Origin of the sequence: Halosolutus gelatinilyticus (genome assembly GCF_023028105.1) — an archaeon.
GTDB classification, from domain to species: Archaea; Halobacteriota; Halobacteria; order Halobacteriales; family Natrialbaceae; genus Halosolutus; species Halosolutus gelatinilyticus.
The window spans coordinates 1,002,271-1,448,547 of sequence record NZ_CP095491.1 but is presented as its reverse complement, the minus strand read 5'-3'; the positions used below and the strand labels follow the sequence as shown (position 1 = coordinate 1,448,547).

Genomic DNA, 446,277 nt, shown 5'->3' with positions numbered 1-446,277 from the left:
TCCTCCCCGGGATCTTACACGTCCGGGAGGAACTGACGCCGCTGGCCGCTGCGGGGCTGGTAAGTATCATGGTCGGCGCCACGGTGCTCACGCTCATCGATAGCGGTATCGTGCTGGCGCTGATTCCGTTGGCGGTGGGGCTTCTCGCAGCATTCGTCGCGTACGGCCGCTGGCACTACCTGTCGCCGTAAGCGACGGACACGATCGTCGCGCGAGCGACGATCGACCTGCCGCGTTCGCGGACACCCGATCGTATCGCCACCCGGAGCGTGCGCCGCGGAACGGCTCCTCCGGCTTCGAACGCTGCGAACGCCCGCTTGGTTCGGCCGGCCGCTCTCACCCGCGGCCGACCGGTCGAGGAGAACGCACGGTGAGCGCGGCCTCGGTTGCCGACGACGACTCAATCGGCCCATGAGGGCGTCGAGGTCGGTCCACGAATGCCGTATCCGACGCCGATCTGGAGGAGACACGCGATCGTCAGCAACGCGATAAACCCGATCGGCGGAATCCACCAGCCCCCGATCCCGACGACGAGGACGAGAGCAGCCGTTCCGAAGCGGTAGATCGACTGCACACCGGCGATCGGCCGCCGGCCGGCACACGAGAGCGTCGTCCGGTGAAGGAGGCCGAGGGAGAGGAGACACAGCGCGAGCGATCCGGCGAGGAGCCACCGTTCGGTCGGTGGTAACGGATCGGCGAGGCCGCCGGTGAACACGCCGAGTACGCCGACGCCGATCGCCGTGATTCCGATCGCGAACGGGAAGTGGACGTAGATCCACGCGAAGTACGTCCCCATTCGACCCTCCTCCCGGGCGGTCCGAAGCGCCGACTCGTCGTAGTTGTCGAAGTAGAGCCACCAGAGGCTGAACGCGATCACCGTGCTGCAAATTGCCATCAGAATCGTCGTCGGCGCCCACTCCTGGATCGAGATTCCGGCGACGACGCTGACGATGGTCTCGCCGAGGACGATGATCGTGAACAGGCCGAACCGTTCGGGGATGTGCGTCGGATGAACCGGGATATCGATGTGCTGACGACGGACGAGAATCGGCGTCGCGATGTCGATCGCGATTGCGACCCCCCACAGCCCGAAACGGTAGGGCGTCGGGACGAACACCGAGACGAGCCAGATGAGCGCGGCGATCGTGTAGCCGATACCCATCGGCGCCGTGAGCGAACGGACGTCAGGGAGGTGGCGGTGCGCCCGGAAGTATTTGAAAACGAGCACGCTTCGGACGAGCACGTACGCGAGCGCGAACCCTCGAGACGTCTCGCCGAGACCCCCGTGGACGTTGACGGCGAGGGCGATGACGCCGAACATTTCGACCGCCGTCAGGAGCCGGTATTCGACGTCGTCCGTGTCGAATCGCGTCGCGTAGAACGTCGAGCCGATCCACGCCCACCAGACGGGGACGAACAGCGCGACGAATCCGAGGACGCCGATCAACGTGTGATCGTCATGCAGCCGGTGAGCGAGTTGGGCGATGGCGACGACGAAGACCAGGTCGAAGAACAGTTCTAACCAGGTCGCGTGCCGATTGTCGTCCGTCGTACCGTCCGTTCGCAATTGTGGGGGGCGAAGCCGCGTCTCGGACATATCCTACGACTACGACGGCAGCCGTGATAGCGTAGTCTCTATCGTCTCCCGAACCGTCCGTTTAGACTGAATTCCGGACGGCTGATCGACGAGGAGTTCGATCGGTGACCCGGTGACGCGTTCCGAGTCGGCGCCGGCCGGTAGCGATTAGCGGGCGAAGAGCTCGGCTACCACGGGCGCGAGCGCGTCCGGCGCGATGTTGTGGGTCTGACCCGCCAGCGAACGGTATCGCGCATCGGGCAGGGCGTCCGCGACCGCCCGCGTCGCGTGACGCGCCCACGCCGGACTCTCCGTGCCGTCTATCGCGAGCGTCGGGACCGCGACGGACTCCAGCCGATCGGTCGGCAACGCCCCGTCCCCGACGACGGTGAGGTCGTAGACGAGCGTCGGCGCGGTCTCTTCGATCGCCGGCCACGTCGGTTCGTTTCGCATCTCGGCGACCGCGTCGGCGGGCATCCCGACGGCTTTCGTCAGAAATAGCTCGACCGCGTCGCCCCGGCGATCGTCCGAGAGGCGGTCCTCGACTCGCGCCGCGAGGTCCGCCGGCGGTCGGGGTCCGCCCTCGTCGACGCGGAAGGGCGGTTCGTACAGCGCCAGTTTCGAGATGTCGAGCCCGCGAGCCGCCGCCTCCAGTGCGAGGACCGCACCAGAGGACTTTCCGAAGACGAACGCCGATCCGCCCGCCTCCTCGACGAGCGCCTCGAGGTCTTCGACCTCCCGCTCGACCACGTACGATTCCGCGTCGCCGCTATCGCCTCGGCCGCGACGGTCGTAGGCGTAGACGGAGAACTGCGGTGCCAGGTGTGCGGCCAACGGTGCGCTCGCCGAGCGATCGGTGAGCGCGCCGCCGACCAGCAGTATCGGATCGCCCGCTCCCGTTCGTTCGAACGCGATGGTGGTTCCGTCTTCCGAACGCACGGTTCCCGCGCGAGTGCTGTGAGTGTCGCGTTTCGCCATGGTGTGTTCACTCCCGATCTCGGACGTCCCCGCGTGACACCGGCGCCGTCCGGTCCGTTACGTGGGCGTCTCACCGTCTAGAGACGGCTGGAGCCGGCATAAAGACGCGCCTGGCCGCCCGATCGCGAACGGATCGCTCGCGGATGCCGACCGCCGGCGTCCGTTCCCGATCGCGGGGACTCGGTATCCGAACGGATTCCAGCGGGTATCGCGATCGCGACCGGTTGCGAGGGCGACCAGTTGGGGGCGAGTGAAAGTGGTTCGACGAACTCGGTACCGGTCGATTTCGGCCATCTCTGGGCCCGTGGGGACCACTTTCGCGCCGCTCTTGGCGCGAGTATATACGCTCGAGAAGCGTACGAAATAGGGAGGAGAACGCTATGACTACTCGAACCCTGACCGAACACATGACCGCAGGGTTCGTCGATCGCGATCGACGGACCGAATCCGACGAGGCGAGCCGATGACCGAACACGATTCGCGGAAGCGCACCGTCGACCTCGCAGGATCCTCGACCCTCGAGGGTCCGGCGTCGACGAACCGGGGCGACGCGGATTCCGCGGCGATGGTCGGCGATCGCACCCCGTCCGAGGGCTCGGCGATCGCCGCGCGCAGCGACCGAGATGGGGCGCTCGCGATCGAAACCGAGGGGCTCGTCAAGCACTTCGGGGACACGAAAGCCGTCGACGGAGTCGATCTGACCGTTCCCGCGGGCGGCATCTACGGCCTGCTAGGGCCGAACGGCGCCGGCAAGACGACGATGATTCGCATGCTCGCGACGCTGCTGCGGCCCGATGCGGGGACGGCCCGCGTGTTCGGTCGCGACGTGGTGGCCGACGCCGACGCGGTGCGCGGTCGAGTGAGCATGACCGGTCAGTTCGCGTCGGTGGACGAGGACCTCACCGGTCGCGAGAACCTCGTCCTACTCGCACGACTGCTCGGCTACTCGCGACGGGACGCCAAAGCGCGGACGGCGGAGCTCCTCGACGCCTTCGGGTTGACCGAGGCGGCGACGCGGCAGGTGAAGACGTACTCGGGCGGGATGCGCCGTCGCCTCGACATCGCCGCGAGCATCGTCGTCACCCCGGAGCTGCTGTTCCTCGATGAGCCGACTACCGGCCTCGACCCGCGGAATCGATCCCAGGTCTGGGAGATCATTCGAGCGCTCGTCGCCAACGGGACGACGGTGTTGCTGACCACGCAGTACCTGGAAGAGGCCGATCAGCTGGCCGATCGGATCGCCGTCATCGACGACGGGCGGATCGTCGCCGAGGGGACGCCGGGCGAGCTCAAGGCCTCGATCGGCTCGGGCGTGTTGAACGTCCGCGTGCGCGATCCGGACCAGCGCGAGGAGGCCGGACGAGCGTTGACTCGGATCCTCGATGCGCCGGTCGATTTCGAGTCGGACCCGGCGGCGCTGTCGGCCCGCGTGGCCGACACCGATCGCATCGCCCACGCGTTCGTGGAGCTGTCCCGAGCCGACATCGCGGTCACCGACTTCTCGCTCGGCCAGCCCAGCCTCGATGAGGTGTTCCTCTCGCTGACCGAGCGCGACGATCGCACTGAGGGGATCGAGCGCGACGAAGCGATCGCCGAGGAGGGATCCCGATGACGTCCGAAAACGGCGCCGCCGAGCCCGACGCGGAGACTATTCGATCGGCGGTGTCGAACCAGCCGCGGCCGCCGCGACCGAGCGCCGTCTCCGCGTCGCTCACGTTCGGCTGGCGGGCGCTGCTGAAGATCAAGCACGTCCCCGAGCAGCTGTTCGACGTCACCGTCTTCCCGATCATGTTCCTGCTGCTGTTCACCTACCTGTTCGGCGGCGCGCTGGCCGGCTCGACGAGCGCGTACCTGCAGGACCTCCTTCCCGGAATCCTGGCCATGACGGTCGTCTTCATCACCATCTACACCGGGATCACCCTGAACGACGACGTGGACGAGGGGGTCTTCGACCGGTTCCGGACGCTCCCGGTCTGGCAACCCGCGGTCATCGTCGGTGCCCTGCTCGGCGACGCCGTGCGGTACACGATGGCCTCGACGATCGTCATCGTCCTCGGGTTGGTGCTCGGCTTCCGGCCGGACGGCGGGGCCGTCGGCGTGCTGTCGGCGGTGGCGCTCCTGCTGGTGTTCTCCTTTAGCCTCTCGTGGATCTGGACCGCCCTCGGGTTCGTGATGCGGAGTCCCGAATCGCTCATGGCCTCGAGCATGATGATCCTGTTCCCGCTAACGTTCGTCAGCAACGTCTTCGTCGATCCGCGGACGATGCCGTGGTGGCTCGAGGCGTTCGTCGACGTCAACCCCGTTAGTCACCTCGTTACGGCGATGCGCGGATTGATGCACGGGACCGCGACGACCGGCGAAGTTGGGATCGTGCTGCTCATGTCCGCGGTGCTCGTCGCGGTGTTCGCTCCCGTCACGATGTACCTCTTCCGCAATCAGACGTAGGGATCGATCCCACCCGTCGAATCGAAACGCGATCGCCGGGCTCCGTCTTCGGTACCGTTTTCGACGGGTGTCCTCCATCCGCGGCGAGGCGCACCTTCACGCCGCCCGAACGTCCTTCCGCAAGAACTCGGCGGTGAACGACCCCTCTTCGTCGAGCAGCTGTCGCGGCGTCCCTTCGAAGACGACGGTGCCGCCGCGCCTGCCGCCATCCGGCCCGACGTCGATGACCCAATCGGCGTTCTTTACGATCTCGAGGTTGTGTTCGATCACGACCACCGTGTTCCCCTCGTCCACCAGTCGGTTCAGAATCGAGAGCATTCGCTCCAGGTCGGCCATGTGGAGGCCGGTGGTCGGCTCGTCCAGCACGTAGACGCTTCCGGACTTGTGCAACTCGCTCGAGAGTTTGATCCGCTGGCACTCGCCGCCCGAGAGCGTCGGGAGCGACTGGCCCAACGTGAGGTAGCCGACGCCGACGTCCTCGAGCGCCTCGAGGGTCCGTCGGAGCGACGACCGCTCGAAAAAGTCCAGGGCTTCGCTTACCGTCATGTCCAGTACGTCACTGATCGATTTTCCGCGGACGGTGTACCGGAGGACGTCGTCTCTGTACCGCCTCCCGTCGCAGACTTCGCACGGCGATTTCACCGGGTCCATGAACGCCAGGTCGGTGTAGTTGAATCCGTGCCCTTCGCACTCCGGACACGCCCCGTCCGAATTGAAACTGAACAGCGACGTACTGACGCCGTTGGCCTGCGCGAACTGATCGCGAATGTCGTCCATCAAGCCGGTGTACGTGGCGAGAACCGATCGGATCGACGTGCTCACCGCCGACTGATCGATGCTGATCGCGTCGGGGTGCGCCTCGAGGAACACGTCGGTGAGCGTGCTCTTTCCGGCTCCCGCGACGCCCGTCACGACGGTGAGAACGCCCGTTGGGATGTCGACGGTGACGTTTCGGAGGTTGTGTCGCGACGCGTCGGCGACGATCAGCCGGCCGGTTGGCCGACGGAACTCGGATTTCACCGGCCGATCTCGACTCAGGTGTCGTCCCGTCAGCGTGTCGGCTTCGTACAACCCGTCCACCCCCCCTTGGTAGACGATCTCCCCGCCGTTCTCTCCCGCTTCGGGGCCGATGTCTATGACGTGATCCGCGATCTCGATCACGTCGGGATCGTGTTCGACGACGAGCACCGTGTTCCCGGCGTCCCGTAACTCCCGGAGCAGTTCGTTCAGCCCGTGAACGTCGCGCGGGTGCAACCCGATGGTCGGTTCGTCGAAAATGTACGTCATGTCCGTGAGGCTACTGTTGAGGTGTTTCACCATCTTGATCCGCTGCGCTTCGCCGCCGGAGAGCGTGGGCGTTTCCCGATCGAGGCTGAGATAGCCGAGGCCGACCGTGACGAGGTTCTCCAGTCGGTCGACCAGTTCCGAGACGATCGGTTCGGCGGCCGGCTCGTCGATACCGGGTACCACTTCCAGGAGATCCGTGACGTTCATCGCGGCGAGTTCCGCGATGTTGTAGCCGTCGATCTCGCTCCGCAGGGCGTCTCGATTGAGCCTCGCTCCCTCACACGCCGGGCAGGTGCCTCGAGACGTGACGCGGTCTACGGACTCGCGGGTGCGCTCGCCCAACGAACTGATGTCCCGCTCGATGTAGAGCCGCGTGAACTTGTCGACGAGCCCCTCGTAATTGAGCTCGATCGAGTCGTTCGGGTGATCGACGGACGTGTCGCCGTGAAGGAGCAGTTCCCACTCCGACTCCGTGTACTCGGCGAGCGTCTTGTCGCCGTCGAAGAGACCGGCTTCGACGTACGTCTTCCACTGGTGCTTGAACGGCGGGAACCGGATCGCGCCGTCGTCGAGCGACGCGGACGTGTCGAGGAGTTGCTCCACGTCGAGGGTCATCGTTTCTCCCAACCCGTCGCAAGTAGGGCACATCCCTTCGGGGACGTTGAACGAAAAGGCGTCCGAGTAGCCGACCTGGGGCTCGCCGACGCGCGAGTACAGGAGCCTGAGCAGCGAGTAGATGTCGGTGAAGGTGCCGACCGTCGATCGCGCGTTGCCGCTGATCGGTTTCTGATTGACGATAACCGCGGCCGAGAGGTTCTCGATGGAGTCTGCGTCCGGCTGGCCGTACCTCGGCAGAAAATTTTGCACGAACGTCGAGAACATCTCGTTCAGCTGTCGCTGCGACTCCGCGGCGATCGTATCGAAGACGAGCGACGACTTTCCCGCCCCCGAGACGCCCGTAAAGACGGTGATCTGGCGCTTCGGAATTTCGAGCGAAATATCTTTGAGATTGTTCTCTCGGACCCGCGTCAGTTCGATGCGATCGGATTGTAGTGTATCTATCATAATTGTCGATAGCGGCCGCTCGACGACGGCGATATTCCAGTCGGTTGGCGAACCGTGCAAACCCTCTTCGGCGGCGATCCAAATAATGTTTTCTATCGATCATGTTACGGCGCTACCATGGTAACGCGATGGCACAAAAATGGGGTTTTCACTGGTGTAATAAGGGGATATTCGGATCAAACAAATAATAGTAATATATCTGGTAATATTGGCGCCAAACGTCCGTCGATACCGATACCGGTCGACCGATATATAATATCTATTATGTATTAGGACGGGCCGTCTTCCGACGCTCGAGTCTGCGGACCGATCTCCGATCGTCCTCACCGCGCGGCGTCTCGTCACGTCACCGGCGCCTGACGTCGCGGAGCGGAGGGCAGCTGTCTCTCGGTGTTCACTCGACCGCGCCCTCGGACTCGTAGCGAGCCGCCCACGCGTAGAGAAATTGGAACGCGGGATCGAGCGCGTCGGCCTTCGGTGTGGGCGCGTACTCGACGCGCGGCGGGATCTCGTCGTACGATCGTCGGGAGACGAGGTCGGCGTCGACGAGTTCCGCCAGGCGCCGAGAGAGCACTTTCGGGGTGACGCCGATCGCCGCCTCGAGTTCCGAGAATCGCAGCGGTCGCCGCTCGCAGAAGAGCTGGTAGAGGATCGCCAGCGCGTGCGCGTTGCTCAACAGCTCGAGGAGTTCGCCGACCGTCTCGTTCAGTTCCTTCGGGGTGTCGTCGATGTGGGGCGCGTCGTCGAGCAGAGACAGGTGCTCCTCGACGACGGCGTGCGGATCGACGTCTCGGGAGGGCCCCGCCGCTCCCTCGGCCTTCGACGGGGTCGATTCATCGGACTCGGGTGGTTCCATAGGTCCGATAACGGCGGGACGGGGCAAATAGCTGCCTCGAGTTGCGCGTCGCTCGAGGGGACGACGTACGCGGTTGTGGCGCCGCGTGTGCCCGCGTCGGCACGGACCTCGGGCCGCTTTCCATGGGGATAGTCCCTTTCCTCTAAGAAACTCGACATCTTATCGTCGCGGGCGACCTACGACGTCGTGAACAACGATGACTCACGACTCGACTTCCACCGTCCTCGTCGCCGGGGCGACGGGTCGGACCGGCCGCGAAATCCTCCGCGAACTGACCGATGAGACCGCCGCGACCGCCGCAACCGACGCGTCGGTTCGCGTCCGGGCGATGACTCGATCGGCGGCGAACCGCGACTCGCTGCTCGCGGCCGGCGCCGACGAGGTCGTCGTCGGCGATCTGCTCGATCAAGCGGCCGCGCGAGCGGCTGTGGAGAACTGCGACGCCGCCCTGTTCGCCGCGGGGTTGACCCTGACGACCGGATTGCTCCGCCCCGGCCGCGTCGTCGACGGAACCGGCGTGCGCAACCTCGTCGAGGCCGCGGTCGACGCGGGCGTTCGGCGGTTCGTCCTCCAGAGCACGATCGGCGCCGGCGACTCCCGGCGGGGGATGCCGCTGTGGGCGCGCGCGGTCGTGCTCCGGTGGACGGTTCGCGAGAAAAACCGCGCCGAACGGGCGCTGGTCGAGTCGGGCCTCGAGTACGCGATCGTTCGGCCGGGGTGGTTAACCGACGAGCCGGCGACGAACGACGTCCTCGTCACTGAAAGCGGCGGGACCACAACGGGGTCGATCCCGCGAGCGGACGTCGCTCGCCTCCTGGTGGCGGCGCTCGACGCGCCGGCGACGACGAACCGAACGTTCGAGGTCGTCGCGGGGGCCGACGCCGAGAACGTGGACCCGCGTCGTCTCGTCGCGGCCGAGTGGGCCGGCGACACCACGACGCCCGTCGAGCGAGACGCCGGCCGAGCCGGAGGCGTCTGAGGCCGTGATCTCGACCGTTCTCTCGGAGGGTTTCGCCGTCCATCTGGTCGCGGCGTCGGCGGTCTTCGGCGGCGTCATGGCCGGATTCTTCTTCGCCTATTCGGCGAGCGTGGTCCCGGCGCTCGCGGTGCTTCCGGCGGACGCGTACGCCGCGGTGATGCAGCCGATCAACGAGCGGATTCGGAACTCGGCGTTCGGCGTCGCGTTCTTCGGCGCGATCGCGGTCCCGGCGGCCTGCGCGGCGGTCGTGGTCCTCCGCGGCGACTGGGCGGCGCAGTACGGCCGCCTGTTTCTCGCGGGCGTCGTCGTCTACGCGATCGGGACGATCGCCGTGACGGTGCTGGTCCACTTTCCGATGAACGACGCCATCGCCGCCTGGGATCCCGCGTCGCCGCCGAGCGATTGGGCCGCGACTCGGACGCGCTGGGCGCGGTGGAACCACGTTCGGACCGCGGCGGCGATCGTCTCGTTCGTCCTGTACGTCGGGGCGCTCGCATCGCTCGGTGGGTGACTTTCCGGTTCGAACGCGGCGCGCCGCTACACCGAGCCGGGATTCCCGTTGCGAACCGCGCTTCGGAATCTCGCGCTCCGGCGGCTGCGGCTCATCGACCGCGAGGTCTCCACCACGGCCTCAGGCAAGAAGTCGAAGCGATCGCGGTACCACGTCGCTCGTCCGCGACGTTCGAGGCGGTCCGTCGGGAGTCGATCTGTCGTGGCGACCTCGAACCCACTCCGAGGTCGGCGTTCCGGCGATGATCTCGAAACCGACGGTCATCGCTTACTGCGATCGCCAGGCCGCGTCTCTCGAGTCGACCCCGACCTCGGCCGGCGGGGCGTCGTCCGTTACGCCTCCACCAGTCGCGCGAGGTTTCCGAGCGAGTCGGTCCACCCCTCGTTCGCGTCGTCTCCGGAGATCGCCTCGGGGATGTCTTCCTGGACGACGGTCACCTCGGTCCCGCCGGGAACCGCCTCGAAAGTGACCGTGACCGTCATCTCGCCGGCCATCTCCGGATCGTCCGTTTCGAACTCGTCGGTGTAGACGATCCGCTCGCCCGGCGACAGCTCCAAGTAGGTGCCGTGAAACGACTGGGAGTAGGACTCGAACTCCTCGGTTTCGCCCGTGAACGTCATGCGGAACGTTCCGCCTTCCTCGGGCTCGAGTTCGTGAACCTCGGCTCGGAAGCCGGTCGGGGGCAACCATGCTGCGAGATCGTCGGGGTCGAGGAAGGCATCGTAGACCCTGTCGGGTGGCGCCTCGATCACGCGATTCACGGTCACGCTTCGGTCGGAATTCGCCGCGGCGGTCATCGCCGCTCCTCCTCCTCGGACGCGGTCAGCAGTTCGGCGAGTTGCTCGATCGTCTCGATCGCTCCGTCTTCGCCGCCGGTCTCGAGCATCCCGTCGCGGTCTTCGGTCGACTGATAGACCGCCTCCAGGGTCAGCTTCGTTCCACCGTCGACCGACTCGAACGCCGCCGTTTCGAGGGCGATGTGTCCGGGCATTCCCTCGTACTCGAAGGTCTGTACGAGTCGCTCGGGCGGAGTGATCTCGTGGTAGACGCCGTGAAACGCGTGCTCGCCGCCGTCCGGCTCGCGGTTGCTGAACCGCCATCTGCCGCCGCGGCGAACCTCCATCTCGTCGACTGTTGTCGTGTACCTCCGCGGGGCCCACCACTCCGGGATGAGGTCCGGATCCGTGTACGCTTCGAACACGCGTTCGCGCGGCGCGTCGAATACGCGGGTGATGACGATCGATTGGTCGTCCGGGTCGGCGGTTACGGTCGTTTCGTTCGGTCCGCGGTCCATTCCGCTCTGTGGGTCTGCTGTCATCGGTCTTCGGTCTCCAGATGGTCTGCGAGCGCGTCGAATCGATCGTCCCAGAAGACGCGGTACCGGGTCAACCAGCCAAACGCCTCGCTCAGCGGCGCGGCGTCCAGGTAGCAACGGCGGATACGGCCGTCCTTCTCGACTTCGATGAGCCCCGCATCCTCGAGCACTTGCAGGTGTTTCGACACCGCGGCCAGGGACACGTCGTGGGGTTCGGCCAGCTCGCCGACGCTCGCGGGGCCGGCGGCCAGCTGCTCGACGAGCGCCCGTCGCGTCGGATGGGCCAGCGCTCCGAAGATCGCGTCGAGGTCCGGTTCGTTCGACTGTCGTTCGACCATCCGATCGAACAGACGCGCCGCAATTATTTAACCATGTAGTTGAATTCCCGTGAATGACCGCGAAACGGGACGATACGGTGTTTTCGAGCGATCGATGCGGACGACTCCGGCCGCTCTCGATCGACGGCAGGTGCTCGTTCTCGAGTGACGGCCACGTCGACGGCGTGGATCGGTCGAGATGGTCCCTGATCCGTTCAGCCGAGAACGTCGGCGAAGACACGCTTCTTCTCGCGGAACATCGGATGAGTAGTGAGTGCTCAGCCGGTCACGTCGGCGGTTCGGCCGTCAACCCCCGAGCGAGCGTCGTGATGAGCAGCTCCTGTACCCGCTCGTAGTAGCCGTCCTCGTACTCGTCGTAATCCTCCCGGTGGAGGGCGAGCAGTTCGACCGTTCCGAGCACGCCGAGAACCGTCACCGGATCGCTCTCCGCGAGTAACCCGTTGCTTCGCTCTTGCAGGGAGACGACGTGCGGAACGACTTCGGCGACGCTCTGCTGTTCGATCTCCGCGAGTCGCTCCGGCGACACGTCGTCGCGAAACATCCGGTAGTCGTCCTCGCGGAACAGTTGCTGAACGAGCGGGTTGTTCTCGACGAACTCCTTGTAGCACCAGCACAGCCGTTCGAATCCCTCTCGCGGATCCTCGATACCGTCCAGTTCGCTCTCGAGGGTCCCGATGAACTCGTTGGCCTCTTGCTGCATGATCTCCAGATAGAGCTCCGCTTTCGAGTCGAAGAAGAGGTAGAACGAACTCTTTGCGATGCCGACTGGCTCGGTGATGTCCGCGACGTTCGTCTTCTTTATTCCGTAGGTGAGGACTTTTTCGCGCCCAACTTCGAGGAGTTCTTCTCGAATCCGATCCCGCTCTTCGTCGCTGAATCCGTGCATGAGCCTCCTTGGCGGTGAAACTTCATAAATAAGATGGTCACCGGTCACAACCTCGTGAACGGAAAAGATATATGGTCACGAGGTCAAGATACGAGTATGGCCGTCATCGAAGTGGCCGACCTGACGAAGGACTACGGGAGCGTCCTCGGCGTCGATTCGCTGTCGTTCGAGGTCGAGGAGGGCGAGGTATTCGGTTTCCTGGGACCGAACGGGGCCGGCAAGACGACGACGATCCGCACGCTGCTCGGCTTGCTCGCGCCGACGTCCGGCACCGCAACTGTCCTCGGTGCCGACGTTCGCGACGAGGCCGCCCTGCTCGAGGCGAAACGTCGGGTCGGGTACCTGCCCGCGCACCTCGGATTCGACGAGGACGTCACCGGCGATCGCGTCCTCGACTACCACGCGTCGATCAAGGGTGACAGCCGCCGGGACGAACTCCTCGAGATCTTCACGCCGCCCGTCGATCGGCCGATCCGGGAGTATTCGACCGGGAACGAGCGGATGCTCGGGATCGTCCAGGCCTTCATGCACGACCCCGATCTCGTCATCATGGACGAGCCGACGTCGGGGCTCGACCCGCTCAAGCAGGAGGCGTTCAACGAGTTCATCAGGGCCGAGCGCGAGCGCGGGACGACGATCTTCTTCTCCTCGCACGTGCTGAGCGAGGTCCGGCGCATCTGCGATCGCGTCGGCATCCTCCGCGAGGGGCGACTCGTCGGCCTCGAGGACGTCGAGACGCTGCTCGATCAGGGCGGCAAACGCGTCCGCGTCCAGACGACCGACGAGGTCGGCGCGGCGCTCACCGACCTCGAAGGCGTCTTCGACGTCTCCACGTTCGCCGAGGGCGTCCAGTTCACCTACGCCGGCGACTACAACACGCTCCTCCGAGCGCTCGCGAGCCACGACGTCGTCGACGTCGAGATCAGCGAACCGGCGCTCGAGGACGTGTTCATGCACTACTACGGCGCGGACGGTCTCGAGGCGGCCGGCCAGGAGGTGACGACCGATGCTTGAGACCGCCCGGTACGAGGCAAGCCGCCGCGTTCGAGGAACGGTCGTCCTGACGGTCGCGCTGAGTCTCTACGTGGCCTTCATCGTCTGGTACTACACCGTCCTGGAGGGCGTCGATTACGACCAGATGCTCGAATCGATGCCGCCCGCGCTGATGGACGCGTTCGGCATCGAGACGATGGCGACGATCGAGGGCTTCCTCGGGTCGCAGATCTACAACTTCGTGTGGCTGCTCGCCCTGGGGCTGTACTTCGCGTACGTGGGCGGCGGGCTCATCGCGGACGACATCGAGAAGGATCGAATGGACCTGCTGCTCTCGTTCCCGGTCTCCCGGGCGCGGCTGCTCGCCGAGAAGGTCGCCTCGCTGCTGCTCCCGCTCGTCACGCTCAACGTCGTCATCGCCGTCGTCACCTACGCGCTGGTGCTCGCGATCGGCGAGACGATCGACCCGGTGGATCTCGCGTTGGTGCACCTGCTGTCGATCCCGTACCTGCTCGTCTGCGTGGCGATCGGCGTGGTGTGCTCGGTCCTCGTCGATCGGGCCGCCATCGCGGAGCGAGCCGCGCTCGGCGTCGTCTTCGCGCTCTTCCTCGTCGAGTCGGTGGTCGGCGGCGCGAGCGATTTCGAGTGGCTGCAGTACGTCAGCCCGACGTACTACTACGAGCCGACGCCGATGCTCATCAACGGCACGTACGACCTCGCCGACACCGGCGTCCTGCTCGCGCTCTTCGCGATCCTGCTGCTCGGCAGCCAGCTGCTCTTCCGGCGGCGGGACATCTGAGCGCCGCTCCAGCCGAAACAATAACGCCACCGCGCTCGAGACGGGGAGACGTGACACTCGCTGGCGCGTCGGCGACGGCTCCGGATCTCCTGCGACTCGTCGCCGTCCCCGTCTTCGCGTGGACCGCCGTTCGAGACGTCAAAACCAGACGGATTTCGAGCGCCGTCTGGATTCCGCTCGCCCTGCTCGGCGCCGTGGCGCTCGTCTGGGAGGGGTGGTTGGCCCGCCAGGCCGGGAGCCTCGCGTGGACCTACGACTTTCTGCTTCCGGCGGCGATCGGGCTGGGGTTCGTCGTCCCGATCGCGTACCTCTTCTGGTGGTTCGGCGGCTTCGGCGGCGCCGACGCGAAGGCGCTGCTCGTCGTCGCGCTCCTGTTCCCGACGTTTCCGCGGTACACCGTCGGTTCGTGGACGGTTCCCCTGACGAGCACCCCGATCGAGACGTTCTCGTTTACGATTCTGACCAACGCCGTGCTCGTCGGCCTCGCGATTCCGATCGCCCTCGCGATCCGCAACGCCGCCGCCGGCCGCATCGCCCCCGTCATGTTCGTCGGCTGGCCCGTCCGGTGGGACCGGACTGCCGAGACCCACGGGGCGCTCCTCTCGACGCCGACGGGGCTCTCTCGCGGCGGGCTCGATCTCGACGCGCTGCGGATGTACCTCCGCTGGCGCGGGCTGACGCTCGCCGCCCTCCGCGCGGACCCCGATCGGTACCGGGACCCGGCGACGCTGCCCGCGGAGCCGAACCCGCCGACCGACGGGGCCGTCGCCGTCGGTCCGAACGTGCGGGGCGTCGACGAGCCGGACGCCCGAAGCGACGGCGGCGCGGACCTCGACTCGACGGCGGCCGCCGCGGTCGGTCGCGATACCGACGCGGACGTGGCGACGAGCGAAGCCGACCGGACGATTGACGACCCCTGGGGCGCCGACGCGTTTCTGGACGATATCGACGGGACGGCGTACGGAACCACGCCCGACGAACTGCGCGAGGGGCTCGAGGTGCTCGCCGCACAGGAGATGGTCTGGATCTCGCCCGGAACGCCGTTTCTCGTTCCGGTGTTCGTCGGCCTGGTGATCGCGCTCGTCTACGGCGATCTGCTCGTCAGTGCGCTGCTGTAGTCCGACGGCTCCGGTTTCTCGCGATCTCGATGCCGGCCGCTTCCGGTACGGCTCGGTTAGAGCACCAGTCGTTCGTACAGCGGGACGATCGCCGTCCAGAACACGACGAACGCGGCTCCGACGCAGACGATCGCCAGCCACGGCGTCGGATCGGCGGGCGGAACGGTCGCGAGGGCAACGAACGTCCCGATAAACAGCAGGAAACAGAGCAGCGCGCTCCCGAGTTCGAGGACCGCGGCGATCGGCTGGGCGCGAAACCGCGCGACGAGTCCGGCGAGAGCCATACGCACCGCTCGCAGGCGATCGGCAAAAGGGTCACGGCACTTCGCTGACGTTACGTACAGTGGGTTATCTACGACGTTTGGAAACACTACGAAAGCCCTTGCCCCTTTCATCCCCGCCCGTACCGGCTGGTCGAGAAGCCACCGCGGGCGGGACTGAAAGGGGCTGGCGCCCTCGATGTGCAAGACGACGTAAGGACCGCAACGGAGTGAGGACCGCAGCGAGTCGCAGCCGCCGAGAGCGCCAGGGGCTTTCGTAGTGTCCGTACTCGCTACGCTTCTATCAGTACTCACCGAAGCGATCGACTCAGGCGCGCGATTCGATGTCGGCGGCGATCTCGTCGAGTTCGTCGTCCGCGAGGTCGGGTCGATCGCCGGCGATGGCGTGGATGGGGCCGCCGCCGTCGCCCTCGAATCGGGGGACGATGTGACAGTGGACGTGCGGGACCTCCTGGCCGGCCGCCTCGCCGTTGTTGAACGCGACGGTGGTCGCGTCGGCGTCGACGCTCTCCTCGACGGCGGGGACCAGCCGGTGAATCGTCGCGTACAGGTCCGCAGCGACACCCTCCGGAACGTCGTTCAGTCGCTCGTACTCGTCTTTCGGGACGACCAGCGTGTGTCCGGGCGCGAGCGGGTTCGCGTCCAGGAAGGCGACCGTCGTCTCGTCTTCGTACACGATTCGCGCGGGAATCTCTCCCTCGACGATCTGACTGAAGATCGTACTCATACGCGAGTGTCTATCGGCCCGCTGTAAGAAGCTTACTCGCGCCCGCTCCCGATGCCCCGACGGCGCCGGCCGTCGACTCGATCGGATTGAACTCGAGGAAAGTCACGAAAACTCTGATAAACTATCGAGAATTGGCGTGTACTGCCGGTGCGTTCAAGGGTATCCCGCCGTTCGAATCGAGTGCCCACTGACGGGCGACATCGCGCTGCACCTTCGACCGGACACCCCACCACCACCCACCCACCACGTCCGATCCTGCAGCACGATTACCGCGCACCCACCGTTCACCCATCGGTTTTTTTGCCGATCGATCGCCGGGTCGATAGCTCGCTCGCGCCGGACGCCGTCGATCGCGAGCGGCGCGCCGGGGACGATCGGAACGAGACGCGGCACTCGCGCCTACACCCGATCGGCCGCAGGCGTCGAACGGGTACGGAGGTCGTCGAGCGCGGTTCCGATCGCCGCGAGGTACTCGTCGGGCTCGTACCCCAGTCGGCCGATCCAGACGTCTTGGTACGACGGGTGGAGGATCGGCAGCAGCCACACCCCGAGTCCGTCGCAGGCGATCGGCTCGAGCACGCTGTCGATGAACCCCTCCAGATCGCGGTTTTCGGCCGCGAGCACGGTCTTCGTCGCGTGCTTTCCGGTCGCGAGGACGACGTCGGGATCGACGAGGTCGAGTTCCGCCAGCAGGTGGGTCCGGCAGTTCACGCGCTCCTCGCCCGTCGGTTCGCGGTTACTCGTCGGGTCGGCCGGATCCGGCGGGAAGCACTTCACGGCGTTCGTGTAGAACGCGTCGTCGCCGTAACCGACCCGCGCGAGCATGCGGCGGATCCGCCGGCCGGAGTGGCGCGAGGTGTAGGCTTTCCCAGTCCAGTTGCCGCCTCGCCACCGATCGGCCTCGGGGACTCCGTAACCGGGCGCTTCGCCCACGACGAGGACGCTCGCGTCGCGATCGCCAGTTCCCCACGAGATGCGCTCCCGGTGCTCCGCGAGGGCCGGACACCGCCGACAGTTGGGTTCGAGAACGGTGCGATCGGTCGGAAACGGGGGTTCTCCGTCGGAGGCGGGCACACCCGAACCCAGGGGGTCGGACGAATAAATGGGTGCGGTTCACGCGATCCGTCACCTATCCCGTGGATGCGGCGACGAGCGCGTTCGCGGGCACCTCGGTCCGAGAAGACGTCTCCGCCGGAACGAGGGCCGGAGCCGCGATCGCCGGCGCGTCAACACCAATGGATCGCGATCGAGGGGACAGATTTACCTTCTTTCGATGATTCGTGACTGGTAATGACATCGGAACTCCTGGCCGAATCACTCTCGCTGCTGGTCTACACTATCGTCGCCGGCCTTCTCACGGCCGGCGGCATCGTCGCGGAGTATTCGAGCCTCCAGCACCTCGGGGCGGGCGAGTCGATGGTCGCCCTCTGGCTCGCCGCGATCGGCTGCGTGATGCTCTATGCCGGCGCCTACAACCTCGGTTACAAGAAGCTCCTCGCGCAGTTCGTCTGAGCGGTTTCGACCCCACAGTTCCGCCGCGGTTCATCGGCCCCGGCGATCCGGTGAGAGCCCCCTCGATCCGATCGCCGGACCTGCAATATCGATTCCTCTTTACTGCCCCAGCCAGATACGCTACGTATGAGCAGGTTCGGCGAGGTCGACGACCAGTACGACCCCCACGCGCTCGAGCAACGGGTGTTCGACTACTGGGACGAGGTCGACGCCTACGAACAGACGGTCGAGCATCGATCGGACGGTGAATCGTTCTTCTTCGTCGACGGCCCGCCGTACACCTCCGGGGCCGCCCACATGGGGACCACCTGGAACAAGACCCTGAAGGACGCCTACATCCGCTTTCACCGAATGTGCGGCTACGACGTGACCGATCGACCGGGCTACGACATGCACGGCCTGCCGATCGAGACCCGGGTCGAGGAGCGCCTCGGCTTCGAGAACAAGAAGGACATCGAGGAGTTCGGCGAGGAGAACTTCATCCAAGAGTGCAAGGACTACGCCAACGAGCAACTCGAGGGCCTCCAGTCTGACTTCCGGGACTTCGGCGTCTGGATGGACTGGGAGAATCCGTACAAGACGCTCAGTCCCGAGTACATGGAGGCCGCCTGGTGGGGCTTCGCGAAGGCCGCCGAGCGCGGCCTCGTCGAGAAGGGGCACCGATCGATCTCGCAGTGTCCGCGCTGCGAAACGGCCATCGCGAACAACGAGGTCGAGTACGAGGACGTCGAGGACCCCTCGATCTACGTCACGTTCGATCTCGAAGACCGCGATGGCGCGATCGTCATCTGGACGACCACGCCGTGGACGATCCCCGCAAACACGTTCGTCGCCGTCGACGGGGAGGGCGACTACGTCGGCGTTCGCGCCGAGAAAGACGGCGAGGAGGAACTGCTGTACGTCGCCGAGGCCAAGCACGAGGAGGTCCTGCGGGAGGGCCGGTACGAGGACTACGAGGTGGTCGAGGAGCTGACCGGCGAGGATCTGATCGGCTGGTCGTACGAGCACCCGCTCGCCGAAGAGGTTCCCGACCGCGTCGACGCCGAGGGCGCCTTCGAGGTTTACGCGGCTGACTACGTCGAGACCGACGGCGACGGGACGGGCCTCGTCCACTCCGCGCCGGGTCACGGCGAGGAGGACTTCCTCCGCGGCCGCGAACTTGGCTTCCCGATCTTCTGTCCCGTCGGCAGCGACGGCGTCTACACCGAGGAGGCCGGCAAGTACGCTGGGCAGTTCGTCAAGGACGCCGACCCAGAGATCACCGCGGATCTCGAGGAGAACGGCGCGCTGCTCGCGTCGGGGACGGTCCACCACAGCTACGGCCACTGCTGGCGCTGCGATACGGGCATCATCCAGATCGTCACCGAGCAGTGGTTCATCACGATCACCGACGTCAAGGACGAGTTGTTGGAAAACATCGAGGATAGCGAGTGGCACCCCGAGTGGGCCCGCGACAACCGCTTCCACGACTTCGTCCAGGAGGCGCCCGACTGGAACGTCTCGCGACAGCGCTACTGGGGCATCCCGCTGCCGGTCTGGACCCCCGAGGACCGCGACGACGACGAGGACATGATCGTCGTCGGCACGCGCGAGGAACTGGCCGAGCGGGTCGACCAGGACGTCGACCCCGAGGAGGTCGATCTCCACAAGGACACGGTCGACGACCTCACGATCACCGAGGACGGCACCACATACACGCGCGTTCCCGACGTGTTCGACGTCTGGCTCGACTCCTCCGTGGCGTCGTGGGGAACCCTCGACTACCCCGAAGACGACAGCCGGTTCGACGAACTCTGGCCCGCGGACCTCATCATCGAGGCCCACGACCAGACCCGCGGCTGGTTCTGGTCACAACTCGGCATGGGAACCGCCGCGGTCGGCGAGATCCCCTACGAGACCGTCCTCATGCACGGCTTCGCACAGATGCCCGACGGCCGCGCGATGTCCAAGTCCAAGGACATCCTGGTCGACCCCCACGAGGCGATCGATCGCCACGGTCGGGACGTGATGCGCATGTTCTTGCTGTCGAACAACCCGCAGGGCGACGACATGCGCTTCTCCTGGGAGGGGATGCAGACGATGGAGAATCACCTGCGGACGCTGTGGAACGTCTTCCGATTCCCGCTGCCGTACATGCGGCTGGACGGCTTCGAGCCGGGCATTGCGACTCCGTCGCAACGGGACGGAGGTAGCGCGGAACGCCGTTCCGCGGACAGTCGAGCGGCAAAGCCGCGAGACGACGGTGAAACCGCCGGGGTGACGCTGGAGGACGTTGATGACGACCTCGAACTCGTCGACGAGTGGGTGCTGGCCCGACTGCAGTCCACGAAGGCCGAGATGACCGAGCACTTCGAGGACTACCGCCAGGACCGCGCGCTCGACGCCCTGCTCGAGTTCGTCGTCGAGGACGTCTCCCGGTTCTACGTGCAGGCCGTCCGCGAACGGATGTGGGAGGAGGAAGACAGCGCGTCCAAACGGGCCGCGTACGCCACGATCTACCACGTGCTCCGCGAGAGCGTCGTCCTGCTCGCGCCGTACGCGCCGTTCGTCAGCGACGAGATCTACGGGACGCTGACCGGCGACGCCGGGTTCGACACCGTCCACATGTGCGACTGGCCCGCGATCGACGAGTACTGGGCGGACGAACAACTCGAGGAGGACGTCGCCTTCCTGCGCGCGATCGAGGAGGCCGGCGCGAACGCCCGCCAGCAGGCCGGCCGGAAGCTTCGTTGGCCCGTCCCGCGGGTCGTCGTCGCGGCCGACGACGATCGGGTCGTCGAAGCGGTCGAGCGCCACGGCGACCTGCTCGCCGATCGACTCAACGCGCGCGAGGTCGAACTCGTCAGACCCGACGAGCGCTGGGGCGAACTCCGGTACAGCGCCGAGGCCGACATGAGCGAACTCGGGCCGGCGTTCGGCGATCGCGCCGGACGGGTCATGAACGCGCTCAACGAGGCCCGCATCGAGGAACCCGCGGTGGAGGCGATCGAGGACGCCGTCGCCGACGTCCTGGAGGACGACGAGGAGATCACCGAGGAGATGATCTCCTTTGTCAGCCAGACGCCCGAGGACGTCGCCGGCACCGCGTTCGGACTCAACGGCGACGATCGCGGCGTCGTCTACGTCGACGCCTCGCTGACCGAGGACATCGAGAGCGAGGGCTACGCCCGCGAGGTCATCCGCCGCGTCCAGGAGATGCGCAAGGACCTCGATCTCGACGTCGAGGAACGGATCGCACTCGAACTCGAGATCGACGACGATCGCGTCGCCGACCTGGTCGCCGATCGCGAATCCCTTATCCGCGAGGAAGTTCGCGCCGACGAACTTCGAAGCGTCGAGGACGGCCACCGCAAGGAGTGGGAGGTCGAGGGCGTCGAGATGGTGATCGCGATCGAGCCGCTGGCGGCCGCCGAAGCGTCCGACTAGCGATCGCCGATCGAGCTCAGTTCTCGCCGTTGCTGGCGTCGCTATCGCCACCGACCTCGTCTGCCGCTTCGCCGTTCTTTTCGCTGTCCGTGCCGTCTTTGTCGCCTTCCGCGCCATCTATGGTGTCCTCGTCGCCGTCGGATTCGTCGTCCTCGTCTTTCGAGCCCTTCGTTTCGTCTTCAGCACCGTCTTCGCCATCTTCCGCCACTTCGTCAACGTCGACGTCCGCGCCGTTGATGCCGCTTTTCGAGATCACGGGTTTCAGGTTGTACCCGTTGTTCTTTCCCCGTTTGACCACGTTGATGTCGAACACGAACTCGATGGGTTCGCCGGCGCGAATCTCGAAGGGGTTGGTGAGTTGGAGCTTCTCGCTGGGGACGTTCACGTCCACTGCGTCGCCGTCGACGATCCCTTCGACGTCCGCGACGTGGAGTTCGATCTTCCGGTACCGACCGTCCGACAGTTCGCCCTCGAAGACGCCGCTCGCCTTGTCGCCGACGACCTGCGTGAGGTCGACCGTCGCGCCGTCGAGATCGAGGATGTAGAACCCCCGCTTTCGTTCGACACCGTCGGCAGGGTCGTCGGTTTCGTCCGCGTCCTCGGTTTCGTCCGTCGTCTCTTCGGTTCCGCCCCCCTCGCTCTCGTTCTCGTTTCCGTCGGCGTTCGCCCCGTCTTCGGCACTGTCCCCATCGGTCGACTGCTCCTCGGCGTCCGCCCGTTCTTCCCCGTCCGCTCGCTCGTCGTCCGTCTGTTCGCTCTCGTCGGTCTCGTCCTCGCCCTCGTTTCCGCCGTCGAAGATACGGGCCTTGTCGAAGGTGACGTCCAGCCTGTCGAAATCCCCGATATCGGCCGGCATGTCGCTGATGAGCAGCCGGAAATTCGAACCAGCGGCATTCGCATCGCCCGCATCGTCCGCGCTGTCCGCCCCGTCCGTGCCGTCATCGCTTTCCGCCGCCGGCGAGCGATCCGACGTACACCCGGCGAGCATCGTCGCGCCGACGCCGCTGCCGGCGGCGATGAACGTCCGCCGATCGACGGCTGGCCCGAACCGATCGCCGTTTCGGCTACGATCGCGAGTCGACTGCTGGTTCGTCATGGTCGTCACGTCGGCCGGAGGGACAGTAAGGATCGCCGATCGTTCTTCCGCTCAGAACTGTTCAAAACGATTTTGAACGGGGGTCGCGCCTCGAGACGATCGCTACGACGGTCGTTCGTTGGACGGGAATGCCACAAAAGACTTGAGAGTCACTTTCCAGTGTACGTCCGTGAACTCCCGAGTCGGCGTCGTGCTCGCGATCGCGTTGCTCGTCGGATCGCTCCCCGGCAGCGTCGGTGCGATCGGCGGCGGCCCCGGCCTCGATCGATCCGCCGCGGAACCGACGATCGGATCGATCGATGCGGGCGCCGCGAGCGCGGCGGCCGCCAGCGGAACGACGGACCACGATGCGGACGTCCTCCACCGGACGACCGTCTTACGACACCTCCCCGATCGGCGGGGCGAGTTCGAGGCCGAGATGACCTTCGCGGTCCCGGATCGGCTCACCGAACTCGAGATCGAACTCGAACCCGAGGCGACCGTCGCGGCGACGGGCGGCTTCGAGGCGACCGGCGACGGAACCTACCGGTGGACGGAGGAGACCGACGACCCGACGATCCGGTTTACGATGCCGGCCGATCGGACCGACGACGTCGGCCACCAGCACGCCGCGAGCGAGTACGGGTCCCCGACGATCGCACGCGAACCGGCGTCTGCGGAGACGCGCGATTCCCGGGCCGGACACCGCTCCGGCCACGGCTACACGTTCGTCGGCACGGGCGAGTGGGCGGTCGTCCAGGTTCCCGGCGTGGGGATCTCCATGCGTTACACCGGATCGTCGCCGATCGGGATCGACGAGACGGTCGCGGTCGACGGCCCCGGGGCGACCGGCGGCGACATCGCGTACTTCGGGCCTGTTACGGAGTACGAGCGCGCGAGCGAGCGAGAGCGGTTCCGACTCGTCGTACCGGAAGCGGCGGCGCTCGCGGCGGCGCCCGACGAGATCCTCGACGCGCTCGTCGACGCGAGCGATCGGTTCGACGTCGGCGCGAGCCGCGAGGAGGTGTTCGTCGTCGCGGTGCCGGCCGACGACGTGGAGTGGGCGGCGCGGGGAATCCAGTACGGCGAGTCGGACGCGTGGGTGGTCGCCGACGCGCCCCTCTCTGAGGCGAGTCCGGTCTGGTTCCACGAGTACGTCCACGCGCGCCAGGCGTTCGCCAATCCCGACATCGGGACCGAACGCGAGACGGCGTGGCTCGTCGAGGCCCAGGCGGAGTACTACGCCGCGCTGCTGGCGTTCGAAGGGGGGCTGACCGACTTCCACGAGTTCGAGGATGCCCTGGAGGCGGGCGAGCGATCGCCCCACGCCGACGCCGCGCTCGCCGACCCCGCGACGTGGGAGAGCGACCGGACGGCGTACGTCAAGGGCCCGCTCGTCTATGGTGAACTCGATCGCCGGGTTCGCTTCGCGACCGACGGCGATCGGACGATGGCGGACGTGCTCCGCACGTTGAACGGAAACGACGGCGCGGTGACCGAGGAGGACTTCCTCGCGGCCGTCGAGGCCGAGGGCGGCACCGAGGTGCGGGCGGTCGCCGAGGAGTACACCCGAACCGATCGAACCCCCGAGATGTGGTCCCGGTCGGCCCACGAGGACGCGTTCGATCGGGCGGTCGCGCGGTTCGCCTACGGTCTCGATCCGGCGTCGATCGAGATCGGCGGCGAGCCCCGAGGATCGAGCGGAACGACCGCCGACGGCCGGCCCGTCATCGCCGTTCCGGCCGGCGAATCCGTGACGGTGCCGGTTACCGTCGAGAACGCGGGCGATCGCGACGGGACCGCCGACGCGACGGTCACCGTCGACGGGTCCGTCGTCGATCACCGTCGACTCGAACTCGGGGTCGGCGAGCGGACGACCGAACGCCTCTCGTGGACGCCTCGGAGGCCCGGCACTTACGACGTCCGCGTCGGATCGGATCGGGTGACCGCGTACGTCCGTTCGGCCGCCAGCGTGACCGTGACCGACCTGCGGGTCGATCCCGAACGCGCGGCGCCCGGCGAGACGGTGACGGTCACGGCCACGGTCGCCGCCGTCGACGATCGACCGGGCGCGGCCGTCCTCGCGTTCCGGACCGCCGACGGCGTCGTCGCCGAGGAATCCGTCGTCGTACGGCCGGGCGAGACCGAGACGGTCGCGGCGACGCTCGCGTTCGACGAAGTCGGTCGGTACGAGATCGCGGTCGCGGACCGATCGACCGCGGTCGCGATCGAGAACGGCCCGGCCGAGGCGCTCGAGCGGATCGACGACGTCCCCGGGTTCGGGCCGGCGGCGGCGCTGGCCGCACTCGCGATCGCGGTCGGGCTGGCGCGGTTCGCCCGCCGACGGTAACGAACCCGACCCGCTCCGATCGCGCCGATCGAAGCGTCACCGATCGAGGCGCCGGTGATCAGAGCGTGGACGAGTGCGGCGATCGATCACCGTGCGATCGCCGTCGCTCCGCTCGTCCCGTTTCGTCCCGTTACAACTCGTTACGACCCGCGTCGGACGGCTACCCGAACTCGACCCTGAATCGACAGCGGTCGCCGTCAGGATCCTCGAGACACGCCTGCTTCGCGACGGTCGCGTCGGCGCCGAACTCGGCCACCAGCCCTTCTAGAATCCCGTGGGCCAGTCCGCAGTAGACGTGCTCGCGGTGCGTTCGGTACGCGATCGCGACGGCGTCGCCGTCCGGATCGACCGACGACGAGACGTCCGGTAGCGTCCCGTCTCCGGTCGTCCCCTCGACGCTGTCGGCGATCGTCCCGATCGACGCGAGGACGTCCTCGGGTCCCCACTCGGCCCGGACGTGCGCTTTGAACGTCGACAGCAGTTCCGGGGCGAGTGCCCGCCCGAAATCGCGTTCGATCGTCCGCCGATCCGCCGTCGTCATCGCTGCGAGGGTCTCGAGAATCGCGTCGATCTCGTCGTCCTCGTAGCGCGAGACGGGGAGGTAGAGCTTCGGTTCGAGGCCGGCGCGATCGACGACCGTCTCCCACGTCTCTTCGTCCGTCTTCTCGACGACGTACTCCTTGAGCGTTTTGTGGACGATTCCGTGCATCTGGACCTGCTACGTGCGATCGGCTCCGCGGCCGTCTATCGACCGGATCGGCCGATCCGTTCGACTCGCGAACAACTAGAGGTGAGACGAAGGGGGTACTTAACGATTGAGAAACGTGTCAGTCTCGATCAGTTACAGGTGCGCGGCGATCGCCGGAGCGACCGAGACGGTGCTCGCGCTTCGTTCGATCGTGTCGGTGCCGTAGATGGCTTCGACGCCCGCCCGCGAGAGTTTCGTCACCGCGTTGCGGGCGAGCAGCGGGTGGACGCAGGTGACGAAGACCCGACCGACCCCCCGATCCCGGAGGACGCCGACCGCCTCGCTCATCGTCGATCCCGTCGCGATGATGTCGTCGGTGACGACGACGTCCCGATCGGCGACGTCGACGTCGCTCGGGGTGATCTCGACCTCGGTGCCGGAGCGGCGAACCTTCTGGAAGTAATCCGTCTCGCCGCTCCCGTAGGCGTCCCGGACCGTCTCGGCGAGATCGATCGCCCCCTCGTCGGGCGAGAGGAAGACGGGATCCGCGAGCTCCGCGGGCAGGGGATCGGCCAGCCGACCCGCGGCGTCGATCGGCGTCGCCGTCGGCTCGAAGAACTCGCAGACGGACGTCTCGTGGGGATTGACGGTGAGCACCCGGTCGGCGCCGGTCGAGACGGCGCGCGCGATCGCCCGCGCGGAGACGGGGTGTCCCTCCTCGAACGCCTCGTCCTGCCGGGCGTAGCCCATGTACGGCAGCACCGTGACGACCTCGCCGACGCCGGCTTCGCGGACGGCGTCTTGGAGTTGCAGCAACTCGAGGTGAGCGTCGCTCGAGACCGTCGAAGCGACGATCACGGCCCGATCGGCGTCGGTCGCGCCGGCGTCGACGGTTGCAGCGTCGGGAACGGCGGCGAGCAGTTCGCCGTCGGGGAATCGGTCGTACTCGGCGGCAGCGAGCGGCTCTTCGAGTTCGCGCGCGAGCGCCGCGGCGAGCGCCTGCGACGCGGATCCGGCAACGATCATATGCGTGGCCACAGCCCGCGGGGTAAACCAGTTTTCGTTCTCGCGGTCCCGGCTCGCACCGCCTCGTCAACTGTCGCCGTCGGCGCCGGTCGATTCGTCGTCCGAGCCGCACGGACCGTCGTCCGTGCCCACCGCCATCGACAGCCCGCTTTCTCGAATCATCGTGACAAGGTTGATACAGCTCGGGTTGTTCCACTTCGCCGGCGTAACCACGACGGGATCGCCCTGATCGAGTCGCGCGATAACGCGGAACGAACCCGGTTCGGAGGGCCAGTTTCGATCGAGCTGCGCGCCCGTTCGGCCGTCGAGTTCGATCGTTTCCCACGCGAACTCGCCGTCGAACTCGACGAGAACGTCGACCGTGTGGGGCTCGCCGTGGAGGTTCTCGATGGTGATGTCGCCGAGGACGGTTCCGGCGACGTCGGTCTCGCTCTTCTCGTCGGGTTCCGCATCGGACTGGTCGACGCCCTCGGTCTGGTTGTCTTCGGACTCCGGGTCCTCGTCTTCGGGCTCGTCGCTCGAACAGCCGGCGATCGCCGCCGTGGTCGCGGCGCCCGTCAGCGCGAGCAGCCGGCGTCGTGAAAGGTCGCTCATGTGAGCGATCCATGTATTCGGGGTAGTTAATAACTCCTGAATTCCGACAGTCACGTCCGCTGTTCCGGCGGGAGTCACCCCGACGGCGGCACGGCGAACCCGGTGACGTCGCCGATGCCGAGCGCTCGCGATCGCCACGTTTCCGGGTCGTCGGCCGCGGTTTCCACGAGGAACGCTCCGCGTTCGGTGACCGCGTAGACCGCCTCCCCGTAGCCGATTCCGACGATCGTCTCGGTCGACTCGTCGATCGCGCGCCACTCCCCGTCGTCGGGATCGCGTTCGTACAGCGTCCCGCCAGCGACCGCGTGGGCCCGATCGAGTCGCCCCGGTTCGGCTCTCGGGTCCGCCGCGACGACGTCGAAATCCCCGTCTCGAACCCGCATCCAGCCGTTGCCGAGTTTGTAGAGGCCGTCGTCGGCGGCGGCGAGCGGAACGCCGGCCGCGGAGACGTCACGGACGTCCTTGAGGCCGGCGTAATCGAGGTCGCCGTCGCGGACGCGGTACGCGCCCGCATCGGTGGCGACGAGGTTGCCGTCGATCGCCCGGACAGTCCCGATCGACCCGCGTTCGGATGTCTCGCTTCCGGTCGACTCGCCGTCGATCCATTCCCAGTTGCCGTCCGCGCGCCGACCGATCCGTCCGTCGGCATCCGCCGCGAGCAGCGTTCCCCCGTCGTAGCCGACGGCCACCGCGGGGCCGAACCCGGTCCCGACGAACGCCGTCTCGGCCGCGGCCCCGGAATCGGGCTCCGAAGTCGGATCGAGCACCCGGACGTCTTCGCTGGTCGCGATCGCGACGGCGTCCGTCCCGGCCGCCGCCGCGTCCCGCGCGTCGCAGCGATCGCAGAGGCCGAACTCGCCGACCGCATCGCCGGCGATCCGAACGCGAACGACGCCCACCGAACTCGCGACGTAGGCATCGATCGCGCCCCTCCGATCGCCGTAGACGCGCTTTTCCTCGATGGAGTCCATACGGAAGCGATCGGGACCGCGCGCCGAAAACGTTCTGTCTGCGTTTCCGGCGGCGTTCGGATCGCGCGTTTTCCGTGCTAGCTCGATTGCGAACTCCACGAAAGTCCCACCCGCAGTGGCTGACCGGCTAAGCCATCGTGGGCGGGACTGAAAGGGGCTACCGGCAGGGCTTTCGTGGTGTTCTCACTCGTCTCAGTGCCGCGGTGCCACACTCAACCGAATCCATCCACTATCGATCGCCGTTCTAGCGGGCCGAATGTCGGAATCCCTTTGGGGAGTCCGACCCGACTAGTACGCGAATGCAAGTCTTCGGATCGAGTGGGACGCGGGGCGTCGCCAACGAGGAGTTGACGCCCGCGTTCGTCCTGCGGGTCGCGAAAGCGGCGGGGACGGCCTGGCGGGTCGACCGGGTGGCCGTCGCTCGCGACACGCGCTACACGGGGCGAATGCTGGCGGACGCGGCCGCGAGCGGGTTGGCGAGTACGGGTGCGAGCGTCGATCGACTCGGGATCGTACCGACGCCGGGGGCGCAGGCCTACGCCGAACGCGAGGGGGTGCCGGTGATGGTCATCACGGCGTCGCACAACCCGCCGCAGTACAACGGGGTGAAACTGATCGGGAGCGACGGCGTCGAACTCGCCGTCTCGAGTCTGGAGTCGATCGAGGAGACGCTGCTCGCGGAGTCGTTCGCGGTCGCCCCGTGGGACGAGACCGGGCAGGTGCGCGAGATCGACGGGGTCGCCGACGAGTACGTCGACGACCTGCTCGCGGCCGTCGATCGGGAGCCGATCGCGGCGGCCGATCTCACCGTCGCGCTCGATCCCGGTCACGGTGCAGGAGCGCTAACCAGTCCCCGGTTCTTCCGGAAGCTGGGGTGTCGCGTCGTCACGGTCAACGGCCAGGCCGACGGGCACTTCCCGGGGCGAGACCCCGAACCGGTCCCGCAGAATCTCGAGGATCTCGGCCGCCTCGTTCGGGCGTCCGACGCCGACGTCGGCATCGCCCACGACGGCGACGCCGATCGGGCCATCTTCTTCGACGAGAACGGCGAGTACGTCGAGGGCGACGCCACCCTCGCGGCGCTCGCGGCCGCCGAACTCGACGCCGGCGACACCACCGTCTCGGCGGTCAACGTTTCCCAGCGGCTCGTCGACGTCGTCACCGACGTCGGTGCCTCCCTCGAACTCACGCCGATCGGCTCGACGAACATCATCACTCGAATCGAGGAGCTCGAGGCGAACGGCCAGCGGGTGCCGATCGCCGGCGAGGGCAACGGCGGGATCTTCTTCCCCGGATACCGCCTTGCACGCGACGGCGCGTACACAGCCGCGCGATTCCTCCGCCTGGTCGCTCGGCGGCCGGTTAGCGAGATCGTCTCACCCTACGGCGGCTACGCGAATGTCCGGCGCAACGTCGAGTACGAGTCGACGGCCGAACGGGACGCGATGCTCGACGCGGCGGCCAACCACGCCCATGCGGCCGACGCCGAACTCAATACGCGCGACGGCTACCGACTCGACTACGGCGACGCGTGGGTGCTCGCCCGGCCCTCGGGCACCGAACCGCTCGTCAGAATCTACGCCGAGGCTCGCGACGAGGATCGGGCGACGGACCTCGCGATCGATATGCACGAGACGCTCGTGGACGCGAAAGAAGACGCCTGATCGTCGGAGAGCGAGTTTGGATCGGCCGCTTCCTCGCCCGCCTTTCACGATCGCAACGATTCCCCGTACCGCGCGCCCAGTCGTTCGGTCGCGAGCAGGAGCCGATGCGCGACCACGAGGATCGCGACGGCGAGGACGATCAGCGCGCCCTCGAGGGCCGTCGACAGCAGGCCGAGCGAGACGATCAGCGTCGTCGCGCAGGCGGGCGGGTGTCGGGTGTCCGTCGCGAGCATCCCGCCCGCGGTGACCGTCGTCGCGAGCACGCCGCTCGCGCCGAGTCGCAGCCCTTCGATCGAGCCCGGATCGGCGGCCGCGGTCATCGAGATTCCGACGCCGAGCAGGTGGTAGGCGAGTAGCCCGGCGGCGACGCCGATCGCGTGGCCGCCGATCACGCGCCGCGGCGCCGTCGCCTCGCTGTCCTGAAAGAGCGCGAGGACGAACGCCGACGGCCCGAGACTGGGAAAGAGCATCGGCAGCCCCGACAGCCACGCGAGACCGGCCGTCGTCGAGATGAGGAGGCCGGTGTGGAGCGTCGTCCCCGTCCGATCGTCCATGCCCATCGTTCGTCGCTTCGGGGTGAAAACGTGCGTGATTTCCGTCCCTCAGGGAACGATCGTCACCGGGATCGACGCCCGGCGCGTGACCTGTTCCGCGACGCTGCCGAGCAGCATCCGCGAGACGCCCGATCGGCCCTCGCTCCCCATCACGATTTCGTCGATCCCCTCTTCGTCGGCGAATTCGAGGATCGCATCGGCCGCCTGTCCCTCGATCACCCGCGTCTCGACGGGCCGATCGTACTCGGCCGCGATCCGCTCGGCCTCGTCGAAGAAGTCGAGGTCGGGGCCGTCGCCGTCGACCGCCGGCGGTCGACCGCCGTAGCCCGCTTCGAGGTCGTCGATCGCGTGGACGACCGTGAACTCGTCGTCGGGGTACCGTTCGAGGGCGTATTCGAGGGCTGCTCGCGCAGTCGCGGAGTCGTCCATCGGAACGAGCACCTGTCTGGCCATACCGACGCTACGACGATTAGCGCCTTCAGTCATGGGCTCTCAGCGTCCCGTTGCAAGTTCGATCGCGTCGGATCCCCCGCAACCGGTCGATCGCGTACGGGCCCCAACATTGAAGTAGGTGTAAAGCCCGCTTTACTGTAAAGGATGCTTTACACAGTATCCGGACCGATCACCCATGACTGAACTCGCAATCACGTTCGGGGACGACCGCCCGAAAACGTACCGGAGAGCATCGAACGCAAGTTACATCGTCGGCATCGCCGCGTTCCTAGCGGGGTTCGCCGTCAGCCGACCGCTGCTCGGAATCGCCGTCTACGTCGCCGGCATCGTCGTCGGAATGGCGATCCCGTTCCTGACCGACGCGCCGGTGTACGACGAACGCGACGAGGAACTGACCGCGCGAGCGAACGATCTGGTGCTGGGGGCGCTCGCCTACGGCGGGCTCGCGGTCTTCGTGACCCTGATACTCCTGCAGGAACTCGGCCGGTTCACCTGGAGTTCGGAGCTGTGGACCGTCTTCTTCACCTGGAGCGCGTTCTGGCTCGTCTGGGGGAGCACGTACGTCTTCGTCCGACTGCGGGCCTGACCCATGGAGAACGACTTGCGAGACCGGCGGGAAGCGGCCGACCTCAGCCAGTCCGATCTGGCCGCGGCCGTCGGCGTCACCCGCCAGACGATCAACGCGATCGAGCGCGAGCGGTACGATCCGTCGCTCGAACTCGCGTTCGAACTGGCCGCCCACTTCGACTGCGCGATCGAGGACATCTTCGATCCGGAATTGGAATCGGAGAACGGAACCGGAGACGGCGGCTGATCGCCTCGTCCGCGCCCGGTATCACGGGATTGTCGCTGGACGCTTAAATCGGATCGTCTTCTTCGAGCGCCTTCTCCAGGCGTTCGCGCTCAGCGCGCAGGGATTCGAGCTCCGCCTCGACGCGACCGTCGGCCAGCCGATCGCACTCGTCGGGTGATAGCTGTTCGATCGCCTGCGCCGCGGTCTGGAGCCGATCGTAGTCGGGATCGCGACTCCACCGCCTGACCTCCCGCAAGGTCGCCATCGCCGCTCCGGCTTCGTCTCCGTCGGCGACGCGGACGACGCGACCGACGAACGGCTGTAACTCTCGCGCGCGCCGCCGGAGCACTTCGGCCGGGCCTGGCGGCCACTCGATCGACAGGGGATCGGCGTCGATCCCCTCGAGGAACGTCTGCTGGGTCGCCACCTGGCGCTTGAGTCGATCGCCGTCGTCGACGTAGTGGGAGAGCTTCGATCGGGAGTAGTCCGCGTACTCGAGCAGTTCCGGGATCGCGTACTCCCCGGCCGGAGCGGTCTCGACGTATTCGCGTAGGTCTTCCGGGGGCTGTTCGAACTCGACGAACGGGTACCACCGGCTTCGATCGAGCAGCGAGAACACCTCGCGAGCGGACGCCGATCCCCGATACTCGGCGAACGCCTCCCGGATCGCCGCGTTGTAGGTCTCGATCGGCTCGCGGAGGCGATCGACCGGCGCGTCGAGGTCGGCGCTCGCGAGTTCGAGCAACCGCTCCCGGCGGGCGATCTCGTCGCCGAGCTCCCGCACTCGCACGCTCGCGGCTTTGCGCGCCTCCGTCAGCGCCTCGCAGGCGTCCTGGCGCTCGTCGACCAGGTCGGCGTACCGCTCGGCGGGCGCGAGCGCGTCGCGGGCCCGTTCGAAGTCGGCCTCGCTCAACCGCCGTTTGTCGATCGCGTCGAGGGAGTTCTCGAACGCGTCCCGGCGGGGAAGGTCGTCGGCCAGTCCGTCGACGAGCGACGCGAACCGCCCCTCGAGTTCGATGTACGCCTTGAAGTTCTCTCGACCGGTGCCGGTCGCCCGATCGACGTACGAGTCGAGCAGCTCCGCGGCGTTCCGGTAGGCCGTCGCGACGGTCGCGACAGTTTCGTCGCCGCGGTCGTCGATCTCCCGTTCGATCTCGGCGACTCGATCGCGGGCCGCCCCGAGTCGCTCGAGCGCCGTCGCGTCGGCGCCGCCGTCGCCGTCGCGGTGGACGCGTTCGCTCATGCTACTCTGAGTCGTAAACGGCGTCGGGATCGTACACTTTTTCGCCGACGTGCTCCCCCTCGATCGTCCGGTAGAAACACGATCGATGGCCGGTGTGACACGCGCCGCCCTCCTGGTCGACCAGGTACAGCAGGGTGTCGGCGTCGCAGTCGATGCGGACCTCTTCGACGCGCTGGACGTGGCCGCTGGTCCCGCCCTTCTGCCACAACTCGTCCCGACTCCGGGAGTAGTAGTGTGCCAGTCCGGTTTCGCGGGTTCGCTCGAGGGCTTCGGGGGAGACGTAGGCGAGCATCAGCACGTCGCCCGTCTCCGCGTCCTGGGCGATCGCGGGGACCAGTCCGTCGTCGAACGCGACCGCGATGTCGTCGTCCATGTACGAACGCATGACCGTCCGGGCGATAGGTCTTTTGCCGCCGGGTGTCGGTCGCCGCGGTGACGACCGATCGATCCGCTCGGCGACCGCCAACGTTTATGGCTCGCTGCGTGGGCAGGAAGCCGTGATGTCCGACTACACGACGACGAACTACCGCGACGTCGACGATCGGAACGGGATGCACTTCCTCCGGGACGAACTGAACTGCGAGAACATGGGCGTGACCGTCGTGGAATGCGACCCCGGCTGGGAAGGCATGGAGCACGACCACGAGGAGGAGGGCCACGAGGAAGTGTACCTGCTGATCGAGGGCGAAGCGACCGTCACCGTGGAAGGCGACGAAATCGAACTGCAGCCGGGCGACGCGATCCGGATCGCTCCGGGCGCGAGCCGCGAGATCCACAACGGCGACGCGGAGAGTCGATTCGTGCTGATGGGCGCGCCGTAGGGTCGAACGATCCACGGCGCGCCGGCCGATAACCGCTCTGCGAGGGCGATCGGCCCGGGCGTCTCGTCCGCGCTCGCCGGAGGACGATCGGCGTCGGCGCTCAGTTCGATGGCGGCTCGTCGGTCGATCGGTCGTCGGACGCGGTCGCGAGCAACGCGATCGCGGCAGCGATCGCGAGCCCGACGAGGAGCAGCGCGACGACGCCGACTGCGATCGGAGCGGCGGTCACGGTCAGTCCGGTGAGCGCGTCGAGCCCCACCATCAGAAGGACCAGCGCGACGGTCGTGAGGAGGCCGAGGGCGAGTCCTGTCCGGAGCATCCAGCGCGCTTCTGCTGCGTCCGCCATGGAACTCGGTGTGGCCGGTTCGTCCGGGTGATCGGAGATCGACATGGGTTCACCTCTAGCACAGATAGGCTGACGGCGGAGATAACCGCTTGCGCTGCGAGACTGACCTGTCTAATCGACGGGTATCGATCGAGAACCGAGGGACGTACCGGTCGACGTATCAGCCACCGCCATTACCGCGTCCCCCTTCATCCCTTCGAAGATCGCCTCTATAGGGCGTTACGCGCCGTCACGAGTCCACGAGGTCCTATCGAACGTCGCGAACGGAGCCGGCGATCAAAACGGTCGTACCGCCGTTCCGGGCCTCACACCTGACCGTTCAGCGTGATGTAGTCGACGCCGATGATCCGCTCGTCGGTCTCGAGTTCCTCCCTGGCCTCGTCGGGGACCTCGCTGTCGACGTTGTAGACGGTCAGCGCCTCGCCGCCGATCGTCTCGCGGGCGTTGAACATGCCGGCGATGTTGACGCCGTGGGCGCCCATCACGGAGCCGATGAGACCGATGACGCCGGGTTCGTCGGTGTTGCGCGTGACGACCATCTTGCCGTGGGGGATGGCGTCGACGCGGTAGCCGTCGACGCGGACGATCCGCGGGTCGTCACCCGCGAACAGGGTTCCTTCGACGGTGACCTCGTCGTTGCCGTTGCTGACGGTGACGGAGACGAGGCTCTGGAAGTCCTCGGCCTGCCGAGTCTTCGACTCGGTGACGTCGACGCCGCGGTCTTCGGCGATCTGCGGCGCGTTGACGGCGTTGACCTGCCACTCGAGCGGTTCGAAGACGCCCTTGAGCGCCGAGGCGGTGACGAACTCGACGTCCTCGTCGGCGATGTCGCCCTCGTAGACGACCTCGACGCCCTCGATGCGGCCGTCGAGCAGCTGGGCGGCCACCTTGCCGGCGGTCTCGGATATCTCGATATACGGCTCGAGCCGGGGGAACGCGCTTTCGTCGATCGACGGAGCGTTGAGCGCGTTCGCGACGGGTTCCCCGGCGAGCGCGGCGGTGATCTGTTCGGCGGTGGAGGTGGCGACGTTCTCCTGGGCGGCCTCGGTCGAGGCGCCGAGGTGGGGCGTAACGATGACGTCGCCGTGTTCGAGCAGCGGCGAGTCGGCGGGGAGCGGCTCCTCGGCGAAGACGTCGAGCGCCGCGCCGGCGACGGTGCCGTCCTCGACCTTCGCCGCGAGGGCGCCCTCCTGGATGATGCCGCCGCGGCCGACGTTGACGATGTAGCCGCCCGCGAGCAGGTCGAGTTCTTCGGGGCCGATCATCCCTTCCGTCTCCGGGGTCAGCGGCGTGTGGATCGTCAGAAAGTCCGCGCGCTCCAGGCACGGTTCGAACTCGACGAGTTCGGCGCCGAGGCGATCGGCGCGCTCCTCGGAGATGTAGGGGTCGAACGCGACGACGTCCATCCCCAGCGAGTCGAGTTTCTTCGCGACCTCCTGGCCGACCCGGCCGAGGCCGACGACGCCGAGCGTCTTGCCGTCGAGTTCGGTGCCGAGGTAGTCGCTTTTCGCCCACTCGCCGTGTTTCAGGCGGATGTGGGCCTGCGGGATCGATCTGGCCGCAGCGAACGTCATGGCGACGGTGTGTTCGGCGGCGGCGCGAACGTTACCCTCGGGGGCGTTAGCGACGATGACGCCCTCGTCGGTGGCGGCTTCGATGTCGATGTTGTCGACGCCGATCCCCGCTCGGCCGACGATGACGAGTTCTTCGGCGGCCTCGAGCACCTCGGCCGTGACCTCTGTTCCGGACCGGACGATCAGCCCGCTCGCGTCCGATACAGCCTCGAGGAGTTCCTTACCCTCGAGTTCGTAGCCTGTCTCGACCTCGTGGCCGGCGTCTCGCAAAACGTCCAGACCCGCGTCCGCGATCGGGTCCGTGACGAGTACCTTCATGCGCGAGACAACCGTGCGGAGGACGTAAACCCTTCCGTTGTCGCCAGGGGTGGCAAAATCTACCGCTGTCGGGCCGATCCGCTACGTCCGTCGGGTCGATTCGGGGTTTCGATCGGCGGGACTGCGCTACCCGACTACTCCGAGATGCCGTAGACGTCGCCGGTCCACTCGCGGGCCGGCACGTCGTAGACGGGCTGGCGCCGATCGCGGCCGTCGAGGCGGCGGCGATCGTCCGCGTCGAGTTCCCAGTCGAACAGGTCGAGGTTCTCGCGGACGTGCTCCGGCGAGGACGACTTGGGGAGGACGACGACGTCCCGCTCGACGGCCCACCGAAGGACGATCTGGGCGGGCGTCTTCTCGTACGCGTCGGCCAGTTCCCGGACCGTTTCGTCGGCGAAGATCTCGGTCCGGGCCAGCGGCGCGGCGGCCTCGATCGCCGTGTCGGTCTCTCGGCAGTACTCGACCAGTTCGGGGCGCTGGAACCACGGGTGGAACTCGATCTGGTTGACCGCGATCGGCACGTCCGAAACGTGGTGGGCCGCGCTCAGCTGGTACGCGCTGAAGTTCGAGACGCCGACGTTGCGGACCTGCCCCTCCTCGTGGAGCGTCGCCATGGCGTCGAGGGTCTCCCGCAGCGAGATCGCGGGATTCGGCCAGTGGATCAGGTACAGATCGAGGTAGTCGGTTCCCAGCCGATCGAGGGACGCTTCACAGGCCTGCAGGACCGACTCGTAGGCGAGGTTCTTCGGGAGCACCTTCGAGGTCAGAAAGAGGTCGTCGCGATCGTACTCCGCGATGACGTCGCCGATCTCGTCCTCGTTCATGTACCCTTCGGCGGTATCGATGTGAGTGCACCCGGCGTCGAGCGCGGCGCACAGGGCGTCCCGAAGGGTCTCGCCCTCGATGTTCCACGTGCCGACGCCGACCGTCGGCAGTTCGTCACCGGTCGATAGCTGGACTGCTGGAACGCTCATGTCTCACGTATCTACGCGCGGAACACGGTGTTAACAGTGCTGATCGGCGCCGATCGCGCCGTCGATCGACCGCCGACCTGCCGATCCGTCGGTCGGTTCACATCGTGATCAACGCCGCGCCGACGACGACCAGCGCCGCCCCGGCGACGACCCCCCTCGTCACCCGTTCGAGGTCGCGCAACAGCACGGCGGCGAACAGCAGCGTGAACAGCGGCGCAGTCGCGACCAGCGGATCGACGATCGCGATGCGACCCGCCTCGAGCCCAAGCGCGGCCATCAGCGAGAGCATCGCGGCGGTCGTCAGCAGGCCGCTGCCGACGAAGTAGTAGTAGCTCTCCCGGGGTCGGTCCCGGAGGGCGGATCCGCTCCCGACCAGCACGAAGGCCAACAGGGCAACCAGCCCGGCCGTCTCGTTGATCGCGACCGCCTCGAGCGCCGGGATCGCCGTCTCGGTCATCCCGTACCGCCGGCTGACGTTCGCCACGGCGAACGTCGCGGCGGCGGCGATCGGCCACAGCAGGTCCCGCGGCTGCCAGCCCTCGACGTCGCCGCCTCTCGAGACGGTGAGGACGGCGAGGCCCGCCACGAGAACGACGATCCCGAGGCCCGTCACCGGCCCGAGCGGTTCGCCGAGAAAGGCGAGCGCGATGGCCGTCGCGAACAGCGGGCGGCTGCTGAGGATCGTGCTGTTGAGGCTCGCGCCGACCTTGTCGACGCCGACGAAGATGGTGATCCGTCCGAGCGCGGTGCCGACGACGCCCGCGAAGGCGAAGACGAGCAGCGCCTCTGTCGTGAGCCCCGAGAAGGCCGATCGGCCGCGGAGCGCGCCGATGACGAGCCAGTAGATCGACGAGTCGACGACGACCACGACGAGCGAGGCCTGGACGGAGCCGCCGCCCGCGGCCATCCCGCGCTTGTCGAAGATCGGCGCGAACCCCCAGAGAACCGCCGGAAGGAGGGCGAGCGCGAGAACCTCGGCTGTGGCGTCGGTCATCGCTTCGCTTCACCCGGCCGCGCGCGATCGCTCATCGACGAACGTGGGGGCGGAGGCCGGGTCAACGTTGCGGTGTCGGTACAATTTCTCGAGTCGGCGATCAGGCGGCGTCGGCGGCCGGTTCGTCGGCGGAGCCCTCGTCGGAGTCGGTCGATTCGAGTTTGAGAATCCGCGGAAGGGCGGCGAGTGCGGCGCCGATCGCGACGAAGACGATCGCCGTTCTAGCGACCGCCATCACCGTGGCGGCGTCGACCGCGACGGCGATCGTCTCCGCCTCGGGCCTGTCCTCCGGCGTCCACTCTGCGGTCGTCGCGAGTCCGACCGTCAGAACGACGTAACTCGTGACGGTCGCCCCGAGTGCGAGGCCGACGTCCCGCCGCGTCTCGAGCGGGACGTGCCGGACGAGAAGGTAGGCGGCGGCCAGCAGAGCGACGATCGGAATCAGCGGCGTCAGGTGCGACGTCAGCCCCCCGGAGATCCTGCCCGAGAACGCCATCCTGACGGGTTCGCCGTTCGCTTCGATCACCGCGCCGTGTCCCGCGAGGTTGACGAATCCCGTCAGTACCATCCGGCTGGGACCCTCTTCAGGACCGCTGAGCGCCCCCGTCGCGTCCATCGCCGACACGATCTGGTAGGTGACGGCGAAGACGATCGCGAACGCGCTCGTTCCCGAGACCAACCCGGCAGCCCACGGCGGGACGGCCGTCAGGTATCGACCGTCGTCGCTCGATTCGTCTCGCTCGTCCGGAGCGCTGCCGTCGTCGCCGCGATCCTCGGTTTCCGAGTCGAGCCGCGGCCCCTTATCGTATTCGAGTCGTCGGTTCGATGACATACGTTCGGCAATGAGGGCGGGGTCGTAATACGTTACGGTCCCCCAGATTCGGAATCAACCTCGCCGGCGCGAGGGGAAACCTGAACTGGTTTATCCCGGGCGACACAATCGGCGATCGATGACGATCGTCGCTTTCGACTTCGACGGAACGCTTTCGGACTCCGAGATGACCGTACTGCTCGGAGATCGCTGCGGCGTCGCCGAGGAGATGGCCGAGATCACGGAGCGAGCGATGAACGACGAGCTCGGCTACGCCGAGAGCCTCCGCGAGCGGGCGGCCCTCCTCGACGGCCTGCCCGAAGCGGACGTCGCGGCGGCCTTCGACGAGGTCGTCCTTCGCGAGGGCGCCGCCGACCTGATCGCGGAACTGAACGACGCCGGCGTCACGACGGCCGTCCTCACGGGCGGGTTCGAGCGCGGCGTCGCCGCCGCGCTCGATCGAGAGGGGGTCTCCGTCGATCACATCGTCGCGAACCGGCTGCCGACGAACGGCGACGAGAGCGCGCTGACCGGCGAGGTCGAGGGACCGCTCGTCGAGGGCACCAAGGACGACGCCCTCGCGGACCTGGCCGACGACGTCGGCGCCGTGATGGCCGAGACCGTCGCGATCGGCGACGGCGCGAACGACCTCCCGATGCTGCGGGTGGCCGGCCTCTCGATCGGGTTCGAGCCGAAACCCGCCGTCGAACCCCACTGCGAGGTCGTCGCGACGTCGATGGCCGAGGTTCGCGAGGTCCTCCTCGACCGGGACGTGCTCTGAACGCGGCGATCCCGGCAGCCGATCGCCCCTCTTGTCGGATCGATCACTCCTCTCGCCGCGTCCAATCGCCAATCGGCCGTTGACAGTGCCAAGACTGGCCATTGACAGCACTGAGACTGGCCGTCGAGACCGGCCGCCGATTCCGCGGGGATCGGCCGCCGATCGCCGTTCTCGCCGAACACTCTCTCGTCGCTGTTTTTCAGTTCTAATTGCCGATTTCTGGACCGAGAGAGTTTTAACTCACACTCGAGTAAGCGGTTTTGATGATGTGGCAGGATTTCGTCTTTATGATCGGAAGCGGTCTCTCGATCGTCTTCCTCGCACCGACGCTCCGCGACGCGAGCGCGAACGTTCCACTCGGCACCAGTCTGCCGTCGATGGCGATCGGGTTCGTCTACGGCACGACGTTTTTCACCCTGGGCATGACGTTCTCCGCGCTCGGGGCGTTCGCCGCCGGCAGCATGTGGTCGCTGATCGCACTCCTCCGATCGCCCCGGAGTTTCGCGGGGCACCTCGCCCGCGTCGAGAGCCCCGTGCTGTTCGCACGGGACTGCCGGCGTTGGCTAACCCAGTGGGGATCCAGCGGCTTGCCCGTCGATCAGTACGTCGTTACCGATCGTCCGCGCTACGAACAGACCGCCGACTGAACCGCCTCGACGAACCGCCGACCGCTCAACCCGTTGTTACGGGCTAATTTTTGGGGAGATGCAGACCGCCTCGACCGACGGGTTTCGAGGCGAACTCACCGGGAAAAGAGGCTCGTGTGAACCGGCGCGAACGAGGACGGTTCGTCGGTTCCCGCGTCCGTATCGGAGATCGTCCGTCCGCCCAACCCGGTCGAGAGCAGTTCCGACAGCGGCGGCCCCACCTTCTCCGGTTCGACGAGGAAGGCGTCGTGGCCGTGGTCCGACTCGACGACGTGGTGGGCGACGTCGACGTCCGCCGATCGGGCGGCTTCGGCCAGCGCCTCGGACTGCTCGACCGTGAAGTGCCAGTCGCCGGTGAACGAAAGGAGCAGGAGCTCTCCCTCGAAGGCCGCCAGCGCGTCGGCGTCCGACTCGTAGCCCGCCGAGAGGTCGAAGTCGTCCATCGCCCGAGTCATGTAGAGGTAGCTGTTCGCGTCGAACCGATCGACGAACTTCTCGGCCTGGTAATCGAGGTATGACTCGACCTCCCGGTAGGGGAAGAAGGCGGCCGCGGGGTCCGGGGGCTCCTCTCGAACCGCCTCGCGGCCGGCCGATCGGCGGCCGAATTTCTGGGCCATCGAGGCCTTAGAGAGGTACATGATGTGGCCGATCTGGCGGGCCCGCGCGAGCCCGGCTTCGGGTTCGGGGCCGCCGTAGTAGTGGCCGCCGTTCCAGTCGGGATCGCTCGTGATCGCCCGGCGCGCGACCGTGTCGAGCGCGAGACACTGGGCGTCGAGGCGGGCGGCGCTGGCGACGACGGCCGCGCGATCGACGTCGTCCGGATAGCGGCGCAGCCAGTCCAAGACGTTCATCCCGCCGACGCTGCCGCCGACGACGGCGTGGAGCCGACCGACGCCGAGTTCGTCGAGCAGCCGTCGCTGCGCGCGGGTCCAGTCGCCGACCGTCACCGGGGGGAAATCGGTGCCGTAGGGCTCGCCCGTCTCGGGGTTCTCGCTCGGCGGCCCGCTCGTCCCGTAACAGGAGCCGGGTGCGTTCGCGCAGACGACGTAGTACTCGCTCGTGTCGATCGCCTTCCCGGGGCCAACGACGTCGCCCCACCACGCGCGAGCCTGCCCCGCGGTGTCGCCGCCGGCGTCGGGTCGGCGGGCGACGTGGGAACTTCCCGTGAGCGCGTGGCAGACGAGGACCGCGTTACTTGCGGGTTTCTCCGGCTCGCTCGCGCAGCCACTCTCCGCGCTGCCCGTGAACTCCCCGTACGTCTCGTAGGCGACCTCGAGCGAGGGGATCGACTCGCCGGACTCGAACCGGAACTCGCCGAGGTCGATCGCGTCCTTGGTCGTCATCGTCACCCACCGGTTCCGCCGTTCGCTTTCGCTGCGGTCTCGATCGCCTGCTCCAGATCCCCGAGGACGTCCTCGGGGTCCTCGATCCCCACCGACATCCGAATGAGATCGTCGGTGACGCCCGCTTCGGCCCGTTCTTCGGACGTGAGCTGTCCGTGGGTCGTGCTCGCAGGGTGGATCACCAGCGTCTTCGCGTCGCCGATGTTCGCGAGGAACTGGGCGACTTCGACGCTCTCGCAGAAGACCTTGCCGGCCTCGTACCCGCCCTCCAGACCGAACGCAATCATGCCGCCGTAGTCAGCGAGGTAGCGCGAGGCGTTGTCGTGGGTCTCGTGGCTCTCCAGTCCGGGATACGTGACCCAGGCGACGTCCTCGTGTTCGGCGAGGTAGTCGGCGACGATCGCCGCGTTCTCGCAGTGCCTGTCGACCCGCAGGGGCATGGTCTCGAGCCCCTGGAGGGTCTGCCAGGCGTCGAACGGCGACTGCTGGTTGCCGAGGCTGCGAAGCGAACGGAACCGGGCTGTCTCGGCGAAGGGCGCGTCGGCGAAGTCCCTGGAGAAGTCGACGTCGTGGTAGGCCGGATTCGGGCCGGCGATCTCGTCGTAGCCGTGCTCGCCCCAGGGGAACGAGCCGCCGTCGACCAGCACGCCGCCGACGGTCGTCCCGGAGCCGTGGAGCCACTTCGTCGTCGACTCCCAGACGACGTCGGCGCCGTGCTCGAGGGGGCGACAGAGCGCGGGCGTCGCGAACGTGTTGTCGACGACCAGCGGGACGCCGTTGTCGTGGGCGACCTCGGCGACCCGCTCGAAGTCGGGCGTGACGAGCGACGGGTTGCCGATCGTCTCGACGTGGACGAACGCGGTGTCCTCGTCGATCGCGTCCGCGTAGGCGTCGTACTCGAGCGTGGGGACGAACTTCGGTTCGATGTCTCGCCGCGTCGCGGTCTTCGAGAAATAGGCCGTCGTCCCGCCGTAGGTGTCCGTCGAACAGACCACGTTGTCGCCGGCCTCGGCGAGGACCAGGACGGCGGAATCGAGCGCGGCCATGCCGCTGGCGGTCGCGACCGCGCCCGTCCCGCCTTCGAGGTCGGCGAGTCGCTCCTCGAGCACCGAGACGGTCGGATTGCTGATCCGCGAGTAGATGTACCCGTCCCGTTCGAGGGCGTAGAGGTCCGCGGCGGCGTCCGCGTCGTCGAAGACGTAGGAGGTCGTCTGGTAGATCGGCGGTGCCATCGCCCCGGTCTCCGGATCGGGCGCCTGTCCGGCGTGGACGCTCCGCGTCCCGATTCCCCGCCCGGAGTCGGCCCCGTCGCTCTCGTCGTCGCTCATGTTTAGTGTGCATACTCCTGCACGGTCTTATGCGTCTCAGTAACGGCAAAAACCGCTGGTCGTGAGTGCTACTATCTCGCACAATCTCGATCGGGAGGATCGACGGAGAAACGGTCGATTCCGGGCTCGCTCCGTCCGTTCGAACGGGCTCTCGCTTGCCGCCCTCCTAACGCACTCCCGACGCACTCCCGACGTGTTCTCGACCGGACGAGAACGCTTATTTGCCCGCCGACCTTCCGCGGAGACAAGATGATAGAGCGCGCGGAACGGCGTGCGACGGGCGGCGAGCCCGTGATCCGCGTCGACGGCCTGCGGAAAACGTACGCCGGCGGCGCGGACGCGATCACCGCCGTCGACGACGCCTCGTTTTCCGTGGACGCCGGCGAGGTGGTCGGCCTCCTTGGTCCGAACGGCGCCGGGAAGACGACGCTCATCAAATCGATCCTCGGGCTCGTGCTTCCCGATCGAGGGACCGTCCGGGTCGCCGGAAGCGACGTTCGAAACGATCCGCGCGCCGTCTCGCGGTCGGTCGGGGCGATGCTCGAGGGGGCTCGAAACGTTTACTGGCGGCTGACGGTCCGGGAGAACCTTCGATTCTTCGCGGCCGTGGGCGGGTACGTACCCGCGGATCGTCGTCGACGTCACGACGAATTACTCGACCGACTCGACCTCGCCGATCGGGCGGACACGGTGGTCAACGAACTCTCCCGCGGGATGAAACAGAAGGTGTCGCTGGCCTGTACGCTCGCGCGGGACACGCCGATCGTCGTCCTCGACGAACCCACTCTGGGCCTCGACGTCGAGAGCTCGCGGGACCTCCGAACCGAACTCCGTCGGCTGGCCGAGGCGGAGTCCCGGACCGTACTGGTCAGCAGCCACGATATGGACGTCGTCGAGGCGCTGTGCGATCGGGTCATCGTCGTGCGAGCGGGCCGGATCGTCGCCGACGACTCGGTCGCCGCGCTCAGGGAGCTGTTCCGGACGCAGGTCTACCGCGTCACGGTGAGCGATCCGCCGCCGGAGCTGCGCGATCGCATCGAGCGCCACTACCGAATTCAGCGGTGGTCCCGCGACGGCGATCAGACCGCGATCGAACTCGTCATCGCCGACAGCGAGGCCTTCTACGACCTCGTCGCCCTGCTCCGGCGGACGGGCTGCGTCCTCCACGACGTGACCTCGCTCGAACCGGACCTCGAGGACGTGTTCCTCCGGCTGATCGGCCGCGACGAGGGGCAGTCGAGCGATCTCGGGAGGGACGCGACCGACCGCCCGCGCGGCGCCGAGCGTTCCGGCGCGGACGGCGATTCGGCGACGGCGGACGGAGGGGATCGCGATGCGTGACTCGTCCCCGACTGGCGAACCCGGAACGTCCGTCCCCGATCGGGGATCGCTCCGGCTCCTGCTCGCGCTCGCCCGGCAAATCGCGTACAAGCGGGTCGTGTTGCTGGTCCGCTACCCGGTGAACACGCTCGGCCGCTTCCTGACGACGCTGCTGTTCTTCCTGATGCTGTTCTACGGCGGACGGGAGCTCGGCGGCGCGGCGTTCGACGACTCGCTCGGCGGCCTCATCGTCGGCTTCTTCCTGTTTACGATCACCGTCACGGCCTACAGCGCCCTCGCGTGGAACGTGACACGCGAAGCCCAGTGGGGGACCCTAGAGCAGCTGTTTCTGTCGCCCCACGGCTTCGGGACGGTGTTCGTCGTCAAGACGATCGTCAACCTGATCGAGAGCTTCTGCTGGGGGTTTGCGATGCTCGCGGCGATGATGCTGATCTCCGGCCGGTTCCTGACTGTCGACGTCGCGACGGTCGTTCCGATCGCGACGCTGGCCGTCCTCTCGGTGGTCGGCGTCGGGTTCCTGTTCGCGGGCCTCGCGCTGGTGTACAAGCGCCTCGACAGCGTGTTTCCGCTCGTCCAGTTCAGCTTCGTCGGGCTGATCGCCGCCCCGACGATCGACGAACCCGCGCTGGCGGCGTTGCCCCTGGTCGCGGGCAGCAACCTGCTCGTGCGCGCGATGACCGAGGGAACCCGCCTCTGGGAGTTCCCGCTCGCGGATCTCGCCCTCCTGGTCGCGGTGGGCGTCGGCTACGCGGCGCTCGGCTACGCCGCGTTCTACGTCGCCCAGCGCCGCGCGCGAAAACTCGGCGTGCTGGGCCACTACTGACCGGGGTCCGGTCATCGCTCGTGTTCGATTCCGTAGAGGAGCGTCCGGATCGCGGTCGATTCGACGTCGAGGCCGAGCAGCTGGGGAGAGACCGCGACGCCGAGCACGAAATCGTCGCCGTTCGGGACGGTCTCGCTGAGCTGGAGGATCACGTCGATCGCGGCTCCCGTTTCGAGGAGGCGGGCGCGATAGCGGGCGAGCGTCGTGGTCGTCCCCAGAACCGCAATCGCCGCGTCGTCGACGCGACGAACGCCGCGGATCTCGTCGTACCGGTTCTGGACCAGCGCCACGAGGTCGTCCGTCGTGTACTCGCCGACGGGGTTCATCGTCCGGCCGAGCATCGAGAGCTGGGGCGTACTCAGGACCGAGACGATCGCCGATCGAAGGCGCAGGAGTCCCGGACCCAGCGGCGCCGATCGGTCGTACTCGGCGTACCAGTTGATGACCTCGATCGAGCGATCGATCGGTTCGGGATCGATCGCTCGACGACGAATTCCTCGCCGGTCCGGTCGTCGTACCCGGTCTCCATGAGGGCGCCGTCACCGACTCTCGCCGGGGTCGACGCGAGCCCGTCCGCGGGCCACTCGAGGCAGCCGGCGAGGCTGCCGAGCCCGACGACCGCTCCCGTCGCGAGAACGCTCCGGCGCGCGACTGTCATCGGTTCCGAGAGGCGATCGGTCGGCGAAAACGTATCGGTTGGCGGTTCGGCGACGGCCGATCCGCCCCGCCACTTGATCCGGCGGCCGATCGTGCCGAGACGACGGCCTTGATAGGCTCGCGACACCTATCGTCGGTCGTGCACGAACACGATCGCGACCGAGCGGTGCTCGCCGCCGTCGTCTTCGCGGTGTTGTTCTCCCAGGTGCTGCTCTACCCGGGCGTGGCGACGCTGGTCGAGACGCTGGGGGCGGACGCGACGACCTCGGCGTTCACCGCGACGGCGCTCGACGCCAGCATGTGGTTTCTGGTCGCCGAGTTCGCCGCTTACATCGCCTTCGTCGGCGTCTGGGGACTCGCGAGCGACGCGACGGGGCGACGGACGCCGTTCATCGTCGCCGGGTCGCTGGCGGGAGCGGTCGGGTACGCGGCGCTCGCGCTCGTCGCCTCGATCGGGTCGATCCCGTTCGAGGGGGTCCTGCTCGTCCGCGTCTTCCAGGGCGCGATGACCATCGGCGCGTTCTCGCTCACGATGACCATGCTGATGGATCTCGAGGGCGGTCACGGTCGAAACATGGGCGCCGCGGGGATCGCGATCGGTCTCGGCGCGGCGCTCGGCGCGCCCGTCGGCGGGCAGCTGACGGAACTCGCTCCGCTCGCGCCGCTGCTCGCCGCCGCGGGACTTCTCGTCTGCGTCGGCGGGCTCGTCTCGTTCGTCGAGGACCGCGCGCCCGACAATCGCCGGACCCTTGGCGCGCTCGTCGGCGGCCTCCGGCGGCGGCCGACGCTGTCGATCCCGTACGCGTTCGGCTTCGTCGATCGGCTGACGGCGGGTTTTTTCGCGCTCGTCGGCACCCTCTACTTCCAGACGCGGTTCGGGCTCGACCCCGGGACGACCGGTCTGTTGCTCGCGTGCTTTTTCGCCCCGTTCGCGCTGTTGCAGTACCCGATGGGCGCGCTCTCCGATCGGATCGGTCGCACGATTCCGATCGTCGTCGGCTCGATCTGTTACGGCGTCGGCATCCTCGCGGTCGGCGCTGCGTCGTCGGTACCGATCGCCGCACTCGCCATGGTCCTCGTCGGCGTCCTCGGCGCGCTCGTCGCGCCGGCGACGATGGCGCTGGTCACCGACATCGCGGTCGAGAGCGAGCGCGGCGTCGCGATGGCGGGGTTCAACCTCGCCGGAAGCCTCGGCTTTCTCGGCGGCTTTCTCGTCGGCGGCACCGTCGCCGGCGCCTACTCGTACGGGCTCGCCTTCCTGATCGTCGGCGGGCTCGAGATCGCTATTGCGATCGTCGCGGTGCCGGCGTTCCTCCGGGTCTCCGCGAACCGGGCCGGCCGATTCGGACCCGGCGATCGAAATGACGCCTAGGTGAGGGGTGCCGCGATCGATCGATCGCAGAACGCGATACGCGGCCGTTCCGCGGCCCGATTCGCGTTTTTGTGGTATGGCAACCCATGACAGCGCGGCGATAGAGTATACCAATTTTTATGTCCTCGAATCTAACTCGCGATCGATGACACAAGACGACAACCTCTCACGGCGCAAAGCCATGAAGCTCGCGGGCGCGGCGGCCGCGACCGCAGTCGTTGCGGGATGTAGCAGCGGCGGCGACGGCGGCGACGGCGGCGACGGTGGCGACGGTGGCGACGGTGGCGACGGTGGCGACGGTGGCGATGGCGGCGACGGCGGCGACACCTACGATATCGATCCGGGTACGATCGAACTCGAAGCCAACATGAGCGGCTGGAAGGGTGTCTCCCCGTCCGCCATCGAGGGCGTCGAGAACCCGACGCTCGTCCTTCAGGACGGCGAAGACTACGAGATCGGCTGGAACAAGGGCGATGGTCAGAAACACAACCTCCAGCTCCGCAATGAGAACGATGAAGTCGTCCAGGACTACGAGACGGAGCTTAGCTCCGAAGGCGGCGACGACCAGTTCATCTCGTTCACCGCCGCCAGCGAAATCGTCAAGTATCGTTGCAAGCCCCACTCCCCGATGGAAGGGGAGATTCAGGTCAAATAACGCGACGACCGCGACACCGACCTGATTCGGTTTTGACGCCGCAGTCCGTATAGCGCCCACCGCTGGACCCACCCCTTCGGCCTCCCTCGGGGCGCCGATCTCGCGGTGGACCGTTCGATGCCGTACAGCGGTGTCGATTGCGATCCGGTCCGTCGCGATCGTTTTTCCGATTCCCGATCGCCCACTCCCACAACCGACCGTTTATTACTGGACCACGAACAGTGTAGCTATGGTCCCTGATGTCGAATTTTCGCGCCGACGGACGATTCGACTGGCCGCGCTCTCGGGAACGTCGGCGCTAGTCGCCGGGTGTATCGATACATTCGACGAGGGAACCTCGTCCGAGGTGGACGGATCCGGCGAGAACGAGGGTGACGATGGAAGCGGCGCCGCCGACGATCCGGCGGACGCAGCCGGTGGGGACGACGGCGACGACAGTGACGACGAAGCGACGGCCGCGGACGTCGACCGTCGATTCGTCCTCGAAGCCAACGTCGGGGGCTGGATCGGAGTCGAACCGGCGCCGATCGAGGGCGTCGAGAATCCGACGCTCGGCCTCGTCGCGGGACGGGAGTACGAACTCGTGTGGGAGAACGGCGACGGGATTATCCACGATTTCGTAATCCGGAACGACGACGACGAGACGCTCCACGCGACGGATTTCGTCGAGGAGGAGGGCGACACCCGAACGATCGCGTTCGAGGCGACCGAGGAGATGTCGCACTACGTTTGCCGACCGCACAAGTCGGTTATGAACGGCGATACCGTCGTATTCTCTGAGTGACCCGTCGCAGTCCGTGACCGTTCTCGCGGCAGTAACTCGCGTCGGCGGCCAGTTCGAACCGCGTCGTCGACGGTTCGACTCGGCTATCTCCGAGTTCCAAGACGACTTGCGAATCGATCACAGTACTGTTTGATCAATTACTATCATAGGTCCGTATTACCGTGATTGGTGGTAGCATATATCGGCGAAATCGTTACCATGAGGGGCTGTACCTCTCGGGTAGCAACATACAAGTGTCCGGCTCCCGTTTCAAATTCAAATGACTGGAAAGCGAGATCTCTCCCTCTTCGTCGCGCTCGCGATCGTCTGGGGGACCGCCTTCGGCGCGATCGAGGTCGGCCTGGCGACGCTGCCGCCGATCCTCTTCGCCGCGCTCCGCCTCGACGTCGCGACGCTGCTGTTTACGGCCGGAATCGCCGTCTACGGGCTCGAGTGGCGCCCGCGGACGCGGGACGACTGGATCGCGATCGGCGTCGGCGGCGTGCTGCTGGTCGGCGGCCACTACGGCCTGCTGTTCCTCGGCCAGTCGCACGTCTCGAGCGCGGTCGCCGCGATCGTCCTGAGTCTGACGCCGGTCGTGACGCCGCCGCTCGCGATCGCCGTGCTCCCGCAGGAGCGACTCCGGGCGCCCGCCGCCGTCGGACTGCTCCTCGGACTCGCCGGGGTGATCGTCGTGGCGCTGTCGGGCGGATCGCTCGGCGGGCAGGCCGTCGGCGTCGTCCTGCTGTTCGCCGCCGCGTTCGTGTTCGCGCTCGGCTCGGTCTTGATCGAACGCGCCGAGGAGACGCTTCCGGTCGTCCCGCTGCAGACGTGGGCGATGGGCGTCGGCGCCCTCGCGCTACACGGCCTGAGCTACGTGCACCCCGGCGAATCCGTTCCCGCCGCGTCAGCGTGGACATCCACGACGATCGCCGCGCTCGCCTACCTGGGGGTCGTCGCCACCGCCGGCGGCTTCCTCGCGTACTTCGTCCTGCTCGATCGCATCGGCGCGAGCCAGCTCAGCCTCGTCAGTTACGCCTCGCCCGTCGTCGCGGCTCTCGTCGGCTGGGCGCTGCTGGGCGAGACGATCACGCTTGCGACGATCGGCGGGTTCGGACTGATCGTCCTCGGGTTCGCCCTGTGTAAGATCGGCGCCCTCTGGAAGACCGCGGGGCCGGTCGTCGGGTACGGCCCGCACCGGCCGACGGGCGCGATCGCCGACGACGATCCGGACCGCTGGGTCGTCGACCGGAACGGGAACGCCTACGTCGCGGCGTCGGGTCGCGGCGCCGAGGGGCGGACGAGCGCGCCGGGTGCCGACTGAGCCGTTTCGATCCCCACGGGAGCCGCCTTCGTTCGCTGAGCGCCATCAAAAGTACCATACCCTCTCGCGACCCAGTGGGCCGTACTCAGGTGGATTCCGTGACCGAGAAACGCGAATACAGAGACGACTATCCCGAGAAGACGCTGTACATTCCGGGGCCGACCGAGGTGCGCGAGGACGTCATCGCGGAGATGAGCCAGCCGATGTTCGGCCACCGCATGGACCGGATGACCGACCTCTACACGACGATCGTCGAGGATACGAAGGAGTTCCTCGGCACCGACAACGACGTCGTCGTCCTGACGGGGTCTGGGACCGGGTTCATGGAGAGCTCAATCCTCAACCTCGTCGACGAAAACGTCCTCGTGACGACCTGCGGCAGCTTCAGCGAACGCCAGGCGAACATCGCCGAGCGGCTCGGCAAGAACGTCGACACGCTCGAGTACGAGTGGGGGCAGGCGGTCAAACCCGAGGATGTCCGCGAGGCGCTCGAGGAGCGCGACGCCGATTACGACGTCGTCACCTGCGTCATGAACGAGAGTTCGACCGGCGTCCGCAACCCCGTCGAGGAGATCGGCGACGTCGTCGCCGAGTACCCGGACACCTACTTCGTCGTCGACGCCGTCTCCGCGCTGGGCGGCGACTACGTCGACATCGACGCCCACGGGATTGACGTCATCTTTACCTCCGTCCAGAAGGCCTTCGCCATGCCGCCAGGGCTGGCAGTCTGCGTCGTCAGCGAGGACGCCTACGAGCGCGAACTCGAGAAGGAGTCCGCCTCGTGGTACGGCGGCTTCCAGCGGACGATCGACTACTACGATCGGAAGGGCCAGACCCACTCCACGCCGGCGATCCCGGTCATGCTGGCCTACCGCACGCAGATGAAACACATGCTCGAGGAGGGCCACGACGCGCGGGACGAGCGCCACCGCGAGATGGCCGAGTACACCCGGGAATGGGCTCGCGATCACTTCGAGATGTTCCCCGAGAAGGGCTACGAATCCCAGACGGTGAGCTGCATCGAGAATACGCAGGGGATCAACGTCGCCGAGACGATCGACGCCGTCAGCGAGGAGTACGACTTCGTCTTCTCGAACGGCTACGGCTCCGCGCTGGGCGAGAAGACGTTCCGCATCGGCCACATGGGCGAACACGACGTCGAGAGCATCAAAGAACTGACCGATGCGATCGAAGACGTCGCCGGTCTATAGGCGGGTGTCGAATCGCGTGTCAGTCCACACGCGAATCTAATCCTGTTACTTCTATCAGCTATCGGTGATGATAGCAAGACCATGCTGAAGACAGAGCGCATATTTTGTAGGCAAGTTACGCTGATTACACCGCTTCCTATATCCGCGTTGTTACCGCGCACCTTGTATTCAATCAATCTAATAACGGCATTCTCAGGTCTGCTGCATACCGGAGTAATCTTCTCCATTCCGACCAATGCTAACTGGTAACAAGAAGCAGGTAGTAGCTGAGATAATACACTCTGTAATCCGAGCTAAGCGGGGAGGGTTAGAGGGGGTTAACATGACACGATCATCACAACCTGAAGACACAGAAGTCGATGCCGTTCAAGAGAATATACGAGGGAAATTGATCGAGCCAGCCGACCCCGAGTACGACGACGCCCGGACGATCTGGAACGCGATGATCGACCGCTATCCCGCGTTCGTCGCCCAGTGTACTGGCGCGGCAGACGTCATCGCGGCAGTAAACTTCGCCCGTGAACACGACCTCCTTGTCGCCGTCAGGGGCGGCGGGCACAACGTCGCCGGAAACGCAGTCTGTGACGACGGTCTGGTGATCGACCTCTCGGCCATGAACGGGGTGCGAGTCGATCCCGAGACAAAGACGGTTCGTGTCGGCGGTGGAGCGACAATGGGCGACCTCGACCACGAAACGCAGGCGTTCGGTCTCGCCACCACAGGAGGAGTCGTCTCGACCACTGGCGTGGCCGGCCTCACACTCGGAGGCGGTCTCGGCCGACTCGATCGGGAATTCGGCCTTACCATCGACAATCTCCTGTCGGCGGACGTCGTCACCGCGGATGGTGAGTTAGTCTACACCAGCGAGGACGACCACGCGGACCTCTTCTGGGGTCTCCAGGGCGGGGGCGGAAATTTCGGTATCGTCACCTCGTTGGAGTTCCAGCTCCACGACGTCGGACCGGACGTGCTGGTCGGCCAGGTGATCCACCCCATTGAGGCCGCTGCGGACGTCCTACACTATTACCGCAAGTTTATGGCCGATGCGCCGGACCACGTCCAGTGTTCGGCCATCTTCAGCCAAGTTCCGGCACTTCCCGAGTTTCCCCAGGAACTCCACGGACAGACGGTCTTGGTCCTGGTTCCGTTCTGCTCTAACGCCAATAACGAGGCAGAGGAGTTGCTCGAGCCCGTCCGAACCTTCGGGGATCCAATAGAAGATACCGTGCAACCGCAACAGTATACGACGTACCAACAGAGTTCCGACAAGCTGTTTCAAGCGGGTCACCGGAACTACTGGAAATCGCATTTCATGAACGGCCTGTCCGAAGGGGCGATCGACACGATAATTGAGCACGTTACGCCGATCCCGTCGCCGTTCACCACGGTGTTCTTCGAATGGATGGGCGGCGCGATACGCCAGGTGGACCCCTCTGCGACCGCCTTCCCGCATAGAGATGCGGCGTTCTCGTTTACGGTAGCACCCAAATGGACGGATCCCGGACGGGATGACGAACTCATCTCGTGGGCCCGAGAGTTCCACGAGGCCATGAGTCCCTATGCGGCTGACGGCGTCTATGTGAACTACCTCGACGACGACGAGGAAGACAGAGTCCGGACAGCTTACGGCGAGCGGTACGAACGGTTGGTCGATCTCAAGAACGAGTGGGATCCCACGAACCTCTTCCGCATGAACCAGAACATCAAGCCGACCGTTTGAACTGCGTCCCGCTCATTCTCATTTGTGTCCCAACGGTACGTTTCCGCAGTCGAACACCGTTCATGACTCGACTCGATCCCCGCCGGAGGAGGACCGCTCGTCCACCAGTCGGCTGCTGAATACTTCTCACCGAACTCAGTCTGTCGTGACGTGGTCGAATCCCTCGTGGAAGTCGTGTATCGAAACACGTCCGGTTCCCAAGGTCGTCGCCTTCTCACGTAACCGCTGGGCAATGTCCTCACCAGGGTCACCATACACGTCAATCGATTCGAGCTCGATGAACTCACCGATCGGGGGAAATTTGGGGCCAGCAACGTCCATGTGATATTCCAGCGTCGCTGGATCTTCGTGCATGTGGACGACCGTCATTTGTTCCCTATCGCTGCTGAAGTAGACGTCGTACGACAGGATGTCTGGCTCGTTGGCTTCGACGAAGTTGGCCAGCTTCGCCATGGCCGGCTTGAGTTCGTCCAGTTTCCCGTCGTGCACCGATGATCGGTCAACGTAGAGGATGAGATCAGTCATTCTGGTACCACCGGCAGGGTTTGCTCCGTGGATCGATGCGTGTCATGTGTGACCGCCGGTCATACTTCGACGGGCTAACTAATAATTCCACCTGCACGCAGTGACCGCTATGTGTGCGGTAGATGGTCAGCAGGGTGAGTTTAGCAAGGGACCGGAGGGGCGTACGATGATGCGACAGGGAAAAGTACTGCTGGACAATCAGCACTGGAACACGTACCACTGCTAGCTACATCATCTGTAGATCCCGCTCTGCTGTATACAGAGTATGTATGCAGCACGTCGCTTCTGACAGCTATCAGAAATACAGATGCCCGCTCCGGTAACGCCTTCGCCAATACCTATCGAACCGGGCCGATCGGATCGGACGCTGCGAGTTCCACAGCGCCGATCGGCGGTCGGCACTCGGTCAACGGAACTACCCGACGTGACGGGGTGCGAAAACGAGTTCGAGCGGGGGATCAGCCGGTGTAGGAACTCTCGCCGACCGTCTCGAGATACTCGCCGCGGCCCGTCGACTTCAATTCGTCGAACTCGGTTACGCGGACGCGGACGCGCTTTTCGACCTGTTCGGGGCCGGCACCCTCGACGTAGAGGCGGGTGTCGCCGATTCGGGCGACGCCGACGCCGTCGCCGTTGATCTCCGAGACGAAGACGTTTACCTCGGTATCGGGCGTGAGCGCCGGTTTCGTCGTGCGGAAGTGCCAGCCGCTCAGGAACTTCTCGAGGACGCTCATACGCGAGCCACCTCCTCGGACTCGCGATCGATGAGGTACTCCCGTCCGAAGCCGGTGATCGCCGCGAGGACGAACACCGCCACCAGCAGCCAGCCGTGGAAGACGAACGGCACGACCTCGATCGGGTTGACGACCATCGACTGCTCGAACCAGTCGTACGTCCCCGGAAGTTCCTGCATCGTCGAATAGCCGACCAGCACGCCGCCGGACCACGGGAAGATGTAGCCGAGCGCGGCCGTCTGGGCGTCCAAGATGTTCGCCCGCCGGTAGCCGTTGATGTTGAACCGCTCGCCGATCTTCGAGATGTAGGGGCCGATCGCCACCTCGGCGGCGGTGTTGATCGTGATCGTCGCGTTGATCAACGCCGCCGATCCGACCATCGTCAGTTCGGCGTTGCGGACGTTGGTCGCCAAGGTGTCGATCGACCAGTCGAGGATCGCCTGGAACGCGCCGCCCCGGATCATGATCTGGGCAGCGGCGATGATGAACAGCACGAGGATTGACAGCGGGAAGAAGCCCGCCGCGCCCTCGACGATGCTGCCGCCGACGAACGGATCCGTCCCGTCGCCGACGATCTCGACGATCGGCAACGCCGCGAGCGCGTCGGCGGCCGGCGCGTCGCTCGGCGCTCCGAAGACGACGATGTCGCTCGCGGACGCAAGCCCGAACAGGAGGTTCGCCGCCACGGCGACGACGATCCCCCAGGAGATCGCCTCCACGATGTGTCGGCCGGCGACGGCCATCACGATCACCGCGCCCATCGAGAGCAGGTGCACGAGTCCGAGCGGCTCGCTCTGGGCGAGCAGGATTTCGCGCGCGTTGCCGCCGATGTCGAGTCCGGGCAGGGCGCCGCCGACGAGGACGTAGCCGACGAACGCCAGGGCCGCGGCCACGATCGCGTACTTGAACCGGGAGGCGACGACGCCCCCGATGTCCGCGTCCTGCGTGACGGCGCTGACGATCGTCGTGTCGCTGACCGGTGCGAGATTGTCGCCGAAGACTGCGCCGGAGAGGATCGCCCCGAACAGCAAGACCGGGTTGGCGCCGAGCAACACGCCCGCTGGGAAGAACAGCGCGACGAACGCGATCGTCGTCCCGTAGCCCGTGCCGATGCCGGTCGCCAGCAGTGCGGCCAGAACGAACGTGATCGCCGGGAACAGCGCCGCGCCGACCCCCGCCAGGTCGGCCAGCCAGACGAGCCCCTCGACGAAGCCGCCGGCCTGCAGCGTCTCGGCGAACATGCCGGCCCAGATCCAGGCGACGATCGCCGTCACGGCGACCGGCTGGGTCATGCCCTCGAAGATCGTATTCGCGTAGTCCTTCCACGATCCCTTCACGAAGAACATCCCGACGATCAACCCGAGCAGAATGCCCGCGACCAGGCCTTCCTCGGAGGAGATCCGCAGGAATGCCGTCTGGACGATGGCCCAGAGGATGAAAAAGAGGATCGGGATCGCGCTCATCCCTCGTCCGCCGTAGAACGACACGTCCGGGTTCGTACTCGTCGGCTCTACGAACGCCTCGCCCGGATCCGCGTCCGGTTCCGTCGGGTCGCTACCGTCTGTCATTCATCTCACCGCCGTAGTGATTATTAACAGACGGTGATATAGTTCACGATCGATCCTTCGAGTTTCGACGATCGAACACGTTACAAACGCCGTCGACTGGCCCGGATAGCAACACAGAATATTCGATTCGGCAAGTGTTAAGTTCGTCTTCTTAAAATAAATAGGTGAACATATGTGTGATCACCATCGCCGCCCTCACCGGCGTCTCTCTCCTTCTCAGCGGCTGTCTCGGGGGGAGCATTGGTTACACTGTCTCCCCTGGGCAGCCTACGATCGGTGGCGGGTACGATTAGCGGCATCGAGCAGTGATCGAACTACTCGAGAAAAATCACCTCAGCACCAAATTACACATGGTTGACGTCCGTACGAGATACGAAATCGGGAACGAGCGATTGCTCGACGGACTCATCGGCGTCCTCCTCGTCGCCGGGCTCGTCTTGCTCGCACTGAACGGTCCGTTCTCGTCGGTCCGAGACCTCAGGCTCGCGAACTTCGTCGTAAACGTTCTTCCGATCGCCCTCGCGATCGCTTGCTACCTCCGCGTCGCGTCGACGGTCTCCGTACTCGAGATCGGGGCGCTGGTGATCTGGGCCTACTACACGATCCGCGTTTCGGGCGTGATCGCCTTCTTCCTGTTCGGGGTTCGATCCGCGTCCTACCCCGGAGAGTTAGCTGAACTGCGCAGGAACGTCGCGTTGTTTCTCGCGACGACTGCGGTCCTCGGCGGCCTGTATTCGGCCGGAGCCGCGCAAGAGGATCGACCGTTGCTGAAGTGGGGGCTCGTCGCTGTCGTCCCGCTCGGACAATTGGCCGCGTACGCCGTCGTCCTGTACGTCGTCGCCTGAGTTATCGTCCCGAACGCCGGACGGACGACCCCGTCCGTCTCCGCCGGATATCGGGGAGCCGATATGCATCGTATACAGCGGTAAACACGCCCCTCACGCGTGTCGAGAACAGTCGATCGCGCTACTGGATGTGGCCTTCGCGGCGCAGCTGGTCGGCCTCGCTCTTCTCGTAGCGCCAGGTGATGTCGGCCTTCTCGTCCTGCCAGTCCCACGGCTCGACGAGGACGACGTCGTCTTCCCGGATCCAGATGCGCTTTTGCATCTTGCCGGGAATGCGGGCGGTGCGCTCCTTGCCGTCGGCACACCGTACTTTGACGCGATTCGCCCCGAGCATGTTCGTGACGGTCGCGAAGACCTCGTCGTCCTCCGGCATTCGGAGGTTCTTCCGACCGCCCTCCTCGTCACTCATGGCTAGGACTTGTCGTCCGATCGGTTTAACCCTTTATCGATTCGAGCTGCACGGATCGCTACACACAGCGGCGATCGCCCCGAACCGGGAAACCACGTCGTTTATTTCTATCGGGTATCCAGAACTGGGTATGATCCAAAAGCTCGGTCCGCTCGGCATCGTCGGTCTTCTGATCGTCGTCGCCGGCGTCGGCCTCATCGCGCACGCGAACCTCCTTGTCGCCGTCGGGTTGGCGCTCGTGCTCGTCGGGCTCGGCTTGGTCGTGAAGGCGATCATCTCGAGCATGCTCGGCGCCTGGGGGATGATGTGACGCGATCGGCGAGGCTGCGGTGCGATCGGTGGCGGTCGCGGAAGTCGCGGCTAAACGCGCCGAACCGCGCTGCGTGAGCACACCCAACCGTTTTCACGGCTCAAACCGTCGTTTTCGCATGGGGTATTCGCTCCACTACTACGATCTCGTGCTGGCCTGCATCGCCGTCAGTCTCGGCCTCGGCGCGCTGATCGGGTACGCGACGCCGGTCGCGATCGAACTCTCGATCGTCGTCCTCGGGATCGTGGCGATCGGCTTCATCGGCCACGCGCTGTTCGTCAACGGGCCGGTCGACGCCCCGGAGGAACTCACCGAGGAGATCGAAGTCGAGGAGGTCCCGAAGGTGCTGTCGCCGATGGAGTCGCCCGAGTGAGCGGGCTTTTATAGCCGACAACGACAGGCCGCGTCACGCCTCGTTGTCGCCCGCGCGGTGTTCGCTGATGAGTCGATCGACCATCTCCAGTTTCCGATCGCGCCGGCGGGCGTTCGCCCGCTCGCGCCAGTCGTCGATCACGGCCTCGACGTCGTCCTCGCGGGCGACGGCGAGTTCGTCGACCTCCTGCATGGCGACGTCGTCGGCCGGGCCGACGGGGATCTCCTCGTCGAAGAGGATCTCGTCGGCGATCTCGGAGAGGCCGCCGTCCTTGAGCACGACCCGCGGCTCGAACCCCGCGAGGAGGTCGGCCGTCGACTTGCCGGCGCCGCTGGCGTCCCGGAGGTAGACGACGTCGCCGGGCGCGAGGCCGTACTGCTCGTCGGCCTCGCGGATCGCTCCCTTCGTGAACTTCTCGACGACTTTCACGGGGACGAGCCCCTCCTTCTTCGCCGAGACGTCGCTGAAGTTCGAGTGGTCCAGCTTCCAGAGGGCCTTCATCCGCTCGACCTTCTTCTCGAGGGTCTCGACCTCCTCGCGCGCCTCGTCGCGTTCGCGCTCCAGGCGGTTCGCCTTGCGTTCGAGTCGGCTCACCTCGCGATCGCGCCGGACTTCCCTGCGTTCCTCCCGACGGGCGGCGCTCAGCTCCGCTTCGAGGTCGTCGATGCGGTCATCCTTCCCGTCGAGCCGATCCTCGAGGGTCTTTACGTGCGACTGGAGGCGATCGACCTGCCGTTTCAGGTCCTTGATCCGCTTTTCCTCCTCCGTAAGCTCCCGCGGCTCGTGTTTCGCGGGTTCCTCGTCGGCATCGTCGTCCTCTTCCAGATCGGTGAGGACGGCTTCGACGCTCTCCTTGCCGGCGACGACGCGGGCCGTGACCTCGCCGCGATCGACGCCGGGCGGGAGTTTGCGAGCGATGCGCTCGAACTGGTCCGCGTGGGCGTCGACCGCGTACAGCGCGGCGGCCATCGCATCCCGCTGGTGGTCGTCGTCGTAGGACTGATCGCGAGTGCGGTGTTGCTTCTCGTCGATCGGCAGGTCCGTCGCGGGGGTCCAGCCGGCGGCGTCGAAGCTCCGGCGGAACTTCTCGACCGTCTCGGGCATCGGCGTCACGTCGGCTGCGACGATGATCGGCCGGCCGCGCTCGACGATCCACTCGATCACGTCCGCGGTGTCGCTCGTGCGCGAACTCCAGACGTCCAGCACTTCGCCTTCGAGCGAAACGATCGCGACGGCCGTTGTCGTCCCCGGATCGATCCCGACGACGACGTGATCGCGGCGCTTCGCAAGCGGCCGGAACTCGATGCCGTCGCGCCGTTCGCGCTCGATCTCGACGCGGACGTCGCCCGATCGGTTTCGGGAGACTGGGATGTCGGCCGGCGGGGCCTCCACGGTGAAGACGGCGTTGGCGTAGCCGCCGTAGGATTCCCGAACGTCCTTCTCGTAGTCGAGGGTGGCGTCTTCCAGTTCGGATTCGACTTCGCGAGCGCGTTTCTTGACCGAGCCGTGGATGCGCCGCGTGTAGCGATCCTCGCTCCAGCCGCCCTTTCCGGTGGAGCGGCCCCGCGAGACCTTGACCGTCGTGGTGTCGGTGAAAGCCGACACCTCGTGGCCGACGTTGTGCGCCGCGAGCCGGGCCGCGGCTTCGGCCTCCTTCATCGGCTCCTTCCCGTAGGGGATGCCGTGGCGTTTCGCGACGCGAGAGAGCGGCTCGGGCTGTTCGGCGCCCGTCACCTGCACGAGCTTCGTTCCGGTCGGAAGCGACCCCAGAAAGTGGATCAGCTGATCCTTGTCGGCCGCAAGCTCGTACATGTTGTCCGTCGCGACGATCGCCGGCTCCTCGTCGTCGATCAGTCGCCGGAGTTTGCGGTGGGTGACGACGTCGCGGCTGACCTCGTCGCCGTCGTAGACCGCGAGCGCGTACGACGGCGCGTCGCCGCGCACGTCGCCGCTCTGGATATCGACTCCGAAAACGACTGCGTCGAGCGCACTCGTTCGCGTACTCACGGGCGGCCATAGGGGCGAAGGCGGTATAAATCCGGCGCGGAATCTCACCGCGACTCGACGCTTCGGTCCTGATCCAGTGTGCATCGGTGCTACTGGGCGACCCCCTCGAGAACGTCCGTCACTCGCCTGAGGAACAACACGCTGTTCGTCGGCCGATCGCCATCGCGACGAGTGCGAACGCGGCGACGGTTGAAAGGAGAACGTAGATCCGCCGGAAACGACGATCAGCGATCCAAGACCGACCGTCACGAAGGCGAGGGCCGTCGTATGCGACCGGACTGTGAGATTCGCGCGCGTCGAGGTGCTCTCCGAGGTTGCGCTCACGCGGGGGATTTCAGCAGAGGATCGCATCGATGCTCGGCTGTCTGAATCGTTCTGCCGGTGCCTGTGCTTATTTGCCGCCCCTTGCGGGATGCTTCTTTATGGAGTACACCACCCTCGGTTCGACCGGGATGGCGGTCAGCAAGATCTGTCTGGGCTGCATGAGCTTCGGCAGCGATCGCGAGTGGATGCTCGACGCGGACGAGAGCCGCGAGTTGATCGAGCGCGCGATCGATCTCGGGATCACCTTCTTCGATACGGCGAACGTCTACTCCGCGGGCGAGAGCGAGGAGATTCTGGGAGACATCCTCGCGGACTACGATCGCGATCGGCTGGTCGTCGCCTCGAAGGTCCGCTTTACGGGGGCGAACGACCACCGGAACGCCCGCGGCCTGTCGCGAAAGACGATCGAGCAGGAACTCGACCACTCCCTCGACCGGCTCGGGATGGACGCCCTCGATCTCTACCAGATCCACCGCTGGGATTACGATACGCCGATCGAGACGACGATGCGCGCGTTAGACGCCGCAGTTCGCCGCGGAGCGGTGCGCCACGTCGGCGCGTCCTCGATGTGGGCCCACCAGTTCCTCGAAGCGCGCCGGGTGAGCGAGCGCGAGGGGTTGGCGCCGTTCGAGACGATGCAGAACCTCTACCACCTGGCCTACCGCGAGGAGGAACGGGAGATGTACCCCGTCTGTAACGAGTACGACGTCGGCACGATTCCGTGGAGCCCGCTCGGTGCGGGCTACCTCGCGCGGCCCCACGAGGAGTTCCGGACGACGACCCGGGCCGACCACGAGATCGAGAACGCCGGCGTTCCGTACCACGAATTCCCCGTCAGCCGGGAGATCAACGAGCGCGTCCAGGAACTGGCCGACGAGTACGATGCCACCATGGCCCAGATCTCGCTGGCGTGGCACTTCCAGAACGACAACGTGACGGCGCCGATCGTCGGCACGTCCAGCATCGAGCACCTGGAGGAGGCCGTCGAGGCGCTCGGCATCTCCCTCTCGAGTTCGGACGTCGAGTACCTCGAAGCGCCCTACGAGCCGGTGGCCGTGTACGGCCACGAGTAGCGACGCGGAAGGACGCTTTTTCTGCCGAAACTCAAAATCGACGCGATCGTCGCTCCGAGGGCTCGAACGCGATCGTCGGGACGAACCACCCCAGACGCTTTTTCTCGGCGCGTCGTTGGTCCCGTATGAATCGACGCCTCTTGGCTGGCGTCGTGGGGACGTGTCTCGGACTGGTCGGGTACGCGCTCGGGACCGCCGTCGCGTACCCCGGCCGATCGTTCTCGATCACCCTCGTCATGGTCGGCGTGACGCTGCTCGCGATTGGGGTGAACGCCGAATGATCGACGTGGTGATCGGCCGACGGGGCGGACCGACTGGAACGACGGCCGCGGAGGACTCCGCGGACCTGGCGGCGCTCGGAAGTCGAGCGATCTCGCCTGAATCGACGCGACCGGCGGCGACGCGACCGACCTTCGCCGGCTCGCCGACGTCTTCGACATCCACTCGCTGTCGGTCGACGACGTCACCGGCGGCGGGCGGACGAAAGTCGAGGAGTTCGACGCGTACACCCTCGTTCGAGCAGCGGCGACTCGAACGCATCGAGGAGGCCGTGATCGACGACCCCTCGGGTGCTCCGCGTTCCTCCGTTCACTCCTCGTCGAAGGGTTCGAGTTCCCGCCTGTATCGACGGACCCAGTACATCTGCAGCGGGATGATCAGCAGGACGATGTAGAACGCCAGGGTGAGCGAGACCGCCGCGACGCCGATCGAAAGCAGGAAGACGAGCGGAGAGATCAGCCCGCGGCCCGTAACCAGCCACGCCGTCCGATCGCTGATCTCGTCGCTGAGGTATTCCTCGCGAGCCGCGTACGCCCAGACGACGGTCAGCGAGAGGCCGACGAGGATGATGTTCAGCGCGTAGAGGGTCCAGGCGAACTGCGTCCCGTAGGTGCCGATCAGTTCGGTCGGAAACGGGAGAAAGGAGACCGTGAGCAGGAAGATGAGGTTGAGCCACAGCAGCACTCGATCGTGGCGGACGATGTGCTGAAAGATGTTGTGGTGGACGATCCAGTAGAGACCGACGACGAAGAAACTCAGCAGGTAGCTGAACAGCAGCGTCCCCTGGTCGGTCACCGCCGCCGGCAATTCGTCGGGCGGGACGTTCGGCACTTCGAACTGCAGGATGAGCAGCGTGAGGACGATCGCGAACAGGCCGTCGCTCAGCGCCTCCATCCGATCGGTGTCCTGCCCGCCGATCGTCCTGACCATACGGAAGCGACGACGCGGAGGCCCGAATAGTTCGTCCCGATTCGCCGCGCGTGAGACGCCCGGTTCGCTCCGCGGCTCCCTCTCTTCCCGTCGTCCGCTACTCGTCGGCGTCCGGATACGGAATGTCGAGCGTGTCGCCGTCATCCGGGACGAAGACGTTCTCGGCGTCGCCGTCGAAGACCTCGCGGGCCTGCTCCTCGTGATCGTCGGTATAGCCGGCGTAGCGCGAGGAGAGGTGCATCAGGGCCAGCCGATCGGCGCCGGTCCGAGAGGCGATCTCGGCGGCCTGGCGCGCGGTCGAGTGGGCGGTCTCCGCGGCCCGCTCGGCGCGGTCGTCGGCGAACGTCGCGTCGTGGATCAGTAAGCCGGGGTCATCGGCTGCGTCGATCGTCGCCGTCGTAGGCCGGGTGTCGCCGGTGTACACGATCGTCCGACCGGGGCGGGGCTCGCCGACGACCTGGTCGGGTTCGACGACGGTGCCGTCCTCCAGTTCGACGGGTTCGCCTTCGTGGAGTTTCGAGAACTTGGGGCCGACCGGCACCCCCAACTCTTCGGCGCGCTCGCGGTCGAACCGGCCCTTGCGATCGTCCTCGACGAGGGCGTAGCCGACCGACCGGGCGTCGTGGTCGGTGCCGAACGCCCGAACCTCGTACTCGTTGGCGCGGTGGGCGACGTCGCCGTCGCCGACCTCGTCGATCCGGACGGGAAACGAGGGGCGGTTTCCGAGGGCGTTCACGAGCGATTTCAGCTGGCGGCGCGTACCGTGAGGGGCGTGAATCGCCAGCGGCTCCTCGCGATCGTTGAAGGCCATCGTCTGGAGCAGGCCGGGAATTCCGAGGACGTGATCGCCGTGGAGGTGCGTGACGAACAGGTGCGAGATTGAAAAGCCGGTTCCGAATCGCATCATCTGCCGCTGGGTCCCCTCGCCGGCGTCGAACAACAGCTGGTCCCCTTCGCGGGCGACGAAGATCGCACTCGGGTTCCGCTCGGTGGTCGGAATCGCCCCGCTGGTTCCCAGAAACGTCACGCGCAGTGGCATCGGTTCACAGTCGGCGGGCTGCGGCTAAACCGGCTTCGGATTGGGTCCCCTGGAGTCCGAGCGCGATCGCCGGCCGGCTGTCGGATCGCGCGTCGCCGGGGATCGTGGGTCGATCCGTTGCCCGTTTCTCATCCACCAGAATCAAAAGCGTCCTTTAAGCCGGTGGCTGCCGAACGATGGTCCAACGCACGCGGGTCCCTCACAATGAGTTCGAGACTGCAGTTCGGCACGATCAAGCGCATCGTCGCGATCCTGATTGCGATCGCGATCGTCCTCATCGCTGGGATCGTCGTCGGACAGGCACCGGCGATCTTCGGCGTCGACGAGAACCCGGAAGCCGAGATCACGTTCGAGAATCAGGAGGGTGACGGGACGAGCGTGGAGATCGACGCGGTATCCCTCTCGGACGGCGGATTCATCGTCATCACGGACGGGGGCGACGAGCCGCTGGCCGTCTCCGACTATCTCGAGTCCGGCAGCCACGAGAACGTCACGATCGAGCAGGAGGAGGGCGGCCCGGAACTCTCCGGACAGCTGACCGCGACGGTCCACCGAGACACGAACGGCGACGAGACCTACTCGTACGGCGAGAGCGAAGGCGAGGAGGATCAACCCTACCTCGCGGACGGGTTCCCGGTCAGCGATACCGCGACGGTGACGGTCGACGATGGGGAGAGTCCGCTGCAGGATTCATTCCTCGTCGAATCGATGGACGCGCCCCCGACAGCGACGACGAACGAGACGATCGAGGTCGTCGCCGAGATCCGTAACCCGACGGAGGCGAACGCCCAGCAGAACGTCCAGCTCCGCCTCGACGGACAGGTCATGGAGTGGCAGGTGCTCGAACTCGGCCCCGGGGAGTCGCGGGAGGTGTCCTTCTCGCTCGACACCACCGGGACCGCAGCCGGAAACCGGACGATCGGCGTCTACACCGACGGCGACGGCGCGCTCTCGGAGATCGAACTCGAGTTCCACACCGAGCCGAACGTCACGATCGTCGACGCGAACGAGCGGACGGTGACCGCCAACGCGGCGATTCCGGCGGAGGGCTTCGTCGCGATCGAGAACAACCAGACCGGGAACGTGATCGGCACGAGCGACCAGCTCACACCCGGCGAACACGAGAACGTCACCGTCGACGTCAACGAGAACGCGACCGTCGACGAGGAGGACGATCTGGTCGCCGTCCTCTACGAGGGCGACCCGGAAGACGTCGATGCGGCCTCCCCCATCGAACGCGACGGCGAGCGCGTCGAAACGACGTTTACGATCGCGGACGTGCAGGCCGGGGGCGGCGGTGACAACGAGACCGGCGGGTGACGGCGGGGCGGCGACGAGCGACGGCTGACGGCACGATCGATGACCGTCGGATGACCGGACGCTGCGATTCGCGGCGATCGATCGACCGATTCTTACCCGTCCCGCCCCTAGCCGGTGGCGATGGACGCGCCGCTGTGGACCGACACCCACGCCCCGGAGCTGGCCGAGTTGCCACAGGACGACGCTCGCGAGTACCTGGAGCGAGCGGTCGAGGAGCCGATCAACCTCATCCTGCAGGGGCCGCCCGGGAGCGGGAAAACGGCGGCGGCGCGTTCGCTGGCCCGGGAGGCGCACACCGACCCCGACAGCGACCTGATCGAGATCAACGTCGCCGACTTCTTCGGGCGCACCAAGACCGAGATCAAGAACGACCCCCGGTTCGCCTCGTTTCTGGTCGGCCGATCGTCGCTGTCCAAGCGGGACATGATCAACCACGTCCTGAAGGAGTCGGCGAGCTACGCGCCCGTCTCGGGCGAGTACAAGACGATCCTGCTGGACAACGCCGAGGACGTCCGCGAGGACTTCCAGCAGGCGCTCCGTCGCATCATGGAACGGCACCACCGGACGACGCAGTTTATCGTCGCGACCCGCCAGCCGACGAAACTCATCCCGCCGATCCGATCGCGGTGTTTCCCCGTTTCCGTCCGCGCGCCGACGAGCGAGGAGATCGTGACGGTTCTCGAACGGATCGCCGACGCCGAGGGCGTCGACTACGACCCGGACGGCCTGGAGTTCGTCGCCGGATACGCGAACGGGAACCTCCGGCAGGCCATTCTCGCGGCGCAGACGACCGTCGAGCAAGAGGGCGAGTTGACGATGTCCGCAGCCTACGAGACGATCGGCGAGGTCGGCCTCGACGACGAGGTCGAATCGATGCTCGACGACGCCGAGGCGGGCGAGTTCACCGACGCCAGAGGGACCCTCGACGATCTGCTCGTCGACGAGGGCCTCGACGGCGAGGAGGTGCTCGCGGAGATCCTTGCCCTCTCCCGGAAGCGGTACCAGGGCGAAAAACTGGCCCGCGTCCACCGACTGGCCGCGGACGTCGAGTTCGAGATGCAGGCGGGGACGAGCGATCGGATTCACCTCTCGCACCTGCTGGCGGAACTCGGTCGGGACGCCTAACTACGCGGAACCCGGCTTTTTCGGACTGCGCGTCGAGTAGCCGTTATGCCAACCGTCCTCGAGACGCACATTCGGAACCGCTTTCGCGTCCAGCCGAATCACGCGAACAACAACGACACGCTCCACGGCGGCAATTTGATGAAGTGGCTCGACGAGGTCGGCGCCATGTCGGCGATGCGCTTCGCCGGCGAGACCTGCGTCACCGCCCGCGTGAACGAACTCGACTTCGATCGCCCGATCGGGATCGGCGACATCGCGCTCGTCGAGGCGTACGTCTATGACGCGGGGCGGACGAGCGTCGACGTCGACCTCCGCGCGTGGCGGGAGAACCCCCGGACCGGCGAATCCGAGCAGACGACCGAATCCTCGTTCACCTTCGTCGCGATCGACGGCGACGGACGACCGGTTTCGGTCCCCGAACTCACCGCCGAGACGGAGGAGGAGAGGAGGCTCCGAGAGCGCGCGCTCGCGAACGAGTCGTAACGCCGCAACCCCGCACCGACCCGCCGCCCTTACGCCGACAGCACCAGCACATACCGCGTCAGTGATCGGTGCACCCGCCGTTCGAACGCTGATTCGAGTTCCCAGCCCGCGGCCCGCGCCTCCGCGGCCCACGATCGATCGGCGACGACGACCGCGCGATCGGCGACGCGGCGGGCCTCCGACAGCGCGCCCGACACGAGGTCCTCGAGACGGTGGGTTTCGATCTTCGACTGGCGACCGTACGGGGCGTCGAAGACGACGCCGTCGATCGCGTCGTCCGCGATCGGGAGTCGGGTCGCGTCGCCGCGGGCGACGCGCCAGAACCCCCGATCGACGCCGATCGGGGACGCATCGTCGCGATCGAGGTAGTGCCGCAGGTTCTCGCTGGCGCCCCGGACCATCTTCGTCTGCGCGTCGGTGCCGAGCACGTCCGCGCCGACGAGTCCGGCCTCGACGAGCACTCCGCCGGTGCCGCACATGGGATCGAGGATCGCAGCACCGGGACGGGCGCCGGCGACGTTGGCGATCGCGCGAGCGAGCAGCGGGTCCATGCTGCCGGGTTGGAAGAAGGGCTTGTCCGTCGGCGCGCGGGCGCCGAAGTCCCGGACGCTCTCGGCGGCGAGCCAGCCGAGCGCGCAGACCGAGACGCGCTCTCCGATCGGGTCGTCGCCGTCGATGGGGGCTAGCAGATCACCAGTCTCCGCATCTGTGCTCGCGGTCGCCTTCGTCCCGGACTCGTCGAGGCGGCCCTCGGAAAACGCCGCACGCAGCACGTGATCCGGGTCGTCGAGGTCGACCGCGAACCCGCGATCGACCAGCACCTGTCCGAGTTCGCGCTCGGCGCGCGACGCGCTCACGCCGGTCGCCCCGTGGACGTCGGTCGCCCGCACCGCGACCGTTCCCTCGCGATCGATCGGAGCCGCCTCCAGCAGCGCGCGGGCGCCGTCGATATCGGCGTCGGTCCGTCCGACGAGTTCGCTCGCGCGGTGTGCGTAGGCGAGTCCCCGAATCCGCGCGGGATCGATCGCGTTCGCCGCGGCGAGCCCGGGCGCGATCCGCCGAACGCCGGTCGCGGCGTGCTCCGCTTCCGCGGCCGCGAACGCGTCGTCCTCGCCGCCCAGTTCGAGGAAGTACACGTTCGTCCTTCGCCGCGGGTCGCGTATGAGCCTACCGTTTTCCCGAACCGCGGCCGTCGCTCGGGCTCGAGCCCGTCTCGCCGGACGACCGCGCGATCGGACTCGAACTGTCACCGGAAGTACCGGTATCTGTATAAACCGGATATATCAGGTGGCGGCACCAACCTTTATAAACCTTAAATACGTCTTTTTAAGCGACTTATGACGGACCCGAAGGACACCATAAACATCGAAAACGTGGTGGCGTCGACCGGCATCGGACAGGAACTCGACCTGCAGAGCGTTGCGATGGACCTCGAAGGGGCGGACTACGATCCCGAGCAGTTCCCCGGACTGGTCTATCGGACGCAGAACCCGAAATCGGCAGCGTTGATCTTCCGGTCGGGGAAGATCGTCTGCACCGGCGCCAAGAGCACCGAAGACGTCCACGAGAGCCTCCGCATCGTCTTCGACAAACTCCGCGAGCTCCAGATCCAGGTCAACGAGGACCCCGAGATCGTCGTCCAGAACATCGTCACCTCCGCCGATCTCGGGCGGAACCTCAACCTGAACGCGATCGCGATCGGCCTCGGCCTCGAGAACATCGAGTACGAGCCCGAACAGTTCCCGGGACTGGTCTACCGACTCGACGAGCCCGAGGTCGTGGCGCTGCTGTTTGGGTCCGGAAAACTCGTCATCACCGGCGGGAAGAAACCCGAAGACGCCGAACACGCCGTCGACAAGATCGTCTCGCGTCTCGAGGACCTCGGCCTCCTCGAGTAACGCCGATCGCGTTCCGAACGCTGCCGCGGCGCCACCGGCGTGACCGTTCGTGGCGACTCGTTTTTCGGTCACCGAGCGTCGTTCCATCGGCTTGCTGACGGCGGATCCCGTTCGAGCCGTCCGGACCCCCGCCATTTCGTCGTGGGGCATCCACGTTCGGTTCTCGAACGCTCTCTCCCCGCTCCGAGACGGTTGGTTCGCCGAGTTTTCGACGGTTTCCGCCGAACTATCGATCGTTTCACGTCCGTTCACGACCGTTCAAGCGGATGTAAACCGTCGATACTCGTCTAAACTGTTGCCGATCGACCAGAACGACCGACCGCGTTTATCCACCGATCGTTGTGAGTCTCCGCCGACGATGACGATCCACGCAACGCGGAAGCGGCCCGATTCCGATCCGTCGACCGACGCTCGGCACAGCTCCGTGCTGCTTCGTCCGCTCTCGCGCGAGGACATCCGCCGGCTGCTCGACAGCGACCGCCGTCGCGAGGTCCTTCGGTGTCTGCTCGTCGCGGAGGAACCGATCGCGGTTCGAACGCTGGTTGGGCGACTGGCGGACGCCGAACACGACGCGACGGCCGTGACCACGCTCCACGAGTTGCGCCAGCGGATCCACGTCTCGCTCATTCGAACGCACCTCCCGCTGCTGGAAACCCACGGTATCGCGTCGTACGATCGGGACTGCGGTCTCGTCTCCCCCGGCGCGAACCTCCCGGCCATCGGCGCCGTCCTCGACGGCGGTCCGATCGAGACGCCGATCGCCACGCGACGGGAGTAACGGCGCGCCGTCGCTCCGTTCGCGTTCCGCTTCGTTCGACCCGCGCTCACGCCGCGACGCCGTCGATCACTCCACGAGGCGTTCGATCTCGGTGACGAGGATCCCGCTCGCGCCCGCCTTCTTGACCTCGGTGATCGTCTCGAAGACGTCGCGTTCGTTGACGACGGCGTGGACCGCCATTTTCTCCCCGCCGTTCGCGATGTCCATGATCGTCGGGCCGCCGAGGCCGGGGAGGACCTCGCGCACGTCGTCGAGTTGCGACTCGGGGACGTTCATCATCAGGTACCGCTTCCCGTCGGCGTGTTTGACCGAGGAGAGCGCGGTCCGCACCTCCCCGACCTTCGGTTGATCGAGGACGTCCTCGCGGGCGAACAGTCGAACGGAACTCGCGAGCACCTCCTCGACGACGGCCAGCCGGTTCATCTTCAGCGTCGTCCCCGTGCTGGTGATGTCGACGATCGCGTCGGCCATCTCGACGTGCGGGGTGAGTTCCGTCGCGCCCGAAACCTCGACGACGTCCGGTTCGACGCCTGTTTCGGCGAAGAAATCGCGGGTGATGTTCGGGAACTCGGTGGCGACGGTCTTGCTCGCCAGCTCCTCGACGCCGTCGATGTCGCCGTCCTCGGGCGCCGCGAGGACGAGCCGGCAGCGGCCGAACTCGAGGTCGAGCAGTTCCTCGACGTCGTCGACGCGGGCTTCCCGGACCTGATCGTAGCCCGTGATCCCCATGTCGGCGGCGCCGTCGGCGACGTACTCGGGGATGTCCGCCGCGCGGGCGAACAGCACCGTGACGTCGGGGTCGACGGTGTCGGCGTAGAGTTTCCGATCGGCACCGTTCTCGAGGTGGAGCCCCGCCCGCTCTAACAGATCGATCGTCGGCTCGTGCAGGCGGCCCTTGTTGGGAACGGCGATTCGCATTTGTCGGCCCTTCGGGGTCGGCGGAGAACTGTCTTTTCATTCGAGCACGCGTTTCGCCCGGTTTCGCGCGCCGGTCGAGGGTGGACGCCGCTCGTGGTTGCGAATTCCGGGATAGCGGTTATCCCGGCGACCCGTAGAACCCTACTATGACCGACGAGGTCTCGACGGAAGACGGCGGCAAGCGCGTGATCGACAGCAACGGCACCGAGATCGGCGTCGTCCTCGACGTGGACGACGAGGAGGGGACGGCGTACGTCGAGCCGAACCAGGAGGTCGGCGGCGAACTGAAGAGCAGGCTCGGGTGGGGGTCGGACGCCCAGAGCGAGTACCCCCTTCGGAACGACGCGATCGGCGAGATCACCGACGAGGAGATCCGACTGCGCGAAGAGTACTGAGCGGTCGTTTATCACGCGTCCCGACCGTCCGTCGCAGCGATCGTCGGAGTCGCGACGAAACCGATCGACGCCGGGCGATCGTCGACGGGTTATCGGATTCCCCCGCCCGCGCGTAAAGGGTGGCTTTTTATGGCAACCGTCCGTAGGCCGACGCATATGTTCAAGGCCATCGTGAGCGCGGAAACGCTCACCAGCGCGCTCGATTCGGTGAGTGTGCTGGTCGACGAGTGCAAGATACACTTAGAGGAGGACGGCCTGTCGATCCGGGCCGTCGACCCCGCGAACGTCGGGATGGTCGATCTCTCGCTCGATGCGGCGGCCTTCGAATCCTACGAAGCCGACGGCGGGTTGATCGGCGTGGACCTCTCCCGACTCGAAGACATCGCGGGGATGGCCGAATCCGGCCAGCTCGTCCAGCTCGAACTCGACGAGGAGACGCGAAAGCTCCACATCCAAATCGACGGACTCGAGTATACGCTCGCGCTGATCGACCCCGACTCGATCCGCCAGGAACCGGACATCCCCGACCTCGACCTGCCCGCGGAGGTCGTCCTCGAGGGGAAAGACGTCAACCGATCGGTGAAGGCGGCGGACATGGTCTCCGACCACATCGCGCTGGGCGTCGACGAACCGGAGGAGTACTTCTACGTCGACGCGGAGGGGGACACCGACGATGTCCACCTCGAACTCACGCAGGCGGACCTGATCGACCTGCAGGTCGGTCCCGCTCACTCGCTGTTCTCGCTGGACTACCTCAAGGACATGAACAAGGCGATCCCCGGCGACACGGAGGTCACGCTCCACCTCGGCGAGGAGTTCCCCGTCAAGATCTACTTCGGCTTCGCGGACGGCCAGGGCCAGGTCACGTACATGCTGGCGCCGCGGATTCAGAGCGACTGATCGCCGCTTCCGATCGAATAAAAAGACGCCACATAGGAAGGTCCGATTCTACCCATCTCGATGCGATACTGCGGGTATGTCCTCCTCCGACGACGCGGACGACAGCGCTTCTCGCGACGCGAGCTACGTCACGACGTTCGATCCCGAGGCCGGCGATCGGGCCAGCCGGGCCGTCGTGTCGGCGATCGCCGCGCTGACCGGCGCCGATCCGACCGACGTGGCGTCCCTGTACGACGTCCTCGAACCCGAGGCGCTCGACGCCCTCTGCGCCCACGCCCAGCGGACGGGAACCGCGACGGTCCACCGGTTGTGGTTCGAGTACGAAGGGTTCGACGTCTGCGTCCGCAGCGACGGTCAGATCCGAATCCTCGGACCGACGGACGACGCCGCCTCGACGCGCGGGAAGGAGTGAGCCGCCGGGTGCGGGCGCCGTCGGTACGGGAGCTACCGGCGGGTCGTGCGGAATCACAGCCCGCGCCGACGGCCGTCACTCGTGCTCGTCGAGAAACGATCGCAGTTCGTCGGTGACGCGATCGGCGTGCTCGATGAAGAAGCAGTGCGAGCCGCCCTCGACGAGTTCGAGTCGGGCGTCCGGAATCTTCTCCGCGAGCAGTTCGCCGTTCTCGACCGGCACCACTCGATCGTTCGTCCCGTGGCAGACCAGCGTGGGGACGCGAATCCGATCGAGGCGATTGCCGACGTCGAAGTTTAGAACGGCCGCGGCCTGGGCTTCGCGGGCGGGATCGCTCGCGTCCCGTTCGAGTCGCCACTCGATGATCCGGTCCATCAGGTGCGGATTTCGGTTCGTAAAGCGTTCGGAGAACGCGGGGCGCATCCGGTGTCGCAGCGTCTCGCGCTCGCTCGCCCCCTTCGGGACGTCGAAGATGTGCTCCCGCGTCTCTTCCGGTACCGGGAGCGCGTCCGGGCCGCCGTGACTCGTACACAAAAGTGTCAGCGTCTTCGCCCGGGAGTACTCCAGCGCGTAGCGCTGGGCGATCATCCCGCCCAGACTCGCACCGACGAGGTGGGCGTCGAAGACGCCCGCGTCGTCGAGGACGGCCTCGAGATCCGCCGCCAACCCCTCGATCGAATACCCTGCGAGTTTACCACTCAGCGGCGCCCGGAGCTTCCGCGGAAGCCGCGGAACCAGCGGCGGCAGACCGGCGTCCGATCGGCCGGTCCCCCGGTTGTCGGGCGCGATCACGCCGTACTCCCCGGCGAGGGCCTCCCGCTGCCAGCGCCACATCCACCGCCCGTACCCGAGTCCCTGGACGAGCACGACCGGCGTTCCGTCGCCCTCGTCGCGCTCGTAGTAGATCGACACGCCGTCTCGACTCACCCGTGGCATACTCGCCGTGACGCGTCGGGCGCCCTTGAAATCGACCCTCCGACTGCGCCAAGTGCGGATTACTCGATCGCCTTCTCGCGAACGCCCCGCCGCGACGGGGTGATAACCTGACGTTACCGACGAACGCGATCGATCGGCCCGCGACCCGCGAATCGGCGCGCCGAAACGGTCACGAAATCCTGACGATCCGCCAACCAGCACGTTTACCCTGCCGCAGTAATATTGCATTACCGATGCAGCGACTGCACGCCCGGTACCCGTTCCTCGAAGCCGCTCGCGACGCCGTGGCGACGGAGACCGTCGATCTCGCCACCGTCGTCGAGCAGGATCGGGCGGTCGTCGAGCGCGCCTGCGATCGGGTCGTCGCGACGCTCGAGGAGGGGGACACGGGGACGCCCCGACGCGACGCGCGCGTCGAACTGCTCTCCTACCCCGTCGCCCGCGTCCTGGTTTCGCTGGTCGGCGAGCGCGTCCTCGTCCGCAAGTACGCCCGCGCCGAAGCGGCGACGGCTTTCGAGCGCTTCACCGACGACCTCGCCGACACGACGGAACTGAAGAGCGTCGAGTCGACCGGGCTCGAACTCAGCGACCTGCTGGCCGAGTTCGACCTCGAGGACGACGTCCGGGAGACGGGAGACGGCTACCGGATCGACGTGGGGACCTACCTCCCGCTCGCGGCCGACCTGTGGGACGACGAGTGGCGACTCGTCAACCGCGCGCTGACCGGCGGGGGCGTCCCGATCGACGAGTCGGAACTGCTCGCGCTCCTCCGGGAAGCGATCCGGACCCGGGTCGAGGACGGCCTCCCGTTCGACGTCCCCGAGATGATCGCGACGGCGCTTGAGGCGGAGGCGGAGGAGATCCGCGCGATCCTCGCCGAACTCGATCTCACCCGCGAGATCGACACGGTCGTCCCCGAGATGTTCCCGCCGTGCATGAAGGCCCTGCTCGACGCGATCCAGAAGGGCGAACACCTGCCCCACCACTCCCGGTTCGCGGTCACCGCTTTCCTGACGAGCATCGGGATGAGCACGGACGAGATCGTCGACCTCTATCGCGTGAACTCCTCGTTCGGCGAGGAGATGACCCGCTACCAGACCGACCACATCCGGGGGGACACCTCGCCGACGGAGTACTCGCCGCCCTCCTGTGCGACGATGCAGTCCTACGGCGACTGCGTGAACAAGGACGACCTCTGCGAGCGGATACCCCACCCGATGGCCTACTACGAACAACGGATCGACGACGCCGACGACGATCTCGACGACTGGCGCGAACGAAACGGCGAGGAGGAGGCGGCAAGCGGCGATTGAGCGTTCGATCCGGCCGGCCGTCGCGATCGGCGAGGGTCAGACGGCGTTTCGCGCGTCGGCGTCCTCGTCCGTCTCGACGTCCTTTTCGGGATCGTTCAGCACGAACGCGAGTCCGATCCCGACGGCCGTCATCACGAAGATAAAGCCGATGATCGCGCCGACGAGCATCTTGCCGCCGTCGGAAGAGAGGGCCCCGTTGTCGCCGCCGTACATCGACCCGATGCTGATCATGGTTCCGAGCATCAGGACGACCGCGGTGACGGCCACGACGATTTCGATTATCTGCTGGCGATCGACCATTGTCGAATCGATTTCTCCGGCCCGGTGAAAAGCGCTTCGAAGGCCGCGGCGGAGCGTCCCGGATCGAATTCGATCGTCCGCCAGCGACCGGAGCTGCCCGGAGAATCGGGCGGCGGACGACCGTCCTGGCGCGTCTCTGGATATAAACTCGCACCCGGAGTATGCAGGCGCGACCGTTATCTCCTCGAAGCCCCTATCGACATCGAATAGCCAGCCGATCGAATCCTCGCCGGCGTTCCGCCGGCTGCACATCGACGCACCCATGAAAACAACAGCGTCACCGAAAGCACCACTGCCAGTTTCGCCAGTCGACCACCTCGAAGAGCGATCGCGTCGGGCGCGCGCCGAACCGATGTCCGTGCTCCCGCTCGGCGACGGCCTCTACGAGATCGAGTCCGCCAGCGACCACACCTACCTCGTCGACCTCGAAGCGGGGCGGTGTACGTGTCCGGATCACGTCTTCCGGAGCGCCCGCTGCAAGCACGTCCGCCGCGTCGCAATCGAGATCAACGAGGGACGGACGCCGCCGCCAGGCGAGATCGCCGTCCCCTGCCACGACTGCGGGAGCGCCGTCTTCGTCGACGAGGACGCGTCCGGGCCGATCTATTGCGAGGAGCACGCGATCCGGCCGGGCGACCTCGTCGTCGATCGAGAGACCGGCGATCGGCTCACCGTCGTCGACGTCTCCGATCTGCGGGCCGACGCCGTCCAAATTCGGCCGGAGGGAACCACCGTCGCCGAGTACGGCACGAACGAGACCTACGATCCCGACGTCCCCGTCGTTGGCGCGGTGTACCCGCACGCGACCGTCGCGCCCAACGGCGTCGTCCCCGAGTCGCTGAAGGTCTACACCTTCCCGCGGACCCGGCTGGAGAAGGCGACGTAGCGTCGAACTGCCGCATTCGGCCGACCGATCGGCCGCGGCGCTCGTCTCTGGCGTTCGTGTCGCCGTCCTTCCGCGGCGAAAACGCTCGCAAACTCCCGACGCGTTGACTCGCTGCCGTTTTATTGTCGTTCGTCAACAATCGGCACATATGAGCGACGGGATCGATTACGGCCGATTCGAGGAGGGACGGGACGTGAACTACTGGGAGCTCGATCGGGCGCTGCAGCGAGAACTGCGCCGGATCTACGCCGACGACGAGTTCGACTGGGCCGAGCCCCGCCTGTCCGAGTTCGGCGCGATCGTCGGTCGCACGATCGCGGACAACGCGGACTACGTCGACGACCACGGGCCAGAACTCGAGACGTACGACAAGTACGGTGAAGTTCAGAATTTCGTCCGGTACCCCGCCGAACAGATCGAGAACGAGCGTCTCACGTACGAGAGTGGCATCGTCGCGGACGCCTTCGAGGCGCCGCCGAGTCGCGACGAGCCGATGCCGCTCTCGCACAATCTCGCGATGCAGTACCTGCTGTGTTACGCGGACCCCGGCTTCGACTGCCCGGTTGCGATGACCGCGGGCGCGGCGCTCGTCCTGGAGAAGTTCGACGACGGCCCCCTGGCGGAGTACTACGAGGCCCTAACGAGTCGCGAGTACGACGACCTGATCGAGGGCGCGATGTTCCTCACCGAGAAGCAGGGCGGCAGCGACGTCGGCGCGAACGAGACGCGCGCGGCGTACGACGACGAAGAGGGGTGCTGGCGCCTCTCCGGCGAGAAGTGGTTCTGCTCGAACGTCGACGCCGAGGGAACGCTGGCGCTCGCCCGGACCGACGGCGCTCCGGCGGGAACGGACGGCCTCTCGATGTTCCTCGTCCCGCACAGCGATCCAACGGGTTCAGCGGCGAGTCCCGTCACGAAGGGCGATCGACTGGAGAACGGACCGCTCTCGCCCGACGAGGTGAACGACCAGCTGTACCGCCGCCTCAAGGACAAACTCGGGACCGTCTCGGTTCCGACGGGCGAAGTCGAGTTCCGCGGTGCGAAGGCGTACCTCGTCGGCGAGGCGGAGAACGGCTTCCGACAGATGGTCGAGATGCTCAACCTGGAGCGGCTCTCGAACGCCGCCGCGTCGTGCGGAATCATCGGTCGAGTCCTGCTGGAGAGCAAGATTCGCGCCGCGAACCGCGAAGCCTTCGGCGAGACGATCGATCAGTATCCGCTGATGCGGGAGGATCTGGTCGACATGACCGTCGCCCACGAGGCCGCGACGGCGTACGTCTTCGAGGCCGCGCGGCTCTTCTCCGAGCGCGAACGCGCCGAGCGGAGCGCGGAACTCCGTTCCGCGGGGGCTGCGAGCGGTGAAACCGCGAGCGCCGGGGGTGAGGCCGACGACGAGTACCGACTGATGCGGCTCCTGATCCCGATCGCCAAACTCCGCACGGCTCGGATGGCGGTCGACGCCGCCTCGTACGGGATGGAGATTCAGGGCGGCAACGGCTACGTCGACGATTTCGTCACCAACCGCCTGCTCCGGGACGCGCAGGTGCTGCCGATCTGGGAGGGGACCGAGAACATCCTCTCGCTCGACGTGCTCCGGGCGCTGGAGCGCGAGGACGCCCACGAACCGCTGCGCGAGGCGATCGAGGACCGACTCGAGCGGATCTCTCATCCGGCGCTCGCGGACGCCGCGGCAACGGTCGAATCCGAGTACCAGAACCTCGCGAGAGCGCTCGCGACGCTCGCCGGCGACGACCCCGAGTACGCGCAGCTCTCCGCGAAACGGCTCGCCCGCTACGTCTTCGACGTCTTCACCGCGGCGCTGCTACTCGACGAAGCCCAGGCGGAACTCGAGGCCGGCAACGGTCGGCTGGCGCTCATCGCTCGCCGGTTCATTCAGACCGAACTCGCGGACCGCGAGGCGCGGGGGATCACGAGCGGCGATCGGTTCGTCCTCGAAGCGTTCGACTCGATCGTCCGGCACGCGCCGGTGGAGCCGGAGACCGTCTCGGAGACGGCGACGGCGAGCGAGTAGCTCGCTCCAGCGGGCGGAACTCGTCCGATCCGCACGGACAGTTCGCCGGCGTTCCGATCGGGCCACGTTCGTGCGGCGAAGACCGCGTTACAGCGCTCGCGAGGGGCGCGCGATCACGACCGGCGGACGAGTTCCATCGGCATCCCGCCTTCGGGATGGGCGGTCAGCGACCCGCGGAGGTCGATCGGGTCGGATTGGGTGCGGTGCAGGCGGAACTCGCGGGCGACGATCGCCGCGATGATAGGCGCTTCGAGCATCGTGAACCCTTTCCCGATGCAACTGCGCGGGCCGGCCCCGAACGGGAAGTAGGCGTAGGTCGGGTGGCGCGGGTCGGTCCACCGATCGGGATCGAACGTCTCCGGGTCGTCGAAGTAGCGCGGGTCGCGGTGGGTCGCCCACTGGGACAGGAGGACGAACGCGGCCTCGGGGAGGCGATACCCCGAAACCTCGACCGGGCGATCGACCTGCCGGAAGAGCGCGTACACCGGCGGGTAGAGCCGCATCGTCTCCCGGAGGACGTTTCGGAGCGTCGCGAGCTGCCGCACGTCGATCGCCGTCAGCTCCCGGGGGTCGTCCCGATCGTCGAACAGCGCGTCGACCTCCGCGTGAATCCGCCGTTCGACGTCGGGGTGCTCGGACAGCAGCGCCCAGGCGTACGTGAGCACCAGCGCGGTCGTGTCGTGACCCGCCAGCAGCATCGTCAACAGTTCGTCGCGGATTCCCTCCTCGTCGATCGCTCCCGCCTCGCGAGCCCGCAGGAGCAACGCGAGCAGGTCGCGGTCGTCCGGGTCGATCCCTCGCCGCCGACGCCGATCGACGAACACGTCGACGATCCGCTCGAGTTCGGCGATCGAGCGGTCGAACTCGCGTTGGGTCGGCGTCGGCACCCACTCCGGCACCACAAGCCGCCGCGGGTCGGGCTCGAACCGCCGGCCGATCGGCTCCAGGAGTCGGCGGATCTGGCGGGATCGGCCGGGATCGAGATCGATTCCGAACATCGACTCGACGATGATCTCGAGCGTCGTCCGGGTCATCTCCCACTCGACGTCGCGCTCGTCGCCGTCGTTCCACCGATCGACCATCTCGACCGATCGCCGAGCCATCATCGGAGCGAGGTTCGAAATTCGATCGGGGGCGAACGCCGGTCCCGCGATATCCCGGCGTTCGCGCCAGGTCTCGCCCTCGCTCAACAGCAGGCCCTCGCCGAGGAGGTCGCCGAGCGCGTCGGTCTGGAACCGCGGCTTGGAGAAGGCCGACTCCTCGGTCACGAGCACGCGTTCGACGGCCGTCGGCGCCGTGAACAGGTACGTTCGGTTCGGCCCGAGGTCAAAGGCGGCGACGTCGCCGTAGGCGTCGCGCAGCTCCGTCACGAATCGGAACGGGTCCGCCGCGTACCGCGGGAGAGAGCCGGCGATCGGAACGCCGCGCGGACCGGGCGGACGGCTGTGCGAACTCATCGCATTCCTCTCGGGCCGGACGGCAAAGAGGGTTTGGTCGCCCTCGGAAGACCTATCACCGCCGCCGGTTCGAGCGAACCGACCGATCGAAAACTCTATTGGAGTTTTTTCACTGGAAGATTGGGAAAATACAGATGATTGAAAAGACACTCATTCTACCGCTACACCAAACGTACCGATGAGCCGATCGTCACGATCCCTGTCTTCGGGCTTGGATCGTCTCGATAACGACATTGTTCGGCGCGGCGTCACAGGCCCCGAGAGAGACGGCATCCGCGACACCGTGGTTTTCGCGAAGCGTCGGGCGAACGATCCTCGAAATACCGATTCCGTCCGAGTTGAGTGGGTGGCAGAGAAGATCGACCGATTCAGGATCACGGCAGCGGACGGCCAGTACCGCTCGACAGCGAGCCGTCATCGCGGTTCGTCACCTGCACCGTGATCCGGACTGCGATCGGCACCGGGCCGTCGGCTGGCTCCGCATCTCCGGTTCCACCGGCGCGTGCCGGACGATCGAGTCGCACGAAATCCGCAGCGATAACTATGCCTTCTGATAACCACAGAGAATTGATGTAAATGGCGCAAAAACGGATTCTCGGTCATAATAAATTCCTATATAGTTTATTATGTCCACGAAGTTCGGAACAACCCGAGGACGCACAGCGTAATTACGAACGTATGCCTGTAAATTGATCGGGGCGCCGTTTCCGGTCGTCGGGTCTGCCGACCGTGGAACATCGGTGACCGGCGGCCGGCGGACGGCCGATGCGTTCCCGCGCGGCCCTGTCACCGTAGGATTAGTCGGTCGAACTGCCGGCGGTCGACGGATACCGAAACTCTTCCCGCAAGATCCGGATATACACAAAATCTGTCTATTTGGTGAATACATGATATAATTATGTCATATATCGGTCGACTGAGTCGGCTGTTTCTCCAAGTATTAGCAGGTAAAAATGAGCAATCAACCATCGAATGTGTTGGTAAATCGTTAGCGTTCGATCGGGTGGATCGACGGAGCGAATCTGACGGCCGAAGAGCGGAACGGCGGGAACGAGCGGGTACCGGTGTCTTGAATCGACTTCGAACGAGGGATCGGCGCCGAGGAACTGCGCGATTCCGGGGTGATCGCGGGACGATCGGAAGGCCAGAAGAGGTTGAAATAGCGAATAATTTATATATTGTAACGACAATTAAGAACTGCTTCGAAGATCGCCGCAGTACGGCAGCCAGGCCGGTAGCATCGGCTGACGGTTCGTAAACTGGGGGCGAGAGGCGATACGGGAGCGTACGGCGGAGAGACACAGATGACGAACGAACGAGACCACTACGGGGCGGACGGATGACTCGCACGGACGACGAACACGAGAACCGGGACTCGACCGGCGGGATGCCGGCGTCGCGACGGCGACTGGCGTCGACCCTCGTTCCGGATCCGATCAGACGGCGGTACGCGGCGAAGTTCGCCGTTTCGATCCTCGCCGTCGTCCTGGTGATCGCCGCGATCGGCGTCGTCGGCTACGTCCAGGCCGGCGACACGGTCGAGCGCGACACCCGGAACACGCTGAATTCGTCGGCGACGATGCAGGCCGACGCGCTCGGCGAGTGGGCCGAAGGGATGCGGGTGCAGACCCTGTCGGTCGCCCGATCGGAATCGATAGCGAACGCCGACGGTTCCGAGCTGAACAGTCGTCTCGTGACGACGCGACAGCGGTTATCGGCGGACGTGCGGGCGGTACACTACGTCGACCTCGAGTCCGAGACGGTCGTCGCGAGCACGCACAATCCGATCGTCGGTAGCAAACTTGACGCCGTGGCCGAGCCCTGGGCGGAGGCGTCGACCGTCCGGAACGGCGGGAGCGGCGACGTCCGGACGTCGTCGGCGTACCGGACCCCCAACCTCGACGACAAGGTGATGGCGTTCGTCGCGCCGGTTCCCGGCAAGGACGCGGTCGTCGTCCTCGTCGGCACGATCGAGTACCGAGTGAGCACGCTCCACCATCCGACGGTCGGGCACTCGACGATTATCCTCGACGCGAACGGCGACGTGGTGCTGGGTGACGAGCGAGGTGCCGTCAAGGCCTTCGGCGACCAGCGGGAGCGGGAGGTGCTCGCCGCGGTCGACGAGGCGGGCGACGTCAGGCAGGAACGACGGGACGGCCGAGTGCTGGCGTACGCTCCTGTCGAGGGGACGGACTGGATCGCGGTGACGGCCGTCTCGACGGAGCAGGCGTTCGCGGTGCGCGATGAGGTCGGTCGCTACGTCGCCACGATCGTGCTCGTCAGTCTCGTCGCGCTCGGCGCCGTCGCGCTGGTGCTCGGGCGGCAGACGGTGTCGCCGCTCGCCCGGCTTCGCGAGCGGGCCGAACGGATGGAAGCCGGGGACCTGGACGTGACGCTCGCGTCGCGCCGGGAGGACGAGATCGGCCAGCTCTTCGCCGCGTTCGCGAACATGCGCGACGCGTTGCGGGCGCAGATTCGCGAGGCCGGACGAGCTCGCGAGGAGGCCGAGCGGGCTCGCGCGGAGACCCAGCGGATGAACGAACACCTCGAACTGAAAGCCGACGAGTACCGATCGGTGATGGACCACGCCGCGAACGGGGACCTGACTGCGCGGATGGATTCCGAGAGCGATAGCGAGGCGATGACCGAGATCGCCGTCGCGTTCAACAAGATGCTCGCCGAGATCGAGGCGACCACGGAGCGAGTGAAGCGCTTTGCCGAGGAGGTCGCCACCGCCTCCGAGCAGGTGACCGCCTCCAGCGAAGAGGTCCAGAGCGCCAGCGAACAGGTCACCGAGTCGATACAGGAGATCTCCGACGGCGCCGATCGGCAGAACGACTCGCTGCAGACCGTCGTCGGAGAGATGGACGCCCTGTCAACGACAACCGAGGAGATCGCCGCCTCGTCGAACGAGGTCGCCGACTTCGCCGAACGCACCGCCGAGACGGGCCGGGACGGGCGGCGGGCCGCGAAACTGGCGATCGAAGGGATGAACTCGATCGAGACCGAGAACGAAGAAACCGTCGCCCAGATCGAACGATTGCAGGAGGACGTCGCCCAGATCGACGACCTCCTCGAGTTCATCACCGACGTCGCCGACCAGACGAACATGCTGGCGCTCAACGCCAACATCGAGGCCTCACGGTCGATCGAGGCCGACGACAGCGGGTTCGGCGCGGTCGCGACGGAGGTCAAGGAACTGGCCGCCGAGACGAAAGACGCCGCCGCGGACATCGAAACCCGTCTCGAACGGATCAAGACTCAGACGGACACCGCCGTCGACGAAGTTCGCGGAACCGCCGCCGAAATCTCGGATCACACCGACTCCGTTCGCGACGCGGCGGACGCGCTCGAGGAGATCGCCGGCTACGCCGCCGAGACCAACACCGGCGTCCAAGAGATCAGCGCGGCGACCCAGCAGCAGGCCGCCTCGACCCAGCAGGTCGTCGCCATGGTCGACGGAGCCGCCGCCATCAGCGAGGAAACGTCGGAGGAAGCCGAAACCGTCGCCGCCGCCGCCGAAGAACAGACCACCGCGCTCACCGAGGTCTCACACTCCGCGTCCGACCTCGCGACCCAGGCGTCGCACCTCTCGACGGCGCTCGACCGCTTCGACACTGCCGCGGACGTCGACGGGTCGATCGAACGCGACGGCGAACCGGCGCTCGGAGAGACCGTTCCGGCGACGGATTCGAGTCGCGAGGGCGCGGCCGAGACGGCTCGAGTCGGCGACCGGAGCGACGACCGCCCGGGGTCCGGCGACGCCCCGTCAGCCGACGATTCCGACGCCGGGTCCGCGTCGTCCGACGACGACAACCGGAGGGGTGACGTGTTCACGTTCGGCCGGCCCGCGGACGGTCGAGACGGAGCCGACGGCGAATCGCCGTCGGAGTAGTCGAGGTCGCGATCGTACCGCCGCGATCGGATTTCGCTCGCTATTTTCCGATCGTGTGATCGGGCCAATATATTTATTACAGACAAAACTTATAATAATTGCCTCGTGGAACGTCCCGATGATAGCGAACGGCGGCGCGGGATTCGACCGGCCAGTACTGGAGCCACGGAGGCCCCGAACGTCACGAGCGGTACCGGACGAAGAGACCCGCCGACGGTGATCGCCGTCTCGGCGGACGCGCCGAGCGCTATCGGTAGATACGCATGAACGACGGACGACTTTCGGACGACGAGGGAATCGACAGCGAATCGCGCGCGAACGACGTCTCCCGCAGGGACTACTGTAAGCTGGTCAGCGCCGCCTCGGCGGTCGGGACGATCGGTGCGGTCGGCACCGCTAGTGCGAGCGACCACGTCCCGGTCGGCAACGGCAGTTACGCGACGGCGTTACCGTCGGGAGCGGAGGCGCCCCAGGACGCGATCTGGACCGGCGCGGAGTTCGGCGACGAACCGGTTCCGACCAACGACTGGTGGTCGAGCCTGGTCTGGAACGCGTTCTCGGAGAACATGTTCTCCCAGCCCCTGATGCTGCGGGCGGAGGCGGATGGCCTCCTCGTCAAGAACCCGACCGAGTGGATCGACGGTTCGACGACGGTGATGGACAACCGGGGCAGGGACCTGACGATCGGGCATACGAGCGCCGACGGCTTCGCCGACGCGCGTCTCGCCGACCACGGCGACTGGTCGGTCGACGCGATCTGGGGCGAGGGGACCGCGACGACGCTGCGCGCGACGTTCGCGCAGGGCTCGCCGTTCGTGTTCTGCGAGTACGAGGGCGGCGGCGCAGCGATCGCGTTCGACGACGCGCCGGAGGTCTGGGCCGACGAGGGGAACGTCCTCGGCGTCACGATCGACGCTCACCACTACGGACTGTTCGCTCCGTCAGGGACGAGTTGGTCGGGCGTCGGCACCGATACGCTCGTCAACGACCTCGGCGGCGCGGGGTACTGCTCGATCGCCGCCCTGCCCGAGACCGCCGCCCTCGACACGTTCGAGGAGTACGCGTACAACTTCGTCGTCGACACGACGGTCGACTGGGAGTACGACGAGGCGAACGCCGAGGTGCGCACCGCGTTCAGCTTCGAGACCGACGACAAACCCGAGAGCGCGGTCGCGGGAACGATCACCGCGTTGCACCCGCACCAGTGGAAACACAGCGACGACGAGACGCTGGAGGCGACGTACACGTCCCCGCGCGGGGAGATGCGCGCCGTCGCCGGGCCGTCGTTCTCGACGACCTACGACTACGGCGGCATGCTCCCGTTCCTGCCCGACGAGGGGAGCTACGACGCCGCCGAACTGCGGGGGTACATCCAGGAGATCGACACCGCGATCGAGGGACCCGACACGTACAACGTCGGCAAGGACTACGGCCGGTTGGTCGAGAGCAAGGCGCTGGCCGAGCAGTTCGACCTGCCCGACAAGCGCGACGCGATCGTCGGCTCGCTGCGGGACCACCTCGAGCGGTGGCTCCAGGCCGAGAGCGGCGCCGAGGAGCTGTTCTACTACGACGACAATTGGGGAACGCTGCTCGGCTATCCCGAGAGCCACGGCTCGGCGTCGTCGCTGTCCGATCACCACTTTCACTACGGCTACTACGTGCGCGCCGCCGCCGAGATCGCGCGCACGAACCCCGGGTGGGCCGCCGAGTCCGAGTGGGGCGGCATGGTCGAACACTTGATCCGCGACTACGCCAATCCGAGCCGCGGGGACGACATGTTCCCGTTCGCGCGGAACTTCAGCCCCTACTGCGGGCACTCCTGGGCGGAGGGCGGCGGCGCGAAGTTCGCCGACGGCAACAACCAGGAGTCCTCCTCGGAGGCGCTCAACGCGTACGCGGCGATCGTCGAGTGGAGCGAGTACACCGGAAACGAGGAGCTGCGCGATTTCGGCGTCTACCTGTACACGACCGAACTCCACGCCGTCCACGAGTACTGGTTCGACGCCGACGGCACGAACCACCCCGACTCGTGGGACTACGACACCGCCGGCATGGTGTGGGGCAACGGCTACGCCTACGCCACCTGGTGGACCGCGGACGAGGAGGCCATCCACGGGATCAACTGGCTGCCGTTCGCCGGCTACTCCCTGCACCTCGGCTGGGACGACGCGGCCCCCGCGGCGAACTATGACGAACTCGTCGCGAACAAGGGGACCGACGAGTTCGACTACTGGCCGGACCTCATGTGGATGTACCGCGCGTTCTCGGACGGACAGGACGCCGTCGACAAGTTCGAGGCCCGAAAGGGCAGTTACGAGGTCGAACCCGGCCACACGCGCGCCCAGACCTACCACTGGATCTACAACCTCCACGAGATGGGCGCGCCGGACGGTACCGTCACCGCGGACACGCCGTTTTACCAGGTATTCAGCGACGGGACGCAGCGGACCTACGTCGCCTACAACGCCGGCGACTCGGGGACGACCGTGACGTTCTCCGACGGCGCGGAGCTGTACGTCCCCGCGAACTCGATGGCGACGTCCACCGGCGAGGACGACGGAGACGATGGCGACGACGGAGATGACGGCAACAACGGCGACGGGAACACCTACTCCGGCGACGCCGGCGACGGCTGGACCGCGACCGTCGTCGATGACGGAGACACCAGCCACTGGGAGTTCGATCCGAACAACGCCGCCGACTGGGCCGACGTGCAGTTCGACGACGGCGGCGGTTGGATCGGCTACCGCATGGAGCCCGACGGAGGCACCCACCTTCACACTCGCGACGCCGCCGGCGACGGCTCCTCGATCGACGTCCGGTTCGTCTGGGACGACGGCGGCGGCACCCAGTACGTCTCCGACGCGTTCACCCACCAGTACTGACCCCGGCGGAACGATCGGACTCGGGTCCGCGTCGTCCCCCGTCGATTCCGGCGGCGATCGGGACGACGCGATCGGCTCCGCCGGTTCCGCGTCGATGCCTCTCTCGGGGTGAGACGCGACGGATCGAGTCCGCTCGCAACACGCCGCGCGCTCGATCATCCCCGGGCACGAACGGTGTCGCCCGCGAAGCCGCCGGTTCGCCGTCCGAATTTGCAAAAGACTGATTAGTAGGTGCTCCAGTGGTGAGGGCATGGACAGGGACCGTCTCCAAGACGCGCTCCAGGACGCGGGGTTGACCGCGTACCAGGCCGACGCCTACATCACGCTACTCGAGCAGGGAATGACGCCGGCCGTGGAAGTCGCAAACCAGTGTTCCGTCCCGGTGTCCCAGATCTACGACACCCTCCGCGCGCTCGAGCGGATGGATTACGTCGAGACGTTCGACCAGGACACGCTCCACGCCCGCCCCAAGGAGCCGATCAAAGTGCTCAGCCAGCTGCGATCGCGGGGGACGCTGATGAACAGGGCCGCGGACGCGGTCGAGGACCGATGGGAGCAGCCGGCGGTCAACGACCACACGGTCAGCGTCGTCAAGCACGAGGAGACGGTCGTCGATCGGGCGCGCGACTTGATCCGGGACGCGGAGAGCTTCATCGAGCTGTCCGCGACCGTCGACCAATTCCGCGCCCTGACGAACGCCCTGCAGGAGGCCTGCGATCGCGGCGTCGTCACGAACGTGGCCGTCTACGGCGACGATCTGACGGACGAGCTCGCGGACATCGATCTCGACGAAACGGTGACGGAGCTTCGCGCCTGCCGAATCCCTGGCCCGTTCCTGCTCATCGCGGACCGAACACAGACGTGTTTCACGCCGAACGACTGGGCCAACAGGCCGTTCGGCGTCCTGATCGACGACTACATCCTCTCGTTTATCTTCCACTGGTACTTTCAGACGGGCGTGTGGGCCCTCTGGGAGACCGTCTACGAGGACACCGATCCGCCGTGCGTCTACATGACTCTCGAGGAGTTCGTCCGCGACGTGGCGCCGCTGTGGGCGGACGGCGCGAACGTCGCGGTGACGATCGAGGGCACGTGGGTCGACACGAACGACCCCTGCGAGATCACCGGGATCGTCACCGACATCGCGTACCCGGGCGTCTACCGCGTCGACGGCCGTCCGTCGTTCGAGGAGCTGGCCGGGTTCCTGCAACTCGAGGTCGTCGCCGAGGACGATCGATACAGCGTCGGCGGCTGGGGCGCCGTCTACGAGGACGTCGAGGCGGTTCGGATCTCCCTCGAGGCCATCGAGTTCGACGAGCCGACGAGTGCGAGCGGCGTCGACGCCGACGACGCGCCGATCGCCGAGCGCGCATCGGAGGACGACTGATCGAAGGCGTTCTCACTCTAGGCGCAATTCGTCGAAGTTCCAAGAGTTGGATTCCGAAACCACCCGGATGGTGCTGCCGGCGTCGACCGTCACGTCGGTCGCCGCGGTCACGGTGGTCCAGTCGTGCCAGCCGCCCGTGTTAGGTACATCGACGGTGCCCGAGACGTTCTGACCGTCGACCTCGACGCGGAACGCCGTCCCGTCGTACGGCGAGGACACCCGCGCGGTCAGGTCGACGGAGCCGCCGGTGTCGATGGGGGCGTCGTACTCCCACCAGTCGCCGGCGTCGATCCAACCGATCGACTGGCCGCCCTCGCCGTTGTCCTCGGTGTCGAAGTCGCCCTCGGCGTCGTCGTAGTCGACCGACGAGACCGATTGGGGTAGCTCCGGCTCGCCGTCACCGTCGTTGCTGTCGTCCCCGCTCCCGTCGGGGTCGACGACCTCGATGGCCGCGACGTGCGCCTGGTCCTGCACCGCCTCGAAGAACAGGTTCAGTTCGCCGCCGGTGACGTCGACGGAGAACGTCTCCCGGACCGCCGTGAGACCGTCGCCGGCCTCGGCGACGATGTCATACTCTGTGATTCGCTCGGTCCCCTCGGCGTGGACGCTCTGTAGCCGATCGCCCGCCTCGGAGAACCACAGCTCGGCGAAGTGGATCGTCACCTCGTAGCTGCCGTCCTCGACGGGGATGGCGTACTCGAACTCGCCCTCGCGGACGCTTTGATAGATCGGATCGTCGTCCGTGCCGGCGATCTCGTCGCCGACGGTGAGTTCGCCGCCGCTGCTGTTGTACTGGTCGGCGAGGAACTCCGTGCCGTCGCTCGTCGCGTAGGCGTCGCCGGCGCAGTTGATCGCCGTCACGACGTCGCCGCCGGAGCCGCCGTCGTCCCGATCGGTGCTCGGCCTGACCGCGTTGGAGGCGGCTGACTCGTTGCCCGCGCCGTCCTGTGCGGTCACGTAGATTTCGTACTCCGTGTCCGCGTCCAGGCCGGTCAGGGTGGCGCTCGTCGTGCCGGCGCCGGTCGTCTGCTCGATCGAGCCGTCGACGTAGACGGCGTAGTTCAGCAGGCCGGAACCGCCGGCGTCCGAGGCGGCATTCCACTCGATCGAAATCGACGTTTCGGTCGTCCCGGTCGTCGTCAGGTTCGACGGGGCGGTGGGCGGGGTCGTGTCTCCGCTACCGCCGTCGCCGTCGGACGTTGCCATCGCGTTCGCCGGCACGCTTATCGAGGCGCCGTCGCTGAACGACACCGTGACGGGCGAGTCGCTCGCGTTGTAGGCGACGTAGGTCCGCTCGCCGCCGTCCTCGAACACCTGGTAGAACGGCGCGTCCGCGACGACCGTGTGGTCGGGCGTCCCCACGCCGTTCATGGCGTGGGCGAATTGGTAGACGAACGCCGAGGAGTTCCCCTCGGGCGCCATGGGCAGTTCGCTGTCGAGCAGGTCGATCGCGCCGGCCGGGTCGAACATGGACCGGTAGACGACGGCGGCCTGCTGCCAGCCGTCCATGAAGTCCCGCTCGGGGTCCGGGATGTCGATGTGGTCGTACCCGTCAGCCAGGTGCGCCCGCGCATCGACCAGGTTGTCCCAGTTCGTCTGCGCGTACTCCTGGTTCATCCCGAGGAAGAACGAGTGACCCCCCGTCGGGATCCAGTTGATGCCGTACAGTTCGATGGCGTCGGCGATGTCCCAGTAGACGTGGCGCCAGTAGCCGACGTCCCAGGCCATCGGACTGTAGTCGAGTTGGCCGCCGGGCAGCGCCATCCGCCACCCGGGCGGCTCGACGTCGATCGCCAGGTCGTCCGGGACGGAGTCGTCGTCCTCGTCGAACCAGTACTCCCACATGGCGTGAATCTCGTGGGTATAGAGGTAAATTCCGGCGTCGCGCAGCTCCTCGTTGCCGGTGATCTCACCCCAGCGGATCATCGCCGCGTAGGACGCGACCGCTTCGGAGGCCGATTCCTGGTTGGCGCCCCAGTCGTTACCCTGGATGCCGCCCGCGTAGGAGTGGCCGATGTACGGACTGAACGTCCGCAGGAACGGGAACGCGTCCTTGGGGTTCGTGGCGGGATCCTGCGGCGCGGACTTGTCCGGGCGCTCCCAGTTGGCGTACTCGCGGATCATCAGCTCGACGATCCCGCCGTACTGGTCCTCCTGGGCCCACTGAGGGTTCTGTCGAGCGATTTCGCTAGCGACGTAGATGAAGTAGCCGAACTGTAGGTGGTGGTCGTTGATAGCCTCGACGGCGCCGAACTCGCCGCCGGGATAGGTCTGGAAGATACCCAGATCGTCGTGGTAGTACGTGACCTCCTGACCGTCTTCGGTCGCGTACGTCTCGCCGCCGACCTCCCACTCGTTCGTCTCCACGTCGAAGAAACACTCCAGTCGCTTCTGAACGGCGTCCCGGAAGAACTGCGTGGCGTCGTCGCGGCCGAGCTGCTCGGCGATCGGAATCGCCGCGGCGTTGCGCATCAGGTCCTTTCCGGCCCAGTAGGCTTCGTTCGGCACGCCCTGTGCCTCGTAGGGGTCGTAGTCGTTGACCAGGTTCTCGACGTACTGTTCGAGCTGGGCGTCGTCGCCCGTGCCCGCGTCGGGCATGAACGGGAGGATGCCGGGATACCGCAGCGTCGTCCGGAACGAGTCACCGGCGAACACCTTCATCGTCCCTTTCGGCGACCAGAACTCGATGTCGGTCAGCGGAGCGTCGGAGTGCTTCCACTGGTGGGGAAACAGGCCGGCCAGCGTCCCGCTGGCAGCGCTCTCGGGACGTTCCTCGATGTCGAACGCGAACGTCGTCTCGACTTCGGAGACCGGCTCGCCGCTGGCGTCGGTCTCGCGGTACTCCCAGTCGACCGTCGTGTCCCGAACGACGTTGTAGGCGTAGTCGCCGAACTCGTCCAGCGTCGCCGGGTCGTCGTCGGGGAGGACGGCCACGGTCAGGTAGTCCTGTCCACCGAGCTGCGAGGAGACGGTCGCCGTCCCGACGCCGTCCCAGGTCGCGCCCTCAGGCGCGTACAGCCCGAAGTGCTGGATCGACTTCGGCTGGTCGACGAGTTCGTCGTTGTCCTCGTCGGGGTACAGGGTCACGCCGAGAACGTTCCCCCGATCGGCGAAGACGTCGATCCGACCCTCCTCCAGCGGATCGGCGTCGTCGCCGCCCTCGCCGTCGTCCTGATAGTACTCGTACAGCTCGATTTCGGCGCCGCCGCCCTCGTACTCGACGAAGATGAACGGCGAGCCCCGCACCATCGTCACGTCCATGCTGGTCGCGGTTCCGTCGCCCCAGCGGGCGCGGACGTTCCAGTCGCCGTAGCCGTCGACGCGGACGTCCTCGTAGGTGGAGACGGCCGTGTGGCCGACGAACAGCCGCGGGATCACGTCGTCGTCCATCTTGGCGAGCTTCGAGGTCTCCAGGCGCTGGTCCAGGTACTCGCCCTTCCACGTGTCCGGAATCTGGACCGAAAGCCCGATGTCCGACGGAAATCCGTAGTACGGCAGTGCGACGGTCGCGCCGTTGGAGTGGCTGTACGTGTACTCGTCGTAGGGGTTGTACCCGAGGTGGAGGCCGCTCCACCAGTCGTTCGACGGCAGCGGGGGGCCCTCGGCGTCCGTCGTGAAGACGTCCGCCGCGGTCATCGGCTCCGCGTAGTCGTAGCCGCTCGGGATCTCGGTCGTGTAACTCCCCTCGCCGACCGACACGATCGTCGAGTCGTCGACGGCCGCCGACGCGGCGTCGACGCTCGCACCGATCGCGGTCGCCGCAGCGATGCCCTGTAAGTACGTCCGCCGTGGAAGGCCGAACGCGTCGTCGTCAGTGTCGTTGTCGCGTGTCATTGGTAGTGCGGATACCGGTATCCGGAGGGGTCGTCACGCTCCGTTCTCCGCGCCGTCGAGGTTCCCACGGAACGATGGACGCCGATCGTCGGCCGCCCGACGCGGTCAGCTCACTTCCCCTTCGGATTCCGGCATCTAGTATTAAGCTCGAATCCGAAGTAATAATTATTGTGGTATGGCATCACGGGGCAAAGTCGTCCGTTCGGTTCGAGGCGACGGCGTCGAGATCGGCGGCGATTCGGGAGCCGGAATCCGACGGCGGCTGGCGAGCGCAACCGGTATCGCGGGCGGAAGCTACCGCAACTCGAGGCGGTTGACGTTCCAGGAGCCGGTCTCGGCGACGACGCGGATCGTGCTGTCGGGACCGATCGCGACGTCAGCGGCGGCGGTGACGTCGGTCCAGTCGTGCCAGCCGCCGGTGTTAGGCACGTCGACGGTGCCCGAGACGTCCTGGCCGTCGACCGTCACGTGAAACGCCGTGTCGTCGTACGGCGACGACACGTTCACCACGACGTCGGCGGCGACGTCGCCGTCGATCGCCGGCTCGTACTCCCACCAGTTACCGCCGTCGATCCAGCCGATCGATTCGCCGCCTTCGCCGTTCCCCTCGATCTCGTAGTCGCCCGTCGAATCGGCGTAGTCCACCGCGTCGATCGTCACCGGAAGGCCGGGCTGGTTCTCGTCATCGTCCGACCCGTCGTCGACGAGCAACCCGCCGTCGACTCGCGGATCCGCCACGGCCTCGGGCGGTGCGGTCTCCTCGTAGTACAGGGCGGCGCCGTCGAGCGAGAGGTCCTGATCCATGCCGTCTCCCGGATCGAGTCGGACCGTCTCGTCGGCGTCGATGTCCCACAGATCGACGGTCACGTCGCCACCGAAGATGTCGTCGCCGCTTACGTACACGTCGGTGTTCGCGTTGTCGAAGTCGCACCCACTGACGTCGGTTCGCCCCGGATTCAGCGCTCCGATCCCGTCCTCGAACCCTTCGATCGAGGTGTCTTCGACGACGAGGTGGTTCATGCGCATGTTGTGGCTGATGCCGACGCCCCGCCCGTCGCCGATCAGCCGCGAGTTCGTCACCGTCGCGTACCCGGAGTAGCGGAGGGCGATGCCGAGATCGACCCCGCGGACGCCGCCGAATCCCTCGACGCTCGCGTGCGGGAGTTCGTCCTCGCCGTCCCGTCCTCGGAGGTTCCAGCCGGTGAAATTCTCGATGCGGGCGTAGTACTCGGTTTCGCCTTCGATTTCCCCGTCGTACGCGCCTCGCATGACGTTCATGACGTCGATGCCGGCGCCCGAGGCGAAGGCGACGTTGTCGACGTTCCGGAACGGGATCGACCCCTCGTCGACGTAGACGGTGCCGTCGTCGGCCTCGTAGGTGGCATGGGCGAACTCGGCGACGCTGGGGCCGCCGGTGCCGGGCGCGACGTTGTGCTCCTCGGAGGGCTTGTCGTCGGCGTACGACGCGGGGACGTTCGGAACGTTGCCGCGGTGGCGGCCGAGATCCGCCTCGGTCATCTCGTCGAACGGCGCGTTCTGCTCGCGAGGGTCGTCGAAGGGGAGCGCGTCGGGGACGTAGTCCCCGAGCGCCCGCGTCCAGTAGGCGAACGCGAAATTCCGGTGGCCCGCGGCGACGTTGTTCTCGACGGAGACGAGCGGCCCGTGCAGCCAGAAGCCGTGGCCGCCGTGACCGTAATCGTCGATGTTGCGCTCGTGGTTGAAGTTCTCGATGAACTCCCGCCAGTCGGGATCGTCGCCGCTGCCCGCCGAACGGAGCGCGAAGTTGTTCCGGAAGTGTCCGATCTCGATGCCGGTCTCGGTCATAAAGCCCGTCCCGACGACCTTGTAGCTGATGCAGTCCTCGATCGCGGCGTAGCTCTGGTGGTTCGTGAACCCCCACCCCGGGCTGCCCGTCCACCCGTTGCCGTCGGTCCGGGGCGCGACCACGCAGCCGGTGACGTCGTGGGGATCGAGGTCGTAGTCGGCCCCCGTTCTGTGGAAGTGCAGCGAGTACCGGGATTTGACGTTCTCGGTGGGGTCCAGTTCGAGCTCGGAGCCGCCGTACAGGGGATCGGAGAACCGCCGCGTCTTGTCGGTTCGGCCGAGGTCGTAGAATCCGGCGTGGCGGATCGTGGACCCCGGCGACATCACCATCACGTGTCCGCGACGCTTGATTTCGGTGGTTTCCGATCGGAGCCGGACGGACCGATCCAGGTTCAGGACGTACGAGTCCAGGTCGTACCCGGACGGCGGGGCGTGATCGTGTACCAGGGTCTCCTCGATGGCGACCGTCGAGCCGCTGACGCTCGCGACGGTCACTTCCTCGTCCTGGTTCTCCCGCGCCGAGACGCCGGGGACGACCAGCGCGTCGCCGGGCCGCCAGTTCGTCGGCGACGTCTCGAGTTCGAGGTGGCCGTCTCCCGCACGGGGGTGCGTGGCGAGAGTCGTGTGGGCCGTCTTCGCCGCGCCGACGATCTCGAGGTCGCCGCCCGCCAGCAGTCCCCGGCTCACGCGATCGGGGTCCCAGCCCTCGTCGATCGCCCCGCGATCCGCGAACGTCACCGTCGCGGTGGCGTTCGGGCCCACCGGGTCGGCCGCCGTGCCGATCTCGACGGTACTTTCCGCTGTCGAGACGATCGTGCCCGCGCGGAGGTGGGAGTCCGCGGCCGGGTCGACGCGGTACGTGCCGTCCACCCGGAGCCAGTGGAGCCGCGCAGTTTCGCCGCCCAGCGTCACCGTGACGCCCGACGGAATCGCCACCCTGGCGTCGTCGTCAGGGACGCCGTCGTTCCAGGTCGTCGGATCGTTCCACCGCCCGTCGCCGACGGCCGTGTGCGTCGGCTGTTCGATCGCCGAATCGCCGTCGACGAGGTCGAGTGCCGGCGACTCGCCGTCCGGAGCCGCGGCCGCCGTCCCCGTCGCCCCGCCGGCAACGAGGCCGGCAGTCCCGACGCCGACCATCTCGAGGAACCACCGTCGGTCGTAGCTATCGCTGCCCGTTTCGTCGGGGGATGATCGATACCGCTCGTCCGTCCTGCAGGAGTCGTCCGTCATTGTGTTCACCTAGAGTACCGGTCCGGCGACGGTCGTATGCGAAGACTCGTCTGCACTCACCGCTCCTGACCGGCTTCCACAATACTGTGTGTCGAACGAATATAATTCATTTTATCATAAATACTATCTGTAGTGGGGTGGTGAAGAAACCGTCCTCGCTTCGTGTCGAATGGTATCATCCGCGAGCGGCCGCTCGGAATCCGCGCCGACCGTAACGATCGGTAGACTCAAGTACCAACGCTCGATCAGTTCCGCCGATGGCCGACGACTTCGCGGATCGGTTCTGGAAGACGATGTGTGAGTACCGCGCCGCCGTCGCGCTGTTGCTTGGCCTCGAAGCCGTCCTGCTCGTCCTCTTGTTCCTGGCGCTGTGGCTGCAACCCGACGGGGTCGGAACGAGGGTCGTACTCGTCGCCGATTTCGCGTTCATCGGGACGGGATTCCTCGCTGCGAGTTACGTGCTGTACCGCTGTCGGCAGTACCGTCGGCTCGATTGAGTACTCGTCGATCACCGGTCGTCGGCCGGTCTCGATCGGTCGGTCGCGGGCCACGGGCGACCGATCGTCGACGCAGCGGTCGAGGCGTTCGAGCGACACGCGTTCGACGCGGATCGTGAGACGTGAGTCTCGGTTTACATAACATTCGTTTCAGATGCTGAGACTTAATATCATGGATGATGATGTGTTGATCGTGCCATTCGGTAGCAGAAGCCGGTGACGCGTAGCCCGGACCGACGGTTCGTCCGGAGACGCGACGACGTGGCACGCGAAGAGCCACCAGCGGATCCAACGATCGAGAGACGATGACAGACAAGCAGCAATCGGAACGGACAACAGACGAATCGAGCGGAGAGAACGTACTGCGAAGGCGATTTATGGGGGCGGCAGCGGTCGCCGCGTCCGGCGTTGGCCTCGCGAGTTCGGCCACGAGCGCGGCGGCGTGCGGCGGCTCGTCCGGTCAACAGCCCTACGGCGGATCGGCCTGGACCGTCCCCGGCCGCGTCGAGGCCGAGGACTACGACGTCGGCGGTGAAGGCATCGCCTATCACGACGCCACCGCGGGGAACGCCGGCGGCGCGTACCGCGACGACGACGTCGACATCGAATCCGCGACCGAAGGCGGGTACAACGTCGGCTGGATCGAGGCCGGCGAGTGGCTGGAGTACACTGTCGACGTCCAGCGCGATGACACCTATGACCTGGAGCTCCGGGTCGCCTCCGCCGCGAGCGGGGGTCAGTTCCGGGTCGAAATCGACGGCACCGACGTCACCGGCCCGATCGGCTTCGGCGGAACCGGCGACTGGCAGAACTGGACGACCGTCTCCGCCGGCACGGTCGACCTAACCGCCGGCCAGCACGCCGTCTGCGTCCACGCGGAGACCGGCGATTGGAACCTCAACTACTTCGAGTTGCGCGCCTCGGACGACGACGGCGGCGAAACGTATCCCGACGACCCGGGGAACCTCGACGGCCGATCGTGGAACCAGTTCTTCGCCGACCACTTCGACGGCGACTCGCTCGACACGACCGTCTGGGAGGACCAGGAGGGCAACGGCCACGACTACGGCATCCCCGGCTGGGGGAACGGCGAGGAGCAGTACTACAGCGCCGACAACCGGTGGGTCGAGAACAGCAACCTGGTCGTCGAGATCCGCGAGGAGCAGGTCTCCGACGAACACGGTACGTACGACTACACCTCCGGGAAGCTGGTGACCGAGGGCAACCTGGAGTTCCAGTACGGCCGCGTCGACTTCCGATCGAAACTCGTCCAGGATCAGGGGATGTGGCCGGCCCACTGGATGCTGCCGGCCGGCGACACGGCCTGGCCCGACGACGGCGAGATCGACATCATGGAGCTGGTCGGGAACGAGCCTGACGCGGTCCACGGCACCGTCCACGGCCCCGGCTACTCCGGCGGCGGCTCCATCGGCGGCGGCTACCACCTCGATACCGGCGTCTTCGCCGACGACTACCACGTGTTCTCCGTGGTGTGGGACCCCGGGGTGATCAAGTGGTACGTCGACGGCGAGCACTTCTTCACGGTCACTCGCGAGGACGTCGAGAGCCAGGGCCACCAGTGGGTGTTCGATGACGGCCCGTTCTGGCTGCTCCTCAACTGCGCCGTCGGCGGCGAGTGGCCCGGCCCGCCCGACGCGACGACGACCTTCCCCCAGCGGATGGAGATCGACTACGTCCGACTGTTCCAGGAAGCCTGAGGGCGACTCGAGACGATCGCCGGCGCCGCGATCGCCGGTGGGAGTACCCTCTTATTCAGCGTCGTCGTCCGGCGTCTCACCGCTTCTCGGCGTCTCGCTCTCGTCATCCCGAGTACCGACCTCGGTTGCTGACGCCGGCTGCTCGAGATCGCGATCGCTCGCGCCGACTCTCGGCCGGAACACGCATCGCAAAAACCGTCGAAGGCGATCGACGCGCTACTCGTCCGCATCCAGGCTGGCGCCCTCGAGCGGCTCGCTGCGCCAGTAGTCGCTGCTCTCGTCCAGGCGGAAGCAGGACGCCCGGTGCGTGCCCGCGCCGATCGAGCGCCGATCGGGCGTCGCCTCGCGGCAGTGCTCGGTCGCGTAGGGACACCGCGTGTGGAACCGACAGCCCGACGGCGGGTCGACCGGGTCGGGGATGTCGATCTCCCGGACCGGCGGTTCCGCCGCGCCCTCGTCCGGGCTGAGCGATGGCGTGGCCCACTTCAACACCTTCGTATAGGGGTGTTGCGGGTTCCGAAGAACCTCCTCCGCGGTGCCGAGTTCGACGAGTTCGCCGAGGTACATCACGCCGAGTCGACCGCCGGCGTGCTCGGCCAGGTAGCGCGCGTTCGAGAGGTCGTGCGAGATGAAGAGGAAGGACGTGTCGAACTGCTCTTGTAAGTCGAGCATGAGGTCCATCACCTCGACGCGCAGCGAGACGTCGAGCGCGCTGACGGCCTCGTCGGCCAGGATGAGATCGGGGTTCATCAGTAGCGCTCGGACCAGCGCGACCCGCTGTTTCTCGCCGCCGGACAGCTGGTGGGGGTACCGCCGGGCGTAGTCGTGCGGCGGCGTCATGCCGACGCGCTCGAGCATCGCGAGGATCCGCGCCTCGCGGTCCTCGGGTCCGAGATCGGTCTGGTACTTCTTCAGCGGTTCGGCGAGCGACGCCTCCACGGTCCGGTGCGGGTTCAGCGACGAGCCGGGGTCCTGGTGGATGATCTGGAGCGATCGCCGGATGTCGTCGTACGGAATCGACGGCTTCGAGAACCGCTTTTTCGCCTTCCAGACGTCCTGTTCCCGGTATTTGACGGTGCCGCCGGTCGGCCGCTGCAGGCCGACGGCCGCCTTGCCCAGCGTGGTCTTTCCGCTGCCGGACTCGCCGACGATCGCGACGACGTCGTTCTCGGGGATCTCGAGGTCGACGCCGTCGACCGCCTGCACCGTCTGCGGGTCCGCGAAGGGGTTGAGGCCGCCCTCTTTCTCGAAGTGGACGTCGACGCCCTCCATCGAGACGACGGGCTCGTCGGCGCTCATCGCCCCACCTCCGTGGTCAGTTCGATTTCGTCGTCGACGCGATCCCAGTGGTGGCAGGCGACGTCGTGGGTCTCGCTGACCGGTTCCATCGCGGGCTTAACCGTCGCACAGTCGCCGGTCGCCAGGGGGCACCGCTCGTGGTACGGACAGCCCGACGGAACGTTGACGGGGTCGGGCGCCGAGCCTTCGATCGGCCGCATCTCCTCGAGGGGCGACTCGATGTCGGGCGTCGAGTTCAGCAGCGCTCGCGTGTAGGGATGTTTCGGGGACCGGAGGATCTCCTTGGTCCGGCCGACCTCCGCGAGTTCGAACGCGTAGAGGACGCCGATGCGGTCCGCGAGTTTCGTCACCAGCGGCAGGTCGTGCGTGATGAACACCATCGTCAGGTCGTACTTGTCCCGGAGGTCCGACAGCAGGCTGACGATCGAGCGCTGCATCAGCAGGTCGAGCGCGGCGGTCGGCTCGTCCATGACGAGCACCTCCGGTTCGAGGACGAGCGAGAGCGCGATGAGCGCGCGCTGTTTCATCCCGCCGGAGAGTTCGTGCGGGTACGAACCGAGCACCCGATCGGGATCGAGGTACAGGTCCGAGAGGAGTTCGCGGGTGCGTTCCATCCCCGTCGTAACGTCGTAGCCGTGCGCTTCGAGCGTCTCCACGAAGTGTCCGCGGATCTTCAGCGTCGGGTTGAACGACGAGAGGGCACCCTGGAATACCATCGAGATCTCCTCCCAGCGAAGCTGTCGGAGTCGATCGTCCGTGAGATCGAGGACGTCGATCGGCTCGCCGTCCGACGGCCGGTAGGTGACCGTCCCCGACGTGATGCCGGGTTCGACGACGGCGTCCAGCAGCGCGGACGCGAACATCGACTTTCCGGAGCCGGATTCGCCGACGACGCCGATGATCTCGTTGCGCTCGATGTCGATGTCCATCCCGTTGAGAACCGTCGACGTCCCGCGATCCATGTGGAACTCGACGGAGAGGTCCCGACAGCTGAGGACGTGATCGGACCGCGGATCGGTCGCCGCGGCGGCCGCGGCGCCGGAGTGGCCGCTCATCGGATCCCACCCCCGGTCGTCGCGACGTCTCCGTCGGTCGGTTCGTCGCCCGAATCGGTCGTCGAAGAGTGTCGGGCACGGACGCGCGGATTGAACATTCGATCGGTGCCCTGCGAGAACAGGATCAGCCCGAACGACAGGAGCGTGATCGTCGCCAGCGGCGCGATCAGCCAGTGGGCCAGCGAGACGACGTGCATCGCGCCGCCGCTGACCGACTGATCGATCATGACGCCCCAGTTGACGACGCTGTCGTAGGGCAACACGCCCAGGAAGTACAGTCCGACCGATGCGAAGATGACCTGTCTCGCGGCGTTAACGAACGTGATCAGTACGTACGGCATGATGTTTGGAAGGATGTCTTTGACGATGATCCCCGGCGTCGAGAGTCCCATCGCCTGGGACGCCTCGACGTAGGAGTGGCGGCTGATCGAGAGGACCTGCGATCGGATCTCCCTGGCGAGGCCGGCCCAGACGTTGACCGTCAGGATGAGGCCCGTCACGATCGGGTTCTGGGGCGCGAGCAGCGCGGCCAGGATGACGATCAGCGGGAGTCCCGGGATGGTCATCACGATGTCCGTGAGCAGCGAGAGGATCCGGTCGGTCCGGCCGCCGGCGTACCCCGAGACCGTGCCGACGGTGACGCCCATGACCGTCACGAACAGGCCGCCGGCCATGATCATCTGCAGCATCGACGGCGTCGCGTGGATCAGCTGAGCGAGGATGTCGCGGCCGAGGTTGTCGGTGCCGAGGGGGTAGGCCAGCCCCTCCGCGAGCGGCGCGAGCGATCGCGGCCCCTGGTTGGTCCGCGGTTCCGTGTAGAGTCGCGGACCGAGCAGACCGACGGCCACGTACAGCAGGATGATCGCCGCGCCGACGCGAGCGCGGCGCTCGCTCCAGACGATCCGGCCGGGGGCGAGGACCCACCGATCGAACAGTCGCCGGTATCGCTCCTTTCGGGTCAGCGTCCTGTCGGAGACGGCTTCGAACGCGTCGCTCCCGTCGATCGCGTGCAGCGGTTCCGTTCGCTCGCTCATCAGTGCTCACCCCCTCGCGTCTGCGCCCGCGGATCGATCAGCCCGTACGTGAGGTCGGCGACGTAGACGCCGATCACGACCGCGACGGTCATCACGAGGAAGACGCCCATCATGAGCGGGTAGTCGCGGGCCTCCAGCCCCTCGATCATGTAGTAGCCGACGCCGGGGTACGTGAACACCTGCTCGAGGATGACGCTGCCGCCGAGCGCGAAGCCGATCGCGATCAGCAGCGCCGTGTACAGCGGCAGCACCGCGTTTCGACCCACGTACCGCGTCGCGATCCGCCGCTCCGAGAGCCCGCGGAGGCGCGCGACCCGCAGGTAGTCCTCGCCGAGCACCTGGATGCTGTTGCCCCGCATTCGCAGGGCCCACCCGCCGGCCGCGACGATCGCGTACGACAGGATCAACAGCGCCGCGTGCCAGAGCGCGTCACCGAGGAACGCGAGGGTCTCGACCGGCGCCAGTAGCTCCACCGTTCGGTCCATCTCGGTCGAGTGCCGTCCGCCGGTGGGGAACAGTTCGAACCGGTGGCCGAGAAACCAGATCAGCAGGATGCCGACGACGTAGTTCGGGATCGAGTTGCACAGGATCGAGAGCACGGAGAATCCGTTGTCGAAGGAACTCCCCTCCTTGTACGCCATCAGGGCGCCGAGCGAGATGCCGATCGCGAAGGAGAGCAACAGCGCGATCGACATCGTGAAGATCGTCCAGGGGAGCGCCTCCGCGATGATCTCGGACACCGGAACGCCCTCGTTGATCGACTCGCCGAGGTCGCCCCGAAGCAGCCCCGTCACGTAGTTCACGTACTGTTCGTGTAGCGGCGCGTCCGGGATCACGTTGAGTTTGCGTTCGACGCGGTGGTCGATCTCGGCCTGGGACAGCTGAGGATTGTTCTGAATGAGCTCCGCGCGATAGGCGTCAGCGGGGTTGCCGGGCATCAACCGAATGAGAAAAAAGGCGAGGCTCATCACCGAAACCACCGTGACGATCGCCTGTAGCGTGCGTTCGATGTAGTATCGTTGCATGTGTGAGACTCGTCCCCGCTACTCCGCTTTCGCCACGAGCTTCCCGATCCGCGGGAGGAACGTCGTCGGGTACTGGACCGACGCGTCCGGGTCCGAGTCGCCGACGACTTTGAAGTTCTCGGTCGAGACGAAACACTGGTCTACCTTCTCCTGGATCGGCAGCTGCGGAAGGTCGTAGTTGAAGGCCCACGCCAGTTCGTTGATCCTCTGTCGCGTCTCGTCTCCCTCGGGGTCCATGCCGACGAGCTCCTCGAACTCTGTGGCGAACTCGATCGTCTCGGGCTCGCCGTCGGGCTCGCCGATCGGCGGGATCTCGACCGACCCGGGGTAGTTGTAGACGTTCTGTGCGTCCCAGCTGTTCAAGTTCCACTCGAGGGTGTGGTACGGGTACGTCCAGCCGTCGGACCACCAGAATCCGGCCGCGTCGAAGCCCTGATCGCCGTAGAGGTCCTGTCCGAAGTAGACGCCGTCGTCCCGGGTGATGAGGTTGGTCTCGATGCCGAAATCCTGGAGGTGTTGGTTGATCGTGATCGCGGCCTCGACCCACTCGTTCCAGGCGGCGGGCACCTTGAACTCGAAGGCGAGCGTCTGACCGTCCTCGTCGACCCAGGTGCCGTCCTCGCGAGAGAACCCGGCCGATTCGAGCAGTTCGGCGGCTCGATCGGTGTTCTTCCCGGCGTAGTCCTCGAAGGCGTCCGGATCGTCGAGCCAGTCGTCGGCCGAGCCGTCGAAGTTCCCGACGATGCCGGTCGGCTTGTTCACGGGCGCCTTCGCGTCGCCGCCGCTCGCCGAGTTCTCCGCGATGATCTCGCGATCGATCGCGTGGGCGATCGCCTTCCGAACCTCGCGCTGTCCGAAGTGCTCGTGATCGTGGTCGAACGCGATCGACAGCCCCCAGTTGGCGGGCTGTTGGACCTCGACGACGGACCCCGGGAACGACGTGATGATGTCCGGCGACGTGAAGATGTTGTGCAGGGCGTCCACCGATCCGCCGCGGAGCGCCTGCCAGGCCTGATCGTTCCCGTCGATGAACAGGAACCGGTACTCGGCGAAGTTGACGTTGTCGGCCCAGTGGGAGTCCTCGAACCTCGTGGTGATCAGCTCCTGCTCGCCGGCCTTCTCGTACGCGAACGGGCCCGTGCCGATCGGTTCCTCGGGCGCGAAATCGGTGAGCGGCGTCGCCTCGGGATCGTCCTCGAACTCCTCGAGGATGTCCTGGTACTGTTCGGCCGGCATATCCAGTTCCATGCTCTGGATCGAGTTGAGAAAGACCGGCTCGGAGACGTCGGCCTCGAGTCCGACCTCGACGGTCGTATCGTCGACGGCCGCGACGTCTTCGACCGACGTGAAGTTCCCGATCGGGTGATTGTCGTACAGTGCGATGTGCAGCTTTCGCTCGAGGTCCGCCGCCGTGGCGTCTTCGCCGTTGTGCCACGACAGGTCGTCCTGGAGGGTCAGCGTCGCCGCGTCCTCGCCGACCTCCCAGTCGGCGAGCGCCCCCTCGACGAACTCGCCGGTCGTCGCCCGGAAGTACACCAGCCGGTCGAAGATCACGAAGCCAGGGCGGTCCGGATAGTTGCTCTGGTTCGCTGCATTCCACTGCATGTCGCCGGGGAGGACCGTTGTCGGCGCGGTGAACGTCCGATCGGTCATCGGTTCGTCGCCGGTGATCTCCTCGTTGGTCGACTCGGAGTCGTCGCCGCCGCCGGAACAACCCGCGAGCGCCGCCGCGCCGGCCGCGCCGGTGAGCTGCAGGAGTCGACGCCGTGATGTCTCTGCGCTGCTAGGTAACACGTGCTCTCGTCTCATGGTGCTACTCCACGTTACGTACCCTCTATTATATAATTTTCGAAAATCATAACTTTTCAGTACGCTGTTATCGTTACCGCGCGTGCGTTCGCTCTCCGATCGGGGACGATTCGCTCGACGGCGTCCGGTGCCGTCGCCGGAATCGACCCGTTGGATCGGCGGGGATACACTTATTAACTGCCGTTTCAGATACCTACATCCATGACAAGCCTAGAGGACAGCGAGCCGTACCTAGATCCGTCGCTGTCGATCGAAGCGCGCGTCGCCGATCTGCTCGATCGGATGACGCTCGCGGAGAAGATCGGCCAACTGGCCGGCTCCTACGTCGGGACGCTCGCCGAGGGTCCCCACGGAGTCGACGACGTCATCGAGGAGATCGACGAGTACCACATCGGCGCCGTCGCCCCCTTCGGCTGGGGCGGGTCGCCCAACGAGTCGCTCGCGGACGCGGTCGACGCGGCGCGCCGGTTGCAGAACTACGCCGTCGAGGAGACGCGACTGGGCGTCCCGCTCTTGTTCGCCGCCGACGCGATCCACGGTCACGCGTACGTCAAGGAGTCGACCGTCTTTCCGAACAACCTCGGCGCGGCGGCGACGTGGTGTCCCGATCTCGTCGAACGCACGGCCGGGATCACGGCGGCGGAGATGCGCGCGACCGGGGCCGCGCAGAACTACAGTCCGACCTGCGACGTCGTGCGCGATCCGCGGTGGGGCCGGACCGGAGAGACGTACGGCGAGAGCCCGTTCCTCGTCGGTACGCTGGTCGCGGGTGAGATCCGCGGCTACCAGGGCGACGAACTCGACGAGACCTCGGTGCTCGCGACGGCGAAGCACTTCCCGGCCTACGGCGTCCCCACGCGCGGCGAGGACGCCGCGCCGGTCGACGTCTCCTCGCACACGCTTCGCAACGCGCTCCTCCCGCCGTTCGAAACGGCGCTCGACGCGGGCGCCGGCGCGGTGATGCCGTGTTACAACTCGATCGACGGCGAACCGGCGCACGGATCGCGGCGGTTCCTGACCGAGCTTCTCCGCGAGGAACTGGGCTTCGACGGGGTCGTCGTCTCCGACTGGAACGGGATCACCCAGTTACACGAGGAACACCGCACGGCGGGAACGCCGATCGAGGCGGCGCGCCAGACCCGGGAGGCAGGTCTCGACATCGGGTCGGTCGCCGGCGGCGAACACGCCCGGCACGTCCGTGAACTGGTCGACCGCGGCGAGCTGTCCGAACGGGCGATCGACGATAGTGTCGAGCGAGTGTTGCGGGCGAAGTTCGCGCTCGGGCTCTTCGAGGATCCGTACCCGGACCCCGACGCTGCGGACGTCCTGGGTGCCCCCGCACACCTCGACATCGCGCGCGAGGCCGTCCGGAAGTCGCTCACCCTGTTGCAAAACGACGGGGACGTGCTCCCGCTCGACGACGGCGTCGACGAGGTGTTCGTGACCGGACCGAACGCCGACGAGATGGTCCACCAGAACGGCGGATGGAGCTGCAACGCGGACGCCGGCGTCCCGGGGACGACGATCCTCGAGGGGATCGCCGACGTCGTCGACGACGAGACGACCGTCACCCACGAACCCGGAAGCGGGATCAACGCGCCCGTCGATATCGACGCCGCCGCGGAGCGCGCGGCCGAGGCGGACGTCGCCGTGGTCGCCCTCGGCGAGGACTGGTACCTCCACGAGTTCGGCCCGTCCGCGGAGACCGACGGCGAGACCGGCGAGTTCCCGACGCGGAACGAACTCTCGCTTCCAGACGCGCAGCGCGATCTCGTCACGGCGGTGTCGGAGACGGGGACGCCAGTCGTCGCGGTTCTGGTCACCGGCCGCCCGCTGGCCGTCGAGTGGCTGGCGGAGACGGTGCCGGCGATCCTCATGGCGTACTACCCCGGCCGGGTCGGCGGCGAGGTGATCGCGGAGACGCTGTTCGGCGAGTCCGAACCCGGCGGGCGGCTCCCCATCTCGATCCCGCGATCGGCGGAGTCGCTCCCGACGTACTTCAACCACCTGCCGCACCCGCGCCCGATCGGGTCCGACGAGCATCCGTCGTCGTACGACCCGCTGTTCGAATTCGGCCACGGCCTCAGCTACACCACCGTCGAGTACGAGTCGATCGACCTCTCTGCGGACGCGATCTGTCCGGGCGAGGATCTCGCGGTCCGCGTCACGGTAGCTAACGCGGGTGATCGACGCGGAAGCGAGGTCGTCCAGGCGTTCGGCCGGGACGAGTTCAGCTCGGTCGTGACCCCCGTCCGCGAACTGTGGGCGTTCGAGCGCGTCGATCTCGAACCCGGCGAGCGAGCGACCGTCGACCTCCGGATCAGCCCGGACGAGCTCGGCCTCTTCGATCGATCGCGCGACGGCCGACTCGACGACGGAAGCCTCCGCCTTTTCGTCGCGGACCGAACGTTCGAACTCGCCGCCCCGCCGCGCGATAACTGAACCCGCCGCGTCGCGGGACCCGTCTCGACTGATTCCTTTTCGTCTCGATCGGTTCGTCGCCGAGATCGTCCCAATCTCACTCGGCGATCGCCGCGACCGAAACTTGCCGGGTAGACGCCGTCTACGGCGGATATCGCGCTCGAGAATACAGTAGAATGATTTTCACTTTTCCCACAACCTATTCTATCTGCCACCTATTTATTTCACGATTTCTCAAAAGAACCACCACACAATGACGGGGGTGAAATGTAACCACACTATCTTATGGGCTGCTGATAAACAAACTCGAACGTATCTCAGGTACGTGTCAATTCGTGGGTCAAAAACGCGCGACTGGGAACCCAACGCGGTCTCCGCGTGTACCGATGCGAGCGGTCGACTTCGCGTCCACCCCGAGCGCTACGCCGGCCGTAGCAAGCCGCTGGTCGGCCCGTCCGAAACAGTTCCACATCCGGCGAGATTCGATCTCCAACACTGATTTTTACACACGTACTGTTGTAATAGGGGGCGGTGATCCGGCGGTTGCGCCGCGATCGCGTTTGGCCGGCGCTCCCGACGGATCGATGCGGGTCGCTCCGAGCACCGCCGGTTGAGTCCGAACGCGATCGACGAAGAAACTTCTATTAAGTTTTCACTTGCGGATACAAAACACCCAGAAAATATAATAGTTCTAGCTATCTATGTGATATTTGATAGATATACAATCGGTCCTGATTTACGGCGATCGTCTCCGGAATCGAGAGCGGATCGTGACGGACATCGTGTCGCGCGACGTCGCCGCGTTCGGAGGTGCAACGCCGCCGGTCCCGTCTCTCGCCGCTCCGAACGATCTCGCGATTTCCTGGTTTCGACCGATTCGAGCGACAACCGGCGGTTCGTCCGAATCGGAGTCCGGTGTTCGTCGGACGGCCGGTCCTGATTCGCCCCGAATCCGATCGCGGGCTCGCCGATCGCAACGCGATCCGGGCAGTGTCGATCCCGGGGAGTCGACCGGATTCGTGGCCCGCCGCTGACCGGTCGATCGGACGCGTTCGACGCAATATATATACGAACGTTGACTATTATAAAAATCAGAGCTCTAATCGAGATAGGTCAATACCTTGGGGAATATAAACTGTTCTTGAGTTTCCGGCCGCGGTACGGACTCCGAATCACCCTGTTCCCTCGCCGCGACACCCTGCAACGGACGTCCCGATCGGAAAATTCGGACTACTCGAGCAGTTCGGTGGCCTCGTCGATGTCCATTACGCCCTGCTTGACGGCGTTCAGGACGCGGAGAATGTCCTCGTCGGGGCCGGAGTCGGCCTCGTCGATCGCGTCGAGCGTGACCTTCTCGCTCTCGCCGACGAATTCGGTAAAGTCGGTCCCGTCGGCGATCGCGGTTTCCTTCTTGACGCGGTAGTTGCCGCCGTCGGTCACGTAGAGGTCGGCGGGGTGAAAGAAGTACCAGTCCTCCCGATCGAACCGGACGCCGATTCGGGGTTTCGCCCCGAAGTTCCGGGCGAAGTAGGTCAGCGCCTCGACCTCCTCGCCGGAGAGGTAGATCGGATCGCCGGCGCTCGATTTAGCTTCGATCGCGTAGAAGACGTCGCCGTCGCCGGCGAGTACGTCGGGGAGTTCGCGTTCGGTCGCGGAGCCGCTCGCGGGGGCGCGCATCACCGCGAAGCCGGCGTCGTCGAGTGCGTTGACGAGTTCCCGCTCGCGGCGGTCGCCCTTCGCCTGAGACATACGGGTTCCTCACCGCCGCCAGATAATAAATGAACGGACGTCGAGGTCGCGAGTGCGGTCGAATCGGTGCGAACGCGAACCAAACGTGGCAGTAGTGCGATACTACAGCGGCATCGACGCGACGAGATCGACGAGCAGCGAGGTGGTGGGCTCGGCGCCGTCGAGGTTGTACTCGATTGCGATATAGAGCAGGCCGAACTGGAAGGCGTTGAAGGCGGCGTGAGCGGCGATCGGGACGACGAGGTTGTCCGTCTCCGCGTAGAGGTAACCGAAGATGATCGCGCCGCCGAAGACGATCGCGAGCGAGACGCCGGTCGCGACGATCGACTCGGCGTAGAGGACGTAGGTCGGAAAGTGGATCAGCGCGAAGATCAGACTCGCGATGGCGACCGATTGGAGCCGCGTAAAGGCTGCATAAAGGCGCTTCTGGACGACGTTCCGGAAGAGGAACTCCTCGGCGGGGGCGTTGAAGAAAAAGACGATGACGATCATGACCAGGATCATCGTCTGATCGGTCCCGACGTAATCGAGGACCTGGCTGTCCGCAGTGGGGAGCCTGAGCATCTGGATGAGCACGCTGGCGAGGAAGTAGAACGCGATGCTGCCCGCGATCCCCGCGAGGACGTAGAGCCAGCCCCGTTTCGTCGGCCACCGAAGGTCGACGTACGACCAGCCCCGACCGGTCCAAGCCAGGTAGGCGCCGCCGGCGAGGACGAACCCGAGGAAGTTGAGGATCAACAGGAGTGTTCGCCCCCCGATCGATGCGTTCGTCGGCGACTCGAAGAGCGCGGGGTCGACCAGAAACGCCGGCAGCGTCGTGAACTGGGTCGCGAGGATGCCGAGTACCGCCAGGCCGACCGCGACGATCGTCGACCAGATCGGGCCGTCGCGCTGTGTCGTCTCCATGCGACCGACTACGGGCACCGGCTCCTTGTGCGTTCCTCTCCGCGATCGCCGACGTCCGGGACTAGGTCTCGGCGCCGACGAGCGTGTGGCCCTCGCTGCCGAACAGTTGCGTCAGGAGGCGTTGCTGACCGACCCGGAGGTGTCGGTTGACCGTGGGCTGGGAGACGCCGAGCATCGCGGCGACCTCCTCGCCGGTCGACGTGCGCGGCCACTCGAAAAAGCCGGCGAAGTAGGCCGTCCGGAGCACCTCGAGTTGGCGATCGGTCAACGACTCGAACAGCGACGAAACCAGTTCTTCCCGCGTGTGCATCGTCCGCTCGACGTTCTGTCGGCCGGCGAGGGTGACGCTCGAGTACCACTCGGCGAGCATCTCGACGAACTCTCGGACGTTCGTCGTCGGCGGCACGTCGACGACCGCTTCGATCGTCGTCCCGGTGGCGCGGACCGATCGCAGGCCCGCGCCGTGGCGCAGGAGCCGGGAGACGAGCGACGGTCCGGTGACCGTTGCCTCGAAGAGACAGCGATCGTCCCCCTCGGAGACGAGTCGGAAATCGACCACGGAGACGAGGTCGTCGAAGACCGATTCGACGACCTCGGGCGCGGCGCCGGCAGTCGTTACAAATAGGCGCGTCTTGTCGGCCGAGCGGGTCGCGACGCCCTCGTACTCGACGGTCGCTCCCGTCTCCCGGGCGAGTCGCGCGAGGAACGTCTCCGACTCGTCGAACTCGAGCGTGAGTTCGAGGAGCGCGTCCGCGTGCAGCGCCTGTCGCGTCTGGACGGCGTTGATGGAGTTCGCGATGTTCTCGCCGAGTTCCTCGAACACCGCCCGTTCGAGCTCGCCGAAGGTGTCCGGTTCGACGGCGTACACCGAGAGGACGCCGTAGGAGTACTCGTCGAACGAGAGGGGAACGCTGAGACAGGACGCGAAGTCGTTGGCGAGCGCGGTCTTTCGCCACGGCTCGGTCTGCAGGCCGGTGACGACGTTCGAGACGACCGTCGAGGTCTCGGTGAGCGCGGTCGTCACCGCGGGCTCCGGCGCCCGTTCGTCGCTCAGCAGCGAGGCGGTATCGAGGTACGAGCCGGCCGCTCCGGCCCACTCGCGGGGTTCGACGCCGGCTTCGGTGGTATCCATCCTGCCGATCCACGCGAACGCGATGTCGTCGGTGTCGGCCAGCCGCTCGCAGACCGTCCGTTCGATCTCCTCCCGGCTCGTCGCCCGGACCAGCGATTGATCGATCGATCGGATGATCTCGGTGATCCCGATCTGGCGTTTGAGCCGCCGGTTCTGCGCCTCGAGCTCCGCATCGCGTTCGCGCAGGCTCGCCTCGCTCTCGAGGCGATCGAACGCGGCCTCGGTCGTCGCGACGAGCGTCTCGATCAGCCGCCGCGTCTCCTCGTCGATCGTCGGCGGCGGCGCGAGGAAGACGAAGACGCCGTGGTCGCCGATCGGGACCAACAGCCCGCCGTCGACGCCGGTGTCGAACAACAGGGAGTGTTCGATGGCGGCGCCGTCGCCGAAGACCATCTGCGTTCCCGTCACGAACGTGTGCCAGAGGACGGAGTCGTCGGCGCCGATCGGGATCGCCGGCGTCCCGTTACAGCGGTCGACGAACCCCTCGGTGACGGCGGCCGGCTCGAGCGCGTTCGAGTCGTCGTCGAGGAGGTAGACGCCGACGCCGTCCACGTCGAGCACCTCCGCGGCCGTCTCGACGACGAGGTCGGCGACCCCGGTCGCGGAGTCGGCCTGCAACAGGCCGCGAGCGGTGTCGTGGAGGGACTCGAGGGCGAGTTCCCGCCGTTTTCGGTGTGAGATGTCCTGTACCGATCCCCGGTAGGTGACGAGGTCGCCGTCCGCGTCGTAGATGGGTTCACCGATCGCTCGCACCCACCTGCTTTCGCCCGCATCGGTTTGCAGGCGAGCTTCCAAATCGTACCCCGTCTCGGCCTCGACCGCGGCCTCGATCCGTTCGCGGACCGCCTCTCGATCGTCCGGGTGGTAGCCGCCGATCGCCAGCTCGAGGTCGGGGCTCACGTGCGTGGGCACGTCGTGCAGCCGGTAGAGCTCCTCGGTCCAGGTTTCCGTTCGCGGTTCGGCGCGGACGTCCATCTCCCAGCCGCCGACCGACGCGATCCGTTCGATGCGCTCGAGCAGATCCGTCGTCCGCTCGAGTTCGCGCTCGCGCTTGTTTCGGTCGGTGATGTCGCGGACGACGCCGGCGGTACCCGCGAACGAGCCGTCGTCCGTCGGCAACAGCGCGATGTGGTTTTCGGCCTCGATCACGTCGCCGTCATCCGTCGGAAGCGCCATCTCGAGCGTCGCGTAGGCGGAGTCGGTCCGGAGCAGGTCTCGAACCAGCTCCCGGGCGTCCTCGAGATCGCGCTCGGTCATGAACGTCGAGACGTGTTCGCCGGCGAGTTCCGACGGCTCGTACCCCGTCAACGGTTCGATCGCGTCGCTGACGAACCGAAAGTAGCCCTCCTCGTCCAGGGTGTAGACCGGATCGCCGAGAGCCTGGATGATCGTTTCGTACCGCTCGAGTTCGCGTTCGCGCTCCTTGTGGTCGGTGATGTCCTGGATCGAGCCGCGGACCGCGACGATCTCGCCGGCTTTCGCGACCGGATCGCCGATCGTCCGCACCCACCGCCGTTCGCCGTCGCTCCGTTCGATTTGTAGTTCGAGATCGTAGCTCTCGCCGGTTTCGATGGCGTGATCGAGGGCGTCCTCGACCCGATCGCGGTCCTGGCGCGGGTAGAACGCGATCGCGTCCGCCGGATCGATCTCGACGTCGGTCGCCACGCCGTGGATCCGGGCGACGCCGTCGGACCACTCCAGTTCGGGGGGCTCGGCGGTGAGGTCGAGTTCCCAGGCGCCGACGTTCGTCAGGCGCTGGGCCTGGGTGAGCAGCTGTCGCGTCCGCTCGAGTTCGCGCTCGCTCTCGATCCGATCGGTAATGTCGATCATGACGCCCTCCAGACAGTCGAGGGTGCCGTCCTCGGCGAACACGCCGCGACCGTGTTCGCTCACCCACCGCCGCTCGCCGTCGGCGGTCTCGATCGGATACGTCGCCCGGAACGGCTCCCGCTCCGCGACGGCCCGCTGGACAGTCTCCCAGAGATCCTCGCCACGCTCGTCCAGGACGTCCGTCGCCCAGTTCACGTCGCCGTCGACCAGCGCCTCCGGCTCGTATCCGACGAGTTCCGTACAGCCCTTGCTGACGAACTCGAACGGCCAGTCGGGCTCGTTCTGGCAGCGGTAGACCATGCCGGGGATGTTGCTCATGAGCGTCGAGAGCTGGCGCTCGCGCTTCCGGAGCTTCCGTTCTTTCTCCACGCGGTCCGAGACGTCGCGGCCGATCCCGGCGATCACCGGATTCCCGTCCGGATCCTCGATCCGGGACGCGGTGAACTCGTACGGGATCGCCTTCCCGTCGGCGGTCAGGTACGACACCACCACGCGATCGTTCCCTCCCGCTACCACCGTCTCGATGGCCTCGGCGACCGCCTCGCGATCCTCGGAGGCGAAGAACTCGGTCGCGTGCATCGACTCGATCTCGGCGTCGGCGTAACCGGTCACCTCGCGGAGGCGCTCGTTCCAGCGTCTGGGATACCCGTCGTCGTCGAGAACGTAGAAGATGTCGTCGACCGCGTCGAGAATGTCGTCCGTGTACGCCGCGTGCCGCTCGCGATCGTGGGGCCGTCGGTCGGTATCCGCGCGCTCGGCGACGTCTCGACCGGTGATCACCGCGGTCGGCCGCCCGTCGAGATCGGCGGTCGGCCGAACGACGAACTCGCGGGAACCGGCCGTCCCCGTCGTTGTCTCGAGGGCCGCGTCGACGCGGGTCGGTCCCGTCTCGAATCCGTCGTCGATCGCAGTCTCGATCTGCTTCCGGTCGGCCTCGGCGACGAGATCGATCGCCCGCATCGACTCGAGTTCGGCGTCGGCGTGGCCGGTCACCTCGCAGAGGCATTCGTTCCAGCGACGAAGCGCGCCGTCCTCGCCGACGACGAGAACGACGTCGTCGACCGCGTCGAGAACGGCGTCGGCGCGGTGGCGCTCGGCCTCGAGTCGCCGTTCGCTGTCGGCCAGCGTTTCCGCCAGTTCGTCGACCGCCTGCGAGAGGTGCCCGATCTCGTCGCGGCGGTCCCTCGGCAGGTCGACGTCGTCTTCGCCCGCGGCGAGCCGTTCGACCGACGTCGCCAGCCGACTAATCGCGTCTTTCTGACCGTCCCACGCGACGAGACCGAGGACGCCGATCGGCGCGAGTCCGCTCGGTGGGCGGGCCAGGTGGGTGCCGTCGACGCCGATCGCCCGGACGGCGAGGACGAGGACGACGACCGCGATCACGCCGAACCCGAGGGCCGGCCACCGCGGTTTCCGATCAACACCTGCCGTCGTGTTTCGCGCTCTACCGGTGGATTCTCCCCGAACGCTCATTAGGATCACCGCCACCTACGTGATGAGACACTATACATATATCCCCCAAACAGCGGGCGTCACTATACAGATAATGGATACGCCGATACCCGATCGAACCGTGATGGCTGACAATGAATCGCAGCACTCTCGCAACGGGAACCGACCAGGTAAGCGTGCGAGTGATCGAAGCCGTCGCCGACGCCAGCGGAACCGACGCGCTCGATCTACACCCGCCGCTGTACAGCGCGATCGATCCGACCGCCCTCGATCGGCTGTGCACGGGCAAGGAGTCGGTTTCGGTGCGCTTCGAGTATCTGGGTCACACGGTCACCGTCAGCGGTGAGGGAACGGTCGCGGTCGACGGCAGGGTCTACGACTGACGATGCGCGAGGGGGATCACCGATCGACGTCGATCTACGGGGGGTCGCGCGGCGGGCTCATCAGGGAAGTCTACGAGGAGTACGACGTCGGATCGACGCGCGTCGGCATGATCGTCGATCCCAAGAACGAACACGCCTGGATCCAGTCCGACGTGACGATCGAGGTTCGGCCGTAGCGAGGAATCCGCGTCCGATTCGCCGCCGATCCAGACGTCGCGATTCTGCCGCGTGCTTCTCGATCGCTTGATCTCGATCGAGTCGCGATTACGTTCCGTGGTCCCAGGAGTCCATGTAGTCGCGCTGGGTGTCGGTCAGCGCATCGAATTCGACGCCCTCGGCCGCCAGTTTGATCTCGGCGATCTCCCTGTCCAGTTCGTCCGGCACGTCGTGGACGCCCGCGTCGTACTCGTCGCTGTTTTCGAGCATCTCGCGGACGCAGACGGCCTGGACGCCGAAGCTCTGGTCCATGACTTCGACCGGGTGGCCGAGCGAGATCGGCGCGGCGAGATTGACGAGCCGGCCCTCGGCGATCACGTTCAGCCGGCGACCGTCGTCGAGTTCGTAGGCCCGTACGCCCTCCCGTGCCTCGTAAGTGTCGACGGCGAGATCGGAGAGCGCGTCGAGGTCGACCTCGATGTCGAAGTGGCCGGCGTTCGCCAGCAGGACGCCGTCTTTCATCTTCTCGAAGTGCTCCTCGACGACGACGTCGCGGTTGCCCGTCGTCGTGAGGAAGACGTCGCCGACTTCGGCGGCCTCGGCCATCGGCATCACGTCGTAACCCTCCATGTGGGCCTCGAGCGCGCGACGGGGCTCGACCTCGGTGACGATGACGTTCGCGTTTTGGCCCGCAGCCTTCTTCGCGACGCCCTTGCCGCAGTAGCCGTAGCCCGCGACGACGACGTTCTTGCCGGCCCACGAGAGGTTCGTGGTCATCGCGATCGACGCCAGCGAGGACTCGCCGGTGCCGTGAACGTTGTCGAACAGGCGCTTCATCGGCGTGTCGTTGACCGCGAAGACGGGGTACTCGAGGGCGCCGTCGTCGTCCATCGCGCGCAGGCGGTGGACGCCCGTGGTGGTCTCCTCGCAGCCGCCGACGATGTCGTCGATCAGCTCGGGGTGATCCTCGTGAATCGCCGCGACGAGGTCCATCCCGTCGTCGACGGTGATCGTCGGCTCGTGGGCGATGACGGCCTCGATCGCGGCGTAGTACTCCTCGTCGTCGACGCCGCGTTTGGCGTAGCTGGTGATGTTCTCGTGGACGTCGAGCGCGGCCGAGACGTCGTCGTGAGTCGATAACGGATTGCAGCCGGTCACCGCGACCTCGGCGCCGCCCTCCGCGAGCGTCTCGACGAGCATGGCGGTCTTGGCTTCGACGTGCATCGCCATCGCGATGCGTTCGCCCTCGAAGGGGCGATCCGCGACGAACTCCTCGCGGACGCGCTCGAGGATGGGCATGTGTTGGGCTGCCCAGTCCATCTTTCGGCGGCCCTCTTCCCGAGCGGACTCGACTGCGTCGAGTTGCTCGCTGATCGGGGGGTACTCGCTCATGTGTCGACAGAGTGCGACCGGAGGCAAAACGCTACCGAACCAGCGTCAGCTGACGACGTCGGCGTGGAGAATCGATCGGGTGCGACGCACCCCTCTGGGGGCGCGCATTCGAACAGATCCATACGACCCTCCCTCAGGCGGGTCAATCCGGTGGTTTCGAGCGCTTCATATTCGATCGGCTGCGCCCGCGCGCCGCGAGCGGCCGATCGATCACGGGCTCCGGCGACGAGAACGTGCCTCTGACATCGCGACTCGCGTGCGAGTCGTCGGTCGGGGCCCGTCGATCGCCTCGGCAGGTATCGGCGTTCGGCGGTCAGTTACCGTTTGCCGTGACCGTTCTTCTTACCGTTTCCGTTACCCTTGCTGTCGTCTTCGCCGTCTTCATCGTCTTCGCTCTCGGCGTCGACTTCTTCGCCCTCGTCGGCCTCGTCGCTCTCATCGTCGGACGGACCCTTGGCGTGTTCCGGCGGGCCCTGGTTGTCCTTCTCGTTATCTTCACCTGGTGGACCGGCGTGGGCCGGCGGGCCGGCGTGATCGGGCGCGTTGCCCGGGTTGTACTGTACGACGAATGATGCGATCTGGAGTCCCTGCGGCTCGCCGTCGGTCAACTCGTTCTCCTTGAACTCGTTGAGGAGGTCCCCGAAGTTCTCCGGTCCGTCCTCCTCGACGGGGTCGAGCGTCACCGTCGTCTCCGCCGACGCGCCGTCGGCCGACGCCTCGATCGAAACCTCGACGCTCTCGTTGCCCGTCGGGGCGTCGAGGGTGACGGTGCCGTTCTCGTCGGTCGTGTACGTTCCCGTCCCCGCGTACGTGTCGTTCTCGTCGGCCACCGACACGCCGACCGTCGCGTTCGCGACGGCGGTCCCGTTCGATTCGACCGTAACGACGATACCGTCGTCCTGTGCGACGGAGATCGTCAGATCGTCTTCACTGCCATCCTCCTGTGTTGCCACCGCTCCCGCGGGGGCGAGCACGGACAGGGTCATGAGGGCGGCCAACGCCGCCACGAGCAGTCTGTTTCTATTCATCCCGATCGAGACATTCAAGGATCACTGAATAACCCCCCGCGGTAGTTCGGGACGTTCCGAAAACGCCTGAAAATAGTTTATAACGTTTATCGGCCCGAGAGAGCGTTCATTTTTCGACCTCGATATCCGGGGATTATCGGATCTCGATCAGTTCTCGGCCCGTTCGAGCAGCGCCGCCGCTTCCGCTTCCGCGCGCGCTCGGACCGCCGCCTCGTCCAGCGTCAGCACCTTCCGATCGCGCATGAGCACGCGTCCGTCGCAGATCGTGTGGCGGACGTCGGCCGCGGCGGCGGCGTACGCGAGGTGACTCACGAGGTCGTGAGTTGGGGTGAGATGCGGTTTCTCGAGGTCGATCACCGCGAGGTCGGCCGGCGCGCCCGGTTCGAGGCGTCCCGTCTCGAGGCCGATCGCGTCGGCGGTCGCGCCGGTGAGCATGTCGACGACGGCTTCGGCGGGGACCGCGCTGGCGTCGTCAGCGGCGAGCTTCCCGAGCATGGCCGCGTCGCGGGCCTCGTCGAGCATCGAGAGGTCGTTGTTCGAGGCCGCGCCGTCGGTTCCGAGGCCGACGGTGACGCCCGCATCGAGCATGCGCTGGACGGGCGCCATTCCGCTGGCCAGCTTCATGTTCGACGCCGGGCAGTGGATCACGCTCGTGCCGGCTTCCGCGAGCAGCTGGATCTCGCTCCCGTCGAGGTGGACGCCGTGCGCGATGAAGTCCTCGGGTTCGAGCATCCCCTTCTCCGCGGCGTAGGCGAGCGGGCGCACGCCGCGCTCCTCGACGATCGGCGCCACCTCATCGCGGGTCTCGTTCGCGTGGTAGTGAAGCGGCACGCCGAGATCCCGGGCTGCCGGCACGAACTCGTCTAAGTACTGCTCGTCGACGGTCGTCAGCGAGTGGGGCATGAACGCCGACGAGATCCGACCATCACCCATGCCGTCGATCTCCTCGGCGACGTCGAGACCCTCCCAGGCGTCCTCGCGGGCCGCGTCCTCGTCCTTGGCGACGGAGATCACGCCGTGGCCGAGCCGGGCGCGCAGGCCTGCCTCCGCGACGACGTCGGCGATCGTCGGGACGAAGAAGTACATGTCCGCGAAGGCCGTGACCCCCCCTTTGATCATCTCGAGGACGCCGAGTTCGGTACCGGCGCGGACGGAGTCGGCCGTCAGTTCGGCCTCGACCGGCCAGATGTCCTCCTGCAGCCACGCGTCGAGGGGCTTGTCGTCGGCGTTGCCCCGCAGGAGCGTCATCGCGACGTGACAGTGTCCGTTGACGAATCCCGGCGTAACGAGCGCGTCCGTCGCGTCGATCGTCTCGTCGGCGTCCGCCGCGAGGTCGTCGCCGATCTCACGGATCGTCCCGTCGTCCTGGTCGATCAGCACGTCGGCGCGCGTCACCGTCGCGTCGGGACGCAGTACCCGTCCCCCGGTGAGTGCAAGGGTCGTCATCGCCCGGGGATTCTCGCCGGAGCGACTTATACTGTCGATTCCTCGATCGCCGCGTCCGATCTCGAATCGGCGCCCGTTTTCGAACCGCCGATCGAACCGGTTGACCGCCGGCGGCCACGGCTCCAGTCGGCGGGTTTATGCGACACGTCGAGAAAGGAACACCTATGAGCGAGGCCGGAAACGGCGGCGAGGACGGGCCCGACACCAGCCGCGAAACGGCCGCGAGGGCGGCCGAACGACGCGATCGATCGCCGACGGATCCGAACGGTTCCGGCGGCGGGACGGGAGCGGAACGGACGGGTCCCGACCCGGATTCGATCGGCAGGTGGACCAGCCTCGCACTCGCGCTCGCGGCCGTTTCGGCGCTCACGGGGGTCGCCACGTACGCCGTCCACGACGCGGCCGTCGCCGCCGCGGGTGCGGTCGTCCTCGCGGCCGGGTTCGGCGCGATCGTCGCCGTCTCCCGGGCGAGTTCGATCGACCTCGTCGCCGCCCTGGCCGCGGCGTGGGCCGAACACCGGCGGTACGTCGGCTTCGCTGCCGGTCTGTTCGGACTCGGCGCGATCGTCGGCGCCCTCCTCGTCGCCGTGGGCGTCGACCTCACCGAACTGTTCCTCGACCTCCTGAGCGAGGAGTTCAGCGAGGAGGAACTCGCCGGCGAGATCGATCTGTCGGCGTCGTTTTTCATCACCAATAACACGCCGCCGTTTCTGGCCGTGATCCTCGGCGCCCTGACGTTCGGACTCGTGACGGCGCTCATCATGCTGTTCAACGGCGTCATCATCGGGAACTTGCTGTTCGCCCTCGGATCGGAGGCGGGACTCGGGTTGATCGTCGTGCTGATCGTTCCCCACGGGATCTTCGAACTGCCCGCGCTGTTCATCGCTGCCGGCGTCGGATTCCGTCTGCTCCACCGCGCTGCCCAGCGGTTCACCGGGAGCCGGGACGACCTGTTCACGAAATCGTACCTGGGACGGACCGCCGTCCTCGTCGCCTTCGGCTGGCTGTTGCTCGTCCTCGCTGCGTTTATCGAAGCCTACCTGACCATCGCGATCGCCGAACTGCTCTTTCCCGATCAGGCACTGTAGGAACCGCTCGTTAGTCAGTGATCCCTAGCAACGATCGGCGAGGCAGCTGAGAACACCACGAAAGCCCCTTTCATTCCCACCCGCGGTGGCCTCCCGGTCAGCCGACACGGGTGGGGATGAAAGGGGCTGACGCGCTCGATCCGGTGAGACGACGTAAGGACTGCAGTGAAGCGGCGACCGCAACGAGTCGCAACCGGTCGAGAAGGTCAGGGCTTTCGTGGTGTTTTCAGAACTGTCGTTTCCGTTGCAGTAGTAGTCAGTTACGGATTATTTTCGAAGCCATTCGATCGGCCGCATAATCCACAGCCGATAGTCCTCGTGGGGGTCGTACGCGGCGAACGCGAGGCTGTTGGTCATCACGCTCACGCTGGAGGTGGCCATCGCCAGGCCCGCGAGCGCGGGGTTCAGGAGGCCGAGCGAGGCGATCGGGAGCAGCGTCGCGTTGTAGACGAAGGCCCAGAAGAGGTTCTGGCGCACTTTGGAGATCGTCGCCTCCGAGATGCGGACGGCCTTGAGCACGTCAGCGGGGTCGTCGCGCATCAGGGTCACGTCCGCCGACTCGATCGCGACGTCGGTGCCGGAGCCGATCGCGACGCCGATCTGGGCGGCCGTCAGCGCGGGGGCATCGTTGACGCCGTCGCCGACCATCATGACGCTGGCTCCGTCCGCTTGCAGCACGTCGACGTGGTCGGCCTTGTCCTCCGGCAGGACCTCCGCGCGGACGTTCTCGGGGTCGATCCCGACCTCTTCGGCGACCGCGCGGGCCGTCCGTTCGTTGTCGCCGGTGAGCATCACGACCTCGGTACCGCGCGCTCGGAGCGCCGCGACGGTCTCCGTCGCGCTCTCGCGGACCTCGTCGGCCACGGCGAGCGCGCCGACGAGCGCGCCGTCGACCGCGACCGGCATCGCCGTCTTCCCCTCGCGTTCGAGGCGCGACAGGACCTCCGCCGCGGGTCCGGTGTCGATCCCCTCGTCCTCCAGGAGTTTCTGGCGCCCGATCAGAACGGTGCCGCGATCGGTCTCCGCGCGGATTCCGCGGCCGGGGACGTTCTCGAACTCCCCGTGGTCGCCGACGGAAACGCCGCGGTCTTCGGCGCCGTCGACGATCGCACGGGCGATCGGGTGCTCGGAGCCGGATTCGGCGGTCGCCGCGGCACCGAGCAGGAACGACTCCAGCGATTCCTCCCGGCCGGCCATCAGCCCGCCGTCGGAACGGAGCTCCGACGAGGATCGCCTCGCTTCACTCGCCTCTCCGCCGTCGGGCGCCGCTTCACCACCGTCGGGAACCGCGGCCGACTCGATCGGCACGACGTTGGTCAGCGTCATCTCGCCGCGGGTGAGCGTTCCCGTCTTGTCGAAAACGACGGTGTCGACGCCGCGGACCTGTTCGAGCACGTCGCCGCCCTTGAACAGGACGCCGTTGGTCGCCGCGAGCGTCGACCCGACCATCGTCGCGGCCGGCGTCGCCAATCCGAGCGCGCAGGGACAGGCGATCAACACCGCGGAGGCGAGTACGATCACGGAGAACTCCAGGACCGGCACGCCGCCGGCGACGGGACCGCCGCCGACGGGATCGAGCAGCGGAATCCAGGCGCCGAGCGCCGACGAGACGCCGTACAGCGCGTCGGGGGCGAGGAACCATAGGATCGCCCAGAAGACGGCGTTGGCGATCACCGCCGGGACGAAGTAGGCGCTGACCCGATCGACCAGCCGCTGGATGTCGGGTTGGCGCGACTGGGCCTCCTTGACCCGATCGACGATCTGCTGAATCGCCGTCTCGGAGCCGACCCGCGTCGCCTCGACGAGGAGCACGCCGTTCTCATTGATCGTCGAGCCGACGACGTCGTCGCCCTCGCTCTTCTCGACGGGGACGGACTCGCCGGTGAGCATGGACTCGTCGACCGCGCTCTGACCTTCCACTACGACGCCGTCGGTCGGGATCTTCTCGCCCGGGCGAACCTTCATCACGTCGCCCGGATCGACGTCTTCGAGGGGGACCTGCTTCGCCTCACCGTCCACGACCACGGTGGCCTCGTCGGCCTCCATCTCCAGCAACTCGCGCAGCGCGTCGCCCGCACGAGCCTTCGATCGGACCTCGAGCCAGTTGCCGAGGGTGATAAACCACAGGATGAACGCGACGGCCTCGAAGTACGTCCCCGATCCGCCGATGAGGCCGAACAGCACCGCCGCGCTGTAGACGTAGCCCGTCGAGGAGCCCATCGCGACGAGCGTGTCCATGTTCGCCCGGCGGTTGTGCGAGAACGCTCGCCAGGCGCCGACGAGGAACTCCCTGCCGAGCGTCCCCATCAGAATCGTCGCGACGACGAACCCGAGCCAGTCGAGATCGATCCCCGCGATCGTCGTCGGCAGCGAAACGAGGCCGACCATCGCGAGCATGATCGGCACGAACGGCAGCGTCAGCAGGCCGCCGCCGATCACCAGTCGGCGCTGGCGTCGCAGTTCCCGCTCGACGGCGCGCTCGCGCTGGCTCTCGCCCTGGGTCTCCTCGACCTCGTCGCGGACGGGATCGTAGCCGGCCGACTCGATCGCGTCTCGGATCTCGGCGAGCGAGACGTCGTTCGGATTGTACTCGACTCGGGCCTCATCCGAGGCGAAGTTCACGTCCGCCCGGAGCACCCCGGGCAAGTCCTCGACCGCCTCGCTCACGGTCTTGGAACAAGTCGCACACGACATGCCCATTACGGCGATCGTCTTCGTCTCCGAAACCGCCTCGTAGCCGGCCGACTCGATCGCCTCGTAGATCTCGGAAAGCGAGACCATGTCGGGATCGTACGCGACGGTCCCCTCGTCCGTCGCGTAGTTCGCGCTCGCCGACTCGACGCCGTCGAAATCGGTCGCGGCGTCCTCGACGGTTCCCGAACACGTCGCACAGGACATCCCCGTGATCTCGAGGTGCGCCCGTCTGGTCCTCATATGTGATGGTAGGGGCTACACCTTCAAGCGGGTTGTGCCTTCGAAAGCGAAGTGTTATCGCCTTTTGATTTTCGAAAGTAAAGCGGAATGCGGAGAGACACGCGGTCTCGTGTCGACGCGTGCGCGGCCGATCGGCACCGTCGGCGATTCGCCGATCGAAACACTGCCGATGAAACGGACGATTGCGAGCCCCAGCGGGCGATCGGATCGGTCCTGGCAGCGATCCGTCGCACGGTCCCGGGAACCGGAGCGGAGGGCGGACCAACGACTGATTACCGTCTCACCTCGACGAACTGATCTGATCGAACGGGCCCTCTCGCCGTCTTCGCGACCGTTCCCCTGGTCGCAAGTTGGTGACGGTTTTCCGCACTCGGGCGGGGACTCCCGTTGCGCTCCCTCGGGAGACTCGAGCCGGAAAGCATCAGCGAGTGGACGGTCACGACGCGGCGCGTCGTCGCGGGGATGATGGCGACGATGGCGCTGCTATCGATCTATCTCGCCCTGTTCGAACTGTGAGACTTGGATTCGCTCGGATAGCGGCTTACCGGCGGATCCGCACCCACACCGGCCCGTCGGGACGGGCCGTGAGCGCAGCGGTCGGCGTCAACTCCGTCGCGGGCGTCGCCTCCAGTCGCACCGATCGGAGGATCGTCGCGATCGCCAGCCGGAGCTCGAGGAGAGCGAACCGCCGGCCGACGCACTGGCGCTTCCCGCCGCCGAACGGGAAGTAGGCGTACTCGGGGAGGGCCTCGCGCATCTCGGGGGACCAGCGAACGGGCCGGAACGCACCGGGATCGTCGTAGTACCGATCGCTCCGGTGGATCGCCCACGCGGGGAGGACGACCCGCGTCTCCGCGGGGACCTCGTATCCCGCGACGGTATCTTTCGCCGTCGTCTGGCGGTGGAGCATGTACGCCGGCGGGTAGAGACGGAGGGTTTCGCGAACCACGCGATCGGTGTGCGGGAGGGCCGTTCTCGCCGAGAGTTCGTCCGGGCCGCGAACCTCCTCGAGCACGCGCTCCTGCTCGTCGGGGTGGGTCGCGAGCAACCCGAGCGCGTACGTCAGCGCGATCGCGGTGGTCTCGTGGCCTGCGAAGAGCATCGTGACGAGGTGATCGCGGATCTCGTCGTCCGACAGGGCGCCGGCTTCTCCCGCCGACACCAGCACCGAACAGAGATCGGTTCCGTCACCGGCGTCCGCAGCGCCGTCGGCGTTCGCAGCGTCCTCGGCGCCCTCGTTCAGCGCCTCTCGCCGTCGCCGAACGAGGTCTTCGACGACGTCGTCGAGTTTGTCCGTCGCGCGCCGATACCGCCGGCGCCGGCGTCGGCACCCACAGCGGGATCTCGACGGGCACCCGCGAGGGTTCGAACCGCGTCGTGATCGCCTCGGCGGCGTCGGCGATCACGTCCGTCTCGGCGATTCGATCGGCGCCGAACATCGTCGTCGCCGCGATCGAGAGCGTGAGGTCGGTCGCGCGCTCGTAGACGTCGATCCGCTGGCCGTCTTCCCAGTCGGCGACCGTCGCTTCCGAGCGATCGAGCATGTCCCGGGCGTACTCCTCGAGCCGACCCGGATAGAACGCGGGTTGGACGTGTTCGCGGCCGCGCTCCCAGCTCTCTCCGCGGGCGGTGAGCAACCCCTCGCCGAGCAACTCGCCGAGCAGGTCGCGTTCTCGAGATCCTTGCGATACCGATCCGGATCCCCGGCGAGCACCCGCTCGACCAGGTCGGCGCCGGCGTAGCACACGAACGAGGGGCCGGGGATCGAGACGCGAAACACCGGCCCGTGGGTCGCCGCCGCTTCTTCCAGGAATCCGAAGGGATCCCGTCCAACGTCGAGCGCGCTTCCGAGCACCGGGAGTCGATCGGCCGTAGGTATCGCCTCGCTCATGGGCGGTCGTTCGCGCGGACGATGACTGGATTCACTGCCGGTCTGAACCGGTAGTTTATACGTTACAGCGGAGAACCGAACCGGTGATGGAATACGTTCGTGCTCGGATCGGAATGCCCGGAGCCGAGACGCCGATCACGACCCTCGCCGAAGCCGACGGCGTCGATTCGGTGCACCTGCTCGCCGGCGGCGTCGAGGATACCGACACGCCGACGTACGCGCTCTCGATCGAGGCCCCCGAGGAGACGGTCCGGTCCGTCCTCGAAGCGGACGCCGACGTCCTGGCGTGGGACGTTTCGGGCGCGGAGGATGGCGTCGTCTACGCCTACGTCCGGTTTCGCGCCCCGCCGGAGATCGGCCTCCTCCGCAATCGACTCACCCGAGACAGCCTCGTCGTCCTGCTCCCGGCGACGTTTCACCTCGAGAGCGTCGTGATGACGGTCGTCGGGGCGCCGTCGGACCTCTCGGACGCCTTCGAGGCGCTGCCGCCGACGCTCGAAGTTACCGTCCTCGAGGTCGGCACCTACCGGAACGGCGTCCACCGCGGCCGGTCGCTGACCGATCGCCAGCGCGAGGTGCTTCGCACCGCGTACGAGTTGGGCTACTACGAGCATCCGAGCGAAACGAGCCACGAAGAGATCGCCGACGTCCTCGGCTGTGCGCCCAGCACGGTCGGCGAACACCTTCGAAAGGCGGAGCGACGGCTCGTCAGCGACGCGTTCGACTGAGTCGATCGGTCCGCGGTGCTCGCCGATCGGAGCGGTCCGTTCTAAACGGCAGTCCCGTGCGGGGTGCGGAGCCATCGTCCCGACCGTCGTCCGTACTGCGCGTGTGAGAACTATGGCGATTCGCGGACAAGGGAAGCGCGATGGCTGATCCGGGCCGCGACCGCGTCGGCGCCGCCGCGACGGCCGAGTCGACTCGAGGACGAACGCCGACGGACGACTACTGCCCGTGCTGTCGCGTCTGCGACTGCTACCGCGGCGCGCCGGGACCCGGGGACGAGCCGGCCGAGCGACGCGCCGATCGGGCGGAGCGCGACCTCGGCGAGCGTGACTCGGAGACCGCCGGTGCGGACGGCGAACGCGAGGCGAACGCAGACGACGGGCACGACGAAGCACACGACGACGACGGACGCGGCGACGGACACGACGGCGGCGAGGACCACGGCGCGCACGTCGACCACTCGGATCACGAGGCGATGTTCAGGAAGCGCTTTTTCGTCTGTCTCGCGCTCTCGCTGCCGGTGTTGTACTACAGCGAGATGCTTCAGGAGTGGTTCGGATTTACCGCCGTGACCGTCCCGGGAAGCGAGTTCGTCGCGCCCGTGCTCGGCGTCGCCGTCTTCGCCTACGGCGGCGTCCCGTTCCTCCGGATGGGCGCGGTCGAAGCCAGGAACCGCGAACCCGGGATGATGCTCCTCATCTCGCTGGCGATCACCGTCGCGTTCGCCTACAGCCTCGCGGCCGTGCTGTTCGCGATCGGCGAGCCGTTCTTCTGGGAACTCGTAACGCTGATCGTCATCTTCCTGTTGGGCCACTGGATCGAGATGCGGTCCGTCAGGCGGGCCTCGGGTGCGCTCGACGAACTCGCCGAACTGCTGCCGGACACGGCCGAGCGAATCGCGGAAGGCAGGGACGGAGACGAGGGCAGAGAGCGCAACGAACGCGACGACGGCGAAATCGAGGAGGTGTCCGTCGACGACCTCCGGGCGGGCGACCTCGTCCTCGTCCGGCCCGGATCGAACGTCCCCGCCGACGGGATCGTCGAGGCGGGCGAGTCGAACGTCAACGAGTCGATGATCACCGGGGAGTCGAAGCCCGTCAAGAAGGAACCCGGCGACGAGGTGATCGGCGGCACGACCAACCGGGACGGTAGCCTCCGCGTCAGAATTTCGGCGACCGGCGACGAGACGACCCTCTCGGGGATCATGCGACTCGTCGAGGAGGCCCAGGAGAGCCGATCGCGGACGCAGGTACTCGCCGATCGGGCCGCGGGGTGGCTGTTCTACGCGGCGCTCTCCGTCGCGGCGATCACGGCCGTCGCCTGGACCGCCGCCGCCGGTTTCGGCCTGCCGGTAGTCGAACGCGTCGTCACCGTCCTCGTCATCGCCTGCCCGCACGCGCTGGGCCTGGCCGTCCCACTCGTCGTGGCGATCAACACCTCGATGGCCGCCCGGAACGGGATCCTCGTCCGCGATCGGATCGCGATGGAGGAGGCGCGCGATCTCGATACCGTCGTCTTCGACAAGACCGGGACACTCACGGCGGGCGAGCAGGGCGTCGTCGCGGTCGAACCGATCGATGGCTGGACCGAGGACGACGTCCTGACGCTCGCGGCTGCCGCCGAGGGCGACTCCGAACACATGATCGCGGAGGCGATCCGCGACGAAGCGCGGGGCCGCGACCTGTCCGTCCCCGACGTGCAAGGGTTCGAGGCGCTCGAAGGGCGAGGAGTTCGGGCGACGATCGAACGGGACGCGGTTCCGGTCGCGACCTCCGGCGGCGCCGGCGGATCGACCGGCGAAAGTGAACCCCGCGATCGGGACGGACGGACGGTCTTCGTCGGTGGTCCCAACCTGCTTCGATACCTCGACGTCGAACCCGGGCCCGAACTCGGGCACTTCGCCCGCGAGGCCGGTGATCGAGGCGAGGGCGTCGTCTACGCGCTCCGCGGCGAGCGGGTCGTCGGCGCGATCGCGCTGGCGGACGTGATCCGCGACCCGAGTTTCGAGGCGATCGACGCCTTGCAGGGGATGGGCATCGAGGTCGCGATGCTGACCGGCGACAGCGAGGACGTCGCCCGCGCCGTCGCCGACGAACTCGGCATCGACACCGTGTTCGCTGAGGTGTTGCCCGGGGACAAAGACGAGAAGATCGTCTCGCTCCAGGAGCAGGGGAACCTCGTCGCGATGGTCGGCGACGGCGTCAACGACGCCCCCGCGCTCACCCGCGCCGACGTTGGGATCGCGATCGGGTCCGGCACCGACGTCGCCGTCGAATCGGCCGACGTGGTGCTCGTCGAGAACGACCCGCGCGACGTCGCAAAACTCGTGCGTCTCAGCCGGAAGAGCTACCGAAAGATGCAGGAGAACGTCGTCTGGGCGGCCGGCTACAACGTGTTCGCGCTCCCCCTGGCGGCGGGGATCCTCGCCCCGATCGGCATCCTGCTCTCGCCCGCGATCGGCGCAATCCTCATGTCTGCGAGTACGGTAATCGTCGCGGTCAACGCGCAACTGTTGCGGCGGGCCGATCTCTCGGGGTAGTGTCGGACGACGGTCGCGGCGCCGCGGCGCGCGGCCCGAGTACGTCAACCCTTTCAGCACCGATCCCCTCCATCGGACCATGACCGAGCCGGGGTCGCCCGCGACGGCGATCGATCGAGCCGCCGATCGGGGCGAGCCGGCGGCGTCTTCGTAACCATGGCACGAAAGGACCACTACTACAACAAGGCCAAGCAAGAAGGGTACCGCTCCCGCGCCGCGTACAAACTCAAACAGCTCGACGAGTTAGAGAACGTCATCGATCGCGGGGACACGGTCGTCGACCTCGGGGCCGCGCCCGGCGGCTGGCTCCAGGTCGCCGCCGAAAAGGTCGGCCCGAGGGGAACCGTGATCGGCGTCGACCTCCAGCGGATCAAGGACTTCGACGACCCCGACGTGAACGATCGGATCGAGACGATCCGCGGCGACATGACCCAGGAGCGAACGCGCGATCGGGTCATCGACGCCGCGGACGGCACGGTCGACGGGGCGGCTACCGCCGCCAGTCCAGAGCGGGCCGGCGGGCCCGCGGACGCGGTGATCTCGGACATGGCGCCCAACATGTCCGGCGAGTACTCGCTCGACCAGGCCCGATCGCTGCACCTCGCGCGCCAGGCGTTCGAGACGGCGCTTTCCCTCCTCGACACGGGCGGGGACTTCGTCGTAAAGGTGTTCGAGGGGCCGGACGTCGACGAGTACCGGGCCGACGTCGAGGCGGAGTTCCAGTACGTCCGCGCGACCTCCCCCAACGCCTCCCGCGACGAATCCTCGGAGCTCTACTTGATCGGCAAGGGGCGGCTCACGGCGCCGGTACGGGCGGGCGACGAACCCGAGGTCGAAATCATCGACGTCGGCACCGAAGGCGACGGGATCGCGTCGGTCGACGGCTACCGGCTGTTCGTCCCGGACGCCGAGGAAGGCGAGACCGTCCGCGTTCGCGTCGAGGACGTCAAACCGAACTTCGGGTTCGCGCGTCGACTCGATCGGGACTAGTCGATGCGTTCGTAGCTGATCTCGACGCGCGAGACCGATTCTTCGGCCGTCGCCACGTAGAGCGATTCGATCGCCTCGAAGACGGCGTCGGGAAGCTGTTCTCGCTCGGACGCCGTTTCCTCGGCTGCCACCGCGAGTTCGTCGTAGAGGTGGCCGGTCGCCTCGTGGAGCGCGCGCTGGGTCGCCTCCGTCGCGGGAAGCTCGATCGTCTCGGGCCGCGCTCCGTCACGTTGATCACCGGTTGCTGTCATTGTCGACGACACTCTCCGCAACGCATATAATTGTTTTTGGAAATTACTCTCACTACTCCTTCGCTTCGAGTCGATCGTGTCGATCGTCGATCTCGTCCAAGATGTCCAGCGTTTTCCGGATCGAGGCGCGAATCGCGTCGCTGCGGTTGACGAACTTCCCGTCGTCGCCGACGTGCTCGTCGAGGTCGTCGAGGAGTTCCTGCGGGATTTCGACGCTGATTTTCGGCATAATTAGAACACCGGTATAATCCCATCAGATTTGAATCGGTGTAATCGGACGGTGTGAATCCTGTCTATGCTGCCAACCCCTCTCATAGTATTCTCTTATTCATATCCACGGTAATCCAATAAAAGCCCAACGGACGTCGGACTTTGCCAATAAGAGCGGTGTTCACGAGCCAGTCGCAGGCGAGAATGCAACGGACCGAAGCAGGAGTGTTCCGAGACGGCCGGTCGCATCACCGATCAGTGGCGCCGATGTTGAGCGACGAGAACACGGTCGCCTCGATCTTCCGGAGGTGCTCGCCGACGGTCGTCTCGGAGAGCCCGATCGCCGCCGCAATCTCGTCGTGGGTCGCCTCGCGGGGTTCGCGGTAGTAGCCGAGGTCGACCGCCGCTTCGAGCACCTCGCGCTGGCGCCCGGTCAACTGGGAAATGACGTGGCGGGGGCCAGGCGTGTACGGGCCGGTCCGCTCGACCTCGACCCTAACGCCGTCCGGCTGCTCGGAGAGCGCGTCGGCGAAGGCCGCCTCCGTACCGATGTAGGTCACGCGGAGGCCGCCGTCGTCGGTGTGCTCGACTGGCATGTCGATCAGGTAGGACGACTCGCGCCGGCCCTCCATGAGCATCCGGGTCAGGTCGTCCGCCGCGTAGCGCGTGTAAGCGAAGAACCCGGCATCGTCGCCGGTGATCGAGAACTCGAAGACCTCCGGCGACTCCGACAGGATCCGACGGAGCTCCTCGATGTCGCCGCGACACTCGGCGAACATCGCGACGGTGTCGTCGGCGAGGAGTTCCATGCGGTGGATGGCCCGGTACGCCAGGCCGAGCTCGTTGACCCGCCGGTCGAGCCGGTTGATTCCCCTTTCGTCGGGGTAGGCCACGACGGTAACGTAGCGCATGTACCAGCGATGGGGCGCTGCAGCAAAAGTAGTGACTATAAGCGTCCATGGATCACCGGCAGCGCACTCATCGCCCCCTGTCGAGGAGGGATAACTGTCATGTCTGACCGGCCGCCGACGAGTATTATCTTGCCGACGACGAGGTGGACCGACGCCTGCGCGGAACTGGCCGCCCAACTTGGCGACGGTGACGAACTTCTGGTCATCCACGACGGCGAGGACGACCCCGTCGCCGGCTGGGAAGACCACCCTGAGGGCATCCGGCTCGTCGCCGCCGGCGAGCCGGAGGGCTGTTCAGGGAAGGCCAACGCCATCGCTACCGGGATGGAGGCCGCGCGCCACGACCGTCTTATCTGGACGGACGACGACTTCCACCACCCCCCGGACTGGCTGGCGACCCTCAGCACGGACTATGAGAAACACGGACCGGTTTCGGAGGTGCCGTACTTCGTCGGGCAGGACCCACTGTCGGTGCTGCTCGAACCGCTGTACGCCGCGGCTGGCTCGCTGCCCCTCTACCTCGGCAACCAGATCTGGGGTGGTGTGGTCATGTTCGACCGAGGCGACATCAACGAGGCCGCATTTCTCGACGAACTTCGGCGAACCGTCAGCGACGACGGCCTCCTCATGGAGTACCTCCAGGTAACGAATGTTGGTCGGACGCGCATCGTCCCGATCGGGGGGTCCATCCACGAGGCGGTCGAGCGCCCGGTCCGGTGGACGCAGATTCTCCGGTGGCATTTTCCCGGTGCCATCACCGGAACATGGCTCGTCTCGCTGCTCGTCCTTGCAGGGACGGCCCTGGCCCCGCTCCCTGCGGCGGTAGCCCTGACGGTGCTGCACCTCGCCGTCAACGAGGTCCTGGGCGTCCGCCGGTGGACGGCAGTGCTGGCCTACCCGGCGCTGTTCGTGTTCGTCCCCCTCGTTTTGTACGGGCTCGTCCGCCGGACGTTCGTCTGGGGCGGCCGGCGCTACCGCTGGCGCGGGAAGTTCGACGTGACAGTTGTCGAGTAGCGACCCAGCAGCACCCTGGTGACGAGCTACCAGTCCGGCAGCCGGCGGGGGCTCGGCGTCAGTCGCCGGGCTCGAGGAGCACGCGGGCGGTCGGTCTGCCCGCTCGATCGCGCTCGACCTCGAGTCGACCGCCGTACCGATCGACGAACAGGTGGACGAGGTACAGTTCGGCATCGTCGTCGAACTCCGTCGCCGTGAAATCCCGGTCGGCAGCGGAGCGTCGCGGACGCGACGAACTCGGCGATCCGTTGTCCGATACCGCGATCCCGAGCAGCGGATCGCCGCCGGTCGTTCGGTCCTCGCGCTCGTCGGTGACGAACGCGATCTCCACTTCGGGCGACTCGTCGTCGGCGTGGCCGACCGCGTTCGACAGGAGCGTTCGAACGACCGCGGTGAGGAAGCGATCGGCTCGAACCGTCACCGCGTCGTCGGCGCCCTCCAGCGCCACGGCGACGTCCGGATGCCGCTGCTCGAGCCGATCGACCTCTTCGCGGAGGACGGACGCGAGATCGACCGACGTCAGGTCGCCGTCGGGCTTTTCGAGGGCCTGGACGAACGCGCCGACCGACTCGGTCAGCCCGACGATGTGGTCGCTCGCCTCGACGATTCGCGAGACGATCCGTTCTTCGCCGGGATCCGACGGCGACAGGCCGGCGGCCCACCCCAGGACGACCGCCGCGTCGTCCCTGATCTCGTGGCGGATCAACCAGTTCAACACCGCCAACTCGCGGCGCTGTCGTTTGAGTTCGGCGAGCTGTCTCGTCCGCTCGATGGCGTAGATGACCGTCTGCGTGAGCAGCCGCGGCGTCACGTGGTCTTTGACGAGAAAGTCCTGCGCTCCCCGCTCGACCGCCGTCCGTCCGATCGTGTCGTTGTCCATGGCGGTCAGGACGACTACCGGGACGTCGGTTTCGTCGAGCACCGCCTCCAGCGTCTCGAGTCCCGAGGAGTCGGGCAGGTTCAGGTCGAGGAGAACCAGATCGACGGCCGGATCCGCATCCCCGAGCGCGGCCGTGACCTCTTCGAGCGTTCCGGCCGTCTCGGTCGCGAACGACGGAACCGCCCCTTCGATCGCCGTCGTTTGGTTCATCATCGCTCGGTACAGCCACGTCTGATCCTCGTCGTCCTCGGCGAGTAACACCGCGTACTGATCGGACGATACGGTTTTCATACCGTCGAAAGGCGCCGCAGTTACAAAACCCTCTCCTCGAGTCGCGGACGGGGCGTCCGCGACCGCCGCTCACTCCTCGCGTTCGTCGGCGCCCGATTCGTTCGCGCTCGACCCGAGCGCTTTGCGCCACGGTTCGCGCGCTTCGAGCGCGGCCGCGCGCTCGGCTTCGATCCGCTCCAGTTCGGCCTCCGCCGTTCGGTACGGCGGTGTGGTCGTCACTACCGATCCGAGGTGCGTCTCGACGAAGTCGAGCCGTCGCTTCCGGGCCAGGACGTCGCGAGCGATCGGCGACTCGTCGTCGAGTCGGCGGAGTTCCTCGATCGCGTCGTGGAGTTCGGTCTTCGTGATCGGTTTTTGCAACAGGAGATCCGCCGGCAACGAGACGTCAGCCGGGGATACCTGCTTCGACGTGAGGATGGCGGTCGGCGGCCGACGCTCGATCTCGATGGCGGCGGCCACCTCTTCGCCGCGCAACTCCGGCATGTTACGATCGAAGATCGCGACGTCGATCGAGTCATCCAGCAGGTGGAGCGCGTCGCGTCCGTTCGACGTGGTTATCACGTCGTACTCCGCCGCCAGCCAGACCGAGAACAACTCGAGCAGGCGCCGATCGTCGTCGGCCAGCAACACCGTCGGCAAGCCCTCACCCTCGATGTGGGCGCTATCCCAGGCGGTCATCGATCCGAGGATCGCGTACAGTTCGAAGCCGGCGGTGGTGAGTTCGTACTCGACTCGCCGCGGGTGCTCCTGGATGACGTCTCTGTTCACGACGCCGTACTCGACGAGTTCCTCGAGGTTCGTCGAGAGGACCTTGTTCGAAATGCCGTCGAGATCGCGCTTGAGCGCTCCGAACCCGGTCTTTCCGTCGGTCGCGAGCGCGACGATTAACCGAGGTTTCCACTTGCTCCCAAGTAGCGTCCTCGCGATCGATTCCGTTTGGTCCGTCGACGTCATCTGAGATTTCCGATCCGTAGTGAGAAAATGGCGCCGAACCCGGATAAGGTGGTCGTTTCGAGCGGGGTCCCGACCGGGCCGGCGTCACTCGGTAGCGACGCTGGCTTCGGCCTCGCCGCCCCCGCCGCCGCCGAGGAGCCGTCCGCCGCCGGTGAGCACGTACAGCACGGCGAGTCCGAGCATGTAGGTCAGCGCGATCGGGATCGCGAACAGCAGCATCGTCAGGATGCCCTTCGGGCTGAGGAAGGCCGCCACCGTGAAGATGCCGACGACGACCGGGCGCCACCGGCGCAGCATCGTGCGGTAGTTGACGATGCCACCGACGTGAAACAGCGCCATCGTCACGACGATGTTGAACAGAAAGCCGATGCCGACGGTCGTGAAGATCACCAACCAGAAGAAGCTGCTGATGCGGTAGGAGACGACCATCCCGTTGCTGATCGCATCCGCGACGAGGTAGGAGATGACCGCCGGCGCGACCCAGAAGAACCCGAGGTAGGTTCCGAACGCGAAGCCGGCGAACAGCGAGCCGCCCCAGACGACGAACACACGCCGATCGCCGTAAACCAGCCCGCGCTCCTTGGCGGCGGGCCAGGCGTAGTACAGCACCATGGGGAGGACGGTGACGATCGCGGCGAGCGTGCTCACCTTCACCTCGAAGATCAGCACCTCGACCGGGTGGAGCGCGATGACGATATCCATCTCCATGATGAGTTCGTTGAGGGAGTGGATCTCGGACAGGTCGACGTTGTTTCGCGTCGCGACCTCCTCCAAGACGTGGTCGGGGAGCCGGTTGAGGAAGATCATGAGGACGTTACCCAGGCCGCCCTGGTAGAGCCAGAAGAAGGTCCCGCCCATGACGAGCATGAACACCCCGACGATGCGGAACACCTTCGAGGTCAGACTGTTGAGGATGAAGGCGATGTCGTAGGCGTAGCCGCCGATGTCGTCTTCGGTGGTCTCGTCCTCGGTGAACGGATCGAGCATTCCGGCGGCGGTGCTCGCGACGACGTTGCCTTCCTCCTCGTCCGCCGCTGTCGCCCCGCTTCCGCCCGCGCTTGCCGCGCTGCCGGAGCCGTCGCCCGATCCGTCGTCGGCCGCCTGCTCCTGCAGCCGATCGAAGCGGTTGAGGATCGCCTGCGCCTTGTCCCGATCGTCGTCGTACATCGCCTGCCGGGAGTACTCGAGAGCCTCCTCTTCCCCCATGTTGAGGAACACGGCCGTGGGCACGTCTTCGACGTCGTCGGCTTCCAGCGTCTCGAAGTCGACGTCGTCCGGGTCGTCCGCCGTCCGGATGTCGCCCTCGCGCGGGTAGACCGGCCGCTGGAGCACTCGAAGCGTATAGCCCAGCAGGACGACCAGTCCGACCAGGAGCGCGACGATCAGGCCGACGGCGATCTCGCCGAGCAGGCCGTGCTCGACGGCGATCGCCTCGAGGCCGCCCGTTCCACTCGGCCGGATTGCGCTCGGAAACGCCGGATAGACCGACTCCCGGAGGTAGTCGAACCCGCCCCGATTGACGGCCGCGGTCGCGGCTGCGGTCAGGATCGCGATCACACCGCCGAACTGGAGGACGCGCTTCTTGATGAGGGCCGTTCCGTCGCCGGGACCGTCAGCCGCGCCGCGACGACGGGTGTTGGTGACGACCTTCGCGAGGCCGAGGCTGAAGACGTAGAGGGCGGCCATCGGCAGCGCCCACATGATCTGCGTGAACGGATCGGGCGGCGAGAAGAGCGCGCCGAAGACGGCGATGCCGACCATCGCGTGGCGCCACTTGTCGCGGAAGGTCTCGTAGGGGACGATCTCGGTGTACGCGAGCACGCCCATCAACAGCGGAAGCTGGGCCGCGAGGCCGAACGAGATCGTCAGGAGCGCGATGAACTCGGTGAACTCGGTGATGCCGAAGCTGGGTTTGACGGCGGCTTTGACGGCGTTCCCGGCGAGGAAGTCGAACACGTAGGGGAAGAAGACGCCGTAGGCGTAGACGATGCCGCCCGTGAAGAGGGTGACCGACACGAGCACGAAGGCGGCCGCGTAGGACTTCGAGATCGGGACGGCGCTCGTGAATCCGCGCTGGCGTAGCGTATCCCGGGAGAGGTACAACAGGGCCGGAATGGCGACGATGACTCCCACAAACATCCCGATCTTCGCCTGCAGGAGGATCACCTCGAACGGCGTGCGGGTGATGATCTCCGTAGAGTCCCGGACGAGGGGACCCATCTCCGCCTTCGCGGTCGCTTCGAGGAAGCCCCAGATGAACATGCGAAGCGCGTAGAAGGAACCGAGGAAGCCGATGACGAAGACGATGAACACCTTCTGGAGGTGCGTTTGAACGCTCGAAAGCAGCGCACCGAGAGTTTCGCGACCAGTGTTGATAGCTCGGGCCGTGTCCTCGTCGACGGCAGAACTCATTGACTGTTCATTGGTAACTGATATCCGGTTATCAACCTTTCGAGTACCGCAACCCGAGGAACCGCGGCCGCCGGGAAATCGGCCCTTGTCAGCACTACACAGTGTCCGTAAGAAAAAGGCCTATAACCGCCGGGGTATTTATATCGCGCTAGATGTCGGACGAGCCGGGAGCAGATGAGAACGCCGCCGACGCCGACGAGCCACGGGAGGCGCCGCGGGACGACGATTCTCACGCATCTACCGCCGATTCCGATGCGGCCGACGACGCGCCCGAAACGCGGACCGACGGCGAGGGCGTCGTCGATCACGGCGAGCCCGAACGGCGAGAACCGAGTTACCCCGACCCCGACGACGATGTCGGCGGGATCTCGACGCCGCCGGACGACGAGGAGATGCCGCTGGCCGATCACATCGAGGAGATGATCCTCCGGCTGGCGGTCGTGTTGCTCATCGGCTCCGCCGGGACCGCGATCGGGTTGCTTGGCGCGTCGCAAGCGATCGACCACGTCTGGCACAACGTCTTTCCCTACGCGGAAGCGGAGGTGCCGCCGCCGCACGTCTACCACCCGCTCGAACTGTGGCTAACCCGGATCAAGGTCTCCGCGCTGTTGGGGATCATGGTGGCGCTGCCGGCGTTCGTCTACGAGTGTTACCTGTTCATGCGGCCGGGGCTGTACCCCCACGAGCGCAAGTACTACCTCGCGGCGGTGCCGACGAGCGTCGTGCTCGGCGCGATCGGCATGCTGTTTTCGTACTTCCTGGTGTTGCCCATCCTCTTTCGGTACTTCACCTACTACGCGGAGGGAAGCGCCAACATCGCCTACGCGCTCGGCGAGACGTTCGACATGATCATCACGCTGACGGGCCTGCTCGCGATCGTCTTCCAGATTCCGCTGTTCATCATGCTCGCGATCATGATGGGCGTGACGACCCGCCGCTGGCTCGCACAGAAGCGGCTGTACTTCTGGGCGGCGTTCGGCGGCCTCGCGTTCATGTTCGCGTTCGACCCGACCGGTATGGCGCCGATCCTCGTCGCAGTGACGATGATCGCGCTGTTCGAGGGAACGCTGCTGATTCTGAAGTGGGTCGGCAGGGAGTAACCTCCGCCGCGTCCGTGCGTTCCGGCGCTCGCTCGTCGCGCTGCCTGCGCAATGTCCGCCGCTTCCAGTTCGCCGATCAGGGATCCGAATCTCCGCGTGTCGCGCTGGCGATCCGTTCACCGCCGTAGACGTTCGTTCGATCGGACGCTCCTGCTGCCGATTTCCCGACCTTATATTCTCCCTATCCGACCGTATATCACCGGGAGCTAGTAGATCGAATCTAGAAAAGCGTAGTTTGTAAACGATTACGGTTTAGTTCCCTCGTACGTTTCGTGATGCCGTGAAAAAGTGGATGCTATCGTCCAAATTTGACACCGTGCGGTACGGTTGTAAACCGCGGTCCGTGTCCGTCCTATCCGTCCGTCCCTCGCGGAGGTGTCGTCCGTGACCGATCTCGTTCCGACCACGTGCGTGCGGTGTGCGGTCGGCTGCGGCCACGTCCAACGCGGCGTCGACCGGGGGTACGGCCTCGACGTCGTCCGGGGCGACGCCGCCCATCCCGTCAACCGGGGACTGGCCTGCCAGCGCGGCGTCAGCGAGACCGCCGATCCCGGAGGCGAGTGGCTGACCCGGCCGCTCGTCCGCCGCGACGGGGAACTCGTCCCGACGACGCCGGAGACCGCCCTCGAACGGGCCGCCGCCGGACTCGGCGCCGCGCTCGAGGGCGGGCGCGATCGGGTCGCCGTCCTCGGCAGCGGCCAGCAGACCAACGAGGCGGCCTACGCGCTCGGCAAACTCGCCCGCGGCGGTATCGGCACCCGGCACTACGACGCCAACACGACGCTGTGTATGGCCTCGGCCGTCACCGCCTACTACGACGCCTTCGGGAGCGACGCGCCGCCGCCGACCTACGACGATATCCCCGACGCGAAGACCCACCTCGTCTGGGGGGCGAATCCGGCCGCCGCCCACCCGGTCATGTTCCGGTGGATCCGCCAGTCGGCCACCGAAGCGGACTCCGAACTGCTCGTCGTAGATCCGATCGCGACCGAGACGGCCGACGAGGCCGATCGCCACGTCGCGCCCGATCCGGGACAGGATCTCGCGCTCGCGCGGGCCGTCCTCGCGCGCGTCGTCGACACCGATCGGGTCGACGAGACGTTCGTGGCCGAGGCGACCGACGGGTTCGACTCCCTCCGGCAGAAACTCCCCGACGCGGCCGCGGCAGCGAAAACTGCGGGCGTCTTTCCGGACGACGTCGATCGACTCGCCGCGGCGCTCGAGGATCCCGCGCTCGTCTACTGGGGGATGGGCGTCAACCAGAGCGTCAACGGCACGGCGATGGCGGGCGCGTTGATCGACCTCTGCCTCGCGACGGGCAACCTGCGCCCCGGTTCGGGGCCGTTCTCGCTGACCGGGCAGGCGAACTCGATGGGAACGCGGGTCTGTTCGTCGAAGGGGACCTGGCCCGGCCACCGCCCCTTTACGGATCCGGACCACCGCGAGCGAGTGGCCGACGCGTGGGACGTCCCTCGCTCGCGACTTCCCGACGACCCGGGTCCCGGCCCGGTCGGGATCGTCGACGCGATCGGCGACGACGTCGAGGCCGTGTACGCGGTCGCGACGAACCCCGCCGCGGGGCTCCCCGACGCGACCCGCGCCCGCGAGAAACTCGCCGACGCGTTCCTCGTCGTGCAGGACGCCTTCCGCAGCGAGACGGTCGAACTGGCCGACGTCGTGTTGCCGGCCGCGACGTGGGGTGAGTCCGAGGGCACGGTCACGAACATGGAGCGGACCGTCTCCCGCGTTCGCGCCGCAACGGAGACGCCCGCCGGGATTCGGACGGATCTCGAGTGGATCCGCGCGATCGGCGATCGGCTCGCGCCCGGACCGTTCGACGGCCCGTGCACGCCGGCGGCCGTCTTCGACGAGCTCGCGGCGCTGACCGCGGGGACGCCCGCCGATCTCTCGGGGATCAGTCACGATCGGCTCGATTCCGAAATCGCGGTCCGCTGGCCGGCGCCGGCGCCCGACGTCTCTGGGGGGTATCGATACTATGAGGGGAGCGATGCGGAAGGCTCCGAGCCGACGTGGACGTTCCCGACACCCTCCGGTCGCGCTCGGTTCTCCGGCGCCGACGCGCGTCCGCTCCCGGAGCCGACCGACGAGGAGTACCCCCTCGCGCTGACGACGGCGCGGCGGCCGGACGCCTACAACACGGGCGTTCGCACCCGCGAGGCGGAGCCGCCGATCGCCCGCGTCGGTCCCGCGACGGTCGCCGCGTTCGCGCCGGTCTTCGAGGCCGAGGGACGATCGGCGGGGAGCGATTCCGCGTCCGAGCACGAATCCGACGCCGATCGCCGGTACGGCCGCGTGGTTTCCCGCCGCGGATCGGTCACCGTTCGGATCGAGTCGGACCCGTCGATCCCCGACGGCGTGGTCTGGCTGCCGATCCACCACTCCGCGGTCAACGACCTCACGCTCCCCGCGGTCGATCCGCGATCGAAGGAGCCGAACGTCAAGCAGTGTGCGGTCCGGTTCGAGCCGCCCCGTCGGTCCGGCGACCGGCCGATCGCGGCGTCGGCCGGCGACTGACTCCGGACTTCGCCGCCGTCACCGTCGTTCATTGCGCTCTCGGGAACCGGTCGTCAAGCGCGAACGATCGACGTTTCTGGGTTCGCGATCGTCTCCCTCGATCGTCCACGTTCTTCGGATCGACTGCTCGTCACCGTCCTAATACAGACTAGAGCCGATTGAACATCTCACGCACGGCGCCAGAATCGACTAATAATTGGGTATTTGTAAACGATTAGGATTATATTGCGTGGAAATGTGGGTGTGTAACGTGAATTACGAGATATTCGGCAGCAAAAAACCAGGGTTTAGTCACGATCGGTCGAACGGGGACCGGGTGGTGCTCGATGGCGCATAAGAAGGAGACGTACAAGGAGGGCTGTTACGGCGACGAGGTTCGCGAGCACATACTCGACTTCGCGGAGACGGGGTTCGAGTCGATCTCCGAGGAAGAGTACGACGAGTGGTTCACCCGGTTCAAGTTCTGGGGGCTGTTCCACCAGCGCGACGGCCAGGAGTCGTATTTCATGATGCGCCTGACGAACGCGAGCGGCATCCTGGAGCCGGGACAGCTCCGGGCGATCGCCGAGGTCGCCCGCGACTACGCGACCGGACCGGTCGAAAACCCCGAGTTCGGCAACGGCTGGATCGATCTGACGACTCGGCAGTCGATCCAACTGCACTGGGTCGAACTCGAAGACGTCCCCGAAATCTGGGAGAAGCTGGAGTCCGTCGGCGTCAGTTCTCGATCGGCCGGCGGCGACACGATGCGCAACATCTCGGGCTGTCCGCTCCACGGGAAGGCCGAGGAGTTCGTCGAGTCCGGGCCGCTGCTCGAACGCTTTCAGGAGGAGCTGCGGGGTGACGACGCGCTCGCGAACATGCCCCGGAAGTTCAACATCAGCGTGACCGGCTGTGCGGTCGGCTGCGCCCAGGACTCGATCAACGACATCGGGTTCGAGCCGGCGACGAAGGAGATCGGCGGCGAGGCGGTGCGAGGATTCAACGTCCGCGTCGGCGGCGGTCTCGGTGGCCGCCAGCCGCGCGCTGCGACGCCGCTCGACGTCTTCGTTCGGCCCGAAAACGCCTACGAGGTCGGCCGCGGCTTCGTCGAACTCTACCACGACCACGGCGATCGGCAGACCCGATCGAAGAACCGCACTCGATTCTTCGCGGACGACTGGGGGATGGCGAAGATCCGCGAGACGCTTCAGGCGGAGTACGTCGACTTTGAACTCCGGACCGCGGGAACGGATCTCCGCGAGACGTACACGTACAACGCCGGGAAACCGGCCGCGGCCGGCCGCCACGACCACGTCGGCGTCGGCGACCAGGCCGACGGCCGGAATTACGTCGGTCTGAGCGTCCCGATCGGTCGGCTTTCGGCCGCGGATGCGATCGAACTCGCCGACCTCGCCGACGAGTACGGTTCCGGCGAGGTTCGGCTCACCCGCCGGCAGAATCCGATCCTCGTCGACGTCGCGGACGCCGATCTGGCGGCGCTGTTCGACGAACCGCTGCTCGAGACGTATCCGCCGAAACCGAGCGTCTTCGAGCGCGGCGCGATGGCCTGTACCGGCACCGAGTTCTGCTCGCTCGCGCTCACGGAGACGAAGGTTCGGATGGCCCGGATGCTGCGCTGGTTCAACGAGAACGTCGACCTCCCGGACGACGTGGCGCAACTCAAGATGCACTACTCCGGCTGTACGGCGGACTGCGGTCAGGCGATGACGGCCGACATCGGGCTGCAGGGGATGCGCGCCAGGAAGGACGGCGAGATGGTCGAGGCGTTCGACATCGGCGTCGGCGGCGGCGTCGGCGAGAATCCCTCGTTCGTCGAGTGGATCCGCCAGCGGGTGCCAGCCGACGAGGCGCCGGGCGCGATCCGGAACCTGCTCGAGGCGTTCGCCGCACACCGTGACGAGGGGCAGACGTTCCGCCAGTGGGTCGATGCGACCGGAACGGAAGCGCTCGTCGAATTCTGCGACCCCGAGGAGACGGACTTCGAGGCGCCGTACATGACCGACGGGAAGCAGGCGTGGTACCCGTTTGCCGGCGACGAATCGGCGGACGCTGCGACGGCGAGCGAGTCGACGGCGCCGTCGGACGACTGACGCGAGCGGCGGTTTCCCTCGGACGACGGATTCGCACTCCGTCGTGAAACGGCGCACCAGCAGGCGGTAACATTTTTTGCACACGGCCGCGTTATTTACGATCACGAATTCGGCCATTCCGATACGGATTCGACCGATCGACACCCCTACTCGATGCTCTCCCAGCTACTGCTCATCCAGGCGATCATCGTCGGCACCCTCGTCCTACTCACGGGCATCGTCTGCGGCGTCAACCCGTTCCGTCTCGACCGGACGGAGGTCCGGACGAGAATCATCCGCATCGCTCCGATCGCCGGCTTCCTCGGACTCGTCTACCTGTTCAACCGGAGTTCGCACACGACCGGCCAGAACCTCTCCCGGCTGATCGGAGTGAACGTCACCGACGAACTCCGGGCCGTCGAAGGCGACTTCGTGGCCCACCTCCAGGCGGCCATCCCGCACGACCTCGCCGGCTACTTTACCTTTATCTACCTGTTCGGTTTCATGTTCGTCCTGGTCTTTCCCGTGGTGGCGTACTTTCTCCTCCCGACGCGCCGGTATCTCACGACGCTGTTCGTCGCCTACGCCGTCAACTACGGCATCGGGGCGATCTGTTACGTGGTCTTTATCGCGTACGGGCCGCGGAAAACGTTCGCCCACGTCGGCCAGCCGATGTACGAACTGTACCCGGAGGTCTCGACGCTCACAGGCGCGGTGAACTCGAGCGCGAACGTCTTTCCCTCCCTGCACGCGTCGCTGGCGGTCACCGTCGCCCTGCTGGCTTGGCTGACCCGCGACGAGTACCCCCGCTGGACGTGGATCGCGACGGCCGTCACGATCAACATCGTCATCGCGACCATGTTCCTCGGGATCCACTGGCTGATCGACGTGGTCGCCGGGGCCGTCCTGGCCGTCCTGAGCATCCTGATCGCGCTGCGCGTCGTCCCCCCGATGGAGGACGTCGATCGCGACCCGAGAGCCGCGCTGGGGAACCGGAAGCCGTGACCGCGTCGTCGCCTACCGGTGCTCGCGGGTTCGCTCGTACGCGTACTCCAGGGCGTTTTCGAGCGATCCCGGGCCGTCGTAGCTGGTCGAAAAGAGGGCCATGAACTGGCGGGCGATCCGATCGCAGCGTTCGAATAAGAGGACGGTTCTGACGCGAATCGTCTCGGAGAACTCGAGTCCGGGATAACTCGTCGCCGTGAGCGCGTAGCCGGGGTGGTCGTCGCCGTCGAGGGAGGCCGGGGCGACCCTGAGCCGCAGATCGCCCGACTCGTGACGGTAGATCCAATATTCCAATTCTCGATCGCTGTGGGCGGGGGTGTAGGTCCGACTCGTTTCCGTCGTCCAGTCGGGCGGCACGTCGTCCATCGAATACCGGTACCAGTCGAAAGGCTACGTTCGTATCGTCCGAAGCAATATTCCCGCACGATGTCTACATTACTGGTCGAACGGCGGTCCGGATGGCTGGAAATAGATTATATTCTGGACGATCGACCGCCAGTAGTGCTGGAAATCGACGATCGGCATTATCGAGCGTTCCGCGGCAACTCGCCTCCACGGGAGTCACCGAACGTCGTCTCTCGCGTCCCCGTCGACCGCTAGCCGTCGGTTTCGGTGCGGTCGTCCGTTCGATCGCCGACGTCCTCCTCGGGAGCGATCTCCGCTTCCGGGTCGTCGTCCGTCACCTCGTTCGGATCGACGTCGACGTCGTCGCGGGTTCCCGATCCGATCGTCTCCCGGTCCTCGGGGGCTTCGCCGCTGACCTCTTCGATCGGATCCGCCGTGGGGTCCCTGCGTCGTTCCCGATCGCCGTCGATCTCCCCGGCGGCGTCTGACAGGGACGGATCGTCAGTATCTCCCTCGACGCCGGGATCCGATTCGTCGAAATCGTCCATCCCGGGGTCCGTGTCGTCGATATCGTCCGGTTCGGTATCGGTCTCATCCTGTCGATTCGCGTCGGGACCGGCGCCGCCGGACCGCTCCGGTTCGGCGTCGGTCTCGTCCTGTCGGCCGACCTCGGGATCCGACCAGTCGGGTTCGTCCGCGTCCGAATCGGTTCCGGATCCGCCGACGTCCGTTTCGACCTCGTCGATCGAGTCGACGGGCTCTCTGGGAGACGTGCCGGCCCCCCGTTGCTCGTGCGCTCTGGAGTGGCCGCTCTCCCCTTCGTCCTCCATCGTCCCCATCTCGTCGTACTCGTTCGAGACCTCGGCGTCGAGTTGGATCCTTTCGTCGGTGATTTCGGCGACCGCGTCGCTCGCGACCGGCAGCGGATCGTCCGATCCGTCGCCCCAGTCGAGGGCGGCCTTGATCGAGTCCGCGACGCCGGGGTCCGGATCGACGTACGCCGTGTTCTCGTCGGCGGCGATCACGACGCCGATCGGCTCGCCCGCCGCAGTTTCGACGGTCTTGTCGATGTCGTCGTCCGAAAACTGTGGGCTCATACGTCGGGGTAACGGCGATGGCCGGAAACCTTCCGTGCCTGCGGAGTCAGGGCATCTCGTCGAACTGATCGCCGCCGACGCCGTCGGCCCGCTTCGCGATCGTCTACTCGGTTCGCGTTCGTCGAGCGGGGACGTCGTCATGGTACGCGCAGGCGCCGAATCGATCGATATGTTATTTAGTTCGAATGATAATATACTCGTGTATGGTTAGTACGGAGACAAAAATAGTGGCTATCTTCGTGGTACTCGGAATCGTTCTCTGGTACGGCACGATGGCCGCTACCGACAGCGCAGTCGCCCAGGGAGTCGTCCTCCTCGGCGTCGGTATCATCGTTCCGACGATAATAAACGAGTGGAGAGAACAAACTGAAAGTTGAGCGATTCGCTCGGGAAGCACGCTTGCTCACCGATCGCCCTAACTCGACGCGATCGAACACGCCGGTTCGTGAAGGGTCTCCGTCCGCTGTCGAAGCCGCTCGGATTACTGACCTTCGTGAGGCCGGCAGCAGAATACGTTTGAGCGAGCATTGTCACCCGCTTGACGAAGTGGAAGAGCGTCTTTCCCATACCACCACTCTCCCGGTTTGCTAGCCTAGTCTTATCGGCTTCCCTAGACACGTGCTACGAGTTCAATAGCGCCGAACGATTACGGAACGATATGGGAACGCTGCGTTTCGATCATGTGGGTGTTGTCGTCGATGACCTCGACGCCGTGGCCGCGTTCTTCCTCGACCTGGGATTCGAGCGCGAGGGCGGGACGCTGGTCGAGGGCGAGTCTGTGGACGAGATCAACGGGCTCGACGGCGTCCGAGCGGAGGTGATGATGGTGCGAGCGCCGGACGGCAGCGGCACGCTCGAACTCGTCAAGTACCATGCGCCGGCCGACAACGAGAGCGCACACCCCTCGCCGGCGAACCGGCTGGGCTTCCGGCACATCGCCATCGAGGTCACCGGATCGATCACGCGCACACTGCTAGACTGGACGTCGATCACTGCGATCAACGCCCCTTCGTGGAGGCGGTCGACTCAGCGATCGATCGCTCGGCCCGCGCAAAAACGGCAGTCGGGTGCTGTCGCACCCCCAATCCGTTCCCCCTACTCGTTCGCGCTCCGATTCCGATCGCGGGTGTGGCCGAGCGTTTCGGGCGAGACCCGACAGCCACACGGCGCGGCGACGAATTCGTGCGGGCCGGTCCCCACGATCACCGCGATCGGCGCGTCGCAACCGGGACATCGCGTCCCCGAGTCCCCGATCGAGGACGCGTCAGCGGATGCGTCGGTCATCGATCCACCCGGTATCGATCCCCGCGATCGCTCCGGACCCGCGGCCGCAAGCGACCGGCCGCTCGATCGCTCGCCGCGATCGCCGCTGGCCGGACGATTCGATCGCCGTAGCTGTTTGCGAGCGATACTGTCGTCGTGCGAGACGTTTATGTCTCGTGAGTAACAAGCGTAGCATGGCTTTCGAAGCCTGTCGGCTTGGAAGCCAGTCTCGGGTGTTCCTGCACCCGGGCATTTGGGCGCATGCCCCTGCGACTCGTTGGAGACGACTTCCGGGAAAATATTCACGTTAGATTAACTTATAGCTATTGGAACGTGTTCTACATCGAGTCTGTGCACGGGAGAAATACTCGACGCTACTCGACGCTCGAAGCCGATTCCCGCTCCGATCAATCGGACTCCGCCGCGTCCTCGCCACCGGGGCTGACGCTCCCCGTCCGGTAGCCGTGCAGGTCGAGCGTGACGTGCTCGAACCCGAGGTCCGAGAGCGCGTCGCGGACGGTTTCGACGAACCCCTGATCGAGCGCCCGATCGAGTTCGTCCGGCGCGATCTCGATGCGGGCGAGGCCGTCGTGATCGCGGACGCGGAACTGGTCGAATCCCCACTGACGCAGGAGGGCCTCGGCCCGTTCGACCCGGGTGAGTCGCTCCTCGGTGACTTCGAGGCCGGTCGGGATGCGCGAGGAGAGACAGGCCATCGACGGCTTGTCCGCGACCGAGAGCCCGTAGTGGGTGGCGATCGCGCGAACCTCCTCCTTCGAGACGTCGTGGGCTAACAGCGGCGAGTAGACGTCCAGTTCCTCGACCGCCTGGAGGCCGGGGCGGTGGCCCGCGCCCGGATCGTCCGCGTTGGTGCCGTCGCAGACCGTCTCGATGCCGAACTCGCGGGCGGCCTGGAACATCTCGCCCAGCCGCATCGTCCGGCAGTGATAGCAGCGATCGTCGTCGTTCTCGACGAACCGATCGCTCTCGAGCTCGGAGAACTCGACGATCTCGTGGCGGATGCCGATCTCCTCGGCGACCCGCGTCGCGTCCTCGAGTTCGGCCTCGGGGAGCGTCTCGCTCTTCGCGGTGCAGGCGATCGCGTCCTCGCCGAGGGCGTCGTGGGCGAGCGCGGCCACCACGCTCGAGTCGACCCCGCCGGAGAACGCGATCAGCACGCCGTCGTGGGTCTCGAGGTCGGCGCGGGCGGCCTCGAGTTTCGCCTCGACCCGTGTCATGGCCCCCCGTTTGCACCGGACGGGCAAAAGCGCGTTGTCGTCGCGGCGCCCGCCCCGATCGATCGCTCAGGCGCCGATCGACGCCGCGAGCGCTTCGCGGGCCGCCGGCGGCACGTCCGCTTTGGTCATCCGCTCGTCGATCCACCACCGACGCTCGAGGACGATCGCGTCGTCGGTCTCGCGGCGGCCGTCGAACCGATCCCAGGGGGTGAACTGGTAGCCGACCGCGCCCGTTTCGGTGAACCGGAGGCCGTGCTCGCAGGCGTCGTACGTGCGCTGTCGATCGCCGGTTATCCAGGTGGCGACCGTGAAGGCGACGATGCCCGACAGGAAAAACGAGGGAGCGCCGTACCAGACGACGACGAAAAACGCGCCGACGCAGCCGACGGCGCCGAGGGTGACGACGACGGTTTTCCGTCGTCGTCTCGTCGCGTCGGCGCTCGCGGTCCACGACGCGCGTCGATCGCCCGCGGCGCGTTCGGCGTAGGCGGTGGTCCCGGTCTGCCAGACCCCGATTCCGACGAGCGCGAGCGCGAACGACCACGGGAGCGGCGTACGGTATGCCTCCGAGACGAGCCCGTACTCGAGGCCGACCACCAGTACCAGACACGACGCCAGCGGGACGGCCATCGGCAGCGTCAGGAGCCGCCGCCGCCCCATCGCGACCCACAGGGAGGGCCGTCCGCCGGCGGCGAGCGCGACGATCGCGGCGGCGAGCAGGCAGCCGACGAACAGCGGCGTCCGCCCGAGACCGACGCGGGTTCCGACGGCGGCGGCGATCACGCCGACGTAGCCGCCGGTGATGATCGACGGCGCGTCGAGGGGGATCTCACGCGACATTCGTTACATTCGGTTGATGGGAATTCGGGTTAAGCCTGCCGGTGTTCGCAACTGGCCGACCCGCTCAGACCTCGACGGGGTGGCCGCGTTCGGCGCTCTCGGACAGCGCGTCGATCGCGCGCATGTTGGCGATCGTCTCCTCGCCGCCGGTCCGCGGTTCGCGCCCCTCCTCGACGCTCGCGGCGAACGCTTCGATCTCGAGGCCGTACTGGTCGACGACGTCGAAGGTCTCGACGGCGCGGCGGCCGTCGATCTCGTACTCGAGTTCGAGTCGCTCGTCCGACGGCCCGTTGAACGCGTCGTCGACCTCGATCCAGCCGTTGTCTGCCTCGACGCGGTAGCGCTGGACCTCCTGCGTGTCGAACCCGCAGGCGATCCGGGCCGACGCCCCGTCGTACTCCAGAACGCCCGCCAGTTCCGTGTCGACGCCCGCCCCGCGGGAGTCGTTCGCGTACGCGTAGGCTCGCTCGGGTTCGCCGAGGAACTGTCGCGCGATCGAAACGGCGTAGCAGCCGACGTCCATCAGGCTGCCGCCGGCCAGTTCCGGCGAGAGGCGAACGTCGTCCGGCCGATCGAACAGCGGGAACTTGAACGCCGCCGTCACGGATCGCACCGCGTCGAGTTCCTCGCGCGCCAGCGCGATCGCGCGCTCGGTTCGCGGGTGGTACCGGTACATGAACGCCTCCATCAGCGTCACGCCGCGCTCGGCGCAGCGGTCGACGACGTCGCGTGCTTCGTCCGCGTCGACGGCCAACGGTTTCTCGCAGAGGACGTCGAGGCCGGCGTCCGCCGCCCGTTTCGTCCAGCGGGCGTGCAACGCGTTCGGCACCGGAACGTACACCGCGTCGACGTCCGCGTCCGCGAGCAGGTCGTCGTATCCATCGTACCACTCCGGAATACCGTACGCGTCGGCGACGGACCGCGCCCGGTCCGGATCGCGGGACGCGATCGCCGTTACCTCGTGTTCCGTCGGCTCGATAGCCGGAAGGAAGGCTTTCCGAGCGATTCCCGCCGTGCTGAGAACGCCGAATCTCATGCTGTGCCGTTCCGGGAGTCGCCGTAAATACGCACCGTTCGGCCTCGACCGCCGAAGGCTGCCGAAATCGGCCTGCCGGGCGCGGATCCATCGCTCTCTCTCCGTCCAGCCGCGGGGGCGAACCTGTCGCCGATCGGTCGCCGCCAGCCGCCGGGCATTAGACAGCGCGCCGGACCGTTAAGCGGCTGTCCGTGGTAGCGACATCGTCTCCATCATGGCTCTCCAAGACCGGATCCCGCGGTTTCGATCGACGAGCGAACCCCGCGAGGGGCCGCGTGCGACGGCCGAACAGTCGCAGACCGAACACGCCGTCTACGCGGCGATTCGCGGGCTCCAGGCTGGGTTCGTCGCGACCATCATCATGACGGCGTTCCGGCTGCCGATCATGCGATCGCTGCCGCCGTCGGCGAACTTCTGGTCGCAGTACGTCGCCGGCGGCGATCCCGACGAGCACCCGATAGCCGGCCTCCTCTTGCACTTTGCGTACGGAATCCAGGCGGGCGCGATCTTTGGCGGCCTGTTCGCGCTGCAAGACGCCGAGCGATCGATCGAGCCCGAGCAGCGGGGCATCATTTGGGGAATGATCTACGGCATGGCCCTCTCGGCGTTCGGCTCGCAAGTGATGTTGAAGGAACTACTCGGTATTCGACTCGGCGGCGACGAACTCGCGCTGTTTCACGCCGGCCACCTCGTCTACGGGCTCTCGCTCGGCGCCTGGGTGGGCTCGCGAACGGAGGGTGTCGAGGATCCGGAGGAAGAGTACGAGTACGACGACGGGAACTAAATTCACAATATTGTGGTCGAGGATAGCGGTTTTTAGCAATACTACTCGAAAGTTATCAATTTCTAACAGGCGTATTACGGTCGCCCGAGACCGGTCATAACAACCTGTTTACCCCCTCGTACGCCCCGTTCGCGTATGGAGATCGGAGTCGTCGCCGGCGTCGTCCTGATCGGGTTCGTTCACGGCGTCCTGCCGGACCACGGCTGGCCGATCGCGGCGACGTACGCGCTGAACCGACGACGGCGCTGGTTGTACGGCGTCGTCGCGGCGCTGGTGCTCGGGATCGGACACCTCCTCAGCAGCGTCGCGCTCGTGGTGGCGTACGTCTGGTTCGGCGCCTTCGCCGAATTCGCGGAGGGGCCGTGGATGCGCTACGTCGCGGGCGTCCTCCTGATCCTGCTCGGCGTCCACGAGTATCGACGCGGCGGGCACGGCGATCACAGCCACCATCGCCACGAACCGGAGCGCGCGCATCGCGACGAACGCGGTCACGATCGTCACAGCCATCACGACCACCACGGGCACGATTGTCACGAACACGGTCCCCAGAATCACCACGTCCACGCTGACGGCGCTGATACCGGTGTACTCGCCCGCGTTCGTTCGGCACTTCCCGGCGGCGGCCACCACCACCTCAGCGAGGAGCACGCCGAACGGGGGCTGGCTGCCCTCGGGACGACGGCGCTTCTCCTCGGATTCGCCCACGAGGAACCCGTCCAGATCCTCGCGATCTGCGGCGGCGCCGGTACCGATCGCTGTCTCGAACTGATGCTCGTTTACTCGTTCGCGGTGATCGTCGCGATCGTTCTGCCGACGCTGCTGTTGCTCGCCGGCTACGAACGTCACCGCGATCGGATCGAGCGCTACACGCCGTATCTGCCGACGGTGACGGCGATCATCCTCGTCGGGATGGGTGCGGCGTTCATCGTCGGCCTCATCTGAGACGGCGGCACGGCGGCGGGCACCCGTCCGACCGCGGTCAGGACTCGACGGTTCTCAGTAACGTCTCGACGTCGGCTTCGAGCGCGTTCGCGTACTCGAGCCGGAGATCGCGCGCGTCGCTCCGGGTGACGTACTGCCGGCCGTCGATTCGGGTCGAGATCGGGTGGTAGTCGGCGACCGAGAACCCCATTCGATCGAGGTAGGCGGCGACCCGGTCGTTCTCGATCCCGGTGCGCATCGCGACGTCCGCGAGGTCGCACGCGGTCTCGAAATCGGGGAGCGTGATCCCATCGGTCGAGACGCGACCCGGTTCGCGGCCGCCGTGGTCGCCGATCCGGACGTTGGTGTGGTGGAGTCGCTCCATCACCGCCCGCACCTCCGCGGTCAGCCGCAGGAGCTGGCTCGGGAGCGCCGCGTCCGGCGATCGCCACTCGACGGTCGGCATCGACTCTCGCAACCGAATCGGCGTCCAGACCACGTCGTCGGGACAGAAGTGGTCCTCGACCGCGGCTTCGTCGACGCCCGCCTCGATCGCCGCCGCTTTGAACTCCTCGAACCGGCATTCGAGGCGGCGGCGCCACTCGCCGACGGTGTCGACGTAGGCCCACAGCTGACCGTGTTTCGGGAACTCTTCGTACGCCTTCTTCCGGTACCAGTAGGCCCGGGCGCCGTTCGCGACGGGCGTTCCCCGAACGTACGGCGACGAGTTGACGAGCGCGAGCGCCGGATCCAGCGCGATGAGCGCGTTGAGCTGGTCGGTGACGTTCCGTTTCTCGACGTGGATGTGCGTCCCCGCACAGTACTTGGCGCGGGCGAAGTCGGATCCGACGACGGCCTCCTGAATGCGTCCGCGCTCGCCGGAGCGGCGCGAAACCCCGTCGCAGTTGATCGGGGTTCCGAGCGGGACGAGTCGCTTGTCCAGTTCGTCGGCGCGCGAGAGAACCTCGTCGAGCTGCCGGAGAAACCGACGCCGGAGCGCGTCGATCGACTCGCACGGTTGCGTTTTCAGTTCGACCAGCGGTTCGACGAACTCCTCGACGGTCCGATCGGAGCCGTCGGTGAGTTCGCCCGGCGGCGCGAGCTCGCCGTTCCGATCGGTCACCCAGTACTCGACTTCGATGCCCGTGTTCATTCCTGATTGTCTCGGCCGTTCGGGTACTCGTTCCGACGATTCGATCGGCGCGATCGGTGAAAATCGGGCGTTCGTACGATGTCGTCTCGTTTGTTCGGTCGTGGTCGTCGAATCGAACCGCCCTGCAGCCGCATGCGGTATTTCCGAGTCGCCGGGCCGCCGAACGCAGGAGCCGTCGCGGTCCTCAGTCGCGTTCGCTCCCGGTCGCGACCGGAAGCGATAGGTCGGACTCGACGTTCTCGAACGCGTCGAGCGCTTCGCGCTCCTCCTCGAGGGTTGCTTCGAGCGGCGCGGTGACGTCGTCCGCGTAGGCCAGCCGACCGGCGAGCCTGAGTAGCATCTCGTACGACCTGATCTCGAGGCGTTCGGCCGCGAGTCCGATCTCGAAGTCGACGACGGCGGGCGGCTCGCCCGCGTCGAGGCGCACGCGACGCGACTCGGCCAGGCCGTCGACCGCCCGCGATCGACTCGCTGTCGGCCGTCGACCGAGGGCTGCGAACGCGTCCTCGAGTCGTTCCACGTGAGTTTCGGTCCGATCGCGGTGGGCCGCGAACCGATCGGCCAGATCGTGCTCGGCGTCCGCCGCCATCTCCGAAAGCAATTCCACGTGCGTTCGTTCGGCGTAATAGACGTGCTGGAGTCGGTGGCCGAACAGGTCTTCGAGCGTTTCGAGGTTCATGGATGGAGAGGTATGTGTGGCTGGATGCGTTCGACGCGGTCACCACGATCGGTCGAGCGAACTCCGGTCGGCGTTCTCGTCGACCGTCGTCGCGGCGAGCAGCGTCTCGATCGCGTCGCCGTCGGCCAGCGATTCGAGATCCGTTCGCATCGCGCGTTCCTCGTCGTAGCTATCCTGCAGCGCGTCGATGACGGCGTCGCCCTCGTCGCCGAGCGCGCCGGCGATCGCCATCGCCGTCTCGTAGGCGGTACACTCGATCGCTTCGAGTTTCAGGGCGACTTCGAGGTAGTACAGCGGCCGCAGCTCGTCGTTCAAGACGACGTTGTTGAACGCCTCCTTGTCCGCGAGCAGCCCGTCGAGTTCGGGCGCGCGCCGCGTCGACGGCTCTTCGCCGAGCACGTCGAAGGCCTCCTCGACTCGCTCGCGGTGACGATCGGTCTCCTCGCGGTGCTCGTCGATCCTCGCCCGCAGTTCGTCTCGACACTCCGTGACGCGCGCGTCGTCCAGGGTGTCGATCGCGACGTCGTTCGCGAGCGTCTCGAGCTCGGTACGCAGCTCTCGCTCGACGTAGTAGAGGCGCTCGAGTTGGGCTGCGAGGGCGTCCGCTGGCGCGTGATCGCTCGTGCTCATCTGTCGATCCTCAGAACGATTGCTGGCTTCGCATGTGTTCGTCCGTCTCGTGGGGGCTGTCTCCGCGATCGCTGTACCGGGGCCGGCCCACGGCGTCCCGACGCACGCCGTTTAAGATCGCGAGTTCGAGCTCGTCTTTGGTCTCGTAGGTCTCGTGCCCGGACGTCTCGAGGATCGCCCGCAGCGGATCCGACTCCCGCGGATAGACGATCTCGACGTCGGCGAACTCCGCGAGCACCTCCTCGGTCGTCGTGGGGAACGTCGCATCCTCGAAGAGCTGGCCGACGTCGCCGATCGCCAGCGATCTGATCTCGTCCGCGTCGTCGATGTGGCTCATCGAGGAGGGCTACCGGCATCGGTGGCAAAGCCGTACACCCTGCCCTCGACGACCGTTCAAAACGGGGGCGAACCTCTCGAATCGCCAACGCGCCGCCTCGACCGCCCTCAACGCCGATACGCGGCGACTCGGACGATCGGGACCGTCGCTCGAGCGACGCCACGCCAAGAGGTTTGACGCCGTCCGTGGAAGCCGCGCGTATGACCACCACGGAAACGCTCGCGGAATTCGTCCAGCGGACCGGCTACGGCGACCTCTCCGACGACGTTCGCGACGCGCTCAAGCGGCGGTTGCTCGACTCGATCGGAATCGCGATCGCCGCGCAGGAGGCCGAACCACCCCGGATCGTCCACCGGACGGTGACGGACCTCGAGGATAACGGCCCTTGCACCCTCTGGCTGCGCGACGGGAGCGCGTCGCCGGTCCAGGCCGCGATGCACAACACCGCGCTCGTCAGGTACCTCGACTACATGGATTCGTTTCTCGCTCCCGACGAGACGCCCCACCCGAGCGACAACGTCGGCGCGGTCGTCGCCGCCGGAGAGTACGCCGATGCCACGGGCGAGGACCTGCTCGCGGGGCTGGCGATCGCCTACGAGATTCAGGCCGAACTCGCCTGGAACGCGCCGGTTCGCGAGAAGGGGTTCGACCACGTCACGCACACCGTCATCTCGACCGCCGCCGGCGCGTCGAAACTCCTCGGCCTCGACCGCGACGAGACTCGGAACGCTATCGCGATCGCCGGGACCGCGCACAACGCGCTTCGAGTGACCCGCACCGGGAGGATCAACGAGTGGAAGGGCATCGCGTCGGCCAACGCAGCGCGTAACGCGGTCTACGCGGCGATGCTCGCGAAAAACGGGATGGCCGGGCCGCGGAACCTCTTCGAGGGCCGGAAGGGGTGGCAGGCCGTGATCTCGGGGCCGTTCGAGGTCGACCTGACGCCCGGCGAGCGCGTGCACGACGTGATGACGAAGCGCTACGTCGCGGAGACCTACGCGCAGTCCGCGGTGGAGGGCATCATCGAAGTCGCCGAACGCGAGGGGATCGACCCCGAGAACGTCGCGGGGATCAAGCTCGAGACGTTCGGCGGCGCGAAACTCATCATCGGCGGCGGCGAGGGCAACCGGTACGAGGTCGAAAACCGGGCCCAGGCGGACCACTCGCTGCCGTACATGCTCGCCGCGGCGCTGATCGATCGCGACCTCTCGCTCGCGCAGTACGAACCGGAGCGCATCCGGCGCGACGACGTACAGGATCTGCTTCGAATCGTCGACGTCAGCGAGGATTCCGACCTCACCGAGCGCTTCGAGGCCGGCGAGATGCCCGCCGTCATCGACGTGACGATGGACGACGGCACCACCTATCGGGTCGAGAAGGACGCGTTCCGCGGCCATCCGACGGATCCGATCGGGTGGGAGGGTCTCGAGGAGAAGGTCGAGACGATCACCGGAGAGCACCTCGCCGATACCGAGCGCGACGAGCTCATCGAGACGATCCGGACGATCGAAGACCGAGACGTCGCCGACCTCGCGAGCCTGCTGTCGTGACCGGGGCAGGTCTGGATCTGCCAGGACGCCGAGACCGCGAGCGACCGCCGCTCGAGCGTCCCCGTCGGAGAGTCAACCGGATGACAGAAGACTGATACGGACCGGCGGACACCGAACGGACGATGAACGACTCCTCCCGCCGGCGCGTGCTGACCGCCGTCGGCGCGTGCGCGATCGGTCTCGCGGCCGGGTGTCTCGATTCGGACGCCGACGAATCCGGGAACGCCGACTACGAGATCACCGCGGACCCAGACCAGGGAACGATCCCCGACGGCGTCGTCCAGTTTCGGGGATCGCTCGAGAACTGGGGATACTACCCCGAGGAGACGGTGCCTGACGCCGTCGAGGAGGACTGGCGAGTCCCGGATATCAACACGGGCGAACACACGGCCGCGAAGGCGAGCGCGGTTCCGCGCCCGGGCGGCGGCGTGGTGCTGCCCGGGGACACCGGCTACGTGACGGCGCTGTCGGCGGACGGCGAGGTCGACTGGCGGGGCGAAACCGACATGGACGGTCGCGGCGTCCACGGGACCCCCGTCGTCGCCGACGATCGGGTCTACGTCGGCGCCTACGACGGCGTCTTCTACGCCTTCGACGAGGAAAGCGGCGACGAGGTCTGGTCGACGAAGCTCGGCGGCTCGATCGGCTCCAGTCCCAAGTACGACGGCCGGCGGCTCTTTATGGCCGTCGAGTACCCCGACCCCGACGGGAGCACGTTCGCGGTCGACCCCGACGACGGCGAGATCCTGTGGGAGGACGATCGCAGTCGCCCGACCGACCACCCTCACTCGACGCCGGCGATCGATCCGGCGACGGGAACGATGGTGCTCGGGTCGAACGACGGCTCGCTCTACGCCTGGGACTACCCCGACCTCGAGTTCGCCTGGGAGTTCGAGACGAACCCCGAAAACGACACGGACGGCGAGATCAAGGGCCCGATCGCGACGTACGACGGCGCGGCCTTCTTCGGCTCCTGGGATCGGCGCATCTACCGGGTCGATCTCGAGGACGGGACCGAAGACTGGTCGATCGAGACCGGCGGGTTGTCGATGGTGGGGCCGGGGATCGACCCGCACGACCACGTCGTTTACGCGGGGAGCCACGACGGCACCCTGTACGCCCTCGATCCGGACACCGGCGACGAGTACTGGAAGTTCGGAACGGGTCGCCCGCTGACCGGCTGTCCGACGGTCTGTGCCGATCGAATCGTTTTCGGGTCGAAGGATCGGACGCTGTACGCCGTCGAGAAGGCCTCCGGGGACGAAGTCTGGCGAGTCGACCACGAGGGCGTCGTCACGAGCACGCCCCTGGTCCGCGACGGCGCGATCTACTACGCCGAGCGCGCCCCCGATCCGGCGCACGGCGAGACCGATGGCGGCGGGTACAAACTCGTCGCCATGGGGTGACAATTCGGCGAGCGTCGCCCCGCGAACGCCGTCGGCGACCTGTCATCGCGTCCAGATCGATCGGTGCGTCGGCGCGAACTCGGAATCCGGGACCTGTGCGGGAGCACCCGGCGTTTCGGATTCGAACGGGCGTCTGTCGGCTACTCGTCGGTCGTCCGTGAGCGCACCGGTCGAGAGACGCTACGAATCGAACCGACCCTTGGTGAGAAGTAACACGATGGGGTACGCCATGAGCAGCGCTCCGCCGACCACCGAGAGACTAACGGACGAGACGGTGGCAACGCCGTCGCGGTACGCGCCGTAATACACCCATCCGGATATCGGCAGGAACAGGAGGACGGCCGTGACGAGACCGGGCGAAAACACTCGCGTTCTGATCGTCGGGAGTATGTGAAAGAACACGGCGTTGATGAGAGCCAGCGCCGGAAACGTCAGGCTGAGCCACGGGGCTCGCCACCCGATCATGGCTGCGCTGATTCCGAGGACGATCACGCACCCGTTCGTCAGATAGAAGTCGCGCCAATCGACGTCCAAATGCAGCGTGCTCGTCGCCCACGCCCTCCAGTTGTACTGGTACTCCTCTACGATGTGCAGCGCGTAGGCGGTCACCATGACCCACAACAGGTAGTCGTATTCGACGCTCGACACGAAATCCTCTCCGAGTCTCCCTCGGGTACCGAACGTCACTGAGCCAGTTATACGTTTGCCGGCGCGCCTCTCGCGGACGTCCATACTCGTCCACTCGCCGGTGGTCGTCGGTACCGCCGGAACCGGAATATTACGTATCTCGCCGGCGTTCGACAACCCGATGCCAGCCCGACCGCATCCCGGACAGCTTCTCGCGCGCCTCGAGCGACCCACGGCGACCGACCCGACCCGACTCGCCGTCTGCTCGGACATTCACCTCGCGACGGACGCCACGGGAACGTGGAAGGTGTTTCACCGCACGGAGCGCCACCTCCGCGGGGCGGTCCGCGCGGTGAACGAACGGGATCTCGACGGGGTGATCGTCGCGGGCGATCTGACCCGCAACGGCGTGCCGGCGGAGTTCGATCTGTTCGACGAACTCGCCGACTTCGAGCCGCCGACGGTCGCCGTGCCGGGCAACCACGACTTTCCGACGACGTTCGACGAGCACGAATCGCTCCCGATCCCGGAGTTCGAGGAGCGGTACACCCCCGGAGGGTTGCCGTTCCGGATCCGGCTCGGCGACATCGCGGTGTTCGGGCTCGACAGCCACGCCGCGACCCCCGGCTCGCCCGCGGAGACGTGGGACGGTCGCATCAGTTCTGAACAGCTGATGTGGCTCGACGAGGAACTGACCGAGACCGACGCCGACGCGTCGATCGTGGTGATCCACCACAATCTGCCGGCGACGGGCGACCTCTACGCGCGGTACGGCGACGAGTTACCCGTCCAGGGCGAGGTGCCCGGTTTTTCCAACCCGGAACCGTTGGTCGACCTCCTCGCGCTGCACGACGTCGCGCTGGTCGTCACCGGCCACCTCCACTTCCCCGCGATCGAACGCGCCGACGGCGTGACGGAACTCACCGTCCCTGCCGTCTCGTCGTTTCCCCACGGCCTCCTCGTCCTCGATATCGACGAGCGGGGGACGGTCGTCCAACTCGTCCCGCTGACGGACGGCGAGGGAATGGTCGAGTCGATCGCCCACGGCTACGAGAAGGATCGGGTGTTGCTCTCGGCGGCGCAGTTAGCGACGTTCCCGCTCGTCGACGACTTCGAGTGACGCTTCGTCTCCGTCCTCGTCCGCCGCGACGATCGCCGCGAAGTTCTCGAACACCGGAGTCGCGTCGGTCGCGTCAAACCCGTTCTCGCCGTCCGTCCAGTCGAAATCCGCTTCGAGCCGATCGCGCAGCGCGACGGTGAACTCGGGGTGGAACTGGACGGTCCACAGCGGCGCCTCGCGATGTCGGGTTCCGAAGGTACGGTAGTAGTCGGTCGAGGCGATCACGTCGAGTTCGTCACCGGGTTCGGTCACGACGTCGCCGTGGACGGCCGGCACGATCGACGAGACGCCGTCGAAGAGCGGATCGTCGGCGAGATCGGCCGCCACCGGACGGGCGGTCGCGCCGACGCGTTCGACGGTACCGCCGAGCGCCGCGTTCGCGATTTGGTGGCCGAAGCAGACGCCGAGCGTGGGGATCTCGCGATCGATCAGCTCCCGCACGAGCCGTTGCTGGTCGGCGATCCACGGTCGATCGTCGACCTCGTAGACGCCCGCGGTGCTGCCCGTGAGGACGACTCCGTCGACGCGATCGAGATCGGCGCGCTCGCCGGCCGGATAGTCGATCTCGCGGGCGTCGGGAAAGTGGCCCGCGAGGGCGTCGCAGTGGTACTCCGCGGCCGGATCGACCTCGTTGCGGACGACGACCAGCGTCGGCGAACTCATCGTTCGCTATTCGATCGGGACGCGAAAAAACGCTATCGGCGATCGTCCGAACGCCGCGATCGATCGGCCCCGAGGACGATCGCGCCCGAGACGATCGCGTATCCGAAACGTGATCACCCGCTTGTTCTCGGCCCGAAATCGGTCACGGGACCATTGATAACGCAAGGATCACGCCGATTTTCGCGTCGGCTGTACGATCGCGTATGACCGACTACGAGATGCACGAACCGGAGTTCTCGGGGACGACGACCGAGGAGCGGGACGAGCCGCAACTCGAGGATTTCGGCATCTCCGAGCGCTGCTCGGATGGTCAGGGAGACTCGAACGAGTCTCGCCAGACCGACGACCTGAGCGAGGTGGCAGATCACTTCATCCTCTCCGCGTCGGGATTCCCGCCGGAGAACTTCACCGATCTCACGTTGCCCGTCGTCGATCCCGACGGCGACCTGAACAAGAACGCGCTTCAGACGACCAAAAGCGGCGGCCACGGGATCGGCGCGGTCGAGGATCTGAACGACGAAAAGGCCGAGGAGGTCGAAAACATGACCGACGACCTGGCCAACGAACACTTCGAGGACGCCGACTTCGGCGACTGAGCGCCGTTCGATCGCGGGACGTCGCTCCTTACGCCGGATTCGACCCGGAGGAGCCGCCACGGCCGAGTCGGAGTACTCTGATCACACCCTCGGCCACGAGCCCGATGATCGTCCACTTCCAGGCGAGGGCGGCGACTCCCACGAGCAGGAGGCCGCGAGTTCGGTTCCCCTGACTGAACGCCGTTTTCGCCTCCGAAAGCACCGAGATGACCGTCAGCGATCGGGTCGCCCGCGAGCCGAGGAGTTTCTTGAGCACCATACCTGTCCTACGCGTGTCGACTGGATAACGGCCCCGCCGGAGCGCGCAAGCGATCGAGTACGCGTGCTAACCGTCAGTGGGTCGGTGGACTCCGAGTCGGTCGCTGGGGTCATCGCTCGGACGGTCCGTCTCCGAATCGGCGTGTCAGGAGGTATCCGACACCGGTCGCGCTCACGAGCGTGCCGATCGCGCCGAATCCCGGAACGCTATCCCACGATTCATCCACCATCTCCTCGCCGCCCGCCGAATCTTCGCTGGCGGCCGAATCGTCGTCGACCGAATTCTCTCCCTCAGTCGGGTCCGCCGCTTCGGTGCCGTCGGAGTCGTTCGCGGCCGCCACCGTTACCGGTTTGGTCCTCGTCTCTTCGGTCCCGTCGTCGAGGACGATCGTCAATTTGACGGCGTACTCGCCCGGTTCCGCGAAGCTATGGCTCATCGTCTCGCCGGTCGCGGTGGTTCCGTCGCCGAAGTCCCACGCGTAGACAACGACCTCCCGTCGCACCGAACCCGAGTCTCTCGCGTCGAATGTCACCTCCTCCCCGGCGGTCGGCACCTCGGTGGTCGTGGCGAACGTCACCTCCGGGACCAGATTCTGGCCGAACTCGCTGACGTCCTCGCCGTCGATGCTCCGTCGGTGAAACGCCGCGATATCGCCGATCGCGGGAATGGGGGTGTGTCCCGCGTCCTCGTAGACGCGGAACTGCGCGTCCACGCCCGCTTCCCGGTAGATCTCCTGCGATCGAGGGAACCGCTCGGCGATCATGTCCTCGCCGTAGACGTCGAGAGCGAGGTCGCGAAGGTCGTCGTCCGACCACGCGTCGTCGTACGGGATGGTATCGTTGTCGTCTTCCGCGCCCATGTAGAGAAACTGGTTCACCTCGTCCACTGCATCGGCGTCGTACGGCTCGCCGGTCAGCTCCTCGAGGTCCGCGACGCCGACGTGGAACGGGAGCGGGGTACCGTCGACCTCATCGACCGGCAACAGGGGCATCCCGTTGAGTCCGCCGGCCGTCACGGACAGAACGCGATCGGGATGGAGGTGTGCGAACCGATCGACGAAGTTCCCCGACGCGGAGAAGCCGTTCAGAATGACGTCGTCTCGGCCCTCCCTGATGGGAATCCCTCGCTCGTGGAGACGATCCTGTGCGTCTTCGACCATCCGGAGCAACTGGAGATCGATTCGCTCCAGCGGTCCACCCTCGATCGCCAGCGTGCTGTCGTCGAGTGCGTGCGTGTAGTGCGTCCAGTCGACGGGATCGCTCTCCGAGCGGGGAAACACCGGAACGACGAACGGGACGCCGATCCGGTAGGCGAGCGTCTTGCCGGAATCGAGCGTTTGCTCTGCAGCCTCCCTGTGGACGGCGAAATCGTCGTCCGGCGTTCCGGTATTGACCGGTTCGACGAGGATCGGCTTCTCGGTGGGCGTCTCGTCCTCGCTCGCCGAACTATCGGGGGCGTAGAGGAAGTACGGGTAGTTGAAACCGCGTTCCGGATCGGCATCGACTCGCAACTCGTCGATGCCGCCGGTTCGTCCCGACGAGTCGACCCGAACGATCGCCGTATCCTCGTCGAGTACCGAGCCGTTCGACTCCCAGAGATACGCCGTAAGACTCAGTTCGTCGGAGTCTGACGGCAGCTCCACCGGAAATAGGTCGACGTCTTCGACGACGTCACCGGCGGCCAGATTGAGCCGTTTCCGCGAACCCCAGATGATGTCGGTAGGGTCGTTTCGACCGATCGAGACGAACCCGTCCACGTCGGTGGCGGCCCGCGCGATCGTGAGCGACGACCCGTCGGTGCGCTGATCCCGAAAGACGACTTCCGGCTCCGGATCGCTCCGTGATGCGCCCGTTATCCCGGCGATCCCCGACCCGCCGAGCGCGACGCCCGCCGTCCGTAGCATCGTCCGGCGATCGATTCGGGCTGGTCCCGTCCCGTTACCGCGGGAGTTATTCACGCAATTCATAATGCCACTTCCATAATGTTGGTTATTTATAGTTATTACGATAACAATTTCCGCCGACCACGGCTCGGTTCGTTGCGATAGCGCCGTTCGACGCTCGCGCTCACGCCGCCCGCCCGATCGTATACAGAAATGTCGGCGTCTGTCCGGCCGCCCGCGGCGCGAAGAAGTCCGCCACCACGTCGTCGTAGAACGTCAGTCCGGTCCCGCCGAGGTCGCGGTGGGCGTAGGTCGCCAGGTACAGCCGCCCCGCGGTCAGCGATGCCTCGAGTTGCGCGACTCGATAGCCTCGATCGCCGAGCGCGTCGACGATCGCGTCCAGGTCGGTCAGGAGGTACAGACAGACCGCGGCGTCCGAGCCGAGACGCTGGTCGAGCGCGAGGTGTCCCGCCTCGCTTCGGAACTCGCCGGATCGGAGGCGTTCGAGTTCGCCCTCGCCGGGGTGATAGTGGTAGCTCCCGGCGTCGAGGCCGTCGACGCCGTTGACGATCAGGTAGGGATCGACGAACGCGAGCGGATCGTCGTCCGCTCGCCTCGCGTCCATCGGAACGCCGCGAACCGCCCGATCGAGCACGGTCGACAGCTTTCGGAAGCTGATCGGCTCGCGATCGTACTCGCGACAGGAGCCGCGGCGCCGGATCGTCTCGTGCAGCGGCCGACTCGACGCGGTCTCGCGACCGACTGGATCGAGCGGCACGCGCTCGCCGTCGCCGGGATCGCGGGTTCCGATCGGACCCGCGGGCCGATCGGCGCGCCACGACTCGGTTTCGCCCCCGTCGGCGAGCGCGCCGGCGGCCCACGCTTCGTAGATCAGCGGGAACGCTTTCTCGTTCGGCGAGAGGGGTTCGGTGACGGGATCTATCGAGTCCGGATCGTCCGCGCCGGCCGGCGGCGCGTTCGATCCCGTCCCCTCGCCCTCTCCCTCGCCGATCGGGACGATCTCCAGCGGCGCCTCGCGCTCGGGATCGACGCCGATCAGGGCGGCGACCGGCCGATCGGCGAATGCGGTGACGACCTCGGCCCGGTAGTCCAGCGCGTGGGCGACGGCCAGCAGGTTCGCGAGCGTCGTCCCGGAGTCCCAGAAGGCGTGCCGGAACGTTCGCTCCTCGTACTTCCAAGCGTTTCGCCACCACGTCGAGGTCGCGACGATCGACAGCGGGGCGGTCGCAACGCCGTCGCGTTCCGTCGCGGCGGCGAGCGCGCCGCGGAAATCACCCTCGCGGAGCACGTCGAGCGACAGCGATCGGGGATCGAAGTGGTAGACGCCGGCGTCGAGCGATGCGTCGTCGTTCGAGGGCGGCGAATCACCGAGGTCTCCGCAGACGACGTACAGATCGACGTGGTACAGCGCACCGGTGGTCGCCGCGGCCCGGAACAGGAGCGTGCGGCCCCGGCGATCGATCGATTTCGTGATCCCCGCCGCGTAATAGCAGAGGGACGTGACCGTCTCCAGATCGAGGTCGTGGCTCCGGTTCGGGTCGCCGTCGGGCGTCGATTCGGCGATCGCCGCGAGCGCCGGTTGCTGTGGCGGGCGGACGCGATCGGAAAGCGACCGCGACGGCAGGTCCTCGTAGACCTTGTACGGTCGGGGCTTGTTGTCGAAATCCAGCCCGCGGCCGCCCTCGCGAACGCTTCTGGGCGAGTGTTTCGTCCGCTCGTGATAGGTTCGGGCGCCTGTCGGCATGTCGGATGCTACCACGACGAATGCGAAAAAAGCGATCGTGTTCGGATCGCGTGTGTTCAGTACGACGACGATTGAGAACACCACGAAAGCCCCTGGCGGCATCCGGTTGAGGGCCTCGTTGCGCGCTTTCTTCACTTTGTCCGGTCAGTGCTCACTTCGGCCGTCTTCCCGGCTGCCGACAGCCCGTTGCATCCCCTCCCGTGTCGGCTGGTCGGGGTTGCTATCGCGGGTGGGAATGAAAGGGGCTGCCGCCCGCGATGTGCGAGATGACGCGAGCACCGAACGAAGTGAGGCGCACAGCGAGTCGCAGCCGTCGCGGGTGGCAGGGGCTTTCGTGGTGTTCTCGAGTAGCCGTATCACTCGAAGAAATATCAAACATCTTACAAAAGAAGCGGGCGGGAACTTTTTCTCCGTTCGATGGGATAGGCCTGTCAGAAGAATGGATCTCGAGTCGATTCCGGGCGTCGGCGAGAAGACCGCCCGGGCACTGTCGGAACTCGACGATCCCGAGCGAGCGTTGCGATCGGGCGACGTCGCGCGGGTCGCCGAGGCACCCGGGATCACGCAGGGGCGCGCGGCGCGCATCGTCCGCGGGGCGATCCGCCGCGAGCACGACGATCCCGGTGGCTTCCTCGCGACCGATCGCGCCCGCGAGGTCTACCGCGAGGTGCTCGACCTGCTCAAGGAGCGGACCGTCACCGACTACGCGGCCCAGCGCCTCGAGACGTTCTACCCCAGTCCGCGCCGATCGCGCATCGAGGAGGCCCAGTCCTTCGCGGCCGACGCGGTCGATCGCGACTACGACGCGGCCGTGCTCGACGCGCTCGAGGGGGTCGAACCGCTCGCGACCCCGGGCGACGTCCGCGTGCGCGAGCGGTGTCTGGCGACCGCGAACGCCGAGCGCTACGCCGAGGCGCGCGAGGCGATCCCGGAACTCTCCGTCGAAGTGATCGAGGACGCGCAGGGACTGGCGGAGCTCGCGCGCGGCTACTCGACGGTGATCGCGCTCGACGAATCCTTCACCGGCGTCACCGTCGAGGGCGACGTGCAGGTGCGGCCGAACGCGTTCGAAAACCCCGCCGAGGTCGTCCCCGAGCGCCCGCTTGCGTTCTTCGCGCGCAACCGCGATCGGCTGCGGGCGGCGATCGCGGTCCACCGCAGCGCCGGCCTCGACCCGGATTGCGATCTCGACGCGTTAGAGGAGGGCCTGTCGCGGCTCGACGACGACGGGACGGTCGCGGGCGACGACGAACTCGATCGGCTCACCGACGCCGTCGACGACCTGGATGCGGCGGCGAGCGCGGCCGAGAGCGCCGCCAACGATCGGCTCCGGGAGGCGATCCGCGAGCAGGACGTGACGATCGAGGGCTCGGATCTCCTGTCGCTGGTCGAGCGCGGGGCGGGCGTCGACTCGCTGCTGTCGCGCGAATTGGCCGACGAGTACGCGGACGCGGTCGAGGCCGCCCGCGGGCACCTGGTCGACGCGATCGATCTCGACCCCGGCGAGGCCGAACTCGCCCGGCGCGCGTTCAGCGACGAACCGACGTTCCCGGTCGAGCGCGACGAGGACGTGATCGGCCGGCTCCGCGAGGAACTGACGGCCGCGAAGGAACGCCGCGCGGGGCGGCTCAAGCGCGACCTCGCGGCCGACCTCGCCGATCGGCGCGAGGGGGCCCGCCAGCTCGTCCGGAACGCGCTCGAACTCGACGTCGAACTCGCGATCGCCCGCTTCGCGGACGAGTTCGACTGCGCGATGCCCGAGTTCGTGTGGGAACCGACCGGGGCCGACGGCGATCCGACCGGATTCGCGATCGAGGGCGGGCGCTCGCCCCTGTTGACCGAACCGCTCGAGGCGATCGATCCGGTCGAGTACGAGGTCTCGGGGGTCGCGCTCCTCTCGGGGGTCAACAGCGGCGGGAAGACGTCGACGCTCGATCTGGTCGCGAGCGTCGTCGTCCTCGCGCACATGGGGTTGCCCGTTCCCGCCGAGCGCGTTCGGCTGCGTCGGTTCGACGATCTGCACTACCACGCGAAGACCCAGGGGACGCTTGACGCGGGGGCGTTCGAGTCCACCGTCCGCGAGTTCGCCGATCTCGCCACGGGCGGCGAGGGATCGCTCGTCCTCGTCGACGAACTCGAGAGCATCACCGAACCCGGCGCGAGCGCGAAGATCATCGCGGGCATCCTGGAGGCGCTCTCGGAGAACGGCGCGACGGCCGTCTTCGTCTCCCACCTGGCCGGCGAGATCAGCGAGATGGCCGACTACGAGGTCACGATCGACGGCATCGAGGCGGTCGGTCTAGTCGACGGCGAACTCGAGGTAAACCGCTCGCCGGTCAAACACCACCTCGCCCGCTCGACGCCGGAACTGATCGTCGAGAAACTCGCCGGCGAGGGCGAGGCGACCTTTTACGATCGGCTGCTCGAAAAGTTCGACTGACCGTCGTCGCGCGTTCGAATCGATCTCGAACGCCCCGAATCTCCTTTGAGCGTCTGGATTGTGCAAGTACAACGCCTACCGCGATCCCGGGACTTTGCCACGGCATGGCATACCAGTTCCAGTGTCCGCAGAGGGAGTGTCAGTTTCTGATCCGATCGAGCAGCAGCGAAGAACTCGAACGGCTGGTGCGAGCGCACGCGCGGGTGAGCCACCGCGGAAGGTTCGATCGAGCGGACATCGATCGGCGTACGACGCGGATCGAGGTCGTGTGAGGGCGTCGCGAACGCGCGAGCGATCTCGTCGGCCGATCGGTTTCGGACCCGATCGGCGAGCGGGCGATATCGGGGCCGAAACCCGTATTCCTGCGAACAACTAAGTAGCTTCGAGAGCGTGGTGAAAGTAATGGTGGACGACCCCGACGAGGGGATGTTGTCGTGGGACGAGTCCGTGTTCAAAAACGAGCACGTCTTCGAAATCGACTACGTTCCCGAGACGTTCAAACACCGCGAGGAACAGACCCGGAGTCTGACGTACGCGCTCCGGCCGGCGGTGCGCGGGTCGCGCCCGCTGAACGTCATGGTCCGGGGACCGCCCGGAACGGGGAAGACGACGGCGATCCAGAAGCTGTTCGACGAGGTCGGCGCCCAGACCAGCGACGTCCGGACGATCCGCGTCAACTGTCAGGTCAACGCGACCCGGTACTCGGTGTTCTCGCGGCTGTTCGAGGGAACCTTCGATTACGAGCCCCCCTCGTCGGGCATCTCGTTCAAGAAGCTGTTCGGCCAGATCGCCGAGAAACTCGTCGAGGAGGATCGGGTCATGGTCGTCGCCCTCGACGACGTCAACTACCTCTTCTACGAGAACGAGGCCTCGGACACGCTGTACTCGCTATTGCGGGCCCACGAAGAGTACCCCGGCGCGAAGATCGGCGTCATCGTCGTCTCGTCGGATCCCGCGCTCGACGTCATCGAGGAACTCGACTCCCGAGTCCAGAGCGTTTTCCGGCCCGAGGACGTCTACTTCCCGGTCTACGACCAGCCGGAGATCGTGGACATCCTCGAGGAACGCGTCAAACGGGGCTTCCACGACGGCGTCATCTCCCGATCGACGCTCGAACGCGTGGCCGAACTGACCGCCGAGAGCGGCGACCTCCGCGTCGGCATCGACCTCCTTCGCCGGGCGGGGCTCAACGCCGAGATGCGCGCCAGCCGCACCGTGGAGATGGAGGACGTCGAGCAGGCCTACGAGAAGTCCAAGTACGTTTCCCTCTCCCGAAGCCTCTCGAACCTGACCGACACCGAGCGAGCGCTGCTCGAGGTGATCGCCCACAACGACGGCGACCAGGCGGGCGACGTCTACGAGGCCTTCCACGATCGGACCGCCCTCGGCTACACGCGCTACTCCGAGATCGTCAACAAACTCGACCAACTGGGCCTGATCGACGCCGACTACGCCGACGTCGACGGCCGCGGCCGCTCGCGGTCGCTCTCGCTCTCCTACGAGAAGGGCGCGATCCTCGATCGGCTCGAGTGATCGCCGGCCGCGGTCGAGTTTCGCCGCTCGAATCTCCGCGAGTCCGATCGTCGAGCGGAGCCTGACGATCGCCGGCCCGCCGTTTAACCGCCGACGCCCCGTCGCCTCCGACATGGACTCGCTTCTGATCTACGGCTCGTACGGATACGTCGGGCGTCTGATCGCCGAAGAAGCGATCGACCGCGGGCTGGATCCGATTCTGGCCGGGCGCGATCGAGACGACCTTCGCGAGCAGGTGGACGAGCTCGGACGACCGGGACGGCGGTTCGCCCTCGACGATCCCGAGACCGTCGCCGAGGCGGTCGCGGACGTCGACTGCGTGCTGAACTGCGCCGGCCCGTTCTCGAACACCGCGGATTCGATCGTCGAGGGCTGCCTCCGGAGCGGGACGGACTACGTCGACGTCACCGGCGAGATCCCGGTCATCGAACGGATCGCCGATCGGGACGCAGAGGCCGCGGACGCCGGCGTGACGCTGCTTCCGGCCGCCGGCTTTTCGACGATTCCGATGGACTGTCTCGCCGCCCACTTGGTCGATCGACTCCCCGACGCGGAGCACCTCTCGCTGGGCGTCGACTCGTTTCGAATCCCGTCGATCGGAACGCTGCGGACGGTGATCGAGGGGATCGAAGACGGCGGCGCGATCCGTCGGGACGGCCGTCTCGAGTACGTGCCGGCGGCGTGGCGAACGCGTCGGATCGACTTCGGTCGCGGAACTCGCCCGGGCGTGACGATGCCCATGGGCGACGTTTCGACGGCGTACTACACGACCGACGTCCCGAACGTCGAGGTCTACGCGTTGATGCCCCAGCCGGCGCGACTCGCGCTGAAAGCGCATCGATTAGGCGCGCCGCTCCTGGCCCCTGCGCCGGTCCGAACGGCGCTGAAGACGCTCGCCGGGATCCGCGACGGGCCCTCGGAACGAGCGCGCCGGCGGGGATCGGCGTTCGTCTGGGGCGAGGCGCGCGCCGACGGCGACCGTGCCGTCTCTCGACTCCGGACGCCGGACCCGTACGTCGTGACGATCGACGGTGCCCTGACGACCGCTCGACGGGTGCTCGACGGCGACGTCGAGCCGGGGTATCGGACGCCGGCCGGCGCGTTCGGTTCCGAGTTCGTCTTCGAACTCGACGACGCGGACGGCTTCTTCGACGAGGAGACGCCCGACGAGACGTCGCCGGTCAGTGCGGTGCTCAGCTAGCCACCGCAGAACGGGTTGACCGCTTCGACGCGCGTTCGATCGGCGTTTGCGACCGATTTCGCGCCGGAATTTCAGTCCGATAACTATATTTCAGTGTTATATCTAATTATATGATATTCATTGAACCCTATATTCCAGAGACATTCGTTAAATCGGCCAGAGTCTTAATTAAGGATGCCTGACGATAGGGGGGTATGACAGACTTCGAACTTTTGCGGCGGCGGTTCCTGCAAACGGGGGTTGCACTCGGGGCCGCCGGAGCGCTTCCCTGGAAGACCGTGGCGGCGTCGGAATCGTCGCCGGACCTAGAGAAGTTCGTCCAGCCGCTGCCGATTCCGGCGGTCAGGAAGCCGGATGGGCGAAAGCGCGGGGCCGACTACTACGAGATCTCGATTCGGGAGTTCGAACGGAAGGTCCACCCGGATCTCCCGCCGACGACGTTCTGGGGCTTCGACGGCCAGGTTCCGGGGCCGGTCATCAAGGCGCGTCGCAACAAACGGATCAAAGTCAACTTCGACAACAGCGAGTTGCCCGAGGAGCACCTCTTCGAAGTTGACGACCTGATCCACGGGACGAAGCTCGAAGACTACGGCGGGTACGACGGGCCGGTCCCGGAGGTCCGGACGGCCATCCACCAGCACGGGCTCAAGGTGGAGGAGGCGAGCGACGGCCAGGGCGCCATGTGGAAGGCGCCCGACGGGACGACCGGGCCGCGGTTCGTCAAGCACGTCCACGACCTGCCGAACCGGCAGGACCGGACGACCACGACGTACCACGACCACGCGAAGGGCATCAGCCGGCTCAACAACTACGCCGGCCTGAACGGCTTCTACATCATCGAGAGCCCCTGGGAGAAGTGGCTGAATCTCCCGCGCGGCGAGTACGACGTGCCGATCATGCTCCAGGACAAGACGTTCAACGAGGACGGATCGCTTCACTACCCGGACTCGTTCGTGGCGGATTTCGCGGGCGACACCGCCTTTGTCAACGGCGCCGTCTGGCCGTACATGGAGGTCGAGCCCCGCCGGTACCGGTTCCGGCTGGTCAACCAGTCGAACGCCCGGACGTTCGGCCTCTCCCTGGAGAACGACCACGGGCACGACGCGCCGCCGATGTACCAGATCGCGCCCGATCACGGGTTCCTGGAGGAGGTCGTCTCGATCGGCCATCACGGCGACCTCGACTCGCTGTTGCTCGCGCCGTTCGAGCGCGCCGAGGTCGTCGTCGACTTCTCCGAGTACGCCGGCGCGACGCTCACCCTGACCAATGGCGCCGAGTTCCCGTTCTCGGGAACGGGCGATCACGGCGGTCACGACGACCATGACGGTGGCATGGATCACGGTGACGACGGCATGGACGGGATGAGCACGGGCGACCACGGCGACGACGAGATGAGCCATGACGACGGTGACATGGATCACGGCGATGGCGACATGGGCCACGGCGACGACGGTATGGACCACGGCGGCGGCGATTTCCCGGGGCTACCGGAACTCATGCAGTTCCGCGTCGGTCACTCGGCCAACGGGGCCGATCGCAGCACCCACCCGGCAGATCTGTACCTGCCTCACTGGCCCAAATACCACGAGTACGCGGCCGCGGAGACCCGTCAGATGACGATGGGCATGCGGATGGGAGAAGACCCCGCGCTCCACGTGTTAAACGGCAAGACATCCTACGAGGGCGGCGACTACGCGAAGCCCCAGTACGGAACGACCGAAATCTGGGAACTCAAGAACGAGGGTCACCACTCCCACCCGATTCACCTGCACCTCGTCGACTTCGAGGTCATCGGACGCGGTCCGGACGGGACCGACGACCCCGCGCCGAACGAGCGCGGTCCGAAGGACACCGTTCGCGTCGATCCGGGCGAGACGGTCCGGATCATCACCCGGTTCGACGGCTTCGCCGGGAAGTACATGTGGCACTGCCACGTCTTAGAACACGAGGATCACGCGATGATGCGCCCGTTCGAGGTCGTCACGGGCGACTTCGGAAGACACCCCGGATGGGGGAAGGGCTGGGGAGGCCGCAGGGGCCGCAAGGGTCGCAAAGGCCGCAAAGGCCGTGGAAGTCGACGGGGCCGAAAGAGCCGCAAGGATCGAAACGGCTGGTGGGACTGAACGGACCGGACGAACCGGGAACCGCTACAACGGCATCGATCGCGCTCTCGCGCTCGGCGAACGGCTGGACGAGACGCGATCGTCCCCGGATCGGGTCCCGGAAGCGAGACCTGAGCGAGTCGGCGGGCCGCGGCCGCGTCCCGATCCCGGCAGCTGCCGCCCGAACGATGAGGGGCGGCGTTCCCGTGGCCACGGACATGGAACGCGCAGAACTCGTTCGGACGGTCAGCGATCGCACCGAAAGCGACGAATCGGCCGCCGAGAACGCGACGCGAGCGGTTCTTGCTACGCTCGGCGAACGGCTGAGCGCCGACCAGGCCGCAGACCTCGCCGCGCAACTCCCGGGCGATCTGAGCGAGCACCTCACGGAGGGCGAGTCCGGCCAGCGCTTCTCCGAGGAGGAGTTCGTCTCCCGGATCGATCAGCGCATGGAGACGGTCGATCTCACCGGGCAGGAGGCCGCGACGACCGTGATCGGGACCGTTCTCGAAGCCGTCGACGAGCGCGATCGCGCCGCGGTCGTCGACCAGTTCCAGCACTACGGCTTCGAGGAACTGCTCGCAGAGACGAACGCCGACGTCGACGTCCAGGACCGATCGCCGCGGGAATACTAGGACTCGACGGGAGAACGATCGCTCGGTGCGGAAAGAACGAGTGGCGTAAACTGAACCGCTACGAGAGGTAGAGAATCGCTCCGAGCCCGAGCAACACGATCGGAGTCAGTATATCGGTGAGGAGAATCCCACCCGCGTTCGCGGGATTGAGGTTGCCCCGCGTGCGGATCTCGCGGATGTGAACGGACGCGGCCCCGAGCAGGAAGATCGAGATGCCGATCGCGGTTGCGATCCAGAACCCGCCGCGGAACGGGATGCAGAGCAACCCGAGGGCGCCGAACGCGAGATTCGCGAACGCGATCTCCGTCTGAAAGGGATTGCCGGTCGGCCAGCCGATGAGGGTAGCGATTTCGTCGGCCTTGAAGTAGTGGCCGAGAAACGCCCATATCCCCTGGAGGCCGACCGTCACGACCAGAAACGAGAGCAGGAACGCCTCGACGGGCGCTGTGTTCCAGATGGCAATCTGGGCGACCGCGAGTACGATCGCGCCAGCGGGAAACGCGAGCGGCTGGGCGTAGTCCCGGGGTCGATAGTCGTCCTTCGCTGCGGGTTGTTGCTCATCACGTTCTGGGGACGATTCGGCGGGCGGCGATCGTGTCGAATGCGTAGTCATGTCGTATTTCACACGTGTGTGAAGCAGTTCTACTACGTCTCGCAACAGCATAAAGCGGTCAGCAACCGATACTGACTATCTCGCGGACGGGCACGATCGCCCTCGCCTCGGAGGGCGCGTACCGATCAGGCTTGGTCGATCCCCCGCCGGTACTCTTCGATCGTCTCGATCGCCGACTCGACCTTGGCTTCGGTGTTGCCGTCGGCTCGCTCGCGGACCTGGCGGAGGGTGTTGAGCCGTTCGTCGAGCAGGGCGTGATCCGGTTGGGTGTCGCCCATCACGTAGTCGGCGAACGCGTCCGTCGTCTCGCGGATATCGTCGCGGACGTCGTCGTCGGCCGACTTCGCCGCCTCTTCGAGGTCGTCGCGCGCCTGCTGGAGGTGGTCGGTCATAGGCGTGGCAACCACGACCCGGCCCATAACGGTTGGCCGGGCAGGAGCCACGTCCGCTCGGGCCGGTGGCGTTCGCCGGACCGTACTCGTCGGCGCGATCGGGCGACGGTCCGCGATCGCCACCGTACGATCCCGTTTCGATCGGTAGGGGCCGCATACGGCGATCGAGCCCGGCCGGGATCCGCTCAGTCGGCGGCCGCCTCCCGGACGAGCGAGACGAAGTTCTCGAAGACGCGATCGGCGGTTACGTCCGCGTAGGTGTGCTCGGTCTCGGTCCACCCGAAGTCGGCCTCGATCCGCCGGTGGAAGTCGCTCGTGAGTTCGGGGTGGAACTGGACCGTCCACAGCGGCGCGCTCCGGTGGCGGGTTCCGAAGTGCGGCGAGTGGTCGGTCGCGGCGATCACCGCCATGTCGTCGCCGGGTTCGAGGACGACGTCGCCGTGGATCGCCGGCACGATCGGTTCGACCCCCTCGAAGAGCGGGTCGTCCGCCAGGTCGACGGCGACGAGCCTGTGGATCGTCCCGACGTGTTCGACTCGACCGCCGAGCGCCGCGTTCGCGATCTGATGGCCGAAGCAGACGCCGAGCGTCGGAATCCGGCAATCGACGAGTTCGCGAACCAGCGCCTGTTCGTCCGCGATCCAGGGTTCGTCGTCGACCTCGTAGACGCCGGCCGTACTCCCCGTCAGGACGACGGCGTCGACCCCGTCGAGATCGGGCCGATCGCCGCCCGGAAAGTCGCACTCCAGACAGCCGGGAAAACACTCCGCAAGCGCGATCCGGTGGTAGTCGTACGCCTCGTCGATTTCGTTGTGGACGACGAGGATCGTCGGCGAAGCCATGGACACACGGTACGAGGCGTAGCGAGATAGTCCTGCAGGGTCACTCGCCGCTCGTGAACCGGTCCGCGCGTCGGCGCGGCTCGATACCGCGCGGATAAGCGTGCCCGTAAAGTGGCTTCGATCCCTACCCGAACCATCGTGAGCGACACTCGAGGCCCCCTCCAGCCGGACCGTCCCGACGCCGATCACCCGTTCGAGGTCGACGCCCCCTTCGAGCCCGCGGGCGATCAGCCCGAAGCGATCGAGCAGCTAGCCGAGGGCTTTCGGTCGGGGATGGAAAAGCAGACCCTGCTGGGCGTGACGGGGTCGGGCAAGACGAACACCGTCTCGTGGGTGATCGAGGAGGTCCAGAAGCCGACGCTGGTGATCGCCCACAACAAGACGCTGGCGGCGCAGCTGTACGAGGAGTTTCGAACCCTCTTTCCCGACAACGCCGTCGAGTACTTCGTCTCCTACTACGACTACTACCAGCCCGAAGCCTACGTCGAGCAGACCGACACGTACATCGACAAGGACGCTTCGATCAACGACGAGATCGATCGGCTTCGCCACTCCGCGACGCGCTCCCTCCTGACGCGCGAGGACGTGATCGTCGTCGCGAGCGTCTCGGCGATCTACGGGCTGGGCGACCCGCGCAACTACGTCGACATGTCCCTGCGCCTCGAAGTCGGCGAGGAGGTCGGCCGCGACGACCTCCTTGCGCGCCTGGTCGACCTGAACTACGAGCGCAACGACGTCGACTTCACGCAGGGCACCTTTCGGGTTCGCGGCGACACGATCGAGATCTTCCCGATGTACGGCCGCTACGCCGTCCGCGTCGAACTCTGGGGCGACGAGATCGATCGAATGGTCAAGGTCGATCCCCTGGAGGGCGAAACGAAGGGCGAGCAGCAGGCCGTCCTCGTCCACCCCGCAGAGCACTACTCCATTCCGGAGACGAAACTGGAGCGGGCGATGGAAGAGATCCGAGAGGACCTCGATAAGCGCATCAGCTACTTCGAGCGCACGGGCGACCTGCTCGCCGCCCAACGCATCGAGGAGCGGACGACGTTCGACCTCGAGATGATGCAGGAGACGGGCTACTGCTCGGGCATCGAGAACTACTCGGTGTACCTCTCCGATCGCGAGTCCGGCGACGCGCCGTACACCCTGCTCGACTACTTCCCGGACGACTTCCTCACCGTCGTCGACGAATCGCACGTCACCCTTCCGCAGATCCGCGGCCAGTACGCCGGCGATAAGTCCCGCAAGGACTCGCTGGTCGACAACGGCTTCCGGCTGCCGACGGCGTACGACAACCGGCCCCTCACGTTCGAGGAGTTCCAGGAGAAGACCGACCAGACCCTCTACGTGAGCGCGACGCCCGCCGACTACGAGCACGAACACAGCGAGGCGATCGTCGAGCAGATCGTTCGACCCACCCACCTCGTCGACCCGAAGGTCGAGGTCTCGCCCGCCACCGGCCAGGTGGACGACCTCATGGACCGCATCGACGAGCGGATCGAGCGCGACGAACGCACCCTCGTCACGACGCTCACCAAGCGGATGGCAGAGGACCTGACCGAGTACCTCGAGGAGGCGGGCGTCGACGTCGAGTACATGCACGACGAGACCGATACCCTGGAGCGCCACGAGATCATCCGATCGCTCCGCCTGGGCGAGATCGACGTCCTCGTGGGGATCAACCTCCTGCGGGAGGGGTTGGACATCCCCGAGGTGTCGCTCGTCGCGATCTTGGACGCCGATCAGGAGGGCTTCCTCCGCAGCGAGACCACGCTCGTCCAGACGATGGGGCGGGCGGCCCGCAACGTCAACGGCGAGGTCATCCTCTACGCCGACGAGCCCTCGAACGCGATGGAGGCCGCGATCGAGGAGACCCAGCGACGGCGCGAGATCCAGCGGGAGTTCAACGAGGAGCACGGCCACGAACCGACGACGATCGACAAGGAAGTCGGCGAGACGAACCTGCCCGGCAGCAAGACGGACACGTCGGGCGTCTCGGGGAAGGACATTGAGGACGACGACGAGGCCGCCCGCTACGTCGCCGACCTCGAAGAACGGATGCAGGAGGCCGCGAGCAACCTCGAGTTCGAACTCGCCGCGGACATCCGCGATCGCATTCGGGAAGTGCGCGAGGAGTTCGACTTAGCCGGCGACGAGGACGAGGGGATCGCGCCGCCAGCCGAGGAGTTCTGAGCGTCCGATTCTCTGATCTGCACCGATCCGCCGGCTTCGGTTCCGGTCCGATCCGAAGCGGTTTCTCGGATCGTCCACCGCTTTTCGACTCGACGAGCCGTCGTTGTTTTCACGAGGGGGTGGCCGGCCTCATCGGTGGGTCACCCCAGGACTCCGAACCCGAACTCCGGCATCCCGAACACGGGTCCCCACAGCAGGTGGAGCGCGACGCCGACGACGATCGCGGGGAGGACGTTGTAGATCGAGGCGACGATCGCGGCGCGGGCGTCGACGGCCAAAAGCGGGAACAGGGCGTCGCCGTCCTGGCTGATCGCGTTGGCGGTGAGCGCGGAGAAGGGCAGGCTCCCCTCGGCGTAGACGCTCGCCAGCAGGATCTGGGGACCACAGCCCGGAATCAGCCCGACGATCGCGCCGCCGATCGGGGCGAAGATCCCCGCCGCGGCCGCGATCGCGGCGACGTTGAGTCCGGTGAGGACGACCGCGTACTCGTAGATCAGGAGGGCCACCACGACCCAGACGGTGACGAAGCTGGTCTCCATCGCCGCGTGGGTGAGCGTGTCGTAGGCCGACGAGAACGACTCGCGGGCGCGGGCGATCTCGCCCTCGCCAACGTAGTGGCGGCCGACGCCGTAGAGGTACAGCGACAGCACCGTTCCCGTGACGCCGACGGCCGTGAACGCGCCGTCGAAGCCGACCCCGAGCGCGAGCGGGACTTCGGGGCCGCCGCGGAGGAGGTAGACCGTGCCCAAGACGAGTCCGGCGACGGCAGCGATCCACCAGACGACGTGTGCGAGGTGGGACAGCGGCGTCAGGATCCGCGACCGCCGATCGGGGCCGTGTTCGTGGGCGTGGGTCGGTGCCCCGCCGGGATAGTCGTGGGCGGGATTGGGGCTGACGCCACCGCGGACCGCGGTACCGCCGTCGGCCATCGCCGGCGAGAGCTTCGCGACCGCCGCGTCGACTCGGGAGACCCCGAGGCCGACGGAATCGACGAGGTATCCCGTCGCGACGGAGGCGGCGAACGCGATCGCGTAGGCGTAGAGCGCGGCCTCGGGGGCGAGCGCGAGGATGACGAACGCCGAGTCGCCCGCCGTCGCGCCGAGGGTCGCGACCACCGTCCCGAAGCTCACGGTGCCGCGGACGTACAGCGGCATCACGACGATCGCGCCGCCACAGCCGGGCGTCAATCCGAGGAGGCCGCCGAACAATACCTGGAGGCGCTCGTTGCCCTCGATCGCGGCCAACAGTGCGCCGTCGGTTCGGTACTGGATCAGGCTGAACGCCAAGACCGTCACCGCGACGAACGCGCTAACCTGGACGTAGCTGTCGCGAAGTGATTCGAGGAGCACGACGAGAAGCTCGTTCACGAGTTCTCACCCGCGGTTTGGTTTCCATACATCCGAAGATTAGACATCTCTAAAGCTGGATTTAGCGTCCTAGAATAAATAAGTTGCTGTGAGAGCACGCGAGCTAGGTCCACTGGAACGATCCGGTCGGTCGCGATCGGGTCGGGCGGCAACCGCTCCCGATCGGTCGAACCGAGACCGCTCCCGATCGAACTGAGCGTAGAATCGGCGTTCGCGCCGGGTTAGGACGATTCGAGGGGAGAGTCCCCGCTTCGGTCGTGGGACGTCTCGGAGTCGTGGCCGTCCCGCAGGTGTTCGATCGCGTGCAGTTCGACCACGGGGATGACCTTCGCGACGAGCGCGAAGAACAGCGTTACCATGGCGACCGTTCCGACGAGCGACATGATCTCGATGAGGCTCGGGAAGTAGACGCCCGGGGTGGCCGCGTAAATGTCGAACGTCGGGTGCAGGAAGCCCTCGACGACGAAGAGGATTTTTTCCAGGACCGTCGCTGTGAGGACCATCACGCCGGCCACGACGGCCCGCTTCTTGGTGAAGAGGCTCGGCCGGATCGCCTGCGCGAAGATGTAGACGAGGACGGTGAAGACGAGCAGCATCGCGAACCGGTAGATCGGACTGTGGAGCCGCGCCTCCGCCGCGTGGCCGACGTCGACCGGCGGCTTGAACAGACCGGTGACGTTCTGCTGGAGCTGCAGCCAGAGGAACAGCAGGCAGAAGAATCCGAGCCAGAGGAGGAGTCCGCGGAAGATGTCGTCGGTGATGATGTGATCCCAGTCGTAGGCCCAGCGGAAGCCGTACGCGAGAAGGATCACGCCGCTGATCGCGGACGTGAGTGCGATCGTGAGGAACTGCGGTCCCTGGACGCCGCCGTACCACGTCGGGTACGTCGGGAGGACGGCGAACAGCCACGGGATGACGCCGCCGTGGAGCAACAGCGGAGCCATGATGATGATCGCCAGCGCGAGCCACCAGACCATCCGCTGGACGACCGCGTCCTCGCGCTCGGTGTAGCCGATCGTGAGGAATTTGTAGATCGGCCCGAGCCGGTCGGGCAAGTCGCCGCGCAGTCGCGTGACGTCGTAGCGGACCGTCAGCCCGAGATACGTCGCGGTCAACACGAAGTAGGCCGTGATGACGGTGACGTCCCACACCAGCGGCGAGCTGTGGACGGTGATGTGGTAGTGGCCGAGGACGCTCGTGACCATCCGATCGGGACGGCCCAGGTGGATGATGATGTAAAAACCCGCCGCGGAAAGGCCGGCGATCGTCAGCAGTTCGGCGAGGCGGGCGACCGGCATGTACCGATCCATTCCGAGCAGCCTGACGGCTGCGGAGAGGATGATGCCGCCGTGGGCGATGCCGACCCACCAGATGAACGCCCCGATGTACAGTCCCCACGTGACGCCGCCGCCGGTTCCCCAATCCGAGAGTCCGGTGACGACCAGTCCTTCCGCGAGCTGGATCCCCCAGCCGATCAAGAAGAGGACGAACGCGAGCCCGGCGAGGGCGACCAGCGCGTAGTACTTCGTCGACGTCTGTTTGATCGGACGGAGAATATCCGCCTCACTCGGCTCCTTCGTTGCCATACTGTATGCTTCTTTAACAGATGGGTGCTGCGCACTTGCTTCCCCCCGATGAATGTGCAAGCCCCTTCTTGTGGGGGGCTCGAACCGACGCCGGTCCGATCGGCCGTCCTCGCCTCGAGGCCGGCGGCTGCCGCCGCTCGGACCCGATCGGTTGCCCCGCACCGGATCGAAGCGAGCTACTCGTACCGCGTCGGAACGCCGGCGAGGCGTCGGTCCCGTCGCGATCGGTTCGTCCCCACTCCGTCAGAGGTCGAGCGTGTAGACCACTTCACGACGCTGCTCGCCGCCGATTTCGACCTCGCCCTCGCCGGTCCGCTCGAACCCCTGTTCCTCGTAGAACCGCCGACCCTGTCCGTTCGACGCGAGATCGATCGCGCGCATCCGATTCATATTGAAATCCCGCAGGTCCTCCTGAAGCCGTTCGTGCAGGGCGGTGCCGATGCCCTCCCGCTGGTGATCCGGATGGACGGCCATGCGGAGGACGTCGCCCTCGTCGTCCTGGACGACGCCGTGCGTGAAGCCGACGATTTCCCCGTCCTGCTCGGCGACGAGGAACGCGGTTCCGGCCTCCGAGAGCGCTCGTTCGAGCGCCTCGTCGCCGTACCAGTCGTCGATCGTCTCGTCGATCGTCGCCGCGTCGAGTTCGTCGTACGTGTCGTGCCAGGTCGCGCGGGCCACGCGCCTGATCTCCTCGCGATCGTCCGTCGCGGCTGGTCGGATCTCCATGGTCGACGCTACGCGATCGAGGGGCAAAGTGGTTCCACCGCGCTACACAGCAGACGCCGACTCCGCTCGGACGGGCGCGGGACGCCCTGCGGTCGTCGGCTGCGACCCGACTCACTCGCGAACGTCGAATCCGCGCTCGCGAAGCAGGTTCGGGACGCGATCCAGGTGGTCGCCCTGGAGTTCGATCCGCCCCTCGTCGACCGTGCCGCCGGTCCCCATCGACGACTTCAGATCCGAGGCGATCGATTGAATCTCGGGCTTCGGAAGGTCGAACCCCTCCACGATGGTGACCGGTTTCCCGTATCGGCGGCTCTCCTTTCGGATCGACAGCACCTGTTCGGCCGTCTCGAGGTCGCCCTGGCTATCGAGTTCGTCGAGCAAGTCCTCGAGTTCGTCGTCGTCCATGGTGCGATAGTCGACACCGAAGCGCATAGGGCTATCCCTGTCTTCGCAACCGGTCGCCGTTGCGGGCGATCGTTCGGCCCGATCGCCCTACGAGTACCGATCCGCGATCGCGGTGTCTGGTCTACCATTCGCGCGTACGAGCGCGATCGCTCGATTTGTTACCGACGCCGATTTCCGATAGTTTGGCGATTCCCACTCGTTGGGAGCGAGTTCGACGGTTAATGCTACGTGCACCCAAATGACGAACTGTCGCGTGCACGCCGGCACGTGACCATGCTACCGTAGGCACCCTGGTCAAAATCAATCATTCATCCTGTGACCGATTGCGACCGGGGTCCCACCCCCCCACGTACCATCGTTTTCGGCGGTACTGCGTTCGAACCGAATTCGAGCGAGTACCGCCACGGCCCGCCGCTCGGCGCCGGTGAGCGGCGATTCCGGGCGCGCTCGATCGGTAACTGGTGTACGTCCGCTGAGAGTCGGTGCCCGAAAACGAGCAGATCCCCAAAACCGACCCGGGCGACCTGCTTGATCTATACGTGTTGGATTTTCTACGGCATATAATTGGATATATATGCGCTCAAATTGGCGTATTGGCATACTTTTCGCCAACAAAAACGCTTATAATTGACCACACGGTATACGATGGTGCGGTGGTGATGCTACCGATCCACACGAGAACCAATCACGCTAACACCGAAACCGTCAGTGGCCTGTGGCACTATGCTACCTCATGGGAGTTCGGTTACGTGCTACCCTTTCATTGATCGCCAACCCGGCGATACAACCCCGATCCGTGGCTCGATCGGCATGCTCTTGAGGGCCTGTTGTCCAGGTCCTCAGCGGTATTCTTCAACTAGGTTACCTCCTCACGACCTTCTCGTACGGTACTAGTCTCGAACCCGATCGAGAACGGCCTCAGCGCGCCGTTCACCGACCGCGGTGCCGATCTAGGTTTCGTTCCGGCGGACGATCCCTACGCGCTACAGTCGGGACTTGATCGTCTCGGCCGTCTTCTCGCCGACGCCCGACACGCTCCGCAAGTCCTCGATCGTCGCCTCCCGAACGTTCTCGACGCTGCCGAACCGCCCCAACAACCGCTTGCGGGTTTCGGGACCGACGCCGGGCACATCGTCGAGAACCGTCTTGACCTCGTCGCGGACCGTCTGGTGGTACTGGACCGCGAAGCGGTGTGCCTCGTCGCGCACGCGCTGGAGGAGGTGTAGGTGCGGGGCGTCCGACGGCCACGAGAATTCCCGATCGGGGGTGACGACCCGCTCTTCGGCCTTCGCGAGCGCGATCGCGGGAACGTCCCAACCCGCCTCAGTCAGCGCGTCGCGAGCGGCCGCGAGTTGGCCTTCGCCGCCGTCGATCAGCAGCAGGTCGGGATCGGGCCGATCGTCGCGGCCCTCGACGGCGCGGCGGGCGCGCCACTCGACGAGCGCCCGCATGTTGTCGTAGTCGTCGTTCTGGTCCGTGAGCTTCTTCCGGCGGTAGTGGGCTTTCTCGGCGCTCCCGTCGACGAACGCGACGTTGCTTCCGACCGCCGACCGCCCCTGGGCGTGGCTCACGTCGAACCCCTCGATGCGCCGGGCGGCGTCGAGGCCGAGCGCGTCGGCGAGCATACCGCACTCGTCGCGACCGCCGACGTTGCGCCGGGCGTTCTTGAGCGCGAGTTCGACCAGTTTCGCCTCGCGGCCAGCGCCCGGCACCCGGACGGCGACTCCCTCGGCGTCGAGCCACGCCGCAACCTCCTCGTCGCCGTGGCGCTCTGGCAGGAGCAGCGCGTCCGGAAGGTCGCGCTCGGCGTAGTACTGGACGATGAAGGCCGCGAGGACGGCGGGGACGCCCCCGTCCCGGTCGCTCGTCTCGCGCCCGGTTTCGGCGTTCTCGACGTCCGCCTCACCTCCGGGCCCGGGCCCGGTTTCCGGCCCCTGGAGCGCGTGCCGATCGCGATCGACCAGCTTTCCGTTCTCGGCGCGCAGGCGGGCGACCGTGGCGGTCTCGCCCTCGATCGCGACCCCGAGCACGTCGACGGCGCGCTCGTCGCCGACCGACTGAACCGCCTCGCCGCCCCCGCCGTGGAACGCCTCGACGGTCTCGAGCCGATCGCGGAGGTTCGCCGCGCGCTCGAAGTTCCGGTCCTCCGCGGCGGCTTCCATCTCCCGGCGTAGCGGATCGGCGAGGACGCCTGTTTCACCCTCGAAGAACCGTTCGACGGCGGTCACGTCCTCCCGGTAGCTCTCGAGGTCGATTTCGCGGGTGCACGGGGCCGTACAGAGCCCCATCTCGTAGTCGAGGCAGGGCCGATCGCGACCGGCGTACTTGTGGTCCGAACAGCCGCGAACGCCGTACGTCTCTCGGAGCGCCTTCACGACGGTGTCGACCTGCCCCTTGTTCGTGAACGGCCCGAAGACGGTGGCGGACTCGCTGGGATCCCGGGTCGCTTCGATCCGGGGCGCCTCGTGGTTCGTCAGCTGAACCATCGGGTAGGACTTGTCGTCCTTGAGCCGGACGTTGTAGCGGGGCTGGTGGCGCTTGATGAGGTTCGCTTCGAGCAACAGCGCCTGCGTCTCCGTGTCCGTGACCGCGATCTCGATCCCGTCGGCCCGATCGACCATCCGGCGGATGCGCGCGCTGCGCGGGTCGGCGTAGGAGCCGACGCGCCCGCGCAGGTCGACTGCCTTCCCGACGTACAGCGTCGTCTCGCCCTCCCGGAACTGGTAGACGCCGGGCTCGCGGGGCAACGATCGAGCGCGCTCGCGAACCTCGTCCGCGTTCATCGGCGGCCGTAGGGCGCCCGCGAATTTGAGGCTGACGTCAGCGATCGGCGTCCGCCGAGTCTGCCGTCACCGCTCGGGGTCGGGATCGACGTCGGGTTCGAACTCCCGCTTCGAGCCGACGTCGGCGTCACCCGGCGGGAGCGCGGCCGCGGCGTCGTCCGCGTCGGACGCCGGCGTCGAGGGGTCGATCGCGTTCGCCAACTCCGTCACGCGACCGGCCTCGACGTCGACGTCGGTGACGGGGAGATCGAGGTTCTCCTCGCCGGCGATCCGGACGATGAGCCGGCGCGATCGCGATTTGACGTAGCGAACGCCGAAGGCGACGGCGATCGCGAGGAAGCAGACGCCGACGAGGGTGATCCCGACGTCGAACGCGACGAGCAGCGTTCGGACGATCTCAAGTGCGCTTTCCGCCGCGCTCGCGACCGGACCGCCACTGTCGAGATCCGTCCCGCCGAACAGCCCCGACGCGTCGACGACCGACGCCGTCGCGAACAACCCCGCACCGAGCAGTCCGGCCACGATCGCGCGGACCGCCTGGCGGAGATTTCCGTCGGTCTCGACGGCTATCCTCCGGACGTTGGGTCGGTCGACGTCCCGGAAATCTTTCCCGCGGCCGCCGGGCGTGAACGCGAGCAGGCGGTGGGTCGTGACGACGATCGTCGCCGCGTCGAGATCGACCCGGTGGCGTTCGCGCTCGCCGTCGTACAGCAACTGGTCGACCCGATCGGTCCACTCCATCGACGGATGCTCTTCCGCCGGTCGTAAAGTAGGGCGGGGCTTACTCGCGGCCGTCGATTCGACGCGGTACTTTCTCGGTAGTCGGCCCGAAACCTCCCCGTATGAGTAACTCGACCGTACAGTGTTGGCTCGTCGAACGATCGTTCGACCAGCGCAACCTCGTCACGCTCGTCTACGCGACCCCCGACGGCTCGCGCTACCAGCAGCGAGAGCGATCGTCGACGGCCCTGCGGTCGGGTCCGACGGTGACCGCCGGCGCCGAGATCCCCGAGTCGGAACTCCAGCCCGTGACCGACGAGGAGACCCGCGAGCGCTACGCCGACGAGGCCGAACGGATCGCCGAGCAGCACGCCCCCGACGACCCGATCTGAGGCCCTGGCGTTAATTCCCGCTCCACGAAACTGTAGATTAGTGAGTGCAAGTAACAAACCTTATCGGGAAACGCCGTGTCCACACAGACGACTATGCCCGCTATCACAGTCGACGGCCTGACCAAATCCTACGGTCAGACCCTCGCGCTCGACGACCTCAGCTTCGAGGTCGAAGAGGGCGAGGTGTTCGGCTTTCTGGGTCCCAACGGCGCCGGGAAGTCGACGACGATCAATATCTTGCTCGATTTCGTCCGGCCCACGGCCGGGCAGGTCGCGGTCCTCGGCCTCGACGCGCAGGCGCACAGCCGCGAGATCCGCTCGCGGACGGGCGTCCTCCCCGAGGGCTATGAAACCTACGACCGGCTCACCGCCCGCCAACACCTCGAGTTCGCCATCAAATCGAAGGGCGTCGACGACGACCCCCGGGCCCTCCTCGAACGGGTCGACTTGGCCGACGCGATCGACAAGAAGGCCGGCGGCTACTCGAAGGGGATGGCCCAACGGCTCATGCTCGCGATGGCGCTGGTCGGCGAACCCGACCTGCTGATCCTGGACGAGCCCTCCACCGGACTCGACCCCAACGGCGCCCGCGAGATGCGGGAGATCGTCCGCGAGGAGAACGCCCGCGGCGCGACCGTCTTCTTCTCGAGTCACATCATGGAGCAGGTCGAAGCGGTCTGCGATCGCGTCGGCATCCTCCGAAACGGCGAGATGGTCGCCGTCGATTCCGTCAAGGGGCTGCGCGATTCGGTCAGCGACGGAACGGTGCTGCGCGTCACCGTCGATCGGATCGACGACGGCGCCCTCCAGGCCGTTCGATCGCTCCCCGACGTTCGCGACGCCGTGGTCGAAGGGGAGACGCCGCCGACGGTAGTCGTCCAGGTCGACGGCTCGAAGACGGCCGTCCTCTCGATGCTCGAAGACCGCGGCATCGAGGTCCAGGACTTCTCGACGAGCGAGGCGTCGCTCGACGACGTCTTCCAGTCGTACACCACGGGGGTACAGGCATGAGCACCGAAACCGGAACGGGAACCGGATCGGGCACCACGGCTCCCTCGAGTTCGGTCAACTTCGAGAGCGTCCGCGCGGTCGCGAAGAAGGACTTCCAGGACGCCGTCCGCTCCTGGACGTTCTGGGGGCTGAGCATCTTCTTCTTCACGCTGCTCGTCACCGTGACGGGCGCCATCGCGTACTTCAACGAGGACATCGCGCAGGCGGGCGCCACCACGGAGGCGCTCGTCCTCTTCGTCAGCCAGATCACCCGGTTGATCATCCCGCTGATCGCGCTGGTGCTCGGCTGGAAGGCCATCGCCGGCGAGCGCGAAACCGGCAGCATCAAGATCCTGCTCTCGCTGCCCCACTCCCGGAAGGACGTCCTCCTCGGGAAACTGGTCGGCCGATCGGCCGTGCTCTCGATCTCCCTGGTGCTCGGCTTCGCCTTCGCCGCGGTCGTCGTGGCGGCGCTGCTCGGGAGCTTCGATATCGTCGACTACGCGGGCCTGCTCGTGATGGCGATCATCTACGGCGTCGCCTACACGAGCATCGCCGTCTCGCTCTCGTCGGTGACGCGATCGACGACGATCGCCGGCGCCGCGATGTTCGGCGTGTTCATCATGTTCTACGTCGTCTGGAACGCGATCCGGACCGTCTTCGATCTGTTGGTACAACGGGAGATTATTCAGGGCGTCAGCTACACGTACCAGGCGCCCACCTTGGACGGATCCGTTCAGGAACAGTCGGCGGAGCGAATTCCGGACTGGGCGCTGTTCATCGAGACGATCGATCCCGGCAACGCGTTCCAGAACGCGATCACGGTCATCAGTTCGGCCGGCGGGAGCCAACTCGGGACGGTCTATCCGGACGCCTACTTCCCGGACGGCGTTCCGTTCTACCTTCAGGACTGGTTCTCCTTTATCATCCTGCTGGCCTGGATCGTCGTCCCGATCGCCATCGCTCTCTACCGGTTCGATCGGGTCGACCTCTAAGTCGGTACTCCGTTTTCGTAGCCGCGATAGGACGATCGATCGTAACGTGATCTCCTGGCCTGTACAGTATCTGGATACTACGTTTGCACGGCCGGACTGATTGCGACACCACGAAGGCCCAGAGACGCGAAACCGTCGCGAGGATCGCCAGGCGACTGCCTGCCGAGTGACGGAGCGGTCAGACCGGTACCGATCGCCGATCGGGTGGTAGCGATCTCCCGGTGCGGCCATGTACAGGTGTGCGAACTGCGGGTGTACCGTCGAGGCGAACGACTTCGGCTGTCCGGAGTGTTGGTGCGAACGACTCGTCCGAGTCAGGTAGGTCGTCTCGGTTCGTCTCGGTTTCGTCGTCCGGTTCGTCGTTTTCGGTTGGGTACCTCGCTCTCTGCGCAACCGACCTCCGTCCGACGGCGACCCCAAGAGTTATCAGTTGACGAATTGTCATCTCTACAATGTCGTTCTCGTTCGGACGAAACTCGTCATCGATCGTCACCGCGATCGGCGTCGCCGTCGCGCTCGTCGCGGTCGTGGGAACCCAGGTCTTCGGCTGGGAGTGGGGGAGCGGACAACTCGTTCCCACGATCATCGGCGCCGTCGTCGCGGCGATCGCCGTCATCGTGGCCGCCAGCCGACTCGCCTGATCCGCCGGGTTCGATCGCCGCTCACGCGAGTTCGATACCGCGTTCCGCGAGCAGGCTCCGGAACTCGTCCTCGTCGACGACCGGGACGTCGTTCGCCTCGGCGTCGGTCCGCTTCCCGGCGCCCGGGTTCTCGCCGACGACGAGGTAGTCCGTGTTGCCGGAGACGCTTCCCGTCGCGTTCGCGCCGTGGGCTTCGACGAGCTCTTGGGCTTCGCTCCGGGTTACGCCCTCCAGCGACCCGGTGAAGACGAACGTCAGCCCTTCGAGTTCGTCGCCGCCCGCCTCGGCGTCGGCCCTCTGCGGTGAGACGTGTTCGAGGATGTCGTCGACCGCTTCGGCGTTGGCCTCGCTCGCGAAGAACTCGTGGATCTGCTCGGCGACGGTTTCGCCGACGTCGTCGACGCCCTCGAGTCGCTCTGGATCGGCTTCGGCGGCCTCGCGGAAGGCCTCGAACGCGCCGAACTCGCGGGCCAGTTCGCGGGCCGTCGTCGGGCCGACGTGGGGGACGCCCAGCGCCGAGAGGAAGTCGGCCAGCGGGGGCTCGCGGCTCGCGTCGATCTCCGACAGCACGTTCTCGGCGCTCGTCTCTCCCCATCCGTCGAGGTCCGTCAGCTCCTCCCGATCGAGTTCGTAGAGGTCCGCGATCGATCCGACGAGTCCAGAGTCGACCAGCTGGCGGACGCTCTTCTCGCCGAAACCTTCGATGTCGAGGCCGGTATCGCCCGCGTAGTACTCGATCGATCGGCGCAGCTGGGCGTCGCAGGCGAGGCCGCCAGTGCAGAAGGCCATCGGGCCGTCGCGTTCGATCGCGCTGTCGCAGACGGGACAGGTGTCGGGCAGTTCGTAGTGGCCGTCGCCGCTCTTCTCGACGACCGCCTCGACGTAGGGGATCACGTCGCCCGCCCGCTGGACGCGGACCGTGTCGCCGACGTCGACGTTCTTCGCCGCGATCTCCTCGGGGTTGTGGAGGCTCGCTCGCGAGACCGTCACGCCGCCGACGTCCACCGGTTCGAGCAGGGCGACCGGCGTGACGCGTCCCGTTCGCCCGATCTGGACCGCGACGTCGACGATCGGCGTCACCTCCGAGCGGGCCGGAAACTTATACGCGTACGCCCACCGATCGTGGCGGGCGGTCCGGCCGAGTTCCTCGCGGGCCTCTCGATCGTCGACTTTGATCACGACGCCGTCGATCTCGTAGTTCAGGTCGTCGCGGCGGTCCATCATGCGCTCGCGGTAGTCGATCGCCTCCTCGATCGAGTCGGCGGTTTCGACCCGACCGTTCGTTCGCAATCCCCAGTCGGGGAACCGTTCGAGCTCCTCGCGGTGGCTGTCCTCGAGATCGCTCGCTTCGAGGACGTCGAAGAAGAACACGTCGAGGGGCCGCTCGGCGACGATCGAGGGATCGAGCTGTCGGATCGTTCCCGCGGCCGCGTTGCGCGGGTTGGCGAACGGTTCCTCGCCGCGCTCGATCCGCTCGCGGTTGTGCTCCTGGAAGGCGTCTTTGGGCATGTAGACCTCGCCCCGCACCGCGAGGAAGTCGGGGCGATCGTCGCGGAGCCGCTGCGGAACGGAGCCGATCGTCCGCGCGTTCCGGGTCACGTCGTCCCCCTCGCGGCCGTCCCCACGGGTGACCGCGCGTTCGAGGCTGCCCTCCTCGTAGACGAACTCCATCGAGACGCCATCGAACTTGGGTTCGCAGACGTAGTCGACGGCCCCGACTTCGCGTCGGACGCGGTCGTCGAACTCCCGCACGTCCGCCGCCTCGCCGCTCTGGTCGATCGACAGCATCGGCGCGACGTGTTCGACCGTCTCGAACTCTTCGATCGGTTCGCCGCCGACGGCCCGCGTTGGACTGTCCGGATGGGTGAGCCCGAAGGCGTCCTCGAGCTCCCGTAAGCGGGCGAACAGCGCGTCGTAGGTACGATCGGCGATGATCGGATCGTTCTCGACGTAGTAGCGCCGATCGTGCTCGCGGATGGCTTCGCGGAGCTGTTCGACCTGCTCGTGGGCCGCCGCCTCGGAGAGCTCGTCGATCGGCTCGAAGTCGGTCGGCGGATCGCGGAGGTAGGGATTGCCGTCGGTGGCGTCCTCGTCGGCGACAGACATTGATCAACGATAACCGCTCGGTTCGGTTAACGTTACTGACTGGCCGACGGGACACGCTTCGAACGCGCCGTATCGGCGGTCGCGACCGCTCGAGATCAGGAGTTCTCCTCCCGATTGTGCCTGGTTCCACACAGCACGGTATGATTTTCGCAAACTTGATGATGGAATTAATTGGTAAAGTGAGAGAACGATGCTAATTTAGCAGATTACATCCCGACAATTGTTCTTTTAACACTATACCCATAGATTATTGCGAAAAACTCATTGGGTGATGGTGCGTGAGGACTGCCATGGAACTGGACGATGTCGACAAAGGGATTTTATACCTGCTTCAGCGTGACGCTCGAAGCGTTACCACGGAAGAGATCGGAGACCGAGTCGGCGTCTCGGCCAGTACGGTCCGTAACCGCATCGAGAAATTGGAGGACGCCAGCATCATCCGCGGCTATTATCCGGACATCGACTACGACAAGGCCGGTCTCCAGCTCTACGTCGAGATCATCTGTAGCGCACCCAATCCGCAACGAGAACACCTCGTGGACGAGGCCCGCGACGTAAACGGCATCATCGCCGTCCGAGAGGTCCTCAACGGAAAGGAAAACGTTCAGATCGACGCCGTCGGTACGGAATCCGACGACGTCGCCCGCATCACCGACGAACTGAGCGAGATCGGGATGGAAGTGGTCAACACGAAGATCATCAAGGAGACGTACACGCAGCCGTTTAGCCACTTCGGACGGCATATCGTGCGGGGAGGGGAATTTTGACCGGTGAATCGTCTACGCGGGGCGTGTCGGTCGTGTACGACCCCGTAACCGACGTGTTCGAAGCGCAGTTCGATCGCGCAGCCATCGATCCGAGCGAAGCCGTGATCGAGGCGATCGCCGACGTTCGAGACGTCGAACCGATACGGCTCGACCCGTTGTACGAATTCGTCGATCCGGAAGCGCTCGATCGAATCTGCGCCGATCGCTCCGACGCCGATTGCACGGTTACGTTCGCGTACCTCGAGTACAGAGTCGCGATCACGGATTCCGGGGTCATTACGATTCGCCCGCGCCGCGACGAGTGACCGCTCGCGTCCCCGATCGATCGCCGTCCGGACCACCGACGAACGACCGTACCGCTCGACGAACCGGCCAGGCCTATCGCTGGTCTCTCCGCCGGCGTTCGTCGCTACTTCCAGGGGTTGTCGACCAGTTCGGACTGCACCCGCGAGCCGACGGCGACCCGGCTGTTCGCCCGCGGTCTGGCGATACACAGGAGCACGTAACCGTCGTCCCGGTGGCGGGGTTTTAGCGCCCGCGGCTCGCGCCGGTACGCGAACGCGTCCGCGACGTCGATCGATTCCGCAGTGCGTCCGTCGTCACCCGCCGCCTCGCTCCCCTCGATAGAGAGTAGCCGCCCCACACACGTCCCGCACGCGCCCGTGCGACAGCCGTAGGGTAAGGGTAACGGCGCGCCGGCTCGCTGGGCCGCCGCGAGCACCGTCTCGTCCTCGTCGACGTCGATCATCCGCGTCTGCCCGCCGACCCAGTCGAGCGTGACCTCGTGGCGAGCCATCGATCGGCTTACTGCCAGACGTCGCTCGTGCAGTCGCCGTCGGGCCAGCGGATCTCGTGGGCGCGGGCGGGTCCCTCGGGTAACTCGCCCCAGTCGACGAGGAACTCCTCGTCGAGTTCGAGCGTCCCGTTTCGCGGGTCGACGTCGGCCTTCAGCATCACCGATCCCCGTTCGGCCTCCTCGGGGTAGAACTGGTCGTCCCACGAGGAGAACAAGGAAGTGGTCCAGTAGAGGCGCTCGCCGTCGAGGCTCAGCTGGATCATCTGCGGGCCGGCGGCGAGTTCCCGGCCCTGCACCTCCTGGATCTCGCCGAAGGTGCCGCCGATCGAGAGCGAGTCGGCCCGCCGCGGGTTCGACGGGTCGGAGACGTCGTACATCCAGATATCGCCGTGGAGCCAGTTCGAGCCGAACAGGTATCGATCGTCCATCGAGATCAGGATGTCCGTCGGCAGGGCGGGAACGGGCATGTCCCAGTCGGGGTGCTCGCGACTCTCGAAGTCGATCACCTTCTCCGCGCGGTACTCGCCGTCGTCCTCCCAGAAGTGGAATACGTTCGACGAGAGCGCGGCGCCGACGAACCCGTGAGTCGATTCGGGCGTGTGGAGGAACCGTACTTCGAGCGGAATGAGTCCCTCCTCGCCGAGGTCGATCGTCTGCTCGACGGTGCCCGCCTCCCAGTCCCAGAAGTGGAGCTTCCGGCCGTAGTTGCCCGCCTCGACGTCGTCGAGGTCGAATCCGGGATAGTACGTTTTGGGGGCGGCCCACTCGCTCGAGACCATCACGTTCTGGCGGGGCTGGTACCAGTAGTCGTAGTTCATCTCGATCTCGCCCGGCGGATCCCACCGACCCTCGATCTCGAAGTCGTCGTTGAGTTGGAGGAAGCCGCCCGGCAGCTCGCCGTCGGCGTCCCCGAGCATGCTGATCATGATCTCGCCGTCCGGCACGCAGTGAACCGTGTGCGGCGCCGAGAGGTCGTGCTCGAAGACCTCCTCGGGCTCGATCACCTCGACCAGCTCCGGATTTCGCCGGTCTTTCGTGTCGATCACGTGAATCCGCGAGGAGCGCTGGCCGGGGACGATCAGGTGTCTGCGCTCGAGTCCCTCCATGTGGCACGACGAGGAACAGGCGTTCCACCCGAAGTGGTGGAGTTCGTCGCCCTTCTCGGGCATTTCGATCCGATCGACGATCTCGCAGTAGGTCTCGGAGTCCGGATCGAGGTCGACGACCGCCACGAAGTCCGACGCGTCGACGTCCGTCCCGACGTACAGGCTCATCACGTACGCGAGGTTCTCCCGATCGCCCTCCTCGATCGCGGCCTGCGGCGTCGCGTAGCCCGGCCCCTCGTGCTCGTGGTGCTCGTGTTCGTGGTCCGGTCCCGCTTCGGAACTACCGCTGCTAGCATCGCTCATACGTCGGCCTACCACGAACCCGCAGATAAGTCTAACACGGGGTATCGGGGCGATCGAAACGCGAATTTTCCGGCGAATGAATGCGGTTCAAACTCTGTGTTTTCATCACAGAAACGGCTGAGAACACTACGAAAGCCCCACCTGTCTCAGCAGTCCGGGCTTTCACCGAGGGGGGGACTAAAAGGGGCTGGCGCGCTCGACGAGCGAGACGTTGCAAGCACTGTCGTTCGAGAGAGCTTCGCTCTCTCGTGATCACGAAAGGCGCAAAGCGCCTTTCGAACGAGAGCGACCAGCGGGAGCGAAGCGCGCAGCAAGTCGCAGCCAGCGAGGGATCGGAGGTCCCTCGAGCAGTCGGCGCGTAGTGCCGACGACGTCGAGCGCGCCAGGGGCTTTCGTAGTGTTCTTAGATACGAACGATAACTCACGCTCTCCTCCAAATCCGATCGGTGAACGATACCCAGTACTTTACCCGTGTGCGGCCCTACCATCGTGTAGATGGGACAGGGAACGGAGTACGGGCTGGTCGACCTCGACGAGGCCGAGACGCCGGGCGACGAGTGGGAGGAGATCGACGTCTCGGACACCGAGGCCGATCGGATCGCCCGCAAACGCGATCGGGAGTTCAACGAGTTTCAGGAGCGGATCAAGGACGCCGACCAGTTCAAGGTCGAACAGTCGGTATTCGACGACGCGACTTTCGCGGCGCTGTACAAACTGGTCCAGGACGGCTACGTCGAAGCGTTCGGCGGGCCGCTCTCGACGGGCAAGGAAGCCAACGTCTACCACGCGCTGGGCGACGATCGCGAGGTCGCGGTGAAGGTCTACCGGATCAACGCCTCGAACTTCCGGCAGATGCGCGACTACCTCGAAGGCGATCCCCGCTTCGAGGGCCTGGGCGGCAAGAAGAAGGACGTCGTCCTCGCGTGGGTCAAAAAGGAGTTCGCCAACCTGTCGCGGGCGAAAACCGCCGGCGTCCGCGTTCCCGAACCGATCGCCGCCGAGCGTAACGTGCTGGTCATGGAGTACATCGGAAACGAGGACGGCCGCGCGAAGCGCCTCGGCGAGGTCCACATCGAGAACCCCCAGACCGCCTACGACGTCATGCGCGAGTACATGCGCCGGCTGTACTCGGCCGGGCTGATCCACGGCGATCTGAGCGAGTACAACGTCGTCTTCGACGATGGCCAGCTCGTGGTCATCGATCTCGGACAGGCCGTCACCGTCCACCACCCGAACAGCCGGGGGTTCCTCGAACGCGACTGTCGCAACGTCGCGAACTTCTTCGCGCGACAGGGGCTCGACGCCGACGCGGACGAACTGCTCGAGTTCGTCACGAGCCCGGACCCCGATCCGTCGCGGGACTGACGGTCCCGCTCTCGCGCCGACTCTCGCCGACTCCCGCCGTTCCGCCCGGAAGGCTTTTCGTCGCTCCCCGGGTACGTCGAATCGATGACGTCCGCTCTCGCGTGGCGGTGGCACGCCCGATCGAGAGCGGACAGTGTCGTCGCGACGGACGGTGCGGCCTAACCCGGCGCCCGTGGCGGCGCGCGCTCCCTTCGTTCTCTCGTGTTCCGACCTGCCAGTCAACCGCATCCGACCAGTTACAACGTACACAATCGATATGGACGACACGAACGACGCACGGACCCGCTCCGAACGCCGGCCGATCGATCGCGCCGACGACTCCGAACAGCCGACGGACGACGGTGACGCAGACGACTTCGTCGTCACGCCCTACGCCGTCGCCGGCGAGATCGACTACGAGAAACTGCTCGATCGGTTCGGAGCCGATCCGCTGACCGACGACCAGATCGCGCGCTTTCCGGACCACCCGCTGCTCCGGCGGCGGACCTTTTATGCGGGCCGAGACGTCGACGGCTACCTCGACGCCGCCGAGGCGGGCGAGCCACACGCGATCGTGACCGGCAGGGGACCCTCGGGGCCCATGCACCTCGGTCACATCCTCCCGCTGTACCTCGCGAAGCGCTTTCAGGAGGCGACGGGAGCCACGGTCTACGTCCCGCTCTCGGACGACGAGAAGTTCCTCGCGAAGGATCGGTCGTTCGCCGAGATCGGCGAGTACGCGCGCGATAACCTGCGAGACGTGCTCGCGGTCGGCTTCGATCCAGGTAAAACGAGAATCGTCGTCGACACGGCCGACGCGGACGTGATCTACCCGATCGCCGTCCGCCTCGCGGCACACCTCACGCCGGCGACCGTCGAGGCCGTCTACGGTGAGCAGGACTCCGTCGGGTTGCAGTTCTACCCGGCCGTGCAGGCGACCCACCTGCTGCTCCCCCAGTTCGTCGAGGGGCGCCAGCCGACGCTCGTCCCGATCGCGGTGGATCAGGATCCGCACGTCCGGGTCTGTCGCGACGTCGCCGCGAAGGAGGCGCTTCCGGTCGAGAAGCCGGGCGCGCTGCTCGGCCGATTCCTCCCGAGTCTCGCCGGACCGGGCAAGATGAGTTCCTCCGACGACGCGCCGTCGATCGAACTCGCGGCCGATCCCGCGACCGTCGCGGAGACGATACGCACGCACGCGTACACGGGCGGGCAGGCGACGGTCGCGGAACACCGCGAGCGCGGCGGCGATCCGACCGTCGACGTCCCCTTCCAGTACCTGCGGTACTTCTTCGAGGCAGACGACGACGAACTCGATCGCATCGCGGCCGACTACCGCGCGGGCGACCTGCTCAGCGGCGAGCTGAAGGAGATCGCGATCGAACGGATCGCGGACTTCCTCGCCGGTCACCGGCGCCGTCGCGCGGAACTGGGGCCGCTCGAGGACGCTATCGAGCCGTACCGATTGACCGGCGCGGAGCGCCGATCGGCGCTCGATCGGGCCGGCGTACCGGCGGTGGTCGAGCCGTAGCGACGGCGACCACCCGGTCCGCCGGATGCGGGTCGAACGTCCCGTCGGAAAAATCGTCGTCCGTGGTCGATTACGCGCGGGTTCGGGCGACGGCGTCCTCGGGCGCGTCGGCCTTGCTGTTGGCGTACGCGTTGTACGCCGACAGCGCGGCGATGAGCAGCCCGGAGATCGCCGTTCCGGTCGCGAGTTCGTTGCTCCCCATCTCGATCACCGCGGGCGAGATGAGAAGCCAGAGGCCGAGCAGGACGCTCAGCGAGGCGACGCCCACGCTCGCCAGTCGATCGCGCGACAGGCGGACGAAGTTGTAGCCGGCGAGCAGGAAGATCGCCGTTCCGACGAGCGAGTCGTTCCAGATCGCCGCCTCCGTCGATTCGAGGATGAACGGCGACGCGACGACGTACAGTCCGATCAGCGCGGCGAGGGCGCTGACCCACTGCATGACGTCCGTGTTCAGCGTGTTCCGATCGGTTCTGGTGTCGGTTCCGCGTTCGGTGCTCGGATCTGTCGTATCGGTCGGTGTATCGCTCATGTCTCCCTCCAGGAGAGGTAGCCGGAGTTCGGCGAAAACGGCAGTGCTTGCTGTCGTCGGGAACGCGAGACCGATCGGCCTCCGTCCCGCGGTTCGTCGTCGCGCGGCCGGTGCGCCCGAGGAGCGGCCCCTATTCAGTCAGTCGTCGGCGGGGCTCGGCTGGGTCGCGTCGGACCGTCGATCCGCGACCTCGTGGAGCGCGTTCGTCACCGTCCCGTGTTCGGACGCGTGCGGACGGCCGGGAGCGTCGTCGTACCCGTATTCGAAGATGCGATTGCGGTTGAGGCTGAGCTTCGTGAACTCCGGCTGGAGCAGATCGAACAGTTCGAACCGATCCTCGAGTTCGGGGAACTGCGCCTGGTAGTCGAGGATCGTCGTCCTCGCGTGCGTCCAGAACCGTTCTTCGGGGTAGTCTTCGCGCTCTTCGAGGATATCCGCGACGTACCGGAGAACGCAGACGAACAACCCGCAGAAGATGAACTGGCAGAGGCCCTCCGGGGGTTCTTTCCGGAGCACGCGGTGCATCTCGTCCGGGAGGGCCTCCAGTTCGGGGAGCGACCGGTCGCTCACGTTCACGTCGTCCACGAAGTCCTTGACGGCCAGTCGGACGGGGACGCCGTCCTCGACGATGAGAACGGTGTTCTGACCGTGCGGGGAGAACACCGTCCCGTACCGGTAGAGAAAGTGCAACAGCGGCGGGAGCACGGTGTCGAAGAACGCCTCGAGCCACTCGTCGAGCGAGAGTCCGGACCGATCGACGAGACGCGAGACGTAGGGCTCCCCCTCGCCGTCGACGTGCATCAGGGACGAGAGCGTGATCGCGCGCTCGCCGTCGTCGAGGAACGTGTAGATGGACTCGCGCCAGATCGCGCCGAGAAGTTCGTGGTACTGGTACGGCGAGCCGTCGATGGCTGCGAAATCCGAATGGTCGTAATTCACGCCGGCGATCTCGCCGGGCAGCACGAGCCCCTGCTCCTGGAGGAACTCGTCCCGATCGTAGATCCCCTTGATGTACTCGGTCACCGTCGGCGCGAGTTCGGTCCGCTCTCCGGGCAGCCCTCGCCAGACGAGCGTATTGAGTATCCGCATCGGGACCTTCACGTGGTGTCTCTCGTCGTCGTCGACGTTGACGAAGGTGCGAACGGATTGCTGGGGGAGGTACTCGTCGGGGCCCTCGCCGAGCGCCACGATGTCGTTGTCGGCGATGTCGTCGGGAAACAGCGGGACGACGCTGTGCTCCCACTGCCAGTCGTGCACCGGGAGGAAGTAGTACGCGTCCGGGTCGAGTCCACGATCGGCGAGCCGATCGCGGAACTCGTCGTAGCGGTCGCCGAGTTCGCTCGCGACGAGCGAGTCGTGCTCGACGGTCTCGACGGCGACGAACGTCGCCTTTTCCTTTCGGACGGCGGCCCACGAGAGCGTTACGGGTTCTGTTCGTTCCGGGGCGTACCGCCGGTAGTCGTCGTACCCCCACCCGAGGCGACCCTTGTTGTAGGTGATCCACGGATGACCGTCCATCTCGCCTTCCAGGTGCGCGTAGTCGAGGTCCAGGGGATCGAACCCGTCTCGTCCCCGCCGACGAGCCTCGATGTGAGCATCGGCCAGCAGCGTTCGCTTGTACTCGCGGACGAGGTTGCCCTCGGTGAGTCCGTCGAGGGACGTCGTCTCGCCGAGGTCGCGCAGGAGGCAGAGTGGGTCCCCGATGGGTTCCCAGCCGTCCCCCGAGCGCTCGCCGTCGCCGTCGGCCCGGCGTTCGACAGCCCCGTCGCGGCGTTCGACGGTGTCGCCGTAGACGTGGAGGCTGTCCAGCATCCGCTCGGCCGCCTCGAAGCGGTAGGCGATCTCGCCGAGCTCGAACCGGTAGGTGGCGCGATCGTCGTCGATCGCGGTCTTCCGGGGGGTGACGATCTCCTCGTAGGTGAACTCTTCTAACATCTTCGTCAGGAGGCGGCGTTCGACCGTCTCCCAGATCTCTGCGTCCAGTGCGTTCCGTAGCGTCGTGTCGTTGGGGTCCATCGTTAGTCGTCCTGTGTCGGTGTCGAAAGCGGTTCGCTCCCGGAGCGTCGGGAGGCGCCTGGCACGCGGTCGACGAACTGTTCGACGGCGAAGTCCTGGTAGACGGTATCGTCGTCCTCGGGGTACGCCTCGCGATCGACGAGTCGGTTGACGAACAGCGTGTTTCGGTACGCGCCGAGTCCGAGGTCCGGGACGCCGACCCCGTGGGTGTGGAGTTCGGCGTTCTGGAGGAAGACGTCCCCCGGGAGGTCGACGTCGAGTCGGTGGTCCCGGGTCACCGCAAATCGTCCCTGCTCGTCCCACTCGATCGCGTCCGCGATCGGGTCGAAAAAGTCCGGCATCGGACGCTCGTAGCCCGTCCCGAGGATCACGACCTCGCTCTCGTGGACGAACGACTCGTCGGCCTGCCACTGGTGGCAGTCGAGCGCGTATGCGTCTCTTACGGATTCGATGTCCCGAACGTCGGTCATGGCGAACAGTCCCACATCGGGCTCGCGGTCGCCGATCGACCGTCGGTAGAGCAGGTCGTAGATCTCGGCGCTCGTTCCCGGATCGACGCCCTTGTAGAGCAGCTCCTGGTTCGGGATGAGCTCGTCCTTGACAGCCTGCGGGAGGTCGTAGACGTACCGATCGTACTCGGGCGTGAAGTGTTGGAGGCCGAGCTTCGAGTACTCCATCGGGAAGAAGCCGTCCGATCGCGTCAGCCAGTCGAGCCGGTAGCCGGCCTCGGGCTGGCGCTCCAGCAGATCCTGGAAGACCTCCGCCGCGCTCTGGCCCGATCCGACGACCGTGACCGAGTCCGCCTCCAGCACTCGATCCCGGTTGTAGCGGTACCGCGCGGTGTGGAAGACGTCGTCTTCGGGGTGTCCGCGGAGGTGATCAGGGATCCGCGGTCGGGAGCCGATCCCGAGCGCGAGGTGTTCCCCGCGGTACTCGAACCGCTCGCCGGTGTCGGGGTGGCGAGCGGTGACGACGTAGTGTGCGCGATCGGCGTCCCAGCGGACGTCGATCACCTCGCGGCTGAACCGGCACTCATCGAGGCGCTCGGCGACCCAGCGGAGGTAGTCGTCGTACTCCCGCCGCGGGACCTGAAACGTCTCGTAGAAGTAGAACTCGTAGATGCGGTCCGTCTCCCGCAGGTAGGCGAGGTAGCTGTGGGGGTTCGTCGGGTCGGCCAGCGTCACGAGGTCCGCGAGGAAGGGCACCTCCAGCGTGACGCCCTCGAGCAGCATGCCCTCGTGCCAGGCGAACTCGGCGTCGCGTTCGAGGAAGACGGCGTCGACGTCCTCCTCGACGCCGTCCAGCAGGGCCGCGAGCCCGAGGTTGAACGGGCCGAGTCCGACGCCGACGACGTCGCGAACCCGATCGTCGTCGGTCGTCCCGCCGCGATCCCCGCCGGTCATCGCTCCACCCCCGCGCCCGTCGTCGCGCTCTGAACCGCAGCGTCGGCGAACACCTCCGACTCGAATCGATCGCGCTCGCAGACGAGCAGGCGGGCGTCCTTCTCCGCCTCATCGAAGCGGAACTCCCCGCGGGACTCGAACCCGCACCGTTCGAAAACGCGGAGAACGCGGTCGTTTCGCGCGTCCGGTTCCGCGATCACCCGATCGGTTTCGGGGTGGCGAAACTGCATGGCGACGACCGCTCGCAGCAGCGGGACCGCGTACCCGCGTCCGAGGTACTCCTCGGGCCCGATGAGCAGGTGGACGCCCTGGTCGGTCGGCTCGGCGTCGTAGTGGTTCGCGACGTCGTCTTCGGCCGCCCAGTAGCACTCCCAGTAGCTCATCGGAACGTGGTCGAGACATCCCACGTACGGTGTCAGGTGGTCGTCCGCGAGCTTCGCCGCGAGGCGATCGCGAAACGCCGGCAACGGCAGGTCGAGCTGCCAGTACGGTTTCACGTGCTCGCTCCCGAGCCACGCGTGGAGCCGACCGAGGTCGCGTTCCAGCGTCGCCTGACGGAGTGAGATCGTCCGTTCGACGCGTCGATCGTAGGTCTGGTAGTCGTAGTCGATCGCGATAGTCGCGTCTGGTCCTGTCATGGGTCGAGTTCGGTGACGAGCGGATTCTTCACGTCCGCGTAGACGGACTGGTTTTCGAGGTCGTTCTCCAGTTCGTCGAGCCCGCGAAAGCGGGTGAGCAGGTTCGCCTTGCAGGGAACGGTCGACGATTCGAGCAGCGGCTCGAGGAAGTTCGACGAGGGGCGATCGTAGCGATCGCGGGCGCGTTCGAGTTCGTCGCGGAGCAGCCCCAGGAGGCGACGCTCCGAGACGAGTTCGGCGCAGCCGAACGCGTTGATCGCGTCGAGGGCGTTGTTCAGGACGACGTAGTACCGGAGCCGCTCGTCGGCGATCGCGTCCGAACAGATCGTGCCGGCGCGCTCGCCGACGCCGGGCAGGTACTCGTCGACGGCCGCGTACCGGGACTTGGGGAAGTAAAAGCCCTGATTGTCGCGGTACCGGAACTCGGCGGGGTAGCCCTCGTCGTCGAGCGTGAGCACCGAATTCTGCTGGTGGGCTTCGACGCCGACCCCCTGAACGAGGTAGAGCCAGAGGATCGGCCGAACCGAGAGCCGGAGGTAGCGCCGGAACCAGTCCGCGCCCACCGCCGCGGTCGAGCGCCCCTCCCGATCGGCGATCGACTCGACGAGTCGGCCGAGTCGGGACGGGCCGGCGATCGCGTCCTGACAGAGCGAGACGAGCGGCGTGGCGTTCGTCGCGGCGTCGCCGCGGAACGGGTTCTCCCGGAGGGAGGTCTCTAGCCCCGACTCGCGTTCGTCGCCGACGTCGAGCGCGAGGTACGCCGGATCGCGGACGATCTCGAAGGTCGGGAACGCGTCGGCGAGTTCGTCGCCGAAAGCCGTATCGAGGAGTTCGGCGACGGCGACGCCGCGCTCGAGTTCCGGCCGCTTGTTCGCCCGGACGGAGTTGGTGATCGTCACGTTGAGCGAGGATTTCACCATGAACGGCGACTCCTCGGCGTAGAGGGTCCGGACGGACGTGGTGGGATAAAACTCCCGGCCGGTCGGGCCGAGATGTTCGAGCTCGTCGCCCAAGTGACGGGTGACGTGGGGTTGGTCGAGGAGGTACGCCGCCTGCCACGGGTGAACCGGCAGCAGGACGCCGTCGCTTTCGACGTGTTCCTCGACGAACGAGTCGGAAACCACGGGATCCTCGCGGAGCGCATCTTTCACCCAGTCCGCCGCGCCCCGATCGAGCGCGGAGCCCGACGCGACGAGCTCTGGATCGGCGCGGAAGTAGTGCAGCGGAAACGAGCCGCGGAGCTCCGGCGCGTACCGCTCCCGGTTCCGATCGGCGATCCCCTGCCGGCTCTTCGGCGTCGGGTGACGGTGGTGGCCGAAGACGAGGGCCTGTTCGGCGTCGCGAAACGACAGCCGGTCGGCGTAGAGGCGATCGTCGTCGCCGGCGCGGGCGGCGACGAACGACGCGACGTTCCGCTTGCTGCGGAGCACGCGCTCCACCAGGTCGTCCGGGACGGCGACGCCGTCCCGCGAGAGGGCGAGGTCTTTCACCACGAGCGCCGCGAGCGTGGTCGCGTCGGCGGGGTGTCCCGTCCCGTCGGAGAGCCGGTACCGGACCGGCGGCTCGAACAGGTGGCGCTCCGTCGGCGACCGATGCGAAAGCGGCGCCAGCAGGTCGACGCCCTGGGCGGGTAACCGCGCGAGAATCAGCCCGTCGGGCCCGGGATCGACGCCAGCGATCGCCTCGTCGCGGACCTCGTAGTCGCCGGTCTCGCGGAGGTAGCAGTTGAGGAACGCGCGAACGGTGGCGACGTCGGCCCGCGCCTCCGGATCGACGCCGTCGCGCTCGCGCCGCTCGGCGCCGAGGCTCACGCGGCCACCTCCCGGTCGGCGGCGACCGTCGCTCCGCAGTCGCGGATCGCGTCCAGCATCGCGGCGACGTCGTCGATCGTCGCCGTCGGATTCAACAGGGTGAACTTCAGGCTGGTCACGCCCTCGACCTCGGTGCGGGCGACGACGGCGCGACCGTCGCGGAGGAGCTCGCTTCGGACGGCGGCGTTCAACCGGCTCACCGTGCGATCGTCCATGGCGTCGTCGGGGCGGTAGCGGAAGACGACGGCGTTCAGCGCGGGTTCGCGGACCAGTTCGAAGTCGTCGGCCGCGTCCACGAGCGCGGCGGCGTCGTCGGCCAGGTCGATCGTCCGATCGACGAGCGACGCCAGTCCGGCTCGGCCGAGCGTGCGGCACGCGACGTACGGTTTCAGGGCGTCGAACCGGCGCGTCGTCTGCACCGACTTCGCCACGAGGTTGGGCACGCCGGCCTCGTCGTGGGCTTCGGGATTGAGGTAGGCGGCGTTGCGCGCCATCCACTCGAAGTCGCGGCCGTCGCGCAACAGCAACGCGCCGCAGCTGATGGGCTGGTAGAACAGCTTGTGGAAGTCGACGGCGATCGAGTCGGCCCGCTCGATGCCGTCGAGCAAGTGCCCGTGGTCGTCGCTCACCGCGAGCGCGCCGCCGTAGGCGGCGTCGACGTGGAACCAGAGGTCGCGGGCGTCGGCCGCGTCGGCGAGGTCGGCGAGCGGATCGATCGCGCCGAAGTCGGTCGTTCCCGCCGTGGCGACGAGCGCGAACGGCTCCGCGCCGTCCCGGTCGAGGCGGTCGAGCGTCGCGTCGAGCGCGTCCGGATCGAGCCGTCGGTCGTCGTCGGTCGGAACCGTAACGACCGCGTCCTCGCCCAGCCCGAGGTGGTGGGCGGCCTGCTTCGCGGTGAAGTGCGCGTCCGCCGAGCAGCAAATCCGAAGCGAGTCGGCCGCCGCAGGGAGCCCGTCGGCCTGCGTATCCCGATCGAACCGCCGGGCGCAGTGGCGATCGCGAGCGAGCAGTAGCGCCTGAAAGTTCGACTGCGTGCCGCCGCTGGTGAAGACGCCGTCCGCGCCCGACGACAGCCCGAACAGCTCGCACAGCGCCGCGACGACGCGTTGTTCGAGCACCGTCGCGGCCGGCGCCTGATCGAACGAGTCGAGCGACTGGTTCGTCGCCGTGAGCAGCGTCTCGGCGGCGAGTCCGGGGATCATCGGCGGACACTGGAGGTGGGCCGCACAGCGAGGGTTCGAGGTGCCGACGGAGTGAGCGAGGACGCGCTCGGCGACGTCGTCGATGACGGTCTCGAGCGGTTCGCCCGCGGCGGGGACGACGGGATCGGAGAACTGCCCGGCGAGGCGTTCGGGCGACGCGCCCGAGTACGGATCCTCACGCTCGGCGAAGGCGGCGACCACGGCCTCGCTCGCCCGAGCGATCGCCTCGCGGTAGGCGTCGTTGCCCGACTCGGTGCCGAGGAAGAGGTCGTCGGCGTTCACGCGGCCACCTCCGACGCGTCCGGGCGCCCGTTCAGGGCGGCCGTAACGGCCTCGTCGAAGATGGTCGCGATCTCGTCCACCTGCGTCGCCGAGACGATCAGCGGCGGGAGGAAGCGGGCGGTCGCACCCTCCCGTCCCCCGAGTTCGATCACGAGTCCGCGGTCGAAGCAGGCGGCTCGGACGGCCGCCGCGAAGTCGCCGTCCGGCGCGTGCGGCCCGGCTCCCCGCCAGTCGGCGTCGGGATCGACGAACTCGACGCCGAGCATCAGTCCGCGGCCTCGAACGTCGCCGATGCGATCGGTTCTCTCGGCGGTGGATTCGAGCCGATCGCGCAGGCGATTGCCCATCGCTGCGGCGTGATCGGCGAGATCGTGTTCGAGCACGTAGTCGATGGTCGCCTCGCCGGCGGCCATCGCGAGCTGGTTCCCGCGGAAGGTTCCCGCGTGGGCGCCCGGCTCCCAGACGTCGAGCGACTCGTCGTAGACCACGACGGCGAGGGGAAGTCCGCCCCCGATGGCCTTCGAGAGGGTGAGGACGTCGGGCGAGACGTCGGCGTGCTCGAAGGCGTACGTCTCTCCGGTTCGCCCGAGGCCGGTCTGAATCTCGTCCAGAATCAGCGGGATCTCTCGCTCGCGCGTGATCCGGCGAACCTCCCGAAGCCACGCGTCGGGGGCCGGCACGGCGCCACCCTCTCCCTGGACGGGTTCGAGGATCACGCCGGCGGGGTCGGTGATCCCGCTCTCGCCGTCGTCGAGGAGGTTCTCGAGGTATCGACTGGCGATGCGGTGTCCCTCCTGGCCGCCGACGCCGAACGGACAGCGGTACTCGTAGGGGTACGGGAGGTGGTGGACGTCCGCCATCAGCCCGGCGATCGGCTCCTTGGCGTCGGTATTACCCATCAGGCTGAGCGTACCGTTCGTCATCCCGTGGTACGCGCCCCGGAATCCGAGCACGCTCCGGTTGCCCGTGGCCGTCTTGACGAGTTTCAACGCCGCTTCGACGGCGTCCGTTCCGGCGGGACTACAGAACTGGACCTTCGCGGAGCGAGCGAACTCCGACGGGAGGCTGTCGAACAGCGAATCGACGAAGCGCTCCTTCGCGGGTGTGGTGATGTCGAGCGTGTGCAGCGGTCGGTCCGCCGCGAGTACGCGTTCCATCGCCTCCGCGACGCGAGGGTGATTGTGACCGAGCGCGAGCGTTCCCGCGCCCGCGAGACAGTCGTAATACTCGTTTCCGTCCATATCGGTCACGGTAACGCCGCGCGCTTCGCGGATCGCGAACGGAAGGTGGCGGGGGTACGTTCGCGCGCTGGACTCGCGTTCCGTTTGACGCGCGAGGATCCGTTCGTTCCCGTACTCGAGGTAGCTCACGGGGTATCACCGCCGTACGACGGGACGCCCGACATCCCGTATCGGTCATCTGAACGCTCTTGCATACGTAATTTCGGCCAACCTAAAACTATGTAAATCCACTGATTTTAGGTGGCCCTAAAACACGTCGGCCGCGCTTCCGGAATAGAAGCCGATCGGCGCCAAATGAGGCGTCACCTGCCTATCGAAGCGCGTCGTCACCTGGGCCTGGCAAGCCGATCTGACGGCGTTCCACCGCTCTACGCCGATCGACGAGGCAAGCCGATTCTCTTCGACGACGGCTTCTCGGCCGTACTACCGGTACGTCCTCGCGTAGTTTTAATATTTCGGGTTTTAGGCTAGCCTAATATGTTGGCTCGCTCACGAAACAGGCGCTATTACGAATGAAAATAGTTTCCAGTAATTAATCCGGCAACGAGCGGCGAAATATCGACGCGTCCGTCGGACGTTTTTTCAGAAGTCATTGATGTCAAGATCGTGTCATTCGTACGGACGCTCTCTAATTCGGCCGTTCGGGCGACGAGATCCGCAGGTACACCCGCGTCGTTACCGCGACGCCCTGTCCTCCATCCGATTATCGAGGGACTAAGCGCGCAGTCAGTGCGGCGATCGGAATCCACATTCCGGTCCGAAACCGCTGCACCAACGGTCGTTGCCCCGTCTATTATTATGGCTCGCGGCGAACCGACGGCACGATGCGGATCGGGATCATCTCGGACACGCACGATAACGTAGCAGCTATCGAGCAAGCCACGACTCTCTTCGCGACGGAGGGCGTCGAGGTCCTCATCCACTGCGGCGACTTCGTAGCGCCCCTCATGATTTCGTATTTTGACGGGTTCGAGCTCCACGGCGTCGTGGGGAATAACGACGGTGACGTCGCGAACCTCCAGTCGGCGTTCGACGCGCTGGGCGGCGAAAGCGAGCTGTACGGCCGGTTCGCCAGCCTTGAGTTCGACGGGCTCTCCTTTGCGGTCCTCCACGGCGAGAGCAAAGCGGAAGTCGACGCGATCGCCGCCGGCGAAACCTACGACTTCGTGTGCTACGGCCACCACCACGAGCGCGAACTCTCCGAAGGAGGTCGGACGACAGTGCTCAACCCCGGCGCGCACGTCCTGCCGTCGTCCGAGACCGACCGATCGGTCGCGATCGTCGACACGGAAACCGAGTCCGCTCGGTTCTACGAACTCGAATAGCTCGGTCGCACCTCCCGACCCTCCGTTTCGTTCCCGAGCGTCGCGGATCTCGAACGCGGCGAAGTAGTCGGCCGCGCGTCGTCGCCGTCCGCCGCTCGCGGACCAAGCCCTTAACCTCGCCGAGCCAGTACAGTGGCGTATGCAGCACGTGAAGATTCCGCAGGACCGCATCGGCGTTCTCATCGGGGAGGGCGGCGAGACGATGCGCGAGATCGAGGCGGAAGCCGAAGTGCGACTCGACATCGACTCGGAGAACGGGTCGGTCGCCGTCGAGACCGTCGGCGATCCCGTCCGCGGCCTCAAGGGTCCCGAGATCGTTCGCGCGATCGGCCGCGGATTCCCGCCCGAGGACGCCCTTCGATTGCTCGAAGACGACATGATGTTGTTCGACGTCGTCGACATCGACGCCGCCTCGCGCAACAAAAACGACATGAAACGGAAGAAAGGCCGACTGATCGGTGAGGGCGGCCGCACCCGCGAACTGATGGAGGAGTTATCGGGCGCGTCGGTCGTCATCTACGGCTCGACGCTCGGGATCATCGGCACGCCGCCGCAGGTCGACGCCGCTCGCAGCGCCGCCGAGATGCTCCTCGACGGGGCACCCCACGGGGCGGTCTACTCGTTCTTAGAGGAGAAGCACAACGAGATGAAACACCAGGGGCTGCAGTACCACCGCTTCCCCGGGTCCGGATCGGAAGAGGTCTGAGCCGCCGATCGCGTCCGTCTCTCACTCGCTTTTACCCGTCTCGTCCGCTTTGTTTCCGTCTCCGTCTCGACTCTCACTCCCGATCCGTCGGAACCCGGCTCCCGCCGAAACGGCGATCGCCGGCGCCGCGCTGGCGTTCCCCGCCCTCCCGTCTCTCGTAATATAAATACTGTTCTCTCGATAGACGAGAAACCGACCGACGGTACACGCTATTGGGTAGCGGATTTGCCGTTTCTCGAAACTTTTATATAGAATAGCAATCAATCCTTCGGCTGACCATGGCACAACAGATGGGCAACCAGCCCCTCATCGTTCTCTCGGAGGACAGCCAGCGGACCTCCGGCAAGGACGCGCAGTCGATGAACATTCAGGCCGGGAAGGCCGTCGCCGAGTCCGTACGGACGACGCTCGGCCCCAAGGGGATGGACAAGATGCTCGTCGATTCGACGGGCAACGTCGTCGTCACGAACGACGGCGTCACGCTCCTCTCGGAGATGGACATCGACCACCCGGCGGCCGACATGATCGTCGAAGTCGCCGAGACCCAGGAGGACGAGGTCGGTGACGGCACGACGAGCGCCGTCGTCGTCTCCGGCGAACTGCTGAGCCAGGCCGAGGACCTCCTCGAGCAGGACATCCACGCGACCACCCTCGCCCAGGGGTACCGCCAGGCCGCCGAGGAGGCCATCGACTCCCTGGACGAGATCGCGATCGACGTCGACGAGGACGACACCGAGGTCCTCGAGCAGATCGCCGCCACCGCGATGACCGGCAAGGGCGCGGAGAGCTCCAAGGACCTGCTCGCCGAACTCGTCGTCGAGGCCGTTCGCGCCGTCGCGGACGACGACGGCGTCGACACGGACAACATCAAAGTCGAGAAGGTCGTCGGCGGCTCGATCGAGAACTCCGAGCTCGTCGAGGGCGTCATCGTCGACAAGGAGCGCGTCTCCGAGAACATGCCCTACTTCGCCGAGGACGCCTCCGTCGCGATCGTCGACGGCGACCTCGAGATCAAGGAGACCGAGATCGACGCCGAGGTCAACGTCACCGACCCCGACCAGCTCGAGCAGTTCTTAGAACAGGAGGAGCGCCAGCTCCGCGAGATGGTCGACCAGATCGTCGACGCCGGCACCGACGTCGTCTTCGTCGACGGCGGCATCGACGACATGGCTCAGCACTACCTCGCCCAGGAGGGCGTCATCGCCGTCCGCCGCGTCAAGTCCAGCGACCAGACCCAGTTGGCCCGCGCGACCGGCGCCCGCCCCGTCTCGAACGTCGACGACCTGAGCGAGGACGACCTTGGCTTCGCCGGCAGCGTCGCCCAGAAGGAGATCGCCGGCGACCAGCGCATCTTCGTCGAGGAGGTCGAGGACGCCAAGGCCGTCACCCTCATCCTCCGCGGCGGCACCGAGCACGTCATCGACGAGGTCGACCGCGCGATCGAGGACTCGCTCGGCGTCGTCCGCACAACCCTTGAGGACGGGAAGGTGCTCGCCGGTGGCGGCGCGCCCGAAGTCGACCTCTCGCTGGCCCTGCGCGACTACGCCGACTCCGTCGGCGGCCGCGAGCAGCTCGCCGTCGAGGCCTTCGCCGACGCCCTCGAGGTCATCCCGCGCACCCTCGCCGAGAACGCCGGGCTGGACCCCATCGACTCGCTCGTCGAACTCCGCGCCGACCACGACGGCGGCAACGCCGCCGCGGGACTCGACGCCTACACCGGCGACACGATCGACATGGCCGAGGAAGGCGTCTACGAGCCGCTGCGCATCAAGACCCAGGCGATCGAGTCCGCCACCGAAGCCGCGGTCATGCTGCTGCGCATCGACGACGTCATCGCCGCCGGCGACCTCGCAGTCTCCGACGACGACGACGAGGAAGACATGCCCGCCGGCGGCGGTATGGGCGGCGGCATGGGCGGCATGGGCGGCGGTATGGGCGGCATGATGTAGGCGAGGTTCGGAACGAGCAACGCGAGTGAGAACCTCGTAAAAGCGAGCGGGGAACGCAGTAACCCGCGAGCTAAACCTAAATTTTGCCGAGGGCCGGCTTCGCTGGCCCGCAAAGCAAAATTTAGTATAACAGCCTCCTCCCTCCCCTTTGGGTCGGTCATCGGCCCGAGCGCGAAGCGCTCGGAGAATAGCGTCACTCGGGTTCTTCGAAGCGCTCGCTCGCTGGCAGTGGACTCGGTGATCCTCACCCGTCTACTATCGATCGGCGACGCGCTCGGGCTCATGACCCCGCGGAGAAAGCTAGTGCCGCTCGAACCACCGTACAGCCGCTTTCAGTCGGCCCATTTCCATTTCTGCCGTTTCGTCGTCGCTCCCGAATCCCGTTCTCCTTTCGCGATCGGACCGCGTTGCGTTTCAACACCTGCCTGAGACGGACTCTCACGCTGAGTCGATCCACTTCACATGAACTAAGTGGGATCCCGCAATATTCGCCGCTATGGAGACGCTACTGCTGGACAGCGGCGATGTCGACGAGAACGCCCGCATGGCGGACGTCGTCCGCGCGGTCGAAGACGCGTTCGAGGCCTACGAACGCGGCAACGCCCAGATGCCGCCCAAGTCGTACATCGATCTGCCCCAGTACAACGGGGACTTCCGCTCGATGCCCTCCTATCTGGATGCCGGGGACTGGGACGCCGCGGGCGTCAAGTGGGTCAACGTCCACCCGGACAACCCCGCCGACCACGGTCTGCCGACGGTGCTGGGAACCATGATTTACTCCGATCCCGAGACGGCGTTTCCGCTCGCGATCATGGACGGGACGACGCTGACCATGAAACGCACCGGCGCGGCGGCCGCAGTCGCGACCGACTACCTCGCCGTCGAGGACGCCACCAGCCTCGGGATCGTCGGCGCCGGCGTTCAGTCGTACACGCAGCTGGAGGCGATCAGCGAGGTCCGTCCGATCGAGGAAGTCGTCGTCTCGGACCTCGACGAGGAGCGCATCGAGCGGTTCGTCGACGCCTTCGGCGATCGGTTCGACGTCCGCAGCGGGTCCATCTCGGAGGCCGGCCACTGCGACGTCCTCTCGACGGTGACCCCGGTCGAGGAGCCGATCGTCGGACCCGACGACGTCGGTGAACGCACGCACGTCAACGCGATCGGCGCCGACGCCGCGGGGAAACACGAACTCGCGGACGACCTCCTGGTGGCGGCGACGATCGTCATCGACGACCACGCGCAGTGTACCCACTCCGGGGAGGTCAACGTCCCCTACGCCGAGGGCGTGTTGACCGACGGTGACATCTACGGCGAGATCGGCCAGTTGGTCGTCGGCGATCTGGCGGGCCGGACCGACGAGACGGGCGTCACGGTGTTCGATTCGACCGGTCTGGCGATCCAGGACGTCGCCGCCGCGCACGTCGTCTACGAACAGGCTCGAAAGAACGATGCTGGGTACGAGTTCGGGATGATCGATCCCGGCCGGCAGTAGCCCGAAGGCGGTTCAGTCGTCCGCTTCCGATTCTGTTCCTTCGCGTCGCCCCGCACCGCTCGCGAGCGCGGTTTCGCGGAGGTCGGCTTCGATCTCTTCGAGCGAACGCCCCTTCGTTTCCGGAACGAGCTGGTAACAGAAGACGAGCGCGGCGAGCGAGAGCAACCCGTAGAGCCAGAACGTTCCGCTCTCGCCGATGCGGTTGACCAGACGGAGGAACGTCAGCGAGACCAGTAAGTTGCCGGCCCAGTTGACGACGGTCGCGACCCCCATCGCCGTCCCCCGGACTTCCATCGGATAGATCTCCGAGATCAGCAGCCAGAACGCCGGACCGAGGCCGATCGCGAAGAACGCGACGTACAGCATCAGGCTCGCGGTCGCGGCCCAGCCGACGACCCCCGAGAGGCCGGGCAGGACGAACGCGATCCCGAGGACGCCGAGCATCACGGTCATACCGGCCAGTCCCGAGAGCAACAGCGGGCGGCGCCCGGTCCGATCGATCAGCACCACCGCGACGACGGTCATCACGACGTTGACCGCGCCGATGCCGACGGTCGCGAGGATCGAAGCGGTGTCCTCGAAGCCCGTCGACTCGAGGATCGTCGGCGCGTAGTAGATGACGGTATTGATGCCCGTCACCTGCTGGAAGGCGGCCAGCCCGACGCCGACGATCAACATCGGGCGGACCCAGGGCCGGAGCAGGTCGCGGAGCGTACCGGATTCGGTCCGGATGGTCTCCCTGATCTCGCGCAGTTCCGCGTCGACCTTCGCCTCGGCCCGGGTCCGGGAGAGCACGTCGCGAGCCGCCGACTCTCGACCCTGTTCGTAGAGCCATCGGGGACTCTCCGGCATGAACACCATGCCGAGGAACAGGACCGCCGCCGGAACCATCCCGAGCCCGAGCATCCACCGCCACTCCCCGCCGTCGGAGAACGCGAAGTTCACGAGGTACGCGATCAGGATCCCGCTCGTAATCGTCAGCTGGTTCAGCGAGACCAGCGAGCCGCGGATCTTCGGCGGTGAGATCTCGGAGATGTACAGCGGACCGACGACCGAGGCGAACCCGATCCCGATCCCGTCGATGATCCGCCCGAGGATCAGCACCTCGACCGTCGGTGCGATCGCCATGATGAGCGACCCAACGAAGAACACGACGGCACCGATCAGGATGAGGCGCCGCCGGCCGAGCCGATCGGCGAGGCGGCCGCCGAGGGCCGCGCCGAGTATCGCGCCCACCATGGCGCCGCTGACGACGATCCCCTCGACCAGATCGGGTTCGATCGCGTACCCGAAGAGCGCCGTCAGCTCGAAGGTATTTCGAATGTAGAGCATCGCACCGGAGATGACGCCCGTGTCGAACCCGAACAGGAGGCCGTTGAGCGCCGCCAGCGCCGCAACGACGTAGACGAACGAGTTCTGGCTGTCGGAATTCCATCCAACCGGTAGCATAGATTCTGTGGAACGACCGTTTCCGACCGCGGTTAACAAACCATCGATGTAATTCTGAAATTCACCACTATAAGAGGACCCTTCGAGTATCATTTGGAGCTTATTGTCGAAAATTGAATAGTTATTGTGGGTTCTACACGAATATATTCGGACGCACGCCACACGGATCGATCGGCGGATCGCAATCGTACCCTCCTGCCGTCGCTGCACTACGATCGCCGTTCGCGGAGGCGGCGGGGGATCGACCCGGTCATCGAGAGATCGCCGCAGAAGTACGCGATCGGGTCGCCGGCCGGCTGCGGAAGTCCGTTGGCCTCGAACATCGTGTTCTCGCGAATCGTCACCTCGGCCGATCGGATCGGCCACCGATCGTGTGCGATCTCGGCCGACAACACGCGGCCGCCACTCGACGCGTAGAAGCGACGGCGCTCGGTGAGCCAGTACTCAAGCGTCCCCTCGTCGGCGGTGAAGGCGGGGCCGGCCGGCCGGTAGGTCGCTGCGAATCGCGCCGGCGGGTCGTCACCCGTCGGCGCGCCGACGGCGGGCGTCGCCCCGTCCCGGGTGCTCGCGAACGAAACGCGATCCTCGCCGCCGCTCACGTGCATCTGGGCGTAGTGGACGGGGAGGCGCGTTCCTCGTCCGGTCAGCGCGGCAACAGCGGGGTTTCCGATGTCGATGCTGAAGAAGAACAGCCCCGGGTCCCCCCGGCACCGAACGTACGTTCGGACGTTGAGTTCCGCGAACGCGATCCGGGCGATCGGCGGGGCTCCGCGGAGCCCCGCCTTCGTGAGGACGAACGGGAGGACGCTGAGCCACGCCCGGCCGTCGTACGTTTCGAGCGTTAACTCCTCGGGGACGTGCGGTCGAACGTCATCTGGATCGACGGGCCAGTGGAGGAACAGACCGTCGCGCCACGTCATCGAGAAGACGTGGGGTGCTGTCGGCGACGCGTCTCGATCGGCGAACGTCCATCGGAACGGATCCGTTCGGGGTTGAGTGGAGGTCATCTCGCAGGCGACTGAGTTCCGTCGTACCACGGGCAGCGGAATAAAGAACGGTGACGACCGTCGGTCGCGGTGACGGTCTTCGCTCCGTGACGACTCCGTGGGTCGACGCGGACCGATCGATTTCCCCGGCGGAAGCGAGTGTCAGTTCCGGAGAACTTTGGCGGGGTTTCAGTCTTCGATCTCGATCGCCGGTCGGCCGGGTTCGGCGTTTTTCAGCACGGACTCGTCGACCGCGTCGGCGCGGACGACCCGGACCGGCGCGTCGAACTCGCGTTCGAGCAGCCACGCCGCCGACTCCAGGGCCGCGTGCTCGTCATCGGGTCCGAGCGTCATCGAGAGTGCCTCGCGCTCGGCCTGGAGATCCTGGCCATAACTGGCCGCGGCGTCGCCGTGCTCGCGGATGTGCGACTCTCCCATGAGTTCGCCGATCAGGTTGTCGGCGTCGCTCTCGATCGCGATCTCCAGGGCGTCGTATTTCCACTCCGGAGCGACGACGACGTCGATTCGCTTCGGATCCTCGATGCCCGCGACGTCGACGATCTGGCGGACGTCCTCGCGGGTGTTCTCGACCAGCTTGCGGCGCTTCTCGACGGAGTCGCGATCGATCCGGGCGGTCGGCCATGGGGCCTCGACGACGAACTCGTCGTTGCCGAGCGTCTCGTACAGTTCCTCGGCGAGGTGGGGCGCGACGGGCGCCAGCAGGCGGACGACCGCCGACAGCCCGCGCTCGAAGGTTTCGGCGTGGGGTTCGGTGTGACTCGCGTAGTTCCGCAGCGTCCGAGCAAGCTCCAGCGTTTCGCGCAGCGCCTTGTTGAACGTCAGATCGTCGTACTCGTTGCCGGCGATCGCGATCGTCGCGTCGATCTCCGCTTCGACGTAGCTGGCGATGGCGTCGTCCGCGCCGTCCGGTCGCTCGGCTCGCGGCTCGTCGCCGTCGTCTCGCGGCTCCGCCGCTCGACTGTTTGCGGAACGAAGTTCCGCACTACTCGCACTTTCCGCGGCGCCACGCGCCGCGCCCACGAAGTCGTCGACCATCCCCTTCAGCCGCCCGAGGAAGGCGTTCGTCGATCGGACGCCCTCCTCGCTCCAGTCGAAGTCGCGCTCGGGCTGGGCCGCCTGCATCATGAACAGCCGGGCGGTGTCCGCGCCGTACTCCTCGACGATCCGCTGGGGCGAAACGACGTTCCCCTTCGACTTGGACATCTTCTCGCCCTCGAGCTGGACCATTCCCTGGGCCAGCAGGTTCGTGAAGGGCTCGCGGTGCTCGAGCCCCTCGTGGTCGGCCAGCACCTTCGTGAAGAATCTCGCATAGAGGAGGTGCATCACGGCGTGCTCGATCCCGCCGACGTACTGGTCGACCGGCATCCAGTCGTTGGCCCGCTCCAGGTCGAACGGCGCGTCGTCGAGATCGGGCGAGACGTACCGCAGGAAGTACCACGAGGAGTCGACGAAGGTGTCCATCGTGTCCGTCTCGCGGGCGGCTGTGCCGCCGCAGTCGGGACACGTCGTCCGCTTCCACTCCTCGGCGGCGTCCAGCGGGTTGCCCGTCGTGTTGATGAACTCGGGGAGTTCGACGGGCAGGTCCTCCTCGGGTACCACCACGGGGCCGCAGTCGTCGCAGTGGACGACGGGGATCGGCGTTCCCCAGTAGCGCTGGCGCGAGATCCCCCAGTCGCGAAGCTGGTACTGGGTGGCTTTCTCGGCGCTCTCGATATCTTCGGTCAACCGATCGCGGGCCGTCTCGCTGTCCAGTCCCGAATACTCGCCGGAGTTGACCAACACCCCGTCCTCCGTGAAGGCCTCCTCGCTCACGTCCGGCGCGTCGGGAACCGTCTCGCCGTCCCAGCCCTCGGGTTCGGGGGCGACGACCGGTTCGATCGGCAGGTCGTGCTTCGTCGCGAACGCGTGGTCGCGATCGTCGTGGCCGGGGACGGCCATCAGCGCGCCGGTCCCGACGTCCGAGAGGACGAAGTCGGCGACGTAGACCGGGATCTCCTCGCCGGTGGCGGGGTTGGTGGCGGTGAGGCCGGTCGCGACGCCGTTCGGTTCGTCGCCTTCGGGGTCGGCCTCGTGCTCGATAAAGTGCCGGATGTCGTCGTTCTCCTCGGCCAGCTCCTCGCTGATCGGGTGATCGGGCGCGATCGCGAAGAAGGTCGCCCCGAAGATGGTGTCGACGCGGGTGGTGAACGCCTCGACGCCGCCGTAACCTTCGACATCAAATTCGAGCTCGGTCCCGTACTGCCGGCCGATCCAGTTGCGCTGCATCTGTCGGACCGAGTTTGGCCACCCCTCGAGCTCGTCGATCGCCTCTAACAACTCGTCGGCGTACTCGGTGATCTGCAGGAACCACTGCTCCAGTTCGCGCTGCTCGACGGGCGTGTCGCAGCGCCAGCAGAGTTCGGCCTCGCCCTCGACCTGCTCGTCGGCGAGGACGGTCTCGCAGTGGGGACACCAGTTGACCTCGGCGTCGCGGCGCTCGACCAGCCCCTCGTCGTAGAACCGGGAGAAGAGCCACTGGTTCCACCGGTAGTACTCGGGCGTGCAGGTGGCGATCTCTCGCTCCCAGTCGTAGCCAAAGCCCATCGCCTCCATCTGGCCGCGCATCGTGTCGATGCAGTCGAACGTCCAGTCCCGCGGGTTAGTATCGCGCTCCTTGGCCGCGTTCTCGGCGGGGAGTCCGAACGCGTCCCACCCCATCGGGTGGAGGACCTCGTCGCCGCGCATCCGCCGGTAGCGGGCGTACGCGTCCGTGATCGTGTAGTTGCGAACGTGGCCCATGTGGAGCTTGCCCGACGGGTACGGATACATCCCGAGGACGTACGTCGGGTCCTCGACGTCGTCGGGCGTCCGGTAGACGTTCGACTCGTCCCACGCCTCCTGCCAGCGCCGTTCGATCGTTGCGTGGTCGTATCCCTCGTCGCTCATTCCTACCTATCGGTGTGCCCGTCGGCATCCTATACCTTCGCATTCGCGACGAAAACTCCGTCCGATCGGCGAGCGAACCGGGCCGCAGGGACGCGGCTACTCGAGGTGGATCGCCGGCCGAAACGGCTGAGCCTGGTCCGCCTTCCCCTCGGGATCGACGGGGTCGCCGTCTTCGGCGTAGACCTCGACGTCGGCGTCGAACTCGCAAGCGAGGAAGTCGGACGCCTCCTCGTAGACGGTTCGTTCGTCGATCGCGGTCAGCGTCTCTACGGTCCCCTCGTCGCGCTCGCGGACGAACGAGACGAGGTCGCCGACGAGGCGATTGACGGCGTCGCCCCGCTTGCGAAGGTCGTCGTCCCGCATCACTTCGCCCATGACCCGTCCCTGGTTCGGGCCGACGTGCTCGCGGCTATCGCCGCTCGCCTCGTCCGCGGTGCGTTGCACCGCGCTTTCGACCACGGTATCGAGGACGTCTCGCTTCCAGTCGGCGGCGACGTAGAGCCGGATCGTCTCGGGATCGGTGTCGGTCACGCCGACGATGTCACGAACGTCCTCGAAGACGCCTTCGATCAGGTCCTCCTCGGCGACGACGGTCGGGTCGTCGAACTCCGGTACCGGTTCCGGCCACGGGACGTCCTCGGCGGATTCGCCGGTCAGCCGTTCGTGGAGTTCGTTCGCCATGAACGGAACGAACGGCGCCAGCAGTCGGAGTCGCGTCTCGAGGACGGTCCGTAGCGTCCATCGCGCTCCCGGCCGCTGAGCCCTCACGGAGCGAGCGCGATGCTCGGGGGACGAACTCGCCCCCCGTTGATCGAGGCCGGTCCGGCGACGGTACCACTTGAGGTGTTCCTCGAACCGGTAGAAGGCGTGCTGGCTCGCCGATCTGATCTCGAAGCGCTCCATCGAGTCGGTGACCTCGCGGACGACCTCCTGGAGCTTCGCCAGCAGCCAGCGGTCCGGCTGCTCGAGGTCGCGCTCGCCGTCCGGCAGCTCGACGATCTCGATCGCCCGGTTCCAGAACCGCTCGAGCTGGTTCCGCGTCGAGCCGACCTCGTCGGCCCGCCAGTCGAAGTCCTGCCACGGCTCGGAACTGTTCAGCAGGAAGAACCGGACGGTGTCGGCGCCGTACTCCTCGATGGCCTCGTCGGGAAGAACGACGTGGCCCTTCGAGGAGCTCATCTTCTGGCCCTCGAGCAGACCTATCCCCATGCTGGTGATTCCTCGGGGCCACTTCTCCTCCTCGAACAGCTCGGCGTGGTGGTAGAGGAAGAAGGTGAGGTGGTTCGAGATCAGGTCGTTGGCCGAACAGCGGTAGTCGACGGGGTACCAGTAGTCCCACTCCTCGCGCAGTTCCAGCGCCCGCTCGTCAGGGTCGTCCACGGCGTCTTCGCCGTAGAACAGCGCGTCGAAGAACTCGCGGTCCATCTCCTCGGGCGGAACGTCCTCGAGCCGGTGGGCGAACGTATAGTACGCCATGTATATCGTCGAGTCCGACAGCGGCTCGATGACGAAGTCGTCGTCCCACGGGAGTCGCGTGCCGAGCCCGTAGTTCCGGATGCAGGGCCACTCCTCGAGCCAGTCGATCGTGTGATCGTACTGCTCGCGGGTGTTCTCCGGGATCGCGTCCAGGTTCGCCACGGCTCGGCGAGCCTTCTCCCGCCAATCATCGTCGTTGTACCGAAGGAACCACGTCTCCTGTTCGGAGACCTCGACGTCCCCGCCGCAGCGACAGACCACTTCCTCCGCGAAGTCGTACATCGCGTCGAAGTCGCCCACCTGTCGGAAGTGGGATTCGAGTTCGTCGCGGACGTCCTCGATGACTTCGCCGGCGAACTCGCCGTACTCCTCGGCGAGTTCGCCTCGGTGGAACTCGCGGTTGTACAGCTCCTGCGTGGCTACCTCGAGCGCCGGATCGCTCGAGGACTCGACGCCGTGTTCCTCGACGGCGTCTCTTGCGGGGAATTCGCCGTACCCCTCGATCGTCAGGATCGCTCGGGGCTCGATCGCCCGCACGTCGTCGGGGTCGACGCCGTACTCGGCCAGCTCGTCGGCCCGCGCCTTCGCCGCTTCGAGGGCGACCCAGTCGTCGGGCGAGTGGGCCGGGACGGACATCACGACGCCGGTCGCGTTGTCCGTGTCGATGAAGCCCGCGGGGATGACGAGTACCTCTTCGCCGGTGACGGGATTCGTGACGCGCTCGCCGACGAGTTCGGCCCCCTCGACGGTCTCCTCGACGGTGACCTCGCGGGCCTGCAGGTCGAGCTTCTCGGTCGCCTCCGCCGAGACGATCCACTCCTCGTCGCCGGAAGACGCGGACGGCTCGGCGGACCCGTCCGAGCCCCGTTCGGAGCGGCCGACGATCGCGCGGGCATAGGTCGCGTCGGGGTCGATGTAGGCGTTGGTGACCCCTCGAACCGTCTCGGGGCGCAGGGTGGCCATCGGATAGATCGTCCCCTCGTCGTCCGCGAACTTGATGAGTGTGTACTCCTGGTACTCGGCGTCTTCCCCCTCGAGCAGGTCGTGCGTCGTGACCGGTTGACCCTCGTTCGTACAGTAGTTGACCGGGTGCAGCCCCTTCTCGAGGAGTCCGCGCTCCCTGAGCGTCTCGTACTGCCAGGCGATGAACTTCGAGTAGCGCTCGTCGTTCGTGGTGAACTCGCGGCGCCAGTCGATCGACAGCCCGAGTTGCTTCATCCCCCGCTTGTAGTGCTCGTCGATGAAGTACCGGGCGAATCCCATCGGCGTCTCGAGATCCGCGAGGGTGTCTTCGGGGACGTTGTAGGCGTCTCGCAGAACCGACAGCTGTTCCTCCTCGCCCTTCTTCAGCCGTTCGACGGCGCCGATAATCGGCGTTCCCGTGACGTGCCACCCGATCGGGAAGAGGACGTTGTCCCTCTGCTGGCGGCGGTACCGCGCGTACACGTCGGGGACGGTGTACGTGCGGGCGTGTCCGATGTGCATGCCGCCGCTCGGATACGGGTACGGCACCGTCACGAACGTCGCGTCGTCTCGCCGGTCGGGATCAGCTTCGTACTGACCCGACTCGGCCCAGCGATCGCGCCACTCGGCCTCCAGTTCCTGCGGGTCGTAGCTCATAGCCGCTCATTGTTCGGGACGGGGTAAAAGCACTACACCTCGGGGATCGAACGGATGAGCGGGCTCGACGCGCCGATCCGGAACCGGCCGCCGATCGACCTCCGACGATCGCGGCGACTCGCGAGTGTCACCCACCGTCGATATCGCCGGTCGCCTTCGCTCGGATTGTACCCGAAACGCGGGCCGCCGCGGCCCGGTCGCCTCACTCGATGTCGATCGACTTCGACTCCTCGCCGCCACCGACCTTCGGGAGGTGGACCGTCAGCACGCCGTCCTCGTAGCCGGCCGAGATCGCGTCCTCGTCGACCGGTTCCGGCAGGCGGATCCGCCGGCTCGCCGACGCCCGGGTCCGCTCGCGTCGGAGGTAGCGGCCCTCGGCGTACTCCTCCTCGTCCGTCCGCGTGGCTTCGAGCCGCAGCGTCCCGTCGGAGAGCGTCAGGTCGATGTCGTCGGTGTCGTAGCCGGGAAGGTCGGCCGTGACGACGTACTCCTCGCCGGTGTCCGCCACGTCGACCGGCACCGAGCCGGGGACCTGGAGCCCGCCGGCGCCCATTCCCTCTTCGACCTGCCGGCTGACGCGCTCGAGCACATCCTCGATTTCTTCGAACGGATTTCGTCGCATGGCTCGCGGTACGCGCTCGAACCGGATAAATTCTGCCCGTGATCGAACGACAGAAGGAGGACTCGGTCGCCGCTCGCGATCGGCCCGGGCGATCCGTCGCGACCGGGGCGCTCGACGGGTTACTCCGGCAGCGAAACTCGGCCTTCGTCGATCGCGTCCAGCAGGACGTCGCGCGCGTGACCGTCGGGATCGACGTTCTCGTAGACCGCCTTCACCTCGCCGTCGGCGAGAAAGAACGTCGTCCGCGCGGTCGCCCCGTTCCGGAGTTCGACGTCGAACGCGTCGGCGATTTCGGCATCGGGATCGGCCAGTAGGTCGAACTCGAGCCCTTCGGAGTCGCAGAACGATTCGTGGGAGTCGACGTCGTCCGTCGAGACGCCGTACACCTCGACGCCAGCGTCCGCGTAGGTCTCGCGTTCCCGCTGGAACTGGTTGGCCTCGATCGTACAGCCCGGCGTGTCGTCTTCCGGGTAGAAGTACAGCACCGTGGGCTCGTCGAAGTCGAGTTCGACCTCCTCGCCGTCCTGGTTCGGTGCGGTAACGATCGGGGCGTCTGCTCCCTCTTCGAGTGGCATACTCGTACTCTCAGGCAGGAGCGCTGAAAACCGTTTGTGGTTCCGTTATTCGACGACGTGTTCGGTGTCGTACGAGCCGAGTTTGCGGACCCAGCCCTTCTCGGCCAGGTCCTCGAGATCTGCGATCGCCTCGTTCGTCCGGGCCTCGTAGAGACCGGCCTCGATGTCGACGTGGAACACGTAGTCCCCGAGCCGGCGGCCGCTGGGACGCGACTCGACGCGGGTCAGGTTGATGTCCCGATCGGCGAACGGTTCGAGGAGTTCGAGCAGCAGGCCCGGATAGTTGGCGTTCGGGTAGACGACCAGCGAGGTCTTGCCGCCGCCTTTCGATCGCTCCTCGGCGGGCGCGAGCGCGAAGAAGCGGGTCGCGTTCGAGTCTTGGTCCTGGATGTCCTCGGCCAGCACGTCGAGGGTGGTTCCGTTCTCGGCGTTCGCCGGATGGCCGATTCCCGCCACGGAGGGATCGTCGCGGGCGTATTCGACGCCCTGGGCCGTGCTCGCGACTGCCTCGAGCGTGGCGTTCGGGTACTCCCGCTCGAGGTAGGTGCGACACTGCGCTAGCGCCTGGGAGTGGCTGGCGATCGTGTCGAACTTCGGCCCCTGGGCGAGGAGGGCGTGCCTGATCGGGGTGACGATCTCGCGGACGACCGCGACGTCGTACCCCGCGAGGGCGTCTAAGCTCTCCGTGACGCTTCCCTCGATGCTATTTTCGATCGGGATGACGCCGCGATCGTGGTCCTCGCTGGCGACGGCGTCGACGATCGACGTCACCGACTGGCGGAACTCGATCGCGTCGCCGTCGGCGATCGCGGTCGCCGCCCGGTGGGAGTACGTGCCCTTCGGCCCAAGCGTGACTGCAGACATTGCTAACCTCTAGTCGGGTCGCCATCAAAAGAACGTCGGGATGTCGATCAGTTTCGACGACCGATCGAGATCCGGTGTTGTAGCCGGTCGCGGATCGCCGTTCCCGTCGGAAATCAACGGACAGTTGCCGAACTCCTTTCGTTTACTATCACGGTGATTTCATAGGTGGACTAGAAAGTTACTTGTCCGGAGTCGCATACTGTTAGCCTGCGAAGGTGAGAGCTCCACATGGATTCCACGATCACCCGTCGACGAGTCTTCCTTGCGGGTACGGTTGTCTCGATCGGCGGACTCGCGCTCGGCGGTATCGCGACGGGTCGGGTACTAGACGAAGGAAGTGATACGCGCACGACGGAAACGTTCAGTGAAACCTACGACGTCGCCGAGATCTCGGTCGCCACCGACGTCGGCCCCGTTTCGGTTATCGGAACCGATCGCGAGACGGTCGAACTCGTAGTCGAACAGCGCGGCACGGAGGGTTCTTTGGACCGGACCACGCTATCGATCGACGAGGGCAACGACGCCCTCGACGTAACGGTCGAATACGATCACACCACCGCGGAGTGGCTCGGGCTGACGGCCGAATCGCGACCCGACATCAAAACCGTGCTTACCGTCCCGCACGAGCTCGAGCACGCCGCCCTCGAGACGGTAAACGGAGCCATCGACGCGAGCGCTCTCGAGTCCACCCTCGCCGCGAGCACCACGAAGGGCGAGATCGACGTCGGCGTCGAGACGCTCGGCGACGGCACGACGATCGAGACGACCAATGGCGACGTCGCGGTCGCTGCGGACGCGATCGAGGGCGACGCCACGTTCGAGTCGACGAACGGGGCGATCACCTACGCGCTCGGCGATACTACCGACGCGACCGTGACGGTCGCGACCAGCAGCGGCGACATCGCGCTCACCACGGATCGTGCGGATCCCGTCAGGCGGACCGACACCGAACTCGAGGCGACCGTCGGCGACGGAACCCATCAACTGCAGTTCGAAACGACGAGCGGCGACGTGACGATCACCGACTAACCGTCCGAGCGGAGCACTCCACCCGCTACGCATCGTGCGGGCGTTCTGCAACCAGCGATCGCGAACCCTGCATTACTCGTCCGTTCTGCTGTGAAAAATCCCGAGACTCGGTCGTCGCCTGCGTCACTCCTCGAGGTGCTCGATCCCCTTCTTGGAGACGTTCGCCTCCGTGATCTCGTTTGGCATCCAGTCCGGCTTGTCGTCGGGAGCGGTCTCCTCCCATGCCCAGCCGTCGTAGATGTGGACTTTGTCGGTTCCTTTCTCTCGTAGCCGAAGCTCGACGCGCTCGGCCTGGTTTTCGCTCGATCCGGGTTCGAGCCGGCGGGCCGCCTTGAGTGCGGCCTGCCGTGGCGTGTTCCCCGAAAAGACGCTCGACTCTTCGCCGTCCGATCCGCGCAGTGCAAAGTTCCGTTTCCCGTCTTCACGTACCATGGTTTCGCCTCCATGCCAATTCAGCACACGATCCGACATAAAGATATCCCCCAAAACCGACCGACAGCGCCGGTATCTTTAAGTGTGTCCGTATCCCCACATGTCCGCAGTGGCTCCGCGTCGAGCGCGAGGTCCACTGTCACGAGACTGTTCCACCGCCGGGAGACACGAACCTGTGACACGCATACGCACGCGGCAGTCGTCAGGCCGTCGAAAACACTTAAGTATATCCTACGGCGAAGTTCGTCATAGAATCCCGCGATGGTACGGAAAAAGAAGTTGAGTCCAAGCGGTGCGAAAGACGAAGACGGCAACTATCACAACGTGCACCTGAACCTCCACGAGGATGAACTCGCAGTCGCGGGCATGGATATCGGCGACGAAGTCTTCGTCCGCGTCCGAGACGGCAAGATCATCATCCAGAAGGCCGACGAGGACGAGGTAGAACACGAATTCTGAGACTCCGTCATCGGAATCTCCGTTAGCACGGCCAACACGCCCGTAGTTGCACTCGAACCCGATCGCAGTACTCCGCGGGTCCGGAAGCGCCCGGATCCGGCGGTATTCGGCGCACGATGTGGACTGAAGAACCCTCGAGCGGCTGCACCGGTATTCGAAACCGGACGCGGGGGGACATGAATCGATCTGGTGAGCCGGGCCCCGGAGACCGCCGAATCGAGTTTCCACCACGTACGGTCACGTAAAGATACGTTTTCCAGTGACATTCACTCGTTCCTCACGATATATGGCCGAAATCATCGTGGCATTCTCGGTGTGGGCTCGTCCCACGATCGCACATGGCACAGGAACCACGCCGTCCCCGATCGACCGATCGTACCGCCCCCACCGACGACCCCGCCGTCCGAGACGCGGACTTCGAGGACAGTCCCGTCGACCGACGGACGTTCCTCCGGCTCTCGGCCGCGACGGGCGCCGCGCTCGCGCTCCCCGGTACCGCGACCGCCGACGTCTCCGGGGATCCGCTGACCGACGAGTATCAGTTCGTCGTCAACCACACGCCCGACGAGTACGAAGCACCGACCGTCATCGAGTTCGCGACGCAGGATGCGCTCGAGGCCTTCGCGGACGAGTACGAGGAGGAACCCGATCCCGAGCTGTCACGGGCGCCGAAGGCGATCACCCGCGAGTCGCCGACGCCGGCCGCGCACGCCCACCTCACCGCCGACGAGGTCGCCGACGTGCTCGAGATGGAAGGCGTCGAGACGATGGACTTCTCGCCCGGCGCGAACCCGTGGTGGACACTCGAGGAGGAACCCTATGCCGACGGCGTCTTCCCGCCGGTCGAAGAGGCGCGAGAGTTCGTCTCGTACCGGGAGACCGCGCAGGGACTCGCACACCTCGAGGAAACGCACCCCGATCGCGTGCGCGTACACTCCCTCGAGTCGTCGCCGGGGTGGCCCAACCTGTACACCGGGGAGGATCCCGATCCGCAGGACATCTACGTCGTCGACGTCGCGAACGACGTCCGGGGCGCCGACTCGTTCGCCGAGAAGGAGAAAGTGGTCTACTCCCTCTCGATCCACGGCGACGAGCGCGCGGGCGTCGAAGCCGGCAGTCGACTCGTCGAGGACCTCGCCCGCGGCGAGGCGGACGACCTCGAGGGGCTGCTCGACGAGATCGCGTTCGTCTTCGTGTTCACGAACCCCGACGGTTGGGTTTCGCGCAAGCCGCAGTTCGAGATCCCGTGGGGCGACACGCAGACGAACTTCCGGCGCGGGAACGCGAGTTTCGTCGACGGAAGCCCGATCGACACCAACCGACAGTATCCGACGATGGGGTGGGTCGATCCGGCGTTCTGGCCCGCCGAACCCGAGGACGCACCCGAGGTCCGTCCCGGGTACGAAGAGGAAGGACTGGGATACGAGGACGTCGTCCCGGACGCACTCGCGATCGTCGACCACTTCCGCGGGTACGAGAACGTCGAGTACCTCTGTGACTACCACGGGATGTACACCGCGGATCACATGGTGTTCAACCTCGAGACGAACGCGCCGTTCGATCACGCCGGCACCCACGACTTGGACGAGGTCAACATCCGCATCGGTGAGGGAATGCAGGACGAGTGGGGAGGCATCGACGCGATCGCAGACGACGTCGCTGCTGCGGGCGAGGAGCAGTACGGGTTCCCGGTCGTTCCGGACGGCGACAGCTTCGGCGGTCTCTTCGACTGGGGGACGATCTACGACTCGCTTGCCTACCAGGTGACCGGCGCGTTCCTCGGCTGGGCGGGCCAGCCCGAGGAGTTCGGCGGCCTCGGCGCCATCACCGTCGCGCCCGAGATCGTCCTCGCGAACCACTTCCCCGACGCCCGGATCGAGTGGAAGCCGTACGCCGAGCGCCACCTGGTCACGGCCTACCGCATCTCGATGCGCGAGTACGCCGAGATGACCGCCGCCGACACCAGCGCGACCGTCGCGACCGGCGGCCAGGACACTGCCTACGTCACGTCCAGCGACCTCACCAGATCGTCGGCCGACCTCCCGTACTCCGACGAGCACCCCGGAAAGGGCCGCGGTTCCGGCCGGGACCGCGCCGCCGAGGTTCGCCGCCGTCACGACGTCGTCAAACCCGGCCCCGGCGATCGATCGAGCGTCGGGACGCAGACCACCGCCGCGTCCCGTTCGCTGTCGATCCACCTCTCCGGCGTCGCCGGTGCGACCGACGGCGCCGTCCGCGTCAGGGATCCCGCCGGCACCGTCGTCCACGAGCTCGATCTCGCCGAACGGTCGGTACCCGACGCTCCGGGACGGCCGCACGATTTCGAGGGGTGGTACGTCCACCGTCCGGAAGCGGGGGAGTGGGAGATCGAGGTCGAGAGCGACGCCGAAATCGAGGTCGACGTGACGATCCTGGACAGCGACGCCGGCTATCCGAACCCCGAGGAGGTACTCGGCTACGAACAGCGCGAGTACACCGTCAACCCGATGCAGTTCTTCGCCGACCTCGAACCCTTCCTCGAAGACGGGCGGATGGACGGCCTGCGGGTTCACGACGCGCGCATCGGCCGGCTGCTCCGCGGAAACTCCGGGAAACGCCGGTACGACACGCTCGTCGTCTCGCACGACGGCGGGATCGACAATCCGTGGTACGTCGCGGCGATCGAGTTGTTCGTCAAGGCCGGCGGCGGCCTCGTGCTAACTGATGCGGGCGTGCGCCTGCTGGGTGAACTCGACGTCGGCGACGCCGCCGCGATCGATCCCGAGGACGTCGAGACGATCGAGGTTCAGTTCGCGAACCTCGATAACCGGGACTTCGACCATCCGCTGCTCGACGGCATCCGACCGAGACAACAGGAGATGTGGAAGGGATCGCAACTCGGCTACACCACGGGCGTGGACCAGCCGGCGACCGTCGTCGATCGCGACGCGTTCGTCGAGGCCGGCGGCGACATCGCCGGAACCACCGGCGGCGACGATCGCGTCAGCGCCGGGACGCTGACGGCGGGGGACGCCGAGATCAACGTCCTCGGCTCGATCTTGCCGCCGGCCCAGCAGACGGTCCTCCACCCGTTCGGGATGGCCGATTACGCCGTTTCGTTCATGGGTCACACGCTGCTCTGTAACGCGCTCGGCTTCGAGCAGCGGCGGTACGTCGACGGCGAACTGGTGCGCACCTACGGCGAGATCCGGTAGGGTCCCGCCGGTGTTCCGTCTACCGTAGCGCGTCGAGATCGAACTCGAACGCCGACACCGGTACTTCGAGGTCGTGTTCGACGAGCACCTTCGGGTGCACCTCGCCGATCACGCCGACCGCCTCGCCGTCGACGACGACGCCCGCCGTCCGACCCGGGATGAACGTCGGGTGGTCCGTCGGCGGCGTCTCGAGGTCGACGTCGAACGCGCGGGCGAGCGCCTGGAGTCGCGCTTTGGCGTCCTCGTAGCCGGCGTCGTGGCTCACGAGGACGGCCGCCACGGACCGCCCCTCGTCGACGCCCGTGTTTTCGCGCTCGTCGACCTCGGCCGTGAAGCCGATCTCGGCGAGGTCCTGCGGGTACGCGCGGTGGGTGTTGTTTTCGAGCACCATCAGCAGCGACGGGAGTACCCACGTCCGCAGCATCGTGTAGTCCTCGCTATAGGGTTCCTTGATCGTCGCGGGCTCGCCGGCGCCGTAGACGTCCTCGCCGGGCGAAATCTCGAGCCGATCGTAGTTCTCCGCCTCGCTGATCATGTGGAAGTTCAGCAGGTCCTCGAAGCCGAGGCCGACGAGTTGCGTGCGCGCGGCGTTCTCGAGGCGCGATCGCTCGTGGCGGCCGCCGACGGTGCCGACGTCGGGGTAGCGCGGCTCGAGGTCGTTGAAGCCGTAGGCGCGCCCCAGGTCGTCGATGACGTCCAGCGGGTGGAGTACGTCGACGCGGTACGGCGGGATCGTCACCTCGTAGACGAGGTCGCCGTCCTGGTTTTCCGCCCGCTCGGCTTCGAGTCCCGATCGCTCCGCCAGGTCGACGACCTCGTCGGGATCGAGGTCGATCCCGAGAACGGTCTCGATGCGATCGTGCGCGACAGTTTTGGTCTTCGTGGAGAAGTCGGGCCGGACGAGCTCGTGGTCCGGATACTCCACGACGACGTCCTCGATCGTCGCGCCGCGGGCGGCGAGCGCGTAGCAGACGATGGAAAGCATCTTGTCGATCGTCCACTGGTCGGTGCCCGTCATCTCGACGAACAGGTCCCGCGAGTCCGTCGAGACCTCGGTCCGGCGGCCGTTGATCACCGGCGGGAACGAGAACAGCCCGATATCGTCGTAGATCGCTGGGTAACGCTCGTAGCCGCTGACGAGATCGGCGTACGTCCGGCCCGTCTGGTGCTCCTCGAGCACGTCCGCCGGGGTCATCTCTCGATCGGCGTCGAGCGGAACGAACGTGTCTCCTTCGGGTTCGACGCCGACGTATTCGATCGTCGGATTCCCCTCGGTGGCCGGGGACCCTTTCAGCATCGTCAGGTCGTGGATCCCGATCGCGCCCTTCGCGCGCTTGCGGCCCATCGTCGCGTGGAGTTTTTCCTGCAGTTGAATCAGCGAATCCAGGCCGTCCTCGTCGAGGTCGACGTCGCGGATCACCGCGCCGGTGACGTACGGTCGCTCGTCCGGCACGGAGTCGTCGACGACGATCGTCCACTCCGCCCGATTCGTCGAGGGCACGTGAACGCCGCGCGAATCGCCGTAGTGGTAGCGCATCGATCGCGCCACGCCCTCGACGGAGAGCCGATCGAGCCGATCGGGGGCGAACTCGAGTTCGAACGCCCCGCCCTCGGTGCGCCCCTCGAACTCGAGGCCGAGGCCGAACAGGTCCGTCTTGAGTTGTTCGTCGCTTTTCTCCTCGCGGCCGGTCAGCTCGCGCAGTTCGTCGGGGTCGATGTCGACGGTGGGCATCAGTAGGTCACCTCCGTGTTCCGCAGTAGGTCCAGGTCGCAGAGCGTGCCGTGGATGTCGCGGATGTCCTCGAAGCCGTACATCAACATTAGGAGGCGCTCTAAGGCGAGCCCCCACGCCATCACGTCGCAGTCGACGCCGAGCGGTTCGAGCATCTCCTCGCGGAAGATGCCAGAGTTCCCGATCTCGACGAGTTCGCCCGTCGTCGGGTGCGTGCCGAACAGCTCGAACGACGGCTCGGTGTAGGGGTTGTAGTGGGGCTTGAACTCGATGTCCGTGATGCCGAACTGAGCGTAGAACTCCTCGAAGGTACCCATCAGATCGCGTACGGAGAGGTCCTCGGCCATCACCCAGCCCTCGATCTGGAAGAACTCGAGCAGGTGCGTCGGATCGAGCGTGTCGTTACGGTAGACCTTTTCGACGCTGAAGAAGCGCGCGGGCGGTTCGATCTCGCCGATCTGCTCGCCGGAGAGGTAGCGCGTCGACAGCGAGGTCGTGTGCCCGCGAAGCGCGAGCGCACGCGCGAAGTCCTCGTCCCACGGCGAGTGGTAGCCCTCGCCGTCCTCGCCGACGCCCTCTTTGTGGGCTCGCTCGACGCGATCGACGAGGTCCTCGGGCAGATCGTCGATGTGCGTCGGCTGCTCCAGGGCGAACCGGTCCCAGTGCGTGCGAGCGGGGTGGTCCTGGGGCATGAACAGGCAGTCGTTGATCCAGAAGTCCGCGTCGACGTGTGGCCCCTCCATCTCTCGGAAGCCCATGCCGACGAGAACGTCCTTCACGCGCTCGGCGGTCTGGCGCAGGATGTGGACCCGGCCGCCCTCGACGCGCTCGGCGTCGGCCTCGACGTTGTACTCGGCGAACTCGACGTCGCGCCAGTCGCCGCTCGTGAGCAGTCCGGGTGTGACCTGGCCGACGGTTTCGGTGGTCTCGATGCCCGCCATCAATTCGGTGACGGCGCGCTCGGTCAGGGTCACCTCGCGGACCGTCGTCTCCGATCGCTCGAGCAGGCCGCGTCGCTCCAACTGGTCGAGCGTCTCGTCGTCGATCTCGATCGCGTCGATCGGCGCCTCCTCCTTCTCGGCGAGCACGCCGAGCGCGTTGGCCTCCGCGTCCGCCGCGGGATCGGCGTCGGGATCGGCCGTGATCTCGCCGCTGTCGATCGCGCCGTAGCCCTTCCGGGCGTAGTTCGACAACGCGATGTCGACCTGCGGCCCGTCGAGTCCGGACGCGCCGATGACCCGCCCCATGGAGACGGGGTCGGCGTCGGCGCCGGCGTCGAGGGCGGCCTCGTGGAGTCGCACCTCTGGAAGCCCGTCCGCCGCGTAGTCGCGCCCCTCGTCGGTCAGGGCGATCGTTTCGTCGACCCGCTCGTCGACCGCGACCAGCCCCTCCGCCTCGAGTTCGAAGGCGGCCCCGGTGACGGTCTCCGGGGGAAGGTCGGTCGCCTCGGCGAGGGCGTCGACGGACGTTGCCTCGTCCGCGCTCGCGGCCTCTAAGACCGCGACCTGTTGTGCTGGAAGTTGCATTCGCTTGTTCGTATGGCTGCGTGTCGGTCAGTTAGCGGTTCCGATACCGTCCGAACGACCCGGACGGCTCGCGCGAACGGTCGGTTTCGCCGCGCGCACCCGGTGTGAGCGCCCGCGGATCCACCGGCCCGGCGTTACCGGGCGAAGAAGAAGCCGAACCCTGGGCGCGGACGCTGCGGTGGGCGGGCGACGCCGGCACGAACGTCGGGTTCGGATGCCATACGCGAGTCCTGTTCGGGCCGAAGCAAAAGCGTTGCGGTGGTCCACGGCCGATCGCGTCGTCGCGCCGTCACGTACTCTCGAACCGGAAGGTTTCTCCTGCTGACGTGAGAGGAGACGCGTATGGTCAACACCGATCCGGACGACGAATCCGACGTCAGTGACGATCACACCGATGACCGCACTACCGATCGGTCCGTCGACCGGACCGACTCCGATCGGCGGCCGACGGCCGTCAACGGGCTGCTCGGTGGCCTCCTCGCGCTGTTTCTGTTCTCGCTCGTCTCCTTCGCGCCGCTGTTCGGCGGGCTCGTTTCGGGCTATCTCGAAGGGGACGATCTCACGGAGGGCGCAGTTGTCGGCGCGTTCGCCGGTGCGATCGCGGCCGCTGTGGTAGCGGTCGGCCTGTTCCTCACTAACGGACTCGTTCCCGAATTCTTCCCCGAATCCGTGCTGTTCGGCCCGCTCTACGTCGTCGTGTTCGCGACTGGCGGCGGCGCGATCGGGTCGTACCTCAACGACGAACTCGGCGACGAGATCGGTCGGTACTGACTCGCTCCGTCCGCACTGTTCCCCGTTCCCGCCTGCTACCTCGCGCGCGGCGATTCGAGTTCGATGTCGGCTTCTTCCAGCAGATCGGCGACCTCCTCGCGTTTCTCCTGGTGCTCCGCGAGGAACTCTTTCATGAGCTGGGCGGCCTGTTCCTTGCAGTCGCCACAGAGGCGTTCGCCGCCGACGCATTCGTCGTAGACCCGCTTTGCGAACTCGTCGTCGTCGCCGGCCAAGAGGTAGGCGTACAGTTCGTAGACGGGACACTCGTCGGCGCGGCCGCCGAGTTCGCGTTGCTCCTCGGCGGTCTCGCGGCCGCCGGTCGTCGCCGCCTTCACCTTGTCGTAGCCGTCCTCGGGATCGTCGAGCAAGGAGATGTGGCTGGCGGGGATCGACGAGGACATCTTGCCGCCTGTCAGGCCGGTCATGAAGCGGTGGTAAATCGATGACGGCGGCAGGAAGCCGTAGCCGCCGTTTTCGACCTCGATCTCCCGGGCGAGCTCCGCGGCCTCGTCGAGGTCGAGGTCGAAGGCGTCGACGTGACTCTCGTAGACGCGCTTCTCGCCGTCGATCGCCGCTATAAGCGCGTCGAACGCCTCGTCGGTCGCTCGGCGATCGAAAAAGCGGGTTCGGGGTCGAACCGGCTCCATGCCGGCCTCCTCGAGTTTCGTCAGGAGCGATCCGAGCGCGTCCGCGCCGACGCCGAGGTCTTCGAGGGGCGTCCCCTCGATCGCCTCCGCGACGTGGACGCAGCGCAGATCGTCGTCGTCGAAATCGGCGGGATCGAGCCGATCGTGGAAGTCCGCGACGAGCGCGCGCTCCTCGTCGTCGAGTTCGAAGCTGGCGTAGGCCTCGCTCACTTTGAAAAAGCGCATCCGTTCGGCGAGGTCCCGCGCCAGCCGAACGTGGGGGTCCTGGTCCGGGCCGACGGGGATGACGGTCGGCTTCGGCTCGTCGAGTTGGGGGTAGAGGATGTCGGCCATCTGGGTGACGACCGACTGCATGTGCGAGACGTCGGTCTCGCCGTCGAAGCCGTAGATCGCCCCTAGCTCGGAGAAGTTCGCTTCGATCCCCAGTTCGAACGCCAGATCCTGTACCTCGCGGTTGGTTGACTGTCGGTAGAGTTCCCCGTCTTCGGGATCGAAGCCGAGCGCGAGCAGCGAGAGCAGATAGTTGCGCGCGTGCTCGTCGATCTCCGCCCAGGACAGCCCGCGGGCGGAGTGCGCTTCGAGGTCGGCGATCAGCGCGTAGGCGTCGGCACCCCGCCGCTGGTGCCAAATGATCTCGTCGAAGACGAGTTTGTGCCCGATGTGCGGGTCGCCGGTGGGCATAAATCCGGAGAGGACGGCCGCGGGGTCGCCGTTCTGCAAGGCCCGGGCGATCGGGTCGTAGTCGCGGTGGCCGAAGATGACCCCGCGGCGCATCAGGTAGTGAGGGGTCGGCACCTCGGGGAGGATGTCTTCGAACTCCTCGATGCCGAACTCCTCGAACAGTTTGCGGTAGTCGGAGACGCTAGAGGAACCCCACGGATCGAGCGCGACGTCGTCGACGGCTCCGCCGTCTGCTCGAGGAATCTCCGATCCCTCGCCGTCGGCGCCTGCAGCCCCGCCGCCGGATCTTCGATCCGACGAGGATCGCTCACCGCCATCAGTCACCGGTTCCCTGAATCGCGGTTCCGCTGACTCGGACTCCTCGAGCCGATCGTCTCCGGTCATTACGTCCGTTTTGGCGCGCCGGTGCGCAAAAGCCTTCGCCTTCGCGTTCGCTCTCGTCGCCGGGCTCACTCGGCCATACGGCAGCATCAAGAGGGAGCGGCGCGAACGTCTCGTCGATGCACGTTCGGCTATTCGACCGCGAACTGGAGATCGACGAGTCGCGGATCGACGAGGACGAGGCGACGATCCGCGAGCAACTGCGGGAGTACGAGGCCGGGCAGCGATCGACGTTCGACCTCGCCGTCGACTATCCCGACGACTTCACGGGAACCGTGATGCGCGCGATGGACCGGATTCCCTGCGGCGAAACCCGTACCTACGGCGACCTCGCGACCGACCTCGAGACGGCGCCGATCGCGATCGGTCAGGCCTGCGGTCGGAATCCGATCCCCGTCGTCGTCCCCTGCCACCGCGTGGTCGGCGCGGATTCGCTCACCGGGTACGGCGGCGGCCTGGGCCTGAAACGAGCCCTGCTCGCCCACGAGGGAGCCGCGATTCCGGAGCCGGGTCGCACGCGGTGACCGCGTCTGGGAACGCTGCTCGCTATTCGCGTCGCCCGCATTCGCCGTTGATCCACTCGTCGATCGGCTGCGCTCGCCGCTGATCGTCGGCCACCCCACGTCTCGGATTTTCGTTCGCGCCGGCGGCCGATCGATTCGGCCCGGCCTTCATGTTCAGCCCTGGCATCTAATAGGCGATTTCACCCGAGTATGCACCGACTCCATGCCTGAACACTCGGTAGACGCGACGGCCGGCGGGCTGTCGGAAGCGACGTCCCCCGCGGATTTTTCGGGGACTGGTACCGATCGAGATCGGCGACGACGCCTGGGCGCCGCGGCGCTCGGCGGCGCGCTCGTGATCGCCGGCCTCAGACGTCGGTCGCTCGGCGGCGCGGCGATCGCGGCCGCCGGCGGCTGGCTGTCGTATCGGGCCATCGCCGGAGGCGCCAGCGGATCAGGGACGTCGACGGATCGGTCGGCGTCCGCGCGCCCCGAATCGGCGACGATCGAACAGTCCATCACGATCGGGACCCCCGCCGACGAACTCTCGGAGCTCGCACGCGACGCGGGGACCCTCGACCGCATCGCGGGGAGCGCCGCGGACGTCACCTCGCTGGGAGCGGGTCGCCACCGCTGGACCGTCCGCGGACCGCTCGATCGACGACTGTCGTGGGAGACGCGCCTCGTCGACGACGAGTCCGATGAACGGCTGCGCTGGGAACCGATCGGCCGGTCGGCGCTGCTCGACGACCTGGAGCTTCGGTTCGATCCGGCCTCCGGCGATCGGGGGACGAAAGTAACGCTGCGGACCCGGTTCACCCCGCCGGGCGGCGAGCTCGGCACGAAGGTGCTGGACCGACTCGACGTCGTCCCCGAGACGATCGTTAGCCAGGCACTCGACCGCTTCAAGAGCCTCGCCGAGACGGGGGAGATCCCGACGACGACCGCGGGCAATCCGTCGGCTCGGGGGACGGGTGATCTGGTATGAGGGCACTCTGCTGGCACGGCGAGCGGGACGTCCGCGTCGACGAGGTCCCCGAGCCGGAGATCGTCAATCCGACCGACGCGATCATCGAGGTGACGGCCACGGCGATCTGCGGCTCCGATCTGCACCTCTACAACGACCGCGTGCCGTCGATGCGGGAGGGTGACGTGATCGGTCACGAACCGATGGGCGAAGTGGTCGAGGTTGGCGACGAGGTCGACACCCTCGAGGTCGGCGATCGCGTCGTCGTGCCCTTCACGATCAGCTGCGGTTCGTGCTGGTTCTGCGAGCAGGGACTGTATTCGCTCTGCGATAACTCGAACCCGAACGCCGAACTGGCCCGGAAGCTCATGGGCCACTCGCCGGCCGGCCTGTACGGCTACTCCCACATGATGGGCGGCTACGCCGGCGCGCAGGCGGAGTACCTGCGGGTTCCGTACGCCGACGTCGGGCCGATCACGATCGAATCGAACCTACCCGACGAACAGGTGCTCTTCCTCTCCGACATCTTCCCGACGGGGTACATGGCGGCCGAAAACGCCGACATCGAGGAGAACGATACGGTCGCCGTCTGGGGCTGCGGTCCGGTCGGCCAGTTCGCGATCCAGAGCGCCCAGATGCTCGGCGCCGAGCGCGTGATCGCGATCGACCGCATCCCGGAACGGCTGGACATGGCCCGGAGCCACGGCGACGCGGAGGTCATCGACTACGAGGAGGAAGACGTCTACGATCGGCTGATGGAACTCACCGGCAGCCGCGGCCCCGATCGGTGTATCGACGCCGTCGGCACGGACGCCCACGGCACCGGGTTCGCCGGCACCTCCGATCGGGTGAAACAGGAGGTGCGACTGCAGGACGATCGGCCGTACGTGCTCCGCGAGGCGATCAAGTGCTGCCGAAAGGGCGGCACGATCTCGGTCCCCGGCGTCTACGTCGGCCGCGCGAACCTCCCGATCGGGCCACTGATGAACAAGGGCCTGACGGTGAAGACGGGCCAGACGCACGTCCAGCGCTACCTCGATTCGCTCCTCGGGATGATCGAGGAAGGACAGATCGACCCCTCGTTCGTCGTCACGCACCAGGCCGGACTGGAGGAGGGGCCGGAACTGTACGAGAAATTCAACGACAAGGAAGACGGCTGTATCAAGGCGATACTGACGCCCTGACGGCATTCAAAGAGGCGGTCGATATCGCGTTCGTCAGGGCGTCAGCCGTTCGATCGACCACCACTCGATCGATTCGCGGTCCGTCTCGACGAGCGCGAACACCATCGTCTTCCGGACCCCGTGAGCCAGCCGAACGTCGAGCGCCAGATCGCGAGGTTCGAACACGTAGTCCGCCGGGTGCACGCGAACTAGCAGTTCCGAGTGACCGAGTTCCTCGACCGACGCCACGTCCGCGTAGGTCCGGAAGTCCGCGCCGAACTTGTAGCCCGTCTTAGGGACGACGCCGCGATCCCGCAACGCGGTGTAGACGCGCAGTCGGCGCTCGAATCGGTCCCCCTCGACGTCGCGGCCGCGGTCGCAAACCCGGTCCGGATCGAGATCGATCGCCCCCCGTTCGGCGAGGTAAGCGGCCTCGAGCAGCGAACACTGTAACGTGGGCCGATCGTACTCCCGTCCCTCCAGGGGCTGGCCGTAGAATGTCTCCTCGTACAGCGAGAGCGGCGGTTCCCAGACGACGACCCGATCGGCCAACAGGTCGGCCGCGCAATTCTCGGGCAGCGACGACGCGGAGGTGCCGTCAGGGTCGCGACCGGTCACCTCGAAATAGGTGATCTCGCTCTCCTCGTCGACGACGGCGAGTACGCTCTCCGTCAGGGTGCTCGCGGGCACGTCGGTCCGCTCGCCGATGACCCGCAGGGGGTACTCGACCTCCCCGTCACCCGGCCCCTTCCCGCGGGGAAAGACCGCGAAGTCCGTCGTCGGCGGATCCGCGACCCACGGCTCCGCCGCCGGTGAGAGGTAGAATCCCCGTGATCGCAGATCGGCGTAGACCAGAAACTGCACCCCGAAGCCCGCGCCGGGTTCGCGGGCGACGAACGATCGGAAGTCGAGTCGATCGCCGTCGGCGACGACGGCCTCCAGATCCCCGCGAAACAGCAGATGGGCCGCCTCGACGGGTGCGAGGGCGATCTCGTTGCCCTCGAGTGGATAGCCGTAGCCCCGCGAGTCGTGATAGCGCTGGCGCGCGTCGCCGCCGACGCGGACGACGCCCTCCTCCTCGTCGAATCGCCCCTCGAGTCCCATGGACGGGCGTTGGTTGTCGTGCGTAAAGTGGCTGCGGATCGATTTTTATCAGAGTCCGGTGCGAGTGTGCCGATATTGGACACCACCGCCTCGAAAGCCCCTGACGCGATCGGGTCCCGCGGCTCGCTGTGGTCCTCGTCGCTTCGCTCCTGCGGCCCTTACTCTGCGAGACGCTTCACGTCTCGCTGACCCCTCGCTCACTTCGTTCGCGAGGACTTCGCCGGGGTTCATCGATGGCGACGGGAGAGCGAAGCTCTCCCGAGCATCGCGGAAGCAAAGCTTCCGCTCAACGCCAGCCCCTTTCATTCCCGCCCGAAGCGGATGATCGGGCTGCTTTAGCCCCGGTGGTCTCTCGGGCTGCTGTCAGTCGTCACCCGCGGCCCCGATCGTCTCCTCGATCTGCCGTTCGCAAGTGGCGTCGAGACAGCGCGTTCCGGTCGCGGTCTCGAACGTCGGGAGGCTGCAGGCGCACGCGCCGTCGACGACCCCGGCGGGGATCGCGAAGCCGGTCTCGCAGTCAGGATAGCGCTCGCAGCCCGCGATGAGGCCGCCGCGACGGAGGATCCGGAGGTCGCCGTCGCACCCCGATTCGGGGCAGTCCCACTCGCGATCGAAGGCCTCGCGGACGGCGTCGTCCAGCGACTCGCAGGCCCGATCGAGGCAGACGTTGAACGCGAGGCCACGTTCGACGCGCATCCGAGGCAGTCCGCAGTCGCACTGCTCGTCTCGGATCGTCGCGTCCGTCGGGACGCCGTAGCGATCGCCGCAGCCGACGCAGTGGACGCCGGACGATCGGACGAGCGCGCCGCCACAGTCCAGACAGGTGCCGACGGGTGTGCCGGCGGCCGAACTCGGGTAGTGGGCGAACCCGTCCTGGTCGTGGGTGGCGATCCGGAGCGTCTGCGTGCCCTTCGTCGCGACGAGCGAGAAGCCGTCGATCCGGTCGCTCGAGACGGCGTCGGCGCGCGTGAGCCACGCGACGGGCTGGTAGCCGTCGATATCGTGGACCAGAACGGTGTTGTCGGGCTTGACGATCGTCGTCACTCGTCCGCGATACTCCTCGCGATCCTTGCCGTCCGTGATGACGGTGCAGTCGCCCGCGAGCACGCGAATCGCGTCGTCGATCATGCCGTCGTTGGCCGCGGATTAGTATATAAACCCGCGGAGGGCGGTCGCCCCCCTCGTATCGGTAGATGCCGTCCCGATCGGCGGTAGGGCGAAGATCGGTTAGCGGTGAACGGCGGGTCGATCGGGAAATATCGCCGAGCCGTCCCGCTGTCGGCAAATCCACATCCTTTTCATCACTTCGCGGGAATCTCAGGGCGAACCGATGGAGAAGGCGTTGTGGTATCTCATCGCCGGCACGCGCGGCGGTGAGAACAGGGCGCGGATCATCCGGGTGCTCGAGGACCAACCCCGCAACGCCAACCAGCTCGCCGAGGAACTCGACGTCGGCTACAACACCGTTCGCCACCACCTCGAGATGCTCGAGGACCACGACGTCGTCGAGCGTGGCGGGCGGACCTACGGCGAGCTGTACTTCCTCACCGACCAGTTCATGCATCACTGGGACGAGTTCGAGACGATCACGGAGAAACTGGAGTGATACCATGTCAATGTCCACGGAAATCACGGCGGCGGCGGTCCTTTCGGGCGGGAACCTCGTACTGCTCGCGGCGCTCGGCTACGTCTGGGTGCAGAACTACCGACGGTTCGGGACGCCGCTGGTCGCCGGCCTGCTGGCGTTCAGCGCCGTTCTCGCCCTCGAGAACGCGGTGGCGATCTACTTCTTTTTCAGCACCGGGATGTTCTACGCCTCGGATCCGACCGTCCAGCAGGTCGTCGCGCTCCTCCGCGCGCTCCAGTTCGTCGCCCTGGCGTTTCTCGCCTACGTCACGCTCAAGTGACCGACCGTCGGCCGTCAGTCGTCTGGTTTTCCGACCCTCGTCCCCCTACACCGCGTTCCAGAGCCGCTCGTAGCCGTAGTACGTCGCCGTCTTGATGATCGTCGTCGCGAGGCCGATGTCGATCGCGACGCTCGGATCGCCGGTCACGCCGAGCGCGATTCCGACCGTCGTCAGCAGCATCAGCACGCGGTAACACAGCGCCTTGCAGAGCGCGCGGGTCCGGCTCCCTCGCGCCAGCAGGGTGATCGATCGATCGGCGTCGGTCGCCGATTCGCTGGCCGTCGCGTCGATCCTTGGGTGGGGTGTATTCGGGTCACTTGTCGGTCGCGGCGCGTCGGGGTCGATCGTCGATTCGGGTATCGTTCCGGTCGAATTGTCGTCCATCGTTTCGTTCTCGTCGTGGTCGTTGTCGGTCGCTCGCCCCTTGGTTCCCCGTCACCCGGTCACTCACCGAACGGTCGCCCAGACGAGAAAGCACAGCGCGACGAACTGGAGCACCCGGAGCGCCGCCGCGACGAGCACCGCGCCGCCCGACTCGGCGTACAGCATCCCCATCCGGAGGTGGAACGCGATCGCGGCGACGTTCTCACCCGCCAGCAGGGCGGCGAAACAGCACAGGGCGAACACCTGCCTGTTTCGGAACGTCCAGTAGTTCCTGATCCAGACCGCCGAGAGCACGCCGAGTAACAACAGGTTGCCTCCCGCCGCGGCGACCGCGAGTAGCGTTGGATCTGTCATCGGTCGTGTTCTGCTGCACTCGGCTCCCGGGCGCGACGGGATCGAGCAGCCGAAGCGCCCACTCGGCGCTCAGGCTTCGATCGTGCGGGACACCCAGCCAGTCGCGCCGTCGGGTTTCGGGCCGCTCGGCTCGTCGGTCTGTACGGTTCCGTCGCCGTCGATCGCCCGGACGACGACCTCGTGGCTGTCGGCCGTCGGCTCGAACGCGTGTCGCCACTGGCGCCACGCGTCGTCCGCCTCGAGCTCGGGCGAGAGCTCCGCGTCGGTCCAGCTGTCGCCGCCGTCGATCGACACCTCGACGCGATCGACGCCGGCCAGGCCGGCGTAGGCGTGGCCGCCGACGGTGACCCGACCGTCGTCGCCGCGGTCGACCGACCAGAGTTTGGCCACGGTTTCGACCTCGCCGGTGCCGTCCCAGTCTCGTTCCTCCCAGTAGCCGTCGACGTCCTCGTCGGTGAGTTCGATCTCGGTGAGCCACTTGACGTTCACCTCGCCCCAGTTGCCGGGGACGAGCAGTCGTACGGGGTGACCGTGCTCCCTGGGGAGCACGCGGCCGTTCATCCCGTAGACGAGATACGATCGCTCGAGTTCCTCGCGCCTGATGGTGTTCCAGAACCCATCGTCAGCGCGCGCGACGGCGTACTCGGCGTTCGATCCGGCTTCTTCGAGGAGGTCGGCGACCGGAACTCCGGTCCAGACGGCAGTGTCCATCTCGCGGTCGTTGAGGTCTTCGCCGACGCAGCGCAGCGTGCTGTAAAACTGCTCCGCCTCGCGCTCCCGGAGGTCGTCGTAGCCGATCGTCAACTCCGCGTCGACGTCGCCGGTGATCGAGAGCTGCCACCCGTCGCGCTCGACGATCGGGTCGATCGTGTTGATGTCGACGGTGTAGAACGCGCCGATCTCGCTTACCAGGCCCGGGGCGTCGGGCAGGCCGAAAGCGGCCCGTCGGGCCCGTTCGAGCAACGCGCGCTCGCCGATCGGCGGCTGGCTGCCGCCGCCGAGGAAGGGGACGCTCGAATCGGGCGTCCGCCGTCGCCCCAGGACCGCGGCGAGGCCGGCGAACGAGAGCACGCCGAAGCCGGCCTGGAGGGTCGCCCGCTTCGTTCGATCGACGTTCCGGTCCCGACGAACGCTCAGCGGATCGTGAGCCGCGGCGTACTCGACGACGCCGACCACGACCCCGGCGGGCGCCGCGGCGGCGAGGGCAGCCGCGGTCGCATCCGTCAGCGCCGCGGTGACGAGCCAGACGATTCCGATCGACAGCGCAGCCCCGAGATACCGCAGGTCCGCGAGGACCTCGATCTCGAGGCAGGTCAGGATCGCCGCGGCCAGCAGCCCCGTCGCGAGTCCGAGTGCGAGCACCAAACTCGCCGGCTGGGCCAGCGGTCCGAGCAGTTCCAGGGTCGTATTGACGATCACGGCGGGCATGGTCTCGACGACGAACGCCGACGCCGGAGCGCCGACGAACGCCGGCGTACGGCCGGCGTACGCGTACGACCCGGCGACGGCGGCGACGGCGGCGATCGTCGCCGTGACGGCTCGCCACGTCCCGTGTGCGGTCGCGAGTCGAGACAGTCTTGGTGTCATCGGTGGCGTGGTGTTAGTTGAACCGTCTCACGGCGAGTACGCCGGCCAATCCGGCGACGACGACCAGTCCAACGATGGCGAACCCGATGCTTCCGAACAGCCCGTCGTCTTCGTTCATCTCGTCGTTGCTCATCTCTTCGCCGTCCATTCCATCGCTGTCGTTCATCCGGTCGTCATTCATCTCATCGTTTCCGTCCATCTCGTCGCCGCCCATCCCGTCACCGTCGCTCATCTCGCCGTCATCACTGCCGTTCATCTCGCCATCACCGTTCATCCCGTCGCCGTCGCCCATCTCGTCGTCGCTCGCGTTGTCTTGTTGTACGGCGCCGACGGTCGAGACGCCGGTCTCGGCCGGCCCGCTCGTCGCGACTGCCGCCGCCGTTCCGGCGCCGGCGGACAGGACGAGCAGTGCCAGTGCGAACGCGATACCAGCGTGAATCTGTGGTCGAATCATACCTCACCCGGCTCGACACTCGCCCGCCTAAAGGAGATTTTTCGAGATCTGGGGCAACTGTCCCCAAGATCCGTTGTAACTCTCCGGAGATTCGTTCGGATTCGATCGCAAATCAGTTGCAAATTCGCGGCACAGTCGTGCGGTTTCGCTCGTCACCGTGCCGGCCGTCGATCGGAAATCCGCTCGGCGCGCTCGGTCCGGCACCACCGGTGTGTTCGGCCCGAAATCGGCCGGTTCCAGCAGGCACAATATCCTTGTCCCGCTCGATACAGACGGATACCTATGCCGGACATCACCGCGGAAATCGTCCTGTTCGACGGCTTCGACGAACTCGACGCGATCGGCCCCTACGAGGTCCTGGAGAACGGCGCGCAGGCAGGCGCGTCGATCGAGACGCGGCTGGTCACGCTCGAGGCAGTTGACCTCGTGACGGCGAGCCACGGGCTTCGGGTGGAACCGGACGGCACCCTCGGCGAGCCGGACCTGCTGCTCGTGCCGGGCGGTGGCTGGACGACCGCCAACGCCGGGGTTCGGGCCGCCGTCGAGGACGGCGTCCTCCCGGAGGCCGTCGACGATCGGTACGCCGACGGCGCGACGGTCGCCTCAGTCTGTACGGGGGCGATGGTCCTCGCGGAGGCCGGTCTGCTGCAGGGGCGCCCGGCGACGACGCACCGGGTCGCGATCGACGACCTCGAGGCCCACGCGGCGAACGTGGTCGAGGAACGCGTCGTCGACGGGGCGGCTACCGCCGCCAGTCCAGAGCGTGCCAGCGGGCACGCGGACGACGGCGACGTGCTCACCGCGGGCGGCGTCACCGCCGGGCTCGATCTGGCGCTGTGGCTGCTCGAACGCGAGTTCGGCGACGAGATTTCGAGCGCCGTCGAGGAAGAGATGGAATACGAACGCCGTGGTGGTGTGTTCGGGTAGATGGTTCGATCAGCTTTGACCCGATATTGGCATCCATAGCCATTGAGAATACCACGAAAGCCCCTGACACTATCCGGTCGAGGGACTTGCTGCGCGCTCCCCTCACTTCGTTCGGTCAGTGCTTGCTACGCCCGTCTTCCCGGATAGCGTCAGCCCCTTTCAGTCCCACCCTTCGGTGGCGTTCCGGCCAGCCGATACGGGCGGGGCCTTCGTGGTGGTATTATTCTACTTTGAACGATCGTGCGTCGATCCGACCGCTACTTCTGCTAGCCAAATGGCTATCCGATCGGGGCGAATAGCCTCCGTCATATGACTGCCGTGTTGTTCGATATGGACGGCGTGATCGTCAACAGCGAGGACTACTGGGTCGAACTCGAGCGCGAAGAGTTGCTGCCGGCGGCGGTACCGGACGCGGACGTCGACGTCGCGGAGGTGACCGGGATGAACTTCCGCGAGATCTACGACTACCTCGATTCGGAGTACGAGACGGCGATCGATCGGGAGGAGTGGATCGATCGGTTCGAAGTCGCAGCGGCGGAGATCTATACCGAGCGGGTCGACCTCCTCGACGAGTTCCACCAGTTGCTCGCCGACCTCCGGGAGCGAGACGTCCGGGTGGCGATCGTCTCCTCGTCGCCGCACAGTTGGATCGACATGGTTCGCGATCGATTCGACCTGGAAGGCGAGTTCGACGAGGTGATCAGCGCCGACGAGATCGACGCCGCGAGCAAGCCGGCGCCGGACGTCTACGAGTACGCCGCCGATCGCGTCGGGCTTCCCGCCGAGGAGTGCATCGCGGTCGAGGATTCGGAGAACGGGATCGAGGCGGCCGCGCGAGCGGGAACGATCGTCGTCGCCTACCGGATCGACGCCCACGGCGACATCGATCTCTCGCCGGCCGACGAGGTGGTCGACTCCGCCGACGAACTGCGACGGACGGTGCTCGAACTGACGGCGTAACAGCGGACGACTAGCGGCCGGTCACCCGGACCGTCCGGGTCTCCTCGATCGGCACCAGCGGCTCCTCGGGGAAGGCGACGCTCACCGCGAACTCGAGTTCGTCCGCGTCGGCGCCGAAGACGCCGACCGGAACGGTGTCCGCGTCCCGCAGGTAGGTGTTCGTCCCGGTCATCTCGACCCCGTTCACGGTGACGCGGATGCCGGCCCGCGAGGGTTCGCCGACGTTCCGGACCGTCACCTCGCGAACTTCGTTCTCTCCGTGGCCGATCGAGTCGGGAAACGCGCCCCAGTCGATCTCGACCGACGGGAGCGATTGGGCGCTCTCGTAGACGCGTTCGGCGACCCCCTCGGAGAGCCCGGCCGCGACCAGTCCGTCGATCCCGGCGTCGACGACATCGCCGGGCGCCGAGAGTCCCTCTTTCGAGAGTTTGCTCGCCCGACCCGCCGCGACCCCGTCGATCGCCGTGAGTCCGACCGCGTCCGCGGCCACGCCGTTTTCGATCCGGGCTTCGACCCGACGAGCGAGGTTCGCCGCGTGCGGGCCCGCGAATCGATCGAGGAACGCGCCCAGCGCCGAGACGAGTCGCGTCGCGTTCTGCTGGATCACCCAGGCGTCGCTGCGCAGATCCGGCGGGATCGAGCCGTTCGAGCCGCTCCTGAGGATCGCGAGCACCTTCCGCTCGCCCGCGTCGAGGTCGCCCGTCTCCTGGCCGACGAGCACCGCGCTGATCGCGTCGCGCTCGGACTGTCGCGCCGAGACGGAGTCGAACTCCTGGGCGGTCGCGACGGCTTCGAGGATGTCGGCCGTTCGGAGCGGCATTCCCTCCTTGCGGCTTCGTCGCTCGGTCTTCGAAGCGCGTGGCGTCTCGCTCGCAACCCGATCGCACAGTTCCGCAAAGCGGGCCGCCGTCGCGAGTCGCAGGTAGTACTTCGAGGCTAGCATCCCCCGCGGCGTCGCCTCGATCGACAGGTCCTCGCCCATCTCGACGAAGCCCCGATCGACCAGTTCTTCGAGACAGTCTCGCACGCGGCTCCGGAGGTTCGGGAAGTCGTACTCCTCCGGCCTCGACTGGCCTCGAACGTAGTAGAAGGTCGTCTCGAGCCAGTCCATCACGTCGTCCAGATCGGTGATCGTTCCCATCGCGATCTCGGCGTTGAGGTGGGTTTCGAGGCTCTCGGCCAGCCGCGACTCGATCTCCTTGCCGTCCCGGAGCAGGCGGCGGTACTTGTCGGCCTCCGCGGCGTCGCAGACGACCCAGCCGTAGCCGACGTCGTCGTAGCCGGGTCGGCCCGCCCGCCCGAGCATCTGCAGCACGTCGAGCGGGCTCATATCGACCTCGCCCTCGAGCGGGTCGTGGAGCTTCGTATCGCGGATGATCACGCAGCGGGCCGGGAGGTTGACCCCCCAGGCGAGCGTCGACGTCGAGAACAGGAGTTCGATCCGTCCCTCCTTGAACCACTCCTCGACGAGGTCGCGATCGTTCTTCGAGAGCCCCGCGTGGTGGAAGGCGACCCCGTCAAGCACCGACTTGCGGAGCGTGTCGTTCTCCAGCGCCTCCTTCGACTCGGCGTGGAAGTCGTAGTCGCCCCGCGGACCGATCTGCAGGTCGCGCTCGGCGATCTCGTCTCTGGCCTTCTTGGCCGCCTGCACGGTGTCCTGTCGCGAGGAGACGAACACGAGCGCCTGGCCGTCGTCCCGGAGGTGCGGCTCGGCGAGGTCGAGCGCCCGGTACAGCCGCCGGTACTTGTCCGCAAAGGAGTTCTCGCCGTGGGTGTAGGTCTTGACCCCGGCGTTCAGGTCGACCGGGCGGTACTCCTCGCCGAACTCGAAGGTTGTCTCCGCGGGAGCGTCGAGCCACGCGGCCACGTCGTCGACGTTCGGCATCGTCGCCGAGAGGGCGACGATCCGGGGATCGCAGAGCCGCCGCAGCCGCGAGATCGTCACTTCGAGCACGGAGCCGCGCCGATCGGCGTCCAGCAGGTGGACCTCGTCGATGACGCAGACGTCGACGTCGGTGACGAAGTCGTACCGGCGCGAGTCGTGCTTGCGCGTCGCCGAGTCGAGTTTCTCGGGGGTCATCACCAGGATGTCCGCGTGCCGCGCGCGCCGCGGGTTCAGGTCCCGCTCGCCGGTGACGACGTACACCGAGTAGTCCAGGTCCTCGAAGCGGTCCCAGTCGTCTTCTTTCTCGTTTGTCAGGGCTCGCAGCGGCGCGATAAACAGCGCGGTGCCGCCGTCGGCGAGCGCCTTGCAGATCGCCAGTTCCGCGAGCGCCGTCTTGCCCGACGCCGTCGGCGCGCTCGCGACCACGTTCTCCTCGCGCTCGAGCAGCGCCGGCAGCGCCTCTCGTTGCATCCGGTTGAACTCCTCGAAGGCGAAGGCGTCAGCGAATTCGGGGAGAACCTCGGCGACCTCCATCATGCTGACACGGGCAGCGCCGGGTCAAAGGCGTTTCCCTCGCGACCCGCCGCGCGATTCGGTTCGGCGTTCGCTCCTCGTCGGAGTCGGCCTCGATCGGCCCGTCGGGCGGTTCCGATCACCGCAACCCGACGACGGCGACGACGATCGCCCCCGCGGTCGCGAACACGAGCGGGTAGAGGACGCCGGCGAGAACGATCGCGGGGAGGAGTTCGGGAGCGATCGAGCCGCGCGCTTCGATTCCGAAGATCGTCCACGAGGCGCTCGTCTCGGCGACGACCGCTCCGAGACCGGCTACCAGGCCGTAACCGATCGTCACCGGCGCCCCGGTGAGAACGGCCTCGCCGATGGTCCGGACGTCCCACCGGTAGGCGAGCGCGGCACCGGCGATCGCGAGCACGAGCGGCGGGACGACGTACAGCGCCGTCGCGCTCGAACTGCCGTATTGGGCGATGAAGTTGACGGACTCCGTCCCGCCGAGCACGCCGCTGACCTCGACGTCGACCAGGTGAGCGCTGTAGGAGTACCAGGCCACTCCCTTCCACTCGGCGACGTTGCCGCCGAACTCCGCGCGAACGTCGCTCGCAACCAGCGCGTACGTGACGAGATAGCCGACCGCGGCGGCGAGGATTCCGGCGCCCGCGCTCGCCGCGGCGTCCGTGGCGCTTAGCGCGCTCGATCGCGATCGACTAGCCGTCCGAACTGACTGTCGTGTCATCGTGTCGGTTCCGGAGGCCGTTCGACCTACTATGCCTTGTGGTCGATCGGGACGGATCGCGGACTCAGACCGGTGGATTTCCGGTCGTCGCGCCGAGTTGGTCGTCGAGCACGTTCGCGGCCCGGCCGGGGTTCGGAACGAGTTCGAACGTCAACTCCGGTTCGCCGGAGCCGGCGGTGTAGACGGTCAGGTCGCCGTAGCCCAGCAGGCGGCCGAGCGCGGACTGCTGAAGGCTGGTGTTCTGGACGCGATCGAGGCGAAACTGCGTGACGTCGCGCGAGACGACGCCGCGTTTCTTGTACAGTTCGTCGGAGGTGATCACGTACCGCGTGTTCGTCCAGACGAGCCAGCGCGCGCCGACGATCGCCAGTCCGCCGAGTGCGATGACGGTGCCGACCGCGGGAAGGTAGTCGACGCCGTTCGCGAGGCTCCAGCCGGCGAGCACGAGGCCGACGAACAGCAGTCCGACGCCGATCGGCAGGCCGGCGCCCATCGCGATCGGGTGGGGACGCCGGTCCCAGACGATCGCCTCGTCGTCGGAGAGGTGCAGCCAGTCGGCCGTCGCCGGGGGCATAGACCCATCCTATTCCGCTTCGGGCCGTAAAACTATCGCGGTCCTTCAGCCGCCGACGGGGCCGACCGGGCGCGTCGATCGGCGATCGACGATGATCGGCCGGAGGCGAGCGAGTCCAGTTTGGGAGTCCCGATCGGGCGCGGGCATCAGTCCGCGGCCTCCGCGGCGGCGGTCTTCGCGGCGCGTTCGTTCATTCCGCCGCTCGTCTCGAGCCGGTAGTAGCACCCGAGGCCGATCGCGGCGGCGACGTTCGAAAGGGTGACGCCCCAGAAGACGCCGGTGACGCCCATGTTCAGGACGAACGCGCCGGCCGCCGCGATCGGGATGCGGACGATCCAGTACTGCAACAGCGTGGCGATCAGGCTCGTCCGGGTTCGCCGCGCGCCGTTGAACCCGGCCTGCAGGAGGTACATCGCGCCGATCGCCCAGTAGCCGTACGCGAGAATCCGCAGGTACTCCGTCGCGGCCGCGAGTTCCGCCGTCGTCGCGTCGGGAACGAACAGCGCCGACAGGATGCCGGGGATCGCCCACTGGACCGCGCCGATGACCGTCAGCCCGACGCTGGCCATGACGACGCCGATCCACGTCGTTCGCCGCGCTCGGTCGGGCAGTTCCGCCCCGAGGTTCTGGCCGATCATGCTCTGGGCGGCCTGCTGGAGCCCGATCGCCGGGACGAACGAGATGGTCGCCACGCGGGCGCCGATCGTGTACGCCGCCAGCCCCGTCGCACCCCCGACGAGGGCGACGAGCCAGACCATCCCGACGCGCGCGGACTGGCTCGTAACGTACTGTCCGGCTGTCGGCCAGCCGATGTCGACGATCTCCCGACAGTCGTCGAGCGCGAGTTCGCAGTCCGCTCGCGTGATGACGAACCCGTCGCGGCCGCGCACCGCCATGCCGATTCCGAGCGCGAGACCGAAGCCGTAGCCGATCGCCGTCGCCAGCGCGGCCCCCGCGACCCCGAGTCCGGGAAACACCCACCAGCCGAAGATCAGGAACGGATCGAGCACGAGGTTCACCGCGACCGACAGGGCGTTGATGTACAGGGCCGCCCGGGTGTCGCCCCAGCCGATAAAACTCGACTCGATAGCTTCGCTCGCGCTCGTCAGCGGAACCGCGAGCGCGAACGTCGCGAGGTACGCGGCGGCGTATCGGGTGACGACCTCGCTCGCGCCGAAGATGCCGACGATCCGGCCCGCGAGCGCCCAGACGACGAGGCCGACGATCGATCCGGCGATCAGGCCGACGCCGATGCCGTTGACAGCGGCGCGGCGGCCGCTCGCGGATTCGTCGGCGCCGACGCGCTGGGAGACGAGCACCTGGGTGCCGACGCCGGCGCCGACCGCGACGGCGGCCAGCAGTCCGATGATCGGAAACGTCACCCCGACCGCGGCGACTCCCTCCAGGCTGTGGCGACCGAGCCAGAGCGTATCGATTACCTGCTGCAGAACCTGGACGAGGTTCTGCACGAGCAACGGGCCGGCCAGGATCACGAGCGTCTTCGCGATAGGGCCGCTCGTGATCTCGTCGCGATCCAGATCGAACATTCTCTTGGACCTGATGAGTGGTCAATAAAATAAATATTTATTCAATGCGAACTGATCGTGCGGGCCCGCCGATCACAATGGTTTTTCACCCTCGGCGGCCACGTTCCGGTATGAGCACCGCTCGCAAGCCCGACTGGCTGAAGATGCGACCGCCGTCGGGCCGGGAGTTCACCGACATCCGGGAGACGCTCCGGGAACGGAACCTCCACACCGTCTGCGAGGAGGCTAACTGTCCCAACCTGGGCGAATGCTGGTCGGGAGGGGCGAACACCGGCGGCGAGGGCGGGACGGCCACGTTCATGCTGATGGGTGATCGCTGCTCGCGCGCCTGTAACTTCTGCGACGTCGAGACCGGCGGCATGGAGCCGCTCGATCCCGACGAACCCGAAAACGTCGCCGCGGCCGTCGCCGAAATCGGCCTCGACTACGTGGTCCTGACGAGCGTCGATCGGGATGACCTGCCCGACCAGGGCGCGGGTCACTTCGCCGAGACGATCCGGGAGATCAAGGACCGTCACCCGGGCATCCTCGTCGAAGTGCTCATCCCCGACTTTCGGGGCGAAGAACGGCTCGTTCGGAAGATCGTCGACGCCGATCCCGACGTGATCGCACACAACGTCGAAACCGTCGAGCGTCTGCAGTTTCCCGTCCGCGATCGGCGCGCGGGCTACGAGCAGTCGCTGTCGGTGCTCGAGCAGGTCGATCGGGAATCGGACATCTACACGAAAACCTCGATCATGCTCGGTCACGGCGAGTACGACCACGAGGTCTACCAGACCCTGGCCGACTGCCGCGAACGCGGCGTCGACGTCGTGACGCTGGGACAGTACCTGCGCCCGTCGCGGAGCCACCTCGAGGTGAAGCGGTACGACCACCCGGATAAGTACGAGACGTGGCGCCGGGTCGCCGAGGAGGAACTCGGCTTCCTCTACTGCGCCAGCGGGCCGATGGTCCGATCGTCGTACAAGGCGGGCGAGCTGTTCGTCGATGCCGTCCTCCGGGAGGGGAAGAGCGTCGAGGAGGCGCGGCGCGAAGCGCGGCCGCAGACGACGGAGTCGTAGGGCCTCGGACTGTGGACCCACGTCACGCCGCCTCGAAGACGACGAGCCCGTCCGCGCTCCTGCCCGTTGCCAACGCACCGCACTCGTCTGAACTCGGGTTTCGTCCAGTCTTCCGCTTCCTTCGGGGTCAGAATCCGATGAACGGCTAAAAATATCCTGTTCTGAGCAACACTGTCCAGACGTGTCGCCTTGAGTGCAGTATTCTTGAGCCTGCGGGGCAAGAATATCACCGATAGTAAACTATTTACGAAAATCCTTTAACGAGAGCGATAATTCATTAGGGTATGTGCAGGTGGGTTTACCCGTGAGCACGATACAGCGCGACCCCCGAGAACGAGTACAGGTCCTCGACGACACCGGTCGGGTCCTCGAGGGGGCCTCCGTGCCGGAGCTTTCCGACGACGAACTCGTCGAAATGTACGAGCAGATGCGGCTGGCACGGCACTTCGACGAGCGAGCGGTGAGCCTCCAGCGCCAAGGGCGGATGGGGACGTACCCGCCGCTGTCTGGCCAGGAAGGGTCCCAGATCGGCAGCGCGCACGCGCTCGATCAGGAGGATTGGGTCTTCCCTAGTTACCGCGAACACGGCGTCTCGCTGGTCCGCGGGATGTCGCTCAAGCGCACCCTGCTGTACTGGATGGGCCACGAGCAGGGCAACCGGATCCCCGACGACGCCAACATCTTCACCGTCGCCGTCCCGATCGCGACTCAGATTCCGCACGCGACGGGCGCCGCGTGGGCCTCGAAGCTCCGCGGCGAGGAGAAGGCCTTCATCTGCTACTTCGGCGACGGTGCCACCTCGGAGGGCGATTTCCACGAGGGACTGAACTTCGCCGGCGTCTTCGACACGCCGAACGTTTTCTTCTGTAACAACAACCAGTGGGCGATCTCGGTGCCCCGCGATCGCCAGACGGCGAGCGCCACGTTAGCCCAGAAGGCCGAGGCCTACGGATTCGAAGGCGTCCAGGTCGACGGCATGGATCCGCTCGCGGTGTACAAGGTCACCCGCGACGCCGTCGAGAAGGCGAAGAACCCGGCCGCGTTCGACGACGGGGCGGCCGGGAGCGCGACCCGGCCCACGCTCATCGAGGCGGTCCAGTACCGCTTCGGGGCGCACACGACCGCCGACGATCCGTCCGTCTACCGCGAGGAGGCAGAAGTCGAGCGCTGGCGCCAGAAGGACCCGATCCCGCGGATGGAGACGTTCCTGCGGAACCACGGCCTGCTGGACGACGAAGAAGCCGACGCGATCGAGTCGCGGATCAAAGACGAGATCGCCGAGGCGATCGACGCGGCGGAGTCGGTCGAGCGTCCCGATCCCGAGGAGATCTTCGCCCACGTCTACGAGGGCATGCCCAAACGATTACAGCGCCAGCTCGAGTGGTTCGAATCGGTACGCGAACGCCACGGCGACGACGCGCTATTGGAGGGATAACATGGCTGCAGAATCGGAAAATCTCACGCTGGTACAGGCGGTACGGGACGGATTGCACACGGAAATGGAACGCGACGAGGACGTCGTCGTCATGGGCGAGGACGTCGGCGAGAACGGCGGCGTCTTCCGCGCCACCGAAGGCTTGTACGACGAGTTCGGCGGCGATCGGGTGATCGACACGCCGCTGGCGGAGTCGGGGATCGTCGGGACGGCGATCGGGATGGCGGCCTACGGGATGCGGCCCGTGCCCGAGATGCAGTTCATGGGATTCATCTACCCCGCGTTCGACCAGATCGTCTCCCACGCCGCGCGCCTGCGGACGCGATCGCGCGGCCGCTATACGTGTCCGCTGGTCGTCCGGGCGCCCTACGGCGGCGGCATCCGCGCGCCCGAACACCACTCCGAGTCGACGGAGGCGATGTTCGTCCACCAGCCCGGACTCAAGGTCGTCATGCCGTCGACCCCCTACGACACGAAGGGGCTTTTGGCGAGTGCGATCCGCTCGCCGGATCCGGTGGTCTTCCTCGAACCCAAACTCATCTACCGGGCGTTCCGCGAGGAAGTTCCGAACGAGTCGTACGAGGTGCCGATCGGCGAGGCCGCAGTCCGCCGGGAAGGCTCCGACATCTCGGTTTTCACCTGGGGCGCGATGACCCGGCCGACGATGGAGGCCGCGGAGAACCTCGAGGGCGAGATCGACGTCGAGGTCGTCGACCTGCGCACCCTCTCGCCGCTGGACGAGGACGCGATCGTCGAGTCGTTCAAGAAGACCGGCCGCGCCGCGGTCGTCCACGAGGCGCCCAAAACCGGCGGACTGGCCGGCGAGATCACGGCGACGATCCAGGAGCAGGCCCTCGTGTACCAGGAGGCGCCGATCGAGCGCATCACCGGCTTCGACACGCCGTTCCCGCTGTACGCGCTCGAAGACTACTACCTGCCGGAGGCCGCCCGCATCGAGGACGGTATCCGGAACGCCGCGGAGTTCTAACATGGTTCGCGAGTTCAAACTCCCCGACGTCGGCGAGGGGGTCGCCGAGGGCGAACTGGTCTCGTGGCTGGTCGCGGAAGGCGACGAGGTCAGCGAGGATCAACCGGTCGCGGAGGTCGAGACCGACAAGGCGCTGGTCGAGGTACCCGCGCCGGTCAACGGGACCGTTCGCGAACTGCGCTACGAAGAGGGGGACGTGATCCCCGTCGGCGAGGTGTTCGTGACGTTCGACGTGGAGGGCGAAGAGACGCCGAGCGAAGCCGAATCGGAAACGGAATCCGAGGCCGACGTCACCAGTCACTCGGCGGACGTCGATTCGCCGGAGGAAGCACGGTCCCCCGAAGGGGGCGAGGGCGAACTCGCCGGCGATCCCGGCGCCGAGACCGCCGAAATCGAGACGCCGGACGATCGGATCTTCGCGCCTCCGCGCGTGCGACGAATGGCCCGCGAGGAGGGGATCGACCTCTCGCGGATCGAGGGCAGCGGTCCCGGCGGTCGGATCACGGCTGCAGACGTACAGGCCGCCGCTGGCGGCGGCGAAATCGAGGCGGCCAGCGCCGACGAGACGGCCGGCGCCCCGGAACCGGGCGCCGAATCGGCGGCGGATGCGATCGAGCCCGACGCCGACGCGACGCCGTCCGATACGGGATCCGACGCCGCAGCGGGCGCCGCGACGGGAGCCGGCGGACAGCGGGCCCGGCAGGCGCGGCCCGCGCAGGTCGAATCGGCCGATCGCGATCGGACGCTGGCCGCGCCCGCGACCCGCCGGATCGCCCAGGAGGAGGGCGTCGACATCGACGCCGTCCCGACGGACGAGGAGCGCGACGGCGAGGCGTTCGTCACGCCCGAGGCCGTCCGGGAGTACGCCGAGGCGCAGCGCCAGGCCCAGGAGGCCGACCGCGAGGCGATCGAGGCCGGCGAACCGGTCAGTCAGAAAGGCGCCGAGTTCGCGCCCGGCGAGCGCGAGCGGCGCGAACCGTTTCGCGGCGTCCGCAAGCGGATCGCCGAGGCGATGGTCGAGTCGAAGTACACCGCACCCCACGTCACCCACCACGACGAGGTCGACGTCACCGACCTGGTCGAGGCCCGCCAGCGGCTCAAACCCCGCGCCGAGGAGCAGGGCATCCGGCTGACCTACATGCCCTTCATCATGAAGGCGGTCACGGCCGCGTTGAAGGAGTTCCCCGAGATGAACGCGGTCATCGACGACGCGAACGAGGAGATCGTCTACCGCGACTACTACAACGTCGGGGTCGCCACCGCGACCGACGTCGGGCTGATGGTGCCGGTCGTCGAGAACGTCGACGGCAAGGGACTCCTCCAGCTGTCCTCGGAGATGAACGAGTTAGTGCAGAAGGCCCGCGAGCGATCGATCAGCCCCGGCGAACTCCAGGGCTCGACGTTCACGATCACGAACGTCGGCGGCATCGGCGGCGAGTACGCCACGCCGATTTTGAACTATCCCGAGTCGGGGATCCTCGCGATTGGCGAGATCAAGCGCAAACCGCGCGTGGTCGAGCGAGACGGCGAGGAGTCGATCGAGCCGCGATCCGTGCTCACGCTCTCGCTGTCGTTCGACCACCGACTGATCGACGGTGCGGTCGGGGCGGAGTTCACGAACACAATCATGGAGTACCTCGAGAACCCCGAACTGCTATTGCTCGAGTGAGCGAATACCCACCCTAGGACTACAACCATCTCACGACTATACGATTACCAACTATGAACGCAAATACGACTCCGAGAAGGACGAGAACGGGGGCGAACTGATGGTCGTCGGAGACGTCACCACCGGCACGGACATCGTGGTCATCGGCGCCGGCCCCGCCGGCTACGTGGCCGCGATTCGCGCTGGCCAGCTCGACCTGGACGTAACGCTCGTCGAGAAGGACGCCTACGGCGGCACCTGCCTGAACTACGGCTGTATCCCATCGAAGGCGCTGATCACCGCCAGCGATGTCGCCTACGAGGCGGGCCACGCCGAGGAGATGGGCATCCACGCCGACCCGGCGGTCGACCTCGCCCAGATGGTCAACTGGAAGGACGACGTCGTCGACCAGCTAACCGGCGGCGTCGAGAAGCTCTGCAAGGCCAACGGCGTCAACCTGCTCGAAGGGACGGCCACCTTCGCGAGCGAGAACACCGTTCGGGTCTCCCACAGCGGCGAGGGGCAGGGCTCGGAGACCCTCGAGTTCGAGCACGCGATCGTCGCGACGGGCTCGCGGCCGATCGAGATCCCGAACTTCGACTACGGCGACGAGCCCGTCCTCGACTCGAAGCAAGCGCTCGCGCTCGACTCGGTTCCCGACTCGCTGGTCGTCGTCGGCGCCGGCTACATCGGAATGGAACTGGCCAGCGTCTTCGCCAAACTCGGGACCGACGTGACGGTCGTCGAGATGCTCGACTCGATCCTGCCCGGGTACGACGACGACCTGAAACGGCCCGTGAAGGGGCGGGCGGACGACCTCGGGATCGACTTCCACTTCGGCTACACCGCCTCGGAGTGGCACGAACAGGGCGACGGCATCCAGGTCGTCGCGGAACCCGTCGAGGAGGCTGCTGCCGATGGAGGACAGGCCGAAGCCGTCTCGGACACGCTCGACCTCGACGCCGAGAAGGTGCTCGTTGCGGTCGGCCGACAACCGGTCTCGGACACGCTCGATCTCGACGCTGTCGGCGTCGAGACCGACGATCGCGGCTTCATCCACACTGATTCGCGCGCGCGAACGAACGTCGACCACGTCTTCGCCGTCGGCGATGTCGCGGGCGAACCGATGCTCGCCCACAAGGGCAGCATGGAGGGTCAGGTCGCTACCGAGGTGATCGCTGGCGACCCATCGGCGATCGACTACCAGGCGATGCCGGCAGCGGTCTTCACCGATCCCGAGATCGGCACCGTCGGCATGACCGAGTCCGAGGCCGAGGAGGCCGGCTTCGACACCGTCGTCGGGAAGTTCCCCTTCCGCGCCAGCGGTCGCGCGCTGACCACCGGCGAGACGGACGGCTTCGTCAAGATCATCGCCGACGAAACCGAGGGGTACGTCCTCGGCGCCAGCGTCGTCGGTCCCGAAGCCTCCGAACTGATCGCCGAACTCGGCCTGGCGATCGAACTCGGCGCGACACTCGAGGACGTCGCGTCGACGGTCCACACCCACCCGACGCTGTCGGAGGCGGTGATGGAGGCCGCCGAGAACGCGCTGGGGCACGCGATCCACACGTTGAATCGGTAAGTCGCCCGAATCGGCACTCGGAGCGCCGACGCGAAGCGGGTCGAAACGCGGCGAGCCGCCCTCTCGAACGACCCCGATACCGACGACGAGACCGAAGCCGCGACGGAGACCGACGATGGCGACTACGACGTCGGCGATCGGTTATGAGAAAATCGTGGTGACCGACGAGTTCGCCATCGTGATGGACGATGCTGGCTACGAGGCCCGATCTCACCACATCCTTACTGGACGTACAGCGAGTACGCGATCACGAGAAAGCCGATCAACACGAGGAGACTCTCCAGCAGGATTCCGAGCGCGAGCGGCACTCTGAGCACCTCGTAGAGCATTCCCGCCAACACCAGTCCGAGGGTGACGATTCCGAACCCGGTCGCGAGATAGCCGAGCGCCCGCTGGCGGGTCCGACGGTACGCTTTGAACGCGAAGAACGTGATGACGCCCCCGACTACGAGCACGAGCGTCTTGACGACGGCCAGCGCGAGGGCCGTTTCCGTCGTTCCGATCAGTTCGGTACTCATGTTTCCTTGCGCACCTCCGACCACAGTTCGGCGAGGCGTTCGTCGGCCGTCCTGGCCGGCCGTTCGATCTGGACCGACAGCGACCGATCCTCCTCCAGAACGAGCGTGATCTCGTCGAACGCGACCGAGTACTTGCTCGCGTGGTGGCCGTCGCGTCTGATCGCGGTCGACTCCTCGAGCAACGTCGCGTCGGTCAGTAACTCGAGCTTTCGGTACAACGTTGATTGCGGGATCTCACACCGGGAAGTGAGTTCAGAAGCCGTCATTGGTTCGTCGAGACTCCGGATGATCTCTCGGCAGTCGGGATCGTCGAGCGCAGCGCAGATCTCTTCCGCAGACGGCGTCGACTCCGAACCGATCGGGTCCCGGACCATTCACCCATCTCTTGTGACGCAGGTGGTTTATCGGCATCGATGCGCCGGTGTGACAATCCGTCGACGATCCGCTCACGAACCCGTTCGAGGAGTCGCGCGATCGTCGACTGTCGGCCGGTTTCAGCGCCGGTTTCCTCGAGAACGACAGTTCGCATCGACACGAAGCTTTCTTGCGCGTCCGCGCTCGAGTGCGAAGCACGCGGGTCTCATTCGGCCCGACCGTATCTGCGAGGACGGAATGATCGGCCGACCTCCGCCCGCGCGATATCCGTTATCGAAGAGCGGCCGCGTCGATCGTCGCACGACGTACTCGCTCGGACACCGTCGGCAGTCGCTGTAGACGTCACAATTCTGTCTAACCAGTGAAAAACCGTCGCATGGTAGCGGGTTCCGATGTACTTCTCGTTCGACGGTCTTATATATACACCCACCATTCGACACTAACGCGAACGACGTGGCGCAGGCCGCGTCCCCTCCGGCTGTGTCCCAGCGCGGAGGTAGGCACTGTATCCACCCTCGTCTCGAGGCGGCGACTGCCGCCTCTCCGAGGGCGATCGGATCGTGACGTATCCGTCGCCGGCGCAGCCGGCGCGACACGATGCCCTTATATTACACGGGGCGCGTGCGAAGTGGTACGCACAAACCCGCGCCGGATTCGGTTTTCGGTGCGGGATCGATCCGTTGCCCTTAAGTGTACGAGGCCGCTCGGATACGATGTGACCGATGAGGCGTTCACCGTCTCATCGGCTCGGATCGCTCAGCGCCCGAAGGGGTTAAGTACTCCTCGCGGCTTACGAGTAGGTCCGAAGGAAATGAGGATTCCACCCCTGCGGTCCGCCGTACAGATGGGATCTGATGTTAGCCTCGACAGTTCGGTGACGCCCGATCGGTCACCCGATCCGCGTTATCGAACGATTGGACCATTAGTGTGAGTGTGTACCAACATTCACCGCCAACCCCCCAGCTTCGCTGGGGAATAGCATTCCGGTTGATCCTGCCGGAGGTCATTGCTAGTGGAGTCCGATTTAGCCATGCTAGTCGCACGAGTTCAGACTCGTGGCAGATAGCTCAGTAACACGTGGCCAAACTACCCTGTCGAGCGGGATAACCTCGGGAAACTGAGGCTAATACCGCATACGGCTCTCCTGCTGGAACTGCAGAGAGCTCGAAACGCTCCGGCGCGACAGGATGTGGCTGCGGCCGATTAGGTAGACGGTGGGGTAACGGCCCACCGTGCCGATAATCGGTACGGGTTGTGAGAGCAAGAGCCCGGAGACGGTATCTGAGACAAGATACCGGGCCCTACGGGGCGCAGCAGGCGCGAAACCTTTACACTGCACGACAGTGCGATAAGGGGACTCCAGGTGCCAGGGCATATCGTCCTGGCTTTTGTGTACCGTAAGGTGGTACACGAATAAGTGCTGGGCAAGACCGGTGCCAGCCGCCGCGGTAATACCGGCAGCACAAGTGATGACCGCTATTATTGGGCCTAAAGCGTCCGTAGCTGGCCAGTCAAGTCCATCGGGAAATCTCTCCGCCCAACGGAGAGGCGTCCGGTGGAAACTGTCTGGCTTGGGACCGGAAGACCTGAGGGGTACGTCCGGGGTAGGAGTGAAATCCTGTAATCCTGGACGGACCACCGGTGGCGAAAGCGCCTCAGGAGGACGGATCCGACGGTGAGGGACGAAAGCTAGGGTCACGAACCGGATTAGATACCCGGGTAGTCCTAGCTGTAAACGATGTCTGCTAGGTGTGACACAGGCTACGAGCCTGTGTTGTGCCGTAGGGAAGCCGAGAAGCAGACCGCCTGGGAAGTACGTCCGCAAGGATGAAACTTAAAGGAATTGGCGGGGGAGCACTACAACCGGAGGAGCCTGCGGTTTAATTGGACTCAACGCCGGACATCTCACCAGCACCGACAGTATGCTGTGAAGCTCAGTGTGATGAGCTTAGTGGAGCTACTGAGAGGAGGTGCATGGCCGCCGTCAGCTCGTACCGTGAGGCGTCCTGTTAAGTCAGGCAACGAGCGAGACCCACGTCCCTAATTGCCAGCATGACCCTTGAGGTCGATGGGTACATTAGGGAGACTGCCAGTGCCAAACTGGAGGAAGGAATGGGCAACGGTAGGTCAGTATGCCCCGAATGTGCTGGGCTACACGCGGGCTACAATGGCCGAGACAGTGGGACGCCACCCCGAGAGGGGGCGCTAATCTCCGAAACTCGGTCGTAGTTCGGATTGTGGGCTGAAACTCGCCCACATGAAGCTGGATTCGGTAGTAATCGCGCCTCAGAAGGGCGCGGTGAATACGTCCCTGCTCCTTGCACACACCGCCCGTCAAAGCACCCGAGTGAGGTCCGGATGAGGCCCCGATAGGGGTCGAATCTGGGCTTCGCAAGGGGGCTTAAGTCGTAACAAGGTAGCCGTAGGGGAATCTGCGGCTGGATCACCTCCACAGACCGAGACCAGGCCGACGCGCCTGGCTCAACCCGTCCAACCGTTCGATCGACCGTCGCATGGCCGATCGGGCACCTTTGAACTGTCGAGGCTAACGTTTGTACCTCTCACCGCCGAGGTCGGCGGTGAGAGGGTGGGCCCATAGCTCAGTGGTAGAGTGCCTCCTTTGCAAGGAGGATGCCCAGGGTTCGAATCCCTGTGGGTCCATGTCTCGGAGCGGATCGAGATCGTGTCCCTTAAGTGGGAGACGGCGCTACGATCCAATCCGACAATAACCGATGCACCACTCCGCGCAAGCGTGAGTGGGAAGGGTTAATGCACGCTTGGCAGTCTCCAAGCGTGCAGATGAGACCGTGTGTACGTGTAGTCCAGGCGTCCACTGGACCCGTTCCCGGGTCACTCGGTTACATCTCTGATGTAACCCATACCAGATCCGACGAACGTGGCTACTGTGCCAGCTGGTGGATCGCTCGGCTCGAGAGCTGAAGAAGGACGTGCCAAGCTGCGATAAGCCTGAGGGAGCCGCACGGAGGCGAAGAACTCAGGATCTCCGAATGGGAATCCCCACCGCAATTGCCTTGCGCAATGGGGAACGCCGGGAATTGAAACATCTTAGTACCGGCAGGAAAAGAAAGCAATCGCGATGTCGTTAGTAACGGCGAGTGAACGCGACACAGTCCAAACCGAAGCCCTCACGGGCAATGTGGTGTTCGGACTGACGATCACTCCGCGAAAATCTGCACGAAGTCTCTTGGAACAGAGTGCGAAACAGGGTGACAGCCCCGTACTGCAGATGAGTACCGGACGAGTCAGCTCCAGAGTAGCGGGGATTGGATATTCCTCGTGAATTCCGCGGGCATCAACCGCGAAGACTAAACACTCCTCGAGACCGATAGCGAACAAGTAGTGTGAACGAACGCTGAAAAGCACCCCGAGAAGGGAGGTGCAATAGGGCGTGAAATCAGTTGGCGATGGAGCGACGGGGCATACAAGGTCCTGCGAAAAATGACCTACCCGCGAGGGTACAGTAAGAATCGCAGGAAGCCGATGTTCCGTCGTGCGTTTTGAAAAACGAACCAGGGAGTGTGCCTGATTGACGAGTCTAACCCGATCATCGGGGAAGGCATAGGGAAACCGACATGGCCGCAGCACCTAGTGTGAGGGCCGCCGTGTTCAAGCGCGGGGAGTCAATCGGGCACGACCCGAAACCGGATGATCTAGACTCAGGCAGGGTGAAGCGTGGCGAAAGCCACGTGGAGGCCCGTTAGCGTTGGTGTCCTACAATACCCTCGCGTGACCTGCGTCTAGGGGTGAAAGGCCCATCGAATCCGGAAACAGCTGGTTCCAACCGAAACATGTCGAAGCATGACCTCTGCTGAGATAGTCCGTGGGGTAGAGCGACGGATTGGGGGACCGCACTCCGAGAGGAGTGTGCCCCCCTGTCCAACTCCGAACCTACGGACGTCGCTGACGCAGGGAGTCCGGTGCGCGGGGTAAGCCTGTGTACCGTGAGGGAGACAACCCAGAGCTGGGTTAAGGTCCCCAAGTGTGGATTAAGTGCGATCGAAGGTGGTCGCAAGCCCTAGACAGCCGGGAGGTGAGCTTAGAAGCAGCTACCCTCTAAGAAAAGCGTAACAGCTTACCGGCCGAGGTTTGCGGCGCCGAAAATGATCGGGGCTCAAATCCACCACCGAGACCTAGCGGCGTGTGTCACAACACGATCCCGTAGGTTGGCGTTCCGTTCGGGCGGAAGCATGGTCGAGAGATCATGTGGACCGTGCGGTAACGAAAATCCTGGTCATAGTAGCAGCGTGAGTCGGGTGAGAACCCCGACGGCCGAACGAGTAAGGGTTCCTCAGCAATGCTAATCAGCTGAGGGTTAGCCGGTCCTAAGTCAGCCCGTAAGTCGAAGCTGACAAATTGGGAAATAGGTTAATAGTCCTATGCCAGTGTGCACTCAAAGCCGACGCTTTGGGGCCGCCTCTGCCGGGCTATCGCCCGGTCGAACAGTCGAACTTCGTGGAAGCCGTAATGGCACGAAGCGAACGAATGACTGGATAGCGAAAGAGAGGTCAACCTAGAGCCCGTGAAAAGGCGAGCACACTGTCCGTACCGAGATCCGACACAGGTACTCGTGGCAGCGAAAGCCAAGGTCTGTCGGGAATAACCGACGTTAGGGAATTCGGCAAGTTAGTCCCGTACGTTCGCAATAAGGGATGCCTGCCTCGGAAAGAGGCAGGTCGCAGTGACTCGGGCGCTCCGACTGTCTAGTAACAACATAGGTGACCGCAAATCCGCAAGGACTCGTACGGTCACTGAATCCTGCCCAGTGCAGGTATCTGAACACCCCGTACAAGGGGACGAAGGACCTGTTAACGGCGGGGGTAACTATGACCCTCTTAAGGTAGCGTAGTACCTTGCCGCTTCAGTAGCGGCTTGCATGAATGGATCAACGAGAGCGCCACTGTCCCAACGTTGGGCCCGGTGAACTGTACGTTCCAGTGCGGAGTCTGGAGACCCCCAAGGGGAAGCGAAGACCCTATAGAGCTTTACTGCAGGCTGTCGCTGAGACATGGTCGCCATTGTGCAGCATAGGTAGGAGGCGTTACACAGGTACCCGCGCCAGCGGGCCACCGAGCCATCACTGAAATACTACCCGATGGTGACTGTGACTCTCACTCCGGGAGGAGGACACCGGTAGCCGGGCAGTTTGACTGGGGCGGTACGCGCTTGAAAAGATATCGAGCGCGCCCCAAGGTTTCCTCATCCGGGTCGGAGACCCGGAACAGAGCGCAAGAGCAAACGGAAGCCTGACAGTGTCCTGCACAACAAGGGACGCTGACGCGAAAGCGTGGTCTAGCGAACCAATTAGCCCGATAGATGCGGGCAATTGCTGACAGAAAAGCTACCTTAGGGATAACAGAGTCGTCACCCGCAAGAGCACATATCGACCGGGTGGCTTGCTACCTCGATGTCGGTTCCCTCCATCCTGGCCGTGCAGCATCGGCCAAGGGTGAGGTTGTTCGCCTATTAAAGGAGGTCGTGAGCTGGGTTTAGACCGTCGTGAGACAGGTCGGCTGCTATCTATTGGGGGTGTGAGGTTCCTGACGGGAACGTTCGTATAGTACGAGAGGAACTACGAATGGGTGCCACTAGTCTACCGGCTGTTCGAAAGAGCACGTGCCGGGCAGCTACGCACCACGGGGTAAGAGCTGAACGCATCTAAGCTCGAAACCCACCTGGAAAAGAGGAACCACCGAGATCACTCGTAGAAGACGAGTTCGATAGACTCGGGGTGTACGCACCAAGGCAACGAGGTGTTGAGCCCGCGAGCACTAACCGATCAAGCCACACAATCATACATTACGTTACATTGGATCTGCACTGGCCCGGAAACGGGTCCAGACGCACACTGGACTACACGCACATTACGGTCACAACACAACCAACCGATATTGGCATGATCGCGGTTCGATTCCGCGAATCGGCGTTACGGCGGCCACAGCGGCGGGGACCCTCCCGTACCCATCCCGAACACGGAAGATAAGCCCGCCAGCGTGTCGGTCAGTACTGGAGTGGGAGACCCTCTGGAAACCCCGATTCGCCGCCGACCACTCATACTCTATTCAATCACGCCCCGCACAGCCGCTGCTTCGGCTGTGCGGGGCTTTTTGCATGTGTGGACGTCACAGTCCCCGTGGCGTACCGCTATGCTTAAACGAACGCAGTGACAACTACGTACTGCGCCAAGGTGGCAGAGTCCGGCCGAACGCAGCGGCCTGCAGAGCCGCCTACCGCCGGTTCAAATCCGGCCCTTGGCTTACCTACATTCCTCATAATACATCTGGATAGGGGATCGGACGCACGATCGCGTTTGGAACGGACGGTTTTGATATTTTTGAACTCTCCAGTGGAAACGCCGGGGTAGGCAGCGCGACGGGTCCAGCTTCGACCATGGTGGCGGTTATGGGTACTGCCTGAAATCGGGGTTCAAGTACACGGGACGCTGCGCCCGGACGTTCGATCCCGATGAGGGTCGTGCTCATTCCGGTTTCTGAAAACCGTCGGAGCGTTGTTCACTGGCGATGAGCTCTCAGTAAAAACCGGTTGCGAGTTCTCTACTTTCGGCCCCAGAGCTGCAAACGCGCGTTACCCGATGCTGATCCGGTCTGGAGCGGTTGACCGAGCGGAAATTTGCTGAGTCTGTGTCGGCCTTCGGGATGCGAGTGGCCGGTTCCGAACTGCCGTCGCAGCGATCGGACTCTGGTCGATGCGGGGAGGGCATAATCGACGGGACAGCGAACACCGTAAACGACGAACGCTGACAGGCACCGCCGAACGCAGCGACTACGCTGGCCCCGTCGCCAGGATTGCGATCGACGCCGGCGAGAATCGTCCGTCGACATCCTGGATCTTGTGAGGGCGCGGACGTCGCCGATCGAATCGGCCGTTCGGCTGATCAATTTGCTCGCCGGGCGGCCGTGCTCGACACCGTCAGTCTCCGTCGACCTCGCGACGGAGCTGTTTCTGGAATCCGGATTTGCCGGTCTCGAACCTTGTAGCTCGCAGGTTCGTTCACACCGAGATCGCGAGCGGGATGCACATTCGAACGCGCGGTCGTTCCCGTCTCGCTTCACCTTCGGCGTCGCTCACTTCCCGTTTCCTGCGTTCAAATTCCGCCGGTTCCGTCACCTGTTGCTCACGTATTTGTTCGCAACGGGAAAGCGGGCCGGGCGCGATTTGAACACGCGACCGTCTGGTTAAAAGCCAGACGCTCTGCCGGACTGAGCTACCGGCCCTCTGGTTCCTACTATCGGTGAGCGGTGGTTAAACGTTTCTTTCTTCGACGGGGGCCGAGGTCGAGTAGCAGGGCTGGTGTGGTCCGCCGATCACTGAAAGTACTCGTCGAGCGCTTCCGTGACGAGGTCGCCGGGGTCGACGCCGTCGATCGAGGCGCGGCGACGGAGATCGCGGTAGGTTTCCGGCGAGAGCGTGAGTTCGATCGTGCCGAGTCCGACGCCGTGATCGGCGAGGGCGCGCTCGATCGGGATCCCGTCGTTGATGGCGCTGGCGACGCTGCGGACCTCGCGGACGGTGAGGTCGCCGTCGAGGGTCGCCCACGCCAGGAGGAGTCGCGCCTCGCCACCGACGCGAGCGATGTGTTTGGCGGCGGTGGGTGCGATCTGGCCGAGGGCGACTTGTTTGCGGACCGATCGCGGCAGGTCGTGGACGCGGGCCCACTTTCGGATGAACGAGACGGTCGCTTCGCCGCCTGTGCGTTCGGCGGCGGCCTTGTAAGAGCCTTCCCCGCGGACGAGTGCGGCGCAGGCGGCGGCGCCCCGGAGCATGTAGAGGTGATCGTCTTCGGTCTTTCCGGCGGCGAACCGCCGGACGGTTTCCGCGGCCGCGGCGAGGCTCTCGGGGTCATCGGGGTCGAACTGAACGGCTTCGCGGGCTCGGGTCCCGGTGACCGACTCGTCGCCTCGAATGACGGGCGCGCCGACCGGTGATTCGCGGTCCGTCGGGATCGGGCGACCGTGGTCGTCGCGGCCGGTGTGCCGATCGCCGGACCGGTTGTCAGTCATGCGGGATCATAGGTGGCTCGCCATTAAAAAGGTCGTTACCACAGAGACTGTCACAACTCGTACTCGTCGGTATCCCGAACCGGTGCGCTTCGACCTCGGTTCTCGGCGAGAATACGAAGCATCGATACGAGTTCGAAAGCGGGCTCAGTGGGTTCCGAATCGGCGGCTGCCCCGAATGCGTTATTCGTCGCGTTTTTCCGCGAGGTGTTCCCAGATCTCCGTGCAGCCGGCGCCCTCTTCGATATCGTCGAGGTGAGCGTCGTCGCGCTCGTCGTCCGTGTCCTGCTCGCCCGGCTCTGGTTTGCATTCGACTCCGTCAGTCATTGGTCGCCCTTCGAACGGAATGCCCTTAAGTGACGCTCCGTCAGCAAGCGATACCCGTGCTCTGTCTTAGGGGTGATTGATGCCGCTATCTCAGACGGCGTTTGCCACGATCGACGACGGCGATGCCCGCTGTCGGGCTCGGCGTTCGTAGCGAATCGCCCGCTTGAGTCGAACGAGATCGAGCCGAATACGCGATCGGCGGATCGAACCCGCCGTCGAGGCGGAATCCGGGCGTCCGACCGATGCGGGACGTTCCCGATCGCGTCGTAACGCCCGGGGCGGCCCGTTACCGGGGGCTCGATTCGTTGCCATCGCGCTCGCTGACGGTACCCCGAGCCGGAGCACGAGTCAGCGCGGAACGGGGCGACGGCCGCGCTCAGCGCCGCGACGGCGGATCGATGATACGCAGATCGGCCGTCGCGGTGATGTCGCGAATTCGGCGCGCCGGCGTGGCAAAAATAGCCGGTACGTGTGGCGCCCCTTCGAACGATGCATCAGTATCTGATCCGATCGGCGGGTCACTCGGCGAAGAGCGCGACCGCTCCTCGCCGTTCGCGTCCAACCTGCCGTCGCAGGCTGGCGACTTTTTCTCGCGGCCGCTGAACCGGACGTGTGGTTGTCCCATGAGTCTCAAAACCATCCAAGACCTGTTCGAACACGGCCTCGAAGACCTCTACCACGCCGAACACGAACTGCTCGACGCGCTCTCCGAACTCGAATCGAACACGGAGCGCGACGAGATCGCGAGCGCCTTCGCTGAGCACCGCGAGGAGACGCAGACGCACATCGATCGGCTCGAGGAGGTGTTCGAGATGTTCGGCGAGCCGCCCGAAAAGGAGGAGTGTGAGGGGATTCAGGGCCTCATCGAGGAGTACGAGGAGTTCACCCAGCAGGATCCCTCACAGGAGGTGCTCGATTACCACAACATGGCGGCCGCAGAGAAGACCGAACACTACGAAATCGCGGCCTACGGCAACCTGATCCCGCTTGCGGACCAACTGGGAATGGACGACGCGGCGGATCTCCTCGAGGAGAACCTCCGGGAGGAACAGGGCGCCTTGGACGAACTGAAGGAGCTGACCGAACGGTTCGAGATAGACGCGATCCCCGCCGAGTGATCCGAATGGCCGGAGAATCCGAAGAGACCGACGACCCCGAGGAATCCGAGGAGCAAGGACAGTACGGAGGGACGGAAGACGAGCAGCCGACGACATCGATCGACGAGGACGACGAGGACGACGAAAACGGCGAAAACGGCGAAAGCGGCGAAAGCGGGCGCGGCGACTGATCGGCGCCGTGACTGACCGGTTCGGCGGCCGATCGTTGTCTTGGATCGTCGACCGATCGCGGTCGTTCTCGGGGTGACTCGGGACGAGCTAGCGGCTGTTCGGCCGCCGCAGGCCGAACGGACCGGTAATCGGATCTTACGCTAGTGTTTCGTGCTGGCATATACCATACATATAGGTTCCTGCACGTGGTGTGGCCGGTGTGAGTCGCAATGGCTGACGTCCCAACGAAAACGGCCCGCGCGGAGTGGGGGTCCCGATTCGGATTCCTGATGGCAATGATCGGTGCGATGGTCGGCGCCGGGAACATTTGGCGCTTCCCGTACGTCGCGGGGAAAAACGGGGGCGGTGCGTTCATCCTCGCGTTCCTTACGATCCTGTTCGTGCTCTGTGTCCCTGGATTGATGGCGGAGGTCGCCCTCGGGCGGTACACGAATAAGGGCGTCATCGGCGCGTTCCGCGACGTCGTCGGTTCCGGTGGGCTGGTCGGCTTCGGCGTCGTCGTGCTTCTGGTGAACATCGCGCTGATGTCGTACTACTCGCCGGTGATCGGGTGGACGCTGTACTACGCGATCCACTCGCTGTTGTTCACGTTCACCGGGAGCGGATTCGAGCCACAGGCGTTCTGGGAGGGACTGCTCGCGAACCCCGCTCTGATGATCGGCCTGCACACGGCAGTGATGGCGTCGATCGCGGCGGTCCTCTACCTCGGCATTCGGCGCGGCGTCGAGCGGGTCGTCGTCTACGCGGTCCCCGCGTTGATCGTCGCGCTCGTCGTCATGACGATTCGCGGGCTCACGCTCCCCGGTGCGAGCGAGGGGATCGCCTTCACGTTCGGCGTCCAGTGGGAGTACCTCACGTACAGCGACACGTGGATCACCGCGCTCGGGCAGGCGCTGTTCTCGACGGGGCTCGGCTGGGGGATCGCACTCACCATCGGCAGCTACCTGCGCGAGTACGACGACGTGCCGCTGGGCGGTGGCGTCTTCACGGCGATCGGCGAGTCGAGCGTCGGCATCCTCGCGGCGTTGGCGATCTTCCCGATCGTCTTCGCGGCCGGGCTCGAGCCGGACGTAGGTCCGAGCCTCACGTTTATCTCGCTCGTGCAGGTGTTCCCCGAGATCCCCCTCGGCGGACTCGTCGCGATACTCTTCTTCGTCGGTTTCTTCCTCGCGGCGTTTACGTCCGGGCTGTTGATTACGGAGGTGAGCGTCACGACGCTCTCCGAGGAGACGCGGCTGAGTCGCGAACAAACGGTCCTCGGCGTCTGTGCCGGAATCTGGCTGCTCGGCATCCCGAGCGCCTACAACGTCGAGACTCTCGACTTCCTTGACTTCGTCTTCGGGAACTGGGGGTTGCCGCTCGCGACGCTCGCGATCATCGGCGTTATCGGCTGGGTTCTGGGTCCCGAACGGCTGCGTCTGCTGGCGGTCGACCGCAATGCCGGCATCCATATCGGTCGCTGGTGGGATCCCGTGATCAAGTACGTCATCCCCGCGGTGATGCTCTTCATCATCGGCTACTTCGCTTACGAGAACTTCGGCGACCGCGAGATGATCGGCGGGATGTTGGTGCTCGTGTTGTTCCCGATCATCGGGTACGCGATCATGTCGATCGTCGAGGGCCGCCGCGGCCACCCGGACGCTGCCGAGGTTCCGGGAGGTGACGACTGATGATCCTGCCCGCCCAGGCGTTGACCGCCGAGGTGCTCGGGATGCTCGCGTTCACCCTGCTGGCGTTCTACGGCGTCGCCGGCTGGGCGCTCGTCCGAACCTTGCGCCAGGAGAGCGAGAAGGTCGAGATCCTCGAACACCAGGATCGAATGGACACCTACTCGCCGACGGCGCTGGCCGAGCTCCGCGAGTGGATCGAGGAGAACCCGAACGATCCCCTCGTCGACGAAGCCCGCGGCCAGTACAACGAGTGCGTCGAGGTCCTCCGGGAGACCGATCGCCACTTCTACGACTGGTCGGACGCGGAGATCGAGCGCCTCGAACCGGTCTGACCGCCTGCGAGGGACGCGTACTTCTTTTACTGCTCGCGATAGAGTGACGACTGTGACAGTCCCCGTGCCGGGTTCGGACGACGCTGGCGAGGTATCGATTCGGCCTGCGGAGCGGGTGGACCTGCTCGCAGTCGTCCGCATCGAGACGGCCTCGTTCCCGCAGCCCTGGCCGTACGAGGCGTTCGAAGGGTTTCTCGGCGATCCCGGCTTTCTGGTCGCGATCGAGGACGGCGCGGTCGCCGGCTACGTCGTCGCCGACGTGACGACGACCTACGGCCGGCACCTGGGCCACATCAAGGACATCGCCGTCCATCCCGATCGACGCGGGGCGGGCATCGGATCGACGCTGCTCTCCCGATCGCTCTCCGTGCTCGCGGCCCGCGGCGCCGACACCGTCAAACTCGAGGTTCGAGAGTCGAACGACGGGGCGAAACGCCTCTACCGCGAGTTCGGCTTCGAACCGCTTCGACGGGTGCCCGGCTACTACGACGGCAAGGAGGACGCGATCGTGATGATCCGAAAACTGGGCTCGTAGTCGCTGTTCTGAATGTGCTCGAGACGCTGGTTACCACGCACGTTCGGTACTGAACCCCCGAGCCATGACGGGCAGGTTTTACGACGCGCGTCCGTACCTTTCAGTATGGGATACGCCTGCCCGGTCTGTGACGCCGAACAGGCCGACGCGGAACACCTCGCGAACCACCTCGCCGTCACCGCCTCGCTCGGCCGCGAGGATCACGAGGCGTGGCTCGAGGAACACGCTCCGGACTGGCCCGATCGCACCCCCGAGGAACTCGGCGAGATCGTCAGTCAGTACGCACCGGAGGTCGACACCCCCGAGTTCGACTCGAGCCACGGCCACTCGCCGACGCTGGAGGACGAACTCGCCCGACAGTCTCGCCGGCCCGGACGCGGCGAGATGACGAGCGAAACGGAGCGCGTCCTCGAGGAGGCCCGCGAGTTGACCCGCCGGATGCAGGGGACGGCCGAAGAGGACGCCGACGACGCGCAGGCGGGACGCGAGACCGAAAACGAAAACGCGTAACTATCCGACGCACGACCGTTCGCCTATGCACACGGCGGGGACGTTCACCTTCGAGTCGACCGAGGACGCGCGCGAACAGTACGAGACGGTCGGCCCTGCGGCCCAGACGGTCGTCCGCGAGGTCGCGAAGGCGATGGCGTTCGATCGCGAGGAGTACGGCGAGCGCGTCACCGGCGACGTCGTCGAGACGGCCCGCGACGCCCTGTTCGCGAGCCTTCTCGAAGTGCGGGTCGGCAGCCGCGAGGAGTACGAGGAGTGGCGTGACGCGTACGACGGCGACGTGACCGAGGTCGGCCACGAGAGCGTCGATCGCGTCGTCTGGCACGCGGGCCCCGAGGGCGACGCCGTTGCGGCGACGTTCCAGCGCGAGGAGGACGCCGCGATCGCGACGCTCCGCCGACAGGCGTTCGGACGGATCTACCGGGATCTCGTCGCGCAGTCCTGACGACTATCTGCCCCGACCCCAAGGCGCTTCACTACTGGACCCTGTAGGACACGACATGGTCGAAGCCGGCGGCATTGATCTGCTCAATCTCCTGCTGGTATTAACGCTCGCGTGGATCTTCGGCCTCATCGTCGAGCGGCTCGGCTACCCGGCGCTGATGGGGGAACTCTTCGCGGGGATCGTCTTCGGACCGGCGGTGTTCGGGCTGTTACACGGTTCCGAGGCGATCGACGTCTTCGCGGAACTCGGCGTCTTCCTGTTGATGATCTACGTCGGGATGGAGGTCGACCTCCACGACCTGTTCGAACTCGGTCCGCAGGCGCTGATGGTCGCGTTCGGCGGCTTCGTCGTCCCCTTCGGCCTCGGCTACCTGGCCGGGGGGTTCATCGGTGCGACGATGGAGCAGTCGCTATTCATCGGCATCGCGATGGCCGCGACGTCGCTGGCGACGAAGTCGCGCATCCTGGTCGATCTGGGGATCCTCGATACGCGCATCGCGGGGGTTCTCCTCGGGGGTGCGCTGCTGTCTGACGTGGGCGTGATGGTCGTCTTCGCCGGCATCATGGGATTCATCGAAACGGGCGACGTGACGATCGTCGATCTCGGACTGGTCGCGGGGAAGGCGCTGTTGTTCTTCGCGGCCGCGCTGGTGGTCGGCGATCGGTTCCTTCCCTACATCTGGGAGGGGCTCCAGACGTGGATGGAGCGCCACGAGTTCGTCGACAAGACCTCGGCGTTTACGGTCGCGCTCGTGGTCGCGCTGGTCTTCGCCTTCTTCGCGGCGCTGGTCGACCTCCACATGATCATCGGCGGGTTCATCGCCGGGTTGTTCCTCCGACAGGCGCAGCTCGACCCGGACATCTACAACCACATGTACGACGTCATGTACGACCTGGCGATGGGCTTTTTCGCCCCGATCTTCTTCGTCTCGGTCGCGTTCGAACTCACCCTCAGCGTGTTCACGCAGCGACTCGACCTGCTCGTGCTCATCTTGATCATCGCCTTCGTCGGCAAGATCGTCGGCAGTTGGCTATTCGCCCTCCCGACGAAGCTCTCCTCGAAGGAGGGACTCGTCATCGGGCTCGGAATGAACGGCCGAGGAACCGTCGAGATCGTCATCGTCTCGATCGCTCTCTCGGCCGGCGTCATCGGTCAGGAGCTGTTCTCGGTGCTCGTCTTCACGGCGATCTTCACGACGGTGCTCGTCCCGCCGACCGTCAAGTGGGGCATCGACTGGCTGGCGCGGGCGGACGAACTGGTCTTCACCGAGGGGCCCACCTTCGAGGCGGAGTCGGAGGCCGGCGACGCGTGATCCGAAACGCCACCTATTACGGTCGGCGCCCGTAGCAGTTACCCGATGACCGAACCCGACGACTGGGACCTCCTCGAGGAGGTGACCGAGTACGAGACGCCCTGGTACGACGGGGGGTACGATCTGCTCGAACAGCCCGACGGCGCCGAGAAGCGCTACTACTGGGCCGAACTGCCGCCGGCGGTGGTCGTCGTCGCCCGGATCGACGCTGGCGTCCTCGTCGACGCGATCGGCGCGGACACGGACGGGAGCGGCGACGATACGAACCCGATCGACGGCGAGAACGACGAGCCGATCGACGACGGTCGGGACCGGCTCCTGTTCGTCGAGCAGTACCGGCCGCCGATCCGGGAGACGCACCTCGAGTTGCCCGCCGGCATCGTCGAGGACGGCGAGTCCTACACGACGGCCGCCGCGCGCGAACTCGAGGAGGAGACCGGATTTCGGCCGTCGAGCACCGCGCTCCTCCAGGAGTACGCCGTCGCCACCGGGGTGCTCCGACACGATCGGGGCGTCGTCTACGCCGAGGGGCTCGAACCCGGCAGGCGGGAACTCGACTCCAACGAGTTCCTCTCCGTGACGACCGTGCCGGTCGACGAGGCGCTCGGTCGGGCCCGCGAACAGCCGGCCAACGACTCGACGCTGACGTCGCTGTTGCTCGCGAAGGAGGACGGATTGCTTTAGGGCGATCCGCGGTAGTGAGCTTCTGTTCAGCGTAGAACTATCCGTTTACGCGCCGGTAGTCAACCGATTGTGGCCACCTTGTAGTGGTCTCAGTATCGAGGCGTCTCTTCCGACTATGGATCCGAGAACCGACCCGTGGGCTTATTCGCCCGGCGTCCTAACACCGGGATAATGGACGGCGAAATCACCCCGGACGAGGTGAAGGAACTCCTCGAGAACGGCGACGACGTCCGAGTCGTCGACATTCGGGATGCACAGAGCTTCAAACGCAGCCACATCCCCGACAGCGAAAACCTCCCGTTCCAGGAGCTCACGAGCCGGATCGACGAACTCGAAGGCGAAGACCGCATCGTGACCGTCTGTCCGCACGGCAAGGCGAGCGTCCAGGCGGCCCAGCTCATCGGCTCCTACGAGGGCACCGCCGACGCCCGCGTCGAGAGCATGGAAGGCGGCCTCGAGAAGTACGGCATGAAGTTCGGCCTCGTCGCGGACGAGGCCGGCGAGGGCGAGTCGACCGCCGACGCCGAATCCCCCTTCTAGCTCCTCGGGAAGTCCCCGGACGCACCGATCGATCGCCCGCCACCGTCTCGGTCGGCGCGTTCGACACAGCGGTGTCGTAGGGATCTCGCCGACGGCGGCGCTGCTGGGGAACTGAACAACGCGAAGTCGGTAGGAGAAACGATGCGCGCGCGGCCGTGGATCGGAAGTCGTCTCAGAGCATCGCGGGCATCAGGCGACGTTGAAGCCGCGGTCCCGAAGGAAATCTTCGACGCGGCCGGAGTGGTTGCCTTGCAGTTCGATGTGGCTGTCCTCGACGGTGCCGCCACAGGCGAACTTGGACTTGAGATCCGACGAGAGACTGTCTAAGTCGACGTCTTTCGGATCGAAGCCTTCGATGATCGTTACCTCTTTTCCGTATCTACGCTCGTCAATGCGGATGTTGAGTTCTTGCTGCCCCTTGGCCACGTCTTCGCAGACGCAAAGTTCCTGGGGGAGCCCGCACGTCGAGCAGACTTCCGACATTACGTTCGGTCGTACGAAATGAGCATATTAAACACTATCGGGACCCACGTCCCGTCGTGTGGTTCTTTTTGTGCGCGACGTGTCGAAACGTGGATTCGGTGCCATCACTCGCCTAACGGAAGGTGCGTCCGGACCAGTCCGTCGACGATTTCGATCGCCGTCTCGGCCGCGTCGCGATCGACGCCGGTGCCGTAGGTCGCGTGCTCGTAGGTCGCGACGACCGTCTCGACTCGCGGATCGATCGCGTGGTCGTCGCGGAGCGCCGCCAGGTATCGCCGCGGCGACTCGGCGTCCCGCCGCGGCCGATACTGCCTGGCGAGGTGTCGCTCGAGCCGGCGGTACGCGCGCCGAGCGTCCGCGTCGGGGTCCTCCCGCGGCCCGTGCCAGTACACCCGGAATTCGCGCCGTGCGCGCGTCACGGCGTCGGTCCGGCGGGCGCCCGCGACCAGCCCGACCAGAACCACGAGCGCGATACCGGCCGTCTCGCGCGTGATCGGCGCCGTCAGTCGATCGATGCCTGCCGCCCCGTCGTCGGTTCCCCCGTCGGCCGCCTCCGATCCGACGCCGGAATCACCGCTCGGCGGGTCGACGGCCCCGCCGTCGGACGAATTCGACCCGTTTCGACCGTCGTCCGGTGGCGACTCGTTCGGTCGGTTCGGATCGTCGCTGCCGGACGGTGGGTCAGACGACCCGTTGTCGTCGGAGTCCTCGTCCCCGATCGGGACGTCCGAACTGGCGTCGGTGTCGACGTTGTCGGCGCCGTTCTGGCGCGCCTCCCGGATGCGCTCGTCGTGAACCGCGTCGCGTTCGCCGCCGGGCGTCGGCTCGAATGCGACCCAGCCGTGACCGGGGAAGTAGACCTCGACCCACGCGTGGGCGTCCAGTCCCCGGACGACGTACGTGTCGTCGTCGACCTGTTGCCCGGTCGTGTAGCCGGTGACGTAGCGCGCGGGCACCCCCTCGGTCCGAAGCATCTGGACCATCGTCGTCGCGAAGTAGACGCAGTAGCCCTCGTCCATCTCGAGCAGGAACGTCTCGGCGACGTCGTCGGCCGGCCGGTCGACCTCGAGGGAGTAGTCCTTGGAGGTGCGCAGGTGCGACTCGATCGCGGCCGCTTTGTCGTAGGCCGTGTCGGCGTCGGCGGTCACCTCGGCGGTTCGTTCCTCGAACGCTTCGGACGTTCCTTCGGGCGTCTGGAGGTAGAACTGGGTCACGTCGTCGGGGTAGTTCGTCCCCGCCGTTCGCAGGTCCTCGGGATTCGGGTCGACGATCGCGCTCTCGACGATGTACTTGTCGCCCTCGAGCAGCGGCGTCGTTGGCCGGGGTTGCCCGTGGCTCGACACCGTCGTGTGTTCCGTGAGATCCCCCTCGACGGCCAGCGGCTGCGGTGCTACGGGCATCACGCCGAGTTTCGTTTCCGCCGTGACGACGTGTCTGGTAGTCTCATACTTGCCCGGCGGCGGGTCGATCGCGCCGTCGTACTGGCGCTCCTGCCCGGTCCGGATCCACTCGTTGCCGGTGTACCGATCGTAGACACCCGTTCGCCAGTAGGACGGTTGCTCGGACTGGACCGTGAATCGCACTTCCGGCGAGAGGTCGACCGTGCCGGCGATTCCGGACCGATCGCTCGCGGAGTCGATCGCCCCTTCGAGCGACCCGGGTTCGCCCTGGTTGAGAAACTCCGGGCTGGCCGGCCCGCCCGGGACGACCGTAACCGACATCGAGAGCACGACGATCACCGAGACGAGGACGGCGAGCAGGTCGACCAGCGCGACCGACCCGCCTCGGCGGTCGAGTTCGCCGAAACCGATCGCGCCGACCGCCCCGAGCGTACCGAGCAGCGTAACGCCGGGTGTGGCGTCGCCGGTCAGCACCAGAAAGAGCAGCGCGAAGCCGCCGGGGACGACGGCCAGATCGTAGCGATCGCGAACCGCGAGGTACCACGACAGGAATACCGGTCCCGGAGCGAATCCGAGCGCCCAGACGTCGGCTCGCACCATCCGGAGCAGGGGTAATCCGGTGATCAGCGTGACGGTGTCGGCGATCACCTCGTCCATCGCACCGAGCGCGACGCCGACGCCGACACCGGCCGCCGAGAAGTAGTACCCGAAGCCGGCGAGAAAGAGGACGATCGTTCCGATCGCCGCGGTTCGCGGCCGGATCGTCCCCGCGAGTACCGTGGCGGCGACGAGCATCACGCCGACGGTGGCAAGCAACGGTTCCGTGCCGCCGACGACGCTGGTAACCTCGCCCAGGACGCTCACGTAGGAGGCCGTCAGAATCAGGACGCAGCCGAGCGCGAGCAGGCGGAATACGCTAGGCAAGACTGTCCCGTCCGCCGTCAACCCGGACGATCGATCGCGGGCGTTACGCGTGCTCATGCGTTCACCCCCCGCGATCGATCCCCGGTTCCGTCGGCCGTTCGGGGCCGGTTCGATCTCGAATCGTGTGCCCCGACGCCGTCGGTCGCACCGGCGCGACCGCGGAGCCGATCGAACGCGACCGTCCGGCCGTCGACGACGACCCGCGTCCCGTCGACGTCGGCCTGGACGAGCACCGCCGCTCCGTCTCGACGTTCGTCCTCCAGTTCGCCGGCGTCGACGACGGCGAGGGATCTGAGGAGGTCGTAGTGGTGGTCCTGGCCCGACCCGGGCGGCCGCGATTCGGCGGGGAGGTCGAGGCCGACGTCGACGCCTAACTCCAGCAGCGCGGTCGCGACGCTGGCGACGGCGGCGGCCAGTTCGTCGGTCCGATCGGGGGTACACTCGGCAGCCACCACTGCGGAGCCGGCGCTCTCGTCGCTCGCGTACTCCGTGACGACCAGGTCGTCGTCCGGTCGCTTGGCGGCCGACTTCCAGTGGACGTCCCGGAGGGCGTCGCCGCGGCGGTACTCGCGGAGGTGGTCGAACTCCTCGCGGTCGATCCGGTCTGCGATCTCGGCGAGGACGGCGAAATCCCCGTCGGATCCACGGAGGTCGTACACCGGCGGGTAGACGAGGACGTCGGTGCACTCCTCGTAGGTGAACCGGCGTTCGAACAGCCCGAAGAGGTCCGTCACGGTGATCGACAGCGGTCCGACGCGGTGGTCGCCGCGCTCCTCGAGTTCGATCCCGTAGCTGAACTCGCGGGTCCCACCGAGGGTCGTCGCCTCGCTCGGATCGATCGCCGACAGCCCGTCGCCGACGGCGTCCTGGACGGTCGCGGGCACGGCCCGGTTCGTCTCGATCGTCGCGGTGACGGTGAGTCGTTCGCCGACGAATCCCTCCAGCGACGGCGTGCGCGTGACCGTCGGCCGCCTGGCCCGGACGGCCGTCACGACGCCGGCGAGGACGACGACGAGCAGCGGGGTGACGACGGCGTTCAACGATCGCGGGCCGTACCTAAAGCTCATCGCGAGCGCGAATCCGACCACAGCGACGACGCCCCAGCCGCGGCGCGTGGGTCTCATGGCACGCGAACGTGTTCGAGCGCGTCCGCGACGACGTTCTCGCCCGTTCGATCGCGGCTGTTCGTTTTGATCCGGTGGCTCAGCACGAACGGCGCCTCCTGCCGGATGTCGTCGGGGTGGACGAACTCCCGGCCGTCGGTGACGGCGCGGGCCTGGGCCGCGCACAGCAACGAGATCGTCCCGCGGGGGCTGACGCCGATGTGGGCGTGGTCGCGGGTGTAGCCGACGAGGTGCGTCGCGTACTCGCGAACCGCTTCGCTGACCGTGACCCGGGAGACCGTCTCGCGGGCGCGAACGAGCGTTCTGGTGTCCGTCACGGGTTCGAGCGATTCGATCGGGTGATCGCCGACCGTCCGGCCGAGCAGTTCGGCCTCGGCCTCGGGGTCGGGATAGCCGAGCGTGAGCTTCTTCATGAACCGATCGACCTCGGCGAAGGGGAGTTCGTAGGTCCGGTTGGGCTCGACGGCGTTCTGGGTCGCGATCACGACGAACGGCTCCGGTAGGGCGCGGGTCTCGCCGTCGACGGTGACCTGTTGTTCCTCCATTGCCTCGAGCAGCGCCGCCTGGGTTTTCGGCGGCGCGCGGTTGATCTCGTCGCCGAGGACGATGTTGGCGAACACCGGGCCCTCGTTGAACTCGAACTCGCGAGTCTTCTGGTTGAACACGTTGACGCCCGTGACGTCCGTCGGCAGGAGGTCGGGGGTGAACTGGACCCGGCGGAACGTGCAGTCGACCGACGTCGAGATCGATCGGGCGAGCATCGTCTTGCCGACGCCGGGCACGTCGTCGAGCAGGACGTGTCCGCGGCCGAGGATCGCGGTGACGACGTGCTCGACGGCCTCCTCGTGCCCGACGATCACGCGGGAGACGTTGGCCTCGATGTCGGCACAGAGCGATTCGACGGTCGACACCGGGAGAGCGTCGTCGTCGGGCGTTGCCAGTCCAGGGGTATCCGCTGACGAGTCGGGATCTGTCATAGATGAGATCGAGCGGGGACGAAGCGCCGCTATTAGTACGGACTCATCGATACCGGAACATATGCTTTGTGTCGGAGCGGGTGATAGTTCGACCGGAGTATCGATTCGGCCGGGCCGACCGCATGCCTCGTGACGGTCAGTGCCGCCGCTGGTCGGTGCGGACGATCGGAAAACGATACCTCCTGTGAACTCGCCTAGAGCCGCTCGACGTTGGTCGCTCGTGGCCCCTTCTCGGCTTCGACGATTTCGAACTCGAGTTCCTGCCCCTCTTCGAGGTCCGGACCGCCGACGTCCTCCATGTGGAAGAACACGTCCTCGTCCGCGTCGTCAGTCTCGATGAAACCGTAGCCGCCAGTGTCGTTGAAGAATGCGACCGTACCTTTCGCCATTGCAGGTCAATAGAACCACGTCGAAGATATAAATGTTCGGGAGCGCCGCGCCGGGATACCCCGTATTACCGATCGTACGCGTCGGCAGGCGGTGGTTACCACGTTTTACAATCCGGACAGACCAGCGCCCCCTCGTCGCGCCACGCGCGATCGGTTTCGTCCTCGCATCGGGCGCACGAGTACTCGCCCCACGCGTACGTCGACAGGGACGTCGGTCGGTCGACCGTCGCGTTCTCGTCGCCGATCGCGGTATCCTCGTCGGCCGCCGCGTCCTCGTCGTTCGCGCCGGGCCGATCCCGCGGGTCGGAGCCGTCCGATTCGTCGGTCTCGATGGCCTCCGCGCGCTCGTCGCCGTCGTCCGACGCGGAAGCGAAATCCGAGAGCGTCGCGTCCTCCGTCACGGCAGGCCGTACGATCGCCGACGGCTTAGAGGCACCGACGGCGGCGAGAGAACGCACGCGGTGGCACGGACCGGCACGGCCAAGTATCATCGGTGACAAACGCCGCATATGGACACCGTCACACCCCTGAACGTCATCGTGGACAACCTCAACGAGATGAACAGACTCTTCTCGGACGTCGCGATGGGCGAGGGGGCGGCGCCGCTGCTCGTGCTGATGGGAACGCTGCTGATCGTCTTCTCCCTCGGCGTCTTCGGCGTGTTGACCCTCGGCGCGATCGGCAGCCTCTTCACGACGAACTAGCTCGATCCGATCGCGATCGAATTCGACTCCGGTTTTAGTCCCGCGCTGTGCGCGCGAGCGCCGCGCTCGCCCGTTCGATCGCGTCGTCGAGATCGGGTCCGAGCGGCGAACCGACGACGATCCCGTCGACGTGTTCGAGGGCGGCTTCGAACCGGTCGGCGATCTGGTCGGTCGTTCCCGCAATACAGAAGGCGTCGATCATGGCCGGCGTCACGCGGCCGAACGCCTCTCCCAGCGCCCCGCGTTCGAGGGCGTCGCTGACCGCACTCGCCGCGTCCCGATCGATGTCGTGGCGATCGAGCACGGGGTCGGCGGCGCCGCCGACGATGAACGCCACCGGCGGCCGGGCCGCCTCGCGGGCTGCGTCCTCCTCGCCGGCGACGCTGACGCTCGCGAATGCGAGCGACTCGAACGCGCCGCGTTCGGTCGGCCGATCCGCCAATCCCTTCTCGACCTGCCCCGCGGCCCACTCCAGGTCTCGCGGGTGGCTGGCGTTAATCAGGACCCCGTCGGCGTGTTTCGCGCTCATCCGGAGCATGTGCGGCCCCTGCGCGCCGACGTAGACCGGAATCTCCGTCGCGTCGAGGTTGAGCGACGCGTCCCGCGCCGTGAACGTTCCTTCGTGGGTGACGGTTTTGCCCGCCCACAGGTCCCGCGCGAGATCGAACGTCTCCAGCACGCGCCGAAGCGGCCGCTCGCGATCGATCCCGAGAGTCGCGAGCGAGGAGCGATCGCCGGCGCCGACGCCGAAGACGGCTCGACCGCCGCTGACCTCGTCGATCGTCGCCGTCTGCGCGGCGAGTTTCACGGGGTGGGATTCGTATGGATTGACGACACCCGGCCCCAGCCGAATCTCGTCGGTCGCGTCGGCCATTCGCGACAGGGCGACGAACGGGTCGCGGTTGAAGTAGTGGCTGCTCGCGAACGCGACGTCGAACCCCTTGCCCTCGGCCAGCGCCGCGAGATCGGCGATCCGATCGGGCGGATGCTCGGGGGTGAGTTCGATCGCCCAGGTGGGCGTCGATGTTCCATCCCGACTCATTCGTCGCCCCTCCATTCCCACCCGCGAAGCGCCTGTCGGACGAGGTCGTCCTCGACGTCGCGGAAGAGTTCGTCGCTCCCCTCGTGATCGCCGAAGTCCCACTCGCGGACGGCGACTGCGGGCGTCCCGCCGTCGCCCTCTCCCGTAACGAGGTTCGCCGCCGCGGCGAGTTCGTCGACGACCGACTGGACGGTGACCCCGAGTTCGCGTCCGTCCCGATCGAGTTCGCCCCGCCAGTCGCGGCTGGCGGGCATCCCCGCCCAGCCGAGTGCGACCCCGCGCTGACCGTGGCGGAACGGCCGCCCGCAGGTGTCCGTCACGATCACCGCGACGTCTTCGTGACCGCGCTCTGCCAGGCCCGATCGGATCCGCTCGGCGCTCGCCGCGGGGTTCTTCGGCAGCAGGAGGATGTCGTGGTCCGGCACGTTCGAGCGATCGATCCCCGCGTTGACGCAGATGTGGCCGAACCGCGTCTCGGTGAGCATGAACGGGCAGTCGATCAGCAGCTCCGTGCTCTCGTCCAGGACCGCCTGGGCGAACCGCGGGTCCTTCTCCTCGCCCGCGACGTCGCCGATCCGGTCGGCTATCTCCTTCGCGCGGCCGCTGACGGGATAGTCCTCGAGATCCGTCGTCCGCCCTTCGGCCTTCGAGACGATCGTGCTCGCGACGGTGCACACGTCGCCTGGTTCGAGGGCGGCCCGATCGGCGATGAGCGCGGCGAGGTCGTCGCCCGGACGGATCTCGGGCAGGTCCGTCACTGGCTCCAGTTCCATACCGGAGGGTGGACCAGCGGCGTGAAAAACGCTCCGTCACCGGAGAATCGGGCCGACCTTTTGCGCTGTCGTTCGAGAGAGCGAAGCTCTCGTGATGACGAGACGCCAAAGGCGTCTCGAACCACACTCGGTCGGTTTGCGACCGCACTCGGCAAAATCCTCAAAAGAGCACGTGCGCTCTTTTGCACGGCGAGGGATCGCAGATCCCTCAAGCTCGGCGCGTAGCGCCGACGACCTCGCGGGAGCAAAGCTCCCGCTTAGCGTTGATGAAAAGCACTCCTTCCTCCGTTCCGGTCCCTCCGGGACCCCCACATCGGTCGTCGGCCCGCTCGTTCCCTGCGGTCACTCGCGGTTGCACCGATTGCAGGTGGTGGAGTGCGGGTAGGTACGATCGAGCACGGCCTTCCTCCTTTCGTCAACACCGATGACGAAAGGGGGACATCGACGTTGGCGCGCCCGTCACGAGGTGTGACGTTATCGCGCTCCGTTGGTGCCGTCGTGCGCCTTGTCGGCATTCCGATCGGCCTCGATCGCCGCCTCGTCCCGATCGGCCGGATCACCGTGCCCGCCCCCGCCGGGCGTCCGAACCGTCACCGTCGTCCCGGCCTCGACGTCGACGGTCGTCTTCGCCGGAACCGGGGCGCCGTCGATCAGATTTTCGCCGGTCGCGCCGTCCTCGCCGCCCGCGACGCCCTTCGGGGCGTGCCGTCGGCGCTCCGTGAGCAGCGACACGGTCGCGTCGGTCTCGACGGTGACCGATCGCTCCAGTCCCAGACCCCCGCGGTACTCCCCGCGACCGCCGCTATCGGGCCGCAGGGCGTAGCCTTCGACGCGTAGCGGATACTCGGATTCGATCGACTCGACGGGCGTGTTGAGCGTGTTCGTCATGCCGACCTGGACGCCGTCCATCCCGTCGCGATCGGGCCGGGCGCCGAAGCCGCCGCCGATCGTCTCGTAGTAGGTGAACGAGCCGTCCCGCGCGCCGATCGTCAGGTTGTTCATCGTCCCCTGACCCTGTGCCGGGACGCGATCGGGCGCCGCCGCGGCGAGGGCCGCGAAGACGACGTCCGTGACGCGCTGGCTGGTCTCGACGTTGCCGCCGACGACCGCCGCGGGGGGCTCCGGGTTCAGCAGCGTTCTCTCGGGAGCGCGGACGGTAACCGGGTCGTAGCAGCCCTGGTTCGGCGGGATCTCCGGATCCGTGATACAGCGCACGACGAAGTAGACGGCGCTCTCGGCGACCGCGAGCGGCGCGTTGAGGTTGCCCGCGACCTGACTGGCGGTCCCGTCGAAGTCGACCTCGATCCCCCCGCCGTCGATCGTCACCGCCGCGGTGATCTCGACGTCTTCGTCGGTGACGCCGTCGCCTTCGAGGACGTCGGTCGCCTCGTAGGTGCCGTCGGGCAGTTCCTCGATCTCGCTCTCGATCCGATCGCGCGAGTAGTCGATGACGGCGTCGAATCCTCGGCGGACCGTCTCGCGGCCGTGCTCGTCGAACAGCGCCGCGAGTCGCGACTCGGCACGCTCGTTCGCCGCCTGCTGTGCCCGCAGATCGGCCCGACGCTCTCGCGGGTTGCGGACGTTCGCGAGCAGCAGCGATCGGACGTCCTCGCGGTCGTCGCCGCCCTCGACGAGTCGGATCGGCGGCAGCCGCAGCCCTTCCTGGTAGATCTCCTGCGCCCCGGCCGGCATGCTCCCGGGAGTCATCCCCCCGACGTCGGCGTGGTGGGCGCGGGAGACGGCGTAGCCGACGATCTCTCTCGCGTCCGGGTCGGCGCCGGGTCCGTCGCCGTCGCTTTCGACGGCTGCGGGCGCGATCGGCGAGACCATCGTCACGTCCGGGAGATGCGTCCCGCCCGTGAACGGGTCGTTGAGCACGAACACGTCGCCGGGTTTCGGATCGCGCTCGCGCACGGCGTCGACGGCTGCGGGCATCGCGCCGAGGTGGACCGGGATGTGCTCGGCCTGGGCGATCATTCGCCCGTCGGCGTCGAACAGCGCCGTCGAGCAGTCGCGTCGCTCCTTGATGTTCGGCGAGTACGCGCCGCGGATCAGGGTCTGGCCCATCTCCTCGGCGACGCTCTCCAACTGGTTGCGCAGCACTTCGAGCGTCACCGGGTCGATGCCCGAGTCGCCCGCCCGATTCTCGGTATCCGGTTCCGTCCCGTCGGTAGTCTCGTCGGTCATCGCTGGTCACCCCCTCGCGTCATCGCGAGCGTGCCGTCCGCGAGAACCTCGCCCGTCCAGGTCGGCGGCACGACGGTCGTGCTCTCCGCCTGTTCGAGGATCGCCGGCCCGTCGATCGTCGCGCCGGATTCGAGCCGATCGCGCTCGTAGACGGTCGCCTCCCGCGGCCCGGCGCCGGGGAAGTGCGCCTCTCGGGTGTCGACGAGCGCGTCGCCTCCGCCGTCGTGGCGGACGATCGGTTCGGTTCCGGGGACGGTCGCCGTCGCGCGCAGGTTGACGACCTCGATCGATTCGTCCATCTTGTAGCCGTAGGCCCGCTCGTGGGCGGCGTGGAACCGCTCCGCGATCGCCGCGGCGTCGATCGCTTCGTCCGCGGGGACTGTGAGTTCGAAGCTCTGGCCGGCGTACCGACAGTCGGCCGCGCGCTCGACCCGCGCTCGATCGGGATCGGAGGCGTCGGCGAGCACGTCAGCGACGAGGTCGTCGTAGACGACTTCGAGATCGGCCGGATCCGCTGCGTCCAGGTCGACTCCGACGGTCCGGACCGCGTCGTAGCTCTCGTCGGCCGCGAGCAGCCCGTACGCGGAAAGGACCCCGCTCGGCCGCGGGACGACGACGCGATCGACCTCGAGCGCCTCGGCGAGCGCGGCGGCGTGCATCGGGCCCGCGCCGCCGAACGCGACGAGCGCGAACTCCCGCGGGTCGTGGCCGCGTTCGACCGTCACCGATCGGATCGTTCGCGTCATCGTCGCGTTCGCGACGCGGTAGATTCCTCGGGCCGCTTCGAGCGCGCCGCCGAGGTCGGCCTCGGCGGCCAGCCGATCGAGCGCCTCGCGGGCCGCCTCGACGTCGAGCGTCATCTCGCCGCCCAGCGCGGTCTCGGGACCGATGTACCCGAGTACGACGTTCGCGTCGGTGACGGTGGGTTCGGTCCCGCCGCGACCGTAGCAGACCGGGCCGGGGTCGGCGCCCGACGATCGCGGACCGACCCGGAGCGCGCCGCCAGCGTCGACCCAGGCGACCGAGCCGCCGCCCGCGCCGACGGTGTTCACGTCGACCATCGGCGTTCGGATCGGCAGGCCGTCGATCTCCGCGTCCGTCGTCCGCTCGGCCCGACCGTCCCGGACGAGGCTCACGTCGCTCGAGGTGCCGCCCATGTCGAACGTGACGAGCCCCTCGACGTCGTCGTCGGCGACGGTCGCCGCGGCGCCGACGACTCCCGCGGCGGGGCCGGACAGCGTCGTCGTGACGGCTCGCTCGCGAACCGTCTCCGGATCGGCGATGCCGCCGTTGGCCCGCATGATCCGCGGTGCCGGGATCTCCGCGTCCGCCGCCTCGTCGACGAGCCGCCCGACGTAGCGATCGATCGCCGGCCGAACGTAGGCGTCGACGGTCGTCGTCGAGGTGCGCTCGAACTCCCGGAACTCGGCGAGCACCTCGTGGGAGGCCGAGACGGGGACGTCGAGTTCCTCGCGCAGAACGGCGGCGACCGCGCGCTCGTTTTCGGGGTCGGCGTAGGCGTGGAGCAGGCAGACCGCGACGGCTTCGACGTCCCGATCGCGCAGGGTCGCCGCGAGATCGCGGACCTCGTCGCGGTCGACCGGGCGTTCGACGCCGTCGGTCGTCGTCCGCTCGTCCACTTCGAACCGTCGATCGCGGGGGACCAGCGGATCGGGTTTTTCGGCGTCGAGGTCGTAGAGCGCCGGCCGGTTCTGGCGACCGATTTCGAGGACGTCCCGGAACCCCTCGGTGGTGACGAGCGCCGTCCGCGCGCCGTTTCGCTCGAGCAGGGCGTTGACCGAGACGGTCATCGCGTGGGCGAAGTCGTCGATCTCGCCCGGGTCGACGTCGGCCGTCTCGCAGGCCTTGCGGATGCCTTCGAGGACGCCGACGTGCTGGGGATCGGTGGTCGGCACCTTCGCGGTGACGAGCCGATCGTCGACCGAGAGGGCGACGTCGGTGAACGTGCCGCCGACGTCGACGCCGATTCGGGTGCTGCCGTCGGCCGAGTCGTCGTGCGTCGATGCGTTCGAGGTCGTGTCGGTTGGGTTCGTGTCGTCCATTCGATCAGAGGAGCAAGACGTCGTAGAGCGTTCGGAGGCCGATACCGATCACGACGAGCGTGACGGCGCCGCCGAGGACGTTCTGCAGGGCGGTGTTGGTGTATTCACCCAGCAGCTCGTCGTTGTTCATCGCGTAGATGAGGAAGACGGCGAGGATCGGCAACAGGAGACCGTTGGCCACCTGCGCGAAGACGATCACCTCGACGGGGTTGTAGTCGAGCGCGGAGAAGACGATACCGACGCCGAGGATCGATCCCCAGATCGCCCGAAAGCGCGTCGAGGTCAGGTCGCGTTCCCAGCCGAGCGCGCCGGCGGTCGCGTAGGCGCCGGCGAGCGGCGCGCTCATCGCGCTCGTGAAGCCGGCCGCAAAGAGGCCGATCCCGAAGAATGTGAGCGCGTAGCCGCCGAAAACGGGCTCTAACTGGTCGGCCATCTCGCCGACGTTTGCGATCCGGGTTCCCTCGGGGAACACCGCCGCTGCGGTGACGACGATCGAGGTCGTGATGACCCCGCCGACGACGATCATGACGATCGTGTCTGTGCGACACTCCGCGAGGTCGCTCGCCCCGTCCCAGCGCTCCTGGACGGTGCTCGCGTGTAGGAACAGGTTGTAACCGACGACGGTGGTCCCGACGAGGCCGGCGATCAGGTACGCCGACCCCTCGGGAACCGTCGGCACGAGACCGCCGCCGATCGCAGCCAGATCCGGACGGACGACGGCGGCGTTGACGAGGAACGCCAACCCCATGACCACTACGAGGCCGATGAAGACCCGTTCGATCAGTTTGTAGTTGCCAGTCCACAGCAGGCCGGCGGCGACCACGCCGATGATCGGCCCCCACACGTTCTCGCTGACGCCGGTGATCGTCGACAGCCCGGCGGCGCCGCCGACGATGTTGCCGGTCTGGAACGCCGCCGTCCCGATCCCGATCGCGCTCACGACGAGGGCGATCGTCGCCCCCTTCGCGATCGGGTTCGAGAATTCGTTTCGAAACGCTTCGCCCAGTCCCTCCTTCGTGATCAGGCCGAGTCGTGCGCTCATCTCCTGGAGCACGATCGTCGCCAGGATCGAGAACGCGATCGTCCACACGAGCAGGTACGCGTACTCCGCCCCGATGACGCTCGCCGTCGTGACGGTTCCCGGTCCGATGAACGCCGCCGCGACGAGCGCGCCCGGTCCGATCGCTTTCAGTCGGTCAGCAAACCCCATGATTGGTATCCACTCACAGAGCCCGTCGAAGACGTAAAAAAGGTTGTTGAGAGTCGAACATACGATCGGTTCCGACGGCTCCCGTGGCGTGGTCGTCGTGTGAACGAATGTGAAGTCGTATGAACGGCCGTCCGATCGGGCCGATCGCGGACGCTCGTCAGTCGGTTCGTCGCTCGGTGACGATGACCTTCGAGACGCCCCGATCGATCTCGATGTCGGTGGGCATGTCGACGGTGCTCCGCTCGATGAATCGCGTCATGAACCACTGGATCGGCTCCGAGGGGAAGACGATGTGGTGGACGTCAGTTTCCTCGCAACGGACCTCGAGGAAGCCACAGAACGAGAGCCACTCGAGCAGTTCGCCCACCTCCTCGAACCGCGTCGCGTACTCGCGGGCGTGGTAATCCGAGACGCGATCGGCGGCCGCGACGAATTCCGGATCGGGATCGCCGCCCTCGTAGGCGTGCTCCAAAAAGGCGTGCAGGAAGTCCACGTCGAGGAGGACGTGCTCGCCGGAGGTGAGCATCTGGTAGTACTGTTCTAAGTTGTCGCTCGGCCGGCCGTCCGCGGCCTCGAAGTTCGCCGCGTAGAAGGTGAGTGCACGGCGAACGACCTCGCTTTGGCTCTTGTCCGTCTCGACCAGTAACCGTTCGAGTGCAGCCGTGGAATCGCCGTCGAGCGAAACCGTGACGCGTTGAGTCATGCTACCACGTAGGACGCGGGACGGGTATAGTTCACGGCACGATGTCGCCGCCGTCGACGGCCGCGATCCCCGAACGGCCGGTCCCGAAAGCCATTCCATCGCCGCGCTCGTTGCTCCGGATATGAGCGACGAACCGGGACCGAACGCGGACGAAGACGACGCGGACGGCGATCACGACGAGGGCGGTGCGGCCCACGTCGTCACCGCCTTCCTCCGCAACCGCGGCGAGGTGCTCCTGTTGCGCCGCAGCGACGCCGTCGGCACCTACCGGGGCCTGTGGGGCGGCGTCTCCGGCTTCGCGGAGGGCGCCCCCGACGAACAGGTTTGGATCGAAATTCGAGAGGAGACGGGCCTCGAGGCCGACGACGTCTCGCTCGTTCGATCGGGCCGGCCGGTCGAGTTCGCGGACCCGGATCTCGATCGGGAGTGGGCCGTCCACCCGTACCTGTTCGACTGCGAGCGTCGGGAGGTCGATCTCAGCGACGAGCACGATACGTTCGAGTGGGTCCCGCCGAGCGCGATGCTCGACCCCGACGACGATCGGGAGGCGATCCCCGAACTGTGGACGGCCTACGAGCGGGTGGCGCCGACGGTTCGGTCGATCGCGGCCGACGACGAACACGGCGCCGCCTACCTCTCGATCCGGGCGCTCGAAGTCCTCCGCGATCGGGCCGGTCTGCTGGTCGACGAGCGATCGGAGTTCGGCACCGATCCCCAGGGCGAACGGGACGAGCTCGCGGAACTCGCCCGCCGGCTGCTCGAAGCCCGGCCGTCTATGGCCGTGCTCCGCAACCGGATGAACCGCGCGATGTCGGAGGCGGACCGAAGCGCCGGCGACGATACCGCCGGCGCGCCCGCCGTCCTCGACTCGGCGCTTGCGGGCATCGATCGCGCGCTCACGGCCGACAAGGACGCGGCGAGCGCCGCGGCCGATCGGATCGAGGGGAGCGTCGCGACGCTCTCGCGATCGGGAACGGTCCTCGACGCGCTCCGGGAGGGCGAGCCATCGCGGGTGTACGTCGCCGAATCCCGGCCCGCCGGCGAGGGGGTCGACGTGGCCGAGGAACTCTCGCGCGACTGTTCCGTCACGCTCCACACCGACGCGGCCGCGGCGCACGTCCTCGCGCGCGAGGAGATCGAACGGGTCGTCGTCGGCGCCGACACCGTCCTCCCGGACGGCTCCGTGGTGAACAAGACGGGCACCCGAGGGCTGGCGATCGCGGCCAATCGGGAGGGGATTCCGGTCTCCATCGTCGCCACCGCGGACAAGGTCTCGAGCCGCGAGGAGGTGAACCTGGAATCGGGCGATCGATCGGCGGTCTACGACGGCGACGCGTCGATCGACGTGTTGAACCCGACGTTCGACGTGACGCCCGCGGACTGCGTGACCGAGTTCGCGACCGAACGCGGCGCGCTCGACGCCGCGGAGATCGGGGCGGTCGCCGAGGAGTTGCGGGAACTCGAGACGTGGCGGTCGAACGGTGAAGCGACAGACGCAAACCCGTCGACCCGCTAAGGACGGGCGGCGGCAGTGACGACGAGTTACCCCCACCGAGCCCCTTGTGACGAGGGTTTTCCCCGAGCCGCCACTCTCGACGCGTCTCGTCCTGCCCAACGTAAAGTTTGAACCTCGACTCGTGCGTACCGCCGAGCATGACACTCGACCTCGATCGAGTCGGCGTCCACGACTCCGTCGCACAAGTGTTTCCGCCCGAAGAACTCGTCGATTACCTGTCCGATCTTCCCGTTGAGGTCGCGGCCGTCGGCGACGACGCGATCGACACCTGCGACGGTATCGTCACCTTCGAGCACCGGGACGCCTTCCTGGATCTCGACTGGGTGCACTCGGTTCAGGCGGGCGTCGATCGGTTCCCGTTCGACGAGTTCGAGGCCGAGGGCGTGGTGCTGACGAACAGCACGGGGATCCACGATCGGACGGTCGGCGAGACGGTCGCGGGCTACCTGCTCATGTTCGCCCGGCGACTCCACGAGCACGTCGCGAACCAGCGGGATCGCCGGTGGGAGCCGCCGGCGTGGAACGACGCGTTCACGCTCCCGGGAACGTCCGCGTGCGTCGTGGGGACCGGGACGCTCGGAAGCGGCGTCGCGGAGACGCTCGGCGGTCTCGGCGTTCGCATCATGGGGGTTCGCCGCACTCCGGATCCCGTGCCCGGTTTCGATGAGATCTACGCGAGCGGCGACCTGCACGAGGTGATCGCCGACGCCGACTTCGTGATCGTGACGCTGCCGCTGACCGACGAGACCCACCATCGCTTCGGTGCCGAAGAGTTCGACGCGATGCGCGAGGACGCGTACTTCGTCAACGTCGGCCGCGGTCCGATCGTCGACGAATCGGCGCTGATCGACGCCCTCGAGTCGGACTCGATCGCCGGCGCTGCGCTGGACGTCTTCGAGGAGGAACCGCTTCCAGAGAAGTCGCCGCTGTGGGACGCGGACGAGGTGATCGTCACGCCCCACTGCGCGGCCTTCACGCGGGACTACTTCCGCGACGTCGGGGACCTCGTCCGCGACAACGTCGCTCGACTCGCCGACGACGAGGGGTTCCGAAACCGGGTGGTCTGAGGTGAGCGCGGTCCGCGTCCGATCGGCGACCCTCGACGACGTCGCGTCCATCGCGGACGTTCACCAGGCCGCGATTCTCGAACTCGGCAGCGAGGTCTACGACGAGGAGCAGGTTCGGGCGTGGATCGCGAACGTCCATCCAGAACGATATCCGATCGACGATCGAGAGAACGGCATCCACATCGTCGTCGCCGAACGCGAGGCGGACGACCGAGTCGTCGGCTTCGGCTGGCTCGATCGCGATTCGAGCGATCGCCCCGAATCCACCGGCGAGGTCGTGGCCGTTTACGTCCATCCCGAGCACACCCGTGAAGGCGTCGGCAGCACCGTTCTCGATCGCCTCGAAGCCGTCGCCCGCGACGAGGGCCTCGAAGAACTCGTCCTCGCTGCGTCGAAGAACGCGATCGACTTCTACCGGAGACGGGGATACGAAGCGGACGAGACGGTGGCCCTCGACATGACCGACGAGGTCTCGCTCGAAGCGCTCCGGATGCGAAAACGGTTGGCGTCGGAGTGATTGTGGAGTCAAGCGATCGAACCGATCGACCAACGTACCCGCAGACGGCCGGGAGCGCGACCCGAACGATGTGAGGGCCGCGCGACTCGGGGAAGGGCAGGCTACGCAGCAATTCAATCACCGCGAGCGAAGCCACAGGCTGAGCGATCGGGCCGACGACCGATGTGAGCGAACGACCGACGAGAGTGAGAGAACGGAGGGAGGAGCGCTTTTGATCAACCTTTTGCCGAGCGTCGTGGCAACTGCGTCAGTTCCCTGACGCAGTTGCCACAGAGCGCAGCGTAAAAGGTTGGTTAGAAGAACTTGAACAGATCGTCCCGGTTCTGCTCGTGGAGGTGTTCGCGGACGGCCTCGTTCAGGGGTTCGATCCGCCCCTGCTTGGCGGTGATCGGGGCGATCGTCTCCCGCCACTGCTGCCAGGGCGGGTAGAGGCCGAGGCGATCGCAGAGCTCGTTCAGGCGCTCGTCGGTGTCGTCGACCTTGTCCATCTTGTTGACGGCGACGACGGTCGGAGCGCCGAGATCCTGGAGGAAGTGGAACATCTCGACGTCGTAGGGGATCGAATCGGGGCCGGAGTGGCGATCGATGATGTCGATCACGCTCTTGCCGTCGACGACGAGGATGCCGACGAGGATGTGCTCGGCGTACTCTTCGAGGTAGTGGACGATGTTCGTCTTGATCTCCTCGCGGTAGTCCTCGTCGACGCCGCTCATGAAGCCGAAGCCGGGGAGATCGGTGATGACGAAGTCCTCGGGCGCCCAGTCGTAGTGGTTCGGTTTGCGGGTGACGCCGGGTTTGCCGCCGGTGTCGAACGTGTGGCCGGTGAGCCGGCGCATGAGCGTGGACTTGCCCACGTTCGAGCGGCCGACGAGGGCGACTTCGGCGTCCCGATCGGGGCGCGTGTCGAACATACGTCACGGTAGGGTCGGGGGTGGTTATAAACTCGGTGACCGGCCGGAGGCGGTCGTCCGCGCGATCGAGCCGGCCGTCCGCGCGAGTGGGATCGATCGGACTGCGGCCCTCGATCGAGGTTCGCGATCGCCGGGCGATCGACGATCGGTGCTCACTCGGTCAGATGATCGTCGCGACGACGAGTCCGGCGCCGATCGACGCGACGACGAGCAGGCCGATTCCGAGGCGGCGCCGCAGCGAGGGCGTTCGATCGGGGACGCGGCGATCGTCGCGGGCGGTTCGGACGCCCAGCCGCGCCAGCGGTGCGCTGCCGACGATCGTGCCAATCGCGACGAGTCGGGTGGTCGTCGCGGCGGCCGTGACGGCGATCCAGGCGCCGAGAGCGGCGACGGCGATCGCGATCGCGACGTGGGACGAACCGAGGAGCACGGTCCGCGGGACCGTCACCGATCCGATCGCGAATCCGCCGGTGAGGTCGCTGGCGATCGCCAGCGCAGCGCCGACGAGCAGCCCGGAACAGAGCAGGAACACGCCCGGTTCGGAAAGCGCGGACGGGCCGAACGTGGCGAGAAACGTGGTGTCCAGCGCGAGCACGAACGCGCCGAACGCTGGGGCGGCACGGCTCATCGTGATGCGCGATACCACAATTCTCTCAAAGAAGCTACCGTCGTCTCGCAACTCGAGCGATTCCCGATCGAACCCGATCGGGTCACGTACGGCGCTCCGCGTCGATCGCAGCGGAGTTCGATCGGGCCGCGTGCGACGGTCACGCAAATTATAATCCCGGACTGCGTCGGGGTACACGTGCGGCTCGTTCAGTTGACGGTTCCGACGGGGAAGCGACAGACGGTCCTCGATGCGCTCGACGATCGAGGGATCGACTACGTCGTCACCGACGAGGACGGAAGGCGCGACTACACGGCGGTCGTCTACTTTCCGTTGCCGTCGGCGGCGGTCGAACCAGTCCTCGACGAACTCCACGCCGCCGGGATCGACGAGGACGCGTACACGGTCGTCGTGGACGCGGAGACGGTCGTCTCGCGGCGGTTCCAGGAGCTCCAGGAGGAGTACGAGGAGGGGGACGTCGAATCCGAGCGGATCTCGCGACAGGAACTCCAGGCCGAGGCCGAGTCGCTGACGCCGACGTTCGGCATCTTCGCGACGATGACGGTCATCAGCGCGGTCGTCGCGACCGCCGGGCTGTTGCTCGACTCGCCGGCGGTCGTCGTCGGCTCGATGGTGATCGCGCCGCTGATCGGCCCGGCGCTGGGCGCGAGCGTGGGCTCGGTGATCGACGACGAGGAGTTGTTCCGCGAGAGCCTCACCTACCAGGCCGTCGGCGTGGTGCTCGCAATCGCCGCGGCGGCGATCTTCGCGTGGATCGTCAAGACGACCAACATCGTCCCGCCTGGGCTCAACATCACGTCCGTCGACGAGATCTCCGAGCGTCTCACGCCGGATCTGCTGTCGCTCGCTATCGCGCTCGGGGCCGGCGTCGCCGGCATCGTGAGCATCGCGACGGGGATCTCGGTCGCGCTCGTCGGCGTGATGATCGCGGCGGCGTTGATCCCGCCCGCGGCCGCGGCGGGCGTCGCCATCGCGTGGGGACAGCCGACGTTCGCGATCGGGTCGACGGTGCTCGTGCTGGTCAACGTCCTCTCGGTCAACCTCGCGGGGCTGTTGACCCTGTGGTACGTCGGCTACCGCCCGGAGAGCCTGTTCGAACTCGACCACACGGAGCGCCGGGTTCGCAGGCGCGTCGCCGGTCTCGTCGTCATCGTGCTGGTGTTCTCGGTGTTCCTCGCGGGGATCACCTACTCCTCGTGGGCGGTCGGAAACTTCGAGCAGGACGCCCGCGAAGAGGTCGAACGCGTCCTGGCGCAGGAGGAGTACGACGAGTTCCAGTTGTTGCAGATCAACGTCGTCATGGGCGACGACTACCCGTTCCGCGAACCGCAACGGGTCGTCGTCACGATCGGTGGACCGCCGGGCGAGCGAACGCCGGAACTCGCCGAGACTCTCCACAATCGCATCAACCAGCACGCCGACGAGCCCGTCAGTCTCCAGGTCCGGTACGTCGAAGTGGTCGAGCGCTGATCGATCGTCGAGAAACGGTGCCCGATCCGGTTCGATTCGGGCGGTCCGTCAGCGCTCCCGGCCGCGAATGCGATCGAGAATCGACACGCGATCGAGCGCCGTCCCGCTTGATTCCTCGTCGCGATCGCCGTCGGTGCCGTCGGCGGTCTCGGTGCCCTCACCGCCGGCAGCGTCGGCGGTCGCTTCCTCGTCTCCGTCGCCCCGATCCAGTCGTCGTCGGATCCACGTCCGGGGGCCGCCGATCCGGTCGACCAGGTACGTCGGGAAGTAGAGCGCGACCGCGCCGAGCGCGAAGAAGCCGGCTCCCGCGACGCGCTGGCCCGATCGAAACAGGTCGAAGCCGACGACGAACATCGGGCCGGCCATCGAGAGACCCGCCGCGGTCTGGAGCATCCAGAGGATTCCCGGTCCCTTCATCCTCGCGCCGCTCCGGGCAAGTCTCCGCGGCTCATCGTCACCCCTCGAACGGCAACTCGGGTTCGTAGTCGATCGCCTCGACGGCCGCGTCGAGCACCGCCTCGACGTTTTCGCCGGTTTCGACGCTCATCTCGTAGTCGGCGTCGGGATCGGCCGTCCAGCGCTCTCGCCGATCGGTCTTGTTCGCCACGGTCATGACGGGCACGCCCTCGAACCGGGTGGCGATCGAGTCGCGAAGTTCGAGTTGGGAGTCGAGCGGGTAACCGCACTCGCCGCTTGGGTCGAGCATCACCAGCATGCAGTCGCCGAGGTGCTCGATCGCGCTGACCGCCTGGGCTTCGATCTCGTTGCGCTCCTCCGGCGGTCGATCGAGCAGGCCGGGCGTGTCGACGATCTGGTACCGGATGTGATCGCGCTCGAAGTGGCCGACGCCGATCCCCTTCGTCGTGAAGGGGTAGGAGGCGGTCTCCCCGCGGGCCCGCGTGACGTCGTTGACGAACGAGGACTTGCCGACGTTCGGGTAGCCCGCGACGACGATCGTCGGCTCGTCGGGATTGATCTCCGGCAGGTCGCGCAGGTCGTTGCGCGATTTATTGATGTAGAGCAGTTCGTCGTCGATCTGCTCGACGATGTCCGCGAGGCGCGCGAACGCCTGCTTGCGGAACTTCCGTGCCGTGTCGACGTCCGTCTTCCGCAGCTTCGGCTGGTACTCCCCGTTGATCTCGCGGGCCTTGCGACTGGCCCACATCACCTCCGAGAGGCTCTGACGCAGCCTGTCGACGTCGACGATCGCGTCGGCGAGTTCGTAGTAGAACGGGTGGACGTCGTCCTCGTACGCGAAGTCCGGCCACGCCGTCACTACGTTCTCTAAGTTGTCCGAGATGATGTTCGACGCCGTCTGGAGCATCGACTGCTGGGCCTCGAGGCCCTGCTTGGCCCTGCCGGCCCGCGCCGCCCGCGAGAACGCCTTGTCGATCAGCTCTTCCGACGTGGGCGTCGTCGGAAGGTCTTCGAAAATCATGCCCGTAGCTAAACGACGCGTTCGTAAAAGGTCGTTCGTTACGCGCCGGTCACTTTTCGTCGTGTGCGGATACCGCTGAAGGGTATCTAACCGCGTCGAGAACGCCACGAAAGCCCCCTGACGCTGTCGGCTCTCGGGTTCGTGGACAGTGCCAGCCCCTTTCGTGGTTGTCGTAGCCGTTTCAGTACCGAGACCAACAATCGATCGCCCGATCGTCTTCGTGTCCACCACTCCACCCGGCCGACCGTACTTCTTCGATCGCCGAATCCGGAGTATGTCCGCCGGCAGTTTATCTCCGCTGAACACCTACATACAGGTATGACCAACTGGCGTGCCGTCATCATCGGCTTTCTCGTCGCGACAGTGCTCGGACTATTCGGCCTCGCCCTGCCCGGCATCGGCCACCTCGCCGCGGGGCTGATCGGCGGCTTCGTCGCCGGTTACCTCGCGGGCGGCGGTCTCGGCAGCGGCTTCTGGCACGGGCTGTTAGCGGGCGCGCTCGGCGGCATCCTCGGCGGCGCCCTCGTCGCGATCGTCGTGGCGATCGCGGGCTGGGGATTCGGCCCTGGCGGCGGCGTCCTCGGGGGATTCGCCGGCTTCGGCATCTTCGCCGTGGCCGTGGTGATCTCGGTGATCATGGCCCTCGAGAGCGCGATCGCCGGCGCCGTCGGCGGCGTGCTCAACCCCGATCGGCCCGATCGGGCCGATCGGTCCGCGCCGCGGTACTAGCCTCGAGTCGACCGATTGCGACGGGCCGAATTCCGAGGTCGCGACTACGCGGTCGCCGCGATCTCGACCTCGATACTCCCGACCGTCGTCCGGACGTCCTCGTCCTCGATGACCGCGATCGCGGTCACAGTCCCGTCGACGTCCCCGCCGGTGAGGTCGGTCCCGTCGACGGTCACGGAATCGCCGACCCCGAGTTCGACGCCGGAGAGGTCGTCGGCGCCGTTGGGGCCGTACCCGTCGGCGGCGCCGAACTCGGCCGCGTCACCGCCGAGCGTCACGTAATCGGCGTTGCCGATCGCGACGACCGTCACGGTGAGTTCCTCGTCGCGCTCGTCGAAGTCGAACTCGATGCCCGCCTGCGCCTCGGCGCGGACGGTACGGCTGACAGCGACCCACCCGTACCAGTCGCCGTCGAGTTCGGCCGCGAATACGGTGACCGTCGTTTCGCGCCTGCGTTCGTCGGACCCGATTTCGATTTCGAGTTTGTTCGCGTCGCCGATCGCGACGTCGCCATCGAGACCCATCGCGATCGACTCCGCAACCGCGTCGTCGGACCCGATCTCGTCACAGGAGCGGTCGAACGTGCCGTCCGGGACGTCTAGCTCCTCGTACTGCCGTCGAACGTCTTCTCTCTCGGCTTCTTCGACGTATTCCGTCGGTGCGAACGACGCGGCGACGTCGTACTCTCCGGCGACGATCGACTCGAGAATCGCGTCGACGGTTTCGCAGACGGTCTCCGGTTCGACCGTCGCCTGTTCACCACCCTCGTCGGCGGTCGATTCCTCGTCGTTCTCGCCAGACGACGATCCCTCGTCGTCAGTCGTGGCGCGATCGACCTGCAGGCCGTCCACACACCCCGCCGCGAGACCGCTCAGTATCGCTGCGCTTCCGCAGACGAACGCCCGTCTGTTCATTGAATTTGTACGTTATGATGTACGAAAAATAATCGTTTCGGTGACCGATCGAGCGGCCGTCGCCAGAGCGGGGGTGCGCCGCAGTCGAAACCGATCGAATCGCCGATCAGGCCGACGCCATCTCGCGACAGCTCTCGGCGCACTCGGGCAGGATCTCCGCGCAGGCCTGACAGTGGTCGTGGTCGTGCTGCTTACACTCCTCGGCGCACTCCTCGCAGAGGTCGGCACAGAGTTCCGCCAGTTCGCGGTGATACCCGGAGTTTCGGGCCATCCAGCGGGCGTGCAGCGTCGTCGCGTCCGCGACGTCCCGGCAGAGTCGAATGCAACGGGCCATCCCCTCGCCCTCGTCGAGGCAGGCGTCCGCACACCACTCGCAGACCTGCGCCGCTTCGAGACAGTTGTCGATACACCGCTGCATCTGATCGTCCGCGTGGTCGATCTGTTGTAGTGCCATCGCTACAGTCGACACCGCCTACGACAATCAAGCCCATACGGTCGCCTGCAAGCAGCTTTCTATTGCGTGGTCCGGCCGTCGCCGCCGCTCAGCGACTCGACTCGCCGTCCGGTTCGCCCGACGCGGGCGGCTCCGACCGATCGGCCGCGTCCCCGCTCGGTCGATCGGTCGCATCCCACTTCGATCGATCGCCTGACCGCTGGCCCGTCCGGTCGTCCGATCGCCGGTCCGTTCGATCGGGCGAGTCTCGGTCCGATCGATCGCCGTCGGCCTCCGGGTTCGATCCGGGCGCGGGTTCCGACTCGGTGCCGGTTTCGGATTGCGGCCCGCTCGTCTCGGCGGCCGATCGCGCTTGCGCAGCTGGCTCGCCGTTCGTCTCGTCAGCCGCGTCGTCCGCGCCCGGCGACACCGCCGGAACGTCGACGACGTTCCGCGCGCGCCGAATGATATCGCCGCCGCCAACGCCCTCCACGGTGGCTTCGGTCGTGAGGACGACCCGGTGAGCCATCGTCGGCTGGGCGAGGCGCTTGACGTCGTCCGGGACCGCGTACGATCGGCCGCTGATGATCGCAGCCGCCCGCGCCGCCTCGAAGACGCGCTGGACGCCCCGCGGGGAGACGCCGGTTTCGGTGCGCGGATCCTCCCGGGTCGCACGCGCGAGGTCGACGATGTACCGGCGGAGTTTCCGATCGACCGTCACGTCCTCGGTCAGTTCCTGCAGGGTGCGAACGGTGTCGGGGGTGACGATCGGGTCGACGCTCGGCGCCAGCGAGCGGCGGTTCGCGCGCCGTTCGAGCAGCCCCAGCTCGCCCTCGACGTCGGGGTAGCCAAGCGACGTCTTGACGCTGAATCGATCGCGTTGGGCTTCGGGGAGCCGGAAGGTTCCCTCCTGTTCGATCGGGTTCTGGGTCGCGATGACGACGAACGGCGTCGGCAGCTCGTAGGTCGTCCCGTCGGCGCTGACCTGCCGTTCCTCCATGGCTTCGAGCAGCGCGGCCTGCGTCTTGGGCGGCGCGCGGTTGATCTCGTCGGCCAGCACGACGTTCGCGAACACCGGGCCCTTCGCGAACTCGAACTCGCCGGCGTGCTCGTCGTAGATCGTCGAGCCGGTCACGTCCGCCGGGAGCAGATCGGGGGTGAATTGGATGCGGGTAAACTCCAGACCCATCGACTCGGCGATGACCCGCGCGGTGACCGTCTTCCCCGTCCCCGGCACGTCCTCGAGTAAGACGTGGCCGCGGGCGAGGACGGCCGACAGCATCGCGTGGAGGACCCGCCGCTCGACGACGGCGGCCTCCTCGATTCGTTCGACGACGGCCCGGACCGTTTCGGCGGCCCGGTCGGGCGTGGCGTTCGACGCCGTCTCGTCCATACTCGACAGTCGCCCTACCCGTTTATGAAACTCCTGTTAGCCGCGCAACGGAAGCAACAAGAGGAGGGTGCCGATCGCGACCGCGACGACGGCGCCCGTCCCACCGACGTCCGCGAAGACGCCGGTTCTGATCAGATTGAGGCCGATCGCGACGAGGACGGCGACGGCGGCGACGCCGGTCGCGAGGACGCCGTGGAACAGTTCGAGCCGCCGCGTGTCCGGAATGTGGCCGAGCTCACCGGTTACGCCCAGTCCGAACGAGGAGACGTCCCAGACGAGGGCCGCGCCGGCGACGCAGGCGAACACGAGCACGGGGTCCCCGCGAGCGAAGCCGATGGCCGCGATTACCAGGCCGGCGGCGGCGATTGCCGGCCCGGCGGCGCGATCGGGTAACAGGCCGAGCCAGGCCGCGAGGACGCCGACGGCGGCCACGACGACGAATACGATCGGCCCGACGGCCAGGACCAGGACGGCGAACGGCCCCACTGCCGGCGGGAGCGCGAACAAGAGCGTGAGCAGCGCCGGCGGCACCAGAACGACGAGGGCGACGCCGACGGCGACCGCGGCGCTGTGGCGCGTCGCGGCGGCGCCGAACTGGCGGGTGAGCGCTCGCAGCCCGAACGCAGTACAGCCGGCGAGGAGGCTCGCGACGGCGACGCCGACGATCGGTCCGAGCACGACCCACGACGAGAGGGCCGCGAGCGCCGATCGGACGGCCGGTTCGCGAAGCGGGATCGCCGAGAGCCAGCCGCCGAGCGCGAGGACGGTCAGCGCCGCGAGCAGGCCGAGGGCGCCGAAAATCGTCCCGCGAAGGACGCGCCGCAGCGTCGCCAGCCGCCGCTCCATCGCCGGCCGTCGATCGCGCCGGGTGAGCTGGCGAACCGGAAGCCAGCGAAACGAGAGCAGCACCGTCCACGCGGCGCCGGCCGCGACGAGCAACAGCCCGCCGATCGAGAGCAGCGGCGACGTCCCGGCGACGAGTCCCAGCAGTCCGCGCCGAACGACTACGCCGATCCCGATGAGCAACAGCCCGACGACGGTCGCGGCCAGCAGCGACGCGTACGCCAGCGCCGTCCCCTCGGCGCTTCGTTTCAGCCCCTCGGTACCGACGTCCGCCCACGCGAACCCGATTCCGAGCAGGGCGAGCGCGAATCCGGTGACCGCCAGCCACTCCCGCTCGATCAGCGGGGCGGCGACCAGCAACAGCGCGGTCACCGAGCCGAACGTCATCACGAACCCGTGCCCGACGAACAGCTCGACGAATCCGCGATCGTCCCGTTCGAGCAGGCCGATACCGGCGACCGTCATCCCGACGACGGTCGCGAGCGTCGTCAGGTCCGCCACCCCGACGCGTCTCACGCCGGCGAGGACGGTAAGTCCCACGACGACGAGCGTGGCGATCCAGAGGCTCGCCGCCCGCGGGCGTCCCTCGTCGCCGATCGCGGACGGTCGATCGAGCCGGGGACCGGAGAGGGCCATCTACCGATCACCTCCCGATCCGCTCGCCGTCAGCCGCCCCGACAGCTTCGCGTCGGCGGCGAAGGCCCGCTCGATGATCAGCGGCAGCGGCGTGCCGCGCCGCCAGTCGAACGTGCGGGCGCCGGCCGCCTGACACCGGGCGAGCCGGGTCCGGCGCCGGACCGCCGCGTGCTGTCCGCTGACGGTATTCTCGGGAACGATGTCGGGCGAGAGCACGACGACCGGCAATCCGGCGCCGCGCCACGTTTCGACGCCCGCCGTCGGAACGTCGTCGAGCAGCGGGCTGAACAGCGCGACCTGCGCGTCCGGCGGCGCGAGTTCGATCAGCTTGCGGTGCTGTTCGCCGGCCCGGTCCGCCTCGCGTTGCTCCGCACGCGTCAGTCGCTCGCCGGGATTGCGCTCGCGGACCGTCGACGGCGTCACTACGTCGGTCGCCAGCCGGAACAGGTTCAGCGCGCGGGTTCGCCGCTCGCGGCCGCCGCCGGGCGCCAACCAGTACAGGCCGGCCGGCCCGTCGCCCTCGAGGCCGACGATCGCGACGCCGACGTCGTGACCGTGGGCGAGCAGGTCGGTCAGGGCGTGCGTCGCCGCGTAGGCCGCGAGTTCGACCCCGGTCGGTCGACCCCGGCCGGCGACGGCGTGGTTCGGACGTCGAGCGTCGACGACCAACAGCACCGTCGCGGCGACCTGGCGCTCGTAGTTGACCGTCGCGAGTTCGCCGCGTTTCGCGTACTGGCGCCAGTTGATCCGACTCGCCGGATCGTCCGCGTGGTACTCGCGCGAGGAGTGAAACGCGATGCCGTCGCCGGGCCGATCGGTCGTCAACTGACCGACGTGCCCGCGGCCCGCGCGTTCGATCGGCGGCGCGTCCGCGTCGAGTCGGCAGGCGAGCGACTCGTCCCCCGCGGCCGGAATCCGCGCCGTCTCGACGGCGCTCGCGCCGAGGCCGCGGACTCGAACCTGCGGCGAAGTAAAGGCGTAGTCGCCGCGCCGGGCCACGACCGCGTACTCGACGGCGATCGAGTCACCCGGTTCGAGCGTCGTCCCCGCTCGGGGCGACCCCCGGAGGACGGCGAGATCCTGCGGGACGCCGTCGACGACCCGAACGTCCGGGAACGTCCGATCGCCCTCGTTCCGCACGGTGAGCGTGACGGCGACCGATCGGCCGGGTGGTGCGGGCGTCGGCGACACCGTCCGGGTGGCGACGAGTTCGTCAGCCTCGGGCGGTCGCACGCGCGAGAGCGAGCCGGAGGCCACGTACGCGAGCGGGATCGCGGCGCCGAGCAGCAAAACGCCGTCCCCCTCGACGAGCCCGACGACGACGAGCGCGACCGTCGCCGCGATCGCCCCGCGCCACCGTCGCTGCCTACTCACGCGGGGTCACCCCCGGATCGCGGTCCGATCGATCCGGACGGTCGATGGCCTCGTCCGATTCGGGTTCCGTTCCGTCCGTCCCGTCCGTGGATCGACCGGACGTCCCGCCGCCGTCGATCGCCTCGTCGATGTCGGTTTCGGCCCCGTCGTCGCGGCCGACCGGCGGGCCGCCGGCGACCGCGTTCGGATCGACGGCGCGCTGTAACTCGCCGCCGGCGCCGCGTCGCAACTCCTCGAGCCGAGGCTGAAGCACCGGCACCGTTCGGGGAGCCGTCCGCCCCGGCACCGTCGGCAGGGCCCCCTCGGCCGCCTCGGCGACGGCGGCCATCGTCCGTCGGGTTCGGCCGCGAACCGTCCGCTCCGGGAACAGCCACGTCCGAAGCCGATCGCGAAGCGGCCGCGGCGGCGGGTCGACGGTCGGCGAGAGGACGCTCGCGGCGACCGGGTCGTCCGTCCAGCTCCCGTCGTCGATCGCCGCCTCGACCGCGGTCCGCGACCGACCGCCCTGGACGAGCGCGTCGCGCAGCGTCTCCCGGAGGACGGGCCGCACGACGGCGACCCCTTCGTCGACCGTTTCCGCCCGCCGGGCGGCCGCGCCGGCCTCGTCGACCACCCTCGCCAGGCCGTCGCTCGAGAGCGGCGGTTCCCGATCGGTCCGTTCGGGCGCCGGCGTCGCGAACTCCTCGTCGGCCCAGGGGGCGGCTGCCTCGCCCGCGTTCGGATCGGGCGTGCCCCGCAGCTTCCGGATTCCGACGGCGATCGCCGCGAGCGCGAGCAGGACGAGGGCGACCGTGGGGCCGTCCGACCCCGACTCCGGCCGACTCCCGAGGCCGAGCGTCAGCCCGAGCGCGACGAACGCCAGCCCGAGGAGCGCGATGATCGCGTGCCGGTACCGGCTCACGGTCGATCACCGCCGTCGGTTGCGCCGGTCGCGCCGGTCGAGACGGGCTCCTCGCTGGCCGGCCCCGCCGAATCCGATCCCTCCCGCTGGAGCTCCCGGTAGGCCTCGTCGGCACGCGCCCGAACCGCCTCGGAGAGGGGTCGATCGCCGTACTCGACCTCGCGAAAGAGCGTCGTCAGTTCCCGGACCGACTCGCGAGGGTAGCCGGCGTCGAGCGCCGCGCGTTCGATCTCGCCGGGCGTTCGCGTCCGCCACCGCCCCGGCGCGACCTCCCGCGCGAACGATCGCCACAACTCCCGGAACGAGGGACGATCGCCTTCGTTGGCGGGTCCGTCGCCGCTCGCCATCGGCGACGCGACCGTCCCGGAGTCGACGTCCGTCACCGCCTCGTCCGTCCTGCCCGATCGGACGACGTAGACGGCGCCGATCGCCAGCGCAGCGGCGACGAGGGCGACGCCGACCGGGCCGCGGACGAGGAAGCCGGCGGCGAGGAGCGCGACGGCTCCGGCGACGGCGACGAGGGACTGAATCGGGACGGCGCGAAGCCTCGCGAAACCGCGCCGTCCGAGGTCGATCGCCCGCTCCGGGAGCGATCGAAGCCGGCCGAACAGCGCGAGGCGGAGCTCCCGAACCGACCGCGGGACCGACGAGAGCCGCGTTCGAACCGCGCCGGCGAGCCGCTGACATCGATCGACCAGCGTCTCGAGCAGTCCGACCGCCGCGAGCACTCGATCCACGAGCCACGCGACGACGCCGCCGGCGGCGTCGCCCACTGCGGGTTTGCGAGGCTGGGGTCCACGTCCGCCGACCAGCACGGCCGCCGCGCCGACGGCGACCGCGGCGCCGAGCGCGACGAGGCCGCCGATCGGACCGTAGAACGCCTCGGCGACGAGGACGACGAGCAGTCCAGCCGCGATCCCGAGGACGACGACCGGTCCGCGCCGTCCGTGGGTTCGATAGGTGACGGCGGCCGCGGCCCCGGTGACGATCGAGGTGACGAGCGCGAGCGCGCCGTACTGTCCGACGAGCGTCACGGTGGCGGTCTGCGAGTCCGTGCTGACGGTCACCGTCGCCGTCGGATCGCGGGGGAGTTCGATCGCGAACAGGCCATCGGCGTCGGTCCGCCCCCGCTCTTCGCCCCCGACGGCGACCGTGGCGTTCCCGACGGGATCGCCGTCGATCACGGCGGCGACGTGGCCGTCGCTGCCGGGAACGGGCGCGAGACCGTCCGGCACGATCCGCGCTTCGAGCACCAGGACGTCGACGGTCACCTTGCCCGCGAAGTCCCCGCGGGCGACGGTGACGTCGAGTCGATCGGTGCCGTCGTCCGGGACGGTGATCGTCGCCGTTCCGGTTTCGTCGGTTTCGGCGACCGGGTCGCCGTCGACCGAGACGGTCGCCTGCGGCATCGGTACCCCCTCGATGGCGGCGTCGATCGCTACCGTCTCGCCGGGGTAGGGCTCGCCGCGAACGTCGATCGAGACGTCGCCCTCGACCTCGTACTCGACGGTGCTGTTCGACTCGTCAGCCTCGGTCGCGGTCTGGATCGCGGCCGCGGCCGACGGTCGTCGCGCCGCCGCGTCCGCGAACGGAACGATGCTCGTCGATGGCGAGGGGGTCCTCGTTGCCGGTTGCGACAGGAGCGCCGCCGCAGCGCCGATCGCGGACGTCGTCGCCGCGGGCGCCGTCAGTTCCGCCGGAGCCGTCGGCGCGCGATCGCGGACGTTCAGCGTCGAGTCGTCGCTCGCCCACGACGTGGCTTCGGTCGCCGTGCAGCCGTCGGTGCCGACCCGGATCTCGAGCGTCTCGACGTACGGTACCTCGCCGGTCACCCGACCCAGCTCGTCGGTTCGGCCGATCGATCGGTCGTTGAACCAGACCTGGACGTCCGTGATCGGCTCGCCGCGGCCGTAGACGTTCGCCGTGACCTCGCTCCCGGGGATCCGATCGCCCTCCAGCGTAACGACGCACTCGTCCGATTCGCCGCCCACGTCGACGGGTTCTCCGCTGCCGCCGCCGTCGAACCAGTCGAAGAACTTGAACCAGTCGAACGAGGGGATCGAATCGCCGCCCTCGCCGCCCTCGCCGCCGCTACTGCCGCCGCCACCCCCGTCGCTGCCGGGGTCCGGCTCGCCCGGTTCGATCTCAGACGGCGATCGCTCGTCGGTCACTCCCGGCGCGAAGAAGGCCGCGACGATCAGCGCGAGCGCCGCGAGGGCCACGAACGAGACCTGCCGGTAGTCGACGCTGCTCCCGGCCGACCCCTCGCGTGCGGACTCGTCGGACACGTACACTCACCTCGCCGATCTGGCCCGGGCGGCGACCCGTCGCGCGCGTACCGGGCTGATATGGGCTCCCCCGAACCAAGAAGCTACTCCCGGCCGTCGATTCATCGTCGATCCTACGGCGCATCTGCCTAAGTGTTTTGTGAACGACCAGAACTGCCGACACCTCTCGCGGTCGGGCCGTCGGCGATCGACCGATCTCCGATCGCGCCCGTTCGTCGGCGCCCCGCTCCGCTCACCGTCGCGCTTCGAGTTCGCGTTCGAGGTCTTCGAGCTCCAGTCCCTTCATCGAGAGGAGCACGAGCAGGTGGTAGACGATGTCGGCGGCCTCGTAGGCAATCTCGTCGCGATCGTCGTCTTTCGCCGCGAGGACGAGTTCGGTCGTCTCCTCGCCGAGTTTCTCGAGAACTGCGTTCTCGCCCTTGGCGTGGGTGAAAAGCGACGCGGTGTAGGAGTCCTCCGGCAGCGTTTCCTTGCGATCTTCGATGACGGCGAATAGCTCGTCTAGGGTGTCCTCCATTTACAGTTCACCGGATACGTTGCGGATGTCTTGCAACTCGTCGAACTTCTCGCTGTCGTCTCGGCCGTTCTCGAAGACGTCCTCGGTCATCTCGATCGACGCGTTCGTCCGGGCGGCCAGCGCGAGCGAGTCGCTGGGTCGGGCGTCGATCACCTCCTCGCCGCGGGGCGTCGCCACGTGAAGATCGGCGATGTAGGTGCCGCCCCGACCATCGGTGCGGCGTTCGATCTCGCTGACGACGACCCGATCGATCCGGCCGCCGAGTTCCTCCATCACGTCGAGTAGGAGGTCGTGGGTCAGCGGACGGCCGATGTCGTCGGCCTCGAGCCCTCGAGCGATGCTGGTCGCCTCGTTGAAGCCGATGAAGATCGGGACGACGTCGTCTTCGCCCTCGACCGCGAGCACGACGACCGGCACCGGACCCTGCGGCGTCCCCGCGACGCGCACCGCGTCGATGGTTGCGTTCATACCTCGACGGACGTGGGGAGGGATGAAAAACGTGCCCGCCGGCGAGTGCGAGTGTCTGGACGCCGATCGACGGTCGGCGCCGGTCGATCGATCGGTTCGGAGGCGGGTCCGACTCGCGGTTCAGTCCGTCTCTTCGATCGCCGGCACCGTCGCCTCGTCGTTCTCGAAGAACGCGAGGCCGTGAATTCGGCTGTCGGGCGTGAGTTCCGGGTGGAAAGCGGTGCCGACGACCGGGCCGTCGCGGACCGCGACCGGCCGATCGTCCCACGTGGCAAGCACCTCCGCCTCGCCGACCGCGTCGATCGCCGGGGCCCGGATGAACACCGCCGGGTACGGCTCGTCGTCGGCGAGGCCGGCGACCGACAGCGGCGCCTCGAAGCTGTCCGCCTGGCGTCCGAAGGCGTTGCGCTCGACGCGCACGTCCACGAGACCGAGTTCGTCCACTCGATCGTCGTTCGCGTCGCGCGAGGCGACGATCAGCCCGGCGCACGTCGCGAGGAGGGGCTTGTCGGCGGCGACGTGGTCCCGAATCTCGGGGGCGATCCCCTCGCTGCGGAGTAGGCGCGAGATGGTGGTCGACTCGCCGCCGGGCATCGCGAGCAGATCGCAGTCGGGGACGGTTCCGGCGTCTCGAATCTCGTGGACGGTGACCTCGCGACCGCGGGCCGCGACAGCCCGGTCGATCGCGGCCGCGTGTTCCGCGACGTCGCCCTGGACGGCGACGACGCCAGCTACGAGTGACATGCGCCCCGGTAGGGATGGCGCGCTCAAAAAGGACGCGTCATCGGCGACCGTTGGCTTCGGGCTGCTCCTTCGGGCGTTTTCGCGACTGAAACGCGCGATCCGACCGCCGTTCGCCCGAGCCATCCTTTCGCATCGATCGCTACTGCCGGCTCCCGAGGCGGCGCTTCGGTGTGAACGTGCGAGAAAACGGCGGTCGTCGTTAGGAGACGATCGTCAGCAACTGGACCAGCACGCCCAGCATCACACCGAACGCGATGACCGTCTTCGGATCGATGCGGATCGCGTTCGAGTCTTCGGAGTCGAAGTACCGGACGAGTCCGGCACTCGACATCAGCCCACCGGTGTTCTGTCCTCTGTCCATACTCAGAGATATGTACCCGTCGAACTAAATCTTTCGTCGTTCGATCGGCCCACGTTCGCGCCGCCGTGAAAATCGTCCGACGGCCAGTCTGCTGCCGGCAACTCAGTCCCCGTTATCGAAACGAAATCGAACGATAGCCCCTTCGCAACGCTATCAACGCGACACTACACGAAGCGACGCGAGTCAAACAGTGGCAGTAACAAAGGGCCGACGGACGAGACGAAGCATCCATGGGGATAACCGAACCGGCGAGAGTCGGGTTTCTCACTGACTCACACCTCTACTCTTGGCAAGCGCGTGCGATCGAACGATTGCAGCGCGATCTGGACATCGAAATTCCGCTGGTCGTGAGTAAGTCCCGCGATACCGATCGCGACGACGAACCCCGGACGACGAAGAAACTCGTGGGCTTGGACGACGTGAAACGGATTTGCAACTCCGCGTGGCGCGAGAAAGCGTGGGCGCTCGTTCTCGCGGAGCGAACGGTCGCCGAGTTACTCGGCGATGATCGGCAACTCTGGCGCCGAGTCGACGTCGAGAGTATCGAGTGTTTCGACGGTGCCGAACACGTTCGCTGCGACCCCCAAACCGAGAACGGCTGGACCGAGTTCCCCGAGGACGTCGTTACGAAGGTGTCCGAGCGCTGCGACGTCGCGGTTCGGTTCGGCTTCGGCCTCATCCGGGGCGACATCCTGACCGCGCCGGAGTACGGCGTGTTGAGTTTCCACCCGAGCGACATCCGATCGTACCGCGGGATGGGGCCACCTCCTATCTTCTACGACGAACGGACTACCGCCGGCGCGACGCTGCAGCGATTGAACGAGACGATCGACGGCGGGCAAATCGTCGCGTACGACGAGGTGTACGTCGGCGATTGTTACACGTTATGGGACGTCTTTGATCGGATCGCCAGGCTGCAGATTAGTCTCTTGGCCGACGGGATCGACAACCTGCACGATCCGTCGTTCGAGCCGAAGACCGTTCCCGACGAGGAGTTAGGTGACTATCACGCGTTGAGCCGGCGACGGGAACTGGAATTCTCGGGGCGGATCGTGATGAAGAATCTCTCCGGTCGGATCCGGCGGCGAGTTAGAAAAACCGTTGAAGACGGGGCCGACGGTGCGTTCGGCGGACGATACGCCGAGTAACGAGACGAGATCCCCGAAGGCGGCGCTCACCGAATCGCCGCAGTGACGCACGTCGACGCGATCGATCGCAACGGGAACTGACGTGTACGCGGACGCTTATCGCAACGACGACTGATGCGAACGGAATCCTGCCGATTGGCTCGATCGGCGTGAACGGCGGGGTGACGCGGACGGCCCACCGTATACGTAGACCGGCCCGTCTGCGCGATGGTACCACCCGGATACGAGTGGGAAACCCTTATGCGCAGCGCGTGGCAACTACGCGTGAACGGCATGACTGTCACACTCAAGGACTTCTACGCTGACTGGTGTGGCCCCTGTAAGACCCAGGACCCGATCCTCGAGGAACTCGAGGACGACTGGGAGGGCCGATTTGAAGTCGAGAAGATCAACGTTGACGAACAGCAGGACGTCGCGAACGAGTATCAGGTGCGCTCGCTGCCGACGCTCATCATCGAGAACGACGACGGAATCATCGAGCGCTTCGTCGGCGTCACGCAGCGCGAAGACATCGAAGACGCGCTCGAATCGGCCGGCGCATAAGGGAGACTGATTCGCTCGTTTTGCCGGCGGGTACCGGACGCTTCGAGGGATGCCAACGGCTGGTCGTCCACCTCCGGTACGGCCGTCGGGACGCCGCCCCCGTCGAATCGATTCCGCAGACTGACACGACCCCGCAAACTGACACGATCGGCCGCGGCCGGACGGGAAAATCGCGCGTTCCCTCCTCGCGATCGGCAGTGGTAACACACGCCACAATTGCCAGAATCTGACACGCGCCGGTTCTGTCCACTTAACGTGCGCAAATCTGACCTATTTACGTCGATTTGAACTATTGCCTTGCAGGTTCAACCACAAATTGCGGACATTCCAGAACATTCATAACGCATCCCATAGTCCGTTGGAGTATGAAGCCCGACCTGGAGTCGATCGGGGACGGACTGGAGGGCGCGGCCGAAGTCGTTGGAGCGATCGACGAGATCGAGGGCCGACAGCACTTCGTACTTGCGGACATCACGTGCGACGACGTCTGGATGACGGTTCCGGAGGACGACGCCATGTCCATCGACGAATGGCGGTAACCGTCGCCGATCACGCTGTTTTTTCGCGGTCGATCGCGGTCTCGCTGCCCGCGCAACCGAGCGAATCGGTCGTTGGTCGTCTCGTCGCGAGTGCGGCACTCGGTTACCGAGGATACGATCGAGCCCGTAAAAAACGTTCGCCCGGCAACGGCCCGTCCTAGAGCCACTTCACGCCGACGTCGTGCATGTCGTCGTTGTACTTCGCGATGTTGATGACCAGCGAGGTGACGCTCTCGACCTCGGCGGCGTTGGCCAGCGGGCCGGCGTCGAGTACACGCAGACCCTCGATCTCGTTCGCGAGGTTGCGAACGGTCGCTTTCGCGTCCGCGTCGTCGGCGACGACGAGCGTGTCGAGGTCGAACTCGGCGTCGAGATTCGCCAGGACGTCGGCCGCGAGGTTGTGGAACGCGCCGACGACGGGCACCGCGTCGGGCGCGCGCTGGGCGACCAGTTCGGTGACGCTGCCCGCCGACGGCGGGTGGTAGTGGAGGCCGTCCTCGTCGCCTTTCATCCCGACCGCGGGCGTGACGAGGACCGTCTCCTCGTCGAGGACGTCTTCGATCGCCTCGACCGTGTCGCCGACGTAGTACGGCGGGACAGAGAGCACGACCACGTCGGCCCGATCGGCCGCCATCTCGTTCGCGAAACCCTTGACGTTCGCGTCGACGCCCCGCGCCTCGAGGTCCGCCTCGTAGTCCGCGACCGCGGCGCGGGCCTTCTCCGGATCGCGCGAGCCGATGAGTACCTCGTGGTCCGTATCGCGCGCGAAGCGCAGCGCGAGTCCTTCGCCGATGTCGCCGGTTCCGCCGAGTAACGCGATTCGCATACGCGATCCTCGGGACGGGGAGTGAATAAAGGGTTGGAAGTTCGCCGGAATTGCCGTCCGAGGTCGCGTTCGGCGTCGCATCGTTGGCCGCCGCTGAACGCGAGCCGGGTCGTCCGTGGACGCAGACGTCAATCGCGGCGACCGTTCCACGGCGGATCCCGTCGGCCGCTCGAGGGAACGTGTTCCATCTCCGATCGACGTTGCGATTCTCATTGACGCACCAAAAATACCAAGAGTACTACCTCGAGAATTATGGGACAACGCTTTACGAATCAGATTCGGTCCCGGCGGTCGATCCTTCGAACCGGCGGTGCGGCGCTTGTCGGCGCCCTCTCGGGTCGTTCACGGTTTCGATCGGATAGGTCCTCGCAGCTCACGCTCGGGTTCCGAAATTTCGATGACGACTCGCACGAACTCGACATCGAACTGCTCCGGCCGGCCGGCGACTCGTCGAGCGACGCACGTGCATTGGCTAGAGTGTTCGAGGTTCCTGCCAGGAACGAGGACGGCGCGGCGACAATACGGGAGCGCGATGCGGTTGAAACCAACCGATAGATGCGGTTGAAACCAACCGATACCTCGTCCGCGTCGACCTCTTCGCCACGGGCGGCGTCGAACACTACCACTTCTTCCCCGACTGCGAGGGAGACGGCAAAACCGACGACCAGTTACTTACAGAAATCCGGCGACATGACTCCGACGGGCTCTCCCTCCGGTTCCGCCAGCAACGCTGCTGACGCGGCCTTCGCCGGGACCGATCGATCCGCGCCCATCTAGTTCGGTCGAGTTAGGCGGCGTCTCCCTCTCCGGGGTTGATCGAGGCGACTACGACGGGACGATGGGCGCCGCGACCGAATCGGCCGCTCCCGTTAGCTCTCCGGCGCGCACCGATCGGCTTCTAGACGCGCTCGACCTGCCACGTCTCCTGTGGCTCGGCGAGGGTGCCGTCGGCGGTGATCACCCACGGGACGATCTCGCAGGTGTGACAGAGCCGATCGGCGTCGACGGTGAGCCGCGCGGTGTCCGACGACCCCGACACCTCGGACACGCCGAGGATCGTATCCGACTGCGTCAGCCACCAGACGACCCGATCGAGTCCGCCGTCGGGATCAGTTACGTCGAGTTCGATCGTCGTCTTCCCGCCGTCGCCGAGCGAGAGTTTCGCCGACCCGGGTTCGGGTCGGCGCCCGTCGATCGACGGCGGCGTGCTGCCGTCCTCGTCGACGACGACCTCCCAATGGGCCCCGTACGTATCGTCGCTGCCGTCGGGGACGACGGCCGCGGCCACGTCGTGCGTCCCCGGCGACTCGAAGGCCGTCCGCCAGTAGTGTGCGCCCGTCTCGGCGTAGTAGATCGCCTGCCACGGAACGGCGAACGACCCGCCGGCGTACTGACCGTCGATCCACCAGTGTGTGGTTTGCGAGCCGTTCGGATCGACGGCGCCGGCTTCGAACAACAGTTCCGTCCCCGGCTGCACGGTGAGGCGTTCGTCGGGACTCGCGTCGGGCAGCGGCGACGCGCCCGACACGGAGACGGTTCGCTCGTCGGCGCTGCCCGCCGCCTCCATCCGCACCGGGCACTCGGCGTCTCGGCTGACCGGGTACGTGTCGTACCCGTGGGTGATTCGCTTCGTCTCTCCCGCCTCGATCGTCGTCGTCATTCGCGCGACGAGTTCGCGATCGTCCCCGACGAGCAGTTCGACGTCGGTCCGGACGTCGCTCGTCCCGGTGTTCTCGACGGTGGCCGTCACCTCGAGGTACTCCCCCGCGCTGACGGGAGCGGTGGTCTCGACGATCGTCACATCGAGTTCGGACTCGTCTTCGCGCGACTTCATCTGCGCCGCCTCGTCCCCGCCTCGATCGGGGTCCGCTCCTCCGAAGCCGGCTCCCGCCGGCAGGAGGACGGATGCGATCGGAACGCTTGTCAGCAGTCGACGTCGCGTTGGTCCGTACATCGGGATGCTCCTCCCCCGTGGATACCAAAAAGGAAATCCACTGTTACGCGTGAAATTCGCCGTTTCGAACGGCTCGACTCGCCCTCGTTCGGCCCCGAAATCGGTAGGATCTCCCTGCGAACAGTTCTACGAAATCAAACTGTTGGCGATCGTGAAACTGAGCGGCGACCGCCGATATCGGGAACCCGGGCTACGGTGCGTCGTCCTCGTCCGGGTTCATCGCCGCGCCGAGCCCGCTGTCGTAGGCGTCACGATTCTCGACCTCGCGGATGCGCTGTCGGAGGCGCTCTTCGAGTTCCTCGCGGCGCTTTTCGTCGACGTCGGGATCGTTCCCGAGCGCCCGCAGGTCCTCGCGGGCCGTCCGCAGCACGGACACCGCCTCCTCGGCGTCGAGATCGGCCGCGCGATCGAGACTCCGTTCGACGTCTTCGAGCGTGGTTCTGGTCACGTCCGTCCCTTGGACGGGGAGGGTGTTGAAACGGGACCCGGGAGTCGCCACGCGGGCGACCGGCGGTCGCTTCCGTGATCCGATCAGCGACTCCAGACTCACTCGCCTCGCCTGACTCGTCCCGTCGATCGCCGGCTCAAACCGCCGACGCCGCAGGCTCCTTTACGATCGCTCGCGTCGTCCCGGTATGACCCGTCCCTCCGTCATCGCCCACCGGGGCTACGCCGGCGCCGCTCCCGAAAACACCGTCGCCGCGGCCGTTCGCGCCGCGGAACGCGACGAGACCGCGATGATCGAGATCGACGTCCAGCCAGCGGCTTGCGGGACGCCGGTGGTGATCCACGACGAGCGCCTCGACGGGGCTCGCGACGGGCGCCCGCTCACCGACGCCTCAGGACTGGTTCGCGAGACGGCCATCGAAACGGTACAGGACGCGCGGGTGCTCGGCACCGACGAGACCGTCCCGACGCTCGCCGAACTGCTCGAGGCGGTCCCCGACGCGGTCGGCGTCAACGTCGAACTGAAGAACCCCGGCGCGGACGATCTGCGATTCGCGACGTCGCTCTCCCCCGACGAGCGCGACGATCGGCGCGAGGTCTGGACGCCGTTCGTCGATCGCGTCGTCGCCGAGTGCGACGCGTTCGACGGCGAGATCCTCTTCTCGTCGTTCTACGAGGGGGCGCTGTCGGCCGTCCGCGACGTCGCGCCCGAGTACGTCGCCGCGGCGCTCGTCTGGGACGACCTCGAGACCGGCTTCGAGATCGCCCGCCGCTACGACTGCGAGGCGATCCACCCGCCGCGAAACGCGATCGCCGGGACGCCGCTCGCGCGGACCGACTACGCGGGGATGCCCGCCGACGAGCCCGCGATAGATGTCGTCGAACACGCCCGCGACGAGGGCCGGACCGTGAACGTCTGGACGATCGAGACGTGGCTGCAGTTCGACCAGCTCGCGGCGCGGGGCGTCGACGGGATCATCGTCGACCATCCCGGGCTGGGGGCGATCCTGAGCGAGTCGTAGCCGGTCCGCGTGCAGTCGGGGGACGATCCGGGACGAGTCGTCCGGCCCCGACGCCGGTCAGGGAACGGTCCTCGTGAAGCCGAGCCAGCAGGCGGCGACCTGGACGCCCGTCGCGACGGCCGCCGCGACGCGATCGTCGGTCAGCCAGGCGACGTCGAGCAAGACCGCGGCCGCGACGGGGAGCGCCCCCATCGCGACGGCGTAGACGAACACGCGAAGGAAGTCGTCCGCCGCGAGTCCGAGTCGATCGAGGCCGCCGTAGAACGCCAGCCAGCCCGCGAGGAGCGTCGTCGGGACGAGAAAGAGGCCGTTGAGTCCGGATCCGCCGCCGACGAGGAACCCGACCGCGATCCGCAGCGGCAGGAACGCGAGCGGCACGAAGAGAACGGCCAGCCACACGAACGTCCAGCCCCCGGCGGGATCCGCGCCGAGTCGCTCGTAGCCGCCGTGGACGAGCCACTCGGCGCCGATGGCGGCGACCAGCAGGAGCGCGACGGCGAACAGCCCGCCGAGGAGCGGCCCCTCCGCCGCCGGGAGCGGCGCGACTCGACCGAGAATCCCGACGACCACGAAACACGTCCACGCGAGCCCGACGAGCGCGCCGATCGATCGGGAGAGGTCGGCGACGGCCGTTCCGACGACCGACTGGAGGGATTCCGGCATCGACGCACCGTTCGGTCCGCTGTCAGATAGTCGTTCTGTTGTCCGCTCGGCGATCGAATTCTCGTCGGTCGCCGGCTCGGGCCACCGTGAATTTCCGGCTCGGGTCGCACGTCAGTCGCCGGCTCGGATCATCCGTTGATCACCGGGTCGAACCGTCCGTCAGTCCGAATCCCGGTTCGACTCTCGGTTCGATGCTCGGCTTCGATTCGGCAGCTCCTCGTTCGCCGGTCCCTCCAGCACCGTTCCGTCGGGATCGAACCGCGAGCCGTGGCAGGGACAATCCCAACTGCCCTCAGCGTCGTTCCACTCCACGAGACAGTACATGTGGGTGCAGACGGCCGAGACGGCGTGGAGGTCGCCGTCCTCGTCGCGGGCGCAGGCGATCGGTTTGCCGCCGCTGCGAACGATTCGCCCCTCGCCGTGGTCGAGCGTCGATCGATCGGCCGAGAGCAGCGTGCGCGCCCAGTCGGTAACGAACTCGCTCGCGGCGTCGGCGTTCTCGACGGCGGCCTCGCGGAACGACGCCTTCGGCGTCAGCCGGAGCGGATCGAACAGGTCGAGCGCCGGGTGCTCCTCGCCGGCGATCCTGGCGGCGAGCAGTCGGCCGGCGGCGACGCCGTTGGTCATCCCCCAGCCGCGGAAGCCGGTCGCGACGAGGACGTTCTCGGCGCCCGCGCCGGCGCGACCGACGAAGGGGACCTTGTCGGCCGGTCGGTAGTCCTGGGTCGACCATCGGTAGGCGATCTCGTCGACGGGGAACCGATCGCGCGCCCAGCGGGCGAGGCGCCGATAGCGATCGGCGGTCGATCCACCCTGGCCGGTCTTGTGATTCTCGCCGCCGACCAGCAGGAGCGTCTCCTCGCCGCGGTGGGTCCGGACCGATCGGTAGGGGTCGCCGGGCCGGTAGTACATCCCCTCGGGCGGCTTCCCGTCGAGGCGGATTCCCAGCACGTAGGAGCGCTTCGGGTACATCCGGGCGAAGTAGCCCGCCCGATCGAGGATCGGGAAGCCGGTCGCGACGACGACGCGGCGTGCCGTCACCGTCGCCGCCTCGGTCTTGACGCGGGGTGGCGTTCCGGGCTCGACGTCCGTGACGCGGGTCTCCTCGAACAGTCCGGCGTCGTCGTCCGCTCGGAGTTCGTCGGCAATTCCAAGCAGGTACGATCGCGGGTCGAACCACGCCTGCTCGTCGAACCGGACGGCCGCGGCCGCCCGCTCGAACGGCGGCACCGAAGTGACGTACCTGGCGTCGATTCCGGCGCCACGCGCGGCGTCGGCCTCGCGTTCGATCGCGCCGGGGCTGTCGCCGTAGAGGTACGAGGGCTGGCGCTCGAAGCCGCAGTCGATTTCGGCCGCCGCGATCCGCCGCTCGACCTCATCGATCGACTCCTCCTGTACCGCCGCGTACTGTCGGGCCTGTCGACGACCGAACTCCCGACGCAAGTGATCGTAGATGAGCCCGTGTTGGCTGGTCAGCTTCGCAGTCGATTTACCCGTCACGCCCGTCGCGACCCGGTCGCGCTCGAGCACCGCGACCGATCGGCCGCGATCGCGCAGGTTGATCGCCGTCGAGAGGCCGGCGATCCCGGCGCCGATCACGCAGACGTCGACCGTGCGATCGGCTTCGAGTCGGTTCGCGGGCGGGTCGTCGTCGCGGGTGGTCGCGAGCCACGGCGAGGTCGGCTCGCCGGGGAGGTCGTCGCGGGAGAAGCCCTCGCGCATCGGTTCGCCACGCTACACCGGCGACGGCGAAAAAACGAGGGGGCCGATACTGACGGATGTCCGTTGCGACCTCCCGCGGACCGGTCACTCGGCGGTCACGGGCGAGCACGGGACCAGTCGCTACTCGGCGTCCAGCGCCGCCGCGATCGATTCGAGGTCCGCCTTCCGGAACGGGCGTTCGGCGCGGTCCGGGTCGTCTTCCTCCAGTACGTCGATTTTCCGGAGAATACCCGATCGCATCTGCGATTTGGGTGGCAACGGATTCGTCTCGATGTCGTAGTTCACGGCGTCACAGATCGCGGCGAGGGCTTCCTTGGTGAAGGTGGTCGATTCGATCCGTTCGTATCTCCCCACGGCCTCGCGGATGTCGTTCCGAAGGTCGTCGACAGTTCGTGTCATACGGACACTACTGGCTTGATTTGACGTGTGGGTTTCGATCACGCGATTTTCCCGGTGATGAGCGCCCGTCGTGCGCCGATCGCGCCCCGCCGCTCACTCCTCGAGCAGGCCGGGAACGTCGTTGACCGAGTCGACGACCGCCGACGCACCTTCGTCCTCGTACTTTCGGCGGCCCTCCTCACCGGTCAGCCCGCCGGTGAGCACGCCGATCCCGTGGTAGTCCCGATCGGGGTCCGCCTCGGTAGCGTTGACCGCCGTCCGAATATCGTCCAGCGTATCCCCGACGAACGCCACGGCGTCGGCGTCGAAGCGCTCCGCGAGGGTCACCAGCGCGCGGGGGTGCGGTTTGCCCTCCTCCCAGTCGTCCATCGTGAACCGGTACTCGACGGGGATCTCGTCGTCCAGGCCGACCCGATCGAGGGCGATCTCCGCTTCGGCCTCCGGGCGGCCGGTCAGGATGCCGACGTCGTAGTCCCCGAGGAGCGCATCGCGGGCCTCGCTCTCCAGCACGACGGGTTCGTCGTGGATGAACCCGCGCGTTTCGAGGTCGGGCTCGCCGCTCTCGATCCCGCGGTAGAGGTCCGCGCCGAGGTACAGCTGCTGGAAGACGTCACGGAGTCGATTGGGATCCCAACGATCGGTCACGCGCTGGGTCGCCCGTGCGCCGATCGCGTCGCGAACGACGGTCTCGGCGGCCTCCAGCCCGCCGCCCTCGGCGGCGATCCGATCGGTGAAGCCGGCGATCGAATCGCGGTACCCCTCCTCGGTCGCGAGGACGTAGAGGGCGGCCGCATAGGTGAGTTCCCAGTCGTTGTTGAATCCGCCGGCGTCCTTGAACCGCTGGATGTCGGGCTTTCGGATCGTCCGCTCGTAGACGTGCTCGATCGAGTCGACGATCGCCCGGCGGTAGGAGTCGGCGACGTCGACGAGCACGCCGTCGACGTCTAACACGACGGCGTCTGCGTTCATACTCGCTCTCTGGGCTCGCCGCGGATAAAGGCGATCGGATTCGATTCGAGAGGGCGGGATTCGATCACGCGGTGTCATCGAGCGTGCCAGCCCCTTTCAGTCCCGCCCGTGTCGGCTGGGCGGGCTGCCACCGTGGGTGGGACTGAAAGGGGCTGGCGCTATCCGGGAAGACGGGCGACGTAAGCACTGACCGAACGAAGTGAGGGAAGCGCGCAGCGAGCTCCTCGACCGGATAGCGCCAGGGGCTTTCGTAGTGCTTTCAGCGGACGAGTCCGCTCCCTTTCCGAACCCAACCTTTCGAAACGATCGCGGCTCAAATTGGCGCGAGGCCGAAAAGATAAAACGCGATCAAACCGATCGCGAGCGCGTACAGGACGTCGGCCCACAGCCACGACAGCAGGTTGGCGACGTAGATCACGAGCACGACGGGGATCCCGAGCAGGACGATCGGCGATCGGCGCCACTCCGATCGCGATCTGTTCCAGAGGGTATTCGCGTCGCCCGTGCTCGGAACCGCCGCGATTCCGATCGAGAGGGCGAACCAGCCCAGCGCGATCGCGCTTGTGAGCACCCAGGGGCGCGCCGTTCGAAGATCGCCGACCGTCGAGACGAGGGCGGCGAGGGCGAGAAAGAGCCAGAACGACACGACGGTGTTGACGAGAAACGGCGCGACGCTGATTGTGAACGACGCGCGGTAGCGCTCGGGCCGGGCGTGGCGAACGTAGCCCGCTGGATCGCCGAACCGGAAGTAGACGACCTCGACGACGGGAACGCCGACGAGATCGCAAGCGCACTTGTGGGCGAACTCGTGGATCACGACGCCCGGAAGCGCGAACAGGCGGCCGGCCAGCCAGATCAGGTAGCCGGACCAGCGGAGGAACACCGCGAGTGCGACGATCGCGAACGCGACGACGACGGCGAACACCGCAGTCTCGGACTCGAACGCCATTGGTTCTCGAACCGTCCCGGAACTCGATAAATCGTTCCGTCGCGGACCGGCGTCGAGCGATCCCGATCGATCGCGCCGCTTTCAGCGCGGCCCCGATCGGGCCACGTACAGCGTTCCGTCCCGGATCGTCCTCCGCTCGACCGGCACGGCGGGCTGGTCGCCGCCGAGCGTCGTAAACAGGAAGTCGGCGTCGGCCTCGCGGGCGACGTCGAGCGCGGGGCGGTGGAGTTCCGGCGGAAGGTTCCGCGCGTAGATCGCGCCGGCGTCGGCGTAGATCGACGGGTCGGGGTCGACGACGTCGTCGCGGACGAACCGGACGCCGTCAGGTACCTCGAACGCGTGAACGTCCGTCGCGGTGACGGCAATGCCCCGTTGAACGAGCGCCGCCGCGAGCTCGGTCCGGCGGCCGACGCCGACCTCGACGACGCGATCGTAGTCGGCGAGGTAATCGCACATTGTCTCGGATTCCCGGCGAGAGTGGGACACGGCGGGACGTTTATGCTGTCCGCGGCCTAAGCCCTTGCTATGCTCGTCGATATCGTACCGGTCGGCAACGTGCCCGCGGCGGTCAAGCGGGCCGCCTCGTCGGCGTTGCGATCGGTCTACGACTGCGACGTGACGATCAACGAGTCGCAGTCGGTCCCGAACGGCGCGTACGATTCCGGGCGGAATCAGTACTGTGCGGAGACGTTCATCCAGTTGGCCGAGCGCGTCGGCCGCGGCGAGAAAAACATCGCGATCACCCCGCACGACCTCTTCTACCGACGTCGGAACTACGTCTTCGGGCTCGCCTACCTCGACGGCAGCGGCAGCGTCGTCTCGACGTACCGACTCCAGACCTCAAGCGACGGCGGCTTCTCGACCAAGAGCGCGAGCGAAATCTTCGAGGATCGCGTGCGCAAGGAGATCGTCCACGAGATCGGCCACACCTACGGCCTCGAACACTGCGACAACAACCGGTGCGTGATGAACTTCTCCCCGACGGTCCGCGAGGTCGATATCAAAGAGCAGAACCTCTGTGGAAGCTGTCAGCGGCTGATCGGCTGAGGGAAACCCGGCCGCCGTCTTTCGAGGGAGGGATATATCGGTACCGCCGCAATACTTCGGAACCTAGAACACGTATGGAATCCGACGAGAGCGAAACGTTCGAAATCGGCGGCGAGTTGACCGTCCGCAGACTCGGGTTCGGCGCGATGAGCCTCGGTGGATCGAACAATATGCACTGGCCCGACGACGTCGACGGCGCGAAGCGCGTCCTCGAACGCGCGGTCGATCTCGGCGTCGATTTCGTCGATACCGCGGACATGTACGGTAACGGTTCGAGCGAGTGCGTCGTCGGTCGGACGATCAACGTCGACCGAGACGACATCGTCGTCGCGACGAAAGGCGGCATCCTCAAACAACCGGACGCGAGCACCGCCGTCAGCGGCGATCCGGCGTACCTGAAGAACGCGGCGCTTCGCAGCCGCGTTCGGCTCGAGACCGAGGTCATCGACCTCTACCAGCTCCACACGCCGGATCCCGACGTGCCCATCGAGGACTCGGTGACCGCCCTCGCCGAATTGAAAGACGAGGGGCTCGTCCGCCACGTCGGCCTCAGCAACGTCGACGTCGAGCAACTCGAACGCGCTCGCGACGTCGCCGAGATCGCGACCGTCCAGAACTACTACAACATCGCCAACCGCGACCAAGAGGACGTCCTGTCCGCCTGCGAGGACGCCGGAATCGGGTTCGTTCCCTACTCGCCGATCGACAAGGCGGCCCTCGACGGGTGCGAGGCCCTCGACGAAGTCGCCGACGCACACGACGCCTCTCGGTACCAGATCGCGCTCGCGTGGTTACTCGAACGCTCGGACGTCACGATTCCCATTCCGGGCACCTCGAGCCTCGAGCACCTCGAAGCGAACGTCGCCGCGGCGTCGATCGACTTGACCGACGAGCAGCTGGCGCGACTCGACGATGCGCACTGACTCGTCGAGAATCCGCGCAGTTCGAGACCGAGACGACCGTCGTCAGGGCGCGTAGTAGTACTCGCCCTCGCCCTTCTGTCGCTTGTCGAGTTGCGAGTCGGGCTTGTTGATCCGCGGTCGGGAGGTCCGCTCGTCCCGGCGGAAGGTGACGTTCAGGTTCGCGAGGAACTCGTTCATGCCGTCGCGCATGGGCTGGGGTTGGCCCGCTCGGCCGTGAACGGCGGGTTCGCCGTCAAAGACCATCAGCCGATCGGCGAGCAGGTCGATCATGTAAATGTCGTGGTCGATGACCAGGACGGTCGCGTCCTGCTGTTCGGCGTAGCGCCGGATCGCGCTGGTCGCCTGCACCCGCTGTTCGACGTCGAGGTGGGCCGAGGGCTCGTCGAGCAGGTACAGATCGGCCGAGTCGGAGAGGCAGGCCGCGATCGCGACCCGCTGGCGCTCACCTCCCGACAGATCGGAGAGGTTCTGCTCCATGATCCGCTCTAGCTGCAGCGGCTGGGCGATCTCGGTGTTCCAGTACGAGGAGCCGAACTGGTCGGTGATGGAGGAGAGGAAGGCGTCGACCCGCATGTGCTGGTCGATCGTGACGTACTGCGGTTTGTACGAAATCTCGAGGTCCAGATCGGCGTCGCCCTCGTCGGGTTCGAGGTTGCCCGTCAGCAGTTTCGCGAACGTCGACTTCCCGATCCCGTTCGGGCCGACGATTCCGAGGACCTCGTTCTCGCGGATCTCGCCGCCCTCGACCTCCAGGGCGAACTCGTCGTCGCCGTAGCTCTTGGTGAGGTCGGGGTACTCGACGAGGGTGTCGCCGTGGCTGGCGCTCCGCGGGGCGTGTTCCTGGAACTCGATCGCGCCCGGGCGGATCCGCATGTTCTCGTTGTCGAGGTAGCCCGCGAGGTACTCGTTGATCCCGTTGCGGACGGACTTGGGCGCGGTGATGACACCGTAGGCGCCCGGCTCACCGTAGGCGACGTGAAGCGTGTCCGCGAGCAGGTCGAGGATCGCCAGGTCGTGCTCGACGACGAGCATCGACCTGTCCTCCTCCTCGGCGAGTTCGCGGATCAGCCGCGCCGCCGTCACTCGTTGGCCGATGTCCAGGTACGGCGTGATCTCGTCGAGGAAGTAGAAGTCCGTATCCCGCGCGAGCGTCGCCGCGATCGCGACCCGCTGGAGTTCCCCGCCGGAGAGGTCGTCGATCGACTGTTCCATGACGGGTTCGATCGAGAGCCGCTCGGCCAGGTCGTCTAAGACGTCGCGCTCGTCGGTTCGCTCTAGGAGTTCGCGGGTGTTGCCGTCGAACTGGTTCGGAATCTGATCGACGTACTGGGGCTTTCGGGCGACGGTGACATCGCCGTCGCGGACGTCGGCGATGTAGTCCTGCAGTTCCGTCCCGCGGTAGGCCTCGAGCACGTCGTCCCAGTCGACGGTCTCGTCGTACCGGCCGAGGTTGGGTTCGAGTTCGCCCGCGAGGATGCGGACGGCGGTCGTCTTTCCGATCCCGTTCGGTCCCAGAATGCCGGTAACCTGCCCCTCCTGGGGCGCCGGCAGGCCGTACAGCGAGAAGGCGTTCTCGCCGTAGCGGTGGGCCGGATCGTCCTGCAGTTCCTGGGGCAGGTTGATGATCTCGATCGCGTCGAACGGACACTTCTCGACGCAGATGCCGCAGGTCTCGCCGAGACAGATCTCCTCGGAGATGTGGACCTGATCCGGTTGGCCCTGGTCGGCCTCCTCGCCGCGCAGGGTGATACACTCCTTGCCCGTCCGGTTGGGCGGGCAGTAGTTCTTACACTCGTAGCTACAGCGATCGGGCTGGCACCGATCGAGGTCTACGACGGCGATACTGTCGTCGGCCATCTCAGTTGGCCCCCGCGGTGAGCAGGATTCCCCACGTGATGAACCACATCGAGAACGTCATGAACGTGACGAAGAGGTAGTGTTTCGGCCCGATCTCGTCTTCGTCGTAGATTCCCGAGGCGCTGAGCACCGGAAACTGCACGAGGATCGCACCCGCGATGAGCAGCAGCGCCCGCGTATCCTCCGCCGCGTTGCTGGAGACCCCGATCCAGATCGCGGAGACGAGGGCCGCGCCGACGCCGATCAGCGCGGCGACTGCCGTCACGCTGATCGAGCGAATGTGCTCGCGTCGGTCGCTGATCGTTTCGGTCGACATGAGCGTAACTCCGAGATCGGTGGTGAAAAGGGGTTCGGGTTCGATACGATCGTTCGCCGCCGACACGGTTCCGTCTACCGCTGCGCGTAAATACGATCTGACGGCGTCAGGTAGGCGTCACCCGACGACGATGTAATCGTTGTCCACGTTGACGCCGGTGTCTCCGGTCCAATTGGTCCCGCTGTTCGCATCGGATTCGCCGGTTCCGAGGTCCGGTGCATCCCCTTCGTCGACGGTTCCCGAATCGAAGCTGGGATCGACGGGGCCGGTGCTTCCGGGATCGTTCCCCACGCCGGAAGCGACGTCGGTCGAGTTGCCCGCGCCGGGATCGATCGTGATACTCGGCCGTCCAGGATCGACGCCGGCGCGTTCGACCTCGACGTAGACGATCAGGTCGTTGAAGTTCGGGTCGTGAGTCCGGTCGGGATTTCGATCGTAGGCGTCGATCGCGTCGTTCCAGAGCGCGTTGATACCGTCCTCGTCCGTCGACTCAGTGTTCTCGAACAAGAAGACGAACTCGCCGGGACCGAGATCGAGCTCATCGTCCCCCTCTTCGACGAGCCCTCGTCGCTCGAGGACTTCCGTGGCGCTTAGCTGCTGATCCGTCCCCGCGGGAAGCGCTGGAATCGTGTTGTTTTCAGCGCTTCTGACCCTGACGTTCTGGAGTTTCTGACCCTGCGAAGCGTCGATCGGTCCGAACTCGATGGATTGGGGTGCGTCGGTACACCACGTGAAGTCGCGGTCAGCCGGACCGTTGTAGTGAGGGAGCGCGTTCGGGTCGGTCGTTTCAGCCTGACACGTCCGGTATCTCGTATTCCGCAGCGTGAGTTCCGTCTCGTCCTCTATCGTAAAGTTGTACGTATAGCTGTCGTCGGTTTTGTCTTGCCAGGTCGGTCCAATATTGATATTGTCACCGTTCTCCGGATTATCGAAGGAGTGTTCCGTTTCTCCGTTGGTCACGATATCGAGCGTCATCGGAGCAAGGTTGTGAACGCGTGTTCTATCCCACCACCTGCCCATCCACCCGTCGCCGGAGACCTGCGTGCCGAGGACCTCGACGGAGACTTCCGCGTCTTCGATGTCTCCAAGTCCGACTCGTCCGGGATCGACGCCTGCGGTAACGTTGAACGGGATTGTCATCTCGTTGTCTTCCGTCCGTATCGTCGCCGTGTACTCTCCATCGAGGAGATTACTCTGATTGAGTTCGAACGAGACCGTCCCGTTTTCGCCGAACGAGCGGACGACGGTGTCGCTGCCGAGGTCTCCGTAGGGGTCCTCGTCCTCGAGTTCGTCGGGCATCTCGTCCATGTACTCGAGTTCGAGGCCGACTTCCTGCTGACCGTCGTCGACACCGACGTTGTGCAGATCCACGCTAATCGTGACGGTGTCGTTGACCGTCGCGGTCCCGTTCGATAGTTCGAACGCCGTTCCAGGCTTGCCGAAGTAGAACGATCCGGGTTCGCTCAGTCCCTCGCCCTCGGCCACGATGTCGTACTCGTAGACCGTTCCGTGCTCGAAGTCGTGGTTGGCCGGATCGATCTCGAGTGCGACCGTTTCACGGCTGTCGCCGGCTACCGTTACCGATTCGGTGTGATTGACGTTCGCCTCCGGAATCGTCACCGTGAGCGGCCGATCGATCTCGTGGGGATAGGTGTTCGCGACCTCGGCGGTGACGGTGAACGTGGTTCCGTCGTCTTCGACGATCTGCCCGCTTCCGACGCCCCTGTCTTGAATGACGGCGAACGCGTTCCCGTCGCCGCTCAGTTTCCCTTCGACGGTTCCGTCTGCGGTACTGTCGGGACCGCTCGGATCGTCGCCGGCTTCGACTGTGAAGCCGTTCTCTCCTGGCGGCAGGGAGCTTCGGTTTACCGTCCACTCGACCGTTCCGGTGGCCCCGTACTCGAGGTTCAGCGTTTTGGTGTCGTTGGCCTCGAAGTCGTCGAAGCTGATGGTTACGTCCTTCTCTCCGCTCTCAACGCCGATATTTCGGACGACGGCGCGTATCGTTGCGTTTTCGGTGCCGTGATCCGTTTCGATGTCGGTTACGTTGAAGTGCGTCCCAGATCTGCCGATGTAAAACGCGCCCGGCTGATCGAGTTTCGATCCGTTTTTCGTCGTGATCATGTATTCGTACGCATTCCCGGGCTCGAGTTTGTCTTCGTACGAAGCCCGCTCGATCTCGACTTTCCGATCTTTCGTTTTGTAGCCGGGTACGGCCCCCCCGCCGGATTCTTCGACCGCCCCGTCATCGATCGAGACGGTCATCGTTGGCGAGGTAGCAGTCCCGCTGCCCGTATTATTCAGCCTTGCTTCAAATTGTAGTGTGTCACCAAACACGACACGTTGGTCACTGGTTCCAGCAGTCTCTTTCAGACCGAGATCCTCTTCGATGAGAAGCTGTGGGTTATCGGTGGCTTCTCTGATATTCGTAATATTCACCACGACGGTTTTCGGCCCGTTGTAACTCACGGTCGCGTTCTCGTGGCTCCCGATCTCGTCCTCGAGATATCGATACCACCCTTCGTGGTACGAACTCGTAATTCGGACCGAGACGTTCTCGCCGTCGGAGTTTCTAGCGGCGTCGTTGATACGCTCGGTCAGCTTACTCGCTTCGTCGTAATCCGCCCGTGCAACCGGATCGTCGGTGCTCTCCTCCGCCGATTCGTTGATCTGCAATATCGTTAGCTGTAACGAGTCGCCGTCGTACTCGATCTGCGGTTCGGATTCGATCAGAACTTCGTCGCCGGTATCCTCCCAAATGCCGCCGCCCTGATGGGCGATCGTTCGATCCTCGAGTTCGAACTCGAGCGCGCCGAGGGTTCCGCCGGCACTGGCGTTGTTGTCGCCTCCGTACCACGTGACTTCTATCTCGCCGTCATCGATGATACTCACCTGGCTCTCCGGAATTCCGTCGATCGGTAGCTCCTGTTCCTGTCCCGTCGAGGCGGCTGTCTGGAGCCGATGATCCGTCTCGTCGACGTACAGTTGCACCCGTTCGTGGTTGGCCCCCGATTCGAGGGAGTCTATCATCGCGGATCCGGCGGTGAATACCAACGCGACGCCAATTCCCACCATCGCGAACAGTATGACAAGCGCGATAAGCGGACTTACTCCTCGATCGCTCTCGGACCCCTCTCCACCCTGATCATTCATTAACTTATAACTTTGAACTAATAGTATAAAAAATCTATCTTCACCGGTACAATTTCCCCGGATCTTCGGACGGACCGAGCCTCAATACACGTGGTCCTCCTCGCGGTCGGAGTCGAGCGATCGAAATATCTGCCATAGTCGTTCCTGAACTGTAGGTTTGGAAACGCCGCTCATCGTCACCGACTTCCTCGAGCAGGCGCAAACCTACAATACGGCGTCAGGAAACGATCGTCGGAATCGACGACGATCGGCAAGATTCAGAAGTACGAGCTGCGCCAACGGGAACGGGACGAAGAGGAGCGGCTGATCGGCGAGAGTGAGACGGATCGATAGTTCGGAAATCCGACCAATCCTGACCAGCTAGTCAAATACGGAATCTCTACATTTCGAGCACTCACAAACGATTTTTCTGGATGTATTGGTAAGAAATATTCTCCGCGAGTGCTTCCTGTAAGGCTCAACTTTTATACTGCTGGGTGCTTTCGATTCGTAACATGGTAGAGACCGACGGGGAGGAGATCGAGGACTTGCCACCGAGCGCGAAACTCGTCTTCAAGGTTCTGGAGTACGACGGCCCGCTGACGCAGAAACAAATCGTCGAGGAATCGATGCTTTCCGCTCGAACCGTTCGGTACGCGCTCGAACGTCTCGAAGAGATCGGCATCGTCGACGAGGATATCTACTTCGCAGACGCCCGACAGAGCCTCTACCGGATCGAAGAACCGGTCGCGGCCGACGGTAACGGCGTCGAGGAGTCCCCCAAGAAAGACGCCTGCTGCGCCGAGTAGCTCGCGGAAACGGCAGGTTATTTTTCTCGCGGTCACCGCGTTCGTACATGGACAAAGAGCGGTTACCACGGTGGGGCTGGTTGCTGATCGGGTTGTTGATCGCGGCGATCGCCGCGAATCTGGTCACGTTCGTCGTGCTTCGTCCGGCCGGCCTCCCCGACGAGTATCAGGTGATTCCGATCATCACCGCGATGGCGCCGGTATTGATCTACGTCGGCATCTGGCACGACGAGGAGCGTCAGGCGTACTGGGAGCACTCCCGCGAACACATTGTCGGCGACGTGCTGTTCGTCGTCGCCGGCGCGGCGCTCGGCTCGTCCGTGGCGCTCGTGACGATCGTCGAGTTCGGCCTCTGGCAAATCGTTCAGGACGTCATCACGATGGGCACGGGGTTTGTGCTCTCGTGGGGACTGTTCTGGTGGCGCAATCCCGACCTGTATCGCGACGGATCGGACCGGTAGCGCGGCCGCGATCGTCCCGATCGGTCGCGTTCGCGGACGGTTTCGATCGTCCCGACTGATCGACCTCGCGTTCGTGACCCGTCGCAACGCGACCGACCGACCGGACTCCCCGACCGTCGCGATCGTCGATACGCTTATTCTCGCGTACGAACACCACCGGGCATGGCTCCGACGCTCGTGAACGCAGCCGTCGGCGTGCTCCTCGGCCTCGCGTTACTGGGGGCGGCGCTCGATCGACGATCGCTCGTCGTCGTCGCGATCGCGGCCGCGCTGCCGGATCTCGACGCCGTCGCCGGGCTGGTCGTCGTCGGGGCGACGAACGTGCTCCTGCACACGCTGTTGATTCCGGCGGCCGCGTTCGTCGCGCTCTACTGGGAGACGCGCTATCGCGATCGTTCGCGGCTCGGCGATCGGTACGGCTGGTACGGCGTCCGGGTCGGCTGGGTGGCCCTCGCGGCGTTCGTCGTCGCCGGGATCGGGCTCGACTGCTTCACGACCGGCGCGAACCTCCTGTATCCGCTGCACGATCGGTTCTACGCCGTCTCGGGTCGGCTCCTCGTGTCGACGCAGCACGGGCTCGTCCAGACGATCGCCGACGGCGGGGCGCCCCTGTGGCTCTCGTCGCCTGGGACGACCGAGACGTACCACGTCGAAACGTGGCTGAACCCGACGCCGGGAACCGGGATCGAGACGGGCGTCGAACGGCGACTGCACCTGATCGACGCGGGCTGGCAACTACCCGTCGTCGTCGCGGCGGGGATCGCCGCCGCCGTTCGACTGCGGGAGGTGCGCTGATGCCGTCAACGGTCGTCCAGCTGGGACTCGCCGCGGTGCTGGCTGCGGGGTTGTTAGCAACGGCGTACGATCGCCGGGCGCTCGCTGTCGTGCTCGTCGTCGGCGTCGTTCCCGAGGTGGACGCGCTGGCCGGGCCGTGGCTCCCCGGCGCCCACCGGGCGCTGTTACACACCCTGCTCATTCCGATCGCCGCCGGCGCGTGGCTCTGGTGGGACACTTGCTACCGGGACCGATCGTGGCTGCGCGATCGGTGGGGTACCCGAGGCGTCAGGATCGCCTGGGTCGCCCTGTTCACCCACGCCTTCGCCCACGTGCTGCTCGATTACGCCCACCTCGAAGGAATCAACGCCTTCTACCCGGTCTACGATCGGTTCTTCCGCCTCGAGGGAGAACTCTTCCTCTCGACGACCGACGGACTCCTCCAGACGTTCGTCGATATCGGCACCGAGACCGACGTCGGTGCGGGCGGCACCACCGCCAACACGCACGTCGCCAATCCGATCGAACCGACCGCCGATCCGACGCCGGAGGGACCCGTCGATCGGCGCTTCCCGATCGCCGAGCAGGGGTGGGAACTCTTTTTCGCGGTGACTGGGCTGTTCGTGCTCGTCGCTCGGCGATTCCAGGATCGACGCGACGAGTGAGGTGAACTGGGAAATCTTGGACAGGTCTGTTCGATCGCAGTTCCTACGACGGGTACTTGGGCACTGAAAACACCGCGAAAGCCCCTGGCGCTGTCGACTCCCAGGGCTCGCTGTGGTCCTCACCTCACTTCGTTCGGTTGCGGTCCTTGCGTCGCCCGGGTTCGTCGACAGCGTCAGCCCCTTTCCTTCCCGCCCGCGGTGGCTTGGCCGATCAGCCGGTACGGGTGGGGATGAAAGGGGCTGCTGCACTCGATGAGCGAGACGAAGCAAGCACTGGACCGAGCGGGGTGAGGGAAGCGCGCAGCGAGTCGCAGCCATCGAGCGTAGCAGGGGCTTTCGCGGTGTTCTCAACCGGCTCAATGCGGTGTTGTGCTCTTCTACGATCGGCAACCTACGACGGGACGACCGTGATCGGATCCTTCCGATCGATCGCGCGCTCCAGTTCGTCCGCAATAGCACTACCGCGCGAGACCTGGATCTCGCCGCCGCGGCTCACCGTCGCGGTGAACAGGTAGTCGCCGGCGGCCTGCACCTCGACGGTCTCGCCGTGGTTGCCGTCGACGGGGATGACGATGTGCCGGGAGGTGATCTCGGGCTGGACGAGCTGGCCGGCCTGGCTCGCGCCGCCACCGCTGCCGTCCGCGGTGGCGCCGCCTGCTCCGTAGTCGGGGTTCTCGTCGTGCGTTCGGACGTCGATGTCGATCCCCAGCCGGTTTTCGATGTCCGTGATGCGGCCGCCGCCCTTGCCGATGACGCTGGAGATGTCCTTTTCCTCGACGTAGACGACCGCCTTGTCCTGGCTCTTGAGCTGGACGTCGACGTAGCCGCGGGCGACCGATCGGATCTCGCGTTCGATCTCCTGTTTGGCGATGCGATCGACGCCGGACTCGTTCGCGGGGCCACCCTCCTCGTCTTTCAGGGGGACGGTGACGACCTGGCGGTTGAACGTGTAGATCTCGTACTCTGGTTCGCTGGTCTGGAAGTCGGTGACGAGGATGACGGGCCGGGCGAGGTCCTCCTCGGTGAGTCCCGCCGGGACCTTGACCTCGGTCTTGACGTCGTACACCTTGGCGATCTCGCCCGCCTCGACGTAGACGACGGTGTCGACGATCTGCGGGATCATGCCCAGCTCGACGCGGCCGATGAGTCGCTGGAGGGCGTCGATCGGCCGGGTCGCGTGGACGACGCCGATCATGCCGACGCCGGCCAGGCGCATGTCCGCGAAGACCTCGAAGTCGTTGGTCTTGCGGACCTCGTCGTAGACGGTGTAGTCCGGGCGAACCATCAGTAGGGCGTCGGCGGTCTTCTCCATTTCGCCGCCCAGTTCGGTGTACTGGGTGATCTCGGGGCCGACTTGCAGGTCCCGGGGCTTTTCCATCGTCTTGACCGCGTACTCGTGGTCGGTGAGGTAGCGCGCGATCGCCTGAGCGAGCGTCGACTTCCCGGCGCCGGGAGACCCGGAGACGAGGACGCCGCGCTGGCGCTCCAGCAGGCGCTCTTTGAGTTCGTCGGCGTGCTCGTAGTCCTCGATGTCCGTCTGGGCGATCGGCCGCACGGCGGTGATCTCGATCCCGTCCGCGAACGGCGGCCGGCCAATCGCGATCCGGTAGTCGCGGAACTGGACGATCTTCATCCCGGGTTCCGAGAGCTCGATGAAGCCACCGGGGGCCTCCTTGGCGCTGTCGACGACCTCGCGGGCCCACTCGTCCATCTGCGCCTCGTCGGTGGGTTCGTCGGCGATCTCTTCGTAGCGCATCTCGCCGAGTTCGCCCCGCTTGGCCATCGGCACGGTATCGGTCTTGAGGTGGACGCTCATCGTCTGGTCGTCGAAGAAGTCCTCGATCGCGAGCGTCCCAACCTCGCGGATCTCGGGGGAGACGTGCTCGACGTCAAGTCCCTTGGCCCGGGCGACTTCGGCCTGGACGACGTCGCTCGTGAGGAACGTGGCATCTAAGCCCTCGGCGATGTCGCGGATGAGCGCGTCGATCTCGCCCTCGGAGGCGTGGCCGCGCTCGATCGCGCTCGGCCGGTCGCCGACGTACTCGAGTTCGATGACGCCCTCGTCGGCCAGGTCGGCGAGACGCTGGAGCTCTTCCAGGCCGTCCCACCCGGTGTCGATCCCGTCGTTGGCCTGCGCTTCGAGTTCCGCGACCACGGCTTCCGGTACCGAAATCGTCGCTCCCTCGAACTGCCCGTCTTCGATCGTCGCCGAGACGCGGCCGTCGATGACCACGCTCGTATCCGGCACGACGTGCATACCCGAACTCGGGTACGTACGCCCATAAGGGTGTCCACGTCAGCATCCGGTCGATTCCCCGGCGACCGGGGGATCGCTCGCTCGTCGATCCGTCCGCGTCTCCGGGTCGGCGGTCGGTGCAATCAACTCGCTGGCCCGCCAAGGCGGTGATATGACAGTCGTCGAGGTAACGCGGGAACTCGTCTCGATCCCGAGCCACGAGGACGAAACCGCCGCCGGCGATCGCATCGAATCGTGGCTCCGCCGCGAGACCGACGCCGACGTGCGGCGCGACGAGGTCGGCAACGTAATCGCGCACAAGGGAGCCGGCGAGAAGTCCCTGGCGCTGGTCGGCCACCACGACGTGGTCGCGCCGGCGACGTCGCAGGTGGCCGACGCCGATGAGGGCGGTATGGAGTACGCGATCGACGAGCGCGACGGTCGCCTCTACGGGCGCGGCGCGGCGGATATGAAAGGCGCCGTCGCGGCGGCGATGCTCGCGTTCCGAGATGCCGATTCCGCCGGCGAATTCGTCTTCGCCAGTTTCGTCGGCGAGGAGGTCGGCGGCGTCGGCGCGCGCCACGCGATCGATCGGGGGTTCGCGCCCGACTACGCCATCGTCGGCGAAGGGTCGACGGGCTACTCCGCGCCAGGCGTGACGGACGTGGCCGTCGCCCACAAGGGTCGCCGGGGGAGCACGATCGTCGCTCGCGGCGAATCCGCCCACGCGAGCGAGGCCGATGCCGGCGAGAACGCGATTTATCGCGCGACGGACGCCGTGGACCTCGTCCGGGAGATCGACCCGCCGTCGATCGAGGTCGCCGGCGAGACGATCGCAGGGAGCGTCGTCGTCACCGAGATCGCGGGCGGCACGGCGTGGAACGTCGTCCCCGATCGCTGTGAACTCGCCGTCGACGAGCGGACGGTGCCCGGCGAGCGCGCCCCGATCGATCGCGTCGAGGCGATCCCGGGGGTCGAGTGGACCGTCGACCAGGACCTGCCGCCGATGCGCTGCAGAGACGAGGCGTTCGCCGAGACGGTGCTCGACACCGCCGCTGCGGCACAATCCGGTTCGCCCAAGCTGGTGACGAAACCCCACGCGACCGACGCGGGGTGGCTCGCCGACGCCGGAACCGAGTGCGTCGTCTGCGGCCCCGCGGAACCCGGCGAGGCCCACACCGACGACGAGAGCGTCTCGATCGACGTCCTCGAACGGTGCGAGGCGATCTACCGGCGAGCGGCCGAACGCTGGCCTCGGTGATCTGCCTTACCGGCGGTTCGATCGATCGTCGATCATGCTCTCGTCGCCCTCCGCCTCGTTCGCGTCCATTCGTTTCTCCCGTTCGGTGAGGTTCTGGCTCCCGCACTCGGGACACACGTTCTGTTCGATGTAGAACCCCTTGCCGCACTCGTTACAGGTATAGGGCGCCGCCGCCGACCGTTTCGCCTCGTGGGTGAATTTGCCGACCGATCGGCCGAGGGTCTCGAAGAGTTTCATCTGTCGTACTTGGTCGCGAGCGCGGATAACCGTTCGTCGCGATCGAGCGTAGTGTTCAGATTATCCGATGATGGCCGGCGGCCCGAGCGTAGGTGCAGCGTATCCGAAAGTGGGACGCAATCAATCGAGAACACCACGAAACCCCCTGGCCTTGGGCGGGAGCTACGCTCCCGCGATACTCGAGAGAGCAGTGCTCTCTCGCTGCACTCGACCGCCGGGACTCGCTGTCGTTCGAAAGACCGGATGCCGGCAGGAGCGTTCGTGGCGTTCGTAATCGCTCCACTCCCGACACCCGTCTCCGCGATCGGGTCAAAAAATCCGACTGCCGCGTCCGCGTCGCGCCGCTCGATCAGGTGCCCGGCACGCCGACGGCCTCGAAGCCGGTGACGCCGACCAGCGCGAGGACGTACAGCGCGATCAGCACGGTGACCCACGCGACGAGCGCGATCATCGCCGCGGCGGTCCATTCGCCGGGGTATCGGAAGTTGATCACCGCGACGTAGGCCAGCAGGGCGAGTAGCGGTCCGAGCAGCGGGATCCACCCGACGAAGAAGCCGACGACGGCCCAGACGATCGCCCCGATTAACGCGGTGACGATCGCGTGATCGAAGCTCGAGGCGCCGGTGATCGCGCGCGCGCCGACGTAGATGCCGAGCGCGCCGATGAGCAGACTGACGACGAACACGATGATCGATGCAAGGACCATATCAGACGAACCGTCAGCCAAGGCGAATAGCCCACGGCTTGCAATTTCGGCCCGAATTGCACTGCGATCGCGGCCCGCGGCCGCGAAACCCCCGCTCGCGGGCCACACGGCGGCCGCGCGAGTCCCTGTAACATTATAGGTTCACCAAGTTATCACTAACAACAGGGCGTGAATATCTGACGGCCAAACTGGGCTCGAAACGCGTAACCAGTGCGACCGTTCGTCGAGCGGGTTGAGGGCTGGTGTCGATCGTCCAGGCCCGCGGATACACCGACCTCTCAATGGCCTTCCAGACCGGGTTGGTGCCGAGCGTGATCTGGATCGGCGCTGTCGGGGTGTTCTTCTACCGAAACCCGGTGCACATCGTACCACTCGAGCGGGGTACCCGGTGAGGGGACGACCGACCGCGTCACGAACCCGCTGACTAACGCGTGATCGCGAGGAGGGGCACTCCCGCCGAGCCGGGCGACGAGCGTCTTGTCCGCGATCGGCGTCGTGGAACACGACCGGCGAGATGGCGCGGTCGCAAAGGTTGGCGATTGCGGCCAGCGGTTCGAAGACTGTCGTCCCGCCGATCGACGCGAGCGAATCGTCCGCCCGCTTGCAGCCAGTGATCGGTCGTCGCCCTCTGCAATTCGGCCAGGGAGCGGGAAATTCCCACTAGTTTCCTCCATTATCTCCCGCGTCGTATCGTCTCTGGTTGACAAGTGCGGGAAACCAGCCCTCGAAACCAGCGATAAGCGATCGGGGACGCCACGGGCAGGATGACCGATGAGGCCACGATAATGGACGAACTCACACGACTCGACGGCGTATCGCGCAGAACACTACTGAAAGCCAGTGCAGTCGGAACGAGCGCGCTGGGACTGGCAGGCTGTACGGGCGCGGACGCATCGCAGGACGCTCCCGCTCCGGAACTCGACCTCGAAACGTCGGAGGCGGACACGGAGTTTGGAACCCTTCAGGCGGAACGTGCGGAGAACTCGTACGTCGGCCCGATCGACGACGGCCAGGCGATCGGCATCGCCTCTCTCGACGACGTTGGCGCTGGAGATACCCGGGATCTCGACGACGCGATCGTCGTTCAGCTGTACGACCGCGAGAACCTCGCGATCGCGATCGGCGAGGTCGGTGCTAACGGGGCAGCGACGCTTTCGAGCGTCGAGCAAAGCGACTTCGACGCCACTGTGAAGCTTACTATGGAGAGCGACGCCGTGTCCGGGACGGTGACCTTCCGCGGAGAGTCATCCGACCCGTTCACAGCGGACGCCGCCGCCGATATCGCCGGCGTCTACTGGGCGCACGGAACTGACGAGGAGTCCGATGCCAGCGGCGGTTGGGTCGTTCTCTCCGACGGCCGTCAATGGGGCTGCATTTGCATTCCGCCGTTCACCTCCCCTTGCTGTACGTTGCATCTCTAACGGTCTCGGCACGGATCGGCGGCGCTTCTGATCTCAGGAGCTCACGACAGAGGAACCAGGGGAGCTTGGACCGGACGGATCGGCCGCCGTACGGGACCAGCGCGTTTGCGCTCCGCGCGCCGTCTATCCGCTCGACCCGTACTGAGCGTTCTGTCCCGTTCTCAGCGGGCTGATAGACCGCGCGTATTCGCGTTTCTTCCAGCACGATCGTCACATTCCACCTCACTGCTGCCAGAAGAGCCGCGGCGGATAGCGGCGGCGACTTCAGCGACCGATCCCGCGAATTGCAGGCGTTATCACTGACGTAACTCGGTTTCTCGGAGTTACTGTGCGCGTCGCGTGACGGAACGGTTATCGCGCTGGCAGTTGTGTGTTAACACACAACGTGGTGTTTGCCTGGCAATCCGTCGACGAGCCCGACCCGGAATCTGAACTCCAGGGTGTCGTCGGGCATCTTCACCCGTCGGGGTACCGGACCGTACCGAGAGTGCTCTGGCACACCCGGGAGATAGAAGCGCAACTCGCCGAGTCGGCCGGGCTGGTCGGTTACGCCCTGCGCGCCAAAGTAGCCCAGCGGAAGTTCTGGGCGGTTGCCGTGTGGGACAGCGATGAAGTGCTCCAACGATTCGTGGAGAGCGATCCGCACGCGGGGATCAAAACGGCGCTTAAGCGGGAGATGGAGGACAGTTGGTTCAGGCGGTTCGATGTGAGCGGCGAGGACGTCCCGCTGGACGTCGACGAGGCTCTCAAACGAGTCTGAGAGCAACTCTCCTCTGGGTAGCGAACGCAGTCGTGTTTTACGGGACGACGCACACCGACCACCGACCCGTCATCGTGACCGGTCTCTCGGGACTAATGCTGCTGGGGCTGGCCGGTTGGCTCGCCGGATCGGTCACCGACGGATAAGACGGGGATAGACGTGCGAAGCGATCGGTCCCTCGGAGCGACCGGCGGTTCGCGTTCGGCCACACGCACCGTTCACGGCGCTGGGATCGGTTTATCTCGTCACGGGTCGATCGATGCTGTAGGCACGAGAAATCGTCAGTTTGACTCGGCCACTCAGATTATGGAACCACGCATCACCGTCATTACCCTCGGAGTCGGCGACCTCGAACGATCGCTCGAATTTTACCGCGACGGCTTAGGGTGGCCGACGGACGGCATCGTCGGCACCGAATTCGAGGGCGGCGCGGTCGCCTTCTTCCCGTTAGACGGGGGCTTGCAGCTCGCCCTCTACCCGAAACAGCAAATCGCGGACGACGCGAACGTCGACGAAACCGCGGCGAGTCCCGCGGAGTTCACCCTCGGCCACAACGTTGCATCGAAAGACGCGGTCGACGCCGTACTGCGGACGGCGGAGGAAGCGGGCGCGGAGATCACCGACGCGGCCCGCGATCGGGACTGGGGTGGCTATTCGGGTCACTTCCTCGATCCGGACGACCACCTGTGGGAAGTCGTCTGGAATCCGGAGTTCGCGGTCGAAGACTAACCCGTTCGACCGCGGGTTCTCACGCGGTCATCGGGAGCCACCCGCGGATCGCGGGTCGGACGACGGCCGCGCGATCGCCGACGGGTCTTCCCCGCGATCGGCGACTTACTCGTGGCCGGCGCCGTCGAACATCTCGGGTGAGACGACGCAACCGCAGGGGCTGGCGATCGCGGCCATCGGTCCGAGGACCGTGGCCGCCACTACCGTCCCGCCGCACTCCGAACAGGGCGGATACGGGGTCGATTCGTCGGCGGGTCGCTCAGCGCCATCGCTCATCGTCACCTCCGGCGGCGTAGACGAGCGGTGGCGATCGTACTCGTGTGTGGCGATACGTCGATCGTGCGGGACGTTTATATCCCGGTAGAATGAACCGAATCATGGCAACCAATCCCTTCGCGGGTTGGGAAGCCACGTCTCGGGTGCTGGTTCCACCCGGGGCATTTCACTCATGCCCAGTCTCGTTGTCGGGTTGTGGCTTCCGTTCTAGTTGTTGTCGTACCGTGACTTATAACTACTGCAAATTGAGCGGAACAAGCGGATGCGCGTCGAGTCCGGTCGATGACTGTGGTGGCTGCTCGAGGTTGCGTGAAGAGCGGGGTGTCACTGTTCGAGCCGGTTCAGCGATCGGTGATCGCACCGATCCCGTCGAGAAACGGCCCAGTTGGGAGCTGATCGACGGCCCGCGAACCGATCGGAAACGGGCAAGGGAATACGGATGACGGTCAAGTGTACCGATCGCTGGCGAGCACAGCGTGCTGAAGGCGAAATAGAACGTAACACGAACGTTCTTCACCGTGTCGGTTACGTGGATGAGAACCGACCGTTACCTGCGAGCGACAGTGGCGTTCCCCGCCGGAACTACGGTGACGCGATCGAAAATAGCGGTGCCAGTGGGTGATTACGGCCGTGAACGAACACCCTCCTTTTCTCGGCTTCCGGTCCGGTTTGAGACACCCGCGGGGCGAAAAGACGATGACTGATAATAACGAACGCCTGATTGATAGACTCGCGAGCACCGAATCACGCCGATCGTTCCTCGAGAAGAGCGCCATCGCGACCGTCGGCGTGAGCGCCGCGTCCGGCGTCGCGAGCGCACAGGACGACGATGACGATGATGACATCGGCGAAGATCTCGGCGCAGGAACGCGGAAAGCATCGATCTTCCAGAACGACTTCCGACCGGAGGCGCGGTTCTCGTTCGTCTCGGGAGTCATCGACTGGAACCCCAATTACGGCGGAATCGACGGTAGCTGGTTCACGGACTACAACACGCGCACGATTCGGTGGTTTAACACCGGCGAACACGTCCAGTTGTTCGTCGCTAGCGACGCCGAACTCGGGCGGTACGACGACGACCTCGGATTCGTCGTGGACGATGACGACCGGAACCGGCCCCAGGTATACGAGATGAGCCCGGAGTGGACGCTGTTCGAGGGCGATCCGAAGTTGGTCACGGTCGAGTTCGGCCCCGTCGAAGAGGAAATCGAAAATCAGCTTCTCGAGGCGGATACCTGGTGGACAGATCAGCGAGACGCGGCTGCCACCGGCGGAAACGGCGGCAACGTGACCACCGACAGTACCAATACTACCCGCGGCGACTAGATCGTCGATCTCTGGCCGGAGTGGTACTGCGCGCTGTGAACGGTCGTGGATGGTCGCCGTTCCACGTGGGATGCGCTGCTGTCCAGTATCCCTCGATCGCGCCGATCGCACCGCCGGATGAAGCGGCCGTGTCACTATATTACACCAGCGCGATCGCAACGAGAACACTCCCGCCGAGTCCGGCGACGAGGCCGATCGCTCGCGCCAGCCGTTCGCCCCAGCCGACGGTCCGTTCGAGCGACAGGACCGCCGCGATGAGCGCCATCCAGACGACGTTCATCGACCCCACGACCACCATGAACGCGAACAGCGCCCAGCAGCACCCGACGCAGAAGACGCTGTACGCCCAGGTCATCTCGACGGCCCCGCGGACCCCCGGTCGGTGGTGTCCCAGCAGGAACCCGATCGGCGACCGGCAGTACCGGAGACAGCGGTACTTGTACGGCGACAGCTGGTAGCCCGACAGGAGCAGTAGGGTTCCGCCCCAGAGAAGGTCGCCGTGGGCGTGCGCGAGGGTCGCGATCGACACCACCGAATTGACCAGGAGCGGCACGAGACCCGTGAGCGTCCACACGATCGCGTACGTCCCCATCACCGCCCCAATCCGCGCGGCCTTGCCCGCGGTCGACGTCCCGTCGAGCGTCCGGTAGTACAGCCGGAAGAACGGCACCGACGACGGGTACATCATCGCGACCATCATCGCGCCCCACACGAGCAGGTAGAGCCCGACGCCGGTCGCCCCGTTCGAGAGCGCCATCGCCTCCGGAACGCCGGGGTCGGACATCCGCATACCCGTCGGTCCGTCCGGCATCGGGAGCCAGCGGCCGACGATCGCCACCCACGCGAGCAGCGCGAGTACGTACGCGACGAGCGCGACGGCTGGGAGGCGGCGGCGATCGAGTCGCTCCCGGAACGAGTCGCGCGTGACCATGGCCGATCGATCGGAGTGCCCGCTGGCGTCAGGCGTTCGCCAGTTCGAAGTCACAGAGGAACGCGTTGTTCTCCGAGACGTCCCACGCGAACTCGTCGTCGTAGGAGACGGTGGCGGTGGTGGACTTGCCGGTCGTCATCTCTCGGCTCTTCGTGAACGGATGCGGCGCGACCGTGCCGAGCTCCTCGTTGAAGCCGCGTTTCCCGACCACGTCCATGGTGACGACGTCGCCGATTTCGACCGCGAAATCCGCGCCGTCCCGGGTGAACGAGAACGGGGCGGTCGCGACTTCGGCGCGTTCGACGTGGGTCTCGGCGGCGACCGCGAAGACGCCGCCGGCCCGACCCAGGTAGATGTCTTCGATCGCGGCCCGCTGCTCGTCGTCCGCCGCCTCGTCGACGAGAAGGACCACGTGCCACCCGGTGTCCGGGTCCAGCATGACGCCGTCCTCGCTGCGGATGAGCAGCGCCGCGTGGAGGCCACTCAGACCGACGTCCCCGTACCGGCCGTCCGCGATGCGCCACACGATCGACACCGCACAGCGGTCGTCGTCGGGCGGTTCGAACCAGAGGCACTGGCAAACCGCGTCACAGTTGCACGCTTCGACGTAATCGCCCGTGATGGACCAGTCTCGTTTCATTGGTGAACTCCGTGATGTATGCCACCATGTAGCACGATATAGTCATCCGGTGAACGACGATCACCGGGTGATGCCGACGGACGACCCGCTCGGCCTCGTCGGCGCGTTCGCCGAGCGTCCGGAAATCCCATTCTTCGAGGGGCTATCGCAGCGCCGTCCCTCACCTGGGCGTCGCGGACGGTCCGCGGAAGGGTGCGTCCTCCAGGCTCGCGTCCGGCTGCGTTCTCTCGGCCGTCGATCGACCCGCCGTCACGGGACTTCGCGTCCGGCCGCCACCCCGATCGAGAAACGGACTGCATTCGATCCGATCGTCAGTCCTTCCGCGATCGCTCCGAAAACCACGAGGTTGATACCGTTCCTCGTACACCACACGCCCATGGCAACCGATCAGGCCCAGAGTGAGGGGACTGGGGACACCTACGAGGAGTTCGAGGACCGAGTGAGGCGCATCACGAACGTCGGCACCGCCGCCGGCATCCTCCAGTGGGATCAGGAGGTCGTGATGCCCGACGAGGGGACGCCAGCCCGCGCACAGCAGCTGTCGACGCTCTCGTCGATCAACCACGAGATCCTGACCGCCGACGAGACCGGTGCGCTGCTCGACGAACTGGAAGGGAGCGATCTCACCGACGAGCAGGCCGCGGTCGTCCGCGAGGTCCGCCGGCAGTACGATCGCGAGACGAGCGTCCCCGGGGAACTCGTCGAGGAGATCTCCGCGACGACCGCGAACGCCCACCCCACGTGGAAGGAGGCGAAGGAGAACGACGACTTCGAGACGTTCGCGCCGACGCTGGAGAAACTGGTCGAACTCAAGCGCGACTACGCCGAACACATCGACCCCGACGCCGACCCGTACGAGGTGCTCTTCGCGGGCTACGAGCCGTACCTCGACCTGGAGACCGCCGAGCGCGTGCTCGAACGCCTGCGCGACGAACTCGTCCCGCTGATCGAGGCGATCGACGAGTCCGACGCCGACCTCGAGACCGACGCCTTCGCCGGCGAGTTCGAGGACGACGACCAGGAGGCTCTCGCCCGCGACGTGCTCGACTCGCTGGGCTACGACTGGTCTCGCGGCCGCCTCGACACCGCGCCGCACCCGTTCTCCTCCGGAACGCAGTTCGACGCCCGCGTGACCACCCGCTTCGAGGAGGACGACCTGCTCGGCTCGATCACCTCGACGATCCACGAGTTCGGTCACGCGAACTACACCCTCGGCCTCCCGGACGACGGCTACGGGACGCCGCTGGGCGAGTCCCGCGATCTCTCCGTCCACGAATCGCAGTCGCGCCTCTGGGAGAACCACGTCGGCCGATCGCGCCCGTTCTGGGAGCACTTCCTGCCGATCGCCCGCGAGCGCTTTCCGGGGCTCGAGGACGTCAACCCCGAGGAGGCCTACGAGGCCGCGAACCAGGTCTACGACGACAACCTCATCCGCGTCGAGGCGGACGAACTCACCTACCACCTCCACATCGTGATCCGCTTCGAGATCGAACGCGACCTCATCTCGGGCGATCTTGCGGTCGAGGACGTCCCCGAGGTCTGGAACGACAAGTACGAAGAGTACCTGGGCGTCCGCCCCGAGACGGACGCCGAGGGCTGCCTGCAGGACATCCACTGGTCCCACGGCAGCTTCGGCTACTTCCCGACGTACTCGCTCGGGTCGGTGCTCGCGGCCCAACTCTACGCCGCCGCGGAGGACGACATCGGCGACCTCGACGATCGCATCCGCGAGGGCGAGTTCGACGACCTGAACGGCTGGCTCCGCGAGAACGTCCACCGACACGGCAAGCGGTACACGACGCCCGAACTGATCGAGCGGGCCACCGGCGAGGAGTTCACCGCGGACCACTTCCTCGCGTACGTCGAGTCGAAGTACGGTGCGCTGTACGACCTCGACGACTACTGATCCCGACGAGGCCCGCCGTTTTTCCCGTCTCCGCTCGAGGGACCGCGAGGAATCTCCGCCTTCGAAACAGCCAACGTCCTCGTCGTCGACAGCTGTCACATGGCACCAGAAGCGCGACTCGAGGGGCAGGTGGCGATCGTCACCGGCGCGAGTTCCGGCATCGGCGCGGCGACCTGCCGGGCGCTCGCGGCCGACGGCGCGACCGTCGTCCTCGCGTCTCGAAGCGAGGATCGACTGACCGAACTCGCCGACGATCTCGAGGCGAACCACGGCGTCGAGACGCTGGTCGCGCCGACCGACGTACGCGACGAGGATGCGATCGACGACCTGATCGCCGAGGCGGTCGAGACCTTCGGCGGGATCGACGTGTTGGTGAACAACGCGGGCCTCTCGCGGGGCAGCGACGTCGAGGAGATGACGACCGAGGAGTACGAGACGATGCAGGGGACGAACGTCGACGGCGTCTTTTACGCGACCCGGGCGGCGATCCCCCACGTCCGCGATCGATCGGGCCACCTGCTCTTCGTCGGCAGCTTCGCGGGCCACTACCCGCGATCGTACAACCCTGTCTACGCCGCCTCGAAGTGGTGGGTCCGGGGCTTCGCCAAGAGCGTTGCAGCCCAGGTGGGCGACGACGGCGTCGGCGTCACCGTCGTCAACCCCTCCGAGGTCCGGACGGAGTTCGAGACGGCCGACGGGACGCCGTTCGAGGAGGCCTTCGACGCGGACGAGGCCACCGACCCCGAGGAGATCGCCGACGCGATCGTCTTCGCCGCCTCGCGCGAGGGCTCGGGCGTGAGCGAACTCGACCTCTACCGGCGGGACAAGTTCGCGGACACCTTCTGACGGCCGCGGACAACCGGCGACGAAACCCGTTCGACCGACGTCGCCGGCGATCGAATACCGAGGAATCGGCGAGGCGCGGCGGGATCGCTCCGGCTACTCGTCGCTCCCGTCGTTCGGAACGCGACCGAAAACGCACGTCGCGTCGTCCCACTCCCGCCGCTCGACGGCCGTAAACCCGGCCTCGCGGAGCAGCGCTTCGGGATCGTTCGCCGGCCACGTCGAATGCTGCGTGACCGCGATCGCGATCGTGCCGCCGGGCCGTAACGTGCGGCGTATCTCGCGGAGGCCGTCCGCGGGATCGGGCCAGGCGTGTATCGAGTTGATCGAGAACGCCGCCTCGAAGGTCCCGTCCGCGAACGGCAGCTGTTCGACCGTGCCGTAGTGGAGGTCGACGCGACCGGCGTCGATCGCGGCCTCGTTCCGCCGGGTGGCCTGCTCGACCATCGCGCTGGAGTAATCGACGCCCGCGACGCGGCCGTCGGTGACGATTTCGGCGGCGTACTCGATTCCGATTCCCGGCCCGAACCCGACTTCGAGCACGGCGTCGGTCGGCGAGAGCCCGAGCGCGTCGATCACCTGCTGCGCCGTCTCGGCGTTCATCCGGGCCATCAGCCGCCCGCCGAGTCGTCCGGCGAGTCCGGACGGCCGACCGAAAACCCGGTGGAGAATCCGATCGATCGCGTTCATATCGCTTTTTGCGGCGGGGACGATATATACCGTGGCGATAGTATCCGCGCCGCGATCCGGTCGATCGGATCGCCGATCTCCGGACGAACGCGTACGCGCTCCGCGTCGACCGCTCGCTCTCCCCGCGGCGGAGCTCCGGGGGGCGTTCGTTCGGCGGTGGACCCGATCGCGGTGACGCGAGCCGGCGGCCGGTCGGCGGATCGCATAAAACGAGGCTGAATGTGCCGACTGTGGACTCACCCGCGGTGAGTGCGACTGGTCGCGTATGCGAATCTCGATTCCGGGCTTCAAGGGCCTGTACTTCGACACCGACGCGGAATCGCCCGCGGTGAGCATCGCGTTGACCGTCGCCGGACGGCGAGCGCCGAAACCGCAGGGGTACGCGGTCCAGCTGCTTCCGTACCTCTGGTCGTTCGACGTCGACCTGCGGGAGCTGCCGAACGACCACCCCATCCAATACCTCCACCCCGAGGGCGCCCAGAGCCTGGGCGAACTCTCCGGCGATCGAACGATCCGCCAGGCCGGCACCGAACTGGAGACGGTCCTGCGGTTCGTCTGGGCGGTCAACCAGGAGGTCGAGACGGCGAGCAACCGACTCGTCGGCCGCGAACCGGAGCGAGACGGCGTCACGATCGAGATCACCGAGGGGTCGATCACCGCCGACGGCGAGGAACTCGAAACCGACGCGTTCGACGTCGACGAGACGCCGTCCGAGTCGAGCGTCGGGTCCGACGCCGGTGTCGGCTCCCGATCGGTGACCGAAATCGACGTCGACGAGGGCGTATCCGAGACCGCGGCCGAATCGGACGAACTCGACGACCACGAGATCGACGGCGAAGATGAGGACGACGAGACGAGGGCGGAACTCGACGAGGAAGACGACGCGAACGAGTTCGAGCGCACCGACGAGGAGTCGGAGTCCGACGAAACGCCGGACGACGATCCGATGGGAAGCGCCTGACGCTCGTCGGCGCCCGTCCGCGCGATCGTCGCCGGGTCGGCTCTCGATCGATCGCGATCGAGGGCGATCGACGTTGCTCCTTTTGGTACTCCCGTTCGTAGTGCGGGTATGCGAATCGTCACGACGCTCCCCTCGGCGACCGAACTCGTCGCCGCGCTGGGCATCGACCCCGTCGGGGTCTCCCACGAGTGCGACTACCCGCCCGGCGTCGAGTCGCTGCCCTCGATCACGCGCTCCCGGATCAGCGAGGCGTGTCGCGCCTCGAGCGCCGAGATCGATCGACAGGTGCTCGAAACCGCCGAGACCGAGAGCGGCGTCTACGACGTCGACACCGAGACTCTCGCCGATCTCGACCCGGATCTGATCGTCACGCAAGGGATGTGCGACGTCTGCGCGGTCGACGAGGTCGTCGTCGCCGATGCGATCGACGAGGCCAACGAGGCTCGACGCGCCTCGAGCAGTCGGACGCAGTCCGACGATGACGTCGACCCGGAGGTTCTCACGACCGATCCGCACACGGTGGCGGACGTGTTCGACGACCTCGATCGGCTCGGCCGGGCGACCGGGCGCGAAAACCGCGCCCGCGAAGTCCGACTGGAACTCGAGTCCCGAATCGACGATGTTCGGGCGCGAACAGCTGATATCGACACTGCCGATCGCCCCCGAGTCGTCATCTTCGACTGGACCAATCCGGTCATGGTCGCGGGCCACTGGACCGCCGAACTGGTCGGCTGGACCGGCGGCGAGTACGGCCTGGCCGATGTCGGCGATCGATCGCGTCCCCGCGAATGGGACGCGATCCGCGAGTACGATCCCGAGATCGCGATCGTCGGCCCCTGCGGGTTCGGGCTCGATCAGATCGCCGCGAATCGATCGGACCTCACCGATCGCGAGGGCTGGGACGACCTTACGGCAGTTCAGGAGGGGCGCGTCTGGGCGCTCGACGGCCACCACTACCTCAACCGGCCCGGCCCGCGGCTCGTCGACACCCTCGAAGCGATCGCGGGAATCGTCCACCCCGATCGGTTCGACGCCCCCGATCTGGACGTCGCGGTTCCGTTCGACGAACTGGAGCCGCACAAGAATCCCGCCGACGCGGGGGTCGAGGTCGACTCGAATCCGTGACCGCGCTCATCCTTCCGGCGTCGGTTCGCGACGCGATCGTCGACCGCGCCCGCGAGGGCAGCCCCGAGGAGATCTGCGGGGTGCTCGGCGGCGAGTACGCACCCGACGACTGGAGCCGCGTTCGATCGCAGTATCCCGCCGAAAACGTCGCCGAGACGCCCCGGACGCGCTACCGGATCGATCCCGAGGCGCAGCTCGCGATCTTCGAACGCCTGGAAGGTCGCGGCGAGCAGATCGTCGGCTTCTATCACTCCCACCCTCGCGGCCCGCCGCGACCGAGCGCGACCGACGCGGCGCGGGCGACGTGGCCCGATCGGTCGTACGCGATCGTCTCGCTGGAGCCGTTCGAAATCGGTTCCTGGCGCTGGCGAACGGGGGCCGACGAACGGGGAGCGAACCCGGAGACGGACGGCCGATTCGTACGGGAACCGCTCGCGATCGAGTGACCGACGGTTCTCGGTTCTCCCGTCCCTCAGTCGTCCGATTCCGTCCCGTCGGCTTCCGATTCGAGTTCCTCGGCTTCCGATCGCAGTTGTGCCGCCTCCTCGCGGAGGTCGTCGATCGTCCCCGCGAGCTTTCGGTCGACGACCGCCGCGAACTGGTCGAGGGACATCCGCCCGACGTCGACGGTGAGCATCGCGTCGCAGCCCTCGACGATCTCGGGGGCCCACTTGCCCTCCGCCAGTTTGCTCTCGTCCGTGACGATCGCCTCGCCGTCCTCGACGTCGATGAACGCGGTGACGGTGTTCCAGATGTCGGGTCGGCTGGTGGCCGCTTCCCCGTACAGATCCGCCAGCCGGGTGTCCCCGATCGGTTCGTCCACGACCTCCTCGCGGAGATCCTGGAGCGCGTCGGCGATCTCTTCGTTCTCGGCCGCTGTCTCGCGAAGTTCGGCCGAATCCGGTCGGTCGTTCGATCCGCTTCCGGTCATCTGTTCGTCCCCCGTTCGACGGCGTCGCCGATCATACGGGACCGTAGTCGCTTCGATCCCGTAAACGTACGCTTCCGCTCCTCGCTGAGCCTGGGATCGTTTTGATAGAGTTATATACTGTTCGTTCGACCGATGTGTATGGGTGCCCTGAACTCCCTTCGTCCCGCGATTCGCGGATTCGTTCGTAATCCCGTCCTCTTGGTCATTATGGGGGCGTACGGACTGGTACAGCTTCCGCAGATGGCCCTCCAGTCGCAGGATCCGCTTCTCGTGACGGCGGTTTCGCTCCTGATGACCGTTCTGCTGATCGTGTTCCTTCCGTTCTTTCAGGGCGGAATCATCGGGATGGGCAGGGAGGCGATTACCGGCCGAACGTCTCTCGGGACGCTCGTTCGCGTCGGCAAGTCGAACTACGTTTCGCTCCTGCTGGCGTATCTGGTGCTTCTGGCGGTGAACTTCGCTCTCGGGATACTGGCGTTTTTCGGGATTTTGATCGGCGGCGTCGGCATCGTCGCCGCCGATGGAGACCCGAGCCTCGGCGCGATCGCGGTGGTGGCGCTGTTCGGACTCCTCGTCCTCCTCGCGTACCTGCTGGTGTCCTTCTTCGTACAGTTCTACGCTCACGCGATCGTCCTGAGCGATACCGGTCTCGTCGACGGATTCAAAACGAGCGTGAGCCTCGTCCGGCGGAATCTGCTCAGCGCGGTCGGCTATACGGTTATTCTCGTCGTCGGTGGCGCGTTCTTGGGGTTACTCAGCGTAGCAGCGGCGTTCGCGTTCGCCCCCGATCAACTCCCCGGAGTCGACGTCCCCGAACTCACCCTGCCGCTGCTCGTCGCGGCCGCAGCCGTCTATCTGGTCGCGATCGCTATCGCGGGTGCGTTCTACGCGACGTACTCGGTCGCCTTCTATCTGGATCTCCAATCCGACCCGACCCCTCTCTGATCCGTCGTAGCGATCGCCGCTACGAGACTACGACCGGCCGTCTCAATCCCGCTTCGCCGATGCATCGCGAAGCGCATCGGGCACCCAGGCCCGGTTCGGATCGTCCGTCGCGTACATCCACTCGACGAGTCGCTTCCGCACGCTTCGGCGCGCGTCGACGTAGTCGGGGTGGTCGATCAGATTCTGGAGTTCGGCGGGGTCGCGATCGATGTCGTACAGCTCGTCGACGTCGGGCCCGTTGTAGACGTACTTGTACCGGGCCGTACGGACCATCCGCTGGCTGTAGAGGCCGAACTCCTCGCCGTGGTACTCCGAGAAGGTCGAGTCGGGCCAGCCCGCGGGCTCGTCGCCCTCGAGCAGAGGAACGAGGCTGCGGCCGTGGAAGCTGTCGGGAATCGAGACGCCGGCCATCTCGAGGAACGTCGGCGCCAGATCGTGCAGGTGGACGGGCTTCTCGCAGACCGATCCCGGTTCGGTGACGCCGGGCCAGCGGACCTGCAACGGGATGCGATAGGTGTCGTCGTACATCAGCGGCCCCTTGTTGAACTGGCGGTGGCCGCCGACGAAGTCGCCGTGATCGGACGCGTGGACCACGGCCGTCTCCTCGGCCAGGCCGTGCTCCTCGAGCGCGTCGAGCACTCGCTCTAGCTGGTCGTCGATCAGCGTCACGAACCCCCAGTATTTCGCGATCACTTCGGCCCACGTCTCCCAGTCGAACGCCCGGACGCCGCGGTAGTCGACGAAGTTCTCCTGGACCTGCGGTTTCCCCTCGAACGTCTCGAGGTAGCTCTCCGGCTGTTCGATGTCGTCGGGATCGTACATCGAGGCGTACGGCTCCGGGATCACGTACGGGTGGTGCGGCCCGTAGAAGTCCGCCCGGTGGAAGAAGGGCCCCTCCCGATCGCCGCTCGCGTGGGCCTCGATCGCGTCGATCGTCCGTTTCGCGAGGAAGTACGCCCGCGTATCCTCGACGTCGACGGGGGTCTTCGCGGCGACGAAGGTGCCGTCCTCGCCTTCGGTGTAGACCGCCTCCTCGAACTCGACCTCCTCCATCGGCGTCCCACGCTCCTCGCGGTACTCGCGGAACGCGTCGTCGATGTCGTCGTGGTGTTTGTCGCTCCCACCGAGGTACGAGAAGCCGAAGTCCTCGGGCGTCTGGTCGCGGCCGACGTGCCACTTGCCCGTGTACGTGAGGTCGTAGCCGGCGTCGCTCGTCGCGAGCGCCTCGGAAAAGGTCGGGATCGTCGACGGCAGGTTCGCCTGGATCGCGTCGGCCTCGTGGCTGTTGTTCAACATCCCGTGGCCGTGGGGGTACTGGCCGGTCAACAGCGAGGCGCGGGCGCTCGTACAGATGCTGATCGGCGTCACCGCCCGTTCGAACCGCATCCCCTCGTTCGAGAGGCGATCCATCGTCGGCGTCTCGATCGGCGGGCCGTCGGGGGCGCTGCAGTCGTAGCGCTCCTGATCGGTGAGGACGAGCAGGACGTTCGGCGTGTCGGCCATCGGATGCCGTACACCGGCTCCGTAGTTAATGGTGGGGCCGATCGTCTCGGTATCGTTTGGACTCCATGACTGTAGTATCGACGCGTTCAGCGGAAACACCCGAATACGTCCCGCTGTCTCGTTCGAACGAAGCCGATCACACCGATCGTCTGCGCGAACGGAAAAACGAGCGACATGTAAACCGATAGATTCAGACAGGTCGAGTACGAAACCACCGCCGTGCCGATCGCATACTGTGCCGAGTGCGACTGGGAGCGAGAAGCCAGTGCGGACGAGGTCACCGACCTCGGCCGGGCGATGATCGACCACTACGTCGAGACGGGCCACAGTCCGGTCGAACGTCGCGACGAGGCCGATCGGCTCGCGGGCGGCGACAGCCTCGAGTCCCAGCCGCAGACCGCGGACCGATCAGGGTAGCACTCGAGAGGCTCGGGTCCGTTCGATCGCGGCCCCGAGCAAACGGGCGGGTGCCGCGAGCCGTCGGTCTCCGCTCGCCGACGCCTTCTGCGGCGAAGACGGGCGAACCGGTGTCGGAACACCTCACCCGATCGCGAGCCGCTTACGCGACGTCCTCGTACGTCGGCCGGTCCCGATCGCCGGGGAAGTCGTCGACGGGGATCTGGGTCTGGTCGCCGGAGTCCATGTCCTTGATCGTCACCTCGTCGTTCTCGAGATCCTGTTCGCCGACGATGACGACCGTCTCGGCGTTGATCGAGTCGGCGTAGTCGAGTTGGCCGCCGAACGAGCGGCCCGCGACGTCGGTCTCGACGACGTGGCCGCGCTCGCGCAGCGCCTGCGTGATCCGGGCCGCCTCCGATCGGGTGTCGCCGATCTGGAGCACGTAGTAGTCCGTCCGCAGTTCCTCGTCGGGCCAGACGCCGGCGCGCTGACAGAGCAGCGACAGCGTGGCGTGGCCCGGCGCGACGCCGACCGCGGGCGTCGGCTGGCCGCCGAACCCCTCGATCAGATCGTCGTACCGGCCGCCGCCGAAGATCGATCGGGAGACCTCGCCCGTGGAGTCGAAGCACTCGAAGACGACGCCGGTGTAGTAGTCCAGCCCGCGGGCGGTCTCGAGCGAGATCGTACAGTGCTCGCGCGCGCCGAAATCCGCGGCGGCCGCGAGGACGTTCTGAAGGTTTTCGACCGCGGCGGTGACGCGACCGGTACCCGCGAACTCCTCGACCGCGTCGAGGTCGCCGCTCGCGATGAGGTCGTCGAACTCGGCCGCCTGCTCGTACGTGAGGCCGGCCTCGACGAGCAGGTCGTGGTACTCAGTCTCCGAGAGCTTCTCGGATTTATCGACCGCGCGGATCGCCTCGTCGACGTCGACGTCGGCCTCGTACGTCTCGAGGACGCCGCCGAGGATGTCCCGGTGGGAGATGCGGAACTCGAAGTGCTCCTCGGTCAGGCCGAGTCCGGTGAGGGCGTCGGCCGCCCACGCGAGGATCTCGGCGTCGGCTTCGGGTTCGCTCGAGCCGAAGATGTCGACGTTGGTCTGGTAGAACTCGCGCTGACGACCCTGCTGGACCTGCTCGTAGCGCCAGAACGGCCGGGTCGAGAACCACTTGATCGGCTTCGACAGTTCCTGTTGCTTGGCGACGACCATCCGCGCGACCGTCGGCGTCAGTTCCGGGGTTAACGTGACGTGGCGCCCGCCCTGGTCCTCGAACGCGTACAGTTCGTCGACGATGTCGTCGCCGCTCTTGTCGGTCCACAGCTCGGCCCGTTCGAGCGCGGGCGTTCCGATCTCGCGGAAGCCGTAGCTACGGGCGGTGTCTTCCAGCACGTCGATGGTCGCCCGCCGCGCGGCCATCTCGCCCGGATAGAAGTCTCGAAAGCCCTTGATCCGCTCGTACATGCACGGTCGTTCGCCCAGGTCGAACTTCTATCCTTCCTTTAGGAGACGCGCCATCATCGAGTCAAATCCGTGACCCGCGTCAAATCAACCCCGCGTGACGCCCGTCGAGTCGAGATCCGGTGTCGATCGGTTCGTTCGGCCCTCGATCCGGGTCGTTCGACTGCGGGACTCTCACCGCGGGACGCCTCGTGGACGACCGATCAGGAGCCGCCGGATTCGTCGCCCGGGACGCGCGTCACCGTCGGTCCGCCGCTCAGTTCGCGACCGGACCGCGAGTCGTCCGTCGTCGAACCGGCTCGGAGCACTTCGTCGATGACCGCCCCGTCGCCCGGGACGACCGTTACGGACGGACCGCCGATCGCGTCGGCCGTCCCAGCCAACGATTCTCCGAATCCGGCCGCCGACTCGTCCACCCGGTCGTCGGTCGAATCTGCAGTCGAGCGTTCACCGTCTCGCGCTCCGTTCGAGTCGCCCTCTTCGAGCGCCTCGAGCAGTTCGTCGACGCTATCCTCGTCCGCCGACGGGTCGTCCGCGCTCGGATCGTGTTCCCCGCCGCTTTCGACGAGTTCCACCGGCGAATCGACGCCCGCCGCCTCAAGGATGGCGTCCGGATCGGGGTCGACCTCTGCGAAGACCTCTCGGATCGTCGTGCGCTCGCTCATGCCTCCCGGTTCCACGGACCCGGGCTTGGTTATGGCGCGCTTATACAGGGAAAAAAGAACGTAATGCTCGCATTACCGTCTTCGCCGCTGTCGATTTTGCGGCTCGTTAGCGGACGTCCCTGACGACGGTCTGTTCGTGCGCCGGGAAGCAGTCGGCCACCGTCTCGGGGCCATCCTCGTCGGCGATGAGCGCCCGCAATTCGGCCTCGTAATCCGCCCGATCGAGCTCCTCGCTCGGTCCGACGGTCACGTCGAGGGTGGTGTCGACCAGTCGATCGACGGCGCCACGACCGAACCCCGTCAACGGGGCGACGTAGTCGACGCCGTGGCGGTCCTCGAGGCTCTGGGCCTGGGCGCGCGAGACCGTCGGCACGCGATCGTCCCGTCGGGTGCCGTCGGCGATCGCGTCGAACTCCTGTGCGGCGAGCTCCTCCAGCGCGTGCTGGTGGACGAGCTGGATCCCGTTTCGAGGGAACCCGTTCTCGCGGATCCGATCGACGGCCTCGCGGGCGACGTCGGGATCGAGCGGCAGCCGCTCGAAGTCGAAGCCGATAGTCTCGGCGGAGTCCTCGGCGTGTTTCCAGTCGTCGGTGACGCCGAAGTGGCCGGTCACCAGCGTAACCTCGTAGAACTCGTCGAGGAGGAGGGCCGCGAGCGTCGAATCCTTGCCGCCGCTGTAGAGCAGTCCGAGCTCCATTAGCGCCGCTTGATGTCGAAGCTCTTCGAGTCCGGTTTGAGTTCTTGCAGCAGCTGTTTCATCTTTTCGTCGTCGATCTTGCCCTGGATGCGCCCCGATCGGGCGAGCGCGACGACCTGCTGCTCGACCTGCTCGCCGAACTGCGGTTTGCTCATCTTGACGGTGTTGAGCCGCTTGCGAGCCTCGTCGGTCAGGTGCTGTCGCAACAGCGCGTTCTTCTGGGCTTCGGCCTGCTGCTGGGCCGCCTCCTGGGCCTCTCCGCTCTGTTGGGCCTCCGCCTGTTCCTGCAGTTGCTCCATCTTCTTCTGTCGCAACTCCTCGAGTCGTTCGTCGTCGGGTGAACCGCTCATAGCTCTACTAACGTGTTCTTCTGCACGCGGGAAAATGATTACGGACCATCGAAACCGTCACTGCGCGTAAATTCCATCCGAACCCGATCGCGTCGGCAGTCTACGCGTAGCGTTCGAGTTCCGGCCGGTCGAGTTCTTCGAGGACGGCGCCGGCGGTGTCGTCGAGGAGACTCTGCCCCTCGGCGGTGACGCGGCGGCCTTCACCCTCCGCGGTCTCGACGAGGCCTTCCTCTTCGAGTTGCTGCAGGATCGTCCGGATGACGTTCTTCGAGCCGTCGGCGCGCCGATCGGGGGCGACGCGGTAGCGGGTCGAGCCGCCCTTCGAACCGCCGTATTCGGTCGAGAGGCGTTCGACGCCGATCGGTCCGCGGTCGGCGACCTTGCGCAGTAGGCTCGCGGCGCGGGTCGCCCAGAAGTTCTCCTGTTCGGGGGGCAGTTCGCGATCGGCGCCGGTCTTGGCGAACTCGCTCCAGTCGGGTTCGTCGAGTCGCTCCTCGAAGTCCTCGGCGAGCGCCTCGATGAGGTCGTCCGCCGGAACGTCGTACATCGTAGCCATTGGCGTGTGGTTCCCTTCGGCGGCATTTAAGGCCATCGTATCTCGATCGGGCCTGCGAGGTGTTCGTACGGTTCAGGAACACCGCGAAAGTCCCACCTGGGCCGGCCGACCGAGCACGCCGCAACGGGTGTGGCTTTCGTGGCGTTCTCACTCGGCGCATCACTGCTTCTCCGACTGACGCACACGATCGACACGACACCCGATAATCGCGATCGGTTCGGGCCGTTTTTTGCGCTGGGGGTGAATCGATCGGTATGGACGAACGGGCCGCGCTGGCGCTGCTGGCTGACGAACTCGATCCCGTCGGCGACGACGCCGCGATCGTCGACGACCTGGTCGTGACGACGGACATGCTCCACGAGCGGACGGACTTTCCCGAGGGAGTGAGCCGGTACACGGCCGGCTGGCGATCGGTGGGGGCCTCGCTGTCCGACGTCGCCGCGATGGGTGCGGAGGCCGTCGCCGCCGTCGCCGTCTACGCCGCGCCCGAATTCGATCGCGACGAACTGCTCGGGTTCGTCCGGGGAGCTAGCGACGTCTGCGAGCGCGTCGGCGCCGAGTACGTCGGCGGCGATCTAGACGGCCACGACGAGTTCACCGTCTCGACCACCGCGATCGGTCGAACGGACGATCCCGTGCCCCGAGACGGTGCCAGCCCGGGCGACGCGGTCTGCGTCACCGGGACGCTGGGTCGAAGCGCGGCCGCCATCCGCCTGTTCGAACGCGCGGCGAGCGACGATGGTACCGCCGTCGACCGTGACGCGCTCGATCGCGCGAACGACCTGTTCCGGTTCGAACCGCGGGTCATGGCCGGGCGCGCGCTCGCCCCCACCGCGACCGCGATGATGGATTCGAGCGACGGCCTCGCCCGATCGCTCCACCAGCTCGCCGACGCCAGCGGCTGCGGCTTCGCGATCAAGTCCGACGCCGTCCCGATCGACGACGCCGTCTACGAGACGACCGCCGACGAGAACGGGGCGCTCGATCGGGCGACGACGTTCGGCGAGGACTTCGAACTCGTCTGTACGATCCCCGAGGACGACGTCGAGACGGCTCGCGAAGCGTCTCCGGTCGCACTGTCGCCGATCGGCTCGGTCACGACGGACGGCGTCACGCTCGACGGGGCGTCCCTCGAAGACCGCGGCTTCACTCACGGCTGACGCGCTGCCGTCAGCCGACGATCTCGATCGGCACCGGCATGAAGCAGAGCACGCCGAGGGCGAACGTGAGGGCGCCGAGCAGGAATCGACCGCGGTCCAGTCCCCGATCGTCCACCGGGCGGGCGGGGCCGACCGCCGCGATCACGGCGGTCAGGAACCCCCAGAACACCCAGATGAAGACGGCGTTCTGCCCGTAGTTGCTGACGTAGTAGAGGTACGCGGCGAGCCCGAAGAGCGCGCCGGGGACGAGCGCCGCGATCGTCTCCTGGTACTCGCCGGCCATCGCCCGCAGGATGTGGCCGCCGTCGAGCTGGCCGACCGGGATCAGGTTGAGGAAGGTGACGAACATCCCGACCCAGCCGCCGATGACGACGGGACTCACCGCCGTCGCCGGGTCGTCGCGGTACAGCGGCTGGTCGAACAGGGCCGCGAGCCACTCCAGCAACAGCGGGTACCCGAGCCGGAGCTCGATCGCGTTGGGATCCTGCACGACGTCCGGCGGCGCGGTGACCGGCGGAAGGTGGAGTCCGACGATCGTGACGACGATCGTGGCCACCAGGCCGGCGAGCGGGCCGGCGACGCCGATATCGAACAGCGCCTTCCGATCGGGCATCCGTCCTTTCATCTTGATCACCGCGCCCATGGTCCCGATGAGCGACGGGATGGGGATGAAGTACGGGAGCGAGGCGTCGACCCGGTGGTACCGACTCATCACGTAGTGGCCCATCTCGTGGACGCTCCAGACGCCCAGCACGGCGGCGGTGAAGGGCCACGCACGCCACAGCACCGCCGGGTTCGAGATCGGGTCGTAGTAGTACCACTGCGCGCCGGCGAACAGCGTCGAGACGATCGTCGCCAGGAACAACAGCAGGTTCGTCCACGGAATCCCGTCGATGCCGATCGACGTGGGTTCGGCGACGAGGACGTACTCGCCGTGGCGCATCGTTAGCTGCGGTTCGTATCCCGCGTCGCGAAAGAGCGGCCACAGCTCGCGCATCGTCCGCTCCGGCGGGATCAGCGGATCGCCGTAGTACACCAACCGGTCGCCTTCGGCTTGCGTCTCGTAGACCGCGAACACCGACTCGATGCGATCGATCGGCGGGCCCGCATCGAGGGCCGACCCGTCACCTAGTCGGGACGGGTCAAACCGGGACGAATCGACGTCCTCCATCACTCGTGTTTACGCCTCCCGTCGTATAAATCGACTGTCGGCGGCAGGCGCCCCATCTCGGAGCCGCGACCGCAGCGAAAATCCGCGAGCGACTGACGAGACGCGCGTCGGCGGGGACGGCGGACGCGGCGGCATCGTCGATTGCGCGATCGCGGGAGCGATCAGCGTCGGGTGCCGGACGGCGTCGGTGACGCGCCGGCACGGGGCCGCCGGATCGGGATCGATCGGCGGGTGCGGACCGGGGTGATCGCGGGCGGATCAGGGACGACCGCAGGTGTATGGCAAGCGTGTCGGTTCGGCTGGCGTGATCGGCGATCAGGCGGGTTCGACGCGCCACGTCGTCGCACTCGTGTACGACCACTTCTCGATCTCGAGGTCGGTCGCCGACTCCGAGAGTTTGACCATCAGCGCGCCGATCTCCTTCGGGGACATACCGACGTCGTCCGCGATGAACTTCCCTTTGAAGTACAGCTCTCCGTTCGCTGCACGTTCGCGCAGATACTGCTTCAGGCGGCGTTCTTTGCTTTCCGTGGAGGGTTGGGCTGTCGTGCTCATCGACAGCAGCGTCTTGTCGGGGAGATATGTTATAAAGGAAGGATGGTTAGCGGCGTTTCGAATGTGTTCAGGAATCCGGGCGGTAATCGACCTTTTACTCGCGTTCACGAACGGTCCCAACAATAGCTTAAATCGTCCTAGACGTTTTAAAACCGCAGCTAACTCATTATTGTCACACCCTCAGTTCGCGATACGTCTGAACCGTTCGGAGCTGCAAATTAACTCCTTCCGATCCGTAGGGGAGTAAATTCAACCGTCAGTGTCGCTCGTGAACCCAGAACTCGCCGTCGATCGTGACCTCCTTTTTGAACAGGGGAACCTCGTCTTTCAATCTGTTGATCCCGTCTTCGACCGTTCGAAACGCCTCCTCGCGGTGGCCGGCGAGCACGACGACGAAAACGATGTCCTCGCCGTCCGCGACCACGCCCGTTCGGTGGTGCAGTTCGACGTCGAGGACGCCTTCCCTGGATTCGAGTTCCGACTCGATCGCCGCCATTCGCCGGTCGGCGACGCCCTCGTACTTCTCGAACTCGAGGTGCTCCGTGCGCGCGTCGTCCGGATCGTCTTTCGCGCGAACGCGGCCGGTGAAGGTGGCGATGGCACCGGACAGCTCCGCCCTGGGGGAGCGTTTGACCCGTTCGACGAGCGATTCGAGGGTCTGGTACGGCTCGGTCGCTTCCAGCGCGGCCGCGACGTCGTCCGGGTCGAGGTCCGTCGCTCGATCGACGGTCGCGAGCACGTCGTCGCGCTCCTCGAGACCGTTCTGGTCGTCGGATCCGACGGCGACGACGGGGTATCGAAGCTCGGGAACGCCGGCGACGACCGCGTAGTCGCAGTCCGGCGCGAGCGCGTCGATCGCGTCGCCGACCGTCATTCCCGTCCCGGTGGCGGTCCAGTCACCGTCGGCGCCGAGCTCGTACGTGACGTCGCCGCCGGTCGTCACGAACTCCTGGGTCCCGTCCGCGATGGTCGCGTCGTATCGGACCACGCCGACGCGTCCCTCTCGGGCGAGTCGGTCGACGACGCGATCGAGGACCTGCTCGAACGCCCCGTCGCTCGCTCCCCGATCAAGACAGCCGAGTACGTACATGTGCGGAAAGAGGGCCGGTCGGACTTTGTAGCTGTCGCCCGGCGTGGCCGATTTCCGCGTTCTCCCCGTCGCGCGTCGGCCGCGATTCGCCCGTCGGTCTCGAACTCGCGACCGCCCGCGTTTCAGAACTTTGGCCCCCGGTCGCGTACGCGATCGTATGGTGCACCGTCTCGGATTCACCGGCGACGTGATGCTCGGTCGACGCGTCGACGATCGACAGCGCCACCGCGACGTCGACGCGGTGTGGGGGACCGTCCTCGATCGGCTGCACGCCCTCGACGGGCTGGTGATCAACCTCGAGTGCGTGCTCTCGACGCGCGGGCGAAAGTGGCGGCGAACGAACCGACCGTTTCACTTCCGCGCCGACCCGGGTTGGGCGGTGCCCGCGCTCGAACGGGCCGGCGTCGACGTCTGCGCGCTCGCGAACAACCACGTGCTCGACTACGAGGAGGCAGCCCTCCGGGATACGCTCGACCACCTCGACGCGGCGGGGATCGCCCGCGCCGGTGCGGGTGAGACGATCGACGAAGCGCTCGATCCGGCCGCGACGTCGATCGGCGACCTCGACATCGCCGTCGTCTCGGTTACCGACAACACGCCGGAGTTCGCCGCCGACGAGGAGTCGCCGGGAACCGCTCGGATCGAAGTGGACGTCGACGACCCGGACACCCGACGGCTCGTTCGGGACGCGCTCTCCCGGGCGCGCGAGACGAACCCGGACCTGCTGGTCGCGTCGCTGCACTGGGGACCGAACATGGTGACGGAGCCGCCAAAGTCGTTCCGCGAGTTCGGTCGCTGGCTGATCGAGGAGGGAGTCGACGTAATTCACGGCCACAGCGCCCACGTCTTCCAGGGGATCGAGGTCTACGACGGGGCGCCGATCGTCTACGACGCGGGCGACTTCGTCGACGACTACGCGGTCGACGATCGGTTGCGCAACGATCGCGGTTTCCTGTTCGAACTGTCGGTGACGAGCGACGGCGCGCCGACGGAGCTGCGACTCCACCCCACGGAGATCGACGACTGTGCGATCCACGAGGCCGCTCCCGAGGCGGCCGCGTGGTCGCGCGAGCGGATGCGCGAGCGCTCCGCCGAGTTCGGAACGACGTTCGATCGCGACGGCGAGGCGCTCGTGTTGTCGCTCGGCGGCTGAACGGGGCGTTTCGACCCGAGTGTCACTCCCTGCCGAGCGATCGGTTCTCGGGCGCTCTGCAGTTGGCAACCCTTATGATCGCCTCCCGGTTACATCGCGATAGCATGAAAGTGGTCGTCTCTATCGGCGGGAGCGTGCTCGTCCCAGAACCCGGCGCGGATCGGGTCGCCGAACACGCTGCCGTCGTCGAAGACCTCGTCGCAGACGGCTGTCGCGTCGGTGCCGTCGTCGGAGGCGGCGGCGTCGCTCGGGAGTACATCGGCGCCGCACGCGAACTGGGGGCTAACGAGATCGAGCTCGATCAACTGGGAATCGACGTCACGCGGCTGAACGCGCGCCTGCTCATCGCCGCGCTGGGGGAGGAATCGGTGACCGCACCGGCACGGGACTACGAGGAAGCCGGCGAGGCGCTCCGGCAGGGGGACGTCTGCGTCATGGGCGGGGTCGCCCCGGCCCAGACCACCGACGCCGTCGGCGCCGCGCTCGCGGAGTACGTCGACGCCGACCTGCTCGTCTACGCCACGAGCGTTCCCGGCGTCTACAGCGCCGATCCCAACGAGACGTCGGACGCGACGAAGTACGACGAACTCTCCGCGACGGAACTGGTCGACGTCATCGCCGGGCTCGACATGACCGCCGGCGCGTCGGCGCCCGTCGATCTGCTCGCGGCGAAGATCATCGAACGATCGGGCATGCGAACGATCGTCCTCGACGGAACCGATCCCGACCGGATCGCACAGGCCGTCCGATACGGCGACCACGACGGGACGGACGTCGTTCCCGACGGCGCCGGCGCGGAACCGACCTACTGGGCCGACAACGAACGATGAGCGCGGACGAGCCCGAACCGGACGAACCGAGCGGGGACGCGGAGGGCCTCGACACGCTCCGGCGGGAACGAGAGGAGGGCGGCGAGGAACACCACGCCTTCTGGGCTGACGAGGTCGCCGATCGCGTGTTGGAACGCGTGGCCGACCAGCGGGAGGCCGCGGAAGACGCGAGCGGGGAACCCGCGAGCAGCGACCTCGACGACCCGATCGTCGTCAAGGGCGGCATCTCGCCCTCCGGCGTGCCCCACCTCGGGAACGTCAACGAGATCATGCGCGGTTACTTCGTCGCCGAGGTGCTCCGCGAGCGCGGCTACGACGTTCGGCAGGTCTTCACGGCCGACGATCGCGACCCGCTGCGAAAGCTCCCGCGCACGCTCTGCGATCTGGACGGGAACCTCGTCGACCTCGGCGACGTCGATGCGGGCGCGCTCGGTCGCAATCTCGGCGTTCCGTACACCGACGTTCCAGACCCCTTCGGCTGCTGCGATTCCTACGGCGCCCACTTCTCGAATATCATCAAGGACAGCGCGGACGCCGTGGACGTGCCGATCGACCTCGTCTCGACCACCGAACTGTACGAGTCGGGCGAACTCGACGAGGTCACTCGACACGTCCTCGAAAATCGGGATCGCGCCCGGGAGGTCCTCGCCGAGTACCAGGACAAAGTCGACGAGGACTACGTCCCCTTCAACCCGATCTGCGAGGACTGCGGCAAGATCACCGAGACGGTGACGGGCGTGGACCTGGACGCGGAGCCGCCGACCGTCGAGTACGAGTGTACCGACATGGACGCCGGCGAGCGGACGATCGAGGGCTGCGGCCACGAGGGGACGGCTACGCTGCGCGAGGGGAAGTTGCCCTGGCGCTTCGAGTGGCCCGCCCAGTGGGAGGTGCTGGGCGTCGACTTCGAACCCTTCGGAAAGGACCACGCCGAGGGCTCGTGGCCGAGCGGCGAGGACGTCTCGCGCAACGTCCTCGGGAACGAGCCGCCGGTCCCGATGGTCTACGAGTGGTTCACCCTCGACGGCGAGCCGTTCTCCTCCTCGGAGGGGAACGTGATCCTCGTCTCGGACGTCCTCGACCTGCTCGAACCCGAGGTGCTGCGGTACTTCTTCGCGAAGGACCCCTCGAAGGCGCGGGACTTCAGCATCGGACGCCTCGACCAACTGGTCGACGAGTTCGATCGCCTCGAAGCCGTCTACTTCGACGAGGTTGCGGCCAGCGAGGACGAGACGGCCTTCGCCGATCGGGTCTATCCGCTGCTCGTCGACGAGCCCGGAGCGGAGCGGATCCGTCTCCCCTACACGTTCGCCGCCGTCCTGGGAATGACCGACGACCCGGAGCTGCGCGAGGAGATCGCCCGCCGCGAGGGGCACGTTCCCGACGACGCCCCGGAGTGGGCCGTCGAGGGCGCCCTGGCCCGCGTCGAGAAGGCGCGCAACTGGGCGCGCCGGACCGAAAACGAGTTCGACTACGAACTCAAGCGCAGCGAGATCCCCGACCACGACTTCGACGACGCCACGGCGGCGGCCCTCGACGAACTCGCCGACTTCGTCGCCGAGGGGCACGGCCCCGAGGAGATTCAGGGCGAGATCTACGAGACCGCAAAGCGCCACGACGTCGACATCGGCGCGTTCTTCGGGGCCGGCTACCGCTTGTTCTTCGACGAGGAGCAGGGGCCGAAACTCGGCCCCTTCCTCGCGAATGTCGACCGCAACTTCGTCGTCGATCGGCTCCGCCGGGAGCGGTAGCCGCGGGTTCGATCGAGCGTCGGTTCGTTTTCATCGCGAATAGACAAAAGCCATTTGAGACCGCCCCCCGGAGATAGTACCGATGGAATACGGCCCTCCCGCTCTCGTCTCGTCCCCCGAACTCTTCGGATCGGAGCTCCTGGCCTGGACCGTCGTCGGCCTCGCGATCTACTGGCTCGCGATCGTCGTCGCCCGACAGTCGGGCCTCCTGCCGGAGTACGTCGGCACGCAGGGGCCGATTCTGACGATCCACACGAAACGCGGGCGAGCGTTTCTCGATCGCCTCGCGAGACCCAAGCGATTCTGGCGCGCGTGGGCGAACCTCGGCATCGGCATCGCGCTCGTCGTGATGGTGGCGATGTTCGTCTTCCTCATCTCGGCGGCGGTGAGTTCGCTGACCTCGCCCCAGGTCGCGACGAGCGTCCAGCAGCCGCGGAACGTGCTCGTCATTCCCGGCGTCAACGACTTCCTGCCGCTGTCGGCGACGCCCGGAATCGTCTTCGGTCTGCTCGTCGGCCTCGTCGTCCACGAGGGCGGCCACGGCCTGCTCTGCCGGGTCGAGGACATCGACATCGAATCGATGGGGATCGCGCTGCTCGCGATTCTCCCGGTCGGCGCGTTCGTCGAACCCGACCAGGAGAGCAGTCGAACCGCCTCCCGCGGCGGCCAGACGCGAATGTTCGCCGCCGGCGTCACGAACAACTTCGCGGTCACGCTCGTCGCCTTCGCGTTGCTGTTCGGCCCCGTGGCCGGATCGATCGCCGTCGCACCCGGCGCCGCGGTCGGGGGCGTCGCGCCCGACTCGCCCGCCGCCGCCGCCGGTATCCAGCCGGACGATCGGATCACGGCGATCGACGGCGAGGCGGTCGAGACGAACGACGACCTCGAAGCGCGGCTCGAAGCCGCCGACAGCGATCGGGTGTCGGTCGAACTCAACGGCGAGCGGACGGTCCCGGTCGAACTCTCGCTCGTCGTGACCGCGGCGATGGAGAACAGCCCGCTCGGGCTGGACGCCGGCGACTCGATCCTCGCCGTCGACGGCGAGCCGATCGCGACCGAACGCGGCTTCTACGAGGCCGTCGGCGACGACGAGACGGCCCGGCTCACGATCCAACAGGACGGCGAGCGCGTCGACCGCGAGGTGCCGATCGGCTCCGCGGTGACGGTCCTCGAGGACGAGCCGCTCGGGAACGCGATCGGCCCGACCGACGGCCCGATCGTCATCACGGGCCTCGGCGGCGAGCGGATCCACAACTACGAGGACCTCCAGTCGGTCCTCGATACGACCAGCGCGGGCGACGAGATCTCCGTCACGTACTACGATTCGGCCGGCGAGCGCAACGAGGCCACCGTGACGCTCGGCCAGCACGAACGGTTCGACATCGGCTTCCTCGGCATCTCCCCGAACCCCGGCGTGTCGGGGCTCACGGTGAGCGCGATCGGCGTCCAGCTCTACCCCGCCGGGGAGTACCTCGCCCTGCTGGGCGGCGAGGGCGAGAGCCGGTTCGGCGCGATCGCCGACAGCTTCTTCGGGAAGATCGGACTGGCGCTGCTGTTGCCGATCATGGGCATCGCCGGCGGCCTCCCCTTCAACTTCGCGGGATTCGCCGGGGGCATCGAGAACTTCTACGTGGCACAGGGCGCGCTCGGCGCGCTCGGGGACTGGACCGTCTTCGCGATCGCGAACCTGCTGTTCTGGACCGGCTGGATCAACGTCCAGCTCGGCTTCTTCAACTGCATCCCGGCGTTTCCGCTCGACGGCGGCCACATTCTCCGGACCAGCACGGAGGCGATCTTCTCTCGGCTCCCGATCGATTCGACCCGCGGGATGGTTCGCATCGTGACGACCTCGATCGGGCTGACGATGCTCGTCAGCTTCCTCGCGATGGTGTTCGCGCCGGGGCTGCTCGCGGGCTGAACGCGTTTTGACCGGCCCCGTTCCGGACGCACAGTTTTCACCTGCGGTGACGTATCGTCCGTCGTGATTGGCGACGACGACGGCATCTACCGATCGAAACGGGGCGAGCGACGACTCAAATCGCTCTACGAGACGCTGCTCGGGGACCTCGACGCCGACTTCGATCGGCGCTTCGTCGAGACCCGATTCGGCGAGACGCACGTCCTCGCCGCCGGCCCCGAGGACGCGCCGCCGGTCGTGGTGTTTCACGGCGGCAACGTCGTCAACCCGATCAGTCTGTCGTGGTTTCTCCCGCTCGCCGACGAGTTCCGGCTCTACGCGCCGGACACGATCGGCCACCCCGGATTCAGCGCCCAGACGCGGCTCTCGCCCCGCGACGACAGCTACGGGACGTGGGCGTGCGACATCCTCGACGGCCTCGGCCTCGATCGCGTCCCGATGCTCGGCCCGTCCTACGGCGGTGGGATCGTCCTGCGGACGGCGGCGTTCGCGCCCGATCGCATCTCGCGCGCGGGACTGGTTGTGCCGGCGGGCCTCGGAACCGGCTCGATCCGGCGGCTGCTCGTCGAGATCGTCCTGCCGATGCTGGCCTATCGGCTCGCGCCCGACCGATCGCGCCTCCGGCGGGCGGTACAACCGATGTTCACGGAACCGGCCGAGGCGATCGACGAGACGATCCTCGACGTCGTGGGGGCCGTCTTCGACGAGGTGAAACTGGAGCGATCGTTCCCGAAGACGGCGACGCCGGACGAGTTGGCGGGATTCGACGCCCCGACGCTGCTCGCGGTCGCCGAGCGGGATCTCTTCTTTCCGCCGGACGTCGTCGTCCCGCGGGCCAAGCGGGCGATCCGGAACTTGGAAGTCGTCGTCCGGCTGAAAGGCGAATCCCACTTCCCGGGACCGGGCGCTCGCGACGAACTCCGCGCGCTCCTCCGGAAGTTCCTGACGGGCGACCTCCCATAGAATCGATCTCGCAGCCGCTATTCGTCGTAAATACGCCCGGGCATTACTCGTCGTGTTCGACGCCGTGGCGCTCGTAGAACTCCTCGGGCGCGTCCTCGACCCGCTCGAATTCCGCGTCGAAGTAGTGTTCGTGGTGGCGAACGACCTGTTCGACCATCCAGCGACTGAACGCCTCGTCGAACCGCCACTCGCCTTCCTTCTCGGGGACCCGGAACCGATCGTCGGTCGCGAACGCCGCGTAGACGTGGAAGAACCCGAGGATGACGTCCGCGAAGTCCCGCGCCTTCTCCGCGCCGGTCTCGCGCCGCGCTTCGAGTTCCTCGTAGCCCGCGTCGGTGAGTTCGAAGTACTTTCGATCGGGCTCGTCCTCGCGGTCGATCCGCTCGGCCCACCCTTTCTCCTCGAACTTGTAGAGGATCGGATACACGGAGCCGTAGGACGGCTCCCAGTGACCGCCGCTGATCTCGCGAATCTCCTTTAAGATCTCGTAGCCGTACCGCGGCTTCTCCTCGAGCAACTCGAGGACGAGATAGGCGATAACTCCTTTCGGCGGCCCACTTTTCCGCATGTACGCGGAATCTAACCACGTCTAACGTAAATGACTTCTGTCGGCCGTTGCGTTCTCGGTTCGTCGATCGGCGCGATCGGGGTGATCAGGGTCGATCGCTGGGAACGGGACGGGAGCGCAGGCTACCGGCGACGCCGGCCCGAAACCCGGCACTTCTTGACGCCGCCGGCCCAACCCGCGATCATGGACCGACGGCAACCGCCACAGACCGAAGAGGGCTGGTACGTCTTGCACGATTTCCGGTCGATCGACTGGGACGCCTGGCGGGCGGCCCCCGATCGAGAACGGACGCGGGCGATCGAGGAGGGGGTCGACTACCTCTCCGCGGCCGAAGCCGTCGCGGACGCCGACGAGGGCGACTCGGCCGTCTTCTCCGTGCTCGGGCACGAGGCCGATCTGCTGGTGCTCCACCTGCGACCGACGCTCGCGGACCTCGACGCGATCGAGCGGCGGTTCGAGCACACGGCGCTCGCGGCGTTCACGGAACGGACCGACTCGTACCTCTCGGTGACGGAGGTTTCGGGCTACATGTCCCAGGAGTTCTTCGACGACGATGCGGAGGTGGAGGATACCGGGATGAAACGGTACATCGAATCCCGGCTCAAACCCGAGATTCCGGACGCCGAGTTCGTCAGCTTCTACCCGATGAGCAAGCGCCGCGGCCCGGACCACAACTGGTACGACCTCTCCTTCGACGAGCGCGCGGAACACCTCTCGTCCCACGGCGAGATCGGCAAGGGCTACGCGGGCCGCGTCACGCAGATCATCTCCGGCAGCATCGGCCTCGACGACTTCGAGTGGGGCGTGACGCTGTTCGCCGACGATCCGGCCGACGTGAAGGACCTGCTCTACGAGATGCGCTTCGATCCCTCGAGTTCGCGGTTCGCGGAGTTCGGTCGGTTCCGCTCCGCGCGGCGGTTCCCGGCCGAGCAACTCGGCGCGTTCCTCGCGGGCGAGTCGATCCCGCAGGCGGACGCGAACGGTGCGCACGGACACCACGGAAGCGCCGCAAGCGGCCGCCCGTACGACGACTCCAGTGGGCATTCCCACGGCGACTCCGGCGGCCACCCGCACGGCGGCCACTCCCACGGCGACTCGGACGAGTCGGGCCACCACGGCGGTGCGAGCGACGACGACGTCCGGAGCGAACTCGAGGAGATCGGCGTCTACGCGGGCCAGCCCCACGGCGAGGACGTCCACGCCGTCGTGCTCTACTCCGCCGCCGACGCCGACGACCTCTTCGAGGAGGTCGACGGCTTGCGGACGAACTTCGACCACTACGACACGCACGTGAAGACGGCGGTCTACGAACCGCGAAACGAAGACTCCGAGACCGCGATCGTCAGCCTCTGGGAAACCGAGCGCGCCGCGAACACGGCGGCCGGGTTCCTCGCCGACCTGCCCGACATCGTCCGACAGGCTGGAGACGGGGCGCCGGTAGGCGCCGATGGCGAGCGGGGCGACGGCCCCGCGAGCGACGATGACGACGATTCGTGGGGGACGATGGGCATGTTCTACGCCGTCGAGCCGGAGCATCGCGAGGACTTCGTCGACACCTTCGGCGACGTCGCGGGCCTCCTCGCGGACATGGACGGACACCGCAAGACCGACCTGCTGGAAAACCGCGAGGACGAAAACGACATGTTCATCGCCAGCCGCTGGGACTCACGTGAGGACGCGATGGCGTTCTTCCGCAGCGACGCCTTCTCCGAGACCGTCGAGTTCGGGCGTAATATCCTCGCCGACCGGCCGCGGCACGTCTTTTTGGCCTGATCGGCGATCGATTCTCCCGGTTCTCGCTGCGGCTATTCTATCCCCGCCGGCTCAGATCCGGCCGCCGCCGGTGATCTCGTCGTAGAAGAAGTAACCGGCGAGCCCGGCGAGCCCGATCGCGAGCGTGACGTACGGCCAGTTGCCGGCGTCCCGGTCCGTGAGGCGGGCGTGGGCGGCAACGAAGATCGCAAAGCCGGCGTGTGCGATCGCCGTCGCGATCAGGAACGCGGTGAGATCCATCTTACCCGGAAATTCGACGTGCTGCCGATAGCCGTTTCGAAGTGCGTTGCGGCTCCCACTTCGTCCGATCCGCTGCTGGTCGTTCCGACCTGGGGAAGGGCAGAGAAGGCGTACTGCGCCGCGAGCAGCCGCAGGCTGCGAGCAGGCCGACGACTAATCCGACGGGAAAGAGGGCGCTTTCGATTGACCGGTTGCCGAAACACGGTGCGCTGTGGGGCAGCGTCGCTGTCGTCAGCAGAGCAGATTCCAGAGCAAATGGCCGGTGGTCAGAGGTCGTGATCGGGATCGTCCTCGACCGATCGCTTCAACGAATCGCGCCGGGCCTTGGCGTCCCGACCGGTCGCCTCGAGCAGGAAGTCGTTTTTCGCGTTGACGGCGTCGCCGGCGGCCTCGAGTTCGTCCGGGCCGAGTTCGGTGGGGTCGCGCTCGTGGAACTCGACGCCGAGTTTATCCTTCTTGCCGGAGTACGCGACGGCCCCGACGACGATCTTCTCGAAGACGGGATTGTCGGGTTCGCCGATCACGTAGAGCTCGCTCCCCTTGTACTCCTGGGTGTCCGTGATGGGTCCGAAGTAGTCCTTGATGGTGGCTTCCATGTCGGGGATTCGCTCCTCGAGATACTCACCGCGACGCATCTTGTACTCCTTCATGGATTGGAGAATACACGGCGGCTGGTTTACCTCTTTTCATAGCCGACGTTGTGGCGTCTCGATAGGTCCGAGTCGGAATCGGCTGCCGCGATCGGCGGTGATCGACTATCATCGGAGCGTCGCCGATCGCGGCGGACGATCGCAACCGATCGTGCCCGTCCGACCGCGTCGGTCGAAGAGAACTGTTCGAATGTCGTCGCTACCGCTCTCGTTCCCCGAGGTATCCCTTTCGACACTCGGGGCAGATGTCACCCGTTCGAAGCGACGTCCGGACGTTACCGGCGATGTAGTCGCAGCGGGGGCAGTAGAGCTCCATCGGAACGTCGTCGTCGGGGCTGTCGCGTCCCTCGGCGGGGGCGGGCGCCGACGTGGCGCGTTCGATACCGAGTCCCTCGGGGTCGGCTGCGGACGGCTCGGCTTCGATCGCTCCCGTCTCCGGGGGTTCGGCGTCGAGGCCGATCGACGCGCCGTCGCCGCGCTCGGCCTCGGCAGTGGCGTCCGTCTCGAGCAGAACGGCGTCGTCGATCGGCTCCTCGTCGGCGTCGGGCCACGCCGCGGGTTCGGTCTCGTCGTCGACCGACTGCTCGTCGTCGGCGTCGGGCCACGCTGCGGGCTCCGTGTCCGCGCCGACCGGCGGACCGACGTCTTCGGAGTCGGGCCACTCGCCGTGTTCGCGATCGCGGTCGGGGGTCGGCTCCTCGTCCTCGAGGATCTCCGCGTCGTCGGTGATCGGGTCGCCGTTCTCGTCGGTCGGAATGTCGATGTCGTCGGCTGCGGAATCCGTCGGCTCCGCGTCCGGCGTACTCGCCGCGTCGTCGGCGTCGGCTTCGGGTTCGTCGGGGCGTGGATCGGCGGCCGTCTCGGTGGTGAGACTCGTCACTTCGGTGTTCTCGCTGATGACGTGTCTCTGGCCGCACCGAGCGCACTCTTCGTACTCCTGGACGGTTACGACGACCTCACTGCCCCGTTCTTCGCGCTCGCGATCGACGTCGGGGTCTCCGTAGTCGTGTCCGAGCAGCGAACATCGCAGGACCATTGTCAAACCGTACCGATTCAGGGCATAAAAAACGTGCTGCATACGTGTCCGTCTTTAAATGACTGATATTCGATATGAAACGAACTGGCGGGGTCGATCGGATGCGATCGGTTTCGGTCGCCACTTCACCTTCGTCGGCACTGCTCGAACGGCAAACGTCAAATCCCGGGTCGTCGAATGTACTGCTGGATGAAAGCAAAGCGGGAGTACCGAAACCGGGCACGGACGGAGGTCGCGGTACTCGACGCGCTGGTCGATCGAGCGGAGGAGGGAATGACCGTCTTCGAGCTTCGTGCGGCCGTCGAGGTCGGCATCGACGACTTAGAGGAGGCCCTGGGGACGCTGAAAGCCGACGACCTGATCGTCGTCGACGCCTCCGCGAACGAGACGGTGATCAAACCCGCCGATCGGGTCGTTCCCGACGTGCCGGCCGACGAGGAATCCGACGAATCGATCGGCGAGTGGCTGCGCAAGCGGATCCCTTTTTGAATCGAAACGCCTGTGGGGGCCCGGCCCCTCCGTGGAGGCATGAGCGTTATCGAGGCTGTGCACGCGGATCTCGGCGCCACGTTCGGCGAGCGTGACGGCCGAACGATCGTCGAGCACTACGGCCGACCGGAGCGAACCCATCGGGCCGTTCGCAACGGCGTCGGCTTGCTCGAGGCGGCCTACGGCGTGCTCGTCGTCGAGGGCGACGATCGCGTCGAGTACGTCGACAACGTCGTCTCGAACCGGGTCCCCGGCGAGGACGGGCAGGGCTGTTACGCGCTCGTGCTCGACCCCCAGGGTGCCGTTGAGGTCGAGCTCTACGTCTACAACGCCGGCGAGCGACTCCTGCTGTTCACGCCGCCGGGCGAGGCCGAGCCGCTCGCCGAGGACTGGTCCGAGAAGGTGTTCATCCAGGACGTCGAGATCCGCGTCGCCACCGACGACTACGCGATTTTCGGCGTCCACGGTCCCACGGCCACGGAGAAGATCGCGAGCGTTCTCACCGGATCCGGGTCGCCCGATCGGCGCTACTCGTTCGTCCGCGGATCGATGGGCGACGAGGGGGTGACGGTCGTCCGCACCGACGCGCTCACCGGCGAGGAGAGCTACGAGGTCGTCTGCACGGCCGACGCCGCTGAAGCCGTCTACGACGTCCTGTTGAACCACGGCCTCAACGCGGCCCCGTTCGGCTACCGCACCTGGGACACGCTCTGTCTCGAAGCCGGCTCCCCGCTGTTTCACACCGAACTGGAGGGGACGATCCCGAACGTCCTCGGTCTCCGTAACGCCCTGGACTTCGAGAAGGGCTGTTACGTCGGCCAGGAGGTCGTCTCCCGCGTCGAGAACCGCGGACAGCCCAGCCGACGACTCGTCGGGTTGACGATCGCGACCGAGGATGGCGAGGATGACGAAAGCGAGGAGCCGCGGGTCCCCGACTCCGGCGCGGCCGTCTTCGACGGGGACTCCTCGGTCGGCGAGGTGACCCGCGCCGGCGTCAGCCCGCTCCTGGAGGACGTTATTGCGCTCGCGATCGTCGACTACGGCCTCGCTAGCGACGACTTGACCGTTCGTGTCGGCGGGGAGGAAGTGCCCGCCGCCCGAACCGAACTCCCGTTCGTCGAAGGGTCGGACGCCTCCGATCGGCTTCCGGAATACTAGGTCCGGAACTCAGTGCCGGTCTTGCCGGTTCGGATGGCAGTGTCTAGTCGGCCGACTCGAGAAGCGGGCGGGTTGGGAGCCGGTTCGGCCGTGCTACTCGCAGGCCTGCTCGTTTCGAGCAGTAAGCGTCGTACGTAATTCCGAACGATTTACTGCGATCTCCGCCCGGATAACTCGACCTAACCTATCAAATGATTTATGCTCCCTTTCGCAAAACCCGACACCGATGCCGACTCGATACCAAGGATCGATGTCTCGCGTTGCAACGTACACTATCGCCATTCTCGTCCTATTGGTCGGTATCTACCTCGTTAATCAGCCCGTCGTCTGGATATCGTTTGTCCCGTTTGCGCTTTTGTTGTTCCTTCTTTGGAGAGCAGTGCGCGCGCTAGAACGGATTGCGGCGGCTGTGGAGAAAAACGACTAATGCCGCGTCGATTCGAATTACCGGCACGGCCTAATTAAACCGGTCTGAGAAGCGGACAGTTCCCTGCGAACGTGCGCCTCCGAACGGGATCACCTCGATCGGTCACGAAGACCGGAACTGGCCGGCCACAGCGTGAAGGACGCGGCTGCTGGAGTGGCGCGTATGAGCACGACAGATGCGATCGACGCCGAGACGGACTTCGAGGAACTGGCCTCGCGCATTCGGACGCAGTCGGCGGACGCGCCGGGGTCGGACACCGAGCGCGCGACGATCCGGTCGTTCGACGCGGTGAGTTCCGAAACGCTCGAAGCGTTGCTCGAGGCGGCCGAAAGCGAGTCCGTCGAACCGGGCTCGCTGGTGTTTCTCATCTCCAGGGCGAACGCGGAGCTACTGATCGAACGGGAGTATGACATCGACGACGTCGAGGAGCTCTCGGCGGTACTCGGCCGTCCGGTGCAGGTCGAAGACGGGATGCCCGACGATACGATCGTGCTGCTGGATCCGGCCGCCGTCGACGGCGAGGAACTCGTCGATCCCGACGCGATCGCCTGCGGGATCGTCGGGTCCGACCACTGACGCGCTCCGTTCGTCGGGGCTGTCTCTCGCCTCGCCGTTCTCTCGTCGCTGTCGTCCCCGTCCACTGCTGCCCTCGCTACTATCCACGAGTCGACCGTGAGCACCCGTATGCGCTATCTCGAGGTCACGGTCCCGGAGGGGAAGCGACGACCCGTGCTCGACATGCTCGAGGAGGAGGGAATCGACTACGTCGTCAGCGACGAGACCAGCGGCAGGGGGTTCACGGCAGTGGTCCGGTTTCCGCTCCCGACGCGGGCCGTCGAACCGGTGCTCGATCGGCTCCGACGGGCCGGCATCGGCGGCGAGTCCAGCGTGGTCGTGATCGACGCGGAGACGGTCATCTCGGAAGAGTTCTCGTCGCTTCAGGAGCAGTACAGCCACGGCGGCCAGAAGGGTGCGCGTACGTCGCGGCAGGTCCTCCGCACGAAGGCCGACGAACTCACGCCCCCGTTTCGGATCTACGCGGTCATGCTGCTCATCAGCGCCGTCGTCGCCACCGCCGGGCTGCTGGCCGACTCCCCGGCGGTCGTGATCGGGGCGATGGTCATCGCGCCGCTGCTCGGACCCGCGCTCGCGTCCAGCGTCGGCATCGTCACCGGCGATCGGCATCTCAAATCGACGGGCTTCAGGTATCAGGCGATCGGCGTCACGATGGTCGTCGCCGCCTCGATCGGTCTCGCCGTCCTCGCCCGCGCGGCCGGCCTCGAACCGTCGGGAGTCGACATCGTCGTCGCGACGGAACTCGAAGAGCGGGTCTCGCCGAACCTGTTCTCGATCGCGGTGGCGCTCGGCGCCGGCATCGCGGGCATCCTGAGCCTCACACGGGGATTTTCGGAGGCGATCGTCGGCGTGATGATCGCCGCGGCGCTCATCCCGCCCTCGGCCGCGGTCGGGATCACGGTCGCCTGGGGAATGTTCGGCGCGGCGATCGGCGCCACTGCCCTCGTGGTGGTGAACCTCCTGTCGATCAACCTCGCCGCGCTGGGCACGCTGTGGGTCGCGGGTTACCGCCCGCAGGGGTTGTTCGAGGTGTCGCCGACCCGGAGACCGACGTACGCCTACGCGACGATCTTCAGCATTGCGCTGCTCGTCCTGGCCGCGCCGCTGGCCGGCGTGACCCTCCTCGACTTCCACACGACCGAACTCGAGTCGGCCGCCGAGGACGAGGTCGACGCGGTGCTCGCGGAGCCGCGGTACGAGGAACTCGAATCCGAAGCGGTCGCGATCGAACTCGACGGCGACTACCCGATCCAGTCGGTCGATCGGGTCGTCGTTACGGTCTCCGGGCCGGAACCGGGGCCGGAACCCGGGTTGGCCGATCGGCTCTACCAGGAAATCAGCCCCCACGCCGACGGCGAGCTAACCGTCGAGGTGCAGTACGTCGTCGCCGAGGAACGGGGTGGCGGCGACGACACCGACGCGCAGCGGGTGGCAAGTCGAACCGCGAACGGGCCGTGAAGTCGCTCCCGATCGCCCTGCCCTGAGAGTAGTAGATCGCCCAGTCCTGGGGTAGTCGGCGTCACAGTGCGGCCGAGCGCCCCCGTCTACGACGGCGCGTGCAGCGCGCACCGGAGACGCGGTGCCGGCGGCGCAGCGGCGGCGAAACCGGTCAGGCGGCCGGTTTGACGTTCTGGTTCATCCGGAACAGGTTGTCCGGATCGTATTTCGTCTTTACCTCGACCAGCCGATCGTAGTTCTCGCCGTAGGCGATGTGCTCGTCGCCCTCGCGTTCGCTGACGAAGTTCGCGTAGACGCCGCCGGTCGCGTGCGGCGCCATGGCGTCGTAGAACTTTCTCGCCCAGGCGATACAGCGGTCGTCGTCGGCCGGGTCCTCCCAGCGCGTGTGGACGTTCATCGCGTACTCGGCGTCGCGGTGGGGGAAGGCGGTCGCGTCCGCCGGAATCCGCGCCATCGCACCGGCGAGCTGCCCGAAGAAGATCTCCGAGAGCGGGGACGGAAGCGTCTCCGCGTACTCGACGACGGTGTCGATGGCCCCGTCGGAAAACTCGTGGAAGAAGTGCGACTTCCAGTAGTTCCGGGCGCCCTCGGTGAGCAGCGGATCGAACGACTGCTGGAACGCGGCGTACGAATGGGGGCCGACGGCGTCGGCGATGGGATCGCCGAACTTTCGAACCGGGGCCAGCACCTCCTCGCCCTCGTCCATATCGCCGCTGTAGAACGCGACGACGATGACGACGCCCACGCCGTGGACATCCTCCGGCAGGAACGGGAGCGGCGGCGCCTTGCGGAGGACGGCCCAGACGGTCGCCTCGTCGGGCGCCTCCTCGTTGAAGTCGCGGACGTGTCGGAGCACCGCCGGCGCGTCCTCGCCGCGGTAGACGATCGGTCCCGCGAGCACCTCCGGACCGACCTCGTGGAGGTCGAACTCGAAGGAGGTGACCACGCCGAAGTTGCCGCCGCCGCCGCGGATCCCCCAGAAGAGATCCGGGTTCTCGTCCTCGCTCGCGCGCCGGAGTTCGCCGTCAGCAGTGACGATGTCGACCGATCGCAGGTTGTCAACGGTCATCCCGTACTTCCGAGTGAGCCACCCGAATCCGCCGCCGAGGGTGAGCCCCGCGACGCCGGTCGTCGAGTTGATCCCGAACGGGGTGGCCAGCCCGAACGCCTGCGTCTCGTGATCGACGTCGGCGAGGGTCGCCCCAGGCTCGACCCGGGCGGTCTGGCGCTCCGGATCGACGCGGACCGATCGCATCGCCGAGAGGTCGAGTAGCAGGCCGTCGTCGCAGACGGCGTTGCCGGCGATGTTGTGTCCGCCGCCGCGCACCGCGAGGAGGAGGTCCTGCTCGCGGGCGAAGGTCACCGCCGCGATCGCGTCCGAGACGCCCATCGCGCGAACGATGAGCGCCGGCGATCGGTCGATCATGCCGTTCCAGACGGCTCGGCGGTCGTCGTACTTCGGATCCTCGGGACGGAGCAGTTCCCCGTGAAGCCCCTCCTCGAATCCGCGTATTGCACCGTCGTCCGCGGGAGTGGTAGTTACTGCCATTGTCCCTCGGTGATCGTAGGACGCACGCGGAGATATAGCCACACATAATAAATAATTAAGATATGACCGAACACCGGACACACTCAAAATCCCGCGATCGAGGGCGAAACGCGACCACTCGGTTCGGTTTCTGCTCGCGCCCGATCCGTCATATCTGTCGGAGCGATCGTCGTTCCGATCGCGAAACTAGTTTATCGTCGTCGACGGCGAAACTCGGTGTATGGTAACAATGGGCAAACCACCGGGCGAGACGGCGCTTGCTGCCCTCCCGAGCGAGGCCGTTCGATCGTTCGAGGACGAGTTCGGCGGTCGCGTCGTCTATCCGGCGGATCCGGAGTACGACGAGGAACGGCGGATCTGGAACGGCATGATAGACAGGTATCCGGCGATCGTCGCCCACTGTGGCGGCACCGCGGACGTCGTCGCGGCGGTGACCTTCGCCCGCGAGCAGGGGCTGTCGGTCGCCGTCCGGAGCGGCGGACACAACGTGGCCGGGACGGCCGTCCGCGACGGCAGCCTCGTCGTCGACCTCTCCGAGATGAACGGCGTTCGCGTCGATCCCGATGCAGGCACGGCGCGCGTCGAGGGCGGCGCGACGCTCGGCGACGTCGATCGCGAGACGCAACTGTTCGGCCTCGCGACGGCCCTCGGCGTCGTCTCGGAGACCGGCGTCGCGGGGCTGACGCTCAACGGCGGCTACGGGCACCTGAGCCGCCAGTACGGCCTGGCGCTCGACAACCTGCGATCGGTCGACGTCGTCACCGCGGACGGCCGGGTGCACACCGCCGACGGCGACCGGGACGCGGACCTGTTCTGGGGAGTCCGCGGAAGCGGCGGCGCGCTCGGCGTCGTCACCTCCTTCGAGTTCGACTGCCACGCGGTCGGTCCCGAGGTGTACGCGCTCTTCGCGTGGTACCGCGGCGACGACGCGGCCGCGGCGATGGCTCGGTACCGCGAGTGGACCGCCGACGCGCCCCGGACAGCGAGCGCGCTCGCGTTCACCGCGCACGTCCCCGAACTCGACGAGTTCCCCGAGGACTCGTGGGGCGAACCAGCCGTGGCGTTTCTCGGGTCGTACCGCGGCGACCTCGCCGACGCCGACGAGGTCTTCGCCCCGCTGCGCGAGGGTGCGAACCCGATCGCCGACCTCGGCGGTCCGATGGCCTACGCCGACTTGCAGTCGATGCTCGACGAGGACTACCCCGACGGCCTGCGTTACTACTGGAAGTCGGTCTACCTCGACGAACTCACGGACGAGGTCGTCGACCTCATGATTCGGCACAACGAGGCCGCGCCGTCGGCGCTCTCGACGATCGACGTCTGGCACCTCGGGGACGCGGTCGCCGAGGTTCCGACCGACGAGACCGCGTTCTGGCACCGCGAGAAGCCGTACATGCTCACGTTCGAGGCCAACTGGGAGGATCCCGCGGACGACGACGCGAACGTAACGTGGGCCCGAAACAGGATCGACGTCGTCCGAGCGCTGTCGGTGGCGTCGGGCGGGTACGGAAACTTCCCCGGGATGAACGAAGACCCCGGAACCGCCGTCTACGGGGACAACTACGATCGGCTGGTCGAGCTAAAGACGAGATACGATCCGGACAACCTGTTTCCGGGGAGCAGAACGATCGAACCGCGGTCCGCCGACTGAGCCGCGGCTGCGATCGACGGCGACCGCAGACGGGATCGGCGGAGGGCCGATCTCGCGATCGCGATTGCCGATCGCTGGGAGTACGGTCTCCGTCGAGAACCGATAACCGGCAGTACCGGGCCGCCCCCGGAGCGGCAGTGTGAACGTCCGGCCGTCGATCAGGAAAGCTGGGTCGCCTCGACTGCAGCGAACCGATCGTCCTGTTCGACTTCCCAAATTCGCAGGACGAGGTGGCCTTTGCAGTAGTACTCCACGGTTTTGTTACCCGTTTCGAGATTTCTGAGGACGAGCTGGCAGTGCTCGTCTCCCGTACAGTCTGCGGAGCGTTCACACATAGTTGATGCTTGCTCTACTGGTCTCGCCGATAAGTCTCTGTTGGTGGCTTCAGTGCTCGATTTCGGCGGCGGCTCACGACGGGCGCTCGTTACCGCCGCTGCGGCCCGCGTCTTCGCCGCGTCCCCGCGAGAGCATTGCCTTCAGATGAGCCGTCGAGAGCAGCGACGTGGGTCGATCCATGTGGACGCCGATCTCGCCGGAGAGCGCGCCGAGGCCGATCCGCTGGATCGGCTCGGGGAGCGAGTACGCCTGTCGGAGCCAGCGGCCGAGCTCCATCTCGCGTTCGAGGTCCGCACGCCAGGCGTGCTCGTAGGCGGCCAGCGTCGTCGGCCGATCGGGATCGATCGTCCGGGCGGCGTGGTCCGCGCTGGTCATCCCGTAGAGGATGCCGCCCCCGGTGAAGGGCTTGGTCTGGGCGGCCGCGTCGCCGATCAGGAAGCCCCGTCGACTCGTGACGCGATCGGGCGGGCCGATCGGGATCGCGCCCGAACAGCGGCGGGAGACGTCGATCTCGTAGCCGTCGATCAGTTCCTCGAAGTGCTTGGTCACCTCGACGCCGGGCGGGGCGGCCAGGCCGTACTCGACGCCGGCGTCGCCGCGGGGGATGCGCCAGGCGAAGAACGTCGGCGGCGTGAGGTGGACGTCGACGAAGTCCTGGTCGTCGGCCTCCTCCGAGAAGGCCAGCACGCCGTGGAGCAGTTCGCCGGGTTCGGGGAGGTCGAGCGCCCCTCGAACGCGCGATCGCGGGCCGTCGCAGCCGGCGACCATCTTCGCCTCGAACTCGACCGCACCGTCGGGGCCGCTCGCGGTGATTTCGACGCGATCACGGCGATCGGTCACGCCCGTCACGGTGTGTTCCTCGCGAACGTCCGCGCCGGCCTCGCGCGCGAGATCCGCGAGGTGGCGGTCCAGGCCGACCCGATCGATGACGTTCGAGGCCACCTCGCGCTTGTAGAAGGGGTAGGCGCCGCTGTGCGGACCGCCGACGTGGAACCGGGCGCCGTAGACCTCGTTCTGGAACAGGTCTGTGCGGGCGCCGTCGCCGGTGAACTCCCAGACGTCCGTGCTGACGTGTCCCGAACAGGCCAGCGGCGTCCCGACGGTGCCCTGTTCCAGGGCGAGAACGTCGTAGCCGTTCTCGGCGGCCCGCCTCGAGAACCGGGCGCCGGCAGGGCCGACGCCCACGACGACGAAGTCGTACATGTCTGGCACCTTCTCACGGGTCGGTAAATATACTGCGGAGCGTTCCTCGCCCGGCGCATCACGGTTCGCTCGCCGTCCCTGACGGCCCCGCGATCGCCGACGAACCGCGAGTCGGGTTACGGCTACGCCTATGTGTGCGGCGAGTGACGGTACGCTCATGTGTGGCTCGGTAGCAGATGCCGATCTGATCGACCTGAGTATCGGACTCGTGGACGGCGTCGAGAGCGAACCGTTTCCGCCGAGCGTCGACGCCTTCGACCACGAGGAGGGGGCGGAACGGCTCGCGGCGACCCTCCGATCGCAGGGGTACGACGTCGATGCGGACGATTTTCCCGACGGAATGGGCCTGGCGTGGGAGGAGGTCCGCGCGATCGCGCACGCCGGCACCCACCTCGACGCGCCGTGGCATTACGGCCCTGACGTCGACGGCGAGCCCGCGAAGACGATCGACGAGATCCCGCTCGAGTGGTGTCGCGGGAACGCGGTCGTCCTCGATTTCCGGAGGAAAGACCCCGGCGACGAAATCTCCCGCGCGGACATAGCGGGCGCGCTGGCCGACCTCGATCACGACCTCTCGCCGGGCGAACTCGTCCTGATTCAGACCGGGGCCGACGAGCTGTGGGGGACGCCGGAGTACCTGACGGACTTTCCCGGCATGAGCGCGGCCGGCACGAAGTTCCTCGTCGAGCGGGGCGTGCGGGTGATCGGCACCGACGCCTACGGCTTCGACAAACCGTTCGCGACGATGGGCGAGCGCTACGAAGAGACCGGCGACGAGGTGGAACTGTGGCCGGCGCACCTCGCCGGCCGCGAGGTCGAGTACTGCCAGATCGAGAAGATGGCCAACCTCGACGCGCTTCCGCGGCGGACCGAGGTGCCGATCGTCGCCTTCCCGATCGAGATCGAGGGGGGAAGCGCCGGGTGGGTCCGGCCGGTGGCGATGCTCGACGGCCGCGGCGGCGAAAGCGGGGGTGAGACGGCGTGAAACTCGCCACCTTCGAGGTCGGGACGCCGATCGGCCCCGTCGAGCGGATCGGCGCGGTCGACGAGTCGAGCGAGGACGCGTCGGCCGCGACCGGCGAGGCCGCCTTGATCGACCTCACCGCGGCCTACGGCGCGGCCCTTGAGGCGGAGGGCGAACCCGCGCCCGCGCATCTGGCTCGGGCGCACGTCCCGCCCGAGATGATCGCCTTCCTGGAACGCGGCGATCGGGCGATCGAGGACGCCCGGGAGGCCGTCGCGTACGCCGCCGAAACCGACGCGGAACGGGGACCGGGCGGCGCGAAGCTCCGGTACGAACCCGGCGAGTACGATCTGCTCGCCCCGCTCCCGCGGCCGAACACCCTGCGGGACTGCATGGCGATCGAGGAGCACGTCGAGAACAGCCTCGACGGTGAGATTCCCGACGTCTGGTACGACCTCCCGGTCTGCTATAAGGGAAACCCCGACGGTATCGTCGCGCCGGGAGGGACCGTCCGCTGGCCCGACTACTCGTCCGTGATGGACTACGAACTCGAGATCGCAGCGGTGATCGGGAAACGGGGTCGCGACGTCCCGGCGGAAGACGCCGAGCAGCATATCGCCGGCTACACGGTGTTCAACGACTTCAGTGCCCGCGACATCCAGGGCCGAGAGATGGAGGCGAAACTGGGGCCGGCGAAGGGCAAGGACTTCGCCAACGGCCTCGGCCCGTATCTCGTCCCGCGCGAGGACATCGACGTCCTCGACGCGCCGATGACGGCGCGGGTCGACGGCGAGGTCTGGTCGGAGGGAACCGTCGATGAGATGTACCACTCGTTCGCGGACATCATCGAGCACGTTTCCCGGTCGGAAACGCTCTATCCAGGGGACGTCATCGGCAGCGGCACCGTCGGCGAGGGCTGCGGCCTCGAACTCGGTCGGTGGCTCGCGGACGGCGACACGATCGAACTCGAGATCGAGGGGATCGGGATCCTGGAGCACACGATCGTCGACTGACGTCCCGGCGCCGGCGGCGTACCGGCCGACTGCGCCGCTACGCCGTTTTTACGTGATCGTCGATCGCGACTGGTCGCCGGGCTCCGGCGGCACCTCTGCCCCCTCGACGGTTTCGTGGATCGTCGTATCCTTCTCGGTATCGACGTGCCAGCGATCGACCTCGTCCTCGTACCTGGCGAGGAGGTCCGACACCTCCGCTTTGAGCTGATCGTCGTTGACGTTCACCTCGAAGCTGAACCGATCGCCGTCCTCGGTGAGCGGTCGCTGAACGTTGGCGCTGACGAGTTCGTTGTCGAAGTAACACGGCGCGAGTTGCGTCATGACGTGGCGGTAGACGCCTTTCTCGACGGTTCGTAACGCCTTCCGACCGACGGAGTCGGCCGCTCGGGTCGCGCGATCGATCGCTTCGGTGCCGCTCTCGACCGCCTCGTCGACGTCGCGCTCCTCGAGCGCGGTGACCGACTCCGACAGCTTTTCGCCGGCGGTCTGCAAGTCCTCCTCCGGCTCCGCCCCCTCCCGTTCGCCCTCGCCTTCGCCGACGCTCGCCTGTTCGGCGGTCTTCTCCGTGACGTCTCGTTCGAAGGATTCGTGGGCTTTCGGCCGCCACTCGTCCCACTCGTCCAGATCGGCCGCGAATCGGCTGCGATCGTCGTCGCCGTCGTCGCTCTGTACACCGAGTTCTCGAAGCGCCTGGGTGATGCGTTCGCCGTGCTCGACGATCGCTCCCCAGTCTCCCTCCACCTTGAATCCGGAAATGCTCTCTTCCACCGTATGAGAACGTACGCGTTCCGGAGTATAACCACTCGAACCCGGCGATATCCGGGTCGTGCGCGATCGGCTCGCGGTCCGGTGCCGCTCAGGCGGCGGGAGCCGGGTCGAATCGGCCGCCGAGGCTGATCACCCAGAGGACCGCCAGGCCGAGCCCGTAGGCGGCCATGACGGCGATCGCGATCGCGAGCATCACGGCGATCCCCTGCGGGAGAAGTGCGCCGAGACAGCAGAGCGCGATCGTCACCTCGCGCCAGCGCCTGCGCATGGTCCGGTAGGAAACCGTCCCGGTGACGTGGAACAGCACCATCGTGATCACGACGTCCGCGAGGAGGCCGATCCCGACCGACGCCAGGAAGACGAGCCAGAAGAAACTCGGCGCGCGGTAGCTGATGACCGCGCCCGCCTGGACCGCGTCGGTCACCAGGTACGCCATCATCGCGGGGGCGACGAACAGGTAGCCGCCGACGCTGCCGGCCAGGAGGCCGATCCCGAGGGCGATCGCCCACCACTTGAACACGACCCGCGATCCCGCGGCGAGGCCGCGTTCGAGGACCGCCGGCCAGGCGTAGTAGCAGACGAGCGGCACCACGGCGATCGCGGCCAGAATGGCGGCGACCTTCATCTCGAACGCCAGGATCTCCACCGGGTGAATGAGGACGACGTTCACGTCGGTCGGCCTGATCGAGGCAGGAAGTCGGCCGGTGAAATCGCGCATGAGCCACCCCATGCCGCCCTGGTAGAGGAGCGTGAACGTCCCGAAGAACACGAGCGTGAAGACGCCTCCGATGATCAGCAACTTCTCGCGCAGTCGGGAGACCACGTACTGCAGATCGTAGTAGTAGCCGCCGATCTCCTCGTTCGTCTGCGCCGTGGCCAGCGCCTCCGAGACGGTTACCGACGTGCGCTCGATCGTCTCGGCGAGCCGACTCGACCGGCGGTCGTCGGCCATCGCAGCCGTTCCGTCTCCGTTTCGACCCTCGGGACCGCTTTCGGTGGCGTCGGTCGCCGGAGACGCTCTCTCCGGCAGTCGACCGGACTCGCGAGCCGTCACGACGAGTCTCGCACAGCCGAGTCCAACGCCGTAGAGGACGACCAGCGGCACGGCCACGAGCAGCATCGAGAACGGATCGGGCGAGCCGTTGACGATCGACGACAGAACGACGACGCCGAAGACGGCCACCTTCCAGCGTTTTCGGAACGTCTCGTAGGAGACGAGTTCGGCGTAGACCAGGCTCGTCATGACGAGCGGTAACTCGGCGGCGACGCCCATGACGAGCACGAGCGTCAGGACGAACTGCGTCCAGTGGACGATCGAGTACGTCGGCGTGAAGCCACTTTGGATCGCGTTCGCCGCGAGGAAGTCGAAGAGAAACGGGAAGATGACGCCGTAGGCGTAGAGCACGCCGCCCGCGAAGAGCGCGATGGCGAGCGCGCACGTCCCGAGCACGACGTGCCAGCGTCGCCGGAGCCAGGCCCGCGTTCCCCGCTCGCCGATCGACGTCCGCACGAGGACGATCAGGATCGGGACCGTGAGGACGATCCCGCCGATCGTGGCCAGTTTCGCCTGGAGCAGAATCACGTCGAACGGCGTCAAGGCGACGATCTCCGCCCCGCGAGCCAGCAGATCCGCCTCGAGCCGGGGCCACATCACCAACCGGACGAAGTAGAAGACACCGAGGAAGTTCAGCAGGAACACGGCGAACAGCCGCTGCAGCCGGACTCGTCCCACCGCGACGAGGTGACCGATCGGGCTCCCGCTCGTCGGCGGTTTGCGCCGGTCCGGTCCGCGATCGCTCCTTCGGTCCCGGACCGCCGACGCTTTCGGTATCACGTCGCTTCGCTACGCGCCGTCCGGGCATTAACTTCTCGAATAGGTGACAAATTCCGCGACGATCAGCGGATCCGGCGGGATCAGTCCCGCGAGGCGTCGAGCAACTCCCAGAGCCGATCGGCGTTCCCCTCGAACCGATCGAGTAGGGCGCGCATTTCCGCGCGGTGGTCGTCCGTAACCCGCACGTGGACCATTCCCTCGTTCGGTTGGCCGTAGACCACGCTCGCTCCCTCGGGCGCGGCGGCGATCGCGGGGAGCGCGACGAGATCCTCTTCGCCCTCGACGAGGACCGTCGTGGGTTCGTCCCGTTCCAGTGCGTCCCGCAGCGCTCTGATCACGTCGGCGGAAATCTCGGCGGGCGGATTCACCGTCTCGACGGTCGTCTCCTCGGTGACGGTTCGGCGGATCTCGTCGTCGACGGCCGATCGCTTTGTTCGTTCGTCGACGAACGCGACGTCCGGCTTCCGTCCCGCCCGCAGGAAGTGGTAGGTGACGACGTCGCCCACCGTGATGAGCGGTCCGTCGATCTCGTTGAGAAGGACGTCGGCGTCGGTCTCGATCGGGCCCAGCGGCTCCTTGAGTTCGTGGCGGAGGTCGTCGGGGAGGACCAGCAGCGGCTCGTATGCCGGCTCCGCGGCGTCGGCGCGATCGTCCTCGTCGGACACGGCTACCGGACTTTGAGGGCGTACGCGCCCGGCTCGGTCACCTGCATCTCGGTCGCGATTTCGCTTTCCTCCGGGTGGGCGATGACGACGTAGCCGGCCCAGTCCTCCGTCAGCGACGAGGAGCCACAGCTCTCACAGGAGTCGGCGTCGGGGTCGTTGACCCGGTGACATTCGCGACAGACGAGGCGATCGGCTGCCATCGTTATTCACCCGCCGCCGCTTCCTGTTTCTCGTGGTCCTCCTCGAGCCAGCCGTGCTTGCCGAGGCCGGGCTGTTTCGCGGTGAGCCCGATCTTCGAGTCGCGCGGGTTGCGCTCGTCGATGCTCTTGGTGACGATCCGCGCGCGGACGGCGTCCTCGACGCCGAGCGTGCGGTTGGATTCGTTCGAGGAGAGCTGCTGGTTCTCGCCGTCGAACGCGAGGTACTCGTCGCTGATCTGCGAGACGTGAAGCAGTCCGTCGACGGGACCGATCCCGACGAAGGCGCCGAACTCGACGACCTCGACGACCGTTCCGTCGACGACCTCCTGCATCTGCGGATCGAACGTCATCGCGTCGAACTCGGCCTCGTAGTAGACGCCCGGTCGGTTCGGCAGGACCGTCCCTTGGCCGATGTCGTGGACCTCGGTGACGGAGACGACGCTGCCGACCTCCTCGTCCATGCGTCCTTCCAGTTTGTCCTGCAGCAGTCGCTTCACGAGATCCGGCGAGACGTCGCCGAGCTCCTCCGGCGGTACTTCTACCGTGTCCTTCAGTCTGACCCGTTTGTACATCTATGGTTGAGTGATCGCTAATTTGTTTCTCCCGCGTAATGCAATTACCGGTCTCCCCGTCTCGAGGACCCGGTCGCGCAGCGGACGATCGTTTGTGACGACGTATTCGACGGCGCCCTCGCGGGCGAGTTCGACCAGCGCGTCGTCGGCGTACGACGCCTCCGTGTCGACGACGAGACAGCGCTCGATCGCCAGGTCGTGGCCGACGTTCGCGGCCGTTCCCTCGGTGCCGCCCTTGTCGGCGAGCCGTCGCAGTTCTTCGACGACCGACTGGGGCGCGACGGGCTCGAACGAGTCCAACAGTCGTTCGAGTTCGTCGAACAGCCGAACGTCGAGTTCGACCGGCATCATGAGGGCGCTGGTATCGAGCGCGACACGCGTAGCCATTCGTTGGTCGTCGTCCTAACCGCTACCCCTGCAACGTTCCAAGGCCGATCAATCGCCAGCGCGCGCCGATCCGGCGGTTGATCGCGATCTTCGTCCCGGGTTCGGCACAGACCGGCCGTTTGAGCGTGACCTCGCACTCGTTCTCGCGAGCGCTGGTGACGGCGCCGACGGTCGTCGACGTCCCGACGGTCATCATCAACGGCTCGCCGGTGTTGATCTCGTCGACCTCGCCGCCGTCGGTGCCGACGACGCGATCGAGCAGGTCCACGTCCATGGTGAAGCTGTCCCACGTCCGGGGGAGCGATCCCGGCGGGCCGGCCAGTCGACCGGCCAGCGCGTCGCCCTTCGTCAGCGACGGGTCGAGACCGGTGCCGACGCCGAGCAGGCCGCCCGGCGTGACCGAGTCGACGCCCTCGCCGCCTGCCTGGAGCGATCGGACCGTCGTCTCGATCGGGACGTACTCGGTCTGGCCGCCCTCCTCGACCTCGCGGCCGGGACGGATCTCGATCTCGTCGCCGACTTCGAGTTCCCCCTGAACGAGGCTACCGCCGAGGACGCCGCCGGTGAGGTTCGCGGCGGTCGTCCCGGGTTTGTTGATGTCGAAACTGCGGGCGACGTGCATTCGGGCGTCGTCGTCGGGGTCCCGTTCGGGCGTCGGGATGTGTTCTTCGACCGCCTGGATCAGCAGGTCGATGTTGACCTCCTGGCCCGCGGAGATGGGGACGACCGGCGCATCCTCGGCGACGGTTCCCTCGACGAACTCCTGGATCTCCTCGTAGTTCTGTCGCGCCTGGTCGGCGTCGACGAGGTCGACCTTGTTCTGTGCGATGACGATGTTGTCGATCCCGATGATGTCGAGCGCCATCAGGTGCTCTTCGGTCTGGGGCTGCGGGACGGGTTCGCTGGCGCTGATCACCAGCACGGCGCCGTCCATCAGCGACGCGCCCGAGAGCATCGTCGCCATCAGGGTCTCGTGACCAGGGGCGTCGACGAACGACACGGTCCGAAGCGGCTCGCTCGTCGAGCCGTCCGGACACTCCTCCTCGACGGTGTAACACTGGGGCTCGTCCACGCCGTCGCAGTAGCGGAACGTCGCGTCCGCATAGCCCAGTCGGATGGAGATGCCGCGTTTCATCTCCTCTGAGTGCTGGTCCGTCCACGACCCGCTGAGCGCTTGCACCAGCGTCGTCTTGCCGTGGTCAACGTGACCGACGAGCCCGATGTTCACCTCCGGTTGTCCATTTCCTACCATAAGACGGTGAGTAATCTTAGAGATAGCTTCCCGCGTGCGCTTGATAAACTTACTGTTCTGGGAGCGATGCGGTCGGGTATTTCCGCCGTTTCCAGTGACCGTCGTCTGCGGCTGAGCGTTCGTCGATTCGTACGGATCGGTACCGCGACGGATCGCCGGAGGCTCGGCGCCGAGCGTGCTGAGAGACGTTCGTGCGCACAGCCGGCGCCGACGGACCGTCGGAATCCCACGGCGTCACTCGCGAGCGACCGACTCCGTCAGAATATCGTCCGCGACGCCGGTCGGCTCGTACAGCAACGGACAGTCGTCGAGGATGCTCTCGGTGAGCCCGAGCAGGGTTCTGGCGATCGGCGCTCCCGCCGCCGCCTCCCGGTACGCTTCGGCCCGTTCCGCCGCGTCGGCGTGTGAAACCAGCCAGACGCTCGTCCCGTCCGCGTCGATCTCGAGCAGACAGTAGGCCTGCGGGTACGACGCGACCGCCGGCGCGACGAGCTGCGCGAGGCCGCGTCGCTTGACCAGCGCCGGCAGGTGGTGGTGCCCGCCGAGGACGAGCGCCACGTCGTGGGCGTCCAGCACCGATCGGACCCGCTCGCGGCCCCGCATCGTGTAGACCCGCCACGCGCTGGCGCTACGCAGCGGCTCGGAGACGAGCGGGAGCACGTTGTGGTGGCACGCGACGATCGGCACCGCCGCCGATTCGAGCCCGTCGTCGAGCCACGCGAGCTGGTCGTCCGAGACGAATCCGCGGTGGGTGTCGACGTACGGCCCGTCCGGACCGGCGGCGCTGTTCAGGACGAAGAGATCGACCGGCCCGATCTCGTAGCGGGCCGGGAGCGATCCCGTTCCGTACCGAGTCGCGAACGACGACGGCGACGGACACTCGTGTTCGTCCCCTCGTTTCTGGAGGTCGTGGTTCCCCGGCGTCACGACGGACGGCGGATCGAGCTCGGTCAGCAGCGACTCGAACCGATCGTGGTTCCACGGCTCGCCGTCCTTCGTGAGGTCGCCGGGGAACACGACGGCATCGACGTCGCGCCCGTTCAGGTCGTCGACGGCCGTTCGAAGCCGCTCTTCGGTCCGGTGGAAGACGCGGGACGTCCCCTCGGCGCGTGTGGCGACGTGGGGATCGCCGACGACCGCGAGCCGCGTCGGTGACTCGGTCCGCGGTCGTTCGAGTCGTCCGAGGAGGACCCGATCGCCGACCGACGAAAGGTCGCGCTCGGCTCGGCTCATGGCCGGCTCCGACGCGGGCGGTCGCGATCGCAGGGGCGGGCGATCGGGAACGCGGATCCGAACGGTCGTGAGCGGCTTCGACCGGCGATCGACGCGCGGCACCGATCGGCGGAGTCGTCGGGGGATCGTCGACGCATACTGCAGCCCGCAACCACCACGGTAAATTGAATTTATAATTGTGCTACGTGCGAAACGATACCGATCGAGCGGCGGGTATCGATCTCCGTCTCCGAACCGAGCCGTTTCGACCGGTACGGAGCGAATGGGAGATCGACGCTGCGCTCCGTATCCCTCCTAGCAACCGGTTTTTACCGATAGCCCGTACCGACGCTCGGGTCGACGCCGACGGTCCGGTCGCGGGATTCGGCGGTCGCCCGGACGGATCCACCCCCGCCGCCCGGCGATCGCGCGAACGACCGGTCTTGCCGTCGGTCGCCTCGAACCGACCCGATCAGTTCCGAACGCCAATGACCGACACCATCCACCCCTGTCCGCTGTGTGCGTACGCGGCTTCCACTCGAGACGGCGTCTACGCGCACCTCCTGACGAGTCACAGAAAAAGCGAGATCAGTACCGTTCTCCTCGAAACCCGGACGTCCGTCGTCGAACCCAATCCCCCCTGACGCGGACCCGCGGTTCGTCTCCGAGTCCGACGATCCCCGCTCGCCTCGTCGGGGCGTCGATCGTCGGGCCCGGACGCCGCCGATCGAGACGACGAACGGGGACGGCGCGGTTCGGACGAGAACGTAGCCCACAGTAGCCCTCTTAGGAACCGTTATTTCGGCTGTCGAGCGTGTCTCTCGCATGGGCGACGAGACGCTGACGTTCGGATTCGTGTGCGTGCAAAACGCCGGTCGAAGCCAGATGTCCGCGGCGTTCGCGGAGCGGGAACGATCCCGCCGCGGACTCGACGGCGAGGTCGAGATACTCACCGGCGGGACCCGCCCCGCGGACGAGGTCCACCCCGAGGTCGTCGAGGCGATGGCGGAACTCGACGTCGACCTCTCCGATCGCACCCCGCGAGCGGTCTCGACCGAAGCACTGAACGACTGTACCGTCGTCGCGACGATGGGGTGTTCGACCCTCGAACTCGACGCCGGCGTCTCCGTTCGGGACTGGGCGCTCGACGATCCGCACGGGCGGTCGATCGACGACGTTCGCGCGATTCGAGACGACGTCGAGGCCCGCGTGTCCGACCTCTTCGACGAGTACTTCGACGAGTAGCGGCCGATCGCGAAGCGGACGCCCGGACGGGATTTCTTTCGCGGGGCTGCCGAATCCGACGCGGATCGAAGACGGGTACGGTGCCTCCGTCACCGTCTATAGCCCGCTGTACGCCTCATACGTACATACATTCAAGTGCCGCCTCGTTGGACGGCGAGACATGTCACGTTCGACGGATCGATCGCTGGAACAAACGTCGGATACGAGCGGCCGAGCGCCGGATCGAACGTCGGTGTACAGGGAGTACATCAAGGACGTCCGGGTTCTCGAAATCGAGTCCGCCGAGGAGGACTTGCGCTATCGGTTTGAGGCGCCGAATCACCCCGGACTGACGTTCGAGACCCCGGAGAAAGCGACGCTCTACGCCGACGTCTACTTCGACACGAACGGGTTTCGCGAAGCGGGGACCGGGGAGATCGGCATCCCGCCGGCGATCGTGCAGTCGGGAATGGACGTCATCGCCGCGTACATGCTCGCCCAGCCCGAGACGTCCAAAGATTGGGTCGCCTCCTTCTTCGGCTCGACCCACGAGGAGCTCGACACGTACGTCTCCTGGGTCCGGACCCGCGCCGAGGAGGTCCGGCGGGCGGCCCGCGACGAGGGCATCGAGTGACCGCGCCGGGCTCGGACTCGCCGCGACGCCGGCGCGAGTCGTCCGCGACGCGAACGGTCCGTCGGTCGAGGGAGTCTCGCGATAGACGAGGTCGCGATTCGGCGCACAGCGCTTCCGATATATCAATGTAGGGATTACATACAGTTTCGTATGAATAGTATAAAATTTGATATCCGGGGCTAGTGGGTCTCCGCTTGCATGGTGGAATTTACCAGGCGAACGCTGATCGAGACGTCGGTCGCGTCGGCGATCGGTTCCGGCTTCGTCGGAACCGCGAGCGCGCGGGGCGACGAGGAGTGGGAGGACCCGCCGACGGGCGGTGCACCCGTGGTCAAGGGCCGGATCGGTCGGCTGGCCCACACCGCGCTCGGAGCGGAGGTTACCGGACCGTTCGTGTTCGACAACGGCGAGATGCTGTTCAGTCTCCAGCACCCCAGCACCGATAACCCCGAGCCGTTCGGGACCGCGGGCGTCGGCTGGTTGGCCGGCCACCGCTTCGAGTACAACGGGCGAAACGACGAGTTCGAGGAACTGGAACCGCCGCGGACGAACGAGGAACAGCAACGGGTCCGCGTCGCCGGCGCCGAGTACGAACTCCTCGTCCGGAACGGCGACCCGATCGAGGGCGGGTCCTCGATGTGGGGGCACCCGGAGACGCCCGACGGGACGCCGGTCGCCGAGTTCGCCGGCACCCGATACGGCGCCTTCGGCAGCAACCCGGACATGAACTTTCTCGTCCCGACCGACGAGGACGGCCTCGAGGGCTACCTCTTTACGAACGTCGAGACCAGCCCCGGAAGCATCGTCCGGACGCCGATCCGGCGGAGCGAGGACGGCTGGGAGGTCGATCTCGACAACGCGATGAACCTGGAGAACACGGAGGCGTTCCGGAACCTCGGCGGCACTCGGATCAACTGCTACGGCGACCTCGCGCCGTGGGGGAACCCGATCTCCGCCGAGGAGGACTACGTCCACACGCGCGTCTCCGGGCCGGCGACCGTCTCCGACATCGTCGAGGCGGGATCGGGCGTCGGTCTCCGCGGCGCGCGAGCGTTTTTCAACCGGCCGAACCCGTCCGAAATTCAGAACTCGCTCGACGACCTGTTCGGCGAGGAGAGCTGGTCTCTCCAGGGATCGTGGGCGCTCAGCGGCCTGGAGATGCTCGCGTACCACCTCGGCGCCGAGCCGGTCGACCAGGTGGACGGCGAGAACACGCGCGAACCGATCGGCAACGGCTACCCCAACCCGTACCGGACGGGCTACTGCGTCGAGATCACGGAACCGACGGCCGACGAACCGACGCCGGTCAAACACTACACCTGGGGCCGGGCGGCCTGGGAGTGTCCCGAGGTCACGCCCGACGAGCGAACGGTGTACCTCACCTCAGACGGGGCGAACAAGGGCATCTACAAGTTCGTCGCCGAGGAGCCGATCCCCAGCTACGACGATCGGACGGACGTCCGCGGCACGCTGTACGCGATCGAGGTTACCAACAAGCAGGCGGCCATGAACCTGCCGCCGATCGCGGTCAACCTGGAGATCGACTGGATCGAACTCGGCACCGCGACGAACGCCGAGGTCGAATCCTGGATCGCCGACTACGACGACGTCACGCAGGTCGACTACCTCGAGACGCACGCCGAGACCGATTGGACGGACGACCTGGAGGCCGCACTCGAGGAGGCCGACCGCGAGGTCGCGAAACACGGCAACCGCGACTACGTCACCGACGAGGAGGTCGTCGAGTGGGCCGAGCAGTACGAGCAGTACGGTCCGGACGGCGTCGACGAGGACCTCCGGCGGGTCCCCTTCCTGGAGACGCGCGCGGCGGCGAAGGAGGTCGGCGCGACCATCGAGTTCCGCAAGGCCGAAGGGAGCGACACGATCGACGACGCCCAGCCCGGCGACTACCTGTACGTCGGCATCTCCGAGCTGAACGACGGGATGACCGACGACGGGGGCGACCTCCGGATGGAGCGCGTCGACGGCGGCGTCGTCTACCGAGCCGAGCTCGAAGCCGACTACGACATCTCCCGGCTCGAACCGATGGTCGTCGGCGCCGACGCCGCCGATCCCGCCAGCGTCGCCGACGACGCGATCATCAACATCGACAACGTGATGGTGCTCCCGGACGGGCGCGTGCTCCTCTGCGAGGACAACTCCCCGCTCCGGCGGAGCTACTCCAACGACAACCTGTGGGTCTACGAGCCGCCGGGATGGGGACGGTGGCCGAAACCCGGTCGATCGCGGGGCCGATCCGGCCGCAGTCGATCGCGAGGCCGGTCCGACCGCGATCGGTGGTGGGGCCGGGACCACGACCGGTAACCGCCGGCGCCGCGACCGCGGCGATCGTCGGAACGACCCGTCTCCGCCGCCCCCGACGCCGCTTTTTTGCAGTCGATCGACGGCGTCTCGACGCCGCTTCCGCGAGGCACGAGCGCGACCGGGCTCAGTTCTCGATCCACGATTCGCTCGTCGCGTCGGCGACGGCGATCCCGTGCTCGGCGGTTCGCCGGATTCGACGGAGGAGCGCCCCGTACAGGTACGCGTTCGCGTCGGTCCCGTCGGCGAGCTCCCGGTCGAGTCGGGCGATCGCCTCGCGAAGATCGTTCATCGTCTCGCACGCCCGATCGGGGTCGCCGGATACGGACCGGTCGACGACGGTCCGCGCGTCGGTCGCGACCGCCTCGAGCCGATCGGCGAGCGCCCGGCCCGGCGGCCTCGACTGTCTCGTCGCCACCGTCGCGATCCCCGCGGCGTGATCGGCGATCCGTTCGAGCTGTCGCGCGATCCGGTAGTGGCGAAACGCGGACAGCCGATCCGTTCCGAGCCGTTCGATCTCGTGGACGTTCTCCAGCCCGCGGTGGAAGCCGCGGCTGACGAACGCGACCAGTCGATCGACGTCGTCGTCCCGATCGATCACGCGGCGTGCGAGATCGGGATCGTCCGTCAGGACGGCATCGATGGCGTCGTCGTACAGTTCGAGCGCGAGTTGCTGGGTCTGCGCGACCGTCTGGGGCAGCGACACCTCGCTGCTGTCGAGCAGGTTCGCGATCACGAGACGATCGCCGGTATCCTCCTGAATCGCGGTCCCGATGAGTCGGGTGACCGTTCGTTCGAGCCGCCGCCGGAGCCGCGAGTCGGCGTCGTCGAGGCCGGTCACGGTGATCCGGTCGCAGCCGATCGCGTACGCGCTCCTGACGCGTCGCACCGCCGTCTCCGCCGGGACGGTGCCGGCGTCGACGGTCGCGGTTCGCTCTCGCGTCGATACCGTCTCGGTCGCGGCGACCAGTCGATCCTCGTGCGGATAGAGGTACATCGACATGCCGGATTCGAGTCCCTGCTCGATTGCCCAGTCCTTCGGCAGGGAGACGACGAACGTCGAGTTTCCGGCGAGTTGCACCTTCCGCTCGACCGGATCGAGCGCCCCGTTCGACAGCGCGCGTTGGGTCATCAGTAGATCAGTTCGTCGTCGTTCTCGACCATGTACAGCGTCCGAGCGGCGATGTTGACCGCGTGGTCCCCGACCCGTTCGACGTCCCGGAGCGCCAGCAACAGCCGGGAGACATCTTCGAGGAGCTCGTCGTCGTCGGTCTCGGCGTCCATGAGGTCGCGGACCACGATCCGACTCGCCCGTTCGCACTGCGCGTCGATCTCGTCGTCCATCGCGGCGATGTCGTGCGTCGCGGCGCCGTCGTCGTCGGCGTACGCTCGCACGGCCTCCTCGACCATCGTGACCGTTTCGGCGCCGATGTGCGCGACGTCGACGTCCGGGTAGCGGTCCCGTTCGGCCCGCCGGGTGTACTCGGCCAGGTTGACGGCAAGGTCGCCGATCCGCTCCAGATCGGTGATGATCTTGAACGAGGCGGCGATAAAGCGCAGGTCCCCGGCGACCGGTTGCTGGAGCGCGAGCAACTCGATGCAGTCCTGCTCGAGGTCGAGATACTGCCGGTTGATCTCGTGATCTCCGTCGATGACCCGCGCCGCGAGGTCGTCGTCTTTCGTCTCGTACGCCTCGAGCGCGCGTCGGAGCCGGTCGCAGACGACGTCGCTCATCTCGAGTACGTCCCCGCGCAGTCGTTCGAGCTGGCGTTGATATTCGGTTCGTGACATGGTTAGCCGAACTTGCCGGTGATGTAGTCCTCGACGCGATCGTTCTCGGGATTCTCGAAGATTTTCGCGGTGTCGTCGAACTCGACGAGTTCGCCGCCGGTGAGGAAGACGGCGGTCTTATCGGAGATGCGGGCCGCCTGCTGCATGTTGTGCGTGACGATCACGACCGTGTACTCCTCGGAGAGGTCGTCGATGAGGTCCTCGATCTTCGAGGTGGCGATCGGATCGAGCGCCGACGCCGGCTCGTCCATCAGGATGACCTCGGGATCGGGGGCGATCGCGCGGGCGATACAGAGGCGCTGTTGCTGGCCGCCGGAGAGATCGAGCGCCGACTTGTCGAGCTGCTCGGCGACCTCGTCCCACAGCGCGGCGTTTTTCAGCGCGCGTTCGACGGCGGCGTCGAGGTCGATCGCGTCGGCGAGCCCCTGGACCTTCAGCCCGTAGGCGACGTTGTCGTAGATCGACTTCGGAAACGGATTGGGTTTCTGGAAGACCATCCCGATCTTCCGCCGCAGGGCGACGGGGTCGACGTCCCCGTCGTAGACGTTCTTCCCGTCGAACTCGATGACGCCGTCGACCCTGGCGACGTCGATGAGGTCGTTCATCCGGTTGATCGACCGCAGGAACGTCGACTTGCCGCAGCCCGAGGGGCCGATCAGCGCCGTCACCCGGTTCTCCGGAATGGCCATCTCGACGCCTCGGAGGGCCCGCTCGTCGCCGTAGTAGACGTCGAGGTCGCGGGTCTCGATGATGGGCGTCCCGTCGGTGACGGGCCGTCTGCGATCGTCGACCTCGATCGACGTGCTGAGCAGCGACTCGTCCGCGGTCGCCCCGGCGGCGCCGGTCTGCTCGCCGTCGGATTCGTCGCGATCCGGTCGCGATTCGGTGCTGGTGTCGGTTTCGGGTGTGGTGTCGTAGCTCATGGCTCACTCCTGTCGCTGGTACCTATTTCGAAGGGCGATCGCCGTCCCGTTCATCATCAGCATCACGACGAGCAGCGTGACGACCCCCGCCGCGAGGACGCCGTAGCGGAACTCGGGCTTGATCTCCGTCGACCAGGTGAAGATCTGTCGCGGCATCGCGCCGGTCAGGCTGAAAAACGAGTCCGGCGAGAGGCGGACGACGGCCGCGATCGCGATCATCAACAGGGGCGCCGTCTCGCCGATCGCGCGGCCGAGCGCGAGGATCGTCCCGGTGAGGATCCCGGGCGCCGCCCGCGGCAGGACGACGCTGCGGACGGTCTGCCACTTCGTCGCGCCCATGCCGTAGGAGGCCCGGCGCAGCGAATCGGGAACCGCGCGGATCGCCTCCTGGGCGGAGACGATGACGATCGGCAAGATCAGCAACGCGACGGTTAGCCCGCCGACGATGACGATCCCGGACGACAGCCCGACCCCGCGGACGAACACCGCGAGACCGAGGACGCCGTAGACCACCGACGGAACGCCCGCGAGGTTGGCGATGTTGATCTCGATGAGTTCGACGAGTTTACTCCCGCGGCCCTGACTGGGGGCGTACTCCTCGAGGTAGATCGCGGCGCCGACGCCGATCGGGAACGCGACGACGGCGACGACGATCAGGATCATTATCGACCCGACGAGGGCGGGGTAGATCCCCGCGTCCTCCGGGTTCACGCTGGCGTTGTCGGTCAGGAACTGCCAGTCGAGCCAGAGGTCGGGGCCGGCGTAACCGAGCGTCTGGACGACGAGTGCGGCGACGATCGCGCCGCCGCCGACGACGAGCGGGAACGCCAGGCCGGCGACCCCTTCGCCCCGTCGAAGAACGGACTCGAGGTACAGGACGATCGGGGCGACGACGACCGTCGCGACGATCACCCACGTCGTCGCGACGACGCCGACCAGCGGTGCTGCGACGAACCCGACCGCGGCCACGCCGACGATGAGGCCGGCGACGAGCTCCGCGTCCCGAGCGCTCTCTCGAACGGCCCGGACGCGCAGCGCCGCGACGGCGGCGACCGGGAGCGTGAACGCCAGCAACAGCGAGAGCCAGTCCATCGGCAACATCGGCAGCGAGAGGATGAGCCCCCGCAGGCTCGGCAGCACGGTCGGAACCGAAAACGACAGGTGGAACAGTTCCTGTCCGAGGATCGGCGTCGAGATCGTCCGGTCGACGGCGAACCCGGGTACGCCGACGACGGCGAGAATCGGAACGCCGACCCTGACCGCGAACTGCTCCAGGGCCGACGCGGCGCCCCGCTCCCGGGCGTGAAGTGTGATACCGCCGTACGCGACGCCCGTCGCGATAACCAGCGCGAACCACTCGTGCGGGCTGACGACGTGTCTGAAGACGACGAGCGCGCCGCCCGCGAGCAGCGTCGCCACGATCGGCAGGCCGAACGAGATGTAGGCCACCTCTCCCGCCCGCGTGTCGCGGAAGTAGTAGTAGGCGGCCAGCAGGATCGCGGGCAGGACGATCGTCGCGGCGACCGTCAGCAGCCAGCCCGTCGAGGCCGACGCCGGCTGGATAGCGTCGTTGGCCACGTACAGGAGGAACACAAACACCAGCGCGAGCGCGAGCAGCGTCGCGCCGAGACAGGAGTACTTGAACACCGCTCCCCGAAGCTGGCTGATCTGGCCCTCGGAACCGAACCACTGCCGGGTTCGCTCGTCCGCCGTCGCCATCAGTGACGCACCTCCGTCGTCGGGTCCGCCGATTCCGTCGCGGGTCGGCGATCAGCTCTCATTGGTAGTCCTCCTTGTAGCGTGCGGCGATTCGATTGCTGATCAGGTTCATCGCGAACGTGATGGAGAACAGGGTCAACCCGATCGCGAACATCGCATAGTACTCCGGGGTCCCCCCGACCGCGTCGCTCGAGACGGCGTGGACCATCGCGGCGGTCATCGTCTCTCCCGATTCGAAGACGTGAGCGAACGGATTCGACGTGTCGAGCATCCGTGCGCTCATCCCGCCGGCCACCACGACGACCATCGTCTCGCCGATCGCTCGCGAGATCGCGAGGATGTACGACGAAAAGATGCCGGAGGCGGCGGCCGGGATGACGATGTCGGTCGACACCTCGTACTTGGTTGCCCCGAGGCCGTACCCGGCCTGTCGGAGTTCGTCCGGGACGGCGCTCATCGCGTCCTCCGACAGCGACGAGACCATCGGGATGATCAGGATGCCCACCATGATCGAGGCGCTGAGCAGGTTCTGGAAGTTCAGCGGCGCGCCGGCCGCGCGAAGCCAGGGCGTCAGGTAGACGAGCGCCAGGTAGCCGTAGACGACGGTCGGAATCCCCGCGAGAACCTCGAGCGAGGGCTTGAGCACCGATCGCATTCGGTCGCTCGCGTACTCGCTCAGGAAGACCGCCGCGGCCGTCCCGATCGGGATGGCGACCAGTGCCGAGATGATCGTCACGGTGAGCGTCGCGGTCACCAGCGGGAGGACGCCGAACTCCTGGCGGCTCGAGGGTTTCCAGACCGTTCCGGTCAGAAACTCGAAGGCGTCGACCTCCTCGAAGAACTTGACGGCGTCGGCGGTCAGCGTGACGATGATCGCGCCCGTCACGAACACCGTCAGCGCGGCACAGCCGAACAGCGCCCACTTGTACAGTCGTTCTATCGTGGTTTCTCCGCGCCTCGATCTGGTCAGGTCGGGGGTCGTCGATTCGGTACTCATTTCAGGAATGTAACGTGGGTGTGGGTTGTCATTACGAAATAATCGAAAAACAACTCGATAACGGTTCGAACGGTCGATGGGTCCCGATCAGATCTTGTCGAGGTTCTCCTGGACGAGATCGTCGTTGGCCGGCACGTAGCCGACCTCGTCGGCGATCCAGTCCTTCGAGGTGTTCTCGATGTAGAACTCGACGAACGCCTGCACCTCCTCGCGCTCGAGGGCCTCCTCCGAGGGGTAGATGAACAGCGGTCGGGCCATCGGGTAGTCGCCGTTGCTGGCGGCCTGGAGGCTCGGTGCGACGCAGTCGCCGCCCTCTTCCTTCTTGATTTCGAGGGCCTTCACGCTGCTCTCGTTTTCCGCGTAGTAGGCGTAGCCGAAGTAGCCCATCGCGTACGGGTTCTGCTGGAGGGCTTCGATGATGATGTTGTCGTCCTCGGTCCCCTCGTGGTCGGCCGTGTGCGTGCCGTCGCTGACGTTCTCGGTGAACCAGTCGTACGTGCCCGAGGTCGTGTCCGGGCCGTAGAGGTCGAACGGTTCGTCCGGCCAGTCGGAATTGACGTCGGACCACATCTCGGCGCCGTCGCGCTTCCAGATCTGGGTCAGTTCGTCGTAGCTCATGCAGTCGACCCAGTCGTTGTCGTTGCTGACGGCCATCGTGAGCGCGTCGCCGGCGACCTGCATCTCGATCGGCGTGACGCCGTTGTCGCTACACTGACTCTCCTCCTCCTCCTTGATCGGTCGGGAGGCGCCGTTGATGTCCGAGTCGCCGGGGCAGAAGTGGTTCTGGAACCCGCCGCCGCTGCCCGTCGAGTCGACGGTGACGTTCACCTCGGGGTTCTCGTCCATGAACCGCTCGGCCATCTGGTTCGAGATCGGGTAGACGGTGCTCGAACCCGTGATTCGGACTTCACCGGAGAGTTCGCTGCCGCCGCTGCCGTCGCCCTCGCTCTCGTTGTTGTTCGCATCGGTTTCGGAACAGCCCGCGATCGCGACCGTTCCCAGGGCCCCGCTCGTGGCGAGGAATGTCCGTCGTGAAACCGTACCCACCGAACGCCCGAACTGGTTGTCCGTCATCACTCGGGGGATTGGACGGTTTACATAAATACGATGCTAATATCTATATATCTTGACTCGGATCTCTATATTTTCCGCTGTACCGGACCAGTGGGGTACGTACCCGTACGTAGGTCGTCTACTCTCGATCGAGCGTTCCGGCAGCTGCATCGATGATCCGCTCCGACGGGGTGGATCCCGCGCTACTCGCGCCGCTTTCCCCCGATCGATCGTCGCCGTAACTGCCGATAGACGTCGTCGTCGCGTGCTCGACGGCACGAACGCGCGCGCGTACTCTCGGAGAGCCGCCACTCGTTCGATCGCACGAGGGCTTTCGATCGGCACGGATCTGCCGGATCGTTACCGGCCGGAATCGCCGGTCGAGGAATTGCTGCTGGCCGACGCGCGTTCGAGAGTCCGCCGTCCGGGTCGGCCCCGGGTCGTCGGTCCGAGCGCGACTCGACACTCGGGCGATGCCGATAGAACGAGCGACACCTGGTATATATAGATGGACATTGTCATGCTTTCGGTGGCGTATGTGAACGTTTCGTAGACTACCGATAACTACCGTCTGAATCCCCCACACGAACGTATAACGTTGAATCGGAATCACTCTATAGAATCTAGTTAGTTTATGTTCCCGGAGTCTAGACGGTCCCCTATGGAGACGCGCAAGGTACAGGTCACCGGTGGGTCGACCTTTACCGTCTCGCTTCCGAAGACCTGGGCGACGGAGAACGACGTCAGTAACGGGACGACCGTCGAAATCTACTCGCAGGCGGACACGTTGATCGTGACGCCACAGCGGGAGAGCGATCGACAGGAAGGAACGCTCGACGTCTCGAGCCTCGACGGCGAGCAGTTGATCCGGGCCGTGTTGACGATGTACGTCAGCGGCTTCGATCTCATCCGGCTCGAAGCCGATCGGATCTCCACGGACCAGCGCCAGTCGATCCGGACCGCGGTCCAGGGCCTCATCGGCGTCGAAGTCGTCGACGAATCGGCCGACGGCGTCGTCGTCCAGGACCTGCTCGACTCCTCGGAGCTGTCGATCGTCACCGCCGTGACGCGCATGCGCCTGATCGCCGCGTCGATGCTCGAGGACGCGATCACCGCCCTCGTCGAGAACGACGACGATATGGCGCGGGACGTCATCGCCCGCGACGACGACGTCGATCGGCTCTGGCTCGTCGTCTCCCGGATCTTCCGGGCGGCGCTCCGATCGCCGGGTGCGGCCGAAGGACTCGGCGTCTCCCGGGAGGACTGTTTCGACTACCACTCGAGCGCCCGCCAGCTCGAACGGGTCGCGGACCACGCCGTCAAGATCAGTCAGCTCGCGCTCAAACTCGAGGCGATCCCCGACGACGTCGCCGGCGCCCTGCTCGATCTCCACGCGGACGCGTCGGCGCTCCTCGAGAAGTCGATGGACGCGCTGTTCGCCGACGAGAGCGACGAGGCGACCGATCTCGGTCACGACGCCCTCGAGTCCGTCCTCGACATCGACGAACACACCCGCCGTATCGACGACATGCTCCGCGAACTCGATCCCGTCCAGGCCCAGTCGCTGGGGTTGATCCTCGACTCCCTCTCTCGGAGCGCCGACTACGGCGGCAACATCGCCGAAACCGCGCTCCAGAAGGCCGCACCGCGGCCCTGAGTCGCGCAGGCGACTTCCTTTCCCCCGCGCGGAGCGGCCGTTGCCATCGCCGGCCGATCGATTCCCGACTCCGATCGTGACACGCTTATTACAGAAACGACGTTCAGGGAACGGTTTTCACGGTGCATCGTCTACCTCCCGATATGAGTCGATCGGACGTCTCGAGCGAGCGCGACAGCTTGCTCGAGTGCACGGACTGTCTCGACCCCGCCGACGCGTTCGCGCTCGTCGGGAACGAGACGCGGTTATCGATCCTCGAGGCGCTGTGGGCGGCCGACGAACGCCCCGTCTCGTTCTCCGACCTGCGCCGAGCGGTCGGGATGCGCGATTCGGCGCAGTTCAACTACCACCTCCAGAAGCTGACGGGACACTTCGTCACGCAGGTCGAGGACGGCTACGCGTTCAAACACGCCGGCGAGAAGGTCGTCCGCTCGGTGATCGCCGGCTCGTTCAACGAACACCCGTCGATCGAGCCGTTCTCGGTCGAGGGCTCCTGTTTCGCCTGCGGCGGCGCGTTGCGGGCGAGCTACGAGGACGAACGACTCGCCATCGGCTGCACCGACTGCGGTCACGGTCACGGTGAGTACGCGTTCCCGCCGGGCGGGCTGAACGATCGCACGCGCGCGGAGATCGCGGACGCCTTCGACCAGCGGGTCCGTCACCTGCACTGCCTCGCGGCCGACGGCGTCTGTCCGGAGTGTAGCGGCCGCATGACGACGACCGTCGTCGAGGACGACGACTGCTGTCTCGGCGTGAGCCGTCGGGTCGATCACGAGTGCGCTCAGTGTGGCCACACGCTCTGTTCGGCCGTCGGCCTGCGCCTGCTCGACCACTCCGAGGTCGTCACCTTCCACCGCGAACGAGGCGTCTCGCTCGACGAGCGCCCCTACTGGACGCTGCCGTGGTGCGTCTCCGACGAGTACACGAGCGTCGTCGATCGCGACCCGCTGCGACTCGAGGTCAGGATCCCGATCGCGGGCGACGAACTCCGGGTGACGATGGACGAGGATCTCACCGTCCTCGAGACGCGGATCGACGGCGCCTGAGCCCGTCTCGCCGCCGCAGTTCCGTTTTTCGTCTCCGTTCGAACGTCCGGCCGCGACGCATGCCGTCGAAACCCATCGTCTCCGTCGCCCTCGCGGGGACTGAAACGGGATTCGGTAATCCGCCTTACAGAAGTGTTTTTCAGATTACACTTATTCGCCGCCCGCGCGTCGCACTAGCCGTGATGTACGACCCTACCGAACCTCGGACGATCGAGTCGGTCGACGGGCGGAGCGTCGCCGAAGTCGCCGCGATCGCGATCGGAACGTCGGTGCTGCTCGTCGGGGCGACGACCGCCGCGTTCGCGGCCGCAGCGGCCGTTGACGACGACTCGACGATGGCGTTCGCCGCGGCGCTCGCCGTCGGTATCGGAACGATCGCGGCCGGGATCGTCGCGGCGAGACGGATCGGTGCCAGGCTCGAACCGATCGTCCAACGGCGCTCGGCACCTCACGTTCGGCCTCGGTTCTGATCTCCTGCTTCCGAACCGGTTCCGCGGAAGAGTGATGTCTTTTATTTATTCCCAAACAGTACGTCGGTACAATGAATCGCCGCCTTCGCGCCGCGGTCATCCCGTTTTTCATGGCCCTGTTCCCGGCAGTGTGGTACATCGATCGCAACGTTCTCTCCGAGCAGTTGTACCCGCACGTCGAACCCACCGCTGGACTGATCGGTCTCGCCGTCGGGGCCGCAATCGTCGGTTCGGCCGCGTTCGCCGCGGTCTTGGCGCTCTTCCGATCGAAAACCGTCGACGACGAACGCGAACTGCCCTACCGACAGCGAGTGCTTCAGCCGGATTCGACCGCGCTCGTCGTGTTCTTCGGGTTCATCGTCGTAACCCTCGGGTGGGCGCTCGTCGAAGTGGCCGAGATCGGTCCCTCGCAGCTCGGAGACGCGCTCTCGGTGCTCCTGATCCCGCTGAGTATCCCGCTGCTCGTCCTCGCGCCGTTCACGATCCGCTACCACTGGGCGTTGATCCTCGGACTCGTCCTCTGCGTGCTGTGGATGTCCCTTCTCGCAACCGTCTCGTCGGACGTCATCCGCCGTCGATCGCTCCCTGCGACGGACGAGTGACGCGCCCGTCGCGCGATCACGTCGCTCGAAACCGTCTCCCGGCGGCTGGCGGAGTCGCGCTTGCTATCCCGAGAGGGGCCGCGATCCAGCGCGGGACGCTCGCGACGGTACTCCGGTCCGATCGCCCGAACCAGACGACTTTTCTCCGATCCGCCCCTCTCACGTACCGTGTCCGAGTTCGCGTTCGAACTCGCCCTCTGTGCCGCCCTCGAGGAGCGACGCGAGGGGATCGTCGCCCGCCAACTCGGCGCGAGCGTGGCGGCGTCCGGCGGCCGAATCCTCGACGTCGTCCGCGTCGATCCCGGCCCGGAGTTCGCCGATCGGGTCGCCCTCACCGCGGAGACGATCCCCGACGCGGCGATCGAATCGGCCGTCGGGAGCGGCCGCGCCCGCTACTGGAAGGACGCCTTCGACTGCCACCCGGCGCGGGCTCGCCGGGCCACGGAGCGCGCCCTCGAGATCGGCTTCTTCGAGCGCGAACTGCGACCCGGCCGCGAGTACGTCCGACAGGTCGCCCGCTACCCCGACTGGTACGATCGCATCGTCGGGATCGAGAACAAGCCCGACCTCGGCCGGCCGGGCGACCTCGAGGCGCAGTTGCGGACCGACGTCAGCCTCGCGCTGGTCGACGAGGTCGTGCTCGCGACGGGGAGCTACGTCACGCGCGCGCACCTGAACCGCATCCCCGAGGAAGTCGGCGTTTGGCGGATCCACCGCGACGGCCCGTCCACCGCTCGAACCGCCGACGATCGGACTCCCGACCGCGTTCCGCCCGTCGAGATCGAGGTCGTCCGCGAACCGACGCCGTTGCCGGTCGCCGACCCCGGCATCGAACCGATCGAGTCGCACCCCGGGAAAACCGATATCGCCGTCGTCTCCGCGAAAGAGAAGGCCCGCGCACGCCGCCGAATCGCCGAACGGGCCTACGGGAAGGGGTGGCGAACGTACGCCTTCCCCGACTGTGCGTCCTGTCGACCGGCCGACTCGAGCGGCGCGACGGTGCCGTACTGCGAGTGGAAAGACCGCGTCGTCGACGCGGGGTCGGAGTGCGGGCCGTCGTGTCCGGGATACGAGGCGGACTCGGCCCCCGAGATCGACCTCGACGGCGAGCGAGCGCGGCGAACGCCGTGGGACCCCGATCCGACGGGGAGACGACGTCGGCAGTCGGGCCTCGATCGGTTCGGATGAGACGGCTCCGTCCGCTGACGGCCGTCGTTACGCGTCGGACTCCTCGATCGCGGGCAGGGTAACCGTAAACGTCGCTCCCGCACCCGGTTCGGAGTCGACTCGGATGTCCCCGTTGTGCCGCTCGACGATCCGCTTACAGAGCGCGAGACCGATGCCGGTCCCGTCGTGTTCGTCGTGACTGTGCAGTCGCTGAAACACGTCGAAGATGCGCTCCTGGCCGTCCGCATCGATGCCGATGCCGTCGTCGTCGACGGCCACGTTCCACATCGCCGCCCCTCGAGACGCGGCGTCTCGGGGATCGCCCGAGGACGCTCCGGAAGTCGCCCGTTCGGCGGAAACGCGAATCCGCGGCGGGTCGTCGCCGCTGTACTCGATCGCGTTCGACAGCAGGTTCTGAAACAGCTGTACGAGCTGGTTGGGGTCGCCCCGGACGCGGGGGAGCGACTCGACGCTGATCCCGGCGTCGTGTTCGTGGATCTTCACTTGAAGGTTCGAACGCACCTCGTCGAGCACGTCGTTCAGGTCGACCCGCTCCAGCGACTCTCCGCTCGTGTCGACCCGCGAGTACTCGAGCAGGCCGTCGATCATGCTGCGCATGCGATCGGCGCCATCGACGGCGAACTCGAGAAAGTCCTCGGCGTCGGCGTCGAACTCGTCGCCGTGGCGCTGCTCGATCAGCTGCAGGTAACTCGAGACCATCCGCAGGGGTTCCTGGAGGTCGTGTGACGCCGCGTAGGCGAACTGCTCGAGGGATCTGTTGGACTCTTCGAGCCGCGTGATGTAGTGGAGCAGATCCCTCGACTGGTTGCGCCGGACGAGGAGGGTATTGATCCGGCGAAAGAGGAGATCCGGATCGATCGGCGCGTCGACGATGTCGTCGATGAGCACGGGTGATTCCCGATCCCCCGCGTCCGGCAGCGAAATCCGAACCGCGCTGTCCGGGCGGCGAACGAGGATGATCGGGCAAAATACGGGATCGCTCGCTTCGACGTGCTCGCGGAGCTCGGTGTGGTACGCGGGAAACGTGTGATCGTCGACGAGGTAACAGTCGGCCTCGTCGACCGACTGATCTACGTCGACGTCGTAGCGGCCGTCGAGAAGTTCTCTGACCGCGGCGCGGTTTCCCGCTTCTTCGATGAGCAGTTGAATAGTGCACTCGCTTGGCCTCATGTGTACTGATCTCGGCTGGCGGCGGTCGCAAACGGTCAATCGCTCCGAGCGTTTCTGGAAACGGTATTGATGCGGGGCGATCCCTGGAGAATCCCGGAGAGACCGGTCAGGGAATCACCGACTCGAATGCCGTCCTCGGAGAGCTCGAATTCGCGGAGCGTATGTTCGAATCCGCCCGTTCGCTTTTTCAACACCCCGACAACTTTGCGGAGGCTGCCGTCCATTTCGACGTAGCTTAGGAACATGATGTTGTCGGCGACGTAGCTCAGATTGCTGCTGGTCGCCTCGGAGATGCCCGTGATCTCGGAAATCTCGTTCGTCACCAGCACCGTCACTCCGCGGCTCTTCAGATAGCGCGTGAGCGCGTGGAGCTCCCGTATCAACTCCGTCTCCGTGCCCTGGATCGCGACCGTGTAGCCGTCGATCCCGTCGATCATCACGACGTCCGTGTCCAGGCGATCGACCTGCCGCTTGACCCTGTGAGCGAACTCCTCGCTCGAGAGCGAGAGCGGTTCGACTTCGGTCACGGAGAGCGTTCCGTCGTCTTGCAGGTCGGAGACGGGGATGCCGATCGACTCCGAGCGATGGTTGTACGTCTCTGCGTCCTCCTCGAAGAGATAGATCGCCGAACTGAGGCCGTTCTCGGCCGCCTCCGTCAGTAACTGCGTTCCGGTCGACGTTTTGCCGACCCCTGTCGGCCCGCTGATGAACGTCACGGTCCGCTGGTCGAACCCGCCGCCGATCAGGTCATCGAGCTCGTCGATTCCGGAGCAAAGCAGACTCGATTCGAACGACCGGTCGTTCTGTCTGGGAAGTAGCTGCGGATAGACTTCGATCCCGGTGTCGCGGATCTCCATTCCGTGATCGCCCTCGCGTTGTCCGAACGCGCGGTGTTTCGAGACTTCGATTCGGCGTCCGTTCTCGCCCCACTCCAGTTCGATGATCCCGTCGCTGAGCGATCGAATCTCCATGTCGTACTCCTGGTCCGGCGACGGCGTCGCCGTGGTGATGACGGTCACCTCCCCCTGTTTGAGAAACCGCATGAACGAGAGGATCCGCTTCCGGAACTGGTGGTCGTTCGCCTCGACGTAGCGCAACTGCGTGATCGGATCGATGACGACGCGGTTCGGGTCGATCTCCCGAATTGCGTCGTGGATATCACGGGTGTACCGTTCCCGTTCGATATCGCTCGGGTTCACCAGATCGTACGAGTAATCCTCCGTGAAGAAGTCGGAGTCAGGCCCCAGATCGAGAAACTCCGCGTCGGAGATGTCGACGCCCACTGCCCTCCCGTTCGCAAGGACCTCCTCGCGCGACTCCTCGCCGTGAATGAATAGCACCGTCTCGTCGTTTCTCACCCCTTCCTCAAGGAAGTGCATTCCGAGTAGCGTCTTTCCCGTTCCCGGTTTTCCCTGGACGAGATACATCCGGCCGGTACCGAGTCCGCCGTGGAGCAGTTCGTCGAGCCCGTCGATTCTGCTCCGTATCGATGAGACGCGGCCACTCATACGCTGGCCAAAGACATTGGCAGTAATGAATGGACTTCTTTTCGAAACGTATGACAGCGAAAATATTAGTCGAGAACTGAGAAACTACTGCGCTGACATCTCTCGGGCGACGGAGCGAGGGTCGACTACAGCTCGTACCGCTCGCCGTCGATCGCGAGCGGCTCCTCGAACGCCTCGTCGGACGGGTAGTAGTGGGCGAGGTGCACGAGTCGCGTCCGATCGGCGTTCAGGTCGTCGGCCAGGGCGAGCGCTCCTTCGCGGGTCATGTGTTTCGTCCCGAACGTCCGCGGAACGCCCTCGGGGTCTTCGTGTCGCCCGCCGATCGGGTGGTACTCGCAGAGGTGAGCCGGAACGATGGCGTCGGCCAGTAGCAGATCGGGATCGGCGAGCGCCTCGCGCGAGCGGTCGGGGACGTCGTAGCTCGTGTCGCCCGTGATCGACAGCTTGGCGCCGGTTTCGGGGTCCTCGATCGCGAGCCCGTAACAGACCAGCGGCGGGTGGTCGACCGGTACGAGCGTCACGTCGAAGCCGCAGATCCCGACGGGATCGAACGGCGCGGTCGGATGGACGGCGATCGGATCCAGGTAGTCGTAGTCCGAACGGACGGTCTCGGCGACGCTCTCGCCGGTCGCGGGATCGGTCTCGTCGGCCGCGTAGATGTCGATCGAGTCGAAGACCCGAAAGACGTTGCCGAGGCCGTCGAGGTGATCGAAGTGAACGTGGGTGACGACGGCGGCGTCGGGGAGCGCTACGTCGTCGCGCAGGAACTGGTACCGGAAGTCGGGGCTGAAGTCGACCAGCAGCGACTCGCCGCGTCGATCGTTCTCGACGTGGACCGAGAAGCGGGTGCGCTCGACGCCGCGATCGCGGGCGGTTTCGCACGTATCACAGTCGCAGCCGACGGTGGGCGTGCCGGTCGTGTCGCCGGTTCCGAGCAGCGTTAGGCGCATCGTCACGTCGGACCTCCGTGTCGCTCGGCTTCGGATTCGAGCCTACACATACGATTGCCCTTCCGCGAACGCTCGCTGGAGAAGCGGGTGTTCGTCATGCGCGTCGACTCGATCCGCCGGGAGGACGTACACCGAAACGACGACGCCGCGTTCGATCCCGACAGTCTCCGCGAGTCGCTCGAGTTGCCGTTCGCGCACCTCGTCGGCCGCCTCGAGGATGACCAGCACCTCGGCCTCGGCGTGGATGTTGCGCTCGCCCTGTACCGAGTCGCCGAAGGCGACCAGGTCCCGGATCGCGTCGCCGTGTTCGGCCCGCGCCCGCTCGGCAAACGCGTCCGCAGCGTCGGCCTCGGCTTCGGGCCTGACGGGAGCGGCGGGATCGTCCGCTCCGCGTGGCACGTGCTCTCTCATGTGAATGTGATTCGCGCCCGTCGCATAAAGGGTATACCGATCGTCGCGGCCGCGAGCAGCCGCCGCGTTCCGTCGCCCCCGTGACTCAAAATCGATTTTGAACCACGGCAGTAGTTACGTACCGGGAGCGCGAACCCCCGGCTACTGCGAATATCGCCACCTATGTCACGACTCCTTCCGACGACGCCGGACGCGTCGACCGATCGTACGGGCGACCCGTCGCTGCTGTGTATCGACGACGAACGGACGGACGACGTGCTCGCGTCGCTGTCCTCGGGGACGGCCCGATCCGTGTTCCGCGAACTGAACGATCGCCCGTCGACGGCCGCCGGCCTGGCCGACCGACTCGAGATGTCGATCCAGAGCGTCAGCTACCACCTCGAAAACCTCTCGGAGGTCGGTCTCATCGAGGTCGCCGACACCTGTTACTCCAAGAAGGGCCGCGAGATGGACGTCTACACCGTTTCCGACGAGCCGCTGGTCCTGTTTCTGGGAACCGAAGACGACCAGCCGGGGCTGCGCGTGGCCCTGAAGAACCTCGCGTCGGCGGTCGGACCGGCGGGCATTCTCGCCATCGTTTGGGGCGCTCTCGGTTGGATCGTCGGGAGCGACGTCGGAGAGGCGTAACGCTCGGGTCCCACGGCCGGTCGAGAGTTCCGTACCTACAGGTATTTTTACGTGCGTCGGTACGCGCCTTTCGTGTGAATGGTCGAACAGATCAAACGCCGAACGGAAACGGACGGCTGTGCGTGTCTCGAGTGCCGCGGCGTGGACTCGATCGTCGCGCGCCGGGGGATCGGAGACGTGTTCCTGTGGGCGCTCGGCGTGCTCCCGTCGCGGCCGTCGATCCCGCTTCTGTTTCTCGCGCTCGCGGCCGCCCGGCTTATCGGGCACCTCGGATCGTTTCGCCTCGAACTCGCGCTCGCCGGCGTCACGTTCGCCGTCGGACCGTTCGTCTACTGCTACGCTGCAACGCTCGCCGCCGGGGCGATTGCCGATCGCCGGTACGCCCCGACGACGGCGGTCGCGTACGCGCTTCGTCGGTCGCCGGCGGTGATCGGAACGATGCTGATCTGGTTCGTCGTCACGGGGATATTGCTGGTTGAGATCGTTCTCACGGCGGTTTTCGCCGTTTCAGCGTCGGGGATGGCCGCCACGATCGGCTGGCTGCTCGGGACCGTCGCGCTATTCGGACTGCTCGTCGTCGCCGGGGCCAAGTCCGTCCTCGCGCCGACGGCGGCCATCGTCGGCGGATACGGTCCGATCGCCGCGTTCCGGGTGAGCTGGGGGATCGTCTCGCTCCTGCGACGGGCCACGATTCTGCTGGTCGGGCTGGTGCTGACGATCGCGACGGCGGTGTTCGTCAGCGAACTCGGTACGGCGACCGAACCGTACCCTCTCCTGGGGAACGAGACGGTGCGGCTCGCCGTGTTCGGGTTGAGTACCACCGCGACGTTTCTGTCGACGGCCATCTCCGCGCTCGTGCTCTGTCATCTCTACGTGCAGGGCGTCCTCGAGTGACGCCGGTCGAAGGTTCGTCGGCCGCGGAGACTCAAAACCGGTTTTGAGTCAATACAATCCATAATACGTACCAATTCGAAGTGCAAATTGCAATGACAACTAATTGGTTCCCGCCGCGGCTCGGCGTCCTCTGCGTCGCCGTTTTGCTCGTGACGGCGGGGTGTACGAACGCACCGATCGACGGAAGTACCCTCGACGCGGAAACGATCGCCGAAAACGTTCAGGAGCGCCACGAGGAGATCGACGACCTCCGCGGCGTTCAGCGGACGACCGTGGAGTTCGGCGACGAGACCACGACGACGACCCTCGAGGTGTGGGAACGATCGCCGGATCAGTACCGCCAGGAGGTTCGGTCGTCGACCGCCGGCCACACGACCGAAGGAGACGTCACCGTCGCCAACGAATCCGGCGTGTGGAGTTACAGCGCGAGCGACGACGTCGTTCGGACGTTCGAGTTCGAGAGCGACGCCGGCGCCGGCGGTACGATCGGCACCATGGACGAAGCGCAACTCGAGCGATTCCTCGAGACGTTCGACGTCGAACACCTGGGGACCGACACGGTCGCCGACCGCGACGTTCACGTCATCAGACTCACGCCGAGCAACGAGAGCGCGGCCGACGACGAACTGGCCGGGATCTACGACGAACTCAAGCTCTGGGTCGACGAGGAGTACTGGTATCCACTTCAGCAGCGCGCCGAACTGACGATCGGCGGTGAGTCGCAAACCGTGACGACCACCTTCGAGGAGATCGAATTCAATGCGGACGTCGCCGACGAGCGGTTCGCGTTCGACCCGCCCGAAGGCGCCGAGATCGTGACCGCCGAGGACGTCACCAGAGAGACGTTCGACGGCCTCGAGGCCGCGTCCGACGCCGCGCCGTTCGACGTCGCGGCGCCCGACGAGCCCGACGGATACAGCTTCGAAACGGCCACCGTGATCGACGACGGTACTGGGACGATAACGGTCAGCGCGACCTACGCAGGTCCCGACGACGGCCTGTGGCTGTCCGTGACGGACGACCGCGACGCCGAGCCGCCGGGCGAGGAGGTGACGGTCGACGGCACCGAGGCCACGCTGGTCGACGGACGGGTGAACGCCCTCTACTGGACGTGCGGCGATCTCGAGTACAGCCTGAGCGGCGACCTCGAGCGGACGCAACTCGTCGAAACCGCCGCGTCGATCGACTGTCCCTGAGCGTTCGCGGGGGTATCCGGGGGTTCGGGTGAGCGACCGCGGTCGACGGCAATCTTTCCGAGACGCGAGAACGGTGCCGGATGCGCTCCTACGGACCCCGTTGACCGGCTAGTCGTCGCCGTGATCGTGCGAGTGATCGTGACCGTGGTCATGTCCGCCGTCGGAACTCGCCTTGCTGATGTCGCCGCCGGCGACGAGCGCGTCGTGATCGCCGCCCATCATATCCATGTTCTTTAAGGTGTCGCGCTCCTCGAACTCCTCGACGGCCTCGAGCAGATCCTCCTGGGTCAGGCTCGTCCGATCCTCGGTGAGCGCCTCGAGCACCGCCTCCCGGAGGACCATTCGGAGGTCGCTGCCGGTCAACCCCTCGGTCGCGTCGGCGATCAGTTCGGGGTCGAACTCCTCGATCGTCATCTGGCGGGTGATGACCCGGAGGATGTCCGCCCGCATGCCGTAGTCCGGCTTGGGGAAGTTGACGATCTCGTCGAAGCGCCGCCAGGCCGCGGCGTCCAACTGGTCGGGGTGGTTCGTCGCGCCGATGAGCAGGACGTCGTCCTGGATGAGCGAGATGTTGTCGATGCTCTTCAGCAGGGTGTTGACCGCCCGCTTCAGCGCGGCGTGTTCGTCGCTGCTTCTGGTCTTGGCGACGAAGTCAAACTCGTCGATAAAGAGGATGCAGGGGGAGAGTCGCTTCGCGACCTCGAACGTCTTGTCGACGTTCTTCGCCGTCTCGCCCAGGTACTGCGAGGTGATCATCGAGAGTTTTACCTCGACGAACGGCAGGTCCATGTCCTGGGCCAGCGCCTGCGCGGTCGACGTCTTCCCCGTCCCCGGCGGCCCGACGAACAGCAGTTTCCCGATCTCGCGCAGGCCGATGTCAGCGAGGTAGTCGCGGTGTTCGATCGCCTTCGAGATCTTGTCGAGTTCGTTCTCCTGGTCGGCGGTCAACACGAGGTCGTCCAGCGACATGTCGACCTCCTCGGGGGCGCGAACCTCCACGAGGTCGAGCATCTCCTCGTCTTCCTCCTCGTCGAAGTACTGCTCGAGCAGGCCGTCGATCCAGACCCGATCGGCCTGAATCGGCCGGTTGCGATCGCGCGCCGCCTCGTAATCGACGTCGACGTCGAACTCGTCGTGCTCGGTGAAATGTCTCGCCAGCGTCGGATTCTCGAGCAGTCGATCGTCGTCGACGCGCTCCGCGAACCACTGCTCCGCGAGCCCCTCATCGGCGAGCGTGATCGTCCCCGAGAACTCGTCGCGCTCGGTGAACATCAGCTCCGAGACGGCCGCCCAGGGCTGATCGATCTCGGTCGCCTCGCGCGCGGCCGCGTTCGTCACGGTGAGCGGACGACTGATTCCGGCCGGCTTCGCCTGCGTACCGCCGGTTTCGCTCCCGTCGTCGTCGACGCCGCCGGACCAGTATACCCGGCGGTACGCCGGCGGAAGATCGTTCTCGTCCAGTCGTCTATCGTCCGAATACACGCTCGTCGTGAGCAAAAACTCGACGACATCGAGCGCCGCGTCACTCATTCCGTGGACCTATTCACCACATACCCTTAACGCCGTCGTCACGCGCCGACGTCGTCGCACACGACCCGCGGGATAACAGCTGATGCGCGATCCGCGAGATCGGCGGCGGCGCGGCGATTCGACCGGCACAATCGTTTTCGTCTCGTAGCTCACACGCGTACGTATGAACGTGTTGCTGGGACTCGCGGGTAGCGACGAGTCGATCACGGCGCTTCGCCGGACGATCGAGCGGACGCGCGCTGCCGGCGACGACCTCACTGTCGCCATCGTCGAGAAGCCCGAGGCGGAGCGATCGCAGGACGAGATGCGCCGGCAGGCGGAGGATCTCCTCTCGAAGGCCGGGATCGACGCCGCGATCGAACGGTTGGACGGCGATCCAGGCAGCGCCCTCGTCGACCACGCCGAACAGGGCGAGTTCGACCAACTGGTCATCGGCGGCGGCACGCTGAGTCCGATGGGGAAGATCCAGCTCGGGCCGGTCACCGAGTTCGTCCTGTTGAACTCCCCGATCACGGTTACGCTGGTACGATAACGATGGACCGAGCACGTTCGTATCCGGACGAACCGGCGGGCCCGTTTCAGTCGCCGCCGACGTCGTTCGAGGACGGCGACGATCGGCCGATCGTCCTCGAGGCCGTCGACGGATTCGACGGCGACGTCCTCGACGACGTCGTCGAGATGTACGATCAGTTCGATCCCACCGACCGCGCGCAGGGGATTCCGCCGACCGGCGAGGAGCGCATCCGAAACTGGCTCGAGGCGATCGGCGGCGACAGCATCAACGTCGTCGCGCGCCACGACGGCGACGTGATCGCCCACGCGATGCTCGTCCCCGACACCGACGATCCGTCCGCGATCGAGGAGCGTCGTGACGTCGAGTGGGAGCTGGCGATCTTCGTCCTGCAGACGTATCAGCGGGCCGGCATCGGGACCGTCCTGCTCGAGAACCTGCTCGGCCGCGCGAGCGACCTCGGCATCGAACGGGTGTGGCTCACCGTCGAACGCTGGAACAACCCGGCGATCGCCCTCTACAAGCGCGTCGGGTTCGAGACGACCGGCGCGGAGAGCTTCGAACAGGAGATGGCGATCGTGCTGGACTAGCGACTCAGACGGACAGCACGGGCTGGCTCGCGTAGGAGAGAACGTACTCGGCCGCTTTTTCGAGGACTTCGGCGGAGGCTCCGGTCACCGGTTCGCGCGGCAGGACGATGAAGTCCGCGTCGACCGCGTCGGCGGTGTCGAGGACGACGTTCCCGGGGTGGCGCGTCTTTCGCGTCTGCGAGAAGCCGTTGTCGACGGACGTGGTCAGGGGGACGCCCTCGTCGTCCGCGATCGCGCTCACGTCGTCGAGAAACCCCTGCGTGTTCTCCGCGACGGCGGATTCGTCCACCGTGCCGACGTCCATTCCGCGGACGACGCCCCGACCGAGCACGAACAGCACGTGCACGGACGCGTCGTATCGATCGGCGATCGCGACGGCGTACTCGACGGCGGTAGCGGACTCGTCGCTCCCGTCGACCGGCGCGAGGACGGTGTCGACGGCGAACGGCTCGCTGGCGTCCATGGGCGCCAGTGCGTGGCCCGCCGTCAAAAAGGCTCCCCCGCGTCGACCCGGATTCGGAATACGACGTCTCGCCCTCGCCCGTCGACGGAGTGAGAAGTCTCCGGTGGTGTCTCGGTCGGATTCCCGACGACGAGAACCGTCGAGTGAATTTATGCCGATTCGGTCGCAATCCACGAGCATGTTCGATACGGTCGTCGTCGCCACCGACGGCTCCGACAGCGTGAAACGGGCCGTCGACATCGCGATCGATCTCGCGGATCGATTCGACGCCGAGGTCCACGCGCTCTCGGTGATCGACGCGAGCGAGGTCGACGCCTCGCCGGAACAGCTTCGGAACGAACTCCGCACCGCCCTCGAAACCACCGCCGACGCCGCGCTCGCCACGGTCGAGCAGCGAATCGATCGGAACGTGGCGACGGCGATCCGGGAGGGTCGTCCCGCCCCCGAAATCCGCGAGTACGCCCGCGAGATCGACGCCGACCTGATCGCGACCGGGACCCGCGGTCGCCACGGGGAGAATCGCCTCCTACTCGGGAGCGTCGCCGAACGCGTCGTTCGCACCTCGCCGGTTCCCGTGCTGACGGTCCGGCAGCTCGACCCCGCGAGCGGCGGCGGAGAGGAGTCGGTCTCCGACGCCTGAATCCGCGACAGAACGAAGACCGGCGGTTACTTCCGCACCCGGCGCCCAGAACTGGCCATGTACGACGAGCTCATCGACAGCCGCGACTTGTCGATCGCCCGCAAGTCCGTCCTGCCGGGAACCGGCTTCTTCTTGCCCGATTCCCTGGAGGAGGACCTCGAAGACGAACGGACGGCAGCCGCGCTCGAGGGCGCCGAGGTCGCCGTCGTCGCCGACCCCGACGCGGACGGCCTGGCCTGCGTCGCCCTGCTCCGGGAGGCCTACGACGACGTCCGGAACGTGCCGGAACCGGACGGTGACGAAGCAGACGACTCGGCCCCGGAGCCCGAGGCGGCCGACGCCGTCGACGACGTCGAGGCGGACCCCACCGTCCTCGCGGGCGACGCGGAGAGTCCGCTCGACGAACCCGAACCGACGCCGCACTCCGTCGCCCTCGTCCCGGCCGGCCCCCACGACGTCGAAGACGCGCTGGCCCGAGTCGCCGAGTACGGCGACGACGGAATCGACCTCTACGTCTGCGACCTCGCGCCGGACAAGTACGAGTACGTCGAGGAGGAACTCGCGATGGCGCTCGACGCGGCCTCGCGAGTCGCCTGGTACGACCACCACCAGTGGCACGACGACGTCGCCGCGGCCGTTCGCGACGCCGGCGTCGACCTCGTCGTCGGCGACTCGGACGAGGAGTGCAGCGCGGACGTCGTCTACCGATCGCTCGAGTACGACTTCGACGAGCGGTACGAGGAACTCGCAGCCGTCACCCGGGACCACGACCTCTGGCTGCGCGAGGACCCCCGCAGCGACGACCTCGCGGACTTCGCCTACTGGACCGATCCGGCCGAGTACGTCGAGGTCGTCCGCGAGTACGGCGCCGACCTCCCCGAGTGGGTCCTGGCCTTCCTCGAGGAGCGCCGCGTCGAGAAGCAGGCGCTGATCGATCGCGCCGTCGCCCGCGCGGACCTCCGCGAGATCGGCGGCTACACGGTCGGCGTCACCTACGGCCGCTGCTCGCAGAACGAAGTCGCCGAGGCGATGCGCGAGCAGGGCGCCGACGCCTCCGTGATCGTCAAACCCGCCGGCTCCGCCTCGATCCGCGGCACCGACGAATTCGATCGCTGCCACGAGGTCGCGGGCCTGGTCAACGGCGGCGGCCACCCCAAGGCCGCGGGTTGCAAACCCGACATCTACGACGACATGCTCGACTACGCGACCCACTGGACCTCCCGCGGCGCGGTCGCGAAGCAGGTCATCCTCGACGCGTTCCGATCGGTGACTGAGACGGACGCAGACGAAGAGGAAGAAAGGGAGTCCGAGAGCGCGGATTCCGGCACCTCGTCGTAATCGATCATCGATTCGGTTCAGAGACAACCGATCTCTCGGTATTACAACACCACGAAAGCCCCTGACACTCTCAAGTCGGTGCGCTCGCTGCGCACCTCACGTCGTTCGGTGCTTGCATCGCGCGCCTTCCTCGAGAGTGCCAGCCCCTTTCACTCCCACCCGCGGTGGCCTGTCCGAGTAGCCAGAACGGGTGGGAGTGAAAGGGGCTGTCGTTGAGCAGATGCGGAGCGTCTGCTCAACGCCAGGGGCTTTCGTGGTGTTTTCGATCGTCGCAGTACCGTCCGCATCCCATACCGATCGAATCTCTACTGCGAAAATCCGACAACCTGGACGTTACTCCTGCCGTTGAACCTCGTGGCGGCCGAAGCCGTACCGCAGCCGGTTCGCGAGTCGTCGCGAGAAGCGGCCGTCGTCGGCCCGGGAGCCGAACCGTTCGGAAAGCGAGGTGTAGATCAGCGGCAGCGGGACCTCCTGTTCGAGGGCCTCCTGGACCGTCCAGGTGCCCGTCGAGCCGCCCTCGACCCGATCGGCGACGTCGCCGAGGTCGGTGCCCTCCTCGCGGAACGCCTCCTTGCAGAGTTCGAGCAGCCACGATCGGATCACCGCGCCGTTGTTCCAGACCGAGGCGACCTTCTCGAGGTCGAGGTCGTACCGACCCTCGTGGAGGAGTTCGAACCCTTCGCCGTAGGCCTGCATCAGCGCGTACTCGACGCCGTTGTGGACCATCTTGACGTAGTGGCCGGAACCCGCGGGACCCATGCGCTCGTGGCCGTCGGGGCCGGTCGCGACCGCGTCGAAGACCGGCGAGAGTTCCTCGTAGGCCCACTCGGGGCCGCCGACCATCAGGGAGAAGCCGAGTTCCGCCCCCGCGGGACCGCCGGAGGTGCCGCAGTCGAGGTAGGCCGCGGAGCAGGCCGCTGCGCGCCGAACGGAGTCCTCGAAGTAGGAGTTGCCGCCGTCGACGACCACGTCGTCCGCGTCGAGGCGCGGGTCGAGTTCCTCGAGCGTCGCGTCGACGGGGTCGCCCGCGGGGACCATCAGCCAGATGCGCTTGTCGTCGCCGAGTCGATCGGCCAGATTCGCGATCGAGTCCGCCGGTTCGGCGCCGGCGTCGGCGGCCGTCGCCACGGGGTCGGGGTCGAGGTCGAAGGCGACGACGTCGTGGCCGGCCGCCAGCGTTCGATCGACGACGATCTGCCCCATGCGTCCGAGTCCGATTACGCCCAGTTGCATGGCGGGAGATGTGCGGTGCGGTGAGGTAGGGGTTGTGATTCGATCGCCGGTCCGTCCGTCGCGTTCGACGGGCCGGAAGCCGACGGTTCCGCCGGGCTCTCGGAACCGCACACGCGGTACGATCGGCGACGAAGCCGCCGACGGATCGACGTTGCGACGAACTCGCCGCTCGAACCGACCGTCGTCTCGAGGTTAGTACAGCGGGTCTTCGAGTCGGGCCCACCCGATCGCGTCGAGGACGATCACTCGGTCGCCGTCGCTGACGTAGACGCCGTTGTACTCGGTTCCCCTGGCGTCGTGGTAGGGCAGCGACTGCCGGATCGCGTCGACGATCGACCACGCGCCGTCGCGTTCGAGGGTCACGTGCTCCCACTCCTCGCGTGCCTCGTTACGGATCGCGCGATCGATCGCGCGCCGCGCGCCGGGGATGTCGTCGAGCTTCCGGGACGTCGCGTCGACGACGGTCGCCCCCTCTGGAACCTCGTTGACGATGCGCGCGCCGAGGTCTGCCTTCGATCGTGCCGTCGCGCGCCGGTTGCGCCCCGACTGGATCACGTAGCCGGCGACGGCTGCCGTCCCCACCGCGAGAAGCGACAGGGCCATCTCTTTACCCCTGATCATTATGCGAGTACGTTACAGTAACCGGCTAAGTATCTTTCGGCAGACTATCCAGGACCGATGACAGGTTTCGACGGGGTCGATCGGGGCGGATATCGACGAGGATCGGCCGGAACGGACGTCGGTGAGATCGGGATAACTCGACCGAAAACGACGGTCGACGCGATCGATTCGGCCGTTCAATCGGGACGCGAGCGGATCGAGCGGCGCCGTCGACCGGCGGCCGGGAATCGGACGGGTGCGAACGAAGAATCAGACGAGCGCGGAGACGTTCGTCGTGATGGCGCCCCCGACGACGAGCAACGCGACGCCGACGGCCGCCGCCGCCCGATAGAACGGCAACGCGGTCGCCGCGGGTTCGCGCAGCTTCTTGCCGGTGAGGCCGCCGTCGAGTCGCTTCGCTCCGATCTCGACGAGGGCGGCGAAGGTGAACCAGAGCGCAACCATCGCGAGCACCAGGCGGCCGTTGGTCGTCCCGACGAGTCCGTCCGCGGTGTATCGCGTGCCGGCCAGGTGACCGCCGGTGAGCAGCAAGACGAGGGCGCTGACCCGTGAGATCGTCGTGAGCGCGCTCGAGATGCGTTCGAGCGGTTTCGTCGAGTTGAACGCGCCGTCACGCGCGATCGGTAACACGACGAACGCGACGTAGAAGACGCTCCCGGCCCAGATCGCGGCGAAGATCAGGTGAACGGTCTGTGCGAGAACCCCATCGATCATACCGAACGTCTCGAAGCACGATAGTATCAGGGTTCCGACTGCGGACGCGACCGGCGATTGGCGGACCCGATGGTTCTCAGGCCCGCCCGGGGCCGATCGCGACCGCGGTCACTCGAATCGCTCCGGCGTCCACGCCACCAGTCGTCGCCGAAGCAGGGTGTAGACGAGCGAGACGGCGACTCCCCCGAGGACGGCGATCGCGATCCAGCCGTCGAAGACGAGCAGCGCCGGCACCGCGAGCGCGACCGCGAGCAGGCCGTCCTCCGGCGCGCCGTCGTACCGGATCCACCGGCGCGGGCGGATCCACCGACCACGACGGTGATCGTAGACCGCCCTATCGCTCGGGTTCGTCCACGGGTCCATCTCCGGCCCGCCGCCGAGGGCGTCGCTCGCCGCGTGGAGCCACGCCGTCGCCGAGAAGGCCGCGATCGCCGCGGTCGGCGGCGCGGGAGCGAACGCGGCCAGCCCCGTCGCGATCGCGGTCGGAACGGCGCCGAGGATGGGGTAGTGGAACGTGCGGCGGTGTTCGAAGGCGAGATCGAAATCGGGCGCCACCCCGCCGAAGATCGCGCCGACGGCCAGCGCCGGGGCGAACTCCGGGACGACGACCGCGATCGGCGCGACGATCGCCAGGCCCGCGAACGCGTGGGTCGTCGCCATCATCGGTACGCGTCCCCTTCGCGAGCGATCGGCAAAACGATACGTGAATCGGCAGCCGACACCCGATCAGCGGGACCGTCGCTGACGATCGCTTCGGGCGCCCGCCCCGCGATCGATCGCGTACCGAGAGGCGGACCCCGCGAATGCTGGTTTCTGGCTTATTGGGATGGCTCTGAAAACGCGAATATGGACCGGTCAGACCGATCCGCACGACCCGAACCCCGAACGCGTCGACGCGTCCTCGGGATGGCAGCACTCACGGCATCGACCGCGCTCGTCGCCGGTTGCGGCGGACCCGGCGGGGGCGGCGAAGAGAACGAAGAGCCCGAGGCGGAGGAGGGAACGGGCGACGGCCAGGACCGCGCGGAGAACGAAACCGGCGGCAACGAATCGGAGGAGAACGAAACCGGCAGCAACGAAACGGGAGGCAACGCGACCGACGGCGACGAAATGGAGGACAACGAGACGGCGTAGGACGATCGGCGGCGCGAATCTGGCGCTTCCCGCCGAGCCGGAGGCTCGCGACAGCAACTCTACGAGTTCCCGCCGTCTAGCACGTCCACGGCGTCGTGGAGACGCTCGCAGAATCCCTTCGCGAGCAGGAACCGGGCGTAGCCGCTCGCCCGGCTCCACTGCCGGTCTTCGACGTCACCGCCGGCGAACGGATCTCGCTCTAGGCTTCTATCGCCGGCGGACACCAGCGACCGGGCCTCGTCGGCGAACGTCAGCGTGGGCGGATCCGGGTCGCCGGCGAGGACTTCCTCGAGTCGATAGATCCCGGTCGAGAACGGTTACTCCAGGTTTTCGCCCTGGTAACTGCCGTCGTAGACGTTCTCGTGGTTCGCCTCGGCGAACACCAGTTGCGCGATCCGGGCGCCGCGCTCGATCTCGACGTCGTGGTGGACCTGCAATAGCCCCTCGCCGCGGCCCTCGTAGCCGGCGTCCCAGACCGCCGTGTTGAGCATACAGGAGTTGCGCATCAGCGACGATCGAGGGTAGACGAATCCGACGTGGCCTTCGGGGATCGCGATGCGTTCGCCGTAGCGGGCGACGTAGGCGCCCCGCGGGAGATAGTACGTCTCGGGCGCCTTCTGCTCGAGTTCCTCGAGCGGCCGCGCGATTCGCTCGCCGATCTGTTTCCCGTCGCGGCCGATCCGTCCCGGTTCCAGTTGTTCGAAGACGACGTCGAGGGTGAGATCGACACCGTTTGGCTGGATCTGCTCGTCGGTCGTCGGCGAGACGTGTTCGGCGACGAAGGTGCCGGATCGGTACATGATCCCTGGTGGTCGTCCGAGTGTGAAACACATTTCGAGTCCGGTCCGCGACGTCGCGGATGCGTACCGGAGCCGATCGGTCGACGTCCAGCGCCGGAAGCGATCGTCGAGGAGCACGTGCTGTCGCCCGTCTTCGTAGCCGGCAATAATTACGCGAATCTGCCGTTCTGCGGGGAATTAACACGGTTGATCGCTACAGAAACACGCTGGATTTATCAGGACGGAAAGCCGAGTTTCGGGTGCTATGGGACAAACGCTCACCGAGAAGATTCTCGACGATCACCTCGTCGAGGGCGAACTCGAGACCGGCGAGGAGATCGGGATCGAGATCGATCAGGTTCTCACGCAGGACACGACCGGGACGATGGTCTGGCTCCAGTTCGAAGCGATGGGACTGGACGAGGTCCAGACCGAGGTCGCCGCGCAGTACTGCGACCACCAGACGTATCAGTTCGACTTTAAGAACACCGACGACCACCGCTTCCTCCGCTCTGCTGCTGGCACCTACGGCGCGTACTTCTCTCGCCCCGGAAACGGCATCTGTCACAACGTCCACCGCGAGAACTTCGCGGCCCCCGGCAAGACGCTGCTTGGCTCCGACTCACACACCCCGACGCCGGGCGGCCTCGGCCAGCTGGCGATCGGCGCCGGCGGGATCGACGTCACCGTCGCCATGGGCGGCGCGCCCTACTACATCGAGATGCCGGAAGTCGTCAACGTCCGCCTCGAGGGCGAACTGCCCGACTGGGCGACGGCGAAGGACGTCATCCTCGAGATGCTGCGTCGCCTCTCGGTCAAAGGCGGCGTCGGCAAGATCCTCGAGTACACCGGCCCCGGTGCCGAGTCGCTCACCGCGCCGGAACGGATGACGATCACCAACATGGGGACGGAACTCGGCGCGACCTCGTCGCTGTTCCCGACCGACGAGCAGACCCAGGACTACCTCGAGCGCGTCGGTCGCGGCGACGAGTACGTCGAGTTGCAGCCCGACGACGACGCCGAGTACGACGACGAGATCGTCGTCGACCTCTCCGATCTCGAGCCGCTGATCGCCCAGCCGTCGATGCCCGACAACGTCGTCCCCGTCCGCGAGGTCGCGGGCCAGGACGTCAATCAGGTCATCATCGGCTCCTGTACCAACGGCGGCTACGAGGACATCCTCCCCGCCGCGAAGATACTCGAGGGCCGCGAGGTCGACATGAGGACCGAGATGATCGTCGCGCCCGGCTCCAAGCAGGCCTCCGAGATGCTCGCCCGCGAAGGGTGGGTCGCGGAGATGATGGCCGCCGGCGTCAACTTCTCCGAGGCCACCTGCGGGGCGTGTATCGGCATCGGCCACGTTCCCGCAAGCGACTCCGTCTCCCTGCGGACGTTCAACCGCAATTTCGAGGGCCGCTCCGGCATCGAGGACGACAACGTCTACCTCTGCTCGCCGGAAGTCGCCGCCGCCGCGGCGATCGCCGGCGAGATCGTCGACCCGCGCGACCTGGCCGACGAACTCGGCGATCTCGAGGCGCCCGGCGTCGAACTGCCCGACGAGTACACCGGCTCGAAGACGGACCTCATCACGCCCGACGAGGCCGTCGACGACGAACTCGTCAAGGGCCCGAACATCGGCGACGTCCCCCTGCGGGACGAACTCGACTCGGACATCGAAGGTGAAGCCCTCCTGAAGATGGCGGACAACATCACGACCGACCACATCATCCCCGCCACGCAGGACATCCTGATGTACCGGTCGAACATCGACAAGCTGAGCGAGTTCACCCTCTCGCGCGTCGACGAGACCTTCGCTAAGCGCGCCCGCGAAGCCGACGGCGGCGTCCTCGTCGCCGGCGAGAATTACGGCCAGGGATCCTCGCGCGAGCACGCCGCGATGTGTCCGATGTACCTCGGCATCGAGGCCGTCCTCGCCCAGAGCTTCGCCCGGATCCACCGCGCGAACCTCTTCAACTTCGGCATCGTCCCGCTGACGATCGACGAGGAAACCTACGACGCGATCGATCAGGGCGACGAAATCGAGATCGTCGACGACGTCTTCGAGGCCGTCACCAGCGGTCAGGAGGAGTTCACGATCCGCGTCAACGGCGACGAGGAGTACACGACGACGCTCGACGCCTCCGAGCGCGAACGCGACATCCTCGCCGCCGGCGGCAAGCTCTCCTGGACCCGCGACCAGGCCGAAGGGAGCGGCGCCGCGACGGCCGACGACTGATCGCGTACCGGTCCGATCTTCGATTTTTCTTCGCGCTGTCTCGTCACGTTGCGGATAGGGACTACGTAGATATCCATCTGAACTGTTCGCGATCGAGACACTGCCGAAGCCGCGTGACCGGGCCGCCATCTCGATTACGGACGACGATCGATCGCCGTCGTTCGAGAACGAACAGCGTCATGGTCCCGGAGCCGATATCGCAACTGAATGGCCGCCGATCACGAGAACGCGGGGTACCAGCGACTCTTCGCCCGCGACGGCCTCACCTTTGTCACCGGTTTTCCGCTTACGGGGACGAACCGATCGACGCCGGACGTTGCCGAAGAGATTCGGCTCGCGAAACGCGCCGAGTCGGTCGGCTTCGACGGCCTCTGGGCGCTGGACGTTCCCACGCACTGGCCGAAGTTCGGCGACGTTCACGAGAGCTTCGCTCTCGTGCAGCCCATCAGAAGCGCGAACCGCTTCTGAGGACGCCGGGCAGACGTTCGACACCTGGCCGTGGCTCTCCCACGTCGCCGCGCACACCGACGAGGCGGCGCTCGGGACGGCGAGCATCGTCCTCTCCCTTCGACATCCGCTCCACGTCGCGAAGGCCGCCGCGACGGTCGATCGGCTCGCGGACGGCCGACTCGTCCTCGGCGTGGCGACCGGCGATCGGGACCCCGAGTTTCCCGCGTTCGGCGTCGATCGGGAGGCGCGGGGCGATCGGTTCCGGGAGGCGGTCGAAACGCTCCGAACGGTCTGGCGGGAGGACTACCCCGGCCTCGAGGGCGAGTGGGGCGCGCGCGAGGGAGATCTCGACGTCGTCCCGAAGCCGACGGCGGGGACGCTCCCGCTGCTGCCGACGGGGCACGCCCGCCAGTCCCGCGAGTGGATCGCCGAACACGGCGACGGCTGGCTGTTCTACCACCTGCCGGACCGTACCCTGGAGCGCTATCTCGAGGCGTGGCGCGCCGATGCCGGCGACAAGCCGTTCGCGATGGCCGTCCGGGTCGAACTCGCGGACGATCGGACGGCCGACCCCGAGCCGTTGCACCTCGGCTATCGGGCCGGCGTCGAGTGGTTCAGGGACTACTTCGCGCGGCTCGACGAACTGGGCGTCGATCGCGCGATCGTCTCGATCGAGAACGAGGACAGCGAACGCGGACTGACGCGGTTCGCCGACGAAATCGTCGACGAACTGTGATGCGGGCGGCGATCGAACCGAGACGGCGCGTTCGAACGCGCCGTCTCGGTCGGCTCCGAACGGTCGGAACCGATCGGAGGCTCAGAACCGGTCGATCGAGAACTGCTCGATCGGGTGCTCGGTCTCGCCGTCGAGCGCGAGGTCGGCGAGGACCTCGCCGATCGCGCTGGCGAACTTGAAGCCGTGGCCCGAAAAGCCCGCGCCGACGGCGACCTGCGGGTGGTCGGGGAGCGTGTCGAGGACGAAGCGACCGTCGGGGGTGTTAGTGAAGAGACAGGTCTGCAGTCGCATCGTCGGCCCCGCGCCGTCGGGGAAGTAGCGCTCGGCGAACGACCGGAGCAGCCGCTCGTCCGCCTGCGTCGGTTCGCGCTCGAACGCGTCGGGGTCGACCGTCTCCTCGCGGTGGTGGTAGCGGCCGAACTTGAACCCCGGAACGCCGTGAACGGGAAACCCGTAGTAGCGCCCCTCGGGCGTCCGGAGGTTCCAGACGGGGAACCGATCGGGCTCGAAGTAGTGGGGCTCGCGGGGCTGGAGCCAGGCGAGCACCTGCCGTTCGGGGACGGCGACGCCGTCGAGCGCGTCGACGAACCGGGCCGCCCACGCGCCGGCGGTGATCACGAGGGAGTCGGCCTCGTACTCGCCGTGATCCGTCTCGACGCGAACGCCGCCGTCGGGCGTCGACCGCCAGTCGACGACGCGCTCCCTGGCGCGGATCGTCGCGCCGGCCCGGTGGGCGCGCTCGACGTGGGCGACGATACACTGCTCGGGGACGAGAAAGCCCCCGTCGGGCTGGTAGATCGCCTCGTACTCGTCGGGGAGCTGATAGCCCGGGTAGCGCTCCGAAAGCTCCGAACTCGAGAGGTGCTCGTACTCGAGGTCGTGTTCCTCGCAGGACCGTTTCGATCCCTCGACGAGCGGATCGCCGGCCGGTCCGGCGTCGATCGAGCCCGTCCGGTACAGGAGTTGACGATCGTGGTCGACGTCGAGGTCGCGCCAGAGATCGTACGCGCGTTGCAACAGCGGGACGTAGTCGGCTCCCTCGTAGTAGGCCAGCCGGATGATCCGGGTGATGCCGTGGGAGGAGCCGTACCCGTGCGGGACGTCGTACCGTTCGAGGCCGAGCACGTCCGCGCCGCGGTCGGCGAGATGGGCGACCGTCGCGCTACCCATGCCGCCGACGCCGATCACGATGGCGTCGTACCGATCGGTCATACCGACCGTTCCGACGCGAACCGCGAAAACGCTTGGTATCTTAGCCGTCCCCGTCGGCGCGCTCCGCGCGCTCGCGGACCCGCCGTTTCTGGCGCCGTTCGGTCACGTGATCGACGCCGTCCGCCAGCTCGTCTCGCAGATCGGATTCGAAGGCGTCGACCTCGCCGAGAAACGCCGTCGAGAACTCCTCGACGAGTTCGAACGTCCACTGGTCGCTGATCGCCCCCGCGGGGAGGTGTTCGTCGCGAAGCTGGTTCGCCCAGTCCTCGCGACCCGCCCGGCGAAGTCCGTCTTCCGCGTCGCTCATCCGGTCCATCGCGTGGCCGAGCTGGTGGTGAAACTCGAGGAGGCTGCCGTAGGCCCGGTGGACGTACTCCATCCCGAGTTGCATGTCGTGTAGCGCCTCCTGTTCGGCGTCGCTCAACTCGAGGTCGTCGACGTCGGGCTCGGAACCCGCGCCGGTAGTGCGATCGCTCACGGGATTTCGATGGGAGGCCCGAGTGAAAGCCGTCGCCGTTGCGGTTGCCGGCGTCCTGTCCCGCGGCCGTCAGACCGAACTCACGACGGCGACGGGACAGTCGGCGTTCTGGAGGACGTGCTCGACGCGGTGGCCGTAGAACGCGCGCTTGCTGATCGGGCGCATCTCGGTTCCCATGATGATGAGGTCGACGTCGTCCTGGTGGGCGAGTTCGACCATCGTCGCTTCGGGCCGATCGCTCACTTCGACGGTCGTCAGCACGTCGGCGCCCATCTCGTGTCCGAGGTCGGCCTCGCGGTCGACGATCTCCTCGCCGATCCCGATCGCCTTCGAGAGGTCGGGCTGGTCGACGAACCGCTCGTCGACCGGCGGCTCGTCGACGACGTGGACGATCTCGACGATCGCGTTCTCCCGCGTGGCGATCGCGAACGCGATCTCGGCGGCGTGGCGGTTGTACTCCGTCCCCGCGGTCGGCAGGAGGATCCGCCGTAACTCCGCGTCCATCTCTTCGAGGGCGCTCTCCCCCGAGTAGGGAGTGCTGACGACCATCGTCGGACGCGAGGTCTCCTGGAGCACGCGATCGACGGTCTCGCTGAACAGCGGTTCGTCCGGATCGCGCCCGCGGCCGGCCTCGCCGAGGACGGTCAGGTCGTAGTTGGTCGACTCGTCGAGAATCGTGTCGGCGACGCTGCCCTCGACCTCGCGGACGCGGGTTCGGGGCGGGCGGTCCTGGTCGCCGAGGCGCCGCTCGATCAGTTCGAACGCCCGCGCGGTGACGTCGTGTTCGGCGGATTCGGCGTGTTCGGCGTCGTCGGCCAGGGCTTCGAGATCCGGCGCCGCGTCGCCGGTCGCGGCGGTCGACGAGCCGTCCTCCGACGGCCCGCTGCCGTCGGACCGCGTCGGCCGGCGACCGCGGAGGCGATCGATCGGATTGGCGAACAGCCCGTCGTCGCGGCCGTCGCGCGCGGTCGCCACGTACATCGACGTCAGCTCGATGTCGCGATCGCGGATCAGCGGGCCGAGCAGCCGGGCGGCGTACTGCGTGTCGGCGCCGCCGCGGGTCGGGAGCAGGATCCGCGCGACGGCCCCGAGGAAGCTCTTGCGCTGTCGTTCCTCCCGCTCGATGCGCTCGCGCTCCTCCTCGGTCATGGGGACCCGCGGGAGCGTGTACCGGAGCATCGGCGGCGCCATGACCGAGGTGAGCACGGCGATCGAGACGATGATGCTGTACATCTCGATGGTGAGGACGCCGAGGGTGAGGCCGACGAGGGCGACGATGATCTCCATCGCGCCGCGGGCGTTGAGACCGGCGCCCATCGTGATTCCCTCCCAGTGGCCGAGGCCGACGGCCTTCGCCCCGACGTACGAGCCGACGAACTTGCCGACGACGGCGATCGCGAGGGCGGCCGCGGCGACGGTGAAGACCGTCGGTTCGAGCAACCGCCCGAGGTCGACGCGCAGGCCGGCCGCCGCGAAGAAGATCGGCGCGAAGATCGAGAGCGTCACCATCTCGAAGACGTGCTCGGTCTCGTAGTCGAACCGGTTGACCTGGCCGACGAGGATGCCCACAATGAACGCACCCAGGACGACCTCGAGTTCCAGCGCGTGCGTAACCGTCCCCATCCCGAGGGCGAGCACCATGAGCGTCGTGATCTTGGCCATCTGCCCGCCGACGTAGTTGTCGACCAGGACGAAGATCCAGCGGACGACCCGCTGGCCGATCGTGAAGCCGACGCCGAGGATGATCGCCAGCGAGAGGATCGTGCCGCCGATGCTTGAGAGTTCGACCTGCCCGGTGCGCTCGAGGCCCGCCACGAGCGCGAGGAGGATCCAGCCAACGGTGTCGTTGATCATCCCCGCGGCGAGGGTGATCTGCCCGAAGTTCCGGCGGATCTGGCCCATGTCCATGAGGATCTTGGCGATCACCGGAATGGCGGAGATGCTCATCGCGACCGCGACGAAGAGGCTGAACGTGAGTCGGCTCCCGCCTTCCGCGAGGAACGTCTCGGGGAGGTACCAGGCGAAGCCGAAGCCGAGCGCGAACGGGACGACGATGCTCGCGACCGCGATCACCGTCGCCTCGGTCGCCTTCGAGAGGATGAGGTCGAGGTCGGTCTCGAGGCCGGTCAGGATGATCAGCATGATCAGCCCGATCCACGACAACACGCTGATGAGATTGATCCCGACCTGAAGGTCGACGCCGTGGCCCGTCGTGAACTCGACCGCGGCGGCGGTCGCCGACATCGCCCCCAGCAGTGAGGGGCCGAGGACGATCCCGGCGGTCAACTCGCCGACGACCGACGGCAGGCCGAAGCGCTTCGCCACCTCGCCGAGGCCGCGAGCGAACAGCAACAACAGGGTGAGCATGGCGAACAGCCACACGAGTTCCTCGTGCGGAATCGCCTCGAGTTCCGACGGATCGACCTGGAGGGGGACGTCGATCAACCGCACGGGCGATCACCCTCGTCCGGCCCCGCCGCTCGCCCTGGTGACGGCCGATCGACCGTTGGCGTCCGTCGGCACTCCCTCGTGACCGGTTCGTTCGTCGCGTTCATCGTTGATTCGCGGGCTACGTACCGTGAGAAATCGGTTCGTGGAGTCGATCCGACTCGGGTACTCTTGGCCGCGCAACGTAGTTAAGTCTCGGGTGATCGCCGTTCCTGCCGCATCGTTCCGATCGACGTCGCCCTTCCCGGGATCGCACCCTGTTTCGGACGAGACGACGGACACGGACGACGGTTCGTTGCGACGGACCGGAACGCGACGACGGCTCGTTCGGGACCCGTTCGGCCGCTCGAGTCCGCGTCACTGCCGGCAGCACATTCATACGCGTACTGCGCTTGAATCCCTCTGTCATGAGCCGTTGCGACCTCGTTTCGGGAGCGATCGATCCGACGCGCGGAGTGGTCGCATGACGTCCGTCGGCATCGTCGTTCCCGCGTTTCGGCCCGACGTCGATCGCCTCGTCTCGTACGTCGCGGCCCTCGACGATCGGATCGCCCCGGAGACGATTCGAATCGAACTCGACGCGCCCGATCCGGCGACGCGAGACGCGCTCTCGTCGCTCCCCGCGCAGATCAACGCGGTCGCCGATCGACGAGGGAAGGGAGCCGCGATAACGGACGGGTTCGAAGCGCTCGAGACGCCGGTTCTCGCGTTCGCGGATGCGGACGGATCGACGCCCGCTCGATCGCTCGCCGCCGTCGTCGACGTCGTCGTCGACGGCGTTGCGCCGGTCTGTGCGGGATCGCGTCGTCATCCGACGGCGCCCGAGCAGTCACACCGGACGGTCGGTCGGCGACTGCTCGGCGACGGGTTCGCCTGGCTCGCCCGTCAGGTTCTCGACGTCTCCCTGTACGACTACCAGTGCGGGGCGAAGGCGCTCACCCGGCCCGCCTGGGAATCGGTCCGCACGCACCTCTACGAGCGCGGATTCGCGTGGGATCTGGAACTGCTGGCGATCGCCGCCGCGATGGGGTTCGACGTCGCGGAGCAGCCGGTAGTCTGGAACGACGTGCAACGATCGACGGTCGATCCGATCGCGACGCCGATCGAACTGTGCAGGGCGATGGTCTCGGTCCGCCACCGAGCGAAGGTTCTTCAGGGCCACCCCGTGCACTCCGTGCTCCCGAACCGCTCTCGGCCCCTGGTACTCGATGATTGAACCGTCGGATCTCCGCTCGGCGATCGAGTCGCCCGCGAGAGCCGGGCAGTTCGCGAGCGTGGGCGTCGTGGGCGCGATCGTGGACAGTTCGGCGCTCGGCCTGCTCGTCGAGAGCGGCGCCCTCGAGCCGCTCGCGGCGAAGCTGGTCGCCGTCGAACTGGCGATCGTCGTCATGTTCGCGCTCAACGAGCGGTGGACGTTCGGGGGCCACGGGCTCCGAACCGCCCGTCGGATCCTCGCCCGTCTCGCGAAGTCACACGCCGTCCGGATCGCCGGAACGGCCGTCGCGATCGGCGCGCTCTACGCCCTCCACGCCTGGTTCGGCGTCTGGTACCTGATCGCGAATCTCGTCGGTATCGGCGCCGGGTTCGTCGTCAACTACCTCCTCGAGAGCACGTACACCTGGAAGGTGCAGGACCGAGACGCGTCGTAGCGGCGCCGTCGTCCGATCGTCGATCCTACCGATCGTGGCGATCGTCGGGCGTGAACTCGAACACGCCGATCGACTCCCCGCCGGCCCTGCGCGTCCACCGATCGGAATCCTCGAGTTCGCCGTGGAGGTCGCAGCCGCGTTCGTTCTCGCCGGTCGTCACGATCGCGTACAGCGGTCCCTCCCGATCGGCGAACTGCGCCGCCTCGCCCTCGCAGGCCAGGAGCCGATCGACGTCTCGCCCCCTTGGAGCAGCGTCGGCGGGCAGCAAGTGCGCCGGGAGTTCCCGGTGGGCGTAGTAGAGGGGCCGCTCGGTCAGCGCCGCGACGATCAACTCCGTCTGCACGTTCGCCGGCTGGTACGCCAGTTCGTCGTAGACGCTCGGCGAGACGACGATCGAACTCTCCGTCGAGGCGTTCTCTGCGACCCACTCGAAGGGGGCCGGATCGTACGGCGCCGACCCGGAGAGGCGGACGTCCGTCTCCTCGAACTCGTAGTTATGGTCGTCCGCCAGCGGGGACGCGAGAGGACCCGTTACCAGGAACGCGATCGGGTTGAAGATCAGGATCGCGACGAAGGCGAGGGCCAGGACGGGCCGAACGGGGCCCAGCCGATCGGCGACCCGGACCAGTCCGACGGCGGCCAGCGGCGCGATCGGCACGGCCAGCATGTACGCGGCCTTGTACTGGTTGGCGTCCGGGAGGGTGACGACGATCCCGGCCGCGGCGATCGCGAGCGCGAGCGCCGCGAGCACGCGCGCCTCCCGCGGATGCCGCGATCGAAGGCTCCGGTACCCGATCGCGGCGAGCGGACCGGCGACGAGGAACGGGACCGCGAAATTGCAAGCGTTGCGCAGGTACTGTGCGTGCGGCCCCTCGAGCGTTACCGGTCCGAACGCGCGTCGGCCCTCGGCGAGCAGTCGGATCGAGTCGCCGGTCTCGCCCGCCGAAACGAGCGCGTAGAAGAACGGGAGACAGCACAGGCCGATCGCGATCCAGGATCCGATCGGCAGCCACTCCCGATCGGGCGGACGAAACGCCGTCCACCCGAGATCGAGGTCCGAACGCTCACGCGCTCGATACCGGTCGAGGACGGCGACGAGCGTGGCGATACCGAGGGCCGGGAACGCGAATACCGCGGTACTCGTGTGAACGTGAAACAGCAACACGGCGGCGGCGACGAATCCGGCCCACGTCACTCGGCTTGCTTCGTTTTCCGTCCCTTCGGAGAGCGCTCGGAACAACAGGACGGTCATGGTCGCGAACAGGAAGAGGCCGAGCGGGAAGCCGCTGATCGTGAGGAACTTCTCGACGAACAGGCCGATTCGTCCGGGCAGGAGGATCGTTCCGCGAACCTCGATCCCGAGCAGGCGCTCGACGATCGGCACGACCGTAGACATCGCCCACACGGGCCCGACCATCGCGACGCCCGCGGCCCGGGGCGACAGGCCGAACGAGTCGCGAGCGAGGCGGTACAAAAGCGCGAGAATCGCGGCCATCGAGAACCAGGTGAGAACGAGGCTGCCGTAGACGGGGACGATACCCATCGTCTCCGAAAGGCCCGCGAGGAGCACGTGATACGTCCAGTAGTACGCCGTGTACGGCTCGTAGGCAAACCCGGGGTGCACCGGCGGAATCGCGCCGTGGACGACGCTGTACGCCATCGAACTGTGGAGCGCACCGTGCGCCGAGAGCGACACCCGAGCGCTCCGGAAGTGCGGGACGACCAGCGCGACGACGACGGCGAGCACGATCGCTCCGATCGCCGCGCCTTCCGAGCGCGTGTACTCGATCTTGGGCGCGACCGACCGAATGCGCGGCGAGAGGACGGCGATCCAGAGTCCCGACAGCGGGAAGAGATACCCCAGCGGAACGTCGCCGATCGCGAGGAGCGTCGTCGCGACCGCGATCCAGGCGAGCGAGAAGACGACCGACACGGCGCCGAGAACGGTGATCTCGATTCGAGGTGACTCCGGTGCGATCGCGAGTAACGTACTCAACCCGGGCACGACGAGGAGATAGCTCCCGACGACGACGGGCCGAAGGTACGGGGCGTCGACGACCGCACAGAGCGCGGCGAACAGGAGCCAGACCGCGCTCGCGGCGAACAGTTCCCGTCGCGATAGCATCATCAGGACGGTCACCCGTCGATCGCTTGAACCCACTGCCTGCTGAAACCCGGAGCGCCGCGACGTTCACGCGTTCACACCCGAATGCCATTCAGATGGCGACCGGCGGTCCGAGAAGCCGTACTGCTCGACCCGCGCGCTGACGCGCATCATCCGGGCGTCGAGTTCGGCGCTGTCCGTCTCGAGCAAGTCGTGACCGGAAGCCACACAGTGAGCGCGAACTGACGGTCATCGAGAGACGAACAAACGTTTATCACCGCCACTGTGATCAGCCTCCACCGGAATGCCAGGATTGCGATCGCCACGGTCGAACCGACGGACCGTTCTGGGGGGAGTCGCAACGACCCTCGGCGGACTCGTTCTCGCGGGGTGTATGGACGCCGATGGAGACGCGACGACGGGGGACGATTCCAACGGGAGCGACGAGCCGGCGAACGAGACCGGTTCGGGCGACGAGGAGGAGACCGAAAACGAGTCCGCGAGCGACGACGGCGAGTCGTCGACGCTTCACGCGGAGTACGACACGACCGACGTTCGCGTGGAGACCCCCGACGGCGAGGCGCTGGGGGAGGTGACCGCGGCGATCGCCGACACGCCGGAACTCCAGGCGACCGGACTGAGCGACACCGACGAACTTCCCGAAGACCGCGGGATGTTGTTCGTCTTCGATTCCGTCGACGAACGCGAGTTCATCATGCCCGACATGTCCTTCGGGATCGACATCGTCTTCGCCGACGACGAAGGCGTCATCACGGGAATCCACCACGCGCCGGAACCCGGACCCAACGAGGACGGGAGCGAACAGGTCTATCCCGGAACCGGACAGTACGTGCTGGAAGTCGTTTACGAGTGGACCGCCGATCGCGGCGTCGGGGAGGGGGACGTCCTTCAATTCGGCCTGTGACGCCGCCTCACGGCCGCAGTTCAGCGAACCCTCACGGACGCGCCGAGCGCCGGCGCGGTCGCGTCGAACCCGTCGTCGCACAGCTCCGTCGCGAACCGCTCGCACCGATCGCCGTGGTTCACGAGGACCGTCGCGTCCTCGTAGCTCGAGAGGAATTCGAGTAACCCGCTCCGATCGGCGTGGGCCGAGAAGTCGTACTGCTCGACCTGCGCGCTGACGCGCATCACCCGACCGTCGATCTCGGCGCTGCCGGTATCGAGCAGATCTCGACCGGGCGTCCCCTCGACCTGATAGCCCGTCATGGCGATCTTGTTCGCCGGGTGCGAGCGGATCGCGGGAACATAGGTCATCGCGGGGCCGCCGTGGAGCATCCCGCTGGTGGTGACGATCACGGTGTTCTGCTCGGCGATCCGTTTCCGCTGGCCGTCGCGGCCGTCGACGAACCTGGCGTTGCCCTTCGCCCGACGGAGCAGATCCGGATCGCGCAGGAACCCGCGGTTTCGCGGCCGCAAGAAGAGTTCGGTCACCCGCTTGCCCATCCCGTCGACGTAACAGTCGAGATCGTACCGCTCGCAGATGCACAGCACCTCCTGGGTCCGACCGATCGCGAACGCGGGGACGACGACGGTGCCGCCCTCCCAGATCGTCGAGCGGAGGCTCTCGGCGAACTCGCGTTCAATCTCGGCTCGCGGCGGCCGGATCGTGTCCGCGTAGGTGCTCTCGCAGAGGACGGCGTCGGCCTCGGGTCTGGCGGTCGTCCCGGCGAGCAGTCGCTGTCCGCTCACGGGCGCGGAGCGCCCGTTCGCGCGGCCCGGGGCGGCTTCGCCGCCTCGACGGTCTTCGGTGTGAAAGTCGCCGGTGTACAGGAGTCGCGTCTCGCCGTCGTCGACCAGGACGTGGGCGCTGCCCGGGACGTGCCCCGCGTCGAAGAAGGTGATCTCGTAGCCCGCGGCCTCGAACGGCTCCTCGTAGCCGTGGGTCTCCGAGACCTCGGTTACCCGTGCCAGTTCCGCCTCCGTGAACGGACAGTCGTAGGTCCCGCCGTGCAGGTCGATGGTGTCCCGCGCGAGCATCATCGTCAGGTCGTACGTCGGCGGCGTCCAGTGGATCGGCGGCCGGGCGTCGCCGGAGAGCAGCGTCGGGACCGAGCCGACGTGGTCGAGGTGGCCGTGGCTGACGACGATCGCCTCGGGATCGACGTCGCCGATCGGGAACGACGGCGGGTTGCCCGAGTCCATTCCGAAATCGAGCAACAGCCGATCGTCGATCAGCACCGCGCTCCGACCGATCTCGCGTGCGCCACCCAGCAACTGGACGTCCATTTCGATCGCGTAGGGGTTCGATCGGTTTGCCTCCGTTGGTTCGAGGCGGGGCGGCGACGAGCGCGACGGCTCTCGACCGTCGGTCTCGTCGGCGAACGGCGGCGTCGTGCTAGCGATCCCGGAGCCGCGAGCGATCGGTTCCGTGATCGCTCGCTCGCTTCCGTTCCAGGTCGTCCAGCCGCGCGGCCGTCTCTTCGGTCTCGAGCAGCAGGTCGAGTTCCCGTTCGAACTCCTCGTCGGTGAGTTCGCCACCGACGTACTGATCCTGAAGCTGCTCTTTCGGATCGCGATCGTCGATCGACCGCTCGTCGACGGTCCGCTCGGATTCGACCGTCTCGTCGTCGCCGCCGCGAACGAGCGACCACAAGCCGTAGCACGCCAGCAGGAAGGCGCCGACGACGGCGAGCGTCACGACGATCGAGATCACGGTCGCCACGAGGGAGAGCGCGATGCCGACGATCGTCGCGATCACGGACAGGACGATGAACGCGAGCAGGAGCACGCCGAGCCCCTTCAACGCAGCGGTAGCGAGCCGGCCCATACGCCACGTATGACGCCCGCGATCAAAAATGACACTCATGACACTCTCGGCCGGGGCGGAAGTGTGCTCCGACCCGATCGGACCGAATCGATCCGTCGCGGATCAATCGCCGGGGGTCGCCGCGGTCGGCTCATCGGTGACGACGCCCTCGGTCCAGGTGCCCCGGAGGAACCACGCGGCGGTCGTGATCGCCGAGCAGACGAACGAGATCGCGACGGCGTACCAGACGCCGACGACGCCCGTGCCGAGGCCGACGATCGCGATCGCCGCGATCGGGATGCGGTAGAGCCACAGCTCCTGGATCGAAAGGAGCATCGCGGCGCGGGTCGAGCCGCTACCCCTGATCCCGCCGAGGAGCACCTGGAAGACTCCCAGAAAGACGTACGAGGGGCCGGCGATCAGGATGTAGGCGGCCGCGTACTCGACGACCTGCGCCACGTTCTCCCCTTCGATGAAGACGCCGGCGATCTCCTCGGCCAGCGGATAGGCGATCGCGATCGCGACGGCGAAGATCGCCACGATCAGGATCGAACTGTACGTGACCGCGCTCCTGGCCCGATCGACCTGTCTGGCGCCGAGGTTCTGCCCGACGACGGTCTCGGTCCCGCGCGCGAGTCCGAGCGCCGGGAGGAACAGCAGCGAGGAGAGCCGGTTGACGATCCCGTAGGCGGCGACCGCGTCCGTGCCGGCCAGCGCGACCAGCGCGGTGAGGACGGTGATTCCGAACGCCCGAAAGCCCTGTTCGGTCGCCGTCGGGACGCCGATATCGAGGATCTTCCGCACCGTCTCCGAGCGGAGCCGCAGGTCCGATAGCGACGGCTCGAGCCCCACGCGGCCCGAAAAGAGCAAGAAGAGGCCGATCGAGGCGGCCAGCCCGCGAGAGAAGATCGTCGCGATCGCGGCGCCGGAAACGCCGAACCCCTCGAAACCGGTCGCGTCGTAGAGCGTCGCCTCCAGCCCCGTCGCGCCGAGCCACGCGAACAGGGGATTGCCGTCGAACCCGAGGATCAGGACCGGGTCGATGACGACGTTGAGCGCCACGCTGACGACCATCAGGTACAGCGGCGTGCGGGTGTCGCCCCACCCGCGAGAGAGCGCGTCGAAGATGAAAAACCAGAACATGAAGCAGACGCCGACGAAGATGATCCGCGTGTACGTCACGGCGTAGACGAACGCGTCGCTGCCCGGTTGTGCGCCGATCAGTTGCATCAACTGCGGCGTGAGGACGTAGCCGACGACGGCGAAGCCGAGCGCGACGAGCGTGACGAACGAGAGGGTCTGCCCGGCGACGTGCGACGACTTCGTGAAGTCGCCCGCTCCCTTGTACTGCGAGACGAGGACGGTTCCGGCGACCGTCAGCCCGCCGCCGACGCTCACCATCAGGAAGACGATCGCCCACGAGTACGAGAGCGCGGCGACGGCGTCGTTGCCGAGGCGGCCGACCCAGTAGGTGTCGGCGAGGTTGTAGCCGACGTTCAGCAATTGGGAGGCGACGATCGGTCCCGAGAGGACGACCAGCGGTTTGAACAGGTCGCCGTCGGTCACGTCGACCGATCGATCTGCGGCCCCGCTCATGCGGCGTCGGTTCCGTCCGCTCGTTCGTCCGTCGCCTCGGCGTCGGCCGCTTCCTCGCCGGCTCCGTCCGTACCGCGGCCGCTCCCGTCCGCATCGCCGCCGTTCGCCGTCCGGCCGAGCGTAATCCGGAGCCCGTCGGGGTCGTCCGTCGGCGCTGTGGCGGGCCGCCGATCGGTCGGAAACTCGACGCCGTCGGCGAGGACGTCGTCGAGGACGGTGCGGACGGCCCCCGATCGGACCCGATCGAGGTAGGCGTCGCAGCCGAGCGTCAGTTGTCGGATGCGCGCGCCGTCGAATGCGGCGATCAACAGCGCGGCCGTCTCCTCCGGATCGTGCTCCCGGAATTCCCCGGACTCGATCCCGTCGCGCAGGATCCCCTCGAGCGCGGTTCGGAGCCGATCGTCGCTCTTTCGGAGCTGGTCGCGGTACCGCTCGTTGTACGGAGCCTGCGCTCGGAGCTCGAGCAGTGCGGTGTGAAACGAGCGCCGATCGTCGTCGCGGGGCCCGTACAGGAACCAGTCGACGAACGCCGCCAGCCGTTCGACGGGTGGCCGATCGTCGAGTGCTCCGACGCGCTCGTCGAAGCGCTCGACGAGGTAACCGATGAAATCCGCGACGAGGTCTTCCTTCGAGTCGTAGTGGTAGAACAGCAGGGATTTGCTCTTGTCGGTCCTGTCGGCGATGTCCTGCGCGGTGAGATCGGTGTACCCCCGATCGCACAGGGCCTCGTACGTTCCGACCATGATCGCTTCGCGTACGTCCGGATCAGTCACTAACTGACTAGTTAGTCAGGACGGAAAAAGGTGTTTCGGTTCGAAACACGGCACGAGCGCACCGTCCCGGAGAGGCACCGATCGATTCCTTAGGTCCGGTACCGCCGGATCCCGAACTGCTCGTATCCGCCGTACGCGATGTCGAGCGCCCCGATCCACCAGTTCCACCGATCGGGCGGCGTCCCGTCGGGCGCGTCGGCCAGTTCGTCGAGCACGACCCCGTTCGTGAGTTCGACGCCGACGTCCTCGCGGTACCGCCCCGAGTCGGCGAGATCAGCCGCCTGTCGGGCGACGACGCGGGCGGCCCCCGCCGTGCCGCCGAACTCATCGCGCAGGCGCTCCTCGAGCCGGTCCGGTTCGATCGTCATGCCCGTCGATTCGGCGCGATCCGCCAAAGGTTCGCTGCCAGCCGATCGCGTCTCTCGCGGCGACGGTCGAAACGCCGAAGCTGACCGTCGTCGGGCCGTCGTCGGGCCGTCGTCGGTCGGGTTGACGGGGCTCGCGCCGGGTCTCGTTTCGATGTGTTTTTGAGCGCCGACCGTTTTTGCCCGTGCATGGCAAGTTTCACTGTCGTCGTCGGCGACCCCGAATCCGGGTCGTCCTACCAGCTCGAGGCGGAGGAACAGGACGCGAACCGATTCATCGGCAAGTCGATCGGCGAGGAAGTCGACGGCTCCGCGGTTGGTCTCGACGGCTACACGCTCGAGATCACCGGCGGCTCCGACGACGCGGGCCGCCCGCTCAACCCGGACGTCGACGGCGCGAACCTGCAGGAAGTGCTGATGGAGGGCCGACAGACCGGCTACCGGCCCTCTCGCGACGGCGAACGCCGCCGCATCACGGTTCGCGGCAGCGAAATCTCCGACGCCGTTGCACAGGTCAACGCCTCGATCGTCGACCGCGGCAGCGCCGACGTCGACGAGCTGCTGGGCGGCGACGACGAATAACGCGAGCAGCGACTTCTCTACAGTCTCACCATGGCAGACCGCATTTCGAGCGACCATCCGTCGGTGCGAACGGTCCGAGCGACGCTCTCGAAGACGGCGACGGGCGTCCGTCTCGACGTCCCGAGCGACGACCGCGATGCGTTTCCGGTCGACGACGTCGTCCGGGTCGTCCTCGACGGCGACGAACGGTTCGCGACGACCCAGCGGGCGCTCACGGGCGACGAACTGTCGATCCACGGCGTCTACGACACGCCGGACGTCGCACGCGATCCGAGCGGCGGCGAGAACCGCCTCGCCGAGTGGCTCGCCGATCGGGACGTCCAGACCGGCGGCTCGGTCCTCATCGACGTCGTCGAACCGGAGTTCCTCTACGGCCTCCGTGCCCCAGGGGAGACGGCCTACTACGACGCGTACGAGCCGCCGAGCGATAGCCTCTCTTCGATCGCGAAGAACCTCGACGAGTAACCGACCGGCCAGCCCGTCAGTTTCGACCGACTCGCCGCTGGATCTCCCCGAACCGATGACGCACCACTTTTCCACGTCGAGCGACGAGTTCGTACCATGAGTGATCCACGGGAAGAGTTTCTTGCCGGCCGGCGGCCCGACGACGTCGCGCTGTTTCTCGCGGACTCGTTCGTCTCCGACGATCGTCTCGAGCGGTTCGGCGACCGCGTCGATGGCGGCGTGGTGATGGTCGTCGACGGCGAACGCGGCCGCAGCGCCTTCCAGGCCGCGACCGGCACCGGGGCGATGGAGTTCGCGCAGTCCGCGATGGGACGGGAGAGTCCGATCGCCGACGATCTCACGGACGGGACCTGTCCGGACGACGCGGGCGAGGGCGATCACGACCCGCAATTCGTCTTCGCCTTCGCCGAGGAACGGAACGAGGACGTCGGCGGAATCTACGCCGACGGTGACGTCGTTCACGCGTACGCGAGGTGTGAGTGCGGAACCGCGTACTCCGATCGGTGGAACGCGAACGCAGAGCCGGACGCCTAATTCCGGCCGCCGGTCTCCGAGCGCGCCCCGATCGGCGCCCGCGTTCCGCGCCCGCCAGCCATGGATGCATACTGAGGGATCAGCCTATTGCGATCGAGACCGTACGTTCGAGACGTGAGCTCCCTCGAAACATCACGCGAAACGGAGCGCGGATTCGGTCTCTCGACCCGCGAAGCGCGGGTGATCGGCGGCGCGAGCGCGCTGATGGCGATCAACGTCGCGCTCATGTACGCGATCGTCGCGACGCCGCTGGCGGCCGTCAACGAGTACCTGTTCTCGGTTCCGATCGTCGGCGTCCTCGTCTACGGGGCGGCGATCACGGGCGGAAACATGGTCGCCCAACGCGGCGTCAAGAGCGGCGACATGGGAATCGCCTTCGTCGGGATGGTGATCCTCCAGTTGGCGTTCGGGGTCTTCGGCGCGGGCGTGCTCCGGTTCGCACCACGGGAGGAGCATCTGACGATCCTCGCCGTGACGGCGATCGTCACAGCCCTGCTGACCGCCGTGATCGCGGGCTACGTCTACGCTCGAGCGAAGACCTTCGAGAACTGGGGCCGGTACGCGACGTTCGCGTTCATCGGCGGGATCGTCGCCGTCCTCGCGGGGACGTTCGTGCAGCCGATCCTCCTGGTCGGCTTCGTCCTCATCTTCCTCGGCTTTCTGTTCCAGTTGGGGTACCAGATCTGGCAGGTTCGCGATCGGCGCGGCGCCTCGATCGGCCTGCAGACGATCGGCGTCTACGTCGCCGTCGCCGGGGTGTTCGTCCACGTCCTCCAGCTCGTCATGCGATACGCCCTCTCCAGGGGGTGACGTGCGCTGCCGATCGGCGCTCCTCCGGATCACCGCCCTGATCCATCCGGATTGCCGCCGTACCTCCTCGTATCCGCCGATCCGGGTTTCGTTCCGGCCGAACAGTGGCGAACGATTACGTCACGTTCATTATGTTTAATTCCGTTCACCCGGTCATGCACACACCGGGCGCCTCGACGACGGTCTCCAGGGACGGGGACCGAAACCCCAGCACGATCGTCGTCGAACTCCGCGCTCGCGCCGACGGCGTCGATCCGCTCGCCCTCGATCCGCTGTACGACGCGATCGATCCCGACGCGATCGATGCGCTCTGCGACGGCTGTTCCGGATTCGTCTCGCTCGAGTTTCCGTACTGCGGACGGACGGTAACCATCACGAACGCCGGCGACGAGATCGAAATCGCGGTCGAGGGCGGCGTCTCGGCCGGAGACTCTGCGAACGCTCGGGGGACCGGCACCGAATCGTCGTAGCCGATCGGGCGACGAAAAGGAGAACCGTTATGTCGCCGTTGGCGCTAGGTCCGATCGAGGGCGCGTAGCTCAGTGGACAGAGTCCTTGGTTCCGGACCAAGATGTCGCGGGTTCAAATCCCGTCGCGCCCGCTATTCTGCGACGAACGCCGATGAGGTGCGACTAGCGGATCGCGCAGATTTGAACCACGTGAACGGCTCGTTTCACTCGCCGTTTGCTAATTCAAGTCTCGTCGAACCCGTTCGGTCCGAGTCGTCCTGTCGCGAGCACATACGCGAGCGGCAGCGACGGAACACGGGATTCGAGGTGGAGAACGGCGATCGAGCCGAACGTTCGGATCCGCGGCCCGAACCGGAGACCAAATGGATACGGTCGTGCGAGTAGTTCGCACGAATACGAGGGAGACTGACCGCTGACGGCCGTGACACCCGAAGCAATGTTCGAACGAGAGTTGCGGAAGCTCTACCACGCGGAACTCGAAATTCTCGATCTCCACGGCGATCTCGCGGCCGCGGCCAGCGACGAGGTCGCGGCGCTGTTCACGGGACACGAGGAGGAGACCGTCGAGCAAATCAATCGGATCGAACGGATCGTCGAGGCGCTCGGGACCGAGCCGCGGGCGGAGGGAAGCCCGGTGATGGAGGGAATTCTCGCGGAGAAAAACGCGCTCGTCTCCACCGAGGCCCCGGCGGATCTCCGGGATCTCGACGTGTTGCGAACGGGCATGCTGAACGAACGGTTCGAGATTACGGCCCTCGATCAACTCCTCCTCCTCGGTTCCGACCTCGACCTCGCGAGCCCGATCCTCGCGGAGTTGGAAGCGAATCGGCACGAAGCGAAGGGCGCACTGATGCAGATGGAAGCGATCGTCGAACGACGGCGGACGGTATAACGCTTCCTGGCGAGACCTCCGCGAGCGCCTGAACGTACAGCGCGAGAGGAGGGACGCTCAAACGTTATCCTTCTCGGCGTCCAATTACGCCTACTCGTGCGATATCGATCGCGACATCCGATCCGGCAGCCGACGAACTCGCCGCACCGCGTCCCGCCACGCCACGCCCCGCCGCACGACACCCGCCGATCCGAGAACGCCGGAGCGACGAACTCGTGAGCGTTCTCGAAGTACTTCCGCTCGTGGTCGTGATGGTCGCGGGACCGCAGATTCTCAGCGCGATCTTTCTCGCGACGAGCGACGGGTGGCGGCGCAACTCCGCCGCGTTCGTCGGCGGCGCCGCGCTTTCGATCACGCTCGTCGTCACGGTCGTGTACGAACTCGGCGACGGCGCCGTCGGCGGAGGCGGATCGCACACGACGCTCAGCGCGATCGTCCTCGTCGCGCTCCTGCTGGCGATGGTCCACACGTATCGCACCAGAGCGACGTCGGAGCCGCCGCGGTGGATGGGCTCGCTCCAGCGCGCGACGCCGCGATTCTCGTTTCGACTCGGGTTTTTGCTCATGGGGTTTTTTCCGACCGACATCCTCACGTCGGCGGCCGTCGGCTCCTATCTCGCGGCCCGCGACGCTCGGCTCGTAGACGCCGCTCCGTTCGTTTTGCTGACCCTTCTCGTGCTGGCGCTCCCGTCGCTGACGCTGGCCGTCGCCGGCGATCGAGCGGAGCGCGCCCTCCCGCGGATTCGCGACTGGATGAACGAGAACTCGTGGCTGGTCAGCGAACTCGTGATCCTCTTTTTCATCGGGATGACGCTCAACAACCTCCTCGGGTGAGCGCCGCCCCGGCGGCGGGACGATCGGAATCGCGGCGTTCTTCCTCGCGTGAGTCGACCCCGGTCGACGACCGAATCGGTCACACCGGGTTGCGAAGCGCCCACACGTCTTCCGTCGGATCGAGTCGGTGGGGTTCCGCGCCGCGATCGGTCACGATGCCGGTGTGATACAGGACGGCTTTCAGCTGAAAGACGGTCGGCGAGTGGTAGACCGCGCCGTCCTCGAGCGCCGCCGATCGCAACTCGCCGTCCTCGGTGAGCACCCGGCGCCGAACCGCCTCGTCGCCCCGGACGAACAGTTCGACCGCGAACGAGGGGTGTAGCTGGTGCAGGTACTCGATCAGGTCGACGAGCGACGGTTCCGGGACGCCGTCGTCGTGCAGGGTCTGCAGCTCCCGGACGAGCAACGCCGTGGCCTCGTACTCGAAGACGACTCGGCGGGCGAGGTTACCCCACGCGGGTGCGAGATCGACGAAGCGTTTCCGCGATCGGTACCACTCCTCGAACTCCGCCAGCGCGGCCTCGGCGGAGCCACGGCGGGCGATCGCGAACCGGATCACTTCCTCGCCGAGCGACGTGAGTTCGACCCCGCGCGGACCGTCCGCGATCAGGCCGAGGAACCGCGCGCCGCGTTTCGCGTCCTCGACCGCGTTGACGACCTTGTACTCCGACAGCAGGGTCGCCGCGTCGCCCTCGGCGTAGTGAGCCAGCGGGTACCCCAGGTAGTTTTTCGGATGGTTCAATCCGAACGAGGCGTCCGCGACCCCCTGGGCGCTGGCCTGAAACCGCAGCGCCGTCGCCTCCGTCGTCGTTCGGTTGCCGACGACCCGCGGCGCTTCGAGGACCGTCACCTCGCCCGACGGGTCGACCCCGAGGACGCCGACGTTCAACTCCCGGGCGAGCGTCCGATCGGTCGTCGTGACCGCGGTCGCCGGCGCGGCGACGTAGGCTGCGTTCGCCTCGTGAAGTCGATCGTACGCCTGGACGATCCCGAGTTGCGTATCGACCCCGTCGGCGGTCTCGCCTTTCGCTTCGATGGCGATCAGCGGCGGCTCCTCGCCCAGCCGATCGACGGCCAGCAGATCGGACTCGAGGGTGCCCACGCCCACGAGGTCGGGGTACCCGCCGCCGATCCGGACGTGGTTGAACGGCGCCAGCAACTCTCGGACGTCGGGGTCGATCGGCCGACCCGGCAGCCACTCGTCCTGCGAGAACTGGGTGTCGGCGACGGCGTACGACGCCCCCTCGAGACCGTCGGGGAAGAGCCGCCGTTTCGCGTGGGCCAGCACCTGCGGTTCCGAGAGCGACCGGGCCGCGCTGCTCATACGCTTCGATTCGGGAGGGGTCCCAAGAACGTTCCGGCAGTTTTCGATCGCGATCGTCGCCGGACGGTGCACCGACGCGGTCGCGGTCGGAGCGCCGATATCCGCGGAGCAAGACGGTAGTACCTCCGGCCCGACGGTTCGAGTATGATCGAGCCGACGCTCGTTTACGACGACGACTGCGGCTTTTGCACCTGGTGGGCCGAGTACGCCGACGATCGAACGGGCCTCCGCGTCGTCGGATTCAGCGACCTCACGCCCGAACTGCGCGAGCGGCTGCCCGAGTACTACGAGGAGTGTTCGCACCTCGTGACCGATCGGCGGGTGTACTCCTGCGGGGCGTCGATCGAGGAGGCGCTCAGGCGGGCCGACGACGTCGGTCCCGTGCGGGACGCGATCGGCTTCCTGCGGAACTTCGAGGACTACGAGCGACTACGCGAGAGCGCTTACCGGGTGGTCGCTGACAACCGCGACCTGTTCGGGAAGGTCCTCTCGCGGACGCCGCCGGCGAGACGGCCGCCCAGCGACGGCGAGTGACGCGACGAGAGTCCGACAGTATCCGACGCGGCGAGGAGGTCGATCGGTCGTCGCCGTATCAGCCCTCGTACTCGTTGAGCCACGATCGCACCGCGCCGCCCAGCGCGCCGGTCGTGCTTCCGAGATTCAGGATCTGGTACCCCGCGGCGGCCTTCTCGTTGACGTCGTCCATTCCGAAGCCGAGGCCGCCGAGGGGAACGCCGGCGTCGATCGCCCGCGTTCGGATCTCCTCGACCGCGTCCTGCACCTCGTCGTGGGTCGGCTCGCCGGGGTGGCCGAGCGAGACGGCGAGGTCGAGCGGGCCCGCGAACACGAACCCGAGATCGGGCACGGCCAGAATGTCGTCGAGGTTGTCGACGGCCGCGGGGTTCTCGATCGTGACGCCGACGACGATCTCCTCGTCCTCGGTGTCGGCGTAGTTCTCGGTCGTTCCCCACCGGCTCGCCCTGGGGTTGGCGAAGCCGCGTTTGCCGGGCTCGCCGTCGTAGCGGAACCGGGCGGCTTCGACGGCTCGCCGGGCGTCGTCCGCGCGCTCGATCCGCGAAACGAAGAGGTTCCGCACGCCGGCGTCCAGCGCCTTCCGGACCATCCCGGGGTCGGGTTCGGGCAGCCGAACGAGCAGTTCGGTTCCCGAAACGTCGGTCGCCCGAAGGAGGTTCTCCATCCGATCGCCGTCCCACGGACTCGGGCCGGCGTGTTCGAGGTCGATCCAGACGAAATCGAGACCGAGGTCGCCGTAGAACTCGACGAGCGTCGGGCTGTACGTACTCTCGAGGACGCCGAGCGCGACCTCGTCGTCGTCGAGCGTCTCTCGAAGGACGTTCGTTCGCGGCGAAGAAGCCATGGTCGACGGACCAGGCTGACGTCAATAAAGCTTCGCGGGACTCGCGGGTCGGGCGGTCGTCGCGCTCGACCCCGAATTTCTTGCCGCGGTGATGCGAACGACGGGTATGGAACGCGTCTCGATCGACGAGATCGACCCGGACCCGTACGAGGAGGCCTGGCAGTCCGATCGCCGGCCCCTGACCGACCCGCTGGGCGCGGAGCACGTGGCGCTCACCCGCTACGTCCTGGCGCCCGGCGAGCGGTTCAGCGGGTCGGTTCACGCCCACGCGGATCAGGAGGAGGTGTTCGTCGTCCTCGAGGGGACCGCGGCGTTCGAGACGAGAGACGGCGAGGTGACGGTCGGGCCGGACGAGGCCGTCCGGTTCGCGCCGGGCGACTTTCAGTCCGGACGGAACGCGGGTGACGAGCCCCTGGTGGCGCTCGCGATCGGCGCGCCCCGCGACACCGACGACATCCGGATCGATCGGATTCCCGTCCTGGACGATCGCGACGTCTCGTGTCCCGACTGCGGGCACGACGACATGCGGATGGCGACGGCGGACGACACCGGCCTCGTCTGCCCCGAGTGCGGGACCGGACTCGACATCGAATGAACCGACTTCCCGGTCCTGTCAGTCGATTCTGACGATCTCGACCGATCGGATTTCTCGCCCAGCTGAACGTCGCGGAACCCAACAAACTCATGGGGGAGCGACCGAAAGAATCGGCAAGATGAACCGCAGAACTGTGCTGGCCGGCGTGGGAAGTATCGGACTCGCGAGCCTCGCGGGCTGTCTCGGCCTCGCCGGGCTCGATAAACACGAATCCGACCCTGCAGGCGTCGACGCGGCCGTTCGCGACGACACCGGCTACGAGCAGACCAAGATCGACGACCTCGTCATCGACGAGAAGTTCGAACTCGGTCCGTACTCGGAGACGGTGTCGGTGACGAACTACCTCACCGAGCACGAGAAGCGCGTCGACATGGGGCCACTCGGCAGCCAGCGCGGCGCCCTCTTCATGGTGTTGACGACGCCGCAGGTGTCGATCGCCGGGCGAGAGCTCAACCCCGTCGGCGACATGTCCACGACCGAACTCGTCGACCTCGTTCAGAGCAACTACGACGCGATCGGCGACATCGCTCACGACGGCAACGACGAGATCGCGGTCCTCGACCAGGAGACGACGATCTCGCGGTTCACCGCGGACGCGCAGTTCAACGGCCAGGACGTCGAGGTCTACCTGCACGTGACCGAAGCCGTCGAGACCGCGGAGGATCTGCTGGTCACGATCGGCGTCTACCCGTCCCTGGTCCGATCGCAGGAAGAGGACAACGTCTTAGAACTCGTCTCGAACGTGACCGAGACGGTCGACGAATCCGCCAGCACCGGCGGTGCGGAGGGCAGCGGCGAGGGCAACGGCGGGAACGAAAGCGACAGCGGGAACGAAAGCGACGGCGGTATTCTGGACGCCGTCTGATGCGTCTGCGGCGCCGATGGAAGGCGGCGCGTCGCTTCTCCGCACGCTCGGTCGACTCGCGCTCCGATTTCGGTCGAGTCCTTCGAACGCCCGACTTCACCAGCGGCGACGCGTCGTTCCGATCGACACCGTGAGGACGCCGTTGTTGTAGTACGCCGCTCGGTCGTCGGTAAAGCGATGCCGGGGCGTCGGCGGCGTCCCGGTCACCTCGATGGGCAATTCACCGGCGATTGTCACGCGAACGCGCGTCGAGCCGACGGCGACCGCGACGTCGTCGACGTCGGCGGGTGCCGCATCGACGACGACCTGCAGGCGCTCCGCGATCCGATCGAAGACGACTCGCGTCGGGACCGATCGATCGGTGGCGGACGTGACGGGGGACACGGACGCGGATTCCCGACGACGGCGGAAACGCTCTCGGCTGCATACGTACAAGCTTGATACCCGGCCGCACGACCGGTCCGCGGTTCGCGTTGTGCGGTCCTCGCTCGCGGCGGTGAACTCGATCCGCTAGAGGTAGCCCAGATCGGCCAACCGTTCTTTGGTGCCCTCCCGCATCTCCACGTCCGCGTCGGCGGCGGTCGCGACGTCTTCGAACGGCTCGAACCGTGATTCGAGCCGATTCCGAAGCTCCCGGATCGCTTCGGGCGTCTCGCTCGTGATGTCGTTCCGTTCAGCCGGGTCGGTCGGCACGTGGTGCAGTCGTTCGAACCCGTCGTCGCCGCGGACGTACTTGTACTCCGTCGTGCGGACGGTCCGGAGTCGCCGATCGAACGCGCGAACGCGATCCGGAATATCGCCGAAGCGAGCTTCGAGACGGTCGATCGAGGGTTGCGGAGCGACGTACTCGGCGAAGACGGCGTCCCGCGGTTTGGCGTCCGAATCCGGGTGGACGGACCGACCCGAACCCTGCGCGAGCAGTTCGGGGTCGTCGACGCCGACCGTCTCCAGCACCGTCGCCGGAATGTCGAGCAACTGGACGAGGTCGCGGCGCCGCCCGCCGTCGGTGAACGGTCCGCCGCGGATGGTCAGCGGGACGTTGAGCAGGGTGTCGTAGAGGTTGTACTGGTGACCGAAGAACCCGTGTTCGCCGATGTGCTCGCCGTGGTCGCCGCAGACGACGACGAGGGTGTCGTCCCACTCGCCGGCCGCCTCGAGTGCCGTTCGGAGCCGGGCGAGTTGGTCGTCGACGTAGGCGAGTTCGGCCCGGTAGAGGCCCCGGAGCAGCGAAAATTCGCGATCGCTCAGATCGTAGTCTTCGCAGTCGTACGCCCGCGGGTCCTGGCGGATCGCCGTCGCCTCCTCGTAGGACGCTCCGGCCGGCAGGAACCGTTCGGCGTACTCCTTCGGCGGATCGTACTGGACGTGCGGCTCGATGAAGTTACAGAACAGGAAGAACGGCCGCTCGTCGTCCCGCTTCGCGAGCCAGCGCTCGATCCAGTCGACCGATCGGGCGGCGCCGTCGTCGCCGGTCGGTTGAAAGACCTCGCTGTAGAGGATGTTGGTCGCGTTGACCAGCGGGTTCCCGTCGAAGAGGCGGTTTCGCGCCGCCTGGAGTTTCTCCCGGAGATCCTCGCCCCGCACGACCGCACCCATGTCCGCGTCGGACTGGATGTACTGCCAGCCCTTGCGGAGATCCTCGAAGCCGCGGTCGAAGCCGAACTCCTCGGTGATCCAGGTGTTGTTCGAGACGCCGATCGTCTGGTAGCCCGCGTCGGCGAACGCTTCGGGGAGCGTCCGCAGGTCCTCGTCGAGGAAGGTGTGGCCGCCGTGGGTGCCGTGCTCGGACGGGTACAGGCCGGTGAACAGCGACGCGTGGGAGGGCAGCGTCCACGGCGCGGCCGCGAACGCGTTCTCGAACGCCGTTCCCTCGGCGGCGAGGCGCGACAGCGCGGGGGTCGTTTGCGGTCCGTCGCACTCGCGTCCGCTCGACAGTCGCGGTCGCGCGGTCCCGTCGCCCGTTCGATACTCGGAGTCGCCGTCCGCGTTCTTCGCTTCGATCGATCGGCCGAACGAATCGACGCTTTTCGATCGGGCCGTATCGAGGATCACGAGCACGACGTTCCGCACAGTCGTGTGTGACTCCGAATCACGCTCGTTGGAGTCGCCCATGGGTGATAATCCGCGCCTCGTGCGGAAGGCCACCCGCCCGGAGTATGCAGGTGAGTCATCAGAAAACCAACGGGGGCCGCCGGCGTCGACGGAGCCGGTGCCGAAGAGCGAGGCCGACACCGTCGACGCTCGCGCCGATCTCGCCGATCGCGAACTGCGTGTGCGAGGCCGATCGCGGAGCGAGCAGCCGCACCCGCCCGATCCGACGCCGTCGCGATCAGCCGTAGTGGGTCTCGAGGTAGTCGATGATCTCCTCGCTCTCGTAGCGCGTCGTCTCCCGATCGGTGTCGACGAGGAAGGGGATCGCGTCCTCGCCGCCGATGTCCCGCATCGCCCGGTAGGTCTGTTCGTTGAGCACGTCCCCGCCCTCGTCGCCCGGCAGGCGCGGGTTGTGGATCACGTACGAGACGCCGAGTTCGGTGAGTTTCTCGCGGACCTCGGTGCTGTGCGGGCAGCTCTCGGCCTGGTAGAGTTCGAGCATCGTCGGGGGCTTGATCGCCGCGGGCGGTAAGCGTTGAGCGCGCACAGGGAGGCCGGAACTCGCCGGCGGCCGCCGCAACCGTCGGTCGACGGGTCTAACACGCGGGCGCCCCTCGGTCGAACCGATGCCACCGCGAGCGTTCCGGATCGCCTACGACGGCACCGGCTATCGTGGTTTTCAGCGCCAGCCCGACGCGTCGACCGTCGAGGGCGCGATTTTCGACGCGCTCCGATCGCTCGACGTCTACGAGCCCGGCGCCGGCGACGGCCCCGATCGTCCCGCCGGCTACGCCGCCGCCGGTCGCACCGACGCGGGGGTCTCCGCGCTCGCCCAGACGATCGGCCTCGAGGCCCCCGAGTGGCTCACGCCGCGGGCGCTCAACGCCGAACTCCCCGCGGACGTCCGGGCCTGGGCGACCGCCGCCGCGCCCGCGTCGTTTCACGCTACCCACGACGCAACCCGACGGGAGTACGCGTACCACCTGTACGCACCCCCCGCCGATCGCGACGGAACTCGCGGCGGTTCCGTCGACCCCGACGCGCGGATCGACGACGATCGGTTCCGCGCCGCCTGCGACGCGCTCTCCGGCCCCCACGACTTCCACAACCTCACGCCGGACGATCGCAACACCGAGCGCGAGCCGACGATCGAGGCGACCCGCGATGGCGACTATCTCGTCGTCACGGTCGCGGCGGGCGGGTTCGCCCGCGAACTCGTGCGTCGACTCGTCTCGCTCGCCACCGCCGTCGGCGCCGGCGACGAACCCGTCGAGAAGATCGATCGCGCCCTCGCGCCAGACCCGCTGCCCGGTCACGAGGGGATCGCACCCGCGCCGCCGAACCCGCTCGTCCTGACCGACGTCGCCTATCCGCTCCTCGAGTTCGCGGTCGACGAGCGGGCGGCCGAGAGCGCGCGAACCGTCTTCGATCGCCGGCGGATCGACCGACGAACGGGCGCGCGGGTGACCGGGCAGCTCGCGGACGGGATCGACTGAGTCGTCGATCGGCACTGCGGCGAGCCGGCGCCGGCACGGACCGGCGACACTCGAGTACACTTTTCACGGACGGCGACGGACGCCGGTGCATGGAACTCTCGCCGGAAGAGTACGGCGTTTACTGGCGCGGCTCGATCCGCATCGCCGCGGGCGCTCTCATCGTCTTCCTGGGGTATCGGTTCGTCGTCGCGGCGCTGCTCTCGTACGGAAACGTCGGCGCGATCGCGATCGGGCTCTTCCTGCTCGCCGCGCTCGTCCTCTCGGGGACGTTCGTCGCGACGCTCGGCCTCGTACGCGTCGTCCGGACCGCGATCGACGCCGAGATGCGCGGGTGAGTCGGGACGATCGGACCCTCACGCGTTCGCGGCGGGGAGCGTGAACGCGAACGTCGTCCCCTCATCGGGCTCGGATTCGACTCCGATCTCGCCGCCGTGGCGCTCGACGATCCGCTGACAGAGCGCGAGGCCGATCCCGGTGCCGGGGTGGTCCTCGTGGCTGTGGAGCCGCTGGAAGACCTCGAAGATGCGATCGGTATCGTCCGGATCGATCCCGATCCCCTCGTCGCGGACGGAGACGAGCCAGCGGCCGCCGTCGCGCTCGGCGGAGACGGCGACCCGCGGCGGGTCGTCGCCGCTGTACGCGATCGCGTTCTCCACGAGGTTCTGGAAGAGCTGGCGTAACTGGTTGCTGTCGCCCGCCACGCGCGGCAGTTCGTCGACCGCGATCTCGGCGTCGTTCTCGTCGATCCGCACCTGTAAATCCGTCAGCACCGCGTCCAGCACGGCCCCCAGATCGACCGGTTCGAACGACGTCCCCGTCCTCTCGATCCGCGAGTATTTCAGCAATCCGTCGATCATCTCGCGCATTCGCTCCGCGCCGTCGATGGCGAACGCGAGGAACTCCTCGCCGTCTTCGTCGAGCGCGCCGCCGTACCGATCGTCGATCAACCCCAAGTAGCTCGTGACCATCCGCAGCGGCTCCTGCAGGTCGTGGGAGGCGATGTACGCGAACTGCTCCAGCCGTTCGTTCGATTCCTCGAGGCGCCGACGATACTCCGTGCGCTCGGTGATGTCCCGCACCATCAGCATTCCCGCGTAGATCTCGTCGTCGGCGTCTCGAACCGGAAGCGCGTGCGCCAACAGCTGCCGATCGCGATACGCCACCTCGAACGAGTGCGATTCGCCATCGAAGACCGCCCGGAGGTGGGGTTTGACCTCCTCGACGAGGTCGTCGGGATAGCGCTCGTCGATGCTGCTATCGACCATCTCCTCGGGCGAAACCCCGAGGTCGCTCAGCATCTCGCCGCCGACGACGGTGTAGGTAAGCTCCTCGTCGTAGAGTCCGACCGCCCCGTTCGGGAAGTTCTCGACGAGCGTCCGGTACCGGCGCTCGCTCTCCTCGAGCGCCCGCTCCCGTTCCTTTCGGTCGGTGATGTCGCGGGCGACGCCGATGCGTTCGTGCCCGTCATCCGGCAACATCGCGAAGGTCGCCTCCGCCGGCACGCGGTCGCCGTCGGCCGTCCGTACCGTCGCTTCCAGGATCGGCTCGTCCCCGCGCCCCTCCGACAGCTCGCCTTCGACCGCTTTCGCCCGCTCGAACGTTTCGTCGTCGACGACCAGCGAGGCGTGCGAGTCGAGCAGCTCCTCCCGGGAGTAGCCGGTCAACTCGGCATAGGCGTCGTTGACCATCGTGAACCGGCCGTCCTCGTCGACGGTGTAGATCCCGTCGTTGACGGTTTCGACGATCGTTTCGTACTTCGTTAGCTCTCGCTCGCGCTCCTTCCGCCCGGAGATATCGCGAACGACGCCGGTCCGACCGACCGAGCCGTCCTCGAGTTCGTAGGGGCCGAACCGACCTTCGACGGGGATCGCGTCGCCGCTTGCGAGTTCGAGGTCGAACTCGATCGCGCCGTACGCCCGTTCGCCCGTGATTACGCCCTCGTTCAGTTCCTCGGCCAGCTCGTCGACGGTTTCGTCGTGAATTAGCGTCACGTGCTCGTCGAGCAGCTCATCGCGGTCGTAGCCGGTCATCTCGCAGAGCGCCTTGTTGACCACCACGAACCGACCGTCGGCGTCGAGGGTGGCGACGCCGTCCCAGATCGTCTCGATCGTTTTCTCGTACCGCTCTAACTCCCGCTCGCGCTTCTTCCGCTCGGTGACGTCGCGGAAGTAGACCGAGACGCCGGTTTCGGAGGGGTAAAGATTCGCTTCGACCCAGAAGTCGAGCGTGTCGTAATAGAGTTCGTAACTGGTCCGCCGTTGCTCGTCCAGCGCCCGCTCGAAACTCCCTCGAACGTCGTCGATCGCGGCGGCGGCCGGAAAGACCTCCCACAGGCTCCGGCCGAGCAACTCCTCTTCCGAGTGGTGCAGGAGTTCTTCGGCCCGCGCGTTGACGTGCGTGAAGCGGAACTCGTCGTCGACCGCGTAGAACGCGTCGGAGATCCGCCCGAAGACCCGATCCAGTTCGTTCTCGAGGCGGCGCTCCCGTCGTTTCCGCTCGGTGACATCCCGCACGATCCCGGTCGATCCCCGAAATTCGCCGTCGGAGACGATGAGACTGATCCGTAGCTCGCAGGTCAGGAACTCGCCGTCGGCGGTTTCGACGGCGGTCTCGAACGCGGCGCCGTCCGTCTCGCCGGTCGCGAGCCGCCGGCCGAACTCGCGTTCGATCCGATCGACGTCCGCCTCGGCGAGCACGAGCGAAACGTGCTCGCCGAGGAGCTCCTCGCGGCTGTAGCCGGCGATCTCGACGATCGTGTCGTTGACGCCGACGAAGTGGCCCGTCGAATCGAGCTGATAGATGCCGTCGTCGACCGCGTCGACGAGCGTCCGATAGCGGTCGAGCGCCTCGCTGTCGTCTCCCTCACCCCAGAACGGAACGTCGGCGGACCGTGCTCGATCGCTCATAAATCCTAGTTGCTACCGACCCGGATAAAGGCTCGCAACCCGCCTCTCGACGGTCGTGCGGGCGCTGAGTCGGGTCGACCGGCGGTGCTCTCGCGCCGCTCCGATCGGCGCCCCGGCGGATCGATCGTGGACAGAGCTATTCGTCTCCGGTGCCTGTGGACGCGTATGAGCGACACCCGTTCGGTACCGACGGTCGACGAGATCAGCGACTCCGTCTCGCTGTTCCTGCGCCGGAACTTCCCGCAGATCGAAGCGCACGGCGGCGACTTCGCCATCACCGACGTCGATCCCGACGAGCGCAGCGTCTCGATCACCTTGAGCGGCGCCTGCGACGGCTGCGGGATCAGCCCGATGACGACCCAGGCGATCCAGCGGCGCCTCCCGAGCGAGGTCGACGGGATCGATCGCGTCGACGTCTCGCTCGGCTTCGACGGCATGGCCGGCGAGGGGACGCCCCGCGGCGCGCCGGACGACGTTCCGTTCTAACGATTACCGGCGACGCGGCGGCTCGGTATTGGTCGTGACCCGGGCCGATCGCTCCGGGACGCGTATTCGGCGCCAGCCGCGCGCTCTCCCGGAGCGGTGTCGAGAACAGCGTCCGAGATACAGCAGCTAGGCCTCGTTGAACCCCTCAATCGGCGACGGGTTCCACAAGCCGCGATGAATACAGAGCGCGTATCTTACAACCGGTTCGGAACTGATTCTCCCGAGAGTCACGACGCCGGATCAGGGTGGCATCGCCCTCTGTCCGAGAGGTGGAATTACCCGTCAGCGTTAACTGTGAGGCAATTGAACAGTATCCTATGCGTGCGTCTCCGCTCTCAGCGATCGCCGTCGTCGCCCTCCTAGTCTTCGCGGGATGTGCTGGGCTTCCAGGCACGGGCGGGGACCCGTCGCCCGACGCGTCCCCCGACGAGTTCCCGAACGCGTCGGCCATCGACCAGTCGGTGTTCGATAGACACGCGACCGCGATGGCGAACACGAGTTTCACGCTCTCAACCGAGAAAACCCGGAAGGACCGCGTTTTCCACTCTTCGGAGAAGAACTTCAGGCACATGAACGACACGGGCCGGTTTCTCGCCGAGCCCAGCAATTCACAGTACCTCGTACACACCACCGGCTACTTTTCGGGGAACGGCACCATCTATTCGGACGGAAGCACGGAGTACATGCTGTCGCGGGAGAACAACTGGTCGGAGGTGAGGACACTCTCCCCCGTGTCGGCGTTCAACGAATCGAGCGACCGGTATCTCTGGCGTGGACTGTTCAGCAACGACAGCATGCACCAGCTCGATCACGCTGCGATTGACGCCACCTACGAGCGCGAAGGCGTCGAAACGTTCCAGGGCGTTCCGGTGATGCGTTACGAGGCCACTGGCGTCGACGCGCTGGCCGACTCGTGGGCGGGAGGCGAGAACGCGAGTTCGCGGTACGAGGAGTTCTCCGCGACGCTCCTGCTCGACGAAGACGGCGTCATCCGCCACTACGAGTACGAATTCGTCTGGGCCGAATCCGCGACCCGGAGGATTACGCAGTCGTACACCCTGTCCGACGTGGGGAGCACCGACGTCGAGAAACCGGACTGGGCGGCGAACGCGACGGCGGAGTCGTAACTACTCGGCTCGAGACCGATCGGGTCGCCCGGTCGATCAATCCATCCGCTGTATTCAGCGGGGACATTCTTCTCGGACGTACGACCAATTCCCTCCGTGTGTGAAATGGTGAGCGCTTGCTCCAAGTTATGGACGACACACTTGATGACGAGTTCGCGGAATCGCTTCCACCAACGGCGTGACCGTACGAACGCACCGAACTTCCGTTTGATCGTTGCGTTGACTGTCTCGTTCATGGTTCGCCGATGGTAGAGATCGCTGTCCGGGGATCGGCACTGAATCAGCCGCTCAGTCGCCCTCCGTACCGACCACGCTAGCTGCTAGAGACAGCGCGAATGCTGCCACGATGAGTCCGAATAGCAGGCCGATGAGAACGTAAATTGGGCCCATCAGCACCCACATAATAGTAATCACCAATCCGAGTAGATGCGATAAGAGGAACACCACCAATTGCGTACCATTCATCTATCGTGTCGAAGTGCTGAGCTAAGGTATATAAAATTTGGTTTCACGCGCCGCTGAACGATCGCCCCACTCGATCGGCCAGCGACTCCTGTTCCGCTCGCGCGTTGTATTCAACCAGGTATGCCAGCGCGCAGTACAACCGATCGCCAGTCCGTATCCGCGTCTTCGGTTCCGATCGGTTCGCGGGCTGTCGATCGGATCGAAACTGGACCGTTTCTCGACGGGATCGGTGGCGATCGCTACTCTGGCTCGGAAAGTGATATTACCTCCGTCAGTCCGGTTGCGCACCGACACGTTCAGCAGGAACTTCCGTTCGCGATCTCAGTTGTGGTCGGGATGATGGGCTCGATCGTGTCGATCGTATTCCAGCGCCTGCGGGTCGGTTTTAGTGTTACGCGAGAAGCGTTCTTTGGCGGGCACCGCCAAGGCGATAGCGCAAAAAGTCACAGCATCCACCTCCGCACGCGATCTCCAGTCGAAGCACCCGATGCATTCCTTTTGGCCTTTCTATCCAGATATCCCATAAGATAATTAGTATCAGATTAGAAATATGTATGTGATGACCGAAAATGCCGCCGCTGTGTTTGCGGATACAGGAAAAGTATTCTTCGGGAGTCTAATCGGTGGCGTGGCTGCAACCGGTTATCTTCAGAACGGGTCCCTCTATCTTTACGCATTTTCAATAGCTATACTACCGTTGGCTTTCCTGCTATTTTGGACTATAGAATCCCAGATAAAGCCAGAAGATTCCACATATAACCGGTGGCTTTCTAAGATCATGGGTGATTCGACTGAGGCAGTAGATCCTTCGCCTCGGCTTAATACACCATCTTCGTCAAAGCCTTCAACCCGGTATCGCTGAATGATTATGTCTACGGCCAAAGGACCAAACTGCCTGCTCTGCTGCCGCTATTTCAATTGAAACAGTGGAAATGTATGTGACGCTTTATACCCTTATTCATTATCTGAAAGCCAATCGATTCCGACTCCCACACTTTCCAAGCAGCCACCGCAACCATCAATCGAACTCGACAGATACTCACTTGTTCCGTCAAATTTGCAGTAGTTATAAGTAACGGTACATCAACAATTAGAACGGAAGCCACACCGGCGGGCATGAATGAAATGCCCCGGGTGTAGCAGCACCCGAGACGTGGCTTCCAAACCCTACCAGGGGTTCGAAGCCATGATTGCGTTCATTCTACCGGGATATAAACGTCCCGCACGATCGACGTATCGCCACACACGAGTACGATCGCCAGCGATCGCCATCGCCTACCGGAGGCGCCGATGAGCGCTGACCACTCAGACGACTCGACCGCGTACCCGCCGTGTTCGGAGTGCGGCGGGACGGTAGTGGCGGTCACGGTCCTCGGGCCGATGGTCGCGATCGCCAGCCCCTGCGGCTGCGTCGTCTCGCCCGAGCTGTTCGACGGCGCCGGTCGCGAGTCTGACACCGATCGCGAGTAAACCGCCGATCGGCGGCTCGGACTCGCCGCCGGACTCGGCGAGCACACCCGTCGCTTCTTGCAGTTCCGGTCGATCGCGACGCGGTGATCCTGTCCGCGTCGTCTCCGCCCACCAGATCGTTGGGTGGTTGAAAACAGCTTCCCGTGCGGAATCGATCGACGATCGTTGCGGCCGGGTTTCTCCCGAGTGGCGCGCTCGTGGCGGTTCTGATCGCGCTTTCCGTCCCGGAAGTACTGCTCTCCTCGCGTACCGACGTGGGGTACGGCGACGAGCCGCCCGTCGAATTCGAGCTCTATGCGTTTCACCTGGGGTGGATCGGGTATTCGCCGGACGGGGCGTCAACCGGTGCGATACGACGGTCGTGACCATCGCGATCGGATCACTCGCGATCGATATCTGCGTACTTCCCCGGCAGGAGCGTTCCCGAGGAGGCGATCGAATTCGCGACGGCTTCCACGAGCGAAATGAACTCGTGGGGATCGACCGGCTTCACGAAATACCCGTCCGCTCCCAGTTGGTAGGTTTCCTGCACGTGATTGTCGGCTCGCGAACCCGTAAGGACGACCACCGGAACCGAACGAAGCTCCTCCGTCTCGTTCATCCGTTCGAGAACGTCTCGTCCGGACTTTTTCGGTACGTTCAGATCTAACAGTACGAGATCGGGATACGCTTCGGATTCGTACCCGTTGCGCTGATAGAGGTAGTCGAGCGCCGCTTCTCCATCACTCACGACGGTTAGTGAGCGTTCGACGCTACTCTCGTCGAGCCCGGTTTTGATTAGCCGAACATCGCCGCGGTTGTCCTCCACCACCAGCACGTCCAACGGTTCATCGGGCATGGGCTCCGAACGCGTTCTTAGTTGGCCGCGGGGAGAGTGAAGTAAAACGTCGTCCCTGCTCCCGGTTCGGTATCAACCCAGATGTCTCCGCCGTGGTGGTCGACGATCTTTTGACACAGCGAGAGTCCGATACCGGTTCCCTGGCACTCGTCGTTCGAGTGCAGCCGGTTGAAAATCTCGAAGATCTGATCGACGTACTCCGGATCGATGCCGATCCCCTGATCGGCGACCGAGAAGACGCAGCGATTGCCTTGCCGCTCGGCACTGATCTCCACGTGCGGCGGCTCGTCACCGCTGTACTTGATCGCGTTCGAGAGCAGATTCGAGCAGAGTTGCTCGATTTGCTGTGCGTCACCGGTGACGGCGGGGAGCGATTCGACGCGGATCGTGGCGTCGGTTTCGTCGATCCGGACTTGTAGGTCGGTCAATACGTCGTCGACGATGTCCGTACACGAGACCGATTCGAACTCCGAATCATCCATGTCGATCCGCGAATACGCGAGCAAGCCCTCGACCATCTCCCGCATGCGATCGGCACCGTCCACGGCGAAGTCGATGTACTCTCGCGCTTCCCCGTCGAGTTCGTCCGCGTGGTTGGATTCGAGCAACTGAAGGTAGCTCGAAATCATCCGCAATGGTTCCTGTAAGTCGTGTGAGGCGACGTACGCGAACCGTTTGAGCCGCTCGTTCGATTCCTCCAGTTCCTTGATCGTTTCGTTGAGTTCAGCCCGCGCCTGGGACCGATCTACCAGCGTATTTAACATTCGCTCGACGTCTCGGGCCGATTCGTCGGGCTCGAAGAACTCCTCCGGCGGCGTGTAGTAGAAGTTGTGACAAACCGTGTCGTCGTACACGATGTGCGGATGCGTCCGGACCACGTCCACGAGCGTTTCCGGCGGGATCGCATCGCAGTCGTAGTGACAGAGGGCGATACAGTCCTCCCCTTCGAATAGTTTGTTCACCCGGCTCTCGTAGGCCATAAAGTCCTCGATCGTCGCGTGGTCGTCGAGGACGAAATTCGTGTTCGCGGTCACTCGAAGTCCCGGATATTCCGCTTTCGCCTCCTCGATGGCCTCGGCGTACACCTCGAGCATGTCGTCGGGATCGAATCGACCGGACCGGAGTAGGTTTCCTCGAGCGAGTGAAACGTCAGTTGCCCCGATTCGAGAGCGCCATCGATATCGACGTCCCCGCCGCGGAGCTCCGCGAGAATCGTAGACTTCGGGAGATCGTCGATGACGTACATGACTCGCTCGCCTCGCTTGATCCCTTGCCGAATGAACGGCGCGACCGTTGCGAACCGTTCGTTGAAGGAATTGTAGAACAGCGCGATGTGCTCGCAGGTTTTGAGTTCGTCGAGGCCGTCGAGCGGTTCGATCGTGCCGCGAAACTCCGGACTCGACTGGAGCGCCTCGAGTCCGCTTTCGACGGTCAGCGAATCAGGGCTGCTCACATCATCCCGAAATTCCTGCTGATGGCCGCGATCTGACTCATGACTCATCTTCAGGTGAAATGGGATCGACCAGTATGAAGCCTTCGCCCTCTTCTCTGAGTTCAGCGATTTGACCATTCGGCCCGGCTCGTCGATACGTTGTCGGTTAACGTATCCGCTTGCCGCAGTGTCTCGTCCGCCTGCACCGAACGACGCCGCGATCGGCAGGCGCGTGAACACAACCCGGGGCGAACGGTTCGGTACGCCCGAGGGTGAACTCACCCGTAGAACCCGTGTGGAGTCGTATGCGTCCCGGCGAAACTCCTATACTCTCGGTTAGATATGTCACTATATTGTTGGGTGGACTAAAAACAGTGTGAGTCGCGTCTTATTCGATCATTTATGCCGGAAGAGAACGGCTGCCTCCTTCATGCTAGTAGGAACCGTATTCGCCCTCGTTTCTCTCGAAAGTATCGTCTCGTCCGGCGGGGTAGTAGCACAGGGTGGTTTCGACAGCTCCCGATGGTGATCGGACTGGGGTCCGTTCTGTCGGGCGTCTCGGAAGTCACTCCGGAGACGTACCCGTGGAGAATCGCTGCGCTCAGAATCGGGGTCGCAGTGCTCTGTATCGTCGGTTTGGTTCTCGAGACAGTACTTATTCTGTTCGCCCAATCAGTGTCGGCCCCGCACCGACCGGCGCCGCGGCCGCCGAGAGGAGATCGATCGTACCGCGGGGATCCTTTCGACGCTTCGGTGATCGCCCCGGACTCCCGCCCTCGCGGTGACCCATCACATTCGTGACTGTTTCCACCCGGCGCGCGTTTTCACGACCGATGCGATCGTCGCTTACGGACGCCGGTCGGGGGATCTGCGCCGGAGCGGCGGTTTTCGCGTTCGTGCTGGACTTCCTACTGCTCCAGGTCGGCGGGACGCCGCTGCCCGTACTGGCGGGGCTGTTCGCGGTCGGTATCGGCGGGCTGCTCGTCGCCGCCGGTCCGTCGGCAGTACGGACCGTGTTCGGCGGACCGCGATCGACCGACGGGACGGCCGGCGAGACCTCCTGGTGGCTCGCCGACGTCGAACCCGCGCTCGAAGATGCCTGGAACCGGTGGTCCGATCTCGTCCTCGTGCTCGGCTTGGCCGCTCTCGGGATCGGATCGTTCGCCCTGCCCGCGGTTCCTTCGCAGGACGAGCCGCCGCTAGGATTGCTGGTAACGGGCTTTCTCGGCGTTATCGGCGGATGATCGTGCTCCCGTTCGCGTTCGAGTGAGTTGTGCCTACACGCGGGCCTGTTATCGGCTAGGCAGCCGCTCAATGCACAGATCGGCATTCATTTCTGAGTCCATCTAAGCATAATAAACAGGTGCTGATCGGTCTCGGCACAGTATCATCTGTAACCGCTGTGGGCCCTGTGATTGATATTTCAGGATGAAACACGAAAGCGGGCGACG

General features: G+C 66.5%; 421 protein-coding genes, 4 tRNA genes, 3 rRNA genes and 6 pseudogenes (2 of these 434 cut by a window edge). 201 read left to right on the top strand and 233 right to left on the bottom strand.

Translation table 11 applies throughout. The annotated features are described in order from the left end of the window. Positions 1–191 carry the 3' end of a DoxX family protein gene (locus tag MUH00_RS07235; protein ID WP_247003424.1) on the top strand. 241 nt of this gene lie to the left of the window's left edge, so 191 of the gene's 432 nt are visible here — the last part of the coding sequence; its start codon lies off the left edge, out of view; the stop codon is at positions 189–191. Between the two features lie 209 nt (positions 192–400). Here MUH00_RS07235 and MUH00_RS07230 read toward each other — a convergent pair whose 3' ends face one another. Then, positions 401–1,597 carry a low temperature requirement protein A gene (locus MUH00_RS07230; RefSeq protein ID WP_247003423.1) on the bottom strand — a complete coding sequence of 399 codons (1,197 nt, stop codon included), beginning with the start codon at positions 1,595–1,597 and terminating at the stop codon, positions 401–403. Between the two features lie 147 nt (positions 1,598–1,744). Continuing rightward, a complete protein-coding gene (locus MUH00_RS07225; protein WP_247003422.1) occupies positions 1,745–2,554 on the bottom strand; it encodes an alpha/beta fold hydrolase in 810 nt (269 codons plus the stop codon). A gap of 463 nt (positions 2,555–3,017) precedes the next feature. Here MUH00_RS07225 and MUH00_RS07220 point away from each other — a divergent pair, with 463 nt between their 5' ends. Both MUH00_RS07220 and MUH00_RS07215 read left to right on the top strand, forming a co-directional pair. Next, positions 3,018–4,166, top strand: coding sequence for an ATP-binding cassette domain-containing protein (locus MUH00_RS07220; RefSeq protein ID WP_247003421.1), 1,149 nt, complete (start codon positions 3,018–3,020; stop codon positions 4,164–4,166). Next, positions 4,163–4,999, top strand: coding sequence for an ABC transporter permease (locus MUH00_RS07215; RefSeq protein ID WP_247003420.1), 837 nt, complete (start codon positions 4,163–4,165; stop codon positions 4,997–4,999). Before MUH00_RS07220 ends, MUH00_RS07215 begins: the two co-directional genes overlap by 4 nt. Positions 5,000–5,095: 96 nt before the next feature. Here the strand turns inward: MUH00_RS07215 and MUH00_RS07210 are convergent, their stop codons facing one another. Beyond that, entirely contained in the window at positions 5,096–7,351 is a 2,256-nt protein-coding gene (locus MUH00_RS07210; protein ID WP_247003419.1) for an ATP-binding cassette domain-containing protein, read from the bottom strand. 394 nt (positions 7,352–7,745) lie between these two features. Beyond that, positions 7,746–8,207, bottom strand: a complete 462-nt coding sequence (locus tag MUH00_RS07205) for a winged helix-turn-helix transcriptional regulator (RefSeq protein ID WP_247003418.1) — start codon at positions 8,205–8,207, stop codon at positions 7,746–7,748. Between the two features lie 196 nt (positions 8,208–8,403). Here MUH00_RS07205 and MUH00_RS07200 point away from each other — a divergent pair, with 196 nt between their 5' ends. The 3 genes and pseudogenes from MUH00_RS07200 to MUH00_RS23140 form a co-directional block, all read left to right on the top strand. Beyond that, positions 8,404–9,186, top strand: coding sequence for an SDR family oxidoreductase (locus MUH00_RS07200; protein ID WP_247003417.1), 783 nt, complete (start codon positions 8,404–8,406; stop codon positions 9,184–9,186). 4 nt (positions 9,187–9,190) lie between these two features. Next, positions 9,191–9,697, top strand: coding sequence for an anthrone oxygenase family protein (locus MUH00_RS07195; RefSeq protein ID WP_247003416.1), 507 nt, complete (start codon positions 9,191–9,193; stop codon positions 9,695–9,697). 9 nt (positions 9,698–9,706) lie between these two features. Continuing rightward, positions 9,707–9,856 (top strand): annotated as a pseudogene (locus tag MUH00_RS23140) (ATP-binding protein); the annotation flags it as partial. 173 nt (positions 9,857–10,029) lie between these two features. On the opposite strand, the gene MUH00_RS07190 reads toward MUH00_RS23140, so the two are convergent. The 4 genes from MUH00_RS07190 to MUH00_RS07175 form a co-directional block, all read right to left on the bottom strand. Continuing rightward, complete coding sequence (locus tag MUH00_RS07190) at positions 10,030–10,494, bottom strand: SRPBCC domain-containing protein (RefSeq protein ID WP_247003415.1); 465 nt, start codon at positions 10,492–10,494, stop codon at positions 10,030–10,032. Next, on the bottom strand, positions 10,491–11,015 hold the full coding sequence (locus MUH00_RS07185; protein ID WP_247003414.1) for an SRPBCC family protein: 525 nt from the start codon (positions 11,013–11,015) through the stop codon (positions 10,491–10,493). The genes MUH00_RS07190 and MUH00_RS07185 overlap by 4 nt, the downstream gene beginning before the upstream one ends. Next, positions 11,012–11,350 (bottom strand): ArsR/SmtB family transcription factor, encoded by a 339-nt coding sequence (locus MUH00_RS07180; protein ID WP_247003413.1) that lies wholly within the window; start codon positions 11,348–11,350, stop codon positions 11,012–11,014. Before MUH00_RS07180 ends, MUH00_RS07185 begins: the two co-directional genes overlap by 4 nt. A 265-nt stretch (positions 11,351–11,615) precedes the next feature. Continuing rightward, positions 11,616–12,236, bottom strand: a complete 621-nt coding sequence (locus MUH00_RS07175) for a TetR/AcrR family transcriptional regulator (RefSeq protein ID WP_247003412.1) — start codon at positions 12,234–12,236, stop codon at positions 11,616–11,618. A gap of 96 nt (positions 12,237–12,332) precedes the next feature. Here MUH00_RS07175 and MUH00_RS07170 point away from each other — a divergent pair, with 96 nt between their 5' ends. The 3 genes from MUH00_RS07170 to MUH00_RS07160 are packed head-to-tail and all read left to right on the top strand — an operon-like array spanning position 12,333 to position 15,146. Continuing rightward, positions 12,333–13,250, top strand: coding sequence for an ABC transporter ATP-binding protein (locus tag MUH00_RS07170; protein ID WP_247003411.1), 918 nt, complete (start codon positions 12,333–12,335; stop codon positions 13,248–13,250). Continuing rightward, a complete protein-coding gene (locus MUH00_RS07165; protein ID WP_247003410.1) occupies positions 13,243–14,028 on the top strand; it encodes an ABC transporter permease in 786 nt (261 codons plus the stop codon). Before MUH00_RS07170 ends, MUH00_RS07165 begins: the two co-directional genes overlap by 8 nt. 50 nt (positions 14,029–14,078) lie before the next feature. Further along, positions 14,079–15,146 (top strand): A24 family peptidase, encoded by a 1,068-nt coding sequence (locus MUH00_RS07160; RefSeq protein ID WP_247003409.1) that lies wholly within the window; start codon positions 14,079–14,081, stop codon positions 15,144–15,146. A gap of 56 nt (positions 15,147–15,202) precedes the next feature. Here the strand turns inward: MUH00_RS07160 and MUH00_RS07155 are convergent, their stop codons facing one another. The 3 genes from MUH00_RS07155 to MUH00_RS07145 form a co-directional block, all read right to left on the bottom strand. Further along, the gene (locus MUH00_RS07155; protein ID WP_247003408.1) at positions 15,203–15,430 is read right to left on the bottom strand and encodes a hypothetical protein; all 228 of its coding nucleotides are present in this window, start codon (positions 15,428–15,430) and stop codon (positions 15,203–15,205) included. A 304-nt stretch (positions 15,431–15,734) separates the two neighbouring features. Then, positions 15,735–16,154, bottom strand: a complete 420-nt coding sequence (locus tag MUH00_RS07150; RefSeq protein ID WP_247003407.1) for an HIT family protein — start codon at positions 16,152–16,154, stop codon at positions 15,735–15,737. A gap of 399 nt (positions 16,155–16,553) precedes the next feature. After that, positions 16,554–17,228, bottom strand: a complete 675-nt coding sequence (locus tag MUH00_RS07145; RefSeq protein ID WP_247003406.1) for a uracil-DNA glycosylase — start codon at positions 17,226–17,228, stop codon at positions 16,554–16,556. A gap of 216 nt (positions 17,229–17,444) precedes the next feature. On the opposite strand from MUH00_RS07145, the gene MUH00_RS07140 reads away from it, so the two are divergent. Together MUH00_RS07140 and ileS are read left to right on the top strand one after the other, a co-directional pair. After that, positions 17,445–17,666: a DUF8151 family protein gene (locus MUH00_RS07140; protein ID WP_247003405.1), complete on the top strand. Its 222-nt coding sequence runs from the start codon at positions 17,445–17,447 to the stop codon at positions 17,664–17,666. Positions 17,667–17,792: 126 nt separating this feature from the next. Continuing rightward, positions 17,793–21,092, top strand: a complete 3,300-nt coding sequence (gene ileS, locus MUH00_RS07135) for an isoleucine--tRNA ligase (protein WP_247003404.1) — start codon at positions 17,793–17,795, stop codon at positions 21,090–21,092. A 16-nt stretch (positions 21,093–21,108) separates the two neighbouring features. On the opposite strand, the gene MUH00_RS07130 is transcribed toward ileS, so the two are convergent. Further along, positions 21,109–22,188, bottom strand: a complete 1,080-nt coding sequence (locus MUH00_RS07130) for a DUF4382 domain-containing protein (protein WP_247003403.1) — start codon at positions 22,186–22,188, stop codon at positions 21,109–21,111. Between the two features lie 169 nt (positions 22,189–22,357). Here MUH00_RS07130 and MUH00_RS07125 point away from each other — a divergent pair, with 169 nt between their 5' ends. Then, positions 22,358–24,517 carry a CARDB domain-containing protein gene (locus tag MUH00_RS07125; RefSeq protein WP_247003402.1) on the top strand — a complete coding sequence of 720 codons (2,160 nt, stop codon included), beginning with the start codon at positions 22,358–22,360 and terminating at the stop codon, positions 24,515–24,517. 160 nt (positions 24,518–24,677) lie between these two features. Here MUH00_RS07125 and MUH00_RS07120 read toward each other — a convergent pair whose 3' ends face one another. The 4 genes from MUH00_RS07120 to MUH00_RS07105 all read right to left on the bottom strand — a co-directional run bounded on the left by MUH00_RS07120 (position 24,678) and on the right by MUH00_RS07105 (position 27,796). Beyond that, positions 24,678–25,226 (bottom strand): heme NO-binding domain-containing protein, encoded by a 549-nt coding sequence (locus MUH00_RS07120; protein WP_247003401.1) that lies wholly within the window; start codon positions 25,224–25,226, stop codon positions 24,678–24,680. A 132-nt stretch (positions 25,227–25,358) separates the two neighbouring features. Next, positions 25,359–26,231, bottom strand: a complete 873-nt coding sequence (locus MUH00_RS07115; protein WP_247003400.1) for a ribose-phosphate diphosphokinase — start codon at positions 26,229–26,231, stop codon at positions 25,359–25,361. A 66-nt stretch (positions 26,232–26,297) separates the two neighbouring features. Beyond that, positions 26,298–26,825, bottom strand: a complete 528-nt coding sequence (locus MUH00_RS07110) for a hypothetical protein (protein ID WP_247003399.1) — start codon at positions 26,823–26,825, stop codon at positions 26,298–26,300. 74 nt (positions 26,826–26,899) lie between these two features. After that, a complete protein-coding gene (locus MUH00_RS07105; RefSeq protein WP_247003398.1) occupies positions 26,900–27,796 on the bottom strand; it encodes an HVO_0234 family beta-propeller protein in 897 nt (298 codons plus the stop codon). Between the two features lie 299 nt (positions 27,797–28,095). Here MUH00_RS07105 and glmM point away from each other — a divergent pair, with 299 nt between their 5' ends. Next, positions 28,096–29,460 carry a phosphoglucosamine mutase gene (gene glmM / locus MUH00_RS07100; protein WP_247003397.1) on the top strand — a complete coding sequence of 455 codons (1,365 nt, stop codon included), beginning with the start codon at positions 28,096–28,098 and terminating at the stop codon, positions 29,458–29,460. 44 nt (positions 29,461–29,504) lie between these two features. Here the strand turns inward: glmM and MUH00_RS07095 are convergent, their stop codons facing one another. Both MUH00_RS07095 and MUH00_RS07090 read right to left on the bottom strand, forming a co-directional pair. After that, positions 29,505–30,014, bottom strand: coding sequence for an HPP family protein (locus tag MUH00_RS07095; protein ID WP_247003396.1), 510 nt, complete (start codon positions 30,012–30,014; stop codon positions 29,505–29,507). A gap of 48 nt (positions 30,015–30,062) precedes the next feature. Next, positions 30,063–30,467, bottom strand: coding sequence for a universal stress protein (locus MUH00_RS07090; protein ID WP_247003395.1), 405 nt, complete (start codon positions 30,465–30,467; stop codon positions 30,063–30,065). A gap of 175 nt (positions 30,468–30,642) precedes the next feature. Between MUH00_RS07090 and MUH00_RS07085 the strand changes: the two genes are divergently transcribed. Together MUH00_RS07085 and MUH00_RS07080 are read left to right on the top strand one after the other, a co-directional pair. Beyond that, entirely contained in the window at positions 30,643–31,053 is a 411-nt protein-coding gene (locus MUH00_RS07085) for a hypothetical protein (protein WP_247003394.1), read from the top strand. A gap of 3 nt (positions 31,054–31,056) precedes the next feature. Next, positions 31,057–31,281, top strand: a complete 225-nt coding sequence (locus MUH00_RS07080) for a helix-turn-helix transcriptional regulator (RefSeq protein WP_247003393.1) — start codon at positions 31,057–31,059, stop codon at positions 31,279–31,281. Between the two features lie 43 nt (positions 31,282–31,324). On the opposite strand, the gene MUH00_RS07075 is transcribed toward MUH00_RS07080, so the two are convergent. After that, complete coding sequence (locus tag MUH00_RS07075; RefSeq protein WP_247003392.1) at positions 31,325–32,503, bottom strand: DUF7118 family protein; 1,179 nt, start codon at positions 32,501–32,503, stop codon at positions 31,325–31,327. 1 nt (position 32,504) lies between these two features. Continuing rightward, positions 32,505–32,876: a phosphoribosyl-AMP cyclohydrolase gene (gene hisI / locus MUH00_RS07070; protein ID WP_247003391.1), complete on the bottom strand. Its 372-nt coding sequence runs from the start codon at positions 32,874–32,876 to the stop codon at positions 32,505–32,507. Positions 32,877–33,003: 127 nt separating this feature from the next. On the opposite strand from hisI, the gene MUH00_RS07065 reads away from it, so the two are divergent. After that, positions 33,004–33,324, top strand: a complete 321-nt coding sequence (locus tag MUH00_RS07065) for a cupin domain-containing protein (protein WP_247003390.1) — start codon at positions 33,004–33,006, stop codon at positions 33,322–33,324. Between the two features lie 100 nt (positions 33,325–33,424). On the opposite strand, the gene MUH00_RS07060 is transcribed toward MUH00_RS07065, so the two are convergent. The 5 genes from MUH00_RS07060 to MUH00_RS07040 form a co-directional block, all read right to left on the bottom strand. Continuing rightward, complete coding sequence (locus tag MUH00_RS07060) at positions 33,425–33,715, bottom strand: hypothetical protein (protein ID WP_247003389.1); 291 nt, start codon at positions 33,713–33,715, stop codon at positions 33,425–33,427. Positions 33,716–33,975: 260 nt separating this feature from the next. After that, a complete protein-coding gene (gene serA, locus MUH00_RS07055) occupies positions 33,976–35,562 on the bottom strand; it encodes a phosphoglycerate dehydrogenase (protein WP_247003388.1) in 1,587 nt (528 codons plus the stop codon). 134 nt (positions 35,563–35,696) lie between these two features. Then, the gene (locus MUH00_RS07050) at positions 35,697–36,536 is read right to left on the bottom strand and encodes an aldo/keto reductase (protein ID WP_247003387.1); all 840 of its coding nucleotides are present in this window, start codon (positions 36,534–36,536) and stop codon (positions 35,697–35,699) included. A 97-nt stretch (positions 36,537–36,633) separates the two neighbouring features. Further along, the gene (locus MUH00_RS07045) at positions 36,634–37,530 is read right to left on the bottom strand and encodes a DMT family transporter (protein ID WP_247003386.1); all 897 of its coding nucleotides are present in this window, start codon (positions 37,528–37,530) and stop codon (positions 36,634–36,636) included. A 100-nt stretch (positions 37,531–37,630) separates the two neighbouring features. Beyond that, positions 37,631–38,362 (bottom strand): DUF7978 family protein, encoded by a 732-nt coding sequence (locus tag MUH00_RS07040; RefSeq protein ID WP_247003385.1) that lies wholly within the window; start codon positions 38,360–38,362, stop codon positions 37,631–37,633. Between the two features lie 118 nt (positions 38,363–38,480). Here MUH00_RS07040 and serB point away from each other — a divergent pair, with 118 nt between their 5' ends. Together serB and MUH00_RS07030 are read left to right on the top strand one after the other, a co-directional pair. Next, positions 38,481–39,122 (top strand): phosphoserine phosphatase SerB, encoded by a 642-nt coding sequence (gene serB / locus MUH00_RS07035; RefSeq protein ID WP_247003383.1) that lies wholly within the window; start codon positions 38,481–38,483, stop codon positions 39,120–39,122. Positions 39,123–39,385: 263 nt separating this feature from the next. Continuing rightward, the gene (locus MUH00_RS07030; RefSeq protein WP_247003381.1) at positions 39,386–39,769 is read left to right on the top strand and encodes a hypothetical protein; all 384 of its coding nucleotides are present in this window, start codon (positions 39,386–39,388) and stop codon (positions 39,767–39,769) included. 95 nt (positions 39,770–39,864) lie between these two features. On the opposite strand, the gene metX is transcribed toward MUH00_RS07030, so the two are convergent. Continuing rightward, positions 39,865–41,112, bottom strand: coding sequence for a homoserine O-acetyltransferase MetX (gene metX, locus MUH00_RS07025; protein WP_247003379.1), 1,248 nt, complete (start codon positions 41,110–41,112; stop codon positions 39,865–39,867). 2 nt (positions 41,113–41,114) lie between these two features. Beyond that, positions 41,115–42,440 (bottom strand): O-acetylhomoserine aminocarboxypropyltransferase/cysteine synthase family protein, encoded by a 1,326-nt coding sequence (locus tag MUH00_RS07020; RefSeq protein ID WP_247003377.1) that lies wholly within the window; start codon positions 42,438–42,440, stop codon positions 41,115–41,117. Positions 42,441–42,689: 249 nt separating this feature from the next. Between MUH00_RS07020 and MUH00_RS07015 the strand changes: the two genes are divergently transcribed. Together MUH00_RS07015 and MUH00_RS07010 are read left to right on the top strand one after the other, a co-directional pair. Next, positions 42,690–43,781 carry an ABC transporter ATP-binding protein gene (locus MUH00_RS07015; RefSeq protein WP_247003375.1) on the top strand — a complete coding sequence of 364 codons (1,092 nt, stop codon included), beginning with the start codon at positions 42,690–42,692 and terminating at the stop codon, positions 43,779–43,781. Next, positions 43,774–44,604 carry an ABC transporter permease gene (locus tag MUH00_RS07010; RefSeq protein ID WP_247003373.1) on the top strand — a complete coding sequence of 277 codons (831 nt, stop codon included), beginning with the start codon at positions 43,774–43,776 and terminating at the stop codon, positions 44,602–44,604. Before MUH00_RS07015 ends, MUH00_RS07010 begins: the two co-directional genes overlap by 8 nt. An 11-nt stretch (positions 44,605–44,615) precedes the next feature. Here MUH00_RS07010 and MUH00_RS07005 read toward each other — a convergent pair whose 3' ends face one another. Together MUH00_RS07005 and MUH00_RS22975 are read right to left on the bottom strand one after the other, a co-directional pair. Beyond that, positions 44,616–45,011 (bottom strand): DUF6517 family protein, encoded by a 396-nt coding sequence (locus tag MUH00_RS07005; RefSeq protein WP_486606283.1) that lies wholly within the window; start codon positions 45,009–45,011, stop codon positions 44,616–44,618. Continuing rightward, positions 44,963–45,262 (bottom strand): hypothetical protein, encoded by a 300-nt coding sequence (locus tag MUH00_RS22975; protein ID WP_321576094.1) that lies wholly within the window; start codon positions 45,260–45,262, stop codon positions 44,963–44,965. Before MUH00_RS22975 ends, MUH00_RS07005 begins: the two co-directional genes overlap by 49 nt. 138 nt (positions 45,263–45,400) lie before the next feature. Here MUH00_RS22975 and MUH00_RS07000 point away from each other — a divergent pair, with 138 nt between their 5' ends. From MUH00_RS07000 to MUH00_RS06975, 6 genes are all read left to right on the top strand, one after another. Next, complete coding sequence (locus tag MUH00_RS07000) at positions 45,401–46,633, top strand: MFS transporter (RefSeq protein WP_247003370.1); 1,233 nt, start codon at positions 45,401–45,403, stop codon at positions 46,631–46,633. Between the two features lie 145 nt (positions 46,634–46,778). Next, positions 46,779–47,288, top strand: a complete 510-nt coding sequence (locus tag MUH00_RS06995; protein ID WP_247003368.1) for a cupredoxin domain-containing protein — start codon at positions 46,779–46,781, stop codon at positions 47,286–47,288. A gap of 229 nt (positions 47,289–47,517) precedes the next feature. After that, positions 47,518–48,072: a cupredoxin domain-containing protein gene (locus MUH00_RS06990; protein WP_247003367.1), complete on the top strand. Its 555-nt coding sequence runs from the start codon at positions 47,518–47,520 to the stop codon at positions 48,070–48,072. A gap of 259 nt (positions 48,073–48,331) precedes the next feature. Continuing rightward, positions 48,332–49,375: a DMT family transporter gene (locus tag MUH00_RS06985; RefSeq protein WP_247003365.1), complete on the top strand. Its 1,044-nt coding sequence runs from the start codon at positions 48,332–48,334 to the stop codon at positions 49,373–49,375. A gap of 98 nt (positions 49,376–49,473) precedes the next feature. Next, positions 49,474–50,586 (top strand): pyridoxal-phosphate-dependent aminotransferase family protein, encoded by a 1,113-nt coding sequence (locus MUH00_RS06980; RefSeq protein WP_247003363.1) that lies wholly within the window; start codon positions 49,474–49,476, stop codon positions 50,584–50,586. Between the two features lie 322 nt (positions 50,587–50,908). Then, on the top strand, positions 50,909–52,306 hold the full coding sequence (locus tag MUH00_RS06975; RefSeq protein ID WP_247003361.1) for an FAD-binding oxidoreductase: 1,398 nt from the start codon (positions 50,909–50,911) through the stop codon (positions 52,304–52,306). A 135-nt stretch (positions 52,307–52,441) separates the two neighbouring features. On the opposite strand, the gene MUH00_RS06970 is transcribed toward MUH00_RS06975, so the two are convergent. The 3 genes from MUH00_RS06970 to MUH00_RS06960 all read right to left on the bottom strand — a co-directional run bounded on the left by MUH00_RS06970 (position 52,442) and on the right by MUH00_RS06960 (position 55,133). Beyond that, positions 52,442–52,831, bottom strand: a complete 390-nt coding sequence (locus MUH00_RS06970; RefSeq protein ID WP_247003360.1) for a hypothetical protein — start codon at positions 52,829–52,831, stop codon at positions 52,442–52,444. Positions 52,832–53,289: 458 nt separating this feature from the next. Then, positions 53,290–53,565: a DUF7513 family protein gene (locus MUH00_RS06965; protein ID WP_247003358.1), complete on the bottom strand. Its 276-nt coding sequence runs from the start codon at positions 53,563–53,565 to the stop codon at positions 53,290–53,292. Further along, positions 53,562–55,133 carry a Na+/H+ antiporter NhaC family protein gene (locus MUH00_RS06960; protein ID WP_247003356.1) on the bottom strand — a complete coding sequence of 524 codons (1,572 nt, stop codon included), beginning with the start codon at positions 55,131–55,133 and terminating at the stop codon, positions 53,562–53,564. Before MUH00_RS06960 ends, MUH00_RS06965 begins: the two co-directional genes overlap by 4 nt. Before the next feature lie 350 nt (positions 55,134–55,483). Here MUH00_RS06960 and MUH00_RS06955 point away from each other — a divergent pair, with 350 nt between their 5' ends. Next, positions 55,484–55,978: a hypothetical protein gene (locus tag MUH00_RS06955; protein ID WP_247003354.1), complete on the top strand. Its 495-nt coding sequence runs from the start codon at positions 55,484–55,486 to the stop codon at positions 55,976–55,978. A 121-nt stretch (positions 55,979–56,099) separates the two neighbouring features. Here MUH00_RS06955 and eif1A read toward each other — a convergent pair whose 3' ends face one another. Continuing rightward, the gene (gene eif1A / locus MUH00_RS06950; protein WP_247003352.1) at positions 56,100–56,387 is read right to left on the bottom strand and encodes a translation initiation factor eIF-1A; all 288 of its coding nucleotides are present in this window, start codon (positions 56,385–56,387) and stop codon (positions 56,100–56,102) included. 130 nt (positions 56,388–56,517) lie between these two features. Here eif1A and MUH00_RS06945 point away from each other — a divergent pair, with 130 nt between their 5' ends. Both MUH00_RS06945 and MUH00_RS06940 read left to right on the top strand, forming a co-directional pair. Next, a complete protein-coding gene (locus tag MUH00_RS06945; RefSeq protein ID WP_247003350.1) occupies positions 56,518–56,697 on the top strand; it encodes a DUF7470 family protein in 180 nt (59 codons plus the stop codon). A gap of 118 nt (positions 56,698–56,815) precedes the next feature. Next, entirely contained in the window at positions 56,816–57,070 is a 255-nt protein-coding gene (locus MUH00_RS06940; RefSeq protein WP_247003348.1) for a DUF8015 family protein, read from the top strand. Positions 57,071–57,103: 33 nt separating this feature from the next. Here MUH00_RS06940 and MUH00_RS06935 read toward each other — a convergent pair whose 3' ends face one another. Next, positions 57,104–59,077 (bottom strand): DUF460 domain-containing protein, encoded by a 1,974-nt coding sequence (locus MUH00_RS06935; protein ID WP_247003346.1) that lies wholly within the window; start codon positions 59,075–59,077, stop codon positions 57,104–57,106. Between the two features lie 422 nt (positions 59,078–59,499). Here MUH00_RS06935 and MUH00_RS06930 point away from each other — a divergent pair, with 422 nt between their 5' ends. After that, a complete protein-coding gene (locus MUH00_RS06930; protein ID WP_247003344.1) occupies positions 59,500–60,474 on the top strand; it encodes an aldo/keto reductase in 975 nt (324 codons plus the stop codon). Between the two features lie 125 nt (positions 60,475–60,599). Further along, positions 60,600–60,755, top strand: a complete 156-nt coding sequence (locus tag MUH00_RS06925; RefSeq protein ID WP_247003342.1) for a hypothetical protein — start codon at positions 60,600–60,602, stop codon at positions 60,753–60,755. Between the two features lie 307 nt (positions 60,756–61,062). On the opposite strand, the gene MUH00_RS06920 is transcribed toward MUH00_RS06925, so the two are convergent. Continuing rightward, positions 61,063–61,683 (bottom strand): TMEM175 family protein, encoded by a 621-nt coding sequence (locus MUH00_RS06920; RefSeq protein ID WP_247003340.1) that lies wholly within the window; start codon positions 61,681–61,683, stop codon positions 61,063–61,065. Positions 61,684–61,780: 97 nt separating this feature from the next. Continuing rightward, a complete protein-coding gene (gene rnz / locus MUH00_RS06915; RefSeq protein WP_247003338.1) occupies positions 61,781–62,722 on the bottom strand; it encodes a ribonuclease Z in 942 nt (313 codons plus the stop codon). 204 nt (positions 62,723–62,926) lie between these two features. On the opposite strand from rnz, the gene MUH00_RS06910 reads away from it, so the two are divergent. The 3 genes from MUH00_RS06910 (at position 62,927) to MUH00_RS06900 (ending at position 65,650) form a co-directional block, all read left to right on the top strand. Next, on the top strand, positions 62,927–64,042 hold the full coding sequence (locus tag MUH00_RS06910; RefSeq protein ID WP_247003336.1) for a DUF7282 domain-containing protein: 1,116 nt from the start codon (positions 62,927–62,929) through the stop codon (positions 64,040–64,042). 120 nt (positions 64,043–64,162) lie between these two features. Next, the gene (locus MUH00_RS06905; RefSeq protein WP_247003334.1) at positions 64,163–65,167 is read left to right on the top strand and encodes an AAA family ATPase; all 1,005 of its coding nucleotides are present in this window, start codon (positions 64,163–64,165) and stop codon (positions 65,165–65,167) included. A 45-nt stretch (positions 65,168–65,212) separates the two neighbouring features. Continuing rightward, a complete protein-coding gene (locus tag MUH00_RS06900) occupies positions 65,213–65,650 on the top strand; it encodes an acyl-CoA thioesterase (protein WP_247003332.1) in 438 nt (145 codons plus the stop codon). A 29-nt stretch (positions 65,651–65,679) separates the two neighbouring features. Here MUH00_RS06900 and MUH00_RS06895 read toward each other — a convergent pair whose 3' ends face one another. After that, entirely contained in the window at positions 65,680–66,786 is a 1,107-nt protein-coding gene (locus tag MUH00_RS06895) for a TIGR01177 family methyltransferase (RefSeq protein WP_247003330.1), read from the bottom strand. Between the two features lie 201 nt (positions 66,787–66,987). Here MUH00_RS06895 and MUH00_RS06890 point away from each other — a divergent pair, with 201 nt between their 5' ends. Together MUH00_RS06890 and MUH00_RS06885 are read left to right on the top strand one after the other, a co-directional pair. After that, positions 66,988–67,548 (top strand): TATA-box-binding protein, encoded by a 561-nt coding sequence (locus tag MUH00_RS06890; RefSeq protein ID WP_247003328.1) that lies wholly within the window; start codon positions 66,988–66,990, stop codon positions 67,546–67,548. Between the two features lie 358 nt (positions 67,549–67,906). Then, the gene (locus tag MUH00_RS06885; RefSeq protein ID WP_247003326.1) at positions 67,907–68,326 is read left to right on the top strand and encodes a DUF7344 domain-containing protein; all 420 of its coding nucleotides are present in this window, start codon (positions 67,907–67,909) and stop codon (positions 68,324–68,326) included. Positions 68,327–68,392: 66 nt separating this feature from the next. On the opposite strand, the gene hisG is transcribed toward MUH00_RS06885, so the two are convergent. Then, positions 68,393–69,244 carry an ATP phosphoribosyltransferase gene (gene hisG, locus MUH00_RS06880; RefSeq protein WP_247003325.1) on the bottom strand — a complete coding sequence of 284 codons (852 nt, stop codon included), beginning with the start codon at positions 69,242–69,244 and terminating at the stop codon, positions 68,393–68,395. Between the two features lie 146 nt (positions 69,245–69,390). Between hisG and MUH00_RS06875 the strand changes: the two genes are divergently transcribed. The 3 genes from MUH00_RS06875 to MUH00_RS06865 all read left to right on the top strand — a co-directional run bounded on the left by MUH00_RS06875 (position 69,391) and on the right by MUH00_RS06865 (position 70,951). After that, the gene (locus MUH00_RS06875; protein ID WP_247003323.1) at positions 69,391–69,639 is read left to right on the top strand and encodes a hypothetical protein; all 249 of its coding nucleotides are present in this window, start codon (positions 69,391–69,393) and stop codon (positions 69,637–69,639) included. A 156-nt stretch (positions 69,640–69,795) separates the two neighbouring features. Then, a complete protein-coding gene (locus MUH00_RS06870) occupies positions 69,796–70,539 on the top strand; it encodes a DNA polymerase sliding clamp (protein ID WP_247003321.1) in 744 nt (247 codons plus the stop codon). 76 nt (positions 70,540–70,615) lie between these two features. After that, complete coding sequence (locus tag MUH00_RS06865; protein WP_247003319.1) at positions 70,616–70,951, top strand: HalOD1 output domain-containing protein; 336 nt, start codon at positions 70,616–70,618, stop codon at positions 70,949–70,951. Between the two features lie 75 nt (positions 70,952–71,026). Here the strand turns inward: MUH00_RS06865 and MUH00_RS06860 are convergent, their stop codons facing one another. Then, positions 71,027–71,887, bottom strand: coding sequence for an alpha/beta fold hydrolase (locus MUH00_RS06860; RefSeq protein ID WP_247003317.1), 861 nt, complete (start codon positions 71,885–71,887; stop codon positions 71,027–71,029). Positions 71,888–72,120: 233 nt separating this feature from the next. On the opposite strand from MUH00_RS06860, the gene priL reads away from it, so the two are divergent. After that, positions 72,121–73,200: a DNA primase regulatory subunit PriL gene (gene priL, locus MUH00_RS06855; protein ID WP_247003315.1), complete on the top strand. Its 1,080-nt coding sequence runs from the start codon at positions 72,121–72,123 to the stop codon at positions 73,198–73,200. A gap of 36 nt (positions 73,201–73,236) precedes the next feature. Here the strand turns inward: priL and MUH00_RS06850 are convergent, their stop codons facing one another. Further along, entirely contained in the window at positions 73,237–73,500 is a 264-nt protein-coding gene (locus tag MUH00_RS06850) for a DUF7472 family protein (protein ID WP_247003314.1), read from the bottom strand. Positions 73,501–73,762: 262 nt separating this feature from the next. Between MUH00_RS06850 and MUH00_RS06845 the strand changes: the two genes are divergently transcribed. Then, positions 73,763–74,386 (top strand): SWIM zinc finger family protein, encoded by a 624-nt coding sequence (locus tag MUH00_RS06845; RefSeq protein ID WP_247003312.1) that lies wholly within the window; start codon positions 73,763–73,765, stop codon positions 74,384–74,386. A 148-nt stretch (positions 74,387–74,534) separates the two neighbouring features. After that, the gene (locus MUH00_RS06840; RefSeq protein ID WP_247003310.1) at positions 74,535–76,418 is read left to right on the top strand and encodes an acyl-CoA dehydrogenase family protein; all 1,884 of its coding nucleotides are present in this window, start codon (positions 74,535–74,537) and stop codon (positions 76,416–76,418) included. A gap of 113 nt (positions 76,419–76,531) precedes the next feature. Here the strand turns inward: MUH00_RS06840 and MUH00_RS06835 are convergent, their stop codons facing one another. After that, a complete protein-coding gene (locus MUH00_RS06835) occupies positions 76,532–77,875 on the bottom strand; it encodes a cytochrome P450 (RefSeq protein WP_247003308.1) in 1,344 nt (447 codons plus the stop codon). A 1,339-nt stretch (positions 77,876–79,214) separates the two neighbouring features. On the opposite strand from MUH00_RS06835, the gene MUH00_RS06830 reads away from it, so the two are divergent. From MUH00_RS06830 to MUH00_RS06820, 3 genes are all read left to right on the top strand, one after another. Continuing rightward, positions 79,215–81,770 (top strand): methyl-accepting chemotaxis protein, encoded by a 2,556-nt coding sequence (locus MUH00_RS06830; protein ID WP_247003306.1) that lies wholly within the window; start codon positions 79,215–79,217, stop codon positions 81,768–81,770. A 263-nt stretch (positions 81,771–82,033) separates the two neighbouring features. Continuing rightward, positions 82,034–84,655: a glycosyl hydrolase gene (locus tag MUH00_RS06825; protein ID WP_247003304.1), complete on the top strand. Its 2,622-nt coding sequence runs from the start codon at positions 82,034–82,036 to the stop codon at positions 84,653–84,655. A gap of 250 nt (positions 84,656–84,905) precedes the next feature. Further along, positions 84,906–86,042, top strand: coding sequence for a TrmB family transcriptional regulator (locus tag MUH00_RS06820; RefSeq protein ID WP_247003302.1), 1,137 nt, complete (start codon positions 84,906–84,908; stop codon positions 86,040–86,042). Positions 86,043–86,054: 12 nt separating this feature from the next. On the opposite strand, the gene MUH00_RS06815 is transcribed toward MUH00_RS06820, so the two are convergent. Next, on the bottom strand, positions 86,055–89,876 hold the full coding sequence (locus MUH00_RS06815; RefSeq protein ID WP_247003300.1) for a glycosyl hydrolase: 3,822 nt from the start codon (positions 89,874–89,876) through the stop codon (positions 86,055–86,057). 294 nt (positions 89,877–90,170) lie between these two features. Continuing rightward, positions 90,171–92,930 carry a carbohydrate-binding protein gene (locus MUH00_RS06810; protein WP_247003298.1) on the bottom strand — a complete coding sequence of 920 codons (2,760 nt, stop codon included), beginning with the start codon at positions 92,928–92,930 and terminating at the stop codon, positions 90,171–90,173. A 257-nt stretch (positions 92,931–93,187) separates the two neighbouring features. On the opposite strand from MUH00_RS06810, the gene MUH00_RS06805 reads away from it, so the two are divergent. After that, a complete protein-coding gene (locus MUH00_RS06805; protein WP_247003296.1) occupies positions 93,188–93,427 on the top strand; it encodes a hypothetical protein in 240 nt (79 codons plus the stop codon). Positions 93,428–93,732: 305 nt separating this feature from the next. Beyond that, positions 93,733–95,145, top strand: coding sequence for a family 16 glycosylhydrolase (locus MUH00_RS06800; protein ID WP_247003295.1), 1,413 nt, complete (start codon positions 93,733–93,735; stop codon positions 95,143–95,145). 216 nt (positions 95,146–95,361) lie between these two features. Here the strand turns inward: MUH00_RS06800 and MUH00_RS22970 are convergent, their stop codons facing one another. From MUH00_RS22970 to MUH00_RS06780, 5 genes are read right to left on the bottom strand one after another with little or no spacing between them, the layout of a single operon-like run. After that, complete coding sequence (locus MUH00_RS22970) at positions 95,362–96,444, bottom strand: oligopeptide/dipeptide ABC transporter ATP-binding protein (RefSeq protein WP_321576093.1); 1,083 nt, start codon at positions 96,442–96,444, stop codon at positions 95,362–95,364. Next, entirely contained in the window at positions 96,441–97,499 is a 1,059-nt protein-coding gene (locus tag MUH00_RS22965) for an ABC transporter ATP-binding protein (RefSeq protein ID WP_321576092.1), read from the bottom strand. The genes MUH00_RS22970 and MUH00_RS22965 overlap by 4 nt, the downstream gene beginning before the upstream one ends. Then, the gene (locus tag MUH00_RS06790; protein WP_247003293.1) at positions 97,496–98,533 is read right to left on the bottom strand and encodes an ABC transporter permease; all 1,038 of its coding nucleotides are present in this window, start codon (positions 98,531–98,533) and stop codon (positions 97,496–97,498) included. The genes MUH00_RS22965 and MUH00_RS06790 overlap by 4 nt, the downstream gene beginning before the upstream one ends. Further along, positions 98,533–99,558, bottom strand: coding sequence for an ABC transporter permease (locus MUH00_RS06785; protein ID WP_247003291.1), 1,026 nt, complete (start codon positions 99,556–99,558; stop codon positions 98,533–98,535). Before MUH00_RS06785 ends, MUH00_RS06790 begins: the two co-directional genes overlap by 1 nt. Positions 99,559–99,576: 18 nt before the next feature. After that, the gene (locus tag MUH00_RS06780) at positions 99,577–101,367 is read right to left on the bottom strand and encodes an ABC transporter substrate-binding protein (RefSeq protein ID WP_247003289.1); all 1,791 of its coding nucleotides are present in this window, start codon (positions 101,365–101,367) and stop codon (positions 99,577–99,579) included. A gap of 201 nt (positions 101,368–101,568) precedes the next feature. Here MUH00_RS06780 and MUH00_RS06775 point away from each other — a divergent pair, with 201 nt between their 5' ends. Continuing rightward, the gene (locus MUH00_RS06775; protein WP_247003287.1) at positions 101,569–103,809 is read left to right on the top strand and encodes a glycoside hydrolase family 3 N-terminal domain-containing protein; all 2,241 of its coding nucleotides are present in this window, start codon (positions 101,569–101,571) and stop codon (positions 103,807–103,809) included. Between the two features lie 1,209 nt (positions 103,810–105,018). Here the strand turns inward: MUH00_RS06775 and hjc are convergent. The 3 genes from hjc to MUH00_RS06760 all read right to left on the bottom strand — a co-directional run bounded on the left by hjc (position 105,019) and on the right by MUH00_RS06760 (position 110,878). Next, complete coding sequence (hjc, locus tag MUH00_RS06770; RefSeq protein WP_247003285.1) at positions 105,019–105,537, bottom strand: Holliday junction resolvase Hjc; 519 nt, start codon at positions 105,535–105,537, stop codon at positions 105,019–105,021. 102 nt (positions 105,538–105,639) lie between these two features. Continuing rightward, entirely contained in the window at positions 105,640–106,443 is an 804-nt protein-coding gene (locus tag MUH00_RS06765; RefSeq protein ID WP_247003283.1) for a CPBP family intramembrane glutamic endopeptidase, read from the bottom strand. 61 nt (positions 106,444–106,504) lie between these two features. Then, the gene (locus MUH00_RS06760; protein ID WP_247003281.1) at positions 106,505–110,878 is read right to left on the bottom strand and encodes a PAS domain S-box protein; all 4,374 of its coding nucleotides are present in this window, start codon (positions 110,876–110,878) and stop codon (positions 106,505–106,507) included. Positions 110,879–110,991: 113 nt separating this feature from the next. On the opposite strand from MUH00_RS06760, the gene MUH00_RS06755 reads away from it, so the two are divergent. Both MUH00_RS06755 and MUH00_RS06750 read left to right on the top strand, forming a co-directional pair. After that, positions 110,992–111,240, top strand: a complete 249-nt coding sequence (locus MUH00_RS06755; protein WP_247003280.1) for a HalOD1 output domain-containing protein — start codon at positions 110,992–110,994, stop codon at positions 111,238–111,240. A gap of 2 nt (positions 111,241–111,242) precedes the next feature. Continuing rightward, the gene (locus tag MUH00_RS06750; protein ID WP_247003278.1) at positions 111,243–111,416 is read left to right on the top strand and encodes a hypothetical protein; all 174 of its coding nucleotides are present in this window, start codon (positions 111,243–111,245) and stop codon (positions 111,414–111,416) included. An 88-nt stretch (positions 111,417–111,504) separates the two neighbouring features. Here the strand turns inward: MUH00_RS06750 and MUH00_RS06745 are convergent, their stop codons facing one another. The 3 genes from MUH00_RS06745 to MUH00_RS06735 form a co-directional block, all read right to left on the bottom strand. Continuing rightward, the gene (locus MUH00_RS06745) at positions 111,505–112,788 is read right to left on the bottom strand and encodes an adenosylhomocysteinase (RefSeq protein ID WP_247003276.1); all 1,284 of its coding nucleotides are present in this window, start codon (positions 112,786–112,788) and stop codon (positions 111,505–111,507) included. Positions 112,789–113,105: 317 nt separating this feature from the next. After that, the gene (locus MUH00_RS06740) at positions 113,106–113,816 is read right to left on the bottom strand and encodes a hypothetical protein (RefSeq protein ID WP_247003274.1); all 711 of its coding nucleotides are present in this window, start codon (positions 113,814–113,816) and stop codon (positions 113,106–113,108) included. A gap of 147 nt (positions 113,817–113,963) precedes the next feature. Continuing rightward, a complete protein-coding gene (locus MUH00_RS06735; protein WP_247003272.1) occupies positions 113,964–115,262 on the bottom strand; it encodes an amidohydrolase in 1,299 nt (432 codons plus the stop codon). A gap of 164 nt (positions 115,263–115,426) precedes the next feature. Here MUH00_RS06735 and MUH00_RS06730 point away from each other — a divergent pair, with 164 nt between their 5' ends. Beyond that, the gene (locus MUH00_RS06730; RefSeq protein ID WP_247003270.1) at positions 115,427–116,350 is read left to right on the top strand and encodes a stage II sporulation protein M; all 924 of its coding nucleotides are present in this window, start codon (positions 115,427–115,429) and stop codon (positions 116,348–116,350) included. Positions 116,351–116,617: 267 nt separating this feature from the next. On the opposite strand, the gene MUH00_RS06725 is transcribed toward MUH00_RS06730, so the two are convergent. Continuing rightward, the gene (locus MUH00_RS06725) at positions 116,618–119,284 is read right to left on the bottom strand and encodes a heavy metal translocating P-type ATPase (protein ID WP_247003268.1); all 2,667 of its coding nucleotides are present in this window, start codon (positions 119,282–119,284) and stop codon (positions 116,618–116,620) included. 387 nt (positions 119,285–119,671) lie between these two features. Here MUH00_RS06725 and MUH00_RS22840 point away from each other — a divergent pair, with 387 nt between their 5' ends. Continuing rightward, on the top strand, positions 119,672–119,800 hold the full coding sequence (locus MUH00_RS22840) for a hypothetical protein (protein WP_256464808.1): 129 nt from the start codon (positions 119,672–119,674) through the stop codon (positions 119,798–119,800). Positions 119,801–119,825: 25 nt separating this feature from the next. Here MUH00_RS22840 and MUH00_RS06720 read toward each other — a convergent pair. Both MUH00_RS06720 and MUH00_RS06715 read right to left on the bottom strand, forming a co-directional pair. Continuing rightward, a pseudogene (locus MUH00_RS06720) lies at positions 119,826–120,542 on the bottom strand (cytochrome P450); the annotation flags it as partial. After that, a complete protein-coding gene (locus MUH00_RS06715; protein ID WP_247003266.1) occupies positions 120,472–120,936 on the bottom strand; it encodes a cytochrome P450 in 465 nt (154 codons plus the stop codon). The gene MUH00_RS06715 and the pseudogene MUH00_RS06720, both read right to left, overlap by 71 nt. 325 nt (positions 120,937–121,261) lie before the next feature. Between MUH00_RS06715 and MUH00_RS06710 the strand changes: the two genes are divergently transcribed. The 3 genes from MUH00_RS06710 (at position 121,262) to MUH00_RS06700 (ending at position 125,430) form a co-directional block, all read left to right on the top strand. Beyond that, positions 121,262–121,903: a helix-turn-helix domain-containing protein gene (locus MUH00_RS06710; RefSeq protein ID WP_247003264.1), complete on the top strand. Its 642-nt coding sequence runs from the start codon at positions 121,262–121,264 to the stop codon at positions 121,901–121,903. Positions 121,904–122,043: 140 nt separating this feature from the next. Beyond that, positions 122,044–124,440, top strand: a complete 2,397-nt coding sequence (locus MUH00_RS06705) for a heavy metal translocating P-type ATPase (RefSeq protein WP_247003262.1) — start codon at positions 122,044–122,046, stop codon at positions 124,438–124,440. Between the two features lie 156 nt (positions 124,441–124,596). After that, positions 124,597–125,430, top strand: a complete 834-nt coding sequence (locus MUH00_RS06700; RefSeq protein WP_247003260.1) for a 23S rRNA (uridine(2552)-2'-O)-methyltransferase — start codon at positions 124,597–124,599, stop codon at positions 125,428–125,430. Here MUH00_RS06700 and MUH00_RS06695 read toward each other — a convergent pair. The 3 genes from MUH00_RS06695 to MUH00_RS06685 all read right to left on the bottom strand — a co-directional run bounded on the left by MUH00_RS06695 (position 125,427) and on the right by MUH00_RS06685 (position 126,802). Next, a complete protein-coding gene (locus tag MUH00_RS06695; RefSeq protein ID WP_247003258.1) occupies positions 125,427–125,681 on the bottom strand; it encodes a hypothetical protein in 255 nt (84 codons plus the stop codon). The genes MUH00_RS06700 and MUH00_RS06695 overlap by 4 nt on opposite strands. Before the next feature lie 52 nt (positions 125,682–125,733). Then, a complete protein-coding gene (locus MUH00_RS06690; RefSeq protein ID WP_247003255.1) occupies positions 125,734–125,910 on the bottom strand; it encodes a ribbon-helix-helix domain-containing protein in 177 nt (58 codons plus the stop codon). Positions 125,911–126,139: 229 nt separating this feature from the next. Further along, positions 126,140–126,802, bottom strand: coding sequence for a helix-turn-helix domain-containing protein (locus tag MUH00_RS06685; RefSeq protein ID WP_247003254.1), 663 nt, complete (start codon positions 126,800–126,802; stop codon positions 126,140–126,142). Between the two features lie 99 nt (positions 126,803–126,901). Here MUH00_RS06685 and MUH00_RS06680 point away from each other — a divergent pair, with 99 nt between their 5' ends. Continuing rightward, positions 126,902–127,816 (top strand): glycosyltransferase family 2 protein, encoded by a 915-nt coding sequence (locus tag MUH00_RS06680; RefSeq protein ID WP_247003252.1) that lies wholly within the window; start codon positions 126,902–126,904, stop codon positions 127,814–127,816. 58 nt (positions 127,817–127,874) lie between these two features. Here MUH00_RS06680 and MUH00_RS06675 read toward each other — a convergent pair whose 3' ends face one another. The 3 genes from MUH00_RS06675 to MUH00_RS06665 form a co-directional block, all read right to left on the bottom strand. After that, positions 127,875–128,987 (bottom strand): hybrid sensor histidine kinase/response regulator, encoded by a 1,113-nt coding sequence (locus MUH00_RS06675; RefSeq protein ID WP_247003250.1) that lies wholly within the window; start codon positions 128,985–128,987, stop codon positions 127,875–127,877. A 69-nt stretch (positions 128,988–129,056) separates the two neighbouring features. Beyond that, the gene (locus MUH00_RS06670; protein ID WP_247003248.1) at positions 129,057–129,941 is read right to left on the bottom strand and encodes a winged helix-turn-helix transcriptional regulator; all 885 of its coding nucleotides are present in this window, start codon (positions 129,939–129,941) and stop codon (positions 129,057–129,059) included. Positions 129,942–130,025: 84 nt separating this feature from the next. Beyond that, on the bottom strand, positions 130,026–132,353 hold the full coding sequence (locus tag MUH00_RS06665; RefSeq protein WP_247003246.1) for a twin-arginine translocase subunit TatC: 2,328 nt from the start codon (positions 132,351–132,353) through the stop codon (positions 130,026–130,028). Positions 132,354–132,505: 152 nt separating this feature from the next. Here MUH00_RS06665 and tatC point away from each other — a divergent pair, with 152 nt between their 5' ends. From tatC to MUH00_RS06645, 4 genes are all read left to right on the top strand, one after another. Next, positions 132,506–133,453: a twin-arginine translocase subunit TatC gene (tatC, locus tag MUH00_RS06660; protein WP_247003244.1), complete on the top strand. Its 948-nt coding sequence runs from the start codon at positions 132,506–132,508 to the stop codon at positions 133,451–133,453. Positions 133,454–133,837: 384 nt separating this feature from the next. Continuing rightward, positions 133,838–135,988, top strand: coding sequence for an assimilatory nitrate reductase NasA (gene nasA / locus MUH00_RS06655; protein WP_247003242.1), 2,151 nt, complete (start codon positions 133,838–133,840; stop codon positions 135,986–135,988). Between the two features lie 326 nt (positions 135,989–136,314). Beyond that, entirely contained in the window at positions 136,315–138,081 is a 1,767-nt protein-coding gene (locus MUH00_RS06650) for a nitrite/sulfite reductase (RefSeq protein ID WP_247003240.1), read from the top strand. Positions 138,082–138,234: 153 nt separating this feature from the next. Next, positions 138,235–139,065 (top strand): phosphatase PAP2 family protein, encoded by an 831-nt coding sequence (locus MUH00_RS06645; RefSeq protein WP_247003238.1) that lies wholly within the window; start codon positions 138,235–138,237, stop codon positions 139,063–139,065. A 12-nt stretch (positions 139,066–139,077) separates the two neighbouring features. Here MUH00_RS06645 and MUH00_RS06640 read toward each other — a convergent pair whose 3' ends face one another. Next, on the bottom strand, positions 139,078–139,431 hold the full coding sequence (locus tag MUH00_RS06640; protein ID WP_247003236.1) for a hypothetical protein: 354 nt from the start codon (positions 139,429–139,431) through the stop codon (positions 139,078–139,080). A 230-nt stretch (positions 139,432–139,661) separates the two neighbouring features. Continuing rightward, positions 139,662–140,507, bottom strand: a complete 846-nt coding sequence (locus tag MUH00_RS06635) for an MSCRAMM family adhesin SdrC (protein ID WP_247003234.1) — start codon at positions 140,505–140,507, stop codon at positions 139,662–139,664. Positions 140,508–140,710: 203 nt separating this feature from the next. Between MUH00_RS06635 and MUH00_RS06630 the strand changes: the two genes are divergently transcribed. Both MUH00_RS06630 and MUH00_RS06625 read left to right on the top strand, forming a co-directional pair. Next, positions 140,711–140,884: a DUF7987 family protein gene (locus MUH00_RS06630; RefSeq protein ID WP_247003232.1), complete on the top strand. Its 174-nt coding sequence runs from the start codon at positions 140,711–140,713 to the stop codon at positions 140,882–140,884. A 281-nt stretch (positions 140,885–141,165) separates the two neighbouring features. Continuing rightward, on the top strand, positions 141,166–141,954 hold the full coding sequence (locus tag MUH00_RS06625; protein ID WP_247003231.1) for a VOC family protein: 789 nt from the start codon (positions 141,166–141,168) through the stop codon (positions 141,952–141,954). 223 nt (positions 141,955–142,177) lie between these two features. Here MUH00_RS06625 and larE read toward each other — a convergent pair whose 3' ends face one another. The 3 genes from larE to MUH00_RS06610 form a co-directional block, all read right to left on the bottom strand. Then, entirely contained in the window at positions 142,178–143,008 is an 831-nt protein-coding gene (gene larE, locus MUH00_RS06620) for an ATP-dependent sacrificial sulfur transferase LarE (RefSeq protein ID WP_247003229.1), read from the bottom strand. Positions 143,009–143,074: 66 nt separating this feature from the next. Continuing rightward, positions 143,075–143,848: a hypothetical protein gene (locus tag MUH00_RS06615; protein ID WP_247003227.1), complete on the bottom strand. Its 774-nt coding sequence runs from the start codon at positions 143,846–143,848 to the stop codon at positions 143,075–143,077. A gap of 64 nt (positions 143,849–143,912) precedes the next feature. Beyond that, complete coding sequence (locus MUH00_RS06610) at positions 143,913–144,884, bottom strand: Gfo/Idh/MocA family protein (RefSeq protein ID WP_247003225.1); 972 nt, start codon at positions 144,882–144,884, stop codon at positions 143,913–143,915. A 214-nt stretch (positions 144,885–145,098) separates the two neighbouring features. Between MUH00_RS06610 and MUH00_RS06605 the strand changes: the two genes are divergently transcribed. Both MUH00_RS06605 and MUH00_RS06600 read left to right on the top strand, forming a co-directional pair. After that, positions 145,099–145,668 carry a DUF6789 family protein gene (locus MUH00_RS06605; protein ID WP_247003223.1) on the top strand — a complete coding sequence of 190 codons (570 nt, stop codon included), beginning with the start codon at positions 145,099–145,101 and terminating at the stop codon, positions 145,666–145,668. Positions 145,669–145,803: 135 nt separating this feature from the next. Beyond that, on the top strand, positions 145,804–146,610 hold the full coding sequence (locus MUH00_RS06600; RefSeq protein ID WP_247003221.1) for an ABC transporter permease: 807 nt from the start codon (positions 145,804–145,806) through the stop codon (positions 146,608–146,610). Positions 146,611–146,647: 37 nt separating this feature from the next. Here the strand turns inward: MUH00_RS06600 and MUH00_RS06595 are convergent, their stop codons facing one another. From MUH00_RS06595 to MUH00_RS06580, 4 genes are all read right to left on the bottom strand, one after another. Then, the gene (locus MUH00_RS06595) at positions 146,648–147,742 is read right to left on the bottom strand and encodes a glutamate-cysteine ligase family protein (protein WP_247003220.1); all 1,095 of its coding nucleotides are present in this window, start codon (positions 147,740–147,742) and stop codon (positions 146,648–146,650) included. Positions 147,743–147,926: 184 nt separating this feature from the next. Beyond that, positions 147,927–148,421 carry a YciE/YciF ferroxidase family protein gene (locus MUH00_RS06590; RefSeq protein WP_247003218.1) on the bottom strand — a complete coding sequence of 165 codons (495 nt, stop codon included), beginning with the start codon at positions 148,419–148,421 and terminating at the stop codon, positions 147,927–147,929. A 39-nt stretch (positions 148,422–148,460) separates the two neighbouring features. Continuing rightward, on the bottom strand, positions 148,461–149,051 hold the full coding sequence (locus MUH00_RS06585; RefSeq protein WP_247003216.1) for a YciE/YciF ferroxidase family protein: 591 nt from the start codon (positions 149,049–149,051) through the stop codon (positions 148,461–148,463). A gap of 10 nt (positions 149,052–149,061) precedes the next feature. Then, entirely contained in the window at positions 149,062–149,388 is a 327-nt protein-coding gene (locus MUH00_RS06580) for a DUF5789 family protein (protein ID WP_247003214.1), read from the bottom strand. Positions 149,389–149,588: 200 nt separating this feature from the next. On the opposite strand from MUH00_RS06580, the gene MUH00_RS06575 reads away from it, so the two are divergent. Beyond that, positions 149,589–150,938 carry an MmgE/PrpD family protein gene (locus MUH00_RS06575; RefSeq protein ID WP_247003212.1) on the top strand — a complete coding sequence of 450 codons (1,350 nt, stop codon included), beginning with the start codon at positions 149,589–149,591 and terminating at the stop codon, positions 150,936–150,938. A 122-nt stretch (positions 150,939–151,060) separates the two neighbouring features. Next, positions 151,061–152,344, top strand: coding sequence for an outer membrane protein assembly factor BamB family protein (locus MUH00_RS06570; protein WP_247003209.1), 1,284 nt, complete (start codon positions 151,061–151,063; stop codon positions 152,342–152,344). A gap of 180 nt (positions 152,345–152,524) precedes the next feature. Here MUH00_RS06570 and MUH00_RS06565 read toward each other — a convergent pair whose 3' ends face one another. Further along, positions 152,525–153,076, bottom strand: a complete 552-nt coding sequence (locus MUH00_RS06565; protein ID WP_247003208.1) for an HXXEE domain-containing protein — start codon at positions 153,074–153,076, stop codon at positions 152,525–152,527. A gap of 76 nt (positions 153,077–153,152) precedes the next feature. Between MUH00_RS06565 and MUH00_RS06560 the strand changes: the two genes are divergently transcribed. Next, positions 153,153–154,091 carry a metallophosphoesterase family protein gene (locus MUH00_RS06560; protein ID WP_247003206.1) on the top strand — a complete coding sequence of 313 codons (939 nt, stop codon included), beginning with the start codon at positions 153,153–153,155 and terminating at the stop codon, positions 154,089–154,091. On the opposite strand, the gene MUH00_RS06555 is transcribed toward MUH00_RS06560, so the two are convergent. Then, positions 154,056–154,754 carry a type 1 glutamine amidotransferase gene (locus MUH00_RS06555; protein ID WP_247003203.1) on the bottom strand — a complete coding sequence of 233 codons (699 nt, stop codon included), beginning with the start codon at positions 154,752–154,754 and terminating at the stop codon, positions 154,056–154,058. The two genes, MUH00_RS06560 and MUH00_RS06555, sit on opposite strands and share 36 nt — an antisense overlap. Before the next feature lie 203 nt (positions 154,755–154,957). Here MUH00_RS06555 and MUH00_RS06550 point away from each other — a divergent pair, with 203 nt between their 5' ends. Further along, entirely contained in the window at positions 154,958–155,350 is a 393-nt protein-coding gene (locus tag MUH00_RS06550) for a hypothetical protein (protein ID WP_247003202.1), read from the top strand. Positions 155,351–155,378: 28 nt separating this feature from the next. On the opposite strand, the gene MUH00_RS06545 is transcribed toward MUH00_RS06550, so the two are convergent. The 3 genes from MUH00_RS06545 to MUH00_RS06535 all read right to left on the bottom strand — a co-directional run bounded on the left by MUH00_RS06545 (position 155,379) and on the right by MUH00_RS06535 (position 159,256). After that, positions 155,379–155,609, bottom strand: coding sequence for a hypothetical protein (locus tag MUH00_RS06545; RefSeq protein ID WP_247003200.1), 231 nt, complete (start codon positions 155,607–155,609; stop codon positions 155,379–155,381). A 109-nt stretch (positions 155,610–155,718) separates the two neighbouring features. Next, the gene (locus MUH00_RS06540; RefSeq protein ID WP_247003198.1) at positions 155,719–157,566 is read right to left on the bottom strand and encodes a PKD domain-containing protein; all 1,848 of its coding nucleotides are present in this window, start codon (positions 157,564–157,566) and stop codon (positions 155,719–155,721) included. Positions 157,567–157,675: 109 nt separating this feature from the next. Further along, positions 157,676–159,256: a SagB/ThcOx family dehydrogenase gene (locus MUH00_RS06535; protein ID WP_247003196.1), complete on the bottom strand. Its 1,581-nt coding sequence runs from the start codon at positions 159,254–159,256 to the stop codon at positions 157,676–157,678. 439 nt (positions 159,257–159,695) lie between these two features. Here MUH00_RS06535 and MUH00_RS06530 point away from each other — a divergent pair, with 439 nt between their 5' ends. From MUH00_RS06530 to MUH00_RS06505, 6 genes are all read left to right on the top strand, one after another. After that, positions 159,696–161,696 carry a MutS-related protein gene (locus MUH00_RS06530; RefSeq protein WP_247003195.1) on the top strand — a complete coding sequence of 667 codons (2,001 nt, stop codon included), beginning with the start codon at positions 159,696–159,698 and terminating at the stop codon, positions 161,694–161,696. Positions 161,697–161,800: 104 nt separating this feature from the next. Next, positions 161,801–161,968, top strand: coding sequence for a DUF1059 domain-containing protein (locus MUH00_RS06525; RefSeq protein ID WP_247003193.1), 168 nt, complete (start codon positions 161,801–161,803; stop codon positions 161,966–161,968). A gap of 130 nt (positions 161,969–162,098) precedes the next feature. Further along, positions 162,099–163,229, top strand: a complete 1,131-nt coding sequence (locus MUH00_RS06520; RefSeq protein WP_247003191.1) for an ORC1-type DNA replication protein — start codon at positions 162,099–162,101, stop codon at positions 163,227–163,229. Positions 163,230–163,341: 112 nt separating this feature from the next. Next, a complete protein-coding gene (locus MUH00_RS06515) occupies positions 163,342–164,430 on the top strand; it encodes a saccharopine dehydrogenase family protein (RefSeq protein WP_247003189.1) in 1,089 nt (362 codons plus the stop codon). A 194-nt stretch (positions 164,431–164,624) separates the two neighbouring features. Next, positions 164,625–166,553 (top strand): multicopper oxidase family protein, encoded by a 1,929-nt coding sequence (locus MUH00_RS06510; RefSeq protein WP_247003187.1) that lies wholly within the window; start codon positions 164,625–164,627, stop codon positions 166,551–166,553. Between the two features lie 197 nt (positions 166,554–166,750). Continuing rightward, on the top strand, positions 166,751–167,167 hold the full coding sequence (locus tag MUH00_RS06505) for a DUF2267 domain-containing protein (RefSeq protein ID WP_247003185.1): 417 nt from the start codon (positions 166,751–166,753) through the stop codon (positions 167,165–167,167). Between the two features lie 58 nt (positions 167,168–167,225). Here the strand turns inward: MUH00_RS06505 and MUH00_RS06500 are convergent, their stop codons facing one another. The 3 genes from MUH00_RS06500 to MUH00_RS06490 form a co-directional block, all read right to left on the bottom strand. Beyond that, positions 167,226–167,780 (bottom strand): DUF6790 family protein, encoded by a 555-nt coding sequence (locus tag MUH00_RS06500; protein WP_247003183.1) that lies wholly within the window; start codon positions 167,778–167,780, stop codon positions 167,226–167,228. Between the two features lie 125 nt (positions 167,781–167,905). Next, positions 167,906–168,172: a DUF7553 family protein gene (locus MUH00_RS06495; RefSeq protein WP_247003181.1), complete on the bottom strand. Its 267-nt coding sequence runs from the start codon at positions 168,170–168,172 to the stop codon at positions 167,906–167,908. 185 nt (positions 168,173–168,357) lie between these two features. Beyond that, positions 168,358–169,014 carry a type 1 glutamine amidotransferase gene (locus tag MUH00_RS06490; protein WP_247003179.1) on the bottom strand — a complete coding sequence of 219 codons (657 nt, stop codon included), beginning with the start codon at positions 169,012–169,014 and terminating at the stop codon, positions 168,358–168,360. Between the two features lie 138 nt (positions 169,015–169,152). On the opposite strand from MUH00_RS06490, the gene uvrB reads away from it, so the two are divergent. Further along, entirely contained in the window at positions 169,153–171,210 is a 2,058-nt protein-coding gene (gene uvrB, locus MUH00_RS06485; RefSeq protein WP_247003177.1) for an excinuclease ABC subunit UvrB, read from the top strand. Positions 171,211–171,350: 140 nt separating this feature from the next. On the opposite strand, the gene MUH00_RS06480 is transcribed toward uvrB, so the two are convergent. The 6 genes from MUH00_RS06480 to MUH00_RS06455 form a co-directional block, all read right to left on the bottom strand. Continuing rightward, positions 171,351–172,577, bottom strand: coding sequence for a putative manganese transporter (locus MUH00_RS06480; protein ID WP_247003175.1), 1,227 nt, complete (start codon positions 172,575–172,577; stop codon positions 171,351–171,353). A gap of 221 nt (positions 172,578–172,798) precedes the next feature. Next, positions 172,799–174,163 carry an NrfD/PsrC family molybdoenzyme membrane anchor subunit gene (gene nrfD, locus MUH00_RS06475; protein ID WP_247003173.1) on the bottom strand — a complete coding sequence of 455 codons (1,365 nt, stop codon included), beginning with the start codon at positions 174,161–174,163 and terminating at the stop codon, positions 172,799–172,801. A gap of 243 nt (positions 174,164–174,406) precedes the next feature. Next, positions 174,407–174,889 (bottom strand): GNAT family N-acetyltransferase, encoded by a 483-nt coding sequence (locus MUH00_RS06470; RefSeq protein ID WP_247003171.1) that lies wholly within the window; start codon positions 174,887–174,889, stop codon positions 174,407–174,409. Between the two features lie 111 nt (positions 174,890–175,000). After that, the gene (locus MUH00_RS06465; protein ID WP_247003169.1) at positions 175,001–175,294 is read right to left on the bottom strand and encodes an SUI1 family translation initiation factor; all 294 of its coding nucleotides are present in this window, start codon (positions 175,292–175,294) and stop codon (positions 175,001–175,003) included. A 983-nt stretch (positions 175,295–176,277) separates the two neighbouring features. Continuing rightward, on the bottom strand, positions 176,278–178,077 hold the full coding sequence (locus tag MUH00_RS06460) for an excinuclease ABC subunit C (protein ID WP_247003167.1): 1,800 nt from the start codon (positions 178,075–178,077) through the stop codon (positions 176,278–176,280). Between the two features lie 66 nt (positions 178,078–178,143). Further along, on the bottom strand, positions 178,144–178,818 hold the full coding sequence (locus MUH00_RS06455; RefSeq protein ID WP_247003165.1) for a hypothetical protein: 675 nt from the start codon (positions 178,816–178,818) through the stop codon (positions 178,144–178,146). A 101-nt stretch (positions 178,819–178,919) separates the two neighbouring features. Between MUH00_RS06455 and MUH00_RS06450 the strand changes: the two genes are divergently transcribed. The 4 genes from MUH00_RS06450 (at position 178,920) to MUH00_RS06435 (ending at position 181,815) form a co-directional block, all read left to right on the top strand. Beyond that, the gene (locus MUH00_RS06450; RefSeq protein ID WP_247003164.1) at positions 178,920–179,189 is read left to right on the top strand and encodes a DUF7967 family protein; all 270 of its coding nucleotides are present in this window, start codon (positions 178,920–178,922) and stop codon (positions 179,187–179,189) included. Positions 179,190–179,282: 93 nt separating this feature from the next. Continuing rightward, entirely contained in the window at positions 179,283–180,200 is a 918-nt protein-coding gene (locus tag MUH00_RS06445) for an ABC transporter ATP-binding protein (protein ID WP_247003162.1), read from the top strand. Continuing rightward, entirely contained in the window at positions 180,197–181,174 is a 978-nt protein-coding gene (locus MUH00_RS06440) for an ABC transporter permease (protein ID WP_247003160.1), read from the top strand. Before MUH00_RS06445 ends, MUH00_RS06440 begins: the two co-directional genes overlap by 4 nt. 452 nt (positions 181,175–181,626) lie before the next feature. After that, entirely contained in the window at positions 181,627–181,815 is a 189-nt protein-coding gene (locus tag MUH00_RS06435; protein ID WP_247003158.1) for a multidrug transporter, read from the top strand. Between the two features lie 21 nt (positions 181,816–181,836). Here the strand turns inward: MUH00_RS06435 and ligA are convergent, their stop codons facing one another. Beyond that, complete coding sequence (gene ligA, locus MUH00_RS06430) at positions 181,837–183,921, bottom strand: NAD-dependent DNA ligase LigA (RefSeq protein WP_247003156.1); 2,085 nt, start codon at positions 183,919–183,921, stop codon at positions 181,837–181,839. A gap of 290 nt (positions 183,922–184,211) precedes the next feature. Here ligA and MUH00_RS06425 point away from each other — a divergent pair, with 290 nt between their 5' ends. Further along, positions 184,212–184,688, top strand: coding sequence for an Lrp/AsnC family transcriptional regulator (locus MUH00_RS06425; RefSeq protein ID WP_247003155.1), 477 nt, complete (start codon positions 184,212–184,214; stop codon positions 184,686–184,688). Positions 184,689–184,711: 23 nt separating this feature from the next. Beyond that, positions 184,712–184,993 (top strand): HalOD1 output domain-containing protein, encoded by a 282-nt coding sequence (locus tag MUH00_RS06420; protein WP_247003153.1) that lies wholly within the window; start codon positions 184,712–184,714, stop codon positions 184,991–184,993. Positions 184,994–185,097: 104 nt separating this feature from the next. Here MUH00_RS06420 and MUH00_RS06415 read toward each other — a convergent pair whose 3' ends face one another. Next, the gene (locus tag MUH00_RS06415; RefSeq protein WP_247003151.1) at positions 185,098–185,484 is read right to left on the bottom strand and encodes a 2Fe-2S iron-sulfur cluster-binding protein; all 387 of its coding nucleotides are present in this window, start codon (positions 185,482–185,484) and stop codon (positions 185,098–185,100) included. 8 nt (positions 185,485–185,492) lie between these two features. Next, positions 185,493–186,893: a selenium-binding family protein gene (locus MUH00_RS06410; RefSeq protein ID WP_247003149.1), complete on the bottom strand. Its 1,401-nt coding sequence runs from the start codon at positions 186,891–186,893 to the stop codon at positions 185,493–185,495. Between the two features lie 495 nt (positions 186,894–187,388). Between MUH00_RS06410 and rio1 the strand changes: the two genes are divergently transcribed. Further along, the gene (rio1, locus tag MUH00_RS06405) at positions 187,389–188,258 is read left to right on the top strand and encodes a serine/threonine-protein kinase Rio1 (RefSeq protein ID WP_247003147.1); all 870 of its coding nucleotides are present in this window, start codon (positions 187,389–187,391) and stop codon (positions 188,256–188,258) included. Positions 188,259–188,514: 256 nt separating this feature from the next. After that, complete coding sequence (locus MUH00_RS06400) at positions 188,515–189,765, top strand: tryptophan--tRNA ligase (RefSeq protein ID WP_247003145.1); 1,251 nt, start codon at positions 188,515–188,517, stop codon at positions 189,763–189,765. Between the two features lie 70 nt (positions 189,766–189,835). On the opposite strand, the gene MUH00_RS06395 is transcribed toward MUH00_RS06400, so the two are convergent. The 7 genes from MUH00_RS06395 to MUH00_RS06365 form a co-directional block, all read right to left on the bottom strand. After that, positions 189,836–190,294 carry an SPW repeat domain-containing protein gene (locus MUH00_RS06395; protein WP_247003143.1) on the bottom strand — a complete coding sequence of 153 codons (459 nt, stop codon included), beginning with the start codon at positions 190,292–190,294 and terminating at the stop codon, positions 189,836–189,838. A 138-nt stretch (positions 190,295–190,432) separates the two neighbouring features. Continuing rightward, positions 190,433–192,310, bottom strand: a complete 1,878-nt coding sequence (locus tag MUH00_RS06390; RefSeq protein ID WP_247003141.1) for an IucA/IucC family protein — start codon at positions 192,308–192,310, stop codon at positions 190,433–190,435. 2 nt (positions 192,311–192,312) lie between these two features. Further along, the gene (locus MUH00_RS06385) at positions 192,313–193,713 is read right to left on the bottom strand and encodes a lysine N(6)-hydroxylase/L-ornithine N(5)-oxygenase family protein (protein WP_247003139.1); all 1,401 of its coding nucleotides are present in this window, start codon (positions 193,711–193,713) and stop codon (positions 192,313–192,315) included. Next, entirely contained in the window at positions 193,710–194,351 is a 642-nt protein-coding gene (locus MUH00_RS06380; RefSeq protein WP_247003137.1) for a GNAT family N-acetyltransferase, read from the bottom strand. Before MUH00_RS06380 ends, MUH00_RS06385 begins: the two co-directional genes overlap by 4 nt. Then, the gene (locus MUH00_RS06375; protein WP_247003135.1) at positions 194,348–196,162 is read right to left on the bottom strand and encodes an IucA/IucC family protein; all 1,815 of its coding nucleotides are present in this window, start codon (positions 196,160–196,162) and stop codon (positions 194,348–194,350) included. Before MUH00_RS06375 ends, MUH00_RS06380 begins: the two co-directional genes overlap by 4 nt. Further along, positions 196,159–197,646 (bottom strand): pyridoxal phosphate-dependent decarboxylase family protein, encoded by a 1,488-nt coding sequence (locus MUH00_RS06370; RefSeq protein ID WP_247003133.1) that lies wholly within the window; start codon positions 197,644–197,646, stop codon positions 196,159–196,161. Before MUH00_RS06370 ends, MUH00_RS06375 begins: the two co-directional genes overlap by 4 nt. Further along, on the bottom strand, positions 197,643–199,016 hold the full coding sequence (locus MUH00_RS06365; RefSeq protein ID WP_247003131.1) for a diaminobutyrate--2-oxoglutarate transaminase: 1,374 nt from the start codon (positions 199,014–199,016) through the stop codon (positions 197,643–197,645). Before MUH00_RS06365 ends, MUH00_RS06370 begins: the two co-directional genes overlap by 4 nt. Before the next feature lie 695 nt (positions 199,017–199,711). On the opposite strand from MUH00_RS06365, the gene MUH00_RS06360 reads away from it, so the two are divergent. The 4 genes from MUH00_RS06360 to MUH00_RS06345 all read left to right on the top strand — a co-directional run bounded on the left by MUH00_RS06360 (position 199,712) and on the right by MUH00_RS06345 (position 204,359). Then, positions 199,712–200,212: a metallophosphoesterase gene (locus MUH00_RS06360; protein WP_247003129.1), complete on the top strand. Its 501-nt coding sequence runs from the start codon at positions 199,712–199,714 to the stop codon at positions 200,210–200,212. 139 nt (positions 200,213–200,351) lie between these two features. Further along, on the top strand, positions 200,352–200,918 hold the full coding sequence (locus tag MUH00_RS06355; RefSeq protein WP_247003127.1) for a KH domain-containing protein: 567 nt from the start codon (positions 200,352–200,354) through the stop codon (positions 200,916–200,918). Between the two features lie 290 nt (positions 200,919–201,208). Next, positions 201,209–202,867 (top strand): thermosome subunit alpha, encoded by a 1,659-nt coding sequence (gene thsA / locus MUH00_RS06350; protein ID WP_247003915.1) that lies wholly within the window; start codon positions 201,209–201,211, stop codon positions 202,865–202,867. 496 nt (positions 202,868–203,363) lie between these two features. Then, positions 203,364–204,359, top strand: a complete 996-nt coding sequence (locus MUH00_RS06345) for an ornithine cyclodeaminase family protein (protein WP_247003125.1) — start codon at positions 203,364–203,366, stop codon at positions 204,357–204,359. 12 nt (positions 204,360–204,371) lie between these two features. On the opposite strand, the gene MUH00_RS06340 is transcribed toward MUH00_RS06345, so the two are convergent. The 7 genes from MUH00_RS06340 to pheA all read right to left on the bottom strand — a co-directional run bounded on the left by MUH00_RS06340 (position 204,372) and on the right by pheA (position 214,897). Further along, positions 204,372–205,808: a sugar porter family MFS transporter gene (locus tag MUH00_RS06340; RefSeq protein WP_247003123.1), complete on the bottom strand. Its 1,437-nt coding sequence runs from the start codon at positions 205,806–205,808 to the stop codon at positions 204,372–204,374. Between the two features lie 209 nt (positions 205,809–206,017). Next, on the bottom strand, positions 206,018–206,815 hold the full coding sequence (locus tag MUH00_RS06335) for a YqjF family protein (RefSeq protein WP_247003121.1): 798 nt from the start codon (positions 206,813–206,815) through the stop codon (positions 206,018–206,020). Between the two features lie 168 nt (positions 206,816–206,983). Further along, the gene (gene leuS / locus MUH00_RS06330) at positions 206,984–209,740 is read right to left on the bottom strand and encodes a leucine--tRNA ligase (RefSeq protein ID WP_247003119.1); all 2,757 of its coding nucleotides are present in this window, start codon (positions 209,738–209,740) and stop codon (positions 206,984–206,986) included. Between the two features lie 96 nt (positions 209,741–209,836). After that, complete coding sequence (leuS, locus tag MUH00_RS06325) at positions 209,837–212,836, bottom strand: leucine--tRNA ligase (protein WP_247003117.1); 3,000 nt, start codon at positions 212,834–212,836, stop codon at positions 209,837–209,839. Between the two features lie 202 nt (positions 212,837–213,038). Next, entirely contained in the window at positions 213,039–213,458 is a 420-nt protein-coding gene (locus MUH00_RS06320; protein ID WP_247003115.1) for an Hsp20/alpha crystallin family protein, read from the bottom strand. Between the two features lie 119 nt (positions 213,459–213,577). After that, positions 213,578–214,033: a peroxiredoxin gene (locus MUH00_RS06315; RefSeq protein WP_247003114.1), complete on the bottom strand. Its 456-nt coding sequence runs from the start codon at positions 214,031–214,033 to the stop codon at positions 213,578–213,580. Positions 214,034–214,078: 45 nt separating this feature from the next. Next, positions 214,079–214,897, bottom strand: a complete 819-nt coding sequence (pheA, locus tag MUH00_RS06310; protein ID WP_247003112.1) for a prephenate dehydratase — start codon at positions 214,895–214,897, stop codon at positions 214,079–214,081. 228 nt (positions 214,898–215,125) lie between these two features. Between pheA and MUH00_RS06305 the strand changes: the two genes are divergently transcribed. Next, positions 215,126–215,926, top strand: a complete 801-nt coding sequence (locus MUH00_RS06305; RefSeq protein WP_247003111.1) for a DUF4097 family beta strand repeat-containing protein — start codon at positions 215,126–215,128, stop codon at positions 215,924–215,926. A 123-nt stretch (positions 215,927–216,049) separates the two neighbouring features. On the opposite strand, the gene MUH00_RS06300 is transcribed toward MUH00_RS06305, so the two are convergent. Further along, the gene (locus MUH00_RS06300) at positions 216,050–216,358 is read right to left on the bottom strand and encodes a non-histone chromosomal MC1 family protein (RefSeq protein ID WP_247003109.1); all 309 of its coding nucleotides are present in this window, start codon (positions 216,356–216,358) and stop codon (positions 216,050–216,052) included. Positions 216,359–216,619: 261 nt separating this feature from the next. Here MUH00_RS06300 and MUH00_RS06295 point away from each other — a divergent pair, with 261 nt between their 5' ends. Together MUH00_RS06295 and MUH00_RS06290 are read left to right on the top strand one after the other, a co-directional pair. Beyond that, positions 216,620–216,817, top strand: a complete 198-nt coding sequence (locus tag MUH00_RS06295) for a hypothetical protein (protein WP_006066039.1) — start codon at positions 216,620–216,622, stop codon at positions 216,815–216,817. 338 nt (positions 216,818–217,155) lie between these two features. Beyond that, entirely contained in the window at positions 217,156–220,011 is a 2,856-nt protein-coding gene (locus tag MUH00_RS06290) for a M14 family metallopeptidase (protein ID WP_247003107.1), read from the top strand. A gap of 19 nt (positions 220,012–220,030) precedes the next feature. Here the strand turns inward: MUH00_RS06290 and pheT are convergent, their stop codons facing one another. Next, the gene (pheT, locus tag MUH00_RS06285; protein WP_247003105.1) at positions 220,031–221,743 is read right to left on the bottom strand and encodes a phenylalanine--tRNA ligase subunit beta; all 1,713 of its coding nucleotides are present in this window, start codon (positions 221,741–221,743) and stop codon (positions 220,031–220,033) included. Further along, positions 221,743–223,269 carry a phenylalanine--tRNA ligase subunit alpha gene (gene pheS, locus MUH00_RS06280; RefSeq protein WP_247003103.1) on the bottom strand — a complete coding sequence of 509 codons (1,527 nt, stop codon included), beginning with the start codon at positions 223,267–223,269 and terminating at the stop codon, positions 221,743–221,745. The genes pheT and pheS overlap by 1 nt, the downstream gene beginning before the upstream one ends. 342 nt (positions 223,270–223,611) lie before the next feature. On the opposite strand from pheS, the gene MUH00_RS06275 reads away from it, so the two are divergent. Beyond that, positions 223,612–224,040, top strand: a complete 429-nt coding sequence (locus MUH00_RS06275) for a DUF5518 domain-containing protein (protein WP_247003102.1) — start codon at positions 223,612–223,614, stop codon at positions 224,038–224,040. Positions 224,041–224,075: 35 nt separating this feature from the next. Here the strand turns inward: MUH00_RS06275 and MUH00_RS06270 are convergent, their stop codons facing one another. Further along, positions 224,076–225,752: a tryptophan--tRNA ligase gene (locus MUH00_RS06270; RefSeq protein ID WP_247003100.1), complete on the bottom strand. Its 1,677-nt coding sequence runs from the start codon at positions 225,750–225,752 to the stop codon at positions 224,076–224,078. A gap of 116 nt (positions 225,753–225,868) precedes the next feature. On the opposite strand from MUH00_RS06270, the gene MUH00_RS06265 reads away from it, so the two are divergent. The 3 genes from MUH00_RS06265 (at position 225,869) to MUH00_RS06255 (ending at position 228,403) form a co-directional block, all read left to right on the top strand. Next, positions 225,869–226,273: a methylated-DNA--[protein]-cysteine S-methyltransferase gene (locus MUH00_RS06265; protein ID WP_247003098.1), complete on the top strand. Its 405-nt coding sequence runs from the start codon at positions 225,869–225,871 to the stop codon at positions 226,271–226,273. 202 nt (positions 226,274–226,475) lie between these two features. Further along, positions 226,476–227,240 (top strand): SRPBCC family protein, encoded by a 765-nt coding sequence (locus tag MUH00_RS06260; protein ID WP_247003096.1) that lies wholly within the window; start codon positions 226,476–226,478, stop codon positions 227,238–227,240. Further along, on the top strand, positions 227,237–228,403 hold the full coding sequence (locus MUH00_RS06255; RefSeq protein WP_247003094.1) for a zinc-dependent alcohol dehydrogenase: 1,167 nt from the start codon (positions 227,237–227,239) through the stop codon (positions 228,401–228,403). Before MUH00_RS06260 ends, MUH00_RS06255 begins: the two co-directional genes overlap by 4 nt. Before the next feature lie 33 nt (positions 228,404–228,436). Here MUH00_RS06255 and endA read toward each other — a convergent pair whose 3' ends face one another. Beyond that, positions 228,437–229,486: a tRNA-intron lyase gene (endA, locus tag MUH00_RS06250; protein ID WP_247003092.1), complete on the bottom strand. Its 1,050-nt coding sequence runs from the start codon at positions 229,484–229,486 to the stop codon at positions 228,437–228,439. A gap of 363 nt (positions 229,487–229,849) precedes the next feature. Beyond that, entirely contained in the window at positions 229,850–230,614 is a 765-nt protein-coding gene (locus MUH00_RS06245; protein ID WP_247003090.1) for a DUF91 domain-containing protein, read from the bottom strand. Positions 230,615–230,816: 202 nt separating this feature from the next. On the opposite strand from MUH00_RS06245, the gene MUH00_RS06240 reads away from it, so the two are divergent. Continuing rightward, positions 230,817–231,092 carry an ArsR/SmtB family transcription factor gene (locus tag MUH00_RS06240; protein ID WP_247003089.1) on the top strand — a complete coding sequence of 92 codons (276 nt, stop codon included), beginning with the start codon at positions 230,817–230,819 and terminating at the stop codon, positions 231,090–231,092. Between the two features lie 4 nt (positions 231,093–231,096). Continuing rightward, the gene (locus MUH00_RS06235; protein WP_247003087.1) at positions 231,097–231,393 is read left to right on the top strand and encodes a DUF8036 family membrane protein; all 297 of its coding nucleotides are present in this window, start codon (positions 231,097–231,099) and stop codon (positions 231,391–231,393) included. Positions 231,394–231,438: 45 nt separating this feature from the next. Here the strand turns inward: MUH00_RS06235 and MUH00_RS06230 are convergent, their stop codons facing one another. The 4 genes from MUH00_RS06230 to MUH00_RS06215 form a co-directional block, all read right to left on the bottom strand. Then, complete coding sequence (locus MUH00_RS06230) at positions 231,439–231,777, bottom strand: DUF2061 domain-containing protein (RefSeq protein ID WP_247003085.1); 339 nt, start codon at positions 231,775–231,777, stop codon at positions 231,439–231,441. A 63-nt stretch (positions 231,778–231,840) separates the two neighbouring features. Then, a complete protein-coding gene (locus MUH00_RS06225; RefSeq protein WP_247003084.1) occupies positions 231,841–232,131 on the bottom strand; it encodes a DUF8036 family membrane protein in 291 nt (96 codons plus the stop codon). A gap of 69 nt (positions 232,132–232,200) precedes the next feature. After that, on the bottom strand, positions 232,201–233,718 hold the full coding sequence (locus MUH00_RS06220) for a molybdopterin-dependent oxidoreductase (protein WP_247003082.1): 1,518 nt from the start codon (positions 233,716–233,718) through the stop codon (positions 232,201–232,203). Between the two features lie 13 nt (positions 233,719–233,731). Continuing rightward, complete coding sequence (locus MUH00_RS06215) at positions 233,732–234,172, bottom strand: hypothetical protein (RefSeq protein ID WP_247003080.1); 441 nt, start codon at positions 234,170–234,172, stop codon at positions 233,732–233,734. Positions 234,173–234,454: 282 nt separating this feature from the next. Here MUH00_RS06215 and MUH00_RS06210 point away from each other — a divergent pair, with 282 nt between their 5' ends. Continuing rightward, positions 234,455–235,099, top strand: coding sequence for a DJ-1/PfpI family protein (locus MUH00_RS06210; protein ID WP_247003078.1), 645 nt, complete (start codon positions 234,455–234,457; stop codon positions 235,097–235,099). A 309-nt stretch (positions 235,100–235,408) separates the two neighbouring features. Further along, positions 235,409–236,059: an HAD family hydrolase gene (locus MUH00_RS06205; protein WP_247003076.1), complete on the top strand. Its 651-nt coding sequence runs from the start codon at positions 235,409–235,411 to the stop codon at positions 236,057–236,059. Positions 236,060–236,069: 10 nt separating this feature from the next. Here MUH00_RS06205 and MUH00_RS06200 read toward each other — a convergent pair whose 3' ends face one another. The 4 genes from MUH00_RS06200 to MUH00_RS06185 form a co-directional block, all read right to left on the bottom strand. Beyond that, the gene (locus MUH00_RS06200) at positions 236,070–238,478 is read right to left on the bottom strand and encodes a DEAD/DEAH box helicase (protein ID WP_247003074.1); all 2,409 of its coding nucleotides are present in this window, start codon (positions 238,476–238,478) and stop codon (positions 236,070–236,072) included. Positions 238,479–238,596: 118 nt separating this feature from the next. Beyond that, entirely contained in the window at positions 238,597–239,196 is a 600-nt protein-coding gene (locus MUH00_RS06195; RefSeq protein WP_247003072.1) for a DUF7978 family protein, read from the bottom strand. 64 nt (positions 239,197–239,260) lie between these two features. Beyond that, positions 239,261–239,770 carry a PH domain-containing protein gene (locus MUH00_RS06190; RefSeq protein ID WP_247003070.1) on the bottom strand — a complete coding sequence of 170 codons (510 nt, stop codon included), beginning with the start codon at positions 239,768–239,770 and terminating at the stop codon, positions 239,261–239,263. Positions 239,771–239,916: 146 nt separating this feature from the next. Continuing rightward, the gene (locus MUH00_RS06185; protein ID WP_247003068.1) at positions 239,917–241,317 is read right to left on the bottom strand and encodes an MATE family efflux transporter; all 1,401 of its coding nucleotides are present in this window, start codon (positions 241,315–241,317) and stop codon (positions 239,917–239,919) included. A 110-nt stretch (positions 241,318–241,427) separates the two neighbouring features. On the opposite strand from MUH00_RS06185, the gene lipA reads away from it, so the two are divergent. The 5 genes from lipA (at position 241,428) to lpdA (ending at position 248,031) form a co-directional block, all read left to right on the top strand. Then, complete coding sequence (lipA, locus tag MUH00_RS06180) at positions 241,428–242,378, top strand: lipoyl synthase (RefSeq protein ID WP_247003066.1); 951 nt, start codon at positions 241,428–241,430, stop codon at positions 242,376–242,378. A 304-nt stretch (positions 242,379–242,682) separates the two neighbouring features. Next, on the top strand, positions 242,683–243,813 hold the full coding sequence (gene pdhA / locus MUH00_RS06175; RefSeq protein ID WP_247003064.1) for a pyruvate dehydrogenase (acetyl-transferring) E1 component subunit alpha: 1,131 nt from the start codon (positions 242,683–242,685) through the stop codon (positions 243,811–243,813). A 1-nt stretch (position 243,814) separates the two neighbouring features. After that, a complete protein-coding gene (locus MUH00_RS06170; protein ID WP_247003062.1) occupies positions 243,815–244,801 on the top strand; it encodes an alpha-ketoacid dehydrogenase subunit beta in 987 nt (328 codons plus the stop codon). Position 244,802: 1 nt separating this feature from the next. Beyond that, positions 244,803–246,470 carry a 2-oxo acid dehydrogenase subunit E2 gene (locus tag MUH00_RS06165; protein WP_247003060.1) on the top strand — a complete coding sequence of 556 codons (1,668 nt, stop codon included), beginning with the start codon at positions 244,803–244,805 and terminating at the stop codon, positions 246,468–246,470. A gap of 100 nt (positions 246,471–246,570) precedes the next feature. Next, positions 246,571–248,031, top strand: coding sequence for a dihydrolipoyl dehydrogenase (gene lpdA, locus MUH00_RS06160; protein ID WP_247003058.1), 1,461 nt, complete (start codon positions 246,571–246,573; stop codon positions 248,029–248,031). Positions 248,032–248,252: 221 nt separating this feature from the next. Here lpdA and MUH00_RS06155 read toward each other — a convergent pair whose 3' ends face one another. Further along, a complete protein-coding gene (locus MUH00_RS06155) occupies positions 248,253–248,549 on the bottom strand; it encodes a DUF7521 family protein (protein ID WP_247003056.1) in 297 nt (98 codons plus the stop codon). Beyond that, on the bottom strand, positions 248,546–248,923 hold the full coding sequence (locus tag MUH00_RS06150) for a winged helix-turn-helix domain-containing protein (RefSeq protein ID WP_247003054.1): 378 nt from the start codon (positions 248,921–248,923) through the stop codon (positions 248,546–248,548). The genes MUH00_RS06155 and MUH00_RS06150 overlap by 4 nt, the downstream gene beginning before the upstream one ends. Before the next feature lie 981 nt (positions 248,924–249,904). Here MUH00_RS06150 and MUH00_RS06145 point away from each other — a divergent pair. The 5 genes from MUH00_RS06145 to MUH00_RS06125 all read left to right on the top strand — a co-directional run bounded on the left by MUH00_RS06145 (position 249,905) and on the right by MUH00_RS06125 (position 255,199). Next, a 16S ribosomal RNA gene (locus MUH00_RS06145) occupies positions 249,905–251,376 on the top strand. 137 nt (positions 251,377–251,513) lie between these two features. After that, a tRNA-Ala gene (locus MUH00_RS06140) sits at positions 251,514–251,585 on the top strand. 230 nt (positions 251,586–251,815) lie between these two features. Further along, a 23S ribosomal RNA gene (locus MUH00_RS06135) occupies positions 251,816–254,735 on the top strand. Between the two features lie 134 nt (positions 254,736–254,869). Then, positions 254,870–254,991, top strand: a 5S ribosomal RNA gene (gene rrf, locus MUH00_RS06130). The 16S, 23S and 5S rRNA genes sit together here with 2 tRNA genes alongside, the layout of an rRNA operon. 132 nt (positions 254,992–255,123) lie before the next feature. Beyond that, a tRNA-Cys gene (locus MUH00_RS06125) sits at positions 255,124–255,199 on the top strand. Positions 255,200–256,103: 904 nt separating this feature from the next. Here MUH00_RS06125 and MUH00_RS06120 read toward each other — a convergent pair. The 3 genes from MUH00_RS06120 to MUH00_RS06110 all read right to left on the bottom strand — a co-directional run bounded on the left by MUH00_RS06120 (position 256,104) and on the right by MUH00_RS06110 (position 257,287). Then, positions 256,104–256,177 (bottom strand) — tRNA-Lys (locus MUH00_RS06120). A gap of 90 nt (positions 256,178–256,267) precedes the next feature. Continuing rightward, on the bottom strand, positions 256,268–256,963 hold the full coding sequence (locus MUH00_RS06115) for a DUF7119 family protein (protein ID WP_247003052.1): 696 nt from the start codon (positions 256,961–256,963) through the stop codon (positions 256,268–256,270). 180 nt (positions 256,964–257,143) lie between these two features. Next, positions 257,144–257,287 (bottom strand): hypothetical protein, encoded by a 144-nt coding sequence (locus MUH00_RS06110; RefSeq protein ID WP_247003050.1) that lies wholly within the window; start codon positions 257,285–257,287, stop codon positions 257,144–257,146. A gap of 623 nt (positions 257,288–257,910) precedes the next feature. Between MUH00_RS06110 and MUH00_RS06105 the strand changes: the two genes are divergently transcribed. The 10 genes from MUH00_RS06105 to MUH00_RS06060 all read left to right on the top strand — a co-directional run bounded on the left by MUH00_RS06105 (position 257,911) and on the right by MUH00_RS06060 (position 264,604). Then, on the top strand, positions 257,911–258,405 hold the full coding sequence (locus MUH00_RS06105; protein ID WP_247003049.1) for a ferritin-like domain-containing protein: 495 nt from the start codon (positions 257,911–257,913) through the stop codon (positions 258,403–258,405). 5 nt (positions 258,406–258,410) lie between these two features. Then, positions 258,411–258,575 carry a hypothetical protein gene (locus MUH00_RS06100; protein WP_247003048.1) on the top strand — a complete coding sequence of 55 codons (165 nt, stop codon included), beginning with the start codon at positions 258,411–258,413 and terminating at the stop codon, positions 258,573–258,575. 270 nt (positions 258,576–258,845) lie between these two features. Then, positions 258,846–260,246 carry a sodium-dependent transporter gene (locus MUH00_RS06095; RefSeq protein WP_247004086.1) on the top strand — a complete coding sequence of 467 codons (1,401 nt, stop codon included), beginning with the start codon at positions 258,846–258,848 and terminating at the stop codon, positions 260,244–260,246. After that, positions 260,246–260,578, top strand: coding sequence for a DUF8026 family protein (locus MUH00_RS06090; protein ID WP_247003047.1), 333 nt, complete (start codon positions 260,246–260,248; stop codon positions 260,576–260,578). The genes MUH00_RS06095 and MUH00_RS06090 overlap by 1 nt, the downstream gene beginning before the upstream one ends. A 52-nt stretch (positions 260,579–260,630) precedes the next feature. Further along, positions 260,631–261,113 (top strand): ribosomal protein S18-alanine N-acetyltransferase, encoded by a 483-nt coding sequence (rimI, locus tag MUH00_RS06085; protein ID WP_247003046.1) that lies wholly within the window; start codon positions 260,631–260,633, stop codon positions 261,111–261,113. A 105-nt stretch (positions 261,114–261,218) separates the two neighbouring features. Beyond that, on the top strand, positions 261,219–261,623 hold the full coding sequence (locus MUH00_RS06080) for a DUF5810 domain-containing protein (RefSeq protein ID WP_247003045.1): 405 nt from the start codon (positions 261,219–261,221) through the stop codon (positions 261,621–261,623). A gap of 25 nt (positions 261,624–261,648) precedes the next feature. Next, positions 261,649–262,068, top strand: coding sequence for a DUF5809 family protein (locus MUH00_RS06075; RefSeq protein WP_247003044.1), 420 nt, complete (start codon positions 261,649–261,651; stop codon positions 262,066–262,068). Between the two features lie 55 nt (positions 262,069–262,123). Then, positions 262,124–263,380, top strand: a complete 1,257-nt coding sequence (locus MUH00_RS06070; protein WP_247003043.1) for a cation:proton antiporter — start codon at positions 262,124–262,126, stop codon at positions 263,378–263,380. A gap of 45 nt (positions 263,381–263,425) precedes the next feature. Further along, positions 263,426–264,064 (top strand): NUDIX hydrolase, encoded by a 639-nt coding sequence (locus MUH00_RS06065; protein ID WP_247003042.1) that lies wholly within the window; start codon positions 263,426–263,428, stop codon positions 264,062–264,064. Positions 264,065–264,235: 171 nt separating this feature from the next. Continuing rightward, positions 264,236–264,604: a rhodanese-like domain-containing protein gene (locus MUH00_RS06060; protein WP_247003041.1), complete on the top strand. Its 369-nt coding sequence runs from the start codon at positions 264,236–264,238 to the stop codon at positions 264,602–264,604. 189 nt (positions 264,605–264,793) lie between these two features. On the opposite strand, the gene yciH is transcribed toward MUH00_RS06060, so the two are convergent. The 6 genes from yciH to MUH00_RS06030 all read right to left on the bottom strand — a co-directional run bounded on the left by yciH (position 264,794) and on the right by MUH00_RS06030 (position 270,302). Further along, entirely contained in the window at positions 264,794–265,087 is a 294-nt protein-coding gene (gene yciH / locus MUH00_RS06055) for a stress response translation initiation inhibitor YciH (protein WP_247003040.1), read from the bottom strand. Positions 265,088–265,191: 104 nt separating this feature from the next. Continuing rightward, positions 265,192–267,468: a transglutaminase TgpA family protein gene (locus tag MUH00_RS06050; RefSeq protein ID WP_247003038.1), complete on the bottom strand. Its 2,277-nt coding sequence runs from the start codon at positions 267,466–267,468 to the stop codon at positions 265,192–265,194. Next, positions 267,465–268,535 (bottom strand): DUF58 domain-containing protein, encoded by a 1,071-nt coding sequence (locus MUH00_RS06045; protein WP_247003036.1) that lies wholly within the window; start codon positions 268,533–268,535, stop codon positions 267,465–267,467. Before MUH00_RS06045 ends, MUH00_RS06050 begins: the two co-directional genes overlap by 4 nt. After that, the gene (locus tag MUH00_RS06040; protein WP_247003034.1) at positions 268,532–269,512 is read right to left on the bottom strand and encodes an AAA family ATPase; all 981 of its coding nucleotides are present in this window, start codon (positions 269,510–269,512) and stop codon (positions 268,532–268,534) included. Before MUH00_RS06040 ends, MUH00_RS06045 begins: the two co-directional genes overlap by 4 nt. Positions 269,513–269,706: 194 nt before the next feature. Then, a complete protein-coding gene (locus MUH00_RS06035) occupies positions 269,707–269,901 on the bottom strand; it encodes a cold-shock protein (protein ID WP_246972863.1) in 195 nt (64 codons plus the stop codon). 95 nt (positions 269,902–269,996) lie between these two features. Then, positions 269,997–270,302: a DUF7573 domain-containing protein gene (locus tag MUH00_RS06030; protein ID WP_247003032.1), complete on the bottom strand. Its 306-nt coding sequence runs from the start codon at positions 270,300–270,302 to the stop codon at positions 269,997–269,999. A 108-nt stretch (positions 270,303–270,410) separates the two neighbouring features. Between MUH00_RS06030 and MUH00_RS06025 the strand changes: the two genes are divergently transcribed. After that, positions 270,411–270,605 (top strand): DUF8024 family protein, encoded by a 195-nt coding sequence (locus MUH00_RS06025; RefSeq protein ID WP_247003030.1) that lies wholly within the window; start codon positions 270,411–270,413, stop codon positions 270,603–270,605. 34 nt (positions 270,606–270,639) lie between these two features. On the opposite strand, the gene MUH00_RS06020 is transcribed toward MUH00_RS06025, so the two are convergent. The 6 genes from MUH00_RS06020 to MUH00_RS05995 form a co-directional block, all read right to left on the bottom strand. Next, the gene (locus MUH00_RS06020; RefSeq protein ID WP_247003028.1) at positions 270,640–271,647 is read right to left on the bottom strand and encodes a 5,10-methylenetetrahydromethanopterin reductase; all 1,008 of its coding nucleotides are present in this window, start codon (positions 271,645–271,647) and stop codon (positions 270,640–270,642) included. Then, on the bottom strand, positions 271,644–272,420 hold the full coding sequence (locus MUH00_RS06015; RefSeq protein WP_247003026.1) for a coenzyme F420-0:L-glutamate ligase: 777 nt from the start codon (positions 272,418–272,420) through the stop codon (positions 271,644–271,646). The genes MUH00_RS06020 and MUH00_RS06015 overlap by 4 nt, the downstream gene beginning before the upstream one ends. 474 nt (positions 272,421–272,894) lie before the next feature. Beyond that, positions 272,895–274,607, bottom strand: a complete 1,713-nt coding sequence (locus MUH00_RS06010) for a hydantoinase B/oxoprolinase family protein (RefSeq protein WP_247003024.1) — start codon at positions 274,605–274,607, stop codon at positions 272,895–272,897. After that, positions 274,604–276,670, bottom strand: a complete 2,067-nt coding sequence (locus tag MUH00_RS06005) for a hydantoinase/oxoprolinase family protein (protein WP_247003022.1) — start codon at positions 276,668–276,670, stop codon at positions 274,604–274,606. The genes MUH00_RS06010 and MUH00_RS06005 overlap by 4 nt, the downstream gene beginning before the upstream one ends. 4 nt (positions 276,671–276,674) lie before the next feature. Next, positions 276,675–277,880, bottom strand: a complete 1,206-nt coding sequence (locus tag MUH00_RS06000) for an Nramp family divalent metal transporter (RefSeq protein ID WP_247003020.1) — start codon at positions 277,878–277,880, stop codon at positions 276,675–276,677. Between the two features lie 157 nt (positions 277,881–278,037). Continuing rightward, positions 278,038–278,583 (bottom strand): ribbon-helix-helix protein, CopG family, encoded by a 546-nt coding sequence (locus tag MUH00_RS05995; protein WP_247003018.1) that lies wholly within the window; start codon positions 278,581–278,583, stop codon positions 278,038–278,040. A 121-nt stretch (positions 278,584–278,704) separates the two neighbouring features. Here MUH00_RS05995 and MUH00_RS05990 point away from each other — a divergent pair, with 121 nt between their 5' ends. The 3 genes from MUH00_RS05990 (at position 278,705) to MUH00_RS05980 (ending at position 281,683) form a co-directional block, all read left to right on the top strand. Further along, on the top strand, positions 278,705–280,099 hold the full coding sequence (locus MUH00_RS05990) for an eIF2B alpha/beta/delta subunit family protein (protein ID WP_247003016.1): 1,395 nt from the start codon (positions 278,705–278,707) through the stop codon (positions 280,097–280,099). 137 nt (positions 280,100–280,236) lie between these two features. Further along, a complete protein-coding gene (ddh, locus tag MUH00_RS05985) occupies positions 280,237–281,166 on the top strand; it encodes a D-2-hydroxyacid dehydrogenase (RefSeq protein ID WP_247003014.1) in 930 nt (309 codons plus the stop codon). Between the two features lies 1 nt (position 281,167). Beyond that, positions 281,168–281,683, top strand: coding sequence for a GNAT family N-acetyltransferase (locus tag MUH00_RS05980; protein WP_247003013.1), 516 nt, complete (start codon positions 281,168–281,170; stop codon positions 281,681–281,683). 293 nt (positions 281,684–281,976) lie between these two features. Here MUH00_RS05980 and engB read toward each other — a convergent pair whose 3' ends face one another. Beyond that, complete coding sequence (gene engB, locus MUH00_RS05975; protein ID WP_247003010.1) at positions 281,977–282,594, bottom strand: GTP-binding protein EngB; 618 nt, start codon at positions 282,592–282,594, stop codon at positions 281,977–281,979. 160 nt (positions 282,595–282,754) lie between these two features. After that, positions 282,755–283,222, bottom strand: a complete 468-nt coding sequence (locus MUH00_RS05970; protein WP_247003009.1) for a DUF7994 family protein — start codon at positions 283,220–283,222, stop codon at positions 282,755–282,757. Between the two features lie 177 nt (positions 283,223–283,399). Between MUH00_RS05970 and MUH00_RS05965 the strand changes: the two genes are divergently transcribed. Next, the gene (locus MUH00_RS05965) at positions 283,400–284,692 is read left to right on the top strand and encodes a TIGR00341 family protein (RefSeq protein ID WP_247003007.1); all 1,293 of its coding nucleotides are present in this window, start codon (positions 283,400–283,402) and stop codon (positions 284,690–284,692) included. Positions 284,693–284,740: 48 nt separating this feature from the next. Here MUH00_RS05965 and MUH00_RS05960 read toward each other — a convergent pair whose 3' ends face one another. Both MUH00_RS05960 and MUH00_RS05955 read right to left on the bottom strand, forming a co-directional pair. After that, positions 284,741–285,109 (bottom strand): hypothetical protein, encoded by a 369-nt coding sequence (locus tag MUH00_RS05960; protein WP_247003005.1) that lies wholly within the window; start codon positions 285,107–285,109, stop codon positions 284,741–284,743. 37 nt (positions 285,110–285,146) lie between these two features. Next, positions 285,147–286,130 (bottom strand): NOG1 family protein, encoded by a 984-nt coding sequence (locus tag MUH00_RS05955; RefSeq protein ID WP_247003003.1) that lies wholly within the window; start codon positions 286,128–286,130, stop codon positions 285,147–285,149. Positions 286,131–286,448: 318 nt separating this feature from the next. Here MUH00_RS05955 and MUH00_RS05950 point away from each other — a divergent pair, with 318 nt between their 5' ends. Beyond that, the gene (locus tag MUH00_RS05950) at positions 286,449–286,859 is read left to right on the top strand and encodes a DUF5518 domain-containing protein (RefSeq protein WP_247003001.1); all 411 of its coding nucleotides are present in this window, start codon (positions 286,449–286,451) and stop codon (positions 286,857–286,859) included. A 44-nt stretch (positions 286,860–286,903) separates the two neighbouring features. On the opposite strand, the gene MUH00_RS05945 is transcribed toward MUH00_RS05950, so the two are convergent. From MUH00_RS05945 to MUH00_RS05895, 11 genes are all read right to left on the bottom strand, one after another. Continuing rightward, on the bottom strand, positions 286,904–287,773 hold the full coding sequence (locus tag MUH00_RS05945) for a hypothetical protein (RefSeq protein ID WP_247002999.1): 870 nt from the start codon (positions 287,771–287,773) through the stop codon (positions 286,904–286,906). Positions 287,774–287,879: 106 nt separating this feature from the next. Further along, positions 287,880–288,227: a four-helix bundle copper-binding protein gene (locus tag MUH00_RS05940; protein WP_247002997.1), complete on the bottom strand. Its 348-nt coding sequence runs from the start codon at positions 288,225–288,227 to the stop codon at positions 287,880–287,882. Positions 288,228–288,315: 88 nt separating this feature from the next. After that, entirely contained in the window at positions 288,316–289,599 is a 1,284-nt protein-coding gene (locus tag MUH00_RS05935; RefSeq protein ID WP_247002995.1) for an AAA family ATPase, read from the bottom strand. A gap of 36 nt (positions 289,600–289,635) precedes the next feature. Beyond that, positions 289,636–291,078 carry a hypothetical protein gene (locus tag MUH00_RS05930; protein ID WP_247002993.1) on the bottom strand — a complete coding sequence of 481 codons (1,443 nt, stop codon included), beginning with the start codon at positions 291,076–291,078 and terminating at the stop codon, positions 289,636–289,638. Continuing rightward, positions 291,079–292,452: a DUF58 domain-containing protein gene (locus MUH00_RS05925; protein ID WP_247002992.1), complete on the bottom strand. Its 1,374-nt coding sequence runs from the start codon at positions 292,450–292,452 to the stop codon at positions 291,079–291,081. It abuts the gene before it with no gap. Then, entirely contained in the window at positions 292,445–293,353 is a 909-nt protein-coding gene (locus MUH00_RS05920; protein ID WP_247002990.1) for a DUF7269 family protein, read from the bottom strand. The genes MUH00_RS05925 and MUH00_RS05920 overlap by 8 nt, the downstream gene beginning before the upstream one ends. Then, entirely contained in the window at positions 293,350–295,641 is a 2,292-nt protein-coding gene (locus MUH00_RS05915) for a DUF4129 domain-containing protein (RefSeq protein ID WP_247002988.1), read from the bottom strand. Before MUH00_RS05915 ends, MUH00_RS05920 begins: the two co-directional genes overlap by 4 nt. Before the next feature lie 232 nt (positions 295,642–295,873). Further along, on the bottom strand, positions 295,874–296,158 hold the full coding sequence (hisE, locus tag MUH00_RS05910; protein WP_247002986.1) for a phosphoribosyl-ATP diphosphatase: 285 nt from the start codon (positions 296,156–296,158) through the stop codon (positions 295,874–295,876). Continuing rightward, positions 296,159–296,626 (bottom strand): bifunctional nuclease family protein, encoded by a 468-nt coding sequence (locus MUH00_RS05905; RefSeq protein ID WP_247002984.1) that lies wholly within the window; start codon positions 296,624–296,626, stop codon positions 296,159–296,161. 120 nt (positions 296,627–296,746) lie between these two features. Continuing rightward, on the bottom strand, positions 296,747–297,370 hold the full coding sequence (gene pdxT, locus MUH00_RS05900) for a pyridoxal 5'-phosphate synthase glutaminase subunit PdxT (protein WP_247002982.1): 624 nt from the start codon (positions 297,368–297,370) through the stop codon (positions 296,747–296,749). 199 nt (positions 297,371–297,569) lie between these two features. Beyond that, a complete protein-coding gene (locus MUH00_RS05895; protein WP_247002980.1) occupies positions 297,570–297,731 on the bottom strand; it encodes a preprotein translocase subunit Sec61beta in 162 nt (53 codons plus the stop codon). A gap of 230 nt (positions 297,732–297,961) precedes the next feature. On the opposite strand from MUH00_RS05895, the gene MUH00_RS05890 reads away from it, so the two are divergent. The 3 genes from MUH00_RS05890 (at position 297,962) to MUH00_RS05880 (ending at position 299,961) form a co-directional block, all read left to right on the top strand. Next, positions 297,962–298,879, top strand: coding sequence for a formyltransferase family protein (locus MUH00_RS05890; RefSeq protein ID WP_247002978.1), 918 nt, complete (start codon positions 297,962–297,964; stop codon positions 298,877–298,879). 273 nt (positions 298,880–299,152) lie between these two features. Next, the gene (locus MUH00_RS05885) at positions 299,153–299,422 is read left to right on the top strand and encodes a thioredoxin family protein (RefSeq protein WP_247002976.1); all 270 of its coding nucleotides are present in this window, start codon (positions 299,153–299,155) and stop codon (positions 299,420–299,422) included. A gap of 365 nt (positions 299,423–299,787) precedes the next feature. Next, the gene (locus tag MUH00_RS05880) at positions 299,788–299,961 is read left to right on the top strand and encodes a DUF7556 family protein (protein ID WP_247002974.1); all 174 of its coding nucleotides are present in this window, start codon (positions 299,788–299,790) and stop codon (positions 299,959–299,961) included. Between the two features lie 157 nt (positions 299,962–300,118). Here the strand turns inward: MUH00_RS05880 and npdG are convergent, their stop codons facing one another. From npdG to MUH00_RS05865, 3 genes are all read right to left on the bottom strand, one after another. Continuing rightward, complete coding sequence (npdG, locus tag MUH00_RS05875) at positions 300,119–300,787, bottom strand: NADPH-dependent F420 reductase (protein WP_247002972.1); 669 nt, start codon at positions 300,785–300,787, stop codon at positions 300,119–300,121. Positions 300,788–301,685: 898 nt separating this feature from the next. Further along, a complete protein-coding gene (locus MUH00_RS05870) occupies positions 301,686–302,741 on the bottom strand; it encodes a hypothetical protein (protein ID WP_247002970.1) in 1,056 nt (351 codons plus the stop codon). Positions 302,742–302,931: 190 nt separating this feature from the next. Further along, complete coding sequence (locus MUH00_RS05865; RefSeq protein WP_247002969.1) at positions 302,932–303,189, bottom strand: hypothetical protein; 258 nt, start codon at positions 303,187–303,189, stop codon at positions 302,932–302,934. Positions 303,190–303,376: 187 nt separating this feature from the next. Here MUH00_RS05865 and MUH00_RS05860 point away from each other — a divergent pair, with 187 nt between their 5' ends. Further along, complete coding sequence (locus MUH00_RS05860; protein WP_247002967.1) at positions 303,377–304,210, top strand: glycerophosphodiester phosphodiesterase; 834 nt, start codon at positions 303,377–303,379, stop codon at positions 304,208–304,210. A 57-nt stretch (positions 304,211–304,267) separates the two neighbouring features. On the opposite strand, the gene MUH00_RS05855 is transcribed toward MUH00_RS05860, so the two are convergent. The 6 genes from MUH00_RS05855 to MUH00_RS05830 all read right to left on the bottom strand — a co-directional run bounded on the left by MUH00_RS05855 (position 304,268) and on the right by MUH00_RS05830 (position 309,398). Continuing rightward, complete coding sequence (locus tag MUH00_RS05855) at positions 304,268–304,873, bottom strand: hypothetical protein (RefSeq protein WP_247002965.1); 606 nt, start codon at positions 304,871–304,873, stop codon at positions 304,268–304,270. A 159-nt stretch (positions 304,874–305,032) separates the two neighbouring features. Continuing rightward, entirely contained in the window at positions 305,033–306,595 is a 1,563-nt protein-coding gene (locus MUH00_RS05850) for an FAD-dependent oxidoreductase (protein WP_247002963.1), read from the bottom strand. A 120-nt stretch (positions 306,596–306,715) separates the two neighbouring features. Further along, positions 306,716–306,994 (bottom strand): hypothetical protein, encoded by a 279-nt coding sequence (locus tag MUH00_RS05845; RefSeq protein WP_247002961.1) that lies wholly within the window; start codon positions 306,992–306,994, stop codon positions 306,716–306,718. Between the two features lie 93 nt (positions 306,995–307,087). Beyond that, positions 307,088–307,963, bottom strand: a complete 876-nt coding sequence (locus tag MUH00_RS05840) for a TIGR01548 family HAD-type hydrolase (protein ID WP_247002959.1) — start codon at positions 307,961–307,963, stop codon at positions 307,088–307,090. A 313-nt stretch (positions 307,964–308,276) separates the two neighbouring features. Then, a complete protein-coding gene (locus MUH00_RS05835) occupies positions 308,277–308,912 on the bottom strand; it encodes a metalloprotease family protein (protein ID WP_247002957.1) in 636 nt (211 codons plus the stop codon). 81 nt (positions 308,913–308,993) lie between these two features. Next, a complete protein-coding gene (locus MUH00_RS05830) occupies positions 308,994–309,398 on the bottom strand; it encodes a UPF0146 family protein (protein WP_256464807.1) in 405 nt (134 codons plus the stop codon). Positions 309,399–309,437: 39 nt separating this feature from the next. Here MUH00_RS05830 and MUH00_RS05825 point away from each other — a divergent pair, with 39 nt between their 5' ends. Both MUH00_RS05825 and MUH00_RS05820 read left to right on the top strand, forming a co-directional pair. Beyond that, positions 309,438–309,959, top strand: coding sequence for an archaemetzincin family Zn-dependent metalloprotease (locus MUH00_RS05825; RefSeq protein ID WP_247002953.1), 522 nt, complete (start codon positions 309,438–309,440; stop codon positions 309,957–309,959). A 74-nt stretch (positions 309,960–310,033) separates the two neighbouring features. Further along, positions 310,034–310,882 carry an aldo/keto reductase gene (locus tag MUH00_RS05820; protein WP_247002951.1) on the top strand — a complete coding sequence of 283 codons (849 nt, stop codon included), beginning with the start codon at positions 310,034–310,036 and terminating at the stop codon, positions 310,880–310,882. A 42-nt stretch (positions 310,883–310,924) separates the two neighbouring features. Here MUH00_RS05820 and MUH00_RS05815 read toward each other — a convergent pair whose 3' ends face one another. The 3 genes from MUH00_RS05815 to MUH00_RS05805 form a co-directional block, all read right to left on the bottom strand. Next, complete coding sequence (locus MUH00_RS05815) at positions 310,925–312,739, bottom strand: ribosome biogenesis/translation initiation ATPase RLI (RefSeq protein ID WP_247002950.1); 1,815 nt, start codon at positions 312,737–312,739, stop codon at positions 310,925–310,927. 1 nt (position 312,740) lies between these two features. Beyond that, a complete protein-coding gene (locus tag MUH00_RS05810) occupies positions 312,741–313,055 on the bottom strand; it encodes an EMC6-like membrane protein (RefSeq protein WP_247002948.1) in 315 nt (104 codons plus the stop codon). A 117-nt stretch (positions 313,056–313,172) separates the two neighbouring features. Continuing rightward, positions 313,173–316,130 carry a DUF7289 family protein gene (locus MUH00_RS05805; protein ID WP_425603040.1) on the bottom strand — a complete coding sequence of 986 codons (2,958 nt, stop codon included), beginning with the start codon at positions 316,128–316,130 and terminating at the stop codon, positions 313,173–313,175. Between the two features lie 572 nt (positions 316,131–316,702). Between MUH00_RS05805 and MUH00_RS05800 the strand changes: the two genes are divergently transcribed. The 4 genes from MUH00_RS05800 to MUH00_RS05785 all read left to right on the top strand — a co-directional run bounded on the left by MUH00_RS05800 (position 316,703) and on the right by MUH00_RS05785 (position 318,896). Continuing rightward, on the top strand, positions 316,703–316,996 hold the full coding sequence (locus MUH00_RS05800; protein WP_247002944.1) for a winged helix-turn-helix transcriptional regulator: 294 nt from the start codon (positions 316,703–316,705) through the stop codon (positions 316,994–316,996). Between the two features lie 47 nt (positions 316,997–317,043). Continuing rightward, on the top strand, positions 317,044–317,457 hold the full coding sequence (locus MUH00_RS05795) for a hypothetical protein (RefSeq protein ID WP_247002942.1): 414 nt from the start codon (positions 317,044–317,046) through the stop codon (positions 317,455–317,457). Positions 317,458–317,619: 162 nt separating this feature from the next. Beyond that, positions 317,620–318,252: a metal-dependent hydrolase gene (locus MUH00_RS05790; RefSeq protein WP_247002940.1), complete on the top strand. Its 633-nt coding sequence runs from the start codon at positions 317,620–317,622 to the stop codon at positions 318,250–318,252. Continuing rightward, positions 318,252–318,896 (top strand): metal-dependent hydrolase, encoded by a 645-nt coding sequence (locus MUH00_RS05785; RefSeq protein WP_247002938.1) that lies wholly within the window; start codon positions 318,252–318,254, stop codon positions 318,894–318,896. The genes MUH00_RS05790 and MUH00_RS05785 overlap by 1 nt, the downstream gene beginning before the upstream one ends. A 391-nt stretch (positions 318,897–319,287) precedes the next feature. Here MUH00_RS05785 and MUH00_RS05780 read toward each other — a convergent pair whose 3' ends face one another. Beyond that, entirely contained in the window at positions 319,288–321,153 is a 1,866-nt protein-coding gene (locus MUH00_RS05780; RefSeq protein ID WP_247002936.1) for a PINc/VapC family ATPase, read from the bottom strand. A gap of 151 nt (positions 321,154–321,304) precedes the next feature. On the opposite strand from MUH00_RS05780, the gene MUH00_RS05775 reads away from it, so the two are divergent. Further along, a complete protein-coding gene (locus tag MUH00_RS05775; RefSeq protein WP_247002934.1) occupies positions 321,305–322,393 on the top strand; it encodes a M20 family metallopeptidase in 1,089 nt (362 codons plus the stop codon). Positions 322,394–322,399: 6 nt separating this feature from the next. On the opposite strand, the gene MUH00_RS05770 is transcribed toward MUH00_RS05775, so the two are convergent. Both MUH00_RS05770 and MUH00_RS05765 read right to left on the bottom strand, forming a co-directional pair. Next, the gene (locus MUH00_RS05770) at positions 322,400–322,630 is read right to left on the bottom strand and encodes a PhlB family protein (RefSeq protein ID WP_247002932.1); all 231 of its coding nucleotides are present in this window, start codon (positions 322,628–322,630) and stop codon (positions 322,400–322,402) included. A gap of 349 nt (positions 322,631–322,979) precedes the next feature. Next, complete coding sequence (locus MUH00_RS05765; RefSeq protein ID WP_247002930.1) at positions 322,980–323,336, bottom strand: hypothetical protein; 357 nt, start codon at positions 323,334–323,336, stop codon at positions 322,980–322,982. 785 nt (positions 323,337–324,121) lie between these two features. Between MUH00_RS05765 and MUH00_RS05760 the strand changes: the two genes are divergently transcribed. The 3 genes from MUH00_RS05760 to MUH00_RS05750 all read left to right on the top strand — a co-directional run bounded on the left by MUH00_RS05760 (position 324,122) and on the right by MUH00_RS05750 (position 326,246). Continuing rightward, the gene (locus MUH00_RS05760) at positions 324,122–324,757 is read left to right on the top strand and encodes a twin-arginine translocation signal domain-containing protein (protein WP_247002929.1); all 636 of its coding nucleotides are present in this window, start codon (positions 324,122–324,124) and stop codon (positions 324,755–324,757) included. A 385-nt stretch (positions 324,758–325,142) separates the two neighbouring features. Then, on the top strand, positions 325,143–325,517 hold the full coding sequence (locus tag MUH00_RS05755) for a hypothetical protein (protein ID WP_247002927.1): 375 nt from the start codon (positions 325,143–325,145) through the stop codon (positions 325,515–325,517). Between the two features lie 306 nt (positions 325,518–325,823). Continuing rightward, positions 325,824–326,246, top strand: a complete 423-nt coding sequence (locus MUH00_RS05750) for a VOC family protein (protein WP_247002925.1) — start codon at positions 325,824–325,826, stop codon at positions 326,244–326,246. Positions 326,247–326,351: 105 nt separating this feature from the next. Here the strand turns inward: MUH00_RS05750 and MUH00_RS05745 are convergent, their stop codons facing one another. After that, on the bottom strand, positions 326,352–326,522 hold the full coding sequence (locus MUH00_RS05745) for a hypothetical protein (protein ID WP_247002923.1): 171 nt from the start codon (positions 326,520–326,522) through the stop codon (positions 326,352–326,354). Positions 326,523–327,218: 696 nt separating this feature from the next. Here MUH00_RS05745 and MUH00_RS05740 point away from each other — a divergent pair. After that, positions 327,219–327,848: a hypothetical protein gene (locus tag MUH00_RS05740; RefSeq protein ID WP_247002922.1), complete on the top strand. Its 630-nt coding sequence runs from the start codon at positions 327,219–327,221 to the stop codon at positions 327,846–327,848. 139 nt (positions 327,849–327,987) lie between these two features. Here the strand turns inward: MUH00_RS05740 and MUH00_RS05735 are convergent, their stop codons facing one another. Both MUH00_RS05735 and MUH00_RS05730 read right to left on the bottom strand, forming a co-directional pair. Beyond that, the gene (locus MUH00_RS05735; RefSeq protein ID WP_247002920.1) at positions 327,988–328,779 is read right to left on the bottom strand and encodes a DUF2182 domain-containing protein; all 792 of its coding nucleotides are present in this window, start codon (positions 328,777–328,779) and stop codon (positions 327,988–327,990) included. A 28-nt stretch (positions 328,780–328,807) separates the two neighbouring features. Beyond that, a complete protein-coding gene (locus tag MUH00_RS05730; RefSeq protein WP_247002918.1) occupies positions 328,808–329,419 on the bottom strand; it encodes a DUF1326 domain-containing protein in 612 nt (203 codons plus the stop codon). A 376-nt stretch (positions 329,420–329,795) separates the two neighbouring features. Between MUH00_RS05730 and MUH00_RS05725 the strand changes: the two genes are divergently transcribed. Together MUH00_RS05725 and MUH00_RS05720 are read left to right on the top strand one after the other, a co-directional pair. Further along, on the top strand, positions 329,796–331,325 hold the full coding sequence (locus MUH00_RS05725; RefSeq protein ID WP_247002916.1) for a carboxypeptidase M32: 1,530 nt from the start codon (positions 329,796–329,798) through the stop codon (positions 331,323–331,325). 99 nt (positions 331,326–331,424) lie between these two features. Next, positions 331,425–332,171: an SDR family oxidoreductase gene (locus MUH00_RS05720; protein ID WP_247002914.1), complete on the top strand. Its 747-nt coding sequence runs from the start codon at positions 331,425–331,427 to the stop codon at positions 332,169–332,171. A 93-nt stretch (positions 332,172–332,264) separates the two neighbouring features. Here MUH00_RS05720 and MUH00_RS05715 read toward each other — a convergent pair whose 3' ends face one another. Then, positions 332,265–332,858: a class I SAM-dependent methyltransferase gene (locus MUH00_RS05715; RefSeq protein ID WP_247002912.1), complete on the bottom strand. Its 594-nt coding sequence runs from the start codon at positions 332,856–332,858 to the stop codon at positions 332,265–332,267. Between the two features lie 265 nt (positions 332,859–333,123). Here MUH00_RS05715 and MUH00_RS05710 point away from each other — a divergent pair, with 265 nt between their 5' ends. The 3 genes from MUH00_RS05710 to MUH00_RS05700 all read left to right on the top strand — a co-directional run bounded on the left by MUH00_RS05710 (position 333,124) and on the right by MUH00_RS05700 (position 335,390). After that, positions 333,124–333,819: a hypothetical protein gene (locus MUH00_RS05710; RefSeq protein WP_247002910.1), complete on the top strand. Its 696-nt coding sequence runs from the start codon at positions 333,124–333,126 to the stop codon at positions 333,817–333,819. 108 nt (positions 333,820–333,927) lie between these two features. Further along, a complete protein-coding gene (locus MUH00_RS05705) occupies positions 333,928–334,944 on the top strand; it encodes an ABC transporter substrate-binding protein (protein WP_247002908.1) in 1,017 nt (338 codons plus the stop codon). Continuing rightward, the gene (locus MUH00_RS05700) at positions 334,941–335,390 is read left to right on the top strand and encodes a desampylase (RefSeq protein WP_247002906.1); all 450 of its coding nucleotides are present in this window, start codon (positions 334,941–334,943) and stop codon (positions 335,388–335,390) included. Before MUH00_RS05705 ends, MUH00_RS05700 begins: the two co-directional genes overlap by 4 nt. A gap of 26 nt (positions 335,391–335,416) precedes the next feature. Here the strand turns inward: MUH00_RS05700 and MUH00_RS05695 are convergent, their stop codons facing one another. Then, on the bottom strand, positions 335,417–335,875 hold the full coding sequence (locus MUH00_RS05695) for a hypothetical protein (RefSeq protein ID WP_247002905.1): 459 nt from the start codon (positions 335,873–335,875) through the stop codon (positions 335,417–335,419). 138 nt (positions 335,876–336,013) lie between these two features. Between MUH00_RS05695 and MUH00_RS05690 the strand changes: the two genes are divergently transcribed. After that, positions 336,014–336,820: a DUF7847 domain-containing protein gene (locus MUH00_RS05690; protein ID WP_247002903.1), complete on the top strand. Its 807-nt coding sequence runs from the start codon at positions 336,014–336,016 to the stop codon at positions 336,818–336,820. A gap of 42 nt (positions 336,821–336,862) precedes the next feature. Here the strand turns inward: MUH00_RS05690 and MUH00_RS05685 are convergent, their stop codons facing one another. Continuing rightward, on the bottom strand, positions 336,863–338,323 hold the full coding sequence (locus MUH00_RS05685; RefSeq protein ID WP_247002902.1) for a sulfatase family protein: 1,461 nt from the start codon (positions 338,321–338,323) through the stop codon (positions 336,863–336,865). 219 nt (positions 338,324–338,542) lie between these two features. On the opposite strand from MUH00_RS05685, the gene MUH00_RS05680 reads away from it, so the two are divergent. Then, positions 338,543–338,740: a hypothetical protein gene (locus MUH00_RS05680; protein ID WP_247002901.1), complete on the top strand. Its 198-nt coding sequence runs from the start codon at positions 338,543–338,545 to the stop codon at positions 338,738–338,740. Between the two features lie 142 nt (positions 338,741–338,882). Here MUH00_RS05680 and hisS read toward each other — a convergent pair whose 3' ends face one another. The 5 genes from hisS to MUH00_RS05655 all read right to left on the bottom strand — a co-directional run bounded on the left by hisS (position 338,883) and on the right by MUH00_RS05655 (position 342,446). Then, on the bottom strand, positions 338,883–340,181 hold the full coding sequence (gene hisS / locus MUH00_RS05675; protein ID WP_247002900.1) for a histidine--tRNA ligase: 1,299 nt from the start codon (positions 340,179–340,181) through the stop codon (positions 338,883–338,885). A gap of 200 nt (positions 340,182–340,381) precedes the next feature. Further along, positions 340,382–340,843: a hypothetical protein gene (locus tag MUH00_RS05670; RefSeq protein ID WP_247002899.1), complete on the bottom strand. Its 462-nt coding sequence runs from the start codon at positions 340,841–340,843 to the stop codon at positions 340,382–340,384. 106 nt (positions 340,844–340,949) lie between these two features. After that, entirely contained in the window at positions 340,950–341,540 is a 591-nt protein-coding gene (locus MUH00_RS05665) for a DUF7411 family protein (protein ID WP_247002897.1), read from the bottom strand. Further along, entirely contained in the window at positions 341,540–341,890 is a 351-nt protein-coding gene (locus tag MUH00_RS05660) for a DNA-binding protein (protein ID WP_247002895.1), read from the bottom strand. Before MUH00_RS05660 ends, MUH00_RS05665 begins: the two co-directional genes overlap by 1 nt. Positions 341,891–341,990: 100 nt before the next feature. Then, a complete protein-coding gene (locus MUH00_RS05655) occupies positions 341,991–342,446 on the bottom strand; it encodes a 30S ribosomal protein S19e (RefSeq protein ID WP_247002893.1) in 456 nt (151 codons plus the stop codon). Positions 342,447–342,700: 254 nt separating this feature from the next. Between MUH00_RS05655 and thiL the strand changes: the two genes are divergently transcribed. Continuing rightward, positions 342,701–343,606: a thiamine-phosphate kinase gene (gene thiL / locus MUH00_RS05650; protein ID WP_247002891.1), complete on the top strand. Its 906-nt coding sequence runs from the start codon at positions 342,701–342,703 to the stop codon at positions 343,604–343,606. Positions 343,607–343,616: 10 nt separating this feature from the next. Here thiL and MUH00_RS05645 read toward each other — a convergent pair whose 3' ends face one another. The 3 genes from MUH00_RS05645 to MUH00_RS05635 form a co-directional block, all read right to left on the bottom strand. After that, complete coding sequence (locus MUH00_RS05645) at positions 343,617–344,777, bottom strand: site-2 protease family protein (protein WP_247002889.1); 1,161 nt, start codon at positions 344,775–344,777, stop codon at positions 343,617–343,619. A gap of 315 nt (positions 344,778–345,092) precedes the next feature. Further along, positions 345,093–345,332, bottom strand: coding sequence for a DUF7123 family protein (locus tag MUH00_RS05640; RefSeq protein WP_247002887.1), 240 nt, complete (start codon positions 345,330–345,332; stop codon positions 345,093–345,095). Between the two features lie 256 nt (positions 345,333–345,588). Then, on the bottom strand, positions 345,589–346,422 hold the full coding sequence (locus MUH00_RS05635) for a molybdopterin synthase (RefSeq protein ID WP_247002885.1): 834 nt from the start codon (positions 346,420–346,422) through the stop codon (positions 345,589–345,591). Positions 346,423–346,579: 157 nt separating this feature from the next. On the opposite strand from MUH00_RS05635, the gene MUH00_RS05630 reads away from it, so the two are divergent. The 5 genes from MUH00_RS05630 (at position 346,580) to MUH00_RS05610 (ending at position 353,037) form a co-directional block, all read left to right on the top strand. Beyond that, positions 346,580–347,575, top strand: coding sequence for a CapA family protein (locus MUH00_RS05630; RefSeq protein WP_247002883.1), 996 nt, complete (start codon positions 346,580–346,582; stop codon positions 347,573–347,575). A gap of 104 nt (positions 347,576–347,679) precedes the next feature. After that, the gene (gene pyrH, locus MUH00_RS05625) at positions 347,680–348,405 is read left to right on the top strand and encodes a UMP kinase (protein WP_247002880.1); all 726 of its coding nucleotides are present in this window, start codon (positions 347,680–347,682) and stop codon (positions 348,403–348,405) included. Then, the gene (gene lysS, locus MUH00_RS05620) at positions 348,402–350,156 is read left to right on the top strand and encodes a lysine--tRNA ligase (RefSeq protein WP_247002879.1); all 1,755 of its coding nucleotides are present in this window, start codon (positions 348,402–348,404) and stop codon (positions 350,154–350,156) included. The genes pyrH and lysS overlap by 4 nt, the downstream gene beginning before the upstream one ends. Positions 350,157–350,238: 82 nt before the next feature. Beyond that, positions 350,239–352,074 carry a site-2 protease family protein gene (locus MUH00_RS05615; RefSeq protein WP_247002877.1) on the top strand — a complete coding sequence of 612 codons (1,836 nt, stop codon included), beginning with the start codon at positions 350,239–350,241 and terminating at the stop codon, positions 352,072–352,074. Positions 352,075–352,137: 63 nt separating this feature from the next. Further along, the gene (locus MUH00_RS05610) at positions 352,138–353,037 is read left to right on the top strand and encodes an alpha/beta fold hydrolase (protein WP_247002875.1); all 900 of its coding nucleotides are present in this window, start codon (positions 352,138–352,140) and stop codon (positions 353,035–353,037) included. A 43-nt stretch (positions 353,038–353,080) separates the two neighbouring features. Here MUH00_RS05610 and MUH00_RS05605 read toward each other — a convergent pair whose 3' ends face one another. After that, positions 353,081–353,605, bottom strand: coding sequence for a PadR family transcriptional regulator (locus MUH00_RS05605; RefSeq protein ID WP_247002874.1), 525 nt, complete (start codon positions 353,603–353,605; stop codon positions 353,081–353,083). A 183-nt stretch (positions 353,606–353,788) separates the two neighbouring features. On the opposite strand from MUH00_RS05605, the gene MUH00_RS05600 reads away from it, so the two are divergent. Next, a complete protein-coding gene (locus MUH00_RS05600; protein ID WP_247004085.1) occupies positions 353,789–355,378 on the top strand; it encodes a heme-binding protein in 1,590 nt (529 codons plus the stop codon). 51 nt (positions 355,379–355,429) lie between these two features. On the opposite strand, the gene MUH00_RS05595 is transcribed toward MUH00_RS05600, so the two are convergent. The 3 genes from MUH00_RS05595 to MUH00_RS05585 form a co-directional block, all read right to left on the bottom strand. Next, entirely contained in the window at positions 355,430–355,618 is a 189-nt protein-coding gene (locus MUH00_RS05595; protein WP_247002872.1) for a hypothetical protein, read from the bottom strand. Positions 355,619–355,884: 266 nt separating this feature from the next. Continuing rightward, on the bottom strand, positions 355,885–356,268 hold the full coding sequence (locus MUH00_RS05590; RefSeq protein WP_247002870.1) for a DUF5611 family protein: 384 nt from the start codon (positions 356,266–356,268) through the stop codon (positions 355,885–355,887). A gap of 199 nt (positions 356,269–356,467) precedes the next feature. Then, positions 356,468–357,304 (bottom strand): DUF7093 family protein, encoded by an 837-nt coding sequence (locus MUH00_RS05585; protein WP_247002868.1) that lies wholly within the window; start codon positions 357,302–357,304, stop codon positions 356,468–356,470. Positions 357,305–357,493: 189 nt separating this feature from the next. Here MUH00_RS05585 and MUH00_RS05580 point away from each other — a divergent pair, with 189 nt between their 5' ends. From MUH00_RS05580 to MUH00_RS05565, 5 genes are all read left to right on the top strand, one after another. Then, positions 357,494–357,793 (top strand): DUF6432 family protein, encoded by a 300-nt coding sequence (locus MUH00_RS05580; RefSeq protein WP_247002865.1) that lies wholly within the window; start codon positions 357,494–357,496, stop codon positions 357,791–357,793. 39 nt (positions 357,794–357,832) lie between these two features. After that, positions 357,833–358,951, top strand: a complete 1,119-nt coding sequence (ygfZ, locus tag MUH00_RS05575) for a CAF17-like 4Fe-4S cluster assembly/insertion protein YgfZ (protein WP_247002864.1) — start codon at positions 357,833–357,835, stop codon at positions 358,949–358,951. A gap of 226 nt (positions 358,952–359,177) precedes the next feature. Next, positions 359,178–359,378 (top strand): DUF8066 domain-containing protein, encoded by a 201-nt coding sequence (locus MUH00_RS23320; RefSeq protein WP_486606280.1) that lies wholly within the window; start codon positions 359,178–359,180, stop codon positions 359,376–359,378. A 162-nt stretch (positions 359,379–359,540) separates the two neighbouring features. Continuing rightward, the gene (locus MUH00_RS05570; protein WP_247002862.1) at positions 359,541–359,954 is read left to right on the top strand and encodes a hypothetical protein; all 414 of its coding nucleotides are present in this window, start codon (positions 359,541–359,543) and stop codon (positions 359,952–359,954) included. A 108-nt stretch (positions 359,955–360,062) separates the two neighbouring features. Next, a complete protein-coding gene (locus tag MUH00_RS05565) occupies positions 360,063–361,412 on the top strand; it encodes a TIGR00341 family protein (RefSeq protein ID WP_247002860.1) in 1,350 nt (449 codons plus the stop codon). 151 nt (positions 361,413–361,563) lie between these two features. Here MUH00_RS05565 and MUH00_RS05560 read toward each other — a convergent pair whose 3' ends face one another. Continuing rightward, positions 361,564–362,961 (bottom strand): FAD-binding oxidoreductase, encoded by a 1,398-nt coding sequence (locus MUH00_RS05560; RefSeq protein ID WP_247002858.1) that lies wholly within the window; start codon positions 362,959–362,961, stop codon positions 361,564–361,566. A 220-nt stretch (positions 362,962–363,181) separates the two neighbouring features. On the opposite strand from MUH00_RS05560, the gene MUH00_RS05555 reads away from it, so the two are divergent. Then, the gene (locus tag MUH00_RS05555; RefSeq protein ID WP_247002856.1) at positions 363,182–364,612 is read left to right on the top strand and encodes an FAD-binding oxidoreductase; all 1,431 of its coding nucleotides are present in this window, start codon (positions 363,182–363,184) and stop codon (positions 364,610–364,612) included. 158 nt (positions 364,613–364,770) lie between these two features. Here MUH00_RS05555 and MUH00_RS05550 read toward each other — a convergent pair whose 3' ends face one another. After that, positions 364,771–364,947 (bottom strand): hypothetical protein, encoded by a 177-nt coding sequence (locus tag MUH00_RS05550; RefSeq protein WP_247002854.1) that lies wholly within the window; start codon positions 364,945–364,947, stop codon positions 364,771–364,773. A gap of 73 nt (positions 364,948–365,020) precedes the next feature. Beyond that, complete coding sequence (locus MUH00_RS05545) at positions 365,021–366,151, bottom strand: geranylgeranyl reductase family protein (RefSeq protein ID WP_247002852.1); 1,131 nt, start codon at positions 366,149–366,151, stop codon at positions 365,021–365,023. Between the two features lie 157 nt (positions 366,152–366,308). Here MUH00_RS05545 and MUH00_RS05540 point away from each other — a divergent pair, with 157 nt between their 5' ends. Beyond that, a complete protein-coding gene (locus MUH00_RS05540; RefSeq protein WP_247002850.1) occupies positions 366,309–367,136 on the top strand; it encodes a cyclase family protein in 828 nt (275 codons plus the stop codon). After that, positions 367,133–368,128 carry a fumarylacetoacetate hydrolase family protein gene (locus tag MUH00_RS05535; protein WP_247002849.1) on the top strand — a complete coding sequence of 332 codons (996 nt, stop codon included), beginning with the start codon at positions 367,133–367,135 and terminating at the stop codon, positions 368,126–368,128. Before MUH00_RS05540 ends, MUH00_RS05535 begins: the two co-directional genes overlap by 4 nt. Before the next feature lie 48 nt (positions 368,129–368,176). On the opposite strand, the gene MUH00_RS05530 is transcribed toward MUH00_RS05535, so the two are convergent. From MUH00_RS05530 to MUH00_RS05495, 8 genes are all read right to left on the bottom strand, one after another. After that, positions 368,177–368,896 (bottom strand): DUF5828 family protein, encoded by a 720-nt coding sequence (locus tag MUH00_RS05530; protein WP_247002847.1) that lies wholly within the window; start codon positions 368,894–368,896, stop codon positions 368,177–368,179. Positions 368,897–368,984: 88 nt separating this feature from the next. Next, complete coding sequence (locus MUH00_RS05525; RefSeq protein ID WP_247002845.1) at positions 368,985–370,730, bottom strand: twin-arginine translocase subunit TatC; 1,746 nt, start codon at positions 370,728–370,730, stop codon at positions 368,985–368,987. An 80-nt stretch (positions 370,731–370,810) separates the two neighbouring features. Continuing rightward, a complete protein-coding gene (locus tag MUH00_RS05520) occupies positions 370,811–371,395 on the bottom strand; it encodes a GTP-dependent dephospho-CoA kinase family protein (protein WP_247002843.1) in 585 nt (194 codons plus the stop codon). Between the two features lie 2 nt (positions 371,396–371,397). Further along, positions 371,398–371,595: a transcription elongation factor subunit Spt4 gene (gene spt4 / locus MUH00_RS05515; protein WP_247002841.1), complete on the bottom strand. Its 198-nt coding sequence runs from the start codon at positions 371,593–371,595 to the stop codon at positions 371,398–371,400. Between the two features lie 2 nt (positions 371,596–371,597). After that, positions 371,598–372,167: a DNA-directed RNA polymerase gene (locus tag MUH00_RS05510; protein ID WP_247002839.1), complete on the bottom strand. Its 570-nt coding sequence runs from the start codon at positions 372,165–372,167 to the stop codon at positions 371,598–371,600. Then, positions 372,168–372,554 (bottom strand): type II toxin-antitoxin system VapC family toxin, encoded by a 387-nt coding sequence (locus MUH00_RS05505; RefSeq protein WP_247002837.1) that lies wholly within the window; start codon positions 372,552–372,554, stop codon positions 372,168–372,170. A 22-nt stretch (positions 372,555–372,576) separates the two neighbouring features. Next, entirely contained in the window at positions 372,577–373,806 is a 1,230-nt protein-coding gene (locus MUH00_RS05500) for a translation initiation factor IF-2 subunit gamma (protein ID WP_247002835.1), read from the bottom strand. A 234-nt stretch (positions 373,807–374,040) separates the two neighbouring features. Then, complete coding sequence (locus MUH00_RS05495) at positions 374,041–375,039, bottom strand: metallophosphoesterase family protein (RefSeq protein WP_247002834.1); 999 nt, start codon at positions 375,037–375,039, stop codon at positions 374,041–374,043. A 467-nt stretch (positions 375,040–375,506) separates the two neighbouring features. Here MUH00_RS05495 and MUH00_RS05490 point away from each other — a divergent pair, with 467 nt between their 5' ends. From MUH00_RS05490 to MUH00_RS05475, 4 genes are all read left to right on the top strand, one after another. Next, positions 375,507–375,662 carry a hypothetical protein gene (locus tag MUH00_RS05490; protein WP_247002832.1) on the top strand — a complete coding sequence of 52 codons (156 nt, stop codon included), beginning with the start codon at positions 375,507–375,509 and terminating at the stop codon, positions 375,660–375,662. A gap of 181 nt (positions 375,663–375,843) precedes the next feature. After that, the gene (locus tag MUH00_RS05485) at positions 375,844–376,263 is read left to right on the top strand and encodes an arsenate-mycothiol transferase ArsC (RefSeq protein WP_247002830.1); all 420 of its coding nucleotides are present in this window, start codon (positions 375,844–375,846) and stop codon (positions 376,261–376,263) included. 160 nt (positions 376,264–376,423) lie between these two features. Further along, positions 376,424–376,876 carry a hypothetical protein gene (locus tag MUH00_RS05480; protein WP_247002828.1) on the top strand — a complete coding sequence of 151 codons (453 nt, stop codon included), beginning with the start codon at positions 376,424–376,426 and terminating at the stop codon, positions 376,874–376,876. A 198-nt stretch (positions 376,877–377,074) separates the two neighbouring features. Beyond that, entirely contained in the window at positions 377,075–379,201 is a 2,127-nt protein-coding gene (locus MUH00_RS05475) for an alkaline phosphatase PhoX (RefSeq protein ID WP_321576091.1), read from the top strand. A 124-nt stretch (positions 379,202–379,325) separates the two neighbouring features. Here MUH00_RS05475 and MUH00_RS05470 read toward each other — a convergent pair whose 3' ends face one another. From MUH00_RS05470 to MUH00_RS05445, 6 genes are all read right to left on the bottom strand, one after another. Next, positions 379,326–380,330 carry a PhoU domain-containing protein gene (locus MUH00_RS05470; RefSeq protein ID WP_247002826.1) on the bottom strand — a complete coding sequence of 335 codons (1,005 nt, stop codon included), beginning with the start codon at positions 380,328–380,330 and terminating at the stop codon, positions 379,326–379,328. After that, a complete protein-coding gene (gene phoU, locus MUH00_RS05465) occupies positions 380,330–380,989 on the bottom strand; it encodes a phosphate signaling complex protein PhoU (protein ID WP_247002824.1) in 660 nt (219 codons plus the stop codon). The genes MUH00_RS05470 and phoU overlap by 1 nt, the downstream gene beginning before the upstream one ends. A gap of 2 nt (positions 380,990–380,991) precedes the next feature. Continuing rightward, entirely contained in the window at positions 380,992–381,912 is a 921-nt protein-coding gene (gene pstB / locus MUH00_RS05460) for a phosphate ABC transporter ATP-binding protein PstB (protein ID WP_247002822.1), read from the bottom strand. Between the two features lie 3 nt (positions 381,913–381,915). Continuing rightward, a complete protein-coding gene (pstA, locus tag MUH00_RS05455; protein ID WP_247002821.1) occupies positions 381,916–383,631 on the bottom strand; it encodes a phosphate ABC transporter permease PstA in 1,716 nt (571 codons plus the stop codon). A gap of 58 nt (positions 383,632–383,689) precedes the next feature. Beyond that, positions 383,690–384,628, bottom strand: a complete 939-nt coding sequence (gene pstC / locus MUH00_RS05450; protein WP_247002819.1) for a phosphate ABC transporter permease subunit PstC — start codon at positions 384,626–384,628, stop codon at positions 383,690–383,692. Between the two features lie 87 nt (positions 384,629–384,715). Next, positions 384,716–385,702, bottom strand: a complete 987-nt coding sequence (locus tag MUH00_RS05445) for a PstS family phosphate ABC transporter substrate-binding protein (RefSeq protein ID WP_247002817.1) — start codon at positions 385,700–385,702, stop codon at positions 384,716–384,718. Positions 385,703–386,342: 640 nt separating this feature from the next. Here MUH00_RS05445 and MUH00_RS05440 point away from each other — a divergent pair. The 5 genes from MUH00_RS05440 (at position 386,343) to MUH00_RS05420 (ending at position 390,644) form a co-directional block, all read left to right on the top strand. Next, positions 386,343–387,338, top strand: a complete 996-nt coding sequence (locus MUH00_RS05440) for a phosphate uptake regulator PhoU (protein WP_247002815.1) — start codon at positions 386,343–386,345, stop codon at positions 387,336–387,338. 143 nt (positions 387,339–387,481) lie between these two features. Then, the gene (locus MUH00_RS05435) at positions 387,482–388,384 is read left to right on the top strand and encodes a winged helix-turn-helix domain-containing protein (RefSeq protein WP_247002813.1); all 903 of its coding nucleotides are present in this window, start codon (positions 387,482–387,484) and stop codon (positions 388,382–388,384) included. Between the two features lie 182 nt (positions 388,385–388,566). Continuing rightward, complete coding sequence (locus MUH00_RS05430) at positions 388,567–388,854, top strand: hypothetical protein (RefSeq protein ID WP_247002812.1); 288 nt, start codon at positions 388,567–388,569, stop codon at positions 388,852–388,854. A gap of 71 nt (positions 388,855–388,925) precedes the next feature. Beyond that, positions 388,926–389,456 (top strand): hypothetical protein, encoded by a 531-nt coding sequence (locus MUH00_RS05425; protein WP_247002810.1) that lies wholly within the window; start codon positions 388,926–388,928, stop codon positions 389,454–389,456. Between the two features lie 168 nt (positions 389,457–389,624). After that, the gene (locus MUH00_RS05420) at positions 389,625–390,644 is read left to right on the top strand and encodes a DUF5787 family protein (RefSeq protein ID WP_247002808.1); all 1,020 of its coding nucleotides are present in this window, start codon (positions 389,625–389,627) and stop codon (positions 390,642–390,644) included. Between the two features lie 27 nt (positions 390,645–390,671). Here MUH00_RS05420 and MUH00_RS05415 read toward each other — a convergent pair whose 3' ends face one another. The 4 genes from MUH00_RS05415 to MUH00_RS05400 form a co-directional block, all read right to left on the bottom strand. Continuing rightward, positions 390,672–391,814, bottom strand: coding sequence for a sensor histidine kinase (locus MUH00_RS05415; protein ID WP_247002806.1), 1,143 nt, complete (start codon positions 391,812–391,814; stop codon positions 390,672–390,674). A gap of 35 nt (positions 391,815–391,849) precedes the next feature. Further along, positions 391,850–393,322 carry an ATPase domain-containing protein gene (locus MUH00_RS05410; RefSeq protein ID WP_247002804.1) on the bottom strand — a complete coding sequence of 491 codons (1,473 nt, stop codon included), beginning with the start codon at positions 393,320–393,322 and terminating at the stop codon, positions 391,850–391,852. A gap of 125 nt (positions 393,323–393,447) precedes the next feature. Further along, on the bottom strand, positions 393,448–394,272 hold the full coding sequence (locus MUH00_RS05405) for an MBL fold metallo-hydrolase (protein WP_247004084.1): 825 nt from the start codon (positions 394,270–394,272) through the stop codon (positions 393,448–393,450). Positions 394,273–394,314: 42 nt separating this feature from the next. Then, a complete protein-coding gene (locus MUH00_RS05400; RefSeq protein ID WP_247002802.1) occupies positions 394,315–394,683 on the bottom strand; it encodes a hypothetical protein in 369 nt (122 codons plus the stop codon). Positions 394,684–394,845: 162 nt separating this feature from the next. Here MUH00_RS05400 and MUH00_RS05395 point away from each other — a divergent pair, with 162 nt between their 5' ends. The 3 genes from MUH00_RS05395 (at position 394,846) to MUH00_RS05385 (ending at position 397,400) form a co-directional block, all read left to right on the top strand. After that, positions 394,846–395,310: an ArsR/SmtB family transcription factor gene (locus MUH00_RS05395; RefSeq protein ID WP_247002800.1), complete on the top strand. Its 465-nt coding sequence runs from the start codon at positions 394,846–394,848 to the stop codon at positions 395,308–395,310. A gap of 78 nt (positions 395,311–395,388) precedes the next feature. After that, entirely contained in the window at positions 395,389–396,204 is an 816-nt protein-coding gene (locus MUH00_RS05390; RefSeq protein ID WP_247002798.1) for a hypothetical protein, read from the top strand. A gap of 92 nt (positions 396,205–396,296) precedes the next feature. After that, complete coding sequence (locus MUH00_RS05385; protein ID WP_247002796.1) at positions 396,297–397,400, top strand: outer membrane lipoprotein-sorting protein; 1,104 nt, start codon at positions 396,297–396,299, stop codon at positions 397,398–397,400. Positions 397,401–397,508: 108 nt separating this feature from the next. On the opposite strand, the gene MUH00_RS05380 is transcribed toward MUH00_RS05385, so the two are convergent. Then, positions 397,509–398,930, bottom strand: coding sequence for an ATP-binding protein (locus tag MUH00_RS05380; RefSeq protein WP_247002794.1), 1,422 nt, complete (start codon positions 398,928–398,930; stop codon positions 397,509–397,511). A 163-nt stretch (positions 398,931–399,093) separates the two neighbouring features. Here MUH00_RS05380 and MUH00_RS05375 point away from each other — a divergent pair, with 163 nt between their 5' ends. Both MUH00_RS05375 and MUH00_RS05370 read left to right on the top strand, forming a co-directional pair. After that, positions 399,094–399,462: a universal stress protein gene (locus MUH00_RS05375; protein ID WP_247002792.1), complete on the top strand. Its 369-nt coding sequence runs from the start codon at positions 399,094–399,096 to the stop codon at positions 399,460–399,462. 2 nt (positions 399,463–399,464) lie between these two features. Further along, a complete protein-coding gene (locus MUH00_RS05370; RefSeq protein ID WP_247002791.1) occupies positions 399,465–400,031 on the top strand; it encodes a GNAT family N-acetyltransferase in 567 nt (188 codons plus the stop codon). Between the two features lie 4 nt (positions 400,032–400,035). Here MUH00_RS05370 and MUH00_RS05365 read toward each other — a convergent pair whose 3' ends face one another. After that, positions 400,036–400,494: a universal stress protein gene (locus tag MUH00_RS05365; RefSeq protein ID WP_247002789.1), complete on the bottom strand. Its 459-nt coding sequence runs from the start codon at positions 400,492–400,494 to the stop codon at positions 400,036–400,038. A 178-nt stretch (positions 400,495–400,672) separates the two neighbouring features. Between MUH00_RS05365 and MUH00_RS05360 the strand changes: the two genes are divergently transcribed. Together MUH00_RS05360 and MUH00_RS05355 are read left to right on the top strand one after the other, a co-directional pair. After that, positions 400,673–401,134, top strand: coding sequence for a universal stress protein (locus MUH00_RS05360; protein ID WP_247002787.1), 462 nt, complete (start codon positions 400,673–400,675; stop codon positions 401,132–401,134). Positions 401,135–401,191: 57 nt separating this feature from the next. Continuing rightward, positions 401,192–402,472 carry a DHH family phosphoesterase gene (locus tag MUH00_RS05355; protein WP_247002785.1) on the top strand — a complete coding sequence of 427 codons (1,281 nt, stop codon included), beginning with the start codon at positions 401,192–401,194 and terminating at the stop codon, positions 402,470–402,472. Between the two features lie 333 nt (positions 402,473–402,805). Here MUH00_RS05355 and gnd read toward each other — a convergent pair whose 3' ends face one another. The 4 genes from gnd to MUH00_RS05335 all read right to left on the bottom strand — a co-directional run bounded on the left by gnd (position 402,806) and on the right by MUH00_RS05335 (position 405,703). Continuing rightward, positions 402,806–403,705: a phosphogluconate dehydrogenase (NAD(+)-dependent, decarboxylating) gene (gene gnd / locus MUH00_RS05350; protein ID WP_247002783.1), complete on the bottom strand. Its 900-nt coding sequence runs from the start codon at positions 403,703–403,705 to the stop codon at positions 402,806–402,808. A 192-nt stretch (positions 403,706–403,897) separates the two neighbouring features. Next, the gene (locus MUH00_RS05345) at positions 403,898–404,326 is read right to left on the bottom strand and encodes a hypothetical protein (protein WP_247002781.1); all 429 of its coding nucleotides are present in this window, start codon (positions 404,324–404,326) and stop codon (positions 403,898–403,900) included. Between the two features lie 249 nt (positions 404,327–404,575). Next, on the bottom strand, positions 404,576–405,040 hold the full coding sequence (locus tag MUH00_RS05340) for a copper resistance protein CopD (protein ID WP_247002780.1): 465 nt from the start codon (positions 405,038–405,040) through the stop codon (positions 404,576–404,578). Positions 405,041–405,148: 108 nt separating this feature from the next. Further along, positions 405,149–405,703, bottom strand: a complete 555-nt coding sequence (locus MUH00_RS05335; protein WP_247002778.1) for a metal-dependent hydrolase — start codon at positions 405,701–405,703, stop codon at positions 405,149–405,151. 243 nt (positions 405,704–405,946) lie between these two features. Here MUH00_RS05335 and MUH00_RS05330 point away from each other — a divergent pair, with 243 nt between their 5' ends. Then, the gene (locus MUH00_RS05330; RefSeq protein ID WP_321576090.1) at positions 405,947–406,174 is read left to right on the top strand and encodes a hypothetical protein; all 228 of its coding nucleotides are present in this window, start codon (positions 405,947–405,949) and stop codon (positions 406,172–406,174) included. 59 nt (positions 406,175–406,233) lie between these two features. Here the strand turns inward: MUH00_RS05330 and MUH00_RS05325 are convergent, their stop codons facing one another. Both MUH00_RS05325 and MUH00_RS05320 read right to left on the bottom strand, forming a co-directional pair. After that, entirely contained in the window at positions 406,234–406,398 is a 165-nt protein-coding gene (locus MUH00_RS05325) for a hypothetical protein (protein ID WP_247002774.1), read from the bottom strand. Between the two features lie 93 nt (positions 406,399–406,491). After that, the gene (locus MUH00_RS05320) at positions 406,492–406,974 is read right to left on the bottom strand and encodes a deoxyuridine 5'-triphosphate nucleotidohydrolase (protein WP_247002772.1); all 483 of its coding nucleotides are present in this window, start codon (positions 406,972–406,974) and stop codon (positions 406,492–406,494) included. A gap of 244 nt (positions 406,975–407,218) precedes the next feature. On the opposite strand from MUH00_RS05320, the gene MUH00_RS05315 reads away from it, so the two are divergent. Both MUH00_RS05315 and MUH00_RS05310 read left to right on the top strand, forming a co-directional pair. Then, positions 407,219–409,189, top strand: coding sequence for an aconitate hydratase (locus tag MUH00_RS05315; protein ID WP_247002770.1), 1,971 nt, complete (start codon positions 407,219–407,221; stop codon positions 409,187–409,189). Positions 409,190–409,396: 207 nt separating this feature from the next. Then, positions 409,397–410,375, top strand: a pseudogene (locus MUH00_RS05310) (LLM class flavin-dependent oxidoreductase). 81 nt (positions 410,376–410,456) lie between these two features. On the opposite strand, the gene solA reads toward MUH00_RS05310, so the two are convergent. From solA to MUH00_RS05295, 3 genes are all read right to left on the bottom strand, one after another. Further along, positions 410,457–411,587 (bottom strand): N-methyl-L-tryptophan oxidase, encoded by a 1,131-nt coding sequence (gene solA, locus MUH00_RS05305; RefSeq protein WP_247002769.1) that lies wholly within the window; start codon positions 411,585–411,587, stop codon positions 410,457–410,459. 40 nt (positions 411,588–411,627) lie between these two features. Beyond that, entirely contained in the window at positions 411,628–411,978 is a 351-nt protein-coding gene (locus tag MUH00_RS05300) for a hypothetical protein (RefSeq protein ID WP_425603063.1), read from the bottom strand. 156 nt (positions 411,979–412,134) lie between these two features. Continuing rightward, positions 412,135–414,516 carry a cation:proton antiporter domain-containing protein gene (locus MUH00_RS05295; RefSeq protein WP_247002765.1) on the bottom strand — a complete coding sequence of 794 codons (2,382 nt, stop codon included), beginning with the start codon at positions 414,514–414,516 and terminating at the stop codon, positions 412,135–412,137. Positions 414,517–414,976: 460 nt separating this feature from the next. Here MUH00_RS05295 and MUH00_RS05290 point away from each other — a divergent pair, with 460 nt between their 5' ends. Both MUH00_RS05290 and MUH00_RS05285 read left to right on the top strand, forming a co-directional pair. Beyond that, positions 414,977–415,729, top strand: coding sequence for a glycosyltransferase family protein (locus MUH00_RS05290; RefSeq protein ID WP_247002763.1), 753 nt, complete (start codon positions 414,977–414,979; stop codon positions 415,727–415,729). Next, positions 415,722–416,162: a GtrA family protein gene (locus MUH00_RS05285; RefSeq protein WP_247002762.1), complete on the top strand. Its 441-nt coding sequence runs from the start codon at positions 415,722–415,724 to the stop codon at positions 416,160–416,162. The genes MUH00_RS05290 and MUH00_RS05285 overlap by 8 nt, the downstream gene beginning before the upstream one ends. A gap of 25 nt (positions 416,163–416,187) precedes the next feature. Here MUH00_RS05285 and MUH00_RS05280 read toward each other — a convergent pair whose 3' ends face one another. Continuing rightward, positions 416,188–418,290 (bottom strand): hypothetical protein, encoded by a 2,103-nt coding sequence (locus MUH00_RS05280; RefSeq protein WP_247002760.1) that lies wholly within the window; start codon positions 418,288–418,290, stop codon positions 416,188–416,190. A 63-nt stretch (positions 418,291–418,353) separates the two neighbouring features. Then, positions 418,354–418,494: a hypothetical protein gene (locus MUH00_RS05275; RefSeq protein WP_247002758.1), complete on the bottom strand. Its 141-nt coding sequence runs from the start codon at positions 418,492–418,494 to the stop codon at positions 418,354–418,356. 166 nt (positions 418,495–418,660) lie between these two features. Between MUH00_RS05275 and MUH00_RS05270 the strand changes: the two genes are divergently transcribed. Continuing rightward, entirely contained in the window at positions 418,661–419,191 is a 531-nt protein-coding gene (locus MUH00_RS05270) for a DUF192 domain-containing protein (protein WP_247002756.1), read from the top strand. A gap of 20 nt (positions 419,192–419,211) precedes the next feature. On the opposite strand, the gene MUH00_RS05265 is transcribed toward MUH00_RS05270, so the two are convergent. The 5 genes from MUH00_RS05265 to MUH00_RS05245 form a co-directional block, all read right to left on the bottom strand. Continuing rightward, positions 419,212–420,513 (bottom strand): MBL fold metallo-hydrolase, encoded by a 1,302-nt coding sequence (locus MUH00_RS05265; protein WP_247002754.1) that lies wholly within the window; start codon positions 420,511–420,513, stop codon positions 419,212–419,214. Between the two features lie 109 nt (positions 420,514–420,622). After that, the gene (locus MUH00_RS05260; protein ID WP_247002752.1) at positions 420,623–421,054 is read right to left on the bottom strand and encodes an SHOCT domain-containing protein; all 432 of its coding nucleotides are present in this window, start codon (positions 421,052–421,054) and stop codon (positions 420,623–420,625) included. Positions 421,055–421,156: 102 nt separating this feature from the next. Then, the gene (locus tag MUH00_RS05255; protein ID WP_247002751.1) at positions 421,157–422,629 is read right to left on the bottom strand and encodes an MATE family efflux transporter; all 1,473 of its coding nucleotides are present in this window, start codon (positions 422,627–422,629) and stop codon (positions 421,157–421,159) included. Then, positions 422,626–423,402, bottom strand: a complete 777-nt coding sequence (locus MUH00_RS05250; RefSeq protein WP_247002749.1) for a TetR/AcrR family transcriptional regulator — start codon at positions 423,400–423,402, stop codon at positions 422,626–422,628. Before MUH00_RS05250 ends, MUH00_RS05255 begins: the two co-directional genes overlap by 4 nt. An 89-nt stretch (positions 423,403–423,491) precedes the next feature. Next, positions 423,492–423,770: a WNWW family protein gene (locus tag MUH00_RS05245; RefSeq protein ID WP_247002747.1), complete on the bottom strand. Its 279-nt coding sequence runs from the start codon at positions 423,768–423,770 to the stop codon at positions 423,492–423,494. Between the two features lie 186 nt (positions 423,771–423,956). Here MUH00_RS05245 and MUH00_RS05240 point away from each other — a divergent pair, with 186 nt between their 5' ends. The 8 genes from MUH00_RS05240 to MUH00_RS05205 all read left to right on the top strand — a co-directional run bounded on the left by MUH00_RS05240 (position 423,957) and on the right by MUH00_RS05205 (position 428,353). Then, entirely contained in the window at positions 423,957–424,349 is a 393-nt protein-coding gene (locus tag MUH00_RS05240; protein ID WP_247002745.1) for a 30S ribosomal protein S6e, read from the top strand. 30 nt (positions 424,350–424,379) lie between these two features. Further along, entirely contained in the window at positions 424,380–424,814 is a 435-nt protein-coding gene (locus tag MUH00_RS05235) for a DUF7112 family protein (RefSeq protein WP_247002743.1), read from the top strand. Between the two features lie 96 nt (positions 424,815–424,910). After that, positions 424,911–425,348, top strand: a complete 438-nt coding sequence (locus MUH00_RS05230; RefSeq protein WP_247002741.1) for a DUF5807 family protein — start codon at positions 424,911–424,913, stop codon at positions 425,346–425,348. Between the two features lie 114 nt (positions 425,349–425,462). Continuing rightward, entirely contained in the window at positions 425,463–426,158 is a 696-nt protein-coding gene (locus MUH00_RS05225; RefSeq protein WP_247002739.1) for a hypothetical protein, read from the top strand. Positions 426,159–426,313: 155 nt separating this feature from the next. Next, entirely contained in the window at positions 426,314–426,628 is a 315-nt protein-coding gene (locus tag MUH00_RS05220; RefSeq protein WP_247002738.1) for a HalOD1 output domain-containing protein, read from the top strand. A gap of 58 nt (positions 426,629–426,686) precedes the next feature. Then, positions 426,687–426,759 (top strand) — tRNA-Arg (locus tag MUH00_RS05215). A 290-nt stretch (positions 426,760–427,049) separates the two neighbouring features. Then, positions 427,050–427,520 (top strand): DUF892 family protein, encoded by a 471-nt coding sequence (locus MUH00_RS05210; protein ID WP_247002737.1) that lies wholly within the window; start codon positions 427,050–427,052, stop codon positions 427,518–427,520. Positions 427,521–427,735: 215 nt separating this feature from the next. Further along, on the top strand, positions 427,736–428,353 hold the full coding sequence (locus MUH00_RS05205; protein ID WP_247002736.1) for a GAP family protein: 618 nt from the start codon (positions 427,736–427,738) through the stop codon (positions 428,351–428,353). A 79-nt stretch (positions 428,354–428,432) separates the two neighbouring features. On the opposite strand, the gene MUH00_RS05200 is transcribed toward MUH00_RS05205, so the two are convergent. Continuing rightward, a complete protein-coding gene (locus MUH00_RS05200; protein WP_247002735.1) occupies positions 428,433–429,677 on the bottom strand; it encodes a hypothetical protein in 1,245 nt (414 codons plus the stop codon). A 144-nt stretch (positions 429,678–429,821) separates the two neighbouring features. On the opposite strand from MUH00_RS05200, the gene MUH00_RS05195 reads away from it, so the two are divergent. Beyond that, the gene (locus MUH00_RS05195) at positions 429,822–430,211 is read left to right on the top strand and encodes a DCC1-like thiol-disulfide oxidoreductase family protein (protein WP_247002733.1); all 390 of its coding nucleotides are present in this window, start codon (positions 429,822–429,824) and stop codon (positions 430,209–430,211) included. A 58-nt stretch (positions 430,212–430,269) separates the two neighbouring features. Here MUH00_RS05195 and MUH00_RS05190 read toward each other — a convergent pair whose 3' ends face one another. Further along, positions 430,270–431,055 (bottom strand): HpcH/HpaI aldolase family protein, encoded by a 786-nt coding sequence (locus MUH00_RS05190; protein WP_247002731.1) that lies wholly within the window; start codon positions 431,053–431,055, stop codon positions 430,270–430,272. Positions 431,056–431,161: 106 nt separating this feature from the next. Between MUH00_RS05190 and MUH00_RS05185 the strand changes: the two genes are divergently transcribed. Both MUH00_RS05185 and MUH00_RS05180 read left to right on the top strand, forming a co-directional pair. Next, positions 431,162–431,650 carry a cupin domain-containing protein gene (locus MUH00_RS05185; RefSeq protein WP_247002728.1) on the top strand — a complete coding sequence of 163 codons (489 nt, stop codon included), beginning with the start codon at positions 431,162–431,164 and terminating at the stop codon, positions 431,648–431,650. Positions 431,651–431,768: 118 nt separating this feature from the next. Continuing rightward, positions 431,769–432,515, top strand: coding sequence for a DUF6517 family protein (locus tag MUH00_RS05180; RefSeq protein ID WP_247002727.1), 747 nt, complete (start codon positions 431,769–431,771; stop codon positions 432,513–432,515). A 96-nt stretch (positions 432,516–432,611) separates the two neighbouring features. On the opposite strand, the gene MUH00_RS05175 is transcribed toward MUH00_RS05180, so the two are convergent. From MUH00_RS05175 to MUH00_RS05165, 3 genes are all read right to left on the bottom strand, one after another. Further along, positions 432,612–432,899, bottom strand: coding sequence for a hypothetical protein (locus tag MUH00_RS05175; RefSeq protein ID WP_247002724.1), 288 nt, complete (start codon positions 432,897–432,899; stop codon positions 432,612–432,614). A 126-nt stretch (positions 432,900–433,025) separates the two neighbouring features. After that, positions 433,026–434,627, bottom strand: coding sequence for a sulfatase (locus MUH00_RS05170; protein ID WP_247002722.1), 1,602 nt, complete (start codon positions 434,625–434,627; stop codon positions 433,026–433,028). Positions 434,628–434,844: 217 nt separating this feature from the next. After that, entirely contained in the window at positions 434,845–435,108 is a 264-nt protein-coding gene (locus MUH00_RS05165; protein WP_247002720.1) for a glutathione S-transferase N-terminal domain-containing protein, read from the bottom strand. A gap of 124 nt (positions 435,109–435,232) precedes the next feature. On the opposite strand from MUH00_RS05165, the gene truA reads away from it, so the two are divergent. Both truA and MUH00_RS05155 read left to right on the top strand, forming a co-directional pair. Continuing rightward, the gene (truA, locus tag MUH00_RS05160) at positions 435,233–436,102 is read left to right on the top strand and encodes a tRNA pseudouridine(38-40) synthase TruA (RefSeq protein WP_247002718.1); all 870 of its coding nucleotides are present in this window, start codon (positions 435,233–435,235) and stop codon (positions 436,100–436,102) included. A gap of 89 nt (positions 436,103–436,191) precedes the next feature. Next, positions 436,192–436,437, top strand: a complete 246-nt coding sequence (locus MUH00_RS05155; protein WP_247002717.1) for a hypothetical protein — start codon at positions 436,192–436,194, stop codon at positions 436,435–436,437. An 18-nt stretch (positions 436,438–436,455) separates the two neighbouring features. On the opposite strand, the gene MUH00_RS05150 is transcribed toward MUH00_RS05155, so the two are convergent. Next, positions 436,456–439,008, bottom strand: coding sequence for a PAS domain S-box protein (locus MUH00_RS05150; protein ID WP_247002715.1), 2,553 nt, complete (start codon positions 439,006–439,008; stop codon positions 436,456–436,458). A 165-nt stretch (positions 439,009–439,173) separates the two neighbouring features. Here MUH00_RS05150 and MUH00_RS05145 point away from each other — a divergent pair, with 165 nt between their 5' ends. Next, positions 439,174–439,494, top strand: coding sequence for a NifU family protein (locus tag MUH00_RS05145; protein WP_247002713.1), 321 nt, complete (start codon positions 439,174–439,176; stop codon positions 439,492–439,494). Positions 439,495–439,811: 317 nt separating this feature from the next. Beyond that, positions 439,812–440,621, top strand: a complete 810-nt coding sequence (locus MUH00_RS05140; RefSeq protein ID WP_247002711.1) for a DUF7537 family lipoprotein — start codon at positions 439,812–439,814, stop codon at positions 440,619–440,621. Positions 440,622–440,731: 110 nt separating this feature from the next. On the opposite strand, the pseudogene MUH00_RS05135 reads toward MUH00_RS05140, so the two are convergent. Next, positions 440,732–440,884, bottom strand: a pseudogene (locus MUH00_RS05135) (IS5/IS1182 family transposase); the annotation flags it as partial. A 761-nt stretch (positions 440,885–441,645) separates the two neighbouring features. On the opposite strand from MUH00_RS05135, the gene MUH00_RS05130 reads away from it, so the two are divergent. Together MUH00_RS05130 and MUH00_RS05125 are read left to right on the top strand one after the other, a co-directional pair. After that, the gene (locus MUH00_RS05130; protein WP_247002709.1) at positions 441,646–441,948 is read left to right on the top strand and encodes a hypothetical protein; all 303 of its coding nucleotides are present in this window, start codon (positions 441,646–441,648) and stop codon (positions 441,946–441,948) included. A gap of 428 nt (positions 441,949–442,376) precedes the next feature. Next, positions 442,377–442,556, top strand: a complete 180-nt coding sequence (locus MUH00_RS05125) for a hypothetical protein (RefSeq protein WP_247002707.1) — start codon at positions 442,377–442,379, stop codon at positions 442,554–442,556. Between the two features lie 379 nt (positions 442,557–442,935). Here the strand turns inward: MUH00_RS05125 and MUH00_RS05120 are convergent, their stop codons facing one another. The 4 genes and pseudogenes from MUH00_RS05120 to MUH00_RS05105 form a co-directional block, all read right to left on the bottom strand. Beyond that, positions 442,936–443,394 (bottom strand): response regulator, encoded by a 459-nt coding sequence (locus MUH00_RS05120; protein ID WP_247002706.1) that lies wholly within the window; start codon positions 443,392–443,394, stop codon positions 442,936–442,938. 17 nt (positions 443,395–443,411) lie between these two features. Beyond that, positions 443,412–443,876: a sensor histidine kinase gene (locus MUH00_RS05115; protein ID WP_247004083.1), complete on the bottom strand. Its 465-nt coding sequence runs from the start codon at positions 443,874–443,876 to the stop codon at positions 443,412–443,414. 60 nt (positions 443,877–443,936) lie between these two features. Next, positions 443,937–444,665: pseudogene (locus MUH00_RS05110) on the bottom strand (MEDS domain-containing protein); the annotation flags it as partial. After that, positions 444,575–444,895 (bottom strand): annotated as a pseudogene (locus tag MUH00_RS05105) (MEDS domain-containing protein); the annotation flags it as partial. The pseudogenes MUH00_RS05105 and MUH00_RS05110, both read right to left, overlap by 91 nt. A 764-nt stretch (positions 444,896–445,659) precedes the next feature. On the opposite strand from MUH00_RS05105, the gene MUH00_RS05100 reads away from it, so the two are divergent. Beyond that, positions 445,660–446,070, top strand: a complete 411-nt coding sequence (locus MUH00_RS05100; RefSeq protein WP_247002704.1) for a hypothetical protein — start codon at positions 445,660–445,662, stop codon at positions 446,068–446,070. Positions 446,071–446,249: 179 nt separating this feature from the next. Here the strand turns inward: MUH00_RS05100 and MUH00_RS05095 are convergent, their stop codons facing one another. Continuing rightward, positions 446,250–446,277, bottom strand: the 3' portion of a protein-coding gene (locus MUH00_RS05095; protein ID WP_247002702.1) for a class I SAM-dependent methyltransferase. It continues 626 nt past the right edge of the window; 28 of the gene's 654 nt are visible here — the last part of the coding sequence; its start codon lies off the right edge, out of view; it ends in the stop codon at positions 446,250–446,252.

What these genes read in the sequence shown, in the direction of transcription:
- MUH00_RS07230 (WP_247003423.1), bottom strand. Translation starts at nt 1,597, where the DNA reads ATGTCCGAGACGCGGCTTCGCCCCCCACAATTGCGAACGGACGGTACG.
- MUH00_RS07225 (WP_247003422.1), bottom strand. Translation starts at nt 2,554, where the DNA reads ATGGCGAAACGCGACACTCACAGCACTCGCGCGGGAACCGTGCGTTCG.
- MUH00_RS07220 (WP_247003421.1), top strand. Translation starts at nt 3,018, where the DNA reads ATGACCGAACACGATTCGCGGAAGCGCACCGTCGACCTCGCAGGATCC.
- MUH00_RS07215 (WP_247003420.1), top strand. Translation starts at nt 4,163, where the DNA reads ATGACGTCCGAAAACGGCGCCGCCGAGCCCGACGCGGAGACTATTCGA.
- MUH00_RS07210 (WP_247003419.1), bottom strand. Translation starts at nt 7,351, where the DNA reads ATGATAGATACACTACAATCCGATCGCATCGAACTGACGCGGGTCCGA.
- MUH00_RS07205 (WP_247003418.1), bottom strand. Translation starts at nt 8,207, where the DNA reads ATGGAACCACCCGAGTCCGATGAATCGACCCCGTCGAAGGCCGAGGGA.
- MUH00_RS07200 (WP_247003417.1), top strand. Translation starts at nt 8,404, where the DNA reads ATGACTCACGACTCGACTTCCACCGTCCTCGTCGCCGGGGCGACGGGT.
- MUH00_RS07190 (WP_247003415.1), bottom strand. Translation starts at nt 10,494, where the DNA reads ATGACCGCCGCGGCGAATTCCGACCGAAGCGTGACCGTGAATCGCGTG.
- MUH00_RS07185 (WP_247003414.1), bottom strand. Translation starts at nt 11,015, where the DNA reads ATGACAGCAGACCCACAGAGCGGAATGGACCGCGGACCGAACGAAACG.
- MUH00_RS07180 (WP_247003413.1), bottom strand. Translation starts at nt 11,350, where the DNA reads ATGGTCGAACGACAGTCGAACGAACCGGACCTCGACGCGATCTTCGGA.
- MUH00_RS07175 (WP_247003412.1), bottom strand. Translation starts at nt 12,236, where the DNA reads ATGCACGGATTCAGCGACGAAGAGCGGGATCGGATTCGAGAAGAACTC.
- MUH00_RS07170 (WP_247003411.1), top strand. Translation starts at nt 12,333, where the DNA reads ATGGCCGTCATCGAAGTGGCCGACCTGACGAAGGACTACGGGAGCGTC.
- MUH00_RS07165 (WP_247003410.1), top strand. Translation starts at nt 13,243, where the DNA reads ATGCTTGAGACCGCCCGGTACGAGGCAAGCCGCCGCGTTCGAGGAACG.
- MUH00_RS07155 (WP_247003408.1), bottom strand. Translation starts at nt 15,430, where the DNA reads ATGGCTCTCGCCGGACTCGTCGCGCGGTTTCGCGCCCAGCCGATCGCC.
- MUH00_RS07150 (WP_247003407.1), bottom strand. Translation starts at nt 16,154, where the DNA reads ATGAGTACGATCTTCAGTCAGATCGTCGAGGGAGAGATTCCCGCGCGA.
- MUH00_RS07140 (WP_247003405.1), top strand. Translation starts at nt 17,445, where the DNA reads ATGACATCGGAACTCCTGGCCGAATCACTCTCGCTGCTGGTCTACACT.
- ileS (WP_247003404.1), top strand. Translation starts at nt 17,793, where the DNA reads ATGAGCAGGTTCGGCGAGGTCGACGACCAGTACGACCCCCACGCGCTC.
- MUH00_RS07130 (WP_247003403.1), bottom strand. Translation starts at nt 22,188, where the DNA reads ATGACGAACCAGCAGTCGACTCGCGATCGTAGCCGAAACGGCGATCGG.
- MUH00_RS07120 (WP_247003401.1), bottom strand. Translation starts at nt 25,226, where the DNA reads ATGCACGGAATCGTCCACAAAACGCTCAAGGAGTACGTCGTCGAGAAG.
- MUH00_RS07115 (WP_247003400.1), bottom strand. Translation starts at nt 26,231, where the DNA reads ATGATCGTTGCCGGATCCGCGTCGCAGGCGCTCGCCGCGGCGCTCGCG.
- MUH00_RS07110 (WP_247003399.1), bottom strand. Translation starts at nt 26,825, where the DNA reads ATGAGCGACCTTTCACGACGCCGGCTGCTCGCGCTGACGGGCGCCGCG.
- MUH00_RS07105 (WP_247003398.1), bottom strand. Translation starts at nt 27,796, where the DNA reads ATGGACTCCATCGAGGAAAAGCGCGTCTACGGCGATCGGAGGGGCGCG.
- glmM (WP_247003397.1), top strand. Translation starts at nt 28,096, where the DNA reads ATGCAAGTCTTCGGATCGAGTGGGACGCGGGGCGTCGCCAACGAGGAG.
- MUH00_RS07095 (WP_247003396.1), bottom strand. Translation starts at nt 30,014, where the DNA reads ATGGACGATCGGACGGGGACGACGCTCCACACCGGCCTCCTCATCTCG.
- MUH00_RS07090 (WP_247003395.1), bottom strand. Translation starts at nt 30,467, where the DNA reads ATGGCCAGACAGGTGCTCGTTCCGATGGACGACTCCGCGACTGCGCGA.
- MUH00_RS07085 (WP_247003394.1), top strand. Translation starts at nt 30,643, where the DNA reads ATGACTGAACTCGCAATCACGTTCGGGGACGACCGCCCGAAAACGTAC.
- MUH00_RS07080 (WP_247003393.1), top strand. Translation starts at nt 31,057, where the DNA reads ATGGAGAACGACTTGCGAGACCGGCGGGAAGCGGCCGACCTCAGCCAG.
- MUH00_RS07075 (WP_247003392.1), bottom strand. Translation starts at nt 32,503, where the DNA reads ATGAGCGAACGCGTCCACCGCGACGGCGACGGCGGCGCCGACGCGACG.
- hisI (WP_247003391.1), bottom strand. Translation starts at nt 32,876, where the DNA reads ATGGACGACGACATCGCGGTCGCGTTCGACGACGGACTGGTCCCCGCG.
- MUH00_RS07065 (WP_247003390.1), top strand. Translation starts at nt 33,004, where the DNA reads ATGTCCGACTACACGACGACGAACTACCGCGACGTCGACGATCGGAAC.
- MUH00_RS07060 (WP_247003389.1), bottom strand. Translation starts at nt 33,715, where the DNA reads ATGTCGATCTCCGATCACCCGGACGAACCGGCCACACCGAGTTCCATG.
- serA (WP_247003388.1), bottom strand. Translation starts at nt 35,562, where the DNA reads ATGAAGGTACTCGTCACGGACCCGATCGCGGACGCGGGTCTGGACGTT.
- MUH00_RS07050 (WP_247003387.1), bottom strand. Translation starts at nt 36,536, where the DNA reads ATGAGCGTTCCAGCAGTCCAGCTATCGACCGGTGACGAACTGCCGACG.
- MUH00_RS07045 (WP_247003386.1), bottom strand. Translation starts at nt 37,530, where the DNA reads ATGACCGACGCCACAGCCGAGGTTCTCGCGCTCGCCCTCCTTCCGGCG.
- MUH00_RS07040 (WP_247003385.1), bottom strand. Translation starts at nt 38,362, where the DNA reads ATGTCATCGAACCGACGACTCGAATACGATAAGGGGCCGCGGCTCGAC.
- serB (WP_247003383.1), top strand. Translation starts at nt 38,481, where the DNA reads ATGACGATCGTCGCTTTCGACTTCGACGGAACGCTTTCGGACTCCGAG.
- MUH00_RS07030 (WP_247003381.1), top strand. Translation starts at nt 39,386, where the DNA reads ATGATGTGGCAGGATTTCGTCTTTATGATCGGAAGCGGTCTCTCGATC.
- metX (WP_247003379.1), bottom strand. Translation starts at nt 41,112, where the DNA reads ATGACGACCAAGGACGCGATCGACCTCGGCGAGTTCCGGTTCGAGTCC.
- MUH00_RS07020 (WP_247003377.1), bottom strand. Translation starts at nt 42,440, where the DNA reads ATGAGCGACGACGAGAGCGACGGGGCCGACTCCGGGCGGGGAATCGGG.
- MUH00_RS07015 (WP_247003375.1), top strand. Translation starts at nt 42,690, where the DNA reads ATGATAGAGCGCGCGGAACGGCGTGCGACGGGCGGCGAGCCCGTGATC.
- MUH00_RS07010 (WP_247003373.1), top strand. Translation starts at nt 43,774, where the DNA reads ATGCGTGACTCGTCCCCGACTGGCGAACCCGGAACGTCCGTCCCCGAT.
- MUH00_RS22975 (WP_321576094.1), bottom strand. Translation starts at nt 45,262, where the DNA reads ATGACAGTCGCGCGCCGGAGCGTTCTCGCGACGGGAGCGGTCGTCGGG.
- MUH00_RS06995 (WP_247003368.1), top strand. Translation starts at nt 46,779, where the DNA reads ATGACACAAGACGACAACCTCTCACGGCGCAAAGCCATGAAGCTCGCG.
- MUH00_RS06990 (WP_247003367.1), top strand. Translation starts at nt 47,518, where the DNA reads ATGGTCCCTGATGTCGAATTTTCGCGCCGACGGACGATTCGACTGGCC.
- MUH00_RS06985 (WP_247003365.1), top strand. Translation starts at nt 48,332, where the DNA reads ATGACTGGAAAGCGAGATCTCTCCCTCTTCGTCGCGCTCGCGATCGTC.
- MUH00_RS06975 (WP_247003361.1), top strand. Translation starts at nt 50,909, where the DNA reads ATGACACGATCATCACAACCTGAAGACACAGAAGTCGATGCCGTTCAA.
- MUH00_RS06970 (WP_247003360.1), bottom strand. Translation starts at nt 52,831, where the DNA reads ATGACTGATCTCATCCTCTACGTTGACCGATCATCGGTGCACGACGGG.
- MUH00_RS06965 (WP_247003358.1), bottom strand. Translation starts at nt 53,565, where the DNA reads ATGAGCGTCCTCGAGAAGTTCCTGAGCGGCTGGCACTTCCGCACGACG.
- MUH00_RS06960 (WP_247003356.1), bottom strand. Translation starts at nt 55,133, where the DNA reads ATGACAGACGGTAGCGACCCGACGGAACCGGACGCGGATCCGGGCGAG.
- MUH00_RS06955 (WP_247003354.1), top strand. Translation starts at nt 55,484, where the DNA reads ATGGTTGACGTCCGTACGAGATACGAAATCGGGAACGAGCGATTGCTC.
- eif1A (WP_247003352.1), bottom strand. Translation starts at nt 56,387, where the DNA reads ATGAGTGACGAGGAGGGCGGTCGGAAGAACCTCCGAATGCCGGAGGAC.
- MUH00_RS06945 (WP_247003350.1), top strand. Translation starts at nt 56,518, where the DNA reads ATGATCCAAAAGCTCGGTCCGCTCGGCATCGTCGGTCTTCTGATCGTC.
- MUH00_RS06940 (WP_247003348.1), top strand. Translation starts at nt 56,816, where the DNA reads ATGGGGTATTCGCTCCACTACTACGATCTCGTGCTGGCCTGCATCGCC.
- MUH00_RS06930 (WP_247003344.1), top strand. Translation starts at nt 59,500, where the DNA reads ATGGAGTACACCACCCTCGGTTCGACCGGGATGGCGGTCAGCAAGATC.
- MUH00_RS06925 (WP_247003342.1), top strand. Translation starts at nt 60,600, where the DNA reads ATGAATCGACGCCTCTTGGCTGGCGTCGTGGGGACGTGTCTCGGACTG.
- MUH00_RS06920 (WP_247003340.1), bottom strand. Translation starts at nt 61,683, where the DNA reads ATGGTCAGGACGATCGGCGGGCAGGACACCGATCGGATGGAGGCGCTG.
- rnz (WP_247003338.1), bottom strand. Translation starts at nt 62,722, where the DNA reads ATGCCACTGCGCGTGACGTTTCTGGGAACCAGCGGGGCGATTCCGACC.
- MUH00_RS06910 (WP_247003336.1), top strand. Translation starts at nt 62,927, where the DNA reads ATGAGTTCGAGACTGCAGTTCGGCACGATCAAGCGCATCGTCGCGATC.
- MUH00_RS06905 (WP_247003334.1), top strand. Translation starts at nt 64,163, where the DNA reads ATGGACGCGCCGCTGTGGACCGACACCCACGCCCCGGAGCTGGCCGAG.
- MUH00_RS06900 (WP_247003332.1), top strand. Translation starts at nt 65,213, where the DNA reads ATGCCAACCGTCCTCGAGACGCACATTCGGAACCGCTTTCGCGTCCAG.
- MUH00_RS06890 (WP_247003328.1), top strand. Translation starts at nt 66,988, where the DNA reads ATGACGGACCCGAAGGACACCATAAACATCGAAAACGTGGTGGCGTCG.
- MUH00_RS06885 (WP_247003326.1), top strand. Translation starts at nt 67,907, where the DNA reads ATGACGATCCACGCAACGCGGAAGCGGCCCGATTCCGATCCGTCGACC.
- hisG (WP_247003325.1), bottom strand. Translation starts at nt 69,244, where the DNA reads ATGCGAATCGCCGTTCCCAACAAGGGCCGCCTGCACGAGCCGACGATC.
- MUH00_RS06875 (WP_247003323.1), top strand. Translation starts at nt 69,391, where the DNA reads ATGACCGACGAGGTCTCGACGGAAGACGGCGGCAAGCGCGTGATCGAC.
- MUH00_RS06870 (WP_247003321.1), top strand. Translation starts at nt 69,796, where the DNA reads ATGTTCAAGGCCATCGTGAGCGCGGAAACGCTCACCAGCGCGCTCGAT.
- MUH00_RS06865 (WP_247003319.1), top strand. Translation starts at nt 70,616, where the DNA reads ATGTCCTCCTCCGACGACGCGGACGACAGCGCTTCTCGCGACGCGAGC.
- MUH00_RS06860 (WP_247003317.1), bottom strand. Translation starts at nt 71,887, where the DNA reads ATGCCACGGGTGAGTCGAGACGGCGTGTCGATCTACTACGAGCGCGAC.
- priL (WP_247003315.1), top strand. Translation starts at nt 72,121, where the DNA reads ATGCAGCGACTGCACGCCCGGTACCCGTTCCTCGAAGCCGCTCGCGAC.
- MUH00_RS06850 (WP_247003314.1), bottom strand. Translation starts at nt 73,500, where the DNA reads ATGGTCGATCGCCAGCAGATAATCGAAATCGTCGTGGCCGTCACCGCG.
- MUH00_RS06845 (WP_247003312.1), top strand. Translation starts at nt 73,763, where the DNA reads ATGAAAACAACAGCGTCACCGAAAGCACCACTGCCAGTTTCGCCAGTC.
- MUH00_RS06840 (WP_247003310.1), top strand. Translation starts at nt 74,535, where the DNA reads ATGAGCGACGGGATCGATTACGGCCGATTCGAGGAGGGACGGGACGTG.
- MUH00_RS06835 (WP_247003308.1), bottom strand. Translation starts at nt 77,875, where the DNA reads ATGAGTTCGCACAGCCGTCCGCCCGGTCCGCGCGGCGTTCCGATCGCC.
- MUH00_RS06830 (WP_247003306.1), top strand. Translation starts at nt 79,215, where the DNA reads ATGACTCGCACGGACGACGAACACGAGAACCGGGACTCGACCGGCGGG.
- MUH00_RS06825 (WP_247003304.1), top strand. Translation starts at nt 82,034, where the DNA reads ATGAACGACGGACGACTTTCGGACGACGAGGGAATCGACAGCGAATCG.
- MUH00_RS06820 (WP_247003302.1), top strand. Translation starts at nt 84,906, where the DNA reads ATGGACAGGGACCGTCTCCAAGACGCGCTCCAGGACGCGGGGTTGACC.
- MUH00_RS06815 (WP_247003300.1), bottom strand. Translation starts at nt 89,876, where the DNA reads ATGACACGCGACAACGACACTGACGACGACGCGTTCGGCCTTCCACGG.
- MUH00_RS06810 (WP_247003298.1), bottom strand. Translation starts at nt 92,930, where the DNA reads ATGACGGACGACTCCTGCAGGACGGACGAGCGGTATCGATCATCCCCC.
- MUH00_RS06805 (WP_247003296.1), top strand. Translation starts at nt 93,188, where the DNA reads ATGGCCGACGACTTCGCGGATCGGTTCTGGAAGACGATGTGTGAGTAC.
- MUH00_RS06800 (WP_247003295.1), top strand. Translation starts at nt 93,733, where the DNA reads ATGACAGACAAGCAGCAATCGGAACGGACAACAGACGAATCGAGCGGA.
- MUH00_RS22970 (WP_321576093.1), bottom strand. Translation starts at nt 96,444, where the DNA reads ATGAGCGCCGACGAGCCCGTCGTCTCGATGGAGGGCGTCGACGTCCAC.
- MUH00_RS22965 (WP_321576092.1), bottom strand. Translation starts at nt 97,499, where the DNA reads ATGAGCGGCCACTCCGGCGCCGCGGCCGCCGCGGCGACCGATCCGCGG.
- MUH00_RS06790 (WP_247003293.1), bottom strand. Translation starts at nt 98,533, where the DNA reads ATGAGCGAGCGAACGGAACCGCTGCACGCGATCGACGGGAGCGACGCG.
- MUH00_RS06785 (WP_247003291.1), bottom strand. Translation starts at nt 99,558, where the DNA reads ATGCAACGATACTACATCGAACGCACGCTACAGGCGATCGTCACGGTG.
- MUH00_RS06780 (WP_247003289.1), bottom strand. Translation starts at nt 101,367, where the DNA reads ATGAGACGAGAGCACGTGTTACCTAGCAGCGCAGAGACATCACGGCGT.
- MUH00_RS06775 (WP_247003287.1), top strand. Translation starts at nt 101,569, where the DNA reads ATGACAAGCCTAGAGGACAGCGAGCCGTACCTAGATCCGTCGCTGTCG.
- hjc (WP_247003285.1), bottom strand. Translation starts at nt 105,537, where the DNA reads ATGTCTCAGGCGAAGGGCGACCGCCGCGAGCGGGAACTCGTCAACGCA.
- MUH00_RS06765 (WP_247003283.1), bottom strand. Translation starts at nt 106,443, where the DNA reads ATGGAGACGACACAGCGCGACGGCCCGATCTGGTCGACGATCGTCGCG.
- MUH00_RS06760 (WP_247003281.1), bottom strand. Translation starts at nt 110,878, where the DNA reads ATGAGCGTTCGGGGAGAATCCACCGGTAGAGCGCGAAACACGACGGCA.
- MUH00_RS06755 (WP_247003280.1), top strand. Translation starts at nt 110,992, where the DNA reads ATGAATCGCAGCACTCTCGCAACGGGAACCGACCAGGTAAGCGTGCGA.
- MUH00_RS06750 (WP_247003278.1), top strand. Translation starts at nt 111,243, where the DNA reads ATGCGCGAGGGGGATCACCGATCGACGTCGATCTACGGGGGGTCGCGC.
- MUH00_RS06745 (WP_247003276.1), bottom strand. Translation starts at nt 112,788, where the DNA reads ATGAGCGAGTACCCCCCGATCAGCGAGCAACTCGACGCAGTCGAGTCC.
- MUH00_RS06740 (WP_247003274.1), bottom strand. Translation starts at nt 113,816, where the DNA reads ATGAATAGAAACAGACTGCTCGTGGCGGCGTTGGCCGCCCTCATGACC.
- MUH00_RS06735 (WP_247003272.1), bottom strand. Translation starts at nt 115,262, where the DNA reads ATGACGACCCTTGCACTCACCGGGGGACGGGTACTGCGTCCCGACGCG.
- MUH00_RS06730 (WP_247003270.1), top strand. Translation starts at nt 115,427, where the DNA reads ATGAGCGAGGCCGGAAACGGCGGCGAGGACGGGCCCGACACCAGCCGC.
- MUH00_RS06725 (WP_247003268.1), bottom strand. Translation starts at nt 119,284, where the DNA reads ATGAGGACCAGACGGGCGCACCTCGAGATCACGGGGATGTCCTGTGCG.
- MUH00_RS06710 (WP_247003264.1), top strand. Translation starts at nt 121,262, where the DNA reads ATGGAATACGTTCGTGCTCGGATCGGAATGCCCGGAGCCGAGACGCCG.
- MUH00_RS06705 (WP_247003262.1), top strand. Translation starts at nt 122,044, where the DNA reads ATGGCTGATCCGGGCCGCGACCGCGTCGGCGCCGCCGCGACGGCCGAG.
- MUH00_RS06700 (WP_247003260.1), top strand. Translation starts at nt 124,597, where the DNA reads ATGGCACGAAAGGACCACTACTACAACAAGGCCAAGCAAGAAGGGTAC.
- MUH00_RS06695 (WP_247003258.1), bottom strand. Translation starts at nt 125,681, where the DNA reads ATGACAGCAACCGGTGATCAACGTGACGGAGCGCGGCCCGAGACGATC.
- MUH00_RS06690 (WP_247003255.1), bottom strand. Translation starts at nt 125,910, where the DNA reads ATGCCGAAAATCAGCGTCGAAATCCCGCAGGAACTCCTCGACGACCTC.
- MUH00_RS06685 (WP_247003254.1), bottom strand. Translation starts at nt 126,802, where the DNA reads ATGCGCTACGTTACCGTCGTGGCCTACCCCGACGAAAGGGGAATCAAC.
- MUH00_RS06680 (WP_247003252.1), top strand. Translation starts at nt 126,902, where the DNA reads ATGTCTGACCGGCCGCCGACGAGTATTATCTTGCCGACGACGAGGTGG.
- MUH00_RS06675 (WP_247003250.1), bottom strand. Translation starts at nt 128,987, where the DNA reads ATGAAAACCGTATCGTCCGATCAGTACGCGGTGTTACTCGCCGAGGAC.
- MUH00_RS06670 (WP_247003248.1), bottom strand. Translation starts at nt 129,941, where the DNA reads ATGACGTCGACGGACCAAACGGAATCGATCGCGAGGACGCTACTTGGG.
- MUH00_RS06665 (WP_247003246.1), bottom strand. Translation starts at nt 132,353, where the DNA reads ATGAGTTCTGCCGTCGACGAGGACACGGCCCGAGCTATCAACACTGGT.
- tatC (WP_247003244.1), top strand. Translation starts at nt 132,506, where the DNA reads ATGTCGGACGAGCCGGGAGCAGATGAGAACGCCGCCGACGCCGACGAG.
- MUH00_RS06650 (WP_247003240.1), top strand. Translation starts at nt 136,315, where the DNA reads ATGGCGCATAAGAAGGAGACGTACAAGGAGGGCTGTTACGGCGACGAG.
- MUH00_RS06645 (WP_247003238.1), top strand. Translation starts at nt 138,235, where the DNA reads ATGCTCTCCCAGCTACTGCTCATCCAGGCGATCATCGTCGGCACCCTC.
- MUH00_RS06640 (WP_247003236.1), bottom strand. Translation starts at nt 139,431, where the DNA reads ATGGACGACGTGCCGCCCGACTGGACGACGGAAACGAGTCGGACCTAC.
- MUH00_RS06635 (WP_247003234.1), bottom strand. Translation starts at nt 140,507, where the DNA reads ATGAGCCCACAGTTTTCGGACGACGACATCGACAAGACCGTCGAAACT.
- MUH00_RS06630 (WP_247003232.1), top strand. Translation starts at nt 140,711, where the DNA reads ATGGTTAGTACGGAGACAAAAATAGTGGCTATCTTCGTGGTACTCGGA.
- MUH00_RS06625 (WP_247003231.1), top strand. Translation starts at nt 141,166, where the DNA reads ATGGGAACGCTGCGTTTCGATCATGTGGGTGTTGTCGTCGATGACCTC.
- larE (WP_247003229.1), bottom strand. Translation starts at nt 143,008, where the DNA reads ATGACACGGGTCGAGGCGAAACTCGAGGCCGCCCGCGCCGACCTCGAG.
- MUH00_RS06615 (WP_247003227.1), bottom strand. Translation starts at nt 143,848, where the DNA reads ATGTCGCGTGAGATCCCCCTCGACGCGCCGTCGATCATCACCGGCGGC.
- MUH00_RS06610 (WP_247003225.1), bottom strand. Translation starts at nt 144,884, where the DNA reads ATGAGATTCGGCGTTCTCAGCACGGCGGGAATCGCTCGGAAAGCCTTC.
- MUH00_RS06605 (WP_247003223.1), top strand. Translation starts at nt 145,099, where the DNA reads ATGGCTCTCCAAGACCGGATCCCGCGGTTTCGATCGACGAGCGAACCC.
- MUH00_RS06600 (WP_247003221.1), top strand. Translation starts at nt 145,804, where the DNA reads ATGGAGATCGGAGTCGTCGCCGGCGTCGTCCTGATCGGGTTCGTTCAC.
- MUH00_RS06595 (WP_247003220.1), bottom strand. Translation starts at nt 147,742, where the DNA reads ATGAACACGGGCATCGAAGTCGAGTACTGGGTGACCGATCGGAACGGC.
- MUH00_RS06590 (WP_247003218.1), bottom strand. Translation starts at nt 148,421, where the DNA reads ATGAACCTCGAAACGCTCGAAGACCTGTTCGGCCACCGACTCCAGCAC.
- MUH00_RS06585 (WP_247003216.1), bottom strand. Translation starts at nt 149,051, where the DNA reads ATGAGCACGAGCGATCACGCGCCAGCGGACGCCCTCGCAGCCCAACTC.
- MUH00_RS06580 (WP_247003214.1), bottom strand. Translation starts at nt 149,388, where the DNA reads ATGAGCCACATCGACGACGCGGACGAGATCAGATCGCTGGCGATCGGC.
- MUH00_RS06575 (WP_247003212.1), top strand. Translation starts at nt 149,589, where the DNA reads ATGACCACCACGGAAACGCTCGCGGAATTCGTCCAGCGGACCGGCTAC.
- MUH00_RS06570 (WP_247003209.1), top strand. Translation starts at nt 151,061, where the DNA reads ATGAACGACTCCTCCCGCCGGCGCGTGCTGACCGCCGTCGGCGCGTGC.
- MUH00_RS06565 (WP_247003208.1), bottom strand. Translation starts at nt 153,076, where the DNA reads ATGGACGTCCGCGAGAGGCGCGCCGGCAAACGTATAACTGGCTCAGTG.
- MUH00_RS06560 (WP_247003206.1), top strand. Translation starts at nt 153,153, where the DNA reads ATGCCAGCCCGACCGCATCCCGGACAGCTTCTCGCGCGCCTCGAGCGA.
- MUH00_RS06555 (WP_247003203.1), bottom strand. Translation starts at nt 154,754, where the DNA reads ATGAGTTCGCCGACGCTGGTCGTCGTCCGCAACGAGGTCGATCCGGCC.
- MUH00_RS06550 (WP_247003202.1), top strand. Translation starts at nt 154,958, where the DNA reads ATGACCGACTACGAGATGCACGAACCGGAGTTCTCGGGGACGACGACC.
- MUH00_RS06545 (WP_247003200.1), bottom strand. Translation starts at nt 155,609, where the DNA reads ATGGTGCTCAAGAAACTCCTCGGCTCGCGGGCGACCCGATCGCTGACG.
- MUH00_RS06535 (WP_247003196.1), bottom strand. Translation starts at nt 159,256, where the DNA reads ATGCCGACAGGCGCCCGAACCTATCACGAGCGGACGAAACACTCGCCC.
- MUH00_RS06530 (WP_247003195.1), top strand. Translation starts at nt 159,696, where the DNA reads ATGGATCTCGAGTCGATTCCGGGCGTCGGCGAGAAGACCGCCCGGGCA.
- MUH00_RS06525 (WP_247003193.1), top strand. Translation starts at nt 161,801, where the DNA reads ATGGCATACCAGTTCCAGTGTCCGCAGAGGGAGTGTCAGTTTCTGATC.
- MUH00_RS06520 (WP_247003191.1), top strand. Translation starts at nt 162,099, where the DNA reads ATGGTGGACGACCCCGACGAGGGGATGTTGTCGTGGGACGAGTCCGTG.
- MUH00_RS06515 (WP_247003189.1), top strand. Translation starts at nt 163,342, where the DNA reads ATGGACTCGCTTCTGATCTACGGCTCGTACGGATACGTCGGGCGTCTG.
- MUH00_RS06510 (WP_247003187.1), top strand. Translation starts at nt 164,625, where the DNA reads ATGACAGACTTCGAACTTTTGCGGCGGCGGTTCCTGCAAACGGGGGTT.
- MUH00_RS06505 (WP_247003185.1), top strand. Translation starts at nt 166,751, where the DNA reads ATGGAACGCGCAGAACTCGTTCGGACGGTCAGCGATCGCACCGAAAGC.
- MUH00_RS06500 (WP_247003183.1), bottom strand. Translation starts at nt 167,780, where the DNA reads ATGACTACGCATTCGACACGATCGCCGCCCGCCGAATCGTCCCCAGAA.
- MUH00_RS06495 (WP_247003181.1), bottom strand. Translation starts at nt 168,172, where the DNA reads ATGACCGACCACCTCCAGCAGGCGCGCGACGACCTCGAAGAGGCGGCG.
- MUH00_RS06490 (WP_247003179.1), bottom strand. Translation starts at nt 169,014, where the DNA reads ATGGCTTCGCCGACGATCCTCGTCGTCCACAACGAAATCGACGAGGCG.
- nrfD (WP_247003173.1), bottom strand. Translation starts at nt 174,163, where the DNA reads ATGGCAACGAAGGAGCCGAGTGAGGCGGATATTCTCCGTCCGATCAAA.
- MUH00_RS06470 (WP_247003171.1), bottom strand. Translation starts at nt 174,889, where the DNA reads ATGGAGATCCGACCAGCCGCGACGGACGATCGCGAGGAGATCAGGCGC.
- MUH00_RS06465 (WP_247003169.1), bottom strand. Translation starts at nt 175,294, where the DNA reads ATGGACGACGACGAACTCGAGGACTTGCTCGACGAACTCGATAGCCAG.
- MUH00_RS06460 (WP_247003167.1), bottom strand. Translation starts at nt 178,077, where the DNA reads ATGAACGCGGACGAGGTTCGCGAGCGCGCTCGATCGTTGCCCCGCGAG.
- MUH00_RS06455 (WP_247003165.1), bottom strand. Translation starts at nt 178,818, where the DNA reads ATGGAGTGGACCGATCGGGTCGACCAGTTGCTGTACGACGGCGAGCGC.
- MUH00_RS06450 (WP_247003164.1), top strand. Translation starts at nt 178,920, where the DNA reads ATGAGTAACTCGACCGTACAGTGTTGGCTCGTCGAACGATCGTTCGAC.
- MUH00_RS06445 (WP_247003162.1), top strand. Translation starts at nt 179,283, where the DNA reads ATGCCCGCTATCACAGTCGACGGCCTGACCAAATCCTACGGTCAGACC.
- MUH00_RS06440 (WP_247003160.1), top strand. Translation starts at nt 180,197, where the DNA reads ATGAGCACCGAAACCGGAACGGGAACCGGATCGGGCACCACGGCTCCC.
- MUH00_RS06435 (WP_247003158.1), top strand. Translation starts at nt 181,627, where the DNA reads ATGTCGTTCTCGTTCGGACGAAACTCGTCATCGATCGTCACCGCGATC.
- ligA (WP_247003156.1), bottom strand. Translation starts at nt 183,921, where the DNA reads ATGTCTGTCGCCGACGAGGACGCCACCGACGGCAATCCCTACCTCCGC.
- MUH00_RS06425 (WP_247003155.1), top strand. Translation starts at nt 184,212, where the DNA reads ATGGAACTGGACGATGTCGACAAAGGGATTTTATACCTGCTTCAGCGT.
- MUH00_RS06415 (WP_247003151.1), bottom strand. Translation starts at nt 185,484, where the DNA reads ATGGCTCGCCACGAGGTCACGCTCGACTGGGTCGGCGGGCAGACGCGG.
- MUH00_RS06410 (WP_247003149.1), bottom strand. Translation starts at nt 186,893, where the DNA reads ATGAGCGATGCTAGCAGCGGTAGTTCCGAAGCGGGACCGGACCACGAA.
- rio1 (WP_247003147.1), top strand. Translation starts at nt 187,389, where the DNA reads ATGGGACAGGGAACGGAGTACGGGCTGGTCGACCTCGACGAGGCCGAG.
- MUH00_RS06400 (WP_247003145.1), top strand. Translation starts at nt 188,515, where the DNA reads ATGGACGACACGAACGACGCACGGACCCGCTCCGAACGCCGGCCGATC.
- MUH00_RS06395 (WP_247003143.1), bottom strand. Translation starts at nt 190,294, where the DNA reads ATGAGCGATACACCGACCGATACGACAGATCCGAGCACCGAACGCGGA.
- MUH00_RS06390 (WP_247003141.1), bottom strand. Translation starts at nt 192,310, where the DNA reads ATGGACCCCAACGACACGACGCTACGGAACGCACTGGACGCAGAGATC.
- MUH00_RS06385 (WP_247003139.1), bottom strand. Translation starts at nt 193,713, where the DNA reads ATGACCGGCGGGGATCGCGGCGGGACGACCGACGACGATCGGGTTCGC.
- MUH00_RS06380 (WP_247003137.1), bottom strand. Translation starts at nt 194,351, where the DNA reads ATGACAGGACCAGACGCGACTATCGCGATCGACTACGACTACCAGACC.
- MUH00_RS06360 (WP_247003129.1), top strand. Translation starts at nt 199,712, where the DNA reads ATGCGGATCGGGATCATCTCGGACACGCACGATAACGTAGCAGCTATC.
- MUH00_RS06355 (WP_247003127.1), top strand. Translation starts at nt 200,352, where the DNA reads ATGCAGCACGTGAAGATTCCGCAGGACCGCATCGGCGTTCTCATCGGG.
- thsA (WP_247003915.1), top strand. Translation starts at nt 201,209, where the DNA reads ATGGGCAACCAGCCCCTCATCGTTCTCTCGGAGGACAGCCAGCGGACC.
- MUH00_RS06345 (WP_247003125.1), top strand. Translation starts at nt 203,364, where the DNA reads ATGGAGACGCTACTGCTGGACAGCGGCGATGTCGACGAGAACGCCCGC.
- MUH00_RS06340 (WP_247003123.1), bottom strand. Translation starts at nt 205,808, where the DNA reads ATGCTACCGGTTGGATGGAATTCCGACAGCCAGAACTCGTTCGTCTAC.
- MUH00_RS06335 (WP_247003121.1), bottom strand. Translation starts at nt 206,815, where the DNA reads ATGACCTCCACTCAACCCCGAACGGATCCGTTCCGATGGACGTTCGCC.
- leuS (WP_247003119.1), bottom strand. Translation starts at nt 209,740, where the DNA reads ATGAGCGACGAGGGATACGACCACGCAACGATCGAACGGCGCTGGCAG.
- leuS (WP_247003117.1), bottom strand. Translation starts at nt 212,836, where the DNA reads ATGAGCTACGACCCGCAGGAACTGGAGGCCGAGTGGCGCGATCGCTGG.
- MUH00_RS06320 (WP_247003115.1), bottom strand. Translation starts at nt 213,458, where the DNA reads ATGCGACGAAATCCGTTCGAAGAAATCGAGGATGTGCTCGAGCGCGTC.
- MUH00_RS06315 (WP_247003114.1), bottom strand. Translation starts at nt 214,033, where the DNA reads ATGCCACTCGAAGAGGGAGCAGACGCCCCGATCGTTACCGCACCGAAC.
- pheA (WP_247003112.1), bottom strand. Translation starts at nt 214,897, where the DNA reads ATGTCTGCAGTCACGCTTGGGCCGAAGGGCACGTACTCCCACCGGGCG.
- MUH00_RS06305 (WP_247003111.1), top strand. Translation starts at nt 215,126, where the DNA reads ATGGATTCCACGATCACCCGTCGACGAGTCTTCCTTGCGGGTACGGTT.
- MUH00_RS06300 (WP_247003109.1), bottom strand. Translation starts at nt 216,358, where the DNA reads ATGGTACGTGAAGACGGGAAACGGAACTTTGCACTGCGCGGATCGGAC.
- MUH00_RS06295 (WP_006066039.1), top strand. Translation starts at nt 216,620, where the DNA reads ATGGTACGGAAAAAGAAGTTGAGTCCAAGCGGTGCGAAAGACGAAGAC.
- MUH00_RS06290 (WP_247003107.1), top strand. Translation starts at nt 217,156, where the DNA reads ATGGCACAGGAACCACGCCGTCCCCGATCGACCGATCGTACCGCCCCC.
- pheT (WP_247003105.1), bottom strand. Translation starts at nt 221,743, where the DNA reads ATGCCCACCGTCGACATCGACCCCGACGAACTGCGCGAGCTGACCGGC.
- pheS (WP_247003103.1), bottom strand. Translation starts at nt 223,269, where the DNA reads ATGCAACTTCCAGCACAACAGGTCGCGGTCTTAGAGGCCGCGAGCGCG.
- MUH00_RS06275 (WP_247003102.1), top strand. Translation starts at nt 223,612, where the DNA reads ATGGTCAACACCGATCCGGACGACGAATCCGACGTCAGTGACGATCAC.
- MUH00_RS06270 (WP_247003100.1), bottom strand. Translation starts at nt 225,752, where the DNA reads ATGACCGGAGACGATCGGCTCGAGGAGTCCGAGTCAGCGGAACCGCGA.
- MUH00_RS06265 (WP_247003098.1), top strand. Translation starts at nt 225,869, where the DNA reads ATGCACGTTCGGCTATTCGACCGCGAACTGGAGATCGACGAGTCGCGG.
- MUH00_RS06260 (WP_247003096.1), top strand. Translation starts at nt 226,476, where the DNA reads ATGCCTGAACACTCGGTAGACGCGACGGCCGGCGGGCTGTCGGAAGCG.
- MUH00_RS06255 (WP_247003094.1), top strand. Translation starts at nt 227,237, where the DNA reads ATGAGGGCACTCTGCTGGCACGGCGAGCGGGACGTCCGCGTCGACGAG.
- endA (WP_247003092.1), bottom strand. Translation starts at nt 229,486, where the DNA reads ATGGGACTCGAGGGGCGATTCGACGAGGAGGAGGGCGTCGTCCGCGTC.
- MUH00_RS06245 (WP_247003090.1), bottom strand. Translation starts at nt 230,614, where the DNA reads ATGATCGACGACGCGATTCGCGTGCTCGCGGGCGACTGCACCGTCATC.
- MUH00_RS06240 (WP_247003089.1), top strand. Translation starts at nt 230,817, where the DNA reads ATGGAGAAGGCGTTGTGGTATCTCATCGCCGGCACGCGCGGCGGTGAG.
- MUH00_RS06235 (WP_247003087.1), top strand. Translation starts at nt 231,097, where the DNA reads ATGTCAATGTCCACGGAAATCACGGCGGCGGCGGTCCTTTCGGGCGGG.
- MUH00_RS06230 (WP_247003085.1), bottom strand. Translation starts at nt 231,777, where the DNA reads ATGGACGACAATTCGACCGGAACGATACCCGAATCGACGATCGACCCC.
- MUH00_RS06225 (WP_247003084.1), bottom strand. Translation starts at nt 232,131, where the DNA reads ATGACAGATCCAACGCTACTCGCGGTCGCCGCGGCGGGAGGCAACCTG.
- MUH00_RS06220 (WP_247003082.1), bottom strand. Translation starts at nt 233,718, where the DNA reads ATGACACCAAGACTGTCTCGACTCGCGACCGCACACGGGACGTGGCGA.
- MUH00_RS06215 (WP_247003080.1), bottom strand. Translation starts at nt 234,172, where the DNA reads ATGATTCGACCACAGATTCACGCTGGTATCGCGTTCGCACTGGCACTG.
- MUH00_RS06210 (WP_247003078.1), top strand. Translation starts at nt 234,455, where the DNA reads ATGCCGGACATCACCGCGGAAATCGTCCTGTTCGACGGCTTCGACGAA.
- MUH00_RS06205 (WP_247003076.1), top strand. Translation starts at nt 235,409, where the DNA reads ATGACTGCCGTGTTGTTCGATATGGACGGCGTGATCGTCAACAGCGAG.
- MUH00_RS06200 (WP_247003074.1), bottom strand. Translation starts at nt 238,478, where the DNA reads ATGGAGGTCGCCGAGGTTCTCCCCGAATTCGCTGACGCCTTCGCCTTC.
- MUH00_RS06195 (WP_247003072.1), bottom strand. Translation starts at nt 239,196, where the DNA reads ATGACACGACAGTCAGTTCGGACGGCTAGTCGATCGCGATCGAGCGCG.
- MUH00_RS06190 (WP_247003070.1), bottom strand. Translation starts at nt 239,770, where the DNA reads ATGCCCCCGGCGACGGCCGACTGGCTGCACCTCTCCGACGACGAGGCG.
- MUH00_RS06185 (WP_247003068.1), bottom strand. Translation starts at nt 241,317, where the DNA reads ATGTTCGATCTGGATCGCGACGAGATCACGAGCGGCCCTATCGCGAAG.
- lipA (WP_247003066.1), top strand. Translation starts at nt 241,428, where the DNA reads ATGAGCACCGCTCGCAAGCCCGACTGGCTGAAGATGCGACCGCCGTCG.
- MUH00_RS06170 (WP_247003062.1), top strand. Translation starts at nt 243,815, where the DNA reads ATGGCTGCAGAATCGGAAAATCTCACGCTGGTACAGGCGGTACGGGAC.
- MUH00_RS06165 (WP_247003060.1), top strand. Translation starts at nt 244,803, where the DNA reads ATGGTTCGCGAGTTCAAACTCCCCGACGTCGGCGAGGGGGTCGCCGAG.
- lpdA (WP_247003058.1), top strand. Translation starts at nt 246,571, where the DNA reads ATGGTCGTCGGAGACGTCACCACCGGCACGGACATCGTGGTCATCGGC.
- MUH00_RS06155 (WP_247003056.1), bottom strand. Translation starts at nt 248,549, where the DNA reads ATGAGTACCGAACTGATCGGAACGACGGAAACGGCCCTCGCGCTGGCC.
- MUH00_RS06150 (WP_247003054.1), bottom strand. Translation starts at nt 248,923, where the DNA reads ATGGTCCGGGACCCGATCGGTTCGGAGTCGACGCCGTCTGCGGAAGAG.
- MUH00_RS06115 (WP_247003052.1), bottom strand. Translation starts at nt 256,963, where the DNA reads ATGACTGACAACCGGTCCGGCGATCGGCACACCGGCCGCGACGACCAC.
- MUH00_RS06110 (WP_247003050.1), bottom strand. Translation starts at nt 257,287, where the DNA reads ATGACTGACGGAGTCGAATGCAAACCAGAGCCGGGCGAGCAGGACACG.
- MUH00_RS06105 (WP_247003049.1), top strand. Translation starts at nt 257,911, where the DNA reads ATGAGTCTCAAAACCATCCAAGACCTGTTCGAACACGGCCTCGAAGAC.
- MUH00_RS06100 (WP_247003048.1), top strand. Translation starts at nt 258,411, where the DNA reads ATGGCCGGAGAATCCGAAGAGACCGACGACCCCGAGGAATCCGAGGAG.
- MUH00_RS06095 (WP_247004086.1), top strand. Translation starts at nt 258,846, where the DNA reads ATGGCAATGATCGGTGCGATGGTCGGCGCCGGGAACATTTGGCGCTTC.
- MUH00_RS06090 (WP_247003047.1), top strand. Translation starts at nt 260,246, where the DNA reads ATGATCCTGCCCGCCCAGGCGTTGACCGCCGAGGTGCTCGGGATGCTC.
- MUH00_RS06080 (WP_247003045.1), top strand. Translation starts at nt 261,219, where the DNA reads ATGGGATACGCCTGCCCGGTCTGTGACGCCGAACAGGCCGACGCGGAA.
- MUH00_RS06075 (WP_247003044.1), top strand. Translation starts at nt 261,649, where the DNA reads ATGCACACGGCGGGGACGTTCACCTTCGAGTCGACCGAGGACGCGCGC.
- MUH00_RS06070 (WP_247003043.1), top strand. Translation starts at nt 262,124, where the DNA reads ATGGTCGAAGCCGGCGGCATTGATCTGCTCAATCTCCTGCTGGTATTA.
- MUH00_RS06065 (WP_247003042.1), top strand. Translation starts at nt 263,426, where the DNA reads ATGACCGAACCCGACGACTGGGACCTCCTCGAGGAGGTGACCGAGTAC.
- MUH00_RS06060 (WP_247003041.1), top strand. Translation starts at nt 264,236, where the DNA reads ATGGACGGCGAAATCACCCCGGACGAGGTGAAGGAACTCCTCGAGAAC.
- yciH (WP_247003040.1), bottom strand. Translation starts at nt 265,087, where the DNA reads ATGTCGGAAGTCTGCTCGACGTGCGGGCTCCCCCAGGAACTTTGCGTC.
- MUH00_RS06050 (WP_247003038.1), bottom strand. Translation starts at nt 267,468, where the DNA reads ATGAGCACGCGTAACGCCCGCGATCGATCGTCCGGGTTGACGGCGGAC.
- MUH00_RS06045 (WP_247003036.1), bottom strand. Translation starts at nt 268,535, where the DNA reads ATGAGACCCACGCGCCGCGGCTGGGGCGTCGTCGCTGTGGTCGGATTC.
- MUH00_RS06040 (WP_247003034.1), bottom strand. Translation starts at nt 269,512, where the DNA reads ATGACAGATCCCGACTCGTCAGCGGATACCCCTGGACTGGCAACGCCC.
- MUH00_RS06035 (WP_246972863.1), bottom strand. Translation starts at nt 269,901, where the DNA reads ATGGCGAAAGGTACGGTCGCATTCTTCAACGACACTGGCGGCTACGGT.
- MUH00_RS06025 (WP_247003030.1), top strand. Translation starts at nt 270,411, where the DNA reads ATGGACACCGTCACACCCCTGAACGTCATCGTGGACAACCTCAACGAG.
- MUH00_RS06020 (WP_247003028.1), bottom strand. Translation starts at nt 271,647, where the DNA reads ATGAGTCGGGATGGAACATCGACGCCCACCTGGGCGATCGAACTCACC.
- MUH00_RS06015 (WP_247003026.1), bottom strand. Translation starts at nt 272,420, where the DNA reads ATGGAACTGGAGCCAGTGACGGACCTGCCCGAGATCCGTCCGGGCGAC.
- MUH00_RS06010 (WP_247003024.1), bottom strand. Translation starts at nt 274,607, where the DNA reads ATGACCGACGAGACTACCGACGGGACGGAACCGGATACCGAGAATCGG.
- MUH00_RS06005 (WP_247003022.1), bottom strand. Translation starts at nt 276,670, where the DNA reads ATGGACGACACGAACCCAACCGACACGACCTCGAACGCATCGACGCAC.
- MUH00_RS06000 (WP_247003020.1), bottom strand. Translation starts at nt 277,880, where the DNA reads ATGGGGTTTGCTGACCGACTGAAAGCGATCGGACCGGGCGCGCTCGTC.
- MUH00_RS05995 (WP_247003018.1), bottom strand. Translation starts at nt 278,583, where the DNA reads ATGACTCAACGCGTCACGGTTTCGCTCGACGGCGATTCCACGGCTGCA.
- MUH00_RS05990 (WP_247003016.1), top strand. Translation starts at nt 278,705, where the DNA reads ATGAGCGACGAACCGGGACCGAACGCGGACGAAGACGACGCGGACGGC.
- ddh (WP_247003014.1), top strand. Translation starts at nt 280,237, where the DNA reads ATGACACTCGACCTCGATCGAGTCGGCGTCCACGACTCCGTCGCACAA.
- engB (WP_247003010.1), bottom strand. Translation starts at nt 282,594, where the DNA reads ATGTTCGACACGCGCCCCGATCGGGACGCCGAAGTCGCCCTCGTCGGC.
- MUH00_RS05970 (WP_247003009.1), bottom strand. Translation starts at nt 283,222, where the DNA reads ATGAGCCGTGCCGCCCCAGCGTTCGGCGCGTTCGTGCTCGCGCTGGAC.
- MUH00_RS05960 (WP_247003005.1), bottom strand. Translation starts at nt 285,109, where the DNA reads ATGAAGGGACCGGGAATCCTCTGGATGCTCCAGACCGCGGCGGGTCTC.
- MUH00_RS05955 (WP_247003003.1), bottom strand. Translation starts at nt 286,130, where the DNA reads ATGATTTTCGAAGACCTTCCGACGACGCCCACGTCGGAAGAGCTGATC.
- MUH00_RS05950 (WP_247003001.1), top strand. Translation starts at nt 286,449, where the DNA reads ATGACCAACTGGCGTGCCGTCATCATCGGCTTTCTCGTCGCGACAGTG.
- MUH00_RS05945 (WP_247002999.1), bottom strand. Translation starts at nt 287,773, where the DNA reads ATGAACAGACGGGCGTTCGTCTGCGGAAGCGCAGCGATACTGAGCGGT.
- MUH00_RS05940 (WP_247002997.1), bottom strand. Translation starts at nt 288,227, where the DNA reads ATGGCACTACAACAGATCGACCACGCGGACGATCAGATGCAGCGGTGT.
- MUH00_RS05935 (WP_247002995.1), bottom strand. Translation starts at nt 289,599, where the DNA reads ATGGACGAGACGGCGTCGAACGCCACGCCCGACCGGGCCGCCGAAACG.
- MUH00_RS05930 (WP_247002993.1), bottom strand. Translation starts at nt 291,078, where the DNA reads ATGGCCCTCTCCGGTCCCCGGCTCGATCGACCGTCCGCGATCGGCGAC.
- hisE (WP_247002986.1), bottom strand. Translation starts at nt 296,158, where the DNA reads ATGGAGGACACCCTAGACGAGCTATTCGCCGTCATCGAAGATCGCAAG.
- MUH00_RS05905 (WP_247002984.1), bottom strand. Translation starts at nt 296,626, where the DNA reads ATGAACGCAACCATCGACGCGGTGCGCGTCGCGGGGACGCCGCAGGGT.
- pdxT (WP_247002982.1), bottom strand. Translation starts at nt 297,370, where the DNA reads ATGTCACTCGTAGCTGGCGTCGTCGCCGTCCAGGGCGACGTCGCGGAA.
- MUH00_RS05895 (WP_247002980.1), bottom strand. Translation starts at nt 297,731, where the DNA reads ATGGACAGAGGACAGAACACCGGTGGGCTGATGTCGAGTGCCGGACTC.
- MUH00_RS05890 (WP_247002978.1), top strand. Translation starts at nt 297,962, where the DNA reads ATGGGGATAACCGAACCGGCGAGAGTCGGGTTTCTCACTGACTCACAC.
- MUH00_RS05885 (WP_247002976.1), top strand. Translation starts at nt 299,153, where the DNA reads ATGACTGTCACACTCAAGGACTTCTACGCTGACTGGTGTGGCCCCTGT.
- MUH00_RS05880 (WP_247002974.1), top strand. Translation starts at nt 299,788, where the DNA reads ATGAAGCCCGACCTGGAGTCGATCGGGGACGGACTGGAGGGCGCGGCC.
- npdG (WP_247002972.1), bottom strand. Translation starts at nt 300,787, where the DNA reads ATGCGAATCGCGTTACTCGGCGGAACCGGCGACATCGGCGAAGGACTC.
- MUH00_RS05870 (WP_247002970.1), bottom strand. Translation starts at nt 302,741, where the DNA reads ATGTACGGACCAACGCGACGTCGACTGCTGACAAGCGTTCCGATCGCA.
- MUH00_RS05860 (WP_247002967.1), top strand. Translation starts at nt 303,377, where the DNA reads ATGACCCGTCCCTCCGTCATCGCCCACCGGGGCTACGCCGGCGCCGCT.
- MUH00_RS05855 (WP_247002965.1), bottom strand. Translation starts at nt 304,873, where the DNA reads ATGCCGGAATCCCTCCAGTCGGTCGTCGGAACGGCCGTCGCCGACCTC.
- MUH00_RS05850 (WP_247002963.1), bottom strand. Translation starts at nt 306,595, where the DNA reads ATGCGCGAGGGCTTCTCCCGCGACGACCTCCCCGGCGAGCCGACCTCG.
- MUH00_RS05845 (WP_247002961.1), bottom strand. Translation starts at nt 306,994, where the DNA reads ATGACACGAACTGTCGACGACCTTCGGAACGACATCCGCGAGGCCGTG.
- MUH00_RS05840 (WP_247002959.1), bottom strand. Translation starts at nt 307,963, where the DNA reads ATGAACGCAGACGCCGTCGTGTTAGACGTCGACGGCGTGCTCGTCGAC.
- MUH00_RS05835 (WP_247002957.1), bottom strand. Translation starts at nt 308,912, where the DNA reads ATGGCGTTCGAGTCCGAGACTGCGGTGTTCGCCGTCGTCGTCGCGTTC.
- MUH00_RS05825 (WP_247002953.1), top strand. Translation starts at nt 309,438, where the DNA reads ATGCTCGTCGATATCGTACCGGTCGGCAACGTGCCCGCGGCGGTCAAG.
- MUH00_RS05820 (WP_247002951.1), top strand. Translation starts at nt 310,034, where the DNA reads ATGGAATCCGACGAGAGCGAAACGTTCGAAATCGGCGGCGAGTTGACC.
- MUH00_RS05815 (WP_247002950.1), bottom strand. Translation starts at nt 312,739, where the DNA reads ATGGCCGACGACAGTATCGCCGTCGTAGACCTCGATCGGTGCCAGCCC.
- MUH00_RS05810 (WP_247002948.1), bottom strand. Translation starts at nt 313,055, where the DNA reads ATGTCGACCGAAACGATCAGCGACCGACGCGAGCACATTCGCTCGATC.
- MUH00_RS05805 (WP_425603040.1), bottom strand. Translation starts at nt 316,130, where the DNA reads ATGGTGGGAATTGGCGTCGCGTTGGTATTCACCGCCGGATCCGCGATG.
- MUH00_RS05800 (WP_247002944.1), top strand. Translation starts at nt 316,703, where the DNA reads ATGGTAGAGACCGACGGGGAGGAGATCGAGGACTTGCCACCGAGCGCG.
- MUH00_RS05795 (WP_247002942.1), top strand. Translation starts at nt 317,044, where the DNA reads ATGGACAAAGAGCGGTTACCACGGTGGGGCTGGTTGCTGATCGGGTTG.
- MUH00_RS05790 (WP_247002940.1), top strand. Translation starts at nt 317,620, where the DNA reads ATGGCTCCGACGCTCGTGAACGCAGCCGTCGGCGTGCTCCTCGGCCTC.
- MUH00_RS05785 (WP_247002938.1), top strand. Translation starts at nt 318,252, where the DNA reads ATGCCGTCAACGGTCGTCCAGCTGGGACTCGCCGCGGTGCTGGCTGCG.
- MUH00_RS05780 (WP_247002936.1), bottom strand. Translation starts at nt 321,153, where the DNA reads ATGCACGTCGTGCCGGATACGAGCGTGGTCATCGACGGCCGCGTCTCG.
- MUH00_RS05775 (WP_247002934.1), top strand. Translation starts at nt 321,305, where the DNA reads ATGACAGTCGTCGAGGTAACGCGGGAACTCGTCTCGATCCCGAGCCAC.
- MUH00_RS05770 (WP_247002932.1), bottom strand. Translation starts at nt 322,630, where the DNA reads ATGAAACTCTTCGAGACCCTCGGCCGATCGGTCGGCAAATTCACCCAC.
- MUH00_RS05765 (WP_247002930.1), bottom strand. Translation starts at nt 323,336, where the DNA reads ATGGTCCTTGCATCGATCATCGTGTTCGTCGTCAGTCTGCTCATCGGC.
- MUH00_RS05760 (WP_247002929.1), top strand. Translation starts at nt 324,122, where the DNA reads ATGGACGAACTCACACGACTCGACGGCGTATCGCGCAGAACACTACTG.
- MUH00_RS05750 (WP_247002925.1), top strand. Translation starts at nt 325,824, where the DNA reads ATGGAACCACGCATCACCGTCATTACCCTCGGAGTCGGCGACCTCGAA.
- MUH00_RS05745 (WP_247002923.1), bottom strand. Translation starts at nt 326,522, where the DNA reads ATGAGCGATGGCGCTGAGCGACCCGCCGACGAATCGACCCCGTATCCG.
- MUH00_RS05740 (WP_247002922.1), top strand. Translation starts at nt 327,219, where the DNA reads ATGACTGATAATAACGAACGCCTGATTGATAGACTCGCGAGCACCGAA.
- MUH00_RS05735 (WP_247002920.1), bottom strand. Translation starts at nt 328,779, where the DNA reads ATGGTCACGCGCGACTCGTTCCGGGAGCGACTCGATCGCCGCCGCCTC.
- MUH00_RS05730 (WP_247002918.1), bottom strand. Translation starts at nt 329,419, where the DNA reads ATGAAACGAGACTGGTCCATCACGGGCGATTACGTCGAAGCGTGCAAC.
- MUH00_RS05725 (WP_247002916.1), top strand. Translation starts at nt 329,796, where the DNA reads ATGGCAACCGATCAGGCCCAGAGTGAGGGGACTGGGGACACCTACGAG.
- MUH00_RS05720 (WP_247002914.1), top strand. Translation starts at nt 331,425, where the DNA reads ATGGCACCAGAAGCGCGACTCGAGGGGCAGGTGGCGATCGTCACCGGC.
- MUH00_RS05715 (WP_247002912.1), bottom strand. Translation starts at nt 332,858, where the DNA reads ATGAACGCGATCGATCGGATTCTCCACCGGGTTTTCGGTCGGCCGTCC.
- MUH00_RS05710 (WP_247002910.1), top strand. Translation starts at nt 333,124, where the DNA reads ATGCGAATCTCGATTCCGGGCTTCAAGGGCCTGTACTTCGACACCGAC.
- MUH00_RS05705 (WP_247002908.1), top strand. Translation starts at nt 333,928, where the DNA reads ATGCGAATCGTCACGACGCTCCCCTCGGCGACCGAACTCGTCGCCGCG.
- MUH00_RS05695 (WP_247002905.1), bottom strand. Translation starts at nt 335,875, where the DNA reads ATGACCGGAAGCGGATCGAACGACCGACCGGATTCGGCCGAACTTCGC.
- MUH00_RS05690 (WP_247002903.1), top strand. Translation starts at nt 336,014, where the DNA reads ATGGGTGCCCTGAACTCCCTTCGTCCCGCGATTCGCGGATTCGTTCGT.
- MUH00_RS05685 (WP_247002902.1), bottom strand. Translation starts at nt 338,323, where the DNA reads ATGGCCGACACGCCGAACGTCCTGCTCGTCCTCACCGATCAGGAGCGC.
- hisS (WP_247002900.1), bottom strand. Translation starts at nt 340,181, where the DNA reads ATGTACGAGCGGATCAAGGGCTTTCGAGACTTCTATCCGGGCGAGATG.
- MUH00_RS05670 (WP_247002899.1), bottom strand. Translation starts at nt 340,843, where the DNA reads ATGAGCGAGCGCACGACGATCCGAGAGGTCTTCGCAGAGGTCGACCCC.
- MUH00_RS05665 (WP_247002897.1), bottom strand. Translation starts at nt 341,540, where the DNA reads ATGGAGCTCGGACTGCTCTACAGCGGCGGCAAGGATTCGACGCTCGCG.
- MUH00_RS05660 (WP_247002895.1), bottom strand. Translation starts at nt 341,890, where the DNA reads ATGAGCGGTTCACCCGACGACGAACGACTCGAGGAGTTGCGACAGAAG.
- MUH00_RS05655 (WP_247002893.1), bottom strand. Translation starts at nt 342,446, where the DNA reads ATGGCTACGATGTACGACGTTCCGGCGGACGACCTCATCGAGGCGCTC.
- thiL (WP_247002891.1), top strand. Translation starts at nt 342,701, where the DNA reads ATGGACGAACGGGCCGCGCTGGCGCTGCTGGCTGACGAACTCGATCCC.
- MUH00_RS05645 (WP_247002889.1), bottom strand. Translation starts at nt 344,777, where the DNA reads ATGGAGGACGTCGATTCGTCCCGGTTTGACCCGTCCCGACTAGGTGAC.
- MUH00_RS05640 (WP_247002887.1), bottom strand. Translation starts at nt 345,332, where the DNA reads ATGAGCACGACAGCCCAACCCTCCACGGAAAGCAAAGAACGCCGCCTG.
- MUH00_RS05635 (WP_247002885.1), bottom strand. Translation starts at nt 346,422, where the DNA reads ATGTACGTACTCGGCTGTCTTGATCGGGGAGCGAGCGACGGGGCGTTC.
- MUH00_RS05630 (WP_247002883.1), top strand. Translation starts at nt 346,580, where the DNA reads ATGGTGCACCGTCTCGGATTCACCGGCGACGTGATGCTCGGTCGACGC.
- pyrH (WP_247002880.1), top strand. Translation starts at nt 347,680, where the DNA reads ATGAAAGTGGTCGTCTCTATCGGCGGGAGCGTGCTCGTCCCAGAACCC.
- lysS (WP_247002879.1), top strand. Translation starts at nt 348,402, where the DNA reads ATGAGCGCGGACGAGCCCGAACCGGACGAACCGAGCGGGGACGCGGAG.
- MUH00_RS05615 (WP_247002877.1), top strand. Translation starts at nt 350,239, where the DNA reads ATGGAATACGGCCCTCCCGCTCTCGTCTCGTCCCCCGAACTCTTCGGA.
- MUH00_RS05605 (WP_247002874.1), bottom strand. Translation starts at nt 353,605, where the DNA reads ATGCGGAAAAGTGGGCCGCCGAAAGGAGTTATCGCCTATCTCGTCCTC.
- MUH00_RS05600 (WP_247004085.1), top strand. Translation starts at nt 353,789, where the DNA reads ATGGACCGACGGCAACCGCCACAGACCGAAGAGGGCTGGTACGTCTTG.
- MUH00_RS05595 (WP_247002872.1), bottom strand. Translation starts at nt 355,618, where the DNA reads ATGGATCTCACCGCGTTCCTGATCGCGACGGCGATCGCACACGCCGGC.
- MUH00_RS05590 (WP_247002870.1), bottom strand. Translation starts at nt 356,268, where the DNA reads ATGAAGGAGTACAAGATGCGTCGCGGTGAGTATCTCGAGGAGCGAATC.
- MUH00_RS05585 (WP_247002868.1), bottom strand. Translation starts at nt 357,304, where the DNA reads ATGGTCCTGCGATGTTCGCTGCTCGGACACGACTACGGAGACCCCGAC.
- MUH00_RS05580 (WP_247002865.1), top strand. Translation starts at nt 357,494, where the DNA reads ATGAAAGCAAAGCGGGAGTACCGAAACCGGGCACGGACGGAGGTCGCG.
- ygfZ (WP_247002864.1), top strand. Translation starts at nt 357,833, where the DNA reads ATGAGCGTTATCGAGGCTGTGCACGCGGATCTCGGCGCCACGTTCGGC.
- MUH00_RS23320 (WP_486606280.1), top strand. Translation starts at nt 359,178, where the DNA reads ATGCCGACTCGATACCAAGGATCGATGTCTCGCGTTGCAACGTACACT.
- MUH00_RS05570 (WP_247002862.1), top strand. Translation starts at nt 359,541, where the DNA reads ATGAGCACGACAGATGCGATCGACGCCGAGACGGACTTCGAGGAACTG.
- MUH00_RS05565 (WP_247002860.1), top strand. Translation starts at nt 360,063, where the DNA reads ATGCGCTATCTCGAGGTCACGGTCCCGGAGGGGAAGCGACGACCCGTG.
- MUH00_RS05560 (WP_247002858.1), bottom strand. Translation starts at nt 362,961, where the DNA reads ATGGCAGTAACTACCACTCCCGCGGACGACGGTGCAATACGCGGATTC.
- MUH00_RS05555 (WP_247002856.1), top strand. Translation starts at nt 363,182, where the DNA reads ATGGTAACAATGGGCAAACCACCGGGCGAGACGGCGCTTGCTGCCCTC.
- MUH00_RS05550 (WP_247002854.1), bottom strand. Translation starts at nt 364,947, where the DNA reads ATGTGTGAACGCTCCGCAGACTGTACGGGAGACGAGCACTGCCAGCTC.
- MUH00_RS05545 (WP_247002852.1), bottom strand. Translation starts at nt 366,151, where the DNA reads ATGTACGACTTCGTCGTCGTGGGCGTCGGCCCTGCCGGCGCCCGGTTC.
- MUH00_RS05540 (WP_247002850.1), top strand. Translation starts at nt 366,309, where the DNA reads ATGTGTGGCTCGGTAGCAGATGCCGATCTGATCGACCTGAGTATCGGA.
- spt4 (WP_247002841.1), bottom strand. Translation starts at nt 371,595, where the DNA reads ATGGCAGCCGATCGCCTCGTCTGTCGCGAATGTCACCGGGTCAACGAC.
- MUH00_RS05510 (WP_247002839.1), bottom strand. Translation starts at nt 372,167, where the DNA reads ATGTACAAACGGGTCAGACTGAAGGACACGGTAGAAGTACCGCCGGAG.
- MUH00_RS05505 (WP_247002837.1), bottom strand. Translation starts at nt 372,554, where the DNA reads ATGGCTACGCGTGTCGCGCTCGATACCAGCGCCCTCATGATGCCGGTC.
- MUH00_RS05500 (WP_247002835.1), bottom strand. Translation starts at nt 373,806, where the DNA reads ATGGTAGGAAATGGACAACCGGAGGTGAACATCGGGCTCGTCGGTCAC.
- MUH00_RS05495 (WP_247002834.1), bottom strand. Translation starts at nt 375,039, where the DNA reads ATGAGCCGAGCCGAGCGCGACCTTTCGTCGGTCGGCGATCGGGTCCTC.
- MUH00_RS05490 (WP_247002832.1), top strand. Translation starts at nt 375,507, where the DNA reads ATGACCGACACCATCCACCCCTGTCCGCTGTGTGCGTACGCGGCTTCC.
- MUH00_RS05485 (WP_247002830.1), top strand. Translation starts at nt 375,844, where the DNA reads ATGGGCGACGAGACGCTGACGTTCGGATTCGTGTGCGTGCAAAACGCC.
- MUH00_RS05480 (WP_247002828.1), top strand. Translation starts at nt 376,424, where the DNA reads ATGTCACGTTCGACGGATCGATCGCTGGAACAAACGTCGGATACGAGC.
- MUH00_RS05475 (WP_321576091.1), top strand. Translation starts at nt 377,075, where the DNA reads ATGGTGGAATTTACCAGGCGAACGCTGATCGAGACGTCGGTCGCGTCG.
- MUH00_RS05470 (WP_247002826.1), bottom strand. Translation starts at nt 380,330, where the DNA reads ATGACCCAACGCGCGCTGTCGAACGGGGCGCTCGATCCGGTCGAGCGG.
- phoU (WP_247002824.1), bottom strand. Translation starts at nt 380,989, where the DNA reads ATGTCACGAACCGAATATCAACGCCAGCTCGAACGACTGCGCGGGGAC.
- pstB (WP_247002822.1), bottom strand. Translation starts at nt 381,912, where the DNA reads ATGAGCTACGACACCACACCCGAAACCGACACCAGCACCGAATCGCGA.
- pstA (WP_247002821.1), bottom strand. Translation starts at nt 383,631, where the DNA reads ATGGCGACGGCGGACGAGCGAACCCGGCAGTGGTTCGGTTCCGAGGGC.
- pstC (WP_247002819.1), bottom strand. Translation starts at nt 384,628, where the DNA reads ATGAGTACCGAATCGACGACCCCCGACCTGACCAGATCGAGGCGCGGA.
- MUH00_RS05445 (WP_247002817.1), bottom strand. Translation starts at nt 385,702, where the DNA reads ATGACGGACAACCAGTTCGGGCGTTCGGTGGGTACGGTTTCACGACGG.
- MUH00_RS05440 (WP_247002815.1), top strand. Translation starts at nt 386,343, where the DNA reads ATGGAGACGCGCAAGGTACAGGTCACCGGTGGGTCGACCTTTACCGTC.
- MUH00_RS05435 (WP_247002813.1), top strand. Translation starts at nt 387,482, where the DNA reads ATGAGTCGATCGGACGTCTCGAGCGAGCGCGACAGCTTGCTCGAGTGC.
- MUH00_RS05430 (WP_247002812.1), top strand. Translation starts at nt 388,567, where the DNA reads ATGTACGACCCTACCGAACCTCGGACGATCGAGTCGGTCGACGGGCGG.
- MUH00_RS05425 (WP_247002810.1), top strand. Translation starts at nt 388,926, where the DNA reads ATGAATCGCCGCCTTCGCGCCGCGGTCATCCCGTTTTTCATGGCCCTG.
- MUH00_RS05415 (WP_247002806.1), bottom strand. Translation starts at nt 391,814, where the DNA reads ATGAGGCCAAGCGAGTGCACTATTCAACTGCTCATCGAAGAAGCGGGA.
- MUH00_RS05410 (WP_247002804.1), bottom strand. Translation starts at nt 393,322, where the DNA reads ATGAGTGGCCGCGTCTCATCGATACGGAGCAGAATCGACGGGCTCGAC.
- MUH00_RS05405 (WP_247004084.1), bottom strand. Translation starts at nt 394,272, where the DNA reads ATGCGCCTAACGCTGCTCGGAACCGGCGACACGACCGGCACGCCCACC.
- MUH00_RS05400 (WP_247002802.1), bottom strand. Translation starts at nt 394,683, where the DNA reads ATGAGAGAGCACGTGCCACGCGGAGCGGACGATCCCGCCGCTCCCGTC.
- MUH00_RS05395 (WP_247002800.1), top strand. Translation starts at nt 394,846, where the DNA reads ATGTCACGACTCCTTCCGACGACGCCGGACGCGTCGACCGATCGTACG.
- MUH00_RS05390 (WP_247002798.1), top strand. Translation starts at nt 395,389, where the DNA reads ATGGTCGAACAGATCAAACGCCGAACGGAAACGGACGGCTGTGCGTGT.
- MUH00_RS05385 (WP_247002796.1), top strand. Translation starts at nt 396,297, where the DNA reads ATGACAACTAATTGGTTCCCGCCGCGGCTCGGCGTCCTCTGCGTCGCC.
- MUH00_RS05380 (WP_247002794.1), bottom strand. Translation starts at nt 398,930, where the DNA reads ATGAGTGACGCGGCGCTCGATGTCGTCGAGTTTTTGCTCACGACGAGC.
- MUH00_RS05375 (WP_247002792.1), top strand. Translation starts at nt 399,094, where the DNA reads ATGAACGTGTTGCTGGGACTCGCGGGTAGCGACGAGTCGATCACGGCG.
- MUH00_RS05370 (WP_247002791.1), top strand. Translation starts at nt 399,465, where the DNA reads ATGGACCGAGCACGTTCGTATCCGGACGAACCGGCGGGCCCGTTTCAG.
- MUH00_RS05365 (WP_247002789.1), bottom strand. Translation starts at nt 400,494, where the DNA reads ATGGACGCCAGCGAGCCGTTCGCCGTCGACACCGTCCTCGCGCCGGTC.
- MUH00_RS05360 (WP_247002787.1), top strand. Translation starts at nt 400,673, where the DNA reads ATGTTCGATACGGTCGTCGTCGCCACCGACGGCTCCGACAGCGTGAAA.
- MUH00_RS05355 (WP_247002785.1), top strand. Translation starts at nt 401,192, where the DNA reads ATGTACGACGAGCTCATCGACAGCCGCGACTTGTCGATCGCCCGCAAG.
- gnd (WP_247002783.1), bottom strand. Translation starts at nt 403,705, where the DNA reads ATGCAACTGGGCGTAATCGGACTCGGACGCATGGGGCAGATCGTCGTC.
- MUH00_RS05345 (WP_247002781.1), bottom strand. Translation starts at nt 404,326, where the DNA reads ATGATCAGGGGTAAAGAGATGGCCCTGTCGCTTCTCGCGGTGGGGACG.
- MUH00_RS05340 (WP_247002780.1), bottom strand. Translation starts at nt 405,040, where the DNA reads ATGATCGATGGGGTTCTCGCACAGACCGTTCACCTGATCTTCGCCGCG.
- MUH00_RS05335 (WP_247002778.1), bottom strand. Translation starts at nt 405,703, where the DNA reads ATGATGGCGACGACCCACGCGTTCGCGGGCCTGGCGATCGTCGCGCCG.
- MUH00_RS05330 (WP_321576090.1), top strand. Translation starts at nt 405,947, where the DNA reads ATGGCAGCACTCACGGCATCGACCGCGCTCGTCGCCGGTTGCGGCGGA.
- MUH00_RS05320 (WP_247002772.1), bottom strand. Translation starts at nt 406,974, where the DNA reads ATGTACCGATCCGGCACCTTCGTCGCCGAACACGTCTCGCCGACGACC.
- MUH00_RS05315 (WP_247002770.1), top strand. Translation starts at nt 407,219, where the DNA reads ATGGGACAAACGCTCACCGAGAAGATTCTCGACGATCACCTCGTCGAG.
- solA (WP_247002769.1), bottom strand. Translation starts at nt 411,587, where the DNA reads ATGACCGATCGGTACGACGCCATCGTGATCGGCGTCGGCGGCATGGGT.
- MUH00_RS05300 (WP_425603063.1), bottom strand. Translation starts at nt 411,978, where the DNA reads ATGCAACTCGGGATGGAGTACGTCCACCGGGCCTACGGCAGCCTCCTC.
- MUH00_RS05290 (WP_247002763.1), top strand. Translation starts at nt 414,977, where the DNA reads ATGACGTCCGTCGGCATCGTCGTTCCCGCGTTTCGGCCCGACGTCGAT.
- MUH00_RS05285 (WP_247002762.1), top strand. Translation starts at nt 415,722, where the DNA reads ATGATTGAACCGTCGGATCTCCGCTCGGCGATCGAGTCGCCCGCGAGA.
- MUH00_RS05280 (WP_247002760.1), bottom strand. Translation starts at nt 418,290, where the DNA reads ATGATGCTATCGCGACGGGAACTGTTCGCCGCGAGCGCGGTCTGGCTC.
- MUH00_RS05270 (WP_247002756.1), top strand. Translation starts at nt 418,661, where the DNA reads ATGGACGCCGATGGAGACGCGACGACGGGGGACGATTCCAACGGGAGC.
- MUH00_RS05265 (WP_247002754.1), bottom strand. Translation starts at nt 420,513, where the DNA reads ATGGACGTCCAGTTGCTGGGTGGCGCACGCGAGATCGGTCGGAGCGCG.
- MUH00_RS05260 (WP_247002752.1), bottom strand. Translation starts at nt 421,054, where the DNA reads ATGGGCCGGCTCGCTACCGCTGCGTTGAAGGGGCTCGGCGTGCTCCTG.
- MUH00_RS05255 (WP_247002751.1), bottom strand. Translation starts at nt 422,629, where the DNA reads ATGAGCGGGGCCGCAGATCGATCGGTCGACGTGACCGACGGCGACCTG.
- MUH00_RS05245 (WP_247002747.1), bottom strand. Translation starts at nt 423,770, where the DNA reads ATGACGATCGAACCGGACCGGCTCGAGGAGCGCCTGCGCGATGAGTTC.
- MUH00_RS05240 (WP_247002745.1), top strand. Translation starts at nt 423,957, where the DNA reads ATGGCAAGTTTCACTGTCGTCGTCGGCGACCCCGAATCCGGGTCGTCC.
- MUH00_RS05235 (WP_247002743.1), top strand. Translation starts at nt 424,380, where the DNA reads ATGGCAGACCGCATTTCGAGCGACCATCCGTCGGTGCGAACGGTCCGA.
- MUH00_RS05230 (WP_247002741.1), top strand. Translation starts at nt 424,911, where the DNA reads ATGAGTGATCCACGGGAAGAGTTTCTTGCCGGCCGGCGGCCCGACGAC.
- MUH00_RS05220 (WP_247002738.1), top strand. Translation starts at nt 426,314, where the DNA reads ATGCACACACCGGGCGCCTCGACGACGGTCTCCAGGGACGGGGACCGA.
- MUH00_RS05200 (WP_247002735.1), bottom strand. Translation starts at nt 429,677, where the DNA reads ATGAGCAGCGCGGCCCGGTCGCTCTCGGAACCGCAGGTGCTGGCCCAC.
- MUH00_RS05195 (WP_247002733.1), top strand. Translation starts at nt 429,822, where the DNA reads ATGATCGAGCCGACGCTCGTTTACGACGACGACTGCGGCTTTTGCACC.
- MUH00_RS05190 (WP_247002731.1), bottom strand. Translation starts at nt 431,055, where the DNA reads ATGGCTTCTTCGCCGCGAACGAACGTCCTTCGAGAGACGCTCGACGAC.
- MUH00_RS05185 (WP_247002728.1), top strand. Translation starts at nt 431,162, where the DNA reads ATGGAACGCGTCTCGATCGACGAGATCGACCCGGACCCGTACGAGGAG.
- MUH00_RS05180 (WP_247002727.1), top strand. Translation starts at nt 431,769, where the DNA reads ATGAACCGCAGAACTGTGCTGGCCGGCGTGGGAAGTATCGGACTCGCG.
- MUH00_RS05170 (WP_247002722.1), bottom strand. Translation starts at nt 434,627, where the DNA reads ATGGGCGACTCCAACGAGCGTGATTCGGAGTCACACACGACTGTGCGG.
- MUH00_RS05165 (WP_247002720.1), bottom strand. Translation starts at nt 435,108, where the DNA reads ATGCTCGAACTCTACCAGGCCGAGAGCTGCCCGCACAGCACCGAGGTC.
- truA (WP_247002718.1), top strand. Translation starts at nt 435,233, where the DNA reads ATGCCACCGCGAGCGTTCCGGATCGCCTACGACGGCACCGGCTATCGT.
- MUH00_RS05155 (WP_247002717.1), top strand. Translation starts at nt 436,192, where the DNA reads ATGGAACTCTCGCCGGAAGAGTACGGCGTTTACTGGCGCGGCTCGATC.
- MUH00_RS05150 (WP_247002715.1), bottom strand. Translation starts at nt 439,008, where the DNA reads ATGAGCGATCGAGCACGGTCCGCCGACGTTCCGTTCTGGGGTGAGGGA.
- MUH00_RS05145 (WP_247002713.1), top strand. Translation starts at nt 439,174, where the DNA reads ATGAGCGACACCCGTTCGGTACCGACGGTCGACGAGATCAGCGACTCC.
- MUH00_RS05140 (WP_247002711.1), top strand. Translation starts at nt 439,812, where the DNA reads ATGCGTGCGTCTCCGCTCTCAGCGATCGCCGTCGTCGCCCTCCTAGTC.
- MUH00_RS05130 (WP_247002709.1), top strand. Translation starts at nt 441,646, where the DNA reads ATGACCGAAAATGCCGCCGCTGTGTTTGCGGATACAGGAAAAGTATTC.
- MUH00_RS05125 (WP_247002707.1), top strand. Translation starts at nt 442,377, where the DNA reads ATGAGCGCTGACCACTCAGACGACTCGACCGCGTACCCGCCGTGTTCG.
- MUH00_RS05120 (WP_247002706.1), bottom strand. Translation starts at nt 443,394, where the DNA reads ATGCCCGATGAACCGTTGGACGTGCTGGTGGTGGAGGACAACCGCGGC.
- MUH00_RS05115 (WP_247004083.1), bottom strand. Translation starts at nt 443,876, where the DNA reads ATGGATGATTCGGAGTTCGAATCGGTCTCGTGTACGGACATCGTCGAC.
- MUH00_RS05100 (WP_247002704.1), top strand. Translation starts at nt 445,660, where the DNA reads ATGCGATCGTCGCTTACGGACGCCGGTCGGGGGATCTGCGCCGGAGCG.